Source organism: Pseudomonas sp. ICBG1301, assembly GCF_016918385.1.
GTDB lineage: Bacteria > Pseudomonadota > Gammaproteobacteria > Pseudomonadales > Pseudomonadaceae > Aquipseudomonas > Aquipseudomonas palleroniana.
The window spans coordinates 169,018-511,939 of record NZ_JAEKGB010000005.1; the positions used below are offsets into that span (position 1 = coordinate 169,018).

Consider the following 342,922-nt stretch of genomic DNA (forward strand, 5'->3'; position numbering starts at 1 on the left):
ATTTAAGGGAATGACCGCCACAGAAATGGCACCTCCCATCACAAGGGCAAGTGACGGATCCCAGGTTCCGCTAACATCAAGAAAAGCCAATACCTTGGCAGGGTTCGCCATACCTGCCAGCAGTAGACCCAAGCCAAATATTAAGCCTGCAAAAAATGCGGTCAATTTGATCATCCTCAAGTCCCCAATACGTGGCGACTGACGTACACCGTTGCAAATCCGGTAGTCATAAAGCACGCCGTTGCCACGATGGAGCGAGGAGATAATCGGGAGATCCCACACACTCCGTGACCGCTCGTACAGCCCGAACCGTAACGTGTTCCGACGCCGACGAGCAGGCCCGCTAAGACCAGGGCGGGCCAATCTGTATTAATTTCAATCTTTGGCAAGACGGTGAACGCTCCCCACAGCAATGGCGAAATCAATAAGCCAAGGAGAAATAGAGCCTTCTCGCTCCAGCCTTCACTGCCAAATTGCAGCACGCCTCCAAGCAAGCCGCTTATGCCTGCGATTCTGCCATTCGCGAGAACGAACAAGCTGACGGCCAGCCCTATCAAGGCGCCTCCGCACAATGAAGTCCATGGCGTGAAGTTAATCCAATCAATGCTCATTTTGCATCTCCTGCACAATGGGGCTGGTAAAGGATGATGATTAGCAAAGCCTCATCACAGGCATAATAACCACCGGAGCGGCTCGGGGTATCTGCGAGCAAAATTTCCTGCGGCCAGATAGACGCTGGTCATTAAACAAGATGTGTTGGGCAGACGCTTACGAACCCCTACCGTTTTCAACAGCACCGGGGTCAAACAGGATTGCTAACCAATGAGCGCCGCCTTCCAGAAACGCGAACCCCGCACGATGGCGGGGCTCGTGAATAGGTGCAGGTGGCTGGTGCAACTCTCCAGCTCTGGTGGGGCAGATCGCCGGGGCACGTACCCTGCCCTCTCATCGCGTAGCCGCCCATTGTCCGCACGGGATTAGGCGACGCCTCTACCGACTTAGCCCAGCTGCCTGGGCGATAACCTGCATAAAACAAACAGGCATCAGCTGCGCAATATGCGCACTTCCAACAAGCCATAACATTCACACAACCCGCGTAGCATCCGCTTTTGCGCAAGATGCGCAGGTGCGCAATGAATGCGCAGAGTTGCGCATCAGCACTCAATCTGAGAAAGCCAGGAGTAAAAACAGACGACTAAAACGGTGCGACGGATGAGCTAGGGACGACTCAGGCCTACGTTGTGACAGTCAATTATCAACTTAACGCCCACTAATAAAGGCAATGAAGGTCCCCTGAGGGGAGAGCATTTAGCTTCAGATGTCCCCCTTCCAACCAGAAATAAAACGCCGTAGACTCCTCGGCGCTTTTTGAAACGCCCGGTTATTTTGATCGCTGAGTCAGCAAAAAATTACAGCTTGGTGGGCTCGGATCCTCACTTAGCAACATATGCATCGTCACGGAGTGGGAAGCTTGTCACGTCAGCCAGAAACACCTGCAAAAATACAGGTAAAGGCCAATGGCGGCAGCTTCGAAGTACATTGGGACTTTCGAAATGCCCCTGATACTCTGACTTTACGCACAGAATGCGAGCGGCTCGATGGGTTCATCAATGGATTCATAGATGGAGCGCTGGTTGCCTTAGAAATTCCGCTCGAACATATCTGCCTGACAGGAAGCTCGAAAGGTACGGTCAAAGAGCTCGATCAGAATTTAGCAAATAAAGTGGCTTCCATCGTCGAGAATTTATTCCTGCTCCTGTTGGCAGCCCAACAGAAAAAACTTCGTCCTCAAACGGGTCCTTTCCGGTCGAGTTAGGAAATACTCCCCTAAAGAGATTCTCAAGCGCAGAGTTATGCCTATTCGGAAGAGGTTTGGGGCATAGGTGCTTCATCTACACTGATGCAGTGCTCAATATCAGTAATTTTCTGAAGAGCCATCTCGGCCGTTGCGTATGCTCCGAACATCCGTCCTTGGTAAAAAACAACCCAAGCAAACTGAATATCCGCACCACCTGCCTGCCGCACCACAAACGCCTTGAACCTTTCTGCCAAGTCGTCGACATGCATCTGTGCCATGCCACGCAAAACCATAACGTTCTCTCTATTTCAGTCGGAAGCGACATTTTCAGTCTTGCAACATCTAGACGCAATAAAAACTCAATTCGACTTCAAAACTTACGAGGTTCTGGTTAGAAAAGCTTCTGACCGTCGTCAATCCTCATCGCTGGTTGACGGCGGTCACTCTGCCTACGGCTACCTTTTAAAAGCGCTACCCGTTCAGAAACGACTGAAGATATGGAGATAGACCTATGACCCTATTCAAAAAAATACTCATGGCGGCCCTGTTGACCACCGGACTTATTTCTCACATCGGCTTTGTAAACGCTGAGGGTGACATAGCTAAGGATGTGCGACGTGATGTCCGGGATGCAGACAAAGATGCAGATCGAGACAAACATGAGATTGATAAAGAAGCCAAACATTTAGAAAAAGAGCGGCACAAAGGCGACCGTCATATCGAAAAAGAAGTAAAAAAAGACCTCTGAGTGTTTACAAAAAAGCCCGGCTCATTGACCGGGCTTTTTCTCTGGTGTCGCGCTTGAAGAGCTGAACACGGTGCCATGAAAACAAGGCTATTCCGCGAGTGCAACATATTTTATGCAGCGTCTATCAATCCCTCCAAAGAGCAATCGATCCATCCCACGCCCGTCTTGATGATCTCCCTTGCCTTAGCCTCGCTCATGTCGTACTTGTTGCCGATCCGCTTAGCTGGCCACTTCGCCGCGTAATACAACCAAACGAAATCCCCCATCTCGGGCGCTCTTTTGCACAATCTGGCGACAGCACCATCAACGACGCTGGCCAGCTCATCGGTGATGACGTAGGACTTACTGGTGGATGGAACCATATCCCGCATGATCGCCCAGGACGGTGAAACGTAGCTCGGGACGCCCATGCCGTCCATACGCCAGTAGCCCCACTGCTCAAGCATGTACTCAGTGTCGCCCAGCGGTAGACGTGCGGGTTTTCTCGTATTCATGCGGCTTTCCTCGGATCTGGATCACTCAGGCCGAACAAGTCGCGCAGCAACCGGTCGGCGGGTTTGTTCTTTGCATTGCCCTCAATCAGCCATCGCTGACCGAAGTCATGGAAACCGATTTGTGCGCGGTTACCGTGCCAGCTGGCAATCATGTCCAGCAGGTACGCTAACGCGGTCGGGCCTCCGATCTTCACCTTAGCCAGCTCCTCGCCGGCGATCTTCAGGAAGCGGCGCTCGAGATCATTCATGCTCTTGCGCGGCAATGCCGCTGTGACGTTACCCATGATTTTTCCTCCCCTTGTACTGGTCTGCGAAGGGGCGGCCGATCTCCACCTCCTCCTGGGTGGGCTCTCGGCCCGCGAAGTTGACGAAACGGGCGAACTTGCCCTGCTGCTGGACGATGCATGAGCCCACAGGCGCGTGCCTGCATTTGGGCATGAGCAGCTCCGTAGCCCCGTTCTGCCCTTCCTCGCTGTCCATGTCCCGATGGACCAGGATGATGCAGTGGGCGTCGGCTTCGATCTGTCCCGAGTCGCGCAGGTCGGATGCAATTGGCTTCTTGCCCGGGCGCTTGGTTGAGTCGCGGTTGAGCTGGGCCAACAGAATCACCGGCACCTCCAATTCTTTGGCGATGTTGACGATACCCGTGGAGATTTTGCCCAGCTCCGCGGTACGGTTGAACGCCTTGCCGTCGGAGCCGATCAGGCCGATGTAGTCGATCACCACCACGTCGAGACCGTGCTTGCGCTTGACCTGTCGGCAGATGCTGCGGATGCGTGGCACAGTGAGGCCGGACTTGTCGCTGAGGTACAGAGGTTTGTCCATGATCTTGTTGACCGCGGAAGTCAGCCGGGGCCAGTCGTCGTCCTCTAGCTTCCCGTTGTCGAGCCGCTGCAGATCGATGCTGCCAAGTGACGCCAGCGCGCGGTTGGCCAACTCCTCCTCAGGCATCTCCAACGAGAACACCATGCCGACTCCGAGACCAGTACAGGCAATGTGTTGAGCGATCTGTAGGCCAAGCGTCGTCTTGCCGCTGCCCGGGAGGCCCGCAACAATAGTCACGGTTTTTTTGCGCAACCCGCGGACCAGCTTGTCCAGATCCGCCAGCCCAGTGGATAGTCCGGACTGCACGCTTCCGTTGTACTTGGCGTCGATGATGTCGATGTTTCGGGCCACCACTTGGTCCAGGCGCTTGTAATCCGGCTCGCCGGCATCCAGATCACGCAGGTCCGCCATCGCTTGCTGGGCACTGGCAATGATCTCTGCCACAGGCCGGTTTTCACTCGCCGAATCGCGCACGGCATCGGCGGCGTCCACCAAGCGTCGGAGTACCGCCCGCTCGGCCACTGTCCTGGCGTATGCCTTCCAGTTCGCGGTGCTGGGTGTATTCCTTGCCAGTTCCGCAGCGTAAGCAATGGTTGTGCCGCCACTCGGCAACACTGGTTTGAAGTCATGGAGAGTAACGGGGTCTACCGGGGCGCCAGTGGCGTGCAGGTCGAGCATCACCTGGAACAGCGCCGCATTTTCCGGATCGTGGAAGTCAGCTGTGGTAACGCTGGCCGTGATCGAGTCGAACAGTTCTCCATCCAACATCAGGGACCCGAGCAGCGCGTGTTCAGCCTCGTCGCTGTACAACTCGCGATAGTCGTTCATACACGCCCCCTTGCCGATTCCCAGGTGAAGCCGACCAGCAGCGCCTTGTTCTCACGCAAACGGTCCAGCGCCCTAACACCGATGTACTGCTCAAGGCTTGGCGGAGCGGGTAACAACTTGCCATCGGCGTCATATTTTGGCTTCACAGTCGCTGGCAAATTGGACACCACCACTGTTGGCCGAATCAGGTTGTAACGGCGATCCAACACCTCATGCAGGACCGACAGCTCGTAATGGGTGCCCGCCTGGGCGCCCACCTCATCGATCACCAGCAAGTCGAAACTTGCCAGTTCGTTGATCACGTCGCCCTCGGTGAAGCCGGCATCCCTGACCATCGAGCGCTTGAACACCCGGACTATCTCGGCGGCGGTGGTGATCACCGCGACGGCCCGGTGCTGACGAATGACGTGCTGCACGATACCGCTGGCCAGGTGCGTCTTGCCGTTGCCGACGTTGCCGCACAGCAGCAGGTTGCGGCCGGCCTGGAAGTGCTCGCCAAAGTTGTCGGCGTAGGCCTGGCAGGTTTCCAGTGCCTGGGTCATAGCCGCCGTAGTGGCGCGGTAGGTCGCGAAAGTACTATCGGCAAACCGAGGAGTGATACCAGAGCCCACAAGCGCGCTGTTGACGCTTTCGGCTTGCATGTTAGCCAGCGCCTGCGAATGCTCTTCGCTGCCCTGCGCAGCTACGCGCAGCCCGTGGTACTGGCATTGCTTGCACGGACGAGTAGCCATCGAGCCGTCGAACTGCTCGACCTCGGAACGATCAATCGAACCGTGGACTGGGCACTCACCGGCGAAGACGCGCTGCTCAGGCTGGCGGCGGAAATTAGAACGCTGGGCCATTCCCGTCTCCTTGGTACATATCCGGGGTGTGGTTGGGCAGGCCGGTGAAGGCCGAGGCTTTCGCCGCAGATGCCGGTACCAGCTCATCAGTCCAGCGCTCACCGTTGAGCCAAGTAGCCGCATTCGGAACGTAGCGGCCGTTGTCCTTGGTCCAGTCTTCGGAAACGCAGTGGCTACCCAGGGCGGTGATCAGGGTCTGGCGTAGCTCATCGTTCGGTTTCAGCTTCGCCCATGCCTTGATCGCTTCCTTGCGAGCTTTCTTCTTCGGGTACAACTTCCAGAACTGTTCAAACCCTTCATCCAAAAGCACTTTTTTAGCGCCGGATGCCGAAGTGTTTTCAATGCTCTTTGTATTGTTGCTCTGTGTATTGTTCCCCTGCGTGTTTTCCGAAGGGGGTTCGCCGTCTTTTCCGAAGGGGGTCGCGGCGTTTTCCGAAGGGGTATTCGGAAAACCGAAGGGGTCAACCAGCCGCAATCGGCGCTCAACTACACGCTTGCCCTCGCGGATCAGTTCGACTCGCAGATGTCCCTTGTCAACCAGCCCGCTGATGATTTCAGAGACTCGCGAAATCGAAAGATTGAAGAAATCGGCAAAGTGCGCGTTGGTCGCGTAACAACCCCGTGCACCCGCCTCCAGGCTGGATATTTCACCCAGCATCACCTTCTCATTTGGCGACAACGTGCGATCAAGCCAACGCTCCGCTGGAATCCATACACCCTGAAATTTGCGTGGAGTGTCGACAGTCATACGTTCAGCTCCCGCGTCACACGGCGCACGAAGTCGTCATAGCTCTCACTCATGACGAAGCCCGCCTGTTCCAGCATCTCGCGATGGGCCTTGGCGCCGCTGTAAATCTTCCAGCGCTCACGCTCGGGTAGATACTTGAGGTGGTCGTAGGTTGGCCACGGCCCGACGATTACCGGCGCTGTGCGGGCGTCCTGGGGCGGGGCAAGAGGGTTGGTGGTGGTCATGGGCGCACCTCCGGTGCTTTGCCGATGGCACCGCAACGCTGGCACGGCTTAAACCGGCTACCGGCGTCAGCGCTCCAACCGGACAGCCACAGACCAGAGCCTGCACAGGCATTGCACTTTCCGGTTTCGGCCTCGTAGTCGGCCTTTGCTTGCTCATACTCGGCCTTGGTGACAACGCACTTGATCAGATCGCAATCACGCCAAGTCGGCTGCCCCTTGCGCTTGCCGCTCTGCAGCAGTCGAGGAATGCCGCCCTCGAGCACACAGTCGTCGGTGTCGCCGATCATCTCGAATTTGCACCAGCGCCATTCCGTAGGCTGGCCAAGCTTCTTGCGAGCGACAACGTTCAGCCAGTTCGGCGGCAACTCAGGCTCAGGTTTCACGTCGACCAACTCCAGCAGGTCAGATGGTTTGAGGTTCGTCATTGCAAAGTCTCCCCGCAGGCCGTCGAGCGCCTTACCAGCGTCAATGCCGGGCGTTTCACCGCCGGCGCATCCGGTACCGCGAACGATGCACCGGTAAGGATCATCAACCGGCTCACGGCGGTGTCGAGACGACGCTTGGCGCTGTACCGCTTCTGTCTGGCCTTGTGGAGCGCCGTGCACGCATCGTTGGTGTAGTCGATCACCCCGGCATACCGAGGATCACCGAGGCGGATACCGCGATGATTTGGCTCAGGTTCGCCGTGGGCACGGAAGTAGGCCTGGTACAGATCGTTCAACTCATTACGGCGGCGGCGCACCGCGAGTTGCGCACGGTGGTGATCAATCGACAGTTCGACAATCTGCGCCTTGAGTTCTTTCTGGGTGTATTTCTTCATGCGGGGTTCCTCTGGCGCAGCTTGAAGCGGCCTTGCTGAATGTCGGGATGGGTCGCGCGCTCGGCGGTGACGAAGGTGCACTCTGCGAAGAACCGGTCAAAGCGACGCGTGATATCGGCGGTGGGCCAAATCGGGTAAGGCTGGGCGCCCTCGTCAGCGTGCTTGCTGCGCACCATGGCGAAAGGCAGTGGCGCGCCGGGGATATCGCGCATTACGGCGTTGATCACCCAGGGCGGCATCCCATGGCGCAGGCTGATGCGCTCGCGAATGGTGGTCATCGACTCGAAGCCGGCCGGCCTGGAGTCGAGGTATCGAACCTGCTCGACGCTGGCCACCCGGTTCTCGATCCGCTCCAGCGCCACCTGCTGCTCGGCCTGTTGACGCTCGACGTTGATCACCGCTTGAGCCTGGGCCAAAAGTTGCTCGCCTGGCGTCAGTGGCCGCTGGTAGCTTCCGGTCTTCCGAATGCTCGGCAGTACTTCACCCACCACCCATTCCTCGAATGCCTCAGCGGCTGGCATCTTCGAGCGCATGACCAGTCGGTAAAGGTCTCGCTCAGGGATCACTTTCACGTTGCGGACCTGACCCGTCATTTCGACGGGGCAGGTCTTAGCAGCTTTGCAGTGGAATCTCACGGCCTGGTCGGTATCGACATACTCGAGCAGCTCGGCAATGTCCTTGGCGATGAACCACGGATCTCCCTGCTCGTCAGAGATGACGCGAATCACCGCGCCGCGAAAGTCGAAGGGGGTCAGGTTCATTGACCGCCCCCGACTTTAGGGCCAGGAAATGGACGAACCTCAGTCGCGGTAACACTTCCATCGTGATGTCGGGTCACAAAAATCTCCCGACCAACTCCTAGGGCTTTGGATATTGCGACCTGCGTGACTCCAAGCTCACGAGCAGCAATGCGCTGACGGCCCTTGGCAAACTCGGCCAGCGGAACCCGCGCCACGTTTTCGGATTGCGTGTTTTGTGGCGCGGACTCGCCAAGCTCCTTGAATTGGTCGATAGCGCTATAAACTCCGCCAAAGCCGGTATCGTTGAAGTACTTCGCCACCTCAAACAAAACGCCAATTCCTTTTCCGCCGTCGTGCAGATGGTCTAGGTGGATAGCCTTGATCAATGCATGCTGCCATTCGAGCACATCTTTGGCCGCGCACAGCTGGAACTCGGCCTCTTGAGCCGCCTCTTGCATGGTTGGTAATGGCGCTTTCATTTGGCAGCTCCCTGGTGAGGGATGTTTTGCAATTTGTAAGCAGCCGCAGCGCCGGCCTCGGCCATGGACATCGAGAGAAGCGCCAGGGAGTTGATCAGCCAGCCAGCACTCATCGCGAGCTCATCGGACAGCTCGCCGTGATTTGCGGCATGCACGATGAGCTCACCTATGGCCGCTACACCGTGCAGCGTGCTGATTTGAAAGTTGTCGTTGGCGTTCTCAACGCACTGGAGCTGCTCTACCTGCTCAGGATTGAGTTTTGCCCCCTTCGCCGATTGCGCTGGAAAGATCTTTTCGACGTCGACCAGCAACTGGTTCCACATTGGAGGCTTCATTGGTCACCTCCGGCATCTTGCTGCTTTTGGAGGCTGACCTGGGCTGAGCGAGCAAGCGCGCACACCACTTCGCCAAGAAACCCAAGCGCTCGCACTTCTGACACGTAAGCAATTTCGCCGTCGTTGATTCGGGCATACAGCCGACCACAGAGTTGGTTGATACCATCGGAGATATCGGCGGCGATCTTGAGGCCTTCGATCAAGTCAGCCCCTTCTTTGATGGTGAACATCTCACAGCCAGCATCACCAAAAGAGAACGGTGTGAGCTTTGGGAGTTGCAGTGTTTGTTGGGTGATGCTATTTTTTGGGTGCGTCATGTCGTTCTCCAGAACGAGAAGTACCTAAGCCACCAGCTGCGAACTGGTAGCGACTTAAAGCCCGCCTGCGAAGCGGGCTTTTTGTTGCCTGGAATTAAGTCAGCCAGACAACAGAAACTGGGAGCTTTGGCGCGGTTTCATGGGTAGGCCTGCTGGACACTGGATGGATTCACAGCAGCATCAATGGTCTGACCAGGAGGTGAGATCGGGCGTACATTTGAGCTCAAGGTCGGCGACGCCTCTGGGTATAGATCAGGCCGCAGCCGATGACGGGAAACACCCGTGACGGATTCTATTTTGAGGACGTGTTTAGCTGGGACGCTGCCGGTTGAGCACATCCATTGAACGTTTTGGGGGGTGCAGCCAAGCTCTTTGGCAAGGGCTGTCTGGCTCCCTGCCGCCTTCGCTGCAGCCGCCATTGCATCAATACTCATTTGTTGTCCCTGCGGACTTATGACATTGCTGCAAAGGCTACAACTGCAATTTCATTTTTACAAACGTTATTTGCAGTGATGACTACAACGTCAACTTGTATCCTGAACACATGAGCATACCTATGACCGCGTCGATCATTACCCAGGCCCGCGAAAAACAAGGCCTGAATCAATCCGAACTCGCCAGGAAGCTTGGGGTGACCCCGCAGGCGGTTCAGGCATGGGAATCTGGTAGGTCGCTACCCCGCCCTAAGAAGCTGGTGGAGATAGCAAGAGCCCTTCAAATCCCATCACACAAACTTCTGACCGCCAGTGGCTTGCTATCCGGTCCATTTCCGGAGGTATTGAAAAGGCTTGGGCTGGAACCCAATGCAGATGAAGCCTCAATGCAAGGTGACATTTCGGTTTGGGATGAAGGGACGCCGCTTGCAGAAGATGAGGTCTACGTCCCGCTATTGCGCGAGGTAGAGCTGTCGGCTGGTTCTGGCAGATTCGCCATTGAAGAAAGCAGTGCTTCCAATCTGCGTTTCTTTAAAAAAGACCTTCGCAACAATAGCGTCCAGTTCGACAATGCAAAGTGCGTGATGGTGAGCGGAAACTCAATGTTTCCGGTGCTCAGAGATGGGGCTACGGTTGGCGTAAATGTTGGGAAAACTTCTCTGAGCGATATCGTTGATGGTGAAATGTATGCGATCAATCATAACGGCCAGCTGCGCATCAAACAGGTATACAGGCTATCCAACGGGATTCGACTGAGAAGTTTCAACAGGGACGACCACCCTGACGAGGACTATTCATTTCAGGATATCCATGACGAACAGATCAGCATCATTGGACACGTATTCTGGTGGGGCATGTTCTCCCGCTGAGTTACCAGGCCGCCCTCGGGCGGCTTTATTTTCTACCGAATTACAAATTTCGTTTGCAATTGCAAAATACTGATTGTAAATTTCATTCCATCGCAACCCGCATGGAGCTATCGACATGACCACCGTCACCATCAACTTCGCAGGCTTCACTGGTTTCTTGGGCCGCGGGGCAGCTCCGCGTGAGTTGCAGTGCTTGATGGCGGTGGCATCAGGGCAGACCTCTAAAGAAGCAGCTCGGGAGCTTGGCGTTTCGCCAGATACCGTCGATAAGCGCCTTCTGGCACTGACGACCAAGCTGGGTGTCTCTCGGCGGGCAGCTCTCGTAGCCAAAGCGTTTGCGCTAGGCCTGATTCAGTCGGCCGGTGCTATGACCCCAAACCCTGGCCCGCAGCACCAAGAAGATAGCCACCAGCACCAGGGCGTCTTTACCGCCTAACCCCAACCTGATTTTTGCGAAAGCCAACAACGCGGCCGGGATTCGTTCGGCCTGAAAAAGACGATCGGGCAACCGGTCACCACTGAAAACGACTTCCAAATCAACTGCAGGAGCTGGACATGGAAAGTAAAAAACTCAACCTCTGGAGGCTGCTCCGGAATGTAATCATCGGGGGAGTGGTGGCCGCCTTTGGCAGCGCCGTCTTGATGGAGACCGCACCTGATGTAGTCAGTCCGTCGTGCGGCGAAAACGCGATGTTTGCGTTTTTGTTTATCGCGCTTTCAGCAGGTATGTACGGCATCTTCGCGGTGCTTCGCATTGCTGATAAGGAAGAGCAACCCGCCATAGCGGCAGCATTGATAGATATCGACTATCGCATAAAGCTGCACGCGAATTCACGTCGCTACGAGTTCTTGCGCGACGTCGCATTCAATCTGACGTTACCCATCAAAGTACGGGACTTCTACGGCAATTTGCTGGTTAAGGATGATCTCGACAACGAGCTTGATCGGCTGATCAGGACTTTCTCTGCCGATGCGGAAGCACAGCAATGAAGTGCTTGGGAGGTCCCACCATGAAAACCATCATGACCATGATCCTGCTGCTGATAGTTGGCCAGGCCGCCGCCGGCGAGCAGCTCATCGACGTTCAGCACGACAGCGTGCGCGGCGTCACATGCTGGATCATCGCCGGTACGGGGATCAGTTGCTTGCCGGACAGTTCGCTCCTACAGACGCCCACCAGCAGCACCACCGACGAAAGCCAGGCAGCACGGGCTTCTCTGGCAACTTCCATGTGCCAAAACGAGCAATTGGGCACCACCCCGCTCCCACAGCAAACGGGGTTCCAGCTATGACGCGCCGCAACGGAACCAAGGGCCAGCGCCTAATCGAGCTGTTCAACGCCCTGCAGCGCCGGGAAACCACGTTCGGGCAGATCTACGCAATGTCGGCATCGTGCGGTATCGACGCCCGCCGGTTGCTGGCTGACCACTTTCAGCGAGGATTTGGTCATGGCTAAAACTACATCAGGGCCACGCCACAAGTTTGGTGTCAGCCCGACGCGCTTGCATCGGATCTTCCATAAGCCGTTTTTGAGCGACTGCGCGCCAGGCGAACAAGATGAGTGCCGATCCTTGGCCGAAACTTACGCCCACGTCGATGGTGAAGCTTCGCTTTCCGTAGGGTTCAAATCTATTAACGAAACATACGCGACACAATTTAAAGAAATTGAAAACGTATCGCGACGCGATAGGAGGTAGGCATGTTTTTGACAGCAGAAGAAGTTGCCGACCTGACCGGCTATAAGAAGCCAGGGGCGCAGATAAAGTGGCTGACCGCCGAACGCTACGGGTTCGCGGTAGGTGGTGATGGGCACCCAAAGGTTCTGCGCCAGGTTGTCATCGGGCGGCTGGGTGGTATTCAATCAAGGAAGGGGCCGGAGCTTCGGCTGGGTTGAGGTGAATATCGATGCGTCCTCGCAAGAAGGATCGGCACCTGCCGGCGTGCATGTACCAGAAGCATGGCGCTTATTACCTTGTCCGTAAGGGAAAGTGGAAGCGCCTAGGCACCGACTTTCAGGCATCCCTGGTCGAGTACGCCAAGCTGCTGGGCAATGACAACCAAGGGGGAATGCCGAAGCTGATCGACGACGCACTCGAGCATATGCGCACGCGGACGAAGCCGCCTCTGAAGCCGAACACCCTGAAACAGTACGAGGCGGCGTGCGAGCGGCTGAAAGAAAACTTCGCCGACTTCGAACCCCGAGAGGTGCTGCAGCGGCACGTCGTCGCGCTCAAGCTGCACATGGCGGATACGCCGAATATGTCCAACCGGGTTATCTCGGTGCTGCGTGCAGTGTTCGTCTACGCCCTTGAGCAGCAGATCGTCGACTCGAACCCTTGCATCGGTGTCCGGCGCCACTTGGAGCACAAGCGCGACCGCTACATCACCCACGGCGAATTCCAGGCGATCTGCGAAAACTCAAGTGCCAACATGCGTGTGATCTATGAGATGTGCTACTTAACCGGCCAGCGCATCGGTGACGTTCTGGCAATCCGCCTGGCAGACATCAGCGCCGAAGGCATCGCTTTCAAGCAGGAGAAGACAAACGCCAGGCTGCTGGTGCAGATGACTCCCGACCTGGAAGACCTGATCGCCCGAGCAAAGGCGCTACCACGGCAAATCCGCGGGCTCACGCTGTTCTGCTCGCCTCGCGTAGGAAAGCCGGTTCACTACAGTTCGGTCAAGGACGCATTTGCGATCAGTTGCAAGAAGGCCGGCGTCGAGGATGCGTGTCTCCACGACCTGCGGGCAAAGTCTCTTTCTGATACCGACGATCAGGGTAACGACGCACAGAAACTGGGTGGGCACACTGATGCCAAGATGACGCAGCGATATCTGCGTTTAAGAAAAGTTAATGTCGGACTTCCCCCAAAAATGCCTCCCCATAAAAAACTTTAACTTTTCGCCTATCAAATTAACAAAAGGGCGCCCTGATTCATTCTTCGCTTGGCATACATCGAAAGGCCGCTATCGGCCAACAGCGGACCTTCGACTTGTTTCACTACGTCCAAGATGTAATCTTAGCGAGGTCTACAATCTCCACGAATCGAGCTGTAGCACAATTGGTCAATTCAGGAACGATCTCATGAATGAGGAATGCGAAAAACCTTCACCTCTGTTTGAGCCGGTAATCGTCGTGGAGGACGACCAACTAATTCGCGGTCTAATGATAGATATTTTGTCAGAAATAGGTTTGCGCTCGCAGGGCTTTGATAGCGCTGATGGTGCTTTAAGTCATATGCTCAGCACGCCGCACACGTACCCACTGGTGATCGCGGATCACGGCTTGCCTGGCAAGCTCAAAGGTTCGGATTTTATCGCGGTGGTGAAGGCAAGATGGCCTAGCACTGCCACGATTCTTACTTCTGGATACTCGTTGGATCCTACCATCGTGCCGCCCTCTACAACGTACTTGGAAAAGCCGTGGTCGATGGACGAGTTGGTGACAGCGGTGGCAAATTCACTTCATACAGATCCTCCGCGCCGTAAGATGTGAATGCGTCTTTGCCATACCTCTTCCTTATGTTTTAACTCCCTGAGTATCCTTTCTCAAAAAAACGGTGTGGGCGGTTATAGCCCACGGCCAGAGAAGACACCGGGCAACCTCGTCAGCAGAGTTGGCGTCGCCAATTGCAATTGGGGTTTCACCTTGGCCAGCGCACATTAATAACCCTAGTGAGTTCAGCGCTGGTCTTGGACTAAGAGCTTTTTAACTTCGGCAATGATCAAGTCGATATTGAATGGCTTTGCCAAAACCGCATCAAACAGATCCGATCTCTCCATACCAATGTGTGCTTGAGCACCGCTCATAAGGATGATTGGCAAATGCTTGACGGATGGAAGAGCTCGGACGGCTGTAGCGAATTCCAAGCCATCCATCACCGGCATCATAAAGTCTGTGATGATCAAGGCTGGCCCCTCTCTATCCAACACCTCAAGCCCTTTTCGACCATTGCTGGCAGTTACCACCATGAACCCCTCATCCTCCAGCGCAAAGCTGAGAATGTCAGCGATCAAATACTCGTCGTCGACGACCAAGATGGTGGTCATGTTAATTCAACCCGCGCAAAGGCTTAAGATTTTGAACCGGGCTATGTCTCAACGTGGACTGAAGGTTCATGTCTCAAAGCCTTTTTCAGGAAAACATCTTGATCACGAATGACGACCTCGAATCGCGAAGGGTCGTAAGAGCTGTCTCGTACTTTAAGAATGGAAAGCGTCCTGCTTAGTTCAGAGTGATTCTCATAGAATCGCATCAGCATCAGGTTGTCGACGATGCTGGACAGGTCTGAGTTCGGCGCGCTTACCTCTGAACCGAACAGATCGCGCATTTCCCAGGATGCAAATACCGTAACGCCCCTGGATCGCAGTTCGTTCATCAGAGCACTGAAGAAGTCAGTAATCCGCGCTGGATTGGTCGTGACTCGCGTCATGCCGCTTAGGCTATCGATGAACAAACGCTTGATGCCCTTTTCTTCGACGATACTTAACAGTCGTGCACCCAGCCCATCGAGAAGCCCCTCTGTGGTGGGCTGCCAGGCTATGTTCAACGCGCCGCGATCTTCCATGCCCTTGATATCGATACCCAGTGATTGGCCTTTGAGTCGCAGCCGTTGTGGGCTTTCGTAGAAGCCAAAATGTAGGCCCGGCGCTTCCACAGTCGACTCGGCCAGGAACTTAAGACCCAGCGTCGTTTTACCAATCCCAGAGGGGCCTATGACCAGAGATACACTAGAGCTGTGCAGACCTCCGCCTAATATGTCGTCCAGTGATTTAATGCCACTGGCGATACGCGTCATGTCAGCGCTATCGGGAGAAGACGGGTGGCTGTAGAGACTTTCGAGTCGTGGGTAAACCACCAAGCCCTTGTCGGTAATTTCACACTCGTGAAGACCGGTCATGGCTCCGCTGCCGCGAGTTTTGCGCAGCTGAATTCGACGCACTGAGCGAGTGCCATATAGCTCTTCGCCCATCTCTATGACGCCATCAACCATGGTGTGCTCAGGACTTCCGTCGTCGAGGCGGGAGCTGGTAAGAAACAGCACCGTGCAACCCGCAAAAGCGGCGTGGCCTTGCAGTTCAGAAATGAATTTCTTGGTGTCGATGTGTGAATCAGCTTTTGAGCGCGCATTGAGCAAACCGTCCACAACCATAACGGTGGCTTTCTGACGGATTATCTCACGTCGAAGTAGTTTCACTACTTCATCCAAACCTTCGTTTTCCAGGGTGTCAAACGCGCTAACGAACTGGATTTCAGCCCCGACTTTGGAAGAGTCGAAAAAGCTTAGAGTTGAAAGAAACTGAAAAAGGCGATCATGCGATTCAGCCAGCAGTGTGGCGACCAGAACCCGCCCCCCGCTATTTGCATGATGAAAACCAAGCTGGTTGGCGAGGATCGTTTTTCCAGACCCAGGGCGCCCTTGGATTATGTATGAAGCGCCTGCTACCAGCCCGCCCTTGAGCAGAGCGTCGAGCCCTTCGATTCCACTTTGGAGGCGTTTTAGCTTTTCCACGATGCGACCCTGATCTGAAAAACAGGCTGTTTAGCCGAGTGAACAGAATGCTAACGCCAATTCTTCTTCGGAGCCATTCTGGTTGAGTATAAAGGTGGAGCGTTATCGCACTATGGTGTCATAAAAGCTGCCCACGAGCGGCCGCTTTTGGCCGGTTGCTGCCCATCACGAACGGCAGAAATTAGCCAAAAGAGGACAGTCGCGGTTGCCCGAATTCGAGCCTAAACGGCCGCTCGTGAGCGATACAGCGCGCTGTATTGATCACTGGTCTCGTTGCTAGCAATTGTCATAAGGTTGAGGCGCTTGGGTCATGGCTTTATCTTTGATATTGAGTATCGCGATATACAAAAATATATAGCGCTTAACCTGCGCTTTCCTACCAAGGGAATGAATGATGAGTACGGTCTTGAGCAGCAAAGAAGCTGTTGGTGAGCGCTATGCACTTGAATCAATGCGTCACGCACAGCAGATGACCTGGAAGGCCATCTATCAGATCGCACGTGTCATCACGCCCGGTATGCGCGAATCCGAGGCGCAGTTGCGAGGCAAAGAGATCCTAGCGGACCTGGGTATGGATCGGATTTGGCATCCGCTGCTAATCCGTTTCGGCGGTAACACGCTCAAAACCTTCAAGCAGCGTTCGGATGGCGACCCCGAGCTGGGGGCCGAAGACATTTTCTTCATCGACATGGGTGTGGTGTGGCAGGGACATGAAGGTGATGCCGGCGCGACGTTCACCACGGGTTCCGATCCGGAAATGATCGCCTGTGCCGCGGCGGTCAAGGAACTGTTCAATCGGGTCGAAAGCTACTGGCGCAGTGAGCGGGTGTCGGGTGTGGCGCTTTACGACTTTGCGGCCGCTCAAGCGCAGGTCATGGGCTGGACGCTCAACCTCGACATCAGGGGTCACAGGGTCAGCGATTTTCCACACGCAATTTATCGGGGCGGCGACCTCGGGGATCTGGATCAATATCCGAACACCGGCCTGTGGATTCTGGAAATTCAGCTGGCCCATCCCGAGCGTCCATTTGGCGCGTTTTATGAAGACTTGCTGATCTGAACAACTTAGGAGTTCCAATGCCCCATGTAACCGAGCAAACGGTGCTGCTGTTCTCATATGGCACCCTGCAAGATCAAGCAGTCCAGTTGGCCACCTTCGGGCGCGAGTTGAAAGGGCGAGTTGATAGCCTGCCGGGGTACAAACAGAGCTGGGTCGATATTACCGATCCGGCAGTGCTGGCCGCGAGCGGGAAAACCCACCATCCCATAGTGCAAGAGAGCAGGGATCTATCGGATGAAATCGCCGGCACTGTTTTTGAAATTTCGGAGCAGGAGCTGTTCGCGGCCGATAAATATGAGGTGGCCGACTATCGGCGGGTAGGGGTCGTACTGAAGTCTGGAGCAAGTGCCTGGGTTTACGTGCAAGCCTGAATTCAACGAATCAGAAATGAAAGAGGCGTTGAGCGCTATGGTTGTCAGTACAAAGCGCTAAGCTTGGTGCGAGGATGTTGTGGGACAACTATGTCTGGCATGTCTGGTGGCACTGTCATGCCACCGGACATAGGCGACAACTAATGACTGCTTCTGGCCGATAGATTCCGTTGTCGAGTTGCCGCTACAGCCGCCCGTGGCGATACACCAAAGCAGGGTAAGGCAAGCACTGATGCGATTCAATAGGAGAAACTGAAAATAAAAATTACAAAGACCTTCAAAAATTCTACGCAATTGATCAGCACTGAACACTATCTGCACACAGGGCCCCGCTCCCAACTCAAGCAAAATTCCCTGTAGTATTAGACAGATTTGATTTGTCTATTAGACAGGAAGAGCTGAAACCCGCGTATGACCGAGCTATCAAGCCACACCCCGATGATGCAGCAGTACTGGCGCCTGAAGAACCAGCACCCTGATCAGTTGATGTTCTATCGCATGGGCGACTTCTACGAGATCTTCTATGAAGACGCAAAGAAGGCCGCCAAGCTGCTGGACATCACCCTGACCGCACGCGGGCAGTCGGCGGGGCAGTCGATTCCGATGTGTGGGATTCCTTACCATTCGTTGGAAGGTTACCTGGTCAAATTGGTGAAGCTGGGCGAATCGGTGGTGATCTGTGAGCAGATCGGCGATCCGGCGACCAGCAAAGGCCCTGTCGAGCGCCAAGTGGTGCGGATCATCACGCCGGGAACGGTGAGTGACGAGGCGTTGCTGGATGAACGGCGCGACAACCTGATCGCGGCGGTGCTGGGCGATGAGCGCTTGTTCGGTCTTTCCGTATTGGATATCACCAGCGGCAACTTCAGCGTGCAGGAGATCAAGGGTTGGGAAAACCTGCTGGCGGAGTTGGAGCGCATCAATCCGGTGGAGCTGTTGATCCCGGATGATTGGCCGAAGGATTTGCCCGCAGAAAAACGCCGTGGGACCAAACGTCGTGCGCCGTGGGATTTCGAACGCGATTCGGCGCTGAAAAGTCTGTGCCAGCAGTTCTCGGTGCAAGACCTCAAAGGATTCGGCTGCGAGACCCTGACCCTGGCCATCGGCGCCGCCGGTTGCTTGCTCAGCTATGCCAAGGAAACCCAGCGCACCGCCCTGCCCCATTTGCGCAGCCTGCGTCATGAGCGCCTGGACGACACCGTGGTGCTGGATGGCGCCAGCCGTCGCAACCTGGAGCTGGATACCAACCTGGCCGGTGGGCGCGACAACACGTTGCAATCGGTCGTGGACCGTTGCCAGACCGCGATGGGCAGCCGTTTGCTGACGCGCTGGTTGAACCGTCCGCTGCGCGACCTCGGCGTGCTGCAAGCCCGTCAGTCCTCCATTACTTGCCTGCTGGATGGCTATCGCTTTGAAAAGCTGCAGCCGCAACTGAAGGAAATCGGCGATATCGAGCGCATCCTCGCGCGGATCGGCCTGCGCAACGCACGGCCCCGTGACCTCGCGCGCCTGCGCGATGCCCTCGGCGCGTTGCCGCAACTGCAAGTGGCGATGACCGAACTGGACACGCCGCACCTGCAACAACTTGCCGTCACCGCAGGCACTTACCCGGACCTCGCGGCCCTGCTGGAAAAAGCCATTATCGATAATCCGCCGGCGATCATCCGTGACGGCGGCGTGCTCAAAACCGGTTACGACACCGAGCTGGACGAGCTGCAGTCGCTGAGCGAGAACGCCGGGCAGTTCCTGATTGATCTGGAAGCCCGTGAAAAAGCCCGTACGGGCCTGGCCAACCTGAAGGTCGGCTACAACCGCGTGCACGGCTACTTTATCGAGCTGCCGAGCAAGCAGGCCGAGTCGGCCCCGATCGACTATCAGCGGCGCCAGACCCTCAAGGGTGCCGAGCGCTTTATCACGCCGGAGCTCAAAGAGTTTGAAGACAAGGCCCTGTCGGCCAAAAGCCGTGCCCTGGCTCGGGAAAAGATGCTCTATGAAGCCTTGCTCGAAGACCTGATCAGCCGTCTGGCACCGCTGCAAGACACCGCCGCCGCCCTGGCCGAACTGGATGTGTTGAGCAACCTGGCCGAACGCGCACTGAACCTTGACCTGAACTGCCCGCGCTTCGTCAGCGAGCCGTGCATGCGGATCGTCCAGGGGCGTCACCCGGTGGTGGAACAAGTGTTGACCACCCCGTTCGTGGCCAATGATTTGTCGCTGGACGACGATACCCGCATGCTGGTGATCACCGGTCCGAACATGGGCGGTAAATCCACCTACATGCGCCAGACCGCATTGATTGTGTTGCTGGCGCACATCGGCAGTTTTGTACCGGCTGCCAGCTGCGAGCTGTCGCTGGTGGACCGCATTTTCACGCGGATCGGTTCCAGCGACGACCTGGCCGGTGGCCGCTCGACCTTTATGGTAGAAATGAGCGAAACCGCCAATATTCTGCACAACGCCACCGAGCGCAGCCTGGTGCTGATGGACGAAGTCGGTCGCGGCACCAGCACTTTCGACGGCCTGTCCCTGGCGTGGGCGGCGGCTGAACGCCTGGCGCATCTGCGTGCCTATACGCTGTTCGCCACCCACTACTTCGAACTGACCGTATTGCCGGAAAGCGAGCCGCTGGTCGCCAACGTGCACCTCAACGCCACTGAGCACAACGAGCGCATCGTGTTCCTGCACCACGTGCTGCCAGGCCCGGCGAGCCAGAGTTACGGCCTGGCTGTGGCCCAGTTGGCTGGCGTGCCCAACGATGTGATCACCCGCGCCCGTGAACACCTCAGCCGCCTTGAAACCACGGCCCTGCCCCACGAAACCATGGTAGCAAACCCGGCCAAGGCGCCCCGCAAGCCCAGTGCGCCGCATCAGAGCGATATGTTCGCCAGCCTGCCTCATCCGGTGCTGGATGAGTTGGCTAAACTTGATGTGGACGACTTGACGCCGCGAAAAGCGCTCGAAATGTTATATGCACTGAAGACTCGGATATAACGCAGACGCTTGCAAGCTGGTAGACTCTCGCGCGGTTTGGGATGCTGCAGGCTCTTAGCCTGGCCTGCAGACTATCGCTCCCGAACCTCGCGAGCCCTGCCACAAAGGGTTTCGCTGCCGCCGCCTGAGGAGAAAATTAGAAATGACCTTCGTCGTCACCGACAACTGCATCAAGTGCAAGTACACCGACTGCGTAGAAGTGTGTCCGGTGGACTGCTTTTACGAAGGCCCGAACTTCCTGGTCATCCACCCGGATGAGTGCATCGACTGCGCCCTGTGTGAACCGGAATGCCCGGCCGTCGCGATTTTCTCCGAGGACGAAGTCCCGGCAGAGATGCAGGAATTCATTCAGCTGAACGTCGAGCTGGCGGAAATCTGGCCGAACATCACCGAACGCAAAGACCCGATGCCGGATGCAGCGGAGTGGGATGGTAAAAAAGGCAAGATTGCAGACCTCGAACGCTGATAGCGTCGTCGCCCCCCCCAAAAAGGCCCCTTGCGGGCCTTTTTGCGTTTCTGGGTGAGCCGTTGCTTTTCTACAGGCAAAAAAAAGGGGCGGTTTGACCCGCCCACATTTTTTTCCCTAGTCCCTGTATTCCTTTTCATCATCCTGATGAATCGCATCCTGCGACGTTCCTTCAAACCATCGTTCCTTGATGGCCGTGTCAATCCGTGGACACGGGGCTGATGTTAGAGAGTTCCAAAGGAAGTTCAACGGGATGCGTCCAGCCACTGCGCCAACGACCACCACCAAAACTCGATAAATAATTCTTATATTTCAAACAATTAGAAAAATCTCTCGACGATTCGAGGCGCCCGTGCAGGGCAAAAAAACCAAACACTTACGAAAAAGTAAGCGAATGCTTACACCCGCAATTGCGTAAAAGCGCGAGCGCGCCTCATTGACTATCTTGCAGGCAAGAAAAAGCCCCGACAGTGTCGAGGCTTCTTTCCCTGCAACCTGCTCAGTCTTCGCTGACGGTAATCGTCGGCATTGCTGGCGCGGCGGCCTCCTGCAAGACAATCCTTGCGCCCACATGGCGCGCCAGCTCTTGATAGATCATGGCGATCTGGCTGTCCGGCTCAGCCATCACGGTAGGCTTGCCACCATCGGCTTGCTCACGAATCAGCATCGACAGGGGCAACGAGGCCAGCAATTCGACGCCGTACTGGGTCGCCAGCTTCTCGCCTCCGCCTTCACCAAACAGGTGCTCGGCATGCCCGCAGTTGGAACAGATGTGCACCGCCATGTTTTCCACGACACCGAGTACCGGGATGTTGACCTTGCGGAACATCTCCACACCTTTCTTCGCGTCGAGCAGCGCCAGGTCCTGGGGCGTGGTCACGATCACCGAGCCGGCCACCGGGACCTTCTGCGCCAGAGTCAGCTGGATGTCACCGGTACCCGGCGGCATGTCGATCACCAGGTAATCCAGGTCGCCCCAGGCGGTCTGGGTGACCAATTGCAGCAGCGCACCGGACACCATCGGCCCGCGCCAGACCATCGGCGTGTTGTCATCGGTGAGAAAAGCCATGGACATCACTTCCACGCCCAAGGACTCGATAGGCACAAACCACTTCTGGTCCTTCACTTTGGGGCGCGTACCTTCGGCGATACCGAACATCACACCCTGGCTCGGGCCGTAGATATCCGCATCGAGAATGCCCACCCGCGCGCCTTCGCGGGCCAGGGCCAGGGCCAGGTTGGCCGCCGTGGTCGATTTACCCACGCCGCCCTTGCCGGAGGCCACCGCCACCACGTTCTTGACGTTGGCCAGCCCCGGAATTTGTGCCTGGGCCTTGTGCGGGGCAATCACGCACTGGATGTCGACGTTGGCGGAACCGACGCCGTCGAGGCCCTCGATGGCCATTTGCAACATCTGCGCCCAGCCGCTTTTGAACAGGCCGGCGGCATAGCCCAACTCCAGCTGGACCGACACCTGGTCGCCCTGAACCTCGATGGCCCGCACACAACCGGCACTGACCGGGTCCTGGTTCAAATAGGGGTCGGTGTACTGGCGAAGAACGGCTTCCACCGCTGCGCGATTGACGGCGCTCATGGGCTACTCCCGAAAAAGACTGACTGAAACAGGCGGCTATCCTAACCGTTCCCGTCGCCCAACGGCATGCGTTTCGAACGCCGGGATGATTTTGAAACAACGCCACGGGGTGAAATATATTTCCCGGCGCTTTATAGTGGCCGACCTCCGTTTCATCAAGTAGCCGAGCCCCATGTCCGAGCCACGCAAGATCCTCGTCACCAGCGCCCTGCCCTATGCCAATGGTTCCATCCATCTTGGCCATATGCTTGAGTACATCCAGACCGATATGTGGGTGCGCTTCCAGAAGCATCGCGGCAATCAATGCATCTATGTCTGCGCGGACGACGCCCACGGTTCGGCCATCATGTTGCGCGCCGAAAAAGAAGGGATCACGCCAGAACAACTGATCGCCAATGTGCAGGCTGAACACAGCGCCGACTTTGCCGAGTTCCTGGTGGATTTCGACAACTTCCACTCGACCCACTCCGAAGAAAACCGCGAGCTGTCGAGCCAGATCTACCTGCGGCTTAAGGATGCCGGGCACATCGACCAGCGTTCGGTCACCCAGTATTTCGACCCGGAAAAGAAAATGTTCCTGGCCGACCGCTTCATCAAGGGCACCTGCCCTAAATGCGGCTCCGAAGACCAATACGGCGACAACTGTGAGAAATGCGGTGCCACCTACGCACCCACCGACCTGAAAGATCCGAAGTCGGCCATCTCCGGCGCCACCCCGGTACTGAAGGACTCCCAGCACTTCTTCTTCAAGCTCCCGGATTTCCAGCAGATGCTGCAAGCCTGGACCCGCAGCGGCACCCTGCAGGACGCCGTGGCCAACAAACTGTCCGAGTGGCTCGACAGCGGCCTGCAACAGTGGGACATCTCCCGCGATGCGCCGTACTTCGGTTTCGAGATCCCGGGCGAACCTGGCAAGTACTTCTATGTATGGCTGGATGCGCCGATCGGCTACATGGCCAGCTTCAAGAACCTGTGCGACCGCACCCCGGCGCTGGACTTCGACGCGTTCTGGGGCAAGGACTCCACCGCCGAGCTGTATCACTTCATCGGCAAGGACATCGTCAACTTCCACGCACTGTTCTGGCCGGCGATGCTTGAAGGTTCGGGCTACCGCAAGCCGACCGGCATTGCCGTACACGGCTACCTGACGGTCAACGGCCAGAAGATGTCCAAGTCCCGTGGCACCTTCATCAAGGCGCGCACGTACCTGGACCATCTGTCGCCGGAATACCTGCGTTATTACTACGCCTCCAAGCTGGGCCGTGGCGTCGACGACCTGGACCTGAACCTGGAAGACTTCGTACAGAAGGTCAACTCGGACCTGGTCGGCAAGGTGGTCAACATCGCCAGCCGTTGCGCCGGTTTTATCCACAAGGGCAACGCCGGCCTGCTGGTCGCCGAAAACGCCGCGCCGGAGCTGACCGAAGCCTTCACGGCCGCTGCGCCAAGCATCGCCGACGCCTATGAAGCCCGCGACTTTGCCCGCGCCATGCGCGAAATCATGGGCCTGGCCGACCGAGCCAACGCCTGGATCGCCGACAAGGCACCGTGGTCGCTGAACAAGCAGGAAGGCAAGCAGGCTGAAGTGCAGGCGATCTGCGCCACGGGCGTCAACCTGTTCCGCCAGTTGGTGATCTTCCTCAAGCCGGTACTGCCACTGCTGGCCGCCGACGCCGAAGCGTTCCTGAACGTCGCGCCGTTGACCTGGAACGATCACGCCACCTTGCTCGGCAACCATCAGTTGAATGAGTTCAAGCCACTGATGACCCGCATCGACCCGGCCAAAGTCCAGGCCATGACCGACGCTTCGAAAGAAGACCTGACTGCCAGCCAGACCGACACCGGCGAGTCCGCTACGACCGGCAACGGCGAGCTGGCCAAGGACCCGATTTCTCCGCAAATCGAGTTTGACGCCTTTGCGGCCGTGGACCTGCGTGTTGCATTGATCGTCAAGGCCGAAGCGGTAGAGGGTGCCGACAAGCTGCTGCGCCTGACCTTGGACATTGGTGACGAGCGACGCAATGTATTCTCCGGGATCAAGAGCGCGTATCCGGACCCGTCCAAACTCGACGGGCGCCTGACGATGATGATCGCCAACCTCAAGCCACGGAAGATGAAGTTCGGCATTTCCGAAGGCATGGTGATGGCGGCAGGCCCTGGCGGCGAAGAAATCTACCTGCTCAGCCCGGACAGCGGCGCAAAGCCGGGCCAACGCATCAAGTAACGGCTGTTGTAGTGAGCGGGCTTGCCCCGCGCTGGGTGGCGCAGCCGCCCCAATAAGGACGCCGCAGTAGTTTCAGAAACACCAAGGCGCCTGGATTTGGGGCGGCTTCGCCACCCAGCGCGGGGCAAGCCCGCTCACTACAAGCCCTGTTTGTTCAACTGGCATGCCAATGGTCACGAACCTGATTCAACGTATCGACGCGCTGCTGCCGCAGACCCAATGCGGCAAGTGCGGGCATCCGGGCTGCAAGCCTTATGCTGAGGGTATCGCCCTTGGTGAGGCGATCAACAAGTGCCCTCCCGGCGGGGAGGAAACCATCGCCGGCTTGGCGCAATTGCTGAAAGTGCCGATTCTGGCGCTGGATACCAGCCGAGGAGAAGCCCCGGCCCAAGTCGCCTACATCCGAGAAGCCGAATGCATCGGTTGCACCAAGTGCATCCAGGCCTGCCCGGTGGACGCGATTGTCGGAGCCGCCAAGTTGATGCATACCGTTATCATCGATGAGTGCACAGGTTGCGACCTTTGTGTCGCGCCCTGCCCGGTCGATTGCATTGAGATGCGCCCAGCGACCTCTGTGTTGCCGATTGTGGGTGGCCTTGCAGCTAATGACCACCAGCACCATGAACGCGGCATCAAGCGCGACCGGGCACGACGGCGCTTCGAGCAGCGCAATGCCCGCCTGCAACGCGAAGAAGCGCGCAAGCTCGACGAACGCCTGGCACGGGCCAAGCGCTCGGCGCCGGTTATGCCCATGCCGACCGATTCCGCCCAGGACGCGGCGGTCAAAAAAGCCAAAATCACGGTCGCAATGAGTCGCGCTCAGTTGCACAAATCCCTGAAGGCGTTTGGTCACCCACCGACCTTTGAGCAGCAGTCGCAACTGATCGTGCTGCAACAGCAGTTCGAAGCGGCGGAGCAGGCCCTCGCGGCCCTGGAGGTCCCCAGCCCGACAGCGCTGCCGAGTCAAAAAGACCCAGCGCTCAAGCGCGCAAAAATCCAACTGGCAATGCGTCGCGCCGAACTGAAAAAAGCCCAGGACCTGAACGCTGACCAACAGCAATTGGCAACCTTGAGCGCAGCGCTGGTCAGCGCCGAGCAAGCCTTGCATGACGCTGAGAATGACAGCGAGCAACCCAGGCCCGACTTGCAGCGCGTAGAAAAACGCCCCATCGACGCCGAACTGCGCCAGTTGAAAACCGCCTTGGCCTATGCCCGGGCCGAGGTCAGCAAGTTACAACGCCAACCTGGCTGCGGCGTGGCTGAGCTGGAGGCCGCACAGCACAGGCTGGACGAGGCGCAGCGCCAAGTGAACGCGCGTACCGGCGCGTAAGCCGCGACAGACGCTGCCGGGTGTGCGGATGATGGTTTATCCTGCAAGACCCGGCCCCCCACCTTTGAACACTATGCTGCCCGCTTGCAAGGAAACGCCCGCCCCATGAACGCTGCCAAACGCCTGGAAATTTTCCGCAGGTTTCACGAAGACAATCCCGAACCCAAAACCGAGCTGGCCTACTCGTCGCCGTTCGAGTTGTTGATTGCGGTGATCCTTTCGGCTCAGTCCACAGACGTTGGCGTCAACAAGGCCACGGCCAAACTGTATCCGGTGGCCAATACACCGGAGGCCATTTACGCCTTGGGGGTGGACGGCTTGTCGGAATACATCAAGACCATCGGCTTGTACAACAGCAAGGCCAAGAATGTCATCGAGACCTGCCGCCTGCTGATTGAACTGCATGGCAGTGAAGTGCCGCAGACCCGTGAAGCGCTGGAAGCGCTCCCCGGTGTGGGCCGAAAAACCGCTAACGTCGTACTCAATACGGCATTCCGGCAACTGACCATGGCGGTGGACACGCATATCTTCCGCGTCAGCAACCGTACCGGGATTGCTCGCGGCAAAAACGTGGTGGAGGTGGAAAAACAATTGATGAAGTTCGTGCCCAAGCCGTATTTGCTCGATTCCCACCACTGGCTGATCCTGCACGGGCGATATGTCTGCCAAGCCCGCAAACCGCGCTGCGGGAGCTGCCGCATCGAAGACCTGTGCGAATACAAGGACAAGACGTCCGACGATTGAGTGATCATTAGTTTTTGCAATCAATCGATTGAAAAAATCTTTTTTACCCGATCATGGATTATCGTTATAAGGAGCGCCAACGGCAGTCTTAGCCTGGAGTTAACCTTATGAGCACTGGCAAAGAACAACTGGATGTAGAAGACGACCTCATTGCAGAGGCGGATGACGAAGGAGATGCCCCTGTTGTAGAGGTGGCCAAGACCAATTTGAGCAAACGCCGCACTATCGACAATCTTCTGGAAGAGCGACGCTTGCAAAAACAGCTGGCCGATTACGACTTCGATCTCTGATCGACTCGTGAACGACCGGAAGCCTCCCTGACGGAGGCTTTTTTGCCGGTATACGAATGCCGGAGCGGTGGAATGTCTTAACTCATACCAACCCGTTGCGCTGGGCCAGTTCAATCAGGTCGACGAGGGAGCGGGCATTGAGCTTGAGTAGCAAACGGGTCTTATAGGTGCTGACGGTCTTGTTGCTGAGGAACATACCGTCGGCAATCTCCTTGTTGGTCTTGCCCCGGGCCAGTTGCTGCAGCACCATCATCTCTCGCCCCGACAAGCGCTCGACCATGTCAGCTTCACTGGCGTTGCCCATGGTGGAGCGCACCGAATTAAGCGCCTGGTTCGGAAAATAGCTGTAGCCGGAAAGCACCGCCTTGATGGCACTCAACAACTCGGTCAGGTCCTGCTGCTTGCACACATAACCGGCCGCCCCGGCCTGCATGCAGCGCATGGAAAAATGCCCCGGGGCCTGGGATGTCAGTACCAACACCTTGAACGGTGCAGGTTGTTTGGTTGAAGCAAGCCGGCAAATGACTTCCAGCCCATCGAGCTTGGGAATTCCGATGTCCAGTATGACAATGTCCGGCGTATGTTCCCGTGCAAGTTGCAAGGCATCGACACCGTTATCAGTCTCGGCAACGACCTCATAACCATGACGTTCCATCAGCATGCGCACAGCAAGACGAATGACGGGATGATCATCCACGATCAGCACTTTATTCATGAGAAAGTCCAATTTCGCTGTTCGAATTATTTAGAGCAAGCACAATAGCCTAGTCGTTTCATAGTTGGCATAGCGTTACCCCCCGAGCAACAGCAAGCAGAGACCCAACCCACAACGATATAAGAATTAACCTACAAAAAACCAACAACTCGGATGTGTCGAGTTTTATAAGACCTTTCAGACCTTTCCGGGCTTTTACATATTTTGAGTGAAATCTCCAGCGGGTATGGGGCATGCGGTAAACGTGGCGCACACACCTTTCAGCAAATGCCCCTTGCCTCTTGCCTGTACACGGGAAAGCCGGCATAAAAAAATCGACTGCTTTAGTTCCACTTAACATATTTTCTTACACCCAAAATTCCTACAGACGTTTCAGCGCCAAATGGCTTCGCTGTACTTTTGTGAGTGAATTTCCTGTAAGGCTAGTTCCTGTTCAGGTGTAAAAAATTCATTCCCCCTACAAAATTCAATTATCCCTGGAGCAAATCAAACAAAATAAAATGCGCCAACTACAAAACTATCAACAGGCGTTTATAACTTTAAACACTTCACTCCGGTTAAAAATAACAGGCAAAAAAAATGGCCCCTTGAGCAAGGGGCCATTTTCACTGCGGGCGAATCACTCAGAACAACGAGCGACCTTTGTTGGCCGCGATGCGCATGCGCAATGCGTTCAACTTGATAAAGCCTGCCGCGTCCGCCTGGTTGTAGGCGCCGCCATCTTCTTCGAAAGTGGCGATGTTCGCGTCGAACAACGACTCATCGGACTTGCGACCGGTGACGATCACATTGCCCTTGTACAGCTTCAGGCGCACAACGCCGTTCACGTGGACCTGGGAAGCGTCGATCATCTGTTGCAGCATCAGACGCTCAGGGCTCCACCAATAGCCGGTGTAGATCAGGCTGGCGTACTTGGGCATCAACTCATCTTTGAGGTGTGCCACTTCACGGTCCAGGGTGATGGACTCGATGGCACGGTGAGCGCGCAGCATGATGGTGCCGCCTGGGGTTTCGTAGCAGCCGCGGGACTTCATGCCCACGTAACGGTTCTCAACGATGTCGAGACGACCGATACCGTGCTCACCGCCGATACGGTTCAGGGTCGCCAGTACGGTGGCCGGGGTCATTTCGACGCCGTCCAGCGCGACGATGTCGCCGTTGCGGTAAGTCAGTTCCAGGTACTGCGGTTTGTCGGGTGCGTTCTCCGGGGAGACGGTCCAACGCCACATGTCTTCCTCGTGCTCGGTCCAGGTGTCTTCCAACACGCCGCCTTCGTAGGAGATGTGCAGCAGGTTGGCGTCCATCGAGTACGGGGATTTCTTCTTGCCGTGACGCTCGATCGGGATTGCGTGCTTTTCAGCGTAATCCATCAGCTTTTCACGGGACAGCAGGTCCCATTCGCGCCAAGGTGCAATCACTTTTACGCCGGGCTTGAGCGCATAGGCGCCCAGTTCAAAACGGACCTGGTCGTTGCCCTTGCCGGTGGCGCCATGGGAAATGGCGTCGGCGCCGGTTTCATTGGCGATTTCGATCAGACGCTTGGCGATGAGCGGACGCGCGATCGAAGTACCCAGCAGGTACTCGCCTTCGTAGACGGTGTTGGCGCGAAACATCGGGAAGACGAAATCGCGGACGAATTCTTCGCGCAGGTCGTCAATGTAGATCTCTTTCACGCCCATGGCTTGCGCCTTGGCACGTGCAGGTTCGACCTCTTCGCCCTGACCCAGGTCAGCGGTGAAGGTCACCACTTCACAGTTATAAGTATCCTGCAGCCACTTGAGGATCACCGAAGTGTCCAGGCCGCCGGAATACGCGAGAACGACCTTGTTTACGTCGGCCATGCCATCACTCCACGGGGTTGTACGGAAAGGCGTCGATTCTACCGACCAAAACCGTGAATTTACAGAGGCGCGACAGCAAATGAAGATAAAGCGACAGATTATGTCGAGCGGGCGACCGATGGTCGCACCTTATGAGCGCGCTTTATGAAATATGCGCGGGGTTGCTTGGGGCTGCGGTCGCAGGCGCCGGTTTCTCGGGCGCCGCGACCCGTTCAAGCTGGATATTCACGCGACGGTTGCGCGCACGGTTGGCCGCATTGGTGTTGGGCGCCAGTGGGTAGCTTTCGCCGTGGAAACGCAGGGTGATTTGCGATTCTGGAATACCGTTGGCCTTGAAGTAGTCCATCACCGCCAGCGCACGACGCCGCGACACATCGCGGTTGGTCAGGCGATTACCGCTGTTATCGGAATGGCCGTTCAACTCGATATGATTGACCGTGGGATCGGCTTTCATGAACGCAACAATCACCGACAGCTTTTTCTTGGCCGCCGCATCCAGCTCGATACCGCCGCCAGGGAACCCGACCTCGGTCTGCTTGACCTGATCGTAATTCATCGGCAGCAACTTTGCGGTGCACAACTGATAATCGTTGTAGGCCTTGCTGAACTTCACCGGCAGCAGGCGAATTTCCGAATAGCCGCCTTCACGCGCGTAATGCCGCACGGTTGGGCTACGCCCTTCCAGTAAACCACTGAACAGACGACCGGCTTGGGCCTGGGAGCTATTGAACAAAACGTCGCCGCTGCCGACCCGCACGGCACCCAGGTTGATGTCACCGCGGCCGGGTTGCCAGGGAGCAGCGGCGGCCAACAAGGTGGCTGAACCGGCACCCAGCGACCCGTTAAAGACTTTCAGACGAAACGTCGCCTGCTCGCCGGCCCGGCGCACGAACTCACCAGAGCCGAAATCGGTGATCGGCTGGGTCAGACGGCACTCGAACTGATCGCCCTCCACCTTCCACTCAATATTCTCCAGGCGTGTCTGGAACGTGAGGGCCATCACAGGCAGGCTGGCGAACGCACTGAGCAGGGCTAGATAATGCTGGCGCACGGGAGGCTCCACTGGTTTCTACAACACTTCAAAGCGTCATACATCGTTAAGGCATACCCGGGGATATCGGTCGCATCCTGCAAAACTTGATAGCGAGTGCCTGCAAGAGTCTTTTCCGGTAGCATTCCCACCAGATTGACCCGCCTGGAATCCCCAATGTCCGACCGCCTGACCCTGCTGCGTCCCGACGACTGGCATATTCATCTTCGCGATGGTGCTGCGTTACCCCAAACTGTGGCCGATGTAGCGCGCACGTTCGGCCGCGCCATCATCATGCCTAACCTGGTACCGCCGGTCCGTAATGCCGCCGAAGCCGATGCCTATCGCCAGCGTATCCTCGCTGCACGGCCGGCCGGCAGCCGCTTCGAACCGCTGATGGTGCTCTACCTGACCGACCGCACCCAACCTGACGAGATCCGCCAGGCCAAAGCCAGCGGTTTCGTGCATGCCGCCAAGTTGTATCCGGCGGGCGCGACCACCAATTCCGATTCCGGCGTGACCAGTATCGACAAGATCCTGCCGGCCATCGAAGCCATGGCCGAAGTCGGCATGCCGTTGCTGATCCACGGTGAAGTCACCCGTGGCGATGTCGACGTATTCGATCGTGAAAAGATTTTCATCGACGAGCATATGCGCCGGGTGGTCGAGCTGTTCCCGACCCTCAAGGTCGTGTTCGAACACATCACCACAGCCGACGCCGTGCAGTTCGTCACCGAGGCTTCGGCCAACGTCGGCGCTACCATCACCGCCCACCACCTGCTCTACAACCGCAACCACATGCTGGTAGGCGGGATTCGGCCGCACTTCTATTGCCTGCCGATCCTCAAGCGCAACACCCACCAGGTGGCCTTGCTGGATGCGGCGACCAGCGGCAACCCGAAGTTCTTCCTCGGCACCGACTCCGCCCCCCACGCCCAGCACGCCAAGGAAGCCGCGTGCGGTTGTGCCGGCTGCTATACCGCTTATGCGGCGATCGAGTTGTATGCCGAAGCGTTCGAACAGCGTAATGCCCTGGACAAGCTCGAAGGCTTCGCCAGCCTCAATGGCCCGCGTTTCTACGGCCTGCCGGCGAATACCGACCGTATTACCCTGGTCCGTGAAGACTGGACCGCCCCTGCCAGCCTGCCGTTCGGCGAGCTGACTGTCATCCCGCTGCGCGCCGGTGAAACACTGCGCTGGCGCCTGCTGGAGGAAAACACGTGAGTGAAGACCATTTCGACGACGAACACGAGCACAGTGGCGGCGGCTCCCGTCACCCGATGGCCGAGCGGTTTCGCGGCTATCTGCCGGTTGTCATCGACGTAGAAACCGGTGGTTTCAATTGCGCCACCGACGCGCTGCTGGAAATTGCCGCCACCACCATCGGCATGGATGAACAGGGTTTCGTGTACCCGGAGCACACCCACTTCTTCCGTGTCGAGCCGTTCGAAGGCGCCAACATCGAGGCGGCAGCCCTGGAATTTACCGGCATCAAGCTGGACCACCCGCTGCGCATGGCTGTAAGTGAAGAAGCGGCACTGACCGATATCTTCCGTGGCGTACGCAAGGCGCTGAAGGCCAATGGCTGCAAGCGTGCAATCCTGGTGGGGCACAACAGCAGCTTCGACCTGGGCTTCCTGAACGCCGCCGTGGCGCGGCTGGACATGAAGCGCAATCCGTTCCATCCGTTCTCCAGCTTCGACACGGCAACGCTCGCCGGCCTGGCTTACGGCCAGACGGTATTGGCCAAGGCGTGCCAGGCAGCCGGTATCGACTTTGACGGTCGCGAGGCCCACTCGGCACGCTACGACACCGAGAAGACCGCCGAGCTGTTCTGCGGCATCGTCAACCGTTGGAAAGACATGGGCGGCTGGGAAGACTTCAACGACTGAAGTCATACCCCGCACATAAAAAAACCGGCCTTCTCAGGCCGGTTTTTTTGTACCGCGATTCTGGCTTACAGCTTGCCAGCGTTCTCGGTCAGGTAAGCCGCAACGCCTTCTGGCGAAGCGTTCATGCCTTTGTCGCCTTTTTTCCAGTTGGCAGGGCAAACTTCGCCGTGCTCTTCGTGGAATTGCAAAGCGTCAACCAGACGGATCAGCTCTTCCATGTTACGGCCCAGCGGCAGGTCGTTGATGATCTGCGAGCGCACGACGCCCTTGTCATCGATCAGGAATGCGCCACGGAAAGCCACGCCGCCTTCGGACTCAACGTCGTAGGCTTTGGCAATCTCGTGCTTCATGTCGGCAGCCATGGTGTATTTGACTTTGCCGATACCGCCATCATTGATGGCAGTGTTGCGCCAAGCGTTGTGGGTGAAATGGGAGTCGATGGAAACAGCTACCACTTCAACGTTGCGCGCCTTGAAATCGTCCATGCGGTGGTCCAGAGCGATCAGCTCCGAAGGGCAGACGAAGGTGAAGTCCAGCGGGTAGAAGAACACCAGGCCGTATTTGCCTTTGATGGCTTCAGACAGTTTGAAGCTGTCTACGATTTCGCCGTTGCCGAGGACGGCAGGTACGTCGAAATCCGGGGCTTGTTTACCGACGAGTACGCTCATGGGGTATCTCCTGATGTGGGGTGACGATTGAAGTAAAAGGACCGGTCGTGAGTCTGCCGCATTCCGACGACAGCCCCGTGACGCAGTCACGCTTCGTGAAGACCGACCATCATACACTGAAAAAACCGTTCGTCAGTGCGGGCGCAGTGCCAGTAACGGACCCTACGATTCTACTTTGACAATCATTCTCGTTAACATTAAGATCCACCGCACTTAAGCCTCAAACCTGCGACGGTTCTCCCTTATGTATGTCTGCCTCTGCACTGGCGTCACCGACGGACAAATCCGCGAAGCAATCTACGAAGGTTGCTGCAGCTACAAGGAAGTACGCGAAACCACCGGCGTTGCCAGCCAGTGCGGAAAATGTGCGTGCCTGGCCAAGCAGGTGGTACGGGAAACCTTGACGCAGTTGCAGACAGCCCAGGGCGCGCTCCCCTATTCAGCAGAATTTACACACGCTTAAATCAGCATATTTTGAAGAACCGGACTTAGTGTCCGGTTTTTTTATGCCCGTAATTCAATTAGTTAGCGCCAAGACGCGGAACACAAACATTCTTATTCCTATTAATTTTCATTTATTATTCAATAACTTAGGTTTGACACCCCGTAATTGGCCGCTCAAACTCCGCCCTATACACAGCAATTACAGGGCAGGACCCCAGTCATGAAAGGCGACATCTCAGTCATCCAGCAACTCAATAAAATCCTTGCCAATGAACTGGTCGCGATCAATCAGTACTTTCTGCATGCGCGCATGTATGACGATTGGGGCCTGGAAAAGCTGGGCAAGCGTGAATACAAGGAATCCATCAAGGCCATGAAGGATTCGGACGCCCTGATCAAGCGCATCCTGTTCCTGGAAGGCCTGCCGAACGTGCAGGATCTGGGCAAGCTGAACATCGGCGAACACAGCAAGGAAATGATCAGCAGCGACCTGAAGTTCGAACACAAGAGCCACAGCGACCTCAAGGCTGCCATTGCACATTGCGAAAGCAAGGGCGACTTCGGCAGCCGCGAACTGCTGGAAGACATCCTGGAAGATCAGGAAGAGCATATCGACTGGCTGGAAACCCAACTGGGCCTGATCGACAAAGTCAGCCTGGAAAACTACCTGCAATCGCAGATGGGCGAATAAGCCCTTCGTACGCAGGTACAAAAAAGCCCCGCTCTCTCACGAGAAGCGGGGCTTTTTATTGCAGGACTTTCTACAAGAGCATCAAGCGTCAGTCTTGGCTGCTGCGTTTGCCGCTGCATCTTTGATCAGCGTTTGCAACGAACCATCAGCCGCCATCTCAACGATGATGTCACTGCCGCCGACCAGCTCACCGGCTACCCACAGTTGCGGGAACGTCGGCCAGTTGGCGTATTTCGGCAGGTTGGCGCGGATCTCAGGGTTTTGCAGGATATCCACGTAAGCGAATTTCTCGCCACACGCCATGATGGCCTGGGAAGCCTTCGCGGAGAAACCGCACTGAGGAGCGTTTGGCGCGCCCTTCATGTAAAGCAGAATGGTGTTGTTGGCAATCTGCTCTTTGATCGTTTCGATGATATCCATGGAACACCTCTGCAGGAACTTCGCGACTCACAGGTCGGCACGGTGACGCATTGTAACGCAAAATTCCAGCCTGGTGCTCAGGCAGCTTAAGCCGCCGCCACCCGCACGGGCACCCCGTTCAGCGCGGCGTTCCCGGATAACTCATCCAACTGCCGTTCATCGGTCAAGTCATTCGCACTGGCCCCTGGCTGCCCGCTGGCGATGGTCATCTGTACCCCGGGGCGGCCATGGCCCCAACCGTGGGGCAGGCTGACCACCCCGGGCATCATGTCCAGGCTGGCTAGCACCTCCACTTCGACCATGCCGATACGCGAGCTGACGCGTACCCGCTGACCATCACTCAACTGGCGCCGGGCAAGGTCGTCGGGATGCATCAGCAACTGGTGGCGAGGCTTGCCTTTCACCAGGCGGTGATAATTATGCATCCAGGAATTATTGCTGCGTACGTGCCGGCGACCGATCAGCAGCAGCTCATCGGCCATGGGCACCGGCTGTGCCGCGAAGCGCGCCAGATCCGCCAGGATCACGGCGGGCGCCGCCTGCACATGGCCATTCGCGGTTTTCAGGCGCGCCGCAAGATTGGGCTTGAGCGGTCCCAAGTCCACGCCATGGGGATGATCGAGCAACATCGCCACCGACAATTTGTGGCTGGAGGCATCGCCGTACACGCCGGCACGCAACCCGAAATCAATCATCTGTGCGGGCTCCATCGTCGGCTTGAGCGCCACACCGGTCCGCGTGGCAAAGGCCTTGGCCAGGCCGACAAAGATCTCCCAATCATGCAAGGCGCCCTCAGGCTTGGGCAGGATCGCGCGATTGAAACGGGTGACGTTACGCACGGCGAACATATTGAAGGTGGTGTCGTAGTGGTCGTTCTCCAGCGCCGAGGTGGACGGCAGGATCAGGTCGGCATAGCGCGTGGTTTCGTTGATGTAGAGGTCGATGCTGAGCATGAACTCAAGGCCATCCAGCGCTTGCTCCAGCTGGCGGCCGTTGGGCGTCGACAGTACCGGATTGCCTGCCACCGTCACCAGCGCACGGATCTGCCCTTCGCCTTCGGTCAGCATTTCTTCGGCCAACGCCGACACGGGCAACTCACCACCGTACTCCGGACGCCCGGAAACCCGACTCTGCCAACGATTGAAATGCCCGCCGGCGGTGGACGCCACCAGGTCCACCGCCGGGGTGGTGCACAGCGCACCACCGACACGGTCCAGATTGCCGGTCACCAGGTTGATCAGTTGCACCAGCCAATGGCACAGCGTGCCGAAGGCCTGGGTAGAGACGCCCATTCGCCCATAGCACACGGCCCTGTCGGCGGCGGCAAAGTCCCGCGCCAACTGGCGAATCTGCTCGGCCGGCACTGCACATTGACGGCTCATGGCGTCGGCGCTGAACCCGGCGATCGCGCGCCTCACCTCCTCAAGCCCCTCAACCGGCAAATGACTGGCGCGGGCCAGGTTTTCGCTGAACAGCGTGTTGAGCACTCCAAATAACAGCGCTGCATCCCCTCCCGGGCGCACGAACAGGTGTTGGTCAGCCATCGCTGCCGTCTCGCTGCGCCGTGGGTCGACCACCACCACTTTGCCGCCACGCGCCTGGATGGCTTTCAGGCGCTTCTCCACATCCGGCACGGTCATGATGCTGCCGTTGGACGCCAATGGGTTGCCGCCGAGGATCAGCATGAAGTCGGTGTGGTCGATATCCGGGATCGGCAACAGCAGGCCGTGGCCGTACATGAGGTGGCTGGTGAGATGGTGGGGCAACTGGTCCACCGAGGTGGCCGAGAACCGATTGCGCGTCTTGAGCAAGCCGAGGAAGTAGTTGCTGTGGGTCATCAGCCCGTAGTTGTGCACGCTGGGGTTGCCCTGATACACCGCCACTGCGTTCTGCCCATGCCGGGCCTGGATGCCGGCCAGCCGCTCGGCGACCTGTGTGAATGCCTCCTCCCACGAGATCGGCTGCCACTCGCTGCCCACCCTCAGCATCGGTTGGCGCAGACGGTCGGGATCATTCTGGATATCTTGCAGCGCCACGGCCTTGGGGCAGATATGCCCACGGCTGAACGTGTCCTGCGGGTCACCCTTGATCGAGGTGATCGCCAGGTGGCCGTCGTCGGCCAGGGTAGTTTCCAGGGTCAGCCCGCAGATAGCTTCACACAGATGGCAGGCTCGGTGGTGGAGAGTCTTGGTCATGGCCAGTCTCTTTATAAGGACTTTGGCCAGACTATGGACCCAGCCCCCCAGCGCCGCCAGCACCGTTCGCCGTGTGAATCGACGGCTATCAGGCCAAGCCATGGGGGCAAGCGTGAGCAAATGTTACAAGCTGCGCATGCCCTTCTGAAACCGACACAGCCTGGCCTGGGCCCGCCCTGGCGCATTGCAAAAGGCTGCAATGCCAGTGTACAAAGGCCCCACTGCTGTGAGGAATCAGTCTTCAAAAGCGCCTTCGCGCCCTTCTTGAACACCCATAAAACCGTAGCCCTATTGGTAAGACGCGACATTTAATGTCAATATCGCGCCTTCCCCTATTTCGTCGCCCCGTGCGGCTTTCGCCGCAGGTCTCGCCCGTTGTCACAATAAACAAGGCTTTGAGTATCTGCGGTCTGTTGCAAAAAGGTAGTTAATGATGAGCGCAAGGCACTTTCTCTCCCTGATGGATTGCACGCCCGAAGAGCTGGTCAGCGTGATCCGTCGAGGCATTGAGCTTAAAGACCTGCGTAACCGCGGCGTACTGTTTGAGCCCTTGAAAAACCGCGTACTCGGGATGATTTTCGAAAAGTCCTCGACGCGCACCCGCTTGTCCTTCGAAGCCGGCATGATCCAACTGGGCGGCCAGGCGATCTTCCTGTCGCCGCGTGATACCCAACTGGGACGGGGTGAGCCGATCAGCGACTGCGCCATCGTCATGTCGCGCATGCTCGATGCGGTGATGATCCGTACCTTCGCCCACAGCACATTGACTGAATTTGCCGCCAACTCCCGTGTACCGGTGATCAATGGCCTGTCCGATGACCTGCATCCCTGCCAATTGCTGGCCGACATGCAAACCTTCCTTGAGCATCGCGGCGCGATCCAGGGCAAGACCGTGGCCTGGATCGGCGATGGCAACAACATGTGCAACAGCTATATAGAAGCGGCGATCCAGTTCGACTTCCAACTGCGCATTGCTTGCCCCGAAGGCTACGAGCCGGATGCGCGCTTCCTTGCGCAGGCGGGTGACCGCGTCACCATCGTGCGCAACCCGCGCGATGCGGTGATCGGTGCGCACCTGGTGAGTACCGACGTCTGGACCTCCATGGGCCAGGAAGAAGAAACCGCCAAGCGCCTGACCCTGTTCGCACCGTTCCAGGTCACCCGCGCCCTGCTCGACCTGGCTGCGCCGGACGTCCTGTTCATGCACTGCCTCCCGGCTCACCGTGGCGAAGAAATCAGCCTCGACTTACTCGACGACCCTCGCTCGGTCGCCTGGGACCAGGCCGAAAACCGTCTGCACGCGCAGAAAGCCCTGCTCGAATTCCTGGTTGAGCCGGCGTATCACCACGCATGAGTCATAGTCTTCTGCTGAACCTGCACAATCTGGCATGCGGCTATCAAGCTCAACGGGTGGTGCAGAACCTCAACCTGCACCTCAATGCAGGTGGCATCGGTTGCTTGCTGGGCTCCTCGGGCTGCGGCAAAACCACCACCCTGCGTGCGATTGCCGGGTTTGAACCGGTGCACGAAGGTGAAATCCGCCTGGCCGGCGAAGTCATCTCCAGTGCAGGTTTCACCTTGGCACCCGAGAAGCGTCGCGTCGGCATGGTGTTCCAGGACTACGCACTGTTTCCGCACCTGAGCGTGGCCGACAACATCGCCTTCGGCATTCGCAAACACCCGCAAAAAGACCGCGTGGTCGCCGAGCTGCTCGAACTGGTCAACCTGAAGAACCTGGGCCAGCGCTTTCCCCATGAGCTTTCCGGTGGCCAACAGCAACGGGTCGCCCTCGCCCGCGCCCTGGCGCCGGAGCCGCAGCTTTTGCTGCTCGACGAACCCTTCTCCAACCTCGACGGCGAACTGCGACGCAAGCTCAGCCATGAAGTGCGTGACATCCTCAAGGCACGCGGCACCAGTGCGATCCTGGTCACCCACGACCAGGAAGAAGCTTTCGCCGTCAGTGATCAGGTCGGGGTTTTCAAAGAGGGTCGCCTTGAACAGTGGGACACGCCCTACAACCTCTATCACCAGCCGCAGACACCTTACGTGGCCAGCTTCGTCGGCCAAGGCTATTTCATTCGCGGCCAGCTGAGTTCGCCGCAATCGGTCAGCACCGAACTGGGCGACTTGCGCGGTAAGCGTGCCTATACCTGGCCTACAGGTGGCGCAGTGGACGTATTGCTGCGCCCGGATGACATCGTTTATGCACCGGACAGCCCGTTGAAAGCGCGGATTGTCGGCAAAACCTTCCTCGGTGCCTCGACCTTGTACCGCTTGCAGTTGCCAACGGGCGCTCAATTGGAGTCGATCTTCCCCAGCCATGCCGATCACCGGGTCGGGGCAGATGTGGGCATTCGTGTTGCCGCTGAACATCTGGTGCTGTTCCAGGCGTCAGGCAGCGTTGCCGCGCAGGTCCCGCACGCCGACGCCGGCGTACGCCGCTACAACCCGGCGTAACGACCGGCCACGCCCTAATGCCAGTCAGTTAAAGGGTGGGATGTAGAACACATCGTCTGTAGTGAGCGGGCTTGCCCCGCGCTGGGTGGCGCAGCCGCCCCAACAAGGACGCCGTGGTGTTTCAGGAAGATCGCGGTGACTGGATTTGGGGCGGCTTTGCCACCCAGCGCGGGGCAAGCCCGCTCACTACAGACTTTGGTCGCGGCAGGTTCTCTTAACTGACGAGCATTAGGTCATGCCCGGCCAATTTCGGCGAATTTGGCCTGGGTATGTTCAGCCAGTACGGCCGCCGGTAGCTCAACCTCCAAGCCCCTCCTGCCTGCACTGACAAAAATCGTCGCAAACGGTTGTGCCGTTACATCGATGAACGTGCGCAGACGCTTTTTCTGGCCCAGCGGGCTGATTCCGCCCAACAGGTAACCGGTAGCGCGTTGCGCCGAAGCCGGGTCCGCCATCTCGACTTTTTTCACCCCTGCGGCGTGGGCCAGGGCTTTTAAATCCAGACTTCCGACGACCGGCACCACCGCCACCAGCAACTCACCTTTCTCGCTGCTGGCCAGCAGCGTCTTGAATACCTGCGCCGGGTCGAGCGCCAATTTTTCCGCGGCCTCCAAGCCATACGACGCCGCCTTGGGGTCATGTTCATAACTGTGGATGCGATGTTCGGCGCGAACTTTTTTCAACAGGTCCAATGCGGGGGTCATGAGCGCTCCAGGCTGGGCAAACTGATGGCCAATTCTAGGCCAAGTCCATGCAAAACGCTCTAGTGCGCCCCTGAGATAACCCTTGTGCAACGCGCCTGGCATGATCATTCACCACACCAATAGTTCGAAAATGACCAATAGTTCACTTTCGACCTTTGACAGCCGTCATTCTTGTCTATATTTTTTCGTTTACGAATACTGCAGGAATACCACCCGCAGCACTCGAGCAGTAGACCGCGAGTCAGGATGGGGATCCTTTCCACGGTAAAAGTCGACGCTCGCCCATTGCGACGAGACAACAGACAACAACAAAAACAGAGGTTTTCCATGACAACTGCTCTTCAACAGCCTTCACTTTCGAGCCAATGCATGGCCGAGTTCCTGGGGACTGCGCTTCTGATCTTCTTCGGTACCGGTTGTGTGGCTGCGCTCAAGGTAGCGGGTGCCAGCTTCGGGTTATGGGAAATCAGCATTATCTGGGGGGTCGGCGTAAGTATGGCGATCTACCTGAGTGCCGGCATTTCCGGGGCTCACCTCAACCCGGCAGTCAGCATCGCCCTGTGCATCTTTGCCGATTTCGAAAAGCGCAAACTGCCCTTCTATATCCTGGCCCAGATCGCCGGTGCGTTTTGCGCCGCCGCGTTGGTCTATACGCTCTACAGCAACCTGTTTTTCGATTACGAACAAACCCACCATATGGTTCGCGGCTCCCAGGCCAGCCTGGAATTGGCGTCGGTGTTCTCCACCTACCCCCATGCGCTGCTGAGCACAGCCCAGGCGTTCCTGGTAGAGATGATCATCACCGCGATCCTGATGGGTGTGATCATGGCGCTGACCGACGACAACAATGGTTTGCCACGCGGCCCGCTGGCACCTCTGCTGATCGGCCTGCTGATTGCGGTGATCGGTAGCGCCATGGGCCCGCTGACCGGTTTTGCGATGAACCCGGCACGTGACTTTGGCCCCAAGCTGATGACCTTTTTCGCCGGTTGGGGTGAAATGGCCTTCACCGGTGGTCGCGATATTCCTTACTTCCTGGTGCCGATTTTCGCTCCGATCGTCGGCGCATGCCTCGGTGCTGCAGCCTATCGCGGGTTGATTGCCCGTCACCTGCCGAGCGCCGCACCCACTGTTTCTGAAACAACTGACACGGCTGTCAACGGCAAGACGCATATTTCCTGATAGCGCCGGCCTGGCGCCCACTGCCCTTTTTGCGGCCCAGGCTGGTTAATAACTTCCTTATTTTCGTCCAAGGCAATCGACATGACCGACATTCAGAACAAGAACTACATCATTGCCCTTGATCAGGGCACCACCAGTTCGCGGGCGATCATTTTCGATCGCGACGCCAACGTGGTGTGCACCGCCCAGCGTGAATTCGCTCAGCATTACCCACAGGCTGGCTGGGTTGAACATGACCCGATGGAAATCTTCGCCACCCAGAGCGCGGTGATGGTCGAGGCCCTGGCCCAGGCTGGCCTGCACCATGACCAGGTAGCCGCCATCGGCATCACCAACCAGCGTGAAACCACCGTGGTGTGGGACAAAATCACCGGCCGCCCGATCTACAACGCGATCGTCTGGCAGTGCCGCCGCAGCACCGAGATCTGCCAGCAGCTCAAGCGCGATGGCCATGAGCAATACATCAGCGACGCCACGGGCCTGGTGACCGACCCGTACTTCTCCGGCACCAAGCTCAAGTGGATCCTCGACAACGTCGAAGGCAGCCGCGAGCGTGCCCGCAGCGGCGAGCTGCTGTTCGGCACCATCGACAGCTGGCTGATCTGGAAATTTACCGGCGGCAAGACCCACGTTACCGACTACACCAACGCCTCGCGCACCATGCTCTTCAACATCCACACCCTGGAGTGGGATGCGAAGATGCTGGAGATCCTGGATATCCCGCGAGAAATGCTGCCGGAAGTGAAATCTTCCTCGGAAATCTACGGCCGCACCAAAAGTGGCATTGCCATCGGCGGCATCGCCGGTGACCAGCAAGCCGCCCTGTTCGGCCAGATGTGCGTAGAAGCGGGTCAAGCCAAGAACACCTACGGCACCGGTTGTTTCCTGCTGATGAACACCGGCGACAAAGCCGTGAAGTCCAAGCACGGTATGCTCACCACCATCGCCTGTGGCCCACGCGGCGAAGTGGCCTACGCCCTGGAAGGCGCGGTATTCAATGGTGGCTCCACCGTGCAGTGGCTGCGCGATGAGTTGAAAATCATCAACGACGCCCACGACACCGAATACTTCGCCGGCAAGGTCAAGGACAGCAACGGCGTATACCTGGTGCCGGCCTTCACCGGACTGGGTGCTCCGTACTGGGACCCCTATGCACGCGGCGCGCTGTTCGGCCTGACCCGTGGCGTACGCGTGGACCACATTATTCGTGCAGCCCTGGAGTCGATTGCCTACCAGACTCGCGACGTTCTCGACGCCATGCAACAGGACTCGGGCGAACGCCTCAAGGCCCTGCGCGTGGACGGCGGCGCAGTGGCCAACAACTTCCTGATGCAGTTCCAGGCCGACATCCTCGGCACTCAGGTCGAGCGCCCGCAAATGCGCGAAACCACAGCCCTCGGTGCGGCATACCTGGCAGGCCTGGCGTGCGGTTTCTGGGGCAGCCTGGACGAGTTGCGCGGTAAAGCGGTGATCGAGCGCGAATTCGAACCTCAGCTCGATGAGGCAGCCAAGGAGAAGTTGTACTCCGGCTGGCAAAAAGCGGTCAGCCGCACCCGCGACTGGGAGCCTCACGAAGGCGCTGAATAAGCCAGGCACCGAGCCCAAATCGGGTTGTAACTGGCGGGGAGCCGCTTGCTGCGTCATCATGGGCCACTTTTGTATGGCAGCCCAAAGGACGCCCCATGAATCTGCCTCCCCGCCAACAACAAATCCTCGAACTGGTCCGCGAACGCGGCTACGTCAGTATCGAGGAAATGGCGCAGCTGTTCGCTGTCACCCCGCAAACCATCCGCCGCGATATCAACCAGCTGGCGGACGCCAATCTGCTGCGCCGCTACCACGGCGGCGCGGCCTATGACTCCAGTGTCGAGAACACCGCGTACGCCATGCGTGCCGACCAGATGCGCGATGAGAAACAGCGCATCGGTGAAGCCATCGCCGCGCAGATTCCCGACCATGCCTCATTGTTCATAAATATTGGCACCACCACCGAGTCCATAGCCCGTGCGCTGCTCAATCACAACCACCTGAAAATCATCACCAACAACCTCAACGTCGCCGCCATGCTCAGCACCAAGGACGATTTCGATGTGTTGCTGACCGGTGGCAATGTGCGCCGCGACGGCGGTGTCGTGGGCCAGGCGAGTGTCGACTTCATCAACCAGTTCAAGGTCGATTTTGCCCTGGTCGGCATCAGCGGCATCGACGAAGACGGCAGTCTGTTGGATTTCGACTATCAGGAAGTGCGGGTTTCGCAGGCGATCATCGCCAATGCGCGCCAAGTGATCCTGGCGGCGGACTCGAGCAAATTCGGGCGCAACGCCATGATTCGACTGGGGCCAATCAGCCTGGTGGATTGCCTGGTGACCGACCAGCAACCGGTACCGGCGTTGGTGCAGCTATTGAACCAGCACAAGGTTCGCCTGGAAGTCGTCTGAAGACTACAAATAACCTGTAGTGAGCGAGCTTGCCTCGCGCTGGGCTGCGAAGCGGCCCCATTAGGTCCACTGCAATCTTCCAGACAGACATGCGGTGGCTGGGTTAGGGCCGCTTCGCAGCCCAGCGCGAGGCAAGCTCGCTCACTACAGACTGCCTTCATGTTCACAAATTTTCCTTTCCCCGCCCTTCGATGAGTTTTTTCAATCGAAGTCGGGTGGCTGTGCGCGCGTTTATCAGCTACCATTTTCGCAAATGAACATTAATGTTCGAATTCAAAGACGAAAAGATCGCGAGGCCAGCCGATGACTCCTTCCACCTTGCCTGCTCCACCGCTTGCCGAAGTCTATGACGTTGCCGTAATCGGTGGCGGGATCAATGGCGTCGGCATTGCAGCAGACGCAGCCGGGCGCGGGTTGTCGGTATTCCTTTGCGAAAAGGACGACCTGGCCAGCCACACATCGTCTGCCAGCAGCAAGCTGATTCACGGCGGCCTGCGCTACCTGGAACATTATGAGTTCCGCCTGGTGCGTGAAGCCCTGGCTGAACGTGAAGTGCTGTTAGCCAAGGCGCCGCACATCGTCAAGCCCATGCGTTTCGTGTTGCCGCACCGCCCGCACTTGCGCCCGGCGTGGATGATTCGTGCCGGCCTGTTCCTGTATGACCACCTGGGCAAACGCGAAAAACTTGCAGGCTCCAAAAGCCTCAAGTTCGGCCCTGACAGCCCGCTGAAAAGCGAAATCACCAAAGGCTTCGAATATTCCGATTGCTGGGTGGATGACGCCCGCCTCGTGGTACTCAACGCCATGGCCGCCCGCGAGAAAGGCGCCCATGTCCATACCCAGACCCGTTGCGTCAGTGCACGTCGCAGCAACGGCATGTGGGAAATGAACATGGAACGTGCCGATGGCAGCCTGTTCTCGATCCGCGCCCGTGCGCTGGTGAATGCCGCAGGCCCCTGGGTCGCCAAATTCATCAAGGACGACCTGAAGCTGGATTCGCCTTACGGCATCCGCCTGATCCAGGGCAGCCACCTGATCGTGCCGCGACTGTACGAAGGCGCCCACGCGCATATCCTGCAGAACGAAGACCAGCGTATCGTCTTCACCATTCCGTACTTGGACCACCTGACCATCATCGGCACCACCGACCGCGAATACACCGGCGACCCGGCTAAAGTGGCGATTACTGAAGGTGAAACCGACTACATGCTCAAGGTGGTCAACGCTCACTTCAAGAAGCAACTGAGCCGCGACGACATCGTCCACACCTACTCCGGCGTGCGTCCGCTGTGCAACGACGAGTCGGATAACCCGTCGGCCATCACCCGCGACTACACCCTGGCACTGTCCGGTGGCAATGGTGAAGCGCCGATCCTGTCGGTATTCGGCGGCAAGCTGACCACCTACCGCAAGTTGGCGGAGTCGGCGATGGCACAGCTGGCGCCGTTCTTCACCCAGATGCGTCCAAGCTGGACCGTAACGGCCAGCCTGCCCGGCGGCGAAAACATGACCACGCCACAAGCGCTGGCCGAGGCCATTCGCAGCCGATTCGACTGGGTACCGAGCGAACTCGCCCAACGCTGGGCCACCACGTATGGCAGCCGCACCTGGCGCCTGTTGGAGGGTGTGCAAGCGCCGGCCGACCTGGGCGAGCACCTGGGTGGTGGCCTGTACACCCGCGAAGTCGACTACCTGTGCGCCGAAGAGTGGGTGACACAAGCGCAGGACGTGCTGTGGCGCCGGACCAAACTGGGCCTGTTCACCACCGCGCAAGAACAGGACAACCTGCAACGCTACCTCTCCCAGGTTGAGCAGAACCGCAGCAAGACCCAGGCGGCCTGACCCTCCATCCCGTAGAAGCGAGCCCGCTCGCGAAAAACCTGAGAGCGCCGCGTTTATCCAGAATGAACGCGGCGTTTTTGCGCCTGTTGGCGAGCGAGTCTGCTCCTACACGCTCCCCTCATTGCATTCGGTTTTCCGAACGCAACACTCCAACCTATTCGGTTTGCCGGATCCGACGGTTACATATTTGCCGTCACACAAAGTTAATAATCATATAAATCATGTAGTTAACCTTTTATTCCTGGTCTGGCACGACTCATGCTCTACACTCCCTGAGGATTGCCTGAGACGCTTCAGGAGCCGTCACAGGCATTCGCTGTACAAGAGAGCCGTTTAGCCGGCTTTATAAAAAAAACAAATGTCGAGGAAGTATTGATGCGCATCGTTCCCCATATCCTGGGCGCAGCTATCGCTGCTGCTCTGATCAGCACTCCAGTTTTCGCCGCCGAACTCACCGGCACACTGAAGAAAATCAATGACTCCGGCACCATCACTCTCGCGCACCGCGACAGTTCCATCCCGTTTTCCTACATTGCGGATGGTTCGGGCAAACCTGTGGGCTACTCCCACGACGTTCAGCTGGCTGTGGTTGAAGCCCTGAAAAAAGACCTGAACAAACCCGACCTCAAGGTCAAGTACAACCTGGTCACCTCGCAAACCCGCATCCCGTTGATCCAGAACGGCACCGCGGACCTTGAGTGCGGCTCCACCACCAACAACGCCGAACGCGCCCAGCAAGTTGATTTCACCGTCAACATCTTCGAAATCGGCACCCGCCTGCTGGTCAAGAAAGACAAGGATGGCAAGCCGTCCTACGCTGACTTTGCCGACCTGAAAGGCAAGAACGTCGTGACCACCGCCGGCACCACGTCCGAGCGCATCATCAAGGCGATGAACGCCGACAAGCAGATGGGCATGAACGTCATCTCCGCCAAAGACCATGGCGAATCCTTCCAGATGCTGGAAAGCGGCCGCGCCGTTGCCTTCATGATGGACGACGCCCTGCTCGCCGGTGAAGAAGCCAAGGCCAAGAAGCCGGATGACTGGGTCATTACCGGCACTCCGCAGTCCTTCGAAGCCTATGCCTGCATGGTTCGCAAAGACGACCCAGCGTTCAAGAAAGCTGTAGATGACGCTATCGTTGGCCTGTTCAAGTCCGGCGAAATCAACAAGATCTACAGCAAATGGTTCGAAAGCCCGATCCCACCGAAAGGCCTGAACCTGAACTTCCCGATGAGCGAGAAGGTGAAGGAGCTGATCGCCAACCCAAGCGACAAGCCGGCACCTGACGTAAAAATCTGATACCTGACTAAGCTTATCTCCTGAGGGAGCCAACCCTCCCTCAGGCGTCTGTTACTACCTGCTGGCTTTAATTTGGAACACTCGACCTGGCGGTTTTCGAGCCGATCGCGTGTGCCTGGCGTTCACCGTCAGGTGGGAAAGGATCTTCCCCAAGCGGGTGCTTGTACATCGATCGATCTCGAGGGGAGACCCTAATGAATTACAACTGGGACTGGGGCGTATTCTTCAAGTCCACCGGCGTTGGCAGCGAGACTTATCTCGACTGGTATATCGCCGGCCTGGGCTGGACCATCGCCATCGCTGTCGTGGCATGGATTATCGCCTTGCTGCTGGGCTCCATTCTGGGGGTCATGCGCACCGTGCCAAGCCGCCTCGTATCGGGCATCGCGACCTGCTACGTGGAACTGTTTCGTAACGTGCCGCTGCTGGTTCAGCTGTTCATCTGGTACTTCCTGGTGCCCGACATGCTGCCGCAGAACCTGCAGGACTGGTACAAACAAGACCTCAACCCGACCACCTCGGCCTACCTGAGCGTAGTGGTGTGCCTGGGCCTGTTCACCGCCGCCCGTGTGTGTGAGCAAGTGCGTACCGGCATCCAGGCGCTGCCACGCGGCCAGGAATCCGCGGCGCGCGCCATGGGCTTCAAGCTGCCGCAGATCTACTGGAACGTGCTGCTGCCCCAGGCTTACCGGATCATCATTCCGCCGCTCACCTCGGAGTTCCTCAACGTGTTCAAGAACTCCTCCGTGGCGTCCTTGATCGGCCTGATGGAGCTGCTGGCGCAAACCAAGCAGACCGCCGAGTTCTCGGCCAACCTGTTTGAAGCGTTCACCCTGGCCACACTGATCTACTTCACCCTGAACATGAGCCTGATGTTGCTGATGCGCCTGGTCGAGAAGAAAGTCGCCGTGCCCGGCCTGATCTCCGTGGGGGGTAAATAATGGACTTCGATTTCAGCGGCATCATCCCCGCTATCCCAGGCCTGTGGAACGGCATGCTCATGACCCTGCAACTGATGGTCATGGGCGTGATCGGCGGCATCGCGCTGGGCACCGTGCTCGCGCTGATGCGCCTGTCGTCCAGCAAGCTGCTGTCGAGCCTGGCCGGCGCCTATGTGAACTACTTCCGCTCGATCCCACTGCTGTTGGTGATCACCTGGTTCTACCTGGCGGTGCCGTTCGTATTGCGCTGGATCACCGGCGAGGACACTCCGATCGGCGCGTTCACGTCCTGCGTCGTGGCCTTCATGATGTTCGAAGCCGCGTACTTCTGTGAAATCGTGCGGGCCGGCGTGCAGTCGATCCCCAAGGGCCAGATGGGCGCGGCACAAGCGATGGGCATGACCTATGGCCAGACCATGCGCCTGATCATCCTGCCCCAGGCGTTCCGCAAGATGACCCCGTTGCTGCTGCAACAGTCGATCATCCTGTTCCAGGACACCTCGCTGGTCTATACCGTGGGCCTGGTGGACTTCCTCAACTCTGCCCGCTCCAACGGCGACATCATCGGCCGCTCCAATGAGTTCCTGATCTTCGCCGGTGTCGTCTACTTCATCATCAGCTTTTCCGCCTCGCTGCTGGTCAAGCGTCTGCAAAAAAGGTTTGCCGTATGATCTCTATCAAGAACATCAACAAGTGGTATGGCGACTTCCAGGTGCTGACCGATTGCAGCACCGAGGTTAAAAAAGGCGAAGTGATCGTGGTGTGCGGGCCTTCGGGCTCGGGCAAATCCACCCTGATCAAATGCGTCAACGCGCTGGAACCGTTCCAGAAGGGCGACATCGTGGTCGACGGCACCTCCATCGCCGACCCGAAGACCAACCTGCCGAAACTGCGCTCGCGCGTGGGCATGGTGTTCCAGCACTTCGAACTGTTCCCGCACCTGACCATCACCGAAAACCTGACCATCGCGCAAATCAAGGTGCTTGGCCGCAGCAAGGAAGAAGCCACCAAGAAGGGCCTGCAACTGCTTGACCGCGTCGGCCTGTCGGCACACGCCCACAAGCATCCGGGCCAACTCTCCGGCGGCCAGCAACAGCGGGTGGCGATTGCCCGCGCCCTGGCCATGGACCCGATCGTCATGCTGTTCGACGAACCCACTTCGGCCCTCGACCCGGAAATGGTCAACGAAGTGCTCGACGTAATGGTGCAACTGGCCCAGGAAGGCATGACCATGATGTGCGTGACCCACGAAATGGGCTTTGCCCGTAAAGTGGCCGACCGCGTGATTTTCATGGATGCCGGCAAGATCATCGAAGACTGCCCGAAAGAAGAGTTCTTCGGCGATATCAGCGCCCGCTCCGAGCGTGCACAGCACTTCCTTGAGAAAATCCTGCAGCACTAAGTACTCCGTAGCTGCCCCTGTAGAAACCGGGTCAATGTGGGAGGTGGCTTGCTCCCGATAGCGCTATATCAGCCAATGCATATTCAGCTGAACCACCGCTATCGGGAGCAAGCCCCCTCCCACACTGGACCGGCAAGCTCTGGTTGACCCAAGGCATCTGTGATGAAATGCGACCCCAACCAATTTCGCGCCGCACCGCCATCACTTGCCGTGAAACCACGTCTGATTCGCCAACTGTTCCTGCCGCCGTTGATCATCGCCCTGATGATCGGCTTGGGTTATATCGGGTTCTGGGTCAGTGAGTTCTATGGCATCCGCACGCTCAGCGACACGGGCGAACGCCAGTTGGAGCTGCACGCTCGCACCGTCGAAAGTGAACTGAGCAAATACACCTATCTGCCCAGCCTCCTGGAATTGGAGTCCAGCGTTTCCCAACTGCTGGCCGACCCGAACCAGGAGACGCGCAAAACCGTCAACGATTACCTGGAGGGCCTGAACCGGCGCAGTCGCAGCCGGGCCATCTACGTGATGGACACTACCGGCCGCGTGTTGGCGACCAGTAACTGGCGCGATGCCGACAGTTACCAGGGTGAGGACCTGTCCTTCCGCGCCTATTTCCAGAACGCCGTGCGTGGCCAACCCGGCCGCTTCTACGGCATCGGCAGCACCAACGGCGAGCCCGGCTACTACCTGGCCCACGGCCTGGAAGAGCACGGCAAGATCATCGGCGTGGCCGTGGTCAAAGTGCGCCTCGAAGCCCTGGAGGAGCGCTGGCAACGTGCGCGCCTCGAAGCGTTTGTCAGTGATGAAAACGGCATCATCATCCTTTCCAGCGACCCGGCCCGCCGACTCAAGGCGGTGCGCCCGCTGAGCGATGACACCAAGGAACGCCTGGCGCACAGCCTGCAATATTACTGGGCGACCCTGAACGAGCTCGAACCCCTGGCCCGCGAGCGCCTCAACGAAGGCAGCGAGAAACTGACCTTCCCGGCCAACAGTGAAGTGGTAAACGACGAGCACGCCGTCAGTTACCTGGCACAAACCCGTCCGCTCAACGACACACCGTGGAATTTCACCCTGCTGACGCCGCTCAATGACCTGCGCCGCGCTGCGATCAATCAAGGCATCCTGGTGGCCGTCGCCTTTGGCCTGGTGGCCTTTCTGCTGATCGCCTGGAACGAACGGCGCAAGGTCATCGCCACCCGTCTCGCGGCCCGCGAAGCCTTGCAGGAAGCCAACAGCCAACTGGAGCGGCGGATTGCCGAACGCACCGCCGACCTGCGCGCCAGCAATGAACGGCTCAAGGGCCAGATCCGCGAACGGCGCCAGGCCGAAGAAACCTTGCGCCGCGCCCAGGACGAACTGGTACAGGCGGGCAAGTTGGCAGCCATCGGACAGATGTCCACCAGTATCGCCCATGAATTGAACCAGCCGCTGGCGGCGCTGCGCACGCTGTCGGGCAACACCGTGCGCTTCCTTGAGCGCGGCGCCCTCGACACCGCCAGCACCAACCTCAAGACTATCAACGAACTGATCGATCGCATGGGCCGCATCACCGCCAGCCTGCGCTCGTTCGCCCGACGCGGTGACGACCAGGGCGAGGCCAGCCTTGGCAAAGCCGTGGACGCTGCGTTCCAGGTGCTCGGCGCACGCCTGGACGGCCTGCCGATCACCCTGCACCGCGACTTCGCCGACGCCCAGTTGCAGATCGACCAGACGCGCCTGGAGCAGATCCTGGTCAACCTGATCGGCAACGCCCTCGACGCCATGCAGGCACAGCCGGCCCCCGAACTGTGGCTGGAAGGCCACAGCGCCGACGGCAAATATCGCCTGCACGTGCGTGACAACGGTCATGGTATCGACCCCGAGGCGCGCAAACATTTATTCGAACCCTTCTTCACCACCAAGCCAGGCGAGCAGGGCCTGGGCCTGGGCCTGACCCTGTCCGCCAGCCTCGCGGCGGCCACCGGCGGCAACCTCGCCGTGGAACACCCGGCCAGTGGTGGTACTGCCTTTGTCCTGTGCTTGCCGCTGGCGGGCGCTCAAACAGCTGAGTCGACATGAATACAGACGCTACAGCCCCCAAGGACGGCCTCACCGTCCTGATCGTCGAAGACGACCCCCATGTATTGCTCGGTTGCCAGCAGGCCCTGGCACTGGAAGACATTCCCAGCGTGGGCGTAGGCAGTGCCGAAGAAGCGCTCAAGCGCATTGGTGAGAACTTTGCCGGCATCGTGATCAGCGATATCCGCCTGCCGGGCATCGACGGCCTGGAGCTGTTGACCCGCCTCAAGGCCCTGGATAAAAGCCTGCCGGTGGTACTGATCACCGGCCATGGCGATATCTCCATGGCGGTGGGCGCCATGCGCAACGGCGCCTACGACTTCATGGAAAAACCCTTCTCCCCCGAGCGCCTGGTCGACGTGGCGCGCCGAGCCCTGGAGCAACGCAGCCTGGCGCGGGAAGTCTGGTCGCTGCGCCGTCAGTTGGCTGAACGCGATTCCCTGGAAGGCCGCATCATCGGCCGCTCGCCGGCCATGCAGAACCTGCGTGAACTGATCGCCAATGTCGCCGACACCTCAGCCAACGTGCTGATCGAAGGTGAAACCGGCACCGGCAAGGAACTGGTCGCGCGCTGCCTGCATGATTTCAGCCGGCGCCACGCTCACCAATTCGTCGCGTTGAACTGCGGCGGCCTGCCGGAGAACCTCTTCGAAAGCGAGATTTTCGGCCATGAAGCCAACGCATTCACCGGCGCCGGCAAACGCCGTATCGGCAAGATCGAGCACGCCCACGAAGGCACACTGTTCCTCGATGAAGTGGAAAGCATGCCGATCAACCTGCAGATCAAATTGTTGCGGGTGTTGCAGGAGCGCACGCTCGAACGCCTGGGGTCGAACCAGAGCGTAGCGGTGGATTGCCGGGTGATCGCCGCCACCAAATCCGACCTCGACGAGCTGAGCCGTGCCAGCCAGTTCCGCAGCGACCTGTACTACCGCCTCAACGTGGTGACCCTGGAGTTGCCACCGCTGCGCGAGCGCCGCGAAGACATCCTGCAACTGTTCGAACACTTCCTGCAGCAATCGTCCCTGCGTTTCGACCGCGCCGCGCCGGAGCTGGACAACCAGACCCTGTCGAGCCTGATGAGCCACGACTGGCCCGGTAACGTGCGCGAACTGCGCAACGTCGCCGAACGTTTCGCCCTGGGCCTGCCCGCCTTCAAGAAAAGCGGTGCCAGCAGCGGCAACCAGGGCCTGGCCTTCACCGAAGCGGTGGAAGCCTTCGAACGCAACCTGCTCAACGATGCCCTGCAACGCAGCGGCGGCAACCTGACCCAGGCCAGCCAGGAACTGGGGATGGCCAAGACCACGCTGTTCGACAAGGTCAAGAAATATGGCTTGAGCCACTAAGTCACAGGAGCCCCCACTCCTATCGCGACCTAACTTGTAGTGAGCGGGCTTGCCGCCCAGCGCAGGGCAAGCCCTAATGCCAGTCAGTTAAGGAGTAACGCGGTCACTGTGGGAGGGGGCTTGCTCCCGATGAGGGTGAGTCAGTCGATAAATTGCTGACTGACACACCCTCATCGGGAGCAAGCCCCCTCCCACAAGTTATTCATCGTCCGTTCTATCGCTTAACTGACTGGCAAGCCCGCTCACTACAGGTCTGCTCTCAGCGAATGATCTTTTCCACTTGGATGCCCAGTTTTTTCAGGCGATACCAGAAGCTTCTTTCAGAGATCCCGATCTTCGACGCCGCCGCTGCCTGCACCCCGTTGCTCTCTTGCAAGGCCGCCAGGATGTAGGCTTTCTCCACCTCCGCCAGCGCCGCATCCAGGTCCTGAGGCACACCCAGGCCCTCGCTGAGCACCGCCGTCACGCCACCCTCGGTGGGCTTGGAGGCGAACAGGTAAGCCGGCAAGTCGATATCTTCAATCACCGGTTTGGCCGCGACGATGGTCGCGCGCTCCACGCAGTTTTGCAGTTCACGGATATTGCCCGGCCAGTTGTAGGCCGCCATGGCCTGCAACGCCTCCGGGCTGAAGCCCGTGATGCGTTTGCCGGCGGTGGCGCTCAGGGTCTCGGCGAAGTGCCGGGCCAGAGGCACGATGTCTTCGGCACGGTCACGCAGGGGCGGCAGCGGAATCGGGAACACGTTGAGACGGTAGTAAAGGTCTTCGCGGAATTCTTTGTTGGCCACCGCATCCAGCAGGTTTTTGTTGGTCGCGGCGATCACTCGTACGTCGACCTTGCGCTCGCGTGGATCACCCACCGGCTCGATCACCCGCTCCTGCAATGCACGCAGGATCTTGGCCTGCAGGGCCAGGGGCATATCGCCGACTTCGTCCAGGAACAACGTGCCTTTGTCGGCCTGCTGGAAGCGCCCGACCCGGTCACTGACCGCGCCGGTGAAAGCGCCCTTGCGATGGCCGAACATCTCGCTTTCCAGCAAGCCTTCGGGGATCGCCGCGCAGTTGACCGCAACGAACGGTTTGTCGGCCCGGCTGCCGTGCTTGTGAATGGCGCGAGCGACCATTTCCTTGCCGGTGCCGCTTTCGCCGGTCAGCAGGATGGTTGCATTGCTGTCGCGTACCGAGTCGATCGCGTGCAGCACCTGGCGAAAGGCCGGGCTTTCGCCCACCAGGCTGTCGAATTGGGCATGGTGATCCAGCTCGGCACGCAGCCGCGCGTTATCGCGCAGGATGTCGCGAAACTGCAAAGCCTTGGCCACGGTGATGTCCAGCTCGTCGATGTCGAAGGGCTTGGCGATGTAGTCATAGGCGCCATTGCGCATCGACTGCACGGCATTTTTCACCGTGCTGTAGGCCGTCATCACGATCACCGGCAGGTCCGGAAAACGCACCTTGATCTCGGCCAGCAATGCCGGCCCATCCATGCCCGGCATGCGCCAGTCACTGATCACCAGGTCGATGTCTTCCTGCTCCAGCACTTTGAGTGCATGCAGACCGTTGCTCGCGGTGAACACCTGGATGCCATTCTGGCTCAAGGCAGACGACAACAAATCACACAGCTTCGGCTCGTCGTCGACTACCAATACGTTATGCGTCATGACCTTCCTCATCGTCGCCATCGTCTTCACCCTGTGCCGGAATGTACAGGCTGAAGGTGGCGCCGGCATCTTTCTCACTGGCGCATTCAATGCTGCCGTCGTGACTTTCCATGATCGAATAGACTTTAGCCAGCCCCAGGCCGGTGCCCGAAGCCTTGGTGGTGACGAATGGCGTGAAGATACGCTCCATCATATCCGCCGGAATGCCCGGGCCGGTGTCGGCAATGCTGATCACCGTGTAGCCGTTCGTGCTGGCGATACCCAGCGTCAGGCGCCCGCCTTCAGGCATTTCGTCGACGGCATTGAGAATCAGGTTGAGGCACGCCTGCTTGATCTGCTTGGCATCCGCATAAAGGGTCGCGCCGGGGGCCTGGTCGACAATTTGTGCATCGATATTGTGGGTGGCCAATTCGGGGCCGCAGAAACCGAGGATTTCTTCGACCACCGGGCGTGCCGCCTGCAACACACGCAACGGTGGGTTGGGTTTGGCGAAGTCGAGAAACTCGGTGATCAGTTCATTGATGCGGCTGACTTCGCTGATCACGTATTCCAGATGGCGCTTGTCGGTCTCCGCCAAGTCCGCACGGCGGTGCAACAGCTGGGTGGCGGTCTTGATGATACCCAGCGGGTTGCGGATTTCGTGAGCCAGGCCCATGGCGACTTCGCCCAGTGCGTGCAACCGGTCTCGACGGCGCAGTTGCGCTTCCAGGTGGTGCAGCTCGCCCAGGCGTTCGGTCATGTGGTTGAAGGTGCTGCTCAACTGCGCCAATTCGTCGCCGCCACTGACCAGCACCCGGTGCTCATAATTGCCGGAGATCACCGCGTTCACCCCCAGGGACAAGTCCCGCAGCGGCTTGGTCAGGCGCCGTGACACCAGCACCCCGGCGCCGAGGGACAGCGCCGAGCTGAGCAGGAAAATCAGCAGGAACAGGTTGCTCTGGTTCACCAGCCCCACCAGGCTGGTATGGCGCAGCAGGCCACTGAAGATCACGCCTTGCAGGTCGCCGGCGTCGTTGAAGATCGGCCAGTACAGACCGCTGTAATTGTTGGTGAACTGTTCGCTCGGTTGTTTGGTGGCGCGCATGGCCGTTTCGACATTCTTCGGGATGCGCGACGGGTGATTATCAAAACGCTGGGTCGAGAATATCTCGGAAAAACCCGAAGGGTTGGCCAGGTACAGGCGCAGGTCGAGGGAGTGGACATCCGCCACACTGGTGAGGAAGCTGCTGTCCAGGTAGGTAGCGACCAGGAGCAGGTAGTCCTCCCCATCCTGCGTGGTTTCGAACGTGGAGACCACCATGCCCGTCGTCACGCCGGCCACCTGCACCGTCTGCAAGACGGCATTGCTGGTCAGGTTGATCTGCTTGACCACATCGTCAGCCGCCGTGGTGAACACCACCTTGTGATCGCTGGCGCGGATCAGCGCAACCACGTCGATATCAGTGGCGTTGGCAATGTCGGCGGTCAGCCGGTCGTGCTTGGCGGCTTGCTTGCTTGACGGCGGGCTGGTGTAGCGCAGGAACAGCTTGGCCATGCGCGCGTTGTCATGAAGGATGTTGCCGACCTCGTCCTTGACGATCTTGGTCGACTCTTGCAGCCAGATGCGCACGTTGCTGTCGAAGATCTGTGACAGTGTGGTTGCCGCCAGTTCGGCCGCAATCATGGTCGGAATAACGCTGACCAACCAGAACGCCAGCACCAGCTTGCGCTGGACGCTCCAGCGCGAGATGGCAAAGGGGCGGGCTTTCGGGCGGGTCTTGGTGATCATCAGGTTTCGCTTATCACAGCAGCCATGGCAGGGTCGGAACGATCCGGTCGAAGAAACATTTTCGCGAAATTGAACAGCCCGTTCACCCACCGATTACGCCGGCGCAAGAACAGGCTGTTGTACTCAAGCTCGCTCGTTTACCCAGACACAGACCGCGCGTTCTTCAAGCCGTTCCAGACACTGCGCTGGATGGCTCGAACGCCCAAGCAGGCTTGGGCGATGATCACGTCGAGTGCTCAGGTTCATGCCCGCTGTCGGTAATCCACGGGCGCTTGGACAGCGGCGGCATGTTGCTCGACAAACTCGGCACTCAACTCGATCACCCGGCGGTATTGCAGGTCGACGGTGATCATGTGATAGCAGTTGTCCAGCAGGATCTTGGTCACGGGACCACCCAGATGGCGCTCCACGTAATCGGCGTTCCAGCGGCTGGTGATGTCGTCCTCGATGGAGTGCAGCACCAACGCCGGGACCTTGATCTCAGGCATGCGTTTCTTGACCACGGCGTTCATGCGGTGCAACTCGCGCACCGTGATGCCCTCCATGGTCAGCAAACCGGCTTCGCTGCTCTCCCCCTCCTTCATCTGCCGTTCGACGATCGAGCGCAGGCGCTCGTTCTTGATGCCATACGGCGGCTTCTCTTCAAAGCGGCAGACGTGCACGCCGAATGGAATCTTCATCAACAACGGCGTCAGGAACGCCAATTTGTTAATGCTCCAGCCGTCGTACTTCAAGGTGGTGGAATACATCAGCAACCCGGCCACTTGTCCTGGGTGCTCGGCGGCCACATACATCGACATCACCGCGCCCATGGACAAGCCACCGACAAACACCTGCTCGTGGCGCTGCTTGACCTGCGCAAAGGTCTTGCGCACGCCTTCATACCAGTCCAGCCAGCCGGTCGCCTGCAAGTCGCTGTTATCGCCGCAGTGCCCAGCCAGGGTGGGCACGTACACCGTGCAGTTGCCCACCTTGGCCAGCCCCTTGGCGACTTGGCGCAGTTCCGTCGGGGTGCCGGTCAGGCCGTGGATCAACAGAATCCCGACCGGACCTTCACCCAACACGAAGCCGGCGTCACCTTCACCGAGGTCGACTCCGATGTTGTTCACCGCTTGGTCGCTCGCACCAGCAGTTGCTCCAGGAGTTTCAGGCCCAGGTCGATTTCCGGGTAGCTGATTTCCAGGGACGGTGCCAGGGTGATCACGTTTTTGTAGTAGCCGCCCACGTCGAGAATCAAGCCCAGTTTCTGGCCGTCAACGACCATGTCGCCCTTCATGCCTTCTTCGACCATGTAGTCCAGGGTCGCCTTGTCTGGCGTGAAGCCGTCCGCAGCGCAGATTTCGCAGCGCAGGGCCAGGCCCAGGCCATCGACGTCGCCGATGATCGGGAAACGTTTCTGCAGGTCTTGCAGACCTTCCAGGAAGTATTTGCCCTTGGCCATGACCATGGCGCCGTAGTCGACTTCGCTGGTCATCTTGAACATTTCCAGACCTACCGCCGTACCCAGTGGGTTGGAGGCGAAGGTGGAGTGGGTCGAACCTGGTGGGAAGATCTTCGGGTTGATCAATTCTTCACGAGCCCAGATACCGCCCAGCGGGTTCAGGCCGTTGGTCAGCGCCTTACCGAAGACGATCACGTCCGGCTGCACGTCGAAGTGCTCGATCGACCACAGTTTACCGGTACGGTAGAAGCCCATCTGGATTTCATCGGACACCATCAGGATGCCGTGCTGATCCAGGACTTGCTTGAGTTCGCGGTAGAAGTTCATCGGCGGGATCACGTAGCCGCCGGTGCCTTGGATCGGCTCGACGTAGAACGCTGCGTATTCGCTGGAACCGACTTTAGGGTCCCAGACGCCGTTGTACTCGGTCTCGAACAGACGGGCGAATTGCTGCACGCAGTGGCTGCCGTATTCTTCCTTGGTCATGCCTTTAGGGCCGCGGAAGTGGTACGGGAACGGGATGAACTGCGCACGCTCGCCGAAGTGGCCGTAGCGGCGACGGTAGCGGTAGCTCGAAGTGATCGACGACGCGCCGAGGGTACGACCGTGGTAGCCGCCTTCGAAGGCGAACATCAGGCTCTTGCCGTTGCTGGCGTTACGCACGACTTTCAGGGAGTCTTCGATGGACTGCGAACCGCCGACGTTGAAGTGCACGCGACCATCGAGGCCGAATTTCTTCTTGGCGTCGACTGCGATCATTTCCGACAGTTCGATCTTGCCTTTGTGCAGGTACTGGCTGGCGATTTGCGGCAGGGTATCGATCTGCTGTTTCAGCGCGTTATTCAGGCGCGGGTTGGCGTAGCCGAAGTTTACGGCCGAGTACCACATTTGCAGGTCGAGATACGCCTGGTCTTCGGTATCCCACACGTAGGAGCCTTCGCAGCGGCTGAAAATGCGCGGTGGCTCGATGTAGTGAACGGTGTCGCCGTAAGAGCAATACTTGGCTTCTTTATCCAGAAGAACCTGGTCTTCGGCGGTAGCGATACGGATATCAGACATGGTGGAAGAGTTCCTGATTTTCAGCGGTAAAGGTGGTGGCGTTGGCGGCGATGCCCATCGGCAGTTTGGCCAGCAGCGCAGGCAGTTCGGCAAAAGTGTCGAAGCGCACGTGAGGGATATGGTTGGCTTCGCAGTATTTGGCCAGGCTGCCTTTGGCGAAGACGAAGTCGGCGGTGGAAGCCACACACATGTCGGACTTGCCGTCGCCGATCACCAGCACGCGTTTGTTGCGTGGGGTGGATTTGCACTTGCAGTTGCCGGCCGCGGCACGGCAGGCATCGCTGGAATACGGGAAGTCGATGCGCCAGCTGTTCTGGTCGACCTGGCGCAGCCGGTTGGCGAGGATCGGCAGCAGGGTCACGTAGTTGCGCGACAAAATGCGCGCGATGCCCTGTTCGATGCCATCGCTGACCACCTCGATGGTGGCGCCCAGGCCCATGACGTGATCGACGAAGTCCGGGAAGTCCGGGTCGATTTCGACGCTGTCAAAATACGCCAGCAGTTCTGCCGGGGTCGCTTTGATCAGCGCCAATTGGCGGCTCAGGCATTCGCGGGAACCGATATGTCCATCCAGCCATTCCTGTTCGATGGTTTCCCACTCGGGGCCGGCGAAGCGTTGGAGGACGTTGTCGATGACATCGGTGGGGGTGATGGTCCCGTCGAAGTCACACACGATATGCCACTGGATCATTGCGTTTACCTTGATGGAGCGCGCTGTATGCGCTTGCCCCAGGGGTATAGCAGGGAGCGTGCCAACTGGCTGAACGCCAGCGGGGCTGGGGTTTTGGCTGAGATGCGTGGTGATATGTGTCGAGCCAGCTACAATTTTTGTAGCTTGCTACAAACAAGATGAGTGCTTGCGCGCAGGGCTACCTTCGCGCGTGAATGCGCGCCAGTTCAGGTAAGGAATCCGCTCCATGTTCAAAGTCACTTGCGCGGTACTCACAGGTTTAGTCGGTCTGCTGGGCGTTTCCAGCACCGCTTGGGCCGCCGGCATCACCGGCCAGGTGGGCGCCGGCGTCAGCTATCAGCCCCGCGACCCCACCGCCAGCAGCTACGAAGTCAAACCGATTCCCTACCTCGACCTGGACTGGGGCAACATGAGCCTGGGTACAGACGACGGCCTGACCTGGAGCGTACTCAATACCAATGGTTTTACCGCCGGCCCCTACGTCAATTACCTGCCCGGCCGCACGTCCAACGGCTCGCTGCGCGGCTTGCGTGATGTGCCGGACATGGCCGAAGTCGGCGGGTTCGTACAATACGCCCCGGCCGATTTCTGGCGCGTCTACACCCAGGTCGGCCAGGCCGTCGGCGGCGCACGCAGTCGAACCGGCATGCTCGGCAAACTCGGCGGTGAACTGGGTTACCCGATGGGCGGCGACATCATCGGCAGCACGGGCCTGATGGCCTACTTTGCCGACGCCCGTCAGACCCAGGCGTTCTTTGGCGTCGACGCCAATGAATCCGCCGCCTCAGGTATCCGGGCCTACAACGCCAGCGCCGGCTTCCAGAACCTGACGCTGACCCAGAGTTTCGAGTTCCCGCTGACCTCCCATTGGTCGTGGCTGACCAGCGCCAGTTGGACGCGCCTGGTCGGTTCGGCGGCCAACAGCAGCATCGTCAAGAAAAATGGCGACGTGAACCAGGGCCAGGTGCAGACGGCGATCAGCTACAAGTTTGACTGAAGCTCAGCCTTTGGCTTCGCTGATAATCTGACGAATCGCGCCCACAAAGGCTTCCGCCGGCTGGCCGCCGCTGACCGCGTACTGGTCGTTGAACACGATGGTCGGCACCGAGCTCACGCCACGGGACACCCACAGTTGTTCCTGCTCGCGCACTTCGGCGGCGTACTCGTCGCTGGCCAGGATCTGGGCCGCACGCTTGATGTCCAGGCCGACGCTCTCGGCGATGATCGCCAGGGTCGCGTGGTCGGATGGGTCCTGGCCATCGCTGAAATACGCCTTGAACAGCGCTTCCTTGAGGTTGTACTGCAAGCCTTCGAGCCCCGCCCAATGCAGCAGGCGATGGGCGTCGAAGGTGTTGTAGATACGGCTCTGGCCGTCGGTGCGGAAAGCGAAGCCCAGGGCTGCGCCCATGTCGCGGATGCGTTCGCGGTTGGCCTGGGACTGCTCGGCGGTGGAGCCATATTTCTCGGTGATGTGCTCAACGATGTTTTGCCCGCCGGCGGGCATGTTCGGGTTGAGTTCGAATGGCTGGAAATGAATCTCGGCCTGTACCTCGCTACCCAGTTGGTCGAGGGCTTCGGTCAAGCCGCGCAGACCAATGATGCACCAGGGGCAAGACACGTCGCTGACGAAATCGATTTTCAGGGGAGTACTCATGGCAGGCAACCTCGCAGGCGTTCTTGTCGGCACTGACGCGCCGTAAAGGTTGCACCATACACCAAGTTCACAGCACCTTCGAAGACTCACCCAGGTCAATCTGCGCCCAATGCGCAACGTCTTCGCGATGGGCTTGCAGGTAGGGCAGCACCGCCGTCAGCAGCGGTGCCTTGAACGCTTCCTGGAATCGATGGGCCATGCCCGGAATCAGTTTCAGTTGGCTGCCCTGGATATGCGCGGCCAGGTGCACGCCGTGCATCACCGGCAACAAGGGATCGGCGGTGCCATGCACCACCAGTGTCGGAACCCGCAGCTGGTTGAGCAACGGCACGCGGCTGGGCTCGGCGAGGATTGCCATGATCTGACGCTTCACACCCTCGGGGTTGAAGGCACGGTCATAGGACAGTGCCGCCTGATGCAGTAATACCTGACGATCATCTTTCACCTGCGGGCTGCCCAGGGCCGCTAGCAGGTCCGCCTGCTGCTCCAGCGCCACCTCGCGATTGGGCGCGCTGCGCCGCGACAACAATTGCACCAGCGCCGCACTCGGCGCCGGCAGGCCCTCGGCGCCGGAGCTGGTCATCACTAACGTCAGGCTTTCCACCCGCTGCGGCGCCATCGCCGCCAGGTGCTGGGCGATCATGCCGCCCATGCTCACGCCCAGCACGTGGAATTGCCGGATCTGCAAGGCATCCATCAAACCCAGCGCATCATCGGCCATATCCGTCAGCGTGTAAGGCGTCGCCACCGGCAGGCCGAGCTTGTAGCGCAGCACTTCGAAGGTCAGGTTGGCGCTGGCCGGGGCCTGGCGCCAGGTGGACAGGCCGACGTCACGGTTGTCGTAGCGAATCACCCGGAACCCCTGCTCACACAGGGCCACCACCACTTCATCCGGCCAATGGATCAACTGCCCGCCCAGCCCCATCACCAGCAGCAGCGCAGGATCGGACGCACGGCCGATACTCTGGTAGGCGATGCTGACTGTTTCCAGGTCGACCGTTTGGGTCGGGACATTGACATCACATCGAGAAGCCGCAAAAGACGGCAGGCCGAACAAGAGAGCGGCCAGTAGCAAAAACACGCGCATGAAAAACACCGAAACGCAGAACCCCAGTAGAGCGCGAGTCTGATGAAGTTTGTTCAAGCGCGCTGCCACACTTCCATGACAGTTTGATGAAGAGTGCCCAGCGGTCAGGTCTACACATGTAGCGCCAACTCGCCGGAGCAGGTGCGTTCAATGGGCGGATGCCGGAAGCCATCGGCCTTTTGCCCAAGGAACCCCCATCATGCCCGACCTGTCTGCGCCAGCACTCGCTGACCTGCCACTGCCGACTTTTACCCCCTCACATACGACCCTGGCGTTGAACCAGGACGAGAACCTGCTGCTGCGCGCCGAACAACGCTTGCGTGATTGCCGCAGGGACATGCTCGAACTGATGAGCCACGCACCGACACTGCGAGCGACCATCCATGACACACTCCAGCAACACCTGGGCCTGGACGGCGCCCAGGTAGGGCTGCAAACCCCATCCGAGGGCGAGCACGCGGCCGGCCGCTGTTCCCTGACCGACGCTTGCGCGTTTCTCCTCAAGTACCCGGCCACTGACACCGCGACACTGAGTGACGTGCAGGTATTACACCTGCCCGCCAACCATCCACTGGCCAAGCTGACGACGCCGCAACTGCTGGAGCAGGTCCGCCGCCTGGATATCCGCGCCGCCCTCACCCAGGCCTGGAACCGCTATTGGGCGGGCCGGGCACCGCAGACCCCGATCAGCCGACGCCAACGTGCCGCACAGTTGTATCGCGAGCATTTCGAGGCGACGGGCTTGTGGCTCAAGGCTCAAGACATTGAGCGGGCGACCCCGCTCACACCGCTGTTCGTACTACTTGAGTCGTCGGACGACACGCCGTCAGTGAACGAGCAGAAAATATTCACCGAACAGCTGATGCTCAAACATTCCGACGCCAGCCTGCGTGCACTGCCCGGCGCCTGGGTGGTCACACTGGACGGGGAACAACCCGTCAGCCAGCTTTTATATGTGCCGTTTCACCAACCGGCCTGGCAGGTCTTCAGCCAACGTGCCGCGATGGAGCGTTGGCTGCTGGAGCACCAGCGCGAACTGTTCGATACTGAAGCCCCCCTGGCGACCCTCCACTACCGGCTCCAGACACAGCCCTTGGCCAACGGCATCGAGCAATGGCTGGCCTGGCTGGTCGACGCGCAATGGCAGAGCCTGGGCAGCGCGCCGCAGCACCCGGTTTTCCGCGATGGCGCCCCCCTGGCGCTGTTGCACAGTGACGAACTGGACCTGCTGCGCCGCACCCGCCCGCTGTTCTCGGCGGCAGCGCCCAGGCAAACGCCGTCGGCCGAAGAAATCGAGCTGGATTCACCGCCACCCTTTGGTTGGCTGGGCGCCGACCTTGACCCCAGCCATCGCCGGGCGATGATCCGGCAACAACGCCTGGCCCTGGAAACCCTGCAAGGCGATGAGCCGCGTATGAACGCCTTCAAGCAAGCCCTCGCAGAACTCACTGCCCAGCAATTGGCGGCAGACGCCGCCGCTGTGGCGATGCTGGAAAGGCGGCCATTGGATACCACGACCCTCAATATTCAGTACACAGCGCTGTATACCGCCAGGCGCGAAGGTTTGAGAGCCGAGGCCAGGCTGCAACGCAGCCTTGAGCAAATCAACCCACACGAACTCACCCGCCTGGAAACGGTACTCGACCAGCCGCTGCGCGCCGCGCGCAACGAGGACGCGTGCGTGGCCGCACTATGGTTGTCGATCACCCGCCAGAACAACGCTACGACCACCGTCACCACCACCGAACTCAAAGGCCCGCTGGTCATCACCTGTGCGCTTGCGCTGACCGACCCACCTGACACTCCTCATAGCCTGTTGCTGTATTGGCCCGGCACCGGCGGCGGCCTGCAGCGGTTCGACTCGTGCCAGGCCCTGGCCACATCGGTATTACGCCTGATGCCCGAGGAACAGGCGCTTTCCATGCAACTCAAGGAGCTGAACGTCGACCCGCTCGACTACAGCCTCAACCTGCAACACGTCGCGTTCGAGGAGCAAGCCGCGCAGATACGTTCGGACCATCCGGCACCACCCCACGGCCGCCGACGTGCGGCCGAACTGGAGAAACTGCGCCTGCAGACACTTCACAGCCTGCGCGTGCCGGTGCATGAAGCCCGGGACCTGGCCTGCCTGCAGGTGCTCGAACAAGACAACAGCGCCCATCTGGCCGAACAACTCCCCGATTGGCTGCGCAGCCTTACCGCGCAACAACGTGCAAGCCTCAAACCGTTGATGCAGGCTTACCTGCCGGCGATCGAACAGGCACAGCAATTATTCGACCAGTCCCTGCCCGCGCGTGGCGACTTTGTGCGGCGACACATCGATGCGCGCCTGCGCAAGGACTTCGCCCTTGAGCACGGGTTTTCCATCGCCGTGGAACTGCCGGACGCTGTCCAACAGCAGCGCGACATCATCCCCGGCGGCAATATCGGCGGCACACCGACACGCCTGGTGGATGTTCCCAGTCGCGAACGCAGCAGCCTGACCCTGGAACAGCTGGCATTGAGCAACATTGACAGCACGTTGAGCCTGCGCCTGGGTTTTATGCGCGCAATCGTGGCCAGCGACGCCGCCGAGGAAGGCCGTGCCTTGCAGGCCGGACTCAGCGCCGACTACCTGAGCAAGATGGTGCGGGACCTCAACCTGGCGAAGAAATATGAAGACCATATCTACGCCACGTTCAGAGGGCACCCGGATGAATCGACCTTTGAACAGCAATACCGCCGTGAAGTGCTGATCAAACCCTGGCGCCTGCTGTTGCAGCTGCAAGGGCGCTACGCCGTGCTGCAAAACCAGCTGACGGAAACGGACCTGCAACTGCTCGACATCGCCATCGATGCCGACACCGCCACGGCCTGGGACTCAGGGTCACGGCGCATCCGCCTGCTGCCGGCCCACCTCGCGACGGGAGGGCGTGATACCCGTGACGAGCAGCCGATCACCTTGTCGGGCATCACCTTCATTCACAACGCAGCGAGCGGCTTGACCTTGTTGTACCTGCCCGACGCACCTGACGAACGTTTTTTCCGTCGCTACGACAGCCTGGATCAGGCGCGCAAGGGCCTGTTCGATCTGTGCCGGCTGGACAAGATGGTGCAGTACGTCGCCGGCCGTGCGATCAAGGGCGATGTCCGCGCGCATATCCAGCGGATCGACCAGGCCCAGCAAAAACACTTTACGGGCATGATCGGCGCGGGCGAACGTTGGCCGGTCACCACCTCACTGTCGGCACATCTGCTGGATGCGCACATGGGGCGGCTGATCGAGGCCAACCGCAATGATGCCCGCTCCAACGAAGACCTTGCGCTGGAACGCTATGCGCTGCAAAGCGGGCACCTGTTCAACGGGATCAAGATCGCCTTGGGGTTCGTGCCTTTCGTGGGTACGGCGGTGTCGCTGGTGGATGGTGTCACCCAACTGGCCGGTGCCGTCGATGCGTTCCGCCAAGGGGAAACGCATGCCGGCATTGAACAGCTGGCGTCAGTGTTCGAATGCCTGTTGTTCGCGGCCATGGATATTGTGCCGATGGCCGCCGTGCCGTCGGTGCGGGCCGATGCGGCGCGCCGGTTGATGCGCTTGCGACAATCGGCCCATGCCGGCGTCAGCAGCGGCGCCTGGCGCTCCCTGGCATCGCACAGCCGGGCAAGCATCCTGACGCGGTTCGACGGTTATGCGTATGAAAAACCGCTTTCACTGGCGGGCCTGCAACCGGGCAAACAGGGCATTTATCGCCAGGTCTATCGCCACCCCGCAGGTGACTTCATCCTCAACCACGGCCAGATCTTCCAGGTGGAGTTCGACAAGGCTTATCAAACCCTGCGACTGAGCGGCACGCGTAAAAAGTCCTATAAGCAGCCCATCGGGCTGGACGAGAACGGCCAATGGGATACCCATGGCGCGCTCTACGGCACCTTGGTGGATGGCGGGCTGCCGGGGGGCGGCAACGTGCTGGGCGCCGTGGCCGACCGCCTCGACCCGCTGTGGCCGGCGATGATTCGCCAATGGCTGCCGCGCTGGTGGACCGACCATGCCTTGCGCCAGCAGCGCAGGCTGATATCTCGGATCGGGACGGCGTTGCAGTCGATAAACGCCAGTGGCGCAGAGGTCAATCGGTTGCTGCCGCGCTACCACGCGGATGACCTGTCTGTGATCCCGGAGCTTGAACGCGCCATGGACAATCTCACGGCGCAGGCCCAGAAAATGGATGAAGAGTTGGTGTCCATCTCACGCTACCTGCGAGGGAACCGCAGCCAGATGTTGAGGAAGGCCCGCGGCGATGTGGCCGATGATGTATGCCTGTGCACACAACTGCAGGTGAGGGTGTCCCTGCAACAAGTCCTGAAATACTCCGACGAAGCCGCCGCCCTCAACACTCGTCTTCAGGCCATGCCCTTTGACCAGGTGACCGGCAGGCAAACCCTCAGGGAACAGATCCGCAACCTGGATATCCAGGCATTTGACTGCTACCAGCGAACCGACGCAGCGGTTGAACTGATGAACCGATGGCTGCCCCTGGGCCCCGGAATCAATCGAAAAACCCTGGTCACGACTGCCGAGGTCATCAACCGCCGTTATTCCGAACTTGAACGCGCACGCTTCAAGACCGAGGCCCTGACCGAGCTCATCGCGCATCGCAGACCCGGGCACGACATCGCCTGGCATTACCTGCAGGGGCCGCTGAATAACGCCGAGAACGCCTTGATACAGGCGCTGTACCTGCAACGTCATCTGCTCGAGGCAAGCCCCAACCCCAGCCAGCGCAACCGCATATTGCAGCACTGCATCAGCACCTACGACACCTATCAGCGCCAGTTGAACAGTTGGACGGCCGGTGTACCGCAGCTGTTTGATGACACCTATGTCGCGCAGATGCACCAACAGCTCAGCGCCCTGCGCGCACGCGCCGAAAAAGCCCTGACCACCGTCACGCCCAAGACCACGGGCGCACCCGGCAAACGCGTGTTCGAGACCGACGACAACCTGCTGCTGATTGGTGACGCCGATAAAACCTCAGCCCCGCAAAAACCGCGCTACACCCTCACGGGTAAACGGGGCGAGGAGCATGTCTGGGAACAAGGCAGCGACGGCAAATTCCGCCGCGTCGATGCAGCGAGCCCGACGGCATGGCAACCCACCCCCCGTGACCTGAACGCCTTGACCCAGGACGCCAAGAATCGTTTGCAGAACCTGGCCGCCCACCAGGCCCGAGTCGACGGCTACAGGCGCCAGAAAATGCTCCCGGCGGACCTTGAGTTCATGATGACCAGCGAGGCAGATACCCTCGAGCTGCAAGCCCGTCACCTCGCAGAGTTGGCGGGAGATGCGGCATTGGTCCGGCAACTGCGCCAGAAGGCCACCGACCTGCGCGAGCAAGGCCGGCGGCTGCGGATCAACCAGTCCATCGCCAGCCAGACACCGACCGAGGGCTACCTGGACTATCTGCTCAGTCAGCAGTTGGATGACAAACCGATTGTCGACATCCGCAAGACCGGCGCCCTGGAGGACCTGGGACGGCGCCAGGATGGCCGGCCGGATTTCATGCAGGAATTTGAAATCCGCGATATACGCCAGGCCACGCCCAAGCCGCTGTGGTACGCGCACTTTCACTACGAGTCGGCAACGCCCAAGCAACTCGATGTCTTTGTCAAAGGCCACCTCAAATTGCCTGCTCAGCGTCGCCTCGGGCTGAAATGGCAACAGACTCAAGCCCGCGACGGGGCAACGGGCGACGTGGCGATCTGGCGGGGAGACATTAATAAACCACTGGCAAGGCAGCATTTCCAGACGGCGTGGGATGGATTGCTCTAGTCGCCGCCGCGCACCGGCTTGTCCGCAACGGGAACATGAGACAAACTCAACTTAATTAATGTGTTGGCAAGTTTTACTCATGGAGGCCCTGGTGCTGGAAATTCGTCACCTCAAGACCCTGCACGCTTTGCGCGAAGCCGACAGCCTGGTGGAAGCCGCCGAGCGTCTGCACCTGACGCAGTCGGCGCTGTCCCACCAGTTCAAGGAACTGGAAGAACGCCTGGGCATGCCACTGTTCGTGCGCAAGACCAAGCCGCTGCGCTTTACCAGCGCCGGCCTGCGCCTGCTGCAACTGGCCGACGCCACCCTGCCCTTGCTGCGCGGTGCCGAGCGCGATATCGCACGGTTGGCCGGCGGCACCGCCGGGCGTCTGCACATGGCGATCGAGTGCCATAGCTGCTTCCAGTGGCTGATGCCGACCATCGACCAGTTCCGCGACGCCTGGCCGGAAGTCGAGCTGGACCTGGCCTCGGGTTTCGCTTTCGCCCCGCTGCCGGCCCTGGCCCGTGGCGATCTGGACCTGGTAGTGACCTCCGACCCGCTGGAACTGCCGGGCATCACTTATGTACCGCTGTTCACCTACGAAGCCATGCTGGCGGTCGCCAACCAGCATGCGTTGGCGAACAAGTCCTATATCGTGCCGGAAGACCTGCTCAGCGAAACCCTGATCACCTACCCGGTGGAGCGTGACCGCCTGGACATCTTCACGCGTTTTCTGGAACCGGCCGACGTCGAACCGGCCCAGGTGCGCACCTCGGAACTGACGGTGATGATGATGCAGTTGGTGGCCAGCGGCCGTGGTGTCTGCGGCATGCCCCATTGGGCGCTGCATGAGTACAGCTCGCGGGGTTACGTGAAAGCCAAGCGCCTGGGCGAGAAAGGCTTGTTTGCGACGCTGTACGCCGGGATTCGCGCCGACATGCTGGATGCGCCGTATATGCGCGACTTCTTGCTCACGGCCAAGGACACATCGTTTTCGACGCTGGATGGGGTCAGCGCCGTTCGATAAACGACGCGGAACAGCACCGTGGCTGATCACTGACCTTTCAATTCACGCCACATGTGGATTTTGTCGAAATACTCGATGCCCACCCGCACCGCCAACGGCTCCAGGCCGTATTGGATAAACCCGCACCGCTGGTACAACGCCAAGGCTGCATCGTTGCCGGCGGTGACGGTCAGTTGAATCACTTTGAGGCCGGGCTGGCGGCGCGCGTCATCGAGCGCCGCTTCCACCAATAGACGGCCAAGCCCCTGCTGCTGATGCGCCGCGCTCACGTACATACCGAACAGGGTCACTTTGTGCCGGGCCTTCTCGCGGGGCTCAAAGGCCAGGCCGACAATCCCGGCCAGCTCATCACCGTCGAACCCACCCAGCAACCGATCCAGCGGGCTGGAAAGGCGCTTTTCCCACCAGCTCGACGGCATCGCTGCACGCTCGGCCACACTGGAGGTGAACGCCTGTGGATAGGCGCCGTAGGCCTCCAGCATCAACTCGCGATACGCGGTGGCGTCGCCGGCCACCAGCGGGCGAATCTTCATGCCGTCAGCGACTGGCGATAGAACGGCAGGATCAGGTCACGCGTCAACGGCGCCAAGTGCAGGCCGCCGTCGCCCATGGGGTCGATCCAGCGCACCTCCTCGATTTCCGCCGCAGGCACCACCGCCACGTCGATGTGTACCTGGAACAACTCGGCGTGCACGGTAAAACCGGGCTCATTGGCGGCCGGGGCCGAGAAGTGGCCGAGGTAAAGGGCCTGGCTGGGGTCGATGTGCAAGTTGAGTTCTTCATGCAGCTCGCGCGCCAGGGCCTGGGCCGGTTGTTCCCCGGCGTCGATCTTGCCGCCCGGTTGCATGAATGCCTGGGTGCCGCGCTTACGCACCAGCAAGGTCTGGCCGTCGCGGCCGATCAGGAGGGCGGCGGCAATACGAATGGTTGAAAGGCTCATTAAAGAATGGGGGTCTCTTCGGGTAGTTTGATAAATACGCTGTATTTGGCGCCTTCCATCGCTTCGAACGCGATCAGCTTTTCCACCAGCGGCAGGTTCAACACCTTGCCGGCGTTGAGCAGCAGCATGCCGTTATCGGCATTGAGGTTGCGCGCCAGGACCATGCCGGCTTCCAGGTCTCGTGTGGAAAGGACTTTGACGCTGGGGTCGCCCAGGGTCACATCGCTCAAAAAAGTGGCGCAGGCTTTGACGAAGTCTTCGACCAGTGCCGGATCGTACAGGCGCCCGGCATACTTGCGGATATACAGCAGCGCTTCGTCGCTGTTCAGATACCGCTCAAGGATCAAGCCCTTTTGCAATTCGATGAAGTCCACCGCCAGCTTCAGCAGGCGTGAGCCGAACGGAATCGCCTCCTCCTTGAGATGGTCGGGAAAACCCGTACCGTCCCAGCGTTCCTGGTGATGCCGAATGAGCCGCGCCGCATCCTTCATCGGCTCCAGGGTCATCAACAGCGACTCGCTTTGCGTCGGGTACGCGCGATACAACTCACGGTCGGTGCTGTGCAGCCTGTCCGACGGCGCAACCATCATGCCGTCGGTCCAGCTCAGCTTGCCGATGTTGTACAACGCAGCGGCCATCGTCAGGTCGCGGGTACTGGCTTCATCCATCGACTGGGCGGCGCAATACACCCGAATCAGCTCGATCAAGGCGCGGTTGGTCTGCTTGTCCTTGGGCAGGCGCAAGTTGGCCAGCAGCGAGAACACCTCAGTGCCCGTCACGTAGCTGCGCTTGAGCTCTTCGTAGGCCAGGTCAAGCATGTCGGCGGTCTGTTGCAACTCGGAGGTGCGCGCCGCCACGCGTTTTTCCAGTGTGCTGTTAAGCACCTTGAGCTGCTCATTCTGCTGCTGGGTCAAGCGCTCCAGGCGCTGGTGCTCAAGGCACTGATTGAGGACCAACTGCAATTCGTCGTCATTCCAGGGCTTGCTGATGTAGCGGTGAATCTGGCCCTCGTTGATCGCCTTGATGATGGTTGCCACATCGGCATAACCCGTCAACAAAATGCGGCTGGTGGCGGGATACAAACGATGCACTTCGGCCAGGAGCTGCGCGCCGTCCATTCCGGGCATGCGCGCATCGCTCATCACCAGGTCGACGTGCCGCCCGGCCAGAATCTCCAGCGCCTGGGCACCACCGCCGGCCAGCAGTATTTCGTAGGGCTGAGTACGCAACAGGCGGCGCAAACTGTTGAGGATCGATTCTTCGTCGTCGACCAGCAAAACGACGGATTTCGTAGCGAGCTGTTCATCCATGGTGACTCTGCCTTCAAATAAAACAAAGTTGAGCTAAATTGAACCCTCGTGTCATACCTTGCGCCTTCGCTTGTAGGCAAGGTGGACTCACGCTGCAGGTCATCGCGCGGCAAACGCGTTAATTTGACGCCAACTGGCCGTCGATATCAAGCGAGCTCGACTATGCTGTCAGAGCAACTCGCCCCCCACTCAGAGGTGAAGCCAAGGAAGGAGCCGTTATGCAATCGAGCCTTTTGCCTGTGCGGAGCGCGCCATGAACATCGACCCGGGACGGGCCAACCGTCGCATCCTGATCGTCGATGACACCGCCTCGATCCACGAGGACTTTCGCAAGATCCTCTGCGCCGAAGCAGAGGGCGAAAAGTCCCTGGACAGCCTCGAAGCAACGCTTTTCGGCACCTCCGCGCCCGTGCGCCAGGCGTTTGTGCTGGACTCGGCCTATCAGGGCCAGGAAGCCCTTGAGCTGGTGAACAGAGCCCTGGCACAGCAATCCCCCTACGCCATGGCGTTTATCGATATGCGCATGCCTCCGGGCTGGGATGGCTTGCAAACCATCGAACAGCTATGGAACGTCGATCCCAAGCTGCAAATCGCACTGTGTACTGCCTATTCCGATTATTCCTTCGAGGCCATCGAAGCGCGGCTGAAGTACAACGACCAATTGCTGATCCTGAAAAAACCCTTTGATCACCTGGAAATCCGCCAGATGGCCAGTGCCCTCACCTGGAAATGGCAACTGGCCCAGGATGTCGCCCTGAAGATGATCGACCTGGAGCGCACCATCGAGGAACGGGTGCAGGAATTGCTCAAGGTCTCGCGCCTGTTGCAATACGACACGCTCACCGACCTGCCCAACAGCACATTGCTGGGGGACCGTCTGTCCCAGGCGATTGCCCTGGGCCGACGGCACGAGACTGAGTTGGCGGTGGTCTTTATCGGCCTGGACCGTTTCAAACGCGTCAACAATGCCTGGGGCTACCCGGTGGGCGATGAAGTGCTGCAACAGGTCAGCCAAAGCCTGCTGGAGGCCGTGCGGGAATCGGATTCGGTGTTCCGTTATGGCTCTGATCAGTTCGTGGTCCTGCTCAACGATGTCCAAAATATTCAGCAAACCCAGCATATCGCGCAAAAATTTCTCAATGCCATCAGCGTGACCCGCCATGTGGCCGGGCATGACCTGAGCGTTACCGCCAGCCTGGGCATCAGCACTTACCCCAATGACAGCGGCTCGGCGGTGGAGTTGATCAAGCACGCTGAAACCGCCATGCATAACAGCAAGGAACTGGGGCCGAACGACTTCCGTTTTTACACTGAAGACATGAACCTGCGCGCGCAACGCCAACAGGGCCTGGAAAGTGCGATCCGCCAGGCACTGGAGCGTGATGAGTTTGTACTGCATTACCAACCGAAGCTGGATTTGAAGTCCGGGCACATCGTTGGCGCCGAAGCGTTGATCCGCTGGTTCCAGCCACGCTCCGGCTGGGTCAGCCCCGCCGAATTCATTCCGGTGGCCGAAGACTGCGGGCTGATCGTGCCCCTGACGAAATGGGTGCTGCGTCGCGCCTGCGAGCAGGCTCAAGCCTGGAACGCCCTGGGCCTGAACCCGCTGAGTATCTCGGTGAATATCTCCTCGATCGACTTCCGCCAGCGCGACTTCGTTGAGAACCTGGCCGCCATTCTCAAGCAGACCGGGCTGCCCCCGGCCCAGCTGGAACTGGAGATCACGGAAAGTGTGTTGATGCAGAGCGTCGACACCACCGTCATCACGTTGAACCGGATCAAAGCCATGGGTGTCCGTCTGGCCCTGGACGACTTCGGCACGGGCTATTCCAGCCTCAGCTACCTGCGGCGCTTCCCCATCGATGTGTTGAAAATCGACCAGTCATTCATTCGCGGCCTGATTGTGAACAATCAGGATGCGCAGTTGATCAGCGCGATCATCGGCATGGGTAAAAGCCTGGATTTGAACATTATCGCCGAAGGGGTAGAGTCCCTCGAACAGCTGAAATTCCTGCAGGCCGAGCGCTGCGAGGAAGGCCAGGGTTTCCTGTTCAGCAAGGCAGTGCCAGCGCAGGACTTCATCTTGTTGCTGCAGGCGGGCAAAACCAGCCTGATGCCCGATCATTAGTCGTTTGCAAGGAGTGCGCGATTGAAAGCAGTGTCAACCTACGGGCTTACCCTGGCGATGTGGCTGGGCCTAGGCGCGCCGCTGATGGCCGCGCCGCTGGACGAAGCGCTCAAACCGCTGCCGCCGGTGCCCACCCTGGACCCGGCCAAAGTCGAGCTGGGTCGCCAACTGTTCAATGAGCCACGCCTGTCGGTGAATAACACATTGTCCTGCGCCAGCTGCCATCGCCTGGAAACCGGAGGGGCCGACAACAAGGCATTCTCCCTGGGCTTCGATGGCAAGCCGCTCGGTATCAACACGCCGACCGTGTTCAACGCCAGCCTGAACTTCAAACAGTTCTGGAATGGCCGGGTAGACACCCTGCAAGCCCAAGCCGAACACGTGGTCATCAACCCGATGGAAATGGGCAGCGACTGGAAAACCGTGGTGCAGAACCTGGCCGCCATGCCCCTCTACGCGTCTGCATTTTCCAAGGCCTACCCGGATGGCATCACCGCCGCCAACGTGCAAGACGCCCTGGCGACTTATGAACGTACGCTGCTCACCCCCAACTCACGGTTCGATCAATACCTGCAGGGCAACACCGAGATTTTGACGATCCAGGAAAAGTATGGTTACCAGCGCTTCAAGGATTACGGTTGCATCGCCTGTCACCAGGGCGTGAACATCGGCGGCAATATGTTCCAGAAGTTCGGCGTGATGGGCGATTACTTCAAGGCCCGCGGCAACCCGCTCGAATCGGACCTGGGCCGTTACCTGGTGACCCAGGATGAAGAAGACCGCCACGTGTTCAAGGTGCCCAGCCTGCGCAATGTCGCGGTCACTGCGCCGTACTTCCACGACGGCTCGGCCAAGACCCTCGAGGACGCGGTGGATGTCATGTTCAAGTACCAACTGGGGCGCAACCCTTCCCAGGACGACAAAGACCTGATCATCCAGTTTCTCAAGACCCTGACCGGCCAATGGGAGGGTAAGCCACTATGACCCTGTCTCGCAGCCATACCAGCACCCTGCTGCTCACCCTGATGACTTTGGTTCTGGCCTCGATCCTGGTGTTTCTGTACCTCAAGTCAACCCGCGACCAGACGGCCACTTATACCCAGTCCCGGGACCTGATCCGGCAGCTGCAGCAACTCAATGCCCAGTGGGACAGTGAAGTGCTCAAGGCCAGGATCTCCATTACCCGTAACTACGACCCGCTGGTCTCGCCTTTGCTGGAAATGACCCGGATATGGGCCGATCTGAAAAACCGTGAGTCTTACCACGACAGTGCCGACCAGGCTGGCTGGCAAGCCAGCCAGCAAGCCTACGAAGCCGCCCTCCAGGAAAAAGCCCGGCTGGTGGATCAGTTCAAATCCCACAACGCGGTGTTGCGCAATTCCCTTGCGTTCCTGCCGACCGCCGAAGACGACATCCAGGCCCAATTCAACCGCGTTGAAGATGAAAGCAAGCTGCATGTGCAAAGCGTGGCCACCGACACCTACGACCTGCTGCTCAGCAGCCTGGAGTTCGCCCAGGTCACCAGCGATGAGCGGGCGGCGGATATTCTGGTGGGCCTGGGCAAACTGGCGATCAACAAGGAAACCCTGCCCAGTGAGTTTCGGGCGCCAGTCGACATCCTGAGTAATCATATTGAGTTGATCCTGCGCGAGCAGCCGCTGGTCAATGGCCTGCTTGAGCACATTGCCGCGGTCCCGGTGGCCGAAAGTCTGGATAACCTGAGCACCCATCTCGACCTGGACCAGCAGGCGTCTGACCGGGTGGATCATCAGTACCATCGCTACCTGCTGATCTTCTCGACCCTGCTGGTGGTGATGCTGCTCTACCTGGCGGTGCGCCTGTTACGCAGTTTCGCCGAGGTCAACCGGGTCAACCGTGCCTTGCAGTCGGCCAACGAAACCTTGGAGCAACGCGTGGAACGGCGCACCCAACAGCTCAAGGATGCCCAGAGCGAGCTGATGGACAGCGCCCGCCAGGCCGGCATGGCCGAGATCGCCACCAACGTGCTGCATAACGTCGGCAACGTGCTCAACAGCGTGAATATCTCCGCCGACCTGGTCGCGCGCAAACTGCGCAGCAGCAAAGCCCAGGGCCTGGGCAAAGCCATGCAGTTGATCAATGAGCACCCGCACGATCTGGGCACCTTCCTGAGCGAAGACGAAAAAGGCAAGTTGCTGCCCAACTACTTGAACCAACTGGTGGACGCCATTGCCGTTGAACAGCAAGGCATGGCCGAAGAGCTGGCGCAACTGAGCAAAAGTGTCGATCACATCAAGGACATCGTTTCCACGCAGCAATCCTATGCCGGTGTCGCAACCCCACTGGAGCCGGTCCAGATCAGCACCCTGATGGAAGATGCCTTGCGCATGAACGCCGGCGCACTGAGCCGTCACCACGTCACGGTGGTCAAGGAGTTCGCGCCGGTACCGGAAGTGATGGGTGATAAACACCGGCTGCTGCTGATCATGGTCAACCTGATCAGCAACGCCAAGTACGCCATGTCCAACCTCAGCGACCGGCCACGGCAGATGACCCTCGCGGTCCGGACGCAGGGTGACGACATGCTGGAGATCAGTGTAAAAGATGAAGGCGAAGGCATACCGGCCGAAAACATGACGCGCATCTTCACCCACGGTTTCACGACTCGTAAGGAAGGCCATGGTTTCGGCCTGCACAGTTGCGCGCTGGCCGCCGTTGAGATGAACGGCCAGCTCAGTGCCCACAGCGATGGGCCAGGCCAAGGCGCTGTCTTTACCCTGAAAATCCCTCTTACCCCTGCCGGAAGCCCCGCATGAACCAGCCTCCTAACCGGCGCATCCTGTTGATTGATGACACGCCGTCGATTCACGAAGACTTCCGCAAAATCCTGATGCCGCAGGATGACTCCAACCAGGCGCTGGATGACATGGAATCAGCGTTGTTTGGCGACACGAGCAAACCCAAGACGCAGGCATTCGAGTTGCATTCGGCCTATGGCGGCGAAGATGGCCTGGCGCTGCTGACAACGGCCATGGCCGAACAACGGCCCTACGCACTGGCCTTCGTCGACATGCGCATGCCCCAGGGCTGGGACGGGGCAAAGACCATCGAAGAACTCTGGAAAGTCGCTCCCGACCTGCAAGTGGTGGTCTGCACGGCCTATTCGGATTACTCCTGGGACACGCTGCTGGAGCGCCTGCACGCCCATGACCGTTTGCTGATCCTGAAAAAGCCCTTCGACAATATCGAAGTCCAGCAGATGGCCAATACCCTGGCCAACAAATGGGACATGGCCCGACGCGCCTCGCTGCAAACCGCCCATCTGGAACAGTTGGTGGAGCAACGCACCCAGGCGCTGCAAGTGGAAATCGCCGAGCGCAAGCTCCTCGAAAGCCAGCTGGTGCAGTCCGAGAAACTCGCGTCGCTGGGGCAACTCGCAGCCGGTGTGGCGCATGAGATCAACAACCCGGTGGGCTTTATCTCCTCCAACCTCAGCACGCTCGACAGCTATTTCAACCAGCTGCAACAGATGCTGGACGCCTACCACCATGCCGAAAGCCAGCTGGCGCCGGGGGAAACACTGGATCGGCTCAAGGCTTTACGCACTGAACTGGAGCTGGATTTTCTCAAGGAAGATGTCCCCATCCTCATCCGTGAATCCAAGGATGGCATTGGCCGCGTGGTACAGATCGTCAAAGACCTGAAAAACTTTTCCCGGGTGGATAACGACCAGACCTGGCAATTTGCCAACCTGCAGCAGGGCATCGACTCCACGCTGAACATCGTCGCCAGTGAACTCAAATACAAGGCCGACGTGATCAAGCATTACGCGCCCTTGCCGGAGATCGAATGCCTGGCCTCGCAACTCAACCAGGTGGTGATGAACCTGGTCATCAACGCGGCGCAGGCCATGGGACCGGAGCGCGGCACGATCACCATCAGCAATGGGGTGGAAGGCGAAAACGTGTGGCTGGAAGTGGCGGACAACGGCTGTGGAATAGCCCCGGAAACCGTGCAGAAGATTTTCGATCCGTTCTTCACCACCAAGCCGGTGGGCGAAGGCACCGGGTTGGGACTGTCACTGTCCTACGGCATCGTCAAGAAACACCGCGGCGATATTTCCGTCAGCAGCGAAGTGGGCAAGGGGACGAAGTTTCGCGTGGTGCTGCCGATCCGGCAAACGGCGGCATAGAACGCGCCAAGATAACGGCGCTTCTCCTGACTGACGGGCATCAGGGCCTGCTATTTGATGCCCAGCGGTTGCTCCAGCAAGGAGATCGCTCGTAAGCTTCAAGGCTCTGTAAACCGTGAAAGTCCATAAGAAATACCCGTACAGCAGGCTGGGGAGCCAATCCCAGTCGCAGCTGTCGTCGATTTTTCTTCAGGCGCAAAACGCCTGGCCGATGAGTCCGAACCCAAGGAACCCCGTATGAGCCTGTCGTTACTAAGCCGTTACGCCTTCTTTGCCGTGTGCGTCATTTTCACCCTCGCCAGCCTCCCCTTTATCGAACACGAATGGTTGTGGCCGATTACCGTGATCACCGGCCTATTGAGCCTGATCGGTATTTTCGACCTGCTGCAAAGCCCCCACGCCGTGCGCCGCAACTACCCGATCCTGGGCAATATCCGTTATCTGGTGGAAACCATCCGCCCGGAAATACGCCAGTACCTGCTGGAGTCCGACAGCGACGCCCTGCCCTTCTCCCGGGCCCAGCGTTCGCTGGTGTACTCGCGCGCCAAGAACGAAACCGCCGACAAACCCTTCGGCACGCTGATCGATGTGTACCAGTCGGGCTTTGAATTCATCGGCCACTCCATGCGCCCGGCTCCGCTGAGCGACCCCAGCACCTTCCGCGTGATGGTCGGCGGCCCTCAGTGCACGCAGCCTTACTCGGCGTCGGTGTTCAATATCTCGGCGATGAGTTTCGGCTCCCTGAGCGCCAACGCGATCCGCGCCCTCAACCAGGGCGCCAAGCTCGGCAACTTCGCCCATGACACCGGTGAAGGCAGCATCAGCCCCTATCACCGTGAGAACGGCGGCGACCTGACCTGGGAGCTGGGCAGCGGCTACTTTGGCTGCCGCACCAGCGACGGCCGCTTCGACCCGGAACGCTTCGCCCTGCAGGCGCAGAACCCGCAAGTGCGCATGATCGAAATCAAGATGAGCCAGGGCGCCAAGCCCGGCCATGGTGGGATCCTGCCCAAGCACAAGGTGACCAAAGAAATTGCCGAGACACGCGGCATCATGATGGGCGAGGACTGCGTCTCCCCGTCGCGCCACAGCGCATTCTCCACCCCCATCGAAATGATGCACTTCATCGCCCAACTGCGTGAGCTCTCCGGTGGCAAACCCGTGGGCTTCAAGTTCTGCCTCGGCCACCCGTGGGAATTCATGGGCATTGCCAAGGCCATGCTGGAAACCGGCATTCTCCCGGACTTCATCGTGGTCGACGGCAAGGAAGGCGGCACCGGCGCCGCGCCCGTGGAATTCACCGACCATATCGGCGTGCCGCTGCGTGAAGGCCTGTTGTTCGTGCATAACACCCTGGTGGGCCTGAACCTGCGCGACAAGATCAAGCTCGGTGCCAGCGGCAAGATCGTCAGCGCATTCGACATCGCCAGCGTGCTGGCCATCGGCGCCGATTGGGCCAACTCGGCGCGAGGCTTCATGTTCGCGATTGGCTGCATCCAGTCACAAAGCTGCCACACCAACAAATGCCCGACCGGCGTCGCCACCCAAGACCCGCTGCGCCAACGGGCACTGGTGGTGCCGGACAAGGCCCAGCGCGTATTCAACTTCCACCGCAGCACGCTCAAGGCACTGGCGGAAATGCTCGCGGCGGCGGGTCTCGAACACCCGTCGCAACTGTCGGCCAAACACTTGGTGCGACGCATGTCAGCGACGGAGATCAAGCTGTTCTCACAGCTGCATGTATTTCTCAAGCCTGGTGAGCTGCTGACGGGTGAAGTGAACGGCGAGTTCTATTCACGTATGTGGCAGATGGCGCGGGCGGATAGTTTTGAGCCCAATGAAGTCGAGGCTGCGTGATATCCCCAAGGCCTGCCCGACATCGGGCAGGCTTTACATTCAGTAATAACCAGCCTTTGCAATCACTTACAAATACCGCCACCCTGCGCCCGCCCGACGTGCGGCGTACGACAACACGCGCGCTCGCCTGTCTTCATTAAACCTATTGTTCAAGAGCCAGCCGCCATGCTGAACGGACGCGACCCGCGCATCGATTTTTTTCGGGGCCTGGCGTTGATCTTCATTTTCTGGGATCACGTCCCCCACAACCCACTCGGCCAGATCACCTTGCGCAACATCGGTTTCAGCGATGCGGCGGAGGTGTTTGTGTTCCTCGCCGGCTACGCCGCCGTATTGGCCTACGGCAAGATCCTGCAACGTGATGGCTATTGGTTCGCCTCGCTGAAAATCCTGCGCCGAGCCTGGGTGCTGTACGTGGTGCATATTTTCTTGTTGGCCATGCTGATGGGCATCGTGTTCTTCGCCAACAGCCATGTGGAGACCCGCGACCTGGTCCAGGAGATGGGCCTGACGCACTTCATCACCCATCCGCAACAGGCACTGACCGACGAGCTGCTGCTGCGTTTCAAGCCCAACCTGATGGACCCGTTGCCGCTCTACATCGTGCTGCTGGCCGGCCTGCCGCTGGTATTGCCGTTGATGCTGCGCCGGACTTGGGCCGTAGTGGCGCTGTCCGCCACGGTGTACCTGCTGGCGCCCTGGATGGGCTGGAACCTGCGGGCGATTGCAGATGGCGTGTGGTATTTCAACCCGGTGACCTGGCAATTCCTGTTTGTACTGGGCGGCGCGGCGGCGATCTACAGCCAGGGGCCTGCACCCACGCAATCGCGACCATTGTTGCGGCAACCCGTGTTTCTGCTGGCGGCGCTCTACGTGCTATTGGCCGGGGTTCTGACGTTGTCCTGGCGCTGGCCTCAGGTGCACGACGCCTGGGTGCCCGCTGCCCTCAGCGACCTGATCTACCCCATCAGCAAGACCGACCTGTCACCCGTGCGCCTGGTGCATTTCCTGGCCCTGGCCTACGTGACCGCCAAGCTGCTCCCGACCACCGGCTGGACGCGCAACTGGCCGGCCGAACAGGTCTGCCGCATGGGCCGTTACTCGCTCGAAGTGTTTTGCCTCGGTGTGTTGCTGGCGCCGTTGGCAGACATGCTTAATGCACTCATGGGCGACACCCTGCTCATGCAATTACTCACCGCCATCACCGGCATGCTGCTGATGGGAGGCCTGGCCGCCTGGATGGAATTCAACAAACGCCTGGACCAGCGGCCATTCGTCCACACCCTCGCACGGTAGCCGCGCCAATCGCCCCGTGCCGCTCACGCAAGCTATATAGGTAGCGCCAGCGAACGGTACGGGGATGCTTCCATTTGCCCTCCACTTAACAGTGAAAGGAAATGGTCGATGCCTACCCATCCACCGCTCAATGAATTGTCGGGCGAGCTGCAAACCAGCGAATCCTGGGCTCGCCAAGAGACCCTGGAAATGCTCCGCGAAACCTTCGCACGCTCCATGAGCAGCCTGAGCCATGAGCAACAACGCGACTACGTCAAGCTGCAACGCGAAGCCCACAACACCCTGCTGGCCGTGGATGCGCAAAACGCTAAGCTGATCAGCGAGTTCAAGGCCAGCGGCTTGGCCCAATTACGCAGCCGCATCGGCGGCCAGGACCCCGAAAAGGCCTACCTGCACACCCGCTACCTGGAAGAGTTGCAAGCCCCCCTGCCCTGGGAACCGCGCACCAGTGCCATGAACGATGGGCGAGGCGCACGCCGCTTTCGTCGGGCCTACGATACGTGGAAATACCGTGCCCACCATTCCAGCCTGTCGCTGTGGGATGCGGCCTGTCTCAATTTCGACTTCACCACCAGTCAATCGCCCAAGGCGGGGCAAACCTTTGTCGATGCATCGTCGCTCAGTGGCGTGGACGACCCGGATCTGACCGTCGAAAAATTCATCCAGATCAGCCGCGACCTCGACCTCGGCGGCCAACTGCAAACCACCCTTAACAACGCCCTGCGCAAAGGCGGAAAACTTCACACTGTGCTGCTGGCCAGTGCGCGTGCCAGCCTGTCGTTCGAAACACTGGAGGCGTATCGCAACCGGGCCAGTACCGGCGTGACCCGTGAGCTCTACGATAAGCTCAGTCAGGCCATCGACGGCCGCGGCCCCGCGCTCGAATTCGAGACGTTCAGCGTCCGCACCGGCAAAACCATTGCTGTGCCCTTGCTGATGATCCGAGTGGCCAGCCTGGGCGTCGTCTCCTACTTTCCGTTCCGCCCCGACGGTGCCTTGCGCTATCACGTGGACGCCACCAGCGCCAACCAGACGTTTGTGCAGCAACTCAAGGACAGCCACCGCAAGGGCGACCTGGGCTGGTTTGCAAGGCAACTGCCCACCCCCGAACTGCGCGGGTTCCAGAAGTTACTCAAGGATGAACCGCGCCCGCCCGGCCTGAACCCGTTGGCGGGGTTCCTGTATGACACCTTTCATCGTCTGTTCCCCGAACGTACTCTCGACAGCCTGCGTTTTAGTGCCGACCCCAGGCAAAACCGCAAACACACCCTGGTCGAAGCCCTGACCCAGCGCCAGGTGAAACGCTACCGGGCCAACCTTTCAACCCTCGCCACCGCCCGTTCGGAGCGCGACCTGCAAGCGGTGATCGACGGTGCAGCGGCGATCGCCGATGAAATTCTGCAACTGCTGCTGACCCCCGTGCCAGGTGGCGTCAGCGGGTTGAACCGGGTCATGCAGGCGGTAGTGTTCGGTAGCCTTGGCTACAGCCTGATCACCGGCATCAACGAAGCGGCCAAAGGCGAAGCCAGTCAGTTCGCGGCGGCGCTGAGCGATGTGGCCGACCTCGCGGTCAACGGCTTGTTGATCACCACCGCCGGGCGTGTGCACCGGCAACGCCTGGAGCAGTTGATCCAGCGATTGGGCCAACCACGCAAAGTCCTGCGCAGCGACAATACCTATGAACTGTGGACTCCGGATATCCGCCCTTACGCCGTGCCGGACCAGAACCTGCTCGACGGCCAGCGCATCAGCCCACAAGGCACCTACGCGATCAAGGGTCATCAGTACGCCTGGCTCGAGCAAAACGGGCAACGGCAGGTGGTGGAGGTCGACTACGACGCCCGGGCCATGCGCTGGAAAATCAAGCACGGCGATGGCAACGCCTACGCCCCGACGATTGTCTTCGAGCCGGCGCAACAGGTCTGGGTGCTGGACCTGCAAGATGCCCATACCCTCTCGGACCGCCAACTGACCGAGCGCATGCTGCCCAACGGCACCCATGCGCTCACCGATGCCGATATGCACACGCTGCTGCGCAGTACGGCCACCACGCGCGCCATTCTGGACCGCGTGTGGTCGGGCAGCCCTGCCCCCATCACCCTGACTGAAGGGGTACGTCGCCTGCAGGCGGACCAGTTGATCAACCAACTGATCAACCACTTTCACCGGCGCGGACATTGGCCGCCGCATGCCGACAGCCTGGTACTGAGCCTGTTGACTCAACTGCCGGATTGGCCGGCGCAGGTGCTGATCGACGTGTACGACCCGTACGGCACGCCGCTCGAAAGCTACGCCAAAAGCGACCCACCGCCGGCCACATCACAGCGCATTACCCTCACGCGCCGCGATGACGGCACCTACAGCGCCTTGGGCGACACCGGCAGCGGCGCCGTGACCCAGGAGCGCTTGTTTGAATTGATCCTGCGCGTGCAACCCGCCGCCTCGGTGCTGGGCAAAGAAGGCAGCCCCAACCTCACCGAAGCCCAGCGCATCGCCCGGATACGCCTGCAGATCAGTGAACTGGCGCGAGCGCGGCGAATCGACCTGTTCAGCGCCCTGACACGCTACTCAGGCTTTGCCCGCCATGAAATCGCGGCCACCGATACGGCCAGGGTGTTTGTGCCGGTCAGGGCCGCGCCGGCGCGGGTGGAAGTCACCCCGGTGTTGAAAAAACTGCGTGGCCTGTACCGCCCCTTGAGCTCGGCCAACCTTGATCAACTGCTGCGCGACCAGCGCTTCAGCAGCACCGAGCGGGCGCAGTTCCTGCAGGATGGCACGCTGCCCCATGTGCTGCGTGAACACCTGGAAAACCATCGCACGGCCCTGCGCATCGACGCCGTGATCGATGGTTTGTATCACGCCAGGGCTTTTGATGCGGACACCGATCTATGGGCACGGGAGTTTGCCTCCAGCCTGATCCGCAACACCCTCAAGCGGCACTTCGTAATCACCGAGATCGACGACAAGCCGTATGCCAACAGTGGCCCGGATGACACCACCGTGGAGTTGCGGCACTACGGCGACGGCCATTACCAGGCCTATGACATGCGCAATGCGGGCCTGATCCCGGTGTCGCCGAGCGTCGACAGCTTCTACCTGGCCATCGGCTCAGTGCTGCAACCCCACGAACGGCTGAAACTGGGCATGACCTCAGACACCGATGCCCAGGGTTTGCGCAACACCCTTGGCGACCTGATGAGCGCCCAACGCAGCCCCGAAGGCTACATCACCCTGCTCGATCAATCGTTGGGCCAATACGCGCAAAGCGTGGTGCTGCCCGCCAACCTGTTACCCGACGCCCTGGGCCTTTACGAACTCGACGGGCAACAACTGTTGCCCCTGTATGGCTCGTTGTACCCGGTGACCTATGACCACAACCGGCTCAAATGGCGGCTCAAGCACCCGAAAAAAGTCGGTGTCGACACGCCCCGCCTGGAGCACAATCGCCGCGGCGCGTGGCGGCTTTCCAACGAAAACCCACTGTCCTGGGACGACCACCACCTGTTCTATCGCCTAGGCAGCGAGGACTTCAACGTCGACCAAGCCACCGCGCAACACATCCTCAAGCTCACCGACACCCCGTCGCGGGCCTTGCGCGAAGTGCACAGTGCCGGCCTGGCTCCCCCTCCGTTGCTGACCGATACCAGCAAGCGCTTTCGCATCGAGCGCGAGATCCTGCACTTCATCCGCGCCATGACCACCTACACGGCCAGCCGCAGTGCGCGGGCTTCGCTGCAATTGCTGTTGGTCAGCGCCTTGCCCGGATGGCCGCGCAGCCATGCCTTGGAAGTGGTCGACAGCCACGGCAAGGTGCTCGGACAGTACCCGAGCCAACTCAACCCCGACGCCGAGAAGATCCGCATCAGCGAGACCGACAGCCACGGCCCCGAGCCGCTGAAAAATATCGTATTGAACACCGCCTTGATCGAGGCACTGCTCGGCGAACTGCCCGCGACCCAGCAGGAACGGTTGTTCAAACTGGCGAAGAAAATCGCCGAGCATGCTCATCAGGAACGCGCTCAGCTATTCGATATCCTCTACCGCCAGAGCGAACAGAGCGGCACGCGCCTGGAAAAGCGCTTGCAGAACCATCATCCGGCACTCCCCATCAGCGCGGCCAAGGCGATTCTGGAGCATGCCAGCCGCCAGGAACTCAAGCAGTTGCACGATCACGACGAGGTCGGCCTGCGCCTGGCAGAACAGGCGCGCCTGACCGCCCATGATGTGCGCCTGAACCGCGCCTTCGAAGGTTTGTACCTCACGACCCTGGCCAACCCCGACAGCGCAAAGATCATCCTGCATTTGCTCAAGAGCGTCCCCGGCTGGCCGGCGGCCCTGCGCCTGGATATCCACGCAGGTACGCCTAAAGGGCGCTTGCTGGAGCACGCCGGGATCCTCGACGGCAATGATCGTCGGGTTCTGGTGAAGATGGACAACGGCTATCGGGCCTACGACGGCATGGGCCAGGCGCTGGGAGAAACCACCGACCTGCTCGGGGGCGTCGCCGACCTGCTGTCCGAAACTGAGCGCCAAGCCCTGGGCATTGACGACAGCGGTGACTTGACCCCATTGCGGCACCGCCTCGCTGACCTCGCGCTGGGCCAGCGCGTGGCGATCAAGGCCCTGCTCGATCTGCCGCATATTCCGTACTGGCTGCAGCCGCCGATGGCGGTCAACAGTTCATTCACGGCCTACCCGTTTACCTTGAGCGACCTATGGCCGTTCCACGCCCGCCAGCCGGTGGATCTGGTCAGCAAGGTGCGCGAGATCTACCCCAGTTTCAGCGTGGCCAAGGCCAACGCCCTGATTGATGCACTGGGCATGAGCGAACCCGCCGCGTTACTCGAACTGGAGCGGCGCAAGGCCGAATACCAGGCCTTGGATTACGGCCTCACCCACTGGGCGGAGTCGCCCCACGCCAACGATGATCCCGCCACCGACCCCTTGGGCATGAACCTCGGCCAGCGGCGCTACCTGGCCGAACAGATCCGCAGCGCTTGGCGTCAGGAAACCCGCGTACTGTATGCCGACGGCATGTTCGACGTGCACGTGCTCAAGCTGCAACTGGGCGACAACGACTTGCCCGACACCGATTTTCTCCTCGGCACCCAGGGCTTTGCGCATATCGATTACCTGCATATTGCCGGCGATACCTTCCCGGCCACCGGTAATGCGTTTCTGAGCAAGTTCGCCAACCTCAAGTATCTGAAAATCGACTGCATGCTCACGGAGCTGCCCGCCAGCATCACCGCCATGACCCAGTTGGAACAGCTGTTCCTGGCGGACAACGACATCGTGCTGACCGACGAATCCCGGCAACGCCTGGCCAACCTGACCCGCCTGGAAGAACTGCACCTGGACAACAATCCGTTGGGCCTGCCACCGGATATCAGCAGCATGCCGAGGCTGACGGTTCTGTCACTGCGCAATACCGGCCTCACTCAATGGCCAATAGGTGCCGAAACCCGCGGCGACCTGGGTGCGTTGATGCTTCAGGAAAACCGTATTACCACGCTTCCCGACGCGTTGTTCAACACCGGCATGGTCCACACCAATCGCAATACGGTGTTGCACGACAACCCCTTGGACGCCGACACGCTGGACCGGATAAACGACTACTACGCCCAGACCGGCGTCAGGCTGGGCGGCCCCTTGCCAGGCATCCAGCATCAACAGAACGTGCCAGCCGACTTGAATGATTGGCTCACCGGCATCCCTGCTGCCGAACACGCGGCCTGCCAGAAACTGTGGAGCCTGTTGAAGAACAACGAGGACGCGAGCCCCGATGACGCATTTCGCGTATTGAAGGACCTGACCCAGTCTTATGCCTATGTAAAGAACGAAACCTCGAAAAAAGCCCTGACCCAACGGGTATGGCACCTGCTGAACGCCATGGGCGATTCCACCGAGTTACGTAACGACGTCTTCCTCAACACCTACCTGGCAGGCACCTGTGGCGATGGCGCGATCCTGGCCTTTATCGATATGGAAATCCGCCACCTGCGCTACGTGGCCAAGGCGCAACCGAACATCGCCATAGCCGAACGCGAGCTGCTGGCTTTGGCGCAAAGCCTGTTCTACCTGCGCACACTCGACCAGTTCGCCGAGGACCATCTGAAATCACTGCGCGAGGCCCAGGTCGACCCTGACGATGCCGAGGTGAAGCTGTATTTGCGCATGAGCCTGGCAAAGGAGTTCAGCCTGCCGGTGCATCAGGAAGAGTTGTTGTATTCGGCACGGGAGTGGGTCAAGTCCAGGGATATTGCCAATGCCCGGCAGAAGCTGCGGGACATCAGCAAGACCGACGCGCCGCAAACCTCATTGTTGCAGGAAGACTTCTGGCTCGAATACCTGGCCCGCAGCTACCCGGAGCCTTTCAGCACCATTGACACCATCACCCGGCACCAGGTGAATGCGTTGAACCAGGCGGTGACGGACAAACGCTCCGACACCTACCTGGACCGGCGCCAGTCGATTACCGACCAGGAAACTGCCGAACGTGAACGCCTGATCCGTCAATTGACCCAGGCGGCACAACTGGCCAACCAGAGACGCAGCTAACGCCAGGGGAGCGAACTCGCTCCCCCCGCACTAAACAGAGCGTGGCACACCCTCACTCGCGTCGCTCGGCCGCAACTTGAAGGCATAGAACACAAGCGTCAGCAGCACCAGGAACACCGGCCCCACATACAGCGCCACGCGGGTGTCCGGGAAGTACGCCATCAACCCCACGACCAACACCAGGAACGCCAGCGCCAGGTACGAACTGACCGGGTACAACCACATGCGGTATTTCAACCCGGCCTGTTCGGCGGCGCTCAAGCTTTTACGGAATTTAAGCTGGGCCAGCAGGATCATCAGCCAGGTCCAGATCGCGCCGAAGGTAGCGATGGAGGTGACCCAGACAAAGACTTTTTCCGGCACCAGGTAGTTGAGCAACACGCCCAGCAGCAGCGCGAAGATCGACAACAGCAAGGCGCGACGCGGCACACCGTTGTTCGAGGTCTTGGCGAAGGTCGCCGGGGCCTGGCCGTTCTGCGCCAAGCTGTAAAGCATGCGCCCGGTGCTGAAGATACCGCCGTTGCACGACGACAGGGCCGCGGTGATCACCACAAAGTTGATGATGCCGGCGGCGGTCTTGATCCCCAGACGCTCGAAGGTCATCACGAACGGGCTGCCTTGGGTACCGATCGCATTCCACGGGTAGATCGACAGAATCACAAACAGCGCCCCCACATAGAACAGCAGGATGCGCCAGAACACCGAGCCGATTGCGCTGGGGATGGTCTTCTGCGGGTTCTTCGCTTCACCGGCGGTCAGGCCGATCATCTCCACGCCCAGGTAGGCGAACATGACCATTTGCAAGGACATCAGGACGCCCTGCACGCCATTGGGCATGAAACCGCCGTGGGCCCACAGGTTGGAAATACCCAGTGCCACGCCATCGTTGCCGAAGCCGAACGCAATGATGCCGACGCCGCCGATGACCATCGCAATGATCGTGACGATCTTGATCAGGGCAAACCAGAATTCGAACTCACCGAACGCCTTGACCGCGATCAGATTGATGGTGCCCATGCTGATCAGCGCCGCCAAGGCCCAGATCCAGCGCGGCGTATCGGGGAACCACACGCCCATGTACACCGCGACCGCCGTGATTTCCGCGACACAGGTCACCAGCCACAGGAACCAGTAGTTCCAGCCGGTCAGGAAGCCCGCCAGCGGGCCGAGATAATCCTGTGCATAACGGCTGAACGAACCGGCGACAGGGTTGTGCACGGCCATCTCGCCGAGCGCACGCATGATCACCAGGATCGCCAGGCCGCCGATGATGTACGACAGCATGATCGCCGGACCGGCCATTTCAATGGCCTTTGCCGAACCCAGGAACAGACCGACGCCGATGCAGGCGCCGAGTGCCATCAAGCGAATATGTCGCTCACCGAGTTCGCGTTTGAGCGGGCCGCCTTGAGCGGTCTCGCCATGGGGCAGGGGGTTGCCGACTGGCATAGGGATACAACCTCATCTTGTTATTGGATAGCCCGTCGCGTTTCACACGCCGTTGCCGGTAAGGCCAGGCGGAAATCGAAACCGGGGCCGTCTCATGAACAGCCCCGCCTTGCAGGGCAAGACGATGGGCCGTGCAGTATAAAAAGCCTCGACCAGTGCCTTTCACTGTAAAAGCCAGTCAATTTAGTGGAAGCGCCCACAATAATGCAATTTCACAGGCGCATATGACCTATACCCGGCGACCAATCGCCGCAGCTGCCGTCGTTCACTCAAGGGCTGATTCAGAAGCTTCCCACGCAAAAAATACAATTTCCTCACATCAAGCCCACACCGTCTAAGCTTCAAACAAGTCCGATCAATCTGCGTGAATGGATCAATCGACTATGGGCGCACTATGGCAAACCGAATCGACCAAGGCTGCGAAACTACAAGGCAGTTCGGAACCAGCGCCTTTACCCCAAAATAAACCCAGGCCCCGCTACGGGCGCCGGCTGTTCTGGCTGATCGTGCTGATGGCGTTGGTGGCCCTGGGCTTTGCCGCTGCCAGAGAGATGCGCACTTCACGCCTGCAAGCCGAGCAATTGAGCAGGCTGGCCAACCAACTGACCTACCGGCTGGCCGACGGTCGCAGTGATACCATCGTGTACCCAGGCCCCGGACCGTTTGATCGACGCCTGGGCTACAGCGACCTCGACGACTTCCTGGCCCGCTTGCTCAAACGCGGTTACGTCGTGCAATCCCAAACGCGCTTCTCCCCCCAATTGATGGATTACACCCGCCAGGGGCTGTTCGTGCCCTACGCGGAAAAAATCCAGGCCGGTTTGTCGCTCACCGATTGCCAGGCGCTGCCGCTGTACCAATACACCTACCCGCAACAGCTCTACGCCAGCTTCGCCGCCATTCCGCCGCTGGTAGTCAACAGCCTGCTGTTTATCGAAAACCGTGACCTGCTCGACCCCGCCGCCCCACAGGCCAACCCCGCCGTCGACTGGCCGCGCTTTGCCAAGGCGGCCTGGTCGCAAGTGGCCAAGACCCTGCACCTGCCCGGCCAGAGTGCCGGCGGCAGTACCCTGGCGACCCAGTTGGAAAAGTACCGGCACTCCCCGGATGGCCTGACCCTTTCCGGCGCGGAGAAACTGCGGCAGATGTTTTCCGCCGGCGTACGGGCTTACCAGGCGGGGCCGGACACCGCGATCGCACGGCAGAATATCGTGCGCGACTACCTCAACAGCGTGCCGCTGTCGGCCGTGCCGGGGCACGGTGAGGTGCACGGCCTGGCCGAAGGTTTGCGGGTGTGGTTCGGCGCCGATTTCAACCAGGTCAACCAGGCGCTGGTGGGCAATGACCTGCGAGCCAAAGCGCTGGCCTTGCGCGAGGTGCTGGCGCTGATCATCGCCCAGCGCCGCCCTTCACATTACCTGGTCAAGGGGCGTGACGAACTGGCGCAACTCACCGACAGCCATCTGCGATTGCTGGCCCAGAACGGCGTGATCGACGCGCCACTGCTCAACGCGGCCCTTGGCGCCACGCTCAGCTATCGCGACTGGGTGCAACAACCCACGGTGCAACCGATTGAAACTAACAAGGGCATCAGCGTCGCGCGCAGCCGGGTTGCCGCGTTGCTCAATCGCCCGCTGTACGACCTCGACCGCCTGGACCTGTCGGCGACCAGTACCTTGCAAGGTTCCCTGCAGACCCAGGTCAGCGATTACCTCAAGCACCTGGCCGACCCTGACTATGCGCGCCAGCTCGGCCTGCTCGGCGAACGCCTGCTGACCGCCGCCAGCACGCCTCAAGTGCGCTACAGCTTTACCCTGTTCGAGCTGACCCCGGACGGTTCACGGGTCAGGGTACAGACCGATAACACCGACCAACCGTTTGATATCAATGAAGGCAGCAAGCTGGAGTTGGGCTCCACGGCCAAGCTGCGGGTGCTCACCACCTACTTGCAAATCGTCAGTGAGCTGCACGACCAATATGCGGCGCAATCCCCCGCCGCGTTGAAAAAAGTGCCGATCAACGATCAGGACCGCCTCAGCCGGTGGGCCATCGACTACCTGATCCAGACCTCGGACAAAAGCCTGGAAAAAATGCTCGACGCCGCCCTTGACCGCACCTACTCGGCCAACCCGGCGGAAGGTTTTTTCACCGGGGGCGGCCTGCATCACTTCCATAACTTTCGCAGCCAGGACAATGGCCGCAGCCCCACCCTGCGCGACGCCTTGCGCGAATCGATCAACCTGCCGTTCATTCGCCTGATGCGCGATATCGTGCGCTACACCACCTACGCAGGCCCCAACAACAGCGCGCAGTTGCTCAAGGACGACAACGACCCTCGGCGCCAGGAATACCTGGCCAGATTCGCCGACCGCGAAGGCACCGCGTTCCTGCTCAGGTTCTGGAAGAAGTACCAGAAAAAAGACACCCAGGCCCGCCTCGATACGTTCCTCGACAGTGTCCGTGCGACGCCGATCCGCCTGGCGGCTGTGCATCGTTACCTGCTGCCCGACGCGAGCCAGGAAAGCTTCAACCGCTTCGTGCGCTCGCACCTGGCCGGCAGCAAGGACGTCGGCAAGCTCAGTGATGAGCGCCTGGCCAAGCTCTATCAAGACTACCGCCCCGGCAGCTATGACTTGCCCGACCAAGGCTTCATCGCCAAGGTCCATCCGCTGGACCTGTGGCTGCTCGGCTACCTGCTCAACCATCCCGACGCGACCTTCGGCGAGGCCGTGAAAGCCAGTCAGTTCGAGCGCCAGGAAGTCTACAGCTGGCTGTTCAAGAGCCGCCATCAAAGCGCCCGCGACAGCCGTATTCGCACCATGCTGGAGATCGAGGCGTTTCTCGATATCCATCAGCGCTGGCAGGCGGTCGGCTATCCCTTCGATCACTTGGTGCCCTCCCTGGCAACCGCCATCGGCAGCTCCGGTGACCGACCTGCGGCGCTGGCGGAACTGATGGGCATCATCCTCAACGACGGCGTGCGCTCCAAGGTGCTGCGCATCGACAGCCTGCACTTTGGCGCCGACACGCCCTATGAAACCCGCCTGATCAACGACCCCGCGCCCGGCAAGCGGGTCATGCCGGTGGCGGTGGCGCAAGCCCTGCGCGGCGCGCTGTCCCAGGTGGTGGATGCGGGGACGGCAAAACGCGTCTCCGGCAGTTTCAAACTGGCCGACGGCACCCCGCTGGCCATGGGCGGCAAGACCGGTACCGGCGACAACCGCATCGAAGCCATCGGCGCCGGCGGCCGGGTGATCAGCTCCAAGTCGATCAACCGCACCGCGACCTTTGTGTTCTACCTGGGCGATAGCCATTTCGGCACGCTGACCGCCTTCGTCCCTGGCCGCTCGGCGGAACACTTCACCTTCACTTCGGCCTTGCCGGTGCAAGTGCTCAAAGGCATGGCGCCGATCCTGATGCCGTACCTGCAACCGGGTAGCCATACCCAATGCGTACCGGCCGCGGAAAACCGCCAGGCTAATGGCGAAGCCGGCGCAAGGACCTGGGGCTCGGCAAACGCCTACAACCCCGAGTCCCACACGACGGTGGCCGTACCTGAATAGGCGCTGCCCCCCCCGTGATCGAGCATCTGCGACACGCTGTCCGCCTTGATCTCAAAGTGCAGGGTGCTGGGCTTGCGGTCGATGTACCGGGTCGGCTGGAACAACTGGGTGCCCACACCGTCCAGGCGCAAGGGCAGCCGGTTGACCGGGCGCCCGACGCTGTCGTTCAACCCGACGGGCAAGGTGACGGCGACGTCCAGCGGGACTTGATGGCCGGCGGCGTTGCGCATACTGCAGGTATTGCCCATGGGCTCGCCGCATTCCAGGGTCATCTTGAATGGCGAGCTGGCCCACAGGTTGACGGTCTGGTCGCGGAACAGTCGCGTGGGTTTGCGTCCGTTTTTCAACCACGCCTGCCAGCCCTCCTGGGGTTCGAGTTGCACACGATTGCCACCCGGCGGCACCTCGACCTTGAGGTGGTGATCGACGTCCAGGGTAAAGTTAAAGGTCAGTTGATTGTCGTTGGGCTGCATGATGTCACCGAAATCGAAATCCGCCCGGGGGCCTACGCTGTAAGTGATGCTGCCGGTGTACACACCGCTGTCCATCGCCAGCGGGTTCGGGGTTTTGAGCTCGTAGGAGTACTCGAAAACCGGATAGCGGATGTCCGGGATATCCTTGACCGCAGCCATGTCACAGGCACCGACGTTGAGCGGTGTGATCCAGGACCATAAGAAAAACGTATTGTTACCCGTGCCATAGTTTGTCCCCAGACACGGTGCAGGGGCATATTTCCAGCCAATGGCGCCCCTGGCCCAGACCGTTTGGCCCACACCTCCATACAAATCGAAACGACCACCGATACCCGCGATGCGCATCCTCACCGTTTCCGACGCGCCTGTGACTGCATGACTGACGATCACATCGCGCCACTCGCTGGGCACCTTGAACATCGCGCCTTTGCGTACGTCGGTATGGCCGCCCTGGATCGGCACGCTGGATGAGAAGGTCAGGTCGCTGGTACGGATGCTGAAAATCCCCAGAGCCTTGCAGCGCTCAGGGATGTGCCAGGGGCAGATCCCGCTCTCGGGTGTGGTGTTGACGAAACGGTTGAGCAAGGGGTTGGACGGGTCCGGGCGAAATACCGCCGTGATGTCCTGGGTCAGAGCCTGCGCGGCCAGTGGTAACAGCAGTGCCCACGCGCACAGGGCGCGAATAATAAACTTCATCAAAGAAACCTCATGAGCCCGGCGCAGTAGCGTCGAACACCACCCGCACCGTGCCGTAGTAATTGCCGGGAAGGTAGTCGTCGCCGGGTTTGATCGCGACGATTTCCAGCGGGACGCGCCTGCCGGGCTTGGCTTCAGCGGTGGACACCACTTCGCTGCGGTCCAGGCTCAATTCCTGCCGGTTGAAACTCACACGCAGGTCGATACGGTCGCTGCCGTTGTACAGAAACGGCTGTTCCTCAAGCCGTGCACCAATGGCACCGCCGATATTTTTCACATCGAACTGCGCACGCAGCGGGCTCAACTGCGACGACACCGGGTTGTAATCCAGGCGTTGCTCACGGTGGAACAACTGCGGGTCGACCGGCAGCACATAAAAGTCCGGCGTGGGAATTTCGACAAAAACCTCGAAAGTCTCCCGCTCGAGCGCCGCCCGGTTGGGAGTGGCAGCCAGCAGGCTGACGATGGAGACAGCGGCGCACATCAGTAACTTGAGCATTTTTTGCCTCGGCACGGGATCAACCCTTGATCTCAACGGTTTTCTTCGCGGAGCCTTCGATCAGGTTGAAGCGGTATTCGCGCCCCGCTTCCTTGTCGAAGCTGAAACTGCGACCGGCCATGATGTGGTGCTTGACGGTGGGCCGGCAGTCACGCGGGTCGTCGACCCGGCAGTCCTTGAATTCATCCACCACCACGACGCTGTTGCCGTTGTTGTGCAGGGCGTAGCGCCTGGCGGCGTTATCGGCCTGGGTGTCGAAACGCGTGTTTTTCGGGCGCACGAAAAACACCGTGCCGTAGCCTGCGAGCACCCGCACACCGGCGGCGAGGTTGTCTTTGTATTCGGCGCGCTCTTCATCGGTAAGGGCGAATTCATCTTCGCTCTGTGGCACTACGGGCACGAAGCGCACGCGGAAATATCGCTCCTTGTCGCGGTTGCCCATGAACAGCAAGCGCGTGCCCTGGGTACCGTTGGCCGGCACGATCAGCCGCGCCGGGCTGGCCATCAGGCCGTCACGGGCAGTGCCGCCGGCGTGGTCCTGCAACGGCACTTCCCGGTAGCTGCCATCGGCGGCGTAGATCATCTCGAGAATGTTGACCTTGACGAAAGCCGTGGAGGTACCGCCGTTGAACACGCGCTTCATATAGGTACTTTTTTCCGCATCCAGGTAGTCGTAGACCACCCCGACATTGATCTGCGGGCCGGCGTGGCTGCTCAGCGAAAACAGCGTGGCGCCTAACAGCATGCAAAAACGTTTCATTGCTTGAACCTCAACGGATAAAGGGTTTCAACCGGCGGTTTGCGTGCCATGCACCACATCGGCCAGGGTGTCCGGCGTACAGCTGAGGTCGCCGATCATCAGCACGTCGCCTTCGCGGCGGGCGGTGCCTGGGTCCACGCGGAATTGGCAGAGCAATTGATTGGCAAAGCTCACTTGCAGGGTGGGTGTACCGGCGTGCATTTCCAGGGAGAAGAACCCGTCCACTTCGCTGACCCCACGGCTGGCGTGGTTGATCACGTGATGGCCCTTGAGCGGTTTACCCTGGGCATCGAGCAACCGTCCGAGCACGGTGACGGTTTGCATGACACTGATCTTGCGATAGTCCACCCCGCCCTTGTTCAAGTGGTAGTTGCTGCGCGCCGGCTGGATAGCGGCGGCCGGCGGGTGGTTGCCTTCGAAGTCAAAGCTCAGGGTGCTGCTCTTGTAAGCCGTGATCGGCACAAAGTTGCGCCCGGGGCGCAAGGTGGCGCTGCCACCGGCCAGGTCATCGGCGCGCAGGGTGATGTCGTCGAGGTCGGTCTCGACATCCACGATCATCCCGGCCCCTCCGGTGTGGTACTGGCTGCTGAGCACCATGTTTTGCGCGCCTACGGCAACGGTGCTATTGAGGTTCAGGCCGCCGCTGAGCTTGTCGTTGAACGAGGAGCGCTGCAAGAATGCGTCGCCGTAGAGCGCTTCGGTCTGGAAGCTGCTGCGACCGGACAAGCCGACGCCATAGGTGTCCGCCGTCGCCGTGGCCGAGACGCTCTGCAGGAAGTGATCATCCAGACTGCGCTGGTAGGTCAGCGAGCCATTGTTGTCGCGGCCGCCATCGCGCGCAGTGCGTGTGCCGAGGCTGGCCGACCATTGTTCGCCTGGGCCGCCAAGGGCGAGGCTGACGCTGATGTCGACACCCCGGTTACGCTTGTCGCCGGTACTGGCCGTGGCCGGGCGATCGAACACCGAAACACGCCAACTGGCATCGCTGCCCAACACCGTACCGCGCTGGTTCCAGCCCAGGTCCAGGCCGAGACCTTCGATGTTGCCCTGGCTGTAGGAGAGCCGGGAGTTGATCGAACTCTTGTTGCTCAGGCGATGGTTGATCGACAACGACGAATTGCTGGCCTGCCCGACGAAGGTGCTGCGCGGCCGCACACGCGTGCCATCGGGCAAGGTTTCATAGGTGCGGCGCGTGTCGAGCCAGCTGCGGTTGTGGCTGGCCACGAGGCTGCCATGGCCGTAGCTGTACAGGCCCTGGATATCCAGGCCGGTGCCGTGATCCTGGGTCTGGTAGACATTGGCATATACGCTGGTGGCGTTGGCCAGGGTCCAGTCGACCGACACGCCATTTTGCAGCTTCTCGCGCACCTTGCGCGTCGACAAACCCAGGATGACCCGGGGGTGGGCCAGGTAGTTGGCGCTGGCACCATAGGTCATGAAGCCGCTGGCCTGTTCGTCCCAGTTGCTCAGCAGTTTGCTCTCGCGCCCGAGGAAGCTGCTGTAACGCCAGCGCTCGTCGGCGTTGCGCCAGTTGTTGGGTTTGTAGACCAGTTCCTGGGTGGTGGAGGTGGTGCGGCCGTCTTCGACCAGGCGCACTTCCACCTCGTAGATACCGCCGGGGAGTGGCCGAGTGTCGAGGGTCTGCAACCCGGCTGCCACGGCCTGGCTGTTAAGCAGCAAGCCGTTGCGGTAGATCTCCACCGAAGCCTGGCGGCTGGCGGTGACATAAATCGGGTACACGCTGGGCTTGGGGTTGTTGATCAGCAGGCTGTCGGAGCTGCCATACATCACGCCCACGGCAGTGTCGGGATTGGCGCCGAACGCACGTATCTGTCGGGTCAGACCGTCGGAGCCCGGGGTGAAATAACCCAGGCGCAGGAATTGGCCTTGCAGTTCGCGCTGGCTATAAAGCTCGTGTACAGCGTGGTAGAGGGTGGTGTCGGTGCCGCCGAGGCGTGACAACTGCAGGTTCAACGCCTGGGTCCAGTTGCCCACGCTGGAGCTGGCCTCCAGGCCATAGCGCCCACCGAGTTGCTCCTCGGCGCCACCGTTGAGGTTGAGTTGATTATTCAGGATCAGGCCCATGCTGCCTGTTTCAGGCTGATCGTAATACCGTTTGACTTCTGTACTACGCTCGACGTTTTCGGTAAGGATCGATACCAACGAATTTTCAATACTGTAGTGCACCGCCAACAATTGCGACGGGCAACTTCGCTCACAACTTCCCAGGGGCATGCCCTGTTGCAGCAGTTGCTGCCACTTATCACGCTCACTGGCTGAAAACTGACTGTCGGCAACATCGCCGAACGCCAGTAACGTGATGCGATCATCCCGACCCAGCACGATCATCGCCTCGCCGAGAAACTGTTGATCGAGTTCGACGCGCACGGCCAGCGGCACATCGAAGAAGTGTTGCTCGAAATCGCTGGGCAACTCCTTGGACTGCAGCAACAGGCTGCGCGGCGTGGTGCCAGGCGCTGAGGGCGCTGCCAGCGCGCTGGCGCACAGCAATAGCGCCAGGGCGCCCGCGATAGGCGTCATCGGAAACATGCACGGAATACTCACTTTTACGGACAGCCGAGGCAGTCAAACGGGGCGGCGGCCAGGACAGGCCACCGCTCCTTCATCAACGCCTGGCGTTCAACCAGGCGCTCCACGACACGACGGCGTTACAGCGCCGGCGCGCGCGGCACAGCGTCGAAGATCACGGTGTAGTTGGCGGTGTACAGGCCGTTCTGGTTGTCCGCCGGTTTGGCCGGAGTAATCACCAGGTCAGCCTGGGTGCCTGGGGTGGATTGCGGGTCATCCACCACTTCTTGCGGTGAGGCGGTCAGCACGATGCCGTTGAAGGTGTTGGTCAGCGCAATACTGTTGCTGCCGTTGTACAGCGCGGCTGCCGTAGGGCCACCTTCAATGTAGGCGTGCACGGAGCCATCGGTATGTTTGACGCTGAAGGTTGCACGTAGCGAGCTCAGCTCACCGCTGACGGGGTTGTAGCTCATGACTTCGTCTTTACCGAAGTTGGGATCCAGCGGCTGGGCGTGGAACTGCTTGGTGGGAATGTCTGCCTTGATCTGGATGGAAGTGCGCGCATCATCTGCGGCAAACGCCAGGGACGAACCCAGTACAGCGGCAACCAGTGGCGAGGCAATGGCGATTTTTTTCAACATGACTGAATACCTGTTTTCTAACTTAAAGGAGTTGGCGTTACAGAACGCGCCTTAGCGTTTCCAATAACGTGCATTGACAACTTCGCAAGTTTCAACGCGACACAAGTATCCCGTGAGTTTTCCAACACGTAAGCAGGTGATTTCCTCGTATCGGGTAGCCCGACAACGATCAAGTCAATAGGAAAAATATGGCACTTTGCCAAAACTTATTAATTAGCTGTAAGAAGAAGACTACTCACAATTAAACGAAAGCTTTTATTAGTGGATCATTCCGTCAGAACAATATTACAACCCGTCATTTATACAACTAACAAAGTTCTTTCCGGATATGAATTCACGGTGCTGCCACGCGTAAACGCAGCGACAGCGACAGGTAGCCATTCGTCCGAAAGGCTTGCGCTCATCTTAAGATATATCTTACGTTATATCTAACCAAGACGGAGAGCCAAGCACATGAGAGAGCATCATCCCCACCACCCCCATCATCACGACGGCTTCGAAAAACGCCCAGGACGCGAACGCGGCGGCCGAGGCCCTCGGGTATTTGCACCCGGCGATCTGAAATTGCTGCTGCCGGCGCTGATCGCTGAGCAGCCGTGCCATGGCTACGACCTGATCCGCCAGATAGAAAGCCTATTCGATGGCACCTACAGCCCCAGCCCTGGTGTGATTTACCCGACCCTGACCTTTCTGGAAGAGAGCGAACTGATCACCGGCGACACCGAAGGCGGAAAAAAACGCTACACAATCACCGACGCCGGTCGTCTCTTCTTAAGCGAGCAAGCCGTTGCCCTGGAGGGTGTACGCATGCGTCTGGACGTCAGCAAACGTTCGCTTCGTGGTCACGACCGCCCGCCGGAAATCCACGAAGCGGTACACAACCTGCGCCATGCCTTGCATTCGCACCACGGGCGCTGGAGCCCGGAAGAAATCGTTCGTGTCGCGGCGCTGCTCAACGGCACCGCTCAAGCCATTGCCGACGGGAAAGCTCAATGAATACTCAAGCCATCCATCGCGTTACCCATGAAATCAAACGTCGCCGCCTGCAAGTATTGAGGGTGGTGGATATCACCCCGCGCATGCGCCGCATCACCTTGGGCGGCCCCGAACTGGCGGGTTTTGTCAGCCTGGGCAGTGACGATCACATCAAGCTGCTGTTCCCACAGAACGCCGCCGAACAGGCAGCACTGGAGAGCTCGACCTTCACGATCAAGGGCGACGGCCCGCAGCCCGCCATGCGCGACTACACGCCACGGCGCTTCGACCTGAGCATCGGCGAGCTGGACATCGACTTTGTCCTGCACGGTGACGGCCCTGCCTCGACGTGGGCAGAGCAGGCGCAGGTCGGCCAGCACCTCTATATCGGTGGGCCTCGGGGCTCGATGATCGTGCCGGATATGTTCGACAGTTATCTGTTGATCGGCGATGAAACCGCCCTGCCCGCCATCGCCCGCCGCCTGGAAGAACTGCCGGCCGGGCGCCAGGTATTGGCGGTGATCGAGATCGCCAACGCGGCGGAACGGCAACCCCTCGAAAGTGCTGCCGACGTGAAAGTGATCTGGGTGATCCGTGGCCAGGATGACCTGCTGGAAACAGTACGCACGCTGACGCTGCCGAGTGGTTCGCTGTACAGCTTCGTGGCGACCGAAAGCAAACTGTCGCGCCAGGTGCGTCGTGTATTGCTGGACACGCACCGGGTCAATGAAGAATTCCTCAAGGCCGTAGGCTACTGGCGTGCCGACGGTAGCGACGAGGAGTGAATCAGGCGTGGGGCTTGATGAGTCTGTCCAGCCCCACCACCGCCAGCGCGATCGCGACAAACCCCGCCAGAATCCCCCCGGCATTCGCAAACACTTGTGGATAACCCAGGGTGCCGACATCGATGAACGGGTACTGATACTGCCCGAGCAAATCGCCCCGCAGCAGCACATAGCCGAAGTACACCAGTGGGTAGATCACCCAGGCGCCGATATGCCCTAGGCGCAAATGGCCCTTGGGCACGCACCGCCACCAATAGATCAAAAACAGCACCGGCATCACGTCATGCAGCAGTTCATCGGCGATGAATTGAAAGCCTGCAGGGCTCCACAAATGCCGCAGCAACAGGTTGTAGGCCAGGCTGACCACGACGATGCTCACGGCGATCCCACTGCTGACCGTGGGCGCCAGGAAAAACCGCCTGGCCGCTGAATCCCGGTTGACCAGTGCATAGCTCAGCACCACGACCACCAGGGTATTGGTCAGTACCGTGAAGAAACTGAAAAAGTTGATCAACCCGCCCAACAGGCTGGCATCGGTGAGCCAGCGCGAATAGAGAATCAGGTACTGCTGAATCGCCAACCCGACCCAACCGGCCAGTGCCGCCGTGGCCACAAAGCGCTTCATGGAATCAATCCAGCGGGCGTTTGGTGCGCATCAGCTTCACGTACAACCCTTCGACTTTCTCCCGCGCCCATGGGGTTTTGCGCAGGAACGTCAGGCTCGACTTGATACTCGGATCGCTCTTGAAGCAGCGGATATCGATGCGTTCAGCCAGGCCCGCCCAATCGTAATGTGCCACCAGGGTGGTGAGGATATGTTGCAGAGTCACACCGTGGAGCGGGTCATTGCTTGTCGCGGTCATGCCAGGCCTTTTTGCAAAAAGAGAAAACACAGCCGCGCACCTTAGCCGACGAGGCGTACAGGTGGAAGCACTGCATTGAATATAGCCCCCGGAGAAAAGTTCCCGCTATCCAGCTGAAAAAGAGATGTTATATTGTAACTACAAGTATCAAATGTAATGATCTCGATACCTCTTGAACCTGCTCTTTTTCGCTGTTTTGCCAAGGAATGTCCGATGTCCCTCTTCCCTCTCTGGCGCTTGACCCCGCTCGCCGCCGCCTTGTTGATCTGCTCCGAAACCCACGCCCTGGAGCTGCAACCTCAAGTCATCACCGCCAACCCGCTGGGCAGCGAGCAACTCGCTTCGCCCACCACCGTGCTCGCAGGCGACGACCTGACCCTGCAACAAAAAGGCAGCCTGGGCGAAACCCTCAACAAGCAACCGGGTGTGTCGTCTTCGTACTTTGGCCCCGGCGCCAGCCGACCGATCATTCGTGGCCAGGATGGCGACCGCATTCGCATCCTGCGCAATGGCGTGGGCGCGCTGGATGCCTCGTCCCTGTCCTATGACCACGCCGTGCCGCTGGACCCGATCAACGTTGATCGCATCGAGATCGTGCGCGGCCCGGCGGCGCTGCTGTACGGCGGCAGTGCCATCGGGGGCGTGGTCAACACGTTCGAAAACCGCATCCCCACCGAGGCCATCGAAGGCATCCACGGTGCCGGTGAATTGCGCTACGGCGGCGCCGACACCACCCGCAGCAGCGCGGGCAAACTGGAGGCCGGGAATGGCACCTTCGCCTTGCATCTGGATGCCAATGCACGGGAATTCAATGACCTGAAAATCCCGGGTTATGCACGCAGCCGTCACGCCCCTGAAAGTGAAGACGGCCCTGGCAAAGAGGGCCGGCTGGGCAACAGCAGCGGGCGCCAGGACGGCGGTGCGCTGGGTGGTTCCTACACCTGGGACGACGGTTATGCCGGCCTGTCCTACAGCAACTACGACAGCAACTATGGCTCGCCCGCCGAGCAGGACGTGCGTATCCGCATGAAGCAGGATCATTACGCCTTTGCCTCCGAGTTGCGCAACCTGCAAGGCCCGTTCAGTTCGGTGAAGGTCGACGCGGGGTATACCGACTACCAGCACCGTGAGATCGAAGGCGGCGAAACCGGCACCACGTTCAAGAACAAGGGCTATGAAGCGCGGGTCGAGGGCCGTCACCTGCCTATCGGTCCGTTCGAGGGTGTGGTCGGTGCCCAGGTGAGTCGCAACGAGTTCTCGGCCCTCGGCGAAGAAGCCTTCGTGCCACAGACCGATACCAACGCCGGCGCGCTGTTCATCCTCGAAGAAATGCAAGCCACCGAGCGCCTGAAACTCAGCCTTGGCGGGCGCCTGGAACACACCCACATCGACCCGGATGCCAAAGGCAACGCGCGTTTCGCCAATGCCGACCACTCCAATGACTTCAACGCGGGCAGCCTGTCATCAGGCGCGGTGTATAGCCTCACGCCGGTGTGGTCCCTGGCTGCCACCCTGGGCTACACCGAGCGCGCCCCGACATTCTACGAGCTGTACGCCAACGGCGCCCATGTCGCCACCGGCACTTACGAAGTGGGCGATGCCAACCTGTCGAAAGAAAAAGCCGTGTCCAGCGACCTGGCCCTGCGTTTTGACAACGGTACCCACAAGGGCAGCTTTGGCGTGTTCTACAGCCGCTTCTCCAACTACATCGGTTTGCTGGGCAGCGGTCGCACGCTGAACGATGAAGGTGAAGCAGACGCCGGCGGGATCCCTGAGTACAAATACTCCGGCGTACGCGCACGTTTCGCCGGCTTCGAAGCCCAGGATCACTGGAAGTTGGGCGAAGGTGCGTACGGCAAATTCGCGCTGGAATTGTCGGGCGATTACACCCGCGCCACCAACCTGGACACCGGCGAAGCCTTGCCACGCATCGCGCCGCTGCGTTTGAACAGCGGTTTGCTGTGGGAACTGGACCGCTGGCAGGCGCGCATCGATGTGGAACATGCAGCGGGTCAAGGGCGTGTGCCGGCTAACGAAAGCGGCACCGACGGCTACACCACCTTGGGCGCCAGCGCGGGTTACCGCTTCAATGTGGGCGGCAGCGAGTGGCTGGCGTTTGTGAACGGCGAAAACCTGACCAACCAGACCGTTCGCTACGCCAGCTCGATTCTGCGTGATATCGCACCGGCTCCAGGGCGCAGTGTGCAATTGGGCATCCGCACCACCTTCTAAAACCACAGCCAAACCCTGTGGGAGGGGGCTTGCTCCCGATGACGCAGTTCCAGTCGCTGTAGCCAATGACTGAACCACCGCCATCAGCAGCCCCCTTTTTTCATCCTGTTTTTGCAGCGACATTTAGTCACTGTTACCAAAACTGAAACGATGCATCTTGCGATTCGTGCTTTCTCTTGTTTCGCCGCCGCATTATCCTTGCCCGCAATAAACTGAAACGTTTCACGCCTGCGGTCGACCCCATCTTGCCGAATTTTTTCCTTTTTAAAGACAGCGCTGTCTTACCCCGACCTGCGCCTGGGAATAAATCACCCGCCTGTGGATAACCCCGCTGCACCCCAGAAAAACCAAAAACAACGATGAACCAAGCCCGCGCTGAATCGTCATCTACAGTGAAGCACGGGGTTACATAATTCCAACGTAACGGAGAAACACACTATGAGCACTGATGGTGCCTCAAGCCCAAGCCGCCTGCTGCCCAGGCTGCTAGGCGTCTTGCTGCTGATCATGGGCCTGGCCTTGCTGGCCGGCGGCGTCAAGCTGAGCATGCTCGGCGGGTCGCTGTACTACCTGCTGGCCGGTATCGGCATCGCCCTGACCGGCGTGCTGCTGCTGGCTACTCGCCGCGCTGCGCTGGGCCTGTACGCACTGGTGCTGTTCGCCAGCACCGTGTGGGCGCTCTGGGAAGTCGGCCTGGACTGGTGGCAATTGGTGCCGCGCCTGGCGCTGTTGTTCGCCTTGGGCATCGTCATGTTGCTCCCATGGTTCCGCCGCCCGCTGCTGCGCGGCCAAGCGGCGCCGCTGGGCACTGGGGCACTGAGCGTGGCCGTGGTATTGGCCGGTGCAACGGCGCTGGCCAGCCAATTCACCAACCCGGGTGAAATGGTCAAGACCGGCCAACTGGACCGTGACGCCGTACCTGGCATGGCCAGCGCAGCACCGAGCCAGGCCGACGGTGAATGGAACTCCTATGGCCGTTCGGCCTTCGGTGATCGTTACTCGCCACTGGCCCAGATCACCCCGGAAAACGCGCACAAGCTGGTGCCGGCCTGGACCTACCGTACCGGTGACATCCCCGGGCCTGGCGACCCCGGTGAAACCACCGCGGAAAACACCCCGCTGAAAGTCAACGGCATGCTCTATGTATGCACGCCGCACAGCCAGGTGATTGCCCTGGACCCGGACACCGGCAAGGAAATCTGGCGTTTCGACCCGAAGCTGAGCACCGAAGGTGCGGCAAACTTCAAGGGTTGGGCGCACATGACCTGCCGTGGCGTGTCGTATCACGATGACGCCGTGTACGCTTCCGAGCAGAGCCCTACCGGCAGCGCGAGCCCAGCGCCGGTCAGCGCCGTATGCCCGAAACGCATTTTCGTGCCGACTGCCGACACCCGCCTGATCGCCCTGAACGCCGACACCGGCAAGATGTGCGAAGACTTCGGTGACAAAGGCCAGGTCGACCTGCGTGCCAACATCGGCAGCTTCGCTCCAGGCGGTTACTACTCCACTTCGCCTCCGGCCGTGACCAAGAACCTGGTCGTGATCGGCGGTCACGTGACCGACAACGTCTCCACCGACGAGCCAAGCGGTGTGATCCGCGCGTTCGACGTACACACCGGCAAGCTGGTGTGGAACTGGGACAGCGGCAACCCGGACGACACCACCCCGTTGGCCGAAGGCAAAACCTACACCCGCAACTCGCCGAACATGTGGTCCATGTTCAGCGTCGATGAAAAGCTCGGCATGTTGTACCTGCCGATGGGCAACCAGATGCCCGACCAGTATGGTGGCGACCGCACACCGGCCTCTGAGAAATACAGCGCCGGCCTGACCGCACTGGATATCGACACCGGCCACGTGAAGTGGACTTTCCAGTTCACTCACCATGACCTGTGGGACATGGACGTGGGCGGCCAGCCAAGCCTGATCGACATCAAGACCGCCGACGGCGTCAAGCAAGCGGTAATGGCATCGACCAAGCAAGGCAGCATCTACGTGCTGAACCGTAACAACGGCGAACCGATAGTACCGATCAACGAAATCCCTGTACCACAAGGCGCAGTGGCCGGCGATCACACCTCCCCGACTCAACCGAAGTCCGACCTGAACTTCATGCCACCGCCGCTCAAAGAGCGCGACATGTGGGGTGTGACGCCGTTTGACCAACTGATCTGCCGGATCGATTTCAAGTCGATGCGCTACGACGGCCCATTCACGCCGCCATCGCTGCAAGGCTCGATCGTGTACCCCGGTAACTTCGGTGTGTTCGACTGGGGTGGTATCTCCGTCGACCCGGTCCGCCAGATCGCATTCGTGAACCCGAGCTACATGGCGTTCAAATCGAAACTGATCCCGGCTGCGGACATCGCCAAGCAAGGCCCACGCGTCAGCGAAACCGAAGGCGTGCAGCCGAACAAAGGCGCGCCGTATGGCGTGATCCTCGAAGCGCTGCTGTCGCCGATGGGCCTGCCGTGCCAGGCTCCGGCCTGGGGTTACGTGGCAGCGGTCGACCTGACCACCCACCAAACCATCTGGATGCATAAAAACGGCACCGTGCGCGACAGCTCGCCGGTTCCGGTCCCACTGACCATGGGTGTGCCAAGCCTGGGTGGTACATTCACCACCGCCGGTGGCGTAGCGTTCCTCAGCGGCACCCTGGACCAGTACCTGCGTGCCTATGATGTGAAAAACGGCAAGCAACTGTGGGAAGGCCGCCTGCCTGCAGGCGCGCAAACCACACCGATGACCTACACCGGCAAGGACGGCAAGCAATACGTGCTGGTCATGGCCGGCGGTCACGGCTCCCTGGGCACCAAGCAGGGTGACTATGTGATGGCGTTCAAACTGCCGGACTAAGCAATCCCGGTAGCCTGTGAGAGGGGGCTTGCTCCCGATGGCGGTCTTTCAGCTGAATCTTTTTTGGCTGGCACATCGCTATCGGGTGCAAGCCCCCTCCCACATCGGGCCGCAACGCCGCATCCACATCTCGAACGCCATGGCATTCAACGGCCGGCCGATCAGGTAGCCCTGGGCGGTGTCGCACTTCCATTGCTTGAGCAATTTCAGGCTGGGCTCGAATTCCACGCCCTCGGCGACCACCTTGAGCCCAAGGTTGTGGCTCATCTCGATGGTCGAGCGCACGATCACACCGTCACCGGTGGTGCTGTCGAGGTTGCGCACAAACGATTGGTCGATCTTCAATTCCTGCACCGGCAGGCGCTGCAATTGCGCCAGCGACGAATAACCCGTGCCGAAATCATCCACCGACAAGCTGATGCCGCAACCACGCAGCTGTTCCAGCACGCTGAGCGCCTGCTGCGGGTTATGCATGATCGCGCTTTCGGTGATTTCAAAGATCAGCCGCTCGGCCGCCACCTCGTATTGCATCAGCAAGGCGGTGACGCGGATGGCCAGGTCATCATCGGCCAGATCATCCACGGAAATATTCACCGACACCTGCATAGGCAAGCCCCGTTGCCCCCACTCGGCGATTTGCCGCACCGCCTCTTCGATCACCCACAGGGTCAGGGCGCCCATGCTGCCGGTGCGCTCGGCCAAGGGGATGAACTCGCTGGGCGACACCAGGCCCAGAGTCGGATGCTGCCAGCGTAACAGCGCTTCCGCCTGGCGCACGTGGCCCTGGTTGAGGTCGAGCTTGGGCTGGTAGCACAGGAACAATTCGCCCTCGATCACCGCACGGCGCAGATCGCGGATCAGGGTGATCTGGCGCTGGTGGGCCAAGTCGCGGTCCTGCTGGTAGATCTGCAAGTAGCCCGGCGAGGCCGCCGCGTCATGCCGGGCGATGGCGGCGCGGCTGATCAACTCGTCCACCTGCTGGCCGTCGGCGGGGTACGCGGCGATGCCGATACTGACCTCATGGCGCACTTCGTCATGGCCGATGCGCTGGGGCTCGGTGAGCAGCCCATACAGGTGGTCGGCACGGGCCACGGCGCGGTCGATCTCGGTGTTTTCCAACAGCAGCAGAAACTCGCTGCCGGCAATGCGCGCGGCCGTGTCGCTGGCCAGCAGGCTCATGGACAAGCAGCGGCTGGCTTCGCGCAGCATATCCTCGACACCTTCAGGACCGAAGCCTTCGTTGATCACCCGGTAGTTTTCAATGCCGATATATAACAACACCACCGGACGTCGGGCGCTGATCGCACTGCCCAGGCGCTCCATGGCCAGGGCGCGATTGGGCAGGCCGGTAAGCGGGTCGTGCAGGGCATTGTGGGCCAACTGCCGCTCACGCACGGCGATACCGCTTTGCATCGCATTGAAGGCCCGGGCCAGCAAGCCGAACTCGTCGTGGCTGCGAACCCGTACGGCGGTGCGATAGTCACCCGCCCCAATCCGCCCGGCCGCCGCCACCAAGGCATCGAGTGGCCGCGATACGCGGCGCGCCAGGAACAGCGCGGCCGCCAGTGCTACCAGCAGCACGGCCAGCGCAATCCCGAGAAATTGCCGGTCCAGCGGCGCAAAGGATTCCAGGGCGTGGTCCAGCGGGCTTTGCAGCAAGACGCGCACCTCGTCGCCATCACCGGTATTGGCCAGCGGCAGAACCTGGCTGAGTACACGCTTGCCATGGAACACGCCGACCTGCGCTTCGGGGTTCAAGTGCACGTCACGCAGCCGCTCGATGATGCTGGCCTGGTACTCGTAGGGCTGGGTGGTGAACAGGCGGCCGACCTGGCCGTCCTGCACGCTGAGGAAGGACACCTCCAGGTTGCTCATGGAGCGCAGCTCATTGGCGAACAGCGTGTCCATGGGAAAACCCATGACCACCCGGGCGATGGGCTGCGGGTCGAGGACCACATCCTGCACCAGCAAGTAAGGCTGCCCGTCCATCGCCACGATCAGCATCTGCAGCCCGCTACGTCGCGCCTGCCGCAAGGCATGGTCATAGGGAAACGGCTGACCGCGGGTGAGTATCGGCAAGGTACTGACCATGACCTGCCCCTCCAGGTCCAGCACGAACACCTCGCTGGAGCTGATACCGCCGCCATGCCGACGCAACTCGGCCAGGATAGGTTCACTGCGGCCGGCGGCCACGGCTTGCATGAACGGGCCATCGGCGGTGAGCCAGTCCAGCCCGGATTGCAACCGACGCCCGCGCAGGTCCAGCAGGCGCTCGAACACTTGGCGGCCGGTTTCCAACTGCACCTCGGCCTGGTTCTCCACGGCGCGAGTGGTGGCGGCCTGTACGGCAAAGTAAGTGGCCGCAACGACCACCAGTAGCAACAGCGCCAACACCCCGGCAATGCGGGTCTGAAAAGTGTGACGCCACTTCATCGCAGTGCCCTCGGGCAGTATTCGCCGCTCTCTGCCAAGCCGTCCCTGTGTCATGCGCCTCCCTGGCGACTGCTGATCTGGCGTCAAAAAAACATCCATTTTGATTGGATGTTGTGTTTTAGCAGATTAGCTGGGACCTGGGATAAGTACACCCAATAGAACCTGGAACTTGCCTGTCATTTTATTGGCGACCGAGGAGAGTGCGGATTAAGCGCTCCGTGCGCGCATGAAGTCCCCCCAGCGGCGCACCAGGTAGTTGTGCTCATCCATCACCGAATTCCACACCGCGACATGCCCCATGCGCTGTTCATAAGAACCGCCATCGCGCACCTCGCCCACATCGATCAGGGGCAAGCCATCGCTGCCCGGCAATTCTTCCCGCGCAGGCTTGCCGGCATACCAGTAATCCCATTCGGCGCAGGTCAAATGATCACGGCTGCGCGCCGGGTTACCGATGTAGTAGCCCTGTCGAGCCATCACCGCCCCGGGCCAGCCGGACAGCCACCAATTGAGGTAGGCATAGGCCGCATCCAACACCGGGCCCCGCGCATGACGGGACAGCGACAAGCCGCCGAACCAGGCGCGATAGCCTTCGCGGGGCACGGCCAGGCGGTACTTCACGCCGGCACGGTGCAGGCGCATCAAGGTCGGCGACCACAGGCTCTGGATATCGATACTCGGGCTGAGCATCAGTTGTGCCGCCTCTTCATCATCCGACCAGAATGCGGCGAAATGCCCCTCCTTCTGCTTGCGCACCAGGATATCGGCGAGCACATCGATCTCTTCGATGCTCATGTTGCCGATGTCCTTGAACTGCGCCAGCCCTGCGCCCTGCACCGCCAGCGCCGCGTCGAGGGCTCCGATGGCGGCATCGCTTTGCAGCGCGGTGCGCGCACGCCACGCCGGGTCGAGCAGCCAGCCCCAGCTTTCATTGCCGTGGCTGAAACCCTCGGGCAAGCGTTCGGGGCGGTAGGCGAAACTGTCGGCGTTATGGGTCAGCGGCAACATGCTGATGCGCTCGGTCACCGTGCTGCCAAGGCTGCCGTCGTGCTGCACGAACAGGCGCTCGCTCGGCACGCTGCCACTGCCCAGGCGGTCATTGGCCGATAGACGACCGCGTTTGGGCAGGTCGTTGATCTCATGCCACAGCGCAATCCGCCGGGTGTCGATGGGCTGGATCGCCCGCGCCGGCCACACGAAGTCGACGTTGTGGAACCACTGGTCGTACAGGTCGTAGCTGTCGGGCTGCATCACCGCGATGCGCTGGGCCTGTTCGACATCGTGCACCTGGTACACCAGGCGAATGCCCAGCTCCTGTTCGGCACGCACCCGCAAGCATTCGAGCAGCGTCACCGAAGTGCCGAGGACACGTAGGGTGATCATGCCGCGAACCGCCGTGAAAACACCTCAAAGGAGTGACGCAACCGCGCCGGGTCGAGCCCACGCAGGATAAAGACCAGGCGCGATTGCCGATCGCTGCCCGGCCACGCAGGCAAATGGACCGGTGCATGCAGGCAGTGCTGCACACCATGGATGACGATAGGGGCCGAGCTTGCGTTCACGTTGAGCAGTCCTTTGACGCGAAGGATTCGTTCGCCATGGCATCTTAACAGCATCGATAACCAGACCCCGAAACCGACCCAGTCCAGCGGCTGCTCGAACGTCAGGCAACACACCTGCGCTGCACCGTGGGAAGCGGTGGTGGTTTGATGCAACTGCCAGCGATTGACCTCCACAACCGGCTCAACGCTGCGCAAGCCCTCACCGAGCAACAATTGATCGCCGCTGTGAATGTCCTGGGTCGCGAGGATCGGCGTGCCGGCGTTGAGTGCCTGCAAATGCCTGCGCAAAGGAGCACAGTCGCCCGCCACGTCGGTTTTGCTCAGCAGCAGCCGATCCGCCGCCGCGACCTGGGCCAGCCATTCGGGGTGCAAGCGCTCCTGCAGCGCGGCGTGGCTGGCGTCCACCAGGGTGACCACCAAGCCAATATGGAAACGCCCGCGCAGTTGCACGTCGTTATTGAGCGTGGCGAGGATCGGCGCCGGGTCAGCCAGGCCGGTGGTTTCCAGGATCACCCGTTTGAACGCGGGGATTTCACCGCGCTCGCGGCGTTGCCACAGGCCGAGCAAGGCGTCTTTCAACTCGCCGCGAATCGAACAACAGACGCAGCCACTGGGCAGCAGCACGGTGTCCGGCGCGACCTCCTCCACCAACAGATGATCAATGCCGACATCGCCGAATTCATTGATCAGCAACGCTGTGTCGCCCAGGCTTTCACCCTGCAGCAGACGCTTGAGCAAGGTGGTTTTGCCGCTGCCGAGGAAGCCGGTGATAACGTTGAGGGCGATACTCATAATGACTCCAGAGACTCCAGCAAGCGTGGATCAAGCGGGTCCAACGGTCGGCCGAGCATGTCTTCAGCCGCCTGCCACAATGCATCCAGGCCACTGGCCAAGGCTTGTTTGCCGGTGGCGCCCAGCAGCAGGTAAGAGGCGCCCTGGAAGTCCTCGACCTTGAGCCGAAACACCGCCAGCACCTGATTGATCGCGGCGATCCGGCGCAGGCGCTCACGGCGCCGGGGCAGGTCATCGCCCAGGGGATCGCTCCAGTGCAGGTCTTCGCCGAGCAAGCCGCAGAGCCCACACATCGCTACACCCCGCTCATGGCATGACGTCGCCGGAGTTCGGGCCCAGGGTCTGGCCGACGAACAAGTTGCCGCCCGGCTCGCTGGCGAGCAGCACGGCGGTAGGTGCCACCTCATCGGCCAAACCGAAGCGCCCCAGAGGCAACTCAGCGGCCTTGGCGCGTTTCCAGGTGTCGCTGATACCGCCCACCAAGGGCGTTTCGATCGGGCCGGGGGCGATGGCGTTGACCAGCACATTGTCCTTGGCCACTTCCAGCGCCAGGGACTTGGTAAAGCCGATCACCCCAGCCTTGGCCGCTGCGTAATGGGTCAGCTCGGCGCCGCCCTTGATCCCCAGTTGCGAGGCCACGTTGATAATCCGCCCCCAGCGCTGCGCGAGCATATGCGGCAAGGCACGCTGGCTGGCGACGAACACACTGGTGAGGTCGACGCGCAGCATGTCGTTCCACATTTCAAGGGTGAGGTCGACGCAGCGCGCCTGGGTGAGCATGCCGGCGTTGTTCACCAGAATATCGATGCCACCATAATGCTCGACGCAACGGTCGACACTGGCCTGTGCACCGTCGACGCAGCCGACATCGGCCAGGCATTCGACGACCTCGGCGCCGAGGTTGCGGCAGGTGATCGCGGTTTCGGCCAGGCTTGCGGCATTGCGGTCGGCCAGCAAGAGGCGCGCACCTTCAGCGGCGTAGGCCCGGGCGATGGCGGCACCGATACCGCTGCCGGCGCCGGTGATCACGGCGCGGCGGTTGGTCAGTTGAGGCATGTCAAATCTCCTGAAGCAAACACGGAGCCCATGTGGGCACCTGTCAATCGGGCCAGCGCACGGTCAGGCCGCCATCGATAATGATGCTTTGCCCGGTCAGGTAGCTCGACGCATCACTGGTCAGGAATTGCACCAGCGCCGCCACTTCATCGGCCCGCCCGACCCGCCCCAGCGGGATTGCCCGCGCAGCTTTTGCCAGGCCCTGCGGGCCAAGGGAGTTCTGCGCATCCAACGACTGCGGCGTCTCGATCAACCCGGGAATTACCGCGTTGCAACGAATTCCCCTGGCCGCCAACTCCACCGCCAGCGAACGGCAAAGCCCCGGTACGCCCGCCTTCGCCGCCGCATAGTGACTGTGCTCCTGCCAGCCATACACGCCGCCGGCAATCGATGAAATCGCCACCAGTGCGCCGCCCTCGCCCATGTACCGGGCGGCAGCACGAAAGGTACGCATCACGCCGGTCAGGTCGACATTGAGCATCTCGTTCCACAACTCATCGGTCATCTCCAACAGCGGCGCGCGGCGCAGCAAGCCGGCATTGGCCACGGCGTAATCCAACCGCCCGAAATGCTCCACGGTCTGCGCCGCGAGCGCGTCCACCGAGGCGCTGTCGCCTACATCGAGCGGCCACATCCGGCACTCGCCGCCCGCCGCCTCCACCCAGCGAACCGTGGTCTGCGGGTCATGTGGATCAGCCGGGTAATACCCGCCCGCCACCGCGACGCCGCTGCGCGCATAGGCTACGGCGAGGGCTTGGCCGATGCCGCTGGCGGCACCGGTGATCAAGGCAACTTTACGCTTCATCGCACACTCCTTATTGAACGGTTTCCGGGCGCACATGGCGTGCGGCGAACATCAGCGCTCCGGACAAAAAGCACGGCAATGCGCCGAACCACAACGCGGCGGTTTGCCAGTCACTGCCGGCGGACAACACCTGGGTCGCGCCGAACCCGGCGACCACCGCGCCAATCGGCCCCATCGCATGGATGATCGCGCCGCCGGTGGCGCGGATGCTGGTGGGAAAGCTCTCACTGATAAAGAACAGCGCCGCCGAGTAAGGCCCGATCAGGAAGAACAGCCCCAGGCTGTACAGCCCCACTACCATCGGCATGTTGCTTGGCCCGAACAGCATCCCGGCAAACGACAGCCCACCGAGCATCCAGCCCAGGCCGATGACATTGCGACGGCCGATCTTGTCGCCCATCCAGCCGTGGCTGAGGTAACCGCAGTAACCCACCAGGTTGGACAGCACCAGGATGATCAGCGAGTTCTCAAACGAGATGTGGTGCACGCTGACGATCACCGACGTGCCGAGCACGCTGAACACCTGGATCGCCGCCCAGTTGAGCAACAGCGCGGCGCCGATCACCAAGGTGGCGCGCCGCGCGGGGCCACGGAATGCCGCCTTGAGGCCGGCGTTGCTGTGTTCGTCGTAATCCACGCCGTAGGTCACGGCGACGTTCTGCGCTTCGTTCACTGCGCCGTTTTTACGCAGTTCGCTGATGCGTTGGTGGATCTGGAATTGCGGGCTTTCCTTGAGCTTGCGCGCCAGGATCGCGATCACGACGGCCGGGATCGCGGCGAAGATGAAACAGCCCTGCCAACCGATGACCGGCAGCAACAACGCGGTCAACCCGGCGGCGATCAACGCGCCCACCGGCCAGCCGCCTTGTACCAGGCTGTAGATGAAGCCACGGCGCTTGGTCAGCCGCGGATCTTGCGAGGCACCGTACAGCTCACTCAGGTAAGTGGCGTTGACGGTTTCCTCGGCATAGCCCAGCCCGCCCAACGAACGGATCAGAATCAATGGCGACTTGCCCCAAGCCCCGCCGATGGCCGTCAACGCCGAACACAGCGCAGACCCGGCCACGGTGAAAATGATGCCTTTGCGTCGCCCCAATTTATCGACGACAGGGCCGATGGCAAAGGCGACGACCGCCGTGCCCACCGCCACCCAAGTCGCAATCTGCGCTTGCTCCACTTCACTCCAGCCGAAATGCCGGCCGATCTCCGGCAGCAAGGTGCCGAACAGAATGAAGTCGTACACCGCAAACACCCAGGCGAAAAACGCGATCCAGGTTGCGAAGCGCACTTCCTGGGACGTCAGTTGCCGGGGTTTCCAGCCAGTCAGGTCAAGCTTGTTGTAGATGGACATGAATCGCGCCTCGCAAAGTGGGGGGTCGAACGCATCCTGTAGGGTCAGGTACGCGGTTGGCGGCGGATAAAGTCGTCGGCGATTTCGTCGAAGGTGACGAAGCGCACGCCGGCATGGCTCTGGATGTGCTCGATCAAACGCTCAAGCATCAACAACACTTGCGGGCGACCGGACACGTCGGGGTGGATGGTCATGGTGAACACGGCGTGTTCGTGTTCGCGGTAGACCCAGTCGAACTGGTCGCGCCACATTTCTTCCAGGTGACGCGGGTTGACGAAGCCGTGGCTGTTGGGGGCTTTTTTGATGAACATCATCGGCGGCAGGTCGTCGAGGTACCAGTTGGCCGGGATCTCCACCAGATCGGTTTCTTCGCCGCGCACCAGGGGTTTCATCCAGGTGTCGGGGTGCTGGCTGTAGTCGATCTTGGTCCAGCTGTCGCCCTTGCGCACGTAGTAAGGGTGGAAGTCGTTGTGCATCAGGCTGTGGTCGTACTTGATGCCTTTTTTCAACAGCAACTCGTTGGTGACCTTGCTGAATTCCCACCAGGGTGCGACGTAGCCGGTGGGGCGTTTGCCGGTGACTTGGGTGATCAGTTCGATGGACTTGTCCAGGACGATTTCTTCCTGCTCGGCGGTCATCGCGATGGGGTTTTCATGGCTGTAGCCGTGCACGCCGATTTCATGTCCGGCGTCGGCCACGGCCTTCATCTGCTCGGGAAAGGTTTCCATTGAGTGACCGGGGATAAACCAGGTGGTGCGCAAACCGTAGCGCTCGAACAATTTGAGCAGGCGCGGCGCACCGACCTCTCCCGCGAACAGGCCACGGGAGATGTCATCCGGCGAATCTTCGCCGCCATAGGAACCGAGCCAGCCGGCAACGGCGTCAACGTCGACGCCAAATGCACAAAGGATGTCTTTAGCCATGGTGTGTCTCCTTAAATAGTCAGTACGGATTCGACGGACAACGCGGCCCGTAACAAGCGTGCGTCTTCGCCCATCGGCGCGCTGAGCAGCAGCCCGGTGGGCAAGCCCTGGGCGTCGCGACCGCTGGGCAGGGTGACGCCGGGCATATCCAGCAAGCTGCCGGGCATGGTCAGGCGCAGGGTGGCGAGGTTGGTCTGCACGAACAGTTCGTCGTCGGCCTCCAGCGGTGCCAGCGCGGGGGCCACATGGGCAACGGTGGGCGTGATCAGGATGGCGCCGTCGAGGTCGTCGCTCAGCTGTTGCTGCAATTGCCGACGCGCATCGAGCAGGTGGATCAGTTGGCTGGCCGGCAATGCGCGCGCAGCTTCGAGGCGGCGGCGTACGCGGGGGTCGAGTTGCTCGGCATCGGCGCTGTCGAGCAAGGCTTGATGCAAGGCGAACGCTTCGAATGAGCCGAGCCAGCCGTGGTCCCGGATCAGGTCCAGCGTGGCCTGGAACGCGATGCACGGGCGCACGCTGATCAACGCCCCGGCGGTTTTCAATTGATCCGTCGCACGCAGCAGGTTATTGCGCACGGCGGGCTCAATGCCCTCCAGTGCGCCCTGCTCCAGCACAAAACGCTGGCCCTTGAGGCTGCGCGGAATGTGCAACTGCGTACGCCCGTTGAGCAGGTCATCGATGGCAAGCGCGTCGCGCACGCTGCGGGTCAACGGGCCGAGGCTGTCGAGGGTGCGGGCCAGTGGGAACACGCCGTCGCGGCTGTAGCGACGGCTGCTGGCGCGGTAACCCACCACGCCATTGAAGGCCGCGGGAATGCGGATGGAGCCTGCGGTGTCGGTGCCCATGGCGATCGGCACGATCCCGGCGGCGACGGCCACCGCCGAACCTGAAGACGAGCCGCCAGGAATGCGCGGCCGGTCAGTGCCATGGGGATTGTACGGCGTGCCGAAATGCGGGTTCAGGCCCAGGCCGGAATAGGCCAGCTCGCTGAGGTTGGTCTTGCCCACGCTGACCATCCCGGCACGGCACAGCAGCCCCACGCTCGGTGCATCAAGCAAGGCGGCCGGTGCCGTGCGACGGTAGGCGGCGCCGGCGGTGGTGACGCTACCGGCCACATCGAACAGATCCTTCCAGGCCAGGGGCACCCCATCGAATACGCTCAAGGGTTGGCCGGCGCGCCAGCGAGCGGCGGCCGCTTCGGCCTCGCGACGGGCACGTTCGGCGCTCAGGCCGATAAATACGCTGGGGGCCATGCTCGCATGGACCAGCACCTGTTCGAGCACCTCTACCGGATCGCTGCGGCCGCTGGCGAAAGCCTCAGCCATTGAAGTGGCGTCTGACATAGTGACGACTCTCTATAAAACGTACTTATTAATAAAATGTACATTTTACAAAGGCAGATTCCGTGCCAGTCTTAACGGGTGACTTGTGTATGCCAGTCTGGTTTATCTCTAATAACTACGGGATAGAGGGGCTGGGATCCGATAAAAAATTCAAATGAGACCGCCGGGACAAACCGCGACCTGAATAATGTATCTTTTATCAATAAGTACATTTTGGTGCAGAAAAGTAACATTCCTGCCGTAACGGCCCCAGAAAAGTGCCTTTGCCGGGGTACAGAGTGACAGGCGCAACTGTGAGAGAATCCCCGGCCACCGTCCTACCTGACCAGAGAACGCGATGAAAGCAGTGTCCGCCTCGGCCTCCCGCTACGCGATGATTCATCAAGTGTTGCGCGAAGCGATCGTCAGCGGTACCGCCCGCCATGGGCTGGTCCTGCTGGAAGCGCCACTGGCCGAATTGTTCGGCACCAGTCGCGTACCGGTGCGCAAGGCGCTGGACCTGCTGCACGCCGAAGGCTTGATCTGCCGCTTCAACGGTCGCGGCTACCTGATCAACCCCGAAGGCCTGGCCATGGAGCCCCTGCGCCTGCCCTTGAGCCATGCGCACCTGGGGCTCAATGGCGAAGTGGAGCTGGTGGACACTCGGCCACTGGGCGAGCGCATCGTCGAGGAAATCGGTGCGGCGCTCTCCACGTGCATCGCCTTCGGCCATTACCGCCTGGACGAACAAGCCGCCGCCGACCACTACGGCGTCAGCCGAGCCGTGGTGCGTGAAGCGCTGATGCGGCTGCGCGACCGTGGCTTGGTCGAGAAGGAGCCCTACTCGCAATGGCTGGCGGGGCCTTTGACCGCACGCGAAGTTACCGAAGACTACGAACTGCGCGCCTGCCTGGAGCCCGAAGCCCTGCGCCAGAGCGCCCCTCACCTTGATCGCGAGCGGCTTGAAACGATGCTGCAGCGCGTGCTGGACGCCCAGGACAACCCTCAGTGCAGCCTGGAAGCCATCGAACAGATCGAAGAGGACTTGCACCAGCACTGCCTGGCCGGCCTGCAAAACCGCAAGATTGCCGCACTGATCCGCCAGGGCCAGAGCCCGATGATCATCAGTCGGATTTTTTACCGTTTACTGGGCATTGGTGCCGACCCTGCGATGTTGGCCGAACACCGGTTGATTCTGGAATTGCTGCTGCACGGTGCGTTTGATGCGGCGGCACTGAACCTGCGTGAACATCTGCAACGCGCACGCCAGCGGATGTTGCAGCGTTTGAAAGTGTTGTCGGTGCTGCCCGAGCAGCCATTGCCCGCCTACCTGCACAAAATCAGCTGACGCCATCGGCCGAGTCACCGCAGGAATTTCATGCAATTTGTTGCTAAGTGCTCGCGGCCATTGAAACCACCACGGTCCCGCCCCATCTAACCTGCATACTTACTGATGCAGGTGCCCCATGAGCGACCAGCAAGCATTCCCTGATTACGATATCAACGACTACGCCGACCCCGAAAACGCAGAAACGCCGTCTTCCAACACCGGCCTGGCCCTGCCTGGGCAGAACCTGCCGGACAAGGTCTACATCATCCCGATCCACAACCGCCCGTTCTTCCCGGCGCAAGTGTTGCCGGTGATCGTCAATGAAGAGCCGTGGGCCGAAACCCTGGAGCTGGTGAGCAAATCCGACCACCATTCCCTGGCCCTGTTCTTCATGGACACACCGCCCGAAGATCCCCGTCACTTTGATACCTCCAGCCTGCCGCTGTACGGCACCCTGGTGAAGGTGCACCACGCCAGCCGCGAGAACGGCAAGCTGCAATTCGTGGCCCAGGGCCTGACCCGTGTGCGCATCAAGACCTGGCTCAAGCACCACCGCCCACCGTACCTGGTGGAAGTCGAATACCCGCATCAGCCCAGCGAGCCGACCGACGAGGTCAAGGCCTATGGCATGGCGCTGATCAATGCGATCAAGGAACTGCTGCCGCTCAACCCGCTGTACAGCGAAGAGTTGAAAAACTACCTCAACCGCTTCAGCCCCAACGACCCGTCACCGCTCACCGACTTCGCCGCCGCGCTGACCTCGGCCACCGGTAATGAGTTGCAGGAAGTGCTGGACTGCGTACCCATGCTCAAACGCATGGAAAAAGTGCTGCCGATGTTGCGCAAAGAGGTAGAAGTCGCGCGCCTGCAAAAAGAACTCTCAGCCGAAGTGAACCGCAAGATCGGCGAGCACCAGCGCGAGTTCTTCCTCAAGGAACAGCTCAAAGTCATCCAGCAAGAGCTGGGCCTGACCAAGGATGACCGCAGTGCGGACGTCGAGCAGTTCGAGCAGCGCCTGGAGGGCAAAGTGCTGCCGACCCAGGCACAGAAACGCATCAGCGAAGAAATGAACAAGCTGTCGATCCTGGAAACCGGCTCGCCCGAATACGCGGTCACGCGCAACTATCTGGACTGGGCGACCTCGGTGCCGTGGGGCGTGTATGGCGAGGACAAGCTCGACCTCAAACATGCACGCAAGGTGCTGGACAAGCACCACGCCGGCCTGGATGACATCAAGAGCCGCATCCTCGAATTTCTCGCGGTGGGTGCCTATAAAGGCGAGGTCGCCGGCTCCATCGTGCTGCTGGTGGGCCCGCCGGGCGTGGGCAAGACCAGCGTGGGTAAATCCATCGCCGAGTCCCTGGGCCGGCCGTTCTACCGTTTCAGCGTCGGCGGCATGCGCGACGAGGCCGAGATCAAGGGCCACCGCCGTACCTACATCGGCGCCCTGCCGGGCAAGCTGGTGCAGGCATTGAAAGATGTGGAAGTGATGAACCCGGTGATCATGCTCGACGAGATCGACAAGATGGGCCAGAGCTTCCAGGGCGATCCGGCTTCGGCCCTGCTGGAAACCCTCGACCCGGAACAGAACGTCGAATTTCTCGACCACTACCTGGACCTGCGCCTGGACCTGTCCAAGGTGCTGTTCGTGTGCACCGCCAACACCCTGGACTCGATCCCCGGCCCATTGCTGGACCGGATGGAAGTGATCCGCCTGTCGGGCTATATCACCGAAGAAAAAGTCGCCATCGCCAAGCGCCACCTGTGGCCCAAGCAGTTGGAAAAAGCCGGCGTGGCGAAAACCAGCCTGACCATCAGCGACGGCGCCCTGCGCGCCTTGATCGACGGTTATGCGCGAGAGGCCGGGGTGCGCCAGTTGGAGAAGCAACTGGGCAAATTGGTGCGCAAGGCGGTGGTCAAGCTGCTGGATGAACCGGACTCGGTGATCAAGATCGGCAACAAGGACCTGGAAAGTGCCTTGGGTATGCCGGTGTTCCGTAACGAGCAAGTGCTGTCCGGCACCGGCGTAATCACGGGGCTGGCCTGGACCAGCATGGGCGGCGCGACCCTGCCGATCGAGGCGACGCGCATTCACACGCTCAATCGCGGTTTCAAGCTCACCGGGCAGTTGGGCGAAGTGATGAAGGAGTCCGCCGAAATCGCCTACAGCTACATCAGTTCGAACCTGAAGTCGTTTGGCGGTGACCCGAAGTTCTTCGACGAAGCCTTCGTGCACCTGCACGTACCGGAAGGCGCCACGCCGAAAGATGGTCCCAGTGCGGGCGTGACGATGGCCAGTGCGCTGCTGTCGCTGGCGCGTAACCAGCCGCCGAAAAAAGGCGTGGCCATGACGGGCGAGCTGACGTTGACCGGGCACGTGCTGCCGATTGGCGGGGTGCGCGAGAAGGTGATCGCGGCGAGGCGCCAGAAGATTCATGAGCTGATCTTGCCGGAGCCCAATCGCGGGAGCTTTGAAGAGCTGCCGGAGTATTTGAAGGAAGGCATGACGGTGCACTTTGCCAAGCGCTTCGCAGACGTGGCCAAAGTACTCTTCTGATCCCGTAGTGAGCGGGCTTGCCCCGCGCTGGGGGGCGCAGCCGCCCCAAAACCAGACGCCGCATTCTCTCAGGCAGAAATGCGGCGTTTTTATTGGGGCGGCTTCGCCCCCCAGCGCGGGACAAGCCCGCTCACTACAGCAGCTTGTCACACCTTGTCTCATCTTCGGTTATGCTCGCCGTTCGTCGTAAATGAACGGAGGCTCCATGACCGCTGCCCGCCTGCTACTCCCCCTGAGCTTTGCTCTGCTCGCCGCGTGTGCCAGTGCGCCGAAGCAAAACGTCACCGTGGACAGCCAAAGCGCCTGCCCGCTCCAGCTTAAATCCGGGCAAAACCTGATCCTCACCCTACCCAGCAACCCCACCACCGGTTACCGCTGGGCCATCCAGGACTCCGCCGGCGGCGTGCTGCGCGCCCTGAGTCCGGAGGTCTACAGCAGCGCGGAATCCGGCGTGATCGGCGGCGGCGGCCAATCCACCTGGCGCTTCCAGGCGTTTGCCGCAGGCCAGGGCCGTTTGCGCCTGACCTCCCAGCAGCCTTGGGAGCCGGAAGCCGAACCCACTGAGACCTTCGACTGCGCCATTACGGTGAACTGATATGCCCTGGCTGATCCTTGCGTTGATGGGTGCCGGCACCTTTATCTACGGCCTGAGCACTCACGCGGCACTGTTGTGCCTGCTGGTCAAACCCATGCCGGTGCTTGCGCTGCTGGGTTGGCTGCATGATGCGCCGCCCACCGACTATCGACGCTGGATCAGCCTGGGGCTGATCTTTTCCCTGGTAGGCGATGTATTGCTCGCCTGGCCGGGCGACCTGTTTATCTTTGGCCTGGGTGCATTTCTATTCGCACACCTGGCGTATCTCAAAGCGTATTTCAGCGACTGCCGCCGCTTGGCGCTGCTGCCATTGATATTGGCGCTGGGGGTGGGCGCCGTGCTGTTGAGCATCCTGATCGCCCACGGCCTGGGTGATTTGCTGATACCGGTAGTGATTTACGCAACGGTGATCAGCGCCATGCTCTGGCGTGCACTGGCACGCCTGGGCAGCGACGTGCCGAAACGCTCGGCACTGCTGGCGGCTGCGGGAGCGCTGTCATTTGTGTTTTCCGATACGCTGATCGGCATCAATCGGTTCGTCGTGTCGTTCGACGCGGCGCCCTATCTATTGATCATCACTTACTGGCTCGGCCAGTGGGGCATCACCGCCTCGGCTTTTCAAGCACAAACAAATTTGCACGTTAAAAAATCCAACACCGAAAGATTATAAAACTGTCGAAATTTACTTCTAATCAACATAAAAAACTGTCAATTATGACAGACTCTTCCGCGCTCGACCGCCTGTAACTTAGTAGCGGCTCATAACCCCTTCGTTACAGGAGAAAATCATGACTGCTAACAAAAACAACAAGAATGCCGACTTTCGGGTTTCACTGTCGACTCATACAGAAGTGAATACACCCGGTGCGGCAACTTTTATTAGCCGTACCATTGACCTTCACAGCCCGTTCGGACATTACGACGTCTTAATTAGCCAAAACCCTGGCTCCACTCAAAGCAACCGGCGCCTTGGACTGTCGTTTAACAGGAATATCCAGCCGGGGGTCTACCCAGCAAACGGATCAGGGGGGCAGTTTCACGCGCTTAAGTATACAGTTTCCACCGGGACGCCTGCTTTGGAGCAGCTCATCGAATACACCGCGGATACGGGCAACGTATTTGTGAGTACCCTCCACAACGGTGCTTTCGAACACTTCGAATTTACGTTCGATGGGACTGTTACGAACGCTGCCGGAGAGACACATCCACTTTCGGGAAGATCTGTGATCTACGTCAAACACTATCTGTAATCTCAGCGGAGAACGCTCATAGAGAAATATCAGGCGAGCCTGAGCGCGTTTTCCGCCTCGCTACACGTATTATCAGACAACCCGCGCACACGCGGGCCAACTTGGCTAAAATGCCGGCCTTTTCCACATCAATGCCGGAACAACCGTGAGCAAAGAACCCGATCGCCTATTCGCCCAGCCCCTGCCCCAGGTGCCGGACTTCGCCTTTAACGAGGACGTGGTGCGGGTGTTCCCGGACATGATCAAGCGCTCGGTGCCGGGTTACCCGACCATCGTCGAGAACCTCGGCGTGCTCGCGGCGCAGTTTGCCCAACCCAACAGCGTGCTCTACGACCTGGGCGCGTCCCTCGGGGCGGTGACCCAGGCCCTGCGCCGCCATGTGCGCACCGACGGTTGCCGGGTGATCGCGGTGGATAACTCGGCGGCGATGGTCGAGCGCTGCCGCGAATACCTCAATGGCCAGGACTCGATGTTCCAGGAGCTGTTGCCGGTTGAAGTCATCGAGGGCGATATCCTCGCGCTGCAGTTCCAGCCGGCCTCGGTGGTGGCGTTGAACTTCACTCTGCAATTTATCGATCCCGCCGAACGCCTGGGCCTGCTGACGCGCATCCGCCAGTCGCTGCTGCCGGGCGGTGCGTTGATCCTGTCGGAAAAGCTGCGCTTCAATGATCCTGAAGAGCATGCGTTGCTCACCGACCTGCATATCGCGTTCAAGCGCGCCAACGGCTACAGCGAACTGGAAATTGCCCAGAAGCGCAGCGCCATCGAAAACGTCATGAAGCCCGACAGCCTCGAAGAACACCGCGAACGCCTGCTGGCCGCCGGATTCTCGAAAGTCGTGCCGTGGTTCCAGTGTCTTAACTTTGCCTCGTTGATTGCCTTGCCATGATTGATCTGTCTCCCCTCGCCCGCCACTTGGTCGGCACTCCCCTGGCCGTGTGGGCCCAGGGCCTGCAAGCGCAACTCGATAGCAAGATGGAAAAGGGTCATGGCGACTTGGAGCGTTGGCAGAGTGCGTTGGACGCGCTGCCGCAGATCCAGCCCAGCGAAGTCGACCTGATCAATGGGCTGACACTCGACACCGACTGCGACGATGCCACCCGCGCACAGATGCGCACCGCGTTGATGGGCCTGAGCCCGTGGCGCAAGGGGCCGTTCCATCTGTTCGGCGTGCATGTGGACACCGAATGGCGCTCGGACTGGAAGTGGTCGCGGGTGGCGCCTCACCTGAACTTGAAAGGCAAACGCATCCTCGATGTCGGCTGCGGTAACGGCTACTACATGTGGCGCATGCTCGGTGCCGGGGCTGACAGCGTGATCGGCGTGGACCCCAACTGGCTGTTCTTCTGCCAGTTCCAGGCGGTGCAGCGTTACTTGTCCGAACCCAAAGCCTGGCACCTGCCCTTCCCGTTCGAAGATCTGCCGGCGAATCTGGAAGGCTTCGATACGGTATTTTCCATGGGCGTGTTTTATCACCGCCGCTCGCCGATCGAGCATTTGCTGGCGCTGAAAGACACCCTGGTCAAAGGCGGCGAATTGGTCCTGGAAACCCTGGTGGTGGAAGGCGATCAACAGCAAGTGCTAGTGCCGGAAGATCGCTACGCGCAGATGCGTAACGTGTGGTTCCTGCCGTCGGTACCGGCGTTGATGCTGTGGCTGCGACGGGCCGGGTTCAGTGAGGTGCGCTGTGTGGACGTCAGCGTAACGACGGTGGAGGAACAGCGTGGCACGGAGTGGATGAAGTATCAGTCGTTGAGTGATTTCCTCGACCCCGATGATCACAGCAAGACCATCGAAGGGCTGCCGGCGCCGATGCGGGCGGTGATCATCGCCAAGAAATAACGCTGATCATTCACTGAAGCAATAGAGATCAAATTGTGGGAGGGGGCTTGCTCCCGATAGCGGTGCATCAGTCACACATAAACTGACTGACAGGCCGCCATCGGGAGCAAGCCCCCTCCCACATTTTTTAACCCCCAGGGTTGTTTAGAGAGATGGCTTGGCTCGGCGGGCCTTGAAGAATTCGCTGAGCACCGTGCCGCATTCCTCGGCCAGTACGCCCCCTTCAAACAACACCCGATGGTTGAGAAAACCCTGGGTGAAAAACTGCCCCTGGCTCTGCACAATCCCGGCCTTGGGCTCCAGCGCGCCATACACCACCCGCGCAATGCGCGAGTGCACGATCAGCCCGGCACACATGCTGCACGGCTCCAGGGTCACATACAGCGTGCTGCCGACCAGCCGATAATTGCTGATCGCCTGCGCGGCGGCGCGGATGGCGACCATTTCGGCGTGGGCACTGGGGTCGTTGCCGCTGATGGGGCAGTTGAAACCGCGGCCGATGATTTCACCCTCCTGCACCAGCACCGCGCCTACCGGCACTTCACCCAATGCAGCGCCTTGAGCGGCGAGGGCCAGGGCTTCGCGCATGAAGTCCTGGTCGCGGCTGCGGTCGATAATGGCTGCGGGACGGATCTGGCGCATTACGCCACCTCGATGGCGGCCATCAGGCCGGTTTCCATGTGGTCGATCACGTGGCAGTGGAACATCCACACCCCCGGGTTATCCGCCACCAACGCCACGCGGGCACGCTCATTCTTGCCCAGCAGGTAGGTGTCGGTGAAGTACGGGATCACCTTGTGGCGGTTTGAAGCGATCACCTTGAAGCTCATGCCGTGCAGGTGGATCGGATGCTGGTACTGGGTCATGTTCTTCAATTCGAAAATGTAGCTCTTGCCCTTTTCCAACTTGGCAATCGGGCGGTCGGCGCAGGTCTTGTCGGTGATATCCCAAGCCTTGCCGTTGATCTGCCACAGGCTCGGCGGTTTACCGTCGTCCACCGACACGGTGCCCACCCATTCGAAATTGAAGTTGAGTTTCTCGGCGTTGGCCAGGTCCGGCTCGCTGATCGGGTTGGCCGGCAAGGCTGCAGGCCATTCGGTGGGTGCATCGGTGTTGGCCACCGAGCGGAACGTACCGAGGCGCACCGGGCCGTTGCGCAGGGAGAGTTCTTCACCCGCCGGCGGCGCCTTGATCGCCAGGCAAATCCGCATGCCAGGGCCCAGCCAGTACTCCTTGCCCAGTGGGCGCGGCTCGACGGGGTTGCCGTCCAGGGCGTAGATCTGCGCTTCGGCATCGGGAATATTGAGACGATAGGTCAGGGTGTTATCGAGGTTGAGCAGGCGCACACGGGTAATCTGCCCGGCCGGCAAATCGATCACCGCCTGGGAGACGCCATTGATGGTCGACAAACGCCCGGCAGTACCGCCACGCGCCGCCTCACGCGGTACGCTGAAGGCAACAAAGGCGCCCTCCTCGTCCACGTGCCAGCTTTTCAGGCTCAGGGTGCGTTCGTGCTTGAAGCCTGTAGGCTCGCGCTCTTCGATGATCAACGGCCCGACCAGGCCACGGCCGAGTTCTTCACTGCTGTTCACGTGGGGGTGATACCAGTAGCTACCGGCATCGGGAACGCGGAATTTGTAGTCGAAGTATTCACCCGGCAACACCGGCAGCTGTGACACGTACGGCACGCCGTCCATTTCCAGCGGCAGGCGAATGCCATGCCAGTGGATCGTGGTAGCGACCGGCAGGTGGTTGATGAAGCGCACGCGCAGCCATTCGCCCTGGCGCACGCGCAACTCGGTCCCCGGCGCCGAAGGGCCGAACGCCCAGGCTTGGGTCTTGTGTCCCGGCACCAGTTCCACGTCCAGGGGCGCAGCGATCAACTCGTAGTCATGCCCCGCTTCAGCCTCGGCGACTTTCCCCAGCCAGTAGCGATAGGCACCACCGGCCCCCACGCCCACTACGGCAAGGCCGGCGAGGCCACCCAGGATTTGTCGACGGGAAAAGGATCGGGACACAACAACCTCACGTATCTGCCGCAGGACCAAGCCCTGCAAAGGGCAGATACGATACACCGGCGGGGTCTAAACAGTAAGACTTCTCATGTGGGAGCAAGCCGCTCCCACACGGGATCTCAAGCCTTGGCGGCGGCCAGGATCAGCGCCTTCATCTCGGCCACGGCGCCTTTGAAACCGACGAACAGCGCATGGGCCACCAACGCGTGACCAATGTTCAACTCGTTGATGCCCTTGATCGCCGCCACGGCTTCGACGTTGTGGTAGTGCAGGCCATGGCCCGCATTGACGATCAGGCCGGCCTTGAGGCCGCAGCTCACGCCATCAATGATGCGTTGCAGTTCCTCGGCCACTTCGGTTGGCGTGGTGGCATCGGCGTAACGGCCGGTATGCAGTTCGATCGCCGGCGCGCCGACACGACGCGAGGCTTCGATCTGGCGCTCGTCGGCGTCGATGAACAGTGAGACTTCGCTGCCGATCTTCGACAGGCGCTCCACGGCCGCCTTGATCCGGGCTTCCTGGCCGGCGACGTCGAGACCGCCTTCGGTGGTCAGTTCCTGGCGAGTTTCCGGCACCAGGCAGATGTGCGCCGGGCGGATGCGTTCGGCGAACTGCATCATTTCTTCGGTGACGCCCATTTCGAAGTTCATGCGGGTTTGCAGCACATCCTTGAGCACCAGCACGTCACGCTCCTGGATATGGCGACGGTCTTCGCGCAGGTGCACGGTGATGCCGTCGGCGCCCGCTTCTTCAGCGTCCAGCGCGGCCTTGACCGGGTCAGGGTAACGGGTGCCCCGGGCCTGGCGCAGAGTGGCGACGTGGTCGATGTTGACGCCAAGAAGAATGCGGTTGCTGGTGGTCACGGAAGCGCTCCTGAAAAGGGAAAGAAACGCTGCACAGCATACACGGGGTTGTCAGGGCTTTCGAAACAACTCGCGACTGACCAGTGGCCGCCCCCCCAGATGCACGGCCAGGGCCTGGCGCATCAGGCGCTTGGCGGCGGACAAGGCTCCCGGGGCGCTCCAATCGGCTTCGCTCATGGCCAGCAGCTCAGTGCCCTGAAACAGGCCGGGTTGCAGCAGGTACACACGCTCAAGGCCGGCGTCGACTTGCAGGCGGTACATGCCATCAGCGGCGATCGGTGCTCCGTGCAGGTCGTTGGCGAGTTCGAAGCCGTAGCCCAGATCATCCAGCAACCGCCATTCGAAGGCGCGCAGCAGCGGTTCCAGGGGGCGGCCTTCGGCGAGGGCCAACAGCGTGGCGGCGTAGTGATCGAAAACGGCCGGGTGCGGGTCTTCGGCGGGCAGCAGGCGGATCAGCAGTTCGTTGAGGTAGAGGCCGCTGAACAGCGCCTCGCCATTGAGCCAGGCCGAGGTGCCCAGGCTTTCCATGCGGCCGACGTTTTTCAGCTCGCCCTTGCCGCGAAACTCCACATCCAGGGCCACGAACGGCCGCGCCAATGTGCCCGCCTTACCCCGTGCGCTGCGCAACACCGCACGCAGGCGGCCTTGAGGGGTGAGGAAGTCCACCAGGGCACTGGTCTCGCGGTAGGCGCGGCTGTGCAGGACGTAGGCGGGTTGGCTGGTGGGCTGGGACATGGAGGCTCACTGCTGGAATGCATTTTTTGAAAACTGCACAAACCGAATGTGGGAGGGGGCTTGCTCCCGATGGCGGTGGTCAGTCACTTATGTATTAACTGACCCACCGCCATCGGGAGCAAGCCCCCTCCCACATTTTCAGTCCTGCGGTGTTCTGCTTAAAGGTCGCCGTAACCCAGAGAACGCAGTGCGCGCTCATCATCGGACCAACCACCTTTCACCTTCACCCAAAGGTTGAGCATGATCTTGGAGTCAAACAGCAACTCCATGTCCTTGCGCGCTTCGGTGCCGATGCGCTTGATGCGATCGCCCTTGTCGCCAATGATGATTTTCTTCTGGCCGTCACGCTCGACGAGGATCAGCGCATGGATATGCAGGGTCTTGCCCTGCTGCTTGAACTCTTCGATTTCCACGGTGATCTGGTACGGCAGCTCGGCGCCCATCTGGCGCATGATTTTCTCGCGCACCAGTTCGGCGGCGAGGAAACGGCTGCTGCGGTCGGTGATCTGGTCTTCCGGGAAGAAGTGCTCGTTCTCCGGCAGGTGCTCGGCGATCACACGCTCCAGCGCATCGAGATTGTGCCCGTGCTGGGCCGAAATCGGGATGATCTGGGCGTTCGGCAGTTGTTCCTGCAGCCAGCTCAGGTGCGGCATCAGCTCGGCTTTGTCTTCGATGCGGTCGGTCTTGTTCAGGGCGACGATCAACGGGCCGGTGACATACTGCACGCGCTCCAGAACCATCTGGTCTTCGTCGGTCCACTTGGTGCGGTCAACCACGAAGATCACCACGTCGACGTCTTTCAACGCGGCCGAAGCCGTCTTGTTCATGTAGCGGTTGAGGGCTTTCTCGCCACCTTTGTGCATGCCCGGGGTGTCGACGTAGACCGCTTGCACGTTGCCTTCGGTCTTGATGCCCAGCATGTTGTGGCGGGTAGTCTGCGGCTTGCGCGAGGTGATCGCGAGCTTCTGGCCCAGGATGTGGTTCAGCAACGTGGACTTGCCCACGTTCGGGCGTCCAACGATGGCGACATAGCCACAGCGTGTTGCGGTTGAATCAGTCATGGCCATTCTCCACGCCCAGGGCAATCAGTGCTGCAGCGGCCGCTACCTGTTCGGCAATACGACGGCTCACACCCTGGCCTCGGCTTTTTTCGTTCAGTAAGGTGATTTCACATTCCACGAAGAATACGCGGCAATGGGGCTCACCCTGGATGTCCACCACTTCGTAGCGTGGCAGTTCGCAACCGCGCGACTGCAGGAATTCCTGCAGGCGGGTCTTGGGGTCTTTGTTGGTATCGACCAGCGTCAGGCTCTCGATCTCGGAGGTCAGCCAGGCAGTGACGCGCTCCTTCGCCGCTTCCATGCCGGCATCGAGGTAGATCGCACCGATCAGCGCCTCAAGGGCATCGGCCAGGATCGACTCGCGGCGGAAACCACCGCTTTTCAATTCACCGGAACCCAGGCGCAGGTATTCGCCCAGGCCAAAACCACGGGCCAGTACCGCCAGGGTTTCGCCTTTCACCAACCGTGCACGCAGGCGTGACAGCTGGCCTTCGCGGGCTTGAGGGAAACGCTCGAACAGCGCTTCACCGGCAACGAAATTGAGGATGGCATCACCGAGGAATTCCAGGCGCTCGTTATTACGCCCTGCAAAGCTGCGGTGTGTGAGGGCAAGGACCATCAATTCCTGGTCCTTGAAGGTGTAGCCGAGCTGGCGCTCGAGACGACTTAGAGAAACGGTCACGGTTTATCCATATCTAGTTGGTGGCACCGGCGGCCATCGACGATTGACGCAGTGTTCAAATTCAAATCCTGATTGGTGTCGCATGAAGCCGGGCCAATGTTTGTCCCAACCCCAGAAAAGCATTCGGCGCTGTGTGAACAGCGCCGTCTGTATTACTTGATCAGCCCGACCCGCGAGAAGTTCGGCAGGTGGCTGAGCTTGGGTTCCGGCCAACTCATCCAGACCGCAAAGGCCTTGCCGACAATGTTCTCGTCGGGAACCATGCCCAGCAGGTCCTTGGGAATGCTGGGGTCATCCCAGTAGCGGCTGTCGTTGGAGTTGTCCCGGTTGTCACCCATCATGAAGTAGTGACCGGCCGGCACTTTCCACTGGCCATCAGGCATTGCGCGGTAGCGGCTCATTTCCTTGCGGATTTCGTGCTCTACCGTACCGAGTTTTTCCTGGTACAGCTCGGCGCTGCCCAGGGTGTTCGGCTCGGTGCCCAGCAGCTTCTCGGCCACCGATTCCCCGTTGACGAACAGACGCTTGTCGCTGGTGTAGCGGATCACGTCGCCCGGCAGGCCCACGACACGCTTGATGTAGTTGACGTTCGGGTCGCTTGGGTAGCGGAACACCATCACATCGCCGCGCTGCGGGTCACCCACCGGGATGACTTTCTTGTCGATCACCGGCAGGCGAATCCCGTAGGAGAACTTGTTCACCAGGATGAAGTCGCCCACGTCCAGGGTAGGTTTCATCGACCCCGACGGGATCTGAAACGGCTCCACCAGGAACGAGCGCAACACCAGCACGATGAACAATACCGGGAAGAACGACTTGCCGTATTCAACCAGCAGGGGCTCTTTGTTCAGCTTTTCGACCACCACCGCATCGGGCTGGCTGACGCTGCCCTGATAGGAGGCGATAGCCGCCCGCCGACGCGGGGCGAAGAACACCAGATCGAGCAACGCCAGGAGACCGCAAACGGCAACGGCGATGACCAGCAACAGCGGGAAATTTAGCGACATAGGACCTAACTATCCAACCTGAGCACCGCAAGGAAGGCTTCTTGTGGAACTTCCACGTTACCTACTTGCTTCATGCGTTTTTTACCGGCTTTTTGCTTCTCAAGCAGCTTGCGCTTACGGCTTACGTCACCGCCGTAGCATTTGGCCAGTACGTTCTTTCTGAGAGCCTTGACGGAGGTCCGCGCAATGATCTGCCCGCCGATGGCGGCCTGGATCGCGACGTCGAACATCTGGCGCGGAATCAGTTCTTTCATCTTCTCGGTCAACTGCCGACCTTTGTAATGCGCGTTGTCCTTGTGCACGATCAACGCCAGTGCATCTACCTTGTCGCCGTTGATCAGCACATCCAGTTTCACCAGATTAGCCGATTGGTAACGATCGAAATGGTAATCCAGCGAAGCATAGCCGCGACTGGTGGATTTGAGGCGGTCGAAGAAGTCCAGAACCACTTCGTTCATCGGCATATCGTAGGTCACTTGCACCTGCGTACCGAGGAACAGCATGTCGCGCTGGACGCCACGCTTCTCGATGCACAAGGTGATGACATTGCCCAAGTGCTCCTGCGGAACCAGGATATTGGCCCGCACGATAGGCTCGCGCATGTCTTCGATCGCCGACAGATCCGGGAGCTTGGACGGGTTATCGACGTAAATCGTTTCACCGGTTTTCAGCAACAGCTCAAAAATAACCGTTGGCGCAGTGGTGATCAGGTCCAGGTCGTATTCGCGCTCAAGGCGCTCCTGGATGATTTCCATGTGCAGCATGCCCAGGAAGCCGCAACGGAAGCCGAAGCCCAGGGCGTCGGAACTTTCCGGGGTGTACTGCAACGACGAGTCGTTGAGGGTCAGTTTTTGCAGGGCTTCGCGGAAATCTTCGAAGTCGTCGGAACTGACCGGGAACAGGCCGGCGTAGACCTGTGGCTGAATGCGCTTGAAGCCCGGCAGTACGTCGACGTCCGGCGTGCTGCTCAGGGTCAGGGTGTCGCCCACTGGCGCACCGTGAATGTCCTTGATACCGGCAATGATGAAACCTACTTCACCAGCTTTCAGATCAGCGGTCGCGGTGTGTTTCGGGTTGAATACACCGACGCTGTCCACCAGGTGGATCTTGCCGGTGGACTTGACCAGGATCTTGTCGCCCTTCTTCACGCGGCCGTGGCGCACGCGAACCAAGGAAACAACGCCCAGGTAGTTGTCGAACCAGGAGTCGATGATCAACGCTTGCAGCGGGTCTTCGATGTTGCCGGTCGGGGCGGGAATGGTGTGCACCAGGCGCTCGAGCACTTCGTCGACACCCAGGCCGGTCTTGGCGCTGCAGGTGACGGCGTCGGTGGCATCGATGCCGATGATCTTCTCGATCTCTTCCTTGACGCGCTCAGGCTCGGCCTGGGGCAAGTCGATCTTGTTCAGCACGGGCATGACTTCCAGGCCCTGCTCGATCGCGGTGTAGCAGTTGGCAACCGACTGCGCTTCAACGCCCTGGCCGGCGTCAACCACCAGCAAGGCACCTTCGCAGGCCGCCAGGGAACGGCTGACTTCGTAAGTGAAATCGACGTGGCCTGGGGTGTCGATGAAGTTCAACTGGTAGGTAATGCCGTCTTTGGCCTTGTAGTACAAAGTAACGCTGTGGGCCTTGATGGTGATCCCGCGCTCGCGCTCGAGGTCCATGGAATCCAGTACCTGGGCTTCCATTTCACGCTCGGCGAGGCCGCCGCACATCTGGATGAATCGATCGGCCAGCGTCGACTTGCCATGGTCAATGTGGGCGATGATGGAGAAATTGCGGATATGACTCAAATCACTCACGGGTCAACACTCAAAAAGGCTGCAGGCAGATTGCCCGCTGAAAAATAGCCGGGAATTGTACCTGATGCTCAGGCCAGACGTCATCTTTGCTGACCAGAACAAAAATGCCCCGATCTCTCGACCGGGGCATTTTTTGTTCATAAGCGCAGTATCAACCGGCCCGGCGCAGCAGCCACAATCCGGCCACGGCGCAGATCGCCGTCGGCACCAGTACCGCAAACAGCGGAGAAAAACCGAACACCAGGCTTGATGGGCCAAGCAGATCCTGGGCGATACGGAACGTGAAGCCCACCAGCACGCCGGTAAATACCCGCTGACCGAGGGTCACGGAACGCAGCGGACCGAAGATGAAGGAAATCGCCATCAAGACCAACGCAGCGGTGACCACCGGTTGCAACACCTTGACCCAGAACGCCAGCCAGTAGCGGCCGTTATTCAGGCCCTGGTCCTTGAGGTAGTGGATATAGCTCCACAAACCGGAGATCGGCAGGGCTTCCGGGACCATCACCACGGTATTGAGCAGTTCCGGCTTCAGGGCGATGTCCCATGGCTCGGAGGCCACGTTGATCACTTCGGTGCTGGCCTTGGTGCCTTGGCCCACATTGCGGAAATAGGTGGTGGTGACATCACTCAACTCCCACTTCTCGGCACTGTACTGCGCACGCTTGGCAAAGCTGGAAGTCAGCATGTGCCGCTCTTTGTCGAAGGTATAGCGGGTTACCCCGATCAACAGGCCGCCCGGCTGCACAGCGTTAATATGGATGAACTCGTCTCCCTGGCGGTGCCACAGACCGTGCTTGGCGCTTTGCGCATCCCCCGAACCCTGGGCCAGGGCGCGGTTGGCCTGGGCCGTGGCTTCGGCAGGCGGCGCTACGTATTCACCGACCAGCACGCTGCAGGCCATCAGCAGGAGCATGGGCTTCATCACCGCCCAGACGATACGCCCGATGGACACACCGGCGGCACGCATGATGGTCAGTTCGCTGCTGCTGGCCAGGCTGCCGAGGCCGATCAGGCAGCCGATCAGCGCCGCCATCGGCATCATGTCGTAGACACGACGAGGCGCGGTCAATGCGACGAAGCTCAATACGTCCGTGACGGTATAGGTGTCGGTGACGTTGCCGACTTCGTCGATGAAAGCGAACAACGAGGCCAGGCCAAGGATGATGCCCAACACCGCCAGGATGGCGATCAGTACGCTGCTACCTATATAGCGATCAAGCTTAGCCACGGGCCAACTCCTTCAGGCCACGACGGCTCTTCATTTTCAAACGGATAGGTTCCCAGTAGAGCAGCCCCAGGCCGATCGCCAGGAATATCCCATGCACCCACCACAGGCCCAGGGCCGGCGACAACCTGCCCTTCTCCAGGGAGCCACGGGCGGAAATCAGGATGGTCAGGTAGGCCATGTACAGCAGGATCGCCGGCAGCAGCTTGAGGAAACGGCCCTGGCGCGGGTTGACCCGGGACAGCGGCACGGCCATCAAGGTCACGATGAACACCAGCAGCGGCAGGGAAATCCGCCATTGCAACTCGGCGATGGAGCGCAGTTCCTGGCTGCCGAACAACGAGGCAGTCGGGAGCGCGTCGCGATCGGTCACCTCTTCACTGATTTCAGGCTTGGCCAGCATCACACCATAAGTGTCGTACTTGATCGCCCGATAGTCCGCGAGGCCAGGGCTGCCGTCATAACGATAGCCATTTTCCAGGATCAGGTAGCGGCTGCCGTCAGGGCGTACTTCCTGGCGCCCGCTATTGGCCACCAGAATCGAAATGCCGCGGTCTTTCTGGTTCTGGCCGAAGTTTTTCTGGGAAATGAACACACCACCGAGGTTGGAGCGGTCATCGGTCATGGTTTCGGTATAGGTCACCCGCGTGCCGTCGTTGAGCGCCTGGAAGCGCCCGGGCTCCAGGGTGTCGAACTCGGTCATCGCATCCTGTTTGTTCAGCAGCAGCTGGAACTGCATGGCGCCCTGGGGCGCCAGGCTCATGCTCAACCATGCCACCACCAAGGCAACACCGGCAGCCGGCACCATGGTCATGGCCAGCAGACGCTGCTGGCTCATGCCGGTGGCCGAAAGCACGGTCATTTCACTTTCGAGGTACAACCGGCCATAGGCCAGCAGAATGCCCAGGAACAGGCCAAGCGGCAGGATCAACTGCAGGAAGCCCGGCAGGCGAAAGCCCATGATCAGGAACAGCGAGCCCGGGTCCAGAGCCCCGGAAGCGGCCTGGGCCAGGAATTTGACGAAACGACCACTCATGGTGATGACCAGCAATACCGCACTCACGGCACTCAGGGTCAACAGGACTTCGCGGGACAGATAACGGAAGACGATCAAACCAGACACTCCAGGGTTGTCAGGCTAAGGCGGCCAAACAAGCAAGCATAACGAGTCGACCCGTTTGCATGGGCCGGCTAAAAAGATTGCGCATTATCCTGTGATTGACCGCGCCTGTCACGGAGCTTACTCATGCGCGTGCACAAAGCATGTGGCAAGGGTTGTCAGGTTCCGTCGGCGAGGTTCAAACTGCGGCCTTTGCCGCTGGCGGTTTACCAAGCCGCCAGGCGTTAAAGCCTGCGTACAAACCTCAGGCTCACAGACCTTGATAAGGGACCCGAAAATGGAATTGGTTGTAAAAAGCGTTAGCCCCGAAACGTTGAAAACCGCCACCCTCGTGGTCGCTGTCGGCGAAGGCCGCAAACTCGGCACCGCCGCCAAGCAGCTGGACGAATTGAGCGGTGGCGCCATCAGCGCCGTGCTCAAGCGCGGCGACCTGGCCGGCAAAGTCGGCCAGAGCCTGCTGCTGCAAAGCCTGCCCAACCTCAAAGCCGAGCGCGTATTGCTGGTTGGCGTGGGCAAGGACGCCGAACTGGGCGACCGTCCGTTCCGCAAGATCATCAGCGGCATCCTCAGCACCCTCAAGGGCCTGGGCGGTAGCGAAGCGACGGTGGCACTCGATGAAATCGTCGTAAAAGGCCGCGACAGCTACGGCAAGACGCGCCTGCTGGCCGAAACCCTGGTCGACGGCGGTTACATCTTCGACCAGTTCAAGAGCCAGAAAGCCGAACCCCGCGCCCTGAAAAAAATCACCCTGCTGACCATCAAGGCCGCCCAGGCTGAAGTCCAGCGCGCCGTGACCCACGCCCAGGCCATCGCCAATGGCATGTCGTTCACCCGCGACCTCGGCAACCTGCCGCCGAACATCTGCCACCCGACCTTCCTCGGCGAACAGGCCAAGGCGCTGGGTAAAGAGTTCAAGGGCTTGAAAGTCGAAGTGCTCGACGAGAAGAAGATCAAGGAACTGGGCATGGGCTCGTTCTATGCCGTGGGCCAGGGCAGCGACCAGCCGCCACGCTTGATCGTGATGCAATACAACGGCGGCAAGAAGTCCGAGAAGCCTTACGCCCTGGTGGGTAAAGGCATCACCTTCGACACCGGCGGCATCAGCCTCAAGCCGGGCCTGGGCATGGATGAGATGAAGTACGACATGGGCGGCGCCGCCAGCGTCTTCGGGACCCTGCGTGCCGTGCTGGAGCTGAAACTGCCGATCAACCTGGTGTGCATCCTGGCCTGTGCCGAGAACATGCCGAGCGGCGGTGCTTCGCGCCCAGGCGACATCGTCACCACCCTGAGCGGCCAGACCGTCGAAATCCTCAACACCGACGCCGAAGGCCGCCTGGTGCTGTGCGATGCCCTCACCTACGCCGAACGCTTCAAGCCGCAGGCCGTGATCGACATCGCCACTCTCACCGGCGCCTGCGTCGTCGCCCTGGGTTCCCACACCTCGGGCCTGCTGGGCAACAACGACGAACTGATCGAGCAACTGCTCAGCGCCGGTAAAGCCGCCGATGACCGCGCCTGGCAACTGCCGCTGTTCGATGAGTACCAGGAACAGCTGGATAGCCCATTTGCCGATATCGCCAACATCGGCGGCCCGAAAGCCGGCACCATCACCGCGGCCTGCTTCCTGTCGCGCTTCGCCAAGAACTTCAACTGGGCGCACCTGGACATCGCCGGCACGGCCTGGACCAGCGGCGGCAAGGACAAGGGCGCCACTGGCCGTCCGGTTCCACTGCTGACCCAGTACCTGCTGGATCGCGCCAAGGCCTAACCCCGGAGCGAGAATGTCGTGGCGAGGGAGCTTGCTCCCGCTGGACTGCGCAGCAGTCCCCTGCTTTTCTGGGGCCGCTTCGTGCCCCGGCGCAAGCAAGCTTGCTCGCCACAATACGCTCGCTTTTATGCCGGTTGAGGCCGTTCAGGAACCGCAATGACCCAAGTCGACTTCTATATATTGCCCAGCGCCGACCCGCTCGCGCGCCTGGACTTTGCCTGCAAACTCACCGAAAAGGCTTGGCGCATGGGCCATCGCATCTACCTGCACTGCAGCGATGCCGCCCAACGTGACGAGCTCGATGCCCGCCTGTGGCGCTTCAAGGGTGAAAGCTTCGTGCCCCACGGCCCCGCCGAATCCGAACCCGACGGCCTGGTCGTCCTTGGATTGGGCGAGAGCTGCGGCGATCACCATGACCTACTGGTCAACCTCGACCTGAAAGTACCGCCCTTTGCCAAGGCGTTCGCCCGGGTGGCGGAAGTGGTGGTGGAAGATCCGGCTATTCGTCAGGCCGCGCGGGAGAGTTTCCGTTTCTACCGCGAACAGGGCTATCCTCTGCAAGATCACCGGCTACAACGACTTTGAGTAAATGATGGACACTTCCAACCCTTTAAAAAAAGACGACCACCTGCTGGACGACCTGGAGTCGATCCGCAAGTTGCTGGGTGATGATGACTTGCAACCGCCACTGCTGACCGAGACGGTCGAAGGCGAGGTACAGATTCCGCTGCTGTTCGACATGGTCGGCGGCAAACCCGTCGCACCGGAACCGGTTGCCCAGGCGCCCGCCGTCGAGCCAGCCCCCGTCGAAAAAGCGCCAGACGCCCTGCTGCTGCACCTGGACAACGAACTGCGCGCCGCCGCGCAACTGATCATGCAGGACGTGATCGACGACTTTGCCCCGCACATCGAAACCGAGATCAAGCGCCGGCTGGATGCGCGGATGGAGCGGTTGCTCAGCCAGTACCAGTCTTAAATCAAACAAAGATCCCCTGTGGGAGAGGGCTTGCTCCCGATAGCGGGGTATCAGCTACCCCTGAACTGGCTGGTCCACTGCTATCGGGGGCAAGCCCCCTCCCACATTTGCCACCCCATACACCTCAAGCCCGTCTTCGCCTCGCCCTGCGCCCTATCCCCCGTTATACTTGCCGGCTTTCCTGAATTAATGCCAACTAGGGTCCCGCCGCGCATGGATAAGACCTACCAGCCGCACGCCATCGAAACTTCCTGGTACAACACCTGGGAATCCGAGAATTATTTCGCCCCGCAAGGCGCGGGCGATTCCTACACCATCATGATTCCGCCACCGAACGTCACTGGCAGCCTGCACATGGGCCATGGCTTCAACAATGCGATCATGGATGCGTTGATCCGTTTCCGCCGTATGCAGGGTCGCGACACCCTGTGGCAGCCGGGCACCGACCACGCCGGTATCGCCACCCAGATGCTGGTGGAACGCCAACTCGAGGCCACCGGCCAAAACCGTCACGACCTGGGCCGCGAGAAATTCCTCGAGAAAGTCTGGGAATGGAAAGACCAGTCCGGCGGCAATATCAGCCGTCAAATCCGTCGCCTCGGCTCGTCCGTAGACTGGAGTCGCGAACGCTTCACCATGGACGATGGCCTGTCGGAAGCCGTGAAGGAAGCCTTTGTGCGCCTGCATGAAGACGGCCTGATCTACCGCGGCAAGCGCCTGGTCAACTGGGACACCAAGCTGCACACGGCGATTTCCGACCTCGAAGTGGAAAACCACGACGAGAAAGGTTTCCTGTGGAACCTCAAATATCCGCTGGCCGATGGCGCCAAGACTGCTGAAGGCAACGATTACCTGATCGTCGCGACCACCCGTCCGGAAACCATGCTTGGCGACGCCGCCGTGGCCGTCAACCCGAACGATGAGCGCTACCAGGCGCTGATCGGCAAGTTCGTCGAACTGCCGCTGGTCGGCCGTCGCATCCCGATTATCGCGGACGACTACTGCGACCCCGAGTTCGGTACCGGCTGCGTGAAAATCACCCCGGCCCATGACTTCAATGACTACGAAGTCGGCAAGCGCCACAACCTGCCGCTGCTGAACATCTTCGACAAAAATGCCGCCGTCTTGCCGGCCTGCCAGGTCTTCAACCTGGACGGTACGCTGAACGACAGCATTGACGGCAAGATCCCGGCTGAATACGTCGGCCTAGACCGTTTCGAAGCACGCAAGCAGATCGTCGCCGCCTTCGACGCCGCCGGCCTGTTGGTCAGCGTTGACGACCACGGCCTGAAAGTGCCGAAGGGCGACCGCTCCGGCACCGTGATCGAGCCGTGGCTGACCGACCAGTGGTACGTGTCCACCAAACCGCTGGCAGAACCTGCGATCGCCGCCGTGGAAGATGGCCGCATCCAGTTCGTGCCCAAGCAGTACGAAAACATGTACTTCTCGTGGATGCGCGACATCCAGGACTGGTGCATCAGCCGTCAACTGTGGTGGGGCCACCGCATTCCGGCCTGGTACGACGAATCGGGCAAGGTCTATGTAGGCCGCGATGAAGCCGAAGTGCGTGCCAAGCACAACCTCGGTGCCGACATTGCGCTGCAACAGGACAACGACGTACTGGACACCTGGTTCAGTTCGGGCCTGTGGACCTTCTCTACCCTGGGCTGGCCGCAGCAGACCGAATTCCTCAAGAAATTCCACTCCACCGACGTGCTGGTCACCGGTTTTGACATCATTTTCTTCTGGGTCGCCCGGATGATCATGCTGACCATGCACCTGGTGAAGAACGAAGATGGCACGCCGCAGGTACCATTCAAGACCGTGTACGTGCACGGGCTGGTGCGTGATGGCCAGGGCCAGAAGATGTCCAAGTCCAAGGGCAACGTGCTCGACCCGCTGGACATCATCGACGGCATCGACCTGGAAACCCTCGTGCAGAAACGCACCTCGGGCCTGATGCAGCCGAAGCTGGCGAAGAAGATCGAGAAGCAGACCCGCGACGAGTTTGCCGACGGCATCGCCAGCTACGGCACCGATGCCCTGCGCTTCACCTTCTGCTCGCTGGCGTCCACCGGTCGCGACATCAAGTTCGACATGGGCCGCGTCGAAGGCTATCGCAACTTCTGCAACAAGATCTGGAACGCGGCGCGCTACGTGCTGGATAAAGGCGAAGACTGCGGCCAGAACGGCGAAGCCTACGAGCTGAGCCTGGCCGACCGCTGGATCATCTCGCAGTTGCAGCGCACCGAAGCCGAAGTCACCCGCCAACTCGACCAGTTCCGTTTCGACCTGGCCGCACAGGCCTTGTACGAGTTCATCTGGAACCAGTATTGCGACTGGTACCTGGAACTGTCCAAGCCCGTGCTGTGGGACGAGAACGCGCCGATCGAACGCCAGCGTGGCACCCGTCGCACCCTGGTGCGCGTGCTGGAAGTGGCACTGCGCCTGGCGCATCCGTTCATGCCGTTCATCACCGAAGAAATCTGGCAGCGCCTGGCGCCGCTGGCCGGTATCGAAGGCAAGACCATCATGCTGCAACCTTGGCCGGTGGCCAACGAAGCGCGCATCGATGAGGCGGCCGAAAGCGATATCGAATGGCTCAAGACCCTGATGCTCGGCACGCGCAACATCCGCGCCGAGATGAACATCGGGCCGGGCAAGCCACTGGCGGTATTCGTCAAGAACGCCAGCGCCGAAGACCAGCGTCGCCTCAGCGAGAACGATGCGCTGCTCAAGAAGCTGGCGAAGCTGGAGTCCATCACTGTCTTGGCTGATGGCGCCGAAGCACCGCTGTCCGCGACCGCACTGGTCGGCGACATGGAAGTGCTGGTGCCGATGGCCGGCCTGATCGACAAGGGCGCCGAACTGGCACGCCTGGACAAGGAAATCGCCCGCCTGCAAGGCGAAGTGCAGCGTGTGGGCGGCAAGTTGTCCAACGCGGCGTTTGTCGACAAGGCGCCGGCTGAAGTGATCGACAAAGAGCGCGCCAAGCTCGCCGAGGCTGAACAGGCCCTGGGCAAGCTGGCGGAGCAGCATGCGCGGATTTCCAGCCTGTAAGGCGGAACCTGTGTGAAAAAAGAGACCTTCGGGTCTCTTTTTTTTGCCTGGAACTCCCCAATTCCAGGCTGGCAATACAATCAAGGTGGAAGGGGACCTGCCCTCTCCCACATTTGCCCGAGATCACCTCGGGATGTGTGACAATGCTCGCCACTTTGAGCCAACACCAGAATCATCATGACCGCCCCCAGTACGCCAAAACCTCCGCGCAAGAAGCCTAAAACCGCAGCCACGGCCAAACCCGTCGTGCCGCGCAAAGAGGCCACTCTGCACCCGCGCAACCGCCACACAGGCCGTTACGACTTCCCGGCGCTGATCAAGACCACGCCGGAACTGGCGAAGTTCGTGATCATCAACCCGTACGGCAAGGAAAGCATCGACTTCGCCAGCCCGGAGGCGGTACGGGTCTTCAACCGGGCGCTGCTCAAGGCCTTCTATGGCATCCAGCACTGGGACATCCCCGCCGACTACCTGTGCCCACCGGTGCCTGGGCGCGCCGACTACGTGCACTTCCTCGCCGACCTGCTGGCCAGCACCAATGACGGCAAGATCCCGCGCGGTTCTATCGTCAAGGTGCTGGACGTCGGCATGGGCGCCAACTGCGTCTACCCCCTGATTGGCTACATGGAGTACCGCTGGAACTTCCTGGGCTCGGACGCCGACCCTGTCGCCGTGGCCGCAGCCAAGGCCATCGTGCAGTCCAACGACCTGGGCAAAGTCATTCAACTGCGCCAGCAACCCAATCCCAAGCAGATCCTGCTGGGGTTGCTGGAACCGGGCGAGCGCTTTGACCTGACGATGTGCAACCCACCGTTCCATGGGTCCATGGAGGAAGCCACCAAGGGCAGCGAACGCAAGTGGCGTGCCTTGGGCAAGGCGGATCCCAAGCGCAAGTTGCCGGTATTGAATTTCGGTGGCCAATCGGCCGAGTTGTGGTGTGAAGGCGGTGAAGCACGCTTTGTGACGCAGCTGATTGCCGAGAGCGCGCATTTTGCCCACAAGGTGCTGTGGTTCAGCACCCTGGTGTCAAAAGCGTCGAACCTGCCCGCAATCGAGATGGCACTGAAAAAGGCCGGTGCGCTGGAAAGCCAGGTGGTGGAGATGTCCCAGGGGCAGAAACAAAGCCGTTTCGTCGCCTGGACCTTCCAGACCAAGAACGAACAACTGATCTGGCGCCAACGCTGGGTCCGCAACTGACCCCTGTAGTGAGCGGGCTTGCCCGCGCTGGGCTGCGAAGCAGCCCCATACCAGACACTGCATTTCTCCAGCCTGACCACAATTGCCGGTTTTAGGGCGGCTTCGCCACCCAGCGCGGGCAAGCCCGCTCACTACAAGGCAAATCGCAGGCAATAAAAAACCGTGCCCGGATCGCTCCGGAGCACGGTTTTTTTGCTGCGTCTTACTTGTTAACAGCGTCGGTCAGGCCTTTGGCCACAACCAGCTTGATAACTTTCTTGGCAGCGATTTCGATGGCAGCGCCAGTCGAAGGGTTACGGCCAGTACGGGCAGGACGCTCGGTCACTTTCAGTTTGCCAACGCCTGGCAGAGTGATTTCGCCGCCGTTTTCCAGCTGATCAGCAACAACTTGGCTCAGTTGGTCCAGCAGAGCGCGCACGGTAGTTTTCGGTGCGTCTACTGCTTCAGCCAGGTCAGCGATCAGTTGGTCTTTAGTAATAGCCATTGTGGTGTTCCTTCCCTATCAAATTCATATGGATTGCAGAGTGCAGTGTCAGCCATCGAGCCCGACCGTCTAGGCCTGGCACCCCAGGCTTAATAACCGCGGAGATCGGGGTTATAGATGCTTGAAACGGGGATTGGTTCGACCTGACAGATGCTGAATGCACGCTTAACGCCGAGACTTGGCGTAAGACGGGGCAAAACTAGCACAGAGACGGGGAAATATCCGCCTCTACCTAGCCATTTGGTCAGCTTTATCGCTCTAAACCGTGAAAAAAAGGCATATGCCCCGTCAGAGAGCATCCAAAATAGCCTTCCAGGCGTGTCTTGACCAATGGGTGCGGTACACTGGGCGACTTTTCGGGGAGGCCACCGGCTCCCCTTCAACCAGCCGAGAAGCCTATGCCGATCCGTCATTGCATCGTCCACCTGATCGACAAAAAACCCGACGGCACACCCGCAGTTCTTCACGCCCGCGATACGGAGCTGTCCGAATCCGCCGCCATCGAGAATATGCTTGCCGACCTCAACGAGAGCTACAACGCCAAACAAGGCAAGGCCTGGGGGTTCTTCCATGCCGAGTCCGGCGCGCACCCGTTCAGCGGCTGGTTGAAGGAATATTTCGACGGTGCCCAGGATTTCACCCGTTTCAGCCGGATGGCGGTCGAGCACCTGCAAAAGCTGATGGAGGAGTCCAACCTCTCCACCGGCGGCCACGTGCTGTTTGCGCACTACCAGCAAGGCATGACCGATTACCTGGCCATTGCCCTGCTGCACCACAGTGAAGGCGTGGCGGTGACCGACGAGCTGGACGTGACCCCGTCGCGCCACCTCGACCTTGGCCAGTTGCACCTGGCAGCGCGGATCAACGTGTCCGAGTGGCAGAACAACAAGCAATCCAAGCAGTACATCTCGTTTATCAAGGGCAAGAACGGCAAGAAGGTCTCGGAGTACTTCCGCGACTTCATCGGTTGCCAGGAAGGCGTCGACGGGCCGGGCGAGACCCGCACCTTGCTCAAGGCCTTCAGCGACTTCGTCGAAAGCGAAGACCTGCCGGACGAATCCGCCCGCGAGAAAACCAAGACATTGGTTGATTACGCCAGCAGCCAGGCCAAGCTCGGCGAACCCATGGGCCTGGAAGAACTGTCGGGCTTGATCGATGAAGATCGGCCAAAAGCGTTCTACGACCATATCCGCAACAAGGACTACGGCCTGTCGCCGGAAATCCCGGCGGATAAACGCACCCTCAACCAGTTCCGCCGTTTCACCGGCCGCGCCGAAGGCTTGTCCATCAGCTTCGAGGCGCACCTGCTGGGCGACAAGATCGAGTACGACGAAGCCGCCGGCACCTTGATCATCAAGGGCCTGCCAACCCAACTGACCGACCAGCTCAAGCGCCGCAACTGATGCTCGGCGGGGTGTTCAAGAAAGTCTTGCTGGTGTTGCTGGTGGTGGTTGTAATCCAGAACTGGGGCAAGATCGAGCGGGTGTTCAACCCCTCGCAGGTGGTTTCGGAGCCGATACGCGCCTCGGCGCGCGTGGTGCTCTACTCCACCGAGTGGTGTGGCTACTGCAAGCAGACCCGCCGCTTCCTGGACCAGAAAGGCATCCCCTACCAGGCCTTCGACATCGAGAAGGACGCCCAGGCGCGCAAGGCATATGAGGCGTTGGGAGGTGGCGGTATTCCGTTTGTGGACGTGAACGGCACGTTGATCCGTGACTACAACCCGGACGCGATCATGGCCGCGCTGAAGTAATCCATTCTACAAAACACCGCAGAACCCCATGTGGGAGGGGGCTTGCTCCCGATGGCGGTGAATCAGCCAGAACAGCTGGCCCTGACACACTGCAATCGGGAGCAAGCCCCCTCCCACATGGGGTACTGCGGCGCTTTTATCTTAGGTGTGACTAGCGCAATACAATCATCCGACCAAAAATCTCGTGCTGCTCAAACCCCAGCACCGCCTGCAAGGCATTCAACACGGCTTGCGGGTCTTTGCTCGGAAAGCTGCCGCTCACACGTTTGCCGGCCATCTCGTCGTTGAGCAACAGAATGCGCCCGGGGTAGTAACGCCGCAGATCCTTGACCACATCGGCCAAGGGCGCCTTGTAGTAGTTGAGCCAACCGTCACGCCAGGCCAGGCGTGATTCACTGTCGACCGCGTGCATGGGTTCGGCGACGCCGTCGGCGTAGGCCACTTGCTGGCCTGCCGTCAGAATCTGTTGCTGGCCCTGCCTGGAAGACGTCACTGCGACCCGCCCGGAAAGCACCGTCACCTGGGCACCCGCCGGTTGCAGGCGCACCTCGAACTGCGTGCCCAGCACCCGCGCTTCACCGCTGTCGGCGCCCACTACAAAGGGTTGGCCGGTGTGAGTCACGCTGAAAAAACCGGCGCCGCGACGCAATTGGATATGGCGCTCGCCCTGGCTGAAATCCACGGCAATGGCACTGTCGGCATCCAGGGTCACTTGGGATTGATCGACCAGGGTGACGGTCCTCACCTCACCGGGCGCCGTCACATAGTCGGCGCCCAAGTCATCGACCCAGCGCGACGGCTGCCAGCCTGCGCCCATGCACACCATCAACAGAAGGCTCGCGGCTATCGCCAGTGCACCGGACCAGCGCACCAACCGTGAGCGCTTGGGGGTGTTCATCGCATTGAGGTAGCCCTGCAAGGCCAGCGCCTCTTCAGCCGCCAGTTTACGTGCCGGCACTTCACTCAGTTCCCACAGCACCTGCGCCTGGGAGTAGGCCTCGACGTGCGCCGGGTCGGCGCGCAACCACCGGCTGAAGGTCGCCTGGTCGCCACTGCTGGGCTGGTCGTGCAACAGGCTCAACCAGTCGAGCGCGGCCTGCTCCTGAGCGGGTGTGGGGGTGACGTTCACGGTGCTTTCCTTGGCGTGCGTGGAGGCGGCGGTTCACGAAGGCTGGCCTTGCAGGCTTCGAGGGCACGCATCATATGTTTTTCCACGGCACTTTGGGACAAGCCCATGGCCTGGGCGATCTGCGCATACTTGCGGCCATGGATGCGGTTAAGCAGGAAAATCTGCCGGGTGCGCTCCGGCAAACTGCGCAAAGCGGCTTCGACATGGCGCAAATCATTGCCCGCTTCGAGTGCCGCCTGGGGTTCACAGCCTTGGTAGCCCTGCTGCTCCGGCAACCAGCCTTCGTTGCTGCGCACCCGCGCGCTTTCGCTGCGCAAATGGTCGATGGCAATGTTGCCCGCGCAGCGCAACAGGTAGGTGCTGAGTTCTTCGACTTGCACCAGCGGCCGGCGCCAGAAACGCAGGAACAGGTCCTGCACCAGGTCGGCCGCCGTGGCACGGCAACCCACGCGGCGGCTGACCAACGCTTCCATCTGCGAGCGCTGGGACAAGAACACCTGCAAGAAATGCGCACGCCCACCGGCCGCATCGGTGTGCGGGTGGTCCTGGGATTCCGGTGGGGTGCCGACCCTCATGGCAGCATCCGCCAACACGGCACCGCCAACAGAATCACGGCCGCCAGGGCGCGCGACGTCGCGGCCAGTCGGTAAAAAGCAGACAGTGAGGTTGTGCTGTGCATGCGGGAGGCGCCAGGATCATCAGTGCGCGATATTAATGATAAATATTCTCATAAGCAAAAGAGAACGGACGAATCACCTGCGTCCTTTATCGAGCTGCAGGATTGCCCAACGTTGTCATGCAACCTACAATGCGAACAATTCTTGTTCTCTGACGCACACCAATGTTCCTGGAGTGATCGCGTTGCAGCCGTCCAACACCGTCGAAGTCCTGTACCACGACCATCACCACTGGCTCACCGGCTGGTTGCGACGCAAGCTCGGCTGCCCTGAAAGTGCCGCGGACCTGGCGCAAGACACCTTTATCCGGGTGCTGACCGCACGGGAAACCCCAACCCTGATCGAACCCCGCGCCTTCCTTACCACTGTGGCCAAGCGTGTCCTGTTCAATTACTACCGTCGCCAGGACCTGGAACGCGCCTACCTCGACGCCTTGGCGCAACTGCCCGAGCACGTAGCGCCTTCGGAAGAAGAACGCGCCATCATCCTGCAAACCCTGCTCGAGTTGGACCAACTGCTCAACGGCCTGCCCCTTCAAGTCAAACGCGCCTTCCTGCTGGCCCAGCTCGACGGCCTGACCTACGCGCAAATCGGCGCGGAACTGGGCATCTCGATTGCCACCGTCAAACGCCACCTGAATAAAGCAGCCATGCGCTGCTACTTTGCCCTATGAACTTCTCGACCCACGTTGCCGAGCAGGCCGTGCACTGGCTGATGGAAATGCAGCAAGGTGGCCTCAACCCGCGTCAGCACGCGGCCTGGCAACAGTGGCTGGCGGCCCACAGCGAGCATCAACGCGCCTGGGAGCATATGCAACGCGTCAACCAGCGCCTGCGCGGCATGCCTTCGCCCCTGGCCCATGCGGCGTTGAACGCGCCGAAGTCCAACAGCCGGCGCCAGGCGCTGAAGTTGTTGCTGATCCTCGGCGCGGGGTCGGCGGCGGCCTGGGGCCTGCGCCAGCAACACATTCTGCCGCCGCTGAGTGCCGACTATCGCAGCCCCGTAGGCCAGCGTCGCAAGGTGCAGTTGGCCGACGGTAGCCAGTTGCAGCTCAACACCGGCAGCGCGGTGGATGTGCACATGGATGGCCGGCAGCGCTCGATCCGCCTGCTCGACGGCGAAATGCTGCTGACGGCTCGGGCGGGTCATTCGCCCCTGCGTGTGCTGACCGGCCAGGGCCTGCTCAGCAGCCAGGCGGCGCGCTTGAATGTGCGCCAGTTCAACGACCACACCCAACTGGCGGTACTCGACGGCCACGTCGAGGTCATGCCCGACCACTACAGCGGCCTGCCACTGATCGTCGAAGCCCGCCGCCAGGTGAATTTCACTCGCAAAGGCTGGGACACCCCGCGCCCCGTCGACGCCAATAGCGGCGCCTGGGCCGATGGCATGCTGATGGCTGCGCATATGCGCCTGGAAGATTTCCTCACCGAGCTGGGACGCTACCGCCGCGGTCAGCTCAATTGCGACCCGCAGGTGGCCAACCTGTTGCTGTCCGGCAGTTATCCGCTGGATGACAGCGAACGCATTCTCGATCTGCTGGAAGTCAGCCTGCCGGTCAAGGTTCGCCGCTTCACGCGTTACTGGGTGAGCGTGCAGGCACGCGCCTGAAAATATTTTCGACAACCGTGAGCCGTTTTCCAGCCCTCGCGTGACAGAGAAGGAAAGCCACTTTGATCCTTCCTTCTCAGGACCGCCCTTTATGCTCCAGCAACCCACCCCTCTCGCCCGCACCCTGCGCCAACTCCTGCTCGGCGCCAGCCTCAGTTTCGCCGTGCTGCCCCAGGTGATGGCGGCCGATGCCAAGCCCTATCACATCGCACCGGCTTCGCTGGAAGCGGCCCTGAACCAATTCGGGCGAGAAGCGGGTGTGCTGATTTCCTTCGGCTCCGAGCTGACGGCCGGCATGCAAAGCCGGGGTTTATCCGGCAACTACGGTGCCGCCGACGGCTTGCAAAAACTGCTGGAAGGCACCGGCCTGCAAGCCCGCGCCGAGGGCAACAATGCCTATAGCCTGCAACCGGCCAACGCCCCCACGACGGTCGAACTGCAAACCTCCAATGTCGTCGGCGACTGGCTCGGCGATGCGCAGCAAACCAACGTGTTCGAACACCCCGGCGCCCGTGACGTGATCCGCCGCGAAGCATTCGAACGCCAGGGCGCGACCCAGGCCCGTGACGTGCTCAACCGCATCCCCGGCGTCAACGCCCCGGAAAACAACGGCACCGGCAGCCATGACATGGCGCTGAACTTCGGTATTCGCGGCCTCAACCCACGGCTGGCCTCGCGCTCCACGGTGTTGATGGATGGCATTCCGGTGCCCTTCGCACCGTATGGCCAACCCCAGCTGTCATTCGCCCCGATCAGCATGGGCAACATGGATGCAGTGGACGTGGTACGCGGTGGCGGCGCCGTGCGTTATGGCCCGCAAAACGTCGGCGGCATCGTCAACTTCGTGACCCGAGCCATCCCGGACGCACCGACGGTCAAAGGTGGCCTGCAGACCGAGACCAGCCCGTCTTCCAGCCACGATGGCTTCAAGACCAGCGGCAACCTGCTGGCGGGCGGCACGGCCGACAACGGCCTGGGCGGCGCGATTCTGTATTCCGGCACCCGTGGCGGCGACTGGCGCGAAAACAGCAACACGCGCATCGACGACCTGATCCTCAAGGGCAATTACCAGCTCGACGACGCCAACAGCTTCAATACCATGGCTCAGTACTACGAAGGCCAGGCCGATATGCCCGGCGGCTTGAACGTAAAGGACTACAAGGCGGACCCGTACCAGTCCACCCGCCCCTACGACAAATTCTGGGGCCGCCGTACGATGTTCAACGCCGGTTATCGCTACCAGGAAGACCGCCGCGAGTTCACCGCCAACACGTTCTTCACCACCACCTTGCGTAACGGCTACCTTGACCAGGGCAACTTCCTTTCACTGTCGCCCCGCGAATACTGGGTACGCGGCCTGGAGACCCGATTCGCCCAGGGCTTCGACCTCGGCCCCAGCCGCCATGAAGTCGGCATCGGCTACCGCTACATCAGCGAAGCCGGCCACGAAATGCGCTACCGCACGCCGATCACCGCCAACCAGCAAATGCCCGACACCAACAGCCGCAATGACCGCGACACGCGTGGCGCCACCGAAGCCAACGCGTTGTTCGTCGATGACCGCATCGACATCGGCAAGTGGACCATCACGCCGGGCGTGCGCTACGAGATGATCGAGTCCCAGCAAACCAACAACCTGACCAACGTCAAATACAAGGGCGACTACAACACCGCACTGCCGGCGTTGAACGTGCTCTACCACCTCACCGAAGACTGGAACCTCTACGCCAACACCGAAGGCTCGTTCGGCAGCGTGCAATACAGCCAGATGCCCAACCGCGTAGCCAGCGGCGAAGTGAAGCCGGAAAAAGCCCGTACCTGGGAACTGGGTACCCGTTATGACAATGGCAACCTGCGTGCGGAAATCGGCGCGTTCCTGATCAACTTCGACAACCAGTACGACAGCAACCAGACCAACGACACCGTGATCGCCCGGGGCGAAACGCGCCATCAGGGCATCGAATCGAGCATCAACTACGCCCTCGATGCGTTGAGCCCGGCGCTCACAGGCTTTGATGTCTACGCCACCTACGCTTACGTCGACGCGACCATCCGCGAAGACGGCCCGAACAAAGGCAACCGCGTACCGTTTTCGTCCAAGCACAAAGGCACCCTGGGCGTGGGTTACACCGAAGGCCCCTGGAAGCTCAACCTGGACAGCAGCTACCAGAGCAGCCAGTTCGCCGATAATGCCAATACCCGGGCGGAAAGTGCCGACGGCGCCAACGGACGCATCCCCGGCTACATGCTGTTCAGCAGCCGCGCAGCGTATGACTTCGGCCCGCAGCTGTCGGACCTGAACGTGGCGGTCGGTGTGAAAAACATCTTCAACAAGCAGTACTACACCCGTTCGTTCGACGACAACAACAAGGGCAAATACGTCGGCGAGCCGCGCACGGTCTACGTGCAAACCTCCATCGCGTTCTAACTGCCCGCCAGGCAGCTGGGGGTGCCCGCCACCAAGGCGTCGATGGCGCAGCGCACCTTGGCGGGCATATGCGCAGCCGTCGGCCAGATCACATGGATCGGCGCAGGCTGGGCGCGGTGGTTCGGCAACACTGCTTCCAACTGCCCACGCAGCACGTAATGCGCAATCAACCAGCTCGGCAACCAGGCCAGGCCGACGCCCGCAATCGCGGCATCGGCCACGGCCTGGAGGTCGTCGAGCATCAACATCGATGCCACCCCAGCGCGAAAGGACGTATTGCAACGGTAGGCAATGCCTCGTTGACCGGCGAGGTCATCAATACAGTCAATCGGCCCGACACGCTGCAAGTACGCCGGCGAAGCGGCTAACCCGACCGACTGCTCACCCAAGCGGCGCGCGCTCAGACGGTCGGTGTCCGGTAACGGGCCGATGCGCACGGCGACGTCGAAACCTTCCTGCACCAGGTCCGTGAGCCGGTCAGAGAATGAAATCTCGATCTCCAATTGCGGGTAAAGGTCCATCAAGCCCCACAAGGCAGGCGCCGCATAATGGTGGCCGAACGCCAATGGCAAGCTTGCGCGTAGACGCCCACGCGGCTGTTGTCGGCCGCTTTCGAGCACCGACTCGGCAGCTTCCAGTTCGGCCAGTGCACGCAGGCAATGCTCGTGATAGGCCTGCCCATCTTCGGTCAGACGCTGGCGACGGGTGGAACGCTGCAACAGGCACGTGCCCAAGCGCGCCTCCAGCCGCGCCAGGCCCTTGCCCACGGCAGAGCGCGTGAGGTTCAGACGTTCGGCGGCTTCGGTCAGGCTGCCGCTCTCGACGATTTGCAGAAACAGTTCAACGCCGTCGAAACGTGGAGTGGCCATGGTTTTATTGTCGCTCCTGAATCCCCTATCCAGGGAAAACTTATCACGAATAAAGAATCCTGTTCCCGCGAGAATAAACCCTCATTCAATCCAAAGGAATTGCCCATGCCGCCCGCCGCCGCTGTATCGGCCGTCAGCGCCCCACGGACCGCCAGAGATGGCCTCGCCCTTACCGCTGTGTGCCTCGTTGCACTGATGTTCGGCCTGGAAATCTCCAGCGTGCCGGTCATCCTGCCCACTCTCGAACAACAATTGGGCACAGGCTTCCAGGATGCCCAATGGATCATGAACGCCTACACCCTGGCCTGTACCAGCGTGCTGATGGCAGCGGGCACCCTGGCCGATCGCTTTGGCCGACGGCGCATGCTGGTGCTGTGCTTGTGGCTGTTCGGCCTGGCTTCGCTGGCCTGTGGGCTGGCCGATACGGCGCCCATGCTGATCGCGGCGCGTTTTGTCCAGGGAGTGGGCGCCGGCGCCATGATGATTTGTCAGTTCGCCATTCTTTCGCACCAGTTCCGGGAGCCGGCGGCGCGTGCGCGGGCCTTCGCGGTATGGGGCGTGATTGCGGGCCTGGGCCTGGGCTTCGGGCCGATGGTGGGGGCCTTGATCCTGGCGATCGCGGATTGGCGCTGGGTGTTCCTGGTGCATGTGCCGCTGACCCTGCTGACCCTGGTGTTGCTGCGGGTCAGCGTGCAGGAATCGCGGGACCCGGCGGGTCATCGCCTGGACATCGCCGGCATGCTCACCTTGACGCTGTCGGTATTCGCGCTGGTGTACTTCATCACCCAAGGCAGCGAGCACGGCTTCGGCTCACCGGCCATGCTCGCTTGGGCTGGTCTGTCGTTGATCGGGTTGCTGTTGTTCGTGGTCATCGAGCGGCGCAGCGAGCATCCGATGTTCGACTTCTCGGTGTTCCGCATCCAGCGTTTCAACGGCGCGTTGATGGGCTCGGTCGGGATGAATTTCAGCTTCTGGCCGTTCATGATCTACCTGCCGCTCTATTTCCAGGCGGGCCTGGGCTACGACACCCTGACCACCGGCGGCGCCCTGCTGGCCTACACGTTGCCGACCTTGCTGGTGCCGCCGCTGGCTGAACGCCTGGCGCTGCGCTATGGCGCCGAACGGATCATCCCCGTGGGCCTGGGTTTGATGGGCGCCGGGTTTATCGCCATGGCCCTGGTCAACGGTACCGAGCAACCGAGTATCGTGCTGGTGCTGTGCAGTTGTGTCATCGCGGGAGTGGGTTTGGCGCTGACCAATTCGCCGACCACCAACACCACCACCGGCTCGGTCTCGGCCGACCGTGCCGGCATGGCGTCGGGTATCGATCTCAGTGCACGGCTGATTACCCTGGCGCTCAATATCGCGCTGATGGGGCTGGTGTTGCTGCTCGGGATCAGCCATCAACTGGCCAGCTTGCTGCCCGAATCTAAAGCAGCAGATTGGCCTGCGATCAGCCAGCATCTTGCCGCGGGCAAGCTGGACGTGCCGGGGCTGACCGTGACAGACGCCCAGGCGGCGCTGCGCCATGGCGCCGGTTGGGCGATGCTCTTCGCCGGTATCGGCGCTGGCGGCCTGGCACTCTTGAGCCGGTATTTTTTCCGCAGCCGTTAAACGAAAACGGGCCTGCATCTGCAGGCCCGTTTGGCTAGGGAGAAAGAGCGGTCAGCTGTTAATCGCTGCCTGCAAGTTTTCTTCGAACTCTGCTTCGAGCGCACCCTCGTCGACTTTGTTGGCCGGCAGACTTTTCCCGGCAGCGCGTGGCTTGCCTTGCAGTTTGCCGAACAGGTGCTCCAACGCATGTTCAAGCTTGATGGCTGCACCATCGATCGCCTGCTCCAGCGTATCGGCTTTATCGCAGACCGAGATCGGTTGATGCCCCTTTGGCCGGGCTTCCAGCCGGCAACTCAAGTCATGGGGGCCGGGCTTGTCGCCGTTCTCATCGCGCAGGTAAACCTCAACGCGGGTCAGGTGTTCTTCATAACGATCAAGCGTGCTCTCAATGGTCGTACGTACCCACTCCTCCAGTCGGATGCTGCTTTCAATATGGTTATCGCTATTGACTTGGATTTGCATAGTTCTTCCCTTATTTCAGCTAGCTCGCGGGAGGTCACAACTGCAACACCGGTGCGGTGAAACCATGACCTCTTGATGACACAATTGAGCAGTCAGCGAAACATTTCAACCCCTTTGCAAAGATAAATCCCACATTACAAATTAAGTCTGACTACGAGCAAAAACGCTGTTAGGGTAGGGAGTTAGTTAAATCTTCCTACACCTTGCGAACCTCACAATTGCCCCTCTCTCAACGGGTGCAATCCGCGAAAAACCTCGGCCTCCTCCACCAGCCAATCATGCACCGCACGCACGCCCGGATGGCTCAACGCACCCGGCGCATACAGCAGCACGTAGCGTTTGTGGTTGGGCACGGCGACACCGAAGGGCACGATCAAGGTGCCGCGTTCCAGCTCGTCATTGAGCAACGTGCGCCGCGCAATCGCCACGCCCATGCCCGCGATGGCGGCTTCGATGGTCAGGTGGTTACGGTTGAAGGTGTGCCCACGTCGCACATCGGCGAGGTGGTAGCCGATGGCATTCAGGTAAAACTCCCACTCGGCGTACTCATAACTCCCACGCCAGGCCGTGATGTCGTGCAACAACGGGAAGTGCGCCAGATCCGCCGGTCCGTGTAACGGCGGACGGCCGCGCAACAGGCTCGGCGCGCACACCGGGAATATCTGCTCGTCCAGCAGGGCTGTGGATAACAAGCCTGGATAGCTGCCGTCGTTGAGGTCGATCGCCAAGTCAAAGTCGCCCTCGTGCAAGGCAATGCTGCTGTCTTCGGCGACCATGCGCAGTTGAATATCCGGGAAGCGTTGCTGTAAACGCGGCAAACGCGGGGTCAGCCACTTGCCCAGAAATGATGGAATCGAACGCAGGCGCAAGGTGCCGCTGATCATGCCCGCGTCCAAGCGCTGCAATTCGGCATCGATGCTGCCGTAAGCCTCCCCCACCGTCGCCGCCAACCGCTGGCCCTCGGCACTGAGTTCAACCCCACGCGCCCGGCGATGGAACAGTCGAAAACCCAAGCGCTCCTCCAACTGGCGGATCTGCTGGCTCACCGCCCCCGGCGTGATGTGCAGTTCTTCAGCGCAGCGGGTGAACGACAGATGCCGTGCCGCACAGGAAAACACGTGCAACCAGACGTAGGTCTGACCATGGAGTGGGCGGGTCATAGCGTTTAGTCCTGCTAAAGGGTTTCTTAGGATAATTCGTTGGTCAGTGCCGTTCCAGAGGATCAGTATCGCGCCAATTGCGCTCGGCCTACAAAAATGGCAGCGATTCCTACTCCATTGCTTGTAAGGCTTTAGCATGGCTATCAGTGTTTTCGATCTATTCAAAGTCGGTATCGGCCCTTCCAGCTCCCACACCGTCGGCCCCATGCGGGCAGCGGCAAGCTTCGCCCAGGCACTGGTCGACCAACAGTTACTGAGCGCCACGCGCCGGGTCGAAGTGCGTCTTTACGGCTCGCTGTCCGCCACCGGCGTGGGCCACGCGACCGACCGCGCCTGTGTCATGGGCCTGATGGGCGAATGGCCCGACCAGGTCGACCCGACCTCGATCAACGCGCGCATCCAACAGTTGCGCGAGTCCGGCCGGCTGCTGCTCGCCGGCACCCAGGACATTGCCTTCAATTGGCACTCCGATCTCCTGCTGTTGGACGAAAGCCTGCCTTACCACCCCAATGCCATGTCGCTGCACGCCTACGGTGAAACCGGCCTGCTGAGCGAGCAAACCTATTATTCGGTGGGCGGCGGCTTCATCATCGACGCGGCTGAAGCGGCTTCGGGCACTGCGCCGACCAGCGATGTGCAATTGCCCTACGACTTTTCCAGCGCGGCCGAACTGCTGGCCCTGTGCAACAAGCACGGCCTGCGGGTTTCGGAACTGATGATGGCCAATGAACGGGCATGGCGCAGCGACGAAGCGATCCGCAGCGGCCTGCTGCATATCTGGTCGGTAATGCGCGAATGCGTAGAACAGGGCCTGCGCGACGAAGGCATTTTGCCGGGTGGCCTGGATGTGCCGCGTCGCGCCGCGAAATTGCACCGCAACCTGCTGGAAATCGGCAAACCGAATGTCATCACCTCGACCCTGTCCGCTATGGAATGGGTCAACCTGTTCGCCCTCGCCGTCAACGAAGAAAACGCCGCCGGCGGGCGCATGGTCACGGCGCCGACCAATGGCGCGGCGGGGATCATCCCGGCGGTGTTGCATTACTACATGAAGTTCAATGCCAACGCGTCTGACGACGATGTGGTCAATTTCTTCCTGGCCGCCGCCGCTGTCGGCATTCTGTGCAAGAAAAACGCCTCGATCTCGGGCGCCGAAGTCGGCTGCCAGGGCGAAGTCGGCTCAGCCTGCGCCATGGCCGCCGCCGGGTTGGCCGAGATCCTCGGCGCCACCCCCGAGCAACTGGAAAACGCCGCCGAAATCGGCCTGGAGCATAACCTGGGCCTGACATGCGACCCGGTCGGTGGCCTGGTGCAAGTCCCCTGTATCGAGCGCAACGCCATCGCTGCCGTGAAGGCGATCAACGCCACGCAAATGGCCCTGCGCGGCGACGGCAAACACTTCATCTCCCTCGACCGGGTGATCCGCACCATGCGCGATACCGGTGCCGATATGCATGACAAATACAAAGAAACTTCACGGGGCGGCCTGGCGGTCAGCTGGGTGGAGTGCTGATCGGAGCACTGCTACCCGCCCCAACGTGAGCCCGCGCAAAAATAATAACGAGGCAATATCGATGACCGATGTACGTACACCTGCCGTAGAAAACCCTGCCGTAGAAACAACCGTGACCAGCGGCTGGACGCAACACGACACCACCTGGATGCTCGGCCTTTACGGCACCGCCATCGGCGCGGGCACCTTGTTCCTGCCGATCAACGCGGGCGTCGGCGGCTTCTGGCCGCTGATCGTGCTGGCGCTGCTGGCGTTCCCGATGACCTTCTTCGCCCACCGTGGGCTGACGCGCTTTGTGTTGTCGGGCAAATCCGGCGACATCACCGAAGTTGTCGAAGAACATTTCGGCGTCGGCGCGGGCAAGCTGATCACCCTGCTGTATTTCTTTGCGATTTTCCCGATTTTGCTGGTGTACAGCGTGGCGCTGACCAACACCCTCGGCAGCTTCATGGAGCACCAGTTGCACATGACGCCACCACCGCGGGCAGTCCTGTCACTGGTGCTGATCCTCGGCCTGATGGCCATTGTGCGCTGCGGCCAAGGCGTGATCGTCAAAGCCATGAGCGTGCTGGTGTACCCCTTTGTCGCCGCGCTGTTGCTGCTCGCGTTCAGCCTGATCCCCAACTGGAACGGCGCGTTTTTCGCCTCGGCCGGGGATGGCATGCCAATGCCGCTGTTCTTCAAGACCCTGTGGCTGGCGATTCCGGTGATGGTGTTTTCCTTCAACCACTCACCGATCATTTCCGCGTTTGCCGTCGATCAAAAGCGCGTCTATGGCGCCCAGGCCGAGCGCAAAAGCGGCGGGATCCTCGCCACCGCCCACGGCATGATGGTGCTGACAGTGATGTTCTTCTGCTTCAGCTGCGTGCTGGCTCTGTCGCCGGCCGACCTGGCGGCCGCCAAGGCGCAGAACATTTCGATCCTGTCGTACCTGGCCAACCATTTCCAAACGCCGGTCATCGCCTACGCCGCGCCGTTGATTGCGCTGGTGGCGATCACCAAATCCTTCCTGGGCCACTACATCGGTGCCAGTGAAGGCTTCCAGGGCCTGATCGTCAAATCCTTGCGCGGGCGTAACCGTTCGATGTCGTCCAAGGCGCTGGAACGTTGCACCGCAGTGTTCATGGTACTGACCTGCTGGGCCGTGGCGACCTTCAACCCCAGCATCCTGGGCATGATCGAAACCATGGGCGGACCGATCATAGCTTGCCTGTTGTTCCTGATGCCGATGTACGCGATCCGCCGCGTACCCTCTCTGCGCCAGTATTCGGGCCAGTTGTCGAATGGGTTTGTGGTGGTGATCGGGTTGATTGCGCTTTCGGCGATCGTTTTCTCGGTACTGCCCTGAAACAGGTCACCGCTCTCAAAGACACCCCGAGATGACTGTGGGAGGGGGCTTGCTCCCGATGAGCGGTGTGTCAGCCAATAAATACTCGGCTGAATGACCGCCATCGGGAGCAAGCCCCCTCCCACATAAGGACCGCATTGTTTGTCAGATCGCTGTACGGCACGCCCTTTGCTGTACAGCTCATGAGGTAAACGGATTTTGTAAAACCTCAGCGACGGAGTGGCCGGTGGTCAGGCAACGCGAACTATTCCCGACACCGGTCGTCAATGACTGCATGTTCCTATCAGGCGGTAACGCACCATGGACAATCCTTTTCAGATCATCACGGACACTTTCAGCCCCGATTACCGCGTCAACCTGAGCATCCAACGGCTCGACGGCAGCATCATGCTCACCCTCTCGAACGAAACGGGCGTGGTGGCCAAACGCATGATCAGTGCCGAACAACGCAACGATCCGCAGCGGCTCAAGCGGCTGGTGCAAAGCATTCAATTCGGCATTGCCATAGAGCAGGGCCATAGCGCCATGGAGATCCTGGCGATGATGACGGACGGTGACAGCCACAAACTCCTGCAGCGCCCGCCCGCCCGTCCCCTGCCCTTCAGCGTCGGGCTCTAGAGTTCGCCCTTCTCGGTTTCCTGGCTCGCCTCGCCTTTGCGACGCGGGCCTTCAACCTTCACCGACGGGAATGCCGACGAGGCATATCGAACGACCATGATCGAAAACGCCAACAGCAGAATACCGCCGCACAGGTAGATGATGCCGATGTCCGGCGGGTTGTGGTGCGATACGTTGGAGATCAACAGGCGCGTCAGCGCAGTGATCGCCACGTAGATCAGGAAACGCACCGGCATGTGGTTGGTCTTGAAATAGATCCCGACCATCGCGCCCAATTCCAGGTAGATGAACAGCAGCAAGATGTCATCGATCTTGATATGCCCGTTCTCCAACATCCCGAGAAACTCCATCACCGCCGCCCACGCGGTCACCGCACCAATGGCGAACAACGCCAGGTAATGGAATGTCTCGACAAACAGGTTGCCCAGGGATTCGGCCAGCCCATGGACGTTCTGGCGCAGCCTTTCAGCCCAGTTGATTTTCACGATGATGCTTCCTTAGGTCGGCTCGACCGGATAATGCGAGTTGAACGTGACGGTTGTTCTGCATGCAGAAAAAAGGCCAGCGGCAGCTATAAGATGATGGCGGGGTGATATGAGGCACTGCAAACCTGGCTTTTCGGGCTACATTAAAAAACTGCTACCCAAACCCCACGGTTTGGCTTAACCTTTAGCTGTATATAAATACAGTAGTCGCAATAGACAACTATCGTGAAGGCATGTGAGGTGGTGAATGGCCGTCGAAGTGGTATACCGCAGCAGCCGAGATCTGGAGCGTTTGTTCATGGATAAAGCCGAAGCTGACCGTCATGACAAGATGCTTGAACTCGCTGAGTTGCTCGCAGAAGTGTTGCAAAAAGCCGTGCCGTCCCTGAGCGAGCAGCAAGTGGAAGAAGCCGGGATCTACATGGCGAAGAACCGCGATGTGTTTGCCAAGGCGTTCAAGAGCCAGCCGGATGCACTGGCCGAGCTGCTGAACCCTGCAACGGAATGAAGCCCGAATTGAACAGGCCCTGAGTCACTGGCTCAGGGCCTTTTTAATGCCTGGGCTATTTGTACAGCAGACGCTCGGCCAACTCATCGGCAACCCGTGCCGGGGAACGTTTTTCGGCTTGGGCGTGAGCGAAGATTTCGGTCAGGCGCCTGCCTATGTTTGACAGATGAGCCGTGATGTCCGCCAGCTCGGCGCCGTGGTGCTTGAGAGCGACGTAGATCAGGCCGCCGGAGTTGATCACATAGTCGGGGGCGTAGAGGATGCCTCGCCCTTCCAGTTGGTCGGCGATCTCCAGGTTGGTCAGTTGTGCGCTGGCGGAACCGGCCACAGCGGCGCAACGCAGTTGGCCAACCGTATGGCGATTGAACACCGCACCGACGCCGCAGGGCGCGAGGATGTCGCAAGGGGTGCTGAGCAAGGCATCGTTGGCGATGGGGTGCGCGCCAAGTTGCTCCATGGCCAGTTGGACCTTGCCATGATCGATGTCGCTGACCAACAGCTCGGCACCGGCCGCGTGCAATTGCTCGGCCAGGGCATACCCCACATTGCCCAGCCCCTGCACCGCCACGCGCAAGCCTTCGAGGTTATCGCTGCCCAGGCGGGCCATGGCGGTGGTGCGGATACCGGTAAACACCCCCATGGCCGCGTGCGGCGCGGGGTCGCCGGCGGCGGTGGTGCTGGTGACGAAGCGCGTGTGCTGGGCAATGCAGTCCATATCGGCAACCGAGGTGCCGCTGTCGATGGCGGTAATGAAGCGGCCGTCGAGTTTTTCGATGCAGCGGCCAAAGGCTTCGAACAAGGCGGCGCGGCTTTCCACGTGCACGGGGCGGATGATCACCGCCGTACCGCCGCCTACCGGCAGGCCGGCCAGGGCGGCTTTGTAGCTCATGCCTTGGGCCAGGCGCGCGGCATCCGCCACGGCACTTTGATCGTCTGGGTACGTCAGGTAACGACAGCCGCCCAAGGCCGGCCCCAGGCGACTGTTGTGGATGGCGATGATCGCCTTCAGACCGGTCACCGGGTCGACGCTCAGGTGCAGCGATTCAAGGCGGGTGCTGTGCATGAGCGCAAACATCAATGAGCTCCCGAATCACTTCTGGTAGTGGCCCAAGTATAGGCTTGCGGTAGAAAAATGCTGGACTGCACTGGAATAAGGCTCACGGTTTTGCAGGCCCTAAGACATAAGACGGTAGGATATTTCTCAAGACGCTGGACGAAAATTCACAGCAAGGCTAAAACGAGGGCATCCGCCGGAGAAAGCAATGAATCCCCGCCAAGCCTTTTTCGCCTGCCTGGACCGCTCTCCCCCCGCGCTGTTTGAAGCGGCGTTGTGGATTGCCGCCGAGCACGATCCCGCCGTGCAGCCGTTGCTCATCCTGCAAGACGTCACCGTGCTGCAACAACAGGTCGCGCTGGGCATGCCCATATTGCCCGCTGACGAACTGGGTCAACCCCTGTTGCGGCGCTTGAACGACCTGGGATTCGCCCAGGACGAATTCACCCCGCTGCGCCCCGCCGCCGCCCTGCTGGACAAGGTACTGCAACGCAAGCGCGGGCAACCCTTGGCCATGGCGCTGATCGCATTGGAAATCGCGCGACGCCTGGACATCCCATTGGTGGGCGTGAATTTCCCGGGGCATTTTCTGTTGCGGGTGCCCGGCGCCGACCATCTGCTGGACCCCTGTGGCGGTCGGCGTCTGTACCCCAATGACTGCCGCGAACTGCTGCAACGTCAATATGGGCCGAATCTCAAGTTGCAGGCTGAACACCTGAACACCGCTGAACCACGCTCGATCCTGCAACGCCTGTCACGCAACCTGCGCCAGCTGCACCTCTCCAATGATGCCCCGCTCGACGCCTTGATCGATGCCGAGCGCGTGCTGGAACTGGGCAATGCCAGCGCCGCCGACTACCTGGCCCGGGCCAGCCTGTATCAGCGCCTGGACTGCCCGAACGCCGAGCGCTTTGACCTGGAACATGCCCTGCTGCTCAGCGAAGACCCGATCCAGCGCCTGCGCCTGACCGAGCGGCTGGGGCATCTGCCGCCCAACACGGTGGTGCATTAAGCCCCCGGCGCCTTGAGGATATCCGTCTGCAACGGGCTCTTGGGCACGCTGACGACAGGCGAACGTACCTGAATGATCAGCAACGCGGCGATCACCGCCGGAATCGCGCAGAAGAAGAAAATCTGCTGCACCGGAATATGCATCGCCAACAGCAGGCTGCCGAACAGCGGCCCCAGGATCGAGCCGAATCGTCCCACCCCCAAGGCCCAGCCGGTGCCGGTAGCGCGCACATGGGCCGGGTAGAAGTTGCTGGCGAAGGCATTGAGCGTCAGTTGGCCGCCGATGATGCAGAAACCGGCGGCGAACACGCAGGCCACCAGGTAACGCGGGTTGGCATGGTTCAGCCCCAACAGGACGGTGCACAGCGCAGCCGCCGCCAATACGCCGGACAACAGCCGCACCTTGCTTTTCAGGCGGTCGGCGAACCAGGCCATGCCGATGGCACCCAGGGTGCCGGCAAACAGGAACATCGACGTCACCAGATTGGCTTCTTTCAAGGCTAGGCCACTTTCCAGCAGCAACGACGGCAGCCAACTGATCATGAAGTACAAGAGGATCAAGCTGACAAAAAAGGTCGCCCAGAGCAGCAGGGTCGGGCGCGCATAGCCGTTGCGGAACAACTCCAGCACCGTCAGTTTGCTGCCCTGCTCTCGCTGGTTTTCGGCGTCGCTGGCCAGTGGCGGCTGCCAGCCGGGCAGCATGCGCGCCGTGACCTTTTGCAAGCGCGCATAGGGCGGTGCGTCACGCAACAGGCGCGGCAGGGATTCGGGCAGCAGCCACACCAGGAAGGGGAACAGCAGCAACGGCGTGACGCCGCCCGCCAGGAAAACCGCCTGCCAGCCAAAGCCTTCGATAAACCCCGCCGCAACGAACCCACCCGCCGCGCCGCCGAACGAAAAGCCGCACGCGGCCAACGTCACCATCAAGGTGCGCAAACGGGGTGGAGAGTATTCCGACATCAACGCCATGGCACTCGGCATCGCACCGCCCATGCCGATCCCGCAGATAAAGCGCGCGGCCATCAGCGTCGTCAGGGAATTGGCAAACACCATCAACACCGTGAGGCTGGCATAGATCAGCACGCAGCCCAGCAGGATGCGCCGCACGCCAAACCGGTCGGCCAGCGGCGTCACCAGCAGCGAGCCCAACGTCAGGCCCAACAGGTTGGCACTGAATACCGGGCCGAACGCGGCTTTTTCCAAGCCCCAGTCCTTGGCCAAGGCCGGTACCACGTAACCCAACACCTGAGCGTCGTAGCCGTCGGTCACCAGCAACAGCGCCAGTAGCAGGAGAATCAACCACTGATAGTTCGACACCGGACGGGCATCGAGTGCCGCACGAAAGCTGGCAATCTGATTGTGCATCGCAAGGTCCCTTTATTTTTTTATGTGGGCAACTTCGACCCAATGTGGAAGGGCGCGAGCCCTAATGCCAGTCAGTTAAGGCTTAACTCGGTCATTGTGGGAGGGGGCTTGCTCCCGATGGACTGCGTAGCAGGCCCATTTTTGAGGCCGCTGCGCGGCCTATCGGGAGCAAGCCCCCTCCCACAATTTATCCATCGCCCGCTTTATCGCTTAACTGACAGGCATTAGGGCGAGCCCCCCTCCCACATTCATTCAGGGTGTATCAGGGGTATCCGGCTGATTAGCCGGATGCGCTTGCACAAACGCCGGATGCCGGGCCGCCAAGGCTGCCACCCGCCCGATACGCGGGTACGCCGCCAAAGGCACCTTGAAACGTTGCGCCGCGTACAGCTGGGGAATCAGGAACGCATCCGCCATCCCCGGCTGCTCGCCAAAGCAAAAGCCTTTATCGCCAATCATTTGCTCCACCGCGCCCAGGCCCTGGCTGATCCAATGGCCGATCCATTCCAGCAACTGCGCCTCATCATGCCCCCACTTTCGCAACAGGTTCTGGGTGCTGGAGTTGTGCAATGGGTGGATATCGCAGGCGATGATCGAGGCAACCGCCCGCTCATGGGCACGGGCGGCCAGGTCTTTGGAGAGCAGCGGCACCTGTGGATAACGTTCCTCCAGATACTCGATGATCGCCTGCGACTGGATCAGCAACGCCCCGTCATCAGTACGCAACGCAGGCACGCGGCCTTGCGGGTTGATCGCCAGGTATTCGGGCTGGCGGTTGGCGCCGCCCGCCGGAACCAGCAGGTTGACCGGCACGGCGCTGAAATCCAGCCCCTTGAGCGCCAGCGCGATACGCACCCGATACGACGCGGTAGAGCGGTAGTAGGTATAGAGATCCATCGCCCGTCCCTCTCAGTGCGCCGCGACCACGGTGCCACGGCACTCGCCGAAGCCGATGGAGGCAAACCCTTCGCGGCTGCAACGGGCGCGCAGGATGATTTCGTCACCGTCTTCAAGGAATTTGCGCACCTCGCCGGACGCCAATTCAATCGGTTTTTTGCCGCCTTCAGTGATTTCCAGCAGGCTGCCGAACTGCCCCGGCTGCGGCCCGGACAAGGTGCCCGAGCCGAACAGGTCACCAGCCTGCAACTGGCAGCCGTTGCTGCTGTGGTGGGCAACCATTTGCGCCGCGGTCCAGTACATGTGCAGGGTGTTGCTCAGCGTCAGGCGATGAGCCGGCAGGTTCTGCTCACGCATCGAAGCGGTGGTCAGCAGGACTTCCAGTTCGATATCCAAGGCACCTGCGTTCTGGTCACGCTTGTCCAGCAGGTAAGACAGCGGCTGCGGGTCACCTTCGGGACGCGGCGCTTGCGCCTTGCGGAACGGCTCCAGCGCTTCAGCCGTAACCACCCAGGGCGAGATGCTGGTGATAAAGCTCTTGGACAGGAACGGCCCCAGCGGCTGATACTCCCAAGCCTGGATATCCCGCGCCGACCAGTCGTTGAGCAGGCAGAAACCGGCGATATGCTCGGCCGCGTCGCCAATGGCAATCGCGTCGCCCATGGCGTTGCCCGGGCCGATCCAGATGCCCAGCTCCAATTCGTAGTCCAGGCGTGCGCACGGGCCGAAGCTCGGCTCGGCCTGACCGGCCGGCAGCGTCTGGCCCTTGGGGCGACGGACATCGGTGCCCGATGGGCGAATGGTCGAGGCGCGCCCGTGGTAGCCGATCGGCACGTACTTGTAGTTCGGCAGCAAGGGGTTGTCGGGGCGGAAGAGTTTGCCGACGTTCTGCGCGTGTTCGATGCCGACATAGAAGTCGGTGTAGTCGCTGATTTTCGCCGGCACGTGCATCTGGCAATCGGCGGCGCGGTGCAGCACTTGAGCCTCGCGGGTTTGCAGTTGGCTGCCTTCGGCCAGCAGTTCCAGCAGGCGTTCGCGCAGGGCCACGCGCGGGCCACGGCCGAGTTCGAAAAAGGCATTCAACTGACCGCCGGCGGTGGCTTCCACGGCGCGGCGAGCCTCACCCTCGAACGCGTCCAAGGCGGCAAACAGGTCGAGAATCGAGTCACCAATCGCCACGCCGCTGCGCGGTGCCGAGCCCTTGATGCTGAACACCCCCAGCGGCAGGTTTTGCAGGGGAAAATCGCGGTGACCGTTGGCGGAGGCCACCCAGCTGCGGGTTAGCGTTGGATGAGTCATGGGTTATCTCCGGTTCGGGTTGAAGGTGGCGGGCAACGAGGCCCAGCACGCGTCATAAGTGTTTTGCAGTTGTGGGCATTCAAGGGCGAACTGTGTGGGACGCAGCACTTGGCTGGTCTCGAACATGAAGGCCATGGTGTTATCGATTTTGTGTGGCGCCAGCTCCACATTGATCGCTTTGGTGCAGGTCTCGCCATCCGGACCATGGGCACTCATGCAGCTGTGCAACGACGCACCGCCGGGCAGGAAGCCTTCGGCCTTGGCGTCGTAGGCGCCTTGGATCAGGCCCATGTATTCGTTCATCAGGTTGCGGTGGAACCACGGCGGACGGAAGGTGTTCTCGGCCACCATCCAGCGCGGTGGGAAGATCACGAAGTCGAGGTTGGCCAGGCCGTGGGTGCTGGTGGGCGAGGTCAACACCGTGAAAATCGACGGGTCCGGGTGATCGAAACTGACAGTGCCGATCGTGTTGAAGCGACGCAGGTCATATTTGTACGGCACATTGTTGCCGTGCCAGGCGACCACGTTCAGCGGCGAATGATCCAGCTCGCAGGCCCACAGTTCACCGAGGAACTTCTGCACCAGGGTGGTCGGTTGCTTGAGGTCTTCGTAGTGCGCGACCGGCGTGAGGAAGTCGCGCGGGTTGGCCAGGCCGTTGCTGCCTATAGGGCCCAGGTCTGGCAGGCGCAGCGGTGCGCCGTGGTTCTCGGCGACGTAGCCGCGCGCCTCGGCGTCCAGCAGCTCGATACGGAATTTCAGACCGCGTGGCAGCACGACGATTTCCAGCGGCTCCACGTCCAGCACGCCCAGCTCGGTGGCGACGCGCAAGCGCCCCTGCTCGGGCACGATCAACAGTTCACCGTCGGCATTGAAGAACACGCGCTCCATGGAGCGGTTGGCACAGTAGTGGTAGATGCTGATGCCCGAGGGTTTTTCCGACCCCGAGTTGGCAACCATGCCCACGAGCCCATCGACAAAATCCGTCGGTTCGCTGGGAACATCCAGCGGATTCCAACGCAGGCGGTTCGGTGTCACCGCACCCAGAGGCCCACCGGCCAATTGCCGATCCAACTTAACGAACGCCGGATGATTGGCCGAGGGCTGAATGCGATACAGCCAGGTACGGCGCGCTTCACTGCGGGCCATGGTGAAGGCGGTGCCGGAGAACAGTTCGGTGTACAGCCCATAAGGCGCTTTCTGCGGGGAGTTCTGGCCGACGGGTAGCGCACCAGGCAGGGCCTCGCTGGCGAATTCATTGCCGAAGCCCGATTGGTATTCGAGGTTCATGGAACATCCTCTGTACGGAATTGTTTTTATCGTAATTCACTTACGCATAACGTAATTTGATCACTATCGACCGTCAAGCTATAAAGACGCCCATTCATCTCTCGGATTCTTGCCCTTCCATGGATACCCCCCGCGACACCGGAAAACAGAAAGTCCGCTCGGCCGAAGTGGGCACCGATATCCTCAAGGCCCTGGCCGAACTCTCGCCGGCAACCTCGTTGTCGCGCCTGGCCGAACACGTGCAAATGCCCGCGAGCAAGGTGCATCGCTATTTGCAGGCGCTGATCGCCTCAGGTTTTGCCGAACAGAACCCCGCCACCAACCACTATGGCCTGGGTCGCGAGGCGTTGCGCGTGGGCCTGGCTGCGTTGGGCAGCATGGACGTGTTGAAAGTCGGCGCGATGCCCCTGGCGGAACTGCGCGATGAATTGAATGAAACCTGCTTTCTCGCAGTGTGGGGCAATCAAGGCGCAACGGTGGTGCATATCGAGCCTGCGGTGCGCGCCGTCACGGTGGTGACGCAGTTGGGTTCGGTATTACCGCTGCTCAGTTCGTCCACCGGCCTGGTGTTCAGCGCTTATTTGCCGTCGCGGGAAACCGTGGAGTTGCGCGAGCGTGAGATTCAGGCCGGAACCGCCCATGCCCTGGCCGACGATAAGGCCTACGCCGCCGTGTGCGAACAGATTCGCAGCCGTGGCCTGCATTTTGTGCACGGTTTGCTGATGCCTGGGGTCGATGCGTTGTCGGCACCGGTCTTCAACGCGGTCGGGCAAGTGGCGGCGGTGATGACCGTAGTCGGTCCCACCTCCTTGTTCCACGCCGATGAAAATGGCCCGGCGGCGCAGCAGTTGCTGGCAGCGACCCGGGCCGTAAGCTGGCGCATGGGCTATCAGCCCTGAATCAATCGTCCCAGCGTGACAGTGCCTCGACCACACGGTTTTCCACGCCTTTGACCTGGGCGCCGGCCACCACATAGTTGTTGCTGATCATGGAGAACACCAACCGCCGTCCATGGGTATCGGTGAGGTAGCCGCTCAGGGACGAAACGCCGCCCATGGAGCCGGTCTTGGCATGCAGGTTGTTTTCCGCGAGCGTACCCTTCAGGCGATAACGCAGGCTGCCACCGGTCATGCGCTCGGTATTGCCAGCGACCGGCAACGCGTTGTACCAGGCGTTGAACCACGGCTGCTTGCTCGCGGCCAATAGCACATCCGTGAGGTTTTGCGACGACACCAGGTTACGCCGCGACAGGCCCGATCCATCGACCTGGCTCAGCGTCGTGGTATCCAGGCCCTGACGCTTGAGAAACCCGGCCACCGCCACCGCGCCCGCCGCCGCCGTGCCACTGTTGGCGGTCTTGCGCCCCATGGCCTTGAGCAAGGCTTCGGACATGTTGTTGTTCGAGAGTTTGAGCAACGGCGTGATCAGCTCCTGCAGCGGCGCCGATTGGTGCTCGGCCAGCACGGTCGCCGTGGCCGGGCTCGCAGCGCCCATCACCCGACGCCCCGAAACGCGGATGCCCTGCTGTGCCAGCGCCTGCTCGAACAGGTTGGCGACCAACTGCGTGGGCTCCCACACACTGACCAATTGCTCGCTCTGCCTGCCCGGCGCGACCGCACCGCTGAGCTGCAAAAGGTTGGTGCCATGCCGGCGATTGATCCCGTAAGTGTTGCCCGGCCCGCTGACGGCACGGTTGCTCAGTTGCAGGTAATCGGTGGGCGGGTAGATCTCGACCGTGACAGGCTGGCCAGCGCGCACCGGGGCCTTGGCCGTGACCAGGACACTGCCCGCATCGAAATCGCTATTGGGTGATACGGTCAGTGCTGAAATCTGCGCACCGTAGTAGGTGGTTTCATCATCATGGGACCAGTCGACGCCCAATCGCTCGGCGTCGAACCAGGTGTCGTCGAACACCAGGTCGCCCTGCACCTGGCGAATGCCCTGGCTGGCCAATTGCGCCGCCAGCGCCTGGTAGTCGGCAAACTGCAGGGTCGGGTCGCCGAGGCCGCGCAGGTAAAGGTTGCCGCTGAGACGATCGCCTTGGCGCGTGCCATTGCTGAGCAATTGTGTGGCAAAACGGTATTGCGGGCCCAGCACGTCCATGGCCGCAGCAGTGGTCAACAGCTTGAGGTTGGAAGCCGGCACCAACCGCGTGCGTGGGTTGTACTGGTAGAGCGTGGCGCCACTTTCGGCATCCCGCACCATCAGGGAAACGCTGGCGCCGTGCAGCGCCGGGTCGGCCAGCAGTTGGTCCAGGCCCTGCCCGCCCGCCGTCTTCGAAGGCGTGGCGCAACCACTGAGCAACAACCCAAAGCCCAGCGCCATCGCGCCGGCGTGTATCCATCGTCCCCACTGCATAACACTGGCATTCCTGAAACTACGAGAGTGCGCAGCTTGGTTAATTCAAAGCCCTCAATCAAGTGCCAGGGTGGTGATGGAGAACGTACCGGCCTGAAACTGCGGGTCGGGCTTGGGTTCGGCAGTGCTCGGCGCAGGCTGGTTAAAGTCCATAGCGGGCAGGTAAACCCGCTGGCGTTGCGCGTCGAAGGCCATGTTATAGGCCATCGGCACGGTGCTGACGGTGGCCGACAAGGCGTAATGATCGGCATCACTTTGCTCGATCACCATGATGTTCGCGTCCACGCCGCTGGGGATCAGCAAACGACGATGTTGCGCATCGTAGGCCACGGCATTGACGTCACGCCCAATCGGCAGCCTGGCCTTGACCTCGCCGCTTTCACGGTCCGCAACGATCAGCACCGGCGAGTCGCCTCGACACGCCACAAACAAGCGCTGGCGCTCGACATCTTGGGCCAGCGCGCTCGGCTTGGGGCAATCGCTGAATTGCCAGGTATCGAGCACGGCAAAGGTATCGGCCGCATAGCGCGCGATCTTGCCTTCATCACGCATCGGCAAGAAGAAACTGCCATCGCCCTTGAGCAACAGCGGGTCGATCTTCTTCACCGCCAGTTCATGGGCGCCGGTAATGCGTTCCTGCTGGGGGTCGAACTCGAACAGCGTCGAACGATCCGCCCGACGCCCGCTGACGATAATCACCTTGCCGGTGGACGGCTCGTACACCGCGCTGTTGAGGTTGCTTTGCGAAACGGCGATACGCTTGAGCGGCTTGAGTGTGGATAACTGCACCACACTCAAGCTGCCGTCGGTGTTGAGCACAAACACGCGGTCCAACCCAGGCACGAACACCACACCGTTGGCGCCATCGGACTGCAGCACGGTCTTGACCGTACGCTGGTGCTGGACATCAAACACGGTCAACCCGTTTTCGCGGCGGGCCAGAAACAGATAGGGACGCGTCGGATCGAGGCCGACGAACCCCCAACTGTGCCCGGAGCCAGGCAACGTCACTCGGTGTTCGCGGTGGATGGCGCCGCTGTCCGCCGCTGCGGTGGTGCTGATGAACAGGGCCAGTAGCCAGGCGACCTTGTTCATCAGAACGTCACCGTGCTGGAAACCGACACCTGCCGCGCATCGCCAATGGACACGAACTGCGTGTTCACCGAGGAGGTGTAGTAGGTGCGGTCGAATAGGTTCTTCACGTTGAGCTGGAATTTGACCTTTTGCCCATCGATTTTGGTGTCATAGGTGGCAAACGCGTCGGCCACGGTGTAGCTCGGAAGTTCGAAGCTATTGGCGGCGTCCCCCGCCCGCTCGCCGACATAGCGCGCCCCGGCACCGACCCGCAACTGATCACCGCCCAGGAGGCTGCCGAAGTCATACACCGCCGACAGCGAGGCGGTGTTCTTCGCCACGTTTTGCAGGTCGTTACCTTTGTATTTGCTGTCCTCGACCACCACCGCATCGGTATAGGCGTAACTGCCGATCAAGCTCCAGTTGTCGGTCAATTGCCCGCTGGCGTCCAGTTCCAGGCCACGCGAGCGTACCTTGCCGGCGACGCTGTACACCGAGGCCAGGCCATCGCCCACTTGCACCAGCACGTTGCGTTTTTCGATGTTGAACAACGCCGCGCTCGCGGTGATGCGCCCCGGCATATCGAACTTGGTCCCCAGTTCCCAGGCTTTGGATTGTTCCGGTTCCAGGCTGCCGTCCAGCACCGTTTTGTTGGCCAGTGGCGCAATGGTGGAGTTGGGTTTGAACGACTCGGTGTAGCTGCCATAGAACGACAGTTGGTCGGTGTAGCGGTACACCAGGCCGGCACGGGGTACCCACTTCTGGCCGTTGCCATCGGTGTTGGCGGTAAAGGGCACGCCTTTGCCTGCGTATTGGTCGTACATCTGGTAGCGCGCGCCGCCTACCAGAATCCACTGGTCGGTGAGGTGGATGGCGTCCTGGAAGAACAGCGAATCGCTGCGCAGCAGGTCGGTCTGGTTACTGTCCGGGGCGCTGACGGTGGTGCCGGCCACTTCGTTGCCGTACACGGGGTTGTTGAAGTTGAAGACCCCACGCGGCGCCTGGCGGATCAGGTCGGCGCGGTAGATCTTGCGGTACTCATCGTCCAGGCCGAATACCAGGTCATGCTGCATGCCGGCCACGTCGACCTTGCCTTCGAGGCTGGCGGTGGCAAAACGGTCGGTGGTCAACGCCCCCTGAGTGCCGTCCATGCTGCGGGTCAGCGTACCGTTGGTATTGACCTTGACCACACGGACTTGGCTGGCGTCGTAGGTCTCGCGGTTCCAGCTGTAGCCGAAGTGAGCTTTCCAGTCGTCGTTCAAGTCATGGTCGACTTCCAGGCGATACAGGTCGGAACGGCCTTCCATGTTGTTGAACGGCTCGTCCAGGCGCCGAGTCGCCGGGATATTCAACGGGTGGTTGGTCTTGGGATCAATGGCGGTGCCACGGTCGAATGGTGAAAGGAATTCACGGTGTTCATAGGCGAACACCACCTTGGTGGTGTCGCCGTACCAAGCCAGGGATGGCGCCAGCAGTGTCTCGCGGTGGGTACCGAAATTGCGCCAGTAGTCTTCGTCTTCATGGTCGACGATCAGGCGGTAGGCCAGGCCACTGTCGCCAATCGGGCCGGTGGTGTCGAGGTTGCCGCCGCTGCCGTTCTTGCCATCGCCGAAGGTCGAGCCGCGTACCGTCAGGGAGGTGGACTGCACCAGCTCGGGCTTCTTGCTGACGATATTGACCACCCCGCCTGGGTCCTGGATGCCGTACAGCAACGACGACGGGCCCTTGAGGACTTCGACCCGCTCGGCCGTGGAATTCAACGCGCGCCCCTGCACCAGTGGCATGCCGTCCTGCATGATCGAACCGTTACGGTTGTCGCCAAAGCCGCGCAGCATCACGGCGTCCTGGGTGCTGCCGAGGGTGTTGGCCTGGGTGATCCCACTGACATTGCCCAGGGCGTCATCCAGATTGCGCGGTTGTTGATCACGCAATACCTGGGCAGGGACGACGTTGACGGTTTGCGGGGTTTCCAGCAACAGGCCCTGGGAGCGCATCACTGAACTGGTGGGCGGTGGCTGGTAGCTGGTGGCGTCCTGGGTTTGGCTGGCAGCGTTGATGGTGGTCGCGCCCAGGTTGACGGCCCCTTCGGTAGGCACCGGTTCCAGGGCCAGGGTACGAGCGTCGATCTGGCGGAAAGTAAAGCCCGATTGGCTCAGCAGGCGCTGCAGGGCCTGGGTCGCGCTCATCTGGCCACTGACCGCCGGAGCGCTGAGGCCGTAGGGGGCTTCATCGGTGTAGATCACGCTGATGCCGGTGACCCGGCTGAAATCGCTCAAGGCCTGGGGCAGCGGTTTGGCTGCCAGCGCAAAACTGAACTGGGTGCTTTGCTGCTCCTGCGCCCGTGCCACCGCCAGGGGCAGCAACGCCAGCCCCGACACCGCCAATACCGAGGCTCCCAGCCACTGTTTAACCCAACCGCCCGCCGTCGACTTCATGCTGTGAAAACCCGTGTAGAAAACGCTGTTAATGCGAATAAATCGCAGTTTCAAGCACTACACGGATGGGCCACCGGTTTACCTCACCGCTGTTCACAAATAATTTTATCTATGACGCCTGGATGCGAAAGCCAAAGCGCGGGAAATGCACATGCACAGTCCCGGCGCGTTCGTCAGTGCGGCGCAGGATCAGCTCTTCGCGGCCGGCAAACAACAGTTCACCGGCTACCGGGTCGACGCCGTAGTCAGTCGCCGCAATGCTGACCTGCTGGCCCGGCTTGAAGCCGTTCAAGTCCTCGAACACCTCATCGGGCAAAGGTGCCGGGGTCGCGTTGCGGGCGATCTCCAATGCCTGTTCGGCGGTCATCTGGCTGGCATTACCGTGACCGAAGCCCAGCACACGGCCCAGCCAGGCCACTACTGCAGGGTAGGCGTCCACCAACGGCGCAGTCACCGGCGTAGCATTGAGAAACCACATCGGGTGGGCCAGGGCGAAGTCGGCGATCGACGGCTCGCCGAACAGAAAGTCGCCCTCTTCGCGCTGCAACTGCTGCTCCAGGCGCGCCATGATTGCCGGCCATTGGTGCTTGGCCAGTTCGGCGGGCAGTTTATTGGCCGTGCCGCCACTGAAGAGTGCGGCGCGGTCGGCGATAAACGCCTTGATTGCCTCTGGCGACAACTTGGCGAAACGCACCGCCACCGATTCAGGCTGGAAGACCAGGCTGACGGCATGCGCAAACACCACGCTGTCGGCCCAGGTGGCGAAGGTCTGGGTGATCATTTCCTGGCCGAGGGGAAATAGCACCGGCGAGGACTTTTCCTGCTCCAACCGGCGCGCGATCAACGCCGTGTCGCAATAAACATCGGCCCCGACTTGCAACACCGGCGTTTTTCGATAGCCACCGGTCAACGCGGTCAGGTCCGGTTTGGGCATCACCGGCGAAATGAGCACTGAGTGCCAGGAGAGGCCCTTGAAACCCAGCAATAGCCGAGCTTTTTCCGCGAAGGGTGACGTCGGGTAATGATGCAGGATGAGCGCTGACATGCTGGAGTCCATTTACAACAAATGAGCCGTCAGCTTAGCGCGCAAAACGTCACGATGGCGTGATGGGAAACTATCAGTCAGGGTGATGAGCCACTCGCCGCCAGGCACTCCTTGGCGCTTTTCTTGAGTTTTTTGATCAGGCGTTCCTGACGCAAGGCGTCGGCTTTGCTTGCACACACTTCGGTGTACACCAGCGCCACGGCGGGGCTGGAGAGAAAAAACCGCGCGCCCTTGCCGCTCTGGTGCATCGCGAACCGGCGCACCGGGTCGTTGCTGATGCCGCAATACAACGCGCCATTGGCGGCGCGTACCAGGTAGACAAACCAGGGTTTGGGGTCAGGCGTGTTCACAGCAGGATTCGGCCATGCAAAAAAGCCCGCAGCTTATCAACGACTGGCCTGAAATGCCTTCAGGCCTTTGAGTGCCTGAGCCCGCACGGCGTTTTTCACCAAGGGCGTCCAGCCCAGCAACAGGCCCTTGGTGCCCAATGCCTGGCGCGACCAGCGCCACAGGTCGAAATGGTCGTGGTGCTCGCAGATCTTGCCATCACGAAACACGAAACGCGCCTGGATATCGTTGACCACCGTGTTGCCGGTGGCGCTGAACAGATACGTCGCCACCCAATGCGCGCCGCCGCTATGCTCATCGCTGCGCACGTTGTCGAAGGTCAGGGAAAAATCCTTGGCGCGGGTGGTGAGCATGCGCCACATGTCGCCGGCATCCCGGCCACGCAGTTCGCCAAAGGCCGGGTCACTGAAGACCACGTCATCGGTATAGCAGGCGGCCATGGCCTCGGCGTCCAGGCGTTGGAACGCCTGGTAGAAACGGGTGATCAACGCGGTATGGGCATCACTCATGTGCAGCTCCCTGAATCGTTGTTGTTGATAGGAGCGCACGATAATCCGCGCGGCCGGGGAAAGCCACGGTCATTCGCCAGGGGCATGAGTGATGTGTGGGCGGGTTACAGGTAGACAACGTCCAGCGTGGCGCTGCCGTCGATGAGGATTTCTTCGGCGACCGGCAGCGTGGTCTTGTCGGTGATCCAGGTGGCAATCGCCAGGTCAGCCTTGAAGGTTTGCATCGGCAATGGCGCGTAGGAACCGCTCGCCCCGTTCAACGAACGCAGCCAATCAGGCTGCCAGAGGGTGCCGGCGTACAGCCAGGTGCTGCCATCGACCGATTCGATCACCTCACGCAGTTCACCGTCCGCCGTGGCGTTGTTCATCCTCACTTCATACCAGCCGATTTTCTTGTCATTGGCGGCCAGGCCGAGTCCAAAGAATGAAGCGGTCCCGTTGTTGTAGCTGACGGTGCCGGAACGGTTATCGGTGACCTTGATGGCCAGGGTGGTGCTCGCTTCGCAGTTCACTTCAAGCGTCAGCGTGGCATCCGGCAGTTGGGTATTGCCCCGGGGATTGAGATCCTGGACGGATATCTTGCCGTGGTCGACAAGGCCACCATTGGACAATAACGGCGTACACGCGGCCGGGGTGATCTTGCCGGTAACGCTCAGGTCCACGCTTGAAGCAGCCGATACCGTGGAAACACCGGCCAGCATCAGCGCTGCGGCAATCATTAGTTGAGACTGTTGCATATCAATGCTCGCTTACGGTCGATTATAAGCGGGGCAGCAAACATGCGTCGCCACCCTGCAAGTTCGACTCAATTAATAGACTAGGAATGTAGACTCCCACCACACTAAGGATGAGAGGACAGGCAAACTTTAAAGCACGAGCGAGTTAAACCAAATACAAGTAATACGAATACACCCAGCACACTAACGTCATAAAACCGCAACTATCAGGGCACCATTCCCGCTTCACGAGCATAAGCAAACAAATCCACATCCGTGGAAATGCACAGCCGGTGCATGGCCGTGCTTTTCTGTTTGCTGATAGTGGAGATACTGCGGTTGACCCGCGCGGCAATCTGGCTGACGGTCATGCCGCTGGCAAGCATGCGCACCACTTCCTGTTCCTTGCCGGACAGCCTGGGGGTCTGTGCCGGTTGCGCCTGGTCAAGCTGGGCACGCAGGCATTCACTGACAAAGGTACGCCCCTGCACCACGGTTTGCAGGGCCTGGGGCAACTCCCTGGCCGAGGCGCTCTTGGCCACTACCGCCCTTGCACCGTGGGACAACGCCGTGCGCAGGGTCGCGACGTTGGCAAACATGGTCACCAGTATCACCGGCAACCTGGGGTAGCGCCGATGCAACAACCCAAGTAATCCATAACCGTCGGCCTGTTGGTCGCCGGGCATCGCAAAGTCCGTCACTATCACATCACAGGGCACACTGCCCACCAACGCCAGCAATTCGTCCGGCCCGTTGGCCTCGCCCACGACCTTGCACTTACCACTCGCCTCAATCACCACTCTCTGCCCTACGCGAACAATAGGGTGATCGTCAGCAATAATTATGCGGAGCATCGGTAATATCCATGATGGCAAATAAGTAGCAATCAAAATACATCGCCCTGTCGCAGGCAACAACCGTCAATAAACACGGCTGACAGGCTATTGCCCCATACTTCTGGAGGCCGGCATTAACACCTACACAATTAAAAGAAAATACATACAGAAAAGTACTACATAACAGAATGGAAAACTCCTTCATTTATCAAGTTGAAGTTTCCCCAAGTACTGTAGGTAACGTTCCACATCCTCACGAAATATGCCCAGCGCCACAGCACAGTCAGCCACGCCCGAACGCTGTACGTCGTCCATCAGCCGCACCGCCTGCGGTTCAAGCGGCGTCGCACCGAGAAACGCCACGCCCCCCACCAGGCGGTGCAAGTGGTGGGCGGTCAATGCGGCATCCAGACTCGCCTGGGCCAGGGCCAGACCTGCCAGGTCGTTCCGGGCTTCGTCGATCAGGCTGCGCAACATCTGCTCGACAACCTCCCAGGCGCCGAACGTGGCGACCAGGCTGGCGCGGGTCGGGCGCGGCTCGCACCGAGAGTTGGCCGGCCCGCGAGGGGCTTGGCGGGCATGGACGTGTGCATCCGATAGCCACTGCATCAACACTTCGCGCAACCGGGCCAGCGATACCGGCTTGCTCAGCCAGCCATCCATTTCACAAGCCAGGCAATGACGGACGTCCTCGGGGTCCAGCCGTGCGGTCAAGGCAATCACCGGCACCCGCGCATTCCCGGCCTCGCGTTCGCGGCGTCGCAGTTCGCGGGTCATGGTATAGCCGTCCATGACCGGCATGCGGCAATCGCTGATGACCAGGTCGAACACGTCGGTGGCCAGACTATCCAGCGCCGCCTGCCCGTTGTTGACCACTCGATGGGCGACACCGAGCTTGTCCAGCAACCCGCTCATCAGCAGCCGATAAGTCGCGTGATCGTCGACCACCAAGACCTTGGCGTGCCGCCAATGACCGGGCAGATCGTCCGCCGACGATGGCTTAGGCGGCCCACCGCCTGGTTTATTGCCCCGCATAGTGACCTCATGCAGAGCGATAAGCTCACCAAGCCTTGCCTGACGCCAGGAGACGACGACACATCGCCGACTTTTCTGACAACTGCACTGGAACTTCTCGCTCAGAAAGTTTCGCCACCCACTGAGCTTGAGTAAAGGCGAAAAAAGCGCGAAACGTATCCAAATGAACTGGCCAAGGCGATACAACAACTACGACAACGGTATTTTTTCCCGAATTAAAACGCCCTCGTCGAGCAGCATTACAGCGTTGCTCGCACTATCGTAATAGTTGCATTCACCCCGCACGGTCCCGGCGATAAATTCCCCCCGCTTTACCAATAACAGCGCGCGCCCCTCGATAACTCTAAATCCAATGGGCAACTTCTCCGCGCGCTCTATCTGCCCCTGAACCTTGCACAGGAATACGTTTTCCCATGAAAGCCTCTTTCGCAGCCCTTGCAGGCAGTGTGCTGCTGCTCACTTGCCCTTGGGCGCTGGCTGCCAGCAGTGTCGACCTGACCGTCAAAGGCAGCATTACCCCCAGCGCCTGCGTCCCCACCTTGTCTCAGGACGGTACGGTGGACTACGGCAAGATCGCGTCCAAGGATCTATTGGTCGACAACTCAACCAAACTCACGCCTGTCACGCTGCAACTGAACGTGAGTTGCGAGGCCGCAACCCTGTTTGCCTTGAACGGCAAAGACAACCGCCTGGGGTCGGCCCACTTCTTCCTCGACCACAACTACGGCCTGGGTCTGATCAACGGCAACGAGAAACTGGGCAGCTATTCCATAGACCTGCTCAACCCGGTCTCGGAAGTTGCCGTGTACCCCCTGTTATCCTCTGACCAAGGCCAAACCTGGTTGATGAACTCCGCAGGCAGCTATATGGGGCATCGCTACTGGAATGCGTTCAGCGACACCCTCGGCAGCGGCCCGCACTTTCCTACGGCGCTGCGCAGCGTGACCGTCGACCTGACCATCACTACTCACATTGCTCCTACCCGCACCCTGACGCTGAATGAGGAAGTCCCTCTGGACGGCAGCGCTTCACTGGACGTGCTGTACCTCTGACCGTCAACCCAACCCCCATTCACAAGGATCTGTGCCCATGGATAGAACCCCCTGCGCCGCGCTCGCCATTCTGCTGGCGGCCTGCACGCCCAGCGCTTTTGCAAGCAGCAGTATGGACTTGAGCGTCTCCGGGACCATTACCCCCGCGTCTTGCACTCCGACCCTGTCGAACGATGGCGTCGTCGACCACGGCAAATTGACCGCGCGCGACCTCGACCCCGTCCTTCCCACTCGCCTGCAAACCGGTGAGATGGATCTGGAAGTGCATTGCGAAGGCGCCACACTGTTCACCCTGACCACGGTGGATAACCGCGCCGGCACCGCCGCCGTCAACCCACGCTCGATGCACGGCCTGGGCATGGTCAACGACGACCAGAAACTCGGCGCCGTCTCGTTCGGGCTGTTTGAAGCGATCGCCGACAACGCGCCTGTGCAAACCATTATGTCTCGTGATGGCGGCACCACCTGGGGCCCCTCGTCTTACCTGGGGCACGCGGCCTTGACTGCATTTTCCGCCGCCAGCAGCGCCTACATACCTATCGCAGTGAAGGACCTGAACGCACGCCTGCGCGCCTACACGGTGATCGCACCGGCGAGCGACCTGACCTTGCTGGATGAGTTGCCGATCGACGGTCACGCCACGTTGCAGCTCAAGTACTGGTAATTGCCATTCCTTTTTCTGGAGACCCAACATGAATAAAGCCATCAAACCCCTGCTTGCCGGCCTGCTCCTGGCCAGCAGTACCAGTATTTTCGCCGCCTCCAATGTTGACCTGAGCGTCGTCGGCCTGATCACCCCCAGCTCCTGCGAGCCGAGCCTGTCTGCGCAGACGGTGGACTACGGCAAAATTTCCGCGAAGGATCTGAACACCACGCAACCCACCCCCCTTGAGGCAAAAACCGTCGACTTAACGGTCATCTGCGACGCCGCGACCCTGATGGCACTGGAGAGCAAGGACAACCGCGAAGGCTCCGACTTCGAAAACAACATGATGGATTTCGGCCTGGGCCTGATCAACGGCACAGAGAAACTTGGCGCCATGACCCTGCGCTTGCTGAACCCTATTGCCGACAGCGTCGCCGCCCGGACCATTGGCTCCGATGACGGTGGCTTGACCTGGTTTGTCGAGCGCCACCTGATGCGTCACAACCTCATTTCAGTCGCCGACGCCGCTACCGTCGCCCCCATGCCGGTGCAGACACTGGTCTCACAGCTGGTCATCGAGCCCAGGATTGCGCCCAGCAGCCAATTGACCCTTAACAATGAAGCCGCGATCGATGCCTCCGTGACCCTGACGGTGCGTTACCTGTAAACCCAGGAGTGGCGAACCTGTCGCTGCGCATTTAAACCACCTGAGAGGGGGTGCAGCCTCTGCCCCCTCGATACTTCAGGCTCCCGGTGAACCGTTTCCATGAAGAACCTGACTTCAGGCCTGCTGGCCTTGCTTTACCTGTTCAGTATCAGCCAACCCGCACGGGCATCCTCCAGCACTGTCCTCGATGTCACGGGGCTGATCACCCCCAGTGCCTGTGAGGTCACCCTGTCGGACAACGGCATCGTCGACCATGGCAGGGTCCCGGCCCGCAGCCTCAATCAATACGAATTCAGCGCACTGCCCATGCAGACATTGGACCTGGGCGTAAGCTGCAACGAGCCGGTTCTGTTTGTGCTGGTAGGTCTGGACAACCGCGCAGACTCCTCCCTGGGCCCTGGGTTCTATTACGGTTTGGGCCACAACATCCACGCCCCAGGCGAACGCCTGGGCACTGTCTCAATCGCCTTTCGTGACGTCATGGCCGACGGCTCGCGGGTACTGGTGCTGGCCTCCAGCAATCAGGGCCTGACCTGGTTCCCCGAATCCAACGCCTACCCCGACAACTACATGGGCTTTGCCAGGCTCGGCACCCTGGTGCCGGAACCTCATCGCCTGCTGAACGCCACCTTGAACATCAACACGTCGATCAACGCCGCAGCGTTCCTGACCCTCAATCAGGAAGTGCCGCTGGACGGCTCTATCGTGCTCGACCTTAGGTATATGTAGCCATGCCAACCTTCCCTGGTTTCTCCTTTCAAACACTACGTCGATGCATCGGCGCTTTTCTCTTGCTGCTCAGCCACCCAGCCGTGGCTGACGGTATGGTCCCGGACACGTCGGTGATCATTGTCTACGAAGCCGAGGGTGAAGCCTCGGTGTCGGTGACCAATACCGATGGCAAGCTTGCGTTGCTGCACGTCACCCTGGAAGACAACCCCGAGGACACCGAGCCGCTGCTGTTTGTCACCCCGCCTCTGGCGCGGGTGGAGTCCTCCAAAAGCCAGTTGGTGCGCTTCATTCTGCAATCGACCCAACCCTTGACCACGCAACGCTTGAAGCGGGTGATCTTCGAAGGCATGCCCCAGGGACGTTCGCAGGCCCAGGCCGGGCATGCGCGGGTGGGCGTGACCGTGCGCCAGAACCTGCCGGTGATCATCCATCCCAAGGGCCTGGCTCCCAACCGCACCCCATGGGAAGGTCTGGTCTGGCGCTTGGAAAAAAACCAGCTGACCGTGAGCAACCCGACCCCCTACGTCGTGCGCCTGGCCCAGGAACTGCGGCTACTGCCCGGCGACAGCTCGGCGCTGTTGCCACGCACCTATGTGTTGCCGGGGGAAACCCTGAGCATCAATGTCAGCGCGACAACGGCAGACACGGTGCGACTGCAACCTGCGACTACCTACGGCTTTGCCGTTGCGCCCTACGACGCGGCGCTCAACCTATAAGAACAGGCGACGGTCACACCGCGCCAACCCTCAAATAAAGAAGTGGCCTCATCGAAGGCCACCGGGAAGCCTGGCCCTGAATTCAGCCAGTCTGCCTCCACTCTCGAGTACGACCTTGTGAGCACAGTAATGACTGACCGCGACGGCGAAGCCATGCCCGTCGTTTCACCCCGCCGCCCCCTGCTGGCCGGCCTGGCACTGACACTCGGCGCCCTCTGGCCCGCCAATGAGCCCTTGGCCGACGAGCCGACAAAAGTCGGGCTGTTCGATCCACAAACGTTGTCCCAACGCGGTATCGACCCCGAGCTGGCCAACCTGCTGCTGGACGCGCCGCGCTTCACCCCTGGGCGACACGCCGTCAACCTCAGCATCAACGGCCAACGCCGAGGCCGGATCGACGTGGCATTCGACCGCGAGGGCGCTCTGTGTTTCGACCGACCTCTGCTGGATGCCGGTAACTTGGTGGTGTTGGATGCAGACGCCGCCTGCCAGGATTTCCTGGCCGCCTACCCACAAACTGTTATCGAGCAAGACCCGGCCGCTTTGCTGCTCGCCCTGATCGTGCCCGGCGAAGCCCTTCGCCCAGCGGTGCAGGATGTGTCCGGCTATCAGAGCGGCGGTTTCGCCGGTTTGCTCAACTACGACCTGACTGGCCTGCATAACCAATCCGCAGGCAGCAGCAGCCGTTTTGCATCGGCCAACACCGAAGTGGGTTTCAACGCCGGCGATTGGATCGTGCGCAGCCGCCAGGTGCAGACCTGGCAAGACAAAATCTCGCGCACCACCCACCTGGACGCCTATGCCCAGCGCACCTTCGCCGAACAACAGTCGGTGTTCCAGGCCGGGCAGATCAGCCTCTATAACCCGGTGCTGGCAGGCACACAGATAACCGGCGCGCAGGTGCTTAACGAAACCGCCCTGCAAGACCAGAACCAAGGCGCGACCATTACCGGCATCGCCAACAGCCCGGCGCAGGTCGAGGTGCGCCAGAACGGCGCGTTGATCCACTCGACGGTGGTGCCCGCCGGGCCGTTTTCCCTGACCGATGTACGCCGCTTGAACAGTCGCTCCGACGTGGAGGTCACGGTCAAGGAAACCCATGGCGAAGAACGCCGTTTTACCGTCCCGGCCGCCATGCTCGGCCTGGGCCTGCCGGCGCCGGGTTATGCCGTGGCGGCGGGCCGCGTGCGCCAGATCGGCAACAGCGACGGTGCCGAACCCTGGGTGGTCAGTGCCGGTTGGAATGGTGCATTGCTTTCCCAGGTGAGCGTCGGCGGTGGCGGATTGATCGCCGATGCGTATCGTGCCGCCGGCATGAACCTGGGCTGGTTACCGCGCCCGGAGACCCAGCTGCAATTTACCGTGCAGGGCGCACAAGCCACGCGTGTGGGCAACGAGCAAGGTGTGCAGACCGACCTCTCCTGGTCGCAACAGCTGAGCGACAACTGGGCAATCACCACCGCCGCCTCGTGGCGTTCACTGGGCTACCGCGACCTCGATGAGTCGACCTATTCGCGCTACACCCACGAGCAGGAACGTTCACGCTATCGCGATCAGCAAAGCCTCACCGCATCGTGGGCCAGCCCGTGGCTGGGCGCCTTCAGCGCGGGGGTGTCACGCTCCGCGTCGTATGCCGGTTACAGCAGCAGCCGGGCGCTGGCGTCATGGGGCACATCGGTGGGTGGGGTGTCGGTTTCCGCCAGCGCCGAGTGGCAGGTAGGCGGCCGGCAGCAAAGCGACGACAGCCTTTACTTGAACATCAGCCTGCCCCTCGGTGAAAACCGCAGAGGCCGCGCCTGGGCGCGCAATACGGGCGGCGAGCACCGCGTCGGCGTGGGCATGAGCGAGCAGGTCAACGACCAACTGGCCTACCGTGTCGGCGTAGAACGCGACAGCCGCGACCGCGAAGTGGAGTCGTCCCTGGGGGTCTCGGCACTGCCCTACTACAGCCAGTTGGACTTCAACTACACCCGCTCCGAAGACCAGCGCTCCAGCTATCAAGGCGGCGCCCGCGGCGGTGTGGTGCTGCACGGTGACGGTGTGACGTTCTCGCCGTACCCGGTGCGCGACACCTTTGCCGTGGTTTCGGTGGGAGAGATGGCCGGGATCAAACTGTCGACCCCAAGCGGCCCGGTGTGGACCGACTGGCAAGGCCAGGCCGTGGCACCGCAACTGGCCGCCTATGGCCGTAGCCCGGTGGAAGTACAAACCCGCTCACTGCCACGCAACGCCGATATCAGCAACGGTTTGGCGGTACTGACCGCCGGCCGGGGCAGCGTCGACAAGCTGCAGTTCGGCGTCAGCCTGACGCGCCGCGTGCTGCTGAGCGTGACCACCGCCGATGGCCGGCCGTTGCCGCGAGGTGCGGCAGTGAGCACTGAAAATGGTGAGTTCGTGACGCTGGTTCAGGAAGGCAGTCAGGTGTTTTTACCCAATGCATTGGATCAACGCCCGTTGTGGGTCAAGGCCCCCGACCAGCCTCGCTGCCGCTTGGATTTTGCCTTGCCGAAGGCCGGCGATCCGAACGTGTATTTCGAAACCGCGCCCGCGCACTGCCTGACGCCATGAGGACCATCACCATGAAAGCTGCCTTGTTTCCCCTGGGTTTTCTGCTGCTGAGCGCCAGTGCGTTGGGCGCGGAGGAATGCCAACTGAACCTGAGCGAAAACCGCCTGGACTTCGGCTTGATGAACCGCGCCCTCGCCCTTGTCCCAAGCGGTGAGCGGCTACTGGGTGAGCGCCGCACAAGGCTCACCCTGAACTGCCCGCAGCCGACGGACATGAGCGTGTTTTATCGTGGCCTCGGCGCGGGTGTGGAGCGGTTTCGCTTCACCGAGCGTGGCAGCTACGGCCTGACAGCCAGCGATGCCGTGCTCGATGGCCAGGCGGTGGAGCTGGGTTTATCGGCAGGGCCAGGCCAGCCCGCCGTAACAGTCGCCACGGCCCTGGCTTGGCGCCCGGAACACGGCATAGTGCCAATGCGCGGCGGCATGCCCGTAACCGGGCGCAGCCTGTCGGTGCAAATCGACGCCAGCGCCTGGGCCCGTGAAGAGGCCTCCCGCGTGCGTGAAGCCGTCACCTGGGAAACCAGCGGGCTGTTCGACGCCCGCGGCGCCGGACGGTCGCGGGAGGTCAGCCTGCTTGCGCAGTTTGCCCCGGCCGCCTGTACCCCGAGCCTGTCCAACGGCGGCAATGTGAACCTGGGCAAACTGTCGGTCATTGACCTCAATCAGCATCAGGAAACACCGCTGGCCCCGCGTACAGTGGTGCTGAACGTCACGTGCGACGCCCCGACCGCCTTCGCCATGCACATGCAGGATAACCGCCAGGGCTCGGCCACCGGCGTGGCCGACGACAGCACCTACGGTCTTGGGCTGGACGCCAGGCAACAGAAGATCGGCCGCTACCGGCTGACCTTCGACCCATCGCAGATGACCGCCGATAACGTCGCTCAACTCTACCGAACCGACTCCGCCACCGGGTCCCAGCCGTGGAGCAGCGCCAGTGCAACCCCACTGCCGATTGCAGCCAACCGATACCTGGGGTTCACCGCCCAGGCCGGCAGCGTCGGCGGCCCCATCGCCATTCAAAACCTCAACGCCACGCTGAACCTCGAAGCGGTACTCGCGCCCCTGGGCTCCCTGGACCTGGGCAGCGAAGTGCATCTCGACGGCTCGGCCACCCTCGAAATCAACTACCTCTAGAGGAGCACCCCATGAACGCCTACCTGATACCCATCGCGGCCTTGACGTTGCTGGGCACCTACACCTTGGCCAACGCCGCGTCCACCGTCGAACTGACCGTCACCGGCTTGATCACGCCCATGGCCTGCACGCCGCTGCTGCCTGGGGGTGGCTTGGTCGACTTCGGCAAGATTTCGCAAAAGGACCTGAACCAGGCGACCGGTACCCGCCTGCCCCTCAAGTACCTGACCCTGACGGTGAGCTGCAACGCCCCTGGCCGCTATGCCCTGCGCATGCGCGATAACCGCGACGGCACGGCCCACGTCAACAGCGAGATTTACTACGGGCTGGGGCTGGACAATAGTGGCGGCAAGATCGGAGTGTATTCGGTGAGCTTCGATCCCAAGCAAACCGTGGTCGATGACCTGCCGCAGATCTACGGCACCGAATCGACCACAGGCGGTGTGGCGTGGCGCACCGCCAACAGCAACCCGATCGATATCGGCTCGCGCAGCCTGCTGGGCTTCACCGACGTGCTCGGCAGCGTGGCCGGCCCGTCAGCGATCCAGAACCTGAGCACCACCTTGAAGCTCGAGGCGGTGATCAATGCCAAACAAAACCTGGACCTGAGCACGGAAACGCCGATGGATGGATCAGCCACGCTGGAGGTGGTCTACCTCTAGGCCCATGGGTATCTACACAAACGATGGCACTGATGCGCTGTTTGCAGTGTTTTTGATCTTGCTTTAGATCTTGATCTTAGTCGCCCCGTTAAACCACGCTGGCCGAACACAGGCTTGAATCCGTGGGTAACCCGGCAGGACGCCGGGTTAGCCGCCACGGGAGCAAGCTCCCTCGCCACAGGCTTCAACTTAGCGCCGCAAGCCCATGCTCTAGGCGTCAACCCTCTCACTGCGCACGTCCACATACAACGCCCGGCCGGCGCCCAGGCCGGCGACAATGGCGCCGAGCCCGAGTGCCGCGAAAATCCAGCCCACGGCGGCCCAGCCGCCGGTCCAGTCATGTACCAGGCCGACGGCGAACGGGCCCATGGAAGCCAGGGTGTAACCAATCCCCTGGGCCATGCTCGACAGGTTGGCCGCCACATGCGCATCACGCGAGCGCAGCACAATCAAGGTCAATGCCAGGCTGAAAGTGCCGCCCTGCCCGAGCCCCAGCAGAATGGCCCAGCCCCACAGCCCGTCGAGGGGTGCATACAGGCAACCGAACAGGCCGCCGAGGGTCAGCACCATCACCACCACGATGGCCAGGCGCTGGTCCTTGCCGCGTGTGGCCAGCCACGGTGCGGCGAGGGAGCTGATCAATTGCACGATGATGGAGCCCGACAGCGCCAACCCCGCTTCGGTGGCACTCAGGCCACGGTCGATCAGGATCGACGGCAACCAGCCAAACACGATGTACGCCAGGGAGGATTGCAGGCCCATGTACAAGGTGACTTGCCAGGCCAGTGGATCGCGCAACAAACCGCTCACCCGATAAGCCACCCGATGGGCACCATGCTTCTGACCGACCTGCGGCAGCCAGCACAGTGCGGCCAGCAACGCCGGCAGAATCCAGAAGCCCAGCCCGATGCTCCAGCGCTCACCAAAGTGCTGGCTGAGCGGCACCGTAGCCCCAGCCGCCAGCGCCGCGCCCAGGCACAGGGCCATGGTGTAGACACCGGTCATGGCACCTGCCTGCCGGGCGAAATCACGCTTGACGATACCCGGCAACAACACGCCGATGATGCCGATACTCGCGCCGGCCACCAGGCTACCGGCGAACAACCCCACTTCACCCAGCGAACTGCGCAGCAGGATGCCCGCAGCCAGCATCAGCAAGACACCCAGCACCACGCGCTCGGCGCCGAAGCGGCGGGCCAGGATCGGTGCGGTGGGGGCAAACAGCCCCAGGCATAACACCGGCAAGGTAGTCAGCAACCCCGCCTTGGCCGCCGACAACCCAAGGCTTGCGGACACGTCATTGAGCAGTGGCGACAGGCTCGACAGCGCCGGGCGCAGGTTCAACGCCACCAGCACCAGGCCCAGCAGCAACAGCCAGGGGCGACTCACTGGCGGGTGACTGTTCTGCACGACCTCATCGTCGGCTTCGGCATCGATCAACAGTTCTTCGAGTTCGCTGGGGCGCTGGGTTTCAGGGTTCATTGATCAACTGCCGGCAGAGGGATTTGGCACGTTCCGGGTCTTGGTGTTCCACGGCGTCGAGCAGGGCGACATGCAGATCGAACACCGCCTGGCGACGCGGCGAAATATTCAGGGTCTGGCGCAATTGCGCGCTGACGATGGCGGAAAAGTACTGGTACAACTCGCTCAGCGCAGGGTTATGCGCGGCGTCCACCAGGCGCGTGTGAAACACCAGGTCGGCGCTGATATAGGCCTCCAAGTCGCCGTGGTACAACACGGCGCTGGCTTCGAGCGCCGCACGCAGGCCGTTGAGGTCCTCTTCGGTACGACGCACCGCCGCCAGGCTGACGGCCTCCACCTCGAGAATCTGCCGCGTTTCCTGCGCCTGCCCCAGGGTGCAATGGGACAACGCACGCATCGTCCCCAGTGGGTCGGTCATCGAGCGCAGATAACTGCCGTCGCCCTGACGGATATCGATCAGCCCGGAAAACGCCAAGACACGCATGGCTTCGCGCACGGTATTGCGGCTGATACCCAGCTCAGCGGACAACTCAGGCTCGGTGGGCAACCGCTCACCCACGGCCCAGACGCCTTGGCTGATGCGAAGGCGCAATTGCTCAAGGGCCTGATCGACCAGGGAGCGTTTGATCAGAGGGGCGATGTCAGTCATGGGATCTGCGCTTTCGTCCAATCATAGGATGAATTTTCCTACAGCGTATTCAGAGTTGCCTACAAAGGCAACGCTCCAGGTTTTCAGTCAGGCAAAAATAAACCCGGCACCAGGCCGGGTTTATTCATTCAAACATTGATCAATGCAAAATCTGGCTCAAGAACAACTTGGTCCGATCATTCTGCGGGTTGTCGAAGAAATCATTCGGCGCCGCCTGTTCCACGATCTCGCCCTTGTCCATGAAGATCACGCGGTTGGCCACGGTGCGGGCAAAGCCCATTTCGTGGGTCACGCACAACATGGTCATGCCGTCTTCGGCCAGGCCGATCATGGTGTCCAGCACTTCCTTCACCATTTCCGGGTCGAGCGCCGAGGTCGGCTCATCGAACAACATGATCTTGGGCTTCATGCACAGGGCACGGGCGATGGCCACACGCTGTTGCTGGCCGCCGGACAGTTGCCCTGGAAACTTGTGGGCCTGCTCCGGAATACGCACGCGCTCAAGGTAGTGCATGGCGATTTCTTCGGCCTTGCGCTTGGGCATCTTGCGTACCCACATTGGCGCCAGCGTGCAGTTCTGCAAGATGGTCAGGTGCGGAAACAGGTTGAAGTGCTGGAACACCATACCGACTTCACGGCGGATCGCTTCGATCTGCTTGAGGTCGTTGGTCAGCTCCACGCCGTCGACCACAATACGGCCCTGCTGGTGTTCTTCCAGGCGGTTGAGGCAGCGGATGGTGGTGGACTTGCCCGAACCCGACGGGCCGCACAGCACGATACGCTCGCCCTGCTTGACGTTGAGGTTGATGTCTTTCAGCACGTGGAACTGGCCGTACCACTTGTTGACGCCCTGCATCTGGATAATGCCTTCAGGGCCCACAGGCTTTTTGATTGCTTCGCTCATAAAAGAACTCCTAACGCTTGTGGCCTGTGTCGAGCTTGCGTTCCAGATGCATGGAATAGCGCGACATACCAAAACAGAAAATCCAGAACACCAGGGCGGCGAACACGTAGCCTTCGGTGGCCATGCCCAGCCATTTCGGGTCGGCGGCGGCTTGCTTGACGCTGTTGAGCAGGTCGAACAAACCGATGATGATCACCAGGCTGGTGTCCTTGAACAGCGCGATAAACGTGTTGACGATGCCCGGGATCACCAGCTTCAAGGCTTGGGGCAGAATCACCAGGCCCATGCTGCGCCAGTACCCCAGGCCCATCGCCGCGGCCGCTTCGTATTGCCCCTTGGGAATGGCCTGCAAACCGCCACGCACCACTTCGGCCACGTAGGCCGACTGGAACAGGATCACGCCGATCAGCGCCCGTAGCAGCTTGTCGAAGTTCATGCCCTCGGGCAGGAACAGCGGCAGCATCACCGAGGACATGAACAACACCGTGATCAACGGCACGCCGCGCCAGAACTCGATGAAGGTCACGCAGACCACACGAATCGCCGGCAGGTTCGAACGCCGCCCCAGCGCCAGCACGATACCCAGCGGCAACGCGCCGGCGATACCGACGGTGGCGATCACCAGGGTCAGCATCAGGCCGCCCCACTGGCTGGTCGCCACGTTGGTCAGGCCGAAGATGCCGCCATGCAACAGGCAGTAGGCAATGATCGGGTACAGCACCAGGAAGCTCAGGCCGTAGATCGCCTTGCGCTGGAAACGCGAGATGAACAACGGCGCCACGCCCACGACGGCCAACCATACGGTCAGGTCCACTCGCCAGCGCAGATCGGCGGGATAATAGCCGTACATGAACTGCCCGAAACGCTGTTGGATAAACACCCAACAGGCGCCCTCCTTCGTACAGTCGGCACGGGTAGTGCCGACCCAGTTGGCGTCCAGAATCGCCCAATGCAGAATCGGTGGCACCACCAGGTACACCAGGTAGATCGCCAGCAAGGTCAGCAGGGTGTTGAGCCAACTGGAAAACAGGTTGGCGCGCATCCAGGCCACCGGGCCGAAGACTTTGCTCGGCGGCGGCATGTCAGGTTTGAAAGTATGAGAACTCATGGGCGTTTCCTCACCGCTCGATCAGCGCAATGCGCTTGTTGTACCAGTTCATCAGCAGGGAAATGCTGATGCTGATCGCCAGGTACACGCTCATGGTGATAGCAATGACTTCGATCGCCTGGCCGGTCTGGTTGAGCACCGTGCCGGCAAACAGCGAAACCATTTCCGGGTAACCGATACCGGCGGCCAACGACGAGTTTTTCGCCAGGTTCAAGTATTGGCTGGTCAGCGGCGGAATGATCACCCGCAGGGCTTGCGGGATGATGACCTTGCGCAGCGTCGGCCCCGGGCGCAAACCCAGGGAGCGCGCGGCTTCGGTCTGGCCGTGGCTGACGGACTTGATGCCCGAACGCACGATCTCGGCGATGAACGCTGCCGTATAGACGGTCAATGCCAGGGTCAGGGCCAACAGCTCGGGAATCAGGACCCAACCGCCGACAAAGTTGAAGCCTGCCAGCTTCGGCATTTCCCAATGCAGTGGGGCGCCGAAAACCAGCGTGCACAACGTCGGGATCACCACCAGCAGCGCAAGCCCCGCCCAGAACTTGTGGAACGGCTCACCAGTGGCTTCGAAACGTTTATTGGCCCAGCGCGTCATCAGCACAATCGCGACAATCGCCACCACCACGCTGACCACGAACGGCCAGAAACCCTGCGCCATCAACGCCGCCGGCATGTTCAGGCCGCGACTGCTGACAAAGAAGGTATCGCCGAAGTTGTGGCTGTTACGCGGCCCCGGCATGGTCAGGAACACCGCGAAATACCAGAACAGGATTTGCAGCAGCGGCGGTATGTTGCGGAACACTTCCACGTACACCGTCGCCAGCTTGTTGATCATCCAGTTCGGCGACAGTCGCGCCACGCCGATGATGAAACCGAGCAGGGTCGCCAGGACCACGCCGATCACGGTGACCAGCAAGGTGTTGAGCAAGCCGATCACGAACACTCGGGCATAACTGTCCGATTCGGTGTAGTCGATCAGGTGCTGCGCGATACCGAAGCCGGCACTGCGCTCAAGAAACTCGAACCCCGAGGTGATGCCCCGGTGTTGAAGGTTGGTCTGGGTATTGTTGAAGAGGTACCAGCCCAGCGAGACCACCGCCACAATCGTGATGATCTGGAAGAGCCACGCACGCACTTTGGGATCGCTGAAGCTGAGCTTCTGCTTGGGTGCGCCGATTTGATTTTGCATGAAGTGCCCCGGAAATAATGGAACAGAACATCACCCGGTGGTTGGCCCACCGGGTGACAGAACCATCAGCGATCAGCGCACTGGGGGTGCGTATTGAATGCCGCCGTTGTTCCACAGCGCGTTCAGGCCACGGTCGATTTCCAGCGGAGTGCTCTTGCCGAGGTTTTTCTCGAACACTTCACCGTAGTTACCGACTTGCTTGACGATCTGTACAACCCAGTCCTTTTTCAGTTTCAGGTCTTTGCCGTATTCGCCGTCGGCACCCAGCAGACGTGCGACGTCCGGGTTCTTGGTGGACTTGGCTTCAGCTTCAACGTTTTTCGAAGTGATACCGGCTTCTTCAGCGTTGAGCATGGCGTAGCCTACCCAGCGCACGATGGCCAGCCACTCGTCGTCGCCGTTACGTACGACTGGGCCCAGTGGCTCTTTGGAAATGGTTTCCGGCAGCACCGAGTAATCCTTCGGCGAGGCCAGCTTGCTGCGCTGGGCGAACAGCTGGGACTTGTCGGAGGTCAACACGTCGCAACGGCCGGATTCCAGCGATTTGGCGCTTTCATCGGAGGTATCGAAGGTGATCGGGGTGTATTTGAGGTTGTTGGCGCGGAAGTAATCGGAAACGTTCAGCTCGGTGGTGGTACCGGCCTGGATGCAGATGGTTGCACCGTCCAGTTCCTTGGCACTTTTCACGCCCAGCTTGTTGTTCACCAGGAAGCCGACACCATCATAGTAGGTGATGAAGCCCGGGAATTTCAGGCCCATGCCCGCATCGCGGGAACTGGTCATGGTGGTGTTACGGGACAGGATGTCGACTTCGCCGGATTGCAGCGCGGTGAAACGCTCCTTGGCATTCAACTGGCTGAATTTGACCTTGGTGGCGTCGCCGAACACGGCAGCGGCCACAGCACGGCACACGTCAGCGTCGATCCCGAGGATCTTGCCGCTGGCATCCGGCACCGAGAAACCCGGCAGGCCGTCACTCACACCACATTGCACAAAGCCTTTCTTCTGCACGGCGTCCAGGGTAGCGCCGGCTTGGGCAAAACCACTGACACCCAATACAGCGGCCGCGGTGACGATGGCCAGGGTGGATTTCAATACCTTCATTCAAACCTCCAGTTGCTCTTGTTGTGTCGGAGCTCAAACCTCAGCGCACCCTTATGAGGCGATATCGACCCGTGTTGGCTTTTTTTAGGGTCAAGCGGCATGAGATTGTCGCGATAATTCCAGCTGCTATCCCACAAGCGGCAGTCACTGATAGTGTTACCGTCTGCGAATAGTTCTGACATCGACCTACACATAGCAAGGCGCGTACCAGAGTGCCGGCTGAGTCGTTTCAGCCCATGTGCAATAGAAAAAGATTCAACCTTGCGACATTCTCTTAACAGATCGACCTTTTACGCACCGTTCCAACGCACCCAATCGGAGCGTGTGCACATAGATGGAGCAGACATGACCGAACCCTTGATTCTTCAGCCCGCCAAGCCCGCCGACGCCTGCGTAATCTGGCTGCATGGCCTGGGCGCTGATCGCTACGACTTCCTGCCGGTGGCCGAAGCGTTGCAGGAAAATTTACTGACAACCCGTTTCGTTTTGCCCCAGGCACCGACCCGTCCCGTGACGATCAACGGCGGCTACGAGATGCCCAGCTGGTACGACATCAAGGCCATGAGCCCGGCCCGGTCCATCAGCCTGGAAGAGCTGGAAACCTCGGCCAAAATGGTCACCGACCTGATCAAAGAGCAAAAAAGCAGCGGAATAGACGCCTCGCGGATTTTCCTCGCGGGGTTCTCCCAAGGCGGGGCGGTGGTGTTCCATACCGCATACCTGAAATGGCAAGGCGCGCTGGGCGGCGTGATCGCCCTCTCCACCTACGCACCGACGTTCGACGATGAGCTGGAATTGTCCGCCAGCCAGCAGCGCATTCCGGCCCTGTGCCTGCACGGCCACTACGACGACGTGGTACAGAACGCCATGGGCCGCAGTGCCTACGAGCACTTGAAGACCCGTGGTGTCACCGTGACATGGCAGGAATACCCAATGGGCCACGAAGTGTTACCTGAAGAGATACGCGATATCGGTACCTGGTTGAGCACTCGCCTGGGTTGAAAAGCATTGCTTTATGTAGCCGCATGACAGACGCACTACGCCGCGCCCGTTTCTTGCATTACACTGGCCGGCGTACATTCCTTAACCAATTAATGAGATCACCGTGCTCAAAGCACTCAAGAAGATGTTCGGCAAAAGCGAGGCTGAGCCGCTCGCGCCAGTTTCCAGTGCCCCTGCCCCCACGTCCGGCAGCCGCAATGACGGTAAACAGCCCGGCCGGACCGCACCTGCCGCCCAGCCGAAAAAGCCAGCGGTAAAGCCGGCCGAACAGGCAAAACCGCTCGAGGCCACGCCTGCGCCCGTCGCGCCCAAGCCACGTCGCGAACGTGCGCCCAAACCGCCGGTCACTCCGTGGAAACTCGAAGACTTCGTCGTCGAGCCCCAGGAAGGCAAGACGCGCTTCCACGATTTCAAGCTCGCCCCGGAACTGATGCACGCCATCCAGGACCTGGGCTTCCCGTACTGCACGCCGATCCAGGCGCAAGTCCTGGGTTTCACCCTGGCCGGAAAAGACGCCATCGGTCGTGCGCAGACCGGCACCGGCAAGACCGCTGCGTTCCTGATCTCGATCATCACCCAGTTGCTGCAGACGCCACCGCCCAAAGAACGCTACATGGGTGAACCGCGCGCCCTGATCATTGCCCCGACCCGGGAGCTGGTCGTGCAGATCGCCAAGGACGCCACCGACCTGACCAAGTACACCGGCCTCAACGTGATGACCTTCGTGGGAGGCATGGACTTCGACAAGCAGCTCAAGCAGCTCGAAGCCCGCCACTGCGACATCCTGGTGGCCACTCCGGGCCGCCTGCTGGACTTCAACCAGCGCGGCGACGTGCACCTGGACATGGTCGAAGTGATGGTACTGGACGAAGCCGACCGCATGCTCGACATGGGTTTCATCCCGCAGGTCCGTCAGATCATTCGCCAGACCCCACCGAAAACCGAGCGCCAGACCCTGCTGTTCTCCGCGACCTTCACCGACGACGTGATGAACCTCGCCAAGCAATGGACCACCGACCCGTCCATCGTCGAGATCGAAGCCGAAAACGTTGCCAGCGAAAACGTCGAACAGCACATCTATGCCGTAGCCGGTGCCGACAAGTACAAACTGCTCTACAACCTGGTCAACGACAACGGCTGGGAACGCGTGATGGTGTTTGCCAACCGCAAGGACGAAGTTCGCCGCATCGAGGAACGCCTGGTGCGTGATGGCGTCAACGCCGCGCAGCTGTCGGGCGACGTGCCGCAACACAAGCGTATCAAGACCCTGGAAGGCTTTCGCGAGGGCAAGATCCGCGTACTGGTGGCCACCGACGTGGCGGGCCGCGGGATTCATATCGACGGAATCAGCCACGTGATCAACTTCACCCTGCCGGAAGTACCGGACGACTACGTGCACCGCATTGGCCGTACCGGCCGTGCCGGCGCGGCGGGTGTGTCGATCAGCTTCGCTGGGGAAGATGACTCGTATCAGCTACCGTCGATCGAGGCGCTGCTGGGCCGCAAGATCAGCTGCGAAACACCGCCAACGCACCTGCTGCGCGCGGTTGAGCGCAAACGCCCATAAAGCTGGATGCAGTAAAAATGTGGGAGGGGGCTTGCTCCCGATAGCAGTCGCTCAGTCAACATAACTGTTGAATGTGCCACCGCCATCGGGGGCAACCCCCCTCCCACAGTTGGTTTTGTGTTCGATCCGCTATTTCCAGCGGTCTGCGGCCGTATGGTCGCTGTGGCGCCCTTCTACCCAGCGCGGCCCTTCGTTGGTGTTCTCTTTCTTCCAGAACGGCGCACGCGTCTTCAGGTAATCCATCACGAACGCACAGGCATCAAACGCGGCCTGGCGATGAGCACTCGCTGCCGCGACGAAGACGATGGGCTCGCCCGGCTCCAGCACACCAATACGATGCAGCACCTCCAGCTTGAGCAACGGCCAGCGCTGCTCGGCCTCCACGGCAATCTTGGCCAAGGCTTTTTCAGTCATGCCGGGGTAATGCTCAAGGAACATCCCCGACACTTCACGGCCATCGTTGAAGTCGCGCACATAACCGACAAAGCTCACCACCGCGCCCACACCCACATTGGCTGCGTGCATAGCATTGACTTCGGCACCGGGATCAAACGCCTCGACTTGCACACGAATCACCCTGCTCACCCCCCGGTCACGGGCGGGAAGAACGCCACTTCGTCGCCCGGCTGCAGCGGTTCGTCGAGGTTGCACAGTTCCTGGTTGCGGGCGCACATCAGGCTGGTCTCGTTGAGCACGGCAAACTCCGGATCCGCCGCCAAGGCCAGGCGCACAGCTTCAACGGTGGCAAAATCGCCTTCCATTTCCAGCGAATCGAAGCCCACCACCTCTGCGTAGCGCGCAAAAAACAATACGTTGATGCTCATGCCTGCTCCGCCTTGAAATGCCCGCTTTTACCGCCGAGCTTTTCCAGCAGGCGAACGCTTTCGATGGTCATGCCGCGGTCCACGGCCTTGCACATGTCGTAGATCGTCAGCGCTGCGACACTGGCGGCGGTCAGGGCTTCCATCTCCACGCCGGTCTGGCCACTGAGTTTGCAGCGCGCCAGGATATGCACCGTATCCACACCTTCGGCGCTCAGCTCGACCTTGACGCCAGTGAGCATCAACGGGTGGCACAGCGGGATCAGATCACTGGTTTTTTTGGCGGCCTGGATGCCGGCGATACGGGCCACGGCAAACACGTCGCCCTTGGGGTGGGCGCCGTCGACAATCATTTGCAGGGTCTGGGGCAGCATGCGCACCCGCGCTTCGGCCACGGCCTCTCGGAACGTCACGGCTTTGTCGGTGACGTCGACCATATGGGCGCGACCTTGGGAATCGAGATGAGTCAGCACAGGGATACTCCTGATCAGGAGCGACAATTGTAAACCCGTAGGTCAAAAAAAGGGGCACAACACGCGGCCCCCCATCCAAATGCATGTAGTGAACGGGCTTGCCCCGCGCCGCGGTGTGTCAGGCGGCTCAAACTTACCTGACACACCGCCGCGCGGGGCAAGCCCGCTCACTACAAAGGGTCAGAAGCGGAAGGTAAACCCGGCATTGATCCCGTTGTTGTTACCTCGGTTGGACAGCAAACCGCTATAGCTCAAGGACACCAGCGTGTCAGGGGTCAAGGCCATTTCGGCACTGGCCTTGATGACCGCGCCATCGCGGGCCACGGGCACGCTGTTGACTGCAAAGGCCGTGTCGCTGCCGGCGAATTTCAGCGAGGCTTCGCGATCGGTAGCGCCAAACTGATGCTCCCAACCCAACTCGCCGCGCAAGGTCACCGCCGACGTCGAGCTGACCGGCAATTGGGTATGCGCGCGCAGGCCCAGTGTGGAGAGCGTGGCGTCCTGGCTTTGTTTGCTGGCGTGCAAGGCTGCGGCGCCGCCTTTCTCCTTGAACGAATCGCTCTGGTAGTTCAGGTAGGTCAGGTTGGCGAAAGGCTCGAACTGGCTCCATTGGGTGTAGCCGATCTCGCCGAACACCTGGTCGGTGCGCGCGTTGTAGTCGGCTTTGTCGTAGTCCGCCTGGTTGGCATAGGCCACACGACGCGAAGCGTCGATACGGTGCCAGGTGCTGGCGCCACCCAGGCGCAGGGCTATCGCATCGAAACGTTTTCCACCGTAGACCGACAGGTGATAGTTGTCGCTGTCTGCCGAAGCCGATGCGCCATTGAGATGGCTCTGGGTGTAGCCGGTAGCTGCCCCCACGCGCCAGCCGTCCCCGACCTCGGTGTCCAGGCCCAGCAATACCCCGCTGGTGGATGAGGAATAACCGCTGGCGTTGTTGTCACCGCTGATGTTGTTGCGACCGCCCAGCAACTGTACCCAACCGCCGTTATCGCCGGCCTGGATCTGCGCGCTGGAATCCAGCGACTGGGCCTGTTGCAGCCGGCCATTGACCGCTTCACGCAGGTAACGGCTGTCGGCCATGTGCGCCGCCGCCACATCCGAGTGCAATTGCCCGGACAACTGCTTGAACGCCTCCCGCGCCTGCGGCGCCGAGTCGGAGGCCAGCAGGCTTTCGTACACCGGGCTGCCCGCGCCCAACGCTTCGGCCGCTGTCGCGACCGCACGCTCATTACGGGTTTGCGCGACACTGGCGAACGTCGCCTGGTTACGCGCCACCGTCAGGCTCAGTTGGTTCGGCTGGTAGCTGAGCTCAGTGCCAATAAACAGATAGTTGGGAGTAATCGCCGCAAACCGGCCGTTGATACCTTGGCTGGCGCTGAGGATGTTGAACGGCTGGCCCAGCAGGCTGCGCGCCTCGCTGGCGGACAGCAGGTTTGGGCTATTCTCCAGGGACACCGTCACCACACCGCCATTGAGGGTCGCGACGCCACTGCTCTGGATCTGGTCGCTGCGGCCATTGGGGCCCACTTCAACGGCGTACACCGAGCCTGGATTGAAGGTCACGTCACCCGTGTGCAGCGTGCCGATCGAATGCCCCGGCGCCACGCGGCCACCGCTGTTGAGGGTCAAGGCACCCACCGTGCCGTTGCCGGCCAGCGTGCCACCCAAGGTGGTCGTCACACCGTTATCCGCATTGCGCGTGCCCACGGCACTAGCGTCCACCGTCACTGCGGAAGTCAGCGAGCCGTCCACCGACAGCTTGCCTCCACGCACCCAGGTACTGCCCGAGTAAGTGTTCTGGCCTTCCAGTACCAGCTCGCCGTCACCGGACTTGACCAGGCTGCCGACATAGGTCGCGCCGGTAAGCAAATCCTTGCCTCGAGCCAGGGTCGCCTGCTCCCGTGTGCTGCCGATCTCATACGCGAACTGATCATCCGCCGAAGCATTGGCAGGCAGGCCATTGAGCCAGCCTTTTTGCTGTTTGGTCGCGGCCCAGGTCGCTTGTTCGGTGGCATCTTCTACCCGACGGGCGCGAATCGCCTCATCGGAAATCGGGTTAGCCCAGATGTCACGCGTAGCCGTGGGCAATGCCACGGCCACCGCCCCGAGGAACTGCCCCGGCCCTTGCATGGCTTTTTGCAGATTGGGCAGGCCCCAGCCACTGACCACGCCCGGTACTTGCGGCGTGCCCGGCGCCGCATCGTGCACCGGTTGCAGGTTGTCGTAGGTGCGACCACCGGTCAGGGTCCCCACAGGGGTGTCCGGCCCATCCGGCGCTTGCAGGCTGGAGGTGGTGAGCAACACATCCCGGGCCTGGCTGGCGGTCATGTAGGGGAAGCGCTGGAGCACCAGCGCCAGAGCCCCGGAGACGCTCGGCGCAGCGGCGGAAGTGCCGTTGGCGTTGGGGATGATTTCACCTTCAGGCCCGGTGGACGGAATCCCGGAAACACCCATCACGCACCACCATTTCGAGGTGCCGCAACGGTTGTAGACCTGGGCACTGGTCTCGTCGTAACCGGTGATCGAAAGGAATTTGCTTTCGATATCCGGCTTGAAAAATGGCAGGTTGGCGTTGGTGTCCGGGTTGGCGCCGTGGCTGTCGTTGCCCGCCGAAATGATCTGGATAAAGCTGTTTTGCCGGGCAGCATCGGCCATCGCATCCATCCAGGTTTTCTGCCCGGCGTGGGCCTTGTCCCAGAACGGGCGGTAGGCGGCGGTCATGTCGCGCAGGTTGTCGGCCGCGCTGTCGCCGACATTGCCGAAAAGGTTTTCCACGTCATTGCGCGAGTTCTGCCCCCAGCTCTGGTTGACGATCGACACATTCTTGGCGGCCAGGGCGTTGTAGCTGGCCATGAACGCGTTGTAGTCCAGATCGTTGGAGCCCTGGAAACGGTTGTCGTCGGTGCCGCCGGTATTGGCGACAAAAATGTTCGCGTCAAAGGCTATGCCGTGCATACCGGTGCCGTTGCGACTGGCGCCCAGCACACCGGACATTTCCGTGCCGTGCCCGTCGTTGATGGTCGGGTCGTACTCGCCGGAAATACTGAAGTGCTCGCCTTTTTGAAACTCGCCCGCCGGGGTGTCATGGAAATAACGCGGATGGGTGGCGTAGTACTCGCCGGTGGACGTCACCGCCTGCACACGGTCCTGGCCCTGGGCGTTCTTGCCCTGGAATTCGAAGTGTTCGGTGAGAATGCCGGAGTCGAGCACGCCGACATTCACGCCCTTGCCGGTCATGCCCAAGGCATAGGCGAAATACGCGTTGGTGCGATCCAGGCCGGAGTTGACCTGGGCTTCCGGGGTTTTCCAGGTTTGCGCGTTAGCATTCCAGTCACGGGTGACGGCGGCCCAGGACTGGCCGGCGTTGAGCTGCCCGTTGAGGTTGCTGCTGACGCCCGGTTCCACATAGGTGTAGGGCTTGGCGGCGGGCAGGTTGGCCATGATGGCCTTGGAGAAGTCGAGAATGTTGGTGGTGTAGCGACCGCTGTTGCTGAAAAGCCGGCTGCGGTAGTAATCCAGGCGTGAGCTGTAATCCAGCGGCCGCCGGGTGTCACCGAGCATGGCTCCGATGGTCAGGTTTTCCGGTTGCAGCTCGTAGTTCTGCTTGAGGGCCGAGTCGAACTTGGCGGACTGGCCGGCGAAGTCCTTGGCGGCAAGATCGACGATATCGGCGTAGGCAAACCGCAGGTTTTTATACACGTCGGTATTCGGGCCAAACGAGGCAACCGCTTTGCGGAAGGCCGATTCGAGCACCGGGGCGGTGTAAGGGTTGCTGTCATCCGCCCAGACCGTTGGGCCGTGGCCGAGCCATAAGGCCAAGCCGAGTGCGATGGGTGTAAGGGGTATCGATTGGCGCTTGCGAAAAAATACAGTGGAGCCATTACCTGCTACGTCCATTTTCCTTTCCCTTTGGAGATGTGCGTCGTCAATGAGCGATGTATCGGGCTTTTTGTAATAGGCAGGGTCACGCGGAAAACCCATGGGGTTTTCAAGTGTTCGTCGAATGAATGAGGTGGTTTTCCGACGGGGGTCACGCAGCGTTCTTATTGTTTTTGCAGCGGCAAAAAATGTAACAAAATAATTACAAAGACCACAAGCACCCTGGGCGCATTAACGAAGACAAATGTCGCCCACAACAAAAACCCCGGACTTCGTGAAAAATCCGGGGCGGTTCGTGGCATTTATCCACCAACTCTCACAGGTGTGTGTTTACAGATGCGACTCGGCGTATTCGGCCAGGATCGAACGAGGCACCCCTTGCAGCGCGATGTGCACGCCGTTGGGGAAGTCTTTGAAACGTTCCGTCAGGTAGGTCAGCCCGGAACTGGTCGCGGACAGGTAAGGGGTGTCGATCTGTGCCAGGTTACCCAGGCACACCACTTTGGAACCGGCGCCGGCACGCGTGATGATGGTTTTCATCTGGTGCGGCGTGAGGTTCTGGCATTCATCGATCAGGATCAGGCTTTGCTGGAAGCTGCGACCTCGAATGTAGTTGAGGGATTTGAACTGCAACGGCACTTTGCTGAGGATGTAATCGACGCTGCCATGGGTGTTTTCGTCATCCATGTGCAAAGCTTCGAGGTTATCGGTGATCGCCCCCAGCCACGGCTCCATTTTTTCCGCCTCGGTGCCGGGCAGGAAACCGATTTCCTGGTCCAGGCCCTGCACGCTGCGGGTGGCGATGATGCGGCGATAGCGCTTGGTCACCATGGTCTGTTCGATGGCGGCAGCCAGGGCGAGAATGGTTTTGCCCGAACCTGCGGCGCCCGTCAGGTTGACCAGGTGGATATCCGGGTCGAGCAGCGCATACAACGCCAGGCTCTGGTAGATATCGCGCGGTTTCAGGCCCCAGGCTTCCTGGTGCAACAGGGGCTCCTGATGCAGGTCGAGGATCAGCAGCTTGTCGACCTGGATCTCTTTGATCCAACCCACGAAGCCCTGTTCGTCGACGATGAACTCATTGATGTGCACGGCCGGCAGGTTGTCGATCAACTGCACCTGGTGCCAGGTGCGGCCATGATCCTGACGGGTTTCGACCTTGCTGACGCGGTCCCAGAACGAGCCGGTCATCATGTGATAACCACGCGACAGCATCGACACGTCGTCGACCAGTTGGTCGGTACTGTAGTCCTCGGCAGCGATCCCACACGCTCGTGCCTTGAGGCGCATGTTGATGTCTTTGGTCACCAGCACCACGCGTAACTCCTTGTCGCGTGCGTGCAAGTCGATCAATTGGTTGATGATTTTGTTGTCGTTCAGGTTCTCCGGCAGCAGGCTGTTGGGCTCGCTGCGCTTGCTCATCAGAATCGACAGCAAGCCCTTGGGCCCGCCTTTGCCACGCTGGATCGGCACGCCGACTTCAACGTCTTCGGGTGAAGCTTCACCCAGGGTCTTGTCGATCAGGCGAATCGCCTGGCGGCACTCGGCGGCCACGCTGTGGTGCCCGCTTTTGAGCTTGTCGAGCTCCTCAAGCACGATCATCGGGATGGCGACGTGGTGTTCTTCGAAGTTAAGCAGTGCGTTTGGATCGTGGATCAATACGTTGGTATCAAGCACGTAAAGGATTGGCTGGTCGGAAGAAGGGTTACGTCCATGATCATCCATACTCGGTCACCTTTGTGGGAGCCATTCGACGCAATACCTGGGCGGTGCTGCGCCTCGATTCGACCACCGACCGCACCTGAGTGACGTCAAGCGCGGTGCCCACCTGAGGAGTCTTGTAAGACGCCACCTGTGCTGCAGGTTTCGGCGATCTGACTTCGTAATACCGCAAAACCCATGACAGGAAAAAGCACTTTGACGCTTTTTTGAAGTTTATTTTTCAGGATGACGAATAACACTAGCCGAGTGCCAGGTACCCCGTTAAAGTCGGAAGTCCGCCTGCATCGATTTGTCGCACAAAATCACCCCAAAAATGCCTCCGCCCCAACCGGGCCGGGCGTTTCGTCTTTTTCAACGAAAAGCTTCCCGGCAGTCCTGCCAGCCCAGGCCACTCTGTGCCGTAGATTGCAACAACAGCGGCAACGCCACCCGTGCCTTGTCCTGGGTGTCGTGAAACACAATCACCCCTTTGCGCCACAACAACATCAGCGTCAGCACCCGTTGCGCCGACTCATCGGCCTTGAGCTGGCCCGGCTCGTCCTGGGAATCGATATCCCACAACGCCACCTGCAGACCTTGCGCCTGGAAGAACCCCTGGCTGTCCGCGCGACGCTGGCCGTAAGGCGGGCGAAACAGCGGCACATAGTTTTCCGGCATCAGGTTTTGCGTCAGCGACGCACCGCGTGTGATGGAGCTTTGCCAGTCCACCCAGTGGCTGTGGGAACGGTATTGCCAACCCTGGGTGCCCACGCACTGGCCGTGGTACAGCGCCTGCACGTCACTGGCCGAACTGCGTTCCACCCGGGTTTGCAGGCTGCCGCCGAGGGCGAAGAAGATGGCGTTCATCTTCTGTTTACGCAAATAGTCAGTGAGCCAGTCGGTATTGCCGTTGAGCGGTGCCGGACCGCCGTCGAAGGTCAGCAGGAACATTCGATCATTGAGCTCATCACCGTTGCGCTCATGGTCACCAAAGCGTGCCACTTCGCTACTGATCTGCGGGAACAGCGCTGCCTTGCGCAGCAGTTCATCGAGGTAACGCTCATGGAATTGATGGCTCGGCCCGGCCCAGCCTATATAGAAGGAGTTTTCACTGACTTCGAACTTGCCGGCCTGCTCGCGCAGGTCATCCATGTTTTCCACCAGGTAGCAGAACGAGGCGTCCTCTTCGCAGCTCTGCTGGGCGAGGGTGTAGTTCTCCAGCAGGCGCTGCCACAGCTGGCGACGCAGGTCGTAGATCGACGCCAGGTTGATGATCTTCAGCCCCAGTCGCTGCTTGAGCGCGCCGTCATCCTGGGCCTCACTGGCCAACAGGCTATGGGCGAACATCAGGATTTCCGCACGCGAGGCCACATCGAACAGCGCCGGGCTGCTGAGTTTTTCCGGCCAGGTGCCACGATCCAGGCTCGCCACGTCCACCGGCGCAGCCTGGGTATTGAGGCATAACAGACAAGCCGAGATTAAAAGCGCGATTCGCACACAGGGTCTCCCTCTCCAGAGTCACCGGGCATCATAGCGGATCGCGACTATCGCCATCATAGGTGGAGTCAAAACGCTGCACCCCCTAGAATCGCGGCCACGCTACACGCCACGATTTCAGGAGACGACTTCATGCTGATGGTGATTTCCCCCGCCAAGACTCTCGACTTCGAGACGCCGCCGGTAACCCAGCGCTTTACCCAGCCGCAGTACCTGGATCACTCCCAGGCACTGATCGAACAATTGCGCGAAATGAGCCCGGCGCAAATCAGCGAGTTGATGCACGTCTCCGACAAGATCGGCGGCCTCAATGCGGCGCGCTTCGGCAGCTGGACGCCCGCCTTCACCCCGGCCAATGCCAAGCAGGCACTGCTGGCATTCAAGGGTGACGTGTACACCGGCCTGAACGCCGAAACCTTCACCGATGCCGATTTCAGCTACGCCCAGGACCACCTGCGCATGCTCTCGGGCCTGTACGGCCTGCTGCGCCCTCTGGACCTGATGATGCCGTACCGCCTGGAAATGGGCACCAAGCTGGCCAACGCCCGTGGCAAGGACCTCTACGCGTTCTGGGGCACACGCATCAGCGAGTGGCTCAATGAAGCCCTGGCCGAACAAGGCGACGATGTGTTGCTCAACCTGGCGTCCAACGAATACTTCTCGGCGGTCAAGCGCACAGCCCTGAACGCACGCATCATCAATACCGAATTCAAGGACCTGAAGAACGGCCAGTACAAGATCATCAGCTTCTATGCCAAGAAGGCCCGGGGCATGATGAGCCGCTTTGTGATCGAAGAACGCATCAACGACCCGGCGCATCTGAAGCAGTTCGAGGTGCAGGGTTATCGCTTCGATGCGCAGCTGTCCAAGCCGGACAATCTGGTGTTCCTGCGGGATCACGCACCGGAATAAGGCGCTCAAAATGTGGGAGGGGGCTTGCTCCCGATAGCGATAGTTCAGTTACCCATTCAGTGACTGACACTCTGCCATCGGGAGCAAGCCCCCTCCCACTTTTGCCTGTATTTCAAATTGAAAACGTCATTTATTTGGCGTCAAAAAATCTATTGACACATTCCTAACGAATCTTTCACTCGACATTCGTCATTTTTTTTCGTAGTGGCACCGCTTTTTTCAAAAGGTAGTGGCACAAAACTATCCCCGCTTACCAACTCCCTGCAACTACTGGCCGAAGTAGCAAGTGCTATCAATATAGTACTAGTGCCATCTTTTCCAATATTTCAAGAAATTTCAGAAAACAGGATGAGCGGCTCGGAACTTCACCTGAACACGCGGCTCATACCACCGGTAACAAAATTCTCTGTTTCTGTAGGAGATGACTTACATCACAACCCAGCAATAACTAAGTTGCCATCACGACTTATATAGCAGGGTTGAATCATCAACTGATTGAGTTGAGGGCGGCGATAAGGATTAGTTGCTATCCCCTATAGGCCAAGGCAGCGTTTGCCTGAAATATGCAAGCCAGAGCCCAGCGGGCAAAGGCGCCAGCCCCTTCCAGCAGGAAGCCTGGCTACATTTCAGAGCACTCCCCAATAACAAGGCCAAGTTAAGCACAACTTGAGTGCACTCGTTAGCCACTCACTACTCAACATGCCTGCACGTGACAAGTCGGCGTTTATTCGCCCAACTTTCGCGGCAATCAGTGACGCTTGCAAACATGAACTCCGGCCATCTAATTGGCGTGATTAACACAAAGAGGTAAATGCGATGCGCATCAGCATATTTGGTCTAGGTTACGTTGGCGCAGTCTGTGCCGGTTGCCTGTCTGCCCGTGGCCACGAAGTGGTCGGTGTAGATATTTCCAAGGAAAAGATCGACCTGATCAACGCGGGCAAATCGCCAATCGTTGAACCGGGTCTGGGCGAACTGTTGAGCCAGGGCATCGCTAACGGTCGCCTGCGCGGCACCACCAACTTCGCCGAAGCCATCCGCGACACCGACCTGTCGATGATCTGCGTCGGCACGCCGAGCAAGAAGAACGGCGACCTGGAACTCAACTACATCGAGTCGGTGTGCCGCGAAATCGGCTTCGTCCTGCGTGACAAGACCACCCGCCACACCATCGTGGTGCGCAGCACTGTGCTTCCGGGCACCGTGGCCAACGTGGTGATCCCGATCCTCGAAGACTGCTCCGGCAAAAAAGCCGGCGTCGACTTCGGTGTCGCGGTCAACCCGGAGTTCCTGCGTGAATCCACCGCCATCGCCGACTACGACCAGCCACCAATGACCGTCATCGGCGAGTTCGACACAGCGTCCGGCGACGTGCTGCAGTCACTGTACGAAGAACTCGACGCACCGATCATCCGCAAGGACATCGCCGTCGCCGAGATGATCAAGTACACCTGCAACGTGTGGCACGCCACCAAAGTCACCTTTGCCAACGAGATCGGCAACATCGCCAAGGCCGTTGGTGTCGATGGCCGTGAAGTGATGGAAGTGGTGTGCCAGGACAAGACCCTCAACCTGTCGCAGTACTACATGCGCCCAGGCTTCGCCTTCGGCGGTTCGTGCCTGCCCAAGGATGTACGCGCCCTGACCTACCGCGCCGGTTCCCTCGACGTGGAAGCGCCGTTGCTCAACTCGCTGATGCGCAGCAATGAATCCCAGGTCCAGAACGCGTTCGACATCGTTTCCAGCCACGACAAGCGCAAAGTCGCGCTGCTGGGCCTGAGCTTCAAGGCCGGCACCGACGACCTGCGTGAAAGCCCATTGGTGGAACTGGCGGAAATGCTGATCGGCAAGGGTTACGACCTGAGCATCTACGACAGCAACGTCGAGTACGCCCGTGTGCACGGCGCCAACAAGGACTACATCGAAGGCAAGATCCCCCATGTGTCGTCCCTGCTCAACTCGGACTTCGATGATGTGATCAACAACTCCGACGTGATCATCCTGGGCAACCGCGACGAGAAGTTCCGCGCCCTGGCGCACGAAGCACCGCACGGCAAGCAAGTGATCGACCTGGTGGGCTTCATGGCCAAGGCGACCAGCGCCGGCGGCCGCACCGAAGGCATTTGCTGGTAACGGCAACGGTAAGTTCCGGCTGCAAGGGTACTTCCCCAGCGCTTGCAGCCGGAGCCTTCTCCACCCTCGGATGACGCTCATGTCCAAGTTAAGACACATTTTGCTCCAATCGGCCGGCTGGTTGTTCTTCCTCAGCCTGCTGATGGGTCTCGCCCTGCTGTTGCCGGCGAGCACGTTCGACTCGCAGTCGAAGAATTTTATTTTCCTGATTGGTGCCGTCGGTATCTGGCGCTACTCGATGGGGGCGACGCATTTCTTTCGCGGCATGCTGTTCCTGTACGTGGTCTACCCGCACCTGCGCCGCAAAGTGCGCAAGCTGGGCAAGGCCGCCGACCCGTCCCATGTGTTCCTGATGGTCACCAGCTTCCGTATCGACGCGTTGACCACCGCCCAGGTGTACAGCTCGGTGATCCGTGAAGCCATTGAATGCGGCTTCCCCACTACGGTGGTCTGCTCGCTGGTGGAAATGTCCGATGAGCTGTTGGTGAAAAGCCTGTGGGAACGCATGAACCCTCCGGACCACGTCAAGCTCGACTTCGTGCGCATCGCCGGCACCGGCAAGCGCGACGGCCTGGCCTTCGGCTTCCGCGCCATCTCCCGGCATATGCCGGATGACCGCGCCGTGGTGGCCGTGATCGACGGCGACACCGTGCTCGCAGAAGGCGTGGTACGCAAGACCGTGCCGTGGTTCCAGCTGTTCGACAACGTCGGCGGCCTGACCACCAACGAGTTCTGCGAAGTACGCGGCGGCTACATCATGAGCGAATGGCACAAGCTGCGGTTCGCCCAGCGGCACATCAACATGTGCTCCATGGCCCTGTCCAAGCGCGTACTGACCATGACCGGGCGCATGTCGGTGTTCCGTGCCACGGTGGTCACCGACCCGGACTTCATCGCCGATGTGGAAAGCGACTCGCTGCAACACTGGCGCCTGGGCCGTTTCAAGTTTTTGACAGGTGATGACAAGTCCAGCTGGTTCAGCCTGATGCGCCTGGGCTACGACACCTTCTACGTGCCGGACGCCGCGATCAACACGGTCGAGCACCCACCGGAAAAGAGCTTTATCAAGGCCAGCCGCAAACTGATGTTCCGCTGGTACGGCAACAACCTGCGCCAGAACTCCCGCGCCCTGGGCCTGGGTGTACGCCGCCTGGGCGTGTTTACCAGCATCGTGTTGTTCGACCAGCGCGTGTCGATGTGGACGTCCCTGCTCGGCCTGACCGTAGCGTTCATTGCCACCTTCAAATACGGCGGCGCGTTCATCCTCGCGTACCTGCTGTGGATCGGCATCACTCGCCTGATTCTCACGCTGTTGCTGTCGTGCTCCGGCCACAAGATCGGCCCGGCCTACCCGGTGATTCTCTATTACAACCAGATCATGGGGGCGCTGGTGAAGATCTACGTGTTCTTCCGCCTTGATCAACAGTCCTGGACCCGCCAGGACACCAAACTGACCCGCGATTTGGCCAGCTTTCAACGTTGGTTCAACACCTGGTCGTCTCGGACCATGACCTTCTCTGCCGGCAGCATCTTTGTCGCCGTGCTTTTGATGATGGTCTGACCCTGCCAAGCCTGAATTAACTAGGAAATCGAACAGTATGAACAGCCCAGTCAATGCCAATGTTGTCCACGAATCCGAAGCCCAGCGCCAACATGCCCGAGTCAAGATTCCGGCCAAGTTGCGCTTCTTCAACACTGACCGTACACCGACTGAAGCACGGGTGATCGACCTGTCCGCCGGTGGCCTGGCATTCACCTCCACCCAGCCGCTGACCGTCGGCGCCGTGCACAAAGGCCGCCTGCAATTTGTCATCGACAACCTCGGCCTGGCGATGGATGTGGAGCTGCAGATCCGCTCCTACGACCGCCAGAGCGGCCGCACCGGTTGCCAGTTCCAGAACCTGGAGCCGCAAGACATTTCCACCCTGCGCCACCTGATCACCTCGCACTTGTCCGGTGACATCGTGACCATGGGCGACGTGCTCGCCACCCTGCAACGCGACAATTTCACCAAGGCGCGCAAGGTCAAGGACAGCGGCAGTGGCATGACCGCGTTCGGTCGTCTGCGTGCAGTGACGTTCAGCGCGGGGATCTTCCTGGTCGGCCTCGCGGCGTTCGGTTTTATCTTCAAATCGGTGTACGGCATGTACTTCGTCAGCCACGCCCAGGCCGGCCTGGTCAGCGTGCCCGGCATGAACGTGACCATGCCCCGCGACGGCACCGTGCAGAGCTTGCTCAAAGGTGACGCGGTCGCCGCCAAAGGCGCGCCACTGGCGACGTTCAGCACCAGCATGCTCGACGTCCTCAAAGGCCACCTGGACGAAGACCAACTGCAGCCGGCCAAGGTTGAAGAACTGTTCGGCAAGCAAATGACCGGCACCCTCACTTCGCCCTGCGATTGCGTGGTCGCCCAGCAACTGGTTGCCGACGGCCAGTACGCGAGCAAAGGTGACGTGATCTTCCATCTGGTGCCACGCGGCAGCCAGGCCAACGTGGAAGCACGCTTCACCTATCGCCAGTTCGCCGACGTTCGCCCAGGCACTGCGGTGAGCTTCCAGGTGGCCGACGAAGAACAGGTGCGTACCGGCACCATCGTCAGCAGCACCAGCCTGAACAGCGCCGACCTGTCTTCCGACATCCGCGTACAGATCAAGCCAGACGCCCCGCTGGACAGCACCTACGCCGGTCGCCCGGTGGAAGTGACCAGCGACCGCGGCCCCTCCTTGAACTGGCTGATCGATAAAGCCATGGCTCACGGTCTGTAAGCGAGGACATGCCTGTGAACCCAATATCAAAAACAACACGATCCCTGTGGGACCGGGCTTGCCGTGGCGAGGGCGCTTGCTCCCGCTCGACTGCGCAGCAGTCGTCGACTTTTTGGGGGCGCTTCGCCCCCCAGCGCAAGCAAGCTTGCTCGCCACAGCAAGCCCCCTCCCACCTGGGTTCGCTGGCCTTGCTGGCTGTTGCGGTGAGCCTGGCCGGTTGCGCCGGCCTGCCCGACCAGCGTTTGGCCAACGAAGCCTTGAAACGTGGCGACACCGTCACCGCCCAGCAGAATTACCAGCAACTGGCAGACCTGGGCTACAGCGAGGCCCAGGTAGGCTTGGCCGATATCCAGGTCGGCACACGCGATCCGGCGCAAATCAAACAGGCCGAAGCCACATACCGTGCGGCGGCGGACACCTCGCCCCGCGCCCAGGCCCGTCTCGGTCGCCTGCTGGTGGCCAAGCCCGGCAGCACCGAAGCCGAACAGCATGAAGCCGAAGGGCTGCTGAAAAAAGCCTTTGCCCATGGCGAAGGCAACACCCTGATCCCGCTGGCGATGCTGTACCTGCAGTATCCGCACAGTTTCCCGAACGTGAATGCCCAGCAGCAGATCAGCCAATGGCAGGCTGCCGGTTACCCCGAAGCCGGTCTGGCCCAAGTGCTGCTGTATCGCACCCAGGACACCTACGACCAGCACCTGGATGATGTGGAACGCATCTGCAAGACCGCACTGAACACCACCGATATCTGCTACGTCGAGCTGGCCACGGTCTATCAGAAAAAGGCCGAGCCGGAGAAACAAGCCGAGCTGCTCAAGCAGATGGAAGCCGGCTACAGCCGTGGCACCGTCACCGCACAACGCGTCGACAGCGTCGCCCGTGTGCTCGGCGACGCCAGCCTCGGCCAGCCGGACGAAAAAACCGCCCAGGCGCTGCTGGAGAAGATCGCCCCCGGCTACCCTGCGTCCTGGGTCAGCCTGGCGCAGTTGCTCTACGACTTCCCTGAACTGGGTGACGTCGACCAGATGATGAAGTACCTGGACAACGGCCGCGCTGCCGACCAGCCGCGTGCCGAATTGTTGCTGGGCAAGCTCTACTACGAAGGCAAGTGGGTACCGGCCGACGCCAAGGCCGCCGAAGCCCACTTCGAAAAAGCCGTGGGCAAGGAAGTCGCCGCCGATTACTACCTCGGCCAGATCTACCGTCGTGGCTACCTGGGCAAGGTCTACTCGCAAAAAGCCCTGGACCACTTGTTGACGGCTGCACGCAACGGCCAGAACAGCGCCGACTTCGCCATTGCCCAGTTGTTCTCCCAAGGCAAGGGCACCAAGCCCGACCCATTGAACGCCTATGTCTTCAGCCAATTGGCCAAGGCCCAGGACACGCCGGAGGCCAACGAGTTGGCCACCCAGCTTGAAGCCCCGCTAACGCCTGCGCAACGCGCCGAAGGCCAACGCCTGGTGCAACAAGAACTGGCCACCCGCGGCACCCTGGCCCAGAGCACGCTGCAACTGCACGCCCTGCAAGAAGAAGACGGCGAGGAATCCCTATGAAGCTCAATCCATTCGTCAAGGCCGGCATTGGCCTGACCTTCGCCCTGCTCTGGTCGTGCCCGACCCTGGCGGCGCTGACCGAAGCCAAGAACTTCGGCCTGGAAGTGAAAATCACCGGCCAGTCCGAAGACGACCGCGACCTGGGCACCAAGCCCGGCGGTGACGTCAACGGCATCGGCCTCGACCTGCGCCCGTGGGTCTATGGTGAAAGCGGCGCGTGGAGCGCCTATGCGATGGGCCAGGCCGTGACATCGAGCGACATCATCGAGACCGACACCCTGCAACAGTCCTCCGATGACGCCACCGAGCAGTCAAGCAACAACGACCGCAAGACCAAGAAAAACTACCTGGCCCTGCGCGAGTTTTGGGTCGGCTACAGCGGCTTCACGCCCTACCCTGGGGAGATGCTCAAGCTGGGTCGCCAACGCCTGCGCAACGACGACGGCCAATGGCGCGATACCAATATCGAGGCGCTGAACTGGACCTTCGACACCACCTTGCTCAAGGCCAATGTCGGCGCCGCCGAACGCTTCAGCGAATACCGCACCGACCTCAAGGAACTGTCGCCCAAGGACAAGGACCGCCAGCACTTCTACGCCGATGCGTCCTACCAGTGGACACCGGGCCAGTGGATCGGCATACGCGGGCACCACACCCATGACGATGGCAAGCTCGACTACGCCGAACCCGGCGTAGCCACCGACCCGCTGGACAAGCGCGAAAACGGCGACCTGACCTGGCTCGGCCTCGAAGCCAATAGCGACGCCTACAACTGGCGCAATACCAATACCGTCAACTACTGGGCCAGCATCACCGGCATGCAGGGCAACCGCGACACGGTCAATGCGTTGAATGCCGACGGCACCCGCCCGGGCAACGCCAAGCGCAGTGATGACGTGAACGGCTGGGCCACCGATATCGGTGTGCGCCTGCGCCTCGACCCGCAGTGGCAAGTCGGTGCAGCTTATTCGCGCGCCAGCGCCGAATACGAGCAGAACGGCCTGCAGAGCAACCGTTCGAACTGGACCGGCACCCAGTCCCGCGTGCACCGCTTCGGCGAGGCGTTCCGGGGTGAGATGAACAACATGCAGTCCATGAGCCTGTTCGGTTCCTGGCAACTGCGCGAGGACTATGACGCCAGCCTGGTCTACCACAAGTTCTGGCGTGTCGACGGCAACAAGCCGGTGGGCAGCAACGGTATCGACGCCGTGCAGAACAACACCGATGACGTGACCGGCGCAATCTTGTCCAGCACTTCCCTGCCCCTTGAAGACGGCAAGAAAGACCTGGGCCAGGAGATGGACCTGGTGGTCACCAAGTACTTCAAGCAGGGCCTGCTGCCGGCTGCATTGAGCCAGTCGATCGATGAACCATCGGCCCTGGTGCGCTTTCGTGCAGGCGTGTTCAAACCGGGCGACGCCTATGGCAGCCAAGTCGACTCGTACATGCACCGCGCCTTTGTCGACGTGATCTGGCGATTCTGATGGGAGCCTGCGCAATGAATGCTCAAAGCCTACTCGTCGCCGCAATGCTGCTGGCCAGCGCCCCGGCGTTTGCCGATTCGGCGGCCAAGGCGCCGACCATCGCCAAAGGGCTGCAACAGGCCAAGACCTACACCATTTCCAGCCCGCCGACCGCACCGCTGGAAATGGCCAAGCCCGCCTTGCCGGACCTGAGCGGCTACACCGCTGCGGCGCTGGAAAAGAAAGTCGTACGCAGCAAGCCCGGCAAGATCAGCATCCGTCGCATGATGCAGGAAGACGCGCTCAAGGATTTCATCGGCGGTGACAACAAGATGGCCGAATGGGTGGTGCGTCAGCACGGCATTCCCCAGGCGATCTTCGTCGATGACGGCTACATGAACCTCAAGGACTTGCTCGGCAAAGTACCCAAGCAGTACTTCAGCGAGACCTCGCCGGGTGTGTTCCTGGCCAAGCTGCCGATCGTGGTCGGGCGTAAAGGCATCCTCGAAATCGACCGCAAAACCCAGGAGCTGCGCCTGTCCCAACAAGCCGGTGCGTTCCTGATCAACGACGGGCAGCTGTTCGTGCGTGATACCAAGATCACCGGTTGGAATGAAAAGACCAACGGCCCGGCGCTGTTCCAGTCACCCAAGGAGTTCCGTCCGTTCCTGCTGGCCTGGGGCGGTACCGAGACCTACGTGGCCAACAGCAAGATGGCCAGTTTCGGCTACGCCAACAGCAAGTCGTACGGCGTGAGTATTTCCCAGTACACCCCGAACATGGCCAAGGTGCTCAAGCGTGCGGAACCGACCGGCTGGATCATCGATTCCGAGTTCTCGGACATGTGGTACGGCTTCTACTGCTATGAAACCACGGGTTTTGTCATCAAGGGCAATACCTACAAGGACAACATCGTCTACGGCATCGACCCCCACGACCGCTCCCATGGCCTGATCATCGCCGACAACACCGTGCACGGCACGAAGAAGAAGCACGGCATCATCATTTCCCGTGAGGTCAATGACAGCTTCATCTTCAACAACCGCAGCTACGACAACAAGCTCTCGGGCCTGGTGATCGACCGTAACAGCGTGAACAACCTGATCGTCGACAACGAGATCTACCGCAACCACACCGACGGCATCACCCTCTATGAGAGCGGCGACAACCTGTTGTGGGGCAACAAGGTGATCAGCAACCGTCGCCACGGCATTCGCGTGCGCAACAGCGTGAACATCAAGCTCTACGAGAACACGGCCATGGCCAACGGCCTGACCGGCGTGTACGGCCACATCAAGGATCTGACCGACACCGACCGTGACATCGCCCTCGACCCGTTCGACGCCAAGGTCTCGCTGATCGTGGTCGGCGGTGAACTGGCGGGCAACGCCAGCGGGCCGCTGTCCATCGACTCGCCGCTGAGCGTCGAGCTGTATCGCGTGTCGATGCTGGCACCGACCAAGTCCAGCGGTATCAGCTTCAACGGCGTGCTGGGCGATCGCCAGGAAGAAATTCTCGACCTGCTGGTACGCCAGCAGAAAGCCGTGCTGATCGACCCTGTCGAACGCCAGACCGAAATGCAGGATTGAGGATGACCCTTATGCACCCACACATGATCAAACTGCTGAGCCTTTCGGGTCTGACCCTCGGCCTGCTCGCGGCCAGCCAGGGCGTACGCGCCGACGAACTGAAGGCTCCGACCTTCACCGCCGAACCCTGCTGCAGCCTGTGCCCGGCCGCGCATGACGCGAAGAACTACACCACGCGCTACCAACAGAACTTCACCACCCTGGTGCAAGCCCAGGGCGATTGGCTGTTCCGTACCCAGGAAGATTTGCGCACCGAATTCGACACCACCCCGGCCGGTTACAAGCGCATGCAACAGCTGCACGATGCGTTCAAGGCCAAGGGCGTGGAGCTGGTATTGGTCTACCAGCCGACCCGTGGCCTGGTAAACCGCAACAAGCTCAACCCCGAAGAAAAAGCCAAGTTCGATTTCGACAAGGCGTTGGGCAACTACAAGAGCATGCTCGGCCGTTTCGCCAAGATGGGCTTTGTAGTGCCGGACCTGTCGCCGTTGACCAATGAGCAACTGCCCGATGAATTGCCGGCCCACGACTTCTACTTCCGCGGCGACCAGCACTGGACCCCGTACGGCGCCCAGCGCACCGCGAAAATAGTCGCCGCCAAAGTGCGTGCGATGCCTGAGTTCGCGGATATTCCCAAGCGTGAATTCGAAACCAAACGCTCCGGACGCATGGGCAAGACCGGCACCCTGCACAACATGGCCGGGCAACTGTGCGGCACCAGCTATGCGATCCAGTACATGGACCAGTTCACCACCGAGCCCAAGGGCGAAGCGGGCGACGGCGATTTGTTCGGTGACTCGGGCAACCCGCAGATCACCCTGGTGGGCACCAGCCACAGCGGCAAGAACTACAACTTCGCCGGCTTCCTGGAACAGGAAATCGGTGCCGATATCCTCAACGTCGCCTTCCCCGGCGGCGGCCTGGAAGGCTCGATGATCCAGTACCTGGGCAGCGATGAATTCCAGAAGAGCCCACCGAAGATCCTGATCTGGGAATTCTCGCCACTGTATCGCCTGGACCAGGAAACCATCTACCGCCAGATGATGGCGCTGCTCGACAACGGCTGTGAAGGCAAGACCGCGCAGATGAGCACCAGCACTACGCTCAAACCCGGCAAGAACGAACTGCTGGTCAACAGCGCGAACAAGGACCTGCGTAACAGCAGCCATCAGGTGGATATCCGCTTCGCCGATCCGTCGGTGAAAACCTTGCACGCCACCCTCTGGTACATGAACGGGCGCCACGAGGACATCAAGATCGAGAAACCCGAAACATCCGATACAGACGGGCGTTTCGCCTTTGAACTGCGCACCGATGAAGACTGGGCCTCGCAGAACTTGCTGGCCGTGGAAGTGCAGGGGCCGGAAGCGGGAGCTGCCGCGCAAAAGGTCGAAGCGAAAATTTGCACACGCAACGTATTCCCAAGCGGTGCTCAGCAGACCGCCCAACTCGGGAAGTGAGGTGACTTATGCAAAAACTATGGATTCCCTCGTTGCTCGGCCTGGCGATCTTCGCCGGTTCCGTCAACGCCGCCGCCCCGCTACGTCCGCCCCAGGGCTATTTCGCACCGGTTGAAGCGTTCAAGACCGGCGATTTCAAGGAAAACTGCGACACCATGCCGACGCCCTATACCGGGCCGCTGCAATTTCGCAGCAAGTACGAAGGCTCGGACAAGGCTCGCGCCACGCTGAACCTGAAGTCCGAACAGGCCTTTCGCGACAGCACCGCCGATATCACCAAGTTGGAAAAAGACACCAGCAAGCGTGTGATGCAGTTCATGCGCGACGGCCGCCCGGAGCAGCTCGAGTGCACGTTGAACTGGCTGGTATCGTGGGCCAAGGCCGATGCGTTGATGTCCAAGGACTTCAACCACACCGGCAAATCCATGCGCAAATGGGCATTGGGCAGCATGGCCTCGGCCTATGTGCGCCTGAAGTTCTCCGACTCTCACCCGCTGGCCAACCATCAGCAGGAATCGCAACTGATCGAGGCGTGGTTCAACAAGCTGGCCGATCAAGTCGTCAGCGACTGGGACAACCTGCCGCTGGAAAAAACCAACAACCACTCCTACTGGGCCGCCTGGTCGGTGATGGCCACGTCCATCGCCACCAACCGCCGCGACCTGTTTGAGTGGGCGGTGAAGGAATACAAGGTCGGCGTGAACCAGGTCGACGACCAGGGCTTTTTGCCCAACGAATTGAAGCGTCAGCAGCGGGCCCTGTCGTACCACAACTACGCCCTGCCGCCGCTGTCGATGATCGCCAGTTTTGCCTTGGTCAATGGCGTGGACTTGCGCCAGGAAAACAACAGCGCGCTCAAGCGCCTGGGCGACAAAGTGCTGGCCGGCGTGAAAGACCCGCAGATCTTCGAACAGAAGAACGGCAAAGAGCAGGACATGAAGGACTTGAAGCAGGACATGAAATTCGCCTGGCTCGAACCCTTCTGCACCCTCTACACCTGCGCCCCGGATGTACTCGAGCGCAAGCACGGGATGCAGCCCTTCAAGACCTTCCGCCTGGGCGGCGACCTGACCAAGGTCTACGACCCGACGCATGAAAAAGGCAACAAAGGCAGTTAGCGGCTGATCGTTCCCACGCTCCACGTGGGAACGCAGCCAGGGACGCTCCGCGTCCCGGAAGCGGACGCAGAGCGTCCAGTGAGGCGTTCCCACGCAGAGCGTGGGGACGATCACACCGCCCTCCCCGTCTTTTCGTGGGGGGTTTGGGGGGGCTCTGGCCCTTGACTGTTGGTTAAACATGGAGAGATCGGGATGGTTTTCTCGTCCAATGTGTTCCTGTTTCTGTTCTTGCCGATCTTTCTCGGCTTGTACTACTTGAGCGGGCAACGCTATCGCAACCTGCTGCTGCTGATTGCCAGCTACGTGTTCTACGCCTGGTGGCGAGTGGACTTCCTGGCGTTGTTCGCCGCCGTCACCCTGTGGAACTACTGGATCGGCCTCAAGGTCGGCGCCGCCGGTGTACGCACCCGGCCGGCACAGCGTTGGCTGCTGCTCGGCGTGGCCGTCGACCTGTGCATCCTCGGTTACTTCAAGTACGCCAACTTCGGCGTCGACAGCATCAATGTGATGATGAAGTCGATGGGCCTGGAGCCGTTCATCCTCACCCACGTGTTGTTGCCGATCGGTATCTCGTTCTACATCTTCGAGTCCATCAGCTACATCATCGACGTGTACCGCGGCGACACCCCAGCCACGCGTAACCTCATCGACTTTGCCGCGTTCGTGGCGATCTTCCCGCACCTGATCGCCGGCCCGGTCCTGCGTTTTCGCGACCTGGCCGACCAGTTCAACAACCGCACCCACACCCTCGATAAATTCTCCGAGGGCTGCACCCGGTTCATGCAGGGTTTTATCAAGAAGGTGTTCATTGCCGACACCTTGGCGGTGGTGGCCGATCATTGCTTCGCCCTGCAAACCCCCACCACCGGCGACGCCTGGCTCGGCGCGCTGGCCTACACCGCGCAGCTGTACTTCGACTTTTCCGGCTACAGCGACATGGCTATCGGCCTGGGCTTGATGATGGGTTTTCGCTTCATGGAAAACTTCAAGCAGCCGTACATCAGCCAATCGATCACCGAGTTCTGGCGACGTTGGCACATCAGCCTGTCCACCTGGTTGCGCGATTACCTGTACATCACCCTGGGCGGTAACCGCAAAGGTACGCTGACCACCTACCGCAACCTGTTCCTGACCATGCTGCTCGGCGGCCTGTGGCACGGTGCGAACATCACCTACATCGTGTGGGGCGCATGGCACGGCATGTGGCTGGCGATTGAAAAAGCCATCGGCCTCAACACCGCACCCCGCAGTTTCAACGTCATCCGTTGGGCCTTCACCTTCCTCCTGGTGGTGATGGGCTGGGTGATCTTCCGCGCTGAAAACCTGCACGTCGCCGGGCGTATGTACGGCGCGATGTTCAGCTTCAACGAGTGGTCGCTGTCGGAACTCAACCGCGCCAGCCTCACCGGCCTGCAAGTGGCAACCCTGGTGGTGGCGTACGCCACGCTGGCGTTCTTCGGCCTGCGCGACTTCTACGCCAACCGCCCCGCCGAGAAAACCCGCCCGGCCGACCCGAGCCTGATCAAGGCGGTGCCGGGCGACAACCCAGGCAGCATCCACCAGCCCGGCTTCACCGTCGGCCGGGATGCCGCCGTGCAACCGGCCTACTGGACGGCTGACTGGCCACGCTACGCCATGCGCGCGGCGGTGCTGCTGTTGTTCGTGGCGTCGATTCTCAAACTGTCGGCGCAGAGTTTCTCGCCGTTCCTTTACTTCCAATTCTGAGGGAGCCGACCATGACCCGCTCATTGCGCATCCTCTACATCAGCCTGTTCCTGGCGTTGCTGCTGGCCCTTGGCGCCTGGTCGCTGCGCAGTTTCTTCGGCTTCAGCACCAATGCCGACGCGACAGTACTCAACGGTCGCTGGACCAAGGCCGTCGAGACCCACTACGACGACGAGTTCCCGATCAAGCGCCTGGGCACCAACCTCTGGGCCGCGCTGGACTACAAGCTGTTCAACGAAGGTCGCAAGGGCGTAGTGCTCGGTCGCGATCACTGGTTGTACAGCGACGAGGAGTTCAACCCCAGCGCCAACGAAGACCAGAACCTGCAAGACAATTACGCACTGGTCGAAGGCGTGCGCCAGAAGCTCAAGGCCCAGGGCATTCAACTGGTGATGGCGATCGTGCCGGCCAAGGTGCGCCTGTACCCGGAACACCTGGGTGAGGTGAAACCTGCGAGCATCCACGCCAATCTGTACCAGGACTTCCACGCCCACGTGGCCGCCGACAAGATCATCGCCCCCGACCTGCTGGGCCCGCTGCAACAGGCCAAGCTCGGCGGCAAGCAAGTGTTCCTGCGTACCGACACCCACTGGACACCGGACGGCGCCGAAGTCGCGGCCAAACAGCTGGCCAAGGTGATTGCCGACAAGACCCCGCTCAGCGGCGAACCCCAGCGCTTCGTCACCGAAGCCGAAAGGACCGAGCCGCATAAAGGCGACCTGCGTCTGTTCCTGCCGCTGGACCCGTTGTTCGAAAACCTGATGCCGCCTAAAGAGCCGCTGCAAAAACGCGTTACTCATCTGGCTGAAAACAAAGGTGACGATGCGTTATTCAGCGACAGCGAAACCCCAGTGGCCCTGGTCGGCACCAGCTACAGCGCCAACCCCAACTGGAACTTCGTCGGCGCGCTCAAGCAAGCCTTGCACAGCGACGTGATCAGCTACGCCGAAGACGGCCACGGCCCGATCCTGCCGATGCTCAGTTACCTGAAAAGCGACGACTTCAAGAACAGCCCGCCGCAAGTGCTGATCTGGGAGTTCCCCGAACGATATCTGCCCGTCAACAACGAAATCGGCGATGCCGACCCGCAGTGGGTTGCGCAGCTTAAACAAGCCGGTTCGCGCCAACAAAACATGGCACTCAACACCGTAAAAACCCAGAAATCCGAGATGCCCGACCGGGCGCAAAACTGAAAGAGAGGTAACTCACATGACTTTCACTACTACTCCTCGTCGTCTCGCCAAGACCCTGGCCCTGGCTGCCGGTATGAGCATCGTCTCGATGTCCGCCTTTGCCGGTGGAGACGCAGCGCTTTATGGCCCGACCGCGCCAAAAGGCTCGAGCTTCGTACGTATCTACAACGCGTCCAACCAAGAGGTCAGCGCCACCGTCGGCGCGACCAACCTGAGCGATGTTGCGCCACTTTCCAGCAGCGACTTCAGCTTCATGCCCGGCGGTGACTACAGCGCCAAGGTCGGCAGCCAGACCGTGCCGGTCAAACTCGCCCCGGACCACTACTACACCTTGGTCAACAGCAGTAGCGGGCAGCCGCAATTGATCGAAGAACCACCGTTCAAGAACAAGCAGAAATCCCTGGTACGCGTGCAGAACCTCAGCGACAAGGCTCTGACCCTGAAAACCGCCGACGGCAAGACCGACGTGGTCCAGTCAGTGGCCGCCAAAGGCCGTGGCGAGCGTGAGATCAACCCGGTGAAAGTCAGCCTGGCGTTGTATGACGGAGACAAGAAAGTCGGCGATGTGAAGCCGGTTGCGTTGGAACGTGGTGAAGCGGCGGTGCTGTATGTCACCGGCTCGGGTTCGAGCCTGTCGCCAGTCTGGGTCAAGCGCCCGGTGTCGACCCGCTGATTAGCTTTTCAATTTGACGATTCCCTGTGGGAGCAAGCCCCCTCCCACAGGCTCTGACCCATATCGATTCAAGGAGAAACACCCATGATCCCAGTAATTCTCTCCGGTGGTAGCGGCTCACGTCTTTGGCCGCTTTCGCGTAAACAGTTCCCCAAGCAATTCCTGGCCCTGACCGGCGAACACACGTTGTTCCAGCAAACCCTGGAGCGCCTGGTGTTCGAAGGCATGGACACCCCCATCGTGGTCTGCAACAAAGAGCACCGCTTCATCGTCAATGAGCAACTCAACGCCCGCAACCTGGAAAGCCAGCGCATCCTGATGGAGCCGTTCGGGCGCAATACCGCACCGGCCGTGGCCTTGACCGCGATGATGCTGGTCAATGAAGGCCGCGACGAACTGATGCTGGTGCTGCCGGCCGACCACGTCATCGATGACCAGAAAGCCCTGCAACGCGCCCTGGCCCTGGCGACCGTGGCCGCCGAACGGGGCGAGATGGTGCTGTTCGGTGTACCGGCGACCCGCCCGGAAACCGGCTACGGCTATATCAAGTCCACCAACGACTCGCTGCTGCCTGAGGGCGTGAGCCGCGTGCAACAGTTCGTGGAAAAACCCGATGAAAAACGTGCCGTGGAGTTCGTCAAAAGCGGCGGTTACTTCTGGAACAGCGGCATGTTCCTGTTCCGCGCCAGCCGTTTCCTCGAAGAGCTGAAAAAGCACGACCCGGACATCTACGACACCTGCGTGCTGACCCTCGAGCGCAGTGAGCAGGATGCCGACACCGTGACGTTCGACGAAGCCACCTTCGCCTGCTGCCCGGACAATTCCATCGACTACGCCGTGATGGAAAAAACCCAACGCGCCTGCGTCGTGCCGCTGAGCGCCGGCTGGAGCGACGTGGGTTGCTGGGCCTCGCTGTGGGCGGTCAACGATAAAGACGCCAACGGCAACGTGAGCAAAGGCGACGTGGTGATCCAGGACAGCCGCAACTGCATGGTGCATGGCAACGGCAAGCTGGTGTCGGTGATCGGCCTCGATAACATCGTGGTGGTGGAAACCAAGGACGCGATGATGATTGCCCACAAGGACAAGGTCCAGGGCGTCAAGCAGATGGTCAACACCCTCAATGAGCAAGGCCGCAGCGAAACCCAGAACCACTGCGAAGTCTATCGCCCGTGGGGCTCCTACGATTCGGTGGACATGGGCGGACGCTTCCAGGTCAAGCACATCTCGGTGAAACCGGGCGCCTGCCTGTCGCTGCAAATGCACCACCACCGCGCCGAGCACTGGATCGTGGTCAGCGGCACCGCTGAAGTCACCTGTGACGAGAACGTGTTCCTGCTTTGCGAGAACCAGTCCACCTACATCCCGATTGCCTCGGTGCACCGCCTGCGCAACCCGGGCAAGATCCCGCTGGAAATCATCGAAGTGCAGTCGGGCAGCTACCTGGGCGAGGACGATATCGAGAGGTTCGAAGATATCTACGGACGCTCGACGCCGGTTGAACGAGGTGTTTCGGTGAAAACTATCGCGCAGTAAAACAGTCGTACAAGAAGCCCTCGCCCAGCCGACTGCGTCCCCTATCCGCAGCCGGTTGGGCGGGGGCTTTTTCTTTGGGGCCTTCAGTGTCCCCATCGGGAGCAAGCCCCCTCCCACATTTTGATTTGTGAACACATTCAAGTGTGGGAGGGGGCTTGCTCCCGATGACATCAGCCCAGGCAACATCGCACTCAAGCACCCCAAACCCACCTACGCTTAAGTTAGGATGCTCGTTCCCTATTCGAGGTGGTCTCCATGTTCTTCGGCGTTCTCCTGATCATCACCTGGCTGATCCTGCTGCTGCGCTACCCCGCCAAGGCGCTGCCGGTTTCCCTCGCCGCCGCTGTCGGCCTGGGGTGCGTGGCGATCTGGGTGGTGTGGCTGGATAACCGCGAAGCGTCGCAATTGGCGCGCCTGGAGCTTCGTATCAGTTATGCGCCACAAGACTGCCAGGCTGACCGCCCGTTGAAGCTGACCCTGAAGAACACCAACGACGTACCCCTGACCGAACTGCGCTGGCGCGTGGCCGCCTATGCACCCGGCGACACTGTCAACCTGGCCGACAACGTCTACGCCGCTCCACGCTATCGCGGCCCCGGCGAACTGCAGGCTGGTGAGATCTGGGAAGACTGCCTGCCCACGCCGCCGCTACGCCCCGGCTACCGCCCGCAAACCCTGGAATTTCGCGCCGAGCATCTGCAAGGCAGTTTCTCGGACTGACAAAGGACTGATCATGCCTAATGTACTCATCACCGGTTGCTCCAGCGGCATTGGCCGCGCCCTCGCCGACGCGTTCAAGAGCGCAGGCTACGAGGTGTGGGCCAGCGCCCGCCGCCAGGACGATGTGACCAGCCTGGCCGCGGCCGGCTTCAATGCCGTGCCGTTGGACGTCAACGACAGTGCCGCCTTGCAGCGCCTGGCCGAACAACTGGGCGAATTGGATGTGCTGGTGAACAACGCCGGTTATGGCGCCATGGGCCCCTTGCTCGACGGCGGCACCGACGGCCTGCAACGCCAGTTCGAAACCAACGTTTTTTCCATCGTCGGCGTGACCCAGGCGCTGTTTCCCGCCCTGCGCCGGCGCCAAGGCCTGGTGGTGAATATCGGCAGCGTATCGGGCGTGTTGGTGACCCCCTTTGCCGGTGCGTACTGCGCATCCAAAGCCGCCGTGCATGCCTTGAGCGATGCACTGCGCATGGAGTTGGCGCCGTTTGGTGTGCGGGTGATGGAAGTCCAACCGGGAGCGATCAACACCCGTTTCGCTAAAAATGCCGGCGCCCAGGCAGAGCTGTTGATCAACGAACAATCGCCGTGGTGGCCGCTGCGCGAGGGCATTCGGGCGCGCAGCCAGGCTTCCCAGGACAAGCCGACCCCCGCCGATGTATTCGCGGCGGATGTGCTCAAGGCGGTGCAACAGAACGAACCACCACGCTTGTTGCGTTCGGGCAACGGCAGCCGGGCTTTGCCGTTGATGGCCGCGTTGTTGCCCAAGGCGCTGCTGGAGAAAATCCTGATGAAACGCTTCGGGCTCAATGCAACGTTGTAAGCAACCGTGAAGCCGACCTGCCAAAACCCGGGATGAATGCCATAATCGCCGCCTGCCTCTGGAAACTGACTGACCCCACAAGGGTAATGCAATGGAAATCAGAAAAATTCGACTGAATAACGTCGGTCGTTTTACCGACTTGGAAGTCGCCTTTGCGCCTACCGAAAAGCATGCGTCGAAGGTGACCGTGTTTGTGGGGAACAACGGGGCGGGGAAGACGACTATATTAAAGTCACTGGCGACGGCGCTAAGTTGGTTCGTTGCCAGAGTGAAGACTAATAAAGGGAAAGGGTCGCCTATCACAGCAGAGGTGATCAATAACTCCGCTAATGTCGCGGCCATCTTTGTTCTCGTCAGCGATGCTACTCATTCAAAGCGTTCCGACTACTATTGGACGCTATCTCAGTCACGTCAGGGTCGTGCATCATCCGCCGTGAGCGAACTCGCAAATGCCACGGAACTGGCGGGTAACTACCGATATCATTGGGCATTGGTAGACGAAAATATCTCTCTACCCTTAGTAGCTTTTTATCCAGTGGAACGATCTGTTCTACAAATTCCGCTTAACATCAAAAACTCGAACAAAAAGATCGATCAACTTGCAGGATATGAAAATTCATTGGGCGGAGGCGTGAATTTTTCTCGATTTTTTGAATGGTTCAGGGATAGAGAAGACAGTGAAAATGAAGCGGGCATACCTTTCGATGTCTTGACTCATCTAAAAAACACGTTCGAATCCGATGAAAAATTCGTTAACGAACTTAATCGTGTACAACACGCATCACGGGATCGACAGCTATCTGCTGTGCGTTCTGCCATTGCCTACTTTATGCCAGGCTTTGATAATTTACGCGTTCAAAGAATGCCCAGCCCGCACTTGGCTATCGATAAAAACGGCGAAACACTGAACGTTGCACAACTTTCCCAAGGTGAGAAATCCCTGATGGCCTTGGTGGGTGATATTGCGCGCCGTCTCGCCATAATGAACCCCTCGCTTGAAAATCCGTTACACGGTCATGGCGTGGTGCTGATTGATGAAGTAGATCTCCACCTCCACCCCAAATGGCAACGCAGCCTGATCCAGCAACTGACAGCGACCTTTCCTAACTGTCAATTCATCCTGACGACGCACTCACCATTGGTGATCAGCGATGCCAAAGATGTCTTGTGCTACGTCTTGGACGATGGCGAACTGGAGGAGCGTGATGGCCTCTACGGCCTGGACGCCAACGAAGTGCTCCTGAGCGTCATGGACACCGATGTGCGGAACAGGGACGTTCAAGATCGACTGGATCGGTTACTGGAACTATTGCAAGACAAAAATTTGAAAGAAGCCAAGGCTCTCTTTGAAGAGTTATCCGCAGAACTTTCTCCTGGTCATATCGAACTGATCAAGGCAGCACTTCTCATCCGCAAATTGGAGTTGCGCAGTGCGTAAAATTACCAAAGGAAATGAGCCTACAGCACTAACGCAATGGAAGCGTACGCACCCAACGGGCCGCTACTCAGATTTGACCCCCGTAGAAAGAGCCTCAATTCGAGAGGCGTGCGTTGAAGAACAGCACGGCCTTTGTGCACATTGTTGCCATGAGATCACGCCCGACACTGCTCACAACGAACATATTCAAGCTAGAGAAATTGCGCCCAATCGCACACTGGACTTCTCCAACATTGTCGCCAGTTGCAACCGCAGTAAACAGTGCGGAAAAGCCCACGAACATCAGGCACTGCCGCTGAACTCCTTAATGGATGAGTGCGAAACCGAACTGAAGTTTTACATTTCGGGGCGCGTAGAGGGCCTCACTCCGAGAGCAACCACCGCTATTCGGGTACTGAATTTAGGCGACAGCCATCAAAACAACCGAACACTGATAAATGCCAGAAAAAGCCTGGTTGAAGCGCTTCTCTATCAAGGCGGCGTGGAGCTCGAACTAGAAAATATCGAGCTTTTAACTCTGTTACTAGAAGAGCTAAGCGTCCCAGACGCCAATAATCGGCTCAAACCGTTCTCTCCCGTCCTGATAAACGTCATCCATCACCTGAACTCCTGACATTACCCCTTCATAAAATCAATAAACGCCCGCACCTTCTGCGGCAAATGCCGCGTATCCGGATACATCGCATAAACCCCTTGCGGGGCAAAGCGATGGTCCGGCAACAGGCGCACCAAGCGCCCCGACTGCAGATCGTCTTGCACCAGCCACTGCGGCAGCACCGCGACACCGTGGCCTCGCACGGCAAAGGCCTGGAGCACGGCGGCACTGTCGGCGACCAGTGCCGCCGGGCCGATGCGATAGGCATGCGGGTCACCGGTCGGGCCGGTCACGTTCAACTCCGTCAGGCGGCCATGCCCCAGCTTGGGCAAACGCTCCAACTCGTCCAGGGTTCGAACCCCGGCAAACGCTGGCGCTGCAACCGCCAATACCTCGTAGGTCGACAGCTGCACGGCGCGGTGATTGGAGTCCGCAAGGCGCCCCAGCCGGATCGCCACGTCAAAACGCTCCGAAATCAAATCGGCGTGGGTGGACGATGTGGATAAGTGAATATGTAAGTCCGGGTGCAGTCGACGGAACGCCTCGACCGCCGGGGCCACCACGGCCAGCGCATAGTCCACGGTCGTGGTGATGCGCAACGTGCCCTTGAGCTGGGCATGTTCCGAACGGGCATCCTCGATCGCCAGTTGCGCTTCCAGCAGCACCCGCGTGCAGCGCTGATAGAAGCGCTCGCCGGCGTCCGTCAGCGCCAGTTGCCGGGTATTGCGAGTGAGCAGGGTGACGCCCAGTTCGGCCTCCAGGCGCTTGAGGTTGAAACTGACCACGGCACGGGTCTGGCCCAACAGGTCGGCGGCCGCGCTGAGCGAGCCGGCTTCTACCACGGCTTTGAAGGTGTCGAAGCGGTCCAGGCTGACCATGGGCAAACCCCTCATTTGTCAAAATATTTTTGACAAACTAGCAGGCAAACCGGTGTATTCCAAAGTGAACATGTGGCCTACCCTGCCCGCTTCACTCGCAGGATCACGTTCATGACCTACCGCTCGAAAGTCGCCTGGATCTTTTTGCTGGGCTTCGCCCTGGACCTGGTGAACATGTTTGTCGCCACCGTCGCCTACCCGGATATCGCCCGTCAGTTACAGGCTTCGGTGACGCAGCTGGCGTGGGTCAGCAACGCCTACATGCTCGGCCTCACGTTGATCATTCCATTGAGTGTGTGGCTGGCGGCGAGCCTGGGCGAGCGCACGCTGATTGCGAGCAGCCTGCTGTTGTTCGCCGGGGCTTCGGTGATGGCCGGCCAGGCAAGCTCGATCGAAGCGCTGATTGGCTGGCGTGCGTTGCAAGGCTTGGGTGGCGGGCTGCTGATTCCGGTGGGGCAAGCGATGGCTTATCGGCAATTTCCGGCAGCGGAGCGCAGCCAACTGACGGCGCGGGTGATGTCGGTGGCGTTGCTGGTGCCGGCACTGTCGCCGGCGCTGGGCGGGCTGATCGTCGACAGCGTGTCGTGGCGCTGGATCTTCTATGCCAACCTGCCGCTGGCGCTGGTCACCGGGTTGCTGACCATGCTGTGGATAAAACCTGACGTGCCGACCGCCGTGCGCCCGGCGCTGGACATCGGCAGTATTTTCAAACAAGCCGGCAGCCCGATGCTGCGGGTGGCAATGCTGGTTTATCTGTTCATTCCCGGCGTGTTTATCGGTACCAGCCTGATCGCCATTCTCTATTTGCGCAGCCTGGGTTATGACGCAACACGCACTGGCGCACTGATGCTGCCGTGGGCGCTGGCGTCGGCGCTGGCCATTTTCCTCAGCAAAAAGCTGTTCAATCGTTGCGGCCCCAAACCCTTGTTGCTGATGGGAATGGCCCTGCAATGCAGCGGCATTCTCTGCCTGAATACCCCCGAACCCAGCGTGATTATTGCTGCCTATGTATTGATGGGCCTGGGTGGCAGCCTGTGTAGCAGCACCGCACAAACCCTGGCGTTTCTGGATATTCCCGCCGCTCATATGGGTCATGCCAGCGCCTTGTGGAACATCAACCGGCAAATCAGCTTCTGCCTTGGCGCCGCGGCGCTCAGTGCGCTGTTGTCGGCCTTGGATTCTTTCGCGACAACCTTCACGATAGCCGCAGCCCTGACCGTGCTGCCCGTCTTCGCAGTGTCACGCCTGGATACGTCCAGAATCCGCGCACTGCTTCACCCTGCCAGCGAGCGACAGCCATGAATGATTACCGTATTTTTTTCGACGAAGTGATCCACACCCACATCCAGATCGAGCAATGGTTTGCCGGAGTGGCGCCTGAAGGAACATTGCCGAGCCTGCTGGCGCGCTTCTCGCCCGAATTCAGCATGGTGGCACCCGCCACCGGCGCCAGGGTGAATGCGGCCGGGGTCAATGCGCTGTTCACGCGCCTGGGTGGCATGCGTCCAGGGTTGAAAATCACCCTGAGCGAAATGACCGGGATTGATCAACACGCCAACGGTGCGACAGTCACTTACCGCGAGCTTCAGATCGATGACAGCGGTACCCGGACGGATCGGCGGGCCACCGTGGTGTTCGAGAAGCAGGCCAGCGGTGCGCTGCTATGGCGGCACCTGCATGAAACCTACTGCCAGGCGTGACTCCAGGGTCATTCATTACAGAGCAATACAATTTTGCTACAACCCTGAACGGGCGCTTTGCGTAAAGTTGCGCCCTGATTCCTGACTCAACAAACACCTCGCCCCTATCCGGCTGGTCGTTGATCGAAGTCCGCATCGATCCTCTAAAACAGTCCTGGAAGCTTCTGGGTGAAACCAATCAAGCCTTTTAACCTTTCGCGCTCTTGCCGGACGCTATGCTCACTGTCACTGCTGTTGATGGTCACGACCGGCTGTTCAGTCGCCCCCTTGCCGGCCTTGAAGCCCACCCCACCCGAAGCGTGGCGCAACGCGCCGCCTCCCGGGTCGCCGCTGGCCCCCGACCTGAACCAGTGGTGGCGCGCATTCAATGACCCCAAGCTGGATGCGCTGGTGGCGCGAGCCCTGCAAAACAACCTGGATGTCGCCGCCGCCGTCGAGCGCCTGCGGGCCGCGCGGGTATTGCGCCAACATGCGCAATCGCCGTATCTGCCCTCGCTGGGGATCAAGACTCACGATGCGATCAGCCCTGATACCAGCACGTCTTACTTCCTGATCGGCTTTGACGCGCAGTGGGAACTGCCGCTGTTTGGCGCCGGACAAAGCGCCGACCGCGTGGCCCAGGGTAACGAGGCGCGCATAGTTGCCGACTTGCGCAGCGTGCAGGTGTCGCTGGTGGCTGAGGTTGTGCGCCAATGGATCGAACTGCGCTCGGCGCAACAGGCAGAACGCGCGCTGCTGAGCGTGCGCGACACCCAGCATGAAAAGTTGCAACTGTTGCAGGTACGTCAGCAACTCACACTGGCGCCTCAGGGCGATGTGGCCGGCGCCGAGGCTGAACTGGCACAGACGGAGATGCTGCTGACCGAGCCACGGCAACTGATCAACAGCCATGCGCAACAATTGGCGCTACTGACCGGGCAGCCGGAACCCGACGCGGGTTGGCTGCAACCCGGCTCCGCCCCCACACTTGGCCAACGGCAATTCAACGACCTGCCGGCGGACCTGTTGCGCACACGTCCGGAAATTGCCGGCGCCGAGGCCGAGGTGTTGATCGCCGCCGGTGAACTCGGGTTGAGCCGTGCCGAAATGTACCCGCACCTGAGCCTGGGCACGTCGTTGCAGTGGTCGCTGAACATTGCCAGCAATCGCAAGCACACGCCCAGCGGCAACAGCATTTTCTCGGCCGGGCCCGGGATCAGTATCCCGCTGTTCGACTGGGGCCAGCGGGCCGCCGCCGCCAAATCCAGGAATCACCAGATGAAGGCCGCCGTGCTGGCGTATCGGCAAGCGGTACTGCAAGGCGTTGCCGAAGCCGAAATTGCCTTGGGCGACCTTGAGCAACTGCGTCTGCGCGAGCAGTCGGCCAAACAGGTCTATGCCGCGACACGTAGCCGCCTGGAAGCGGCGCAACAGCGCGTCCACCTGGGTTTGATGAGCCCGCTGGAACTGACGGGCGCCCAGGTGGAAACGCTGCGCGCCAAGCAACAGGCCGACAACGCGACCACCCAAAGGGATGTCGCCTACGTCGCGCTTTACAAGGCGCTCGGTGGCGCGCCGTTACCGGCGACCACGCTTAAGGATGCTGACTGATGGTGGCGCTTGCCCGTTTGACACTGGTGCATGAGTGGCGCCGCTTCCTGCCCGCGATCATCGCGGTAGGCTTTGCAGGTTTGCTGCAGTTGCTCCAGACGGCCCTGGTACTGGGCATCTTCGGCAGTGCCAGTGTGTATATCACCGGCTCCACGGCAGACCTTTGGGTCGGTTATCCCGGTACGCAAAGCGTCAACCTCGGGCGGCCGATCAATGCCGATGTAGAAATGCGCCTGCGCATGGATGCCGATATCCAGCGGGTGGAGTCGTTCCGCTGGGTGGATGCCGATTGGCGCGGTGCACGCGATACCGGTGGCGTGTCGGTCTACGTCTGCGGCATTGATGCCGGGCCCCAGGGCCTGATGTTTGAACGGACCTTGCCACCCCTGCTGCGTGCCCGCCTGGATGAGCCCGGCGCCGTGATCGTGGACCGCGCCGACCTGGACAGCCTGGGCGTCAAGCTGGGGGATAGCGCAATCATCAACGGCCAGCGCGTGCATGTGGTCGGCGTTACCAGCGGCCTGCGTGCGCTGGGCGGGGTCAACGTGCTGGCATCGCTCGCCACGGCGCAACAACTCGACGCCACCGCCACGGCGGACCGCATGACGTACCTGGTCGCCAAAGTGCGCGACCCGAGCCAGGCCGAAGCCGTTGCCGCGCGCCTGGGCGGCGGTGCCGGGTTCGGCAACTACGCAGTCTGGACCGCCCAGCAGTTCGCCCAGCGCTCGCAGATGTACTGGATGTTCGACACGGGCGCCGGTGCAGGCGTGTTGTTTCTGGCAGGCATCGTCTTTCTGGTCGGCGCCGTGATCACCAGCCAGACACTGGTGGCCGCCATTGTCGGTTCGATCCGCGAGTACGCAACCCTGAATGCCCTTGGCGTGGGGGTCAATGCCCTGCGCAAAGTGGTGATGGAACAGGCGTTCTGGGTCGGGGCGCTGGGGTTGCTCGGCAGTTCGGTGCTGGCGGGGCTGTTCTTTGTCATGGCGGCGCACTACAACGTGCCGTTGCAACTTTCGCCCGGCGCGGCTCTGGCGTGCGTGCTGCTGAGCATGATCCTGGCACTGGTGTCGGGCCTAGCGGCCATCCGCACCTTACGCCACGCCGACCCGGCAAGCCTTCTGAGATAACTGCCCATGAGCCTCTCGACATCGGCAACCGCCATCACGCTTCAAGCCCGTGGTATCAGCAAGTCGTTTACTTCGGGCCGGATCGTGACGCCTGTGCTGCACGACATTTCCCTGGCGATACGGCCGGGTGAACTGACCCTGATCTCAGGCCCGTCCGGTTGCGGCAAAAGTACGCTGCTGGCGATCCTCAGTGGTTTGCAACGCCCCGACCAGGGCAGCGCCACCGCATTGGGGCAGGACCTGGCAAGCCTGGACAACCAGGCACTCGAGCGTTTTCGCCTCAAGCACACCGGCTTTGTGTTCCAGGGTTTCAACCTGTTCCCGGCCCTGACCGCACTGCAACAGGTCGAACTGCCGTTGAGCTACCTGGGCCTGCCTCACAAAGAAGTACGCCAGCGCGCCATCGCGGCCCTGGAAGAAGTCGGGCTCGGTGCGCGCATGAAGCTGCGCCCGGCCGAATTGTCCGGTGGCGAAAAGCAACGTGTCGCCATCGCCCGTGCCGTGGCCAAAGAGCCCGAACTGCTGTTCGCCGACGAACCCACCAGCGCGCTCGACGCCGCCAACGGCCATATCGTGATCGACATTTTGCACAGGATCGCACGCACACACGGGACCACGGTGCTGTGTGTCAGCCACGACCCGCGTCTGATCAGCAGTTCCGACCGGGTGCTGAGCATTGAAGACGGCCGCATCCTGAACGATCACTCCCAACCTTTCCCACCCGCCAAGCTGGCCGGTGCCCAGGAACATTTTGTATGAACTCGCGTTCGCTTCGCCCATGGCTGGTTCTGAGTAGCGCACTGTTGTTGCTCGCGGGTTGCTCCCGTGAAGATCAACCGGCAAACCCCGCCGCATCGGCCCCCAGCTACCTGGCGGTCGCCCGTGGCCGCATTGACGTGGAAGGCGGCCTGCTCAAGCTCGGCTTCACTTCCGACGCGGTGGTTAATGAGATCAAGGTAAAAGAAGGCGAGCAGGTCAAAAAAGGCCAACTGCTCGCCACCCTGGACAGCGAGCTGCAACAACTGGCGGTGGGTGCTGCACTGACCGGGCAACAACAGGTGCAGGTGCAAGCCAAACAACTGGCCAGGCAGCTCAAGTTCGCCGAACAGAAGGCCAAGCGCCTGACATTGGCCGCCGGAGCAGGCGCCGGCGACCAGCAAAGTGCCGATGAGGCCCACGAGGCGGTCGAGCGGCTGCGTGACGAGAGCGAAACCAATAAGGTGCAAGCCGACATCGCGACGAGAAAGCTCAATGCAGCACGCTACGAACTGACCCGGCGCAGCCTTCGCGCGCCCATCGATGCCGAAGTGGTCCGTCGCCTGATCCAGCCCGGCGCGGCGGTCTCCGCGCAATCCGGTGCGGCCTTCGTATTGCTACCGAACCAGCCGCGTATCCTACGAGCCGAGCTGAATGAATCGTTTGCCGGCGTGGTCACCCCCGGTATGCGGGCCGAAGTGACGGATGACAGCGGCACGGGCTCGGCACCGCTGTCTGCCCATGTAGTGCGCATCAGTGCGGTGCTGGGCAACAGCACCCTTGAAGACGACGCCCAGGTGCGGGCCAACATGCGTACGGTCGAATGTATCCTGGCGTTCGACCAGCCCCCGCCGGCGTCACTGCGGGTCGGTCAACGCATGCTGGTGCGGTTCGGCCCGTAGGCGTTTGCCTGGGCAGGCCGTGCAACGCGGCCTGCTCAACGGGTCGTCGGGTTGACGATCACCGTGCAGGTGATGCCTGCCGCCAGCAGCACGCCTTCGGGCACCTCATCGATATGAATGCGCACCGGCACCCGCTGGGCCAATCGCACCCAGTTGAAGGTCGGGTTCACATCCGCCACCAGCTCACGGCTTTCAGGGTTGTCACGATCGTAGATGCCACGTGAGATGCTTTCCACGTGCCCCTTGAGGGTCTCGCCGCTCATCAGTTGCATATCGGCTGGGTCGCCGACGTTGACGTGGGGCAACTTGGTTTCCTCGAAGAAGCCATAGACCCAGAACGAGTTCATATCCACCACGGCCATCTTGGCTTCGCCGATGCGCGCATAGTCGCCCCGATGCACATTGAGGTTGGTCACATAACCGTCGACGGCCGCGACCACTTGAGTGCGCTTCAAGTTGAGTTCGGCGGCTTCCAGTTGCGCCAGCGCGTGCTGGTAATCGGCCAATGCCGAGTCGGCAATGTTGCTGGCGTCGTCACGGTTTTCCTTGGAGATCACCAGGGCGTCGAGGTCGGCACGGCGGTGGGCATTGACCTTGCGCATTTCCCAGGTGGCTTTGCGCGAGGCCACCAACGCTTGCGCCTGTTTGACCGCGATGCGGTAGTGCTCGGGGTCAATCTGCATCAGCAGGTCGCCCCTCTTCACCAACTGGTTGTCACGCACCGGCACGTCCACCACTTCGCCGGTCACGTCGGCGGCGACGTTGATGATATCGGCGCGCACACGGCCGTCGCGGGTCCACGGGGTTTGCATGTAGTGCACCCACAGCGTGCGGCCAATCCAGATGGCCAGGGCCAGCACCAGCAAGGTCGCAAGCAGACTGAAAAACTTTTTCATCGGGGCATTCTCAACGGTAGACGGTCAGCGCCAGGGCACCGAACAGGCAAACGAACAGGCTCAGGCGCAACAACGCCGGGTGCCAGAAAAAACGGTACAGGTCGAACCCGGCCAGGAAGCGGTCCACGCCCCAGGCCAGCCCCGCCGCGATCAGGAACATCAGGGTCATGGTCGGCATGTAGAGGCCGTGGAACGCGATTTCACGGGGCATGCGTGACTCCTTGCGTGGCGCCCTTGAGGGCCGCCAGTGGTGATTGCGGGTCCAGCAGCGAGGTGCGGATAAAATGCAGATAGCTTTTCACCCGGCGCAGGGCCGAAGTGTCGAAGTGCGGGGCGAAAGGTTCGTCGGTGGCCTGCACGCGGCTGATGGCGTGGTCGACTGCGATCAGGCCGCGCTCCAGGTTGCTCGCGCTGGGTTGCAGGAACAGTCGCACCAGTGAGCGGCCCATCACGCGGATCGCCTGGCGCCACGGCTGGGATTCGGCATACGCCGGGTGCACCGGCAGGATCGCCTGTTCCTTGCGCAACTCGATGATCGCGTGGCCGACTTCCAGCACCACGAACATCCAGCGCAGCAGGTCGCGCTGCACCTGCGGCTGGCCGACCGCCAGGCCGTAGGCCTGGTGCAGCAGGTCGCGGGTGCGGCTTTCGAAGCTCGACGCCAGGCCCTTTAGCTTGCCGCTAATCGCATACACCACCTGTTCACGCAGGTCCTGCTCCAGGCGACGCCACAACCAGCGGCTGTTGGGCGGCAGAATGATCGCCCCCGCCGCCGCGCACACCAGCATGCCGATGACCATCGCAATGTAGTCGTTGATGAAGGTGTAGGGGTTGTAGATCGTGAGGTTGTCCGGCACCGAGCCGGTGCTGAAAAAGATCAGCAGGCCCACGCCTACGCCGGCGTATTGCGGGCGTGAAGCGAGAAACGCACCGCAGATGATGACGGGGGCGAGCATCACGCACAGCAGCGGGAAACCGTCGATCCACGGGAACACAAAAAACATTTCGACGAAGCCCACCAGCGCACCGATCAAGGTACCGCAGGCCATCTGGAACGCCATGCGCTTGGGGTTGGGCGTCGCCGCAGACAGCCCGACCGTAGCGGCGGCGATCAAGGTCATGGTTGCGCCGCTTGGCCAGGCGGTGGCCACCCAGTAACTGCCGAGTACGATCAGGATGAACGACGCGCGGATCCCGGAAGCGGCGCAGGCCAGCCAATTGGTCTTTGGCGTGTAGGGCTCGTCCCAGTCTTCCCGAGCGTGGCTGTGGTCGGCCAGGGAAGCGTGGGTCAGCGCGTAGTTGTGCAAGTCATCGACGAAGCGGTAAAGCAACTCGTAGGCGGTGTGGAAATCCAGTTGCTCAGCCTCGGTGGGTTCGCCCTCCTGGAAGGCCGCACGCAGGCTGCGCACCGTGGCCGGCAGGCCGTCCTTGTAGGCGCTCAGTTGGTTGGCCAGCCGCGCGGCGTCAGGGCTGGTGAGGGCACGGCCGGAAAAACCGTCGAGCACTTCGGCCAGGTCTTGCAAACCTGGCTTTATCGCCGCGACGACGTGGTCAGCCTCATCGGTGCGCAGCCGCTCCAGCAATTGGTGCAAGGCGTTAAAGCGCGTGGTGATGCTCATGAACTCACTGTTGAGGCGGCTGAGGCGCCCATTGCGCCGCCGCATATGCGGGTCTTCGAACACGGTGACGCTGCGCAACCCTTCCAGGCCCACGGCTTCGGCGATAAAACGCACGTTGCTGGCCTCGAAGCCTTCGCGCTGGCTGCGCCCACGCAGGCCATCGGTCACGAACAAGGCAAACACGCCGAAGCGTTGGTACAGGGCATTGCGCATTGCCGCGCTGGAGGTCTGCGGCAAGAACGCCGCGCTGACCAGCGTGGAACACAGGATTCCCAGGGAGATTTCCAGTACGCGCCATACGGCCGCCAAGAACGCGCCATCCGGGTGGGCCAGGGCCGGCAAGCCGACCATCGCCGCCGTGTAGCCCGCCAACACGAACCCATAGGCGCGAAAGTTGCGGTTACGCGTCGCACCGGCCGTACACAGGCCGACCCAGATCGCCAGGGCGCCGAGGAACAGTTCGGTGTTCTGCGCAAACAGGGCGATCAGCAAGACCATCACCGCCGAGCCCGCCAGGGTGCCGAGGAAACGGTAGAAGCTCTTGGCGAACACCTGGCCGCTTTGCGGCTGCATCACGATGAAAACCGTGATCATTGCCGTGCGCGGTTGCGGCAGTTCCAGGCGCATGGCCAGCCACAAGGTGAGGAACGCAGCGATCAGCACCTTGAAGATGTAGACCCAGGTCACGCCGTCGCTGCGCGCCCAGTCGAAGAAACCACGGCGCCACTCAAGGGAGTGCAGCCAGCGCAGCGGTGCAGGCAAAGGAGTCATCACAGGCTACTCAGTGGTCAAACACGGCGAGCGCCGCCGGGGTCTTGCTCGGGAGGGTCTTGGCCGGTTGCGGCACATCGTTGCCGGCCCCGAGGCCGCCACCCAGGGCGGTCACCAGTTCGGCGTGAGCGCTCAAGCGTGCGGCCTGCACCTGTTGCTCGATCTGTTGCTGGCGGAACAGCAAGGTCTGGGCGTTCAGCACGTTGAGGTAATCCGTGAGGCCGCGTTGGTAGGCGATCATCGCGATGTCATAGGTTTTCCGGGCCGACGCCACCGACTGCGCGGCGAAGGCCGCCTGCTTGTCCATGGACTCGCGGCGGATCAACTGGTCGCTGATGCTTTTGAGCGCGTTGACCAGGGTCTGGTTGTACTTGGCCGCGGCGATGTCATAACCGGCACTCGCCTCACCCAATTGCCCGCGCAGGCGGCCACCGTCGAAAATCGGCAAGGTGATCGCCGGGCCCACGCTGTAGTTGAATTTCTGCCCACTGAGGAAGCCCAGCGCGGTGCCACCGGTGGCCATGTAGCCGAGGCTGCCGACCAGATCCACGTTGGGGTAGAAACCGGCATGGGCGACATCGATACCCCGGGCCTGGGCGGCGACCTGCCAGCGGCTGGCGACCACGTCGGGGCGCTGGCCGAGCAATTGCGCGGGCAGGCTGGACGGCAGTTTCAACGGGGCGGCGAGGGACAGCGTTGGGCGCTGCAACATCGCGCCCTCCCCCGGGCCTTTGCCGGCCAACGCCGCCAACTGGTTACGGCTCAGGGCGATTTCTTCGTCCAAGGCGTCCAGTTGGCGATGGGTTTCCGGCAATGGGCTTTCGGCCTGGCTGACGTCGAAGTGCGTACCGATCCCCGCGTTCAGGCGCTTGTTGGCAAGCTCCAGGATCTGCTCTTGCTGGGCCAGGGTGGCGGCGACGATATCGCGGCTGGCGTAATGCAGCGACAACTGGATATAGGCGCGCACCACGTTGTTCTGCAATTCGAGCTGGGCCTGGCGCGCCTCGGCGGCGCTCATGTGAGCCAGGTCGACAGCGCGTTCCGTGGTATTGCTTTCACGGCCCCACAGATCGAGCGCATAACTCAGGCCGAGCGTGGAACTGTTGTCCCAGGTGTTCGCGCCACTCAACTCGCCAGGACCGTAGAACTGGTCCTTGGGCCAGTTGTGGCGCTTGAGGGTGGTGTCGCTGTTGACCTGCAACGACTCGGCCGACTCGGCCACCCCGGCCATGGCCCGCGCCTCACGCACCCGCGCGGCGGCCATGGCCATGCTCGGGCTGTTTTGCGTGGCACGTTCAACCCAGCGGTTCAGTTGCGGGTCGTTGTAGGCTTGCCACCACTGGGCGGTGGGCCAGTGGGCGTCCTGGACGGCGTTCTGGATGGCTTCGTCGGTGGCCAGGGTATTGGCGTTGAGGACCTGGCCTTGTGGGGCAATGCCTCCGGTTCCGATGCAGCCGCTGATTGCTAACGATAAAGCCCAAACACTGAGAGTCTTCAGCTCTCTGCTGATGCGGCACGGCACGGCAAACGAATTCCTGAGGTGGTGGTGCGGGGAAGGTGGCGCAATTCTAGGCGGCGGCATGCAGGACGATAAGCTGGTATTCCTGTGAATCTTTGTTACCGTTCAGGCGATAATCCATTGGTAGGGATCACTGGTCGGCGTAACTTTCTGTCACAATTTGTCATCTCCCCTGAGAACACTCCATGGACACTTTGCAAAACATGCGCGCGTTCAGTTGCGTCGCCGAAGCCGGCAGCTTTACCGCCGCCGCCGCGCAGCTGGATACCACCACGGCCAATGTGTCGCGCGCGGTCTCCAACCTCGAGGCCCATCTGCAAACCCGCTTGTTGAACCGCACCACCCGCCGCATCGCGCTGACCGAAGCCGGCAAACGCTATTTGCTGCGTTGCGAGCAGATCCTCGCCTATGTCGAGGAAGCCGAGGCCGAGGCCAGTGATGCGCATGCGCGCCCCGCCGGGCAACTGAAAGTGCACACCATGACCGGCATCGGCCAGCATTTCGTGATCGACGCGATTGCCCGCTACCGGCGTACCCACCCCGACGTGACCTTCGACCTGACCCTGGCCAACCGTGTGCCGGACCTGCTCGACGAGGGTTACGACGTATCGATCGTGCTGGCCAGCGAGCTGCCGGATTCGGGTTTTGTATCCCAACGCCTGGGCATCACCTACAGCATTGCGTGTGCCTCGCCGGACTACGTCAAAGCCAAAGGGTGTGCGCAGCGCCCACAGGACTTGCTCAACCATGCCTGCCTGCGCCTGGTCAGCCCCGTGATCCAACTGGATAAATGGACCTTCAATGGCCCTGAAGGCCAGGAAAGCGTGGCGATCAACACCTCGCCGTTCCTGGTGAACTCGGCCGATGCGATGAAAACCGCCATCACCAGCGGCATGGGCGTCGGCCTGCTGCCGGTGTACGCCGCCATCGAAGGCCTGCGCAACGGCACATTGGTCCGGGTCATGCCGACCTACCGCTCGCAAGAGCTGAACCTGTACGCCATCTACCCGTCGCGCCAATACCTGGATGCGAAGATCAAGACCTGGGTGGAATACCTGCGCGGGTCGTTGCCGGAGATCCTGGCGGCGCACCAGGCGGAGCTGGCCGCGTATGAGCTGAGCAGCGGCGTTCGCCTCGCGACTTTGTAGTGAGCGGGCTTGCCCCGCGCTGGGTGGCAAAGCCGCCCCAACAAAGACGCCGCGGTATTTCAGGAGGACCGAGGTGCCTGGGTTTGGGGCGGCTGCGCCGCCCAGCGCGGGGCAAGCCCGCTCACTACAGTGGTGTTGCGTTGGGGGGATAAATGTTAGCGTGCTTGGCATTCTTCCGTAGTCGATGAGCCCGCCTGCAATGAAAAAGACTGTCCTTGCCTTCAGCCGCATCACCCCGCCCATGATCGAACGCCTGCAACAGGAGTTCGAGGTGATCGTGCCCGACCCCAAGCGCGGCGACATCAACGCTCAATTCAATGACGCCCTGCCCCATGCCCACGGCCTGATTGGCGTGGGCCGCAAGCTGGGCCGTGCGCAACTCGAAGCGGCGAGCAAGCTGGAAGTGGTATCCAGTGTCTCGGTGGGTTACGACAACTATGACCTGCCCTACTTCAACGAGCGCGGGATCATGCTCACCAATACCCCCGATGTGCTCACCGAAAGCACCGCCGACCTGGCCTTCGCCCTGCTGATGAGCAGCGCGCGCCGCGTGGCCGAGCTGGACGCCTGGACCAAGGCCGGCCAGTGGAAAGCCAGCGTCGGCGCGCCGTTGTTCGGCTGCGATGTGCACGGCAAGACCCTCGGTATCGTGGGCATGGGTAATATTGGCGCAGCGGTGGCCCGACGGGGTCGCCTGGGTTTCAATATGCCGATCCTGTACAGCGGCAATAGTCGCAAGACGGCGCTGGAGCAGGAGCTGGGCGCGCAGTTCCGTAGCCTGGACCAATTGCTGGCCGAAGCCGACTTCGTGTGCCTGGTGGTGCCGTTGAGCGAAAAGACCCGCCACCTGATCAGCACCCGCGAGCTGGGGCTGATGAAGTCCAGCGCGATCCTGATCAATATTTCCCGTGGGCCTGTCGTCGACGAACCGGCGTTGATCGAAGCCCTGCAAAACCAGCAAATTCGCGGCGCCGGTCTGGATGTGTATGAACAGGAGCCATTGGCCGAGTCGCCGTTGTTTCAACTGAGCAATGCCGTGACGCTGCCGCACATCGGCTCGGCGACCCATGAAACCCGCGAAGCCATGGCCAACCGTGCCTTGGATAACCTGCGCAGCGCCTTGCTGGGGCAGCGTCCGCAGGACTTGGTGAACCCACAAGTGTGGAAGGGCTGATACAGATCCACGGTGGGGGGAGCCGGCCAGCAACAAAATCCGGTTAAAGCCTGGCTCCCCCGAGTCGATAACCTGCTACAGATCACAGTCCCTGATCCACAGAAGGTTTTTATGTCCACCACCAAAGCCCGCGCAGACTCACTCTCGCTTCTGCTCTTTACCTTGCGCAGCGGCAAGCTGATGGCGATCAACCTGCTGAAAGTCAGTGAAATCATACCCTGCCCGCCGTTGACCCGGCTGCCGGAGTCGCACCCCCACGTCAAAGGCATCGCCACCTTGCGCGGCGCTTCGCTGTCGGTGATCGACCTGAGCCGCGCCCTGGGGGAAATGCCCCTGCAAGACCCCGACGGCGGCTGCCTGATCGTCACCGATGTCAGCCGCTCCAAGCAGGGCCTGCATGTGCAGGCGGTGAGCAAGATCGTGCACTGCCTGACCACCGATATCCGCCCACCGCCCTATGGCTCCGGTGGTAACCGTGCCTTTATCACCGGGGTTACCCAGGTGGAAGGCGGGTTGGTGCAAGTGCTGGATATCGAGAAAGTCATCCACGGCATCGCCCCGGCCCCGATTGAAGCAGCGCCGACCGACCTGACCATGGAAGAAGCCGAAGTCCTTGGCCATGCCCGCATCCTGGTGGTGGATGACAGCCAGGTCGCCTTGCAACAGTCGGTACATACCCTGCGCAACCTCGGCTTGACCTGCCACACCGCCCGCAGCGCCAAGGAAGCGATTGATGTGCTGCTGGAGCTGCAAGGCACTGACGCGCAGATCAACGTGCTGGTGTCGGACATCGAGATGTCTGAAATGGACGGTTACGCCCTCACCCGCACCTTGCGCGAAACTCCGGACTTCCAGGACCTTTATGTGCTGCTGCACACCTCGCTGGACAGCGCGATGAACAGCGAGAAAGCGCGCTTGGCCGGGGCCAACGCGGTGCTGACCAAGTTCTCCTCGCCAGAATTGACCAAATGCCTGGTGGTCGCCGCCCAGAGCGTGGCGCAAAAGGGTCTGTGAGGCATGCGGGAATACTTCCAGCTGCTGCGCCGTGACCTGACGGGCAGCCTGCCCGCGCCACAGTGGCCGGCGGGTATTGAGCTGGATCATTACCGGGCCGAACTGGCCCCTGCCATCCATTCAGTCTTGCGCCTGACCCAGGACCAGGGTGGCGGTCGCGTGCCCAGCCTGGAGCAATGGCAACATCAATTCATCACGGATGCCGAGTTCGACCCGACGCTGTGCCTGGTGGCCAGTAACGCTGACGGCGTGCTCGGCGTGGCTCAATGCTGGACCAGCGCCTTTATCAAGAACCTCTCGATTCACCCCTGCGCCCAAGGCCAGGGGTTGGGGCGTGCGTTATTGCTGCAGGCCTTTGCAATGTTCAAGCAGCGCGGCGAACCCTACGTGGACCTCAAGGTGCTGGAAAGCAACGTACGCGCGCGGCAGCTCTATGAAAGCGCAGGCATGAGATTTGTCCTACGCGATGTAGTGATAGAGGACTGACAGGCACTGGCGTGTAACTTGCTTCAAGAGAGCCCGAATGGTGGATAGAGGTAAAAACCCGTCACCGTTCCTGCGTGCCCTCTGACCTTGCCTGGTGACAGAACTTGCCCATGAACACTCATTTTTCCTGCGTAGGTTGCGGCAAGTGCTGCACCGACCACCACGTCCCCCTGACCCTCGACGAAGCCCGGCAATGGGCGGCGGATGGCGGTAATGTGATCGTTCTTGTAGAAGGTTTCCTGGCCAGCGGACTGGGGGTGCCGCAGCAGCAGCGCGAACACGCCGAGCGCCGTTCGGTGAGCGTGCCCAGCGGCAATACCGAGGCCTTCGTGGCAATCACCTTTGCCGCCTACAACGCCGGGCGCTGCCGGAATCTTGACGAAGACAACCGCTGCGGCATCTACGAGCGGCGCCCGCTGGTGTGTCGGATCTACCCGATGGAAATCAACCCGCATATTCCGCTGAACCCGGCGGCCAAGGATTGCCCACCGGAATCCTGGGAACAAGGGCCGGCCCTGATCGTCGGGGGTGAGCTGATGGACCCTGCATTGGCGGAGCTGATTCGTCGCTCACGCCAGGCTGACCGTGATGATGTACAGACCAAAGAGGCGGTGTGCGCCTTACTCGGCATCCGCACCACAGCGCTGAAGGGTGACGGTTTTACGGCCTACTTACCGGACATGCACGCCTTTACCCAGGCGATCGAGTTGGCGGTTGACCAGCCGTATGCGGCCCATGAGTGGGTGTTTCATGTGTCCGGGATGGATATCGCCGAACAGGTGCTGGATGCCGGGGCACAAATCGTTACCGAAGTGCCTGCCAACTATGCATTCATCTCCTTGCGCGCCGCCTGACCCCGGGGAAACGGGCGGTCATGGACAGGCATGCAGCCCGTTAACAGGGTAAGAGTGCAGGATGCGTCGGTACTCGCCGTTCTGCATCAGTTGTTCGAGTGCACGATTGAGTTCACTGCGTAACGCCGTATCGGGCTTACGCACCGCAATCGCCACGCTGTTACCCAATAGTTGCGACGAGACGACAGGGCCGAGGAAGTCGAAGCCCAGGCCGTCGGGTGTGTCGAGCAGCGCTTCACGGATTTCCACAGTACCTTGCAGCGTCGCATCGATGTCACCCGCGACCAGGCTGCGAACCAGCTGGTCATTGAGCCAGAAACTCTTGATGGTCACCCCTGCCGGCGCCCACTGCGACAGGGCAAAGGCTTCACGGTTACTTTTCACCAGGACGCCGACACGCTTGCCCTTGAGCGACCGCCGATCCGGAGTCAAACCCGATGATCTACGGCCCACCAGGCGGGTGGTGATCGGGTAGAGATCATCCGTGAAGTTCACCCACTGCCGCCGGGCCGATGTCGGCGCCATGCCCATGATCGCATCGAATTGCCGGGCTTCAAGGGCAGGAAAGTTTTCCACAACCACCTGGTCGACCCAGGTACAACGCACATTGAGCTGCACGCACAGGGCGTTGCCCAATTCGATATTCAGCCCCACCAGTTGGCCTTGCTGATTGCGGCTTTGAAACGGGGGAAAATGCGCGGCGACGGCAAAACGGATTTCGTGTCTGGGTGGATCACTGGCAGTGGCAGTGCTGAACATGACGAGCAGCAGCAATACGGCAAACGCAACACAGAGCTGTTTCAGCATCAGGGGGATATCCTTTCCGGAAAAGCCAGCCTCATCTCACCTTCACTCCGGCAAAAACAGCCGGAGCGAAGCGGATACCGTGCAAGCTTTCAAGAAAGGTCCGCGGGCCGACAATACGAAATTTCAGTTATTGCCGTAGGCAATGATCGGTATTGCCCGCGAATTTTTACTCTTAACGTTTACCCATGGAACGGCGAGTACCGGGTGGCGCCATGCCCGGCGTCTTGGTATGACCGTTCTTGACACCGCCCTTGTACCAAGGCTGGCCGGCATTCTTGGCCCCGGCCAGTTCACCCGGCTTGAAAGGGAACTTGAAAGCCGGGATCTCGGCTTTTTCAACGCCGTCGGCATTGGCCGTATCAACGAGGTCGGTCGCTTCAACAGCGGGTTGGGTCGGGGAAGTCATGAAAGCTCCGGAGCGGGCAAGAAATGGAGAGGGACCGGCTTGCAGGCCACACTGGCGCGCAGTATACCTGCGGCCCTCGTATCTTTATCTATTGTCGTACGAATGGTCGGACCTTAACTGACAGCGCCGTCAGACAGCGGTCACTTTGCTGACCGGGTCGGCGAGCTATAAAGGTTCATTCATTCTTACGATCCTTTGCCCTGGCGCCTCACCTATGCAAATAAAACGAAACACGGCCCTGCTGGTGGGCGTCCTTTTGGTGCTGGCGGTTGCAGCCTGGGCATTGACCCGCCCCGCCAAGACCAAACTGGCTGCACCGGCTGCCATTCCGGTGCGTGTGGTGAGCGTTGCACAACAGGATGTCCCGCGTTTCGTCAGTGGTATCGGTTCGGTGCTGTCGCTGCACAGTGTGGTGATTCGCCCGCAAATCGACGGCATCCTGACCAGACTGCTGGTCAAGGAAGGCCAGTGGGTCAAGGCCGGCGACCTGCTGGCAACCCTCGACGACCGCTCGATCCGCGCCAGCCTCGACCAGGCCAGGGCACAATTGGGAGAAAGCCAGGCCCAGTTGCAGGTGGCGTTGGTCAACCTCAAGCGCTACAAGGCATTGAGTGTTGACGACGGCGTATCCAAGCAGACTTACGACCAGCAACAAGCCTTGGTCAATCAGCTCAAGGCCACGGTCCAGGGCAACCAGGCCGCTATCGACTCGGCTCAGGTGCAACTTTCCTATACGCAGATACACTCGCCAGTCAGCGGCCGCGTCGGTATTCGCACCGTGGATGAGGGTAACTTCCTGCGTATGAGTGATACCCAGGGTCTGTTCTCCGTCACGCAGATCGACCCGATTGCCGTCGAATTTTCCCTGCCACAGCAAATGCTGCCGACCCTGCAAGGCTTGATCGCCGCGCCGACCCAGGCCAACGTCGATGTCTACATGGGCGCCGACACCGACGGCCAGACCGGCGACCTGCTCGCCGAAGGCCATTTGAGCCTGATCGACAACCAGATCAACTCCACCACCGGCACCCTGCGCGCCAAAGCCGAGTTCAACAACGCCGCCCAGCGCCTGTGGCCGGGGCAGCTGGTGACCCTCAAGATCCAGACCGCCATGGACAACAATGCCTTGGTGGTACCGCCGACCGTGGTGCAACGCGGCCTGGACTCGCACTTCGTGTACCGGGTCAGCGGTGACAAGGTTGAAGTGGTACCGGTGCAAGTGGTCTACCAGAACAGCGACCTCAACATCATCAAGGGGGTACAGGCCGGGGACGTGCTGGTCAGCGATGGTCAGTCGCGGCTCAAGGCCGGAGCCCGGGTGGAGGTACTCAAGGAACCGCCCCAGGTGATCCAGACCGTTGCCCCTCAGGTGCAACCATGAGCGGCAGCCGTTCACCCTCCGCGTGGTGCGTCGACCATCCGGTTGCCACCCTGCTGCTGACCTTCGCCCTGGTGTTGCTGGGGCTGATTGCCTTCCCACGCCTGGCCGTCGCCCCACTGCCGGAAGCGGAGTTTCCGACGATCCAGGTCACCGCTACCCTGCCCGGAGCCAGCCCGGACACCATGGCCTCGTCGGTTGCAACGCCCTTGGAGGTGCAATTCAGCGCCATTCCCGGCGTGACCCAGATGACCTCCAGCAGCGCCTTGGGCTCAAGCCTGCTGACCCTGCAATTCACCCTGAACAAAAGCATCGACACCGCGGCACAGGAAGTCCAGGCGGCGATCAACACCGCGTCCGGCAAACTGCCCAGGGACATGCCGAGCCTGCCGACCTGGAAAAAGGTCAACCCGGCAGACAGCCCGGTACTGATCCTCAGCGTCAGCGCCGACAGCATGCCCAGCACCGAACTGAGCGACTACGTGGAAACCCTGCTGGCCCGCCAGATCAGCCAGATCGACGGCGTCGGCCAGATCAACATCACCGGCCAGCAGCGCCCGGCGATTCGCGTGCAGGCCTCGCCGGACAAACTCGCGGCCATCGGCCTGACCCTCGCGGACGTGCGCCTGGCCATCCAGCAGTCGAGCCTGAACCTTGCCAAGGGCGCGATCTACGGGGAGAACAGCGTGTCGACACTGTCGACCAACGACCAGCTGTTTCACCCGGACGAATACGGCCAACTGATCGTTTCCTACAAGAACGGTGCACCGGTTCAACTGCGTGACATCGCCAAAGTCATCAACGGTTCGGAAAACGCCTACGTGCAGGCCTGGTCAGGCGATACGCCCGGCGTCAACCTGGTGATTTCACGCCAGCCGGGCGCCAACATCGTCGAGACCGTGGACCGTATCCAGGCCGCGCTGCCGCGCCTGGAAGGCATGCTGCCGGCCTCGGTCAACGTCAGTGTGTTGAGCGACCGCACCAAGACCATCCGCGCATCCCTGCATGAAGTGGAAGTGACACTGCTGATCGCCATCCTGCTGGTGGTGGCGGTGATGGCGCTGTTTCTGCGCCAGTTGTCGGCGACGCTGATTGTGTCCAGCGTGCTTGGCGTGTCGCTGGTCGCCAGTTTCGCGCTGATGTATGTGCTGGGCTTCAGCCTCAACAACCTCACCCTGGTGGCGATCGTGATCGCGGTCGGTTTTGTCGTGGACGACGCTATAGTGGTGGTGGAGAACATTCACCGCCACCTGGAAGCGGGTCTCGACAAACGTGAAGCGGCGATCAAGGGTTCCGGCGAGATTGGCTTTACCGTCGTGTCGATCAGCTTCTCGCTGGTGGCGGCGTTTATCCCGCTGCTGTTCATGGGCGGCGTGGTCGGACGGCTGTTCAAGGAGTTTGCGCTGACGGCCACCTCGACCATTCTGATTTCGGTGGTGGTTTCGCTGACACTGGCGCCCACCCTGGCCGCGCTGTTCATGCGCGCACCGACTCACCACGCCCACGACAAACCCGGCTTCAGCGAACGCCTGCTGGCCGGCTATGCGCGCAACCTGCGCCGCGCGCTGGCCCATCAACGCAGCATGGCGGCGATCTTCCTGGTGACCCTGGCCCTGGCCGTGGTCGGTTATGTGTTTATCCCCAAGGGCTTCTTCCCAGTGCAGGACACCGGTTTTGTACTGGGGACCAGCGAAGCCGCAGCCGACGTGTCTTACCCGGACATGGTCGCCAAACACAAGGCCCTGGCCGAGATCATCAAGGCTGACCCGGCGGTGGAAGCGTTTTCCCATTCGGTAGGCGTGACCGGCAGCAACCAGACCATCGCAAACGGTCGCTTCTGGATCGCCTTGAAAGACCGCGGTGATCGCGATGTGTCCGCCAGCCAGTTCATCGATCGCCTGCGCCCGCAGTTGGCGAAAGTGCCGGGCATCGTGCTGTACCTGCGCGCCGGCCAGGACATCAACCTCAGCTCCGGCCCCAGCCGCGCCCAGTATCAATATGTGCTCAAGAGCAACGACGGCCCGACGCTCAACACCTGGACCCAGCGCCTCACCGAAAAACTGCGCGCCAACCCGGCGTTTCGCGACCTGTCCAACGACCTGCAACTGGGCGGCAGCATCACCCACATCAGCATCGACCGCCAGGCCGCCGCACGCTTCGGCCTGACCGCCACCGATGTCGACCAGGCGCTGTACGACGCCTTCGGCCAGCGCCAGATCAACGAATTCCAGACCGAGATCAATCAATACCAGGTGGTACTGGAACTGGACAGCCAGCAGCGCGGCAAGGCTGAAAGCCTGAACTACTTTTACCTGCGCTCGCCGCTGACCAACGAGATGGTGCCTCTGTCGGCCCTGGCCAAGGTCGACCCACCCAGCGTCGGGCCATTGTCCATCAGCCATGACGGCATGTTCCCGGCCGCCAACCTGTCGTTCAACCTGGCGCCCGGCGTCGCACTGGGTGATGCGGTGATCATGCTCAACCAGGCCAAGAATGAAATCGGCATGCCCGCAACCTTGATCGGGACGTTCCAGGGCGCGGCCCAGGCGTTCCAGAGTTCGCTGGCCAGCCAACCCTGGCTGATCCTCGCGGCGCTGGTGGCGGTCTACATTATCCTGGGGGTGCTGTATGAGAGCTTTGTGCACCCATTGACAATCATCTCCACCTTGCCCTCGGCGGGCCTGGGCGCGCTGATCATGCTGTGGCTGCTGGGCCAGGATTTTTCGATCATGGCGTTGATCGGCCTGGTGTTGTTGATCGGTATCGTCAAGAAAAACGGCATCCTGATGATCGACTTCGCCCTGGAAGCCCAACGCGTGCGCGGGCTGGCACCGCAAGAAGCGATTTATGAAGCGTGCGTCACGCGGTTCCGGCCGATCATCATGACGACCCTGGCCGCATTGCTCGGTGCGGTGCCGTTGATGCTGGGTTCCGGCCCGGGTGCGGAGCTGCGTCAACCGCTGGGCATTGCCGTGGTGGGTGGCCTGCTGGTGAGCCAGGCGCTGACGCTGTTCACCACGCCGGTCATATACTTGTACCTTGAGAAGATCTTCCACCGGCCCAAGCCAGCGCTTGGGCTGGCGACCCCACATTGAGGCTGAGGCCCGTCCTGGAGCAAACGGCTCATGCGCGTTCTGATTGTTGAAGATGAAGAGAAAACCGCGGACTACCTGCACCGTGGCTTGACCGAGCAAGGCTACACCGTCGATGTGGCACGCGAAGGTGTCGAGGGTTTGCACCTGGCGCTGGAGAATGACTACGCAGTGATCGTGCTCGATGTGATGCTGCCCGGCCTCGACGGCTTCGGCGTGTTGCGCGCATTGCGCGCGCGCAAGCAGACGCCGGTGATCATGCTCACCGCCCGCGAGCGCGTGGAGGACCGTATTCGTGGCCTGCGCGAAGGCGCCGATGACTATTTGGGCAAACCGTTTTCGTTCCTGGAACTGGTGGCGCGCCTGCAAGCGTTGACCCGCCGCAGTGGCGGGCATGAGCCGGTGCAGGTCACCGTCGCCGACCTGTGGATCGACCTGATCAGCCGCAAGGCCAGCCGTAATGGCGTGCGCCTGGACCTGACGGCGAAAGAGTTCTCGCTGCTCAGTGTATTGGCGCGACGCCAGGGCGAAATCCTGTCCAAGACCGCCATTGCGGAAATGGTCTGGGACATCAACTTCGACAGTGACGCCAACGTGGTGGAAGTTGCCATCAAGCGCCTGCGCGCCAAGCTCGACGGGCCGTTCGAGGAGAAACTGCTGCACACCATTCGCGGCATGGGTTATGTACTGGAAAGCCGTGTGCTGGAGAACCCAAGTGGCCGCTAACTCGATCGCCCTGCGCCTGAGCGGCATGTTCACCCTGGTCGCGCTGCTGATCTTCGTGCTGATCGGCGGCGCGCTGTACCAGCAAGTGGACCGTGGCCTGGGCTTGCTGCCCGGCGCCGAGCTGGATGCCCGCTACAGCGTGCTGGAGTCTTCGGTGACACGCTTCGGTACTCCGGAGCACTGGGCGAAGATCACCGCCAAACTCAAGCTGCTGGGTGAGGAAGACAAACGCATCCGGTTTTGGGTGGTCAGCAGCGACTCTCAGTATGAATACGGTGAGCCGGATGCACGGATTCGCGCCTTCGCCGCCGGCCCCACCGGCAAACGCGACCTGCGTCTGCCGGGGCATGAATATCCGTTCAAAGTGCTGGTGAGCCAGTTTCCGGCCAAAGAACAACGCCCGCCCTTGCGCTTCCTGATTGCCATCGACACCGAGAACTTCCGCGCCACCCAGCATCAGCTGTTGATGGCCCTGATCGGCCTGGCCTTTGTCGGTGTAGTGCTGGCGGCTCTGCTGGGATTCTGGGTCTCGCGCATCGGGCTCAAGCCCTTGGGCAAGCTCTCGGACGAAGCGCAGAAGCTTGCGCCACCCAAACTCTCCGGGCGGCTACAGTTGTCGCCGCTGCCGCCGGAACTGAGCCAGTTCGTCAACTCGTTCAACTCCACCCTGGACCGGGTGGAACAAGCCTACTCACGCCTGGAATCGTTCAACGCCGACGTGGCGCACGAGCTGCGTTCGCCGCTGACCAACCTGATCGGCCAGACCCAGGTCGCGCTGACACGGGGGCGCTCGGCGGAGCATTACTTCGAGGTCCTGCAATCGAACCTTGAAGAGCTGGAACGCCTGCGTTCAATCATCAATGACATGCTGTTCCTGGCCAGCGCCGATCAGGGCAGCAAGGCGACCAAGCTGATTGAAAGCTCACTGGCCGATGAGGTGGCCACCACCCTCGATTACCTGGACTTCATCCTTGAAGATGCGCAGGTCAAAGTGCAGGTACGTGGCGACGCCTTGGTCCATATCGAAAAGGCCCACCTGCGCCGTGCGCTGATCAACCTGCTGAGCAATGCCGTGCAGCACACCGCGCCGGGGCAGGTCATCGACGTGAGCATTGAACAGCAGGCGCATCAGGTGACGATCGGCGTGACCAACCCTGGCGACGAGATTGCCGGCGAGCATTTGCCCCGCTTGTTCGAACGTTTTTATCGGGTGGATGCGTCGCGCAGCAACAGCGGAGCGAACCACGGATTGGGGCTGGCCATCGTCAAGGCGATTGCGCTGATGCATGGGGGGGATGTGTTTGTACGCAGTGAGGGTGGCGGCAACACCTTTGGCATCACCCTGCCAATCTGAATCGGCCGGCAAATGTGGGAGGGGGCTTGCTCCCGATAGCGGTGCATCAGTCACGAATGTAGCGACTGATACTCTGCTATCGGGAGCAAGCCCCCTCCCACACTTGAAACAAAACGCACCATCCATTCCAAACTGTTGCGGTTTTGGCAACAGTCATTATCTTGTTACACTCTGTATCGCACCGCTCACCTGCGTTACTTTGACGCATCGATGAGCGCGATGGCAAAGACAGCTTCCCGCTCACCCGAATTTCCCTCGACTTATTTCCAGGGCTCTACACTGGGAATTCGTCTTAAAGCCGCTGACTTCAGCGGCTTTTTTTTGCCGTAAAAAAAGGCCAGGCACCCCCTACGACATTGGCCGTCAATGATTGACCAAAGGAGCTTCACTGGTGAAAACCTCGCTGACATTCACCCCGTTATTTGTCGCTATTGCAGCAACGATCACCTCTCTCGCCCACGCCGCCGACCCGACCTCCGCCGACGGTTTCGTCGAAGGCTCGCACCTCAACATCAACACCCGCAACTACTACATGAACCGCGACCGTCGCGACATTCACACCGATGACAGCAAGGAGTGGGGCCAGGGTTTTATCGGCACCTTCGAGTCCGGTTACACCCAAGGCACGGTCGGATTCGGCCTGGACCTCAATGCCATGCTCGGCCTCAAGCTTGACGGCGGTGGCGGCACCGACGGTTCCAGCATCCTTCCTTATGGCAGCGGCAACGGCAAAGCCCCCGGCTCGTTCTCCACCGCCGGCGGCACCTTGAAAATGCGTGCTTTGGACACCGAGCTGAAAGCCGGTGACCTGTTGCTCAACAACCCGGTAATCGCCGGCGGCATGACCCGCATGTTGCCGCAGACCTTCCGTGGCGTGAGCCTGGCCAACCACAGTTTCGACGGTTGGATGATCGAAGGCGGCCAGGCCAGTTTCACCAAGCTCTACAACCAGAGCGGCCACCGCCGTATCGGCACCAGCTACGGCACCCTGCCGCACCACACCGACAGCCGACACCTGAACTGGGCCGGCGTATCGTTCAGCGGTGTTGCGGGCCTCACCAGCAATCTATACGCCTCCGAACTCAAGGACATCTGGCATCAGTACTACTACGACCTGGACTACACCTACACGCTGAACGACCTGGTCAGCCTCAACCCTGGCCTGCACTACTATCACACCCAGGACACCGGGCAATCGTTGCTGGGCAGCATCGACAACAACACCTACAGCCTGCACCTGACCGTGGGCATCGGCCATCACAGCGTCACCGCCGCCTACCAACGGGTCAACGGCAACACGCCATTCGACTACATCACCCAAGGCGACAGCATTTACCTGGATAACTCCCAGCAATACTCGGACTTCAACGGACCTGGCGAGCGCTCGTGGAAGCTCAAGTATGCTTATGATTTTGCCGGCCTCGGCCTGCCTGGCCTGACCTCAGCCGTCTCGTACATCAGCGGCAAGACCGACCTGACCAAGGTCGACCCCAACAGCCGTGGCTACAGCGCCTGGTACAGCGCCGACGGTAAGGACGCCAAGCACTGGGAACGCGACATCGACCTCAAATACGTGGTACAGGGCGGCAAGGCCAAGAACCTGGCCGTGCGCCTGCAATGGGCGACCAACCGCGGGGGCAATGGCTACTCGGCGGTAGACCGGGATGTGGATGAATACCGCGTGATCGTGGACTACCCGATCAACGTGTTCTGATCAAAAAACTTTTCTTATTAACCAATGATTTAATTTTCATCGTGCAGAACTAAACTGCCAGTATCTTCCTGTTGAAGTCTGCGCGATGAGCCAACCCCGCACTCGTAAACTGCCCGTCCGTTCGGAACTGTTGCTGCTTTTGGGCAGTAGCCTGACCGTAATCCTGATCGTGGTGATCGTCACCGCGCTGCTAAGCCGTGAACACGCCAGCACCCTGCAGGCGGCCAAGCGCATGACCACCAACATCGCCCAGCTGATCAACGCCGATGTGCTGCGCAACGTCGAACTCTACGATCTGGCATTGCAGGGTCTGATCGCGGCCACCTCGTACAAGGACTTGACGTCGGTGCCTGCGGACATCCGGCACCTGGTGCAGTTTGATCAATCCAACGCGGCACCCTTCAAAGGCGAAGTACTGCTACTGGATGCCAATGGTGCGGTGATTGCCGACTCCTCGACCCTGCATCCGACGCGGCGCAACTTTGCTGATCGCGACTACTTCCTGGTGCAGCAACAGAACCCCGACGCCGGGCTGTTTATCAGCCGCCCCTTCAAGATCCACTGCGACTGCGAGCAAGTGTGGCGTATCGCATTCAGCCGCCGCGTATCCGGGCCTAATGGCGAATTTGCCGGGGTGGCGGTGGCGACCATGCGCCTGGCGTATTTCGATCAATTGTTCAATCGCCTCACCATCGGCAGTGGCAGCTCCGTGAATCTGCTGAGCAACCGCGGCATTCTCCTGGCCCAGCAGCCGTTGCTGGAACGCGACATGATCGACAAAGACCTGAGTGATCGCCCCAACTTCAAGCGCATGCTGCGCGAAGGCGAAGGCAGCTTCCAGGCAGTCTCTACCCTCACCGGGATAGAGCGCCTATATACATTCACCAATGTGGGCGACCTGCCGCTGATCGTGGTGGTGGCCCTGTCCAGCGAGGATGTGTTCGCCCCCTGGAAACGTGCCGCGTTGCTGACCAGTGGTGCCACCGGTGTACTGTGCATCGGTTTGTTATGGCTGACCTGGATGCTGCGCCGCGAACTGCGCCGCCGCTATCGCGCCGAACAAGTGCTGTCGGAGTTGGCCGCCACCGACGCCCTGACCGGCCTGGCCAACCGCCGTGTGCTCGACCAACGCCTGCAACTGGAATGGGACCGCGCACAACGCTCGACCGAGCCGCTGACGCTGCTGATGATCGATGTCGATCACTTCAAGGCGTTCAACGACCGCCACGGCCATCACGGTGGCGACGAGGCACTACGCACGGTTGCCCAGGTAATCAGCGACAACATCCGGCGCCCGGCAGACCTGGCCGCGCGCTACGGTGGAGAAGAGTTTGCGGTGGTGCTGCCGCACACCGACGTCAAAGGCGCCTGGGTGATCGCCGAACATATCCGCAGCAGTGTCGAACACTTGCCACTGGTGCCCGGCGCCGAGCAGCCGATTACCGTGAGCATCGGCATGAGCACCTGGGACAAACACAGCCACATGTCCCTGGAGACGTTATTGCTCAGTGCGGATCAGGCGTTGTATGAGGCCAAGTACTCGGGCCGTAACCGGATAGCAATGAGCGAATAAAAAAAAGGCCACCCGAAGGTGGCCTTTCAAAACTAAAGAAAGAGAGTTGTTACTTACACCGCCGCAACGGGACGCATGTAAGAGATCGGTGCGGTGCTGGCATCTTCGAAGGTCACGACTTCCCAAGCGTCTGTCTGCTCAATCAACTTGCGCAGCAGCTGGTTGTTAAGGGCGTGGCCCGACTTGAAGCCTTTGAACTCACCTATCAGGCTGTTGCCCAGCAGGTAGAGGTCACCGATTGCATCGAGGATCTTGTGCTTCACGAATTCGTCTTCATAGCGAAGGCCGTCTTCGTTCAGTACACCATCCGCGTCGACCACAATGGCGTTTTCAACGCTACCGCCGAGTGCGAGGTTGTGCTTGCGCAGGTACTCGATGTCACTCATGAAACCAAAGGTACGCGCGCGGCTGACTTCTTTTACGAACGAAGTACTGGAAAAATCCACGCTTGCACTTTGGGTGCGGTCACGGAATACCGGGTGATCGAAATCGATCTCAAAGCTCACTTTAAAGCCTTCGAACGGGACGAAGGTGGCGCGCTTGTCGCCGTCTTCTACTGTCACTTCCCGCAGAATACGAATGAACTTCTTGGCTGCGTCCTGTTCTTCCAGGCCGGCAGATTGAATCAAGAATACGAAGGGTCCAGCGCTGCCATCCATGATCGGGACTTCGGACGCGGAGAGCTCGACGTAGGCGTTATCGATGCCCAGGCCAGCCATGGCCGAGAGCAAGTGCTCCACCGTATCCACTTTGACGTCACCGTTGACCAATGTGGTCGACATAGTGGTTTCGCCAACGTTTTCCGCGCGAGCAGGAATCTGCACCACAGGGTCCAGGTCGGCACGAACAAACACGATGCCGGTGTCGACAGGTGCAGGTTTGAGGGTCAGGTATACCTTCTCCCCGGAGTGCAGACCTACACCTGTTGCACGGATAATATTCTTCAGGGTGCGTTGTTTAATCATGGATTGGACCGCTTCAGCGCAAATTGCGAACTGGTATCAACAAAGGCTGGCGATAATACCAGACCAGACCTTTGCTGAACACCAATCACCTTCATAGCCCTGATACATTCCATTAATCGGCCTGACGACGCAAGAATGCCGGGATGTCCAGGTAGTCCAGATCATCTTGCGGATTCAGGCTACGAGACGCCGCAGCACCGGCCTGGGCCTGGTTGCGCATCACGGTCGGACGGTCCAGATCACGGTAGTTCACCGACGGCTGTTCCTGACGCACGGGCGCTGGAGCCGCAGCTGGCTGGCTGGCCTGGCTGTTGTGCAGGGTGTTGTCGATGACCTTCACAGGCTTCTCGATTTTTGCACCCAGGCCGGTAGCAACCACGGTCACGTGCAGCTCATCACGCATGTCCGGATCGATAACGGTGCCGACCTTGACCATGGCGTGCTCGGAAGCGAAGGCTTCGATGATGCTACCCACGTCGGAGTATTCGCCCAGGGACAGGTCAGGACCTGCGGTGATGTTCACCAGGATGCCGCGCGCGCCTTGCAGGTTCACGTCTTCCAGCAACGGGTTGCGGATGGCCGCTTCAGTGGCTTCACGTGCACGGTTCGGACCGCTGGCGCAGCCAGTGCCCATCATCGCCATGCCCATTTCGCTCATCACGGTACGCACGTCGGCAAAGTCGACGTTGATCATGCCTGGGCGCTTGATGATGTCGGAGATACCGCGAACGGCACCGGCCAGTACATCGTCAGCCTTGGCGAAAGCCGACAGCAGGCTGGCGTCTTTACCCAGGATAGTCAGCAGCTTCTCGTTGGGAATGGTGATCAACGAGTCGACGCTTTCAGACAGCAGACGGATACCTTCGTCGGCGATCTGCATGCGCTTGCGGCCTTCGAACGGGAACGGACGGGTCACCACAGCGACGGTCAGAATGCCCATTTCCTTGGCCACTTCGGCAATGATCGGCGCAGCACCGGTACCGGTACCGCCGCCCATGCCGGTGGTGATGAACACCATGTTGGTGCCTTGCAATACTTCGGCAATACGCTCGCGGTCTTCCAGAGCGGCTTGACGGCCGACTTCCGGGTTGGCGCCGGCGCCGAGGCCCTTGGTCACGGCTGTGCCCAATTGCAGGATGGTCCGCGCACCGATACTTTTCAGCGCTTGGGCATCAGTGTTGGCGCAAATGAACTCAACGCCTTCAATGTTGCTCTTGACCATATGGTTGACAGCGTTGCCGCCGCCACCGCCGACACCGATCACTTTGATGACCGGGCTTGCGGGGATGTTGTCTACGAGTTCGAACATGTTCCCTCTCCTTTCATTTTCTCTAGTTTTTTCGCCTACTGCTTGGAACGGTGTTGCGGTGTTGCGGTAAATCGTTAGAAGTTGCCTTGCACCCAGCTTTTGATCCGATCCAGCAACGGCGCTTTCTCATCGTCGTCGCTGCGGTAGCTGTCACGAATGCTCGGGCCCGACAGGGAAATGCCGTCGGTCTGCTTTTGCAGCCCGTACAACAGCAAGCCCACGCCAGTGGAATAAATCGGGTTGCGCACCACGTCGCCCAGGCCCTTCACGCCATGAGGCACGCCCAGGCGCACCGGCATGTGGAAGATTTCCTCGGCCAGTTCGACCGCGCCTTCCATTTTCGAAGTACCACCGGTCAGCACGATGCCGGCCGGGATCAGATCTTCGTAGCCACTGCGGCGCAGTTCCGCCTGGATCAGGGTGAACAGTTCGTCGTAGCGTGGCTCGACCACTTCGGCCAGGGCCTGGCGCGACAGTTCGCGCGGTGGGCGGTCGCCGACGCTTGGAACCTTGATGGTTTCACCGGCACCGGCCAGCTTGGCCAGGGCACAGGCGTAGCGAATCTTGATTTCTTCGGCGTACTGGGTCGGTGTCCGCAACGCCATGGCGATGTCGTTGGTCACCTGGTCGCCCGCAATCGGGATCACGGCGGTGTGACGGATCGCGCCTTCGGTGAAGATCGCGATGTCGGTGGTGCCGCCACCGATGTCCACCAGGCACACGCCCAGTTCTTTTTCGTCGTCGGTCAGTACCGAGTAGGCCGAAGCCAGTTGCTCGAGAATGATGTCGTCGATTTCCAGGCCGCAGCGGCGCACGCATTTTTCAATGTTCTGCGCGGCGTTGACGGCGCAGGTCACCACGTGGACCTTGGCCTCCAGACGTACGCCCGACATGCCCAGGGGCTCGCGAACACCTTCCTGGTTGTCGATCACATAGTCCTGCGGCAGGGTGTGCAGGACGCGCTGGTCAGCCGGGATGGCCACGGCCTGGGCGGCGTCGAGGACGCGCTCGAGGTCGGCCGAACTGACTTCGCGGTCGCGGATCGCCACGATGCCGTGGGAGTTCAAGCTGCGGATGTGGTTACCGGCAACGCCGACGAACGCCGAGTGAATCCGGCAACCGGCCATCAGCTGCGCTTCTTCGATGGCGCGCTGGATCGATTGCACGGTGGACTCGATGTTGACCACCACGCCCTTCTTGAGGCCCCGGGACGGATGCGTGCCAATACCGACGATTTCGATCGTGCCGTCTTCCCCGACCTCGCCCACCAGCGCCACCACCTTGGAGGTGCCGATATCGAGACCGACGATCATTTTGCCGCTTTGCACGTTTGCCATGGGTCCTGCCTCTTCTTAATTCTTCGCGACAGCGGGTTGTGCTGCCGTGGGCGCAGCCGGTGTACGCCAGCCGACGGCCAGGCCGTTGGCGTAACGCAGGTCGACGCTCGCAATGTTCGTAATCTGTTCTTTCAAGGTTTTGTCATAGATGGCAATAAAGCGGCGCATCTTCTCCACCAAGCGGTCGCGTCCCAGCAACAACTCGATGCCCGGGCCGGAACTGCCTGCCCCGGTCGTCAAAAACCAGCTGCCCCGCTCACGCAATTCCAGGCGTGCAATGGAGAAGCCCAGCGGCCGCAGCATCTGGCTCAACGCCTGGTACTGCTGCATCACTTGCTGTTGCGCCCGCTGCGGCCCGAACAGCTGCGGCAGGTGCTCATAGTTGGCCACTTCACGAGGCGCAAACGCCTGCCCCTGGTTGTTCAGCAACGCGCCATCGCCCCAACGGGCCACGGGCAGTTGCTCTTCCAGGCGGATCGTCACCTGGTCCGGCCATACACGGCGGACTTCGGCGTGGGCGATCCAAGGCATCTGTTCCAACTCCGAGCGCATACCGGCCAGGTCGATGGTGAAGAAGCTCGCCGCCAGGTACGGGCCGATGCGCTGCTGCACCGCCTGCTGGCTGATGTAGCTCAAGTCGCCCTGCACACTGACCTTGGTAATCGGTCGGTCGGCATACGGCAGCAGACGCTGGGCGCCCTCGTAGGTGCCGAAACCCAACGCCACCAGCAACACCGGCCAGAACAGCGCCTTGAGGAAGCCAAAGTTGGCCTTGGGCAAGCGCACCGACATCGGCTCTTTAGCCACCATTCGGCTGGCACCCCGCGGCACCGGCTTGCGGCTCGGTACGGGTGGGGGCTGATGACGAAGCGATGCGCCGTTCATGTTCTTAGCCTCTTGACTCAACGCTTGCGGCCAGGATCGCCAGCACCAGCTGCTGGAAATCCAGACCGGCGGCACGGGCGGCCATAGGTACCAGGCTGTGATCGGTCATGCCGGGAGCGGTGTTGACTTCCAGGAACCAGAAATTCCCTTGCTCATCCTGCATCACGTCTGCCCGCGCCCAACCGGCGATACCCAGTGCCTCACAGGCTTTCGCCGTAAGGTCCATCAATTGCTGTTCCTTGGTTGAATCGAGGCCACATGGAATCCGGTACTGGGTATCGGAGGCCAGGTACTTGGCGTCGTAGTCATAAAAGGTGTGGGGCGTACCCAATGCGATAGGCGGCAATACCTGGCCACGCAGGGTGGCGATGGTGTACTCGGGACCTTGGATCCACTGTTCCACCAACACTTGCGAATCGTAGGTACTTGCCGCTTTCCATGCGTCTATCAATTCGGCGGCCGAGTTCACTTTGGCCATGCCGATACTGGAGCCTTCATGGGCAGGTTTGACGATCAAAGGCAGACCCAGTTCCTTGGCCGCGGAAATACAATCGTCTTCGCTGCACAGAACGCTGTGACGCGGGGTTGGAATCCCCAGGCTGTGCCACACCTGCTTGGTGCGCAACTTGTCCATGGCCAAGGCGGAAGCGAGGATCCCGCTGCCGGTGTAAGGGATGCCCGCGCACTCCAACAGACCCTGCATGCTGCCGTCTTCACCGCCACGGCCGTGGAGAATGATGAAGGCGCGGTCGATCTTCTCGGCCTGCAGGCGGGCGAGGAAATCATCGCCCACGTCGATACCGAAGGCATTCACACCGGCGCTTTGCAAGGCTTCGAGCACGGCGTTGCCGGATTTGAGCGACACTTCGCGCTCGGCGCTTTTGCCGCCGAACAGCACCGCTACACGGCCGAAGTCGGCCGGGGTAATTCTGGAAAACAGGGAGCCGTAGTCAGTGGTCATTTCGACTTCCCCTTTTCGGCAGCGGCGAAAAGCGGGCTCGCCAGCAATTTAGGGGCAAGGCCACCGATGTCGCCGGCGCCCTGGCACAGCAGGATATCGCCGGCACGCAACAGCGGCTTGACGAGCGGCGCCAGATCCACGCCGCGCTCGATGTAGATAGGGTCCAACTGGCCACGCTGGCGGATGCTGTTGCACAACTTGCGGCTGTCGGCGCCCGGAATCGGTTCTTCACCGGCCGGGTAGACTTCCATCAACAGCAGCACGTTGGCATCGGCCAATACATTGACGAAATCGTCATACAGGTCGCGGGTGCGGCTGTAGCGATGCGGCTGATAGACCATCACCAGGCGGCGCTCCGGCCAACCGCCGCGCACGGCCTTGATCACCGCCGCGACTTCAGTCGGGTGGTGGCCGTAGTCGTCCACCAGCATCACGTCGCCACCGTCTACCGGCAACTGGCCGTAGACCTGGAAGCGGCGGCCGACACCGGCAAAGCGCGACAAGCCTTCGACAATGGCTTCATCGCTGACGCCCTCGTCGGTGGCGATGCAGATGGTCGCCAGGGAGTTGAGCACGTTGTGGTTGCCCGGCATGTTGACCGAGACATCCAGCGGCTCACGGTCAGGACGCAGCACGGTGAAGAAGGTTTGCATGCCTTCCTGGCGCACATTGATTGCGCGCACGTCCGCGTCTTCGCTGAAGCCGTAGGTCACGGTCGGGCGCTTGACCAGCGGCAGGATTTCACGCACGACCGGATCGTCCAGGCACACCACGGCCAACCCGTAGAACGGCAGGTTGTGCAGGAACTCGACGAAGGTTTTCTTCAACTTGTTGAAGTCGCCGTCGTAGGTCGCCATGTGGTCCGCGTCGATGTTGGTCACCACCGCCACCAACGGTTGCAGGTGCAGGAAGCTGGCATCACTTTCGTCGGCTTCGGCGATCAGGTAGCGGCTGGTGCCGAGCTGTGCATTGGTGCCGGCTGCATTCAGGCGGCCACCAATCACGAACGTCGGGTCCAGGCCACCGGCGGCGAATACCGAGGCGATCAGGCTGGTGGTGGTGGTTTTGCCGTGAGTACCGGCGACGGCGATGCCATGGCGATAGCGCATCAGCTCGGCCAGCATCTCGGCGCGTGGTACCACCGGAATACGCCGTTCAAGGGCGGTGGCCACTTCCGGGTTGGAGGTGTTCACGGCACTGGAAACCACCAGCACGTCCGCCTCGGCGGCGTTCTCGGCACGATGGCCGATAAAGATCTGTGCACCGAAGGACTTCAGGCGATCGGTCACCGGCGACTCTTTCAAGTCCGAACCGGAGACCTGGTAACCCAGGTTCAGCAAGACCTCGGCAATACCGCACATGCCCACGCCGCCGATCCCGACGAAGTGGATACGACGGATGCGGCGCATCTCCGGTTGTGGCATGGCTTTCTGATTCTCAACCATGGGCCACCTCCAGGCAGATATCCACCACGGTGCGGGTAGCGTCGGGTTTGGCCAGGCGGCTTGCGGTGCTCGCCATGTTGCTGAGTCGTTCCGGTTGCATCAAAACCTCGGTCAGGCGTGCGGCCAAATCGGCGGCGCCAGTCGTTCTTTGCGGCAGCAGGAAGGCAGCGCCCTCCCCGGCCAAATATTCGGCGTTGCGGGTCTGGTGATCGTCGATGGCATGGGGCAAAGGCACCAGCAACGAGGGCAGACCGGCGGCGGCCAGTTCACTGACGGTCAGCGCACCAGCGCGACAGACCACCAGGTCGGCCCAGCCATAGGCATGGGCCATGTCTTTGATGAAGGGCTGTACGTTCGCCTCTACACCCGCCTCGCGATAGCGCGTGGCGGTGACTTCACCATGATCCTTGCCGGCCTGATGGAAGATCTCCGGGCGCAGCTCCACCGGGAGTTGCGCCACCGCTTCCGGCAGCAGCTTGTTCAGCGGCTCGGAGCCCAGGCTTCCGCCCAGGATCAGCAGGTGAGCCTTGCGCCCGACCAGGGCCTGGCGCGCGATATCCATAAACAGTTCGGTGCGTACCGGGTTGCCGGTGGTACGCAGTTTGTCCGAGACACCAAAGGTCTTCGGGAAAGCCTCGCACACCCGCGCAGCCAACGGCGCCAGCAGGCGGTTGGCGGTGCCGGCGACGGCGTTCTGCTCGTGCACGATCACCGGCACACCCGCGAGCCTGGCGGCAACACCGCCAGGGCCGGTGACGTAACCACCAAAACCGAGCACACAGACCGGCTTCAGTTCGCGGATGATCTTGCGCGCCTGGAACACCGCCTTGAGCAGCACAAACGGCGCCTTGAGCAGGGACAGTTTGCTTTTGCCACGCAGGCCGGTGACGTTGATCAGATGCAACGGCAGGCCGGCATTCGGCACCAGGTCGTTCTCGATGCCACGTGGCGTCCCCAGCCAGTGCACGGTGTAGCCACGGCTCTGGAATTCACGGGCGCAAGCCAGGGCCGGGAACACATGGCCCCCGGTACCGCCCGCCATGATCAGCACGTTAGCGCCCATGAGACGGCTCCTCGGCGAAGTCGCTTTCGCTGAACTCCATCTCTTCGCTGCCCAGGTGGGTTCGACTCTCCCACTCGATGCGCAGCAACAAGCCCAGGCACACGCAGCAGATCACCAACGAACTGCCGCCATAACTGAGGAACGGCAGGGTCAGGCCCTTGGTCGGCAGCAGGCCGACGTTCACCCCGATGTTGATCAGGAACTGGCCGATCCACAGGAACGACAAGCCGTACGCCACATAGGCGGCGAAAAACTGTTTGGCCTTCTCGGCCCACAAGCCGATGTACATGCCGCGTACGCACACAAACAGGAACAACGCGACGGTGCACAGCGAACCCACCACGCCCAGCTCTTCGGCGAGCACCGAGAATACGAAGTCGGTATGCGCTTCCGGCAGGTAGAACTGCTTCTGCACACTGTTGCCCAGGCCCACGCCCAGCCACTCGCCGCGACCGAAGGCGATCAGCGCCTGGGTCAACTGGTAGCCGGAACCGAACTGGTCGGACCAGGGGTCGGTAAAGGTAATCAGACGCGCCATACGATAGGGTTGCGCCTGGACCAGAATCGTCACCGCCGCAACCGCCAGTACCACCATCAAGGTGAAGCGGAACAGGCCCACGCCGCCCAGGAACAACATCGCCGCCGCCGCGCCCATCATCACCACGGTTGCGCCGAAGTCGGGCTCCATCAACAACAGGCCGGCCATCGGCAGCAGCACGATGAACGGCTTGAAGAAGCCCATCCAGCTTTCGCGCACTTCTTTCTGTCGACGTACCAGGTAGCCGGCGAGGTAGATCACCACGAACACCTTGGCGATTTCCGACGGCTGCACGTTGAACGCACCGAAGCCGATCCAGCGCATCGAACCGTTCACCTCACGACCGATGCCGGGCAGGATCACCATGACCAGCAGGCCGAACGCGCCAATCAGCATCATCCAACCCAGGCGCTGCCAGGTGGCGATGGGGATCATCATGGTGACAACGCCGGCCCCGAGGCCGATCACCAGGTACACCAGGTGACGGATCATCATGTACAGGGTGTTGCCCGACTGCACGGCGGCAACTTCGGAGGATGCCGAAGTGATCATCACCAGGCCCAGGCCCAGCAGCGCGAGGCAGCCGGCGAGCATTGGGAAGTCGAGGTCGATACCACGCCCGGTGATGATCGGCGACGGGTACGGCTTGATGATGTTTCTGAAATTGATGCTCATGCCAAGGCCTCCACGCCGCGGGCAAACAACTGGCCGCGCTCTTCGTAGTTCTTGAACATGTCGAAACTGGCACAGGCCGGCGACAGCAACACCGCATCGCCCGGCTGGGCCAGGGCCCTGCATTGCGCAATGGCGTCGTCCAGGGACGTCACGCGAACCTGCGGCACGGCGTCACCAATGGCGGCACCGATCAGGTCCGAATCACGGCCCATCAACACCACGGCGCGGCAATGTGCGGCGACCGGCTCTTTGAGGTCCTTGAAGTCGGCGCCCTTGCCATCACCGCCGGCAATCAGCACCAGCTTGCCTTCGATATCGGCACCGAGGCCTTCGATGGCCGCCAGCGCCGCACCGACGTTGGTCGCTTTGGAATCGTTGTAGTAGCTGACGCGATCCAGGTCGCGAACCCACTGGCAGCGATGCTCAAGACCACCGAACGTGCGCAGGCTCGACAACATGGCATCGAACGGCAGGCCAACGGCATGACCGAGCGCCAGTGCCGCCAGGGCGTTGGACTGGTTATGCGCACCGCGGATTTTCAGCTCGCGCACCGGCATCAGGTTCTGGAATTCGAAGGCCAGGTATTTCTCGCCGTTTTCTTCACGGATACCGAAGGCCTTGAAGTCGGGTTTGCCCAGACCGAAGGTCCAGCACGGCAGGCCCTCGCCCATCAGCGGACGGCTCAAGGCATCCTGACGGTTGACCACTACCTGCCTGGCACCGCGGAAGATCCGGTGTTTGGCCAGGTGATACGCCGGCAGGCCGCTGTAGCGGTCCATGTGGTCTTCGCTGACGTTCAGCACGGTGGCGACTTCGGCGCCCAGGTCGTGGGTGGTTTCCAGCTGGAAGCTCGACAGCTCCATCACGTACAGCTCGACGTCGTCGCCGAGCAAGTCCAGGGCCGGCACGCCGAGGTTGCCGCCCACGGCCACACGCTTGCCGGCCGCCACGGCCATCTCCCCAACCAGGGTGGTCACGGTGCTTTTTGCATTGGAGCCGCTGATGGCCACGATCGGCGCCTTCGCGTGCCGCGCAAACAGGTCGATATCGCCCGACAGCTTCACGCCACGCGCCGCTGCTGCTTGCAGGGCCGGTGTCGCCAGCGCCAGGCCGGGGCTCACGTAGAGCTCGTCGGCGCGGCACAGAAACTCGACATCCAGCTCGCCACAACGCACTTCCACGTGCGGATAGTCACGGCGCAGCGTGACCAGCTCCGGTGGATTTTCCCGCGTGTCGGCCACGGCGAACGCCACGCCCCGGCTCGCCAGGAAGCGAACCAGGGACATGCCGCTCTTGCCGAGGCCGACAACGATGCGGAAGTGGTCTGAAGCGATCAGGGACACTCGTTTCTACCTCAGTTTCAGGGTGGCAAGGCCGATCAGCACGAGAATCACGGTGATGATCCAGAAACGGACAATCACGCGTGGCTCGGGCCAGCCCTTGAGTTCAAAGTGGTGATGAATCGGCGCCATGCGAAACACACGACGCCCGGTCAATTTGAAGGAAGCCACCTGGATGACCACCGACAGGGTTTCCATCACGAACACACCGCCCATGATGAACAGCACGATTTCCTGGCGAACGATCACCGCGATGGTACCCAGGGCCGCGCCCAGCGCGAGTGCGCCGACGTCGCCCATGAAGACTTGGGCCGGGTAGGTGTTGAACCACAGGAACCCCAGGCCGGCGCCGATCAGCGCGCCGCAGAACACGATCAACTCGCCCGCGCCCGGTACGTAGGGGATCAGCAGGTATTCAGCGAATTTCACGTTACCCGACAGGTAGCAGAAAATGCCGAGCGCGCCGCCCACCATCACCGTCGGCATGATCGCCAGGCCATCAAGGCCGTCGGTCAGGTTCACCGCATTGCTGGAGCCGACGATCACGAAGTAGGTCAGCACCACGAAACCAACGCCGAGGGGAATACTGGCGTCCTTGAGCATCGGGATGATCAGGGTGGTTTCGACTGCGCTTGGCGCAGTGGTGTAGAGGAAAATCGCAGCGGCGAGCCCGAACACCGATTGCCAGAAATACTTCCAGCGGCTTGGCAGCCCCTTGGAGTTTTTCTCGATCACTTTGCGGTAGTCGTCCACCCAGCCGATGGCGCCGAACAACAGGGTCACCAGCAACACCACCCACACATAGCGGTTGTGCAGGTCGGCCCACAACAAGGTGCTGATACCGATGGACGACAGGATCAACGCACCGCCCATGGTCGGGGTGCCGGACTTGGACAGGTGCGACTGCGGGCCGTCATTGCGAACCGATTGACCAATTTGCAGGTTCTGCAGGGTACGGATCATCCATGGCCCCAGGAACAGCGACAGAGACAGCGCGGTCAGCACACCCAGAATCCCGCGCAGGGTCAGGTACTGAAAGACCGCGAAGCCTTTGTAGAACTGTTGCAGATACTCAGCCAGCAGCAGCAGCATTAATGTTTCTCCGTACTTGAGCCACACAAGGCCGCGACGACGTTTTCCATCACCGCGCTGCGCGATCCCTTGATCAAAATAGTGGTGTGTTTGTCTTGTTCAGCCGCTGTCAGCGCCTGGATCAATTCGGCCTGGGTCGCGAAGTGCCGCGCACCGGCGCCAAAGGCGTTGACGGCGTGCGCCATGTTCGCGCCGACGGCGTAAAGCGCATCGACTTTGCCGGCGGCATACGCGCCGACTTCGCGGTGGCCTTGTTCAGCCCAGTCGCCCAATTCGCCGATATCGCCCAACACCAGCACCTTGCGCCCGTCGAAGCCCTTGAGCAGATCCACGGCGGCATTGATGGAGGATGGGTTGGCGTTGTAAGTGTCATCAATGACGCGCATACCGTTGCTTGCCAACTGCGCCACGGTGCGCCCCTTGACCGGCTGCACCGCGCCCAGGCCGGTCGCGATACCGAACAACGACACACCCAGGGCGTACGCGGCGGCGGCGGCGGCCAGGGCATTGGCGACGTTATGGTTGCCGAGCAGATTCAGTTGCACCCGCTCACTGCCCTGCGGGGTGTGCAGGGTGAACGACGGGCAGCCACGGGCGTCGACAGAGATATCGGAGGCGTGGAAATCAGCGGCGGCATTCAGTACGGCAAAAGTCAGCACCTTGCGACCGGCAGCGCGTACACGCCAGGTCTCGAAAGCCTTGTCGTCGAGATTCAAAACCGCAGTGCCGGATGCGTCGAGACCCTCAAGGATTTCACCCTTGGCCTCGACGATCTTCTGCGGGCCGCCGAACTCACCGACGTGGGCGGTACCGGCGTTGCTGATGATCGCCACGTGAGGCTTGGTCAGCGCCACGGTGTAGGCGATTTCGCCGATGCGCGAAGCGCCCAGTTCGATCACTGCCGCCGTGTGTTCCGGGGCCAGTTCGAGCAGGGTCAGCGGAGCGCCGAAATCGTTGTTCAGGTTGCCACGGGTAGCGAGCACCGGCCCACGCGTGCGCAACACACCGGCAAGCAGCTCCTTGACCGTGGTCTTGCCGCTGGAGCCGGTGATGGCCGCGACAGGCTTGTCAAAGGCGGCGCGGTTCAGCGCACCCAGTTGACCGAGGGCCAGGCGGGTATCGGCGACCAGCAACTGCGGCAAGGCGCAGTCCGCAATTTCACGTTGCACCAGAGCACCTACTGCACCTTTGGCGGCAACGTCGTTCAGGTAATCGTGCCCGTCAAAGCGCGGGCCGGCCAAAGCCACGAACAGCTGGCCCGGCTTGATATTACGGCTGTCGATACTGACGCCATCGAAGCTGCAGTCGCTCGACAACACGCGGGCCGAAAGGGCCTGGGCCAGTTCGCTGAACTTCATCGCCTTAAGCATGGGCAACCTCCCAGGCGGTCAAGGCATGATCGGCCTCGACCAGATCGGAGAAGGCATGGCGTTCGCCGTTGATTTCCTGGTAGTCCTCATGGCCTTTACCGGCCAGCACCACCACGTCGTCAGCGCCGGCGCTGGCGATCAACTGGGCAATGGCTTCACCACGACCGGCAACGAACGTGGCCTTGGAAGCGTCTTTGAAGCCAGCACGGATGTCGTCGAAAATCTGGCTCGGATTTTCGCTGCGCGGGTTGTCGTCAGTCACGAGCACGCCATCGGCCAGGCGCTCGACAATCTCGGCCATCAACGGACGCTTGCCCCGATCACGGTCACCGCCGCAGCCGAACAGGCAGAGCAATTTGCCCTTGGCGTGTGGGCGCAGGGCCACCAGGACTTTTTCGAGGGCGTCCGGCGTGTGGGCATAATCGACCACCACCAACGGCTGCGAACCGCCACCCAGGCGCTGCATGCGGCCGACCGGGCCTTCCAGCTTCGGCAGGACTTTCAGGATTTCGTCGAGGGCGTAATCCAGGCCGAGCAACGCGCCGATGGCGGCGAGGACGTTACTCAGGTTGAAACGCCCCAACAGGCTGCTGCGTAAATGGTGCTCGCCTTGTGGCGTCACCAGCGTGGCGAGCACGCCTTCATCATTGAACTGGGCTTCGCGGCAATACAGGTACGCACTGGCGTCTTCCAGGCTGTAGCTGATCAGGCGCGACTCACCCTCTTGGGCCGCCAGCTGACGACCGAACGCGTCATCCAGGTTCACCACGCGGCACTTCAAGTCATTCCAGGCAAACAGCTTGGCCTTTTCAGCAGCGTAGGCCTCCATGGTGCCGTGGTAGTCCAGGTGATCGCGGGACAGGTTGGTCATCACCGCCACATCAAAGGCCAGCGCCGCAACGCGGCCCTGGTGCAGGCCATGGGAGGACACTTCCATGGCCACCGCCTTGGCGCCGGCCTTTTTCAGGTCGGCCAGGGTGGCTTGCACGGCGATCGGGTTCGGCGTGGTGTGCAGGCCGCTTTGCAGCGCGCCATAAAAACCGGTGCCCAGTGTACCGACAATGCCGCAGTGCTGGCCCAGCAGGTCAAGCGCTTGTGCGACCAACTGGGTCACGCTGGTCTTGCCATTGGTACCGGTCACGCCCACCAGGTTCAGCTGGCGACTCGGGTCGCCATAGAAACGCCCGGCGATATCGGACAATTGCGCCGCCAAGCCCTTGACCGGAATCAACGGGACATCGGTGATCGGCAGCACGGTGGCGCCTTCCACTTCATAAGCCACGGCCGCAGCGCCGCGCTGCAGCGCATCGGCGATATGCTCGCGACCATCGAATTTGCCGCCAGGCACCGCCAGGAACAGGTCCCCGGCGCGTACGCTACGGCTGTCCAGGCTCAGCTCGCGAATCAACAGGTCGTGACCGGCGTGGGCGAAAATCTTGTTCAGGCTAAGAGACATCAGCCGCGCCCTCCATTGGCTTTTGCAGCGGCGGCCGGCGCTCCGGCATTCGCTTGTTGGGTCGGCGGCAGATTGTCCGGCGTGATGTTCATCAGACGCAGGGTGCCGGACATGACTTTGCTGAACACCGGCGCCGATACCAGGCCACCGAAATAGCCGGCTTTACTCGGCTCATCAATCACTACGACGATGGCGTAGCGCGGATCACTCATCGGGCCGAAGCCGGCGAACAGTGAGCGGTAGGAGTTTTCGGCATAGCCCTTGGTACCCACCGACGTTTTACGCGCCGTACCGGACTTGCCTGCTACGTGATAGGCCGGCACCTGGGCACGGAATACGCCACGCGGGGCTTCGATCACTTGTTGCAGCATGCCTTGCATGGTCTTGGCGACTTTTTCCGGGATGACCTGGGTGGCTTTCGGCGCTTCGTCGACATGGATCAGGCTCAACGGAACCATGCGACCGTTATTGGCCAATACCGAGAAAGCGTGCGCCAGCTGGATCGCCGTTACCGACAGGCCGTAGCCATAGGACAGTGTGGCGGTCTCGGCTTTTTTCCAGTCGCGGTAGTTCGGCAGGTTGCCCACGCGCTCGCCCGGGAAATCCAGGCCGGTGGGTTGGCCCAAGCCGATCTTCTGGGCCAGGTGGTAGATGGTTTCGCCGCCGATATCGAAGGCGACCTTACTCATGCCCACGTTACTGGAGTTGATCAGAATACCGGTCAAATCCAGCACCGGCCCTTCGGTACGGGATACGTCACGAATGGTGTATTTGCCCAACTGCAAGGTGCCTGGGTAAACCTCGACTTTGTCGCTCGGCTTCCAGCGCCCGGTTTCGAGGGCGGCGCTCATGGAGATGGCTTTCATGGTCGAACCCGGTTCGAACACGTCGATCATCGCGCGGTTACGCATCATCGCCGGTTGCAGGTTGCGACGGTTGTTCGGGTTGTAGGTCGGCTGGTTGACCATGGCGAGGATTTCGCCGGTCTTCACGTCCATGATAACCAGGCTACCGGCCTTGGCGCCGTTCTCTATGATCGCGTTACGCAGTTCACGGTTGGCCAGGTATTGCAGACGCAGGTCAATCGACAACGCCAAGGGCTTGCCAGCCTTGGCGTTCTTGGTGACCTGGACATCCTTGATCAGCCTGCCGCGCCGGTCCTTGATGACCTGTCGCTTGCCGGGAACCCCGGCCAGCCATTCATCGTAGGCCAGCTCGACACCTTCGCGACCGTGGTCGTCGATATCGGTGAAGCCGACCATATGCGCGGTGGTTTCACCGGCTGGGTAGAAACGACGAAACTCCTCGATGCCGTAGACACCGGGGACTTTAAGGTCGAGCACTTGCTGGCCCTGCTCAGGGGTGAGCCCGCGCACCAGGTAGATGAATTCTTTATTGGCCTGGGCTTCCAGACGCTCGGCCAGGGCTTTCGGATCCTGGCCCAGGGCGGCTGCGAGTTCCGGCCATTTTTCCTTGGCGGTCTGCAGTTCCTTGGCGTTGGCCCACAGGGTCGTCACCGGGGTACTGACGGCCAGAGGCTCGCCATTGCGGTCGGTGATCAGGCCACGGTGCGCCGGGATCGGGATATGACGCAGGCTACGGGCATCGCCCTGACCAATCAGGAAGTCACGGTCGACGACCTGCAGGTCGATGATGCGCCAGGCGATTGCGCCCACCATCAGCGCCAGCAAGCCGAGCACCACGCGGAAGCGCCATGGGTAGAGTGCGCCTTCGAGCTTCATCATGGCGCCACCATGCGGACTTCGGCCGCGCCCGGAATGTGCATTTTCAGCTGCTCGGTGGCCAGCACCTCGATACGGCTGTGGGCGGTCCAGGTGCTTTGCTCAAGAATCAACCGCCCCCACTCCGCCTGAGCCTTGTCGCGCACGCTCAATTCCCCGTACAGGGTATTGAGCAACTGGCGGTTCCAGTGGGCGCTGTAGGACACCGCGATCGCGGACACCAGCACGCCTATAAACAGCAGCAACATAAAGAAGCTACCGCCCGGGAGGGGCTTGGCGAAAAGCTTGCTCACCGTAACTTCTCCGCAACACGCATGACGGCACTACGGGCACGCGGGTTGGCCTTGAGTTCAGCTTCGGAAGCGAACTGCGCTTTGCCATGGATCTTGATTTTCGGCACAAAGGCTTCGAAACGCACCGGCAGGTTGCGCGGCAGGTTATCCGTCTCGCCCTTGACCAGGCGACGCATGAACAGTTTGACGATGCGGTCTTCCAAGGAGTGGAAGCTGATCACCACCAGGCGCCCCCCCACTTCGAGTGCATCCAGCGCGGCTTCAAGGCCGGCTTCCAAGTCACCCAGTTCGTTATTGACGCGAATACGCAGGCCCTGGAACGCACGGGTGGCCGGATTTTTACCTTTTTCCCAAGCAGGGTTGGCAACCTTCAGCACTTCGGCCAGGTCGGCGGTACGTTCGAACGGCTGGATCTCGCGGCGCTCGACCACGGCGCGAGCCATGCGGCCGGCGAAACGTTCTTCACCATATTCCTTGAACACGCGGGCGATTTCTTCCACCGGCGCCGTAGCGATGAACTGCGCGGCACTGACGCCCCGGGTAGGGTCCATGCGCATATCGAGGGGGCCATCGTTCATGAAGCTGAAGCCGCGCTCCGGGTCGTCGAGTTGTGGCGAGGACACGCCCAGATCGAGCAAAACCCCGGCCACCTTGCCTGCCATGCCGCGCTCGGCCACTTCGGCACCCAACTCGGCAAAGCTACGCTGCACAACGACAAAGCGGCCGTCTTCGGCCGCTAGCGCTTGCCCGGTGGCAATCGCTTGAGGGTCTTTGTCGAATCCGAGGAGTTTGCCGTCAGATCCGAGCTGGCTGAGTATCAAACGGCTATGCCCGCCCCTGCCGAAGGTGCCATCCACATAGCAGCCATCCGCGCGTACGGCGAGAGCCTCGACGGCTTCGTCAAGCAGTACGGTGATGTGGTTAAAGCCGCTATCAATAGTCACAGGATCAAATCACGCAGTTCATCAGGCATGGCGCCCGGTTGTTGAATAGCCGCCAGGTCAGCTGCAGAAACAGCATCCCAGGCATCTTCGTCCCACAATTGGAACTTGTTCAGTTGGCCCACCAGCATTGCGCGCTTGTCGAGCTTGGCGTATTCGCGCAGACGCGGAGGCACCAGGAAACGACCGCTGCCATCCAGTTCGAGGTCGACGGCATTACCAATCAGCAAACGCTGCAGGCGACGGTTTTCTTCACGCAATGAAGGCAGAGCGCGCAACTTGGTTTCAATCAACTCCCACTCATCGAGGGGGTAAACACATAAACAAGGGTCAACGGCATCAATCGTGATGATTAACTGGCCTGAACTTCGCGAAATGAGCTCGTCACGATACCGGCTCGGCATGGCGAGACGGCCTTTTGCATCGAGACTGATAGCGTTGGCTCCGCGAAACACAGTTGCGTTTCTCCAAATTTTAGCGTTTTACGTTCAAAAAACCCACTTTGTGCCACTTTCCGCCACTTGCGCACACTATAGGAATGCGCCCACCACACCGTCAAGGCGCGGATTCAAGGAAAAGCCTTACAGAACGGAGATTTAGGAGCGCAAAAGGAGGAGAAACGAGAGTTTGGCGATGTTTTTGACTCAACAACCGCAAATAGCTCATGGAGCTATGGCTTAAAGTTAAAGTGATTTATTAAGAGTAAGATTTTTTTGGTATTACGAAGATGCATCTGCCAATGATTCGGCAGGGAGGGAGTCTTGCGTTACTACCGGTTTTCTGCCCGAGACCCGGACAGAAGGAAAAAAGGTGGAGAGTCGATCTATAAGCCGGGTTCTGTCTTGAACAGTCATTCGTCTACGATGGCCATCACTGGACATCTTTAGCAACCTACCCGGTCCCAGCGCGGGCCACGCCTTGGGACCCTATTTGGTCTTGCTCCAAGTGGGGTTTACCTAGCCACGAACTGTTGCCAGTCGTGCGGTGCGCTCTTACCGCACCTTTTCACCCTTACCGGCACCGAAGTGCTTAGGCGGTTATTTTCTGTGGCACTTTCCGTAGGCTCACGCCTCCCAGGCATTACCTGGCACTTCGCCCTATGGAGCCCGGACTTTCCTCCCCCCCCTAATTTTCATAGAGGGCAGCGACTGTCCAATCGACTCTCCGCCGCGCAGGTTAACGGCACGACGGCCTCAGGACAAGTAATAAAAGTTCAGAATGGCCATCACGTTCAGACGAAATACAGGTTCAACCCCGGAACTATTCGGCTTTCTGTTTATCCAGCGCAACTTGATACAACACATTCTTACGCAAGCCGGTAATTTCCGCCGCCAGGGCTGCGGCGCGCTTGAGGGGCATTTCCTTGAGCAGTAAATCCAGGATGCGCATCGCCTCACTGCCGACCGCGTCTTCGTTTTCCGGCGCGGTCCAGCCGGCCACCAACACCACGCACTCGCCACGCTGCTGGTTGCTGTCACCCTCGACAAAGGCACGCAATGCCTCCAGCGGCAGCCCCTTGAGGGTCTCGAAGGTCTTGGTCAGCTCACGAGCCAGCAGCGCCAGGCGCTCACCGCCAAACACCAGCTCCATATCTTCCAGGCATTCCAGGATGCGATGCGGAGCCTCATAAAAGATCAAGGTACGCGGTTCTTCCTTCAAGGCTTGAAGGCGCGCACGCCGCCCAACCGCCTTGGCCGGCAAAAAGCCTTCGAAGATAAAACGGTCCGACGGCAAGCCGGCGGCAGATAATGCGGCGATCAGCGCGCACGCACCCGGAACAGGCACTACATTGATACCTGCGGCACGCGCCTGACGTACCAGATGGTAGCCCGGGTCGGAAATCAGCGGTGTGCCCGCGTCGGAGATCAGTGCCACATCGTCCCCCGCCAGCAGACGGGTGATGAAGCGGCTGCCCTCTTCGCGTTCGTTGTGTTCATGGCACGCCGCTAATGGCGTGCTGATACCAAAATGCTGCATCAACCGCTGGGAGTGACGCGTGTCTTCCGCCGCGATCAGCTTGACTTCGCGCAACACCTTCAGCGCCCGGGCACTGATGTCGTCCAGGTTGCCAATCGGCGTCGCCACCACAAAAAGCGAGCCAGCAGTGGAATTCAAAGGACCTGGAGCAGTCAAAACGCACACCTCGATGGTTGGCAAAAGCCATAGTGTAGCGCGTAGGCGCTTCGAAAATACGCCATCACGATGGATGCTTTTTCAGCCATCGACGAGCGATTGCAACATTTGCACGACCTAAATCGACGCTTTCACGCCAGTAACATCGCGCCTGAGCCAGTGCTTGGGTACAATTCCACGCTAATTTGATCGGTATCAGGAACACTTACATGATCGCTTGCCTGCGGCTGCTCTCCGCCCTCTGCCTCGCTGCCCTCCTGGCCGCTTGCGCCAGCTCGCCCTCGTCCAGCCTTGGCGACCTGCCCCGGACCCCGGATGCCAGTATCGAGCAACTGCTCGAACAGGCAATTACCGCCAAGACGCCAGAAAAGGCCGCGCTGCTGCGCCTGAGTGCGGCTGACCTGGCGTTCCACCAGAACAACCCTGGCCGCTCGTCGCAGATTCTTGCGCAGGTGCCGCTGGATGTCCTGAAACCGGCCGCACAAGTATTTGCCAGCACCCTGGCCGCTGAGTTGGCCATGGCCCGCAATCAGCCCAAGGCTGCATTGGCAGCGCTCAACCACCCGAGCCTGCAAAGCCTGAAGGATCTGCCGACAGACCAGCAGATCCGTACCGGCACCGTACATGCCCGCGCTTATGAAGCCGATGGCCAGACCCTGGCTGCCGCTCGCGAACGCGTCGCCATGGCCCCGCTGCTCAGCGGCGACGCCGCCAAGAGCAACCACGAAGCGATCTGGACGTTGATTGCCGCGCTGCCAGCCGATCAGTTGCAAGCCAGCGGCAACCCGGTATTGGACGGCTGGATCACACTGGCCCAGGCGGTCAAGGGCGCCGGCACCCTGGAGCAGCAGCAAGCCGCTATCGATACCTGGCGTGCGCAGAACCCGGGGCATCCGGCGGCGGTGCAACTGCCGCTGCCACTGACCAAGCTCAAGGAGCTGGCCAGCCAGCCCCTGAACAAGATCGCCCTGCTGTTGCCGCAGGAAGGCCAACTGGCCTCGGTCGGCAAAGCGCTGCGTGAAGGTTTCATGGCCGCGCACTACCAGGCCGAACAGGCCGGGCAGAAGCCGCCGGTGATCGAGTTCTATGACAGCTCGCGCCTGACCTCGCTTGACGACTTCTACGCCAAGGCCCAGGCCGCCGGCGTGCAATTGGTGGTTGGCCCACTGGAGAAACCGCTGGTCAAACAACTCAGCGCACGTCCGCAATTGCCGATCACTACCCTGGCACTGAACTACAGCGAGGCTGAACACAACCCGGCCCAACTGTTCCAGTTTGGCCTGGCGGCTGAAGATGAAGCCCGCGAAGTATCGCGCCGTGCTCGTGCCGATGGCCTGCACCGTGCCGCCGCCATGGTCCCTCGTGGCGAATGGGGCGAGCGTGTCTACAATGCCTTCCGCAAGGATTGGGAAGCCAATGGCGGCACCGTCGTCGGTGTTGAGTACGTCGATCAGCCCGTCGCCCTCGCCCAACAGATCGCCGACCTGTTCCAGTTGCGTAAAAGCGAAGGCCGCGCCAAGAGCCTGCAAAGCACCGTCGGTACCGACGTTGCCGCTCAGCCATCGCGTCGCCAGGATATCGAGTTCATCTTCCTGGCCGTTACCCCGCAGTTGGCCCAGCAGATCAAACCCACCCTGAACTTCCAGTACGCCGGTGATGTGCCGGTTTACGCAACCTCCCACGTGTTCAGTGCCAGCGGCGACAAGAACCAGTACCTGGACATGACCAATGTCATGTTCTGCGAGACCCCATGGTTGCTCAACAGCACCGACCCATTGCGCAACCAGGTCGCGGCACAATGGCCACAGGCCAATGGCAGCCTCGGTCGCCTGTACGCAATGGGTGTCGATGCCTACCGTCTGGCACCGCGCCTGGGCCAGCTCAAGGCGCTGCCCGACACTCGGGTTGACGGGCTTTCGGGCAGCCTGGGCGTCAGCGCCAACCAGCGTGTCGACCGTCAGATGCCTTGGGCGAAGTTTGTCGGTGGCGACATCCAGCGCCTGCCGGACACCCCGCGCTGATGCCCGAGCGGTCCAGCGCACAAAGCGGCAAGGATGCCGAACTGCAAGCTCTCCAGTATCTGCAACGACAAGGTTTGCGCCTGCTGGCGCAAAACTGGTTGTGTAAACGCGGCGAGCTTGATCTGGTCATGCTTGACGGCGATACAGTAGTATTCGTCGAAGTCCGCTACAGAAAACACGCACAATGGGGTGGTGCGCTCGCCAGTATCGACGGGCGCAAGCGTCAGAAGCTGATACTCGCCGCGCAGTTTTTCCTGCAAACAGAGCATCGCTGGGCTGATTCTCCCTGCCGTTTCGATGTGGTTGCCATAGAAAGCACACCGTTAGGCCCAGCTGATCTGAACTGGCTCAAAGATGCCTTCGACAGCTGATTCACCGGACACCTTCATCACACACTTTTGCTCTTTGCATTGCGGGCTGCACATTTTCGTGCCAATCAGCCGCGCCACTTAAGGTCACACAGATGGACATGCAATCCCGAATTCGCCAGCTTTTCCAGGCCAGCATCGACACCAAGCAACAGGCGATGGACGTACTTGCACCGCACATCGAGCAAGCCAGTCAGGTCATGGTCAACGCCTTGCTCAACGAAGGCAAAATGCTTTCGTGCGGTAACGGCGGTTCGGCCGGTGACGCCCAACACTTCTCCTCCGAGCTGCTCAACCGCTTCGAGCGTGAGCGCCCGAGCTTGCCGGCCATCGCCCTGACCACCGACTCGTCGACGATCACCTCGATTGCCAACGATTACAGCTACAACGAGATCTTCTCCAAGCAGATCCGCGCCCTGGGCCAACCGGGCGATGTGCTGCTGGCGATTTCCACCAGCGGCAACTCGGCGAATATTATTCAAGCGATCCAGGCCGCACATGATCGAGAAATGATTGTCGTAGCATTGACCGGCCGCGACGGCGGCGGCATGGCCTCGCTGTTGCTGCCCGAGGACGTGGAGATCCGCGTCCCGGCCAATGTCACTGCACGCATTCAGGAAGTCCACCTGCTGGCGATCCACTGCCTGTGCGATCTGATCGACAGCCAACTGTTCGGGAGTGAAGAATGACCGTTAAACGCCTCAGCCTTTTGGGCATTACGCTGTGCCTTGCCATCAGCGGCTGCAGCACGGCAATCACCGCAACACGTGACACTCCCATTCAGGACGATAAGGGCACTCGTACCTTTGGCAGCAAGATCGACGACTCGCTGATCGAAACCAAGGTCGAGGTCAACATTGCCAAGGCCGCACCGGACCTGGGCAACGGTGCTTCGCGCATCGTCGTGACCAGCTTCAACGGCGTGGTATTGCTGGCCGGGCAAACCCCGCGTGCCGACCTCAAGGCCCTGGCTGAACAAGCCGCTTCGAGTGTCCAGCGTGTCAAGAAGGTTAACAACGAACTGCAAGTGATGGACCCGATCACCCTGCTGGCCATCAGCAACGATGCCCTGCTGACCACCAAGATCAAGACGCAGATGCTGACCGACAGCGCGATTCCCGGCTCGCGCATCAAGGTCGTCACCGATAACGGCATCGTCTACCTGATGGGCCTGCTGACCCAGGCGGAAGCCGCGCGTGCAGCCAACCTCGTGCAAGGCGTGTCGGGTGTGCAGAAGATCGTGAAGGTGTTCGAATACATCGATTGATGTAACCCACAGCCATGAAAAAGGGCGCCGTGCATTGACTGCACGGCGCCCTTTTTTGTCGCTTGTCGCCCGTGTTTATTGGTACTGCTGGTACGGGTTACCCTGGAACTGGTTGTTCTGTTGAGGTGCCTGTTGCTGCTGACCAGGCTGGCCGTATTGCTGGCCAGGAATCGGACCGAGGTTGACCTCTACACGACGGTTCTGGGCGCGGCCATTCACGTCGGCGTTGCTGGCAATCGGGTTATCCGGGCCGGCCCCGCGGGCGCTCAGGTTGGCTGGGCTGACGCCTTGGGAGGTCAGGTAGTTCGCTACGCTCTGCGCACGACGCTGGGACAGGTCCATGTTCAACTGGCGGCTGCCGGTACTGTCGGTGTAGCCGACAATCTGGATTGTGTTCTGGTTGAACTGCTTGAGGGAGTTGGCCAGATTGTTCAGCGGCTGGTAGAAGCTGCTGGCAATGGCATCCGAGTTGGTGGCGAAAGTGATGTTACCCGGCATGATCAGCTTGATCTGATCACCCTGGCGCTGAACTTCAACCCCAGTGTTGGCCATGCTTTCACGCAGTTTCTTTTCCTGCTGGTCGGCGTAGTAGCCGTAACCCGCAGCACCAATACCGGCAACAGCCGCACCGATCAGTGCGCCCTTGCCACGGTTGTTATGGTCGATCGCGGCACCTGCCAATGCGCCGGCCAGGGCACCCAGGCCACCGTACTTGGCGGTCTTGCTCATACCGCCGGACTCATTACCTGCCTGTCCCTGGCTGCTGCCGTCATAAGGATTAGGTGAAGCGCAGCCGGACAACAAGGCTACGGCGGTAGCGACAACAAGCAGACGACGCGGAGTAAACATGAAGGAAGCTCCTACTTTTGCATTCTGTGATGCAGAGGACATTGGCAATGGACCTGTGCCGAGCTTGGAACACGACAAACGGTAAAAATTCCATGCGCGGCGGGCGCCGTGCTCTACAACGGCCGAGCACACTCAAACCCTAGCAGACGATTGCTGAACGGCGATTGTCGATTTCTCTGCAAATGTCGCCGGAAAGTAGCCATTGGGTATCCAGGAGCAATCACACTGCAATTAGAAAGCGAGGCTGAGTCAACACAAGCGCGACCGTTCAAAGGCCGACTCCGAGGGGCAAAAAAAAATGAGCCCGACGTGGCGTCGGGCTCATCTTTCTACAGGAGCAGTTAAAGCCTATGGGTTCAGGCTGCAACTTTTTGAGACACGTAACTCTTTTTCAACGATGACTTCATGGCCAGCATCTGTTCACCCAGCTTTTCAAGCTCGGCTTTGCCCAGAAGCTTCTTGGCCTTGGGAAACATCTCTGTTTCCTCTTCTTCGATGTGATGTTCGAGCAGTTCCTTGACCACCTTCACCCGACCTGCGAATTCCGGGGAGGTAGGATCAGTTGCTTTCAGGTCGGGAAGCACCAGAGAGTCAACCGTGCGGTGCTCCTCTTTTGCTTCATAGTACATCTCGGCCTCGTCTTTCCCACCGGCGGCCTTGAAGGCGGGATAGAGAATCTGCTCTTCCAGCTGGGTGTGGATGGACACTTCCATCTCTAATTTATCCAGCAGCTCAGTGCGTTTCTTCACCCCACGCTCAGTCGATTCACTCAGTTGGGTCAGGATGGCTTTGACTTTTTCGTGGTCGGCTTTGAGAAGGTCGATGGCATTCATTTTTCTATCTCACTATGGCTATCACGGAAGGATTCAGCCGTTCTTTGGCGGCTATCTCCCTAGTGCTATCGCATTTGCCGTGCCACCTTACAAAAAATTTAAACCCCTTATATTTCAATAGGTTATTTAGATTAGTGGCAATTTGAATTCATGCACCTTGCCCGAATGAACCTGCCGTCTATTGCAGATAGCAACACGCTCAAACGCCGTTTGATCCCAAGCGCTCGCCAAGGCCAGAAATTACGAACATCTCAATCGACCCACGGTCATTTATTGCGTGAGGCACAGCGCCCATGCGTCAGACCAGATTGCAGAAGTAAGCATGTGGAGTAGGTCATGAACCCATACACAGATGACTTGCCTGATGCCATCAAGCGTCAGGCCGATAGGCTTTTTTACGATATAGAGCGGGCAGGCTCGATGATTTTCGCAGTAAAAACCGGCGCGAAGGCCGAAGGGTTCGTCCTGGGAATAACCTGCTGTGCCGGCCTCCCGCCGGAGCGTTGTGAGTTGCTGTCCAACCATTTCGACAGCGCCGTCGAGAAAAGGCTGAGATTGTTGACAGCGGGCCTATAGAACAGCCTCTCAGCACGACGGCTCAGGGGCAAGCGTCAAAACGCGTGATGCTCGGGCCCTATATCGGGTAAAGCCGGCTTGGTCGCGCTTTGAAATCCACTGGAGAACCTCCTAAACTGGCTCACCACATTGCCCCCGACCTACGCAGTTTCGTTTAGTCCGCCTGTGACGGACCTGATCAGGACATCGACATGCGCCTGCCGGATTTCATTCTAGAAAACCTCGAACCCATCTTGCAGGCCTGGGAAGATTTCGCGAGAACGATCGAGACACCTGGCGCGGATCTCGACCGCAGTGCATTGCGCGACCATGCAGAGCAAATGCTGCGGGCGATCGTCGCCGACCTGCGAACCGCACAGACCGCACAAGAGCAGATTGATAAGTCGCATGGCCTGGGGCCGGTGGAAGAGCACGAAACCGCCGCTGAGACCCATGCAGTGGCTCGCTTACTGGCGGGCTTCACCATTGATCAAATGGTTTCTGAATATCGCGCCCTCAGGGCGAGCGTGCTCAGACAGTGGATGAGCCAGGTAAAAAATGGCACGTCACTGAATATTGATGATATGACCCGCTTCCACGAAGCGATTGACCAGGCTCTCGCGGAGTCTATCGCCAGTTACTCCCGAGCCGTTGATGTGTCGCGCAATATTTTCCTGGGCGTTCTCGGCCACGATTTGCGCACCCCGCTCGGGGCGATTTTACTGGGCAGCGACATTCTCAAGCATTCCGAGGGTCTCGGGGCGCGGGATGCCAAAGTCGCGACCCAGATACATACCAGCGTTACCCGGGCGAGCCGTATCGTTGGCGATTTGCTGGATCTGACACGCTGCCACATGGGGCCCGGTATTCCCGTCACCAAGACAGACCTGGACCTTTTACCGCTGTGCCGCAGAGTGGTGGAAGAAATCCAGGCATTTCATCCTGAAGCCAACGTGCTGTTTGTCGCGCGCACTGCGGTTCCTGGCAGGTTTGACGGCCCGCGATTGGAGCAGGTCTTTTCAAATATCATCAGCAACGCTGTGAGTCACGGCAATATCCAGCATCCCATAACCGTGCAGTTGTCGGTCACGGAGGACGTCGCGGTATTCAGCGTCCATAACAGCGGCCAACCGATACCTGAGGATGCCCTACCGTTTATCTTCAATCCCATGGGGCGTTTTTCTCAGCGCTCTACCACTGAAAACGGACCTACCGAAGGCTTGGGCCTGGGCCTGTTTATCGCGTCAGAAATCGTGACCGCCCATAAGGGCTCAATCGATGTCACTTCTGACGCAACGCAAGGCACTACTTTCCTGATAAAACTTCCGCTCACCGAGTGAGCGGTTCGCCCTGCGAAAAATCACTGCACGTCCCGTCGAAAAAATTGTACAAATTATTTTTATTGTACAAGTATAAGTGAGCAGCCAGGCATCCGTGCGCCCTCTCACCGTGGCTCCGGCATGCCTGCCCTATACGTTTCTCCATCACTGGAAACTGCTCGATGACTGCACATCGCCGCCTATGCCTGGTTCTGGGCGATCAATTGTCTTTCGACCTGGCCTCGCTGCAGGGCCTGGATAAAGAGCGCGATAGCGTACTGCTCGTCGAAGTGATGGAAGAGGCCCGCCACGTCCCTCACCACCCGCAGAAGATCGCCCTGGTCTTCAGCGCCATGCGCCACTTCGCCGAGGCATTGAAGCAGGCTGCAACGCAGGTCCACTACGTCACCCTTGATGATCCGAAGAACACAGGCTCGGTGCCGAGTGAGCTACAGCGCTGGCAGTCACTATTGCAGCCCGATGAACTGCACATCACCGAATGTGGCGATTGGCGCCTGGAACAGTCAATCCGTACGTGTGGCTTGGCGATTGAGTGGCATCGCGATAGTCGATTTCTCTGCAGCCGTGCCGAATTCGCCCGTTGGGCCGCAGACAAAAAACAGCTGCGCATGGAGTTTTTCTATCGAGAAATGCGCCGCAAAAACAGGATACTGCTCAACGGTGACGGCAGCCCGGTAGGCGGTGCGTGGAATTTTGATGCGGACAACCGCAAGCCCCTGCCCAAAGGAGTGCGGCCGCCTGCGCCGGCCCGCTTCCCGCCAGACACCCTCACCCAGGAAGTCCTTGCGCTGGTGGCTGAACACTTTTCCAACCACTACGGCACCCTGGCCAACTTCGACTACCCGGTCACTCATGCAGATGCGCAGGCTCTTTGGGATTACTTCCTCGATTGGGGGCTGGCGGCCTTCGGTGACTATCAGGACGCAATGGCCAGTGATGAGCCCTTTTTGTTTCATGCCCGTATCAGTGCCGCGCTCAATATCGGCCTGTTGGATGTTCGCCAACTGTGCAGCGATGTCGAGGCCGCCTATTGGTCGGACAACATCGCGCTGAATGCCGCTGAAGGCTTTATTCGCCAACTGATCGGGTGGCGGGAGTACGTCAGGGGCGTCTACTGGCTGAGGATGCCTCACTACGCCGACGGTAATGCGTTCGGCAATACAAGATCACTGCCGGAGTTCTATTGGACAGGCGCTACCCAGATGAACTGCATGCGCCAAGCCATCAACCAAAGTCTGGAGCACGCCTACGCTCATCACATTCAACGGTTGATGGTGACAGGCAATTTTGCCCTCTTGGCCGGTATCGCTCCGCCTCAGATATGCGAGTGGTACCTGGCGATCTACATGGATGCATTCGAATGGGTCGAGCTGCCAAACACCCTGGGCATGGTGATGCACGCCGACGGTGGGTACCTGGGCTCCAAACCTTACTGTGCGAGCGGTCAGTACATCAAACGCATGTCTGACTACTGTCGTACCTGTGCCTACAAGGTCAGTGAAAGCACCACAGAAGATGCTTGCCCTTTCAATGCGCTCTATTGGCACTTTCTCATGCGTCACGCTGACCTTCTGCGCGGCAATCACCGCATGGGCATGGTGTATAAAAACCTCGACCGCCTGACGGAGGCCAAGCAGCAGGCGCTCTGGCAACGGGGGCAGAGTCTGCTGGCCCGGCTGGATGAAGGTGAGTCATTTTGAAAAAGAGTGAGCTGCCGGTGAAAACCTGCGTGTCTTGCGGCCTCTCCTTTACCTGGCGAAAAAAGTGGGCCCGTTGCTGGAATGAAGTGCTTTACTGCTCGCAGCGCTGCCGGCGCAACAAGCCGGTGAAAAACTGAACCGGCGCATCCCTGCACACACGGGGCGAAGCGCTAACCAATCAACCCCAACTCCTGCGCCCGTGCCACCGCCTGAGTACGCCGCTCGACCCCCAGTTTGCTGTTGATGTGGCTGGCGTGGGTCTTGACGGTGTGCAGTGAAATAAACAGCTGATTGCTGATTTCCTGATTCGAACACCCCTGCGCGATCAATTGCAGGACCGCCCGCTCTCGGGCGCTCAGGGTTTCGTGAGCAGGCGAAGTTCCGGCCGGCATCACCACAGGAAGCAGCGCCAGCAAACTCTGGTTCAACAGGCCATGGGGGTCCCTGCCAAGTTGTTCGCGCATCCAGTCCGGGTAGTTTTCCAGCAAGCGCTGGAACGGTTGCAGCGCACCGCCCGCTCCGGCTTCCAAGGCTTGGACGAGGATGGACCGGGCCTTGGCTTCCTGGCCGCACTCCAGTAGCAAGTGCGCCTGCTGGGTCAGCGCCATCAGCGCGATCATCTGGCGCCCATCGTTATGAGCTTGCTGCGCCAACGCTTCAAGCCGTCGCAGCGAAGCCTCGGATTGATGGCGCGTTGCGTCCAGCGCGGCCTGCTGCAGCTCGATATGTTGCGGCAAGTGTGGATGAAACTCCGGCGCTGCGGCCGCGTGCTCGCCGTTGTAGGTCTGCCCCAGGCGGGTCAGCCAGGCATCGGCCAGGTCAGTGCGCCCCTGGATCAGCCACAGCTCACATTTGATCAGCGTGATCATCGCCAGATAGTAGATGGGTGGAACATCCCAGATATGCATCAGGCGCTCGGCCTCGGCCAGCTCGGCAAACGCCTTGGGGAAGTCCCCACGTCGCCCTTCGAAGTTGGCGATCACGCAATGCCCGATCAATACGCTGATATCCCGACAGGCACGGGCTTCCGCCAGCCCGGCACGCAACCGTGCGAGGCCGGCTTCGGGCTGGAAACGCACCAGCAGCAGGTAACCTTCATACAACGACAGCCGCGCACGCACGGCATACAACCGTTGTGGCGCCAGGTCATGCAGGCGCTGCAAGCCCTGGCGCACTTCGTCGAGCGAGCGCAGGATCTCGCCACGCGCCTGCAGTACCCGCGCCCGGTCGTAATGGGCCAGTGCTTCAAACAGGGGGTTGCCGACGCGTTGCGCCAGCTCCAGGGACTCTCGATTCAAGCCCCGGGCACGCCATAGGTCGGCATCGACGATGGCCAGGTTGGAGAGGGTCGACAGGCACATCAGGCGCTGGCCGTAGCGCTTGTGCGGCAGGCTTTCCAACGCCTCGCTGCAATAACGTTGAGTCGATTCGCGATCCCCGCGGCCACGGGCAATGATGCCGCTCAGCGCCAACCATTGGGCGAGCATGGATTTCTGTGCGGTCGCTGACGGCGCCGGCAGGAAGCGGCTGAGGTAGCTGGACAATTCCTCGGCCGCGTCCAGTTGGCAGGCCAGGCCCAAGGCCCAGCTATACAACACGATCAAGCGTGGCGTGCTGATCAGCAGGCTGTCGGGCAAGTCCATCTTCCAGCGCAGCAGCATGCCCACGTTCTGCTCGGCCAGCAGTTGCTCTTCAGACAGGTTTTGCACCAGGTTCGCCGCTACATCAAGATGGCCGGCCCGCAGTGCCTGCTCGACCGCCTCATCGATCAGGCCCTGGGCGTTGAACCACCGGCAGGCGCGCAGGTGAAGGCTGGCCAGGGGCAACGTGGCGCTCTTGGCACGACGCGTACGCAGCAGGTCGGAAAACAGATGGTGGTAGCGATACCAATGCCCCTGCTCGTCCAAAGGCACCAGGAAGACTTGATGAGCCAGCAGGTAGCGCAGGATTTCACCACTGTCATGGGCTTCGCGTACGGCATCGCATAGCTCGCTGCAAAAACGATCCTGAGGCGCCGTGTCATACAAAAATGCTTGCACCTCGACCGGCAGGCAGTCGATGACCTCCTCCAGCAGGTAATCCCGGATCAGCCCTTCCCCGCCGTGCAGGCTTTGCGGCAGCGCACCTTCGTTGCCGGCTTCGGACGCCGCCAGCAGCCAGAAACGCAGGCCGGCGACCCAACCTTCGCTGCGGCGAATCAGGTTATCCAGGGCCTCACCGCGCAATGAGCTGCTATGGCGGTCCAGCACCGCCAGGGACTCGTCATGAGTCAGGCGCAGGTCCTGCTCATGCAATTCCAGCAGGTGCCGTGACAAGCGCAATCGCGCCAGGTGCCAATCCGGACGCTGGCGACTGGTGACCAATACCACCAGGCCGTCAGGCAAATGATTGAGGAAAAATTGCAGGCAACGATCCAGCACCGGCCCCTGGGCCAAATGGTAGTCATCCAGTACCAGCAATAAAGGCGTCTGCGTGGACAGGTAGCCCGTCAGCTCATCCAGCAAACCGTCCAGCCACTCCTCGAAAGCAAAGGGCTGATGGCGTTGGCGCATTTTCAGCAGGCCGAGGGACTGGGCGCCGAGCTGCGGGAAGTATTGCTGCAAACCGTCGAGCAGGCGCTCAAGAAATCGACCAGGGTCGCTGTCCCGTGGGCTCAAACCCAACCACAGGCTCTGCCAGTGCGTGGGCAGGGCCTGGCAGAACTCGACCGCCAATGAGCTTTTGCCGAACCCGGCCGGCGCGCTGACCAGCAGCAATCGCCCCTCCAACCCGGCGCTCAAACGCTCGCACAAGCGCGGTCGCAGCACGTAGCCGTCAGGCAGCGGCGGCCTGTAGAAGCGCGCTTCCAGCGTCGGAATCGCTGCGCTCGCAGGCCCTTGGATTCGGGACAGATCAGTCATCGCCGGGCTCTTGTAGAAGGCTGTTGTCGGCATTGCAGATGTCCGCAGACTAGCGGTAAAAGCGGCGGGGTTGTAGATCTTTGCAACATTTACCTGAAAAAGAACTGCGACAAAAAATGTGGGAGGGGCCTGATGCCAGTCACTTAAAGGGTGGGATGTAGAACACATCATCTGTAGTGAGCGGCAGGTTCTCTTGACTGAGTAGCATTAGGGAGGGGGCCAGCCCCCTCCCACACTGGAACTCCGTTGCCGCTTAGCGCACACCGTCCTGGCGCAGGGCCGCTGGAGTGAAATCGCTGGTGGTGGCGGTGAAGCCGAAGTCATATGCCTGCTTCTCTTCGTTTTTCATGCCCAGCGCCAGGTAGCGGCCGGACTGCAGGTCGTAGAGGGTTTCCAGGGCGTACCACGGCACTTGCTTGTCGTAGTAGTTCTCGGCATGGGCTTCGGCGACACGCCACAGTTGGCCACGGCCGTCATAGTGGTCGATCACGGCGGCTTGCCAGGTATCTTCGTCGATGAAGAAGTCACGCTTGGCGTAGATGTGGCGCTGGCCTTCCTTCAAGGTGGCGACCACATGCCAGACGCGACGCAGCTCGTAGCGTGCCAGGTCCTGGTTGATGTGACCGGCCTTGATGATGTCGGCGTATTTGAGCTTGGGATCGTCGACCTTGTAGCTGTTGGAGGCGATGTAGAGTTCTTTCTTGCCTTCCAGTTTCCAGTCGTAGCGGTCCGGCGCGCCGTTGTACATGTCGAGGTTGTCGGAAGTGCGCAGGCCATCGGCGGCAGTACCCGGCCCGTCATAGGACACTTGCGGCGCCCGACGCACGCGGCGCTGACCCGCGTTGTAGACCCACGCCGAACGCGGTTCCTTCACCTGGTCCAGGGTCTCGTGCACCAGCAGCACGCCACCGGCCAGACGCGCCGGCGCGGTCACTTGCTGCTTGAAGTAGAACAGCACGTTGCCTGGGTTTTTCGGATCAAAGTCTTTCATCTTGTCGCGGAACACGAACTGATCGCGGAAATACACCAGGCTGTACGAACCGTTGGTTTGCGGCGTGGCCTGGGTTACCAGGCGGGTCACGCTGCCGCCCCGATAGCGGGTAATGTGGTTCCAGATGACTTCCACGCCGCTTTTTGGAATCGGGAACGGCACCGCGGTTTCGAAGTTTTCCAGGCCGTTGCCGCCGGAAACCAGGTTGGTGTGCGTGGCATTCTTCTTGATGGCTGCAAACACATCCGCCGGCACGGTCGCGCCGCGATGGGTCGGGTAGACCGGCATCTTGAAGGTGTCCGGGTAGCGCTTGAACATCGCGTACTGCCCGGGTGCCAGCTTGTCTTTGTACTGCTCGACGTTGGCTGCGGTGATGGTGAACTGCGGCTGTTCGTTGGCGTAGGGGTTGGCCAGGAAACCACGCGCATCCACGGCACCGGCATTGGTGGGCAGCGGCGACCATTTCGGAATGGTGCCCGCCGCGTTACCGGCCATTTCAGCGCCCATCGGGGTCAGGCTCGTGCCCAGCTTGGCGGCTTCATCCGCCGATACCGCCGCCATGACATTGCTCGCCAGGATCGACAGCCCCAGCACACCCACGTGCAACAGACTTTTTGTTATTTGCATATTCTGGTCTTCCTGAAAATACAGTGTGCTTAGAAGTTGGCGCCGACGCTCAGGGCGATGAAGTCGCGGTCATCCACCGTGCTGAACTTGCCACCAAAGAAGTTGGTGTAGGCCAGGCTGGCGGTATAAGTATTCTGGTACTCGGCATCCAGGCCCAGGCTGACAGCCTTGCGACCTTCTTCGAAGTTACCGCCGGGGCCGGGTGAATACCCCTTCACGTCATGCGACCAAGCCACGTTTGGCTTGAGGTTGACGCCCGCGAACACGTCCGGGTATTCCCAGATGGCTCGGGCGCGGTAGCCCCAGGACGTGGCTGTGGTGTAGCCATCATTGTTGCAGTTGGTGTTCAGGCCAGCGGCATTGGGCAGGCCCGCCCCCGTCGCGGTGGAATTGTTGAGCGCATTGCAGAAGCCACCCGGCAAGCTGCCAGGGCCGAAGACCGGATCGCGGCCATAGCGGGCTTGTGATTTGCTTTCCAGCCCCCCGACATGGGTCACCCCGATCTCACCGACGGTGGTCAGGCGGCTTGCGCCCATGACTTGGTCGAAGAAGTGCGTGAAGGTGGTCTGGAACTGCGTCACTTCCTTACGGTTGTAGCCATGCAGGTCCTGGCCCGGCGTACCTTTGAGCACGGAGGCGTTGCCAAAGCCAGGGATCGGCGTGACACCGGCGTACAGGATATCGGTGGTGCTCAATTGCACGGGGGCGTTTGGACGGTAGCTCAGTTCACCACTCCAGGCCGTGCCTGTCGGCAACGTGGTCGAGAAGCTCAAACCGTACAGGCGGATATCTTCCGGGTACTCGACGAAGTAGTTGGAACTGCCGGCCACGATCAATGGACGCAAGGCAGCCAGAGGCCCCAGAGGGCGGGTGTAAGCCGATGAAGGAGCACCTTGTGCACTGAAGATCGGCGCGCGGCTGTGGTAATTCATGAAGTACGCGCCGAACTCGGTATCCAGCGGCTCGAAGTTGTAGTGCATGGCCACGCCGAATTGGCCGCTGTCGCGGGCATCCCGGTCCGGACCGCGACGTACCAGTACGCCTTCGTTGTTGACGTCCACCCCCAGGGCATTGAGCGTCGGCAACGCAGCGCCCGGGATGGTCGAACGCTTGTTGAGCACACGCAGGTTGTTGTCACAGCCATCGGAAATCACGTCGGGCTGGGAGAAGAACGTGCCGCAGTTATCGGTCACCGTCTGGTCCCACTCCAGCTGATAAAACGCCTCAGCCGACAAGTTATCCGTCAATGATTGCGACACATAAAACATGTTGACCGGAATCAAGCCTTCCTTGATCTCGGCGCCCGGACGACGGAATGCGGACACGTCGATCGGGTTGATGGAGTTGATGCCGCCGCCGATGAAGGTACTTTCACCCCAGCTCACCACCTGTTTGCCGAAACGCACGTTGCCCGGCAAATCGGCGATGTTGTAGTTGTGATAAATGAAGGCATCGAGGATCTGCCCGCCGGAGGACTTGGCGCCTTCCTTGCGGTTGTTGTCGCTGATGTCCTTGAACGGACGGCTTTCGTCCTTGAGTTCGAAGTCGTACCAGTACTTGCCGCGCACAAACACGCCGGTGTCGCCGTATTTCAGTTCCAGGTCGTGGATGCCCTTGAAGATCTTCGAGAACGTTTCGCCGCGCTTGAAGTTCAAGTGGCCGTCATCAGAGGTCTGGGACAACCCCTTGCCGCCGTTGTTGGCACCGATCAGGTCTCGGTTAGGCTTGGCTGTCGACCAGCTCGCCCCCACGGAAAGCGACGAGTCAAAGCTCCCTTCGACTTCACCGATATTGAAACTGACGCCGAATGCGGGCCCGGCGAGCGTAGAAGCGAGACTGACGGCCAGAGGCAATCTCGCCCGGCGCCAGAACTGGTTTACTGAGGTCATCGACGCTACTCCATGTGCATTATTGTTATGGCAGTGAGTTCTTTCCTACAGATGCATGTAACGGCCGGGATACAACGATCCCAATGCCGTACGGCACCCGAGCCCCCATGGCCCGAAGCGGAGCATCCGTGAATAACTCTGGAAGGGACTATAGCCAGCAGGGGGGGAGCGCTTGATCCCTCTAAAGTGTGATTTGCATCACCAACCCGTCTGCCACAACCCTTTCGCCACACCGACGAAGATCGGCGTGGCAAGGATGGCTGAAAATCGATAAATCACAAGTGAAGGCTTGAGATAGAGCATTGCCGCGCCCGAGCGGGCGCGGCGAAGGGCGTCACAGGGTCGACAGGAACGTACTGTTGTTGGCCTGCCATTCGATGATGTCGATACGGATACGTTTTTTGTCGAGTTTTCCTACGCTGGTCTTGGGAATTTCAGTAACAACCGCGATCTGGCTTGGAATGGCCCACTTGCTCAAGTGGCCCAGTTCGACAAAAGGCTTGAGATGTTCCTTGAGCTCACGCGCACCTATCACATGGCCATCACGCACCACCAGCAACGCAAACGGGCGCTCGCCCCACTGCGGGTCGGCGATGCCTACCACTGCTACTTCACGTACCGCCGGGTGACGGCTGACCAGGTCTTCAAGTGCCAGGGAGGAGATCCATTCGCCCCCCGTCTTGATCACGTCCTTGATGCGATCGCGGATATCAATCACCCCGAAGGCGTCCAGGGTCGCCACGTCACCGGTGTGCATCCAGCCGCCGGCCCACAACTCGGCACCCTTCTGCGGCTCGTTGAAATAGCCTTCGCTGAGCCAAGGGGCGCGCAACACCAGCTCGCCCTGGGATTCGCCATCGGCGGGCAGGAAATTGCCGTCATCATCGATAATCGCCGCTTCCACCAACGGCCCGGGCACGCCGGCCTTGATGCGGTAGGTGGTGCGCTCGTCTTCACTGCCGGCCATCAGTTCTTCATTGAGGTGAGCACAGGACACCAGCGGCCCGGTCTCGGACATGCCGTACGCGGCGGTCAGTTGAATGCCCCGCGCCTTCGAGGCGTCATACAACGAGCGATTCAGCGCACTGCCGCCGATGACGATTTTCCAACCGCAGAAATCCACGCCCTGGGCGGCCTTGGCGTTGAGCACCATTTGCAGGATGGTCGGCACGCAGTGCGAGAAGGTGACTTTTTCCTTGCGCCACAGCTCCACCAGGTATTCCGGGTCATAGCGGCCGGGATAGACCTGTTTGAGCCCCAGCATGGTGGCTACATAGGGCAGGCCCCAGGCGTGTACATGGAACATCGGCGTGATCGGCATGTACACATCGTTGGTGCCCAGCAGGCGCACGCTGTCGACGCTGCCCATGATGGTTGCCACGCCCATGGTGTGCAGCACCAGTTGGCGATGAGTGAAGTACACACCTTTGGGGTTGCCGGTGGTGCCGGTGGTGTAGAAGGTGGTCGCGACCGAGTTCTCGTCGAAGTCCTGGAAGTCGTATTTCGGGCTGGCGGCGGCCAGCAGGCTTTCATACTCGCCCACCAGGTTCGGCAGCTCGGCGGTTTGGGCGTCACCATCGGTGAGCAGCAGGGTCTTGTCGACGGTGGTGAGGTGCCCGGCGATCGCCTGGTAAAGGCCCACGAACTCGCTGTTGACCAACACAAAGCGGTCTTCGGCGTGGTTCATGGTGTAGAGGATCTGCTCCGGCGACAGGCGCACGTTGATGGTGTGGATCACCGCACCGATCATCGGGATAGCGAACATGCACTCCAGATAACGGTGGCTGTCCCAATCCATGACCGCCACGGTGTCACCGGCCTTGACGCCGGCTTCGGTCAATACGTTGGCCAGCCGCGCGACCCGTTCGATCAAGGTCGGGTAGGTATAACGCAGCTTGTCACGGTAGATGATTTCCCGGGTTTTCTCGTAACGGGTGCCGGACATCAACAGGCGTTTGATCAACAGCGGGTACTGGTACGCACCTTCGGCGGGCGGGATAACGCGGGTCTGCAACATACTAATCCCTTATCTGACTGCACGGTCTTGGCTTGAAGACCTGCACTTTAGAGAGCTTATGTGTCAGCTAAATCAGCCAAAGGAATGATTTGCAGACCCCGGCGAATGCTAGCTTTAAGCCAGCATCCGACCACTGAAAAACTTATTTCATGCTGGTAAAGGCCAACTTCACACCGATGGCGATCAGTACCGCACCCATGGTGCGGTCGAACCAGTGGCCCATCCGCGCAAATCCGGCACGCACGCGCTGCTGGCTGAACAACATCGCCACCAGGCAGAACCACAGCGCCGTCGCCACCGCCAGGTACACGCCGTAACCCGCTTGAATGGCCAGCGGCGTCTGCGGGTTGATCACCACCGTGAACAACGAGAGGAAAAACAGGGTGGCCTTGGGATTCAAGCCATTGGTCACGAAACCTGCGGTAAATGCGCCACGCGGGGTGCGCTCGCCGGCTTCGCGGTGCAACTCGCCTTCGGCGGCAGGCTTGGCCGGCTGCGCACGCAATGCCTTGAAACCGATGTACAGCAGATACGCGGCGGCCGCCCATTTCAGCGCGTTGAACAGCACGATGGACTGCGACACGATCAAGCCGATGCCGAGCAACGAGTAACCTACGTGCAGGAAAATCGCCGAACCGACGCCCAGCGCCGTCCACGTCCCGGCGCGGCGGCCATGGGTTACGCTTTCGCGCACGACCACGGCGAAATCCGGGCCGGGGCTGGCCACTGCCAACAGGTGAATCAGCGCTACGGTCAAAAACTCGGCGACGTACATGCTTACTCCATTAAGTAACTGATTATTTCAACTGATAGGCTCGGCAGATTACGCCTTCGAACCTCGTCACAAAAGGTACAGTTGAGATGAACAATCGCCGCGCCGTCTTCCTTGATCACTCCTCTCTGGACTTGGGCGACCTCGACCTCGGCGAGTTGCGCAACAGCTTCAGTGAGCTGCAGCTGTTTACGGATACCACGCCACAGAATGTGCTTGAGCGCGTGCAAAACGCCCAGGTGGTGATCAGCAACAAGATCGTGCTCAACGCCGAAACCCTGGCAGCCTGCCCTGAACTGGAACTGATCCTGGTATCGGCCACCGGCACCAACAACGTCGACCTCGCCGCCGCCCGCGCCCATGGCATTACCGTGAGCAACTGCCAGGGCTACGGCACACCGTCGGTGGCGCAGCACACGATCATGTTACTGCTCAACCTGGCGACACGCTTGAAGGACTATCAACGCGATGTGGCGGCCGGCAAATGGCAGCAAGCCAAGCAGTTCTGCCTGCTGGACTACCCCATCGTCGAGCTGGAAGGCAAAACCCTCGGCCTGCTCGGCCATGGCGAACTGGGCGGCGCCGTGGCACGCCTGGCGCAAGCCTTCGGCATGCGTGTGGTGCTCGGCGCAATTCCCGGCCGCCCTGCCCGTGCCGACCGCGTACCGCTGGATGAATTGCTCGCACAGGTCGACGCGCTGACCTTGCACTGCCCACTCAATGAACACACCCGCGACTTTATCGGCGCCCGCGAACTGGCATTGCTCAAGCCCGGCGCCTTTATCGTCAATACCGCGCGCGGTGGCCTGATCAATGAACAGGCGCTGGCAGACGCGTTGCGCAGCGGCCACCTGGGCGGCGCAGCCACCGATGTGCTGAGTGTCGAGCCGCCGGTGCAGGGTAACCCGCTGCTGGCAGGCGACGTTCCTCGATTGATCGTCACGCCGCACAATGCCTGGGGCAGCCGCGAAGCTCGACAGCGGATCGTCGGCCAATTGGTGGAAAATGCCCAAGGCTTTTTCAACGGCGCCCCGTTGCGCGTCGTCAGTTGATAAACTGCGCCCCTTTTCAAGGAGCAGACCATGGATCCGCGCAGTGAAGTACTGCTTCGTCAGGCCGAACTTTTTCAAGGCAACCTGCTGCTGGTCGGTTTGCCTGCCGACGACCTGCTGGGTCGCCTGCCCAACGCCCACGGTTGGTGCTGGCATGCCGGCGACCAGGCCGCGCTCGATGCACGCTTCCCCGAGCGCAGCCAGTTCGGTGTGAACGTGCCCGAGCGCTCGTTCGACGCGGCAGTGATCTTCCTGCCCAAGTCCAAGGACCTCACCGACTACCTGCTCAACGCCGTGGCCGCACGCCTGCCCGGCGCCGAGCTGTTTCTGGTCGGGGAGAAAAAAGGCGGTATCGAAAGTGCCGCCAAACAGATGATCCCCTTCGGCAAACCGCGCAAGCTCGATAGCGCACGGCATTGCCAACTGTGGCAGGTCACCGTGGCCAATGCCCCGCAAGCGGTCGAGCTGGAAAGCCTGGCGCAGGTGTTCGACGTAACGCTGGCCGAAGGGCCGCTCAAGGTCGTAAGCCTGCCGGGCGTGTTCAGCCATGGGCGCCTGGATCGCGGCACCGAGCTGTTGCTGGAGCATCTGGACAAGCTGCCTGGCGGTCACTTGCTCGACTTTGGTTGCGGCGCCGGTGTGCTGGGGGCGGCCGTCAAGCGGCGCTACCCGCACAACAGCGTCACGTTGCTCGACGTGGACGCATTTGCCGCTGCCAGCAGTCGCCTGACATTGGCTGCCAATGGCCTGGAAGCCGAGGTATTGACCGGTGATGGTATCGACGCCGCACCGATGGGTTTGAACGCAATCCTGAGCAACCCACCGTTCCATGTCGGGGTGCATACCGATTATTTCGCCACCGAGAACCTGCTGCGAAAAGCCGCGAAACACCTGGCAAAAGGCGGCGAACTTCGGTTAGTCGCCAACAGCTTCCTGAAGTATCAGCCGCTGATCGAAGAGCATCTTGGGGTCTGTGCGATCAAGGCCGAAGGCAACGGCTTTCGCATTTACCGTGCCAAGCGCGGCTGACGGGCGTTTGAAAAAGAACGCTTGCCGAATGGATTTTGCCTAGGCAGAATCCGCTCCGTCCTAGGGGAGTAGTCTCCCACGAGCGTCACGCTCGTCCGGCATACGTCAACATACTTGGTCAGCAGGCCATGGCGTATGCGACCCAGGAGTCCGCACAGACGGACCGGGGTTTGACAAGACCTATGACACGCACACCTTACCCGGGGCGGGAAGGCTGTACGTGTCATAGCCGTGTCGACCCGCCCCTGGAAGCCTACCTGATGCTGGATTCATTACTCGTTCCTACCGCAATCGTTGCCTTGGCCGAAATCGGCGACAAGACGCAACTGCTCGCGCTCATCCTCGCCGCACGCTTTCGCAAGCCCTGGCCGATCATCGCCGGTATCGTCGCCGCGACCTTGGCCAACCATGCGGCCGCCGGTGCCGTGGGGGCCTGGTTCGGTAGTTTCTTCTCGGATGCGGTGCTGCACTGGATCCTGGCGGCGAGCTTCTGCGCCACGGCACTGTGGACGTTGGTGCCGGACAAGCTCGACGATGACGAAGCCAGTACCACACGCAAGTTCGGGCCATTCCTGACCACCTTGATCGCATTCTTCCTCGCCGAGATCGGCGACAAGACGCAGATCGCCACAGTGATGCTGGCGGCGCAGTATCCGGAGTTGTGGCTGGTGATCATCGGCACCACCCTGGGCATGCTGATTGCCAACGTGCCGGTTGTATTGGCGGGGAATTTTGCAGCCGAAAAGCTGCCGCTGACCTTGATTCGTCGACTGGCGGCTTCGGCGTTTTTCATCCTGGCGATCGTGGCGGTGTACAAGGCCATGCAAAGCAGCGGTTGGATCTAAGGCTGTAAACCCCAACCCATTGTGGGAGGGGGCTTGCTCCCGATGGCGGTGAATCAGTCAACATATATATCGACTGAAATACTGCCATCGGGAGCAAGCCCCCTCCCACACTTGGATCTTCACAAGGTTCGGAGTATCAGGATTTCCGGGCCTGCTGGTAGAGCGGCATCACCTTCGGAATGGCCGCCTGCAGCGAGGCGATCCGGCTGTCGGACGCCGGGTGAGTACTCATGAACTCCGGTGGCGCGCCCTCTGAAGCCTTGGCCATCTTGTTCCACAGCGTGATGGCGGCGTTCGGGTTGTAACCGGCACGTGCCGAAAGCTCCAGGCCGATCAGGTCCGCTTCGTTTTCGTTGGCGCGGCTGTTAGGCAAGGTCATGCCATAGTTGGCGACCGTATCGGCCAGCGCCAGGCTGTCCTGGCCCAGGCCAAACAATGCACCGGCGCCCTGCTTGGCCATCTGGATGCCATACGCCTTGGACATGGCTTCGCGGCCGTGTTCACGCAAGGCGTGGGCAATCTCATGGCCCATTACGGCAGCCAGCTCGTCATCGGTGAGCTTGAGATTGTCGATCAACGCGCTGTACACGAAGATCTTGCCGCCAGGCCCGCAGTTGGCGTTCATCTCATCGCTCTTGATCAGGTTCACTTCCCACTGCCACTGCGCCGCATCCGGGCGGAAGTTCGGCGCCTGGGCGATCAAGCGGTTGGCGATGGCCTGCACGCGCTTGGCGTTGGTGCTGGTCTTGTCGACCAACCCCTTGCCGCTCGCCTCACCCAACGTCTGCTGGTAAGACTGGGCATACATCTGGTCGACTTCCTGACTCGACAGCATGCTGAACATGTACTGCTTACGCTCCACACCCACGGCGCCACCACTGGTGGTGTTGACCGACTGGCAACCTGCGAGCAACACCGCTGAACTGAGTAGACTTACCGCCAATGTTTTCTTCATGACACTCTCCCTGAAAATCTGGCGCATATCGTAGGCGGTCATTTATATCGACGCCAGATACAACAGACGTTTAACCGCTGATTTTCGGATACATCTCACAACGCCAGCCATCATCGCATTTGCGACACCCCCCACTCATTTGCAGGACAAGCCTTAAGACTCCCTCCGGCATGGCCGATATAACAATAAGCCCAACCTCTCTGCGCCCGGAGCCTTCATGAAATTCAAGTCGATTCAGTTTTCTGTCGCGGCACTCACCGGCGCCATCGTGCTGAGCGTGGTCGCCGTGCTGGTGCTCTACGCCTTGTTTTCCGGTGCGCGCACCCAGGAGATGGTGCAGGAACGCACTCAAACCCAATTCAAGCAAATCATCAAGGAGCGCCTCACCGCGCTGGCACAGACCCAGGCCACACTGATCCAGCGTGAACTGGAGGCGCCACTGGTGACCGCCAAAGGTTTGGCCACCACCAACGCCCTGCTCGGCATGAAGGACGCCAAGGGCGAACCCGCGCTGCAGATCGGCCGCGAGCAATTGATCAGCCTGCTGCATGAAACGGTGGTGCGTAACCCGAAAATCCTCGGCGCCTACATCGGCTGGGAACCCAATGCAATCGACCATAACGATGCCAATTATGTAAACAGCCCGATCGTCGGCATGGGCACCGACGGCCGCTTTCTACCCTGGTGGTACCGCAACGCCGATGGCAGCCTGGGCCTGGACAAACTCGCCGACGTCAACGACCAGAGCATTCTCTCCACCGGCATACGCGCCAGCGAGTACTACTTGTGCTCCAAGGAAAGCCAGAAACCCTGCGCCATCGACCCTGCCCCCTATAAGGTCGGCAATGCCATGGTGATGCTGGCGTCGTTCATCGAGCCGATCATGATCGACGGCAAGTTCCAGGGCATCGTCGGTGCCGACCTGTCGGTGAACTTTATCCAGGACATGCTGACTCGCGCCGACCAGAACCTCTACGACGGCGCCGGCGAATTGGCGCTGATCTCCAACAATGGACGCCTGGTGGCCTACACCAAGGACTCAAGCAAACTCGGCGAGAAAGCCAGTGACCTGCTCGACAGCAGTGAGCTGTCCAATCTTGGCCAATTGAAGGTTGGCGAAGTGCGCTACGACATCGACAAGGAACACGGGCATATCGAGTTGCTCCTGCCGTTCAATATCGGCCAGACCGACGCGCGCTGGACCTTGATGCTGCAACTGCCCCTGAGCGCCGTGATGGCGGATTCGAACGCGCTGCAAAATGACCTGCAGGCCCAGCGCAAGGCGGACATCTTCGGCATGGCCATGGTCGGCCTGGTGATCGCCGGCCTCGGCCTGCTGGTGATCTGGCTGGTCGGCCACGGCATCGCCCGCCCACTCAGACAAATGGTGGCCATGCTCAACGATATCGCCCAGGGCGAAGGCGACCTCACACGCCGCCTGAGCAGTGACCGTGCCGACGAGTTGGGCGCGATTGCCAGCGGCTTCAATACCTTCCTGATCAAGCTGCAAGGCATGATTACGCAAGTGGTGAGCTCGGTGCAGAAGGTCAGCGACTCGTCGGAACACACCGCTGACATTGCGATCCGCACCAACCAGGGCGTGCACAAACAAATGGTCGAGATCGACCAGGTGGCAACCGCCGTGCACGAGATGACCGCCACCGCACAGGATGTGGCGCGCAACGCTACCCAGGCCGCGCAAGCCGCCAGCCATGCCGACCAGGCCGCAAGCCAGGGGATGCGTATTGTGCGTGATACCTCCTCCTCCATCGGTGCGCTCGCAGAGGAAATCGGCAAAGCCGTGGGCGTGGTCCAGACCCTGGCCAAGGACAGCGAGAACATCAATGCGATCCTCACGGCGATTCGCGGGATTGCCGAGCAGACCAACCTGCTCGCGCTCAACGCGGCCATCGAAGCGGCCCGGGCCGGCGAACAAGGCCGTGGTTTTGCCGTGGTCGCCGATGAGGTGCGCAACCTGGCGCAGAAAACCCAGAAGGCCACCGAAGAAATCCAGGCCATGATCCAGCAGTTGCAACAAGGTACCCGCGATGTGGTACGGGTGATGGAAGACAGCCAAAACCGCACCGATGAAAGCGTGCAACACGCAGCCAAGGCGGCTGAGGCGCTTGAGACCATCACCCAGGCGGTGTCGGTGATCAACGACATGAACACCCAGATCGCCAGTGCTGCCGAGGAACAAAGCGCGGTGGCCGAGGACATCAATCGCAATGTGATCAATATTGGCCAGGTGGCCAATGAAGTCGCGGGCGGTGCGGATGAGTCCAGCACGGCCAGCGCGGACCTGACCAAACTGGCTGAACAGCAGCGGCGCTTGATCAACCAGTTCAAGGTTTGAGATTTGCGGCGACTTTGAGGCCCCATCGGGAGCAAGCCCCCTCCCACAGTTCAAGGTGTGGGTACATTCAAATGTGGGGCTTGCTCCCGATGAGGCCGGTCAATCCCACCACTAGGCCGGGGTCAGGCACTCCGGCCCGTTGAGCTTGGGATCGTTGACCATATTGGCCAGGACCCGCTCACGCAATGCGGCGGGCGCACTGGCCAGCAGGGCCTGCAGGGCAGGCAGGGAGGTTTCGGGATTGAGCCAGGCCTCCTGCCCCTGCGCGTCCAGAATCAACGGACGCCGCTGGTTTTGTGCAGCCTGGGTCACCACCGCCGTACTCAGCCAGACCTGCTCCTGCACCGGGTACGCTTCCCAGATGGCGGCAAAAAACAACGTGGAGCCCTCCCCCGGCGTCAGCCAATACGGGCGCTTGCGCTGGGTGCCTCGCCATTCATAAAACCCGTTGGCCGGCAGCAGGCAGCGACGCTGGCGAAAGGCTTCGCGAAACATCGGTTGTTCGGCCAGGGTCTCGGCGCGGGCGTGGGCCGGGGTGCGCGACAGATCGGTCAGCCAGGGTGGCGTGAGGCCCCAGCGCGCACGCGCCAGCGTACGCTGACCCTCACTCAGGCGCTGGATCAGCACCGAGTCATTGGGGGAGATATTCCACTGGGCCTGCTGATCCACCGGAAAGCCCGGCAGGGCAGCAAACGATGAGTTCCAGCGAAACAAGGCATAACGTCCACACATGGGGTAACACGACTCTTGGGTAAACCGACCGACAGCCTAACAGACCAGCACGTCGGGGAAGCTGTCGGGTTCTTCACCGGGCAGGGGTTGGGCGCCGATGTAGGCAGTAATCAGCTCACGGGCATAGGCGGCCTGATCGTTGTCCACTTCCAGGCCCAGCAGTCCGAAAATCGGCAGTTCCCCCGTACCGCCGAGCAAATGGCGCCCCACCAGATGCGCCTCGATACCTTCGCTGGCAAGCATCTGTTGCAGCAGCTCGCCTTCCATCAGGTTTTCCGGTTCGTAGATTCGCTGCATGCGCGCACCTGTTATTCATGACCTGCCGGTCATTCGTTCTCGCTGCGGGTGTCCAGCATCCACTCGTCACCGTGCACCTGCAGGGTGAAAATGACCGGCCGGCAACACACTTGGCAGTCCTCTATATAAGTCTGGTCACCGCCAGACAGGTCCACCGTTGTCTCGACCTCTTCGCCACAATAAGGACATTCGTACAGTGCGGTTTCCAGCATCGCGGTCTCCCAGGTGACTTGTGCGTATAATCGCCGGTCTATTTACAGGGCTATTCACGGCAGAGCCAATATTGCGGCCGCACCCTGATGTTTCCTTCTACTTACCCTAGCCGTTTCTAACAAGAGAGCATGATGGGCGAATTCGATACCATCCGACCTTACAACGACAGCGAAGTCCCGGCAGTGCTGGCACGCCTGTTCAGTGACAAGGCCTTTCTGGACATCCTGACCCACTTCCGCTTCCCGCGCTTTGCCGGCGCCCTGGGCTGGTTGCTCAAGCCGATGATCGCGCGCAAATTGCGCCGCGAGTTTGCCGGCGTCACCACCGTGGCGACGCTGCAGGACAAAGTCGAGTATTACGTCGACCATACCATCGACCGGGCGACCGACGGCGTGACCTATACCGGCGTCGAGCAACTCAAATCGGGCACCGCCTACCTGTTCCTGGCCAACCACCGCGATATCGTGATGGACCCGGCCTTCGTCAACTACGCCGTGTACCACGCCGGCCTGCCGACACCCCGCATCGCCATTGGCGACAACCTGCTGCAAAAGCCGTTTGTCAGCGACCTGATGCGCCTGAACAAGAGCTTCATCGTGCACCGCTCGATCACCGGGCGAAAGGAGAAGATGGCGGCGTTCAACCTGCTGTCGGCCTACATCAATCATTCGATCCGCAACGACGGCCAGTCGATCTGGATCGCCCAGGCCGAAGGTCGCGCCAAGGATGGGGATGATCGCACCGAGTCGGCGATCCTCAAGATGTTCCACGTCAGCCGCAAGGACGAACCGTTTGCCGAGGTCATCCAGTCGCTGAACCTGACGCCGGTGTCCATCAGCTACGAATACGACCCCTGCGATGCGGCCAAGGCCCGTGAGCTGTATATCCGTGCCACAACCGGCACCTATAGCAAGGCCCCAGGCGAGGATGATGTGAGCATCGCCTTGGGTATCACCGGCTACAAGGGCCGAGTACACGTCAACTTCGCGCCGCCGATCACCGAACGCTTTGAAGACACCAAGCTGCTCGCCGTGGAAATGGACCGGCAGATCCTGGGTGGGTATCGACTGTTCCCGGTGCACTACCTGGCTTATGCACAGTGGAGTGATGCCGACCCTCAACTGCAGGTGCCGAAGGCAGCAGACCTGTTCCCGGCCGACGAACTGGCCAAGGCCAAAGCGGAATGGGAGCGGCGCTTGAACGAATGCCCGGCCGAGCACCGCCCGTACCTGGTGGTGCAATATGCAACACCGGTGCGCAATCAGTACCGGGTCAAGGCCGGAATGCCGCTGTAACCGCCGATGACACCTGTGGGAGGGGGCTTGCCCTCTCCCACAGATGTTTTTGCAGTGCTTTTTTTACAGATGGGTGCTGAGCCAGGAGGTGGCCAGCGCCAGCCCAAGGCAGGCAAACCCGACACGATAGGCCAGGCGATACGCCCGTTCGGTGTGTACATCCAGAAACAGCATCGGTTGGTCAACGGCGCGCTCTTCGCTTCGCGCGGTAAGATCGGCCATCGCACGCTGTGATCGCAGGCGGGTTATGAATAGCAGCGCGGCGCTCGGGCAGGCAACCAGTAGCGCGGCAGTATTGATGAGCAGTGCGGGCAGTGCCATCGCAAACCTCGATGTATCAGTGGCCTGGTATCAGCTCAGATACAAACCTGAACGATAGTCGCCTCCTGCGCCTTCCTGCTCCCTCCCCCATAGCGCTAATGTATCCAGTAATTTACAGCGTCACCTGAACGTCACCTTAACAAGCCACTCTGTTGCCCTTCGACGTTTGAGGAGCTTGTCATGCTGCACGCGCAAAACCAGGATCGACTGTATTGGGTCGCACAAAGCGACGAGCAAGAGGCGCTGGTCGGCAGCCTGGCATTCAACGTCCAAGACCGCCATTGGCTGGTGTATTGCGCCCTCGCCGGGCATCAGCATGCCGACCTGCCGGAGCTGGATCTGCTCACAGGTGTCAGTGTGCTGGAGCTTTATGTCGAAACGGCGGCATGAACATCACAGGCATAAAAAAACCGGGCTCATCACTGAACCCGGTTTTTTATTGAGCGGTGTTTACTGCGAGCCGAGCAACTGGCCGATGCTTGGGTCTTTGAACAGGCGGGTCAGGGCGTCGCTGAGCACGTCGCTGACCAGCTTGGTGTTGGTTTCCTGGTTCGGCGACATGCCGAAACGCTGGTCCAGGGAGGCGCCGTAACGGCCACTGTAGCGACGGGTGCCGGCAACGACGTCGGACTTGAACGTCGCGCCGATGGACGCTTCAGTCACATACAAGCCTTGTTTAGGCGACTGGTACTTCAGTTCGGCCAAGGTAATGGTCAGTTGAGGTGCGCCCGGCGAGTTGGCCGGCGTGAAACCCAGCAGGCGTACAGCCGCTTCGGCCTGGGCTTGCAGCTTGGGCAGCACATCCTGGCCGGTTACCGAAATAAGCGCGGTCTCAGGGTACAGGCCCCCGCGAGAGCCCAGGGTCGGCGACGGACGACCATCCACCACGCGTACCGACACCGGCTGGCCATGCCCCACAGGTGCCAACTGCGCAGTGACTTTAGGTTGCGGGCTGAGTTGTTGCGGGCTGTTGGCGCAGCCAACCAGCGTCAAACTGGTCACAGTGATCAAACCGAACAACAGGCGTTGCAACATACTCATTTCTCCAGAACTAGAGGCAAACAGGTCGCCAGTATAACGGTGCAGGCGCGCCGCTCACCAGCCATCCTGAACGGCAGCTGAAGGCACGCGGAAATTACAATTTCACATAATTTGGTCACTCCAGTGTCATGGCACACTGGCAACCTTCGAGCATGTAACGTAACAGGTACAAAACCATGCGCCTTCTCAAATCACTGTTCATGCCACGCGCCGACCATCGCCACTTTGCCCGGCTCGATGCCCGTGGCTATTGCCTGGCATTCAAGCAGTGCCGCCTGCCGCCCGTCGGTGAGGGTTGGGTGGAGGTGACGGAGACTCACCTGGGGTGGATGAACCGCCCGTTGCCGGCCAGCGCCCGGGTGCGCCCGTTGTCTGCGCATGCACAACCACCGCAAGCGTTGGCCTCCTGACCGAGGCGCTAATAAAAGTCATAAAACACGCCCATTTCCCTGGCGTTCTTCGCTACAATCTCCCCCCGATTATAAGGACGTCTCCTGATCGGGCCCCGCAGCATCGTTAATGCCCCGGCATTAACCCCCAAACCGCCCACAGAGAGCCGCCCACACAGATCGAGTGAAGCCGGCGCGCTTGCTGTTTTCTTGCAAACCACCCGCCTTTACCGAATCTGCCAGAGCTGCCATTGCGCTCGGCCACTTGAGTTGTTTGCCCGTTTTGCCGCGTGTCGGCAAGAACCTCGGGCCAGGTGCCAGGCTGGGGCAGCCCATTTTTGAGGTTCACGTCTTCAAAAGAGCGTGAAAAAACGGGTTTTCACAACTTCACAAGAGTGTGGCGAGCAAATGAATAGTTTTGCGTTTGTACAAGCACCATCAGCGTCTGGAACAGCCCAACACAGGACCGAGAACTCCCCGAAAACTGGAGCTTGAAACCTGTCCGCTACGGATTTGGTTGCACGAACCGCACGCTTTGACCATAAGTCGAATTGCCACAGGCGCCCATGAATGCGTTCATAGGCAGATTAGCCCGGCAGGAAGCGTGCGCTGAAGTTGCAAAAAAATTGCGAAGAATCGGACATGGCGATCCTGGCCATGGGTAACCTGGGGCAACACGTGAACCGCCCCGTCACTCCTGGCAGCCATGCCGTCAATTTGGTGCTGCAGATTTTGGAGACGCGTTAAATGGCGCATAACGAAGCAGTCGACGTAGTACTGGTAGGGGCCGGCATCATGAGTGCCACCCTGGCCGTACTGCTCAAAGAGCTCGACCCCGGCCTCAAGCTGGAAGTCGTTGAGCTGATGGACTCGGGTGCCGCGGAAAGTTCCAACCCGTGGAACAACGCCGGTACTGGCCACGCCGGGCTGTGCGAGCTGAACTACACGCCGCAGGCGGCTGACGGTTCCATCGACATTAAGAAAGCGGTGCACATCAACACCCAATTCGAGGTATCGAAGCAGTTCTGGGCCTACCTGACCAAGAAAGGCACGTTTGGCTCGTCCAAGTCCTTTATCAGCCCGGTGCCGCACCTGAGCTTCGTGCAGGGTGAAAAAGGCGTGTCTTTCCTCAAGAAGCGTTTTGAAACCCTCAGCCAGCACCACGCGTTTTCGGACATGCACTACACCGAAGACCGTAGCGAAATGGCCGAGTGGATGCCCTTGATGATGCCGGGTCGTCCGCTCGATGAAAAAATCGCCGCCACCCGTGTGATGAACGGCACTGACGTCAACTTCGGCGCCCTGACCAACCAACTGCTCAGCCACCTGACCAGCTCTGCAGACGCCCAGGTCAAGTACAGCAAGCGCGTTACCGGCCTCAAGCGCAATGGCGCGGGCTGGACCGTGAGCATCAAGGACGTCAACAGTGGCAACAGCCGCGAAGTGGATGCCAAGTTCGTGTTCCTCGGCGCCGGTGGCGCGGCCCTGCCGTTGCTGCAAGCCTCGGGTATCGAAGAAAGCAAAGGCTTTGGCGGTTTCCCGGTCAGCGGCCAATGGCTGCGTTGCGACAACCCGGAAGTGGTCAAGCACCACCAGGCCAAGGTCTACAGCCAGGCGGCCGTGGGTTCGCCACCGATGTCCGTCCCGCACTTGGACACCCGCGTGGTAGACGGCAAGAAATCCCTGCTGTTCGGGCCATACGCCGGCTTCACCACCAAGTTCCTCAAGCACGGTTCGTTCCTTGACCTGCCGCTGTCGGTCCGCGCCAGCAACATCGGCCCGATGCTCGCCGTCGCACGGGACAACATGGACCTGACCAAGTACCTGGTCAGCGAAGTGATGCAATCCATGGAGCAACGCCTGGAATCCTTGCGCCGCTTCTACCCTGAGGCGAAAGCCGAAGACTGGCGCCTGGAAGTTGCCGGCCAGCGGGTGCAGATCATCAAGAAAGATCCGAAGAAAGGCGGCGTGCTGCAATTCGGCACCGAGCTGGTCGCGGCCAAGGATGGATCGCTGGCGGCACTGCTGGGTGCATCCCCAGGTGCTTCGGTGACCGTTTCGATCATGCTGGAGTTGATCGAGAAGTGCTTCCCGGAGAAAGCCGCTGGTGAGTGGGCAGCCAAGCTGCACGAGATCTTCCCGGCACGGGAAAAGACCCTCGAAACCGATGCCGAGCTGTACCGCAAGATCAACACGCAAAACAACATCAGCCTGGAACTGGTTGAGCCTGCCGCCGAGACTGGTAGGAGCGAGCTTGCTCGCGAAGATCGTTAACGATAACGCAGCGCGCCTGGTTTAGCCCAGCGCCCTGGGGCTCTTCGCGAGCAAGCTCGCGCCTACAGAAGAGCCCATAAAAAACGCCCCGCCCTCTGCATGAGGACGGGGCGTTTTTTTATGTTCGGATAATCAGCCGCGAGCGTTTTCGATCAACTCGATGTACTCGTCCGCGTGACGCTGATCCTTGATCAGGTCGACAAAGGTCTGGCCCTGTTCATCCTTGCCATCGAGATCCAGGCCTGCAGCCTTGAAAAAGCCCAGGAACCGTTCGAAATCGTCGATACGCAAGCCACGGTAGGCCTTGATCAGTTTGTGCAGGGACGGTGAAGTCGCATCAGCCGGCTCGAAGTCCAGGAACAACTTGATCTGATCGTCACCGATCTCATCACCAATCACCTGTTTCTTATCTTTACGCATTACCGACTCCAGCCTGCAGACATTTACACGGGGATTGAAGTCTACCTGCGGGGCTCGGCCTTGTGTAGGCGAGGATCAAACCGCTCATTCGAACTGGGCAAGCATCCAGCGCTGGTATTGAGCGACCTCGGCATCGCCCTCGCGAGGCGCCCACTCGGCAAGCTCCCCTTCACCCACCGGGCGATACGGACCGGCTTTGCACTCAAACATGACGGTGTCCGGCTCCAGGACCGCCAGGCCGTGGAACACACCCGGCGGCAGATCGACGCCCGAGCACTCACCACCGGCCTGCATGACACGCTTGGCGATGACCTCGCCGGCCTCGTTGAATATCAACAAGCCCAAACGCCCTTTGAGCACCAACAAGGTTTCCGCCTTGTCCGCGCTCAGGTGCCGATGGGGGGGTACGTAGGTGGTGGGCTGCAGGCTCACCGCCAGGCGATGGCACGGCTCTTCCATCTGGTGAAAGTTGTGATGGTGCCGACCGCGTGGACTGCTGGCCGCTTTCTCGGCCAACTCAGCAAACAGCGATTGATCAAGAAAGCGGGCCATTCATTACATTCCTTTAACGGCGAAGATGCCATTGGCGTTACGCCAGTAGCCTTTGTAGTCCATACCATAACCGAAGATGTAGCGGTCGACGCACGGCAGGCCGACATAATCGGCTTTCAGGTCCGGGCGGGCTTTGCGGTCGTGGTCTTTGTCGATCAGCACGGCAGTGTGCACTTTGCGCGCGCCGGCGTGCTTGCAGAAGTCGATGATCGCGCCCAGGGTGTGCCCTTCATCGAGGATGTCGTCGATGATCAGTACGTCGCGGTCGATGAACGAGACTTCCGGCTTGGCTTTCCAGAACAGATCGCCGCCGCTGGTTTCATTGCGATAGCGCGTAGCGTGCAGGTAGGACGCTTCAAGAGGGAAGTGCAGGTGCGTCAGCAATTTGCCGGCGAAGATCAGGCCACCGTTCATCACACAGAAAACCACCGGGTTGGTGTCGGCCATTTCGCGAGTGATGTGCGCTCCAACCTCGGCGATCGCTGCTTCGACTTGCGCTTCGGTGTACAGGCAGTCAGCCTCGCGCATGATTTGACGGATATGCTCGAGATCAGCGGACATGGCGCTCTCCAAGGGGTGCTGTGGCAAGAAAAGCGGGCGAAGGTACGCTTCTCGTGCGCTCCAATCAAGCCTTTATGGACTAACGTACTTGATGTCTATAGGACAACACCCTCGGATAGATTAATCTAGGCCGGTTTTTTTGCCCGCTGCCGGAGCCTTCCCCATGCCCACTCGCGAGATCCGCCACCCGCTGATCCGACACAAACTCGGCCTTATGCGCCGTGCCGATATCAGTACCAAGAACTTCCGTGAGCTTGCTCAGGAAGTCGGAGCGCTGCTCACTTACGAAGCCACCAAGGATTTGCCCCTGGAAAGCTACGAGATCCCAGGTTGGGCCGGTCCCGTCCAGGTCGAGAAAATCGCCGGCAAGAAGATTACCGTGGTGCCGATCCTGCGCGCCGGTATCGGCATGCTCGAAGGCGTGCTCAGCCTGATTCCAGGCGCCAAGGTCAGCGCCGTCGGCGTGGCCCGCAATGAAGAAACCCTGCAGGCGCACACTTACCTGGAAAAACTCGTTCCGGAAATCAACGAACGCCTGGCAATGATCATCGACCCGATGCTCGCCACCGGCAGTTCCATGGTCGCCACCATTGACCTGCTGAAAAAGGCCGGTTGCAAGGACATCCGCGCCATGGTGCTGGTCGCCGCCCCCGAAGGCATTGCCGCCGTCGAGAAGGCCCACCCCGACGTGCAGATCTACACCGCATCCATCGACGAGCGCCTGAACGAACACGGCTACATCATCCCTGGCCTGGGCGATGCCGGTGACAAGATCTTCGGCACCAAACAGAAGGACGCGTGAACATGCAGGATGAATTCAACGACCCGCTTTGGCGCCAGATCCTGTCTGGCGCACAAATGCTCTTCGTGGCATTTGGCGCGCTGGTGTTGATGCCGCTGATCACAGGTCTGGATCCAAACGTCGCGCTGTTCACCGCCGGCCTGGGGACGCTGTTGTTCCAGGTGGTGACGGGGCGGCAGGTGCCGGTGTTCCTGGCATCGAGCTTCGCGTTCATCACCCCGATCATTCTCGCCAAGGGCCAGTTCGGCCTGGCAGCGACCATGGGCGGCGTGATGGCGGCCGGTTTCGTTTATACCTTCCTGGGCCTGGCGGTGAAGATCAAGGGCACCGGGTTCATTGACCGGTTGCTGCCGCCAGTGGTCATCGGCCCGGTGATTATCTCCATCGGCCTGGCCATGGCGCCGATTGCCGCCAATATGGCGATGGGTAAGGCCGGTGATGGCAGCGAGCTGATTCATTACCAGACCGCCATGATGATCTCGATGCCGGCCTTGCTGACCACCTTGATCGTGGCGGTGTTCGGCAAGGGTATTTTCCGCCTGGTGCCGATCATCTCCGGGGTACTGGTGGGTTTCGCCATGTCGTTCTACTTTGGCGTGGTCGATACGGCGAAGATCGCCGCCGCCCCCTGGTTCGCCCTGCCCCACTTCACTGCGCCGGAATTCAACTGGCAGGCGATTCTGTTTATCGTGCCGGTAGCCCTGGCCCCGGCGATCGAACATATCGGTGGTGTGATTGCGGTGGGCAGCGTGACCGGTCGCGACTACCTGAAGAAACCGGGCCTGCACCGTACTTTGCTGGGTGACGGGATCGCCACCACGGCCGCCGGCCTGTTTGGTGGCCCGCCGAATACCACCTACGCCGAAGTGACCGGCGCGGTGATGCTGACCAAGAACTACAACCCTAAAATCATGACCTGGGCCGCAATTTTTGCCATCAGCCTGGCATTTATCGGTAAGTTCGGCGCATTGCTGCAAAGCATTCCGGTACCCGTGATGGGCGGCATTCTATGCCTGCTGTTCGGCTCGATTGCCGCAGTGGGGATGAACACGCTGATCCGCCACAAGATCGACCTGGGTGAGGCACGCAACCTGGTGATTGTGTCCGTGACCCTGGTGTTCGGTATCGGCGGTGTACTGGTAGGCACCGGCACTGGCCCGGATGATTTCGGCCTCAAGGGCATCGCCCTGTGCGCGGTGGTGGCGATTGGTTTGAACCTGCTGCTGCCGGGTAATGATGGCTGGAAGAACAAGCAGTCTGACAAGCCGTTGATCTAACAAAATGTGGGAGGGGGCTTGCTCCCGATGGCGGAGTGTCAGTCGATACATGATTGACTGATCTACTGCCATCGGGAGCAAGCCCCCTCCCACATTTTTTGATCTCCAGTGTCGCTTAGAGCTCGCCGAGCCCATCGACCAGCGCCTGGTTCTGCTCAGGCGTGCCGATGCTGATCCGCAGGAACTGGGCAATCCGCTCCTGTTTGAAGTGCCGTACGATCACACCCCGCTCACGCAACTTGGCCGCCAGGCCGGCTGCGTCGTGCCGAGGGTGGCGGGCAAAGATGAAGTTGGCTGCCGACGGCAACACTTCAAAGCCTTTGCCTTCCAGTTGTGCGACCAGTGTGTTGCGACTGTCGATCACTTGCTTGCACGTTTTCTCGAAGTACTCACGGTCCTCGAACGCTGCCGTCGCGCCGACAATCGCCAGGCGATCCAGCGGGTAGGAGTTGAAGCTGTTCTTGACCCGCTCCAGCGCCTCGATCAGGTCCGGGTGGCCTACGGCCAGGCCTACCCGCAAACCGGCCAGTGAGCGCGATTTGGACAGGGTCTGGGTCACCAGCAGGTTCGGGTAGCGGTCCACCAGGCTGATAGCGGTTTGGCCACCGAAGTCGATATAGGCTTCATCGACCACCACCACCGAATCCGGGCTGGCCTTGAGAATCTGCTCCACTGCCTCCAATGCCATCACGCAGCCGGTCGGCGCGTTCGGGTTGGGGAAAATGATCCCGCCGTTAGGCTTGGCGTAATCGGCCACACGAATCTGGAACTGCTCGTCCAACGGCACCGGGTCGGACTTGATGCCGTACAGGCCGCAGTACACCGGATAAAAGCTGTAGCTGATGTCTGGAAACAGCAGCGGCAAGTCATGCTGGAACAGACCATGGAAGATGTGTGCCAGGACTTCATCGGAACCATTGCCGAGGAATACTTTGCCGGCGTCGACCCCGTAATACTTGGCCACGGCCTGCTTGAGCAGGTCGCTGTTGGGGTCCGGGTACAGGCGCAGATTGTCATTCAACTCGGCCTGCATGGCCGCCAGTGCCTTGGGCGAGGGGCCATAGGGGTTTTCATTGGTGTTGAGCTTGACCAGCTTGGTCAACTTGGGTTGCTCGCCGGGCACGTAAGGCACCAGGTCCTTGACGAAAGGGCTCCAGAATTTGCTCATGCCTTACTCTCCCTTGAGGATGCGATATTCGGCGCTGCGCGCGTGCGCACTCAGCGATTCACCACGGGCCAGCACCGAGGCGGTCTTGCCCAACTCGGAGGCGCCCTGCGGCGAACAGAAGATGATCGACGAACGCTTCTGGAAGTCATACACCCCCAGCGGCGACGAGAAACGCGCGGTGCCGGAAGTCGGCAGTACGTGGTTAGGACCTGCACAGTAGTCGCCCAGGGCTTCGCTGGTGTGGCGGCCCATGAAGATCGCTCCGGCGTGCCGAATCGACGGCAGCCAGGCCTGCGGGTCGGCCACGGACAATTCCAGGTGTTCCGGCGCGATGCGGTTGGCCACTTCGATGGCTTGCTCCATGTCGCGAGCCAGAATCAGCGCGCCCCGGCCATTGATCGACTTCTCGATGATCTCGGCGCGCTCCATGGTCGGCAGCAGCTTATCGATACTGGCGGCGACCTTGTCGAGGAACTCGGCATCCGGGCTGACCAGAATTGCCTGGGCGTCTTCGTCATGCTCAGCCTGGGAGAACAGGTCCATGGCGATCCAGTCCGGGTCGGTGTGGCCGTCGCACACCACGAGGATTTCCGAAGGACCGGCGATCATGTCGATCCCCACCTGGCCGAACACATGACGCTTGGCGGTGGCCACATAGATGTTGCCCGGCCCCACCACCTTATCGACCTTCGGCACGCTCTCGGTGCCGTAGGCCAAGGCTGCAACGGCTTGGGCGCCGCCAATGGTAAACACGCGGTCGACACCCGCGATGCACGCCGCCGCCAGCACCAACTCGTTGATTTCGCCGCGCGGGGTGGGCACCACCATGACCACTTCGGTCACGCCGGCCACTTTGGCCGGGATCGCGTTCATCAACACCGACGACGGGTACGAAGCTTTACCACCCGGCACGTACAGGCCGGCGCGGTCCAGCGGCGTGACCTTCTGGCCCAGCACGGTGCCATCGGCTTCGGTATAGCTCCACGAGTCCTGTTTCTGCTTTTCGTGGTAGCTGCGCACCCGCGCCGCCGCGACTTCCAGGGCTTCGCGCTGGGTTGCGGTGATGCGCGTCAGGGCCAGTTCCAGGCGTTCGCGGGGCAGGATCAAGTCGGCCATGGACTTGACGTCCAGGCCGTCGAATTGGCGGGTGAAGTCCACCAGCGCTGCGTCACCGCGCTCGCGCACGGCCTTGATGATGTCGAGCACTCGCTGGTTGACCGAGTCGTCGGACACGCTTTCCCAGCTCAGCAGATGATCCAGATGATGGGCGAAATCCGGGTCGGCAGCATTGAGTCGGGCAATTGCAGTGGACGTGGTCATAGCGAGGGCCTCATAGGATTGGCAAAAATGCTCAGGCGCCGAAAGTTAGCAGTCGATCCGCTTGGGCACCTGAGAATTCTGGCTATGAGGCGGATAGACGGGCGCGACCTAAGGCCGCGCGGGTAGGTCAACCGCGGTGTCGAGACTCCACTGCCTTGCGCAGGGTGTCGATCAACGCCTGAATACGGGCGTGTTGCATTTTCATGGAAGCTTTGTTGACGATCAGACGCGAGCTGATGTCAGCAATGAAATCCTGGGGTTCCAGGCCGTTGGCACGCAGGGTGTTGCCGGTGTCGACGACGTCGATGATCTTGTCGGCCAGGCCAATCAGCGGCGCCAACTCCATCGAACCGTAGAGCTTGATGATGTCGACCTGACGACCCTGCTCGGCGTAGTAGCGCTTGGCAACGTTGACGAACTTGGTGGCAACCCGCAGACGACCCTTGGGTTCGACGTCGCCGACACGACCGGCAGTCATCAGCTTGCACAGGGCAATACGCAGGTCCAACGGCTCGTACAGGCCCTGGCCACCGTATTCCATCAGCACGTCTTTACCGGCGACACCGAGGTCGGCCGCGCCATGTTCAACATAGGTCGGCACGTCGGTAGCCCGCACGATCAACAGGCGAACGTCGTCCTGGGTCGTGGGGATGATCAGCTTGCGGCTCTTGTCCGGATTCTCGGTCGGCACGATGCCCGCTTCAGCCAGAAGCGGCAAAGTGTCGTCAAGGATGCGGCCCTTGGACAGTGCGATGGTCAACATGGGAAACGTCAGTCCTTCATCAGGCTATTGCTGTCCGGGCGCAAACGGCGCCAGACACAGATCGAGGCCATTACAGCCTCGACTTGAAATAACGGCAAACTTCATTGTAGTGAGCGGGCTTGCCCCGCGCTGGAGTGCGTAGCGCTCCCAAGATTTTTAGGGCCGCTTCGCAGCCCAGCGCGGGGCAAGCCCGCTCACTACAGTGATAGCGGACTAGCCCGGTACGCGGCGGATCTTCGCACCGAGCATCTGCAGCTTCTCTTCGATGCACTCGTAGCCACGGTCTATGTGGTAGATGCGATCGATCAGGGTGTCGCCTTTGGCACACAGTGCCGAAATCACCAGGCTGGCCGAAGCACGCAGGTCGGTCGCCATCACCGGCGCGCCCTTGAGCTCATCGATGCCGGTAACGATAGCGGTGTTGCCCTCGACCTGGATCTTGGCACCCATGCGGTGCAGCTCGTACACGTGCATGAAGCGGTTTTCGAAGATGGTCTCGATCACGGCGCCCGTGCCTTCGGCAATTGCGTTCAAGGAAATGAACTGCGCTTGCATGTCAGTCGGGAACGCTGGGTAAGGAGCAGTGCGCAAGTTAACGGCCTTGGCCCGCTTGCCGTGCATGTCCAGCTCGATCCAGTCTTCACCGGTGGTGATTTCAGCACCGGCTTCCTTGAGTTTTTCCAGGACGGCTTCGAGGATGGTCGGATCGGTGTCCTTGACCTTCACGCGGCCACCGGTCACGGCGGCGGCAACCAGGTAAGTGCCGGTTTCGATACGGTCCGGCATCACTTTGTAGGTAGCCGAGTGCAGACGCTTCACACCGTCGATGGTAATGGTGTCGGTGCCGGCGCCGCTGATGTTGGCACCCATGGCGATCAGGAAATTCGCCAGGTCGACCACTTCCGGCTCACGCGCGGCGTTTTGCAGGACGCTGCGACCATTGGCCAGGGCAGCGGCCATCATGATGTTCTCGGTACCGGTCACACTGACGGTATCGAAGAAGAAGTTGGCTCCACGCAAGCCGCCTTCCGGCGCCTTGGCCTTGATGTAGCCGCCTTCCACGTCGATGATCGCGCCCATGGCTTCAAGGCCACGGATGTGCAGGTCAACCGGGCGCGAACCGATGGCACAACCGCCAGGCAGGGCCACTTCGGCTTCGCCGAAACGGGCAACCATCGGGCCCAATACCAGGATCGACGCACGCATGGTTTTCACCAATTCATACGGGGCAACCAGGGTCTTGATGGTGCGCGGGTCGATTTCGACCGCCAGTTTCTCGTCTATGACCGGCTCGATACCCATGCGACCGAACAGTTCGATCATGGTGGTGATGTCGTGCAGGTGCGGCAGGTTGGCCACAGTCACCGGGCCATCGCACAGCAGGGTCGCTGCCAGGATCGGCAAGGCGGAGTTTTTCGCACCGGAAATGCGAATCTCGCCATCAAGGCGGGCACCACCGGTAATAATCAATTTATCCATAAGAATCTCGACGCCTTGGGGGCTCAGGTGCGCTCGGACCAAGCCGCGCGGCTGAAAAATTTCATAGTGACCGCGTGGATGCTGCCATCGGTGATCCACGGGTTCAAATGGGCATAGATCTGCTGTTGACGCTTGACCGGGCTCAATGCCGCCAGTTCATCGCTAATCACGTTCAGCTGGAAATTGCAGCCTTCGCCTTCAACTTCTACGATCGTTTCCGGCAGCTTTCCTTCAAGGAAGCTCTTAACTTCTAGGGCCTGCATGCTCAACCTCTATCGGCGCCCAGTGCGCACGGGTCGCACATCATACAAAAAAGCCCCGCGCCTGCGAACCCCGCATAGCAGGACTCTGACGGGGGGCTTTCTTGATAATAGCTATTAAGGATGCGCCAACAGCTCGGTCAGGCCACTGACCTGGGCAATTTCACGCATATCTTCGGGCAACGCGCGGATACTCACAGGCTTTTTCGCAGCCTCGGCATCACGCATGAAGCACAGCAACAATGACAAGCCGACGCTGCTGGACTTGGTCACTGCCGAGCAATCGAGCACCAAAGCGGGCGAAGTGCTGGACTTGATCAACGCCTGGCCCTGCTTGCGCAGCGCAGGCCCGGTGCGGTAGTCCAGCACGCCGCTGAGCAGCAGCTCGCCGGCATCGCCAAGACGAACAGCCGACTCGGTCATTGTGCGGACTTCCCAGCTTCTTTATCGGAAGCTTCCTTGGCCTTGGCCACTTCACCCGCCCAACCATTGATGGTCTTGTCCAGGTCGTTGCCGTTGCGCTGCATGGCATCGGCGAACTGGTCACGGAACAGCTTGCCGATATTGATGCCGTTGATGATCACGTTGCGCAGCTTCCACTCGCCGTTGACCTTCTCCAGCGTGTACTGCACAGGGTAGACGGCGCCGTTGTTGCCTTTGACGCTCATGTTCACGCTGGTGCGGTCGCCCGACTCATCGCCGGCCGGAGCAACGGTAATGCCCTGGTTGTTGTACTCAAGCAGCGCATTGCCGTAGAACTGGAACAGGCCCCTCTTGAAGTTTTCCTGGAAGGTCTGCATCTGCGCTGGGGTTGCCTTGCGCGAGTACTTGACCGTCATGATGCTTCTGGAAATGCCTTCGGCGTCAACCACAGGCCCGACAATGGTGTTCAGGGCGTTGTAGAACTGGCTTGGGTCTTGTTTGTATTGCTCTTTGTTGGCTTTCAAGTCAGCCAGCATCTTGTTGGTCGTGTCCTGCACCAGATCGTGCGCAGAACCTGCCGCGTTGGCCATCAGCGGCAGCGCTGCAAGCAGTACCAGCAGGCCGCGTCGCAAGGTAGAGATCATGAACAGGTTCCTCATTTGGCGTCTTTATTGACCGTATTGAGCAGGAATTTACCGATCAGGTCTTCAAGCACCAACGACGACTGTGTGTCGTGGATTGTCGAACCATCCTTGAGCAGGGCTGTTTCCCCGCCCACGCTGATACCGATGTATTTTTCGCCCAGCAGACCCGCAGTGAGGATAGATGCAGTGGAGTCCGTCGGCAGATTATCTACCTTCTTATCCACCTGCATGGTCACTCGGCCGGTGAAGCTGTCGCGATCCAGATCGATTGCCGTGACCTTGCCGATGGTCACACCGGCCATGGTCACTTTAGCTCTGACCGTCAAACCGGCGATATTGTCAAAGTATGCGTAAAGTTTATAAGTATCGGCGGTGGGGCTGGCCGAAAGGCCGCTGACGCGCAGCGCCAGCAACAGTAAAGCCAGGATGCCAGCCAGCAAGAAAAGGCCGACACCGATTTCCACAGTGCGGTTTTGCATCAGAAATCTCCAAACATCAAGGCGGTCAAAATGAAGTCAAGGCCCAGTACGGCCAGCGAGGCGTACACAACGGTCTTGGTGGTGGCGCGACTGATCCCTTCTGAGGTGGGCTCACAGTCGTAGCCTTGGAATACGGCGATCCAGGTCACTACAAAGGCAAAAACGATACTCTTGATGATGCCGTTGAGCACATCGCCACTGAACGTCACGCTGTTTTGCATGTTGGCCCAGTAGGAGCCGTCATAGACCCCCAGCCAGTCCACCGCCACCCAAGAGCCGCCCCAGATACCCACCACGCTGAAAATCATCGCCAGCAATGGAAGGGAAATGAAGCCGGCCCACAGGCGCGGGGCAACAATGTATTTGAGCGGGTCTACGCCGATCATTTCCAGGCTGGACAGTTGCTCGGTGGACTTCATGTTGCCGATCTCGGCAGTCAGCGCCGAACCGGCGCGCCCGGCGAACAGCAACGCGGTGACCACCGGACCAAGCTCACGCAGCAGCGTCAGGGCGACCATCTGCCCTACCGCCTGCTCCGAACCGTAGCTGGAAAGAATATTGAAGCCCTGCAATGCCAGCACCATGCCGATGAATACGCCCGAGACGACGATGATCACCAGGGACATCACGCCGACCGCATGCAGCTGCTTGACCAGCAACCCAAAGCCGCCGCCAATGCCGCCGCGACCGAGCAAGGCGTGAAACAGGAAAATAGTCGAGCGACCCAGCACTTCGACGATGTCGATGCCTGAGCGGCCGAAAAGGCGAACCTTCTCGATAAGAGATGTCTTGCGCATCAGCGCTTCCCCAGAAGATCTGAGCGGTAGTCCGCTGCCGGAAAGTGAAAAGGCACCGGGCCATCGGGATCGCCGGTCATGAACTGGCGGATACGCGGGTTATCGGCATTCATCAGCTCCTCCGGCGTACCCTGCCCCAGCACCTGGCCATCACCCACTACATAGAGGTAGTCAGCGATGCTCGCGGTTTCGGCCAGATCGTGGGACACCACGATGCTGGTGATCCCCAGCGCATCATTGAGCAGGCGGATCAGGCGCACCAGCACGCCCATGGCGATGGGGTCCTGGCCGACGAAAGGCTCGTCATACATGAGGATCTGTGGGTCGAGGGCAATAGCCCGCGCGAGGGCGACACGGCGTTTCATGCCGCCGGACAACTCGTCGGGCATCAGGTCGATGGCACCACGAAGGCCAACGGCCTGCAGTTTCAACAACACGATGTCACGGATCATCTCGTCGGACAGCTGGGTATGCACCCGCAGCGGAAACGCTACATTTTCGAAAACATCGAGGTCGGTAAACAGCGCGCCGCTCTGGAACAGCACCCCCATGTGCTTGCGCGCATCGAACAGATCGCTGCGCGACAGCGTCGGCAGGTTCTGGCCATTGACCCACACTTCACCGGCACTGGGGCGCAATTGCATGCCCATCAGGCGCAATAAGGTGGTTTTGCCACAGCCGGAAGGCCCCATGATTCCCGTGACCTTGCCACGGGGAATGCGAATATCGACGTTATTGAAGATGCTGCGCGTCCCGCGCTTGAAGGTAAGGCCCTTCAGCTCGACCGCGTAGGCGTTATCGGCACTCATCTAATCTCCTTGGGATGCAGCCTTTCACTCAGACACCCGGTATGCGACTTTCGTTAGCAACGCCTGCGCAATAATTATCCACATGGGCTGAGCGGACCGAACTGGCGGCGAACTATATCACTGCTGGTACAGCGCCCCCAAGGCCGGAACAGCGCTTGTTCAGATTCACGACAGGGAAAAAACGTTGCTGAGCACGAATCTCAAGCGCTCAGCGAATAAAGCCTGACGAACTTGCGTGAGGGAATTGATCATTACCGCTATAATCGCCGACTTTTCGTCAGGCTATACGACTTCAGACATGAGCCAATCCAGCGACCTCATTGAATCCGCACAACGTACCATTCGCCTCGAACTGGAAGCCGTAGAAGGTTTACTGGCCCATATCGACGCGGATTTCGTGCGCGCCTGCGAGATGATCCTGGCCAGTAAGGGCCGCGTTGTCGTGGTCGGCATGGGCAAATCCGGCCATGTCGGCAACAAGATTGCCGCCACACTGGCAAGCACCGGCACCACCGCGTTTTTTGTACATCCGGCCGAAGCCAGCCATGGCGACATGGGCATGATCACCAAGGATGACATCATCCTGGCGCTGTCCAACTCCGGCACCACCAACGAAATCGTGACCTTGCTGCCGCTGATCAAGCGCCTGGGCATCAAGATGATCAGCCTCACCGGCAACCCGGAATCGACGCTGGCCAAGGCTGCCGAAGTCAACTTGAACGTGCATGTGGCCCATGAAGCCTGCCCACTGAACCTGGCTCCCACCTCTTCGACCACCGCGGCCCTGGTCATGGGCGACGCCCTGGCCGTAGCGCTGCTGGAGGCTCGCGGCTTTACCGCTGAAGACTTCGCGTTCTCCCACCCGGGCGGCGCCCTGGGCCGTCGCCTGCTGCTGAAGGTGGAAAACGTCATGCATGCCGGCGATGAACTACCCCACGTCCAACGCAGCACGTTGCTCAAGGACGCGTTGATGGAGATGACCCGCAAGGGCCTGGGCATGACCGTGATCCTGGAGACCGACGGACGCCTGGCCGGAGTCTTCACCGACGGCGACCTGCGCCGAACCCTGGACCGTACCATTGATATCCACACCGCAACCATCGATGCGGTGATGACGCCCCACGGCAAGACGGCCCGCCCGGAAATGCTCGCGGCCGAAGCCCTGAAAATCATGGAAGACCACAAGATCGGCGCGCTGGTGGTAGTCGACAGCGACGACCGCCCGATTGGCGCGTTGAACATGCACGACTTACTGCGTGCGGGAGTGATGTAAATGACCGACGACCTGCTGCAACGCGGCAAGAACATCAAACTGGCGATTTTCGACGTCGATGGCGTGCTGACCGATGGCCGCCTGTATTTCCTCGAGGATGGCAGCGAATTCAAGACTTTCAACACGCTTGATGGCCAAGGCATCAAAATGTTGATGGCCGCGGGCGTGCAAACCGCGATTATCAGCGGTCGAAAAACACCCGTTGTGGAACGCCGCGCACAAAACCTGGGGATTCCTCACCTCTATCAGGGCCGTGAGGATAAACTGGTGGTTCTGGACGAGCTTCTTGGCCAACTCAACCTAAGCTATGAGCAGGTCGCCTACTTGGGCGATGACCTGCCCGACCTGCCGGTCATTCGCCGGGTGGGCCTGGGCATGGCCGTCGCGAACGCCGCAGCCTTTGTGCGTGAACACGCGCATGGCGTCACCACTGCCCGTGGCGGTGAAGGTGCCGCCCGCGAGTTCTGCGAATTGATCCTGCGCGCCCAGGGCAGTCTTGAAGCGGCCCACGCCGCCTACCTATAGAGCGTTTTATGCTGAGCAAAAAGATTCGCAACTTCCTGTTATTCGGAGTCATCGCCGCGATCTTCCTGGCGGTGGGCTACTGGAATATCAGCCCGGAGCGCTTCCTCGACAAACCTGTCGTGCAGGTTGATGCAGGCGCTATCGACTATTACGCAACCAACGCCTACAGCGTGCAGTTCCTGCCCGACGGCAAGGTGCAGTACGAGATGACGGCGGACAAGGTCGAACATTTGAAAGCGTCCGAGGTCACTTTGCTGACCAACCCGGACATGAACCTGTACCGTGGCACCGAGTTCCCTTGGCATGTCACGAGCCTGCGCGGCGAAGTCAACCCGGACGGCACCCAGGTAGAGTTGATCGACTCGGTACGCATTGCGCGCACCGACGAACAGAAGCGCGACACCATCATCACCAGCAGTCGCATGACCGTATTCCCACAACAGCAATATGCGCAGACCGAGCAAGACGTTAGAATCGACGGCGCTGGCGGTGTATCGACTGGCAAGGGAATGAAAGCGTATTTGAAAGAAAGCAGGATACACCTGCTATCGAACGTAAGAGGACAGTATGAGGCTCGTTAAAACCCTCCCTATTTTGCTCGGTCTGGGCGCAGCACTGGGAAGCGTGAGCGCCTGGGCTCTGCCGAACGATAGCCAGCAACCGATCCATATTTCGGCTGACGACGCGCAACTGGATGATAAGCGAGGCGTTGCGACCTACACCGGCGCCGTGATCATCACGCAAGGCTCGATGAAAATCACCGGCAACACGGTGACGCTCACTCGCACCCCCGCTGGCGACATCGACGTGGTGACCTCGGTGGGCAACCTGGCTTACTTCGAGCAGAAGCAAGCTGCGACCGATCCGGGGCCGATGAAGGGCTACGGCAAGACCATCCAGTACCACGCCCAGCAAAACCGCATCATTTTGATCGACCAGGCCAAAGTGATCAGCACCGACGGCAACTCCACGGAAGGTGAAAAAATCACCTATGACACCGTGAAACAGATCGCCAACGCCGGTCGTGCCAATGGCAACAAGGTCACAGCACCTCGTCCGCGTATCGACATGGTTATCCAGCCGAAGAAGAAGGCCGAGTAATGGCAACCCTGAAAGCCCAGCATCTGGCCAAGGCCTATAAAAGCCGTCAGGTCGTGCGCGACGTCAGCTTGTCGATCGACAGTGGCCAGATCGTCGGTTTGCTCGGTCCCAACGGTGCCGGCAAGACCACTTGCTTCTATATGATCGTCGGCCTGGTCCAGGCGGATCAGGGTCGCGTACTGATCGACGACCTGGACGTCAGCCACCAGCCCATGCACGGTCGTGCTCGGGCTGGTATCGGCTATCTTCCGCAGGAAGCGTCGATCTTCCGCAAACTGTCGGTGGCCGACAACATCATGGCGATTCTGGAGACCCGCAAGGAACTCGACCGTGATGGCCGCCGCAAAGAGCTGGAAAGCCTGCTGCAGGAATTCCACATCAACCACATTCGCGACAACCTCGGCATGAGCCTGTCCGGTGGTGAGCGTCGCCGAGTGGAGATCGCCCGCGCCCTGGCCACCGCACCGAAGTTCATCCTGCTGGACGAACCGTTTGCCGGCGTCGACCCGATCTCGGTTGGCGACATCAAACAGATCATCCACCACCTCAAGGCCAAGGGCATCGGCGTACTGATCACCGATCACAACGTTCGCGAGACGCTGGATATCTGTGAAACCGCCTATATCGTCAACGATGGCCAACTGATCGCCGAAGGTGACTCCGCGACCATCCTGGCCAACGAACTGGTCAAGGAAGTGTACCTGGGCCACGAGTTCCGCCTGTAAACACCGCGGTGTCACGGCTATTGGCCAATGCGCGCGGTAGTCAATAAAAACCTCAGGCTTTTTATTGTTACCGCGCTCTAGGCAAAGCCCCCGATATCAGGCATATAATTTGCTTATGTTTGGCGCTCACGCGCCCTGTCGTGGATGGCGCAATGCGCCGGCGAATAAGGTGTTAAGCCCCTGCCATGAAACCATCGCTAGTCCTGAGAATGGGCCAGCAGCTGACGATGACACCGCAGCTGCAACAGGCCATCCGCCTGCTCCAATTGTCGACCCTGGACCTGCAACAGGAAATCCAGGAGGCCCTGGAGTCCAATCCGATGCTCGAACGCCAGGAAGACGGCGACGACTTCGATAATACGGACCCGCTGGCCGACAACATCGAGCAAAAACCCAACTCCGACGTGCAGGAACCCTCCTATCAGGAAACCGCCCCTACGGTGGACAACCTCGAGGACGGCGAATGGAACGAACGCATCCCCAACGAGCTTCCAGTGGATACCGCCTGGGAAGACGTCTATCAGACCAGTGCCAGCAGCCTGCCCAGCAGCGACGATGACGAGTGGGACTTCACCACCCGCACGTCCGCCGGCGAGAGCCTGCAAAGCCATCTGTTGTGGCAGTTGAACCTGGCGCCGATGTCCGACACCGACCGCCTGATCGCCGTCACCCTGATCGACTGCATCAACAACCAGGGCTACCTGGACGAAACCCTTGATGAAATCCTCGAGGCATTCGACCCGGAACTGGACATCGAACTGGACGAAATCGAAGCCGTCCTGCACCGCATCCAGCAGTTCGAGCCCGCCGGCATCGGCGCCCGTACGCTCAGCGAGTGCCTGCTGCTGCAACTGCGCCAACTGCCCGCCAAGACCCCCTGGCTGGTCGAAGCCCAGCGCCTGGTGACCGACTATATCGACCTGCTGGGCAGCCGCGACTACAGCCAGTTGATGCGCCGCATGAAGCTCAAGGAAGACGACCTGCGCCACGTGATCGAGCTGGTACAGAGCCTCAACCCGCGCCCAGGCTCACAAATCGAGTCCAGCGAAGCCGAGTATGTCGTGCCCGACGTAATCGTGCGCAAGGACAATGAGCGCTGGCTCGTCGAGCTGAACCAGGAGTCGGTGCCGCGCCTGCGAGTCAACCCGCAATATGCAGGCTTTGTGCGCCGCGCCGACACCAGCGCCGACAACACCTTCATGCGCAACCAATTGCAGGAAGCCCGCTGGTTCATCAAGAGCCTGCAAAGCCGCAACGAAACCCTGATGAAAGTGGCCACCCAGATCGTCGAGCATCAGCGCGGCTTCCTGGAGTATGGCGACGAAGCGATGAAACCGCTTGTGCTGCACGATATCGCCGAAGCAGTGGGCATGCACGAGTCGACGATTTCCCGGGTAACCACGCAAAAATTCATGCATACCCCCCGGGGTATTTATGAGTTGAAATACTTTTTCTCAAGCCACGTCAGCACCTCCGAAGGCGGCGAATGCTCGTCCACGGCAATCCGCGCGATCATCAAAAAACTGGTTGCCGCGGAAAATCAGAAAAAGCCATTGAGTGACAGTAAGATCGCTGGTTTACTGGAGGCACAAGGCATTCAGGTCGCCCGTCGAACCGTCGCCAAGTACCGCGAGTCCCTCGGGATCGCGCCTTCCAGCGAGCGTAAGCGTTTGATGTGACGGGCGGGCCACAGCGTTCCAGTGGCAGGCACCCCGGCCTGCCGCTTTATGCACTGGCAACGAAGGAGAAGCTGTATGCAAGTCAACATCAGTGGACACCAGCTGGAAGTCACCAAACCCCTGCGTGAATACACCGAAAGCAAGCTGAACAAGCTTGCGGGGCATTTTGACAAGATCACCAACGTGCAGGTCATCATGGAGGTCGATAAGCTCAAGCAGAAAATCGAGGCCACCCTGCACGTACCGAATGCCAAGCTCGTCGCCAATGCGGAACATGAAGACATGTACGCGGCGATCGACTCGCTCTACGACAAGCTCGACCGCCAACTCATAAAGCATAAGGAAAAGAATCTGCACCTGATGCAAGGTACAGGTCGCTAACTCCCCTCCCATGATCCGACTTGAAACCATCCTGACCCCCGGCCGTTCCCTTGTGAACGTGCCGGGCGGCAGCAAGAAAAAAGCCCTCGAACAAATTGCCAACCTGATCAGCCGCGAAGTGCCGGATCTGGAGATGCAGGATGTCTTCGAGGCGCTGGTTGCCCGTGAAAAACTCGGCTCTACCGGTTTTGGCAATGGCATCGCCATTCCGCACTGCCGACTCAAAGGTTGCGAAGCTCCCGTGAGCGCCCTGCTACACCTGGAAGCACCCATCGATTTCGACGCCATCGACGGCGCCCCGGTCGACCTGCTGTTCGTGCTACTGGTCCCACAGGCTGCCACCGACGCACACCTGGAACTGCTTCGGCAGATCGCCAGCATGCTCGACCGCAAGGAAGTACGCGACAAACTACGCAGCGCCAGCAGCAACGAGGCGCTCTATCAGGTTGTCCTGGATGAACAAAACGGGCAGTAATCATGCGTTTGATCATCGTCAGCGGCCGTTCCGGCTCAGGTAAAAGCACCGCCCTCAATGTTCTTGAGGACAACGGTTTTTATTGCATCGACAACTTACCCGCCGGTCTGCTGCCTGAATTGGCGGAACGTGCGTTGATCCATACCGAACTGGCGCAACCGTTGGTGGCCGTATCGATTGACGCCCGCAACCTGCCCAGCCACCTCTCCCGCTTCCCGGAGTTGCTCGAGGAAGTACGCGCCAAGCACATTCATTGCGACGTGCTGTATCTGGATGCCGACGAAGAGACGCTGCTCAAACGCTTCTCGGAAACCCGTCGACGTCATCCGCTCAGCAGCCCACATCGATCTCTGGCTGAAGCCATTGAGGACGAAACCACGTTGCTGGGGCCGATCATTGACCTCGCCGACCTGAAGATCAACACCACCAGCCTCAACCTGTACCAACTACGCGACGCGATCAAGCTGCGCCTGTTGAACCAGCCCGAGCCCGGCACCGCGTTTCTCGTGGAGTCGTTCGGCTTCAAGCGCGGCATGCCGGTGGATGCCGACCTGGTGTTCGATGTCCGCTGCTTGCCTAACCCCTACTGGAAGCCAGAGCTGCGCGACCAGTCCGGGCTGGATCAACCCGTTATCGACTACCTTGCAGCACAGCCGGATGTAGAGGATATGTTCCAGGATATCTCTACTTACCTGCTTAAATGGTTGCCGCGCTTCGCCGCGAGCAATCGGGCCTATGTCACGATTGCCATTGGTTGCACCGGCGGCCATCACCGCTCTGTCTATTTGACCGAACGACTGGGCCAGGTTTTGCAACACACCCTCAAGAACGTCCAGGTTCGCCACCGCGACCTTAGCTGAAAGGAACACCCCCGCGATGCCCGCTCTGGAAATTGAAATCATCAACAAGCTCGGCTTGCACGCCCGGGCTTCCGCCAAATTCGTCGGCGTTGCCGGGCAGTTCCCCTGCCAGATTCGCGCCGGCCGCACCCCGGAATCGATGGTCGATGGCAAAAGCATCATGGCCATGATGATGCTGGCTGCCGGCAAGGGCACCCGGATCCACCTGAAGACGGAAGGCGAGCAGGAACAGGAAGCGATGGACGCCTTGGTGAAGTTGATCAACAACTACTTTGATGAGGGTGAGTAAACCCACCCGTTGAAAACTGCGTGGAGCTGAAACGGCTTCACCCCAACGCAGTATCCATGACCATCATCAGGCAAAACCCGATACACAGCCCCAGGCTGGCGAGCTTTTCGTGACCATTGCGCCTCGATTCGGGGATCACTTCATGGGTTACCACCAGCAACATCGCACCGGCGGCCAACGCCAGCCCCAATGGCAACAGCACCTCGGCCAGGCTTACCAGCCATGCGCAAAGCACGGCAAAGACAGGCTCGACCAACCCGGATGCAGCACCGATCAAGAATGCCTTGAACCGTGACATCCCTGCCCCCGCTAATACCAGCGCTATCACCAGACCTTCAGGCACGTCCTGCAGGGCAATGCCCATGGCCAAACTGTCGGCATCGGGTACGCCACCCCCAGCGGAGACGCCCACCGCCATACCTTCCGGAATGTTGTGGGCAATGATCGCGAACACAAATAGCCAGATACGCGGCGGGATTACCGGCTTGTCCGGTGTCCCCACCAATATTTCGGGGCTGGCACCAGAAACCTTGCGATCAACCAGATACAGCCAGAAAGCACCCAGCATGATGCCGAAGCTGATCAATCCGCTCGCGCCCCAGGGCGATAGCCCGAGGTTCTGGGCGGCAGAGATACCCGGCACGACCAACGAGAACGCGGTCGCCGCCAACATCACCCCCGCACCAAATCCCAGCAGGGAATCACTCAGTGCGACCGGCATGCGCCGAATCACCAGCACCGGGACCGCCCCCAACGCCGTGCCAAGCGCACAGATCGCCCCGCCCTGCAGGGCACGCAGAATGCGTGGTTCCAGGCCCAGCCAGGCCAGCCCATGGGCCACCAGCAACGCAGTACCTGCCAATAGCAGCAGCGAGCCAAACGCATAGCGAAACAGGCGCCCGCTGCCGATCGTCAGTGTTTCAGTGCCCATTGGTCACCCTTGGATCTTGTTATAGGGAGGTGAGTGTCAGGCCAAGGCAGCCTGATAACGAGCGGCGACTTCCGGCCAGTTGATGACGCTGTAGAAGGCATTGATGTATTCCGGGCGACGGTTCTGATACTGCAGGTAGTAGGCGTGCTCCCAGACATCCAGGCCGAGGATCGGCGTATTGCCGCTCATCAACGGGCTGTCCTGATTGCCGCTGCTCTCCACCACCAGGGTCTTGCCTGGAGTGACACTGAGCCAGGCCCAGCCACTGCCGAAACGGGTCAGCGCGGCTTTGGTAAAGGCTTCCTTGAAACGCTCAAAGCCGCCCAATTGCTCGTCGATAGCCCGGCCCAGCACGCCCTCGGGCTGGCCGCCGCCCTTGGGTGACATCACTGCCCAGAACAGCGAGTGGTTGGCATGACCGCCGCCCTGATTGATCACTGCCGCGCGCAGTGTTTCAGGCAATTGCTGGACGCTGGACACCAGTTTCTCTACCGGCCAGCCCGCGAACTCAGTCCCGTCAACCGCCGCGTTGAGGTTGTTGATATAAGTCTGGTGATGCTTGGTGTAGTGAATTTCCATGGTCTGTGCATCGATATGCGGCTCGAGGGCATCGTAGGCATAAGGCAAGGCAGGCAAGGTGTAGGTCATATCAATGCGCTCCGTAATAAGGGTTGTTGCGGGTCGACGCATCCGGTTGCGTCGCAGCGCCGCCCAACAAGCGATGAGTACGTGGGTATTCACCGTGATCGCTGATGAAATTCAACAACTCGACATAGGTCTTGCTGCTCTGGCGCAGCGCCGCCTCGCGCAACTGCGGGCTCAGACGCGGGTCCTGCAGGGTCTGCAACAGGCGTTGGTGAATGGCGCAGAGGTATTCCGCGCTTTCTTCCGGCTGGTTCAGGCGCAGGTGCAGATCTGCCAGGTTGTGATGGGAAATGACGCAGGCCGCCACTGCTTCTTCGGCGTCCGCCCAGCGCTCAAACAGCACTTGAGCCAGGGCCAGGGCTTGCAAATAGGCCTCGCGAGCGTCGACCAACTCACCCTGCATAAAGCAGCGATTGGCGCGTTCGATTGTGCGTTTCCAGTGCTCCATGGTGAGCCTCCAAAGCAGAGTCGGTGATTACACGCCACCGGCCGTGAGTTTTTCCGGGTCCAGCAGCATTTCCAGCTGACTACGGGGCAAGTCAGTGTGTTCAAGGGCTACGTCAATCACCGGTCGGCCTTGTTGATAGGCTTTTTTGGCGATTTCGGCGGCCTTCTGGTAACCAATGATCGGGTTGAGCGCGGTGACCAGGATCGGATTGCGCGACAGCGCTTCCTTGAGCTTGGCCTCATTGACCTTGAAGCTGGCGATAGCTTTGTCCGCCAGCAATCGGCTGGAATTGGCCAGCAATTCAAGGCTGCTGAGCAGGTTCTGGGCGATGATCGGCAGCATCACGTTCAGCTCGAAGTTGCCCGACTGGCCGGCGACGGTAATCACCGAGTCATTGCCAATCACTTGCGCGGCCACCATGGCGGTCGCCTCCGGGATCACCGGGTTGACCTTGCCCGGCATGATCGAGGAGCCCGGCTGCAGCCCTTCCAGCTCGATTTCGCCAAGCCCGGCGAGGGGACCGGAGTTCATCCAGCGCAGGTCGTTGGCGATTTTCATCAGTGAGACGGCGGTGGCTTTCAATTGACCGGAAACGGCGACGGCAGTGTCCTGGGAGCCGATCAGGGCAAACAGGTTCTTGCCTGGCGTGAATTTCACGCCGGTCAAACCACTCAGTTGCTGGCTGAAACGTGCAGCGAACTCCGGGTGTGCGTTGATCCCGGTGCCGACAGCCGTGCCTCCTTGAGCCAGGGCCTGCAAGCTTGGCAGCAAGTCCTGCAAATGCCCGATATTGGCCTTGAGTTGCTGCGCCCAGCCGTTGAGCACCTGGCTCATGCGCACCGGCATGGCGTCCATCAGGTGGGTGCGGCCGGTCTTGATGAAGGGATGGACGGCTTCGGCCTTTTGCTCGATCACCTGAACCAGATGCAGCAGGGCTGGCAACGTTTGCTCATGCAGCACCAACGCGGCGCTGACATGGATAGTGGTCGGGATGATGTCGTTGCTGCTCTGGCCGCAGTTGACATGATCGTTGGGGTTGACTACCTCACCGAGCAAGCGGGTGGCCAGAGTTGCAATCACTTCATTGGCATTCATGTTGGAACTGGTGCCGGACCCGGTCTGGAAGATATCCACCGGGAAGTGCGGCATGAAATCACCTTCGAGCAAGCCTTGGGCGGCATCGACGATGGCCTTGCCCTGTGCTTCGCTGATCTGTTTGAGGTCGACATTGACCTTGGCGGCAGCCACCTTGGCCAGGATCAAGGCCCGAATGAATTGCGCCGGCATGCGCTGGTGACTGATTGGGAAATTGTTCACCGCGCGCTGGGTCTGCGCGCCATACAAGGCGTCGGCAGGCACTTGAAGTTCGCCCATGCTGTCGCGTTCGGTACGGGTGTTACTCATCGTTAGATCCTTGCACCAGGTCAGAGTGAGAAAGTGATGGCAGCAATTGGCAGGTCGCCAATTGCCAGGCAAAGGTCTGCCAGCGCTTGAGGCGGCAGGCGCAGCGGGAGAGTTTTTCCAGGTCACGCAATGGGCGCCATGCCTGATCCAGGCACAGGGATCGCCAGTGCCATGGCAAGGCGATATCACTGGCGGTATCGATCAAGAGACGGAATGAGGTTTCGGCGATCGTCCACGGATGGGTCGCAGTGCAGCACGCCAGGTATCGGCCTTCGCTGAGGTAATGTTCGATCAGGCGAGGCTCATTGGGATCAAGGCCGCAGCGGATCTGACGGCTCATCCAGCGCCAGCTTTCCAGGTACGGATCCTCATGCAGGACAGAACTCATGATCTACACTCGCTCGATAATGATATTCATTATTAAATGATATTAAGAATCAAAACAAGACGAGAAATTCAGTTCGACTTTTACATAGCCAAAAAAAAGCACGCCATCTTCGGGATGGCGTGCTTTTTTATGAAGCGTTGTGTGATCAGCTGCCGGCGACGGTCATCCGCTCGATCAGTACCGACCCCGTGCGAATGTTGCTGCGCAGCTCCAAGTCATTACCCACTGCCACGATCTGCTTGAACATGTCACGCATATTGCCGGCGATGGTCACTTCCTGGACGGCGAACTGAATCTCACCGTTTTCCACCCAGAAACCCGCCGCGCCTCGAGAGTAATCACCCGTCACCATATTCAAACCATGGCCCATCAACTCGGTCACCAGCAGGCCCCGGCCCATACGACGCAGCAAGGCAGCCTGGTCTTCGGCACCGTGAGTCACAAACAGGTTATGCACGCCACCGGAGTTGGCAGTACTCGGCAAGCCAAGCTTGCGCCCGGCGTAAGTGCCCAGCACGTAGGACACCAGCTCGCCCTTCTCGACAAACGGCTTGGCATACGTCGCCAGGCCATCACCATCGAACGCCGAACTGCCCATGGCACGCATCAGGTGCGGGCGCTCATCGATGGTCATCCACTCAGGGAACAGCTTCTGGCCGATTGCGCCTTCAAGGAACGAGGACTTGCGGTACAGGTTGCCGCCGGAAATCGCCCCCAGGAAACTGCTGAACAACCCCCCAGCCAGTTCCGCCGAAAACAGCACCGGCACTTCACAGGTCGGCACCGGGCGCGCACCCAGACGGCTGGCGGCGCGTTGTGCAGCGCGCTGGCCGATACTGACCGGGTCCGCCAGCAGATCGCCCTGGCGATTCACGTCGTACCAGTAATCACGCTGCATCTGACCATTGGCTTCGGCGATCATCACGCAGCTCAAACTATGACGGGTGGACGCGTAACCACCGATAAAACCGTGGCTGTTACCGTAAACGCGGCAGCCCTGATGCGTACTCAAGGTGGTGCCATCGGCGTTCTTGATGCGGGCATCAGCGTCAAACGCAGCCGCTTCGCACTTCAGCGCCTGCTCGATCGCTTGCTCAGGCGTGATATCCCAGGCATGGAACAGGTCGAAATCCTTCAAGTCCTTAGCCATCAACGCTTTGTCGGCCAACCCCGAGCTTTCATCTTCAGAGGTGTGCTTGGCGATGGCCAAGGCAGCCGCGACGGTCTCGCGAATCGCCTCCGGGCCGCTGGCCGACGTGCTGGCCGAGCCCTTGCGTTGCCCCACATACAAAGTAATGCCAAACCCCTGATCGCGGTTGAACTCGACGGTTTCCACTTCGCGCTGACGCACCGACGTAGACAGCCCTTGCTCCAGCGACACCGCCACCTCACAGGCGCTGGCCCCCTGGCGCTTGGCCTCGGCAAGGATCTGCTCGACTTGTTCCTGCAGTGCCGGTAAAGCTTGCGGACCGACGCTTTGGGCTGCACTCATGGTTTTCTCCACTCAAATTCTGCTTTCGGTTAAGGCCATCGAGCGACCGGGCCGGACAAGCGGCCCCCGACTGGTTATCATGGCGGCGTTTCTTTGCGGACTGCCACCATGGTTGATTCTTACGACGACTCCCTCGATGGGGAGAAAAGCAAATCCCAGGTCAAACGCGAGCTGCATGCTCTGGTTGACCTTGGCGAGCGCCTTACAACGCTCAAGAAAGACTTGATTGCGAAACTGCCACTGACCGACGAAATGCGCCGGGCGCTGGCGGATGCGCCCAAGCACACCGCGAATATCGCGCGTAAACGGCATATCGCGTTTATCGGCAGGCTGATGCGCGATCAAGATACTGACGCGATTCTGGCCTTGCTTGATCAAACCGATGCCTCCACTCGCCAGTACAACGAACGCTTCCATAACCTGGAACGTTGGCGTGACCGCCTGATATCGGGCGACGACGCCGTGCTGGAGAAATTCGTGGTGGACTACCCGGAAGCGGATCGCCAGCAACTGCGTTCCCTGATCCGTCAGGCCCAACATGAACTGGCGCACAACAAGGCGCCGGCCACCAGCCGTAAAATCTTCAAGTACATCCGTGAGCTGGATGAGACGCAGCGCGGCCTGCGCTGATCCTCTTCCCCGGGTGGCGATCTTCGCCACCCGAAGCTCCCCGGCTTACGACCCCGTACCCCCGACGGTAATCGCATCAATTTTCAGCGTGGGCTGGCCGACACCCACCGGCACCGACTGCCCATCCTTCCCGCACGTACCGACGCCACTGTCCAGCGACAGGTCATTACCGACCATCGACACCTTGCTCATGGCCTCCGGCCCGTTACCAATCAACGTCGCCCCCTTGACCGGCGCGGTAATCTTGCCGTCCTCGATCAGGTACGCCTCGCTGGTGGAAAACACAAACTTGCCGCTGGTGATATCCACCTGGCCGCCGCCGAGGTTGGCGCAGTAGATCCCACGTTTCACCGAAGCGATGATTTCCGCCGGGTCGCTTTCGCCTCCCAGCATGTAGGTATTGGTCATGCGCGGCATCGGCAGGTGCGCATAGGATTCGCGGCGGCCGTTGCCGGTACGTGCCACACCCATCAGGCGCGCGTTGAGTTTGTCTTGCATATAGCCTTTGAGTACGCCGTTCTCGATCAGGGTGGTGCACTCGGTCGGTGTACCTTCATCATCAACACTCAGCGAGCCACGGCGGCCGGCCAGGGTGCCGTCATCGACGATGGTGCATAGTTTGGAAGCCACCCTCTCGCCCATGCGTCCGCTGTAGGCGGAGCTACCTTTACGGTTGAAGTCGCCTTCCAGCCCATGGCCCACCGCTTCGTGCAGCAAAACCCCGGACCAACCCGAACCCAGTACCACCGGCAAAGTCCCCGCTGGTGCCGGAATGGCCTCCAGGTTGACCAATGCCTGGCGCAGCGCTTCCCGGGCGTAGCCCATGGCACGGTCGTCAGCCAGGAAATAGCGGTAGTCGGTACGCCCGCCGCCGCCATGGCCGCCGCGCTCGCGACGGCCGTTCTGCTCGACGATCACGCTGACATTGAAACGTACCAACGGCCGCACATCCGCCGCCAGCCCACCATCGGTGGACGCCACCAGGACGCGCTCCCACACACCGGCCATGCTCACGGTCACCTGCTGAATGCGCGGGTCCAGAGCTCGGGTGGCCGCGTCGACACGCTTGAGCAGCTCAACCTTTTCTGCACGACTGATGACTTCCAAAGGGTTATCCGGTGCGTAGAGCTGCGCCACATCCTGGGTGCTGAACGCCTGTACCGTGCCGTTTTGACCGGCACGAGAGATCGAACGCGCCGCACGGGCTGCCAGGCCCAGGGCTTCCAGGGTGATTGCGTTGCTGTAGGCAAAACCGGTTTTCTCACCCGATTGCGCGCGCACGCCGACCCCTTGGTCCAGGTTAAAGCTGCCTTCCTTGACGATGCCGTCTTCAAGAGCCCACGACTCGGAAATCTGCCCCTGGAAATACAGGTCGGCGGCGTCGATGCCCGGCCCGGCCAGATCGCCCAGCACGGTTTGCAAGCTTTCGATGGTCACGCCACCGGGTGCCAGGAGGTGTTCACTGACTGAGGACAACAACTCGCTCATAGGTTTGGCCTTAAATTCATCATTCTGAAGCAGGCCGCTGGGCGCCCTGCGAGAAAAAGCGCCGATGGTTCACCACCGGCATGCGCGCCCGTATCGACGCCTGTTCACTGCTATCGCGCTCGGCCAACAACACCGCTTCGCCTTGATCCTGTTGTGCCAGCACTCGCCCCCAAGGGTCGATAATCGCCGCATGTCCAAAGGTTTCCCGCGGCCCGGGGTGCACGCCGCCTTGTGCGGCCGCCAGCACGTAGCACTGCGTCTCGATGGCGCGTGCGCGAATCAATACGTCCCAATGCGCCGCTCCCGTCACCGCAGTAAAAGCCGAGGGTGCGCTGATCAGCTCTGCGCCCGCTGCGCGCAACTCACTGTACAGCTCGGGGAAACGCAGGTCATAACACACGGTCAGCCCCAGTCGACCCACCGGTGTATCCGTCACCACCACTTTGCCACCGAAAGCATAGTCGTCAGACTCCCGATAACGACCACGGGCATCGGCGACATCGACATCGAACAAGTGCAGCTTGTCGTAACGGGCGACGATCTGGCCCTGATCGTCGATCAGTAGCGAGCAGGCGTTGGGCTTGGCATTCGGCTGGCCCTCGGGTGGCAATGGCAATGTACCGGCCACTATCCATAAGGTGAGGTCGCGGGCTGCCTGTTTCAACCACGGCAGGATCGGGCCTTCACCCGAGGCCTCGGCGCGACCGATATCGGCCACATCACGACGCCCCATGGCCGCGAAGTTTTCCGGCAGCACGGCAAGCGTCGCACCGCCCATCGCCGCTTGTTCCAGCAAGCGTCGGGCCTGGATCAGGTTGGTCAGCACATCACTTTGGCTGACCATTTGAATTACCGCAAAGGACATGGGCCCACACTCCATGATTGGCATAGGGCCATGCTACTCCACAGTCTCTCAGTTTGGTTTTTCAAATGGTTTGTCGAACGTGATTTTCGGGTCTTTCCAAGGCCCTTCCACTTTGTATTGCACGCTGGCGAAGCGCGAAACACGGTCACCGATCAATTTGTCGATCAGAAACAACGCCCCCCCAATGGCCGGCGCACCGACAATCAGCGCCGCAATGGGCAGGTTGTTGGTCACAGGCAAAGTCACCAGCAACTTGGCGTCCACGCGGTCAGCCACCAGGTCCAGGGTGCCGTTGAGTTCCAGATTGGTCGACGGCCCGGTCATGGTGATCGGCTCACGGGTCACGAAGACTCCGTCACTGGCCGCCAGCAACCCCTTGACTCGGTCATAGCTCAAGCCCTTGCCGAGCAGGTCCGAGAAGTCCAGGCGCAAACGACGACCGATGGAGTTGAAGTTCAACAGGCCGAACACCCGCAACGCCTGGGCGCCGCCCTCCACTTCCACAAATTGACCTTTACGGAACGAGGCATCGAGGCTACCGGAGAAGCGCTTGGGCCCGACCCACGCCGGTGAACCCGGCCAACGGCCATCCACGTCCAGGTGGAAGTCCTCGCTGGTCACCGTCGGCGCAAAGCCCCAGCCCTTCAGCACATCGGCGATATTCTTGCCATCCAGGCGCCCTTTGTACCAACTGTAACTGGCCCCTGGCGCACCTTCCCAGCCACCGGCGCCCTTGAGCAGCATGCCCTTGAGGCCCAGATCCAGGTCGGTAAACGCCAGGCCCTTGGCGGTCGGCCGGATCTTCAGCGACCAGGCCCCCACGAGGTCCGGCCCCTGGAACAGCTTGTCGATGGCGATATCCAGTGCCGGAATATCCTTGGGATCAATATCAGCCAGCGGGTCAGGAGCGTTTTCGTCCGCCTGTACCGTTGGGTCCACCGCAGGCAATTTCACGTACTGCAGGCTGATCGCAATCGGCGCGCCCTTGGCGTCCGGCAGGTTCACCGTGCCTTTGGCCTGCTGGCTGTCGAGCTGCAAGCCCCACGCGGCGGGCTTGCGGTCGAGCTGCAGGCTGACTTGATCCAACTGGGAGCCAAGGCCGGTCAGCTTCCCCACCTTGAAATCGGCACCACTGAGCAGTTGCTTGGCACTGCCGCCCGGATCGTTGCCCGCGTAACGGTTAACCAGTTTTTTCCATGGGTCGATATCCAGTTCCGACAGCACCCCGCGAATGCGCAGGCCTTTGTTCGCGGGCAATAACGCGTTGCCATCGCCGAGGAACAACTCGCCGCGACCGTCATTGAGCTTGTCGGGTGGCGCCGCAAAAGTGAAATTCGCCAACTCGCCGTAACTGAACCAATAGCGGCGCTCGGCACCTTGCAAAGTCATGCGAAAGACGCTGTCACGGCCCTGGCTGGCTGGCATGCCAAAGGGGGCGGGCAAATCTACTGCAACGCCCTTCATATTGGAGCTGACCATGAGTTGGCTGTCAGCGCCGTCCAGGGTCAGCTGCAGTTGGTAAGGTATGTCGCCGGAAACCGGTAATGGCTGGCTGACCTTCAACCAATCCGTCAGACGCTTGACCGTGACCTGGCCTTTGGCGGTCACGCGGGTGCTGATATTGCCGGGCTTGCCATCGGCAACAATCTGCGCGGTGATGGGACGGTCGAACGCCTGCGCCGAAATGTTCTGGCCGCTCAGGCCCTTGGCGCTGTCGAAGCGGAAGTCACCCTTGAGCTGGGTCAGGTCCAGTGGCGGCTCGGCCAGTTGCAGGCGGGCCTTGTCGGTCTTGAAGTCCACCACGATCTTGGGGTCGGTCCCCTTGGCCAACGGAACATCCAGGTCCAGGCTGCCTTGCAGATCGCCCTCGCCTTTCCAACCGGCGAAGGTCGAGGCGGTGCCTATCGGCGCTTCCTGAAGGATTTTCAGACCATCACCCAGGCCACCGGCAAACCCTCCGGTCAGCAGCAGGTGACTGTCCTGGCCGGCAGGAGCGTGGGGAATATTGACATAGACATCCTTGACCTTGGTGTCGAGCAACTGGCCCTTGCTGGCCAGAATACGCACACCGCTCTCCTCGACGAACACTTCACCGTCGACCTTGCCCACATGAGGCCAGCCCGGCTGGAACGCCAACTCGGCATCATGCACCTTGAAGAACAGGCTGATATTGCGCGAAGCCGGCAGCGCGTCGTGGTTCAGCGAGCCCTGGTACTGGAAGAAACCCTGGTCAACCGCCCCTTTGAGAATCGCTGTGCGCAACCACTCATCCAGCGACGGGCTGAGTACGGCGGGCAGATACTTGGGGGTGAAGCGACCATCACCATCAACCATGCCGACCCGCAGGTCCATGTAGTCTTCCTGGTTATGGTCGAAATGCAGGCGAATCAGGAAGTCGGCAGCGATTTTGCCTTCCTCGCCCAGCACCTTGATGTAAGGCGCTATCAGGGTGAAGCCTTCTTTATCCAGCTTCCAGGTCAGTCGCGCATTGGCCTGGATGTACTGCCAAGGCTTGGCGAAGATCGGGTCCAGATGCAGGGAAAAGTCTTTGCTGTCCATGCGCAATTCGCCATGGCCCAGGTCGCCGCTGATACTACCGGACACGTTACGCGCGGCCGGCGCACCGAAATAAGCATCAAAGCCGATGCGCTCAAGGTTGGCGGCGAAGCTGACTTTCTGGTCGGTGGTGTCCTGGGGGCGCAGATCCACCAGTACATTACGCAGTACCCCCGTGGCCTTCAGATGCTCCAGGGTCTTGGCGAAGCCTTCCGGCAACGGCGCCAAGGCATTCAACAAGGGGGTGATAGGCGTCAGATCGAGGCGATCGGCCTGGAGCTTCCAGACCTCCTGGTCCTTGTCCGTGGCCAGGGTTTGCTGCAATTGCATGTGCGATTCCCAGCGGGTATCGCCCAGGTTCATCGCGAGCGAATCGAACAGCACCTTAAGGCCGCTATCACTGCGTTGCAGATAAGCGGTCAGGGCCAGATTTTCGATATGCACAGGCTTGCGATCGGCATAGCTGCCCTTCACTTGCGCAGAATTGAGACGCACAGCAGCACTTTGGACAGTACCTTTGCCCCAGCTCAACCAGAACTCACCGCCGGCCTGGAACTGCGTGAGCTTCCATTGCCGGGTCAACTTCGCGGGAATCCATTTGGCCCAGTCGCTCTGGGGCAGGCTGAGATAGGCTTCGACTTCGGCGTCTTGCCATTGGCTGGCGCGAATGCGGCTGCGCAGGCTGACGGCAAGCGGTTGACCATCAGGCAACGTCAAGCGTGCATCCAATCGTTGCCGAGTCATGCCGGTGTGCAGGCTCAAACCGACGTAAGTCATGGTCAGCGGCGCCTGATCGAACGGCTGGAGGGTGACCTGGCTATCCAACAGCGACACGCGCTTGACCATTTGCATGCGCGTCAACAACTGCCCGGGGTCCAGTGGCTGTTCATCCCGTACCGGCAGACCTTGCAAGGCCCAGTGACCGTCCTTGTCTTCCTTGACGCTCAATTGCAGCCCACTGACTTGCAGATGGGCGATGCGCACTTCAAGGGCCATCAGGCTGGCCCAGATATCCGGCACCACTTCGACCTGATCCAGGCGCAGGGCGCTGCTGCCCTCACCGACCATCACGTCGTGGGCCAGCAATACCGGGGCGAAGCCACTCCAGCGCCCCTCGAGGCTGCCAATGTGCAGGGGCATGTCAACCGCGGCCTGGGCCTTGGCCTCAACTTGCGCACGGTATTCGGCCACCAGCGGCGTCAGTTCACGACCCAGGCTCACGTAGACCGCCGCCATTACCAGCAGCAGCGCACAGAGGCCCAGGCCCCAACGGGTCAAAGCGGCAAAAAAGCGTATCAGACGCTCCATGTCAGGCGACCCTCAAGGCAGTTGGCGGACGGCAGATCATGGCCTGCCGGTCTCACGGAAAGAAAGCGAATGGGGATCAGAGCAGCACCACGTCGTATTGTTCCTGGGAATACATGGTTTCAACCTGAAAACGGATGGTGCGCCCGATAAAACCTTCCAGCTCCGCGACGTTACCGGACTCCTCATCCAGCAATCGATCGACCACTTTCTGGTTGGCGAGCACTCTATAGCCTTCAGCCTGGTAGGCTCGCGCCTCCCGTAAGATTTCCCGGAAAATCTCGTAGCAAACCGTTTCTGGAGTCTTCAACTTGCCGCGCCCCTGGCAACTGCTGCAAGGCTCGCACAGCACCTGCTCAAGGCTTTCACGGGTACGCTTGCGGGTCATCTGCACCAGGCCAAGCTCGGTGATACCGATGATATTGGTCTTGGCGTGATCGCGCTCCAGCTGCTTCTCCAGCGTGCGCAACACCTGACGCTGGTGCTCTTCGTCTTCCATGTCGATGAAGTCGATGATGATGATGCCACCGAGGTTGCGCAGGCGCAGTTGGCGGGCAATCGCCGTAGCCGCTTCGAGGTTGGTCTTGAAGATGGTTTCTTCCAGGTTGCGGTGCCCTACGAACGCGCCCGTATTCACGTCGATGGTGGTCATGGCTTCTGCCGGGTCTACCACAAGATAGCCTCCGGACTTGAGTGGCACCTTGCGCTCCAGGGCTTTCTGAATTTCATCTTCGACGCCATACAGGTCAAAGATTGGACGTTCGCCAGGGTAGTGTTCCAGGCGATCGGCAATTTCCGGCATCAGTTCGGCAACAAACTGCGTGGTGCGCTGGAAGGTTTCCCGCGAGTCGATGCGAATTTTCTCTATCTTTGGGCTGACCAGGTCGCGCAGGGTGCGCAGCGCCAGGCCCAGGTCTTCATAGATGACGCTTGGTGCGCCTACGGTCTTGATCTGCGCGCCTATCTGGTCCCACAAACGTCGCAGGTAACGGATGTCCATCAGGATCTCATCCGCGCCGGCGCCTTCGGCGGCCGTGCGCAGGATAAAACCACCCGCTTCCTTGATGCCCTCAGCGGCCACACAATCACTGACGACCTTTTTCAGGCGCTCACGCTCGGCTTCGTCTTCGATTTTCAGCGAGATGCCGACATGGGCAGTACGGGGCATGTACACCAGGTAGCGTGATGGAATCGATAGCTGGGTGGTCAGGCGTGCGCCCTTGGAGCCGATGGGGTCCTTGGTGACTTGCACGACCAGGCTCTGCCCTTCATGCACCAGAGCACTGATGCTTTCCACCGCCGGGCCTTCGCGCAGGGAAATTTCCGAGGCATGGATAAACGCAGCACGGTCCAGGCCGATATCGACGAACGCTGCCTGCATCCCCGGTAACACGCGCACCACTTTGCCTTTATAGATATTGCCGACGATCCCGCGCTTCTGGGTGCGCTCGACATGCACTTCTTGCAGAACACCGTTCTCTACCACCGCCACGCGCGATTCCATCGGCGTGATATTGATCAGAATCTCTTCACTCATGGCTGGGTCTCGTTCAGGCGTTTTCACAATAGTGGCCGATCGCTTAAGGCTGGGCGCTGGAGTCAAGCGATCAGCGCACGGTGAGGTTTTGCCAACAGGGTATGCCGAATTGGCCAAGCAGTTGCGCGGTTTCGCACACCGGCAAGCCGACCACGGCGGAATAACTGCCATTGAGACCGGTCACAAATACCGAACCCAACCCTTGAATAGCATAGCCCCCCGCCTTGTCCTGAGGTTCGCCACTGTGCCAGTAAGTTGTAGCCTCTTCGACAGAAACCCCGCGAAAACGTACACGGCTGCTTACACATTGGGTTACGCAGCGCAGCCCATCAGTAACAGCAATCGCGGTTAGGACTTCATGCTCGCGATCAGAAAGCGCCAGCAACATCGCCAGCGCATCGGCTTGATCCACCGGCTTGCCGAGGATCTGACCGTCGACGATCACAGCCGTGTCGGCACCCAACACACAAGCGCCGGAAGAATGTTCAAGCGCAGCAAAACCTGCCATGGCCTTGCCACGCGCAAGACGCTCGACATAGGCAACGGCGGGTTCGTTTGCAAGAGGGGTTTCATCAATGGCGGCGCTGACCACGGTGAAAGGCACACCGATCTGGGTCAGCAGTTCACGTCGCCTCGCAGAGCCCGAGGCCAGATAAAGCGAATTCATTCCAGACTCTCCCTGTAGAGTTCGATAACCAGGCAGAGCCTCGCAATCCATTCAATTGATTTTATAACGACGACGCAGGCCGCGCAGGCCGAAACTGATCCAGGGCCACAGTAGCGCACTGACCAGAGCCGGTAACACCAATGCCAGGGTTGGCTGGCGGTTACCGGTCAAGGCGCTGAGCCATAGTTGCACCAACTGCGCCAGGCCGAAGATCACCAGGATCACCAGGCACTGCTGCCACATCGGAAACATGCGCAGACGCTGTTGCAACGACAGCACCAGAAAGGTAATCAGGGTCAGGATCAACGCGTTCTGCCCAAGCAAAGTGCCATAGAGCACATCTTCCGCCAAGCCCAGAAACATCGCAGTGACCATGCCCACTTTGTGCGGCAGGTTCAGCGACCAGAAGGCCAGCAGCAATGCCAGCCATAGTGGGCGCAGGATCTCCATGAACTGCGGCAGTGGCGACACGCTGAGCAGCAAACCGATAGCAAAGGTTAGCCAGACGATCCAGCCATTGCGCGAATGAGTACCGGCCATTATTCCTCCCTCTGCCGCGTAGTTGCCGGGGTGGTTGCCGCCGGCCTGGCGGCTGGCGTCGCGGCCGGTGGTTTAGCTGCTGCCGGTTTGGCTGGCCGCGCACTGTGGGCGGCCGGCTTGGCCGGGGTTGCTACGGGCGCCGCCGGAGCGGCTGCCGGTGCAGGCGGCCCTACGAACGCGGGCTTCGGCACCGTCGCCGGAATGATCGGCGCCGTACCGTTTTGCTTGTCTTCCGCCTCTTGGGCCTGCGCGGCGTCATTGGCACGCTCTTCCGGCGTGCGGTTGTCACTGAAGACCAGCAGCAGGTAACGGCTACGGTTGAGGGCAGCGGTCGGCACGGCGCGAACAATGGCGAACGGCTGGCCGGAATCGTGGATCACTTCCTTGACCGTCGCCACCGGGTAGCCGGCGGGGAACCGCTGGCCGAGACCGGAGCTGACCAGCAGGTCGCCTTCCTTGATGTCGGCGGTATCGGCCACATGCCGCAGTTCCAGGCGCTCCGGATTGCCGGTGCCGCTGGCGATTGCACGCAAGCCGTTACGGTTGACCTGCACCGGGATGCTGTGGGTCGTGTCGGTCAGCAACAATACCCGCGAGGTGTAGGGCATCAGCTCAACCACCTGGCCCATCAAGCCACGGGCATCGAGCACCGGCTGGCCAAGGACCACACCGTCGCGCTCACCCTTGTTGATGATGATGCGATGGGTAAACGGGTTGGGGTCCATGCCGATCAACTCGGCCACTTCGACCTTCTCGTTGACCAGTGCGGAAGAATTGAGCAACTCGCGCAGCCGAACGTTCTGCTCGGTAAGGGCCGCGAGCTTTTGCAGGCGCCCCTGCAGCAGCAGGTTTTCAGTCTTGAGTTTTTCGTTCTCGGCAACCAGCTCGGTGCGGCTGCCGAATTGGCTGGCCACGCCCTGGTAGAGACGTTGCGGCAGGTCGGTGATCCAGTAGGTCTGCATCAGCACCAGCGACATCTGGCTACGCACAGGCTTGAGCAGCGCAAAGCGGGCATCGACCACCATCAGCGCGACCGAAAGCACGACCAGCACCAATAAGCGCACGCCCAATGAGGGGCCTTTGGCGAAAAGCGGTTTAATAAGCCGCTCCTCCCAGGCAAATGTTCTCTTTATTCATACGGCATCTAACCGGCCTGGATGCAGATTGAAGAAGATAAACGCCAACAGGCAGCACTGCAAAGTGCTGCCTGCCGACGAAGCATGAACCATCCTGGCGATCTTATTCGCTGGAGAGCAGGTCCATGGTGTGTTTATCCATCATTTCCAGTGCACGGCCACCACCGCGGGCAACGCAGGTCAGCGGGTCTTCGGCGACGATCACCGGCAGACCGGTTTCCTGGGCCAGCAACTTGTCGAGGTCACGCAACAACGCGCCACCACCGGTCAGCACCAGGCCACGCTCGGCGATATCGGAAGCCAATTCCGGCGGCGATTGCTCCAGGGCGCTTTTCACTGCCTGAACGATAGTGGCCAGGGACTCTTGCAGAGCTTCCAGCACTTCGTTGGAGTTCAGGGTGAAGGCACGTGGAACGCCTTCGGCCAGGTTACGGCCGCGAACATCGACTTCGCGCACTTCGCCGCCCGGGTAAGCGGTACCGATTTCCTGCTTGATGCGCTCGGCGGTGGATTCACCGATCAGGCTGCCGTAGTTACGACGTACATAAGTGATGATCGCTTCGTCGAAGCGGTCGCCGCCTACGCGCACGGATTCGGCATACACCACACCGTTCAGGGAAATCAGGGCGATTTCAGTGGTACCACCACCGATATCGACCACCATCGAACCGCGCGCTTCCTCAACCGGCAGGCCGGCGCCGATAGCGGCAGCCATAGGCTCTTCGATCAGGAACACTTCGCGGGCACCGGCCCCCAGGGCCGATTCACGGATGGCACGACGTTCCACCTGGGTGGACTTGCATGGAACGCAGATCAGCACGCGAGGGCTGGGCTGCAGAAAACTGTTTTCGTGAACCTTGTTGATGAAGTACTGCAGCATCTTCTCGCAGACGCTGAAGTCGGCGATCACGCCGTCCTTCATCGGACGAATGGCAGCAATATTGCCTGGTGTACGGCCGAGCATGCGCTTGGCCTCGGTGCCGACGGCAACGACACTTTTCTGATTACCATGGGTCCGAATAGCCACAACCGATGGCTCATTCAGGACGATACCGCGCTCGCGCACGTAAATAAGGGTGTTGGCAGTGCCCAGGTCAATGGAAAGATCGCTGGAAAACATGCCACGCAGTTTCTTGAACATGGGAAAGGGACCCTAGGCAACGCGTGGGTAAAAAAGTGCGGCAAACTCTAACAACGACAGGGATTTTGGGCAAGGCGCCAATGTGCTAAATTGGCCGACTTTCTGTGCACCAACCCCCACAATCGCGGCCATATGACCGTAGAAATGCGGTAGTGTTCCGACAATCTAACACACGGACGCCCTCCGTTCTGTTTTCCACTGGAGAATCCCATGGCGCTTGAACGCTCCGACGTGGAAAAAATCGCGCATCTGGCCTCGCTTGGCCTGAATGACGCCGATCTTCCACAGACCACCGCAGCCCTGAACAGCATTCTCGGGCTGGTTGACCAAATGCAGGCCGTGAATACCGACGGTATCGAGCCCCTGGCTCACCCGCTGGAAGCAAGCCAGCGCCTGCGCGCAGACGTCGTGACCGAGCGCAATAACCGCGAGGCTTACCAGTCCATCGCGCCAGCGGTCGAAAACGGCCTGTATCTGGTTCCGAAAGTCATCGACTAAAGGGAAAGAGCCTTTCATGCATCACATGACTCTGGCCGAGATCGCCCGCGGTCTCGCCGACAAAAAGTTTTCTTCCGAAGAGCTGACCAAGACCCTGCTGGCGCGCATCGCCGAGCACGATCCCAAGGTCAACAGCTTCATCAGCCTCACCGAGGAACTGGCCTTGAGCCAGGCCAAGGCCGCCGACGAGCGTCGCGCCAACGGTGAACAAGGCGCACTGCTGGGCGCACCGATCGCCCACAAAGACCTGTTCTGCACCCAGGGCATCCGCACCAGCTGCGGCTCGAAGATGCTCGACAACTTCAAGGCGCCCTACAACGCCACCGTAGTCGCCAAGCTGGCCGCCGCCGGGGCCGTAACCCTGGGCAAGACCAACATGGACGAATTCGCCATGGGCTCGGCCAACGAGTCGAGCTACTACGGCGCAGTGAAAAACCCGTGGAACCTGGAGCATGTGCCCGGCGGCTCGTCCGGGGGCTCGGCTGCGGCCGTCGCCGCACGTTTCCTGCCGGCCGCCACCGCCACCGACACCGGCGGTTCGATCCGCCAGCCTGCCGCGTTCACCAACCTCACTGGCCTGAAGCCGACCTACGGTCGTGTTTCCCGTTGGGGCATGATCGCGTACGCGTCCAGCCTGGATCAGGGTGGCCCGCTGGCTCGGACTGCAGAAGACTGCGCAATTTTGTTACAAGGCATGGCAGGCTTCGATAAACAGGACTCCACCAGCATCGATGAGCCAGTGCCGGACTACAGCGCCAGCCTGAATACGTCGATCAAGGGCCTGCGTATCGGCGTGCCGAAGGAATACTTCAGCGCAGGCCTCGACCCACGTATCAACGAGCTGGTGCACAACAGCATCAAGGAGCTGGAAAAGCTCGGCGCCGTGATCAAGGAAATCAGCCTGCCGAACAACCAGCACGCGATTCCGGCCTACTACGTGATCGCCCCGGCGGAAGCCTCCTCCAACCTGTCGCGTTTCGACGGTGTGCGCTTCGGCTACCGCTGCGAAAACCCGAAAGACCTGACCGACCTGTACAAGCGCTCGCGTGGCGAAGGCTTTGGCGTGGAAGTACAACGCCGGATCATGGTCGGTGCCTACGCGCTGTCGGCTGGTTACTACGATGCGTACTACCTCAAGGCGCAAAAAATCCGTCGCCTGATCAAGAACGACTTCATGAGCGCCTTTAATGAAGTCGACGTGATTCTCGGCCCAACCACGCCTAACCCGGCCTGGAAGATCGGCGCCAAGAACAACGACCCGATCGCCGAGTATCTGGAAGATTTCTACACCATCACCGCCAACCTCGCGGGCTTGCCTGGCCTGTCCATGCCGGCCGGTTTCGTCGACGGCCTGCCGGTGGGCGTGCAATTGCTCGCACCGTATTTCCAGGAAGGCCGCCTGCTCAATGTGGCGCACCAGTACCAGTTGAACACTGACTGGCACACTCGCACCCCTACCGGCTTCTGAGGAGAACACTATGCAATGGGAAGTTGTGATCGGGCTGGAGATTCATACCCAGCTCGCCACCCAATCGAAGATTTTCTCCGGTAGCGCCACCACGTTCGGCTCAGAGCCCAACACCCAGGCCAGCCTGGTTGACCTGGGCATGCCCGGCGTACTGCCGGTGCTGAACCAGGAAGCGGTGCGCATGGCGGTGATGTTCGGCCTGGCGATTGACGCCCAGATCGGCCAGCACAACGTGTTCGCGCGCAAGAACTACTTCTACCCGGACCTGCCCAAGGGCTACCAGATCAGCCAGATGGAACTGCCGATCGTCGGCAAGGGCCACCTGGACATTCCCCTGGAAGACGGCACGATCAAACGTGTCGGTGTAACCCGCGCCCACCTGGAAGAAGACGCCGGCAAAAGCCTGCATGAAGAATTCCCGGGGGCCACCGGCATCGACTTGAACCGTGCCGGCACGCCGCTGCTGGAGATCGTGTCCGAGCCGGACATGCGCAGCGCCAAGGAAGCCGTAGCCTACGTCAAGACGATCCACGCACTGGTGCGCTACCTGGGCATCTGCGACGGCAACATGGCCGAAGGGTCGCTGCGTTGCGACTGCAACGTGTCGGTCCGTCCAAAGGGCCAGGTCGAATTCGGCACCCGCTGCGAGATCAAGAACGTCAACTCGTTCCGCTTCATCGAAAAGGCGATCAACAGCGAAGTGCGTCGCCAGATCGAACTGATCGAAGACGGCGGCAAGGTCATCCAGCAGACCCGCCTGTACGACCCGAACAAAGACGAAACCCGCGCCATGCGCAGCAAGGAGGAAGCCAACGACTACCGTTACTTCCCCGACCCGGACCTGTTGCCGGTCGTGCTCGAGGACTCGTTCCTCAATGACATCCGCAGCACCCTGCCGGAACTGCCGCAGCAGAAACGCGAGCGCTTCCAGGAGCAGTTCGGCCTGTCGGTCTACGATGCCAGCGTCCTGGCGTCCAGCCGCGAACAAGCCAACTACTTCGAGAAAGTGCTGAGCATCGCCGGCGACGCCAAACTGGCGGCCAACTGGGTGATGGTCGAGCTGGGCAGCCTGTTGAACAAACAGGGCCTGGAAATCGACGAAGCCCCGGTCACCGCCGAGCAACTGGGCGGCATGCTGCTGCGTATCAAGGACAACACGATCTCCGGAAAAATCGCCAAGACCGTGTTTGAAGCCATGGCCGCAGGCGAAGGCAGCGCCGACGAGATCATCGAGCAGCGCGGCCTCAAGCAAGTGACCGACAGCGGTGCGATTTCCGCCGTTCTCGACGAAATGCTCGCGGCCAACGCCGAGCAGGTCGAACAATACCGTGCGGCCGACGAAGCCAAACGCGGCAAGATGTTCGGCTTCTTTGTCGGTCAGGCGATGAAAGCATCCAAAGGCAAGGCCAACCCGCAACAGGTGAACGAACTGCTGAAAAGCAAGCTCGAAGGCTGACAGCGACGAAGAGACCGGGTGAGCTCGGTCTCCTGTAGGAGGGGGCTTGCCCCCGATGAGGGTGTGCCAGTCAGCAATTTTATAGACTGACTCACCGCTATCGGGGGCAAGCCCCCTCCCACATTTGATAGGGGGATACCTGGAAATGAAGCGTCTATTCGGCCTCCTGGCCCTGTTCTCCCTGTTGACCGGTTGCGCCAGCGGCCTCATTGACCCCAACGGCTACGACGAAACCGGCACTGCCTCCTATTACGGTGCCAAGCACCATGGCAAAAGAACCGCCAGCGGTGAACCCTTCAACCAGAACGCCCTGACGGCCGCCCATCGGCGCCTGCCCTTCGGCACCCGGGTCAGGGTGACCAACCTCGCCAACGACAAGTCCGTGGTGGTACGCGTGAATGACCGTGGCCCGCATACCCGGGGGCGCTTGATCGATCTATCGCGCAAGGCAGCCGAGCAACTGGGTATGCTGGGCAGCGGCACCGCACGGGTTCGCGTGCAAGCCATGAGCAACTGATCGAGGCCGCCTTGAGTATTTTCGGATTGAACGCACTCTCGCCCTGGAGCCTGGCCGAACTGGTCAGCGGCCTGCTGCTGCTGATCGTCGGTGCCGAAATCCTGGTGCGTGCCGCCGTGCGCCTGGCCGCCAGCCTCAAGGTACGGCCGCTGATCATCGGCTTGAGTATCGTCGCCTTCGGCAGCAGCGCGCCGCAGATGACCGTCAGCCTGCAAGCCACCGTGGCCGGCAACACCGATATTGCCGTGGGTAGCGTGATCGGCAGCAGCATCTTCAACATCCTGGTGACCCTGGGTTTGTCCGCCCTGGTCATTCCATTGCGAGTGTCACGACAGTTGGTTCGCCTGGACATCCCGGTCATGATCCTCGCCGGGCTGCTGGTCTTTGCCCTGGCGGCCAACGAAGCGCTGACACCCTTCGATGGCCTGCTGCTGCTCGCCGCCCTGGCGGGCTATCTGGGCCTGTTGCATTACCAGACCCGCCACTCACGCCGCCCGCGTACACGGGATACCGTGGCCAAAGCGCCTTGGCTGAGTAGCGTATTGCTGATGCTGGGCGGGTTCCTGGTGCTGGTGCTGGCCGGGCATTTGCTGCTGGGCGCGGCGGTGGATGTGGCCGGTGACCTGGGCCTGTCGGAACGCATCATCGGCCTCACGCTGATCGGCGTCGGTACCTCTCTGCCGTGCCTGGCCACCTCGTTGATTGCAGCCCTGCGTGGCGAGCGGGAAATAGCCGTGGGCAACGTGATTGGCAGCAATTTGTTCAACCTGCTGGGCGTACTGGGTTTTACGGCGTTGATCGCACCGTCGCCACTGTCGGTGTCCCCCAACGCCCTGGACTTCGACCTGCCGGTGATGCTCGGCGCAATCACCCTGTGCTTGCCGGTGTTCTATACCGGTTACCGCGTCACTCGCGCCGAAGGCCTCGTTCTGCTGGGACTGTACCTTGCGTATGGCCTGCATGTGATGGCGTTCACCACCGGCATGCCCCTAGCCAATAAGCTCGAACAATTGATGCTGTACTACGTCCTGCCGGTGCTGGTGGCGTTGCTGTTGTTCACATCGCTACGGGCCTGGCGTCGTCAACACAAGAGGGAATCGCAATGACCGATGAGAAAAAGCCCGGGGTTGAAATGCGTCGCCAAGTCATGGGCGACGCGTTCGTCGAACGCGCCCTGGGCAATGCCACCGAATTCACCCAACCGTTGCAGGATTTCGTCAACGAGCACGCATGGGGCAGCGTGTGGAACCGCGAAGGCTTGCCCCTGAAGACACGCAGCCTGATCACCCTCGCCGCCCTGACCGCGCTCAAATGCCCGCAAGAGCTCAAAGGCCATGTGCGGGGCGCACTGAATAATGGCTGCACCGTCGAAGAAATTCGCGAAGCGCTGCTGCATTGCGCGGTGTATGCCGGGGTGCCGGCGGCGATCGATGCGTTTCGTGCGGCCCAGGAAGTCATCGACAACTACCAGAAGGAAGGTTAGATCCAGCCGCCTGCCTGCAATACAAAGATCCCGATATTCGTGGTTACCGCCGCCATCAGCGTGGTGATCACGATAATCGCCGCCGCCAGTTCATGATTGCCCTCGGCCGCCCTGGCCATCACGAAACTCGCAGCGGCCGTCGGCGCGCCGAAGTACAGAAACAGAATGCCCAGCTCCGGCCCCCGGAAGCCCAGTAACCAGGCGCCTAGCGTCGCCACCAGCGGCAAGCCGAGCATCTTTACCAGGCTGGCGCTCAGCGCCATGTTGCCACTCTTGCGCAGCGCTGCCAGCGACAAGGTGCCACCGATGCAGATCAGCGCCAGCGGCAGGGTCATGTCCGCCAAATACCGGGCGCAAGACTCCAGCCAACCCGGCAGGCCGATCTTGAACATCGCAAACGGCGCGGCCGCAATCACGCTGATGATCAACGGGTTGGCCAGCACACTTTTGCAGATGCTCCACGGGTCGGACTTGATCACCGGGCTATACACCGCCAGCACGATGGTCGACAGCGTGTTGTAGAACAGGATCACCAATGCCGCGAGGATAGCGCCCAGGGAAATGCCGTAGTCACCGTACATGCTGGCGGCCAACGCCAGGCCGATGACCCCGTTATTGCCACGAAACGCACCCTGGGTATAAATGCCCCGGTCTTCACGCGGGCAACGAACAATCGCCCAACCCCAGGCCAATGCAAAGCTGAGCAAGGTGGCAACGGCAAAGTAGATCAGCAAACCCGGCTTGAGCGCCGAATGCAGGTCGGCATGCAGGATGCCCAGGAACAGCAGCGCCGGCATGGTGACGTTGAACACCAGGGACGAGGCAGTGTGGATAAAGTTGTCGTTGATCCAGTTGATGCGCTTGAGCAGCACACCGAGGAACAGCATGGCAAACACCGGCGCCGTGATGGTGAGAGTGGTGAAGAAAATAGCCAGCATGCCGGGGAGAACCTTGGTCGACGTCGTCAGGTAGCCAATGATAAGCCACCACAGGCCACCCCGTCCGGTTGTAGTGAGCGGGCTCGCCCCGCGCTGGGTGGCGCAGCCGCCCCAACGAGCCCTCCCACGACGCTTCAAAAAGACCGCGGCGCCTGGGTTGAGGGCGAGGCAAGCCCTAATACCAGCCAGTCAAGGCTTAACACTGTCACTGTGGGAGGGGGCTTGCTCCCGATGGGCTGCGAAGCGGCCCTAATCCCAAGCGCTTCGGTCTTTCTGAAACACCGCGGCGATTGGGGCGGCTTTGCCGCCCAGCGCGGGTGTAGAACCGTAGACATCGTTTACATCTGAAACCGGGGACATCGTTTACACATTTGAAGCTTGGACGCGAGTCATTCCCCGTCCAAGCCTCCCCAAGGGATAGTCACACAGG

The 342,922-nt window shown here is 60.5% G+C and carries 311 protein-coding genes, 1 other RNA gene, 4 pseudogenes and 1 riboswitch (1 of these 317 cut by a window edge); of the genes and pseudogenes, 152 read left to right on the plus strand and 164 right to left on the minus strand.

What is annotated here, in order from left to right; translation table 11 throughout:
* Positions 1 to 174, minus strand: the start of a protein-coding gene (locus tag JBE38_RS13760; RefSeq protein WP_205344480.1) for a DUF6691 family protein. The gene continues 246 nt to the left of window position 1, outside the view; the window shows 174 of its 420 coding nt (coding positions 1-174); it begins with the start codon at positions 172 to 174; its stop codon lies beyond the left edge, outside the window.
* Between the two features lie 2 nt (positions 175 to 176).
* Positions 177 to 611, minus strand: a complete 435-nt coding sequence (locus JBE38_RS13765; protein ID WP_126844926.1) for a YeeE/YedE family protein — start codon at positions 609 to 611, stop codon at positions 177 to 179.
* An 860-nt stretch (positions 612 to 1,471) separates the two neighbouring features.
* On the opposite strand from JBE38_RS13765, the gene JBE38_RS13770 reads away from it, so the two are divergent.
* Positions 1,472 to 1,816 carry a hypothetical protein gene (locus JBE38_RS13770; RefSeq protein ID WP_205344481.1) on the plus strand — a complete coding sequence of 115 codons (345 nt, stop codon included), beginning with the start codon at positions 1,472 to 1,474 and terminating at the stop codon, positions 1,814 to 1,816.
* Between the two features lie 41 nt (positions 1,817 to 1,857).
* Here JBE38_RS13770 and JBE38_RS13775 read toward each other — a convergent pair whose 3' ends face one another.
* A complete protein-coding gene (locus JBE38_RS13775; RefSeq protein WP_205344482.1) occupies positions 1,858 to 2,091 on the minus strand; it encodes a hypothetical protein in 234 nt (77 codons plus the stop codon).
* A 218-nt stretch (positions 2,092 to 2,309) separates the two neighbouring features.
* Between JBE38_RS13775 and JBE38_RS13780 the strand changes: the two genes are divergently transcribed.
* Positions 2,310 to 2,546: a hypothetical protein gene (locus JBE38_RS13780; protein WP_205344483.1), complete on the plus strand. Its 237-nt coding sequence runs from the start codon at positions 2,310 to 2,312 to the stop codon at positions 2,544 to 2,546.
* Between the two features lie 110 nt (positions 2,547 to 2,656).
* Here the strand turns inward: JBE38_RS13780 and JBE38_RS13785 are convergent, their stop codons facing one another.
* From JBE38_RS13785 to JBE38_RS13845, 13 genes are all read right to left on the minus strand, one after another.
* Positions 2,657 to 3,040 (minus strand): antiterminator Q family protein, encoded by a 384-nt coding sequence (locus tag JBE38_RS13785; RefSeq protein WP_205344484.1) that lies wholly within the window; start codon positions 3,038 to 3,040, stop codon positions 2,657 to 2,659.
* Positions 3,037 to 3,324, minus strand: coding sequence for a hypothetical protein (locus JBE38_RS13790; RefSeq protein WP_205344485.1), 288 nt, complete (start codon positions 3,322 to 3,324; stop codon positions 3,037 to 3,039). The genes JBE38_RS13785 and JBE38_RS13790 overlap by 4 nt, the downstream gene beginning before the upstream one ends.
* A complete protein-coding gene (locus JBE38_RS13795; protein ID WP_205344486.1) occupies positions 3,317 to 4,693 on the minus strand; it encodes a replicative DNA helicase in 1,377 nt (458 codons plus the stop codon). Before JBE38_RS13795 ends, JBE38_RS13790 begins: the two co-directional genes overlap by 8 nt.
* Entirely contained in the window at positions 4,690 to 5,535 is an 846-nt protein-coding gene (locus JBE38_RS13800; protein WP_205344487.1) for an ATP-binding protein, read from the minus strand. Before JBE38_RS13800 ends, JBE38_RS13795 begins: the two co-directional genes overlap by 4 nt.
* Complete coding sequence (locus tag JBE38_RS13805; protein ID WP_205344488.1) at positions 5,519 to 6,283, minus strand: helix-turn-helix domain-containing protein; 765 nt, start codon at positions 6,281 to 6,283, stop codon at positions 5,519 to 5,521. Before JBE38_RS13805 ends, JBE38_RS13800 begins: the two co-directional genes overlap by 17 nt.
* Positions 6,280 to 6,507: a hypothetical protein gene (locus JBE38_RS13810; protein WP_126871059.1), complete on the minus strand. Its 228-nt coding sequence runs from the start codon at positions 6,505 to 6,507 to the stop codon at positions 6,280 to 6,282. The genes JBE38_RS13805 and JBE38_RS13810 overlap by 4 nt, the downstream gene beginning before the upstream one ends.
* Complete coding sequence (locus JBE38_RS13815) at positions 6,504 to 6,932, minus strand: hypothetical protein (RefSeq protein WP_205344489.1); 429 nt, start codon at positions 6,930 to 6,932, stop codon at positions 6,504 to 6,506. The genes JBE38_RS13810 and JBE38_RS13815 overlap by 4 nt, the downstream gene beginning before the upstream one ends.
* Positions 6,929 to 7,327: a hypothetical protein gene (locus JBE38_RS13820; protein WP_126870887.1), complete on the minus strand. Its 399-nt coding sequence runs from the start codon at positions 7,325 to 7,327 to the stop codon at positions 6,929 to 6,931. Before JBE38_RS13820 ends, JBE38_RS13815 begins: the two co-directional genes overlap by 4 nt.
* Positions 7,324 to 8,088 carry a BRO-N domain-containing protein gene (locus JBE38_RS13825; protein WP_205344490.1) on the minus strand — a complete coding sequence of 255 codons (765 nt, stop codon included), beginning with the start codon at positions 8,086 to 8,088 and terminating at the stop codon, positions 7,324 to 7,326. The genes JBE38_RS13820 and JBE38_RS13825 overlap by 4 nt, the downstream gene beginning before the upstream one ends.
* Positions 8,085 to 8,546 carry a Cro/CI family transcriptional regulator gene (locus JBE38_RS28025; protein WP_446731246.1) on the minus strand — a complete coding sequence of 154 codons (462 nt, stop codon included), beginning with the start codon at positions 8,544 to 8,546 and terminating at the stop codon, positions 8,085 to 8,087. Before JBE38_RS28025 ends, JBE38_RS13825 begins: the two co-directional genes overlap by 4 nt.
* Complete coding sequence (locus JBE38_RS13835) at positions 8,543 to 8,881, minus strand: hypothetical protein (protein WP_205344491.1); 339 nt, start codon at positions 8,879 to 8,881, stop codon at positions 8,543 to 8,545. Before JBE38_RS13835 ends, JBE38_RS28025 begins: the two co-directional genes overlap by 4 nt.
* Entirely contained in the window at positions 8,878 to 9,198 is a 321-nt protein-coding gene (locus JBE38_RS13840) for a hypothetical protein (protein ID WP_205344492.1), read from the minus strand. Before JBE38_RS13840 ends, JBE38_RS13835 begins: the two co-directional genes overlap by 4 nt.
* Before the next feature lie 137 nt (positions 9,199 to 9,335).
* Complete coding sequence (locus JBE38_RS13845) at positions 9,336 to 9,632, minus strand: YdaS family helix-turn-helix protein (protein WP_205344493.1); 297 nt, start codon at positions 9,630 to 9,632, stop codon at positions 9,336 to 9,338.
* 122 nt (positions 9,633 to 9,754) lie between these two features.
* Between JBE38_RS13845 and JBE38_RS13850 the strand changes: the two genes are divergently transcribed.
* The 4 genes from JBE38_RS13850 (at position 9,755) to JBE38_RS13865 (ending at position 11,793) form a co-directional block, all read left to right on the plus strand.
* Complete coding sequence (locus tag JBE38_RS13850; RefSeq protein ID WP_205344494.1) at positions 9,755 to 10,501, plus strand: XRE family transcriptional regulator; 747 nt, start codon at positions 9,755 to 9,757, stop codon at positions 10,499 to 10,501.
* Between the two features lie 115 nt (positions 10,502 to 10,616).
* Positions 10,617 to 10,937, plus strand: coding sequence for a helix-turn-helix domain-containing protein (locus JBE38_RS13855; RefSeq protein WP_205344495.1), 321 nt, complete (start codon positions 10,617 to 10,619; stop codon positions 10,935 to 10,937).
* Between the two features lie 119 nt (positions 10,938 to 11,056).
* On the plus strand, positions 11,057 to 11,491 hold the full coding sequence (locus JBE38_RS13860) for a hypothetical protein (RefSeq protein ID WP_205344496.1): 435 nt from the start codon (positions 11,057 to 11,059) through the stop codon (positions 11,489 to 11,491).
* A 20-nt stretch (positions 11,492 to 11,511) separates the two neighbouring features.
* Complete coding sequence (locus JBE38_RS13865; protein ID WP_205344497.1) at positions 11,512 to 11,793, plus strand: hypothetical protein; 282 nt, start codon at positions 11,512 to 11,514, stop codon at positions 11,791 to 11,793.
* A 29-nt stretch (positions 11,794 to 11,822) separates the two neighbouring features.
* On the opposite strand, the gene JBE38_RS27815 is transcribed toward JBE38_RS13865, so the two are convergent.
* Complete coding sequence (locus JBE38_RS27815) at positions 11,823 to 11,951, minus strand: hypothetical protein (protein WP_275113236.1); 129 nt, start codon at positions 11,949 to 11,951, stop codon at positions 11,823 to 11,825.
* A gap of 249 nt (positions 11,952 to 12,200) precedes the next feature.
* Here JBE38_RS27815 and JBE38_RS13870 point away from each other — a divergent pair, with 249 nt between their 5' ends.
* From JBE38_RS13870 to JBE38_RS13880, 3 genes are all read left to right on the plus strand, one after another.
* On the plus strand, positions 12,201 to 12,395 hold the full coding sequence (locus JBE38_RS13870) for a DUF4224 domain-containing protein (RefSeq protein ID WP_010564156.1): 195 nt from the start codon (positions 12,201 to 12,203) through the stop codon (positions 12,393 to 12,395).
* A gap of 11 nt (positions 12,396 to 12,406) precedes the next feature.
* Complete coding sequence (locus JBE38_RS13875; RefSeq protein WP_205344498.1) at positions 12,407 to 13,399, plus strand: tyrosine-type recombinase/integrase; 993 nt, start codon at positions 12,407 to 12,409, stop codon at positions 13,397 to 13,399.
* A gap of 187 nt (positions 13,400 to 13,586) precedes the next feature.
* Entirely contained in the window at positions 13,587 to 13,997 is a 411-nt protein-coding gene (locus JBE38_RS13880) for a response regulator (protein ID WP_205344499.1), read from the plus strand.
* Positions 13,998 to 14,182: 185 nt separating this feature from the next.
* Here JBE38_RS13880 and JBE38_RS13885 read toward each other — a convergent pair whose 3' ends face one another.
* Positions 14,183 to 14,551, minus strand: a complete 369-nt coding sequence (locus JBE38_RS13885; protein ID WP_104996016.1) for a response regulator — start codon at positions 14,549 to 14,551, stop codon at positions 14,183 to 14,185.
* Positions 14,552 to 14,592: 41 nt separating this feature from the next.
* On the minus strand, positions 14,593 to 16,017 hold the full coding sequence (locus JBE38_RS13890) for an ATPase domain-containing protein (protein WP_205344596.1): 1,425 nt from the start codon (positions 16,015 to 16,017) through the stop codon (positions 14,593 to 14,595).
* A 391-nt stretch (positions 16,018 to 16,408) separates the two neighbouring features.
* Here JBE38_RS13890 and JBE38_RS13895 point away from each other — a divergent pair, with 391 nt between their 5' ends.
* From JBE38_RS13895 to fdxA, 4 genes are all read left to right on the plus strand, one after another.
* Positions 16,409 to 17,074 carry a M24 family metallopeptidase gene (locus JBE38_RS13895; protein ID WP_205344500.1) on the plus strand — a complete coding sequence of 222 codons (666 nt, stop codon included), beginning with the start codon at positions 16,409 to 16,411 and terminating at the stop codon, positions 17,072 to 17,074.
* Positions 17,075 to 17,091: 17 nt separating this feature from the next.
* On the plus strand, positions 17,092 to 17,445 hold the full coding sequence (locus JBE38_RS13900; protein ID WP_205344501.1) for a gamma-glutamylcyclotransferase family protein: 354 nt from the start codon (positions 17,092 to 17,094) through the stop codon (positions 17,443 to 17,445).
* Positions 17,446 to 17,856: 411 nt separating this feature from the next.
* Positions 17,857 to 20,436, plus strand: a complete 2,580-nt coding sequence (gene mutS / locus JBE38_RS13905; protein ID WP_205344502.1) for a DNA mismatch repair protein MutS — start codon at positions 17,857 to 17,859, stop codon at positions 20,434 to 20,436.
* Between the two features lie 142 nt (positions 20,437 to 20,578).
* Positions 20,579 to 20,902, plus strand: coding sequence for a ferredoxin FdxA (fdxA, locus tag JBE38_RS13910; protein ID WP_003208688.1), 324 nt, complete (start codon positions 20,579 to 20,581; stop codon positions 20,900 to 20,902).
* A gap of 499 nt (positions 20,903 to 21,401) precedes the next feature.
* Here the strand turns inward: fdxA and apbC are convergent, their stop codons facing one another.
* The gene (gene apbC, locus JBE38_RS13915; protein WP_205344503.1) at positions 21,402 to 22,496 is read right to left on the minus strand and encodes an iron-sulfur cluster carrier protein ApbC; all 1,095 of its coding nucleotides are present in this window, start codon (positions 22,494 to 22,496) and stop codon (positions 21,402 to 21,404) included.
* Positions 22,497 to 22,668: 172 nt separating this feature from the next.
* Between apbC and metG the strand changes: the two genes are divergently transcribed.
* The 4 genes and pseudogenes from metG to JBE38_RS13935 all read left to right on the plus strand — a co-directional run bounded on the left by metG (position 22,669) and on the right by JBE38_RS13935 (position 27,084).
* The gene (metG, locus tag JBE38_RS13920) at positions 22,669 to 24,720 is read left to right on the plus strand and encodes a methionine--tRNA ligase (protein ID WP_104995646.1); all 2,052 of its coding nucleotides are present in this window, start codon (positions 22,669 to 22,671) and stop codon (positions 24,718 to 24,720) included.
* A 187-nt stretch (positions 24,721 to 24,907) separates the two neighbouring features.
* Positions 24,908 to 25,282, plus strand: a pseudogene (gene rsxB, locus JBE38_RS28030) (electron transport complex subunit RsxB); the annotation flags it as partial.
* A gap of 873 nt (positions 25,283 to 26,155) precedes the next feature.
* A complete protein-coding gene (gene nth, locus JBE38_RS13930; RefSeq protein WP_060753955.1) occupies positions 26,156 to 26,794 on the plus strand; it encodes an endonuclease III in 639 nt (212 codons plus the stop codon).
* Between the two features lie 107 nt (positions 26,795 to 26,901).
* Entirely contained in the window at positions 26,902 to 27,084 is a 183-nt protein-coding gene (locus JBE38_RS13935; protein ID WP_060753954.1) for a PA3496 family putative envelope integrity protein, read from the plus strand.
* Between the two features lie 82 nt (positions 27,085 to 27,166).
* Here JBE38_RS13935 and JBE38_RS13940 read toward each other — a convergent pair whose 3' ends face one another.
* The 3 genes from JBE38_RS13940 to JBE38_RS13950 all read right to left on the minus strand — a co-directional run bounded on the left by JBE38_RS13940 (position 27,167) and on the right by JBE38_RS13950 (position 30,691).
* Complete coding sequence (locus JBE38_RS13940; RefSeq protein WP_060753953.1) at positions 27,167 to 27,799, minus strand: response regulator transcription factor; 633 nt, start codon at positions 27,797 to 27,799, stop codon at positions 27,167 to 27,169.
* Positions 27,800 to 28,422: 623 nt separating this feature from the next.
* Entirely contained in the window at positions 28,423 to 29,640 is a 1,218-nt protein-coding gene (locus JBE38_RS13945; protein WP_025856870.1) for an argininosuccinate synthase, read from the minus strand.
* Between the two features lie 142 nt (positions 29,641 to 29,782).
* On the minus strand, positions 29,783 to 30,691 hold the full coding sequence (locus tag JBE38_RS13950) for an OmpA family protein (protein ID WP_205344505.1): 909 nt from the start codon (positions 30,689 to 30,691) through the stop codon (positions 29,783 to 29,785).
* Between the two features lie 156 nt (positions 30,692 to 30,847).
* Between JBE38_RS13950 and pyrC the strand changes: the two genes are divergently transcribed.
* Both pyrC and rnt read left to right on the plus strand, forming a co-directional pair.
* Positions 30,848 to 31,894 (plus strand): dihydroorotase, encoded by a 1,047-nt coding sequence (pyrC, locus tag JBE38_RS13955; protein ID WP_060753950.1) that lies wholly within the window; start codon positions 30,848 to 30,850, stop codon positions 31,892 to 31,894.
* Positions 31,891 to 32,562 (plus strand): ribonuclease T, encoded by a 672-nt coding sequence (gene rnt / locus JBE38_RS13960; protein WP_060753949.1) that lies wholly within the window; start codon positions 31,891 to 31,893, stop codon positions 32,560 to 32,562. The genes pyrC and rnt overlap by 4 nt, the downstream gene beginning before the upstream one ends.
* 65 nt (positions 32,563 to 32,627) lie before the next feature.
* On the opposite strand, the gene JBE38_RS13965 is transcribed toward rnt, so the two are convergent.
* Positions 32,628 to 33,230, minus strand: coding sequence for a peroxiredoxin (locus tag JBE38_RS13965; protein WP_034096135.1), 603 nt, complete (start codon positions 33,228 to 33,230; stop codon positions 32,628 to 32,630).
* Between the two features lie 244 nt (positions 33,231 to 33,474).
* Between JBE38_RS13965 and JBE38_RS13970 the strand changes: the two genes are divergently transcribed.
* Together JBE38_RS13970 and bfr are read left to right on the plus strand one after the other, a co-directional pair.
* Complete coding sequence (locus JBE38_RS13970) at positions 33,475 to 33,693, plus strand: bacterioferritin-associated ferredoxin (RefSeq protein WP_081086986.1); 219 nt, start codon at positions 33,475 to 33,477, stop codon at positions 33,691 to 33,693.
* A gap of 201 nt (positions 33,694 to 33,894) precedes the next feature.
* A complete protein-coding gene (gene bfr, locus JBE38_RS13975; RefSeq protein WP_205344506.1) occupies positions 33,895 to 34,365 on the plus strand; it encodes a bacterioferritin in 471 nt (156 codons plus the stop codon).
* Between the two features lie 81 nt (positions 34,366 to 34,446).
* Here bfr and grxD read toward each other — a convergent pair whose 3' ends face one another.
* Both grxD and JBE38_RS13985 read right to left on the minus strand, forming a co-directional pair.
* Complete coding sequence (gene grxD / locus JBE38_RS13980; RefSeq protein ID WP_060753947.1) at positions 34,447 to 34,785, minus strand: Grx4 family monothiol glutaredoxin; 339 nt, start codon at positions 34,783 to 34,785, stop codon at positions 34,447 to 34,449.
* Between the two features lie 86 nt (positions 34,786 to 34,871).
* Positions 34,872 to 36,980, minus strand: coding sequence for a molybdopterin oxidoreductase family protein (locus JBE38_RS13985; RefSeq protein ID WP_205344507.1), 2,109 nt, complete (start codon positions 36,978 to 36,980; stop codon positions 34,872 to 34,874).
* 433 nt (positions 36,981 to 37,413) lie between these two features.
* On the opposite strand from JBE38_RS13985, the gene argF reads away from it, so the two are divergent.
* Positions 37,414 to 38,334 (plus strand): ornithine carbamoyltransferase, encoded by a 921-nt coding sequence (gene argF, locus JBE38_RS13990; protein ID WP_090366486.1) that lies wholly within the window; start codon positions 37,414 to 37,416, stop codon positions 38,332 to 38,334.
* Entirely contained in the window at positions 38,331 to 39,437 is a 1,107-nt protein-coding gene (locus JBE38_RS13995) for an ABC transporter ATP-binding protein (protein ID WP_205344508.1), read from the plus strand. Before argF ends, JBE38_RS13995 begins: the two co-directional genes overlap by 4 nt.
* Positions 39,438 to 39,670: 233 nt before the next feature.
* Here JBE38_RS13995 and ybaK read toward each other — a convergent pair whose 3' ends face one another.
* On the minus strand, positions 39,671 to 40,141 hold the full coding sequence (gene ybaK / locus JBE38_RS14000; RefSeq protein ID WP_060753943.1) for a Cys-tRNA(Pro) deacylase: 471 nt from the start codon (positions 40,139 to 40,141) through the stop codon (positions 39,671 to 39,673).
* A 327-nt stretch (positions 40,142 to 40,468) separates the two neighbouring features.
* On the opposite strand from ybaK, the gene JBE38_RS14005 reads away from it, so the two are divergent.
* The 10 genes from JBE38_RS14005 to JBE38_RS14050 all read left to right on the plus strand — a co-directional run bounded on the left by JBE38_RS14005 (position 40,469) and on the right by JBE38_RS14050 (position 52,658).
* Positions 40,469 to 41,323, plus strand: coding sequence for an MIP/aquaporin family protein (locus tag JBE38_RS14005; RefSeq protein ID WP_060753942.1), 855 nt, complete (start codon positions 40,469 to 40,471; stop codon positions 41,321 to 41,323).
* A gap of 81 nt (positions 41,324 to 41,404) precedes the next feature.
* Complete coding sequence (gene glpK, locus JBE38_RS14010; RefSeq protein ID WP_060753941.1) at positions 41,405 to 42,910, plus strand: glycerol kinase GlpK; 1,506 nt, start codon at positions 41,405 to 41,407, stop codon at positions 42,908 to 42,910.
* A 95-nt stretch (positions 42,911 to 43,005) separates the two neighbouring features.
* Complete coding sequence (locus tag JBE38_RS14015) at positions 43,006 to 43,761, plus strand: DeoR/GlpR family transcriptional regulator (RefSeq protein ID WP_060753940.1); 756 nt, start codon at positions 43,006 to 43,008, stop codon at positions 43,759 to 43,761.
* A 303-nt stretch (positions 43,762 to 44,064) separates the two neighbouring features.
* Complete coding sequence (glpD, locus tag JBE38_RS14020) at positions 44,065 to 45,603, plus strand: glycerol-3-phosphate dehydrogenase (protein WP_205344509.1); 1,539 nt, start codon at positions 44,065 to 44,067, stop codon at positions 45,601 to 45,603.
* Between the two features lie 375 nt (positions 45,604 to 45,978).
* Complete coding sequence (locus JBE38_RS14025; protein WP_104995639.1) at positions 45,979 to 46,905, plus strand: glutamate/aspartate ABC transporter substrate-binding protein; 927 nt, start codon at positions 45,979 to 45,981, stop codon at positions 46,903 to 46,905.
* 194 nt (positions 46,906 to 47,099) lie between these two features.
* Positions 47,100 to 47,846 carry an amino acid ABC transporter permease gene (locus tag JBE38_RS14030; RefSeq protein ID WP_060753937.1) on the plus strand — a complete coding sequence of 249 codons (747 nt, stop codon included), beginning with the start codon at positions 47,100 to 47,102 and terminating at the stop codon, positions 47,844 to 47,846.
* A complete protein-coding gene (locus JBE38_RS14035) occupies positions 47,846 to 48,517 on the plus strand; it encodes an amino acid ABC transporter permease (protein ID WP_060753936.1) in 672 nt (223 codons plus the stop codon). Before JBE38_RS14030 ends, JBE38_RS14035 begins: the two co-directional genes overlap by 1 nt.
* Positions 48,514 to 49,248 carry an amino acid ABC transporter ATP-binding protein gene (locus JBE38_RS14040; RefSeq protein WP_060753935.1) on the plus strand — a complete coding sequence of 245 codons (735 nt, stop codon included), beginning with the start codon at positions 48,514 to 48,516 and terminating at the stop codon, positions 49,246 to 49,248. The genes JBE38_RS14035 and JBE38_RS14040 overlap by 4 nt, the downstream gene beginning before the upstream one ends.
* A 162-nt stretch (positions 49,249 to 49,410) precedes the next feature.
* Positions 49,411 to 51,312 (plus strand): sensor histidine kinase, encoded by a 1,902-nt coding sequence (locus JBE38_RS14045; RefSeq protein ID WP_198763646.1) that lies wholly within the window; start codon positions 49,411 to 49,413, stop codon positions 51,310 to 51,312.
* Positions 51,309 to 52,658 (plus strand): sigma-54-dependent transcriptional regulator, encoded by a 1,350-nt coding sequence (locus tag JBE38_RS14050; RefSeq protein WP_090366492.1) that lies wholly within the window; start codon positions 51,309 to 51,311, stop codon positions 52,656 to 52,658. Before JBE38_RS14045 ends, JBE38_RS14050 begins: the two co-directional genes overlap by 4 nt.
* Before the next feature lie 259 nt (positions 52,659 to 52,917).
* Here JBE38_RS14050 and JBE38_RS14055 read toward each other — a convergent pair whose 3' ends face one another.
* From JBE38_RS14055 to JBE38_RS14075, 6 genes and pseudogenes are all read right to left on the minus strand, one after another.
* Positions 52,918 to 54,315: a sigma-54-dependent transcriptional regulator gene (locus tag JBE38_RS14055; protein ID WP_161548175.1), complete on the minus strand. Its 1,398-nt coding sequence runs from the start codon at positions 54,313 to 54,315 to the stop codon at positions 52,918 to 52,920.
* Positions 54,305 to 56,083: a sensor histidine kinase gene (locus tag JBE38_RS14060; protein ID WP_205344510.1), complete on the minus strand. Its 1,779-nt coding sequence runs from the start codon at positions 56,081 to 56,083 to the stop codon at positions 54,305 to 54,307. Before JBE38_RS14060 ends, JBE38_RS14055 begins: the two co-directional genes overlap by 11 nt.
* A pseudogene (locus JBE38_RS27685) lies at positions 56,083 to 56,214 on the minus strand (GNAT family N-acetyltransferase); the annotation flags it as partial. The gene JBE38_RS14060 and the pseudogene JBE38_RS27685, both read right to left, overlap by 1 nt.
* 111 nt (positions 56,215 to 56,325) lie before the next feature.
* Entirely contained in the window at positions 56,326 to 57,192 is an 867-nt protein-coding gene (locus JBE38_RS14065) for an alpha/beta hydrolase (protein ID WP_090366494.1), read from the minus strand.
* Positions 57,189 to 58,583, minus strand: coding sequence for an aspartate aminotransferase family protein (locus tag JBE38_RS14070; RefSeq protein ID WP_060754441.1), 1,395 nt, complete (start codon positions 58,581 to 58,583; stop codon positions 57,189 to 57,191). Before JBE38_RS14070 ends, JBE38_RS14065 begins: the two co-directional genes overlap by 4 nt.
* On the minus strand, positions 58,576 to 59,274 hold the full coding sequence (locus JBE38_RS14075) for an MtnX-like HAD-IB family phosphatase (protein WP_060754442.1): 699 nt from the start codon (positions 59,272 to 59,274) through the stop codon (positions 58,576 to 58,578). Before JBE38_RS14075 ends, JBE38_RS14070 begins: the two co-directional genes overlap by 8 nt.
* Positions 59,275 to 59,500: 226 nt before the next feature.
* Here JBE38_RS14075 and JBE38_RS14080 point away from each other — a divergent pair, with 226 nt between their 5' ends.
* Positions 59,501 to 60,271 (plus strand): MipA/OmpV family protein, encoded by a 771-nt coding sequence (locus JBE38_RS14080; RefSeq protein ID WP_205344511.1) that lies wholly within the window; start codon positions 59,501 to 59,503, stop codon positions 60,269 to 60,271.
* A 3-nt stretch (positions 60,272 to 60,274) separates the two neighbouring features.
* Here JBE38_RS14080 and JBE38_RS14085 read toward each other — a convergent pair whose 3' ends face one another.
* Together JBE38_RS14085 and JBE38_RS14090 are read right to left on the minus strand one after the other, a co-directional pair.
* The gene (locus JBE38_RS14085) at positions 60,275 to 60,928 is read right to left on the minus strand and encodes a DsbA family oxidoreductase (RefSeq protein ID WP_205344512.1); all 654 of its coding nucleotides are present in this window, start codon (positions 60,926 to 60,928) and stop codon (positions 60,275 to 60,277) included.
* A gap of 67 nt (positions 60,929 to 60,995) precedes the next feature.
* Positions 60,996 to 62,015 (minus strand): alpha/beta fold hydrolase, encoded by a 1,020-nt coding sequence (locus JBE38_RS14090; protein WP_205344513.1) that lies wholly within the window; start codon positions 62,013 to 62,015, stop codon positions 60,996 to 60,998.
* Between the two features lie 199 nt (positions 62,016 to 62,214).
* On the opposite strand from JBE38_RS14090, the gene JBE38_RS14095 reads away from it, so the two are divergent.
* Both JBE38_RS14095 and metR read left to right on the plus strand, forming a co-directional pair.
* On the plus strand, positions 62,215 to 67,821 hold the full coding sequence (locus JBE38_RS14095) for a dermonecrotic toxin domain-containing protein (protein ID WP_205344514.1): 5,607 nt from the start codon (positions 62,215 to 62,217) through the stop codon (positions 67,819 to 67,821).
* 91 nt (positions 67,822 to 67,912) lie between these two features.
* Positions 67,913 to 68,830: a transcriptional regulator MetR gene (gene metR / locus JBE38_RS14100; RefSeq protein WP_034096103.1), complete on the plus strand. Its 918-nt coding sequence runs from the start codon at positions 67,913 to 67,915 to the stop codon at positions 68,828 to 68,830.
* 26 nt (positions 68,831 to 68,856) lie between these two features.
* On the opposite strand, the gene JBE38_RS14105 is transcribed toward metR, so the two are convergent.
* From JBE38_RS14105 to JBE38_RS14115, 3 genes are read right to left on the minus strand one after another with little or no spacing between them, the layout of a single operon-like run.
* A complete protein-coding gene (locus JBE38_RS14105; protein ID WP_205344515.1) occupies positions 68,857 to 69,363 on the minus strand; it encodes a GNAT family N-acetyltransferase in 507 nt (168 codons plus the stop codon).
* Positions 69,360 to 69,770, minus strand: coding sequence for an NUDIX hydrolase (locus JBE38_RS14110; protein WP_060754448.1), 411 nt, complete (start codon positions 69,768 to 69,770; stop codon positions 69,360 to 69,362). The genes JBE38_RS14105 and JBE38_RS14110 overlap by 4 nt, the downstream gene beginning before the upstream one ends.
* A complete protein-coding gene (locus tag JBE38_RS14115; RefSeq protein ID WP_060754449.1) occupies positions 69,770 to 71,080 on the minus strand; it encodes an HD domain-containing phosphohydrolase in 1,311 nt (436 codons plus the stop codon). Before JBE38_RS14115 ends, JBE38_RS14110 begins: the two co-directional genes overlap by 1 nt.
* 253 nt (positions 71,081 to 71,333) lie before the next feature.
* On the opposite strand from JBE38_RS14115, the gene JBE38_RS14120 reads away from it, so the two are divergent.
* The 8 genes and pseudogenes from JBE38_RS14120 (at position 71,334) to JBE38_RS14155 (ending at position 87,093) form a co-directional block, all read left to right on the plus strand.
* Entirely contained in the window at positions 71,334 to 73,208 is a 1,875-nt protein-coding gene (locus JBE38_RS14120; RefSeq protein WP_205344516.1) for a putative bifunctional diguanylate cyclase/phosphodiesterase, read from the plus strand.
* Positions 73,209 to 73,265: 57 nt separating this feature from the next.
* The gene (locus JBE38_RS14125; RefSeq protein WP_205344597.1) at positions 73,266 to 74,192 is read left to right on the plus strand and encodes a cytochrome-c peroxidase; all 927 of its coding nucleotides are present in this window, start codon (positions 73,266 to 73,268) and stop codon (positions 74,190 to 74,192) included.
* Positions 74,189 to 76,003, plus strand: a complete 1,815-nt coding sequence (locus tag JBE38_RS14130; protein WP_205344517.1) for a DAHL domain-containing protein — start codon at positions 74,189 to 74,191, stop codon at positions 76,001 to 76,003. Before JBE38_RS14125 ends, JBE38_RS14130 begins: the two co-directional genes overlap by 4 nt.
* The gene (locus tag JBE38_RS14135) at positions 76,000 to 77,379 is read left to right on the plus strand and encodes an ATP-binding protein (RefSeq protein ID WP_205344518.1); all 1,380 of its coding nucleotides are present in this window, start codon (positions 76,000 to 76,002) and stop codon (positions 77,377 to 77,379) included. The genes JBE38_RS14130 and JBE38_RS14135 overlap by 4 nt, the downstream gene beginning before the upstream one ends.
* A gap of 54 nt (positions 77,380 to 77,433) precedes the next feature.
* A pseudogene (locus JBE38_RS14140) lies at positions 77,434 to 77,620 on the plus strand (LuxR C-terminal-related transcriptional regulator); the annotation flags it as partial.
* Positions 77,617 to 79,236 (plus strand): FMN-binding glutamate synthase family protein, encoded by a 1,620-nt coding sequence (locus tag JBE38_RS14145; protein ID WP_161548183.1) that lies wholly within the window; start codon positions 77,617 to 77,619, stop codon positions 79,234 to 79,236. The pseudogene JBE38_RS14140 and the gene JBE38_RS14145, both read left to right, overlap by 4 nt.
* Before the next feature lie 165 nt (positions 79,237 to 79,401).
* Complete coding sequence (locus JBE38_RS14150) at positions 79,402 to 80,532, plus strand: OpgC family protein (RefSeq protein ID WP_205344519.1); 1,131 nt, start codon at positions 79,402 to 79,404, stop codon at positions 80,530 to 80,532.
* 108 nt (positions 80,533 to 80,640) lie between these two features.
* Positions 80,641 to 87,093, plus strand: a complete 6,453-nt coding sequence (locus tag JBE38_RS14155) for an NEL-type E3 ubiquitin ligase domain-containing protein (protein ID WP_205344520.1) — start codon at positions 80,641 to 80,643, stop codon at positions 87,091 to 87,093.
* A gap of 30 nt (positions 87,094 to 87,123) precedes the next feature.
* Here the strand turns inward: JBE38_RS14155 and JBE38_RS14160 are convergent, their stop codons facing one another.
* Positions 87,124 to 88,542 carry an amino acid permease gene (locus tag JBE38_RS14160; RefSeq protein WP_205344521.1) on the minus strand — a complete coding sequence of 473 codons (1,419 nt, stop codon included), beginning with the start codon at positions 88,540 to 88,542 and terminating at the stop codon, positions 87,124 to 87,126.
* A gap of 383 nt (positions 88,543 to 88,925) precedes the next feature.
* Here JBE38_RS14160 and JBE38_RS14165 point away from each other — a divergent pair, with 383 nt between their 5' ends.
* Positions 88,926 to 92,105, plus strand: coding sequence for a transglycosylase domain-containing protein (locus JBE38_RS14165; protein ID WP_205344522.1), 3,180 nt, complete (start codon positions 88,926 to 88,928; stop codon positions 92,103 to 92,105).
* Here JBE38_RS14165 and JBE38_RS14170 read toward each other — a convergent pair.
* The 5 genes from JBE38_RS14170 to JBE38_RS14190 all read right to left on the minus strand — a co-directional run bounded on the left by JBE38_RS14170 (position 92,063) and on the right by JBE38_RS14190 (position 97,703).
* Positions 92,063 to 93,274, minus strand: coding sequence for a hypothetical protein (locus JBE38_RS14170; RefSeq protein WP_205344523.1), 1,212 nt, complete (start codon positions 93,272 to 93,274; stop codon positions 92,063 to 92,065). The two genes, JBE38_RS14165 and JBE38_RS14170, sit on opposite strands and share 43 nt — an antisense overlap.
* A gap of 10 nt (positions 93,275 to 93,284) precedes the next feature.
* Positions 93,285 to 93,773, minus strand: coding sequence for a CS1 type fimbrial major subunit (locus JBE38_RS14175; protein WP_126870593.1), 489 nt, complete (start codon positions 93,771 to 93,773; stop codon positions 93,285 to 93,287).
* Between the two features lie 19 nt (positions 93,774 to 93,792).
* Complete coding sequence (locus JBE38_RS14180; protein ID WP_126870592.1) at positions 93,793 to 94,533, minus strand: molecular chaperone; 741 nt, start codon at positions 94,531 to 94,533, stop codon at positions 93,793 to 93,795.
* 27 nt (positions 94,534 to 94,560) lie between these two features.
* Positions 94,561 to 97,083, minus strand: coding sequence for a TcfC E-set like domain-containing protein (locus JBE38_RS14185; RefSeq protein ID WP_205344524.1), 2,523 nt, complete (start codon positions 97,081 to 97,083; stop codon positions 94,561 to 94,563).
* A 119-nt stretch (positions 97,084 to 97,202) separates the two neighbouring features.
* Positions 97,203 to 97,703 (minus strand): CS1 type fimbrial major subunit, encoded by a 501-nt coding sequence (locus JBE38_RS14190; protein WP_090366521.1) that lies wholly within the window; start codon positions 97,701 to 97,703, stop codon positions 97,203 to 97,205.
* Between the two features lie 453 nt (positions 97,704 to 98,156).
* On the opposite strand from JBE38_RS14190, the gene JBE38_RS14195 reads away from it, so the two are divergent.
* On the plus strand, positions 98,157 to 98,699 hold the full coding sequence (locus JBE38_RS14195) for a PadR family transcriptional regulator (protein WP_060754463.1): 543 nt from the start codon (positions 98,157 to 98,159) through the stop codon (positions 98,697 to 98,699).
* Positions 98,696 to 99,463: a siderophore-interacting protein gene (locus JBE38_RS14200; protein ID WP_205344525.1), complete on the plus strand. Its 768-nt coding sequence runs from the start codon at positions 98,696 to 98,698 to the stop codon at positions 99,461 to 99,463. Before JBE38_RS14195 ends, JBE38_RS14200 begins: the two co-directional genes overlap by 4 nt.
* Before the next feature lies 1 nt (position 99,464).
* Here the strand turns inward: JBE38_RS14200 and JBE38_RS14205 are convergent, their stop codons facing one another.
* Both JBE38_RS14205 and JBE38_RS14210 read right to left on the minus strand, forming a co-directional pair.
* Positions 99,465 to 100,088 carry a Pr6Pr family membrane protein gene (locus JBE38_RS14205; protein WP_205344526.1) on the minus strand — a complete coding sequence of 208 codons (624 nt, stop codon included), beginning with the start codon at positions 100,086 to 100,088 and terminating at the stop codon, positions 99,465 to 99,467.
* Between the two features lie 4 nt (positions 100,089 to 100,092).
* On the minus strand, positions 100,093 to 100,326 hold the full coding sequence (locus tag JBE38_RS14210) for a VF530 family protein (protein WP_060754466.1): 234 nt from the start codon (positions 100,324 to 100,326) through the stop codon (positions 100,093 to 100,095).
* 213 nt (positions 100,327 to 100,539) lie between these two features.
* Here JBE38_RS14210 and JBE38_RS14215 point away from each other — a divergent pair, with 213 nt between their 5' ends.
* Both JBE38_RS14215 and JBE38_RS14220 read left to right on the plus strand, forming a co-directional pair.
* Entirely contained in the window at positions 100,540 to 102,558 is a 2,019-nt protein-coding gene (locus JBE38_RS14215) for a TonB-dependent receptor (RefSeq protein WP_205344527.1), read from the plus strand.
* Positions 102,559 to 102,996: 438 nt separating this feature from the next.
* The gene (locus tag JBE38_RS14220; RefSeq protein ID WP_090366528.1) at positions 102,997 to 105,414 is read left to right on the plus strand and encodes a glucose/quinate/shikimate family membrane-bound PQQ-dependent dehydrogenase; all 2,418 of its coding nucleotides are present in this window, start codon (positions 102,997 to 102,999) and stop codon (positions 105,412 to 105,414) included.
* Between the two features lie 78 nt (positions 105,415 to 105,492).
* Here the strand turns inward: JBE38_RS14220 and JBE38_RS14225 are convergent, their stop codons facing one another.
* From JBE38_RS14225 to JBE38_RS14265, 9 genes are all read right to left on the minus strand, one after another.
* Positions 105,493 to 107,847 carry a putative bifunctional diguanylate cyclase/phosphodiesterase gene (locus JBE38_RS14225; RefSeq protein WP_205344528.1) on the minus strand — a complete coding sequence of 785 codons (2,355 nt, stop codon included), beginning with the start codon at positions 107,845 to 107,847 and terminating at the stop codon, positions 105,493 to 105,495.
* 207 nt (positions 107,848 to 108,054) lie between these two features.
* On the minus strand, positions 108,055 to 109,230 hold the full coding sequence (locus JBE38_RS14230; protein WP_060754470.1) for an ABC transporter substrate-binding protein: 1,176 nt from the start codon (positions 109,228 to 109,230) through the stop codon (positions 108,055 to 108,057).
* Complete coding sequence (locus JBE38_RS14235) at positions 109,227 to 110,201, minus strand: CobW family GTP-binding protein (protein WP_090366539.1); 975 nt, start codon at positions 110,199 to 110,201, stop codon at positions 109,227 to 109,229. The genes JBE38_RS14230 and JBE38_RS14235 overlap by 4 nt, the downstream gene beginning before the upstream one ends.
* A complete protein-coding gene (locus tag JBE38_RS14240; RefSeq protein ID WP_205344529.1) occupies positions 110,198 to 110,494 on the minus strand; it encodes a hypothetical protein in 297 nt (98 codons plus the stop codon). The genes JBE38_RS14235 and JBE38_RS14240 overlap by 4 nt, the downstream gene beginning before the upstream one ends.
* 13 nt (positions 110,495 to 110,507) lie before the next feature.
* Complete coding sequence (locus tag JBE38_RS14245) at positions 110,508 to 111,257, minus strand: SDR family NAD(P)-dependent oxidoreductase (protein WP_090366543.1); 750 nt, start codon at positions 111,255 to 111,257, stop codon at positions 110,508 to 110,510.
* Between the two features lie 43 nt (positions 111,258 to 111,300).
* Complete coding sequence (locus JBE38_RS14250) at positions 111,301 to 112,062, minus strand: SDR family NAD(P)-dependent oxidoreductase (protein WP_205344530.1); 762 nt, start codon at positions 112,060 to 112,062, stop codon at positions 111,301 to 111,303.
* A gap of 10 nt (positions 112,063 to 112,072) precedes the next feature.
* Positions 112,073 to 113,413, minus strand: a complete 1,341-nt coding sequence (locus JBE38_RS14255) for an MFS transporter (protein ID WP_090366547.1) — start codon at positions 113,411 to 113,413, stop codon at positions 112,073 to 112,075.
* A 44-nt stretch (positions 113,414 to 113,457) separates the two neighbouring features.
* On the minus strand, positions 113,458 to 114,336 hold the full coding sequence (locus JBE38_RS14260) for a polysaccharide deacetylase family protein (protein WP_010212857.1): 879 nt from the start codon (positions 114,334 to 114,336) through the stop codon (positions 113,458 to 113,460).
* Between the two features lie 11 nt (positions 114,337 to 114,347).
* Positions 114,348 to 115,679 (minus strand): amidase, encoded by a 1,332-nt coding sequence (locus JBE38_RS14265; RefSeq protein ID WP_090366548.1) that lies wholly within the window; start codon positions 115,677 to 115,679, stop codon positions 114,348 to 114,350.
* Positions 115,680 to 116,016: 337 nt separating this feature from the next.
* Here JBE38_RS14265 and JBE38_RS14270 point away from each other — a divergent pair, with 337 nt between their 5' ends.
* The 7 genes from JBE38_RS14270 (at position 116,017) to cmoB (ending at position 123,232) form a co-directional block, all read left to right on the plus strand.
* Positions 116,017 to 117,006: a GntR family transcriptional regulator gene (locus JBE38_RS14270; protein WP_205344531.1), complete on the plus strand. Its 990-nt coding sequence runs from the start codon at positions 116,017 to 116,019 to the stop codon at positions 117,004 to 117,006.
* A gap of 118 nt (positions 117,007 to 117,124) precedes the next feature.
* Complete coding sequence (gene lon, locus JBE38_RS14275; RefSeq protein WP_090366551.1) at positions 117,125 to 119,545, plus strand: endopeptidase La; 2,421 nt, start codon at positions 117,125 to 117,127, stop codon at positions 119,543 to 119,545.
* 205 nt (positions 119,546 to 119,750) lie between these two features.
* Complete coding sequence (locus JBE38_RS14280) at positions 119,751 to 120,140, plus strand: protease inhibitor I42 family protein (protein ID WP_090366553.1); 390 nt, start codon at positions 119,751 to 119,753, stop codon at positions 120,138 to 120,140.
* Position 120,141: 1 nt separating this feature from the next.
* Entirely contained in the window at positions 120,142 to 120,810 is a 669-nt protein-coding gene (locus JBE38_RS14285) for a lysoplasmalogenase (protein ID WP_205344532.1), read from the plus strand.
* A gap of 118 nt (positions 120,811 to 120,928) precedes the next feature.
* Positions 120,929 to 121,390, plus strand: coding sequence for a hypothetical protein (locus JBE38_RS14290; protein ID WP_205344533.1), 462 nt, complete (start codon positions 120,929 to 120,931; stop codon positions 121,388 to 121,390).
* Between the two features lie 145 nt (positions 121,391 to 121,535).
* Positions 121,536 to 122,279, plus strand: a complete 744-nt coding sequence (cmoA, locus tag JBE38_RS14295; RefSeq protein ID WP_090366557.1) for a carboxy-S-adenosyl-L-methionine synthase CmoA — start codon at positions 121,536 to 121,538, stop codon at positions 122,277 to 122,279.
* On the plus strand, positions 122,276 to 123,232 hold the full coding sequence (gene cmoB, locus JBE38_RS14300) for a tRNA 5-methoxyuridine(34)/uridine 5-oxyacetic acid(34) synthase CmoB (RefSeq protein ID WP_060754483.1): 957 nt from the start codon (positions 122,276 to 122,278) through the stop codon (positions 123,230 to 123,232). Before cmoA ends, cmoB begins: the two co-directional genes overlap by 4 nt.
* 144 nt (positions 123,233 to 123,376) lie before the next feature.
* Here cmoB and tadA read toward each other — a convergent pair whose 3' ends face one another.
* The 10 genes from tadA to lptF all read right to left on the minus strand — a co-directional run bounded on the left by tadA (position 123,377) and on the right by lptF (position 133,742).
* A complete protein-coding gene (gene tadA, locus JBE38_RS14305; RefSeq protein ID WP_060754484.1) occupies positions 123,377 to 123,874 on the minus strand; it encodes a tRNA adenosine(34) deaminase TadA in 498 nt (165 codons plus the stop codon).
* The gene (locus tag JBE38_RS14310; protein WP_104996208.1) at positions 123,874 to 125,250 is read right to left on the minus strand and encodes a multicopper oxidase family protein; all 1,377 of its coding nucleotides are present in this window, start codon (positions 125,248 to 125,250) and stop codon (positions 123,874 to 123,876) included. Before JBE38_RS14310 ends, tadA begins: the two co-directional genes overlap by 1 nt.
* 116 nt (positions 125,251 to 125,366) lie before the next feature.
* The gene (gene pdxJ, locus JBE38_RS14315) at positions 125,367 to 126,110 is read right to left on the minus strand and encodes a pyridoxine 5'-phosphate synthase (protein ID WP_060754485.1); all 744 of its coding nucleotides are present in this window, start codon (positions 126,108 to 126,110) and stop codon (positions 125,367 to 125,369) included.
* 51 nt (positions 126,111 to 126,161) lie between these two features.
* Positions 126,162 to 126,845, minus strand: coding sequence for a DNA repair protein RecO (recO, locus tag JBE38_RS14320; protein WP_060754486.1), 684 nt, complete (start codon positions 126,843 to 126,845; stop codon positions 126,162 to 126,164).
* Between the two features lie 158 nt (positions 126,846 to 127,003).
* Positions 127,004 to 127,906, minus strand: a complete 903-nt coding sequence (era, locus tag JBE38_RS14325) for a GTPase Era (protein WP_205344534.1) — start codon at positions 127,904 to 127,906, stop codon at positions 127,004 to 127,006.
* The gene (rnc, locus tag JBE38_RS14330; protein WP_033902449.1) at positions 127,899 to 128,588 is read right to left on the minus strand and encodes a ribonuclease III; all 690 of its coding nucleotides are present in this window, start codon (positions 128,586 to 128,588) and stop codon (positions 127,899 to 127,901) included. Before rnc ends, era begins: the two co-directional genes overlap by 8 nt.
* 152 nt (positions 128,589 to 128,740) lie before the next feature.
* On the minus strand, positions 128,741 to 129,595 hold the full coding sequence (lepB, locus tag JBE38_RS14335; protein WP_060754982.1) for a signal peptidase I: 855 nt from the start codon (positions 129,593 to 129,595) through the stop codon (positions 128,741 to 128,743).
* Between the two features lie 5 nt (positions 129,596 to 129,600).
* Complete coding sequence (gene lepA / locus JBE38_RS14340; protein WP_090366560.1) at positions 129,601 to 131,400, minus strand: translation elongation factor 4; 1,800 nt, start codon at positions 131,398 to 131,400, stop codon at positions 129,601 to 129,603.
* Between the two features lie 151 nt (positions 131,401 to 131,551).
* Positions 131,552 to 132,631: an LPS export ABC transporter permease LptG gene (lptG, locus tag JBE38_RS14345; protein WP_060754984.1), complete on the minus strand. Its 1,080-nt coding sequence runs from the start codon at positions 132,629 to 132,631 to the stop codon at positions 131,552 to 131,554.
* On the minus strand, positions 132,624 to 133,742 hold the full coding sequence (gene lptF, locus JBE38_RS14350) for an LPS export ABC transporter permease LptF (RefSeq protein WP_090366562.1): 1,119 nt from the start codon (positions 133,740 to 133,742) through the stop codon (positions 132,624 to 132,626). Before lptF ends, lptG begins: the two co-directional genes overlap by 8 nt.
* 283 nt (positions 133,743 to 134,025) lie before the next feature.
* Between lptF and JBE38_RS14355 the strand changes: the two genes are divergently transcribed.
* The 5 genes from JBE38_RS14355 to rlmF all read left to right on the plus strand — a co-directional run bounded on the left by JBE38_RS14355 (position 134,026) and on the right by rlmF (position 140,749).
* Positions 134,026 to 135,516 (plus strand): leucyl aminopeptidase, encoded by a 1,491-nt coding sequence (locus JBE38_RS14355; RefSeq protein WP_060754986.1) that lies wholly within the window; start codon positions 134,026 to 134,028, stop codon positions 135,514 to 135,516.
* A gap of 156 nt (positions 135,517 to 135,672) precedes the next feature.
* Positions 135,673 to 136,101, plus strand: a complete 429-nt coding sequence (locus JBE38_RS14360; RefSeq protein WP_105700144.1) for a DNA polymerase III subunit chi — start codon at positions 135,673 to 135,675, stop codon at positions 136,099 to 136,101.
* Between the two features lie 7 nt (positions 136,102 to 136,108).
* Positions 136,109 to 136,492, plus strand: a complete 384-nt coding sequence (locus tag JBE38_RS14365; RefSeq protein WP_090366566.1) for a DNA polymerase III subunit chi — start codon at positions 136,109 to 136,111, stop codon at positions 136,490 to 136,492.
* 213 nt (positions 136,493 to 136,705) lie between these two features.
* Complete coding sequence (locus tag JBE38_RS14370; RefSeq protein WP_090366567.1) at positions 136,706 to 139,552, plus strand: valine--tRNA ligase; 2,847 nt, start codon at positions 136,706 to 136,708, stop codon at positions 139,550 to 139,552.
* A gap of 177 nt (positions 139,553 to 139,729) precedes the next feature.
* A complete protein-coding gene (rlmF, locus tag JBE38_RS14375) occupies positions 139,730 to 140,749 on the plus strand; it encodes a 23S rRNA (adenine(1618)-N(6))-methyltransferase RlmF (RefSeq protein WP_205344535.1) in 1,020 nt (339 codons plus the stop codon).
* 202 nt (positions 140,750 to 140,951) lie between these two features.
* On the opposite strand, the gene JBE38_RS14380 is transcribed toward rlmF, so the two are convergent.
* The gene (locus JBE38_RS14380; protein WP_003188840.1) at positions 140,952 to 141,233 is read right to left on the minus strand and encodes an HU family DNA-binding protein; all 282 of its coding nucleotides are present in this window, start codon (positions 141,231 to 141,233) and stop codon (positions 140,952 to 140,954) included.
* Between the two features lie 398 nt (positions 141,234 to 141,631).
* Between JBE38_RS14380 and yejK the strand changes: the two genes are divergently transcribed.
* Together yejK and JBE38_RS14390 are read left to right on the plus strand one after the other, a co-directional pair.
* Positions 141,632 to 142,636 carry a nucleoid-associated protein YejK gene (gene yejK / locus JBE38_RS14385; RefSeq protein ID WP_090366571.1) on the plus strand — a complete coding sequence of 335 codons (1,005 nt, stop codon included), beginning with the start codon at positions 141,632 to 141,634 and terminating at the stop codon, positions 142,634 to 142,636.
* Positions 142,636 to 142,986, plus strand: a complete 351-nt coding sequence (locus JBE38_RS14390; protein ID WP_060754993.1) for a glutaredoxin family protein — start codon at positions 142,636 to 142,638, stop codon at positions 142,984 to 142,986. The genes yejK and JBE38_RS14390 overlap by 1 nt, the downstream gene beginning before the upstream one ends.
* Before the next feature lie 151 nt (positions 142,987 to 143,137).
* Here the strand turns inward: JBE38_RS14390 and JBE38_RS14395 are convergent, their stop codons facing one another.
* Together JBE38_RS14395 and JBE38_RS14400 are read right to left on the minus strand one after the other, a co-directional pair.
* Positions 143,138 to 144,115: a FecR family protein gene (locus tag JBE38_RS14395; RefSeq protein ID WP_126870585.1), complete on the minus strand. Its 978-nt coding sequence runs from the start codon at positions 144,113 to 144,115 to the stop codon at positions 143,138 to 143,140.
* Positions 144,112 to 144,690 carry an RNA polymerase sigma factor gene (locus JBE38_RS14400; RefSeq protein WP_205344536.1) on the minus strand — a complete coding sequence of 193 codons (579 nt, stop codon included), beginning with the start codon at positions 144,688 to 144,690 and terminating at the stop codon, positions 144,112 to 144,114. Before JBE38_RS14400 ends, JBE38_RS14395 begins: the two co-directional genes overlap by 4 nt.
* Positions 144,691 to 144,976: 286 nt before the next feature.
* Between JBE38_RS14400 and JBE38_RS14405 the strand changes: the two genes are divergently transcribed.
* The 3 genes from JBE38_RS14405 (at position 144,977) to fecA (ending at position 148,831) form a co-directional block, all read left to right on the plus strand.
* Positions 144,977 to 145,465 carry a sigma-70 family RNA polymerase sigma factor gene (locus JBE38_RS14405; RefSeq protein ID WP_198760432.1) on the plus strand — a complete coding sequence of 163 codons (489 nt, stop codon included), beginning with the start codon at positions 144,977 to 144,979 and terminating at the stop codon, positions 145,463 to 145,465.
* Complete coding sequence (locus JBE38_RS14410) at positions 145,462 to 146,403, plus strand: FecR domain-containing protein (RefSeq protein ID WP_090366578.1); 942 nt, start codon at positions 145,462 to 145,464, stop codon at positions 146,401 to 146,403. The genes JBE38_RS14405 and JBE38_RS14410 overlap by 4 nt, the downstream gene beginning before the upstream one ends.
* 91 nt (positions 146,404 to 146,494) lie before the next feature.
* On the plus strand, positions 146,495 to 148,831 hold the full coding sequence (gene fecA / locus JBE38_RS14415; RefSeq protein ID WP_060754997.1) for a TonB-dependent Fe(3+) dicitrate receptor FecA: 2,337 nt from the start codon (positions 146,495 to 146,497) through the stop codon (positions 148,829 to 148,831).
* On the opposite strand, the gene JBE38_RS14420 is transcribed toward fecA, so the two are convergent.
* Positions 148,828 to 149,700: a LysR family transcriptional regulator gene (locus tag JBE38_RS14420; RefSeq protein ID WP_205344537.1), complete on the minus strand. Its 873-nt coding sequence runs from the start codon at positions 149,698 to 149,700 to the stop codon at positions 148,828 to 148,830. The genes fecA and JBE38_RS14420 overlap by 4 nt on opposite strands.
* A 105-nt stretch (positions 149,701 to 149,805) precedes the next feature.
* Between JBE38_RS14420 and JBE38_RS14425 the strand changes: the two genes are divergently transcribed.
* The gene (locus JBE38_RS14425; RefSeq protein WP_205344538.1) at positions 149,806 to 151,314 is read left to right on the plus strand and encodes an MFS transporter; all 1,509 of its coding nucleotides are present in this window, start codon (positions 149,806 to 149,808) and stop codon (positions 151,312 to 151,314) included.
* A 51-nt stretch (positions 151,315 to 151,365) separates the two neighbouring features.
* On the opposite strand, the gene JBE38_RS14430 is transcribed toward JBE38_RS14425, so the two are convergent.
* Complete coding sequence (locus JBE38_RS14430) at positions 151,366 to 151,776, minus strand: HPF/RaiA family ribosome-associated protein (RefSeq protein ID WP_060755000.1); 411 nt, start codon at positions 151,774 to 151,776, stop codon at positions 151,366 to 151,368.
* A gap of 212 nt (positions 151,777 to 151,988) precedes the next feature.
* Entirely contained in the window at positions 151,989 to 152,936 is a 948-nt protein-coding gene (locus JBE38_RS14435) for a LysR substrate-binding domain-containing protein (RefSeq protein WP_126870671.1), read from the minus strand.
* 136 nt (positions 152,937 to 153,072) lie between these two features.
* Between JBE38_RS14435 and JBE38_RS14440 the strand changes: the two genes are divergently transcribed.
* The 3 genes from JBE38_RS14440 (at position 153,073) to JBE38_RS14450 (ending at position 156,415) form a co-directional block, all read left to right on the plus strand.
* Positions 153,073 to 154,449, plus strand: a complete 1,377-nt coding sequence (locus JBE38_RS14440; RefSeq protein ID WP_104995592.1) for an L-serine ammonia-lyase — start codon at positions 153,073 to 153,075, stop codon at positions 154,447 to 154,449.
* A 61-nt stretch (positions 154,450 to 154,510) separates the two neighbouring features.
* Positions 154,511 to 155,797, plus strand: a complete 1,287-nt coding sequence (locus JBE38_RS14445; RefSeq protein ID WP_090366585.1) for a serine/threonine transporter — start codon at positions 154,511 to 154,513, stop codon at positions 155,795 to 155,797.
* A 300-nt stretch (positions 155,798 to 156,097) separates the two neighbouring features.
* Positions 156,098 to 156,415, plus strand: a complete 318-nt coding sequence (locus tag JBE38_RS14450; protein ID WP_090366587.1) for a DUF3509 domain-containing protein — start codon at positions 156,098 to 156,100, stop codon at positions 156,413 to 156,415.
* Here JBE38_RS14450 and JBE38_RS14455 read toward each other — a convergent pair.
* Positions 156,412 to 156,900, minus strand: coding sequence for a phosphate-starvation-inducible protein PsiE (locus JBE38_RS14455; protein WP_060755005.1), 489 nt, complete (start codon positions 156,898 to 156,900; stop codon positions 156,412 to 156,414). The genes JBE38_RS14450 and JBE38_RS14455 overlap by 4 nt on opposite strands.
* A gap of 247 nt (positions 156,901 to 157,147) precedes the next feature.
* Here JBE38_RS14455 and JBE38_RS14460 point away from each other — a divergent pair, with 247 nt between their 5' ends.
* Positions 157,148 to 157,408 carry a YebG family protein gene (locus JBE38_RS14460; protein WP_161548215.1) on the plus strand — a complete coding sequence of 87 codons (261 nt, stop codon included), beginning with the start codon at positions 157,148 to 157,150 and terminating at the stop codon, positions 157,406 to 157,408.
* 55 nt (positions 157,409 to 157,463) lie between these two features.
* On the opposite strand, the gene JBE38_RS14465 is transcribed toward JBE38_RS14460, so the two are convergent.
* Positions 157,464 to 158,483, minus strand: a complete 1,020-nt coding sequence (locus tag JBE38_RS14465; RefSeq protein ID WP_060753834.1) for a Leu/Phe/Val dehydrogenase — start codon at positions 158,481 to 158,483, stop codon at positions 157,464 to 157,466.
* A gap of 187 nt (positions 158,484 to 158,670) precedes the next feature.
* Here JBE38_RS14465 and JBE38_RS14470 point away from each other — a divergent pair, with 187 nt between their 5' ends.
* The gene (locus tag JBE38_RS14470) at positions 158,671 to 159,474 is read left to right on the plus strand and encodes a SirB1 family protein (protein WP_205344539.1); all 804 of its coding nucleotides are present in this window, start codon (positions 158,671 to 158,673) and stop codon (positions 159,472 to 159,474) included.
* Here JBE38_RS14470 and JBE38_RS14475 read toward each other — a convergent pair.
* The 4 genes from JBE38_RS14475 to hmgA all read right to left on the minus strand — a co-directional run bounded on the left by JBE38_RS14475 (position 159,471) and on the right by hmgA (position 164,321).
* A complete protein-coding gene (locus JBE38_RS14475; RefSeq protein WP_205344540.1) occupies positions 159,471 to 160,838 on the minus strand; it encodes an MFS transporter in 1,368 nt (455 codons plus the stop codon). The genes JBE38_RS14470 and JBE38_RS14475 overlap by 4 nt on opposite strands.
* 252 nt (positions 160,839 to 161,090) lie before the next feature.
* The gene (gene maiA, locus JBE38_RS14480) at positions 161,091 to 161,735 is read right to left on the minus strand and encodes a maleylacetoacetate isomerase (protein ID WP_205344541.1); all 645 of its coding nucleotides are present in this window, start codon (positions 161,733 to 161,735) and stop codon (positions 161,091 to 161,093) included.
* A gap of 12 nt (positions 161,736 to 161,747) precedes the next feature.
* Positions 161,748 to 163,034, minus strand: coding sequence for a fumarylacetoacetase (gene fahA / locus JBE38_RS14485; RefSeq protein ID WP_205344542.1), 1,287 nt, complete (start codon positions 163,032 to 163,034; stop codon positions 161,748 to 161,750).
* Positions 163,035 to 163,037: 3 nt separating this feature from the next.
* Positions 163,038 to 164,321 carry a homogentisate 1,2-dioxygenase gene (gene hmgA / locus JBE38_RS14490; RefSeq protein WP_060753839.1) on the minus strand — a complete coding sequence of 428 codons (1,284 nt, stop codon included), beginning with the start codon at positions 164,319 to 164,321 and terminating at the stop codon, positions 163,038 to 163,040.
* A 119-nt stretch (positions 164,322 to 164,440) separates the two neighbouring features.
* Between hmgA and JBE38_RS14495 the strand changes: the two genes are divergently transcribed.
* Positions 164,441 to 165,220: an IclR family transcriptional regulator gene (locus JBE38_RS14495; protein WP_090366600.1), complete on the plus strand. Its 780-nt coding sequence runs from the start codon at positions 164,441 to 164,443 to the stop codon at positions 165,218 to 165,220.
* 1 nt (position 165,221) lies between these two features.
* Here the strand turns inward: JBE38_RS14495 and dacB are convergent, their stop codons facing one another.
* The 9 genes from dacB to JBE38_RS14540 form a co-directional block, all read right to left on the minus strand.
* A complete protein-coding gene (gene dacB / locus JBE38_RS14500; protein ID WP_205344543.1) occupies positions 165,222 to 166,679 on the minus strand; it encodes a D-alanyl-D-alanine carboxypeptidase/D-alanyl-D-alanine endopeptidase in 1,458 nt (485 codons plus the stop codon).
* A gap of 54 nt (positions 166,680 to 166,733) precedes the next feature.
* Positions 166,734 to 167,774 (minus strand): YncE family protein, encoded by a 1,041-nt coding sequence (locus JBE38_RS14505; RefSeq protein WP_240202508.1) that lies wholly within the window; start codon positions 167,772 to 167,774, stop codon positions 166,734 to 166,736.
* Positions 167,774 to 170,188, minus strand: coding sequence for a TonB-dependent siderophore receptor (locus JBE38_RS14510; RefSeq protein ID WP_205344544.1), 2,415 nt, complete (start codon positions 170,186 to 170,188; stop codon positions 167,774 to 167,776). Before JBE38_RS14510 ends, JBE38_RS14505 begins: the two co-directional genes overlap by 1 nt.
* A gap of 109 nt (positions 170,189 to 170,297) precedes the next feature.
* Positions 170,298 to 171,233, minus strand: a complete 936-nt coding sequence (locus JBE38_RS14515; RefSeq protein WP_205344545.1) for a glutathione S-transferase family protein — start codon at positions 171,231 to 171,233, stop codon at positions 170,298 to 170,300.
* Between the two features lie 77 nt (positions 171,234 to 171,310).
* On the minus strand, positions 171,311 to 171,583 hold the full coding sequence (locus JBE38_RS14520; protein WP_060753844.1) for a GIY-YIG nuclease family protein: 273 nt from the start codon (positions 171,581 to 171,583) through the stop codon (positions 171,311 to 171,313).
* 36 nt (positions 171,584 to 171,619) lie between these two features.
* Positions 171,620 to 172,090 (minus strand): nuclear transport factor 2 family protein, encoded by a 471-nt coding sequence (locus JBE38_RS14525; protein ID WP_104995584.1) that lies wholly within the window; start codon positions 172,088 to 172,090, stop codon positions 171,620 to 171,622.
* Positions 172,091 to 172,194: 104 nt separating this feature from the next.
* Positions 172,195 to 172,827 (minus strand): DUF1120 domain-containing protein, encoded by a 633-nt coding sequence (locus tag JBE38_RS14530; RefSeq protein ID WP_205344546.1) that lies wholly within the window; start codon positions 172,825 to 172,827, stop codon positions 172,195 to 172,197.
* A gap of 206 nt (positions 172,828 to 173,033) precedes the next feature.
* Positions 173,034 to 173,660 (minus strand): response regulator transcription factor, encoded by a 627-nt coding sequence (locus JBE38_RS14535; RefSeq protein ID WP_090366613.1) that lies wholly within the window; start codon positions 173,658 to 173,660, stop codon positions 173,034 to 173,036.
* A gap of 183 nt (positions 173,661 to 173,843) precedes the next feature.
* Positions 173,844 to 174,677 carry a response regulator gene (locus JBE38_RS14540; protein ID WP_205344547.1) on the minus strand — a complete coding sequence of 278 codons (834 nt, stop codon included), beginning with the start codon at positions 174,675 to 174,677 and terminating at the stop codon, positions 173,844 to 173,846.
* Positions 174,678 to 175,090: 413 nt separating this feature from the next.
* Here JBE38_RS14540 and JBE38_RS14545 point away from each other — a divergent pair, with 413 nt between their 5' ends.
* The 8 genes from JBE38_RS14545 (at position 175,091) to JBE38_RS14580 (ending at position 182,856) form a co-directional block, all read left to right on the plus strand.
* Positions 175,091 to 175,729: a DUF1120 domain-containing protein gene (locus JBE38_RS14545; RefSeq protein ID WP_205344548.1), complete on the plus strand. Its 639-nt coding sequence runs from the start codon at positions 175,091 to 175,093 to the stop codon at positions 175,727 to 175,729.
* A 37-nt stretch (positions 175,730 to 175,766) separates the two neighbouring features.
* Entirely contained in the window at positions 175,767 to 176,393 is a 627-nt protein-coding gene (locus JBE38_RS14550) for a DUF1120 domain-containing protein (RefSeq protein ID WP_161548224.1), read from the plus strand.
* Between the two features lie 28 nt (positions 176,394 to 176,421).
* Complete coding sequence (locus JBE38_RS14555) at positions 176,422 to 177,042, plus strand: DUF1120 domain-containing protein (RefSeq protein ID WP_161548225.1); 621 nt, start codon at positions 176,422 to 176,424, stop codon at positions 177,040 to 177,042.
* Positions 177,043 to 177,141: 99 nt separating this feature from the next.
* Positions 177,142 to 177,771, plus strand: coding sequence for a DUF1120 domain-containing protein (locus JBE38_RS14560; RefSeq protein WP_090366622.1), 630 nt, complete (start codon positions 177,142 to 177,144; stop codon positions 177,769 to 177,771).
* Positions 177,772 to 177,773: 2 nt separating this feature from the next.
* Positions 177,774 to 178,490, plus strand: a complete 717-nt coding sequence (locus tag JBE38_RS14565) for a fimbria/pilus chaperone family protein (RefSeq protein ID WP_198760474.1) — start codon at positions 177,774 to 177,776, stop codon at positions 178,488 to 178,490.
* A gap of 129 nt (positions 178,491 to 178,619) precedes the next feature.
* Complete coding sequence (locus JBE38_RS14570; protein WP_205344549.1) at positions 178,620 to 181,058, plus strand: fimbria/pilus outer membrane usher protein; 2,439 nt, start codon at positions 178,620 to 178,622, stop codon at positions 181,056 to 181,058.
* An 11-nt stretch (positions 181,059 to 181,069) separates the two neighbouring features.
* A complete protein-coding gene (locus JBE38_RS14575; protein WP_205344550.1) occupies positions 181,070 to 182,194 on the plus strand; it encodes a DUF1120 domain-containing protein in 1,125 nt (374 codons plus the stop codon).
* 11 nt (positions 182,195 to 182,205) lie between these two features.
* Complete coding sequence (locus JBE38_RS14580) at positions 182,206 to 182,856, plus strand: DUF1120 domain-containing protein (protein ID WP_060753855.1); 651 nt, start codon at positions 182,206 to 182,208, stop codon at positions 182,854 to 182,856.
* A 210-nt stretch (positions 182,857 to 183,066) separates the two neighbouring features.
* Here JBE38_RS14580 and JBE38_RS14585 read toward each other — a convergent pair whose 3' ends face one another.
* The 6 genes from JBE38_RS14585 to JBE38_RS14610 form a co-directional block, all read right to left on the minus strand.
* Positions 183,067 to 184,338 carry a CynX/NimT family MFS transporter gene (locus JBE38_RS14585; RefSeq protein WP_205344551.1) on the minus strand — a complete coding sequence of 424 codons (1,272 nt, stop codon included), beginning with the start codon at positions 184,336 to 184,338 and terminating at the stop codon, positions 183,067 to 183,069.
* Positions 184,328 to 184,987 carry a FadR/GntR family transcriptional regulator gene (locus JBE38_RS14590; protein ID WP_205344552.1) on the minus strand — a complete coding sequence of 220 codons (660 nt, stop codon included), beginning with the start codon at positions 184,985 to 184,987 and terminating at the stop codon, positions 184,328 to 184,330. The genes JBE38_RS14585 and JBE38_RS14590 overlap by 11 nt, the downstream gene beginning before the upstream one ends.
* Positions 184,988 to 185,126: 139 nt before the next feature.
* Positions 185,127 to 185,891, minus strand: coding sequence for an amino acid ABC transporter ATP-binding protein (locus JBE38_RS14595; RefSeq protein WP_003221897.1), 765 nt, complete (start codon positions 185,889 to 185,891; stop codon positions 185,127 to 185,129).
* Between the two features lie 10 nt (positions 185,892 to 185,901).
* On the minus strand, positions 185,902 to 186,999 hold the full coding sequence (locus JBE38_RS14600) for an amino acid ABC transporter permease (RefSeq protein WP_198760479.1): 1,098 nt from the start codon (positions 186,997 to 186,999) through the stop codon (positions 185,902 to 185,904).
* Between the two features lie 10 nt (positions 187,000 to 187,009).
* Positions 187,010 to 188,191 carry an amino acid ABC transporter permease gene (locus JBE38_RS14605; protein ID WP_205344553.1) on the minus strand — a complete coding sequence of 394 codons (1,182 nt, stop codon included), beginning with the start codon at positions 188,189 to 188,191 and terminating at the stop codon, positions 187,010 to 187,012.
* 72 nt (positions 188,192 to 188,263) lie between these two features.
* Entirely contained in the window at positions 188,264 to 189,295 is a 1,032-nt protein-coding gene (locus JBE38_RS14610; protein ID WP_060753860.1) for an amino acid ABC transporter substrate-binding protein, read from the minus strand.
* Between the two features lie 345 nt (positions 189,296 to 189,640).
* On the opposite strand from JBE38_RS14610, the gene JBE38_RS14615 reads away from it, so the two are divergent.
* Entirely contained in the window at positions 189,641 to 190,297 is a 657-nt protein-coding gene (locus JBE38_RS14615; protein ID WP_198760480.1) for an alpha/beta hydrolase, read from the plus strand.
* A gap of 97 nt (positions 190,298 to 190,394) precedes the next feature.
* Positions 190,395 to 191,864, plus strand: coding sequence for an ATP-dependent RNA helicase RhlB (rhlB, locus tag JBE38_RS14620; protein WP_205344598.1), 1,470 nt, complete (start codon positions 190,395 to 190,397; stop codon positions 191,862 to 191,864).
* 129 nt (positions 191,865 to 191,993) lie between these two features.
* On the opposite strand, the gene moaE is transcribed toward rhlB, so the two are convergent.
* The 6 genes from moaE to JBE38_RS14650 all read right to left on the minus strand — a co-directional run bounded on the left by moaE (position 191,994) and on the right by JBE38_RS14650 (position 200,238).
* Positions 191,994 to 192,440: a molybdopterin synthase catalytic subunit MoaE gene (moaE, locus tag JBE38_RS14625; RefSeq protein WP_081086985.1), complete on the minus strand. Its 447-nt coding sequence runs from the start codon at positions 192,438 to 192,440 to the stop codon at positions 191,994 to 191,996.
* Positions 192,441 to 192,445: 5 nt separating this feature from the next.
* A complete protein-coding gene (gene moaD, locus JBE38_RS14630; protein WP_205344554.1) occupies positions 192,446 to 192,688 on the minus strand; it encodes a molybdopterin converting factor subunit 1 in 243 nt (80 codons plus the stop codon).
* Positions 192,685 to 193,158, minus strand: coding sequence for a cyclic pyranopterin monophosphate synthase MoaC (gene moaC / locus JBE38_RS14635; protein WP_205344555.1), 474 nt, complete (start codon positions 193,156 to 193,158; stop codon positions 192,685 to 192,687). The genes moaD and moaC overlap by 4 nt, the downstream gene beginning before the upstream one ends.
* 180 nt (positions 193,159 to 193,338) lie before the next feature.
* Entirely contained in the window at positions 193,339 to 197,058 is a 3,720-nt protein-coding gene (locus tag JBE38_RS14640) for an autotransporter domain-containing protein (protein WP_205344556.1), read from the minus strand.
* A 312-nt stretch (positions 197,059 to 197,370) separates the two neighbouring features.
* Complete coding sequence (locus JBE38_RS14645; protein ID WP_060753866.1) at positions 197,371 to 198,765, minus strand: PhoH family protein; 1,395 nt, start codon at positions 198,763 to 198,765, stop codon at positions 197,371 to 197,373.
* Between the two features lie 348 nt (positions 198,766 to 199,113).
* Entirely contained in the window at positions 199,114 to 200,238 is a 1,125-nt protein-coding gene (locus JBE38_RS14650; RefSeq protein WP_161548232.1) for a polysaccharide deacetylase family protein, read from the minus strand.
* A 132-nt stretch (positions 200,239 to 200,370) separates the two neighbouring features.
* Here JBE38_RS14650 and yaaA point away from each other — a divergent pair, with 132 nt between their 5' ends.
* From yaaA to JBE38_RS14735, 17 genes are all read left to right on the plus strand, one after another.
* Positions 200,371 to 201,150 (plus strand): peroxide stress protein YaaA, encoded by a 780-nt coding sequence (gene yaaA / locus JBE38_RS14655; protein WP_205344557.1) that lies wholly within the window; start codon positions 200,371 to 200,373, stop codon positions 201,148 to 201,150.
* Positions 201,151 to 201,966: 816 nt separating this feature from the next.
* Positions 201,967 to 203,283: a nucleotide sugar dehydrogenase gene (locus JBE38_RS14660; protein ID WP_060753869.1), complete on the plus strand. Its 1,317-nt coding sequence runs from the start codon at positions 201,967 to 201,969 to the stop codon at positions 203,281 to 203,283.
* Between the two features lie 79 nt (positions 203,284 to 203,362).
* Positions 203,363 to 204,844, plus strand: coding sequence for a mannuronan synthase (gene alg8 / locus JBE38_RS14665; protein WP_161548234.1), 1,482 nt, complete (start codon positions 203,363 to 203,365; stop codon positions 204,842 to 204,844).
* A 37-nt stretch (positions 204,845 to 204,881) separates the two neighbouring features.
* Positions 204,882 to 206,048: an alginate biosynthesis protein Alg44 gene (locus JBE38_RS14670; RefSeq protein WP_205344558.1), complete on the plus strand. Its 1,167-nt coding sequence runs from the start codon at positions 204,882 to 204,884 to the stop codon at positions 206,046 to 206,048.
* An 8-nt stretch (positions 206,049 to 206,056) separates the two neighbouring features.
* On the plus strand, positions 206,057 to 207,601 hold the full coding sequence (gene algK / locus JBE38_RS14675) for an alginate biosynthesis TPR repeat lipoprotein AlgK (RefSeq protein ID WP_240202510.1): 1,545 nt from the start codon (positions 206,057 to 206,059) through the stop codon (positions 207,599 to 207,601).
* Entirely contained in the window at positions 207,598 to 209,085 is a 1,488-nt protein-coding gene (locus JBE38_RS14680; protein WP_205344559.1) for an alginate export family protein, read from the plus strand. Before algK ends, JBE38_RS14680 begins: the two co-directional genes overlap by 4 nt.
* Positions 209,085 to 210,653: a mannuronan 5-epimerase AlgG gene (algG, locus tag JBE38_RS14685; RefSeq protein WP_198760488.1), complete on the plus strand. Its 1,569-nt coding sequence runs from the start codon at positions 209,085 to 209,087 to the stop codon at positions 210,651 to 210,653. The genes JBE38_RS14680 and algG overlap by 1 nt, the downstream gene beginning before the upstream one ends.
* 11 nt (positions 210,654 to 210,664) lie before the next feature.
* Entirely contained in the window at positions 210,665 to 212,113 is a 1,449-nt protein-coding gene (locus JBE38_RS14690) for an alginate O-acetyltransferase (RefSeq protein WP_205344600.1), read from the plus strand.
* Between the two features lie 8 nt (positions 212,114 to 212,121).
* Entirely contained in the window at positions 212,122 to 213,231 is a 1,110-nt protein-coding gene (locus JBE38_RS14695; protein WP_205344560.1) for a mannuronate-specific alginate lyase, read from the plus strand.
* Positions 213,232 to 213,423: 192 nt separating this feature from the next.
* Entirely contained in the window at positions 213,424 to 214,956 is a 1,533-nt protein-coding gene (locus JBE38_RS14700; RefSeq protein WP_205344561.1) for an MBOAT family O-acyltransferase, read from the plus strand.
* Between the two features lie 11 nt (positions 214,957 to 214,967).
* A complete protein-coding gene (locus JBE38_RS14705) occupies positions 214,968 to 216,149 on the plus strand; it encodes an alginate O-acetyltransferase (RefSeq protein WP_161548237.1) in 1,182 nt (393 codons plus the stop codon).
* Positions 216,150 to 216,165: 16 nt separating this feature from the next.
* Complete coding sequence (locus JBE38_RS14710; protein WP_060753877.1) at positions 216,166 to 216,822, plus strand: alginate O-acetyltransferase AlgF; 657 nt, start codon at positions 216,166 to 216,168, stop codon at positions 216,820 to 216,822.
* Positions 216,823 to 216,906: 84 nt separating this feature from the next.
* The gene (locus JBE38_RS14715; RefSeq protein ID WP_060753878.1) at positions 216,907 to 218,358 is read left to right on the plus strand and encodes a mannose-1-phosphate guanylyltransferase/mannose-6-phosphate isomerase; all 1,452 of its coding nucleotides are present in this window, start codon (positions 216,907 to 216,909) and stop codon (positions 218,356 to 218,358) included.
* Between the two features lie 255 nt (positions 218,359 to 218,613).
* Positions 218,614 to 219,078: a multidrug transporter gene (locus JBE38_RS14720; protein WP_205344562.1), complete on the plus strand. Its 465-nt coding sequence runs from the start codon at positions 218,614 to 218,616 to the stop codon at positions 219,076 to 219,078.
* Positions 219,079 to 219,091: 13 nt separating this feature from the next.
* On the plus strand, positions 219,092 to 219,904 hold the full coding sequence (locus tag JBE38_RS14725) for an SDR family oxidoreductase (RefSeq protein WP_198760491.1): 813 nt from the start codon (positions 219,092 to 219,094) through the stop codon (positions 219,902 to 219,904).
* 91 nt (positions 219,905 to 219,995) lie between these two features.
* Positions 219,996 to 221,342: an AAA family ATPase gene (locus JBE38_RS14730; RefSeq protein ID WP_205344563.1), complete on the plus strand. Its 1,347-nt coding sequence runs from the start codon at positions 219,996 to 219,998 to the stop codon at positions 221,340 to 221,342.
* Positions 221,335 to 221,955, plus strand: coding sequence for a retron system putative HNH endonuclease (locus tag JBE38_RS14735; protein WP_198760493.1), 621 nt, complete (start codon positions 221,335 to 221,337; stop codon positions 221,953 to 221,955). Before JBE38_RS14730 ends, JBE38_RS14735 begins: the two co-directional genes overlap by 8 nt.
* 2 nt (positions 221,956 to 221,957) lie before the next feature.
* On the opposite strand, the gene JBE38_RS14740 is transcribed toward JBE38_RS14735, so the two are convergent.
* Positions 221,958 to 222,815, minus strand: a complete 858-nt coding sequence (locus JBE38_RS14740; RefSeq protein ID WP_205344564.1) for a LysR family transcriptional regulator — start codon at positions 222,813 to 222,815, stop codon at positions 221,958 to 221,960.
* A gap of 111 nt (positions 222,816 to 222,926) precedes the next feature.
* Between JBE38_RS14740 and JBE38_RS14745 the strand changes: the two genes are divergently transcribed.
* The 6 genes and pseudogenes from JBE38_RS14745 (at position 222,927) to JBE38_RS14770 (ending at position 228,893) form a co-directional block, all read left to right on the plus strand.
* Positions 222,927 to 224,117 carry an MFS transporter gene (locus JBE38_RS14745; RefSeq protein WP_205344565.1) on the plus strand — a complete coding sequence of 397 codons (1,191 nt, stop codon included), beginning with the start codon at positions 222,927 to 222,929 and terminating at the stop codon, positions 224,115 to 224,117.
* Positions 224,114 to 224,515, plus strand: a complete 402-nt coding sequence (locus JBE38_RS14750) for a hypothetical protein (RefSeq protein WP_060753883.1) — start codon at positions 224,114 to 224,116, stop codon at positions 224,513 to 224,515. Before JBE38_RS14745 ends, JBE38_RS14750 begins: the two co-directional genes overlap by 4 nt.
* Positions 224,516 to 224,752: 237 nt before the next feature.
* Positions 224,753 to 226,105 carry an efflux transporter outer membrane subunit gene (locus JBE38_RS14755; protein ID WP_205344601.1) on the plus strand — a complete coding sequence of 451 codons (1,353 nt, stop codon included), beginning with the start codon at positions 224,753 to 224,755 and terminating at the stop codon, positions 226,103 to 226,105.
* Positions 226,105 to 227,235: an ABC transporter permease gene (locus tag JBE38_RS14760; protein WP_198760495.1), complete on the plus strand. Its 1,131-nt coding sequence runs from the start codon at positions 226,105 to 226,107 to the stop codon at positions 227,233 to 227,235. The genes JBE38_RS14755 and JBE38_RS14760 overlap by 1 nt, the downstream gene beginning before the upstream one ends.
* A 108-nt stretch (positions 227,236 to 227,343) precedes the next feature.
* A pseudogene (locus JBE38_RS14765) lies at positions 227,344 to 227,994 on the plus strand (ABC transporter ATP-binding protein); the annotation flags it as partial.
* On the plus strand, positions 227,991 to 228,893 hold the full coding sequence (locus JBE38_RS14770; RefSeq protein ID WP_060753887.1) for an HlyD family secretion protein: 903 nt from the start codon (positions 227,991 to 227,993) through the stop codon (positions 228,891 to 228,893). The pseudogene JBE38_RS14765 and the gene JBE38_RS14770, both read left to right, overlap by 4 nt.
* Positions 228,894 to 228,928: 35 nt before the next feature.
* Here the strand turns inward: JBE38_RS14770 and JBE38_RS14775 are convergent, their stop codons facing one another.
* The 4 genes from JBE38_RS14775 to JBE38_RS14790 are packed head-to-tail and all read right to left on the minus strand — an operon-like array spanning position 228,929 to position 233,701.
* Complete coding sequence (locus JBE38_RS14775; RefSeq protein ID WP_205344566.1) at positions 228,929 to 229,789, minus strand: efflux RND transporter periplasmic adaptor subunit; 861 nt, start codon at positions 229,787 to 229,789, stop codon at positions 228,929 to 228,931.
* Positions 229,790 to 229,799: 10 nt separating this feature from the next.
* Positions 229,800 to 230,000, minus strand: coding sequence for a DUF1656 domain-containing protein (locus JBE38_RS14780; RefSeq protein WP_060753889.1), 201 nt, complete (start codon positions 229,998 to 230,000; stop codon positions 229,800 to 229,802).
* Entirely contained in the window at positions 229,990 to 232,179 is a 2,190-nt protein-coding gene (locus JBE38_RS14785) for an FUSC family protein (RefSeq protein ID WP_205344567.1), read from the minus strand. The genes JBE38_RS14780 and JBE38_RS14785 overlap by 11 nt, the downstream gene beginning before the upstream one ends.
* Before the next feature lie 10 nt (positions 232,180 to 232,189).
* Positions 232,190 to 233,701, minus strand: a complete 1,512-nt coding sequence (locus tag JBE38_RS14790) for an efflux transporter outer membrane subunit (RefSeq protein ID WP_090366666.1) — start codon at positions 233,699 to 233,701, stop codon at positions 232,190 to 232,192.
* Between the two features lie 182 nt (positions 233,702 to 233,883).
* On the opposite strand from JBE38_RS14790, the gene JBE38_RS14795 reads away from it, so the two are divergent.
* From JBE38_RS14795 to JBE38_RS14815, 5 genes are all read left to right on the plus strand, one after another.
* Positions 233,884 to 234,846: a LysR family transcriptional regulator gene (locus JBE38_RS14795; RefSeq protein WP_060753892.1), complete on the plus strand. Its 963-nt coding sequence runs from the start codon at positions 233,884 to 233,886 to the stop codon at positions 234,844 to 234,846.
* Positions 234,847 to 235,045: 199 nt separating this feature from the next.
* Positions 235,046 to 236,020, plus strand: a complete 975-nt coding sequence (locus JBE38_RS14800; RefSeq protein ID WP_198760500.1) for a 2-hydroxyacid dehydrogenase — start codon at positions 235,046 to 235,048, stop codon at positions 236,018 to 236,020.
* Positions 236,021 to 236,131: 111 nt separating this feature from the next.
* On the plus strand, positions 236,132 to 237,034 hold the full coding sequence (locus JBE38_RS14805; protein ID WP_205344568.1) for a chemotaxis protein: 903 nt from the start codon (positions 236,132 to 236,134) through the stop codon (positions 237,032 to 237,034).
* A 3-nt stretch (positions 237,035 to 237,037) separates the two neighbouring features.
* Complete coding sequence (locus JBE38_RS14810; RefSeq protein WP_090366672.1) at positions 237,038 to 237,520, plus strand: GNAT family N-acetyltransferase; 483 nt, start codon at positions 237,038 to 237,040, stop codon at positions 237,518 to 237,520.
* Between the two features lie 110 nt (positions 237,521 to 237,630).
* A complete protein-coding gene (locus JBE38_RS14815; RefSeq protein WP_090366674.1) occupies positions 237,631 to 238,374 on the plus strand; it encodes a YkgJ family cysteine cluster protein in 744 nt (247 codons plus the stop codon).
* An 18-nt stretch (positions 238,375 to 238,392) separates the two neighbouring features.
* Here the strand turns inward: JBE38_RS14815 and JBE38_RS14820 are convergent, their stop codons facing one another.
* Positions 238,393 to 239,181 (minus strand): transporter substrate-binding domain-containing protein, encoded by a 789-nt coding sequence (locus JBE38_RS14820; RefSeq protein ID WP_205344569.1) that lies wholly within the window; start codon positions 239,179 to 239,181, stop codon positions 238,393 to 238,395.
* A gap of 172 nt (positions 239,182 to 239,353) precedes the next feature.
* Complete coding sequence (locus JBE38_RS14825) at positions 239,354 to 239,587, minus strand: hypothetical protein (protein ID WP_060753898.1); 234 nt, start codon at positions 239,585 to 239,587, stop codon at positions 239,354 to 239,356.
* A gap of 214 nt (positions 239,588 to 239,801) precedes the next feature.
* Between JBE38_RS14825 and JBE38_RS14830 the strand changes: the two genes are divergently transcribed.
* The 6 genes from JBE38_RS14830 (at position 239,802) to JBE38_RS14855 (ending at position 249,424) form a co-directional block, all read left to right on the plus strand.
* A complete protein-coding gene (locus JBE38_RS14830; protein WP_090366678.1) occupies positions 239,802 to 240,968 on the plus strand; it encodes an efflux RND transporter periplasmic adaptor subunit in 1,167 nt (388 codons plus the stop codon).
* Positions 240,965 to 244,060, plus strand: a complete 3,096-nt coding sequence (locus tag JBE38_RS14835) for a multidrug efflux RND transporter permease subunit (protein ID WP_090366680.1) — start codon at positions 240,965 to 240,967, stop codon at positions 244,058 to 244,060. Before JBE38_RS14830 ends, JBE38_RS14835 begins: the two co-directional genes overlap by 4 nt.
* A 30-nt stretch (positions 244,061 to 244,090) precedes the next feature.
* A complete protein-coding gene (locus tag JBE38_RS14840; RefSeq protein ID WP_060753901.1) occupies positions 244,091 to 244,783 on the plus strand; it encodes a heavy metal response regulator transcription factor in 693 nt (230 codons plus the stop codon).
* Positions 244,773 to 246,137 (plus strand): heavy metal sensor histidine kinase, encoded by a 1,365-nt coding sequence (locus JBE38_RS14845; protein WP_090366683.1) that lies wholly within the window; start codon positions 244,773 to 244,775, stop codon positions 246,135 to 246,137. The genes JBE38_RS14840 and JBE38_RS14845 overlap by 11 nt, the downstream gene beginning before the upstream one ends.
* A 391-nt stretch (positions 246,138 to 246,528) precedes the next feature.
* The gene (locus JBE38_RS14850) at positions 246,529 to 247,851 is read left to right on the plus strand and encodes an OprD family porin (RefSeq protein ID WP_090366685.1); all 1,323 of its coding nucleotides are present in this window, start codon (positions 246,529 to 246,531) and stop codon (positions 247,849 to 247,851) included.
* A gap of 85 nt (positions 247,852 to 247,936) precedes the next feature.
* The gene (locus tag JBE38_RS14855) at positions 247,937 to 249,424 is read left to right on the plus strand and encodes a GGDEF domain-containing protein (RefSeq protein ID WP_090366687.1); all 1,488 of its coding nucleotides are present in this window, start codon (positions 247,937 to 247,939) and stop codon (positions 249,422 to 249,424) included.
* A 53-nt stretch (positions 249,425 to 249,477) separates the two neighbouring features.
* Here JBE38_RS14855 and lpxC read toward each other — a convergent pair whose 3' ends face one another.
* From lpxC to rsmI, 18 genes are all read right to left on the minus strand, one after another.
* Complete coding sequence (lpxC, locus tag JBE38_RS14860) at positions 249,478 to 250,389, minus strand: UDP-3-O-acyl-N-acetylglucosamine deacetylase (RefSeq protein ID WP_003171886.1); 912 nt, start codon at positions 250,387 to 250,389, stop codon at positions 249,478 to 249,480.
* Positions 250,390 to 250,501: 112 nt separating this feature from the next.
* Positions 250,502 to 251,698 carry a cell division protein FtsZ gene (gene ftsZ, locus JBE38_RS14865; RefSeq protein WP_060753905.1) on the minus strand — a complete coding sequence of 399 codons (1,197 nt, stop codon included), beginning with the start codon at positions 251,696 to 251,698 and terminating at the stop codon, positions 250,502 to 250,504.
* Between the two features lie 74 nt (positions 251,699 to 251,772).
* Positions 251,773 to 253,035: a cell division protein FtsA gene (gene ftsA / locus JBE38_RS14870; protein ID WP_060753906.1), complete on the minus strand. Its 1,263-nt coding sequence runs from the start codon at positions 253,033 to 253,035 to the stop codon at positions 251,773 to 251,775.
* A gap of 15 nt (positions 253,036 to 253,050) precedes the next feature.
* Entirely contained in the window at positions 253,051 to 253,920 is an 870-nt protein-coding gene (locus JBE38_RS14875) for a cell division protein FtsQ/DivIB (protein ID WP_060753907.1), read from the minus strand.
* A 4-nt stretch (positions 253,921 to 253,924) separates the two neighbouring features.
* Positions 253,925 to 254,881 carry a D-alanine--D-alanine ligase gene (locus tag JBE38_RS14880; RefSeq protein WP_060753908.1) on the minus strand — a complete coding sequence of 319 codons (957 nt, stop codon included), beginning with the start codon at positions 254,879 to 254,881 and terminating at the stop codon, positions 253,925 to 253,927.
* Entirely contained in the window at positions 254,878 to 256,326 is a 1,449-nt protein-coding gene (murC, locus tag JBE38_RS14885) for a UDP-N-acetylmuramate--L-alanine ligase (protein ID WP_060753909.1), read from the minus strand. Before murC ends, JBE38_RS14880 begins: the two co-directional genes overlap by 4 nt.
* Positions 256,319 to 257,389 (minus strand): undecaprenyldiphospho-muramoylpentapeptide beta-N-acetylglucosaminyltransferase, encoded by a 1,071-nt coding sequence (gene murG / locus JBE38_RS14890; RefSeq protein ID WP_060753910.1) that lies wholly within the window; start codon positions 257,387 to 257,389, stop codon positions 256,319 to 256,321. Before murG ends, murC begins: the two co-directional genes overlap by 8 nt.
* The gene (gene ftsW, locus JBE38_RS14895) at positions 257,379 to 258,602 is read right to left on the minus strand and encodes a putative lipid II flippase FtsW (protein WP_060753911.1); all 1,224 of its coding nucleotides are present in this window, start codon (positions 258,600 to 258,602) and stop codon (positions 257,379 to 257,381) included. Before ftsW ends, murG begins: the two co-directional genes overlap by 11 nt.
* Positions 258,599 to 259,945 carry a UDP-N-acetylmuramoyl-L-alanine--D-glutamate ligase gene (gene murD / locus JBE38_RS14900; protein WP_090366689.1) on the minus strand — a complete coding sequence of 449 codons (1,347 nt, stop codon included), beginning with the start codon at positions 259,943 to 259,945 and terminating at the stop codon, positions 258,599 to 258,601. Before murD ends, ftsW begins: the two co-directional genes overlap by 4 nt.
* Before the next feature lie 6 nt (positions 259,946 to 259,951).
* Positions 259,952 to 261,034 (minus strand): phospho-N-acetylmuramoyl-pentapeptide-transferase, encoded by a 1,083-nt coding sequence (mraY, locus tag JBE38_RS14905; RefSeq protein WP_060753913.1) that lies wholly within the window; start codon positions 261,032 to 261,034, stop codon positions 259,952 to 259,954.
* Positions 261,034 to 262,404 carry a UDP-N-acetylmuramoyl-tripeptide--D-alanyl-D-alanine ligase gene (locus JBE38_RS14910; protein ID WP_205344570.1) on the minus strand — a complete coding sequence of 457 codons (1,371 nt, stop codon included), beginning with the start codon at positions 262,402 to 262,404 and terminating at the stop codon, positions 261,034 to 261,036. The genes mraY and JBE38_RS14910 overlap by 1 nt, the downstream gene beginning before the upstream one ends.
* Entirely contained in the window at positions 262,397 to 263,860 is a 1,464-nt protein-coding gene (locus tag JBE38_RS14915) for a UDP-N-acetylmuramoyl-L-alanyl-D-glutamate--2,6-diaminopimelate ligase (protein WP_090366694.1), read from the minus strand. The genes JBE38_RS14910 and JBE38_RS14915 overlap by 8 nt, the downstream gene beginning before the upstream one ends.
* Positions 263,860 to 265,602, minus strand: a complete 1,743-nt coding sequence (locus JBE38_RS14920) for a peptidoglycan D,D-transpeptidase FtsI family protein (RefSeq protein WP_162843543.1) — start codon at positions 265,600 to 265,602, stop codon at positions 263,860 to 263,862. Before JBE38_RS14920 ends, JBE38_RS14915 begins: the two co-directional genes overlap by 1 nt.
* Positions 265,602 to 265,895 (minus strand): cell division protein FtsL, encoded by a 294-nt coding sequence (gene ftsL / locus JBE38_RS14925; protein WP_003171871.1) that lies wholly within the window; start codon positions 265,893 to 265,895, stop codon positions 265,602 to 265,604. Before ftsL ends, JBE38_RS14920 begins: the two co-directional genes overlap by 1 nt.
* Entirely contained in the window at positions 265,892 to 266,839 is a 948-nt protein-coding gene (rsmH, locus tag JBE38_RS14930; RefSeq protein ID WP_446731247.1) for a 16S rRNA (cytosine(1402)-N(4))-methyltransferase RsmH, read from the minus strand. Before rsmH ends, ftsL begins: the two co-directional genes overlap by 4 nt.
* Entirely contained in the window at positions 266,836 to 267,291 is a 456-nt protein-coding gene (gene mraZ, locus JBE38_RS14935) for a division/cell wall cluster transcriptional repressor MraZ (RefSeq protein ID WP_003171868.1), read from the minus strand. The genes rsmH and mraZ overlap by 4 nt, the downstream gene beginning before the upstream one ends.
* Positions 267,292 to 267,646: 355 nt before the next feature.
* An RNA gene (rnpB, locus tag JBE38_RS14940) (RNase P RNA component class A) lies at positions 267,647 to 268,000 on the minus strand.
* 96 nt (positions 268,001 to 268,096) lie between these two features.
* Positions 268,097 to 268,969, minus strand: coding sequence for a 16S rRNA (cytidine(1402)-2'-O)-methyltransferase (rsmI, locus tag JBE38_RS14945; RefSeq protein ID WP_090366696.1), 873 nt, complete (start codon positions 268,967 to 268,969; stop codon positions 268,097 to 268,099).
* Between the two features lie 209 nt (positions 268,970 to 269,178).
* Here rsmI and JBE38_RS14950 point away from each other — a divergent pair, with 209 nt between their 5' ends.
* From JBE38_RS14950 to JBE38_RS14965, 4 genes are all read left to right on the plus strand, one after another.
* The gene (locus tag JBE38_RS14950) at positions 269,179 to 270,990 is read left to right on the plus strand and encodes a penicillin-binding protein activator (RefSeq protein ID WP_205344571.1); all 1,812 of its coding nucleotides are present in this window, start codon (positions 269,179 to 269,181) and stop codon (positions 270,988 to 270,990) included.
* Entirely contained in the window at positions 270,990 to 271,361 is a 372-nt protein-coding gene (locus JBE38_RS14955; protein WP_090366700.1) for a YraN family protein, read from the plus strand. The genes JBE38_RS14950 and JBE38_RS14955 overlap by 1 nt, the downstream gene beginning before the upstream one ends.
* A gap of 92 nt (positions 271,362 to 271,453) precedes the next feature.
* Positions 271,454 to 272,047, plus strand: a complete 594-nt coding sequence (locus JBE38_RS14960) for a phosphoheptose isomerase (RefSeq protein WP_007904374.1) — start codon at positions 271,454 to 271,456, stop codon at positions 272,045 to 272,047.
* Positions 272,044 to 272,625 (plus strand): BON domain-containing protein, encoded by a 582-nt coding sequence (locus JBE38_RS14965; RefSeq protein WP_090366702.1) that lies wholly within the window; start codon positions 272,044 to 272,046, stop codon positions 272,623 to 272,625. Before JBE38_RS14960 ends, JBE38_RS14965 begins: the two co-directional genes overlap by 4 nt.
* A gap of 75 nt (positions 272,626 to 272,700) precedes the next feature.
* Here JBE38_RS14965 and JBE38_RS14970 read toward each other — a convergent pair whose 3' ends face one another.
* The gene (locus JBE38_RS14970; protein ID WP_060753922.1) at positions 272,701 to 273,474 is read right to left on the minus strand and encodes an OmpA family protein; all 774 of its coding nucleotides are present in this window, start codon (positions 273,472 to 273,474) and stop codon (positions 272,701 to 272,703) included.
* A 356-nt stretch (positions 273,475 to 273,830) separates the two neighbouring features.
* On the minus strand, positions 273,831 to 274,307 hold the full coding sequence (locus JBE38_RS14975; protein ID WP_090366704.1) for a hemerythrin domain-containing protein: 477 nt from the start codon (positions 274,305 to 274,307) through the stop codon (positions 273,831 to 273,833).
* Positions 274,308 to 274,643: 336 nt separating this feature from the next.
* Here JBE38_RS14975 and JBE38_RS14980 point away from each other — a divergent pair, with 336 nt between their 5' ends.
* The 4 genes from JBE38_RS14980 (at position 274,644) to JBE38_RS14995 (ending at position 278,039) form a co-directional block, all read left to right on the plus strand.
* Positions 274,644 to 274,883, plus strand: a complete 240-nt coding sequence (locus JBE38_RS14980) for a hypothetical protein (protein WP_090366706.1) — start codon at positions 274,644 to 274,646, stop codon at positions 274,881 to 274,883.
* A gap of 191 nt (positions 274,884 to 275,074) precedes the next feature.
* Complete coding sequence (locus tag JBE38_RS14985) at positions 275,075 to 276,202, plus strand: sensor histidine kinase (protein WP_205344572.1); 1,128 nt, start codon at positions 275,075 to 275,077, stop codon at positions 276,200 to 276,202.
* 161 nt (positions 276,203 to 276,363) lie between these two features.
* Positions 276,364 to 277,902 (plus strand): cryptochrome/photolyase family protein, encoded by a 1,539-nt coding sequence (locus JBE38_RS14990; RefSeq protein WP_205344573.1) that lies wholly within the window; start codon positions 276,364 to 276,366, stop codon positions 277,900 to 277,902.
* On the plus strand, positions 277,899 to 278,039 hold the full coding sequence (locus JBE38_RS14995) for a DUF2256 domain-containing protein (RefSeq protein ID WP_081086983.1): 141 nt from the start codon (positions 277,899 to 277,901) through the stop codon (positions 278,037 to 278,039). The genes JBE38_RS14990 and JBE38_RS14995 overlap by 4 nt, the downstream gene beginning before the upstream one ends.
* A 33-nt stretch (positions 278,040 to 278,072) precedes the next feature.
* On the opposite strand, the gene JBE38_RS15000 is transcribed toward JBE38_RS14995, so the two are convergent.
* From JBE38_RS15000 to JBE38_RS15020, 5 genes are all read right to left on the minus strand, one after another.
* A complete protein-coding gene (locus JBE38_RS15000) occupies positions 278,073 to 280,802 on the minus strand; it encodes a LuxR C-terminal-related transcriptional regulator (protein ID WP_205344574.1) in 2,730 nt (909 codons plus the stop codon).
* Positions 280,803 to 281,055: 253 nt separating this feature from the next.
* Positions 281,056 to 282,420, minus strand: a complete 1,365-nt coding sequence (locus JBE38_RS15005; protein WP_060754978.1) for a DUF1329 domain-containing protein — start codon at positions 282,418 to 282,420, stop codon at positions 281,056 to 281,058.
* Positions 282,421 to 282,449: 29 nt separating this feature from the next.
* Complete coding sequence (locus JBE38_RS15010) at positions 282,450 to 284,309, minus strand: DUF1302 domain-containing protein (RefSeq protein WP_060754977.1); 1,860 nt, start codon at positions 284,307 to 284,309, stop codon at positions 282,450 to 282,452.
* 334 nt (positions 284,310 to 284,643) lie between these two features.
* Positions 284,644 to 286,326, minus strand: a complete 1,683-nt coding sequence (locus tag JBE38_RS15015; protein WP_205344575.1) for a fatty acid--CoA ligase — start codon at positions 286,324 to 286,326, stop codon at positions 284,644 to 284,646.
* 142 nt (positions 286,327 to 286,468) lie between these two features.
* Positions 286,469 to 287,101: a LysE family translocator gene (locus JBE38_RS15020; protein WP_060754975.1), complete on the minus strand. Its 633-nt coding sequence runs from the start codon at positions 287,099 to 287,101 to the stop codon at positions 286,469 to 286,471.
* Positions 287,102 to 287,187: 86 nt separating this feature from the next.
* Between JBE38_RS15020 and JBE38_RS15025 the strand changes: the two genes are divergently transcribed.
* From JBE38_RS15025 to JBE38_RS15035, 3 genes are all read left to right on the plus strand, one after another.
* Entirely contained in the window at positions 287,188 to 288,150 is a 963-nt protein-coding gene (locus JBE38_RS15025; RefSeq protein ID WP_205344576.1) for a 2-hydroxyacid dehydrogenase, read from the plus strand.
* Positions 288,151 to 288,180: 30 nt separating this feature from the next.
* A complete protein-coding gene (locus JBE38_RS15030) occupies positions 288,181 to 289,179 on the plus strand; it encodes a class I SAM-dependent methyltransferase (RefSeq protein WP_205344577.1) in 999 nt (332 codons plus the stop codon).
* 50 nt (positions 289,180 to 289,229) lie between these two features.
* Positions 289,230 to 289,351, plus strand: a riboswitch (yybP-ykoY riboswitch).
* A gap of 88 nt (positions 289,352 to 289,439) precedes the next feature.
* Positions 289,440 to 290,024, plus strand: a complete 585-nt coding sequence (locus tag JBE38_RS15035; protein ID WP_016978300.1) for a TMEM165/GDT1 family protein — start codon at positions 289,440 to 289,442, stop codon at positions 290,022 to 290,024.
* Between the two features lie 136 nt (positions 290,025 to 290,160).
* Here JBE38_RS15035 and JBE38_RS15040 read toward each other — a convergent pair whose 3' ends face one another.
* Positions 290,161 to 290,979, minus strand: a complete 819-nt coding sequence (locus tag JBE38_RS15040) for a M48 family metallopeptidase (protein WP_060754981.1) — start codon at positions 290,977 to 290,979, stop codon at positions 290,161 to 290,163.
* Positions 290,980 to 291,196: 217 nt separating this feature from the next.
* Here JBE38_RS15040 and JBE38_RS15045 point away from each other — a divergent pair, with 217 nt between their 5' ends.
* Positions 291,197 to 293,335 carry a methyl-accepting chemotaxis protein gene (locus tag JBE38_RS15045; protein WP_205344578.1) on the plus strand — a complete coding sequence of 713 codons (2,139 nt, stop codon included), beginning with the start codon at positions 291,197 to 291,199 and terminating at the stop codon, positions 293,333 to 293,335.
* A gap of 111 nt (positions 293,336 to 293,446) precedes the next feature.
* Here JBE38_RS15045 and JBE38_RS15050 read toward each other — a convergent pair whose 3' ends face one another.
* The 3 genes from JBE38_RS15050 to JBE38_RS15060 are packed head-to-tail and all read right to left on the minus strand — an operon-like array spanning position 293,447 to position 294,576.
* Positions 293,447 to 294,067 carry an SOS response-associated peptidase gene (locus JBE38_RS15050; RefSeq protein ID WP_205344579.1) on the minus strand — a complete coding sequence of 207 codons (621 nt, stop codon included), beginning with the start codon at positions 294,065 to 294,067 and terminating at the stop codon, positions 293,447 to 293,449.
* A 36-nt stretch (positions 294,068 to 294,103) separates the two neighbouring features.
* Positions 294,104 to 294,364 (minus strand): putative signal transducing protein, encoded by a 261-nt coding sequence (locus JBE38_RS15055; RefSeq protein WP_060754970.1) that lies wholly within the window; start codon positions 294,362 to 294,364, stop codon positions 294,104 to 294,106.
* 29 nt (positions 294,365 to 294,393) lie between these two features.
* Positions 294,394 to 294,576: a CPXCG motif-containing cysteine-rich protein gene (locus JBE38_RS15060; protein WP_060754969.1), complete on the minus strand. Its 183-nt coding sequence runs from the start codon at positions 294,574 to 294,576 to the stop codon at positions 294,394 to 294,396.
* A 132-nt stretch (positions 294,577 to 294,708) separates the two neighbouring features.
* On the opposite strand from JBE38_RS15060, the gene JBE38_RS15065 reads away from it, so the two are divergent.
* On the plus strand, positions 294,709 to 295,872 hold the full coding sequence (locus JBE38_RS15065; RefSeq protein WP_174554023.1) for a 1-acyl-sn-glycerol-3-phosphate acyltransferase: 1,164 nt from the start codon (positions 294,709 to 294,711) through the stop codon (positions 295,870 to 295,872).
* A 63-nt stretch (positions 295,873 to 295,935) separates the two neighbouring features.
* On the opposite strand, the gene JBE38_RS15070 is transcribed toward JBE38_RS15065, so the two are convergent.
* Positions 295,936 to 296,193, minus strand: coding sequence for a hypothetical protein (locus JBE38_RS15070; protein WP_090366722.1), 258 nt, complete (start codon positions 296,191 to 296,193; stop codon positions 295,936 to 295,938).
* Positions 296,194 to 296,373: 180 nt separating this feature from the next.
* Between JBE38_RS15070 and JBE38_RS15075 the strand changes: the two genes are divergently transcribed.
* A complete protein-coding gene (locus tag JBE38_RS15075) occupies positions 296,374 to 296,583 on the plus strand; it encodes a hypothetical protein (protein WP_060754966.1) in 210 nt (69 codons plus the stop codon).
* 60 nt (positions 296,584 to 296,643) lie between these two features.
* Here the strand turns inward: JBE38_RS15075 and JBE38_RS15080 are convergent, their stop codons facing one another.
* Positions 296,644 to 297,228, minus strand: a complete 585-nt coding sequence (locus JBE38_RS15080; protein ID WP_060754965.1) for a YajG family lipoprotein — start codon at positions 297,226 to 297,228, stop codon at positions 296,644 to 296,646.
* 182 nt (positions 297,229 to 297,410) lie between these two features.
* Here JBE38_RS15080 and JBE38_RS15085 point away from each other — a divergent pair, with 182 nt between their 5' ends.
* Positions 297,411 to 297,644, plus strand: a complete 234-nt coding sequence (locus JBE38_RS15085; RefSeq protein WP_060754964.1) for a hypothetical protein — start codon at positions 297,411 to 297,413, stop codon at positions 297,642 to 297,644.
* A gap of 726 nt (positions 297,645 to 298,370) precedes the next feature.
* On the plus strand, positions 298,371 to 299,897 hold the full coding sequence (gene mqo, locus JBE38_RS15090) for a malate dehydrogenase (quinone) (RefSeq protein WP_060754963.1): 1,527 nt from the start codon (positions 298,371 to 298,373) through the stop codon (positions 299,895 to 299,897).
* Positions 299,898 to 300,029: 132 nt separating this feature from the next.
* Here the strand turns inward: mqo and JBE38_RS15095 are convergent, their stop codons facing one another.
* The 3 genes from JBE38_RS15095 to JBE38_RS15105 all read right to left on the minus strand — a co-directional run bounded on the left by JBE38_RS15095 (position 300,030) and on the right by JBE38_RS15105 (position 301,430).
* Positions 300,030 to 300,317 carry a PA4642 family protein gene (locus JBE38_RS15095; RefSeq protein WP_060754962.1) on the minus strand — a complete coding sequence of 96 codons (288 nt, stop codon included), beginning with the start codon at positions 300,315 to 300,317 and terminating at the stop codon, positions 300,030 to 300,032.
* An 84-nt stretch (positions 300,318 to 300,401) separates the two neighbouring features.
* Positions 300,402 to 300,869, minus strand: coding sequence for a WbuC family cupin fold metalloprotein (locus tag JBE38_RS15100; RefSeq protein WP_060754961.1), 468 nt, complete (start codon positions 300,867 to 300,869; stop codon positions 300,402 to 300,404).
* A 3-nt stretch (positions 300,870 to 300,872) separates the two neighbouring features.
* Positions 300,873 to 301,430: a hypoxanthine-guanine phosphoribosyltransferase gene (locus JBE38_RS15105; protein ID WP_060754960.1), complete on the minus strand. Its 558-nt coding sequence runs from the start codon at positions 301,428 to 301,430 to the stop codon at positions 300,873 to 300,875.
* Positions 301,431 to 301,593: 163 nt separating this feature from the next.
* Here JBE38_RS15105 and upp point away from each other — a divergent pair, with 163 nt between their 5' ends.
* Both upp and JBE38_RS15115 read left to right on the plus strand, forming a co-directional pair.
* Positions 301,594 to 302,232: a uracil phosphoribosyltransferase gene (upp, locus tag JBE38_RS15110; protein ID WP_024073483.1), complete on the plus strand. Its 639-nt coding sequence runs from the start codon at positions 301,594 to 301,596 to the stop codon at positions 302,230 to 302,232.
* 2 nt (positions 302,233 to 302,234) lie between these two features.
* Positions 302,235 to 303,509 carry a uracil-xanthine permease family protein gene (locus JBE38_RS15115; RefSeq protein WP_060754959.1) on the plus strand — a complete coding sequence of 425 codons (1,275 nt, stop codon included), beginning with the start codon at positions 302,235 to 302,237 and terminating at the stop codon, positions 303,507 to 303,509.
* 115 nt (positions 303,510 to 303,624) lie between these two features.
* On the opposite strand, the gene hisC is transcribed toward JBE38_RS15115, so the two are convergent.
* The 10 genes from hisC to JBE38_RS15165 all read right to left on the minus strand — a co-directional run bounded on the left by hisC (position 303,625) and on the right by JBE38_RS15165 (position 311,651).
* Positions 303,625 to 304,677: a histidinol-phosphate transaminase gene (gene hisC / locus JBE38_RS15120; RefSeq protein ID WP_205344580.1), complete on the minus strand. Its 1,053-nt coding sequence runs from the start codon at positions 304,675 to 304,677 to the stop codon at positions 303,625 to 303,627.
* A gap of 3 nt (positions 304,678 to 304,680) precedes the next feature.
* Positions 304,681 to 305,997 (minus strand): histidinol dehydrogenase, encoded by a 1,317-nt coding sequence (gene hisD / locus JBE38_RS15125; protein ID WP_205344581.1) that lies wholly within the window; start codon positions 305,995 to 305,997, stop codon positions 304,681 to 304,683.
* A 127-nt stretch (positions 305,998 to 306,124) separates the two neighbouring features.
* A complete protein-coding gene (gene hisG / locus JBE38_RS15130; protein ID WP_003188599.1) occupies positions 306,125 to 306,760 on the minus strand; it encodes an ATP phosphoribosyltransferase in 636 nt (211 codons plus the stop codon).
* Positions 306,761 to 306,973: 213 nt separating this feature from the next.
* Positions 306,974 to 308,239: a UDP-N-acetylglucosamine 1-carboxyvinyltransferase gene (gene murA / locus JBE38_RS15135; protein ID WP_060754956.1), complete on the minus strand. Its 1,266-nt coding sequence runs from the start codon at positions 308,237 to 308,239 to the stop codon at positions 306,974 to 306,976.
* Between the two features lie 23 nt (positions 308,240 to 308,262).
* Positions 308,263 to 308,502 carry a BolA family protein gene (locus JBE38_RS15140; protein WP_060754955.1) on the minus strand — a complete coding sequence of 80 codons (240 nt, stop codon included), beginning with the start codon at positions 308,500 to 308,502 and terminating at the stop codon, positions 308,263 to 308,265.
* Between the two features lie 114 nt (positions 308,503 to 308,616).
* Complete coding sequence (locus JBE38_RS15145; protein ID WP_126870642.1) at positions 308,617 to 308,922, minus strand: STAS domain-containing protein; 306 nt, start codon at positions 308,920 to 308,922, stop codon at positions 308,617 to 308,619.
* Complete coding sequence (locus tag JBE38_RS15150; protein ID WP_090366737.1) at positions 308,919 to 309,566, minus strand: MlaC/ttg2D family ABC transporter substrate-binding protein; 648 nt, start codon at positions 309,564 to 309,566, stop codon at positions 308,919 to 308,921. The genes JBE38_RS15145 and JBE38_RS15150 overlap by 4 nt, the downstream gene beginning before the upstream one ends.
* 11 nt (positions 309,567 to 309,577) lie before the next feature.
* Positions 309,578 to 310,045 (minus strand): outer membrane lipid asymmetry maintenance protein MlaD, encoded by a 468-nt coding sequence (gene mlaD, locus JBE38_RS15155; protein WP_010170575.1) that lies wholly within the window; start codon positions 310,043 to 310,045, stop codon positions 309,578 to 309,580.
* Positions 310,045 to 310,842, minus strand: coding sequence for a lipid asymmetry maintenance ABC transporter permease subunit MlaE (gene mlaE / locus JBE38_RS15160; RefSeq protein ID WP_060754952.1), 798 nt, complete (start codon positions 310,840 to 310,842; stop codon positions 310,045 to 310,047). Before mlaE ends, mlaD begins: the two co-directional genes overlap by 1 nt.
* Positions 310,842 to 311,651, minus strand: coding sequence for an ATP-binding cassette domain-containing protein (locus tag JBE38_RS15165; RefSeq protein ID WP_003171811.1), 810 nt, complete (start codon positions 311,649 to 311,651; stop codon positions 310,842 to 310,844). Before JBE38_RS15165 ends, mlaE begins: the two co-directional genes overlap by 1 nt.
* A 298-nt stretch (positions 311,652 to 311,949) precedes the next feature.
* Here JBE38_RS15165 and JBE38_RS15170 point away from each other — a divergent pair, with 298 nt between their 5' ends.
* The 10 genes from JBE38_RS15170 to JBE38_RS15215 all read left to right on the plus strand — a co-directional run bounded on the left by JBE38_RS15170 (position 311,950) and on the right by JBE38_RS15215 (position 318,959).
* Positions 311,950 to 312,924: a KpsF/GutQ family sugar-phosphate isomerase gene (locus JBE38_RS15170; protein ID WP_090366739.1), complete on the plus strand. Its 975-nt coding sequence runs from the start codon at positions 311,950 to 311,952 to the stop codon at positions 312,922 to 312,924.
* Positions 312,925 to 313,449 carry a KdsC family phosphatase gene (locus JBE38_RS15175; protein WP_090366741.1) on the plus strand — a complete coding sequence of 175 codons (525 nt, stop codon included), beginning with the start codon at positions 312,925 to 312,927 and terminating at the stop codon, positions 313,447 to 313,449.
* 8 nt (positions 313,450 to 313,457) lie between these two features.
* Complete coding sequence (gene lptC / locus JBE38_RS15180; RefSeq protein ID WP_060754949.1) at positions 313,458 to 314,030, plus strand: LPS export ABC transporter periplasmic protein LptC; 573 nt, start codon at positions 313,458 to 313,460, stop codon at positions 314,028 to 314,030.
* Positions 314,017 to 314,550, plus strand: a complete 534-nt coding sequence (lptA, locus tag JBE38_RS15185; RefSeq protein ID WP_205344582.1) for a lipopolysaccharide transport periplasmic protein LptA — start codon at positions 314,017 to 314,019, stop codon at positions 314,548 to 314,550. The genes lptC and lptA overlap by 14 nt, the downstream gene beginning before the upstream one ends.
* Positions 314,550 to 315,275 (plus strand): LPS export ABC transporter ATP-binding protein, encoded by a 726-nt coding sequence (lptB, locus tag JBE38_RS15190; RefSeq protein WP_003171806.1) that lies wholly within the window; start codon positions 314,550 to 314,552, stop codon positions 315,273 to 315,275. The genes lptA and lptB overlap by 1 nt, the downstream gene beginning before the upstream one ends.
* A gap of 185 nt (positions 315,276 to 315,460) precedes the next feature.
* Entirely contained in the window at positions 315,461 to 316,954 is a 1,494-nt protein-coding gene (locus JBE38_RS15195; RefSeq protein ID WP_205344583.1) for an RNA polymerase factor sigma-54, read from the plus strand.
* Positions 316,955 to 317,029: 75 nt separating this feature from the next.
* On the plus strand, positions 317,030 to 317,335 hold the full coding sequence (hpf, locus tag JBE38_RS15200) for a ribosome hibernation-promoting factor, HPF/YfiA family (RefSeq protein WP_003171804.1): 306 nt from the start codon (positions 317,030 to 317,032) through the stop codon (positions 317,333 to 317,335).
* Positions 317,336 to 317,345: 10 nt separating this feature from the next.
* Positions 317,346 to 317,810, plus strand: a complete 465-nt coding sequence (ptsN, locus tag JBE38_RS15205) for a PTS IIA-like nitrogen regulatory protein PtsN (protein ID WP_090366748.1) — start codon at positions 317,346 to 317,348, stop codon at positions 317,808 to 317,810.
* A 2-nt stretch (positions 317,811 to 317,812) separates the two neighbouring features.
* Positions 317,813 to 318,670: an RNase adapter RapZ gene (gene rapZ / locus JBE38_RS15210; RefSeq protein WP_060754945.1), complete on the plus strand. Its 858-nt coding sequence runs from the start codon at positions 317,813 to 317,815 to the stop codon at positions 318,668 to 318,670.
* Between the two features lie 16 nt (positions 318,671 to 318,686).
* Positions 318,687 to 318,959 carry an HPr family phosphocarrier protein gene (locus tag JBE38_RS15215; RefSeq protein WP_060754944.1) on the plus strand — a complete coding sequence of 91 codons (273 nt, stop codon included), beginning with the start codon at positions 318,687 to 318,689 and terminating at the stop codon, positions 318,957 to 318,959.
* Positions 318,960 to 318,996: 37 nt separating this feature from the next.
* Here the strand turns inward: JBE38_RS15215 and JBE38_RS15220 are convergent, their stop codons facing one another.
* The 6 genes from JBE38_RS15220 to pmbA all read right to left on the minus strand — a co-directional run bounded on the left by JBE38_RS15220 (position 318,997) and on the right by pmbA (position 324,267).
* Positions 318,997 to 319,890: a ZIP family metal transporter gene (locus tag JBE38_RS15220; RefSeq protein WP_060754943.1), complete on the minus strand. Its 894-nt coding sequence runs from the start codon at positions 319,888 to 319,890 to the stop codon at positions 318,997 to 318,999.
* A gap of 36 nt (positions 319,891 to 319,926) precedes the next feature.
* The gene (locus JBE38_RS15225; protein ID WP_060754942.1) at positions 319,927 to 320,538 is read right to left on the minus strand and encodes a superoxide dismutase; all 612 of its coding nucleotides are present in this window, start codon (positions 320,536 to 320,538) and stop codon (positions 319,927 to 319,929) included.
* Between the two features lies 1 nt (position 320,539).
* Positions 320,540 to 320,983, minus strand: coding sequence for a hypothetical protein (locus tag JBE38_RS15230; RefSeq protein ID WP_060754941.1), 444 nt, complete (start codon positions 320,981 to 320,983; stop codon positions 320,540 to 320,542).
* A 27-nt stretch (positions 320,984 to 321,010) separates the two neighbouring features.
* On the minus strand, positions 321,011 to 322,387 hold the full coding sequence (locus JBE38_RS15235) for a class II fumarate hydratase (RefSeq protein WP_205344584.1): 1,377 nt from the start codon (positions 322,385 to 322,387) through the stop codon (positions 321,011 to 321,013).
* A complete protein-coding gene (locus JBE38_RS15240; RefSeq protein WP_205344585.1) occupies positions 322,380 to 322,775 on the minus strand; it encodes a FagA protein in 396 nt (131 codons plus the stop codon). Before JBE38_RS15240 ends, JBE38_RS15235 begins: the two co-directional genes overlap by 8 nt.
* Before the next feature lie 145 nt (positions 322,776 to 322,920).
* Positions 322,921 to 324,267, minus strand: coding sequence for a metalloprotease PmbA (gene pmbA / locus JBE38_RS15245; protein ID WP_060754938.1), 1,347 nt, complete (start codon positions 324,265 to 324,267; stop codon positions 322,921 to 322,923).
* A 108-nt stretch (positions 324,268 to 324,375) separates the two neighbouring features.
* On the opposite strand from pmbA, the gene yjgA reads away from it, so the two are divergent.
* Positions 324,376 to 324,897 (plus strand): ribosome biogenesis factor YjgA, encoded by a 522-nt coding sequence (yjgA, locus tag JBE38_RS15250; protein ID WP_060754937.1) that lies wholly within the window; start codon positions 324,376 to 324,378, stop codon positions 324,895 to 324,897.
* Between the two features lie 45 nt (positions 324,898 to 324,942).
* Here yjgA and tldD read toward each other — a convergent pair whose 3' ends face one another.
* From tldD to mreB, 8 genes are all read right to left on the minus strand, one after another.
* A complete protein-coding gene (gene tldD / locus JBE38_RS15255) occupies positions 324,943 to 326,385 on the minus strand; it encodes a metalloprotease TldD (RefSeq protein WP_060754936.1) in 1,443 nt (480 codons plus the stop codon).
* Positions 326,386 to 326,404: 19 nt separating this feature from the next.
* The gene (locus JBE38_RS15260) at positions 326,405 to 327,250 is read right to left on the minus strand and encodes a carbon-nitrogen hydrolase family protein (RefSeq protein ID WP_205344586.1); all 846 of its coding nucleotides are present in this window, start codon (positions 327,248 to 327,250) and stop codon (positions 326,405 to 326,407) included.
* Between the two features lie 48 nt (positions 327,251 to 327,298).
* Positions 327,299 to 331,114 carry a YhdP family protein gene (locus JBE38_RS15265; RefSeq protein WP_205344587.1) on the minus strand — a complete coding sequence of 1,272 codons (3,816 nt, stop codon included), beginning with the start codon at positions 331,112 to 331,114 and terminating at the stop codon, positions 327,299 to 327,301.
* 76 nt (positions 331,115 to 331,190) lie between these two features.
* Positions 331,191 to 332,648, minus strand: a complete 1,458-nt coding sequence (rng, locus tag JBE38_RS15270) for a ribonuclease G (RefSeq protein ID WP_010567681.1) — start codon at positions 332,646 to 332,648, stop codon at positions 331,191 to 331,193.
* A 70-nt stretch (positions 332,649 to 332,718) separates the two neighbouring features.
* Positions 332,719 to 333,315, minus strand: a complete 597-nt coding sequence (locus JBE38_RS15275) for a Maf family protein (RefSeq protein ID WP_090366764.1) — start codon at positions 333,313 to 333,315, stop codon at positions 332,719 to 332,721.
* A 51-nt stretch (positions 333,316 to 333,366) separates the two neighbouring features.
* A complete protein-coding gene (mreD, locus tag JBE38_RS15280; RefSeq protein WP_003171788.1) occupies positions 333,367 to 333,855 on the minus strand; it encodes a rod shape-determining protein MreD in 489 nt (162 codons plus the stop codon).
* On the minus strand, positions 333,855 to 334,955 hold the full coding sequence (mreC, locus tag JBE38_RS15285) for a rod shape-determining protein MreC (protein WP_081087022.1): 1,101 nt from the start codon (positions 334,953 to 334,955) through the stop codon (positions 333,855 to 333,857). Before mreC ends, mreD begins: the two co-directional genes overlap by 1 nt.
* Before the next feature lie 139 nt (positions 334,956 to 335,094).
* Positions 335,095 to 336,132, minus strand: coding sequence for a rod shape-determining protein MreB (mreB, locus tag JBE38_RS15290; protein WP_002555108.1), 1,038 nt, complete (start codon positions 336,130 to 336,132; stop codon positions 335,095 to 335,097).
* Positions 336,133 to 336,342: 210 nt separating this feature from the next.
* Between mreB and gatC the strand changes: the two genes are divergently transcribed.
* The 6 genes from gatC (at position 336,343) to JBE38_RS15320 (ending at position 341,554) form a co-directional block, all read left to right on the plus strand.
* On the plus strand, positions 336,343 to 336,630 hold the full coding sequence (gatC, locus tag JBE38_RS15295) for an Asp-tRNA(Asn)/Glu-tRNA(Gln) amidotransferase subunit GatC (protein ID WP_003188556.1): 288 nt from the start codon (positions 336,343 to 336,345) through the stop codon (positions 336,628 to 336,630).
* Positions 336,631 to 336,646: 16 nt separating this feature from the next.
* The gene (gatA, locus tag JBE38_RS15300) at positions 336,647 to 338,098 is read left to right on the plus strand and encodes an Asp-tRNA(Asn)/Glu-tRNA(Gln) amidotransferase subunit GatA (RefSeq protein ID WP_060754931.1); all 1,452 of its coding nucleotides are present in this window, start codon (positions 336,647 to 336,649) and stop codon (positions 338,096 to 338,098) included.
* Positions 338,099 to 338,108: 10 nt separating this feature from the next.
* Positions 338,109 to 339,554, plus strand: coding sequence for an Asp-tRNA(Asn)/Glu-tRNA(Gln) amidotransferase subunit GatB (gatB, locus tag JBE38_RS15305; RefSeq protein WP_060754930.1), 1,446 nt, complete (start codon positions 338,109 to 338,111; stop codon positions 339,552 to 339,554).
* Between the two features lie 145 nt (positions 339,555 to 339,699).
* A complete protein-coding gene (locus JBE38_RS15310) occupies positions 339,700 to 340,071 on the plus strand; it encodes a septal ring lytic transglycosylase RlpA family protein (protein WP_205344588.1) in 372 nt (123 codons plus the stop codon).
* 50 nt (positions 340,072 to 340,121) lie between these two features.
* Positions 340,122 to 341,177 (plus strand): calcium/sodium antiporter, encoded by a 1,056-nt coding sequence (locus tag JBE38_RS15315; RefSeq protein WP_198761654.1) that lies wholly within the window; start codon positions 340,122 to 340,124, stop codon positions 341,175 to 341,177.
* Positions 341,174 to 341,554, plus strand: a complete 381-nt coding sequence (locus tag JBE38_RS15320) for a carboxymuconolactone decarboxylase family protein (protein ID WP_205344589.1) — start codon at positions 341,174 to 341,176, stop codon at positions 341,552 to 341,554. Before JBE38_RS15315 ends, JBE38_RS15320 begins: the two co-directional genes overlap by 4 nt.
* Here the strand turns inward: JBE38_RS15320 and JBE38_RS15325 are convergent.
* Positions 341,551 to 342,492 carry an AEC family transporter gene (locus JBE38_RS15325; protein WP_060754926.1) on the minus strand — a complete coding sequence of 314 codons (942 nt, stop codon included), beginning with the start codon at positions 342,490 to 342,492 and terminating at the stop codon, positions 341,551 to 341,553. The genes JBE38_RS15320 and JBE38_RS15325 overlap by 4 nt on opposite strands.
* Positions 342,493 to 342,922: the final 430 nt, after the last annotated feature.

What these genes read in the sequence shown, in the direction of transcription:
- JBE38_RS13765 (WP_126844926.1), bottom strand. Translation starts at nt 611, where the DNA reads ATGAGCATTGATTGGATTAACTTCACGCCATGGACTTCATTGTGCGGA.
- JBE38_RS13775 (WP_205344482.1), bottom strand. Translation starts at nt 2,091, where the DNA reads ATGGTTTTGCGTGGCATGGCACAGATGCATGTCGACGACTTGGCAGAA.
- JBE38_RS13780 (WP_205344483.1), top strand. Translation starts at nt 2,310, where the DNA reads ATGACCCTATTCAAAAAAATACTCATGGCGGCCCTGTTGACCACCGGA.
- JBE38_RS13785 (WP_205344484.1), bottom strand. Translation starts at nt 3,040, where the DNA reads ATGAATACGAGAAAACCCGCACGTCTACCGCTGGGCGACACTGAGTAC.
- JBE38_RS13790 (WP_205344485.1), bottom strand. Translation starts at nt 3,324, where the DNA reads ATGGGTAACGTCACAGCGGCATTGCCGCGCAAGAGCATGAATGATCTC.
- JBE38_RS13795 (WP_205344486.1), bottom strand. Translation starts at nt 4,693, where the DNA reads ATGAACGACTATCGCGAGTTGTACAGCGACGAGGCTGAACACGCGCTG.
- JBE38_RS13800 (WP_205344487.1), bottom strand. Translation starts at nt 5,535, where the DNA reads ATGGCCCAGCGTTCTAATTTCCGCCGCCAGCCTGAGCAGCGCGTCTTC.
- JBE38_RS13805 (WP_205344488.1), bottom strand. Translation starts at nt 6,283, where the DNA reads ATGACTGTCGACACTCCACGCAAATTTCAGGGTGTATGGATTCCAGCG.
- JBE38_RS13810 (WP_126871059.1), bottom strand. Translation starts at nt 6,507, where the DNA reads ATGACCACCACCAACCCTCTTGCCCCGCCCCAGGACGCCCGCACAGCG.
- JBE38_RS13815 (WP_205344489.1), bottom strand. Translation starts at nt 6,932, where the DNA reads ATGACGAACCTCAAACCATCTGACCTGCTGGAGTTGGTCGACGTGAAA.
- JBE38_RS13820 (WP_126870887.1), bottom strand. Translation starts at nt 7,327, where the DNA reads ATGAAGAAATACACCCAGAAAGAACTCAAGGCGCAGATTGTCGAACTG.
- JBE38_RS13825 (WP_205344490.1), bottom strand. Translation starts at nt 8,088, where the DNA reads ATGAACCTGACCCCCTTCGACTTTCGCGGCGCGGTGATTCGCGTCATC.
- JBE38_RS28025 (WP_446731246.1), bottom strand. Translation starts at nt 8,546, where the DNA reads ATGAAAGCGCCATTACCAACCATGCAAGAGGCGGCTCAAGAGGCCGAG.
- JBE38_RS13835 (WP_205344491.1), bottom strand. Translation starts at nt 8,881, where the DNA reads ATGAAGCCTCCAATGTGGAACCAGTTGCTGGTCGACGTCGAAAAGATC.
- JBE38_RS13840 (WP_205344492.1), bottom strand. Translation starts at nt 9,198, where the DNA reads ATGACGCACCCAAAAAATAGCATCACCCAACAAACACTGCAACTCCCA.
- JBE38_RS13845 (WP_205344493.1), bottom strand. Translation starts at nt 9,632, where the DNA reads ATGAGTATTGATGCAATGGCGGCTGCAGCGAAGGCGGCAGGGAGCCAG.
- JBE38_RS13850 (WP_205344494.1), top strand. Translation starts at nt 9,755, where the DNA reads ATGACCGCGTCGATCATTACCCAGGCCCGCGAAAAACAAGGCCTGAAT.
- JBE38_RS13855 (WP_205344495.1), top strand. Translation starts at nt 10,617, where the DNA reads ATGACCACCGTCACCATCAACTTCGCAGGCTTCACTGGTTTCTTGGGC.
- JBE38_RS13860 (WP_205344496.1), top strand. Translation starts at nt 11,057, where the DNA reads ATGGAAAGTAAAAAACTCAACCTCTGGAGGCTGCTCCGGAATGTAATC.
- JBE38_RS13865 (WP_205344497.1), top strand. Translation starts at nt 11,512, where the DNA reads ATGAAAACCATCATGACCATGATCCTGCTGCTGATAGTTGGCCAGGCC.
- JBE38_RS27815 (WP_275113236.1), bottom strand. Translation starts at nt 11,951, where the DNA reads ATGACCAAATCCTCGCTGAAAGTGGTCAGCCAGCAACCGGCGGGCGTC.
- JBE38_RS13870 (WP_010564156.1), top strand. Translation starts at nt 12,201, where the DNA reads ATGTTTTTGACAGCAGAAGAAGTTGCCGACCTGACCGGCTATAAGAAG.
- JBE38_RS13875 (WP_205344498.1), top strand. Translation starts at nt 12,407, where the DNA reads ATGCGTCCTCGCAAGAAGGATCGGCACCTGCCGGCGTGCATGTACCAG.
- JBE38_RS13880 (WP_205344499.1), top strand. Translation starts at nt 13,587, where the DNA reads ATGAATGAGGAATGCGAAAAACCTTCACCTCTGTTTGAGCCGGTAATC.
- JBE38_RS13885 (WP_104996016.1), bottom strand. Translation starts at nt 14,551, where the DNA reads ATGACCACCATCTTGGTCGTCGACGACGAGTATTTGATCGCTGACATT.
- JBE38_RS13895 (WP_205344500.1), top strand. Translation starts at nt 16,409, where the DNA reads ATGAGTACGGTCTTGAGCAGCAAAGAAGCTGTTGGTGAGCGCTATGCA.
- JBE38_RS13900 (WP_205344501.1), top strand. Translation starts at nt 17,092, where the DNA reads ATGCCCCATGTAACCGAGCAAACGGTGCTGCTGTTCTCATATGGCACC.
- mutS (WP_205344502.1), top strand. Translation starts at nt 17,857, where the DNA reads ATGACCGAGCTATCAAGCCACACCCCGATGATGCAGCAGTACTGGCGC.
- fdxA (WP_003208688.1), top strand. Translation starts at nt 20,579, where the DNA reads ATGACCTTCGTCGTCACCGACAACTGCATCAAGTGCAAGTACACCGAC.
- apbC (WP_205344503.1), bottom strand. Translation starts at nt 22,496, where the DNA reads ATGAGCGCCGTCAATCGCGCAGCGGTGGAAGCCGTTCTTCGCCAGTAC.
- metG (WP_104995646.1), top strand. Translation starts at nt 22,669, where the DNA reads ATGTCCGAGCCACGCAAGATCCTCGTCACCAGCGCCCTGCCCTATGCC.
- nth (WP_060753955.1), top strand. Translation starts at nt 26,156, where the DNA reads ATGAACGCTGCCAAACGCCTGGAAATTTTCCGCAGGTTTCACGAAGAC.
- JBE38_RS13935 (WP_060753954.1), top strand. Translation starts at nt 26,902, where the DNA reads ATGAGCACTGGCAAAGAACAACTGGATGTAGAAGACGACCTCATTGCA.
- JBE38_RS13940 (WP_060753953.1), bottom strand. Translation starts at nt 27,799, where the DNA reads ATGAATAAAGTGCTGATCGTGGATGATCATCCCGTCATTCGTCTTGCT.
- JBE38_RS13945 (WP_025856870.1), bottom strand. Translation starts at nt 29,640, where the DNA reads ATGGCCGACGTAAACAAGGTCGTTCTCGCGTATTCCGGCGGCCTGGAC.
- pyrC (WP_060753950.1), top strand. Translation starts at nt 30,848, where the DNA reads ATGTCCGACCGCCTGACCCTGCTGCGTCCCGACGACTGGCATATTCAT.
- JBE38_RS13965 (WP_034096135.1), bottom strand. Translation starts at nt 33,230, where the DNA reads ATGAGCGTACTCGTCGGTAAACAAGCCCCGGATTTCGACGTACCTGCC.
- JBE38_RS13970 (WP_081086986.1), top strand. Translation starts at nt 33,475, where the DNA reads ATGTATGTCTGCCTCTGCACTGGCGTCACCGACGGACAAATCCGCGAA.
- bfr (WP_205344506.1), top strand. Translation starts at nt 33,895, where the DNA reads ATGAAAGGCGACATCTCAGTCATCCAGCAACTCAATAAAATCCTTGCC.
- grxD (WP_060753947.1), bottom strand. Translation starts at nt 34,785, where the DNA reads ATGGATATCATCGAAACGATCAAAGAGCAGATTGCCAACAACACCATT.
- JBE38_RS13985 (WP_205344507.1), bottom strand. Translation starts at nt 36,980, where the DNA reads ATGACCAAGACTCTCCACCACCGAGCCTGCCATCTGTGTGAAGCTATC.
- argF (WP_090366486.1), top strand. Translation starts at nt 37,414, where the DNA reads ATGAGCGCAAGGCACTTTCTCTCCCTGATGGATTGCACGCCCGAAGAG.
- JBE38_RS13995 (WP_205344508.1), top strand. Translation starts at nt 38,331, where the DNA reads ATGAGTCATAGTCTTCTGCTGAACCTGCACAATCTGGCATGCGGCTAT.
- ybaK (WP_060753943.1), bottom strand. Translation starts at nt 40,141, where the DNA reads ATGACCCCCGCATTGGACCTGTTGAAAAAAGTTCGCGCCGAACATCGC.
- JBE38_RS14005 (WP_060753942.1), top strand. Translation starts at nt 40,469, where the DNA reads ATGACAACTGCTCTTCAACAGCCTTCACTTTCGAGCCAATGCATGGCC.
- glpK (WP_060753941.1), top strand. Translation starts at nt 41,405, where the DNA reads ATGACCGACATTCAGAACAAGAACTACATCATTGCCCTTGATCAGGGC.
- JBE38_RS14015 (WP_060753940.1), top strand. Translation starts at nt 43,006, where the DNA reads ATGAATCTGCCTCCCCGCCAACAACAAATCCTCGAACTGGTCCGCGAA.
- glpD (WP_205344509.1), top strand. Translation starts at nt 44,065, where the DNA reads ATGACTCCTTCCACCTTGCCTGCTCCACCGCTTGCCGAAGTCTATGAC.
- JBE38_RS14025 (WP_104995639.1), top strand. Translation starts at nt 45,979, where the DNA reads ATGCGCATCGTTCCCCATATCCTGGGCGCAGCTATCGCTGCTGCTCTG.
- JBE38_RS14030 (WP_060753937.1), top strand. Translation starts at nt 47,100, where the DNA reads ATGAATTACAACTGGGACTGGGGCGTATTCTTCAAGTCCACCGGCGTT.
- JBE38_RS14035 (WP_060753936.1), top strand. Translation starts at nt 47,846, where the DNA reads ATGGACTTCGATTTCAGCGGCATCATCCCCGCTATCCCAGGCCTGTGG.
- JBE38_RS14040 (WP_060753935.1), top strand. Translation starts at nt 48,514, where the DNA reads ATGATCTCTATCAAGAACATCAACAAGTGGTATGGCGACTTCCAGGTG.
- JBE38_RS14045 (WP_198763646.1), top strand. Translation starts at nt 49,411, where the DNA reads ATGAAATGCGACCCCAACCAATTTCGCGCCGCACCGCCATCACTTGCC.
- JBE38_RS14050 (WP_090366492.1), top strand. Translation starts at nt 51,309, where the DNA reads ATGAATACAGACGCTACAGCCCCCAAGGACGGCCTCACCGTCCTGATC.
- JBE38_RS14055 (WP_161548175.1), bottom strand. Translation starts at nt 54,315, where the DNA reads ATGACGCATAACGTATTGGTAGTCGACGACGAGCCGAAGCTGTGTGAT.
- JBE38_RS14060 (WP_205344510.1), bottom strand. Translation starts at nt 56,083, where the DNA reads ATGATCACCAAGACCCGCCCGAAAGCCCGCCCCTTTGCCATCTCGCGC.
- JBE38_RS14070 (WP_060754441.1), bottom strand. Translation starts at nt 58,583, where the DNA reads ATGTCTGATATCCGTATCGCTACCGCCGAAGACCAGGTTCTTCTGGAT.
- JBE38_RS14075 (WP_060754442.1), bottom strand. Translation starts at nt 59,274, where the DNA reads ATGATCCAGTGGCATATCGTGTGTGACTTCGACGGGACCATCACCCCC.
- JBE38_RS14080 (WP_205344511.1), top strand. Translation starts at nt 59,501, where the DNA reads ATGTTCAAAGTCACTTGCGCGGTACTCACAGGTTTAGTCGGTCTGCTG.
- JBE38_RS14085 (WP_205344512.1), bottom strand. Translation starts at nt 60,928, where the DNA reads ATGAGTACTCCCCTGAAAATCGATTTCGTCAGCGACGTGTCTTGCCCC.
- JBE38_RS14090 (WP_205344513.1), bottom strand. Translation starts at nt 62,015, where the DNA reads ATGCGCGTGTTTTTGCTACTGGCCGCTCTCTTGTTCGGCCTGCCGTCT.
- JBE38_RS14095 (WP_205344514.1), top strand. Translation starts at nt 62,215, where the DNA reads ATGCCCGACCTGTCTGCGCCAGCACTCGCTGACCTGCCACTGCCGACT.
- JBE38_RS14105 (WP_205344515.1), bottom strand. Translation starts at nt 69,363, where the DNA reads ATGAAGATTCGCCCGCTGGTGGCCGGCGACGCCACCGCGTATCGCGAG.
- JBE38_RS14110 (WP_060754448.1), bottom strand. Translation starts at nt 69,770, where the DNA reads ATGAGCCTTTCAACCATTCGTATTGCCGCCGCCCTCCTGATCGGCCGC.
- JBE38_RS14115 (WP_060754449.1), bottom strand. Translation starts at nt 71,080, where the DNA reads ATGGATGAACAGCTCGCTACGAAATCCGTCGTTTTGCTGGTCGACGAC.
- JBE38_RS14120 (WP_205344516.1), top strand. Translation starts at nt 71,334, where the DNA reads ATGAACATCGACCCGGGACGGGCCAACCGTCGCATCCTGATCGTCGAT.
- JBE38_RS14125 (WP_205344597.1), top strand. Translation starts at nt 73,266, where the DNA reads ATGTGGCTGGGCCTAGGCGCGCCGCTGATGGCCGCGCCGCTGGACGAA.
- JBE38_RS14130 (WP_205344517.1), top strand. Translation starts at nt 74,189, where the DNA reads ATGACCCTGTCTCGCAGCCATACCAGCACCCTGCTGCTCACCCTGATG.
- JBE38_RS14135 (WP_205344518.1), top strand. Translation starts at nt 76,000, where the DNA reads ATGAACCAGCCTCCTAACCGGCGCATCCTGTTGATTGATGACACGCCG.
- JBE38_RS14145 (WP_161548183.1), top strand. Translation starts at nt 77,617, where the DNA reads ATGAGCCTGTCGTTACTAAGCCGTTACGCCTTCTTTGCCGTGTGCGTC.
- JBE38_RS14150 (WP_205344519.1), top strand. Translation starts at nt 79,402, where the DNA reads ATGCTGAACGGACGCGACCCGCGCATCGATTTTTTTCGGGGCCTGGCG.
- JBE38_RS14155 (WP_205344520.1), top strand. Translation starts at nt 80,641, where the DNA reads ATGCCTACCCATCCACCGCTCAATGAATTGTCGGGCGAGCTGCAAACC.
- JBE38_RS14160 (WP_205344521.1), bottom strand. Translation starts at nt 88,542, where the DNA reads ATGCCAGTCGGCAACCCCCTGCCCCATGGCGAGACCGCTCAAGGCGGC.
- JBE38_RS14165 (WP_205344522.1), top strand. Translation starts at nt 88,926, where the DNA reads ATGGGCGCACTATGGCAAACCGAATCGACCAAGGCTGCGAAACTACAA.
- JBE38_RS14170 (WP_205344523.1), bottom strand. Translation starts at nt 93,274, where the DNA reads ATGAAGTTTATTATTCGCGCCCTGTGCGCGTGGGCACTGCTGTTACCA.
- JBE38_RS14175 (WP_126870593.1), bottom strand. Translation starts at nt 93,773, where the DNA reads ATGCTCAAGTTACTGATGTGCGCCGCTGTCTCCATCGTCAGCCTGCTG.
- JBE38_RS14180 (WP_126870592.1), bottom strand. Translation starts at nt 94,533, where the DNA reads ATGAAACGTTTTTGCATGCTGTTAGGCGCCACGCTGTTTTCGCTGAGC.
- JBE38_RS14185 (WP_205344524.1), bottom strand. Translation starts at nt 97,083, where the DNA reads ATGTTTCCGATGACGCCTATCGCGGGCGCCCTGGCGCTATTGCTGTGC.
- JBE38_RS14190 (WP_090366521.1), bottom strand. Translation starts at nt 97,703, where the DNA reads ATGTTGAAAAAAATCGCCATTGCCTCGCCACTGGTTGCCGCTGTACTG.
- JBE38_RS14195 (WP_060754463.1), top strand. Translation starts at nt 98,157, where the DNA reads ATGAGAGAGCATCATCCCCACCACCCCCATCATCACGACGGCTTCGAA.
- JBE38_RS14200 (WP_205344525.1), top strand. Translation starts at nt 98,696, where the DNA reads ATGAATACTCAAGCCATCCATCGCGTTACCCATGAAATCAAACGTCGC.
- JBE38_RS14205 (WP_205344526.1), bottom strand. Translation starts at nt 100,088, where the DNA reads ATGAAGCGCTTTGTGGCCACGGCGGCACTGGCCGGTTGGGTCGGGTTG.
- JBE38_RS14210 (WP_060754466.1), bottom strand. Translation starts at nt 100,326, where the DNA reads ATGACCGCGACAAGCAATGACCCGCTCCACGGTGTGACTCTGCAACAT.
- JBE38_RS14215 (WP_205344527.1), top strand. Translation starts at nt 100,540, where the DNA reads ATGTCCCTCTTCCCTCTCTGGCGCTTGACCCCGCTCGCCGCCGCCTTG.
- JBE38_RS14220 (WP_090366528.1), top strand. Translation starts at nt 102,997, where the DNA reads ATGAGCACTGATGGTGCCTCAAGCCCAAGCCGCCTGCTGCCCAGGCTG.
- JBE38_RS14225 (WP_205344528.1), bottom strand. Translation starts at nt 107,847, where the DNA reads ATGAAGTGGCGTCACACTTTTCAGACCCGCATTGCCGGGGTGTTGGCG.
- JBE38_RS14230 (WP_060754470.1), bottom strand. Translation starts at nt 109,230, where the DNA reads ATGATCACCCTACGTGTCCTCGGCACTTCGGTGACGCTGCTCGAATGC.
- JBE38_RS14235 (WP_090366539.1), bottom strand. Translation starts at nt 110,201, where the DNA reads ATGAGTATCGCCCTCAACGTTATCACCGGCTTCCTCGGCAGCGGCAAA.
- JBE38_RS14240 (WP_205344529.1), bottom strand. Translation starts at nt 110,494, where the DNA reads ATGTGTGGGCTCTGCGGCTTGCTCGGCGAAGACCTGCACTGGAGCGAT.
- JBE38_RS14245 (WP_090366543.1), bottom strand. Translation starts at nt 111,257, where the DNA reads ATGCCTCAACTGACCAACCGCCGCGCCGTGATCACCGGCGCCGGCAGC.
- JBE38_RS14250 (WP_205344530.1), bottom strand. Translation starts at nt 112,062, where the DNA reads ATGAAGCGTAAAGTTGCCTTGATCACCGGTGCCGCCAGCGGCATCGGC.
- JBE38_RS14255 (WP_090366547.1), bottom strand. Translation starts at nt 113,413, where the DNA reads ATGTCCATCTACAACAAGCTTGACCTGACTGGCTGGAAACCCCGGCAA.
- JBE38_RS14260 (WP_010212857.1), bottom strand. Translation starts at nt 114,336, where the DNA reads ATGGCTAAAGACATCCTTTGTGCATTTGGCGTCGACGTTGACGCCGTT.
- JBE38_RS14265 (WP_090366548.1), bottom strand. Translation starts at nt 115,679, where the DNA reads ATGTCAGACGCCACTTCAATGGCTGAGGCTTTCGCCAGCGGCCGCAGC.
- JBE38_RS14270 (WP_205344531.1), top strand. Translation starts at nt 116,017, where the DNA reads ATGAAAGCAGTGTCCGCCTCGGCCTCCCGCTACGCGATGATTCATCAA.
- lon (WP_090366551.1), top strand. Translation starts at nt 117,125, where the DNA reads ATGAGCGACCAGCAAGCATTCCCTGATTACGATATCAACGACTACGCC.
- JBE38_RS14280 (WP_090366553.1), top strand. Translation starts at nt 119,751, where the DNA reads ATGACCGCTGCCCGCCTGCTACTCCCCCTGAGCTTTGCTCTGCTCGCC.
- JBE38_RS14285 (WP_205344532.1), top strand. Translation starts at nt 120,142, where the DNA reads ATGCCCTGGCTGATCCTTGCGTTGATGGGTGCCGGCACCTTTATCTAC.
- JBE38_RS14290 (WP_205344533.1), top strand. Translation starts at nt 120,929, where the DNA reads ATGACTGCTAACAAAAACAACAAGAATGCCGACTTTCGGGTTTCACTG.
- cmoB (WP_060754483.1), top strand. Translation starts at nt 122,276, where the DNA reads ATGATTGATCTGTCTCCCCTCGCCCGCCACTTGGTCGGCACTCCCCTG.
- tadA (WP_060754484.1), bottom strand. Translation starts at nt 123,874, where the DNA reads ATGCGCCAGATCCGTCCCGCAGCCATTATCGACCGCAGCCGCGACCAG.
- recO (WP_060754486.1), bottom strand. Translation starts at nt 126,845, where the DNA reads ATGTCCCAGCCCACCAGCCAACCCGCCTACGTCCTGCACAGCCGCGCC.
- era (WP_205344534.1), bottom strand. Translation starts at nt 127,906, where the DNA reads ATGACTGATTCAACCGCAACACGCTGTGGCTATGTCGCCATCGTTGGA.
- lepB (WP_060754982.1), bottom strand. Translation starts at nt 129,595, where the DNA reads ATGTCGCTAAATTTCCCGCTGTTGCTGGTCATCGCCGTTGCCGTTTGC.
- JBE38_RS14355 (WP_060754986.1), top strand. Translation starts at nt 134,026, where the DNA reads ATGGAATTGGTTGTAAAAAGCGTTAGCCCCGAAACGTTGAAAACCGCC.
- JBE38_RS14360 (WP_105700144.1), top strand. Translation starts at nt 135,673, where the DNA reads ATGACCCAAGTCGACTTCTATATATTGCCCAGCGCCGACCCGCTCGCG.
- JBE38_RS14365 (WP_090366566.1), top strand. Translation starts at nt 136,109, where the DNA reads ATGGACACTTCCAACCCTTTAAAAAAAGACGACCACCTGCTGGACGAC.
- JBE38_RS14370 (WP_090366567.1), top strand. Translation starts at nt 136,706, where the DNA reads ATGGATAAGACCTACCAGCCGCACGCCATCGAAACTTCCTGGTACAAC.
- rlmF (WP_205344535.1), top strand. Translation starts at nt 139,730, where the DNA reads ATGACCGCCCCCAGTACGCCAAAACCTCCGCGCAAGAAGCCTAAAACC.
- JBE38_RS14380 (WP_003188840.1), bottom strand. Translation starts at nt 141,233, where the DNA reads ATGGCTATTACTAAAGACCAACTGATCGCTGACCTGGCTGAAGCAGTA.
- yejK (WP_090366571.1), top strand. Translation starts at nt 141,632, where the DNA reads ATGCCGATCCGTCATTGCATCGTCCACCTGATCGACAAAAAACCCGAC.
- JBE38_RS14390 (WP_060754993.1), top strand. Translation starts at nt 142,636, where the DNA reads ATGCTCGGCGGGGTGTTCAAGAAAGTCTTGCTGGTGTTGCTGGTGGTG.
- JBE38_RS14400 (WP_205344536.1), bottom strand. Translation starts at nt 144,690, where the DNA reads ATGAGGGTCGGCACCCCACCGGAATCCCAGGACCACCCGCACACCGAT.
- JBE38_RS14410 (WP_090366578.1), top strand. Translation starts at nt 145,462, where the DNA reads ATGAACTTCTCGACCCACGTTGCCGAGCAGGCCGTGCACTGGCTGATG.
- fecA (WP_060754997.1), top strand. Translation starts at nt 146,495, where the DNA reads ATGCTCCAGCAACCCACCCCTCTCGCCCGCACCCTGCGCCAACTCCTG.
- JBE38_RS14420 (WP_205344537.1), bottom strand. Translation starts at nt 149,700, where the DNA reads ATGGCCACTCCACGTTTCGACGGCGTTGAACTGTTTCTGCAAATCGTC.
- JBE38_RS14425 (WP_205344538.1), top strand. Translation starts at nt 149,806, where the DNA reads ATGCCGCCCGCCGCCGCTGTATCGGCCGTCAGCGCCCCACGGACCGCC.
- JBE38_RS14430 (WP_060755000.1), bottom strand. Translation starts at nt 151,776, where the DNA reads ATGCAAATCCAAGTCAATAGCGATAACCATATTGAAAGCAGCATCCGA.
- JBE38_RS14435 (WP_126870671.1), bottom strand. Translation starts at nt 152,936, where the DNA reads ATGACCCGCCCACTCCATGGTCAGACCTACGTCTGGTTGCACGTGTTT.
- JBE38_RS14440 (WP_104995592.1), top strand. Translation starts at nt 153,073, where the DNA reads ATGGCTATCAGTGTTTTCGATCTATTCAAAGTCGGTATCGGCCCTTCC.
- JBE38_RS14445 (WP_090366585.1), top strand. Translation starts at nt 154,511, where the DNA reads ATGACCGATGTACGTACACCTGCCGTAGAAAACCCTGCCGTAGAAACA.
- JBE38_RS14450 (WP_090366587.1), top strand. Translation starts at nt 156,098, where the DNA reads ATGGACAATCCTTTTCAGATCATCACGGACACTTTCAGCCCCGATTAC.
- JBE38_RS14460 (WP_161548215.1), top strand. Translation starts at nt 157,148, where the DNA reads ATGGCCGTCGAAGTGGTATACCGCAGCAGCCGAGATCTGGAGCGTTTG.
- JBE38_RS14465 (WP_060753834.1), bottom strand. Translation starts at nt 158,483, where the DNA reads ATGTTTGCGCTCATGCACAGCACCCGCCTTGAATCGCTGCACCTGAGC.
- JBE38_RS14470 (WP_205344539.1), top strand. Translation starts at nt 158,671, where the DNA reads ATGAATCCCCGCCAAGCCTTTTTCGCCTGCCTGGACCGCTCTCCCCCC.
- JBE38_RS14475 (WP_205344540.1), bottom strand. Translation starts at nt 160,838, where the DNA reads ATGCACAATCAGATTGCCAGCTTTCGTGCGGCACTCGATGCCCGTCCG.
- maiA (WP_205344541.1), bottom strand. Translation starts at nt 161,735, where the DNA reads ATGGATCTCTATACCTACTACCGCTCTACCGCGTCGTATCGGGTGCGT.
- fahA (WP_205344542.1), bottom strand. Translation starts at nt 163,034, where the DNA reads ATGACTCATCCAACGCTAACCCGCAGCTGGGTGGCCTCCGCCAACGGT.
- hmgA (WP_060753839.1), bottom strand. Translation starts at nt 164,321, where the DNA reads ATGAACCTCGAATACCAATCGGGCTTCGGCAATGAATTCGCCAGCGAG.
- JBE38_RS14495 (WP_090366600.1), top strand. Translation starts at nt 164,441, where the DNA reads ATGGATACCCCCCGCGACACCGGAAAACAGAAAGTCCGCTCGGCCGAA.
- dacB (WP_205344543.1), bottom strand. Translation starts at nt 166,679, where the DNA reads ATGCAGTGGGGACGATGGATACACGCCGGCGCGATGGCGCTGGGCTTT.
- JBE38_RS14505 (WP_240202508.1), bottom strand. Translation starts at nt 167,774, where the DNA reads ATGAACAAGGTCGCCTGGCTACTGGCCCTGTTCATCAGCACCACCGCA.
- JBE38_RS14510 (WP_205344544.1), bottom strand. Translation starts at nt 170,188, where the DNA reads ATGAAGTCGACGGCGGGCGGTTGGGTTAAACAGTGGCTGGGAGCCTCG.
- JBE38_RS14515 (WP_205344545.1), bottom strand. Translation starts at nt 171,233, where the DNA reads ATGTCAGCGCTCATCCTGCATCATTACCCGACGTCACCCTTCGCGGAA.
- JBE38_RS14525 (WP_104995584.1), bottom strand. Translation starts at nt 172,090, where the DNA reads ATGAGTGATGCCCATACCGCGTTGATCACCCGTTTCTACCAGGCGTTC.
- JBE38_RS14530 (WP_205344546.1), bottom strand. Translation starts at nt 172,827, where the DNA reads ATGCAACAGTCTCAACTAATGATTGCCGCAGCGCTGATGCTGGCCGGT.
- JBE38_RS14535 (WP_090366613.1), bottom strand. Translation starts at nt 173,660, where the DNA reads ATGCTCCGCATAATTATTGCTGACGATCACCCTATTGTTCGCGTAGGG.
- JBE38_RS14540 (WP_205344547.1), bottom strand. Translation starts at nt 174,677, where the DNA reads ATGCGGGGCAATAAACCAGGCGGTGGGCCGCCTAAGCCATCGTCGGCG.
- JBE38_RS14545 (WP_205344548.1), top strand. Translation starts at nt 175,091, where the DNA reads ATGAAAGCCTCTTTCGCAGCCCTTGCAGGCAGTGTGCTGCTGCTCACT.
- JBE38_RS14550 (WP_161548224.1), top strand. Translation starts at nt 175,767, where the DNA reads ATGGATAGAACCCCCTGCGCCGCGCTCGCCATTCTGCTGGCGGCCTGC.
- JBE38_RS14555 (WP_161548225.1), top strand. Translation starts at nt 176,422, where the DNA reads ATGAATAAAGCCATCAAACCCCTGCTTGCCGGCCTGCTCCTGGCCAGC.
- JBE38_RS14560 (WP_090366622.1), top strand. Translation starts at nt 177,142, where the DNA reads ATGAAGAACCTGACTTCAGGCCTGCTGGCCTTGCTTTACCTGTTCAGT.
- JBE38_RS14565 (WP_198760474.1), top strand. Translation starts at nt 177,774, where the DNA reads ATGCCAACCTTCCCTGGTTTCTCCTTTCAAACACTACGTCGATGCATC.
- JBE38_RS14570 (WP_205344549.1), top strand. Translation starts at nt 178,620, where the DNA reads ATGACTGACCGCGACGGCGAAGCCATGCCCGTCGTTTCACCCCGCCGC.
- JBE38_RS14575 (WP_205344550.1), top strand. Translation starts at nt 181,070, where the DNA reads ATGAAAGCTGCCTTGTTTCCCCTGGGTTTTCTGCTGCTGAGCGCCAGT.
- JBE38_RS14580 (WP_060753855.1), top strand. Translation starts at nt 182,206, where the DNA reads ATGAACGCCTACCTGATACCCATCGCGGCCTTGACGTTGCTGGGCACC.
- JBE38_RS14585 (WP_205344551.1), bottom strand. Translation starts at nt 184,338, where the DNA reads ATGAACCCTGAAACCCAGCGCCCCAGCGAACTCGAAGAACTGTTGATC.
- JBE38_RS14590 (WP_205344552.1), bottom strand. Translation starts at nt 184,987, where the DNA reads ATGACTGACATCGCCCCTCTGATCAAACGCTCCCTGGTCGATCAGGCC.
- JBE38_RS14595 (WP_003221897.1), bottom strand. Translation starts at nt 185,891, where the DNA reads ATGAGCGAAGCAATCAAAAAGCCTGTGGGCCCTGAAGGCATTATCCAG.
- JBE38_RS14600 (WP_198760479.1), bottom strand. Translation starts at nt 186,999, where the DNA reads ATGAGTTCTCATACTTTCAAACCTGACATGCCGCCGCCGAGCAAAGTC.
- JBE38_RS14605 (WP_205344553.1), bottom strand. Translation starts at nt 188,191, where the DNA reads ATGCAAAATCAAATCGGCGCACCCAAGCAGAAGCTCAGCTTCAGCGAT.
- JBE38_RS14610 (WP_060753860.1), bottom strand. Translation starts at nt 189,295, where the DNA reads ATGAAGGTATTGAAATCCACCCTGGCCATCGTCACCGCGGCCGCTGTA.
- JBE38_RS14615 (WP_198760480.1), top strand. Translation starts at nt 189,641, where the DNA reads ATGACCGAACCCTTGATTCTTCAGCCCGCCAAGCCCGCCGACGCCTGC.
- moaD (WP_205344554.1), bottom strand. Translation starts at nt 192,688, where the DNA reads ATGAGCATCAACGTATTGTTTTTTGCGCGCTACGCAGAGGTGGTGGGC.
- JBE38_RS14640 (WP_205344556.1), bottom strand. Translation starts at nt 197,058, where the DNA reads ATGGACGTAGCAGGTAATGGCTCCACTGTATTTTTTCGCAAGCGCCAA.
- JBE38_RS14645 (WP_060753866.1), bottom strand. Translation starts at nt 198,765, where the DNA reads ATGGATGATCATGGACGTAACCCTTCTTCCGACCAGCCAATCCTTTAC.
- yaaA (WP_205344557.1), top strand. Translation starts at nt 200,371, where the DNA reads ATGCTGATGGTGATTTCCCCCGCCAAGACTCTCGACTTCGAGACGCCG.
- JBE38_RS14660 (WP_060753869.1), top strand. Translation starts at nt 201,967, where the DNA reads ATGCGCATCAGCATATTTGGTCTAGGTTACGTTGGCGCAGTCTGTGCC.
- alg8 (WP_161548234.1), top strand. Translation starts at nt 203,363, where the DNA reads ATGTCCAAGTTAAGACACATTTTGCTCCAATCGGCCGGCTGGTTGTTC.
- JBE38_RS14670 (WP_205344558.1), top strand. Translation starts at nt 204,882, where the DNA reads ATGAACAGCCCAGTCAATGCCAATGTTGTCCACGAATCCGAAGCCCAG.
- algK (WP_240202510.1), top strand. Translation starts at nt 206,057, where the DNA reads ATGCCTGTGAACCCAATATCAAAAACAACACGATCCCTGTGGGACCGG.
- JBE38_RS14680 (WP_205344559.1), top strand. Translation starts at nt 207,598, where the DNA reads ATGAAGCTCAATCCATTCGTCAAGGCCGGCATTGGCCTGACCTTCGCC.
- algG (WP_198760488.1), top strand. Translation starts at nt 209,085, where the DNA reads ATGGGAGCCTGCGCAATGAATGCTCAAAGCCTACTCGTCGCCGCAATG.
- JBE38_RS14690 (WP_205344600.1), top strand. Translation starts at nt 210,665, where the DNA reads ATGCACCCACACATGATCAAACTGCTGAGCCTTTCGGGTCTGACCCTC.
- JBE38_RS14695 (WP_205344560.1), top strand. Translation starts at nt 212,122, where the DNA reads ATGCAAAAACTATGGATTCCCTCGTTGCTCGGCCTGGCGATCTTCGCC.
- JBE38_RS14700 (WP_205344561.1), top strand. Translation starts at nt 213,424, where the DNA reads ATGGTTTTCTCGTCCAATGTGTTCCTGTTTCTGTTCTTGCCGATCTTT.
- JBE38_RS14705 (WP_161548237.1), top strand. Translation starts at nt 214,968, where the DNA reads ATGACCCGCTCATTGCGCATCCTCTACATCAGCCTGTTCCTGGCGTTG.
- JBE38_RS14710 (WP_060753877.1), top strand. Translation starts at nt 216,166, where the DNA reads ATGACTTTCACTACTACTCCTCGTCGTCTCGCCAAGACCCTGGCCCTG.
- JBE38_RS14715 (WP_060753878.1), top strand. Translation starts at nt 216,907, where the DNA reads ATGATCCCAGTAATTCTCTCCGGTGGTAGCGGCTCACGTCTTTGGCCG.
- JBE38_RS14720 (WP_205344562.1), top strand. Translation starts at nt 218,614, where the DNA reads ATGTTCTTCGGCGTTCTCCTGATCATCACCTGGCTGATCCTGCTGCTG.
- JBE38_RS14725 (WP_198760491.1), top strand. Translation starts at nt 219,092, where the DNA reads ATGCCTAATGTACTCATCACCGGTTGCTCCAGCGGCATTGGCCGCGCC.
- JBE38_RS14730 (WP_205344563.1), top strand. Translation starts at nt 219,996, where the DNA reads ATGGAAATCAGAAAAATTCGACTGAATAACGTCGGTCGTTTTACCGAC.
- JBE38_RS14740 (WP_205344564.1), bottom strand. Translation starts at nt 222,815, where the DNA reads ATGGTCAGCCTGGACCGCTTCGACACCTTCAAAGCCGTGGTAGAAGCC.
- JBE38_RS14745 (WP_205344565.1), top strand. Translation starts at nt 222,927, where the DNA reads ATGACCTACCGCTCGAAAGTCGCCTGGATCTTTTTGCTGGGCTTCGCC.
- JBE38_RS14750 (WP_060753883.1), top strand. Translation starts at nt 224,114, where the DNA reads ATGAATGATTACCGTATTTTTTTCGACGAAGTGATCCACACCCACATC.
- JBE38_RS14755 (WP_205344601.1), top strand. Translation starts at nt 224,753, where the DNA reads ATGGTCACGACCGGCTGTTCAGTCGCCCCCTTGCCGGCCTTGAAGCCC.
- JBE38_RS14760 (WP_198760495.1), top strand. Translation starts at nt 226,105, where the DNA reads ATGGTGGCGCTTGCCCGTTTGACACTGGTGCATGAGTGGCGCCGCTTC.
- JBE38_RS14770 (WP_060753887.1), top strand. Translation starts at nt 227,991, where the DNA reads ATGAACTCGCGTTCGCTTCGCCCATGGCTGGTTCTGAGTAGCGCACTG.
- JBE38_RS14775 (WP_205344566.1), bottom strand. Translation starts at nt 229,789, where the DNA reads ATGAAAAAGTTTTTCAGTCTGCTTGCGACCTTGCTGGTGCTGGCCCTG.
- JBE38_RS14780 (WP_060753889.1), bottom strand. Translation starts at nt 230,000, where the DNA reads ATGCCCCGTGAAATCGCGTTCCACGGCCTCTACATGCCGACCATGACC.
- JBE38_RS14785 (WP_205344567.1), bottom strand. Translation starts at nt 232,179, where the DNA reads ATGACTCCTTTGCCTGCACCGCTGCGCTGGCTGCACTCCCTTGAGTGG.
- JBE38_RS14795 (WP_060753892.1), top strand. Translation starts at nt 233,884, where the DNA reads ATGGACACTTTGCAAAACATGCGCGCGTTCAGTTGCGTCGCCGAAGCC.
- JBE38_RS14800 (WP_198760500.1), top strand. Translation starts at nt 235,046, where the DNA reads ATGAAAAAGACTGTCCTTGCCTTCAGCCGCATCACCCCGCCCATGATC.
- JBE38_RS14805 (WP_205344568.1), top strand. Translation starts at nt 236,132, where the DNA reads ATGTCCACCACCAAAGCCCGCGCAGACTCACTCTCGCTTCTGCTCTTT.
- JBE38_RS14810 (WP_090366672.1), top strand. Translation starts at nt 237,038, where the DNA reads ATGCGGGAATACTTCCAGCTGCTGCGCCGTGACCTGACGGGCAGCCTG.
- JBE38_RS14815 (WP_090366674.1), top strand. Translation starts at nt 237,631, where the DNA reads ATGAACACTCATTTTTCCTGCGTAGGTTGCGGCAAGTGCTGCACCGAC.
- JBE38_RS14820 (WP_205344569.1), bottom strand. Translation starts at nt 239,181, where the DNA reads ATGCTGAAACAGCTCTGTGTTGCGTTTGCCGTATTGCTGCTGCTCGTC.
- JBE38_RS14825 (WP_060753898.1), bottom strand. Translation starts at nt 239,587, where the DNA reads ATGACTTCCCCGACCCAACCCGCTGTTGAAGCGACCGACCTCGTTGAT.
- JBE38_RS14830 (WP_090366678.1), top strand. Translation starts at nt 239,802, where the DNA reads ATGCAAATAAAACGAAACACGGCCCTGCTGGTGGGCGTCCTTTTGGTG.
- JBE38_RS14835 (WP_090366680.1), top strand. Translation starts at nt 240,965, where the DNA reads ATGAGCGGCAGCCGTTCACCCTCCGCGTGGTGCGTCGACCATCCGGTT.
- JBE38_RS14840 (WP_060753901.1), top strand. Translation starts at nt 244,091, where the DNA reads ATGCGCGTTCTGATTGTTGAAGATGAAGAGAAAACCGCGGACTACCTG.
- JBE38_RS14855 (WP_090366687.1), top strand. Translation starts at nt 247,937, where the DNA reads ATGAGCCAACCCCGCACTCGTAAACTGCCCGTCCGTTCGGAACTGTTG.
- lpxC (WP_003171886.1), bottom strand. Translation starts at nt 250,389, where the DNA reads ATGATTAAACAACGCACCCTGAAGAATATTATCCGTGCAACAGGTGTA.
- ftsZ (WP_060753905.1), bottom strand. Translation starts at nt 251,698, where the DNA reads ATGTTCGAACTCGTAGACAACATCCCCGCAAGCCCGGTCATCAAAGTG.
- ftsA (WP_060753906.1), bottom strand. Translation starts at nt 253,035, where the DNA reads ATGGCAAACGTGCAAAGCGGCAAAATGATCGTCGGTCTCGATATCGGC.
- JBE38_RS14875 (WP_060753907.1), bottom strand. Translation starts at nt 253,920, where the DNA reads ATGAACGGCGCATCGCTTCGTCATCAGCCCCCACCCGTACCGAGCCGC.
- JBE38_RS14880 (WP_060753908.1), bottom strand. Translation starts at nt 254,881, where the DNA reads ATGACCACTGACTACGGCTCCCTGTTTTCCAGAATTACCCCGGCCGAC.
- murC (WP_060753909.1), bottom strand. Translation starts at nt 256,326, where the DNA reads ATGGTTGAGAATCAGAAAGCCATGCCACAACCGGAGATGCGCCGCATC.
- murG (WP_060753910.1), bottom strand. Translation starts at nt 257,389, where the DNA reads ATGGGCGCTAACGTGCTGATCATGGCGGGCGGTACCGGGGGCCATGTG.
- ftsW (WP_060753911.1), bottom strand. Translation starts at nt 258,602, where the DNA reads ATGAGCATCAATTTCAGAAACATCATCAAGCCGTACCCGTCGCCGATC.
- mraY (WP_060753913.1), bottom strand. Translation starts at nt 261,034, where the DNA reads ATGCTGCTGCTGCTGGCTGAGTATCTGCAACAGTTCTACAAAGGCTTC.
- JBE38_RS14910 (WP_205344570.1), bottom strand. Translation starts at nt 262,404, where the DNA reads ATGCTTAAGGCGATGAAGTTCAGCGAACTGGCCCAGGCCCTTTCGGCC.
- JBE38_RS14915 (WP_090366694.1), bottom strand. Translation starts at nt 263,860, where the DNA reads ATGTCTCTTAGCCTGAACAAGATTTTCGCCCACGCCGGTCACGACCTG.
- JBE38_RS14920 (WP_162843543.1), bottom strand. Translation starts at nt 265,602, where the DNA reads ATGAAGCTCGAAGGCGCACTCTACCCATGGCGCTTCCGCGTGGTGCTC.
- JBE38_RS14950 (WP_205344571.1), top strand. Translation starts at nt 269,179, where the DNA reads ATGATCGCTTGCCTGCGGCTGCTCTCCGCCCTCTGCCTCGCTGCCCTC.
- JBE38_RS14955 (WP_090366700.1), top strand. Translation starts at nt 270,990, where the DNA reads ATGCCCGAGCGGTCCAGCGCACAAAGCGGCAAGGATGCCGAACTGCAA.
- JBE38_RS14960 (WP_007904374.1), top strand. Translation starts at nt 271,454, where the DNA reads ATGGACATGCAATCCCGAATTCGCCAGCTTTTCCAGGCCAGCATCGAC.
- JBE38_RS14965 (WP_090366702.1), top strand. Translation starts at nt 272,044, where the DNA reads ATGACCGTTAAACGCCTCAGCCTTTTGGGCATTACGCTGTGCCTTGCC.
- JBE38_RS14970 (WP_060753922.1), bottom strand. Translation starts at nt 273,474, where the DNA reads ATGTTTACTCCGCGTCGTCTGCTTGTTGTCGCTACCGCCGTAGCCTTG.
- JBE38_RS14975 (WP_090366704.1), bottom strand. Translation starts at nt 274,307, where the DNA reads ATGAATGCCATCGACCTTCTCAAAGCCGACCACGAAAAAGTCAAAGCC.
- JBE38_RS14980 (WP_090366706.1), top strand. Translation starts at nt 274,644, where the DNA reads ATGAACCCATACACAGATGACTTGCCTGATGCCATCAAGCGTCAGGCC.
- JBE38_RS14985 (WP_205344572.1), top strand. Translation starts at nt 275,075, where the DNA reads ATGCGCCTGCCGGATTTCATTCTAGAAAACCTCGAACCCATCTTGCAG.
- JBE38_RS14990 (WP_205344573.1), top strand. Translation starts at nt 276,364, where the DNA reads ATGACTGCACATCGCCGCCTATGCCTGGTTCTGGGCGATCAATTGTCT.
- JBE38_RS15000 (WP_205344574.1), bottom strand. Translation starts at nt 280,802, where the DNA reads ATGACTGATCTGTCCCGAATCCAAGGGCCTGCGAGCGCAGCGATTCCG.
- JBE38_RS15005 (WP_060754978.1), bottom strand. Translation starts at nt 282,420, where the DNA reads ATGCAAATAACAAAAAGTCTGTTGCACGTGGGTGTGCTGGGGCTGTCG.
- JBE38_RS15010 (WP_060754977.1), bottom strand. Translation starts at nt 284,309, where the DNA reads ATGACCTCAGTAAACCAGTTCTGGCGCCGGGCGAGATTGCCTCTGGCC.
- JBE38_RS15015 (WP_205344575.1), bottom strand. Translation starts at nt 286,326, where the DNA reads ATGTTGCAGACCCGCGTTATCCCGCCCGCCGAAGGTGCGTACCAGTAC.
- JBE38_RS15020 (WP_060754975.1), bottom strand. Translation starts at nt 287,101, where the DNA reads ATGTACGTCGCCGAGTTTTTGACCGTAGCGCTGATTCACCTGTTGGCA.
- JBE38_RS15025 (WP_205344576.1), top strand. Translation starts at nt 287,188, where the DNA reads ATGAACAATCGCCGCGCCGTCTTCCTTGATCACTCCTCTCTGGACTTG.
- JBE38_RS15030 (WP_205344577.1), top strand. Translation starts at nt 288,181, where the DNA reads ATGGATCCGCGCAGTGAAGTACTGCTTCGTCAGGCCGAACTTTTTCAA.
- JBE38_RS15035 (WP_016978300.1), top strand. Translation starts at nt 289,440, where the DNA reads ATGCTGGATTCATTACTCGTTCCTACCGCAATCGTTGCCTTGGCCGAA.
- JBE38_RS15040 (WP_060754981.1), bottom strand. Translation starts at nt 290,979, where the DNA reads ATGAAGAAAACATTGGCGGTAAGTCTACTCAGTTCAGCGGTGTTGCTC.
- JBE38_RS15045 (WP_205344578.1), top strand. Translation starts at nt 291,197, where the DNA reads ATGAAATTCAAGTCGATTCAGTTTTCTGTCGCGGCACTCACCGGCGCC.
- JBE38_RS15050 (WP_205344579.1), bottom strand. Translation starts at nt 294,067, where the DNA reads ATGTGTGGACGTTATGCCTTGTTTCGCTGGAACTCATCGTTTGCTGCC.
- JBE38_RS15055 (WP_060754970.1), bottom strand. Translation starts at nt 294,364, where the DNA reads ATGCAGCGAATCTACGAACCGGAAAACCTGATGGAAGGCGAGCTGCTG.
- JBE38_RS15060 (WP_060754969.1), bottom strand. Translation starts at nt 294,576, where the DNA reads ATGCTGGAAACCGCACTGTACGAATGTCCTTATTGTGGCGAAGAGGTC.
- JBE38_RS15065 (WP_174554023.1), top strand. Translation starts at nt 294,709, where the DNA reads ATGGGCGAATTCGATACCATCCGACCTTACAACGACAGCGAAGTCCCG.
- JBE38_RS15070 (WP_090366722.1), bottom strand. Translation starts at nt 296,193, where the DNA reads ATGGCACTGCCCGCACTGCTCATCAATACTGCCGCGCTACTGGTTGCC.
- JBE38_RS15075 (WP_060754966.1), top strand. Translation starts at nt 296,374, where the DNA reads ATGCTGCACGCGCAAAACCAGGATCGACTGTATTGGGTCGCACAAAGC.
- JBE38_RS15080 (WP_060754965.1), bottom strand. Translation starts at nt 297,228, where the DNA reads ATGTTGCAACGCCTGTTGTTCGGTTTGATCACTGTGACCAGTTTGACG.
- JBE38_RS15085 (WP_060754964.1), top strand. Translation starts at nt 297,411, where the DNA reads ATGCGCCTTCTCAAATCACTGTTCATGCCACGCGCCGACCATCGCCAC.
- mqo (WP_060754963.1), top strand. Translation starts at nt 298,371, where the DNA reads ATGGCGCATAACGAAGCAGTCGACGTAGTACTGGTAGGGGCCGGCATC.
- JBE38_RS15095 (WP_060754962.1), bottom strand. Translation starts at nt 300,317, where the DNA reads ATGCGTAAAGATAAGAAACAGGTGATTGGTGATGAGATCGGTGACGAT.
- JBE38_RS15100 (WP_060754961.1), bottom strand. Translation starts at nt 300,869, where the DNA reads ATGGCCCGCTTTCTTGATCAATCGCTGTTTGCTGAGTTGGCCGAGAAA.
- JBE38_RS15105 (WP_060754960.1), bottom strand. Translation starts at nt 301,430, where the DNA reads ATGTCCGCTGATCTCGAGCATATCCGTCAAATCATGCGCGAGGCTGAC.
- upp (WP_024073483.1), top strand. Translation starts at nt 301,594, where the DNA reads ATGCCCACTCGCGAGATCCGCCACCCGCTGATCCGACACAAACTCGGC.
- JBE38_RS15115 (WP_060754959.1), top strand. Translation starts at nt 302,235, where the DNA reads ATGCAGGATGAATTCAACGACCCGCTTTGGCGCCAGATCCTGTCTGGC.
- hisC (WP_205344580.1), bottom strand. Translation starts at nt 304,677, where the DNA reads ATGAGCAAATTCTGGAGCCCTTTCGTCAAGGACCTGGTGCCTTACGTG.
- hisD (WP_205344581.1), bottom strand. Translation starts at nt 305,997, where the DNA reads ATGACCACGTCCACTGCAATTGCCCGACTCAATGCTGCCGACCCGGAT.
- hisG (WP_003188599.1), bottom strand. Translation starts at nt 306,760, where the DNA reads ATGTTGACCATCGCACTGTCCAAGGGCCGCATCCTTGACGACACTTTG.
- murA (WP_060754956.1), bottom strand. Translation starts at nt 308,239, where the DNA reads ATGGATAAATTGATTATTACCGGTGGTGCCCGCCTTGATGGCGAGATT.
- JBE38_RS15140 (WP_060754955.1), bottom strand. Translation starts at nt 308,502, where the DNA reads ATGCAGGCCCTAGAAGTTAAGAGCTTCCTTGAAGGAAAGCTGCCGGAA.
- JBE38_RS15145 (WP_126870642.1), bottom strand. Translation starts at nt 308,922, where the DNA reads ATGACCGAGTCGGCTGTTCGTCTTGGCGATGCCGGCGAGCTGCTGCTC.
- JBE38_RS15150 (WP_090366737.1), bottom strand. Translation starts at nt 309,566, where the DNA reads ATGATCTCTACCTTGCGACGCGGCCTGCTGGTACTGCTTGCAGCGCTG.
- mlaD (WP_010170575.1), bottom strand. Translation starts at nt 310,045, where the DNA reads ATGCAAAACCGCACTGTGGAAATCGGTGTCGGCCTTTTCTTGCTGGCT.
- mlaE (WP_060754952.1), bottom strand. Translation starts at nt 310,842, where the DNA reads ATGCGCAAGACATCTCTTATCGAGAAGGTTCGCCTTTTCGGCCGCTCA.
- JBE38_RS15165 (WP_003171811.1), bottom strand. Translation starts at nt 311,651, where the DNA reads ATGAGTGCCGATAACGCCTACGCGGTCGAGCTGAAGGGCCTTACCTTC.
- JBE38_RS15170 (WP_090366739.1), top strand. Translation starts at nt 311,950, where the DNA reads ATGAGCCAATCCAGCGACCTCATTGAATCCGCACAACGTACCATTCGC.
- JBE38_RS15175 (WP_090366741.1), top strand. Translation starts at nt 312,925, where the DNA reads ATGACCGACGACCTGCTGCAACGCGGCAAGAACATCAAACTGGCGATT.
- lptC (WP_060754949.1), top strand. Translation starts at nt 313,458, where the DNA reads ATGCTGAGCAAAAAGATTCGCAACTTCCTGTTATTCGGAGTCATCGCC.
- lptA (WP_205344582.1), top strand. Translation starts at nt 314,017, where the DNA reads ATGAGGCTCGTTAAAACCCTCCCTATTTTGCTCGGTCTGGGCGCAGCA.
- lptB (WP_003171806.1), top strand. Translation starts at nt 314,550, where the DNA reads ATGGCAACCCTGAAAGCCCAGCATCTGGCCAAGGCCTATAAAAGCCGT.
- JBE38_RS15195 (WP_205344583.1), top strand. Translation starts at nt 315,461, where the DNA reads ATGAAACCATCGCTAGTCCTGAGAATGGGCCAGCAGCTGACGATGACA.
- hpf (WP_003171804.1), top strand. Translation starts at nt 317,030, where the DNA reads ATGCAAGTCAACATCAGTGGACACCAGCTGGAAGTCACCAAACCCCTG.
- ptsN (WP_090366748.1), top strand. Translation starts at nt 317,346, where the DNA reads ATGATCCGACTTGAAACCATCCTGACCCCCGGCCGTTCCCTTGTGAAC.
- rapZ (WP_060754945.1), top strand. Translation starts at nt 317,813, where the DNA reads ATGCGTTTGATCATCGTCAGCGGCCGTTCCGGCTCAGGTAAAAGCACC.
- JBE38_RS15215 (WP_060754944.1), top strand. Translation starts at nt 318,687, where the DNA reads ATGCCCGCTCTGGAAATTGAAATCATCAACAAGCTCGGCTTGCACGCC.
- JBE38_RS15220 (WP_060754943.1), bottom strand. Translation starts at nt 319,890, where the DNA reads ATGGGCACTGAAACACTGACGATCGGCAGCGGGCGCCTGTTTCGCTAT.
- JBE38_RS15225 (WP_060754942.1), bottom strand. Translation starts at nt 320,538, where the DNA reads ATGACCTACACCTTGCCTGCCTTGCCTTATGCCTACGATGCCCTCGAG.
- JBE38_RS15230 (WP_060754941.1), bottom strand. Translation starts at nt 320,983, where the DNA reads ATGGAGCACTGGAAACGCACAATCGAACGCGCCAATCGCTGCTTTATG.
- JBE38_RS15235 (WP_205344584.1), bottom strand. Translation starts at nt 322,387, where the DNA reads ATGAGTAACACCCGTACCGAACGCGACAGCATGGGCGAACTTCAAGTG.
- JBE38_RS15240 (WP_205344585.1), bottom strand. Translation starts at nt 322,775, where the DNA reads ATGAGTTCTGTCCTGCATGAGGATCCGTACCTGGAAAGCTGGCGCTGG.
- pmbA (WP_060754938.1), bottom strand. Translation starts at nt 324,267, where the DNA reads ATGAGTGCAGCCCAAAGCGTCGGTCCGCAAGCTTTACCGGCACTGCAG.
- yjgA (WP_060754937.1), top strand. Translation starts at nt 324,376, where the DNA reads ATGGTTGATTCTTACGACGACTCCCTCGATGGGGAGAAAAGCAAATCC.
- tldD (WP_060754936.1), bottom strand. Translation starts at nt 326,385, where the DNA reads ATGAGCGAGTTGTTGTCCTCAGTCAGTGAACACCTCCTGGCACCCGGT.
- JBE38_RS15260 (WP_205344586.1), bottom strand. Translation starts at nt 327,250, where the DNA reads ATGTCCTTTGCGGTAATTCAAATGGTCAGCCAAAGTGATGTGCTGACC.
- JBE38_RS15265 (WP_205344587.1), bottom strand. Translation starts at nt 331,114, where the DNA reads ATGGAGCGTCTGATACGCTTTTTTGCCGCTTTGACCCGTTGGGGCCTG.
- rng (WP_010567681.1), bottom strand. Translation starts at nt 332,648, where the DNA reads ATGAGTGAAGAGATTCTGATCAATATCACGCCGATGGAATCGCGCGTG.
- JBE38_RS15275 (WP_090366764.1), bottom strand. Translation starts at nt 333,315, where the DNA reads ATGAATTCGCTTTATCTGGCCTCGGGCTCTGCGAGGCGACGTGAACTG.
- mreD (WP_003171788.1), bottom strand. Translation starts at nt 333,855, where the DNA reads ATGGCCGGTACTCATTCGCGCAATGGCTGGATCGTCTGGCTAACCTTT.
- mreB (WP_002555108.1), bottom strand. Translation starts at nt 336,132, where the DNA reads ATGTTCAAGAAACTGCGTGGCATGTTTTCCAGCGATCTTTCCATTGAC.
- gatC (WP_003188556.1), top strand. Translation starts at nt 336,343, where the DNA reads ATGGCGCTTGAACGCTCCGACGTGGAAAAAATCGCGCATCTGGCCTCG.
- gatA (WP_060754931.1), top strand. Translation starts at nt 336,647, where the DNA reads ATGCATCACATGACTCTGGCCGAGATCGCCCGCGGTCTCGCCGACAAA.
- gatB (WP_060754930.1), top strand. Translation starts at nt 338,109, where the DNA reads ATGCAATGGGAAGTTGTGATCGGGCTGGAGATTCATACCCAGCTCGCC.
- JBE38_RS15310 (WP_205344588.1), top strand. Translation starts at nt 339,700, where the DNA reads ATGAAGCGTCTATTCGGCCTCCTGGCCCTGTTCTCCCTGTTGACCGGT.
- JBE38_RS15320 (WP_205344589.1), top strand. Translation starts at nt 341,174, where the DNA reads ATGACCGATGAGAAAAAGCCCGGGGTTGAAATGCGTCGCCAAGTCATG.
- JBE38_RS15325 (WP_060754926.1), bottom strand. Translation starts at nt 342,492, where the DNA reads ATGCTGGCTATTTTCTTCACCACTCTCACCATCACGGCGCCGGTGTTT.